We start from the raw sequence: 457,587 nt of genomic DNA on the forward strand, positions 1-457,587 counted from the left end.
CAGTTGCTGACAGAGAAAACGCGCGTCGCGCGCTACCAGGCTGAACAGATGTTGGGTCAGAGGAATAATCAGGTTCTGCGCTTCGGCGTGGCTGATAAATACATCGGGTGGGATCATGCCTTCAACCGGGTGAGTCCAGCGCAGCAGCGCTTCAACGCCATAGGGTTTGCCGTTGTGTGCCGTTACCAGCGGCTGATACTCAACGTGAAACTGACCGCGCCGGATGCCGAGCAGGATTTCACGTCCCGGTCGCTGATGCAGCGACAGCAGCAGCCAGCTGATTGCGGCAACCAGCAGCGCCAGCAGCAGGCCGGTCAGCAACGCCAGCGTGTAATCGCGTGAGGCCAGCGTGCTGCCGTAAAGCACAAAGCGCATGCTGCCGTCATCAAGCGTCAGGTCGGTGAGGGCGGGCGGCAGATCGCGGCTGCGCACCACCTGGCTGGTGCCGCTGAGCAGCGCGCTGTCGCCTGCCACCAGCGCCATGCGCGTGATTTCGGGATGGTAAGAGGCCAGCAGCTGGTAAGGCGTCATGCTGAGGTTCATTGTGGCGAGGATGCCGGTTTCGCTCGCTCCTGGACTTTTCAGCCACAGCGCCAGCGCTGGCTTGGCGGGCTGCAGCGGTGTGCCGGGCAGCAGGCGGACGTCACGGTCGCGCTCCAGCTCTGAATCGGGTGAAATGGCGCTGGCGGCCAGCAGAAATGCGCCGGTAGCCGAAGAGCAGTAAGCGTTGCCGTCGCGTACCAGTAATATCGCGCGAATGTTGCCGGCAAAGGCGGCGCGAGAGGTCAGCTCACGGTTGACACTGTTGCAGCTGAGTTGAGTGTATTGCTGCAGTGGATAAAGGCTCTCGACCAGGGTTGACATCACCTGTTGCAGATCGTCACGGCTGTGAGCCAGCAGCTGCTGGTGTTGCTGGACGCGTTTTTGCCAGGTCAGCGTGAGCAGGACGGTGACAAACAGGATAAAAAACGCGACCCCAATAATTACGCTACTCCAGGCGATGCGCCGCGAGTAGCTGGCATGACGATTTAACGTCCCCGACAGTGGCATGGAGTTGGTTCCCCTGATCTTGCCCTTTTTATTATAAAAACGCATACAACTGTGCTGGTTCAAGGCAACGAGAATATAACGAGGCTGCGCGAAAAGTCTCGTTATATTTTTGATTCACAATTACTTTTTCCGCCATGGATTTGGCTTAAGCAACCGCAGACGAAAAAAAAACGCTGCCGGGGCAGCGTTTTCAGATTCTCTGGCTGAGAACATCAGGAAGGAAGGGGGTTAACTGGGGTTTTTTGCCAGTACCCGACGCGCTTCGCGGTAGCGGTTTTTCCAGTAACTGTCGTTAAGGCTGGAAATCATCACGCCGCTGCTGGTAGACGCGTGTACAAAATTGTCGTTGCCGAGATAGATGCCGACATGGCGACCGGTGGAGCCGGCGCGGAACAGCACTAAATCACCCGGACGCAGTTTACTGCGTGAAATCTCTTTACCGCTGTCCTGCTGTTCCGATGTGGAACGCGGCAGCTCTAAACCAAACTGTTCGCGAAAGGTGCGCTGAACAAAAGCAGAACAGTCAATGCCGCGTTTGGTGTCGCCGCCTAAGCGATAACGCACACCTTTCCAGTCACTGTACTGCTCCATGATGCGGGACTTAACGTCCACGTTCTGCACCATTTGTTCAAATTCGTCCTGAGACGCCTGAAGTAAAAAACCATTCTGGTTGTTAACTTCATGATTCTCGTTATTCGCGTTCTGACCGTTATGGGTACTGCTACATGCCGATAAGAGGGTTGCTAATGCTACTGCGGGAATAATCCGCCTGAGGTATCTCAGAATTGGTTGAGACTTGACCATTGTACGTGTTTTCCTTCGATGTCCTTACGACAGAATGTCGCCAGCCAGATGACAAAACGGGTTGAGATTAATAAGTGCGACCCTCTAAGACAATTCCTTAATTACTAAAATGTGTTAATGCACACATTTTTGTTGCTTAAGGTACCGAATTTTATGCTGCACGGTAGTAATCGGAGTTGAGGTTAACCGATTACAGACCGCGTGGCGAGTGCTTTTATATAAATTTTTATAGGTTTTTTTGATGTGAAATCAATCTGTAACACAACGGTTACTTTATCAACAACTGGTAGCGATTTAAGCGTCAATTAACGGCAGGAACAGCGGCTAATTCTGGCGCTCAGGGAGATTTTAAGAGGGTTCTGACTGGACAGGCCAGGAATAACGCCATTGTCAGACGATTTGACGCATAGGTTTTTCTTTTATCAGAAAACGCTTAGTTCGCTAATAATTTATTGCAGGATTAAATAAGCGCAGGCGATCTTAAAAACAGGAAATAATCGCCTGCGCTAAACTATTACGCCTGGGGTTTATATTTTCCGGGCAGCGAACGATAGAGCCAGTTCACCAGTTTGTCGCTGGCCGGTGTTAATAACCACCAGCTCAGGCCCACCAGCACCACCGACAGCGAACCGACCGCGATATCGGTAAACCAGTGTGCGCCTGCCATTACGCGCGGCAGGGAAAAGACCACCACAATCAGCAGGCCCATCAGGAAGGCGCGGAAGCCGAAATAGCGCCACATAAAGCAGGCGAAGATAATCAGCATCATGCCGTGGTCGCCGGGGAAGCTGTCTCTGGACGCATCTTTTGCCGGAATGCCGGTCAGTTCGCTGACGCGATGCACGTTATCAAAGAACAGCGTCGGGCTGGCATGCTTAACCGGCAGCAGGTGGCCCAGCTGGTTAAGAATCACCGCCGTCAGCAGCATGGTGATACCAATCGCCAGCATACGACGTCGGCCCTGCGGCGTTTCGCGGCGCCAGAACCACAGATAGAGCAGGCCCATCGCCAGCAGCGACACCGCATCAAAACCGCGGAAATTGGTGATCGCCACCAGCAGCGCAAAGCCGTGATGGTCGACCATCTGGTCGTTAAAGCCAAAAAAGATGCCTTTGTCGAGAGCGAACCAGAACCCGTGCTCCGGCGGCAGATACCACGACATAAATAGCATCACACCCAGCGCATTCAGCAGCAGGATGGTAATCAAACGAGAAGTGCGCATAAAAGTAACTCAAAAGGAAAAAAAATAACGGGCAAACCTACCGCAGCTAATTTAAACGAATCTTCAACAGGGCAGTCTGCAAGGCGTTCCAGTCGGTGGCCTGATGGTGGATCAATTCGATACGGCTATCCGGCGGCGTGACCGGGCGCGTTTCAATGAACAGGTCTTCGCCCTGACGGTTAATGCTGACCAGACCGTCTGCGGTTCGCAGCACGCCTTTCACGCGATCCACCGGCGCAAGCCGCGCCCACTCTAAAGCCGGAATGGTATCGAACACCGTGTCACCATCGAAAATCCAGCCACAGGAAGCATAGCCCTGACCTTCATTTAACGCACGACGCCAGCGCGCTTCGCCTTCCAGTTTCAGCGCCGCCAGCCCCTGCGGACGTGACGAATGATGATGATGCGCGGCATCGGGTACCGCACGATCCGCCAATGCCGGCTGACTCAGCAACGCCGGATCAATGTTGCCCCAGCTGGCTTCCACCAGTTGACGGTCGCCTAAATGCTGCTGCCAGCTCGCCAGCCGCTGGCGATCTTCCGCATCCCACTTGTCGCTCTTGTTGGCGATGATGATGTCTGCGGCGATCAGCTGGTCGCGAAAGTTTTCATTCTCCGTGACGCGCGTATCGGCTAACTGACGCGGATCGAGCAGCGTCAGCGTGGCGTCCACGCGGATCCACGGCTGATAGACCGCCGCGCGCAGCATATTCAGTAACTGTTTAGGATGGCCGAGGCCGGTAGGTTCGATGATCAGGCGGTCCGGCCTGGTCTGCTTCAGCAGCATATTCAGCCCGACCTGCAGCGGCAGGCCGTTGACACAGCACATACAGCCGCCGGGGATCTCTTTCAGCGTGGCGCCGCGATCGGCGAGCAGCGCGCCGTCGATGCCAATCTCGCCAAATTCGTTGACCAGAATGGCCCAGTTCTCACTGGCCGGTTTGTGCGCCAGCAGGTGTAACAGGGTGGTGGTTTTACCGCTACCGAGAAAGCCGGTAATCAGGTTCACGCGCGTCATGATTTACTCCGTTAAAATAGCCGCGCCGGACAACCGCATCCGGCGCGCAGGCTGTTGTTATACTATAACAATCAACCGCCGCCGGAGAAAATCGTGCGCTTAATCGGCGCGTCCCATATAACGACGCTCGGCAATATGGATACGGATGCGATCGCCATTGCTCAGGTACTCCGGCACCTGAATCGACAGCCCGGTGTTCATGCCCGCCGGTTTGGTGCGCGCACTGGCGGATGCCCCTTTGATGCCGGGAGAGGTATCAACGATCTCCATGTCTACCGTCTGCGGCAGTTCCAGCGCCAGCACCTGGCCATCCATGGTGAGTACCTGGATACCGGGAATGCCGCCTTCCGGAATAAACAGCAGCTCTTCTTCGATCTGATCTTTTTTAAAGCTGTACGGCGTGTAATCTTCGTCATCCATAAACACGTATTCGTCGCCGTCGATGTATGAGAAGGTCACCGCGCGGCGGCTAAGCTGGATGGCATCAATAATGTCGTCACCCTTGAAGCGCTCTTCAACTTTCAGGCCGGTGCGCACATCGGTGAAACGCATCTTATACAGCGTGGCGGCACCACGCGCGCTCGGGCTCTGGACATCGATATCCTTCACCAGCAACAGTTTACCGTTCCAGGTGACGGCCATTCCTTTTTTGATTTCGTTTGCCTTTGGCATAATGCTTGACTCGCTATAACCAGGTAGATGCGCGCCAACTTACTCGCGCGGTGAAAAACAGGCAAGTGAGGCCGGTGAAAATTGTTGGTCGCGCATAGAATTCCGCGGTGCAGACTGCTATTGTCGGCCGCTAATCTTTGCAGGAGCGCATGATGTTGTGTCGAGACCAGTGCGGTGCCTGTTGCACAGCCCCCTCCATCTCTTCCCCCATTCCGGGTATGCCTGACGGCAAACCGGCCAATACCCGCTGCGTGCAGCTCGACGAACAGCAGCGCTGCAAAATTTTTGGCTCGCCGCTGCGTCCGGCGGTGTGTGCCGGTTTACAGCCACAGGCGGAGATGTGCGGCAGCAGCCGCGCCGATGCCATGATCTACCTGCTGCAGCTGGAAGCCGATACCGCGCCCTGAGTTTAAGCTGACGCGAGCTGAACAGCACGCTCGTCACAGGCACCGCGTTACAGCAACGCGTCAGCGCGCCCGCTGTGAAAAATCCTAAATCCGCCGCGAAGTGTGCGGAGCATCAAAAATCTGCTACGCCGATTGCGCATTTTCTTGCCTGTAATCGGGGGCTGTACCATATTCCCTGAAACGTTTCAGCGTTGTCCTCCCGGCTAAGTCCGTGTCGCACAGCGTATTTTTTCGCCATCAGGCTGAAACGATTCACTTTCAGCAAGCGAGGAGAAATATGTTCCAGCTCGAAGTTCAGGCCATTCACACCGGCGCCAGCGCGTCCGATAAAGAACAGGCCATTCGTCAGGTTGCCGCTGCGCTTACCGCAGCCGGAAATGTGGCCGAAGGCTACGTCGATGGCATGCTGGCGCGCGAACAGCAAACCACCACCTTTCTCGGCAACGGCATCGCCATTCCGCACGGCACCACCGATACCCGCGATCTGGTGCTGAAAACCGGCGTGCAGGTTTATCAGTTTCCGCAGGGCGTGGACTGGGGCGATGGCCAGACGGCGTACGTCGCCATCGGCATTGCCGCTAAATCTGACGAGCACCTCGCGCTGCTGCGCCAGCTGACCCACGTATTAAGCGATGACAGCATCGCTGAGCAGCTGAAATCCGCCTCTGCTGAAGAGCTGCGTGCGCTGCTGATGGGTGAAAAACAGGCCGCTGAATTCCAGTTTGATACCTCGCTGATCGCCACCGACGTGGCTGCCAGCGATCTGATGACGCTGCAGGCGCTGAACGCCGGGCGTCTGCAGGCGGCCGGTGCCGTTGACGCCAGCTTTGTCGCGGACGTCGTCTCGCACGCGCCGCTCAGCCTCGGTCAGGGCATCTGGCTGAGCGACAGCTCGCACGGCAACCTTAACAGCGCGGTGGCAGTGAGCCGCAGCGCGACGCCGCTGACGCATCAGGGCGAACCGGTAGCGCTGCTGCTGACGGTCGCCGCCACCGATCAGCGCCCGCTTGAGGTGTTGGGTTACCTCAGCAATCTGCTGCTGAACAAGCAGGCTGAACGCCTGCTGAAGGCGGACGCGGCAGGTATTCTCGCGCTGCTGACCAGCGAAGTTGATGAAGCTGCGGACGTCTTAACCGCGGAATTCACCATCCGCAACGAGCACGGTCTGCATGCGCGTCCGGGCACCGCGCTGGTGAGCGTGATCAAGCAGTTCAACAGTGATATCACCGTGACCAATCTCGACGGCAGCGGTAAGCCGGCTAATGGGCGCAGTCTGATGAAGGTGGTCGCGCTGGGCGTGAAGAAAGGCCATCGTCTGCGTTTCACCGCCAGCGGTGACGATGCGCAGCAGGCACTGCACGCTATCGAAGAAGCCATTAATAGCGGTCTGGGCGAGGGGGCAGCATGAGTCGTCGCGTTGCCACTATCACCCTGAACCCGGCGTACGATCTGGTCGGCTACACGCCGGAGATCGAGCGCGGCGAAGTTAACCTGGTCAAAACCACCGGGCTGCACGCTGCGGGTAAAGGCATCAATGTCGCCAAAGTGCTGAAAGATCTCGGTATCGACGTCACCGTCGGCGGCTTCCTCGGCAAAGAGAATCAGGACGGCTTTCAGCAGCTGTTCAGCGAACTCGGCATCGCTAACCGTTTTCAGGTGGTGCAGGGCCGTACCCGCATTAACGTTAAGCTGACGGAAAAAGACGGCGACGTCACCGACCTCAATTTCTCGGGCTTTGACGTCACGCCACAGGACTGGGACCGCTTCACCGCCGACTCGCTGACCTGGCTGGGCCAGTTCGATATGGTGTGCGTCAGCGGCAGCCTGCCAGCCGGCGTTGCGCCGGACGCGTTCACCAAATGGATGAGCGATCTGCGCACCCACTGCCCATGCATCATTTTTGACAGCAGCCGTGAAGCGCTGGTGGCCGGTCTGAAAGCGGCACCGTGGCTGGTAAAACCCAATCGCCGCGAGCTGGAGATCTGGGCCGGCCGCAAGCTGCCGACGCTGCAGGATGTGATTGACGCCGCGCACCAGCTGCGCGAGCAGGGCATTGCCCACGTGGTGATCTCCCTCGGTGCGGAAGGTGCGCTGTGGGTCAATGCCTCTGGCGAATGGATCGCCAAACCGCCTGCGTGTGAAGTGGTCAGCACCGTAGGCGCCGGAGATTCGATGGTTGGCGGCCTGATTTATGGCCTGCTGATGCGGGAATCCAGTGAACACACGCTGCGTCTGGCGACGGCGGTGGCGGCCATGGCCGTCAGCCAGAGCAACGTCGGCGTGACCGATCGTACCCAGTTGGCCGCGATGATGGCGCGCGTCGACTTACAACCCGTTAACTAACAGCAGGAGAGCGATAATGAAAACGCTGCTGATAAAAGATTCGTCACTCGGCCTGGCATCAGGCCATTTAGCCTCGGAACGTCTGCAGGCGGCGGCAGGGCAGGCGGGACTGACGCTGGTCGACAGCGCCGCGGACGCCGAACTGGTGCTGGTGATTGGCCAGCAGGTTACCGACAACGCGCAGCTCGCCGGCAAGTCCGTTGCCCTCGTGGACGTGCAGCAGGCGCTGCGCGATCCGCAGGCGGCGCTGGCGCTGGCTAAAGATGCGGCGCAACCGTGGCAGCCGGCTGCGGCAACCCCGGCGGCAAGTGCACCGGCGCAGAGCTCCGGGCAGAAACGTATTGTGGCCGTCACTGCCTGTCCGACCGGCGTGGCGCATACCTTCATGGCAGCCGAGGCGATTGAAGCGGAAGCCAGCAAGCGCGGCTGGTGGGTAAAAGTGGAAACCCGCGGCTCAGTCGGCGCCGGCAACCCGATCACCCCGGAAGAAGTGGCGGCGGCCGATCTGGTGATCGTTGCGGCGGATATCGACGTTGACCTGGCGAAATTTGCCGGCAAGCCGATGTACCGCACCTCCACCAGTCTGGCGCTGAAGAAAACCGCACAGGAGCTGGATAAAGCGCAGGCGGAAGCCAAAGTCTGGCAGCCTTCCGGCAACCAGGCGGCAGCCAGCCAGAGCGACAGCAAAGAGAAAGCCGGTGCCTATCGGCATCTGCTGACCGGCGTATCTTATATGCTGCCGATGGTGGTCGCCGGCGGTCTGAGCATTGCGCTGTCATTCGCCTTTGGGATTACCGCGTTTAAAGAGCAGGGCACCTTAGCCGCGGCGCTGATGCAGATCGGTGGCGGCAGCGCCTTTGCGCTGATGGTGCCGGTGTTGGCGGGCTTTATCGCCTTCTCGATTGCTGACCGTCCGGGCCTGACGCCAGGTCTGATTGGCGGCATGATCGCCACCAGCATCAACGCCGGTTTCCTTGGCGGCATCATCGCCGGTTTCATCGCCGGTTACGCCGCGAAACTGCTGAGCAGCAAAGTGAAGCTGCCGCAAAGTATGGAAGCGCTGAAGCCGATTCTGATCATTCCGCTGGTGGCCAGTCTGATTACCGGCCTGCTGATGATTTACGTGGTAGGCAAACCGGTTGCTGGCATCATGAGCGGCCTGACCAGCTGGCTGGCGAACATGGGCACTGCTAACGCGGTCCTGCTGGGCGCGATTCTGGGCGGCATGATGTGTACCGACATGGGCGGTCCGGTGAACAAAGTGGCTTACGCGTTTGGTGTTGGTCTGCTGAGTTCGCAAACCTACGCGCCGATGGCCGCGATCATGGCGGCCGGTATGGTGCCACCGCTGGCGATGGGGCTGGCAACGCTGGTAGCGCGTCGTAAGTTCAATAAAGGTCAGCAGGAGGGCGGTAAAGCCGCGCTGGTACTCGGCCTGTGCTTTATCTCCGAAGGTGCCATTCCGTTTGCGGCGCGTGATCCGATGCGCGTGCTGCCATGCTGTATCGTGGGTGGCGCAGTGACCGGGGCTATCTCCATGGCGATGGGGGCCAAACTGATGGCGCCGCACGGCGGGCTGTTCGTCCTGCTGATTCCAGGCGCCATTACCCCGGTGCTGGGTTACCTGCTGGCGATTGTGATTGGTACGCTGATTGCGGGTCTGGGCTATGCGATTCTGAAACGTCCGGAAGAGGAACTGGCCAAAGCCGCGTAACGGCAGCCAGGAACAACAAAGGGAGCCGCGGCTCCCTTTGTTATTGGCGACAGGCCCCGGTTAAACCCGTTACGCCTGCTGCTCGGCCTTCAGCCAGGCAATTTCATCCTTCCAGATATCCGGATTGATGGTTTCGAGAATCATCGGGATACCGTCAAAACGCGCATCCTTCATCAGCCAGCTAAACGCGGTCTTGCCAATGTTGCCCTCGCCGAGGCTGTGATGGCGATCCACGCGGCTGCCGAGCGTGCTTTTGGCATCGTTAAGGTGCATACCGCGCAGATACTGGAAGCCTACCACGCGCTCAAACTCGGCAAAGGTGGCTTCACAGGCAGCTTCGCTGCGTAAATCATATCCGCCAGCGAAGGCGTGGCAGGTGTCGATGCATACGCCGACGCGCGATTTATCCTCGACGTGGTCAATAATCGCCGCGAGGTGTTCAAAGCGGAAACCGAGGTTGCTGCCCTGGCCGGCGGTATTCTCAATCACCGCTACCACGTTGTGGGTTTTATCCAGCGCAATGTTGATCGACTCGGCGATGCGCTTCAGGCAGGCATCTTCATCAATCTGCTGCAGGTGGCTGCCGGGATGGAAGTTGAGCAGCGTCAGACCAAGCTGTTCGGCGCGCTGCATCTCATCGATAAACGCCTCGCGCGATTTCTCCAGCGCGTCCATCACCGGGTGGCCGAGGTTAATCAGATAGCTGTCGTGCGGCAGGATTTGCGCGGCACTAAAGTTGTATTGATCGCAGGCGGTTTTAAAGGCGTCGATCACCTGCGCAGAGAGCGGCGCGGCTTTCCACTGGCGCTGATTTTTAGTGAACAGCGCAAAGGCTGTGGCTTCGATTTCATGGGCACGGATCACTGCCTGGTCTACGCCGCCGGATGCGCTTACGTGTGCGCCGATATATTTCATGCCGCTCTCCTGAATGGGCGATTGCTGATGCAAAACGCCCATGATAGCGGATGCGCTTACGCCATGAAATGTTGCACCAGCACATTCAGTGCGCCGCCGCCAAGAATCAGCCAGATAAACATCAGCAGACCAAGCAGCAGCGGTTTGACGCCCGCCTGCTTCAGCGCGCCGAAACGGGTGGTTAAGCCCAGCGCCGCCATCGCCATCGCCAGCAGCAGATTCGCCAGCTGATTCAGTCCCGACACCACCGGCGGTGGCAGCAGGTGCAGCGAGTTAAACAGCGCCACCACAATAAACAACAGGGCAAACCACGGAAAGCGGATCGGCTGCTGTGCCTGACGCTGGTGGCTGCGCTGGCGCTGCAGCCAGCTGCCGAGGATCAGCAGAAACGGTGCCAGCATCATCACCCGCAGCATCTTGGCGATGACTGCCGTGTTCTCCGTTTCCGCGCCCATCGCATGGCCGGCCGCCACTACCTGCGCCACTTCGTGCAGCGTCGAGCCGGTAAAGACGCCAAAGTGCTGCGCGCTGACCTGCGGCAGCAGCGTCCAGAGAAACGGGTACAGCACAATGCCGACGGTGCCAAACAGCACCACGGTGGCCACCGCGACCGCCACTTTCGACGGTGCGGCTTTGATCACCGGTTCACTTGCCAGCACCGCTGCCGCACCGCAAATGCTGCTGCCGGCACCAATCAGCCACACGGTTTCGCGATCCATTTTCAGTAAACGGATGCCGATCAGGCAGGTGATCAGAAAGGTTGAGCTCAGCACCAGCACATCAATCAGCACGCCGCTGACGCCGACATCGGCGATCTGCTGCACGGTGATGCGGAAGCCGTAAAGAATGATGCCGAGGCGCAGCAGACGCTGTTTGGCCAGCAGCACCCCACTGTCGCACGGGGTCGCAACGCGGGGATACAGGCTATTACCCAGCACGATGCCGATAATGATGGCCAGCGTCAGCGCGCCGAATCCCGCGCCAGCCAGCCACGGCTGACTGGCCAGCCACGCGGCACCTGCGGCGATGGCGGCGGTCAGCAGCAGTCCCGGCAGCCAGCGATGAACATGAAAAGGGGTTTTGTTGACGCTTAGTTCAGCCATAATACGCTTCTCCTCAGTGAGGCTTTAGCGTGCGCCTGGCTGGCTTAAAAGTGAAATTGATAATATATTTATAATCAACCGGAATAAGTGATAAGGAAGGGCAACAATGTTCATGCGCTTGCGCCGCTGGGCGAAGCTCATCAAACGGGACGTGCTGACGCTGTGGTTTGCCTGTCGCGATCCGCGTACGCCGTGGTGGTTTAAGCTGCTGGCGTTTGGCATCGTCGCTTATGCGCTCAGCCCCATCGATCTGATTCCGGACTTCATCCCGATTATTGGCCTTCTGGATGACGCGATTATCATCCCGCTTGGCGTGATGATCCTGCTGCGTCTGCTGCCGCGCGACGTGCGCATCAGCAGCGCCGAACGCGCCGAGGTGCAGCGGGCGCGCGGCAAAAAGATCGTCAGCTGGAGCGGCCTGATTCTGATGCTGCTGATCTGGCTGGCGGTGGTGATCTATCTGGTGAAGCGGTACGCCATGTAAGGAGCACGCATGCACATTACGCTGCGTCAGATTGAAGTGTTTACCGAGGTGCTGAAAAGCGGCTCCACCACTCAGGCCTCGCAGGTGCTGGCGCTGTCGCAGTCGGCGGTCAGCGCGGCTCTGGCCGATCTGGAAAGTCAGCTCGGCGTGCAGCTGTTCGACCGCGTCGGTAAACGGCTGGTGCTCAACGAGCACGGTCGGCTGCTCTATCCGCGTGCGGTCGGGCTGCTGGAGCAGGCGATTGAGATCGAACAGCTGTTTAAAGAGGACAACGGAGCGATTCGCCTGTTTGCCAGCAGCACCATCGGCAACTATCTGCTGCCGGGGATGATCGCCGCGTATCGTCGCGATTTTCCCACGCTGCCGCTGGAGCTGAGCGTTGGCAACAGCCAGGACGCCATCAATGCGGTGGCCGATTTTCGCGTCGACATTGGCCTGATTGAAGGGCCGTGCCATGAGCCGGATATCATCAGCGAACCGTGGCTGGAAGATGAACTGGTGGTGTTCGCCGCGCCGGATGCGCCGCTGTTACAGCAGCCGGTGACGCTGGAGACGCTGGCCGCTGCGCCGTGGATCCTGCGCGAGCGCGGTTCCGGTACGCGTGAGATTGTCGATTACCTGCTGCTGTCGCACCTGCCGCAGTTTCAGCTGGGGATGGAGTTAGGCAATTCGGAGGCGATTAAACACGCGGTGCGCCACGGCATGGGCATCAGCTGCTTATCGCGCCGGGTGATTACCGATTTGCTGGAGGCGGGCACGCTGACGGAAGTGCCGGTGCCCCTGCCGCGCCTGACGCGCACCCTGTATCGCATCCATCACCGGCAGAAACATCTGTCGAAAGCGCTGAGCCGCTTCCTCGCCTATTGCCGGGAATAGCCGCAGTCTGCCCTGTGCTGTGGCTAATAATTCCCGGCCGATTATGAAGGTAACTAATAACCCGAGGCGAATGCTATACAGTGCAGGCTTTGCTGCTACAATCGCGCCTTATTTTTATCCAGCATAGCGTTTACACATGCATAATGACTCAAAAACAACACAACAACCTGGGCTGCGCCGTGAATTAAAAGCGCGCCATCTCACCATGATCGCCATTGGCGGTTCCATCGGCACCGGCCTGTTTGTCGCCTCGGGTGCCACTATCTCTCAGGCGGGTCCTGGCGGTGCGTTACTCTCCTACGCGCTGATCGGCCTGATGGTCTACTTCCTGATGACCAGCCTCGGCGAACTGGCGGCGTTTATGCCGGTCTCCGGTTCCTTTGCCACCTACGGCGCCAAGTATGTCGAAGAGGGCTTCGGCTTCGCGCTGGGCTGGAACTACTGGTACAACTGGGCGGTGACCATCGCCGTTGACCTCGTCGCCTCACAGCTGGTGATGAACTACTGGTTCCCGGACACGCCGGGCTGGATCTGGAGCGCGCTGTTCCTCGGTCTGATGTTCCTGCTCAACTACATTTCGGTCAAAGGCTTCGGCGAGGCGGAATACTGGTTCTCGCTGATCAAAGTCGCCACCGTCATTATCTTTATTGTGGTCGGTGTGCTGATGATTACCGGCATCCTGCGCGGCGCAGAAAATGCTGGCTGGCACAACTGGACGGTGGGAGATGCGCCGTTTGCCGGCGGGTTTGCGGCGATGATTGGCGTGGCGATGATTGTCGGCTTCTCTTTCCAGGGCACCGAACTGATCGGGATTGCCGCCGGTGAATCAGAAGACCCGGCGAAGAATATCCCGCGCGCGGTGCGCCAGGTGTTCTGGCGTATTCTGCTGTTCTATGTGTTCGCGATCCTGATCATCAGCCTGATTCTGCCGTATACCGATCCGCAGCTGCTGCATAACGATGTCACCGATATCAGCGTCAGCCCGTTCACGCTGGTGTTCCAGAATGCCGGTCTGCTGTCCGCGGCGGCGGTGATGAACGCGGTGATCCTGACGGCGGTGCTGTCGGCGGGTAACTCCGGCATGTACGCCTCAACGCGTATGCTGTTTAACCTGGCGCAGGAAGGCAAGGCACCGCGCATTTTTGCGAAACTGTCGAAAGGCGGCGTACCGCGCAATGCCCTGCTGGCGACCACGGTGGTGGCAGCGCTGTGCTTCCTGACCTCGAAATTTGGCAATCAGGAAGTGTACCTGTGGCTGCTGAATACGTCAGGGATGACCGGCTTTATCGCCTGGCTCGGCATTGCTATCAGCCATTATCGCTTCCGCCGCGGCTATGTGGTACAGGGGCTGAATCTGGCCGATCTGCCTTACCGCTCCGGCTTCTTCCCGCTGGGTCCGATGTTTGCGTTCGCGCTGTGTCTGGTCATTACGCTGGGGCAGAATTATCAGGCATTTCTCGCCGATCGCATCGACTGGTACGGCGTAGCCGCAACCTATATCGGCATTCCGCTGTTCCTGGTGATCTGGCTGGGCTATAAGCTGACGCGCGGCACCCGCTTCGTGAAATACAGCGAGATGGAATTCCCTTCCTTTAAGCAGTAATGCATGACAACGCTGCCTGGTGGCGTTTTTGCGCGATGAATTGCGCCGCTACAAATTGGTGCAACCCTCTGTAGCGGCGCAATTTATTGCGCTGGCAAACAGGCAGTAATGCCTGACAACGCTGCCTGGTGGCGTTTTTGCGCGATGAATCGCGCCGCTACAAACCGGTGCAACCCTCTGTAGCGGCGCAATTTATTGCGCAGGCAAACAGGCAGTAATGCATGACAACGCGGCCCCGGCCGCGTTTTTTTTGCGATCTATTACGCTATGCAAACCTGGCGCAAACCATTCGGGCTTTGTTACAGAGACAGCATTGATAATTATTATCACCTGCTCTATTGTGGCAGCCGTTATAAGGCGACAGGAAACAGGTAGAACAATGCGTAGTACGGACTCCGCGCTGGTGGCGGAACATGGCACCGAAGCCGATACCCTGACCCGTTATCGTCAGGTTCTGCGTCAGCGACTGCTGCTGATTGGTGTGCTGGTGCTGGCGATCCTCGCTTCAGTTATCCTCGATTTCACCCTTGGCCCGGCCGGCCTGACTCTCGACACGCTGTGGCAAACGCTGCTCCATCCCGCAGCGGTGGATGCTGGCACGCGCGTGATCGTCTGGGACATCCGTCTGCCGTATGCGCTAATGGCGGTGGTGGTCGGCTTTTCACTCGGCCTGGCCGGTGCAGAAATGCAGACCATCCTCAATAACCCGCTGGCCAGCCCGTTTACGCTCGGCGTCTCGTCGGCAGCGGCGTTTGGTGCCGCGGTGGCGATCATTCTCGGCATCGGTATTCCCGGCGTGCCGGACCAGTGGCTGATCTCCGCCAATGCCTTTGTCTTCGCCTTGTTTGCCGCGCTGATGCTGGATGGCATCACGCGCTGGACCAAAGTCTCAACTTCCGGCGTGGTGCTGTTTGGCATCGCGCTGGTGTTCACCTTTAACGCCCTGGTTTCGATGATGCAGTTCATTGCCAGCGAAGATACGCTGCAGGGCCTGGTGTTCTGGACCATGGGCAGTCTGGCGCGTGCCTCATGGGAAAAACTGGGCGTGCTGAGCGCCGCCTTTGCCATCCTGCTGCCGTTCTCGATGCTCAGCAGCTGGAAACTCACGGCGCTGCGCCTTGGTGAAGATCGCGCGGTGAGCTTCGGCATTGATGTGCGGCGTCTGCGGCTGGCGACGCTGTTGCGCATCAGCATTCTCTCGGCGCTGGCGGTGGCATTCGTCGGCCCGATCGGCTTTATCGGCCTGGTCGCGCCGCACATTGCGCGCATGATGTTTGGTGAAGATCACCGCTACTATCTGCCGGCCAGTGCGCTGACCGGCGCGCTGGTGCTGTCGCTGGCGTCGGTGGCCTCGAAAAACCTCATTCCCGGCGTCATCATTCCGGTCGGCATCGTCACCTCGCTGGTGGGCGTGCCGTTCTTTCTCAGCATTATTCTGCGGCATCGGGGGACAGTGTGATGGAGCAGGGCTTACGCGTCAGCCACTTTTACGCCGGTTACCCGAAGCGGAACGTTATCGACGATCTCAATGTCACGCAGCTGCCACGCGGCAAAATCACCGTGCTGCTGGGGCCCAACGGCTGCGGCAAATCGACGCTGCTGCGCGCGCTGGCCGGTCTGAGCAAAGGGCAGGGCGAGCTGTGGCTCAATGGCGAAGAGCTGATGAGCCAGCCGTTTGCCCGGCGCGCGCAGCGCGTGGTCTATCTGCCGCAGACGCTGCCAGCCGGTGTGCATCTGCACGTGCTGGAGTCGATCATCGTGGCGCAGCGTGCCTCCGGTGGATTACACAGCGCCGCCAGTGAAGCGGAGATCATGCACCTGCTGGAGCAGCTGGGCATTGCCCATCTGGCGATGCGTTATCTCGATCAGCTGTCCGGCGGCCAGAAGCAGCTGGTCGGGCTGGCGCAGTCGCTGATTCGCCGTCCGGAACTGCTGCTGCTGGATGAACCGCTCAGCGCGCTGGATTTGAATTATCAGTTCCACGTAATGGATTTGGTGCGGCGCGAAACCCGGCTGCGCAACATGGTGACGGTGGTGGTGGTGCATGACATCAATATCGCGCTGCGTCATGCCGATCACGCGCTGATGCTGAAGCAGGGGCAACTGCTGGCCGACGGTGTGCCGTCGCAGGTGATTACGCCGGAGACGCTGGCGCAGGTGTATGGCGTGCGCGGCCGCATTGAGCACTGCTCACAGGGCATGCCGCAGGTAATGATTGATGGGCTGGTGGCGGAATCGCTGGCCTGACGCCAGACACGTTCTGCCCCTCAGCATCAGAGGGGCAGAGAAGTGCACTACGCCAGTAAATGCTGCGCGTGGAACCGCAGATGGTCCTCCACAAAGCTGGCGATAAAGAAGTAGCTGTGGTCATACCCCGGCTGGATACGCAGCTCCAGCGGGAAGTTCTGCTCGCGCGCCACTGCTTCCAGCCGCTCCGGGCGTAGCTGATCGGCGAGGAACTGATCGCTATCGCCCTGATCGATCAGCACCGGCAGGCGATGTTCAGCGTTCTGCATCAGCAGGCAGCTATCCCACTCGCGCCACGTCTGACGATCGTCGCCCAGATAGGCGGCAAAGGCTTTCTGTCCCCACGGCACTTCGGTCGGGTTGACGATTGGCGCAAACGCGGACGCCGACGCAAAGCGCCCGCCGAGGCGCAGCGCCAGCACCAGCGCGCCGTGGCCGCCCATCGAATGCCCCATTACCGACTGGCGATCGCTCAGCTTGAAGTTATCCGCCACCAGCGCCGGCAGCTCCTCGCTGAGATAATCGAACATGCGATAATGTGCCGCCCACGGTTGCTGCGTGGCGTTGAGATAAAACCCGGCACCCTGGCCCAGATCGTACCCGCTGTCATTGGCCACTGCATCGCCGCGCGGGCTGGTGTCCGGCATAATCAGCACCAGACCGAGTTCGGCCGCCACGCGCTGCGCACCGGCTTTGGTGGTGAAGTTCTCATCGTTGCAGGTCAACCCGGCGAGAAACCACACCACCGGCGGTGGCGCGTCGTCGCGCGGCGGTGGCAGAAAAATGCTGAACGTCATCGGGCAGTTGAGCACGGCCGACTGATGACGCCAGCGCTGCTGCCAGCCGCCAAAAATACGGTGTTCTTCCAGCAGCTCCAGAGTGGATGCCATGTCGCCTCCTGCTTATTTATTAAAATGCACCACGGAACGGATCGATTTGCCTTCATGCATCAGCTCAAATGCCTCGTTGATCTCTTCCAGCGGCATGGTGTGGGTGATGAAATCATTCAGCGCAAACTTACCGTCGAGGTAATCCTGCACGATGCCCGGCAGCTGAGTGCGTCCTTTCACGCCGCCAAACGCCGACCCGCGCCATACGCGACCGGTAACCAGCTGGAATGGTCGGGTAGATATCTCTTCGCCGGCACCGGCAACGCCAATAATCACTGATTCGCCCCAGCCTTTATGGCAGCACTCCAGCGCGGAACGCATCACGTTGACGTTACCGATACACTCAAACGAGAAGTCCACGCCGCCGTCGGTCATCTCGACGATAACCTCCTGAATTGGCTTAGCAAAATCTTTCGGATTAACCAGGTCGGTTGCGCCCAGTTTGCGCGCCAGGTCAAACTTGCTGGTATTGATATCAATACCGATGATGCGACCGGCCTTCGCCATTTTCGCCCCAATGATCGCCGACAGGCCAATACCGCCGAGGCCGAAAATCGCCACGGTGTCGCCTTCTTTCACTTTGGCGGTATTCATCACCGCGCCCATGCCGGTGGTTACGCCACAGCCGAGCAGGCACACTTCTTCCAGCGGCGCTTCTTTGCTGATTTTCGCCAGGGAGATTTCCGGTACAACGGTGTACTCAGAGAAGGTCGAGGTGCCCATGTAATGGAAGATTGGCTTGCCGTCTTTGAAGAAGCGGGTGGTGCCGTCGGGCATCAGCCCTTTGCCCTGCGTGGTGCGGATTGCCTGACACAGGTTGGTTTTGCCGGAGAGACAGAATTTACACTTGCCGCACTCTGGCGTGTACAGCGGGATCACGTGATCGCCGACCGCCACGCTGGTAACGCCTTCGCCCACCGCTTCAACCACGCCGCCACCTTCGTGACCGAGGATCGCCGGGAATACGCCTTCCGGATCTTTACCTGACAGGGTGTAAGCATCGGTATGGCACACGCCGGTGGCAACGATGCGCACCAGCACTTCCCCTTTCTGTGGCGGCATCAGATCCACTTCTTCAATCTTCAGCGGTTCGCCAGCAGCCCAGGCCACGGCCGCGCGGGTTTTAATCATGTTCATGCAATCCCTCTTCCTGTGATGTCGTGATTGGATAAAAAATAACGCTTACTCAGCGGCCTGCAGCGGATGCAGCAGTTCATCGTTGAGCGGGCGGTCATCAAACATTTCAATAATCAGATACTTCAGCGCCTCAACGTTGGGCGTAAAGGCGTCGCGGCGCCACATCAGCCAGGTGGCCGTGTCGCGCCAGGTCGGCGGCAGGCTGTGCTGCTGCACGCGCGCGCGGGCCGGCATCTGCGCCAGCACCGAGGCGGGAATCATTGCCACGCCGCCGCCGCCGGCCACGCAGGCGACCATGGCGTGATAAGACTGAATCTCCATAACGCTGTGCGGTGCGCTCTGGCTGTCGCGATACCAGGACTCCAGCCGGGTGCGGTACGAGCAGCTGTTGCCAAAGGCAAACAGCGTATCGCCCTGCGTATCGCGGGCGCTGTGAATCGGCGCGTGTTCGAGGCTGGTGATCAGCACCATCTCTTCACGAAAGGCGATGCAGCCATTCAGATCGTCATGACTGGCCGGTCCGTCCACCAGCGCCGCTGCCAGCGTGCCGGCGCGCACTTTATCGATGATATCGCCTGAGGTGCCGGTCACCAGCGACAGCGCGACGTTGGGGAAGCGCTGATGGTAGGCGGCCAGCAATCCCGGCAGGCGAGTGGCGGCGGTGCTCTCCATCGAACCGAAGGCAAAGTTACCACCGGGTTCACCGGCGCGCGCCATGTCCAGCGCCTCGTCGCTCAATGCCAGAATACGCTGCGCATAATTGAGGAAATTGTGGCCCATCGGCGACAAACGAATGCGCTGCTTCTCACGAATAAACAGATCGACGCCGATTTCTTCTTCCAGCTGTCGCAGTCGCGTGGTGAGATTAGACGGCACGCGATGCAGCATTTCGGCAGCGCGCGCCAGTGAGCCGGTTTCGGCCACGGAACAGAACATGCGGAGCTGTACTAAATCCATATTCTCTTCTCGTAAACAACTTGGTTAATATTATTCACTTTTCGTGAGTCTAAACGTCATGCATGCTGCTGACAAGTGATAATCCAATCGATCCGGAGTCAGAATGGCGTGGCGAGTTGCGCTTAGCGCGTTTTTAAGTTTAGTGGTTGCAATGGGGATTGGGCGATTTGCGTTTACCCCGCAGGTGCCGCTGATGATTCACGACGGTCAGCTCACGCTCACCAGCGCCAGCCTGGTCGCGGCGCTGAACTATCTCGGTTATCTGGCCGGATCGTTTGACGCGATGCGCGCGCAGCGGCGCGTGGAGTGGCGGCTGCAGCTGGGCGTCTGGGGTGCCGTCGCGCTGACGTTGCTGTCCGCCTGTATCAGCGGGCCGTGGCTGCATGCGGTGGTGCGTTTCCTGATCGGCGTCGCCAGCAGCTGGGCAATGGTCCTGGTGGCAGCATGGAGCAATGAGCAACTGCTGCATCACGGCCGGCCGGGCCTGTCGGCAGCGGTGTTTGCCGGTCCCGGCACCGGCATCTTCATCAGCGGCATGCTGGCGGTACTGCTGCACGCCAGCGGCGTGAGCGCGGCGTTTGCCTGGGCGGCGTACGGTGTGCTGGCGCTGCTGCTGATTGCCGCAATTGCGCGCTTCCTGCCGCGCAGCGGACAGCTGCATCGTCCGCAACAGGCCGCCGCACCGCTGCTGCTGACGCGTGACCTGAAGCGCCTGATCCTCAGCTACAGCCTCGCCGGCTTTGGCTATATTCTGCCCGCCACCTTCCTGTCGCAAATGGCGGCGGCGCGTTTTCCTGATAGCGCTTTTGCTCAGTTTGTCTGGCCGGTGTTTGGTGGCGCGGCGGTGATCGGCATCGTGCTGGGGATCGTGACGCGCCACTGGGGCAGCAGCCATCGGCGGCTGGCGCTGGTGCTGTGGGCGCAGGCGCTGGGCGTGATCGCGGCCATCGTACTGCCGGGCATCAACGGTCTGCTGCTGGCGGCGCTGCTGATTGGCGGCGGCTTTCTCTGCGTGGTGCAGCTGTCGCTGCAGTACAGCCGGGAGCTGGCGCCGTACCACGCGCGCTATCTCGCCGGCCTGCTTACTACCGGTTATGCCATCGGACAGCTCGGTGGGCCGCTACTGTCCTGGATTTCCAGCCTGCTGTGGCACCGGCTCGATCCGGCGCTGTGGGTGGCCGGCGGTGGTTTGCTGCTGGCGGGGGCGCTGGTGATGCGGCGATCGCCCACCTGAAACGCTTTCATTTCCAATCGGATTGATTGCTGGATTAAGCGCGCATTGTGTTTCACAATACGCGCTCAGAATTTCCCCCGCAGGCGCAGACCTGCGGGCGCATCACCTGCCGGAGAAGAGTACGATGAGCACCTTAAGTCAGGAAGCCGCCCTGGTTCACGAAGCACTGCTGGCGCGTGGCCTGGAAACGCCATTACGCGCCCCGGTGCGCGACATGGACGACGCGTCACGCAAGCGCGAGATCGCCGGCCACATGACCCAGATTATGCAGCTGCTGAATCTGGACCTGGAAGACGACAGCCTGATGGAGACGCCGCACCGCATCGCCAAGATGTACGTCGACGAAATCTTTTCAGGTCTGGATTACGCCAACTTCCCGAAAATCACCGTCATCGAAAACAAGATGAAGGTGGATGAAATGGTCACCGTGCGTGATATCACCCTGACCAGCACCTGTGAACACCACTTCGTGATCATCGACGGCAAAGCCACCGTGGCCTATATCCCTAAAGACAAGGTGATTGGCCTGTCGAAGATTAATCGTATCGTACAGTTCTTCGCCCAGCGTCCGCAGGTGCAGGAGCGTTTAACCCAGCAGGTGCTGGTGGCGCTGCAAACCCTGCTGGGCACCAATAACGTGGCGGTGTCGATCGATGCGGTGCACTACTGCGTGAAAGCGCGCGGCGTCAAAGATGCGACCAGCGCGACCACCACCACTTCACTCGGCGGATTGTTCAAATCGAGCCAGAACACGCGTCAGGAGTTTCTGCGCGCGGTACGCCACAGCTAAGCAGCGCGGGCGGCGTCGTTGTCGCCCGTGTTCCTCTCACCGTCAGGGCACTCGATGCAACGCTATCTCGCGCTGGATTTCATTCGTGGTTGCGCCATTCTCGGCATATTGCTGCTGAATATCGTCGGCTTTGGTCTGCCCTCGGCGGCCTATCTCAATCCGGCCTGGCAGGGTGAAGCCTCCGTTTCTGATGCCTGGACCTGGGCAATCATGGATGGCCTGGCGCAGCTAAAATTCCTGACGCTGTTTGCGCTGCTGTTTGGTGCCGGACTGGCACTGCAGGTGCCGCGCGGCAGCCGCTGGATCTCCTCGCGCTTAACGCTGCTGGTCTTCATCGGGTTCATCCACGCGGTGTTCCTGTGGGAAGGCGACATCCTGCTGGATTATGGCCTGATTGGGTTGATTGTCTGGCGCATGCTGCGTGACGTGCCGTCGGAGCGGGCGCTATTACACACCGGCGTGCTGCTCTATCTGGTGGGCTGTGCCGTGCTGCTGGTGTTTGGCGTCATCTCCAGTCCGCAGCCGACGCGCTCATGGCTGCCGGGCGCGGCAGATCTGGAGTATGAGAGCTACTGGAAACTGGTCGGCGGCTGGGAAGCGGTGCAGAATCGCCTCGAACACCTGTCATCCGGCCTGATGGCGCTGGCTTCGCAGTATGGCTGGCAGCTGGCCGGGCTGATGCTGATCGGTGCCGCGCTGATGCGCAGCGGCTGGCTGAGCGGCCAGTTTAGTCTGCAACACTACCGACGCGCGGCGGCGCTGTTACTTACCATCGGCTGGCTGATTGCCATACCCGGCGTGCTGGCACAGTGGCTGCTACAGTGGGAATTTCGCTGGAGCGGCTTTTTCCTGCAGGTGCCACGCGATCTCGCCAGTCCGTTTATCAGCCTTGGCTACGCTGCACTCTGTCTCGGTTACTGGCCGGCCATCGCCGCCACGCGGATCAGTTACGCCATTCAGTGCGTCGGCCGCATGGCGCTGAGCAATTATCTGCTGCAGACGCTAATCTGCACCACGCTGTTCTACCGCTTCGATCTGTTCCTCAAATTTGACCGCCTGCAACTACTGGCTTTTGTACCGGCTATCTGGCTGGTCAATATTCTGTTCTCCGTGCTGTGGCTGCGCGTCTTCCCGCAGGGACCGATGGAGTGGCTCTGGCGCCGGCTGACGCAGCTCGCCGCCGGAAAAGCGGATAACGCGTCCGCCGGCAGATAATGATGTTCATCACAAAGGTTGCATAATTGTATGTAACCGTTTTCATCCGTGTGACGTAATTCACGCAGCTGTTTCCGATGCCCTGACAGAATAGCGCCGTTACGCGCCAGTCGCGCCTTTTCTCCTCTGTGGAACAACTGCATGATAACGATTCGTGATGTCGCCCGTCAGGCCGGGGTTTCCGTTGCCACCGTGTCGCGGGTGCTCAATAACAGCAGTGCAGTCACCTCTGATACCCGCGAAGCCGTGCTGCAGGCGGTTGAATCGCTCGGCTACCGGCCGAATGCTAACGCGCAGGCGCTGGCTACCCAGGTGAGCGATACGATCGGTGTGGTGGTCATGGACGTTTCCGATCCCTTCTTTGGTGCGCTGGTTAAAGCGGTGGATACCGTGGCGCAGCGCATGCACAAGCATGTGCTCATCAGCAATTCCTGGCATCAGGAAGAGAAAGAGCGCCATGCCATTGAGGTGCTGATTCGCCAGCGCTGCAACGCGCTGGTGGTGCACGCGAAAACGCTTACAGACGCGGAACTGGCCCGGTTTATGGACCAGGTTCCCGGTATGGTCCTGATTAATCGTACTATTCCGGGATATGAGCACCGCTGCGTCTGCCTCGACAATGTTACCGGGGCGCAGGTAGCGACGCGCATGCTGTTACAGCAGGGCCATCAGCGCATTGGTTACCTCAGCTCCAGCCATCCGATTGAGGACGTGGCGCAGCGCCGCGATGGCTGGCTGCAGGCGCTGGCGGAGCAGGGCATCCGCCCGCCGGAGGGCTGGATTGCGCATGCCGAACCGGACATGCAGGGCGGTGAAGCCGCGATGGTGGAACTGCTGGGGCGCAATCTGCACCTCACTGCGGTGTTCTCCTATAACGATGGCATGGCGGCCGGTGCGCTCACCGCGCTGAAAGATAACGGTATTCAGGTGCCGCAGCATTTCTCTGTCATCGGCTTCGATGACATCCCCATTTCCCGTTACACCGACCCGCAACTGACCACGGTGCGCTATCCCATTGTTTCTATGGCGAAACTGGCGACTGAGCTGGCCCTGCAGGGCGCAGCAGGCACGCTCGATCCGCACGCCGCGCACTGCTTCATGCCTACGCTGGTGCGGCGCCATTCGGTGGCGCAGCGGCAAATTGTGGAGTCGGTCACTAATTCAGGCGATAGCGCCGTGTAACCGTTTCCAATCTGTGATTGTATTCACAGTTAATTAACATGGCGCTCACTATGATGGCAGCGTCTTACCGGACTGAAACATTATGTAACGCCGGGCTTTCCTTCCCCGGTCTGGTTTCAGTAGCCGATTGAAATGGTTCACAACACACTTCAGGAAGCGTTTACCTACAGGGAAGTCAGGATAGCGATGGTGGTCCGGCTTGGTAGCAGCGCCTGCCCCATAAAAAATAGCGTTTCAACCGACTGCGCTGTCTGCCCGCAGGCAATACGGCGCGATGAAATACCCTGCATAAAAAAACCGGAGATACCATGAATAAGAAGGTTTTCACGCTCACAGCACTGGTTGCCAGCATGATGTTTGGTGCAACTGCGCACGCCGCCGATACCCGCATTGGCGTGACAATTTATAAATATGACGACAACTTCATGTCGATGGTGCGCAAAGACATCGAAAAAGAGGCGAAAGCCGTTGGCGGCATTCAGCTGCTGATGAACGACTCACAGAACGACCAATCCAAACAGAACGACCAGATTGACGTGCTGATGGCGAAAGGCGTGAAAGCGCTGGCTATCAACCTGGTGGATCCGGCTGCTGCGGCAGTGGTGATCGACAAAGCGCGCTCGAACGACGTGCCGGTGGTGTTCTTCAACAAAGAGCCTAACGCGAAAGTGCTGGCCAGCTACGACAAAGCTTACTATGTCGGTACCGACTCCAAAGAGTCCGGCATCAAGCAGGGTGAGCTGATCGAGAAACACTGGAAAGCCACGCCAGCCTGGGATCTGAACAAAGACGGTCAGATTCAGTTCGTGCTGCTGAAAGGTGAACCGGGCCATCCGGATGCCGAAGCGCGTACCAAATACGTTATCGAAACCCTGAACAAAGACGGCATCAAAACCCAGCAGCTGGCGATGGATACTGCAATGTGGGATACCGCGCAGGCGAAAGACAAAGTGGACGCCTGGCTGTCTGGCCCGAACGCCAACAAAATTGAAGTAATCATCGCGAACAACGATGCGATGGCGATGGGTGCGGTTGAAGCGCTGAAGGCGCACAACAAAACCAGCATTCCGGTGTTTGGTGTTGACGCCCTGCCAGAAGCGCTGGCGCTGGTGAAATCCGGTGCGATGGCCGGTACCGTGCTGAACGATGCGGAAAACCAGGCGAAAGCCACGCTGGACATTGCTAACAACCTGGCCAATGGCAAAGAGCCAACCGCAGGTACCAACTTCAAGATGGATGGCAAAGTAGTACGTGTACCGTACGTACCGGTTGATAAAGAAAACCTGTCGCAGTTTGTGAAGTAATTCGTCCCGGGCGCGGCTTTTCTGCCGCGCCTTATTGCATCTGACCAACGCTTTTTTTAGCCAGGTAAATTATGGCCAGTGAGAATCCGACCACACAGCGAGAATATCTGCTGGAGATGACGAATGTCTCGAAATCATTTCCAGGGGTGAAAGCCTTAGATAATGTGAATTTAAAAGTGCGGCCGCACTCCGTCCATGCCTTAATGGGTGAAAACGGCGCCGGTAAATCCACTTTATTAAAATGCCTGTTTGGGATTTATAAAAAGGATACGGGGAGCATCCTGTTTCAGGGTGAGGAAATAGATTACAAATCCTCCAAAGAGGCGCTGGAAAATGGCGTTTCAATGGTGCATCAGGAATTAAATCTGGTGCTGCAGCGCAACGTGATGGACAACATGTGGCTGGGGCGCTATCCGCGCAAAGGGCCGTTTGTCGATCAGGATAAAATGTATCGTGATACCAAAGCGATCTTTGATGAATTAGATATTGATATCGATCCGCGTGATAAAGTCGCGACGCTTTCGGTATCGCAAATGCAGATGATTGAAATCGCCAAGGCGTTTTCCTATGACGCGAAAATCGTCATTATGGATGAGCCCACGTCATCGCTGACCGAAAAAGAAGTTAACCACCTGTTCACCATTATCCGTAAGCTGAAAGATCGCGGCTGCGGTATTGTTTATATTTCGCATAAAATGGAAGAGATTTTCCAGCTGTGCGATGAGATCACCATTCTGCGTGACGGCCAGTGGATTGCCACCCAGCCGCTGGAAGGGCTGGACATGGACAAGATCATCGCCATGATGGTCGGCCGTTCGCTCAACCAGCGCTTCCCGGACAAAACTAACGTGCCGGGTGAAGTGATTCTGGAGGTGCGCAATCTGACCTCGCTGCGCCAGCCATCGATCCGTGATATCTCGTTTGATCTGCACAAAGGCGAGATTCTGGGGATTGCCGGCCTGGTGGGCGCCAAGCGTACTGACATTGTGGAAACTTTATTTGGTATCCGTGAGAAGTCGGGCGGCACCATTAAACTGCACGGCAAAGCGATTAATAACCACAGCGCCAACGAAGCCATCAACCATGGTTTTGCGCTGGTGACGGAAGAGCGGCGTTCCACCGGGATTTATGCCTACCTGGATATTGGTTTTAACTCGCTCATTTCTAATATCAAGAAATATAAATCCAGTATGGGTCTGCTGGATAATAAACGCATGAAAAGCGATACCCAGTGGGTCATTGATGCCATGCGGGTGAAAACGCCCGGCCATCATACCCAAATTGGATCGCTCTCCGGCGGTAACCAGCAAAAAGTCATTATTGGTCGCTGGTTATTGACGCAGCCGGAAATACTGATGCTTGATGAACCGACGCGCGGTATTGACGTTGGCGCTAAATTCGAGATTTATCAGCTGATCTCGGAGCTGGCGAAAAAAGAAAAGGGCATCATTATTATCTCTTCTGAAATGCCAGAGCTGCTGGGCATTACCGACCGTATTTTAGTAATGAGTAATGGTCAGGTAGCGGGCATTGTCGATACTAAAACGACCTCGCAGAATGAAATCCTGCGTTTAGCGTCATTACACCTTTAATGAAGCAAGGGCTTTAACATGAAAGCGACTACTAAAAAGAATGCGCTAACCTGGTTAAAAGAGGGCGGCATTTATGTTGTCCTGTTGGTACTGCTGGCGATTATTATTTTCCAGGATCCGACCTTTTTAAGCCTGATGAACCTGAGTAACATTCTGACTCAGTCATCGGTCCGTATTATTATCGCCCTCGGCGTAGCCGGTCTGATTGTGACCCAGGGTACCGACCTGTCGGCAGGGCGCCAGGTAGGTCTGGCGGCGGTGGTGGCGGCAACGCTGCTGCAGTCGATGGATAACGCCAACAAGGTGTTCCCGCATCTGGAAACCGTGCCAATTCCGCTGGTGATTCTGACCGTGTGCATCATCGGTGGCGTGATTGGCCTGGTTAACGGCGTGATCATCGCTTACCTAAAGGTGACGCCGTTTATCACTACGCTGGGCACCATGATCATCGTTTACGGCATCAACTCGCTGTATTACGACTTCGTGGGCGCTTCACCGATTGCCGGTTTTGACGCTGGCTTCTCGAAGTTTGCCCAGGGCTTCCTGCGCTTCGGCGACTTCAAGCTGTCGTTTATCACCTTCTACGCGATTATCGCCATCGTGTTCGTCTGGATCCTGTGGAATAAAACCCGCTTCGGCAAAAACATTTTTGCTATCGGCGGTAACCCGGAAGCGGCGAAAGTCTCCGGCGTTAACGTTCCGCTTAACCTGATCCTGGTGTATGCGCTGTCCGGCGTGTTCTATGCCTTCGGCGGGATGCTGGAAGCGGGCCGTATCGGCAGCGCCACCAACAACCTCGGCTTTATGTATGAGCTGGATGCGATTGCGGCCTGCGTGGTGGGCGGCGTGTCGTTCGCCGGCGGGGTAGGTACCGTCGCGGGTGTGGTGACCGGTGTGATCATCTTCACCGTCATCAACTACGGTCTGACCTACATCGGCGTGAACCCGTACTGGCAGTACATCATCAAGGGCGGCATCATCATCTTCGCCGTGGCGCTTGATTCGCTGAAATACGCACGCAAGAAATAGCAGAGAACAAGGTCAACTATCAGGGCTACGGCAACGCGGCCCTTTTTTATTTTTATTGCACAATAAGGATAGAGGTGAGACTGGCAGGGGATGGCCGGTATTTTGTAAGGTGCGCATTGATGCGCACCGGCAGCATCGGCGCGATCCTCCTTAACTCGCCAACGACAGATCCGACTGCTGGCCTCTCGCCGATTATTTTCGCAGCTTCTCTTCCAGCTCGAGTAACTGTTCCGGTGTGACCGCTGGGTAGCTCTGCGCATCTTCCGGCACTTCATGCACCGCCGGAATCGGCACCAGCGGGCCAAGGAAACGCGGCTCGCGCTTCATCAGATAGAGATCCGCCAGCGCACCGAGGCGCGCACCTACCTCGCGGAACCGCACCGACAGCATATTCTTGGGCGACGGCACGGCGTAGCACTGCGCCTGAATGCCAAGGTGCTGGGCGATATACAGTGCGCGTTCACAGTGGAAGCGCTGGGTAATGATGATGAAGTCGTTGGTGTCGAAGACTTTGCGCGTGCGCACAATCGAGTCCAGCGTACGGAAACCGGCATAATCCAGCACGATGTCTGAGGGATCGACGCCGGCTTTGATCAAATCGCGTCGCATGGTCATCGGCTCGTTGTAGCTCTGCAGCGCATTATCGCCGCTCAGCAGCAGATAATTCACCTTGCCACTGTTGTAAGCGTTGAGCGCGCCCTGAATGCGATACAGGTAATACTGATTGATGACGCCGGTGCGGTAATACTTGGCGGTGCCCAGCACCACGCCGACCTGACGATGCGGCAGCGAAGCGACATCTTCATAAATAAACGGCGCGGTTCGCCAGCTAATCCAGCGATCGAGGCCGAGCGCGGTCGCCATCACCAGTAATATGATGATAAACAGAGCAAAGAAAACGCGTTTAAGTATGCGCACGGGCACTCGGTTGACGAAAATTCAGATGGGTCAAGGCTACTTGAGGCGGCACGGCTAAGCAAGTTCGCGCCGGTCGGCTGGCGTTTTTTTAAGCGCTGCCGCACCTGAAGCGTGCGGCAGCGTCGGTCTGCAATTAAATCGAGGTACGGCGGTAGTGACGATACTGCGGCAGCCAGAAGTTGTTGTTGATGGCTTTCGACAGCACGTCCTCGGAGGTGACCACCGCCACGCCCGCCAGCTGCGCCGCTTTGCCCACTTCCATGGCGATCACTTTGGAGACGCCCTGGATGTCCTTAATTTCTGGCAGCACCGGACCTTCACCGTCGTTAACCAGCGGTGAGCAGTCAGCCAGCGCGCGGCTGGCGGTCATCAGCATCGAATCCGTTACGCGGGTGGCACCGGCAGCGATCACGCCGAGACCGATACCCGGGAAGATATAGGAGTTGTTGCACTGGGCAATCGGGTAGGTTTTGCCTTTCCAGGTGACCGGTGCAAACGGGCTGCCGGTGGCGACCAGCGCGTCGCCGTCGGTCCAGGCGATGATATCAGCCGGGGTCGCTTCCACGCGTGAGGTCGGGTTCGAGAGCGGCATCACGATCGGGCGTTTGCAGTGCTTGTGCATCTCGCGAATGATCTCTTCGGTGAACAGTCCCGGCTGGCCGGAAACGCCGATCAGGATATCCGGCTGGGCATTGCGCACCACGTCGAGCAGTGAAATCGAATCGCTGGTGACGTCCCAGTCTTTCAGATTGTCGCTCTTCTGCACCAGCTTGCTCTGGAAATCGAGCAGGTTAGGCAATTTGTCAGTGAGCAGGCCGAAACGGTCTACCATCATCACGCGCGCGCGCGCTTCATCATCGCTCAGGCCTTCGGATTTCATCTGTGCGACGATCTGCTCGGCGATACCGCAGCCGGCGGAACCGGCACCGAGGAACACCACTTTCTGCTCGCACAGACGGCTGCCTGCGGCGCGGCTGGCAGCGATCAGCGTGCCCACCGTGACAGCGGCCGTGCCCTGAATATCGTCATTGAAGCAGCAGATCTCATCGCGGTAACGCTCCAGCAGCGGCATGGCGTTTTTCTGCGCGAAATCTTCAAACTGCAGCAGCACGTTTGGCCAGCGGCGCTTCACCGCCTGAATGAATTCATCAACGAAGGCTTCATACTCTTCGCCGGTGATGCGCGGATGGCGCCAGCCCATGTAGAGCGGATCGTTCAGCAGTTGCTGATTATTGGTACCGACATCCAGCACCACCGGCAGGGTGTAGGCCGGGCTGATGCCGCCGCACGCGGTGTACAGCGACAGCTTACCGATAGGAATGCCCATGCCGCCGATGCCCAGATCGCCGAGGCCGAGAATACGCTCGCCGTCGGTGACTACGATGACTTTGACATTCTGCTTGGTGGCGTTTTGCAGCATGTCTTCAATGCGGTCGCGGTTGTTGTAGGAGATAAACACCCCGCGCGCGCGACGGTAAATTTCAGAGAAGTGCTCGCACGCCGCGCCAACCGTTGGGGTGTAGATGATCGGCATCATCTCTTCCAGGTGGTTGTCCAGCAGGCGATAGAATAGCGTTTCGTTGGTGTCCTGGATGTTGCGCAGGTAGACGTGCTTGTCGTTATTGTTTTTGAAGTCCAGGAACTGACGCCAGGCGCGCTCGGCCTGCTCTTCGATGGTTTCTACGGCGTCTGGCAGCAGGCCATTGAGGTTAAATTCGTTACGTTCTTCCAGCGAGAAGGCGCTGCCTTTGTTCAACAGCGGAAATTCCAGCAGGATCGGACCCGCGTAAGGAATATACAGCGGACGTTTACTTTCGTACTCGAGTTCCATGCAGTGTTTGCTCCGGTTGCAGTGTTTTCTGACGTGTCGCCAGCAAGAAGGTAACGCCAGACCCGTTTATTGTGAAGTTCTGGCGCCCGATCCTATGAAAATTCCTGCAGATGTACAGCTTTTGTTAATAGAAGGTCACAAAAGCGGTAAAAGGATCACTAAACTGTTGGTTTCGAAACTAAAGTAACTGAGAAATTGCTGCAGCCGAGCGCGGCGAGGGTGGTGCGGGTGGCATCAAACTGGCTCAGCGTGGCGTCGGCGCTTTCTGCCAGCACTGCCTGCTGAATCTCTTCCAGCGCTTCGTTGTGCATGTTCATCAGAATCAGCGCGGCCTGTAATGGCGGCAGGCTCGGGTTAAAGGCGGCATTTTCGGCATAGCGCCCGGTGTAAATCTGGCCGCTGCGGCTCTGCAACGCCACGCCGCTATAACTCTGGCTATAAGGTGCATGGCTGCGGCTGGCGGCATCAATCGCGGCCTGCTGCAGCGCATCGCCCTGCGGCAGGAAACCGTGGTCGACCGGCGTCAGCAGCCGTTCACTGATATTGAGATCGGCCGGGCCAAAGGCATCGGGTAAATAGTCGGCCAGCGTGCTGACCGCGCGGCCCGGCAGGCTGATGCGAATCGCCGTACCGCTATTGAGTTCATTCATAAACTGGCGGCAGTGTCCGCACGGCGTGTAGTTGACGGTAATGGTTGCCAGCTGTGCTTCGCCCCGCAGCCAGGCATGCGTGACTGCGCTCTGCTCGGCGTGGACCGTTTGCTGCAGCGGCGCATGTAAAAACTCCATGTTGGCACCGAAGTACCAGTGGCCACTGATGCCGCGCGCAATAGCGCCCACGTTAAAGTGCGAAACCGGTGCCACGGCACAACAGGCGGCAATCGGCAGCAGAGCGAGTGCCAGCGCATCATCATCCAGACCGGTTGCCTGTTGCAGCTGAGTCACCTCCTGCGGTCGCAGCACGCCGTGAAAATCAGCGGCGTCCAGCAGCGGCTGAAGCGCGCTCTGCAGCGCAGCGGGCAGGGCAGAGAAAGCGGAAGTGAATCGTGCATGCATGATGTTATGGCCTCATTAACTCGTCAGCGGCGAAGCGCCGCCTCAAGGTTTATATGTGATCCATGTCGCTATGACAATGCAAGCTGATTGGCTTGTTTCAACTTTGCGAGATCTCTCGCAAGTTTTACCCCAGTAAGCGCATCAGCAAAGGAAAAATGAAAGGCGCCAGTAACGAGGTGATGATGCCGCAGATTACCAGCGCCAGCGAGCTGAAGGCGCCTTCCTGATAGTCAATCTCCGCGGCGCGCGCGGTGCCGAGCGCATGTGACGCGTTGCCAATCGCCAGCCCGCGTGATGACTTGCTGCGCACTTTAAACAGATTCAGCAGCATGTGACCAAACACCGCGCCCAGCACGCCAGCAATCAATACACAAATGGCGCTGATGGCGGGAATACCGTGTAGCGAGCCCGACACTGCCATGGCGATGGGCGTGGTCACCGACTTCGGCAGGATGGTGGCTGCGATTTCCGGCGTCGCCCCCATCCACAGCGCGATCGCCGTGCCGGACACCATGGCGGTAATGCTGCCGATAAAACAGACGCTGATGATGGTTTTCCAGCGCGCGCGAATCTGGTGCATTTGCTCATACAACGGCAGCGCCAGCGCCACCACGGCGGGCTGTAGCAGCTGATTAAGCAGCGCGCTGCCAGCAAAATAGCGCGCGTAGGGCAGGTGCGTCAGCAGCAGCAGTGGAATAATGATCGCCATGGCCACCAGCAGCGGATTCACGATGGAGAGGTTGATTCTGGCTGCCAGACGGCGTGCCAGCAGATACGCCACCACAGTAAGTGGCAGTGACCACCAGGCGTCACTCATGGCCGGACTCCTTCGGACGCTGCAGGCGCTCGGCGCTCAGGCCGACAATCAGCAACACCAGCAGGGTGCTGACCATACAGGAGACGACAATCGGGCCAAACTGTGCGCTGAGGATATCGGTGTAGCCCATCACGCCAACGCTGATCGGTACAAACAGCAGCGCCATGTAGCGGATCAACAGCTGACAGCCGGGTTTCACCCACGTTACCGGGATAATCTGCAGCGCCAGCAGGGCAAACAGCAACAGCATGCCAAGGATGCTGCCAGGAATGGTAAATGGCAGCAGGGCGGCAAGGCCGTTGCCGGCATACAGCGCGGCATAGACGATGGCAAAGGCGCGCAGATAGCGCCAGCAGGCAGATAGCACGGTGGGCATGTCAGGCTCCTGTTTTCGTGGCGCTTCATCATACGCATTAAGCGCTTAGCGTGCTAGCGATCACACTGGAATGCAGATTCAGGATTTCAACACCTTTGCTTTGAAGCTGAGTAAAGCGGCGTAAGCTGGTGGCCAGAGCGAAGGAGCAGCGATGAACTACACCGTGCAACCGCAGCGCGCGCTGCGAAAGGCGATGCCGCAAGCGGAGCAAAAACTATGGCGTTATTTACGCAACCGAAATGTGTGTGGCGCGAAGTTTCGCCGCCAGCATCCAGTAGGAGGGTACATCGTTGATTTTGCCTGCGTTGAGCAATCGCTGATCGTGGAACTGGATGGTGGACAGCACAATACGCCTGAAGATCAGGCTTACGATGCCCGGCGCACGGCGTATTTACAGCGCTGCGGCTGGCGCGTAATTCGCTTCTGGAATCATCAGGTATTTAATGAGTTTGAGGTGGTGATGGCGGAGATTTATCGCTGTCTGATATTGGCGCGATAAGCGCGGTGCGGTTTTCCCCTCACCCCAGCCCTCTCCCGCAGGCGGGAGAGGGGGTAGTCTTGTGCGGGGTTTTGCTATGTGCAGGTTTGATACATGGGTAACAACGTGCGCTGTTCGGCCCCACCGGCAAAAGCGGGAGAGGGAGACAAGCGAACGAGGTGCAGGCCTGGCTCTGAACCCAACCCCCGCACTCAGCAGTTCACTCTCCCGCAGGCGGGATAGGGGGTAGCCTTGTGCGGTGTTTTGCTATGTGCAGGCATGGCTCTGAACCCAACCCCCGCACTCAGCGGTTCCCTCTCCCGCAGGCGGGAGAGGGTTAGGGTGAGGGCCAGCGCGCACCACCCCTTACTTCACCGGCATACCCGGCTGGGCACCGCTATCCACTGACAGCACAAACAGATCTTTGCCGCCAGGGCCGGCAGACAGCACCATGCCTTCGGACACGCCGAAACGCATTTTGCGCGGCGCCAGGTTAGCGACGATGATGGTCATCTTGCCCACCAGCACCGACGGATCCGGATAAGCGGCGCGAATGCCCGAGAAAATCTGGCGCTTCTCGCCACCCAGATCCAGCTGCAGACGCAGTAGCTTATCGGAACCTTCTACCAGCTCAGCCTGCTCGATCAGCGCTACGCGCATGTCGACTTTGGCGAAGTCATCAATGGTGATGGTCTCGCCAATTGGTGCATCGGCCAGCGGACCGCTTGCCGCCGGCTGGTTCGCCGCTGCTGCGTCCTCTTTCGAAGCCGCAATCAGCGCCTCCACTTTTGCCATCTCAATACGACCATACAGCGCTTTAAACGGCGCTACGCTGTGGTTGAGCAGCGGCTGCGCAATGCCATCCCAGCTCAGTTCGCTTTGCAGGAAGGCTTCTGCGCGCTCGCTCAGCGACGGCAGCACCGGCTTCAGCCAGGTCATCAGCACGCGGAACAGGTTGATACCCATCGAGCAAATCGCCTGCAGGTCGGCATCGCGGCCTTCCTGTTTCGCCACCACCCACGGTGCCTGCTCGTCAACGTAGCGGTTGGCCAGGTCGGCCAGCGCCATGATCTCGCGGATCGCACGGTTGTATTCGCGGCTGGCCCAGGCTTCACCGATCTTCTCTGACGCATCAACAAAGGTCTGATAAAGCGCCGGATCCGCCAGTTCGCTTGCCAGCTGGCCGTTAAAGCGTTTGGTGATAAAGCCGGCGTTGCGCGAGGCGAGGTTCACCACCTTATTAACGATGTCAGCGTTCACACGCTGAACGAAATCTTCCAGATTAAGGTCAATATCGTCGATGCGCGAAGAGAGCTTGGCCGCGTAATAGTAGCGCAGGCTGTCGGCATCAAGGTGCTGCAGCCAGGTGCTGGCTTTGATGAAGGTACCGCGCGATTTCGACATCTTCGCTCCGTTCACCGTGACATAACCATGCACAAACAGGTTGGTCGGCTTGCGGAAATTGCTGCCTTCCAGCATCGCTGGCCAGAACAGGCTGTGGAAATAGACGATGTCTTTGCCGATGAAGTGATACAGCTCGGTGCTGGAATCTTTCTTCCAGAACTCGTCGAAATCGATGGCGCCGCGTTTGTCGCACAGGTTCTTAAACGACCCCATGTAGCCGATGGGCGCATCCAGCCAGACGTAGAAGTATTTGCCCGGCGCACCAGGGATTTCGAAGCCGAAGTACGGCGCATCGCGGGAGATATCCCACTGTTGCAGACCGGCTTCAAACCACTCCTGCATCTTGTTTGCCACCTGCTCCTGCAGCGCGCCGGAGCGCGTCCACGCCTGCAGCATCGCGCTGAAGGACGGCAGATCGAAGAAGAAGTGTTCAGAATCGCGCATCACCGGCGTCGCACCTGACACCACCGATTTCGGCTCAATCAGCTCGGTCGGGCTGTAGGTCGCGCCGCACACTTCGCAGTTATCGCCGTACTGATCGGGCGATTTACATTTCGGACAGGTGCCTTTGACGAAGCGGTCAGGCAGGAACATGCCTTTTTCCGGATCGTACAGCTGCGAAATGGTGCGGTTTTTAATGAAACCGTTCTCTTTCAGGCGCGTGTAAATCAGCTCAGACAGCTGGCGGTTTTCGTCGCCGTGCGTGGAGTGATAATTGTCATAGCTGATGTTGAAACCCGCGAAATCGGTCTCATGCTCCTGCTTCATTTCCGCAATCATCTGCTCCGGCGCGATACCTAGCTGCTGGGCTTTCAGCATGATCGGCGTGCCGTGGGCGTCGTCCGCACAGATGAAGAACACATGATTGCCACGCATTCGCTGGTAACGGACCCACACGTCAGCCTGAATGTGTTCAAGCATGTGACCTAAGTGGATAGAGCCGTTTGCGTACGGCAGGGCGCACGTTACCAGTAGTTTTTTAGCGACTTGAGTCATAATTTGCGTAGCATTCCGTGAATAAAAAATCGGGCTTAGATGTTAACCGAAGCACCCTCTGGCGTAAACACAGCAGCTCGGCCACGTCACTTTTAGCGCCTATCTGATATGATTGATGGCACACCGCCATCGTCTGGCGTCATGACTAAATAAGGAGTTGGGATGACCGCACAATCCCGGGACCATCATTCACCTGAAGCGTTGCGCGCCGTGGTTATCGGCGTGCTGAGCGAGTTTGAGCATCCGACGCTGCAACACAATCTGACTACCCTCAAAGCGCTGCGCCACGTGGCGCTGCTCGACGACAAGCTGCACATTGAACTGGTGATGCCATTTGCCTGGGCCAGCGCGTTTGAGGCGCTGAAAGCCCAGACCAGTGCAGAACTGCTGCGCCTGACCAACACGCGCGCCATCGACTGGCGGCTGCGTCATGACATTGCCACCCTGAAACGCGTGAAAAATCAGCCGGGCGTCAACGGCGTGAAAAACATCGTCGCCGTCAGCTCCGGTAAAGGGGGCGTGGGCAAATCCAGCACCGCCGTGAATATGGCGCTGGCGCTGGCGGCCGAGGGGGCGCGCGTCGGTATTCTCGATGCGGATATTTACGGTCCGTCGATCCCGGACATGCTGGGCACCGAAAAGCAGCGCCCCACCTCGCCGGATGGCACGCACATGGCGCCGATCATGGCGCACGGCCTGGCAACCAACTCTATCGGCTATCTGGTGACCGACGATAACGCGATGGTGTGGCGCGGACCGATGGCCAGCAAGGCGCTGATGCAGCTGCTGAACGAAACGCTGTGGCCGGATCTCGATTACCTGATTCTGGATATGCCGCCGGGCACCGGTGACATTCAGCTGACGCTGGCGCAGAACGTGCCGGTGACCGGCGCGCTGGTGGTGACCACGCCGCAGGACATTGCGCTGATTGATGCGCGCAAGGGCATGGTGATGTTCGAAAAAGTCAGCGTGCCGGTGCTGGGCGTGGTGGAAAACATGAGCATGCACATCTGCAGCGAATGCGGCCATCATGAGCCGATTTTTGGTACCGGCGGTGCGCAGAAGCTGGCTGAGGATTATCACACCCGCCTGCTGGCTCAGCTACCGCTGCACATTAATCTGCGCGAAGATCTCGACGACGGTGAACCGACCGTGATTCGCCGTCCGGAGAGTGAATTCACCGCGCTGTATCGTGAACTTGCGGGCCGGGTTGCCGCCCAGCTTTACTGGCAGGGTGAGGTGATTCCGGGCGACATCGCCTTCCGCGCGGTTTAAGCCTTAGCTGCCGCTGGTGCGTGACGCCAGCGGCAGATGCATCAACACGTACTGGCCCTGTTCGCTCTCTCCCAGCGCTTCGCGCTGCCAGCCGTGCTGCTGATAAAACTGCAGCGCCGCTTCGTTCTGAAGCAGACATTTCAGCGCGCCGGTGGAGGTAAAATGCTGCTGCACCGCGTTCAGCAGTGCACTGCCGACGCCCTGGCCCTGAAAGGCCGGATCAACATACAAACTGTGCAAAAAATTATCGTTATCCATCACGCCGGCAAACCCTGCGCGGTGGCCATCGATCTCCGCCACCAGTACCGTTTCACCGGGAATAATCGCGTCGAAATCTTCCAGCTGCCAGTCGTCGCCGGCCAGCCATGTCCAGTTATGACGGCGCGCCGCGAGATACAGCGTGCGTAGAAAAGGGCGGTCGGCTTCTTCAAAAAGACGAATTTTCACTTCCAGACTCCATGACGAGTAAGCGGGCACGTTTTGTAGCGGCGTTGCGCACGCAGTTGAATCGTGCAGCAAAGATGATTGAATGTTTATAAAAAATAGCAGTTGCCGCGCGCAAAGATAAAGCCTGTTAACTCTGCGGCTTTTCTGTGTAGAATGCCGCGGCAAGCCGCATCAAATCTGGCGTCGGCACTTTGATAGCTTTTGATTATCTGATTGATAACGTCTGCATATTAGAAGTTGGCCCGAAAATTATGTAGCCTGCATCACATCTTTTTAACGGAGGTCACCCATGTCTATCATCAATACCAAAATCAAACCGTTCAAAAACGCTGCATTCAAAAACGGCGAATTCATCGACGTAACCGAGAAAGACGTTGAAGGTAAATGGAGTGTTTTCTTCTTCTACCCGGCTGACTTCACCTTTGTATGCCCGACTGAACTGGGTGACGTGGCAGACCACTACGAAGAGTTCCAGAAACTGGGCGTAGACATCTACTCCGTTTCAACTGACACGCACTTTACCCACAAAGCCTGGCACGGTTCTTCAGACACCATCGCGAAAATCCAGTACGCGATGATCGGCGACCCGACCGGTGCTCTGACCCGTAACTTCGAAATCATGCGTGAAGCAGAAGGTCTGGCTGACCGCGGTACTTTCATCGTTGACCCGGAAGGCATCATCCAGGCCATCGAAATCACTGCAGAAGGCATCGGCCGTGACGCGTCTGACCTGCTGCGTAAAGTGAAAGCGGCTCAGTACGTGGCTTCTCACCCAGGTGAAGTTTGCCCGGCTAAATGGAAAGAAGGCGACGCAACGCTGGCTCCATCACTGGACCTGGTTGGCAAAATCTAAGTCATCTACGCCCTTTGATCTTTCTTCCATCGGGTGCTGCGGCACCCGATTTTCTTCACAGGAACTCACTATGCTCGACACCAATTTAAAAACCCAGCTCAAGGCCTACCTTGAGAAACTAACGAAACCGGTTGAGTTGATTGCCACACTGGACGATGGCGCCAAATCCGCAGAGATCCGTACTCTGCTGACCGATATCGCGAGTCTGTCTGATAAAGTCAGCTTCCGTGAAGAGAACGATCAACCGGTACGTAAACCATCATTCCTGATTACTAACCCAGGCAGCCATAGCGGTCCGCGCTTTGCCGGTTCGCCAATGGGCCACGAATTTACTTCACTGGTGCTGGCTCTGCTGCAGACCGGTGGACATCCGTCGAAAGAGGCGCAGAGCCTGCTGGATCAGGTTGTTGCGCTGGACAGCGACCTGCATTTCGAAACCTATTACTCTCTGTCGTGCCACAACTGTCCGGACGTGGTACAGGCGCTGAACCTGATGGCGGTGCTCAATCCACGCATCCGTCATACCGCCATCGACGGTGGCATGTTCCAGAACGAGATCACCGAACGCAACGTCATGGGCGTGCCGGCGGTTTACCTCAACGGCAAAGAGTTCGGTCAGGGTCGCATGAGCCTGGCAGAAATCGTCGGTAAGGTAGACACCAACGCGGATAAGCGTGCGGCTGAAGAGCTGAACAAGCGTGATGCCTATGAAGTGCTGATCGTCGGCAGCGGCCCGGCGGGCGCTGCGGCGGCCATCTACTCGGCGCGTAAAGGCATCCGCACCGGCCTGATGGGCGAGCGCTTTGGCGGCCAGGTGCTGGACACCGTTGACATTGAAAACTACATCTCCGTGCCGAAAACCGAAGGGGCGAAGCTCGCCGGTTCTCTGCGTGCGCACGTTGATGACTATGACGTTGACGTGATCGACACCCAGAGCGCCATCAAGCTGATTCCGGCAGCCAAAGAGGGCGGCCTGCACGCCATCGAAACCGCTTCCGGCGCGGTGCTGAAATCACGCAGCATCATCATTGCTACCGGCGCACGCTGGCGCAACATGGGCGTTCCGGGCGAAGAGCAGTATCGCACCAAAGGTGTAACCTACTGCCCGCACTGTGACGGCCCGCTGTTTAAAGGCAAACGCACGGCGGTGATCGGCGGCGGTAACTCCGGCGTTGAAGCGGCCATCGATCTGGCCGGTATTGTCGAGCACGTCACGCTGCTGGAGTTCGCCAGCGAAATGCGCGCCGATAAAGTGCTGCAGGATAAACTGCGCAGCCTGAAAAACGTCGATGTGATCCTCAACGCGCAGACCACCGAAGTGAAAGGCGACGGCAGTAAAGTTACCGGTCTGACCTACATCGACCGCAATAACCAGACCAGCCACGAACTGGCGCTGAGCGGTATCTTCGTCCAGATTGGTCTGCTGCCTAACACCAACTGGCTGGAAGGCGCGGTAGAGCGCAACCGCATGGGCGAGATCCTGATCGACGCCAAAGGCGAAACCAGCCTGAAAGGCGTATTTGCCGCCGGCGACTGCACCACGGTGCCGTACAAGCAGATCATCATTGCCAGCGGGGAAGGGGCCAAAGCGTCACTGAGCGCGTTTGATTACCTGATCCGCACCAAACCGGCTGAATAAGTTTTGCGATAGCCACGCAAGCGCCCTGCAACCTGTGTTGCGGGGCTTTTTTTTATCCCAGCCAGCGACGCGCCTGTTCATCGCTGATATCGCGATAATAAATTTTATGGATGCGCTCGCCGCAGCGTTTGCATTCGGCTTCGAGGTACGTGGAGTACCGGTAACGGCCGCCGGGGGCAACGGCGCCTTGACGGGAAATGATGATATTGTGCCAGTGATGCGCGTGCGGAAGAAAACTGAATAAAGTCATTAGCGATTCCGGGTGAAGGTGAAACAGCGGTCTTCAAATCCGGAGGGGAATTAGGCCGCGTTATGCCGCCGGCCGGTTTGATATTAATCAAGTTGCGCGCTTTCTTCTGTTTATTTCCCGCATACTGCCCCGGCAGATTAAATTAACTATCCTGATGAATTTTCGGTATTTTGGGGAAATTGATCTCCATCGATTTGTTTATATTTTCCTGATGATCAAAAAATCATGAAAATTGATGGCGCACGTATTTTTGCTCTTCATTGTCCGGCAAAAAAAGCGCACCTGCCGCAGGATTTACAACTTTAAGCTGACCCTTTATGCTGTGAAGGCACGTCTGACACGGACGTGCATGACTCGGGGTGCCCTTCTTTGTGAAGGCTGAGAAATACCCGTAATACCTGATCTGGATAATGCCAGCGTAGGGAAGTCAGATGCCTGACCGCATTCGCCTTCCTGATTGCCGGTTGGGAGCCTTATGACACAGCCTGACCCTCTTTCCCCGGCGCAACTCGCGCACTCTCTGCAACTGCTGCGGCAGCAGGCACCGCTGGTGCACTGTATGACTAACGACGTGGTGCAAACTTTTACTGCCAACGTGCTGCTGGCACTGCAGGCTTCGCCCGCGATGGTGATTGATGGCGATGAAGCGGCGCAGTTTGCCGGTTTCGCCGATGCACTGCTGATTAACGTTGGCACCTTAACCCGCGAGCGTCGTGATGCGATGCTGGCGGCGGTACATGCCGCTAACCAGGCCGGCACACCGTGGACGCTCGATCCGGTGGCGGTAGGCGCGCTAACCCTGCGTACGGAATTCTGTCAGCAGCTGCTGAGCCTGCGACCGGCGGCCATTCGCGGCAACGCTTCAGAGATTCTCGCCTTAGCCCAGCAGGCCACGGGCGGACGCGGTGTGGATAGCGTGCATCAGGCCGATGCCGCACTGAACGCCGCGCAGCAGCTGGCGCAACGCTGCACGACCCTTGTCGCGGTAACCGGCGAAGTCGATTACGTCACCGATGGCCGCCAGACGCTGGCGATTCCCGGCGGCAGCCCGCTGATGACGCGCGTGGTCGGCACCGGTTGTGCGCTATCCGCCGTCGTCGCGGCGTGCAGCAGCCTGCCGGGTGAGCGCATCCAGCACGTGGCAGCGGCCTGCCGCGTAATGTCACTGGCGGGAGAGCAGGCCGCGCGCAGCGTGGCAGGGCCCGGCAGCTTCGTCGCCGCTTTTCTCGATGCGCTGTGGACGCTGGAGGTGGCGGCATGAAACGTATCAATGCATTGACCATTGCCGGCACCGACCCCAGCGGCGGCGCAGGTATCCAGGCCGATCTGAAAGCGTTTTCCGCGCTCGGCGCGTACGGCACCAGCGTGATTACCGCACTGGTGGCACAGAACACCCGCGGCGTGCAGTCGGTGTATCGCATCGAACCGGCATTTGTCGCGGCGCAGCTCGACTCGGTGCTGGACGACGTGCGCATTGACGCCGCCAAAATCGGTATGCTGGCGGAGACGGCGATCGTCGAGGTGGTGGCAGAGAAGCTGAAACGCGCCAGCCTGCCGTTTGTGGTGCTGGATACGGTGATGATTGCCAAAAGCGGCGATGCGCTGCTGTCGCACGATGCGGTAGCCAGCATTCGTGAACTGCTGCTGCCGCAGGTATCGCTGATCACGCCCAATCTGCCGGAAGCCGCGGCGCTGCTGGGTTGCCGCATGGCGCAGGACGAGGCGACTATGCTGCAGCAGGGCGATGCGCTGCTGGAACTGGGCTGCGAAGCGGTGCTGATGAAGGGCGGTCATCTCAGCGATGCGGAAAGCCCGGACTGGCTGATCACCCGCGCCGGCCGCCAGCGCTTTACCGCGCCGCGCGTTAACACCCGTCATACGCACGGCACCGGCTGCACGCTGTCGGCGGCGCTGGCGGCATTGCGACCGCGCCATGCGGACTGGGCGGGCACCGTAGCGGAGGCCAAGGCCTGGCTGCAGCAGGCGCTGCTGCACGCCGATTCGCTGGAGGTCGGTCACGGCATTGGGCCGGTGCATCATTTCCATCAGTGGTGGTAGGGCGTAACGCCAGATTGCCGTTTTTTCACTGCGTATCCGTCTGAAAAATGGAGTCAGCAATTTGCCAGCCTGGCGCGTTTCGGTCCAGGCTGTGGGGGCGAATCGGCAGGTGCCGGTTCTTTTCCAGCCATTTATCAGGAGCGAACATGACGGACATCGTACAGTTATTGGGTAAAGAGGCGGATACGCTTCTTCAACATCGCTGCATGACCATTCCAGCGGACAGCCTTTATTTGCCGGGCGCGGATTATGTCGATCGCGTGATGATTGATAACAATCGTTCTCCTGCGGTACTGCGCAATATGCAGACGCTCTACAACACCGGCCGTCTGGCGGGTACCGGCTATCTGTCGATTCTGCCGGTGGATCAGGGCGTGGAACACTCTGCTGGCGCCTCGTTCGCCGCCAATCCGGCCTATTTCGACCCGAAGAATATCGTCGAGCTGGCGATTGAAGCCGGCTGCAACTGTGTGGCATCAACCTATGGCGTGCTGGCCTCTGTGTCACGTCGCTACGCGCACCGCATTCCGTTTATGGTCAAGCTGAACCATAACGAAACCCTGAGCTATCCCACGCAGTATGACCAGACGCTGTACGCCAGCGTTGAACAGGCGTTCAACATGGGCGCGGTTGCGGTCGGCGCCACCATCTATTTTGGTTCTGAGCAGTCACGCCGGCAGATCGAGGAAATTGCAGCGGCCTTCGAGCGCGCGCACGAGTTGGGCATGGTGACGGTGCTGTGGGCCTATCTGCGCAACAACGATTTCAAGAAGGATGGGGTGGATTATCACGCCAGCGCCGATTTGACCGGTCAGGCTAACCATCTGGCGGCCACCATTGGTGCCGACATTGTGAAGCAGAAAATGGCGGAGAATAACGGCGGCTATAACGCGGTGAAGTTTGGCCACACCGATGAGCGCGTGTACAGCAAGCTGACCAGTGAGAATCCGATCGATCTGGTGCGCTACCAGCTGGCCAACTGCTACATGGGGCGCGCCGGGCTGATTAACTCCGGCGGGGCTTCAGCCGGTGCGACCGATGTGGCGGAGTCGGTGCGTACGGCGGTGATCAATAAACGCGCCGGCGGCATGGGGCTGATTCTCGGACGCAAGGCGTTTAAGAAGTCGCTGAAAGAGGGCGTGGCGCTGATTAATGCGGTGCAGGATGTGTATCTGGCGAAAGATGTGACGATTGCCTGATGGGGTGAGGGGCGTTTTTCCCCCTCACCCTAACCCTCTCCCACGAGCGGGAGAGGGGACTGTTTTGTGCGGTTTTTTAATGTATTAATTCTCTGACAGCTTACTGGAACAGCTCCCTCTCCCGGTGGGAGAGGGCCGGGGTGAGGGCATCACACCGCACCGTATCACACCGCACCGCACCACACCTCAAGCTCAAAGCCCCCCACAACACTACGGCCCTTCAAACCATTCGCTGTTGCGCTCGGCAATCGGCGTGATGGTCAGAATCATCTCCTGCAGATGTCGCCGCATCGCCTTCTCAGCCGCATCGGCATTCTTCGCTTTCAGCGCGGCAAAAATCTCTTCGTGCTGCTGAATCAGGCTCTCCGGCGGCGACACTTCGCTCAGCGTCAGAAAGCGCACGCGGTCCATCGTCGCTTTAATGTTCTCCACCGTCTCCCACGCCAGCAGGCAGTCAATGCCTTCGGCAATCAACCGGTGAAACTCATCGTCGAGCGCCAGAAACGCCTGGCTGTCGTGGCGTTCCGCTGCCAGACGCTGCAGCTGCAGATTGTGTTCCAGCGCCATCAGTCCGGTGGCAGCGATCTCCAGCGCGGCGCGACGAACCACGGCGATCTCCACCGCTTCACGGATGAAACGGCCGTCGGCCACGCGCTGGGCGGAGATTTTGCGCACGAAGGTGCCGCGCTGCGGCAGAACCTGCACCAGGCCGGCTTCCGCCAGTTTGATAAAGGCTTCCCGCACCGGCTGCCGCGACACGTTGAAGCGCGCCGACACTTCTTTCTCCGACAGCAGCGAGCCCGGATGGATCACGCAGGTCACGATATCCTTCCGCAGATAGCGATAAATCTGCTGATTTACCGGTTCGCTGGTGGTTATGGTATAGGCAATCGACATGCAGCAATATCCGTATTACGGCTGGCCGCCGCCAGCCCGATGAGAAAGCGTCAGTCTAATCAGCACGCTGCGTCTGCGCTACACATTTGTGCAGGCGGCTTAGCCTTCTGTGACCAGCGCCTGCACCGTGGCGCGTGCACCGGTAAGCCGCAGCTGCTGATACAGCTCGGTAAGCCGCGTAACAAACACTGAGTGATAACGTAAATCGTCGCCGAACACCGCCTGCAGGCGCAGTAAGGCCTCAACGCGCTGCGGGCCATCCTCGCTATTGGCAACAATGCTGGCCAGCTGTGCGCTGAGCGGATCGCGAATCTCAATCGCCGCGCCCTGCTCATCGACGCCGCTGATATAGCGCATCCAGCCTGCTACGCCCAGCAGCAGATAATCACAGGCCGTCCCGTTACGCAGATGCCAGCGCACGCTATCCAGCAGGCGCTGTGGCAGTTTCTGCGTGCCGTCGGTGGCGATTTGATAAGTGCGATGTTTAATCGCCCGGTTTTCGTAACGGGCGATCAGCGAGTCGGCATAGGCGACCAAATCGACATCCTGCGTGCGCAGCGTGGGTGCCTGATCCTGCAGCATCAGCTCGCGCGCCGCCTGATGAAAATTCGCATCGGCCATGCAATCGCTGATGTGCTGATACCCGGCCAGATAGCCGAGATAAGCCAGGAACGAGTGGCTGCCGTTGAGCATGCGCAGCTTCATCTCTTCGTACGGCAGCACATCACGCACCAGCTCCGCACCGGCCTGTTCCCACGCCGGGCGGCCGCTGACGAAGTTATCTTCAATCACCCACTGGAAAAAAGGTTCGGCTTCTACCGCCACCGGATCGCGACTGCCCAGCCGCGCTTCCAGCGTCGCGAAAGCCTCATCGGTCATCGCCGGTACGATGCGATCCACCATGGTTGAGGGAAAGGTGAGGTGGGTCTGAATGTAATCCGCCAGCGCCGGGCTGCGACGCTGCGCCAGCTGGGTTATCACATTGCGCGTAACGTGGCCGTTCTCCGGCATGTTATCACACGACATCACGCTAAACGGCGGCAGATCGCGCTGGCGACGGCGTTCAATCGCCGCCAGGATCACGCCGGGCAGCGAGCGCGGCGCGTCAGGATGCGCCACATCGTGCACGATGTCCGGATGCGTCAGGTCGAGCTGGCCGCTCGACGGCAGCGAACAGTAGCCTTTTTCCGTGACCGTCATCGACACGATGGCGATTTCCGGCTGGCTCATCGCTTCAATCACCGCCTCAATACCGTCACTTTTCGCGTGCAGCGCCTGGGTAATTACGCCAACAATGCGCGTGTGCAGGCTGTCGTCGGCCATTTCGGTCACGCTGTACAGCAAATCCTGCTGGCGCAGAGCGGCGATCAGCGCGCCACTGTTGAGATTCACTTCGCAGTAGCCCCAGTCGCTGCCGTGCTGCGCCAGTTGGTCAGTGGCCAGCGCCTGATGCGCGCGGTGAAAGGCACCAAAACCGATGTGCACCATGCGGGTTTTCAGCTGGCTGCGGTCGTAACGGGGGCGCTGTACGTCAGCGGGAAGGCGATCGGGTTGTAACATGCATAATCCTTGTGGCAAACGGGGCGCGCGGCGCCCCGGCAGAGTCATTCGATTAAACGGAAACCGGTTTGTCGCTGGCTTTCGGGCTGCGAATCACAAACAGCACCAGCAGCGCACCAAGGGCCGCCACCACACCCGCCAGCACAAAGGCGCTGTCAAATTTGCCGGTGTGCTGCACGATGAAGCCGGTAACGATCGGGCCGATAATGCCGGACAGGCTGCCAATCAGGTGGATAAAGCCGCTGATGCTGCCGACGCGGCTTTTGTGCACCACATCCTGAATAATCGCCCAGTAAATGGCACCGGTGATGTAGAGGAAGAAGATGGAGATCGACATCATGATCACCGCCGAATTCACCTCTTTGATGGTGCCCGCCAGCGCCACACATATCGCTGCCGCCAGCAGCGACACTACCAGCACAATCTTGCGCGATAGCAGTAGCTTACCGGTGATAGTAAAGATTTTATCGGAAATCCAGCCGCCCAGCGCCAGGCCAACGAAGCCGACAATCCACGGGATCATGGTCGTGATGCTCATGGCTTTGATATCCAGCCCGTGCGCCTGCACCAGATAGGCCGGGAACCAGCTCAGGAAGAAGAACAGAATGTAGTTGTAGCAGAAGAAGGCGAAGGCGGTAACGAGGATAATCGGCTGACGCAGATAGTAGCCCATGCCGTGCGCTTTGCCGTCCGCGTCGATGATATCCGCCGGCTCTTCCGCTTTCAGTTTCTCTACCAGCGCGCGCTCCTGCGCAGAGACGCGCTTACTGCGCGCCGGATTATCGGCGGCGAAGAAGAACCACAGCGCCATCCACACCAGACCAATCAGGCAGATCACCACAAACGCCGGACGCCAGCCGAAGGAGAGCGCCAGGTAGCCGACAATCGGCCCGGCGACCGCGCCGCCGAGCGGAGAGCCGGCGCTCAGCAGGCCCATGGCGGTGGCAGCCTGCTTTTTCGGGAACCAGCCGTTGATGGCTTTGTTGGCCGAGGCGCAAATCGGACCTTCCGCCATGCCGAACAGCACGCGCAGAATCATCATCGACCAGAAACCGGTCGCCAGCGCGGTCATGCCGCAGAACAGTGACCACATGCCGACAGCGGTGCCGAGCACAATCGTCGGGCCAAATTTATCGGTGGCCAGGCCGCCAATAAAGTTGAACAGCGCATAGCCGAAGAAGAAGCTGCCGAAGATCAGGCCGAACTGCTCGGCATTGATCATCAGATCTTTTTCCACCAGCGGCACGGTGAGCGACAGGGCAATACGATCGAGGTAGTTGATCATATAAACCAGGAACAGCAGCAGTACGAGGGTCCAGCGTAGATTCTTCAGCATAGAAACTCCGTTTCCCTGTTCTTCTTCAGGCTGCAGCATCACGGGGAGATGACCTTGATGACCGCGGCGCTGCGCCTGATTTATGCAGGGGATTATTGTTGTGGCCGGCGGGTACGCACCGGCGTCAGGGACATCTGGTGTGGCGCATCACTCAATCCATTTGCAGGATCACTTTGCAGCAGGTGCGCGGGTCTTGTTCAAATAGCGTCATGGCGCGCTCGATCTGCGCCAGCGGGAAATAGTGGGTGACCAGTTTCTCCGGCTTGATCAGCCCCTGTTCCAGCCACGCAATCACCTGCGGGAAGCGGTTGCTGTTCAGGCGCGAGGTAAACAGCGACAGCTCTTTGCTGGTCAACGCCTGCTGCGTCAGGCTGCACGGCTCAGCAGAAAACCCGAGCAGGCCGATACGCGCCGCCGGCGAGGCCAGCGCCGCCGCTTCAGCGAGGATCGCCGGATGGCAGGCGGCGTCGATAATCAGCGTCGGCTGAACGCCTTCCAGCTGCGCCGCCAGCGGGATCTCGCTGTTGTTGAACAGGCGATCGGCACCGTTTTGCTGCGCCAGCGCCAGCCGCTCCGGCAGGCGGTCGACCACCAGCACCTGCTGTACGCCGTACACGCCTTTCAGCACCTGAATGGCGGTCAGCCCCATCGGACCGGCACCGTAAATCAGCGCCACATCCTGTGGCTGCGGTTTGAGGAACGCCGTGATATTCGCGGCAATGGTGAAGGGCTCAACCAGGCTGGCGAGTTGGTCGGGAATGCTCGCCGGCAGGCGATGGGCATTTTTGGCTGGCGCCACCGCATACTCGCTGAAGCCGCCGTCGCGGTGGACGCCAATCACCTGCAGTGACTGACAGACATTGGGACGGCCAACGGAGCAGGGATAGCAGTGGCCGCAGCTCACCACCGGATCGACCGCCACGCACTCGCCCAGCCGGCTGGCATCGACGTCCTGTCCGACCGCGTCAATCACGCCGAAAAACTCATGGCCGATCACGCGCGGATAGCGGGCAAATGGATTGTGACCGTGCCAGATGTGCACGTCAGAGCCACAGATGCTGGCAAATTTCACTTTTACCCGTACTTCATCAGCGGCGGGCTGCGGCAGCGCGCGCTCGGCCAGCAGCAGTTTGCCCGGTTGTTCAATCACCACACTTTTCATCATTCACTCCTGGCTGGTGGCCTGAAGGCGCGGCACACCAGTAATAACGCGACAGTAATGACGAAAAAATACGCGCAATAATACTACCATACAAGTTGCTGTTGCAGAGTTGTGAACGCAATCACAGAGCGGATAGGGTAGTTGCAAAGAGAAGTTTCAGAATGGCGTTGCGGTGCGCATCACTGCGCACCCTTGAAAGTCGTCACCCGGTTACAGGGTCGCCATTCAGGGCGACCGGAATAAACGCAGCTAAATGACAGGCCTGCTGCGATCGACGGCACGCTCGCCGCGCAACATCACGGCCGCCGTAACGTCACCGCGCTGAGCGTGCGCCACAATAACTCTTTATCCTGCGATGACACGTTGCGCTGCTGAATGTCGCGCATAAATTCGGCCTTTTGCGGTGCCTGCAGCGTCGCGCCCTGTTTCAACTGCGCGGCAAGCTGCGTCAGAATCGCGTCGCTGTAATGACCAATGCTTTTGCGCACCTCATCCAGCGGACGCGGCTGCCAGTGCGGCTCCGGCGTTGCCAGCCAGTCGGCGCGATAGCGATACTGCACCGCTTTCGCCACATCCATCTGTGCCTGAATAAACGGCTGCACCGTGGCATCGTCCAGACCCAGCTGACGCGCTTCCGCCAGGGCTTTGTCCAGCACCTTACGCTCCTGACCCAAATCTTCAATCGGCTGATGATGCTGCGCTTTATAACCCGCCACATCCTTCATGTAAGACAAACGCGTGTTAATAAGCTGGCCCGGCGAAGGACTGCTAAGTTCTGCCGCGGCGGCGGAACAGCTGCAAATCAGCAGCGCTAACGTGGCCGATCGTAACTGCATTTCCATACTGATGCTCCCAATGTTCAACCCAGGCGCTGGATCTGCGCGAGGCTCAGGCTAAGACAAAATAATGACATGACAAAGTACAGGGTGAAAAATTATCTTGTTTTTTAATCTACCAACTAGTAGGTTTGTTTTCCAGCGCCTTTTGCCGCAATGTTATTGCGCTTTGGGTTGAATGATTTCTGGCACAGGGCTGCCGCTGAGGCAGCGCTTATCATCAAAAGGAACACTCCATGACGGTCTTATCACATTACAAACGCCTTTCACTGCTGATTGCCGGTTCACTGCTGGCCGGCGCCACGCTGTCGCCGGCGATGGCGGCAGAGATGGCGGGGCAAAAAGTGCAGGTACGTGGCGTTGTTGAATCGGTAAACGGGCAGCAGCTCACTATCAACTCACGCGAAGGATCGGAGGTCAGCGTGGCCATGAAGCCAGGCGCGATGGTGTCTGCGGTGGCGAAGGCCAGCATCAGCGACATCAAAAAGGGCGATTACGTGGGCATTGCCTCGCTGCCGAAAGCAGGCGGCGGAGATGGCGCGCTCGAAGTGCTGATTTTCCCGGCGCAGCTGAAAGGTGCAGGCGAGGGCAACTTCAGCTGGGATCTGAAGCCGGGCAGCTCAATGACCAACGCCACAGTCGCCAATAGCGTCACCTCGGTGGACAACAGCGAAGTCACGGTGAGCTACCACGGCCATCAGAAAAAAATTGCCATTCCGGCTGGTACGCCGGTGGTGACGCTGGCGGCGGCCACCCCGGATGACCTGAAACCCGGCACCACGGTGTTTGTTCCGGCCGAGAAGGGCGCCGACGGCAAGCTCACCGCAGGCAATGTCATTGTCGGCAAAAACGGCGTAGTGCCGCCGATGTAATCCGGCTCCAGCCAGGCCTCGCCTGGCTGGTAAGGGGCTCGATGATGCAACAGCCTTCACCTTCCCGCAGTAAAACGCTAATCCGTCGTCATTCGCTGCTGGTGCGCGTGACGCACTGGGTCAACGCCCTGTGTTTTGCCGTACTGCTGATGAGCGGACTGCAAATCTTTAATGCGCATCCACGTCTGTATGTCGGCCTGTATGGCGCAGACCATGAGCAGCCGGTGTTTGAAATCGGCAATCGTCAGCAGCAGGGATTTGTCCGGCTCGGCTCGCTGCAACTGAATACCACCGGCGTGCTCGGTGTCTCGAAGCTGGAGGGCACGCTGACGGCGCGCGCGTTCCCCGGCTGGATGACGCTGCCGTCGTGGCAGGATTTGGGAGCCGGTCGCCACTGGCACTTCTTTTTTGCCTGGCTGCTGCTGTTCAACGGCGTGATTTATCTGCTGCACGGTTTCTGGTACCGGCACTTTCGCCGCGATCTGTTGCCCGACCGTCAGCAGCTGGGCGCGCGTCATTTGTGGCAGGAGATTTGCGACCACGCCCGGCTGCGCTTCGCCCGCGGTGAAGCGGCGCGGCGCTATAACGCGCTGCAGAAACTCAGCTATCTGCTGGTGATCTTCATACTGTTGCCGCTGATGCTGCTCAGTGGATTAACCCTGTCGCCAGCGCTGGATGCGGCGCTGCCGTTTTTACCCGATCTGTTTGGCGGCCGTCCCACGGCGCGCACGGTGCACTTTATCACCGCCACGCTGCTGGTGCTGTTTGTGCTGGTGCATGTAGTGATGGTGCTGGTGTCAGGCGTGTTCAATAACCTGCGTTCGATGATCACCGGCCGTTACGCGATCGACAAAGAGGATACCCCATCATGAAAATCGAGCTGTCGCGTCGCCGCCTGCTGCTGGGCGCGCTGTCCGGCGCCGGCGCGGCGCTGCTGAGCGGTTGCGATCAACTGACGCAAAATGACACGGTCAGCGGCTGGCTCAATCAGACCGAGCGGCTGACGCGTGCCAGCCAGCGCCTGCTGGGCGGCCAGCGGCTGGCACCGGAGTTCAGCGAGGCCGATATTTCGCCGCTGTTCCGCGCCAACGGCACGCAAATGCCTGACTCCGACGAATATGCGCGTTTGCTGGCGAACGGGTTTGCCGACTGGCGGTTGCGCGTCACCGGGCTGGTGCAACAGCCGCTGAGTTTATCGCTCAGCGATCTGCAGCGGTTTCCCAGTCGCACGCAGATTACCCGGCACGACTGCGTGGAGGGCTGGAGCGCGATTGGCAAATGGCAGGGCGTACCGCTCGGACTGGTGCTGGATGCGGCGCGCCTGCGGCCAGGTGCCCGCTACGTGGTGTTCCTGTGTGCCGACGAACTGGAGCAGACGCTGGACGGCAGCGGGCGCTACTACGAAAGTATCGATCTGCAGGATGCGTGGCATCCGCAAACGCTGCTGGCCTACCGTATGAACGATCAGCCGCTGCCGGTCGCGCACGGCGCGCCGCTGCGTCTCAGGGTCGAGCGCCAGCTCGGTTACAAGCACGCCAAGTATCTGATGGAAATTAAAGTGGTGGATTCGTTTGCCCAGCTGTGGGGCGGACGCGGCGGCTACTGGGAAGATCGCGGTTACGAGTGGTATGGCGGTATCTGAACGTCAGAACGCAGAAAAGCAAAAAGCCCGCTTAAAAACGGGCTTTTCTAAATCTGGCTCCTCTGACTGGACTCGAACCAGTGACATACGGATTAACAGTCCGCCGTTCTACCGACTGAACTACAGAGGAATCGTTTGGAACGGGGCGCATATTATCGGGCAGGCTGTGGCTTGTCAAAGCTCTTTTTCACAATTTTTTCTGACTGCTGAATAAAGCGTCAATTGCCCGACGCGGGCCCGCGCGATGGCGCGAATTAGCGCCAGCACTGCGCCTGATTGTGAGAGATGTCACCAATGCTATGCAAAATTACATTCTGATTTGTCGCTTCTGTCAGATACCTCGCATGTATGATCACAGATATTTCATTTCGCCGTTGTCGCCACCCAAAACGAAACATATATTCCGGGAAACTCATCCCCGTGAACCGCAGGTGCAGCATGAACAAAGTCAGAATCGGTATGATTGGCAGTGGATATATTGGGCGTTGTCACGCGATTGCCTATGCGCAGGCACCCACGGTGTTCGCCCTGAAGGGTGAGATTGTGCGCGAGATGCTGGCAGAGGTGAATCCGGCGCTGGCGGCGCAGCAGGCGGCGACGTTTGGCTTTGCCCGTTCGACGGGCGACTGGCGCGAGCTGGTGCGCGATCCGCACATCGACGTGGTCGATATCTGCGCGCCCAATTTCCTGCACAAAGAGATGGCGCTGGAGGCGATTCGCCACGGCAAGCACGTCTACTCCGAAAAGCCACTGTCGCTCTCGGTGGCGGATGCCGAAGAGATGGTGCAGGCGGCAGAGCAGGCGGGAGTGAAAACCCTGGTAGGCTTCAACTACATGAAAAACCCCACCAGCCAGCTGGCACGGGAGATTATCGCGCGCGGTGAGATCGGCGAAGTGGTGCACTTTTACGGCACCCATAACGAAGATTACCTGGCGCGCGCGGAGACGCCGCTCGACTGGCACTGCCAGAAAACGCTGGCCGGTCTCGGCGCGCTTGGCGATCTGGCGGCGCATATCGTCAACATGGCGCACTATCTGGTCGGTGATATTGATGAGGTGAGCGGTGACATGATGACGGTGATCAAACAGCGACCAGATCCGAAGGCGCCGTCACGTCTGCTGCCGGTGGAAAATGAAGATCAGGCCAGCGCGCTGCTGCGCTTTAAAAATGGCGCGCACGGCGTGATTGAAACCTCGCGTATCGCCTGCGGCAGCAAGATGGGGCTGACTTATGTGGTGACCGGCACCAAAGGCACGCTGCGCTACACGCAGGAGCGCATGGCTGAGCTGGAACTGTATCTGCACGACGATCCGGCCGGTCGTCAGGGCTTTAAAACCATTCTCACCGGTCCGGCGCACCCGGATTACGCCAGCTTCTGTGTCTCGGCCGGTCACGGCATCGGTTTTAACGATCAGAAAACGGTCGAGATTCGCGATCTGATCAACGGCATTGCCGCCGGCGATCGCATGTGGCCGGATTTTGCCGAGGGGCTGCAGGTGCAGAAGGTGCTGGAAGCGGTGGCGATTTCCGCCGTGGAGCGCCGCTGGATGAAGGTGTGACGCAGAGCGTCAGCCGCAGACGCACGTGACCGGTCGCCATCAATGGCGACCCTACACGGTGCGTGCAGGGATGGCGAGCCTCTTAGGGTGCGCATTTATGCGCACCGGGATAATGCAGGAATTTTCCAAAGATTACGCCAGCAACGCACACTGCGGCGGCAGGCGGCAGCTCAGCGCGCCGGGCTGCACCTCAATCACAAACTCGCTGCCGGACAGCGGCTCGCCGTCGAGGTTAAAGGTCATCTCATGCGGTGAACGGATGGTCAGTGACGTCAGCTGTGCCGCGACAATGTTCGGGTTTTCGTCGTCGCGCGTCAGCGAGTGCAGCAGCGTTGGCAGCAGCTCCTGGGCGGTTACGATGCTGAGATTAAGTTGTCCGTCATTGATCAGCGCTTCCGGACACAACCGCTGTCCGCCACCGGCCTGACGGCCATTGCCAATGCCAATCACCAGCGCGTCACCCTGCCAGTGAAAGCCCGGTCCGCTGATTTCGCAGCTGTCCGGCTTCAGCGCATCAACGCGCATCAGGCCATGAATAAAATAGGAGACGCCGCCCAGCGCCGATTTCAGTTTCTCCGGCGTTTCCGTAGTGATGCGTGTGCCAAAACCGCCGGTCGCCATGTTGATGAAGTAACGGTCGCCGTTCACCCGCGCCAGATCGATGGCCGTGGCTTTGCCCAGCACCGCCAGCCGCAGTGCCGCTTCCATTTCTGCCGGGATACCGGCGCTGGTAGCAAAATCGTTGGCAGTGCCAAGCGGTAAAATCCCCAGCACCGGCCGCTGCGCTGGCGGCAGGGCGGCCAGCGCGGTGGCAATCTCATTGATGGTGCCATCGCCGCCGCCAGCCACTACGGTTTCCGCCTGCAACTGCAGCGCTTCCTGCACGTAGCGGTCACCGTCGCCTTTTTCCCAGGTCACGCGCACCGCCAGGTTAAAGCCTTCGTCGCGCAGGGTATTCACGGCGGCGCGCAACTCTTCATTGCCTGCGCCTTTTCCATTCAGAATCAGCAAAGTGAGGGGTTTATTTTGCATTATCGCTTCCCTGATGAGTAAGACAGAGCTGTGGTTATAGCATAGCTGCGGCGGGAACTTTATCGGCGAACGATGAAAAAAAGAAAACCCGCACGGGGGAGCCGGGCGGGTGAATGAGGTGGTTCCTGGTACTACCTGCTGTTTGTTGTTACTCGTTAGCAGCAGGCGCGATTCTAAAGCGCGGCGAAGCGGCGGTCTGTGATCCTGTTCTAACTTCGCCGTTTTCTTTTCATTTAGTGCGATTTTTACCGTGCGGATCGTAAGTGCTGTTACCGTCGGTAAAATTGCGCAGCAGCAGCGCATAAGCCAGATCGACCCCCTCCGGCACGCTGATCCAGACGCGATGACCATCTCCCGGAGCCACCTCAACCGCGGCACCCTTGTCATTCTGCATCGCCTGCAGCGTGCAGTTGAGATTGCCGTCCGGCGTCATGATCTCTACGCTATCGCCCAGCATGAACTTGTTCTTCACCGCCACCTGCGCCCACGTACCGCGCCGCTCACCAGTGAATTCACCGACAAACTGCTGACGCTCCGAAATGGAAAAACCCTGTTCGTAGTTTTGATAGCTGTCATGGGTGTGGCGACGCAAAAAACCTTCGGTATAGCCGCGGTGCGCCAGCCCTTCCAGCGTCTCCAGCAGTGCCGGATCGAAAGGTTTGCCGGCGGCTGCATCGTCGATTGCGCGGCGGTACACCTGCGCGGTGCGCGCGCAGTAGTAGAACGATTTGGTGCGGCCCTCAATTTTCAGCGAATGCACGCCCATCTGGCTCAGGCGTTCGACGTGCGCCACCGCGCGCAGATCTTTCGAGTTCATGATGTAGGTGCCGTGCTCATCTTCGAACGCGCTCATCACCTCGCCTGGCTTCATCTTCTCTTCCAGCAGGAATACCCGGTCGGTAGGCTGACCGACGCCGAGCGTCGCGGGCTGCACCGCAACCGGCTGATGGAAGCCAACAATGTTGCCGACCTCATCCTGCTGGCCTTCGGCCACGTTATATTCCCAGCGGCAGGCGTTGGTACAGGTGCCCTGATTGGGATCGCGCTTATTCAGATAGCCAGAGAGCAGGCAGCGGCCGGAGTAGGCCATGCACAGCGCGCCGTGGACAAAGATTTCGATCTCCATCTCCGGCACCTGCTGGCGAATTTCGGCGATCTCCTCCAGCGACAGCTCGCGTGACAGAATCACGCGCGTCAGCCCCATCTGCTGCCAGAACTTCACCGTGGCCCAGTTCACCGCGTTAGCCTGCACCGACAGGTGAATCGGCATCTGCGGGAAGGCGTCGCGCACCAGCATGATCAGGCCGGGATCGGACATGATCAGCGCATCCGGCTGCATTTCGATGACCGGCGTCAGATCGCGGATAAAGGTTTTCAGCTTGGCGTTGTGCGGGGCAATGTTCACCACCACGTAAAACTTCTTGCCGAGCGCGTGCGCCTCGCTGATGCCTTTGGCGAGGTTTTCATGGGTGAATTCGTTGTTGCGCACGCGCAGACTGTAGCGCGGCTGGCCGGCATACACCGCATCGGCGCCGTAGGCAAAGGCGTAACGCATATTTTTCAGCGTGCCTGCCGGCGAAAGCAGTTCGGGTTTAAGCATGGGGAGTTCTCACTGATGTCAGGTCAGCATGCCATCACGGATGGCACGTGCAGCGGCCGCGTCAGGCGGCCCTGCAAAAGGTGGGGAATTGTAGGCAGGGCGACTCCCGATGTAAATTGACCTGGATCAATCTAAGCGGTTACAGCAGGCGGCCAACATCCGCTTCCCAGCGATATCCCATGCCGTACACGGCGCGAATAAACGGCTGTTCGGCATCAAGGTTCTCCAGCTTGCGCCGCAGGTTCTTGATGTGGCTGTCAATGGTGCGATCGGTGACCACGCGATAGTCGTCATACAGATGGTTCAGCAGTTGCTCGCGCGAAAACACTTTGCCCGGCTCCAGCGCCAGGGTTTTCAGCAGGCGGAACTCGGCAGGCGTCAGCTCCAGCGGCTGTTCGCGCCAGCTGGCCTGGAAACGCCCTTCGTCGATCAGCAGATGCGAGGCCAGCTGCGCCTCTTCTGGTGAACGTTTCACCCGGCGCAGAATGGTTTTCACCCGCGCCACCACTTCACGCGGGCTGAAGGGTTTGCAGATATAGTCGTCAGCGCCAATCTCCAGCCCGAGCAGGCGATCGATCTCTTCCGTGCGTGCGGTCACCATGATAATCGGCAGCTCAGAGAAGCGGCGAATTTCCCGACACAGCGTCAGGCCGTCACGGCCCGGCAGCATCAAATCCAGCAGCATCAGGTCCGGCGGCGTTTGCTGCACGTAACTCAGTACCGCGTTGCCATCGGCGAGGTGGTGCGTGCGGTAGTTTGACGCCTGCAGATAATCAATCATCAGCTGCGCCAGTTTGGGTTCGTCTTCCACAACAAGAATCAGGGGATCGCTATTTTCCGTGCTCATAAAGGGTGTCTAGTGAGGAACATACGGCAAGTTTAGCGTGATTTTCAGCCCACCTAAATCAGAGTCGGCCGCATTAATGCTGCCGTCATGCGCCTCAACAATATTCTTGCAGATCGCCAGACCGAGCCCGGAGCCGCCGCTGGCGCGATTGCGCGAGCTTTCGGCGCGGAAGAAGCGCTCAAACAGCTGCGCCTGCTGCTGGCGCTCGACGCCCGGTGCGCTGTCGGCAAACTGCAGCTGCCACTGCTCGCCGCTGAGCTGCATACTGAGCTGCACCGTGCCGCCGGCATCGGTGTAGCGCAGGCTGTTTTCCAGCAGGTTAGTAAACAGCTGCATCAGCCGGTCCGGATCGCCAAAGCTGCTGGCCTGCGCCGGCAGCATCAGGCTGAGCGTCAACCCCCGGCTGCGATAGCGTTCGCCAAAACTGCCCGCCACCACCTCCAGCAGACTGACCAGATCCACCGGCTGTTTGCGGTAGGCGAGGGCGCCCGCGTCGGAGAGCGACAGCTGGTGCAGGTCTTCCACCAGCTGGGTCAGCAGCGCGACTTCGCTCTGCAGCGAACTGATGGCGTCGGGCGTCAGCTTGCGCACGCCATCCTGCATCGCCTCCAGCTCACCGCGCAAAATCGCCAGCGGCGTACGCAGCTCATGGGAAATATCGGCCATAAAGGCGCGCCGGTTGCTCTCATTTTTCTCCAGCGAGCGCGCCAGCTGGTTGAAGTCGCGCGCCAGCTGGCCAATTTCGTCGCTGCTGCCGACCTCCACCCGGGTGGTAAATTTGCCCGCCGCCAGCTGATGGGTGCCGTCCACCAGCCGTTTCACCGGCGCCAGCAGGCCGCGCGCCAGCAGCCAGGTGACCAGCGCGGCCAGCAGCGTGGTGAGGCCGACAATCAGCCAGCTGGTCTGACGTTGCTGATGGTCAAAGTTGATGTCGGTGCTGCGCGTCAGCCGCTCGGCGGGCGACGCAATCACCCAGCCAACAATCTTGCCGTTGCTGGTGGTGATATTACGGCGCGAGCCTTCCGGCGGCACCGGCGAGCGCGGGCCGGACAGTATTTTGTACTGCTGATCGATAATCCAGAACTGGGTGCGCCAGCCGTGCGGCGGCAGCTGAGTGCCGCTGCCGGGATTCTGTTCCAGCGAGCGCAGAATGGTGAAAATCAGCCGGTCGTTGTTACGTAAAAAATCCCAGCTACCGTGCTGTTCGTATTGATCGGCCAGCGCATCGCTCAGCAGCGTCAGGCGCTGCTCGTTGCCCTTTTTGATGTAATCGACAAAGCCATGCTCAAAGCTGAGGCGCACGCCCCAGTGCATGGTGATGATCACCAGCATGCAGGTGGAAAAAATCGCCATAAACAGTTTGGCGCTGATGCCGAGTTTTACCGGCTGCTTCATCCTTTTCTCCTGCCTCTCAGGTCCACGTTTTTACTCACATCGGCGGGTACGCGCCAGAACACCAGCGCCGGCAGCGCAATCACCAGCGCCATGCACAAATAGGTGTACATAAAGGTTTGATGGGTCGCGGCGCTGTCGCTCACCGTGCCATGGCCGAAAGCGCCGAGCAGCAAACCAGCCACGGTGACGCCGATACTCATCGACAGCTGCATGATCATCGACAGCAGGCTGTTGCCGCTCGAGGCCAGCTCGTCCGGCAGTTCTTTCAGCGTCAGGGTATTCATGGACGAAAAGCGGATGGCATTGACCATGCCCTGCAACAGCAGCACCACGGGCAGCAGCCAGATCCAGCCGAGCAGCGCCACCACGGGAAACAGCAGCACCACCAGCGCCAGCGCCAGGGTGCCGCCCACCAGCGCGTTACGATAGCCAAACAGATTTACGATGCGCACCACCACGCGTTTGATGCCCATGTTGCCCAGCACCATCGGGATCATCATCAGACCCGCGTGGAACGGGCTAAAGCCGAGGCCCACCTGCAGAAAAATCGGCGTCATGAACGGCAGCATGCCGCTGCCGATGCGGCCGGTGAAGCTGCCGAGCAGGCCGATGGCGTAAATGCGGTTATCAAACAGCTTCAGGCTAAACAGCGCGTTATCGTTGTTGCGGCCGTGCATCAGGTAGAACAGCAGGGAAAATACCCCCAGCAGAATCAGCAGGCACAGCAGCAGCGGCGAGCCGCCGGCGCTGCGCTGGCCGTCGAGCGCCAGCGTCAGCGTAGCCATGCCGACCGCCAGCAGCACAAAACCCAGGAAGTCAAAGCGTCGCGTCTGCATGGTGTAGTTCGGCATCAGCAGCAGCGTGGCAATGGCACCGATGATGCCGACCGGAATGTTGATCAGGAAGATCCAGTGCCAGCTGGCATACTCTACCAGAATGCCGCCCAGCGCCGGGCCGAGCAGCGGGCCAATCTGGCCGGGCAGGGTGACAAAGGTCATGGCCGACATGTACTGCTCACGCGGCACGATTTTCATCACCGTCAGCCGGCCGACCGGCACCATCATCGCGCCGCCGATGCCCTGGACCACGCGCGCCATCACCAGCTGCTCGAGTGACGTGGCGAAGGCACACAGCAGCGAACCGAGGCTAAACAGCACGATGGCGCAGAAGAAGATGTTGCGCACGCCAAAGCGGTCCGCCAGCCAGCCGCTGAGCGGCAGCGTGACCGCCACGGTGAGCACGTAGGAGACAATCACCGAGTGCATATGCAGCGGGCTGACGTTGAGATCGTGGGCCATCGCCGGAATCGCGGTGTTCACAATGGTGGTATCCAGCGTCTGCATAAAAAAGCCGAAGGCCACAATCCACAGTTGCCAGCGGACGGTGGCGGTTTGTGCGTTCATGGTCATCCCGTGTTAACAGTTTCATCAGCCGCAGGTCGCGTAGCGGCGCGATTTATCGCGCGTTGAATTGCGCCGCTACGCTTAGTGCAGGTGTGACGTTATGGCTCCGTTATCAACCGCGGCTGCTTTTTCCGTCGCCGTAATTTATCCATCATCAGATACACCACCGGTGTGGTGTACAGCGTCAGCAGCTGGCTCATCACCAGCCCACCGGCAATGGTGATGCCCAGCGGCTGGCGCAGCTCCGCGCCGTCCCCGCTGGTCAGCACCAGCGGCAGCGCACCAAACAGCGCCGCCAGCGTGGTCATCAGAATCGGGCGGAAACGCAGCTGGCACGCCTGGAAAATGGCGTCGCGCGCCGACAGGTTGCCGTTGCGCTCCGCCTCCAGCGCGAAATCCACCATCATGATGGCGTTCTTTTTCACGATACCGATCAGCAGCAGGATGCCGATCAGCGCAATCAGGCTGAACGGCGTATTAAACAGCTGCAGCGCCAGCAGCGCGCCGACGCCCGCCGAGGGCAGGGTAGAGAGAATCGTCAGGGGGTGCACGTAGCTCTCATACAGAATGCCGAGCACGATATACACCGCGGCAATCGCCGCCAGCATCAGCCACAGCTGGTTCGACTGCGAATCCTGAAATACCTGCGCGGTGCCGGCGAAGCTGCCGCGCACGCTGGACGGCACGCCAATCGCCGTGATGGTGCGGTCGATGGCCTCCGATGCCTGCGACAGCGAGACCCCTTCCGGCAGATTAAACGAGATGGTCGAGGCTGCCGACAGCCCCTGATGGTTGACCGACAGCGGCGCGTTGGCCGGCTGCCATTTGGCAAACCAGCTCAGCGGAATCGCTTTGCCGTCGCTGTTGATCACGAACATCTGATCCAGCGCGCTGACATCCTGGGTATAGCGCGGATCCACCTCCATCACCACTTTGTACTGATTCAGCGGCTGGTAGATGGTGGAGATTTGCCGCTGGCCGAAGGCGTTATTCAGCAGCGCATTGGCCGCCGACACGTCGATGCCGAGGCGCGCCATGCTTTCGCGATCGTAAGTCAGCGCCATTTCGCTGCCGTTGTCCTGCTGATCCGAGTTGACATCGGCCAGCTCTGGCAGCGCGGCAAACGCCTGGCGGATTTTCGGCTCCCACTCACGTAAATCGGCGAGGTTATCCGACAGCAGGCTGTACTGGTAGCTGGCGTTCGATTCGCGTCCGCCGACGCGAATATCCTGCACCGCATTGAGGTACAGGTTGGCACCCGGTTCTTTCGCCAGCTTCACGCGCAGGCGGGCGATCACTTCCTGCGCGCTTTCGCTGCGTTCTGACAGCGGCTTGAGTGACACAAACATCGAGCCGCTGTTGGTGCGCGAGCCGCCGGTGAAGCCGGTGACGTTATCGACCGCCGGGTCAGCCTTGATGATGTTCATGAAATCCTGCAGCTTGCCGCGCATCGCCTGAAACGAGATGCTCTGATCGGCGGAGATAAAGCCGTTGAGACGGCCGGTGTCCTGCTCGGGCATAAAGGTTTTCGGGATGGCGATAAACAGCCAGATGGTCAGCCCGACGGTGCCGACCAGCAGCAACAGCACCCAGATCGCGTGGTTCAGCACCCAGCCGAGCGAGCGCGCATAGCCCTGCTGCACCGCCAGTAGCACGCGGCCAAATCCGCGCGTGCGCGGCTGGCTGCGCTTCGCCTGCGGTTTCAGCAGATACGCGCACATCATCGGCGTCAGGGTAATGGAGATAAACAGCGAGATGAGAATCGCCACCGACAGCGTGATGGCAAACTCCGAGAAGAAGCGGCCAATAATACCGCCAATCATCAGCAGCGGCAGGAACACCGCAATCAGCGACAGGCTCATCGACAGCACGGTAAAGCCCACCTCGCGCACCCCGGTGAGCGCCGCCTGCAGCGGCTTCATGCCGGCTTCGACGTGGCGCGCGATGTTCTCCAGCACCACAATGGCGTCATCCACCACAAAGCCGGTGGCGATGGTCAGCGCCATCAGCGACAGGTTATTCAGGCTGAAGCCGCACAGGTACATGGCGGCGAAGGTACCAATCAGCGATACCGGTACCGCCGCCGCCGGAATCAGCGTGGCGCGGCCGTCGCGCAGGAAGAAAAACACCACCAGAATTACCAGCGCCACGGCGATCACCAGCGACTGCTCCACTTCATGCAGCGAGGCGCGGATGGTGGGCGAGCGGTCCTGAGCGATTTGCAGGTCGATGGCCGCCGGGATCACCTCATGCAGCTCCGGCATTTCTGCCCGGATGCGGTCGACGGTATCAATGATGTTGGCGTCCGGCGACTTGCGCACCACCAGCAGCACCGCCGGTTTACCGTTGGTCATCCCGGCGTTGCGCACGTCCTGTACCGAATCCTGCACGTTCGCCACATCGCTCAGCCGCACCGCCGCGCCGTTGTTGTAGTGCACCACCAGCGGCTGGTAAACGCTGGCGGCTTGCAGCTCATCGTTGGTCCGTACCTGCCAGCGCTGCTGGGTATCGTCGATGGCACCCTGCGGACGGCGCTGGTTGGCGTTGCTGATGGCGGTGCGCACCGCATCCAGCGACACGCCCTGATTAAACAGCGCCTGCGGATTGAGGTCGACGCGCACCGCCGGCAGCGAACTGCCGCCTACCGTGACATCGCCAACGCCATCAATCTGCGACAGCTTCTGCGCCAGTTGCGTCGACGCGTAATCATACAGCTGACCGGGATTATAAATATCCGAGGTCATGGTGAGGATCATGATCGGCGCATCGGACGGGTTGGCTTTGCGGTAGGTTGGACGATTGGGCATACCGGTCGGCAGCAGGCTCTGGGCGGCATTGATCGCCGCCTGCACGTCGCGCGCCGCGCCGTTGATGTCGCGGTCGAAATCAAACACCAGGATGATGCGCGTGCTGCCCAGCGAGCTGGTGGAAGTCATCTCACTGACGCCGGCAATGCGCCCGAGTGAGCGCTCCAGCGGCGTGGCGACCGAGGCCGCCATGGTTTCCGGCGACGCGCCGGGCAGCGAGGCCGAGATCAGAATCACCGGGAAATCCAGCTGCGGCAGCGGCGCCACCGGCAGCAGACGGAAGCCAAGAATGCCCGCCAGCGCAATCGCCAGCGTCAGCAGCGTGGTGGCAACCGGCCGATGGATAAACAGGGCGAAAAACTTCACGACTGCGCCTCCGTGCCTTTCAGACGCCGGCGCGTGGCGTGGGCAAGGCGATCAAACAGCAGATAGATCACCGGGGTGGTAAACAGCGTCAGCACCTGGCTCAGCACCAGGCCACCGACCATGGCGATGCCGAGCGGACGACGCAGCTCCGCGCCGACGCCGGTACTGAGCATCAGCGGCAACGCGCCAAGCAGCGCCGCCAGCGTGGTCATCAGAATCGGCCGGAAGCGCAGCAGACAGGCCTGATAGATCGCCTCACGCGGCGCCATGCCCTGTTCACGCTCGGCAGCCAGCGCGAAGTCGATCATCATGATGGCGTTCTTCTTCACGATGCCGATCAGCAAAATGATGCCGATGATGGCGATGATATCCAGCTCGTTGCCGCTCAGCATCAGCGCCAGCAGCGCGCCAACGCCGGCGGTGGGCAGCGTCGACAGAATGGTAATCGGGTGGATGAAGCTCTCATACAGCACGCCGAGCACGATATACATCGCCACTACCGCCGCGACGATCAGCCAGATGGTGCTGGTCAGCGCCGCTTCAAACGCCAGCGTGCTGCCCTGGAACTGCGTCATCATCTCTGCCGGCATGCCGACCTGATCTTCCGCCGTGGTGATCGCCTGCAGCGCATCGCCGAGCGAGTAGCCGTGCGCCACGTCAAACGAGAAGGTGGCCGACGGGAACTGGTCGAGATGATTAATGCTCAGCGCAGCGTGGCGCTCTTCGATTTGCGCGATGGCGCTGAGCGGCACGCTGCCGCCGTCGCTGCTGTTCAGGCGAATCGCGTCGAGGCTGGCGAGACCGGGGGTTTGCGTGTTGTCCTGCTCCAGCACCACGCGATACTGATTGGCCTGGGTGTAAATCGTTGAGATCAGGCGCTGACCAAAGGCGTTGTACAGCGCGTTATCAATGTCGGCCATGCTGATGCCGAGCCGGCTGGCGCTGTCGCGATCGACGCGCACAAAGGCTTCCAGCCCCTGATCCTGCCAGTCGCTGCTGACGTTGCGCAGCTGCGGCAAGGTGTTGAGCTGTGCCAGCAGTTTCGGCACCCAGCTGCCCAGCGACTCCAGCGAACCCGACTGCAGGGTAAACTGGTACGGCGTGCGGCTCGCCTGGGTATCAATGGTCAGATCCTGTACCGGCTGCAGCCACAGCGACACGCCGGGCAGGCGATCGATCGCCTGCTGCAGCCGCTGCTGCACTGCCGGAATACGATCGTCACGCTGGTCCAGCGGTTTCAGGTTGATTTGCAGCCGCGCGCTGTTAAGCGCCGCGTTGGTGCCATCCACGCCGACGAACGAGGTCAGGCTCTGCACCGCCGGATCTTTCATAATGATCGATGCCACGTCGCGGGTGCGCTGCGCCATACTGGCGTAAGAGACCGACTGCGGCGCCTGCAGCGTGCCCTGAATGATGCCGTTGTCCTGCTGCGGGAAGAAGCCCTTCGGAATCACCACCCACAGCAGCACCGTCAGCAGCAGCGTGCCAAGCGCCACCGACAGCGTCAGCCACGGATGGCGCAGCACGCGCGTCAGCCAGCGGCCATAGCCGGCAATCACCTTATCGAACATCGCCTCGCTGGCGCGGGAGAAGCGGTTCTGCCTGCGCAGCGATTCGGCGCTCAGCATGCGCGCGCACATCATCGGCGTCAGCGTCAGCGAGACCACCGCCGAGATCAGAATCGCCACCGCCAGCGTCACGGCGAACTCACGGAACAAACGGCCAATCACATCGCCCATGAACAGCAGCGGAATCAGCACCGCGATCAGCGAGAAGGTGAGGGAGATAATGGTGAAGCCAATCTCACCGGCACCTTTCAGCGCGGCGGTCATCGGCTTTTCACCTTTTTCGATGTAGCGCGAGATGTTCTCGATTACCACGATGGCGTCATCGACCACAAAGCCCGTGGCGATGGTCAGCGCCATCAGCGTCAGGTTATTGATCGAAAAGCCAAGGAAATACATGGCGGCAAAGGTGCCGACCAGCGACAGCGGCACCGCGACTGCCGGAATAATGGTGGCCGGGACATTGCGCAGAAACAGATAGATGATCATCACCACCAGCCCGATGGCCAGCATCAGCTCATGCTGGGTATCCGCTACTGAGGCGCGAATGTTGGTAGTGCGATCGGTGAGCAGTTTGACGTCAACCGACTTCGGCAGCGTGGCGGTCAGCGACGGCAGCAGCGCGCGGATGCTGTCAGCGGTGGCGATAATATTGGCGCCCGGCTGGCGCTGCACGTTCAGCACAATCGCTGGCTGACGGTTGGCCCAGGCGCCCAGCCAGCTGTTTTCTGCGCCCTGTTCAACCGTGGCGACGTCGCCCAGCCGCACCGGCGCGCCGTTGCTGTAGCTGACGATCAGCTTGCGGTAATCCTCCGCGGAGGTCATCTGGTCATTGGCCGACAGCGTGATGGAGCGCGTTGGGCCATCAAGACTGCCTTTCGCCGAATTGACGTTGGCGTTGCTGATGGCGGTGCGCACCGTCTCGCTGGTGAGGCCGAGGGCCGCCAGCGCCTGTGCGTTCATCTTCACCCGCACTGCCGGACGCTGGCCGCCGGAGAGCGTGACCAGACCGACGCCGGAGACCTGGGAAATCTTCTGCGCCACCCGCGTTTCCACCATGTCCTGCACCTGCGTCAGCGGCATGCTGGTGGTGGTAACGGCCAGCGTCATGATTGGCGGATCGGCCGGATTGACTTTGTTGTACACCGGCGGATTCGGCAGATCGTTAGGCAGCAGGTTAGTGGCAGAGTTGATCGCCGCCTGCACTTCCTGTTCGGCAACGTCGAGCGCCAGCGTCAGCTGGAACTGCAGCGTAATCACCGAGGCACCGCCGGAGCTTTGCGACGCCATTTGCTTCAGGCCGGACATCTGCCCGAATTGGCGCTCGAGCGGCGCGGTAATCGACGAGGTCACCACATCCGGGCTGGCGCCGGGATAGAGCGTGACGACCTGAATGGTCGGGTAATCGACTTCCGGCAGCGCGGAAACTGGCAGGAAGCGATAGCCCAGCACGCCGGCCAGCAAAATCGCGATCATCAGCAGCGTGGTGGCCACCGGGCGCAGAATAAACTGGCGTGACGGGCCGCCGCTGGCGTCGGGAGGCATCACCTGCATTATTGACGTTCTCCGCGAGCCGGTTGCGCCGCGCGCGTGCTGTGCGTGGCGATACTCTGTGCGGCGACAATTTCCACCGTGGCGCCTTCGGTCAGGCGGTCGAGACCGTCGGTGACCACGCGCTGACCGGCCTGCAGCCCGGCATCAATCACCACTTTCTGGCTATCCTGCAGCCCGGCGGTGACGCGTTTCTTACTCACTTTGTTATCGCTGTTCACCACCCAGACAAAGTGGCCGTCGTTGCTCATCTGCAGCGCGGCGGTCGGGATCACCACTGCGTTTTGCAGCGTATCCACCTTCAGCCGGGCATTAACAAACTGATTGGGAAACAGGGCGTCGTCCTGATTGCTGAAGCGCGCCTTGAGTTTAATGGTGCCGGTGGTGACATCGATCTGGTTATCAATGCTCAGCAGCGCACCCGTGGTCAGCAGGGTTTTATTGCTGCGATCCCAGGCTTCAACCGGCAGCGGCTGGCCGCTTTTCTGGGCTTTCAGGATCTGGCTGATGTTGTTCTCGGCAACGCTGAACACTACGTCAATCGGGTGCGTCTGGGTGATCACCACCAGACCATTGGTATCGCCGGCGGTAATGTAGTTGCCGACATCCACCTGCTTCAGCCCGACGCGTCCGGCAATCGGCGCGGTGATGCGGCTGTAGGTCAGATTGAGCTGCGCGCTGGCCACATTGCCTTCGTCGGCTTTGATGGTGCCGAGGGTTTCACTGACCAGCGAGCGCTGGGTATCCAGCTCCTGCTGCGACACCAGCGAGGTTTTCGCCAGCTTTTCATAACGGCTGAGGTCGCGGCGCGCGTTAGCCAGCGTCGCCTGATCTTTGGCCAGCTGGCCCTGCGCCTGGGTGAGCGCTACCTGCCATGGGCGGGGATCGATTTCTGCCAGCAGCGCGCCGGCCTCCACCTGCTGACCTTCCGTGAAGTGCAGCGCCATCAGCTGGCCATCGACCCGACTGCGCACCGTAACGGTATTGGCCGCGGTGACGGTGCCAAGTCCGCTGAGGTAATAGGGCACGCTTTCGGTGGTCGCCGTTGCGGCCTGCACCGGTGCCAGCGGACGGCGTCCGCCGCTGTTGTTGCCACCGCGTCCGTGATGCGGCTGGCCATCAGCCTGGGTAGCCTGCGCAGGCTCGGCCGGATGCTGCCACCAGTAGTAAGCGCCCGCCAGCGCAGCCAGCACCACCACGCTAATCAGGCCTGTTTTTAATCGTTTATTCATTGCTCTGTGTGCTCTCCGGCGGTTTCGTTTTCCCCATATGCGCGCGCAAACGAACCGCGGCGCAAACGAAATGATTGTAGTCGCCCGGGCCGGGCAAAAATTGAAGGAATTAAGAATATCGCCCCGGGCACGCTAAGTATTCATATTCAGTAAATATTTTGGCAGCAATACGCATAAGCGTGACTTTTTCCTTTGCTAAGCTGAATGACAGACCAGTCTCGTTTCACTAAGGAGGATCACATGCGTCAACACAAAACCCGTCAGCTGGGCGACAGCGGTATCAGCGTGCCGCTGCTGACGTTTGGCGGCAACGTTTTTGGCTGGACCGTCGATGAAAAAACCTCGTTTTCACTGCTCGACGCGCTGGTGGAAAAGGGGCTGTTCTTCATTGATACCGCAGACGTTTACTCACGCTGGGCGCCGGGCAACGCCGGCGGTGAATCGGAAACCATCATCGGTAAATGGCTGAAAAAAAGCGGTAAGCGCGACAGTATCGTGCTCGCCACCAAGGTAGGCATGGAGCTGACGCCGGAGAAAACCGGGCTGAAACCGGCCTATATCCGCCAGGCCGTGGAAGATTCGCTGCGCCGCCTGCAGACGGATGTCATCGATCTCTACCAGGCGCACCGTGATGACGACAGCACGCCGCTGGTGGAGACGCTGAAAGCCTTCGACTCGCTGATCAAAGAGGGGAAAGTGCGGGCAATCGGTGCGTCCAACTACAGCGCGCAGCGCCTGCAGGAAGCGCTCGACATCACTAAGCAGGAGGGACTGGCGCGCTATGAAACCCTGCAGCCGGAGTACAACCTGTACGATCGCCAGGAGTATGAAAGCGGACTGGAGCAGGTGGCGGTGAAAAACGGTCTCGGCGTGATTAACTACTACTCGCTGGCCAGCGGTTTCCTGAGCGGGAAATACAAAAAGCCGGAAGACGCCAGCAAAAGCGCGCGCGGCCAGGGCATTGTAGAAAAATACCTCAACGATCGCGGTAAGCGCATCATTGAAGCGCTGGAAGATGTCGCGGCCTCGCACGACGCCTCTGCTACCCAGGTGGCGCTGGCGTGGCAGATTGCGCGACCGAGCATCACGGCACCGATTGTCAGCGCCACCTCGCTGCAGCAGCTGGATGAGCTGGTGAAAGCCACCGAGCTGGAGCTTAGCAAGCAGGAGATTGAAGAGCTGGCCAGCGCCAGCAAGCCGTAACGCGAAGCGGGACGCTGCGGCGTCCCGTCACGTAATAATTTTTTCGCCACGCAAAAAATGCCTTTTTCCTCCAGAACATATCCATTCATCGATCGCTGTCACAATTGCGTTAAGTCACTGTCACCTTTGCACTCACTGCGCACAGATTTGCAAAAACTGACATAACCTCAGCATTATTCTCTGCCCGTTCCTCTCCGGAAATTCACAGAAGAATAATCATCATGAACAGAAAAAAAGCAGTGCAGCATATGCCTCGCCTGGCAGCGGGCACCCTGATGTTTGCCATGTTGAGTGCGTCGGCGGTGGCAGCCGATGCGTTCAGCTACGATTCCCCCTACATGTTTGGCGACTGGGGCGGTAACCGAACGCAGCTGGAAAACGACGGCGTGAAGTTCGACGTTAACTACACCATGGAGAGTGCCTCGAACCTGGGCGGCGGTGCCGATACCAACACCTCGATGCGCTACAGCGATCAGTGGGCGTTTGGCCTGAATCTTGACCTGCAAAAACTGCTCGACTGGCAGGATGCGCAGTTCCAGATGACCATTACCGACCGTAACGGTCGCAACATCTCCGATCAGGTGGCAGACCGCCGTACCGGCATGCTGTCATCGGTGCAGGAAGTGTACGGACGTGGCCAGACCTGGCGTCTGACGCAGTTCTGGCTCAGCAAAGGGCTGTTTGATAACACTGTCAACCTGAAAGCCGGTCGCGTCACCGTCGGGGAAGATTTCGACAACTTCGATAGCAAGTTCCAGAACCTTGCATTCGGCAGCGGCCAGGCGGGTAACTGGCGCGGCGACCGCTGGTTTAACTGGCCGGTTTCCCAGTGGGGCGGCCGCGTGAAGGTTAACTTCACGCCGGAAGTGTTCTTCCAGGTGGGCTTCTACAACCAGAACAGTGCCAACTACGATCGCGGTGACGGTTTCCGTCTGGATACCAGCAACTCCGAAGGCAATCTGGTGCCGGTGGAACTGGGCTGGAAACCGACCTTCGGGCCGGCCAACCTGCCGGGTAACTACCGCATTGGTTACTACTACTCGTCGGCCAATGGCGATAACTACGGCAGCTGGCGCGATGGCGCTTATCAGAGCAAGGATCACGCTTACGGCGGCTACGTGCTGTTACAGCAGCAGCTGACCGCGCAGGGCGGCGATGCCAGCCGGGGTCTTGGCGTGACGGTGCAGGCGGTGATGAACGATCACAAGACCTCGAAAACCGACAACTATCAGTCGATCAGCTTTACCTGGAAAGGGCCGTTTGATGCGCGTCCGCAGGATGAGATTGGCGTCGGCGCGGCGCGTATTCACGTCAACAGCGCGTATACCCGTTCGCTGCGTCAGCAGAATGATGCCAACGGCGAAACTGATTTCGACAGCCCAACTTATCTGCCGATTCAGGATGGTTCCGAGTACAACTACGAGGTTTATTACAATGCGCAGCTGACCAAATGGCTGCAGCTGCGTCCAAACCTGCAATACGTGGTGGCACCGGGTGCGGTGAGCGAAGTGAAAGATGCGTTTGTGGGTGGAATCAGTGCGAACGTGAATTTCTAATCTGGCAGAATGTGTGACTTTTCCCTCTCCCTTTGGGAGAGGGCAGGGTGAGGGGAAAATCGCACGGAGCTGTCTGGCCCTCACCCTAACCCTCTCCCGCAAGGGGGAGAGGGAATTATCTGAACATCACTTCGGCCCAGCGCGCCAGGCCGGCGGTGACCGAGCCGAAATCATCGCCGCTGGCGATGGGCGTGTCGGGCAGTGCCTGCTGCAGCGCGGCGCGCAGGATCGGCGAACGGGCGCTGCCACCGGTGAGGTAAATCACCTCCGGACGGGTGTCACAACTGGCCAGCGCCAGCTGCACCTGCTCAAGAATGCGCGCCAGCGGCTGGTTGATCGCCTCTTCCAGCTGCGCGGCGCTGATCTCCGCCTGCAGCGTTTGCGCAATAAACGCCAGCGAGGCCGCAGTCTCGCGCTGATCGGAGAGCGCAATCTTGCTCTCTTCCGCCGCGCGCACCAGCCGGTAGCTCAGCTTCTGCTGCCATACTTTCAGCAGATGCGCGACTTTATCGCCCTGTTCGGCATCACGCACCAGATCGCGCAGCAGCTTACCGCTGGCGGCCGAGTAGAAATCGCTTTGTGCCGGCACATCGTTAATCGCCACCGCGTTCCACCACGGCAGGGCGGGCAGGGCAGTGCCCTTCAGCGTGTTACCGCCCAGACCCAGCAGCGGCATCAGCGTTTTGAACGCCAGCATGATATCGAGGTCGTTACCGCCGACGCGGCAGCCGCTGTGGCCAAGCAGGCTGGCACGGCGATCGGACTGATTACGCCACTGCGGACCCATCAGCAGCATGGAGCAGTCGGTGGTCCCGCCACCGATATCCACCACCAGCACGCGTGTCTCCTGCTGCAGCGTGGCTTCAAACTCCAGACCGGCGGCAACCGGCTCGAACTGAAACTCGACGTCGCGGAACCCGGCACGCTGTGCGGCACGCAGCAGAATGCCCTGCGCCTGCTGGTTGGCGTCTTCACCGCCCAGCCCCTGGAAGTTGATTGGCCGGCCAATCACCGCCTGATCAATCGGTTGATCGAGCTGGGTTTCACCCTGCTGGCGAATGTGCAGCATCATGGCGCACACCAGATCTTCAAAGAAGGCGATCTGCTGGGGTTTCAGGCCGCTGGCGCCGAGGAACGACTTCGGCGATTTGACGAACCACACCTCTTCCGGATCAACCATATAGTGCTGCAGCGCGGTCAGACCAAACTGTACGCTGGCAGGCGTTACCTCGATATCCTCTTCGCGGTTATAACGCAGCGCGCGCTGCAGCAGCGCGGTGCTTTCGCTGTCTGGCGTGGGGACCTGATGGTGGCGGTGCAGCCATTCACTGATGGCTTCGCGCGTGGGCGCGCAAATCATGGAGGGAAGCAGGCGCTGACCGTTTTCCAGTGTCAGTAACCGCGGTGTGCCGCTATCCGTTACTGCGATGGAACAGTTAGCCGTGCCGTAGTCGAATCCGATAAACATTGTATCCCCCATGCCAGAAAAAAGGGGGCGACTTTAGCGCAGCCAACGCGGGCTGGCAATGGGCAGCGCCGCAGTTTATCCCTGAACTTCCTGGTAAACCTGATACTGGCCGCGCCCGGCGTGTTTGGCGCTGTAACAGGCGACATCGGCCTGCGACATCACCACATTGCTGATGCAGTTATGCTGATCGATTTGCGTGATACCGGCGCTGGCGCCGACGTGATATGGCCGGTCCTGCCAGATAAAGGTAAAGTCATGCACCGCGCTGACGATGCCCTGCACCACCTCGCGCACCTGGTCAACATTGCTGTAGGGCAGCAGCAGGCCAAATTCGTCACCGCCGAGGCGCGCCAGCACATCGCTATTGCGCAGGTGCTGCTGCATGAGATCGGCCAGTGCGCGCAGCAACGCATCGCCAGCGGCATGGCCGGCGGTATCGTTGACCGCTTTAAACTTATCCAGATCGATAAACACCAGCACGTGCTCGCTGTGATGCGCGGCGGCGTCATTCACCAGTCGCTTCAGCTGCTGTTCAAAGCTGTGACGGTTCGGCAAACGCGTCAGCATATCGTGAGAGGCGCTGTAGCTCAGGCGTTTCATCATGCGGCGCGACTCGCTGACGTCATGAATGACCATTACGGCACCAATTTCGCTGCCGGTCAGGGTTTTCAGCGGCGTGATGCTGTAGTGAATCTCGACCTGGGCACCATCCGGGGTATGCAACACCAGCTCTTCTTCCAGGTCCGGTGTGGTTTTGCTGGCGGGCAGGCTGCACAGCAACAGATTCTCTACGCGCGGCCCCTGCGCACCACGCGTAATCGTCAGCAGTTCGCTCAGCGCCACGCCAGCCGCTTTCGCCTGCGGCCAGCCGCTCAGCGCCTCGGCCACCGGATTCATGAAGGTCACTCGCATCTCATCGTCAGTACAAATCACCGCTTCACCGATCGAGTCGAGGGTGATGGCCATGCGTTCCTTCTCCTGGAACAGCGCTTCATTCAGCGTGCGCAGCGAAGTGATGTCCTGGCAAATGCCGAGCATGCGTTCGATCTGCCCATCCTTGCTGATGATGCTATTGGCCTCGGAGCGCACGTAGCGCACGCCCTGCGGCAGATTGATGCGGTACTCCAGCTGGAAGGCGCTGCGGCGTTCAATCGCCTGCTGAATGGTGAGCGCGGCCGCTTCACGTTCCTGAACATCGACCAGATGCAGCCACAGGTCGTAGCTCGGCACCCGGTGCGGCTCCAGCGCAAATAACTCGTACATGCGCTTGTCCCATAACATCTCGCCGTTTAGCAGGTTCCACTCCCACACGCCGATGCCGCCCGCTTCGTTGGCCAGCGTAATGCGCTCCATCAGCCGCTGGTTGACCTGCTCGCTCTGCTTCAGCTCGGAGATATCCACAATCTGCGCGATAAAGTAGAGCGGTTGCAGCTGCGCATCACGCACCATCGAGACCGTGAGACGCGCCCAGACGATCTCGCCATCTTTGCGGAAATAGCGCTTCTCCAGGGTATAGGTCAGGATCTCACCGGCGATCAGCCGCTCCAGCTGCTGCAGGTCGCTGTTGAGATCGTCCGGATGGGTGATCTGCTGGAAGGTGAGTTTTTTCAGCTCTTCCGCCGCGAAGCCCAGCGTGCGGCACAGCGACTGGTTGACCTGCTGCCAGCCGCCTTCCGGTGATACCAGCGCCATGCCGATGGCGGAATACTCCATGGCGTTACGGAAGCGGGTTTCGCTTTCGCTGATGTGGTGCTTTTCACGCTGGAAGGCATCCATCACCAGCGACATTACGTGGCTCGGCAGCAGCACCAGCAGAAACGGCAGCCAGGTGCTGACCTGGCCGAGCAGCAGATCGTTGCGCGCCAGGTTGACCCAGTCGAGCGCCAGCAGCAGCGAGATAAAGCTGGCGTTGAGGAAAAACAGCAGAAAGGCTTCGAATTTGGGCAGGCGCACCGCGCACCAGAACAGAATCACCACGATAAAGGTAAACGGCCACGGCAGGAAGCGCAGCGCCAGATAGCTGGCCAGCAGCGTGACGATCAGCGTGAGCAGCGTCTCCAGCTGACGTTCCGGCGTGATCAGCTTGCGCAGCGGTTTATCAGGCCACAGCAGCAGCACCGGACCGAAGGCCAGCACGCCAATCACTTCAGAGATCACCCAGGTGGAGAAAAACGGCAGCGAGGCGTGGCCGTCGACGTGCAGCATCCATAGCGCCACCACGCCGCCCAGCAGCGGCGCGATCAGGCCCGCAGCCAGCGCAAAGCGTATCCAGTCGGCCAGTGAGTTGAGCGGTGCTTTGCGGTCGAGCAGCGCGCGCAGCATCAGCCCGCCGAGGATGGCCTGCACCATATTAAGGATGGCGAATTTGACATTGCTCAGGGCCGGGCCGATCACCATCAGATTGGCCAGCGCCGTGCCGAGCACGCAGCTGGCCAGCAGCAGCGGTACCTGTCGCGAGGGTGCGCGGAACACCACGACGGTCATTAACGCGGTGGAGTACCAGAGCGGGGAAATGCGGCCGCTGACGACAATCAGTTCCAGACAGAACAGCGTCAGTAAAAATGCCAGCGCGCAAAGCAGCAGGGCGCTGAGCCACTTTTTTTGCGGATTATCCTGCGAGGTTACTATCTCAAGAGTCATGCACGAATCCAGCAGCGCGCATTGATTACTCGAAGAAAAATGCGCCAGTCAATCCCTTAATCCATGCTAGCACATCTGTCAGATATCTTTGTGCGGAAATGTTTTTTTGCGGCCTGCATCCAGGTGCGCATGAATGCGCACCCGACAAAAACGGTGAAATCTGCTGGCAGTATGGCGCCTGCTGGATCTGCAGCGATTCAGGTAAGGACACGACAAATTGCACAATTTTGTAGCGGCGCGATTTATCGCGCAATAAATTGCGCCGCTACCGTATGTGCAATCATTTATGAAACGTGTTCAAAACGTAATGGACAGACCTTACACCCTTTACCGCGCAACGCACTCAGCGAAACAAATCGGCGCGGGTGAAGGGCTTTTCCAGCCCGGCGAGGTCAGCGGAAAAACGCTCGAGGAACTGCTGGGTGGTGGCGACGCGGCCGTGGCCCATCAGCAACAGCGGAATCAGAAATGCCACCGCCACCTGCACCACGCTAAACCCCTTCAGCGCGGTGCGGCGCTGGCTCAGCAGGAACGCGCTGCTCAGGGTAAAGCCCAGCATCAGTCCGGCCAGCACTTCACTTACCGAGTGCGCATGGATCACCAGGCGCGATAATCCCACCATCAGCGGAATCAGATAGCCGATACCGATTGTCAGGGCGCGCCAGAACGTGGGCCAGCGGCCGGAAATCAGCCACATCATCACCGGCCACAGCGTCGCTGACATCGCGCTATGACCGCTGAAACCGGTAAAGTTATAACGCGCGCTGCCAATGCCGAAGCCGAGAAACATAATTTTCGAGATGCTGACCAGCAGGCCCGCCAGGCCAAACGCCAGCAGCCAGTACCAGACGGTGCGACGGTTGTCGCTTTTCCACGGCAGCACCAGTGCGATGATCACCGCAGTGGGGATCAGCAACATACTGTCGCCGAAATAGGTCAGGGTTCTCCAGCTCATACTTTTCCTTGCAACGACTATCGGGCTCCCGCCAGTCACACGGCGGGCAGAGAAACAGTGTATCGATTAAGCCGCTGGCTGCAAAACGGGATAGTCTGAAAAGGCGGCGCGCCGGTTTTCACTGGCATCAACCCGGTGAAATCCCTATAATTGCCGCCAACTAACCCTCTCAATCGGCCTGTTTTTGTGCAGACAGAAACAGGCTCCAGTTATCAGGTCTTAAAAAAGTATGACTGACAAGTCTCATCAGTGCGTGATCGTTGGCATTGCAGGTGCATCCGCATCCGGAAAAAGTCTTATTGCCAGCACGCTCTATCGTGAAATCCGTGACCAGGTCGGTGACGAGCATATCGGTGTGATCCCCGAAGATGCCTACTATAAAGATCAAAGCCACCTCACCATGGAAGAGAGGGTGAAAACCAACTACGACCATCCGAGCGCGATGGACCACGATTTGCTGCTGCAGCATCTGCGCGCACTGAAGGCCGGCGAAGATATCGACCTGCCGGTTTACAGCTACGTTGAGCACACCCGCACCGACGAGTGTATTCATCTGAAGCCGAAGAAAGTGATTATTCTGGAAGGGATTCTGCTGCTGACCGATGCACGGCTGCGCCAGGAGCTTAACTTCTCGATCTTCGTTGATACCCCGCTGGATATCTGCCTGATGCGCCGTATGAAGCGCGACGTCAACGAGCGCGGGCGCTCAATGGACTCGGTGATGAGCCAGTACCAAAAGACCGTGCGCCCGATGTTCCTGCAGTTTATTGAGCCTTCCAAGCAGTATGCCGACATCATTGTGCCGCGCGGTGGTAAAAACCGCATCGCCATTGATATCCTCAAGGCCAAAATTAACCAGTATCTTTGACGACGCCCGTCCGGTTCAGCGGGACCGGAACGGGACACCGTGCGTCCGGATGGACGTGACGCGAACGGTTTGTCACAACCTGACCACCTTTCGCTACACTTAAATCATGGAGTTTCTGCGATGAGATTATGCGATCGCGATATTGAAAGCTGGCTGGACAGCGGCAAGCTGACCATCGATCCCCGGCCGCCGGTTGAGCGCATCAACGGTGCCACCGTGGATGTGCGCCTCGGTAACCAGTTCCGTACCTTTAGCGGCCACACCGCACCGTTTATAGATTTGAGTGGTCCAAAGCATGAAGTGAGCGCGGCGCTGGATCGCGTGATGAGCGACGAGATTGTGCTGCCGGAAGGCGAAGCGTTCTTTCTGCATCCGGGCGAACTGGCGCTGGCGGTAACGCTGGAATCCGTCACCATCCCCGACGATCTGGTGGGCTGGCTGGATGGCCGTTCGTCACTGGCGCGCCTCGGGCTGATGGTGCACGTTACCGCGCACCGCATCGACCCGGGCTGGCAGGGCCGTATCGTGCTGGAGTTTTACAACTCCGGCAAGCTGCCGCTGGCGCTGCGTCCCGGCATGCTGATTGGCGCACTGAGCTTTGAACCGCTGTCCGGGCCGGCGGCGCGTCCTTACAATCGCCGCGAAGACGCCAAATATCGCGGGCAGCAGGGCGCTGACGCCAGCCGTATTGATAAAGACTAACGTTTCTCCTGGAGTGATTTCGCGCCAGCGGCCTGAAATCTGACGGTGATGAGGATGCAATGAGAAGACTGATAACCACGCTGGCCATCCTGTTAGTGGTGGTCGTAGCGGGCATGACGGCACTGGTGTTGCTGGTCAATCCCAACGACTTTCGTACCTATATGGTACAGCAGGTAAAACAGCGTAGTGGTTATCAGCTTGAAGTGAGCGGCGACCTGCGCTGGCACGTCTGGCCGCAGCTCAGCATTCTGGCGGGCCGCATGAGCCTGACCGCGCCCGGCGCCAGCCAGCCGATGGTGACCGCCGATAATATGCGTCTGGACGTCAATCTGTGGCCGCTGCTGTCGCATCAGCTTAGCGTCAGTCAGGTGATGCTGAAAAACGCGATTATTCGCGCCACGCCAGACAGTGCGGTGCAGAAACCACAGGGCGCGCCGATTGAGCCGGGCGACAGTGAACCGGCCATCGCCGCCAGCAACGGCTGGACCTTTAACATCAGTAAACTGCGCATCGCCGATAGCCTGCTCATCTGGCAGCAGCCGGGCGGTGACGAGTACAACTTCCGCGATCTCAACCTCAATCTGAATCAGGGCGATAACCGGCAGGCCAGCGTTGAGCTGGCGACACGCGTGTCGCGCAATCAGCGCAATCTCAGCCTGAACCTGAAAGGGCAGATGGACGTGGCGCACTATCCGCACCGTATCAGCGGCCAGCTGGATGAGCTGGAGTACACGCTGGACGGCGCGAACCTGCCGCCGCAGGGCATTAAAGGGACGCTGAGCGGGCAGGCGCAGTGGGATGGCGACCAGCAGCAGTTTGCGCTGAACAAGCTGCAGTTAACCGCGAACGACAGCGCCCTCGACGGCAGCGCTGAGGGCCGGCTGGCCCTGCCGCAGCAGCTCAATCTCGCGCTGCACGCGACCTCGCTCAATCTGGATAACCTGATGGCCAGCGCGCCCGCCAGCGATAACAGCACCACGCAGCAGGCTAACGTGATGCGCACGCCGGTGATCGCTGAGCCGCGCGCGCACAATAATGCCGACTCGCCGCTCAACAGCATGGATTTACAGCTGACGCTCGACGCTGACAGCAGCGTGTGGCGCGGTCTGACGCTCAGCAATCTGCAAATTGACGCCCGCAATCAGCGCGGGCTGCTGACGCTCAACAAGCTGCAGGGCAAATTTGGTGACGGCCACTTTTCCATTCCCGGCTCGGTGGATATCCGTCAGCCGGTCACGCAGGTGGCGTTTCAGCCGGAGCTGAGCAGCATTGCCATTGCGCCGCTGCTTAAAGCGCTGGAACTGCCGGCTTCGCTGCAGGGCACGGTCTCGCTCAAGGGCGACATCAGCGGTGCCGGGCTGAGCGTGGCGGAGGCGAAACAGAACTGGCAGGGTAATGCAGAACTGGAAGCCACTAATCTGCAGCTGGCGCAGCTGAATTTACAGCAGATGGTGCGCCGCGCCGTGGCGCGGGTCAGCAATCGCGTCAGTAACGATCAGCCAGATGATCAGGGAATTGAACAGTTAAGCGGTCGCATCAGCCTGAAGCAGGGCAACGTCACGCTGCCGGATCTGCAGGGCGGCAGCAGCCGGCTGGCGCTGCAAACCCACGGCAACGTGGATGTGGTGAAGCAGCAGCTGGATGTCACCATTAATATGATTCTGCGTGGCTGGCAGGGCGACGACCGGCTGGCGAAAGTCCTCAACGGCCAGCCGATTCCGCTGCGCATGTACGGCAGCTGGGGCAATCTGCAGTATTCGCTGCCGGTGGATGACGTGGTGCGCCAGCAGTTGCAGGGCGAAGCCAAAACGCGCCTCAATCAGTGGCTGGATAGCCAGAAGTCTGCACCGCGGCAATAAAAGGACCAGAGCGACGTTATCGGATTGTTCATCGCGCGATGATTCGCGCCGCGACACCGCGTTGCACTGACGGGTAGCGGCGCAATTTATTGCGCAATGTACAACGGTGCGGATGTCAGGCATGCGCGATAAATCGCGCCGCTACAAATCGCAACACAGGTGGCCGGACACGCATAATAAATCACGCCCCGGCACCGGGTTAAATAAACGGTGCGGGCGCGACCGGCACAATCTCGACTTTTTGCACCCGATGGTTCTCCACCTGCAGGGTGCGCAGCAGATAATCCCCGACGCGCAACTCCTCACCTTCGGCCGGCACGTGCTGCAGGCTATCCATCAGTAATCCCGCCAGCGTATGGTAATTGCGCCTCTCGTCGAGCGGCAGCGCCACGTATAGCGCTAAATCTTCCAGCGGCATATGGCCGTTGGCGATCCAGCCGCCATGCTCTGCGGGCTGAATATCGTAACGGGCATCAATCTCTTCCCCTTCATTGGGCAGATTGCCGGCGATGGTCTCCATCACGTCGCTCAGCGTCACCACGCCTTCCACCGAACCAAACTCATCCACCACAAAGGCAAAATGGGTGCGCGCATGGCGAAACTGCTCCAGCGCCTGCAGCAGGGTGACGCGCTCGGGAAACACCAGCGGCTGGCGGATCAGCGCACGCAAATCCAGCGATTTACTGTGCAGCGACTGATGCAGCAGATCGATCACATGCACCACGCCCAGCGGCTCGCGCCCCTGTTCGGTGATCAGCAGGCGCGTATGCTGGTTGCGGTCGAGTTTATCCATGATCGACTGCGGGTCTTCGCTCAGATCGATGTGCTCGACGTCATGGCGTGACGTCATGATGCTGTTGATTTGGCGCTGACCCAGACCCAGCACGCGCATTATCATGCGCCGCTCCTGACGATTAAACAGCGCTGCGCCCTGGTTATCGCTCAGTAGCGATGCCGTGTCGGCATCCAGATCGGCGCGCTGTGCTTCACCGCGCAGAATGCGCAGCACGGCTTCGGCGGTGCGCTGGCGCAGCGGTCGTCCGGCGGTAAGAAAACGGCGGCGATTAAACAGCGCCAGCTGGTTAAAGATCTCAATCACAATCGAGAAGCCAATGGCCGCGTACAGATAGCCTTTCGGGATGACGAAGCCGAAACCCTCTGCCACCAGACTAAAGCCGATCATCAGCAGAAAGCTCAGGCAGAGAATCACAATGGTCGGATGGCCGTTAACGAAGCGCGTCAGCGGCTTGCTGGCCAGCAGCATTAACAGGATGGCGATGGTCACGGCGATCATCATCACCGGCAGGTCGTTGACCATACCGACGGCGGTAATGACGGCATCAAGTGAAAAGATGGCGTCCAGCACCACGATTTGCGCCACCACCGGCCAGAATTTAGCACCGCTGTTATTTTGACCCGATTCCTCGTCGCTGCCCTCCAGCCGGGCGTTCAGTTCGGTGGTGGCTTTAAACAACAGGAAGATACCGCCGCCCAGCAGCAGCAGGTCGCGTGCGCTGAAGCTGTGCTGGAAGAGGGTGAACAGCGGTTGGGTCAGCGTAACCAGCCACGACAGCGACGCCAGCAGCACCAGCCGTGATACCAGCGCCAGCAGCAGGCCGAACACCCGCGCGCGGTCGCGCATCGTCGGCGGCAGCTTCTCCACCAGGATGGCAATGAAAACCAGGTTATCAATACCCAGCACCAGCTCAAGAACGATTAGCGTGACTAATCCTGCCCAGAGCGACGGATCGATGATCCACTCCCACATACTTTCATCACCATAATGTCTAAAAATGAGCTTAGTCTGATGATAGTTAATCGTCAGACAGGGTACAAATACGCCCCGGCCGCGCGGAAGTCGCGGGCTGGCGGCTTATTAGGATTAATCTTACCTTGTTCAGCCGGGCGATAAGTGAAAAGTATGGATAAACATCCTGTGTGGATGAAGACCACTATTTATTCTTATCCAGCGGCAAAAGCGTACATTTTTAATGCGACTAATCTGAAGACGGGTATCGAATTATTCTGAAATTTGGCGTGAAATTGCCTGGCGGGGCTGGCATCAATACTTATGGCTGGTAGTCTTTTTCCTAAAATAGTGCAGGGAAGACGGGGCCTACTTGTAAACAAGCCAGTAATAACTAGTATAGCAACGTGTTAGTAAATGTCTGCGCCAATGTTGTTAATAGCGCGCTGTTTAGCTTCTTAATGTTGTGAATTGTGATCGTGCACGGGTTAAGGCGGGTATTTCCCGGCGTGGCGACAAAGCGCGGACAAAAAATAGGGTGTTGTAAGCGGTATTGGCAGCGACAGCCAAGGGCGGTAGCGTGCCTGACGTGGTTTTCACAGGTTAAGAATTGTCTGGCCTTGCGGCAAAAGGAAGTCAGACTAATCTGTTGGTATTTATCACAATTTTCTTGCTTAACTGGAAAGAGAATTGGCCTAAATGCCGGGGAGTTCGCCGCAGTTTGTCTCGCTGGTTTAGTTAGTGCATCGCTCATTAATTACTCAGGCTTAGGCGTTAGGGATTAAGGGAAATAAAATAAAAGAGTCAAATATGCGCGATAATGAATTTACATATAAAAGTCTTCTGACAAAAATTTTACTGGCGTGCTCGGATTTAATTTGTTTCAACGCGGCATTGTTTATTGCACTCGCGCTGATTAATTCGTTCGCCGATTCTCCACTGGCAGATATTTCTGAAAAAGACCTCAACTTAAAAATCGCCACCCATGTCTGTCTGTCCTTAATTTGTACAGGCTGGTTCTGGGTTCGCCTGCGTCATTATACCTATCGCAAACCCTTCTGGTTTGAGCTGAAAGAGATCTTTCGTACCATTCTCATTTTCTCTGTCATCGATTTGTCAATTTCAGCATTATCACAATGGCAGATGTCCCGTTTTGTCTGGGTATTAACGTGGATTTTAGCGCTGGTGCTGATTCCGCTGGCGCGCGCTATTTCCAAACGCGTGCTGAATCATTTCGGTATGTGGAAAAAGCAAACCATTATTATTGGCAGCAACCGTAACGCGCAGGAAGCCTGGCAGGCGCTGCAGAGCGAAGAGGTGATGGGCTTTGATGTGATCGCCTTCTTCGACGTCGATGGCAGCTGCCCGCAGGCTAGCATCTCCGGTGTACCGGTGCTGCATAACGAGCAGGAGCTGTGGCAACTGACCAACAGCGAAACCCAGTTTATCGTTGCGGTTGAGTTCGAGCAGAGTCAGCACCGCGACCGCTGGCTGAAAATGCTGGCGATGCATAACTGTCGCTCGGTCTCGGTTATCCCGACGTTGCGCGGCGTACCGCTGTACGGCACCGATATGGCTTACATCTTCAGCCATGAAGTGATGATTCTGCGTGTGAATAACAACCTGGCGAAACGCACCTCGCGTGTCCTGAAGCGGGCATTCGATATCGTCGGCGCGCTCAGCATCATCATCGCGCTGTCACCTGCGCTGCTGGTACTCGGCTTCATGGTTGGCCGTGATGGCGGACCACCGATTTACGGTCACGAACGTGTGGGTCTCAATGGCCGCAAGTTCAAGTGCCTGAAGTTCCGCTCGATGGTAATTAACTCGAAAGAGGTGCTGGAAGAGGTGCTGCGCACCGACCCGGTAGCCCGTGCCGAGTGGGACAAAGATTTCAAACTGAAAAACGATCCACGTATTACCAAAGTCGGTCATTTCATCCGTAAAACCAGCCTGGATGAGCTGCCGCAGCTGTGGAACGTCGTGCGCGGTGACATGAGCCTTGTTGGCCCGCGCCCGGTGATTGAAGATGAACTCTGCCGTTATGCCGGTGATGTTGATTATTACCTGATGGCAAAGCCAGGCATGACGGGATTGTGGCAGGTCAGCGGTCGTAACGACGTTGACTATGAGACGCGCGTCTATTTCGATTCGTGGTATGTCAAAAACTGGTCGCTGTGGAATGACATCGCGATTCTGTTTAAGACGGTCGGCGTGGTACTCAAACGCGACGGCGCTTATTGATAGACAGCAAGGGCAGGGGACGAAATAACGTTCCCGCCTGATAACTGCCGGTGCTGGGAGTGTCTGTAACTGATAACTGCCATTATCGAGCCCGAACAGAGCGGGTTATTAAGCCGCTTAACGATAACCCACTTTAATTGAAGTCGTCTGCAACCAGGATGACAACATAAACCAGGGAGCTAATGATAATGAACCTCAGTTTCAGTGTTTAATTCCTTGCCTTTATTTTTGTTAGACGCTTACACAGCGGCGTTTTCGCCTCTATCAATCATTAACTGATAGCGAAGAACCAGATGATAATGAAAACTAAATTGATACCGTTACTGGTATCCGCGACTTTCCTCTCCGGGTGCACCATCGAACCAGGTTCGCACCTTTCCACTAGCGGAAAAGATGTCATTGAGCAACAGGATAGCAATTTTGACATCGACAAATACGTTAACGTCTTCCCTCTGACGCCGCGTCTGGTTGAACAGATGCGTCCGAAGCCGCTGGTTGCTCAGGCTAACCCGCTGCTGCAGAACGAGATTCAGAGCTATCAATACCGCGTTGGCATCGGCGACGTACTGAACGTCACCGTATGGGATCACCCTGAGCTGACCACGCCGGCCGGTCAGTACCGTAGCGCCAGCGACACCGGTAACTGGGTGCAGGCAGACGGTACCATTTTCTATCCGTACATCGGTAAAGTGCGCGTTGCAGGCCGCACCGTGACGGAAATCCGCAGTGAAATCGCGCGTCGTCTGGCGCAGTTCATTGAAAGTCCGCAGGTGGATGTCAATGTGGCCGCGTTCCGTTCGCAGAAAGCCTACGTGACTGGTTCGGTCACCACCTCCGGCCAGCAGCCGATCACCAACGTGCCGCTGACCGTGCTGGATGCGGTGAACGCCGCGGGTGGCCTTGCCGCCGACGCCGACTGGCGCAACGTGGTGCTGACGCACAACGGCCGCGAGCAGCGCATTTCGCTGCAGGCGCTGATGCAAAACGGCGACCTGAGCCAGAACCATCTGCTCTATCCGGGCGACATCCTTTACGTACCGCGTAACGACGATCTGAAGATCTTCGTGATGGGCGAAGTGAAACAGCAGACCACGCTGAAGATGGACCGCAGCGGCATGACGCTGGCTGAAGCGCTGGGTAACGCACAGGGCATGGATCAAACCACCTCTGACGCCACCGGCGTATTCGTCATTCGTCCGATTCGCGGTGCTAACCGCACCAAGATCGCCAACATCTATCAGCTGAACACCAAAGATGCGGCGTCGATGGTGATGGGCACCGAATTCCAACTGGAGCCGTACGACATTGTCTACGTCACCGCAACACCAATCACCCGCTGGAACCGCGTGATTTCCGGACTGCTGCCGACCATCGTGGGTATCGACGATGCAAGCTCCGCAGCGCTGCGTTTCCGCAACTGGTCGGACTAAGGTTTTACCATGATTAAGTCAGTGTTAGTCGTCTGCGTCGGCAACATTTGCCGCTCCCCCACCGGGGAGCGTCTGTTTAAACGCGCACTTCCGCATACCCGTATCGCTTCTGCCGGTCTTGGCGCCCTGAAGGGCCACCCGGCGGATAAGACGGCCAGCGCCGTCGCCGCTGAACATGGCGTTTCGCTGGACGGTCATGAGGCTCAGCAGTTAACGGCCAGCATGTGCCGTGACTTTGACCTGATTCTGGTAATGGAGAAGCGCCACGTTGAGCAGGTGAACCGCATCGATCCGGCCGCGCGGGGGAAGACCATGCTGCTGGGCCACTGGCTTAACCAACAGGAAATTGCGGATCCGTACAAAAAAAGCCGTGAGGCCTTTGAAGAGGTTTACGGGTTACTGGAAAACGCTACCCAGAAATGGGTTAACGTACTAAGCCGATAGTTGGGAATATCCATGAATATCAAAAACAAGGTTATGACTGCGCCAAAAGAAGATTCGAATGGATGGGATCTGGCGCATCTTGTGGGACAGCTGATCGATCATCGCTGGATCATCGTGGCGGTCACCGCTTTCTTTATGCTGATGGCAACGCTCTACACACTGTTTGCTACGCCAATCTATAGCGCGGACGCTATGGTGCAGGTGGAGCAGAAAAACACCGCCTCGGTGCTGAACGAATTACAGGATGTGATTCCGACCACGCCAGCATCAGACACCGAGATTCAGATTATCGAATCCCGCATGGTGATTGGTAAAACCGTTAACGACCTCGGTCTGGACACGGTCATTCAGCAAAACTACTTCCCGGTGATCGGTAAAGGTCTGTCGCGCCTGATGGGCAACAAGCCGGCGCAGATTGCCATTTCACGCCTGGAAATTCCGCGCAGCATCGACAAACGTACCGTTGAGCTGGAAGTCACCGGTCCGCAGACCTATACCGTGAGCAAAGACGGCGACGAACTGTTCAAAGGCCGCGTCGGTCAGCTGGAGCAGCACGGCGACGTCACCATGCTGGTTAGCGGCATTCAGGCTGACGAAGGCACCAGCTTCAGCGTTACCAAGCTGAGCGACCTGCAGGCGATTAAAACCGTACTCGGCGCGCTGACCGTCGCCGATAAAGGCAAAACCACCGGCGTGCTGGGCCTGGAGTTCCAGGATGAAGATCAGGAGCAGGCGAGCCGCGTGCTGAACCAGATCGTCAACAACTATCTGCTGCAGAACGTTGAGCGTAAGTCTGAGCAGGCGGAAAAGAGCCTCGAATTCCTGCGCACCCAGCTGCCTAACGTGCGTGCCAAGCTGGACGATGCGGAAGACAAGCTGAACACCTTCCGTCGTCAGAACGAGTCGGTGGACATGTCGCTGGAAGCCAAATCGGCGCTCGACTCGTCCGTTAGCGTCCAGAGCCAGCTGAACGAGCTGACCTTCCGTGAAGCCGAAGTTTCCCAGCTGTTCACCAAAGACCACCCGACGTACCGCGCGCTGCTGGAAAAACGCAAAACGCTGGAAGCGGAACAGGCGCAGCTGAACAAGAAAATCTCGGCCATGCCGCAGACCCAGCAGGAGATTCTGCGTCTGACGCGTGATGTGCAGGCCGGTCAGGAAATCTACATGCAGCTGCTGAACCGTCAGCAGGAACTGGGCATCAGTAAGGCCAGCACCGTGGGTGATGTGCGCATCATCGACCGTGCTGAAACCAGCACCAGCCCGGTAGCACCGAAGAAACTGCTGATTATTGTCGCGGGTCTGATTGTTGGTCTGATGCTGTCGGTTGGTCTGGTGCTGCTGAAAGCGCTGTTCCACCACGGGATCGACAACCCGGAGCAGCTGGAAGAGCTGGGCATGAACGTCTATGCCAGCGTACCGCTCTCCGAGTGGCAGCGTAAGAAAGACACCGAAGCGCTGGCGCGACGCGGCAGCAAAGAGAAGTCGGATCCGCACAACACGCTGCTGGCGCTGGGTAACCCGACGGACCTCTCCATCGAAGCGATTCGTAGCCTCCGTACCAGCCTGCACTTCGCCATGATGGAAGCGAAAAACAACATCCTGATGATCACCGGTGCCAGCCCGGGTATTGGTAAAACCTTTATCTGTGCCAACCTGGCGACGCTGGTATCCAAAGCAGGTCAGCGCGTGCTGTTCATCGATGGTGATATGCGTCGCGGCTATACCCACGAGCTGCTGGGTGCGGACAACAAGACCGGCCTGTCTAACGTACTGTCAGGCAAGAGCGAGTTCTCGCCGGCGATGATTCAGAAGGGCGTGTACGGTTTTGACTTCCTGCCGCGCGGTCAGGTGCCACCGAACCCGTCTGAGCTGCTGATGCATCGTCGCATGCAGGAGCTGCTGGACTGGGCAAGCAAGAACTATGACCTGGTGCTGATCGATACGCCGCCGATTCTGGCTGTAACCGACGCTTCCATCATCGGTAAGCTGGCCGGTACCTCGCTGATGGTGGCGCGTTTCGAAACCAACACCACCAAAGAGCTGGATGTTAGCTACAAGCGCTTCGCCCAGAACGGTATCGAGATTAAAGGCGTCATCCTCAACGCCGTGGTCCGTAAAGCGTCGAATGCCTATGGTTATGGCTACGACTATTACAACTACGAATACGGCAAAGAGAGCAAAAGCTAAGCACTATCGGGGGCGGATTTTCCGCCCCTTTTTATGACTAAAATGCGTTAGCGAGGTGCGCATAAATGCGCACCCTACGTGGACGGTGCAGGAGAATTGACCTGTTTGCCGGTCCGCATAAATGCGCACCCTACGTGGACGGTACAGGAGAATTGACCTCTTTGCTGGTGCGCAAAAATGCACACCCTACGTGGACGGTGCAGGGGAATTGACCTCTTTGCTGGTGCGCATAAATGCACTGACGGTCAGAACCGTGCCCGACGCTGTAGGGTCGCCATTCATGGCGAACGGAAAACCGCTCTGTCGGATATAACGCCATTCATGGCGACCGGCAAACCGCCTGGCCGGACACAACGCCATACATGGCGACTAAATTTTTCGGTGCGTTTTGCACCATCCAACATACACACAGCACAATCTTAGGTATTTCCGTGACGGTACGAAAAGTCTTATTGAAAAAGAATACTAACGGCATGATTTTTCAGAACAAAGCCGATTCCTTTCTACAGGCCGCTCGCGTTACCGTTGAATCTGGAACAGCTGTTTAAGAGGTGCTGGCAATGCAGGACATCCGCTTCTCAATTGTAATTCCCGCTTATAACGCGTCGAAATCGATTGTCACGACGCTGGATTGCGTCAAAGCGCAAACCTATCGCAACTTTGAAGTCATCATCGTGGATGACAAATCCGCCGATGCCGCCGAACTGGCGCAGGTGGTGCGCGGCGAGCGCTATCAGGATCTGGACATCAAACTGGAGCTGTCTGAGGTCAAACTCAACGGTGCCGGCGCGCGCAACAAAGGTATTGAACTGGCGCAGGGCGATTTCATCAGCTTCCTCGACGCCGATGACGAGTGGCACGCGGACAAGCTGCTGGAAGTGTGCGATACCATCCGCAAGCTGGAAGCGCAGGGTAAATCGCGCTATGTCATCTTCAGCCAGGTCAATATTCATCAGGACGGCAGCTTCCTCAAAGTGATGCCGATGCAGCCGCCGGGGAAAAACGAGACCGTGGCGGAGTATCTGTTTGGCTGTTACGGCTTTATCCAGACCAGTACTATTGTGCTGAAACGCGAAGATGCCGCCAGAATCCAGTTTGATGCGCGCTATATTCGCCATCAGGATTATGACTTCTGCATCCGCGCCGACCGCATGGGCTACGAATTTGTGATGATCGCCAAACCGCTGGCGACCTACCATCTGGTGACCAAATTTGGTTCCAAACACAAAGGCGAGTCGGTGAAGTACTCCTTCTTCTGGCTCGACACCATGAAGCCGCACCTGACGGCGCGCGATATCCATACCTACAAAGCGTTCAAGCTGCCGCTGCGCTACAAAATGGATGGCAATTCGCTGCTGGCCAGCGTCAGTTTTGCGCGCTACTTCTTCCTCACCAACCGTGATAACCGCGCTTACTTCATCAATCGCCTGGTCGATAAGCTGAAGTCGCGCTTCACGGGGCGAAGAGCGGTTTCCTGATCGATTTATGACTTTCACTTGCTCCCGCAGCGGGAGCATTTTTTCGGTTCCTGACACTCCGGGTATACAAATGACAAATCATGTTGGCACCATCGGTATCGTGATGCCGATGTACAACGCGCGCAACACCGTGCTGCGTGCGGTTGAGTCGATCGTGAATCAGACCTACAGCGACTGGCATCTCTACCTGGTCAATGATAAATCCACCGATGATTCACTCGCTTTTGTGCGCGAGCACTGCCAGGACGCGCGCATCACTATCCTCAGCAACGAGGTCAACCTCGGCGCGGCGGAAACGCGCAACGTGGGCCTGCGCGCGGCCAAAGAGGAGATCATTGCGTTTCTCGACAGCGATGACGAATGGCACGCGGAGAAACTGGCCGAGCAGGCCGCGGCGCTGGCCGCCGGTGACGACTTTGTGATCACCCATTATCACTACAAAACCAAAACCGCCGATCACGACATCAACTACAACAAACTTTATCTGCAGCAGGAAAACTTCGTGAAGAAGCAGTATCGCGTCTGCTTCTCCTCGGTGTGTTTCCGTCGTCCGCCACAGGGCATCTTCTTCCAGCGTAAAGGCCATGAAGACTTCCTGTTCCTCTATGAGCTGTTCCTCCGCTACAAACAAGCCCGGGTGATCCAGAAGACGCTGGTCAACTACTACGAGCTGGGCGATTCGCTGTCGCGTAACAAAAATAAAGCGGCGAAATGGCACCTCGAATTATTAAGAATTATCTATAAAAACAATCCTTTAAAAATCTATTACTATTACGGCTGGTATATGGTGAATGGGGTTCTTTTCACCCTTAAGCATCGCTAATAACCGTCTTACTTTGAGCTGCCGCGGCGTTGGCTGCGCGTGCCCACCACAGTCACTTACCTGAGTAAGCTCCTGCGGATGGTCCCGCTTGCCGCCTTGCTGCAACTCAAACTACTCGGTTATTGAAATCGCCATTTGTTTGAGGTGGAAAGCATTTTCATGAAAAAGATTGTTTTGGTTATTAAGGATGCCTACTCCTACGCAGGCACGGAGAACATCTGCAACTTCATGTCGGAGTGCCTCGGTGAAGAGCATGCCGTTACCATTTACTCGCTGGAAGGGCACGGCAAAACCTTTTACCCGTTTGAGCGGGTGAAAGAGATTGTCAGCTTCGAAGGCCACAGCAACCCGATTAAAAGTGCCGTGGCGCGTATCCATCAGGAAGGCTTCGACAGCGTATTCCTGATCAGTATGGGGCGCCTGAGCGTGATGTTTGCCTTCTGGAACCTGATGGCAATGAAGAAAAAAACCTTCAAAGCCTACGCCTGCGAGCACATCGCTATTAACTCGTTCAGCAAGCCGATCAAACTGCTGAAGTGGCTGCTGCTGCGCTACTACGACCAGGTGATCGTGCTGACTGACAAAGACCATCAGGTCTTCACCCGCTGGCATATCCCCAGCCAGCAAATTCCTAATCCGGTGGTGTACAAATCCTGGCAGCGCGAGACGCGCAGTCGTCAGGCGCTGGCGGTAGGCCGCCTCGATAACCAGAAGGGCTTTGACCTGCTGCTGGATATCTGGGCCGACTTCAGCAAAAAACACCCGGAGTGGAAGCTGGTGATCGCCGGTGACGGCGAACTGCGCCAGCAGCTGCACGATCAGGCCGCGGCGCTGGGCATCACCGGCAGCGTTAACTTTGTCGGCAAAGTCAGCAATATCAATGATTACTACCGCGACAGCGACATGGCGCTGATGACTTCACGTTATGAAGGACTGCCGCTGGTACTGCTGGAAGCCAAATCCTGGTCGCTGCCGGTGGTGGCCTATGACTGTCCGACCGGACCGCAGGAGATCATCAACCACGGCGAAGATGGTTTCCTGGTGCCAATGAACGACAAAGCCACTTTCCTGGCGCGCATGGAGCAGCTGGCCAGCGACGATCGCCTGTTCTTTGCCATGAGCGAAAAGACCAAAGAGACGGCGCTGAAGTTTGACGGTAATCAGATCAAACAGAGCTGGCTGGCGCTGGTGTAAACACTTTTATCGTGCCTCGGGGATACCTTTTCGGCCGCCATGCGGCCCCATGACCACGGGATTGTTAGCATGAAAAGAAGAGAAGTCTTGCAAACTGCAGCCTCCTCCATTGTTGCCGCGCTGTCGGTGAGCGCGTTTTCCAGTTACGCCGCCAAAAGTGGTCAGCCAGCGCTGAAAGCGGTTGATGCCTCCAGCGTCCCGCCGGGCGATGTGCCGATTCTGACGCCGGAAAACGTCTATACCATGCCACCGCAGTTCTGGCAGAACTTTGAAGGCAAACTGTGGATTGGCGCAGCAGGCAAAGATGCCAGCCAGGCCGGCAACCAGATTCCGGTGTATCTGCGCGACGCCAGCGGTAAGGTGTCCCAGGTGAGCCAGCCAATTGCGCTCAACAAAGGCAACTTTGCCCAGTTTATTCACGATAATGCCGCGTTAATCGCCAATCCCGCGCACTCGATGGTGGTGGAAGATAACCAGGGCAATACGCTGTTTTCCATCAGCGACGTGTCGCGCCCGAACGCCAGCAACTTCAGCCAGCGCCTGGCGCAGCCGAACGGTTATCAGCTGATCGGCGAAATCCCGTCGGTGGAAGAGCTGCGTAAAACCCGACCGCTGTTTGCCGGGGCGAAAATCAAGCTGAAGAGCTGGCACGAAGGGCTGGAAGTGGGCGGCGGCGAGTTCGTCGGCGTGTATGGCGAAGGCGAAGATGATGGCGGCGTGATTTTCAGCGGCAACGGGTTCTACTGGCGCCGCGTGGTGGAAGATTTCAACCGCCTGACGCTGTTTGACTTCGGCGCCATCGCCGACGGCAAAACCGATACGGCACCGGCGATCAAAGCCATGTATCAGTGGTCGCTCAAGGCTAACCAGCAGATCTGCGTACAGTTTCCGGCAGGCACCTTCTTCGTGACCGGCTGTGACTTTGGCGATCAGCAGCAACGCTTCTTCCGCATTTCCGGCGCGATGGTTAACTTCGGCTATTTCCCGGCGACCACGCTGGTATCTGACGGTCGTTCCGAATTCCTGTTCCAGGTGAATGCGCGCTGGACCGAAATCTCCAACCTGATCTTCAACGGTCAGAACGACAAGCGGCCAAACAAACAGGGGCTGTTTCGCAACACCTGTCCGGGCGGCCAGTTCTTCCGCGGTGCCTGCCTGCGCTTCAACCGCGTCGGCGGCACCTCAATCAGCCTGCTGGATACGCTGGACTGCAAAATCGACCAGTGGTACGCCGACACCTGTACCGGTGACGTGATCAAAGCCAGCTGGTCCGGACAGAAGCAGGGTGCATGGGACCACAGTACGGCGATTGAGCTGTCGAACTTCAACGCCCAGCGCTGTACCGGCGGCATGGTACTTAACCTGCCGCGCTGCAGCCAGTCAATCATTCATAACGGCTGGATTGAGCACAGCGAGCACCCCGGCGACATCTCTAACGGCCAGTGGATTATTGATGCGCTGAGCCTGGAAGATTGCAAAAACCCCCTGAACGCGCGCAATTCCCGCCTCAACATGCGCCAGACCAATCTGCAGTCTGGCAGCTGGATCGATAACTCGCTGGAAGGCGAGCGCTGGCTGAATATCTGGGAGATGGGCTCAACGCGGGTAGAGTCTTACGGCGTGGCCATCGACGGCAGCCTGAAATACAACTACATCACATCGCGTTTCCGTCTGACCAACAACACCAATCAGGCCACCTGGTTCGAGCTGGGGAATTTTTACTCGCCCACCGTGGGTGACAGCTGGGAGATCGAGCTGTTTGGTCAGTCGCAGTTCAGCAACGGCAGCGATAAACAGCCACTGCTCGACGTGATGGGCGGTAAACAGACCGGCGGTCGCGCGGTGATTCATCTGCAGCGCAAAACCAGCAAGGCGGAAGCCAGCTGGTCCGCGGAAGGCAGTTCGCCGGTGCTGGAGGTGCGCGTCGATGCGCGCAGCGATACCGATAGCAAAGTGTTCGTCAAACTGGCGGGCTGGACGCCGACGGCGGTGGTGCTGATTAAGAGCACCGCCAAAGACCGTTTCCTCACCGGCCGCTGTGCGCGCGTTGACGCCACCATGGCGCAGGGCAGTCCGACCAGCGGCAGCCAGCCGGCCCCGCAGCGGTTTAGCCTGCACAACGGTAAAGCCGGCATCGGCGGCAATGAGCAGGGCGATTTGCTGCTGGCGTCGCGCGCGCTAAAGCCCGAACAGGTGGATACGCGCCAGCCGAAGGGGTTTGTTTCAGTGGTGATCAACGGCGAGCAGGTGGCGCTGCCGTATTTTGCGCTGAAGTCGTAAGGATTTAACGCAGGTAACGGTGCAATTTATCGCGGAGGCCACAGCGGCAGCGAGCCGGGCCGGGCAAAGCGCAATAAATTGCGCCGCTACGGTTTGTGCAGAGGAGAGTTCTGCACTGACCCTTTGCACAGTCTGTAGCGGCGCGATTTATCGCGCATGTAACACCTGTCGCAGGTATCAATTACGTCACAACAGGCAGTCGTTAATTTCGGGCCGCTGGCCCATTAGCAGTTTTTTCTTACAGAGTTCACTTAGCCAGTATGGAACTGGCGGCTTGTAAAAAATTACAAAAATTTATCTGGAGTTTTTATGAAGATTTTATTGGTGGGTAACCATACCTGTGGAAATCGTGGGGATGGCGCGATTTTACGTGGACTGATTGATTCATTGCAGGCCGCGCGTGGGGATCTGGATATCGATGTCATCAGCCGCTATCCAACCAGCTCCGGATATTTACTGCAGCAGCACATCCAGCAGGATTCGCTGTTTCTGCATAACAGTAAGGCGCCAAAGGGGCTGGTCAGCAGCCTGAAGCGCAAAGTCGCCAACCGTCTGATGCCGGACATCATGATGGCACACCTCGGCAAAGGTGGCGTGTATAAATCCTTCTCGGTGCCGCCGCATCTGGCGGAATTCACCCGCAGCCTGGCGAAATATGACGCCATCATCCAGGTTGGTGGCTCGTTCTTCGTCGATCTGTACGGCGTCACTCAGTTCGATCACGCGCTGTGCGCGCTGATGGCGAAGAAGCCGCTGCACATGATCGGTCACTCGGTGGGCCCGTTCGAAAACCCGCGCGTCAATGCGCTGGCAAACTTTGTTTTTGATCGCGTCGACAGCCTGGTGCTGCGCGAAGAGGTCAGCCTCGATCGCCTGAAGCAGGATGGCGTGACCACCAGCAGGGTGAAGAAGGGCGTGGACACCGCGTTCCTGGTGCAGGCGCGCGAGGTGGAAAATCCGAGCCACAACCTGCTGCACTGGCAGAACATCATTCAGTCGCGCAAAACCATCGCTATCACTGTGCGTGAGCTGGCACCGTTCGACAAACGTCTTGGCGTCACGCAGAAAGAGTACGAAGCCGCGTTTGGCCGGGTGATCAACGCCATGATCGCCGAAGGTTATCAGGTGGTGGCGTTCTCCACCTGTACCGGCATTGACAGCTATGCCAAAGATGACCGTATGGTGGCGCTGACGCTGCGCGACCACGTTGAGCAGCCGGAGCACTACCATGTGATCATGGACGAGTTCAACGACCTGGAACTCGGCATCCTGCTCAGCCACTGCCATCTCACCATCGGCACACGCCTGCACTCGGCAATCATCTCCATGAACTTCGGCACACCAGCCGTGGCCATCAACTACGAGCACAAATCGCTCGGCGTGATGAACCAGCTGGGTCTGCCGCAGATGGCCACCGACGTGCAGAGCCTGATGGACGGCTCGCTGATCGACAAAGTGCAGACGGTGCTGGCGGACTACGACAACGTGAAGCAAAAAGTGAACACCGCGGTGGCGCAGGAGCGTGAAATCGGCAACCGCATCACCGAAGAAATTCTCAACGTCCTGGGGTAAGTGATGAAGCTAACCTTTTTCACCATGCGTTTTCCGGTTGCCTCTGAGACGTTTGTCCTCAATCAGGTGACGCATTTCATCGATGCCGGCTATGACGTCGAGATCATCTCGGTGTTTCCGGGCGACATGATCAACCGTCATGCCGCGTTCGATGAGTACAATCTGGCGGCGAAAACCCACTATCTGCTGCCGGAAGAGAAGGTATCAAACCTCGACAAACTGACCCAGCGCATCGGTCTGATGCTGCCGAAAATCGCCAAACCGGCGCTGCTGAAGTCGCTCAACGTTGGCCGCTACGGTGCGCAGGCGAAAAAACTGCTGCTGCCAGCCATTGTCGCTAATGCCCGGCAGACCTTTACCGCCGATGTGTTCCTGGTGCACTTCGGCTATGCCGGTGCGCTGGCAAATAAACTGCGCGAGCTGGGGGTACTGAAGGGCAAGCAGGCGACGGTGTTCCACGGCGCTGATATCTCGCGTCGCCACATTCTTGAAGAGCACAAACTGGATTACATCAACCTGTTCAGGCAGAGCGAACTGATGCTGCCGATCAGCCATCTGTGGGAGAACAAGCTGATTGAGATGGGCTGTCCGCGCGAGAAAGTGCACGTCACGCGCATGGGCATCGAGCCGGAGAAGTTTAACTTCCAGCCACGCGACGCGTTCCACAAACCGCTGCGCATCGTTTCGGTGGCGCGCCTGACCGAGAAAAAAGGGCTGGACGTGGCGGTCAAAGCCAGTGAAATCCTGCGCGATAACGGCGGTCAGTTCCAGTTCACCATCATTGGTAACGGCGAGCAGGACGGCATGATGCGTGAGCACATCGCGCGTGCCGGCCTGGAAGATATGGTGACCATGCCGGGCTTCAAGCCGCAGGAGGAGATTCGTCAGGCGCTGAGCGAGGCCGATATCTTCCTGCTGCCGTCGAAAACCGCCGCCGATGGCGATATGGAAGGCATTCCGGTGGCGCTGATGGAAGCGATGGCGGTCGGCCTGCCGGTGGTGTCCACCTACCACAGCGGCATCCCGGAGCTGATTCAGAATAACGTCAGCGGCTGGCTGGTATCGGAAAATGATGCCGACGAGCTGGCGGACACGCTGCTGCGCCTGTCGCGCGGCGACGTTGACGTTGCACCGGTGGTGGCCGCAGCGCGCCATAAAGTGGAAACCGAGTTCAATCAGCACATCGCTTACGGTGAGCTGGCGAAAATTCTGGAGCGCATGGTGTGAGTGGATTAAAAAAACAGGCGGTGTGGCTGTTTGGCAGCACCTGCTTTGCCGCGCTGCTGCAGGTGCTGCAGCTGGCGGTGCTGGCGCGCAAGCTGGAAGCGCACGAGCTGGGTTTGCTGGCGATCATCAACGCCATTCTGGCGGTGGCTACCGTGCTGCAGGACATGGGCATGAGCAGCTACATCGTGCATCGTCAGGAGATTACACGTCGAGAGCAGAGCACTATTTACTGGGTTAACGTCTCGCTGAGCTTCTGTACCGGTCTGATCATGCTGGCCATCGCCTGGCCGGTGGCGTGGTTCTACCATCTGCCGGAGCTGACGGCGTTGATTATGCTCACCAGCCTCAACTTCCTCGTGCTCGGCCACCTGTCGCAGTATCAGGCGCACTATGTGAAAACCAAACGCATGGTGACGCTGGCGAAGATTGAGATGGGCACCAAGCTGTTTGCCTTCCTGTGTACGGTGGCGATGCTCTATTTCACCTCCCTGACGGTAGCGGCAGCGATTCTCGGGCTGTTCATCAACGCCTTCACGCGCATTCTCTGCATGATCTACTTTGGCGAGAAGTCGTGGCGGCCAACGTGGGAGTTCGACGGCAAAACCTTTGTCAGCGCGGTGCGTTACGGTATCTATCAATTGGGTTCACAGACCATTAACCAGCTGCGTACTCAGGCCGATGCGCTGATCGTCGGTAAAGTGATGGGTGCCGAGATGCTGGGGATTTACTCGCTGGCGAAAGAGCTGATTCTGCAGCCGCTGAAGCTGGTGTCGCCAGTGATTAACCGCCTGGCGCTGCCGCGCTTCGCCGAGAAGCAGCACGATCCCGAGCAGCTAAAAAAACTGTTCCTCAAGGGCACCTTCGTTATCATGCTGTTCAGCAGTGCGATGTACCTGGCGATTGGTATTCTCTCTCCGGTGATTGTGCGTGTGCTGTACGGCGCTTCGCACGAGCAGGTGTATCACCTGATCCCGCTGATGCTGCTGTTCGGTATGCTGCGCCCGATGGGCGGCCTGACCGGCGCGATCTCCCAGGCGAACGGACGCACCAACGTCGAGTTCTACTGGAATATCGTCGCCAGCCTGGTGGTGGTGGTGGTGCTGGCCACTACGTGGATCTGGCCGAACGTGATTTACGTGGCGCTGACGCTGTCGATTTCCCAGGTGCTGATCTCCGCCTTCGCGCATCCGTTCTTCATCAAACCGGTGATTGGCATCCGCTTTATGCCGTATGCGCGCCAGTGGGTGTCGGTGTCGGTGGTGTTTGTCGGCCTGATGCTGCTGGTGAATCATTTCAACCTGTTCGTGATGCCCGAGTGGTTTGAGGGCTGGCTGTAAGCGGTGATGACAGGGGCGGTCGTTAGCAATGACAACACGTTTGTCAGTAAAGCTCTGAAACCGTGCAGCAACCGTTGCACTTTTGGTAGCGGCGCAATTTATTGCGCGATAAATCGCGCCGCTACGAATTTTATGCGATTTGTATTTGCTGTTACTGAACGGCATTACGCCATTTTGCGACCAAACCCTGACGCCACCGGTCAAAACAACATCTTTAATCGCCGCCAGCCTTTTCCGCTGCGATACCACACCTTCGCCCTAATGATGTTTCCGCAACGCCGGCCAAACCGCTCAACAATCACTGGCCTCACCGGTCATTGCTCAGCACTCTGCCTTCCACTGTTTTTCAGCCATTTAGCCACTTTTTTTTTCCGCCTGATTACCGGGTGGCAGATGGACTTTTTGACGATTTTTTATGTGTTGACAGAGAGTTAGTGCCGGTTTTTCAGATAAAGATTATACTTGCTCAACCGGCCGATCCTGCATAATCGACCCCACGTATTCACTTCATGAAATGGAATAAATATGACCAAGCTTAAAGCAGTAATCCCGGTTGCGGGTCTCGGTATGCATATGCTCCCTGCGACTAAAGCCATTCCGAAAGAGATGCTGCCTATCGTCGATAAACCAATGATTCAGTACATTGTCGACGAGTGCGTGGCGGCGGGCATCAAGGAGATTGTGCTGGTCACCCATGCTTCCAAAAATGCAGTGGAAAACCACTTCGATACCACCTACGAGCTGGAAGCGCTGCTTGAAGCGCGCGTGAAACGCCAGCTGCTGAGCGAAGTGCAGTCAATCTGTCCGCCGGGCGTGACTATCATGAACGTGCGTCAGGCGAACCCGCTGGGTCTTGGCCACTCGGTACTGTGTGCCCGTCCGATGATTGGCGACAACCCATTTGTGGTGGTACTGCCAGACGTGCTGCTGGATGACTCCACCGCTGACCACCTGCGCTACAACCTTGCCGCGATGGTGGCACGCTTCGAAGAGACCGGCCGCAGCCAGGTTCTGGCGAAACACATGCCGGGCGAAGACCTGTCTGAATATGGCGTGCTGACCACCGAGCAGCCGCTGGATAATCCGGGCGATATCAGCACCATCACCAACTTCGTGGAAAAACCTGAGCATCCGTCCGAGCTGAACTCAGACCTGACCGCCGTGGGCCGTTACGTGCTTTCTGCGGATATCTGGGGTGAACTGGAGCGCACTGAGCCAGGCGCCTGGGGCCGTATCCAGCTGACCGATGCCATCGCCTCCCTGAGCCAGAAAAAACCGGTTGATGCCCAGCTGCTGACCGGCACCAGCTTCGACTGCGGTCGTAAACTCGGCTACATGCAGGCCTTCGTCTCTTACGGTCTGCGCAACAACACCCAGGGCCGCGATTTCCGCGAAGCAATCCAAAAAATTCTGGCAAAATAATCTCTTTCCCCGCCGCGCAGGTTGCGCGGTTTTAAAGGAGTACACATGGCTATTTTGGTAACGGGCGGAGCAGGGTACATCGGCTCCCATACGGTGCTGGCGCTGTTAGAGCGCGGCGACGACGTTGTAGTCCTGGATAACCTTTGCAATGCCTCGCGCGAAGCAATCAATCGCGTTGAGAAGCTGGCCGGTAAGAAAGCGGTCTTCGTTGAAGGCGATATCCGCGACCGCGCCTGCCTGCGCGATCTGTTTGCCAGCAATGACATCTCGGCCGTCATCCACTTCGCCGCGCTGAAAGCGGTAGGCGAATCCACGCGCATGCCGCTGGAATATTACGAAAACAATGTCGCCGGGACCGTGGTGCTGCTGGAAGAGATGCGCGCCGCCGGCGTGTGGAACTTTATCTTCAGCTCATCCGCCACCGTATATGGCGCTGACGCACCGGTTCCGTACGTCGAGACGACGCCGATTGGTGGTACCACCAGTCCGTACGGCACCTCCAAACTGATGATTGAGTTCGTGATGCGCGACTTCGCCAAAGCCGAGCCGAACTTCAAAGCCATCGCGCTGCGCTACTTCAACCCGGTCGGCGCGCACGAATCCGGTGAGATTGGCGAAGACCCAACCGGTATTCCGAACAACCTGCTGCCGTACATTGCGCAGGTGGCAATTGGGCGTCTGGACAAGCTGGGCGTGTTTGGCGATGACTACGCGACGCCAGATGGCACCTGCCAGCGCGACTACATTCACGTCGTCGACCTGGCGGAAGGGCACCTGAAAGCGCTGGATCACCTGCCAAAAGTTGAAGGTTACAAAGCTTACAACCTCGGCGGCGGCAAAGGCTTCTCAGTGCTGGAGATGATCAAGGCGTTTGAGCAGGCATCCGGTAAACAGATTCCGTTCGAGTTCAAACCGCGCCGCGACGGTGATCTGCCGGCGTTCTGGGCGGATGCCAGCCTGGCGAACAAAGAGCTCGACTGGCGCGTCACGCGCGGTATCGATGCGATGATGCGCGATACCTGGAACTGGCAGTCGAAGAACCCGAATGGGTTTGAGTGATTAAGCAGGTAATGAGTAAAAACCCGGCATATGCCGGGTTTTTTTATGGGCAAATAATTTACTTTGATGTTTTTTTGGTCAGGCATTCATTTGCGGGATGCAGAAAAATCCTAATCAGCGCCAGACTAATGCATCAACGTCACAACTCATCATATTGATTTAGTGAAACCCCGCTGCAGCCTTTCATTCTGCGAATCGCCAGCTATATTCTTTCCGACTCAGTAGCTTGCAGTTAACCGCAACGATGAAAAGAAATTAAGATTCGCCGCGTCGGCATCAGACAATAACCATGTTAATTCGGCAGCACAAAATGTATTATTTGCGATGGTCTCAGACAAAGCGGTTGATGCTGCAATATTGACCATAATTAGCCGAGACGGAAAGCACAGGATTGACTTGTTACACAGCATATTGGTTGCTGCAAGCCAAGGGCGGTAGCGTGGCTATTTTTTGTTTTGCTGAAAAATTGTCCCGCTGGAAATGATAGAGCAGTCTAAAAGACACATTAGAGGTTGTGGAATGTTACTTCCCGTAATCATGGCCGGAGGAACCGGCAGTCGTTTGTGGCCCCTTTCACGTGAATTGTATCCAAAACAGTTCATCAGCTTGCACGGACAGCACTCGATGCTGCAGGAGACTGTCAACCGCCTGACCGGTGTCGAAGCGCGAGCTCCGCTGGTCATCTGCAACGAAGAGCACCGTTTCCTCGTCGCTGAACAGCTTCGTCAGATCAACAAACTTTCCCATAACATCATCCTTGAACCGGTTGGTCGCAACACGGCGCCGGCGATTGCTCTGGCAGCGATTAACGCGATTGAGCAAGGCGATGATCCGGTACTGTTAGTGTTAGCCGCCGACCATGTCATTGAGAACCGCGCGGCATTCCACCAGGCCATCACCACCGCAACGAAATATGCCAAGCAGGGGCATCTGGTCACCTTCGGCATCGTGCCCACCGGACCTGAAATCGGTTACGGCTATATTCATCGCGGTGAGCAGCTGGCGGGTGATGAACATGCGCCGTTTAGCGTGCAGCGTTTTGTGGAAAAGCCTAACCTGAAAACGGCTCAGGATTATCTGGCTTCCGGTGAATATTACTGGAACAGCGGGATGTTTATGTTCCGCGCCAAACGTTATCTGCAGGAACTGGAAAAGTTCCGTCCTGATATTCTGGATGCCTGCCGCCGTGCCATGGCGAATGTGGCAGAAGGTAACGACTTCATCAGCATTGATAAAGACGATTTCATTGCCTGCCCGGATGAGTCCGTTGATTATGCCGTGATGGAGCAAACGGACGCTGCCGTCGTGGTGCCGCTGGATGCAGGCTGGAGCGATGTCGGATCCTGGTCCGCGCTGTGGGAAGTGAATGAAAAAGATGCAGCCGGTAACTCGCTGAAAGGCGATACCTTCCTGCATAACACTAAAAATTGCTACATCAACAGCGAAGATCAGTTAGTGGCAGCTATCGGCGTGGAAAATCTGGTGATTGTTAACACCAAAGATGCCGTGCTGGTGGCGCGCAAAGATCAGGTTCAGGACGTCAAACGCGTGGTGGAGTTCCTGAAGAGCGAATGCCGTACGGAATATCGTCGTCATCGTGAAACTTACTGGCCATGGGGACGCTGCGATCTGGTGGTCAATACCGGCCGTTTTAATGTAAATCGTATCACCGTTAAACCGGGTGAACGTTTCGAATTACAGATGCATTATCACCGAACTGAACACTGGGTGATCTTATCCGGCACTGCCAAAGTGACTATTCAGGATAAAACCTTATTGCTGACGGAAAACCAATCGACCTTTATTCCTATTGGCCATCAGCACACGTTAGAAAATCCAGGCAAGATTCCGTTAGAGCTGCTGGAAATTCAGTCAGGCTCCTATCTGGGCGATGACGATTTAATTCTGATTAAAGAACAATTTGCAAGTAAGTAAGGACAGACGAGATCATGGCAGCATTGACCTGTTTTAAAGCTTATGACATTCGCGGTGAGCTTGGCGCGGAATTAAATGAAGAAATTGCATATCGTATTGGTCGCGCTTATGGCGAATTTTTAAAGCCGGAAACGATTGTTGTGGGCGGCGATGTTCGGCTGACCAGCGAAAGCCTGAAAATGGCCCTGGCCAATGGTTTAATGGATGCGGGTACCAATGTACTTGATATCGGCTTAAGCGGCACGGAAGAGATTTATTTCGCCACCTTCCATTTAGGCATTGATGGTGGCATCGAAGTGACGGCAAGCCATAATCCGATGAACTATAACGGCATGAAGCTGGTGCGTGAAGGTTCCCGTCCTATCAGTGGCGATACAGGCTTACGTGATGTTCAGCGTCTGGCTGAAGCTAACGATTTTGCGCCGGTCGATGCAGCGAAGCGTGGCAGCTATAAACAGATTTCGGTATTGGATGCCTATGTCGATCACCTGATGGGCTACATTGATCTGGCAAATTTCACCAAAGCCATGACGCTGGTCATCAACTCGGGTAATGGCGCTGCCGGTCATGTTATCGATGAGATCGAAAAGCGCTTCCGGCAGGCGAATGCACCGGTCACCTTCGTTAAAGTTCACCATGAAGCGAATGGCAACTTCCCGAATGGTATTCCTAATCCCTTACTGCCAGAGTGCCGGAAAGATACCTCCGATGCGGTGAAAGCGAACAAAGCCGACATGGGCATCGCATTTGATGGCGACTTTGATCGCTGCTTCCTGTTTGACGAGAATGCAGAGTTCATCGAAGGTTATTACATTGTTGGCCTGCTGGCCGAAGCGTTCCTCAAAAAAGAGCCTGGCGCGAAGATCATTCACGATCCCCGTTTGACCTGGAACACCATCGACGTCGTCACTAAAGCGGGTGGCATACCTGTTATGTCTAAAACAGGTCATGCGTTTATTAAAGAGCGCATGCGTGAAGAAGATGCTGTGTACGGCGGCGAAATGAGCGCACATCATTACTTCCGTGATTTTGCTTATTGCGATAGCGGAATGATTCCGTGGCTGCTGGTAGCAGAGTTGCTGGCGGTGAAAGGAATGACGCTGTCTGAACTGGTTGCGGAACGTATGAAATCATTTCCGTGCAGTGGCGAGATTAACTATAAAGTTAATGATGCAAAAAAAATCCTTGAAAATTTAAAAAGTGAATTTGGACTGGATGCTTTTAAATCAGATACTATTGATGGCTTGAGCTTTGAATTTACTGATTGGAGATTCAATGTTAGAACATCAAATACTGAGCCATTACTAAGATTGAACGTTGAATCAAGATCAAATGATGGTTTAGTGAAAGAAAAGCTTGAGGCTATCTCTTATTTAATTAAGGCGCAGGAATGAATCTATCTCTTTTTAAATCCTTATGGGGTTATCGTGGGTTCGTTTTAGGTAACGTTAAGCGAGAATTTCAAGCGAAATATCAAAACTCACTATTAGGTGCGCTGTGGAATATACTTAATCCACTATCCATGATAGTGGTTTACACAGTTATATTTTCTCAAGTGATGCATTCGAGGATGCCTGGAGTTACTAATAGCTTTGGCTATAGCATTTACCTTTGCTCCGGTATTTTGACTTGGGGGCTTTTCGCTGAAGTCGTTGGTAGAGGTCAGAATGTATTCCTTGAATATGCTAATCTACTTAAAAAAATTAGCTTTCCGCGCTTATGTTTGCCAGTGACAATTATATGTAATGCTTTATTAAACTTCTCAATAGTTTTTAGCTTATTTACACTATTTTTGTTGGTTTCTGGCAACTTTCCGGGGTTAAGTTATTTTTACTTAATTCCAGTGCTTTTAGTATTAATGGTCTTTGCAATTGGCTTGGGTATCACATTAGGTGTATTGAATGTTTTTTTTCGAGATGTTGGGCAATTTTTCGGAATAGCTCTCCAGTTTTGGTTCTGGCTAACTCCGATCATATATCCTGCAGACATATTGCCTGCTAAGGCTCAGCAATACCTATCATACAATCCCATGTATGGAGTAATTACTGCAGCGCAGAATATTCTAGTCAAAAGCGAATCGCCTCAACTGCACCAGTTAATACCTACGTTATTTATCGGGATTATTCTATGCGTAATTGGCTTGAAGTTGTTTCGCAAGCATTCCGGTGAAATGGTGGATGAATTGTAATGGGTAAGATAACAGTTAATAATGTTGGAAAAGCATATAAGCAGTATCCCACAAGGTGGAGTCGTTTAGCGGAATGGTTTCTACCAGGTAAAAGAAAACGCCATAAGCTAAAATGGGTATTAGAAAATATTTCCTTCGAGGTCCATCCTGGAGAAGCGCTGGGTATTATAGGGATTAACGGCGCAGGTAAAAGCACACTTCTAAAAATGATTACTGGTACCACGCAACCAACTACTGGAAAAATTAGTTTAGAAGGTAGGGTTGCAGCTATGCTGGAATTAGGGATGGGATTCCATCCAGATTTTACAGGTAGACAAAATGTAATTATGTCTGGACAGCTTTTAGGATTTAGTCTTGAAGAAATTTATCAGCTGATGCCGGGGATAGAGGAGTTTGCAGAGATCGGAGCATATATAGATCAGCCTGTTCGAGTGTATTCGAGCGGGATGCAAATGAGACTAGCTTTTTCAGTCGCTACAGCTGTTAGACCAGATATTCTTATTGTTGATGAAGCACTCTCTGTTGGTGATGCTTATTTTCAGCATAAAAGCTTCAATAGAATCAGAGAATTCAGTCGTGCAGGCACGACTCTCCTTATAGTTTCGCATGATAAACAATCCATCCAGAGTATTTGTGATAAAGCCATCTTGTTAAACAGGGGCAAGCTGGAGATGGAAGGGGATCCTGAGTCTGTAATGGATTACTATAATGCTCTGTTGGCTGATAAACAGAATCAGAAAATAGAACAAGTTGAGCTTGCTGATGGTAGTATCCAAACTGTATCGGGCAGTGGAGAAGCAACCGTCAAAGATATTCGGATATTAAATCAGAAAGGAGACAGCATTGAATTTATCGATGTAGGTGAAGCTGTTACACTCAAAATAACAGTGGTTGTTAATGAAAATCTGCCGAGACTTGTGTTGGGTTACGGTATTAAAGACAGACTGGGACAAGTAATATACGGAACCAATACTGACTTAAAAAAACAAGCCATAATTGAGGCTAGAAAAGGGTCAGAGTATGTGTTTAACATTAGATTTAACGCTAACTTAGGTCCTGGTAGCTACTCAATTCAAACAGCATTAGTCAGTACGGATACTCACTTAGTTAACAATTACGAGTGGCGAGACTTGGCGATGGTTTTTAACATCATTAACATTAATAAACCACACTTTGCCGGATGCGCATGGATTGATCCAGATATAGAGATAAATTGAAATGCCGATAGTAAGTTTCGCTCAAAACTTTGAAGACGTGATGTTGTGGCGTTCTTTAAAAGATATAACTAATGGATTCTATATTGATATTGGTGCTAATGACCCGCTAATCGATTCTGTTACCAATCTTTTTTACCTAAATGGATGGAGTGGGATAAATATAGAACCACTCAAAAAACATTACGATGCATTAGTTGAAAATAGAGAACGAGATATAAATCTGAACTGTGCTATATCAAATTGCACAAGCGAATTAGATATTTGGGAATCTGATATTAGAGGGTGGGCGACACTGGATAAAAGTGTTGTCGAGCAACATGAGTTAAATGGATTTAAGGGCGTTTGGAGAAAAACGCCAGTAAAAACTCTTAAACAAACAATCGAAGAATCGTTGCCAGCTAATATTACTGATATACATTTTCTAAAAATTGATGTTGAAGGAGTTGAAGAGCAAGTCGTAATGAGTAACGATTGGTCAAAGTATCGACCCTGGATTCTTGTTATTGAATCGACAGCACCAAACTCACAAAATGAAAGTCATACTAGTTGGGAAGAGATATTGCTTGCTAACGATTATATATTTTCATACTTTGATGGTTTGAATAGATTTTATATTAGCAAAGAGCATGAGGAATTACTTCCTAATTTTAAAAACCCACCTAATGTTTTTGACGAATTTATTACTTATGCTGAACATTTGAATAAAGAAGTTATCGCGGAGCTTCAAGATAATCTTCAAGTAATGAATGACGAGGTTAGCTCTCTGAATGAGCTTTTAGTAGACAAGAATGAAGAGTTGCGTATTTTTTTGGATGAAAATATGATCTTGAAAAATAAATTGAGTGAAGTTTACAGCAGCCACTCATGGAAGCTAACATCTCCTTTTAGACGTGTTTCAGCATTTTTAAGAAGGAAATAAATATAATGAAAAACATCCTTTTTTTGAGCACTTATCCATTTGCCAAACCAAGACATGGCGGTCAGATCAGACTTAGCCAGTTAGTCAAGAAGTTCGAGCGAAATGGTTGGAAGACTAGGTCCATCGCAGTATATGAGGAAGAAAGTTTTTTGGGTGACGAACTTGGTCCCTATGATATCCCATTTCCTGTTGATTCCTTATTTAGATCTTACAAGGGACGACACGTTCCACTAATTAATGATCTTTTAACTGGCGCATATGCTACTTCAGATGAAGGAGGGTTCAGTAAAATTTTAGCTAACCTCCCGACAGAAATTGACGTAATTCACGTTGAACAATGTTGGCTCTGGAATCTGGTCGAAAAAATAAAGAGCATTCCAAAATATAAAAACGCGATCGTAGTTTTTGGTTCTCAAAATATAGAGTTTTTATTAAAGAATGATATATTAGAACAATATAATATTGCAGACCGAGACGATGTAATTGAAGACATCAAGCATCTGGAAATGAGAGCCGTACATGAAGCAGATGTAGTAGCTGCGGTGACAAAAAATGATGTTAAGTCTATGCAAGGTTGGGGCCGTGAATCCATTACGTTAGCAGCAAATGGTATTGAACCATGGAAAACGGATACTTTGACCAGTAAATGGGAAAGTAAATTACCTAAATCCCCATGGATGCTCTATGTTGCCAGTGCTCATCCACCTAACTTTACCAGTTTTAATAAAATTATTGGGGAGAGTTTAGCTTGTATTCCGCCTGATAGTAAGCTTGTTATTGCTGGTAGTGTTTGTGAACATATTTATAAAGAAGTTTTAAAATCGAAATGGGCTAGCATTAATATCAGCCGTCTAGAGTTTTTGTATGTGTTAGATGATGATGACTTAGCGGAAGTTAAGAATAGAGCACATGCATATTTTTTACCTATTGAACATGGTGGTGGTTCAAATCTTAAAACCGCTGAAGCTCTTTACTCAGGCAAGCCAGTAATAGGCACTCTATCAGCTTTTAGAGGTTTCGAAGAATTTTGTGATAGCTCTCGTATCAATATTATTAATAATCCTGAAGAATTCTTTTCAGCAACCAGGCAAGTTTTGACAAGAATTTCACCAATTTTAGATTCCAAAGAGCTTTCCAGCTTAGAAAAGTTAACATGGAACAAAACATTGGATAGTTTGATTCTCGAGGTGGAAAAAGAATATGAGGCTAGTCTAAATGCATAATACTTGGATTGATGTCACAACAATTTTAGGATGGCATAGATCTGCTGTTGGTATTGTCAGAACAGAAGTTGAATGCGCCACGTATGCCTTAAAGATGAATTCATCAGCCTCTGTTAAATTCTGCGCATATAATCCATCAAAAGGTTATTATGAGGTAGAGAAAGGAGTTGTCGAAGAAACAATCAAGCGGATAAATGGACATATTAAAAAGAAAGAAACTTTAATTGCTCAGCCGGGACCGTCAACGATTAATTATAAAGCAAAATTCAAAAGTTTCATTCTTAATTTAATTCGTAAGTTACCAACGAGCTTACAGAGAAGAGTTTTAAACTATCTTCTGCCACGGCGTATTGCGGCTAGTAGTTTGTTAGCTTCCTTAAGATATGCAAAGTTAGCTTTACAGCAGTTGTTAAAACCTAATGCAACTCCCATAAACGTTCAGCAGCTTGGACATAGGGCTTCTGATAATGTGAATTCACCTTTTAGCCAAGGTGATGAATACATATCAATGGGACTGGATTGGGATCAAAAAGATTTTCAGTATTTATATAGATTAAAAAAAGAACTTAATCTTAAAGTTAAGCTTTTCTGTTACGATGTGATTCCTGTAAAATTACCTCATCTTTGTGTGGGGGACGTTGCTGGAAAATTTTCACATTATTTTTCCGATGTTGCCTGGTGTGCCGATGAAATATTTTGTATTTCTAAATGCTCCAGGGATGATTTGAAAGAATTGTTAGAGCAACTTGGAACGCCTATCCCAAAGTTAACTATCGTTAAGTTAGGTTGTGAAATTAGTGAAGTTGATACGCAACCAGAAATCTCTAATGAAGTACAATTTTTATTGGGCAAAAAATATTTATTATTTGTTTCTACGATTGAAAGAAGAAAGAATCATGAGGTATTATACAAAGCCTATACAAGACTAGTGGATAGCAAGGTCCATGATCTGCCATTACTTGTATTTGTTGGCATGCCAGGTTGGGGTATGAATGATTTTATTACCGATTTGAATCTGGATCCAAGGGTGAAAGGTAATATTATTCAATTGAATAATGTTTCCGATCCAGAATTAACACTGCTCTATAAAAATTGTTGGTTTACAGTTTATCCGTCATTATATGAAGGTTGGGGATTGCCTGTTGCTGAGAGTTTAGCGTTTGGAAAATACTGCCTGGCTTCTTCAGCAGCATCTATCCCAGAAATCGCTGGGGATTTGCTCGATTATGTGGATCCCTGGGATGTGCCCGCATGGTCAAATAATATTAAGTATCTTATTGAAAATCCGGATGTTATAAGGCAGAAAGAGTTAAGAATCAGTAAAGAATATAGTTCGACCAAATGGTCTGATACCGCTGAATCTATATTAGTAAAGTAAAACTGTATTTATGTTTAACCAAAAAAGTGGAATTTCTTATGAGTAACAAGGTTGCAATCGTAACTGGTATCACTGGACAAGATGGTGCTTATCTTGCAGAGCTTCTCTTACAGAAAAATTATACAGTTTATGGCACATATCGTCGTACCAGCTCCGTGAACTTCTGGCGTATTGAAGAGTTGGGAATTAAAAACAACCCAAGCTTGCATCTGATCGAATATGATTTGACTGATCTATCAGCAAGTATTCGCCTTCTTCAAACTAGCGGTGCAACTGAAGTTTACAACTTAGCGGCTCAGAGCTTTGTTGGTGTCTCATTCGAACAACCATTGACGACTGCCGAAATAACAGGTGTAGGCCCTGTAAATTTGCTTGAAGCCATCCGAATTGTTAATCCATCAATTCGGTTCTATCAGGCTTCTACGTCCGAAATGTTTGGGAAAGTTCAGGCTATCCCTCAAAAAGAAGACACACCATTCTATCCAAGAAGCCCATATGGCGTGGCTAAGTTGTATGCGCACTGGATGACGATTAACTACCGTGAAAGCTATAACATTTTTGCTTCAAGCGGAATTTTGTTTAACCATGAATCCCCGCTGCGTGGTCAGGAATTTGTTACTCGCAAAATCACTGATTCAGTTGCAAAAATCAAACTTGGTAAGCTTGATGTACTTGAACTGGGCAACCTTGATGCGAAACGCGACTGGGGCTTTGCTAAAGAGTATGTAGAAGGAATGTGGTTGATGCTTCAGGCAGATGAACCGGATACCTTTGTACTTGCTACCAACCGAACAGAAACTGTACGTGACTTCGTATCGATGGCATTTAAAGCTGCTGGTATTGAATTACGTTTCGAAGGTAAAGACGAACAGGAAGTGGCAATTGACGTGGCAACAAATAAAGTTGTTGTAAAAGTGAATCCGAAATTCTACCGTCCAGCCGAAGTTGAATTACTGATCGGTAATCCCCAGCGTGCTAAGGATATTCTTGGATGGGAACCTAAAACTACTCTTGAAGAGTTATGTGCTATGATGGTTAAAGAAGACCTTCGCCGTAACGAACAAGGATTCTCTTTCTAATATGACTAATGGCAAAAAAGCATTGATCACCGGGATCAAGGGCTTTACCGGCCATTATATGGCAGCGGAACTTTCCGCTGCTGGATATGATGTTTATGGCCTGGGTTCAGCTTCCTCGGATAATATCGATAACTATTTTCAAGTAGATCTCACAGATAATATTCAAGTTAAAAACGCAGTAGATTGTATAAGTCCCGATGTGGTCGTTCATTTGGCAGCAATTGCTTTTGTTGGTCACTCAAATCCGAACGCATTCTATGATGTCAACCTTTCCGGCACGCGCAACTTGCTATCTGCGTTAACAGAAACAAAGAAAAAGCCCGAAGCCGTATTAGTGGCAAGTAGCGCAAACGTTTATGGAAATAATATTGCTGGTAAGCTTGATGAATCAACGCTTCCGAATCCTGCCAATGATTATGCCGTTAGCAAACTTGCTATGGAATACATGGCTAACCTGTTTAAAGATAAGTTGCCATTAATTATTACCCGTCCTTTTAACTATACGGGAGTAGGGCAAGCTGAGAATTTTTTAATTCCTAAAATTGTCAAACATTTCCGCGAACGCAAAGACGTTATTGAACTTGGTAATATAGATGTATGGCGTGACTTCTCAGATGTGCGAGATTTAGTAAAATGCTATGCTGAATTACTAAAGTGTAAAGCTTTTGGGGAAGTGGTCAATGTTGCTACTGGAGAGATGCATTCACTTAGAGATGTTATTAGCCTTTGTGAAGATATTACCGGTCACTCCATAACCATTGAGGTAAATCCTGGATTTGTTAGACCAAATGAAATCAAAGAGTTGTGCGGTGATATTTCGTTGCTGAATAGTCTAATTGGCCATGAAATGCAAAAAGTACCACTTAGGGAAACTCTGAAATGGATGCTGGAAACAAAAAGCTAGAGGTTGTTTTCTCGACGGATTGCATAAAATACCCTTTAACGGGTATCGGGCGTTATGCTTTTGAACTGGCGAAACAACTTCAGCAACGGGAAGATAAACTTTCACTTACTTTTTTGCATGGAACAAGAATAAGAGATTCATTGGCGGTTGCAAGTGAATCTTCGCAATCCGTTCAGTCGCTTAAGCGAGAGTTACAAAAAAGCAAAATAGTTAGTGAAGTTTATCGCCTTGTTTTTCCTCATTTAAAGTCCCGGGCACTTAAAAAATTCAAAGAATACATTTACCATAGTCCTAATTATTATCTCCCTCCGCGTGTTAAAAATTGCGTTGCGACTTTTCACGATCTGTCAGTATTTCATTGGCCACAGTTCCATCCTGCTGGGAGAGTACATCTCATGCAGAAAGAGTTGCGTAACACTGTAAAGCGTGCTTCGGTATTGATAACGGATTCGTATTATACAAAAAATGAGTTGATGGAATTTTTTTCGCTGGATGAGAAGAAAATTTCAGTTGCACCATTGGCGTGTAATCACCAATTTCATTCGCGAACTCAAGAGGATGTTCACGCAGTATTGGATAAGTATCATTTAAAATGGCGTCGCTTCTTTCTTTATACTGGTACAATCGAACCCAGAAAAAATATTTTAACGCTTCTACGTGCATATGATCGCTTGTCATTACAAGAGAAGAACAATTTCCCGCTCGTTATTAGCGGATATAAAGGCTGGGAAAATGAAGAGCTCTTTCGTCTTTTTGATAAAGGCGAGCGGGAAGGCTGGTTGAAATATTTAGGCTTTGTGCCAGGTAACGATTTACCCATGCTCTTTAGTGCTGCTAACAGTTTCCTCTTTCCTTCGATTTATGAAGGGTTTGGATTACCAGTTTTGGAGGCTATGTCATCTGGCACTCCCGTTATTTGTTCAAATGCAACGTCATTACCTGAAGTTGTTGGAGATGCCGCGCTAATGCATGAACCGGAAGACATAGAATTGCTCACGCATTATCTGAAAATGATGATTAATGATGAGGAGTTGAAACAGAAAATGATCCAGGTTGGTCTTAGTCAAGCCCAAAATTATTCGTGGTCATTCTGTGCCGATAAAACGATAGAAGCGTATGATCAGGTTTCTAAATTAATATGATAAAAGTCCTTCACTGCTATAAAACATATTACCCGGATACTTTTGGTGGGATTGAGCAAGTTATTTATCAGCTCGCTGAAGGCGGTGTGAAAGAAAATATCCAATCAACGGTTTTTACGCATAGTCCTGATTTTGATGATGCTATTTCAATGTTGGATCATCATACTATTCATCGTGTTAAAACATTATTAGAGTATGCATCTACGCCAATTTCATTTACTGCTATTGCTGAGTTTAAAAAGCTAGCAACACAGGCAGACATTATTCATTATCATTTTCCCTATCCGTTTATGGATGTCCTGCATTTCTCAAGTTTTACAAAAAAGCCATCGATCGTAAGCTATCATTCCGATATTGTTAAACAAAAGGCTTTGCTAAAACTTTATACACCATTGATGAATAGGTTCCTTTCCAGTGTAGATTGCATTGTTGCTGCATCACCAAATTATGTCGAAAGTAGCCCGATTCTGCAAAAATTTAAAGATAAAGTTAAGGTCATTCCCTATGGTTTGAATGAAAGTTTTTATCAAAACAATGATCCCCAGGTATTAGAAAAGTGGTCCCAGCGATTCCCTAACGGCTTTTTTCTTTTCATTGGGACTTTTCGTTACTATAAAGGGCTTCACATACTCATCGATGCTGTCGCTGGTAGTGATTATCCTGTTGTCATTGTTGGTGCGGGACCCATCGAATCTGAACTGAAAGCGCAAGCCCAATCGTTGGGTATCGACAATATTCATTTCCTTGGTGCATTACAGGATGACGATAAATCTGCGTTATTACAGCTTTGCACTTGCTTAGTTTTTCCTTCACATCTTCGTTCAGAAGCTTTTGGTATTTCTTTGCTTGAAGGGGCTTTGTACTCAAAACCACTGATTTCAAGCGAAATTGGAACCGGTACTACTTTCATCAATATTGACGGTCTTACCGGTCTGGTTGTCCCGCCTTCAGACCCCAGGGCTTTACGCGAAGCTATGGATGAGATCTGGTTCAACCCAGAGAAGGCTCATACCTTTGGCCAGGCTGCTCAACAACGATTCGAAAAACTTTTTACAGCGGACAAGATGATTGAAAGTTATGCAGGTTTATATATGTCTCTGTTAAATAAGTAAATTTTATCACTCGCTGCATTTCTCAAAAAGCATCAATAATTACCTCTTATCACCTCTCATGAGTTAACATATTGGTCACTTACTGAATGGTGTTACTGGTAACACCTAGCGAGACCACAGACAGGAGTATGTAATGTCCAAGCAACAGATCGGCGTTGTAGGTATGGCAGTGATGGGGCGCAACCTTGCTCTTAACATCGAAAGCCGCGGTTACACAGTCTCAATCTTTAACCGTTCACGTGAAAAGACTGATGAAGTTATCGCTGAAAATCAGGGCAAAAAACTTGCTCCTTATTACTCCGTGGAAGAATTTGTCGAGTCGTTAGAAAAACCCCGCCGCATCCTTCTGATGGTACAGGCAGGCGAAGCGACAGATAAAACCATCGCTTCACTGACGCCACACCTCGATAAGGGCGACATTCTGATTGATGGTGGTAACACCTTCTATAAAGACACTATCCGTCGTAATAAAGAACTGTCTGATCAGGGCTTCAACTTCATCGGTACCGGTGTCTCCGGCGGCGAAGAGGGCGCACTGAAAGGCCCATCGATCATGCCTGGCGGTCAGAAAGAAGCGTATGAACTGGTAGCGCCAATTCTGGATAAAATTGCTGCGCGTGCAGAAGACGGTGAAGCCTGCGTTACTTACATCGGTCCGGACGGTGCTGGTCACTATGTGAAGATGGTTCACAACGGTATCGAGTATGGCGATATGCAGCTGATTGCAGAAGCATATGCTTTACTGAAAGGCGCACTCGGTCTGAATAATGAAGAGCTGGCTAAAACCTTCACTGACTGGAACAACGGTGAGCTGAGCAGCTACCTGATCGACATCACCAAAGATATCTTCACCAAAAAAGATGAAGACGGTAAATACCTGGTTGATGTGATTCTGGATGAGGCAGCCAATAAAGGTACTGGTAAATGGACCAGCCAGAGCTCCCTGGACCTTGGCGAGCCACTTTCTCTGATCACTGAGTCAGTATTTGCTCGTTACCTCTCTTCACTCAAGTCACAGCGTGTTGCAGCTTCTAAAGTGCTGAGCGGCCCTCAGGCGCAAGCCTTCACCGGTGACAAAGCTGAGTTCATTGAGAAAGTGCGCCGTGCATTGTATCTGGGTAAGATCGTTTCTTATGCTCAGGGCTTCTCTCAGCTGCGCGCGGCTTCAGAAGAGAACAACTGGGATCTGCATTACGGTGAAATCGCGAAGATCTTCCGTGCTGGTTGCATCATCCGTGCACAGTTCCTGCAGAAAATTACTGATGCTTATGCGACCGATGCTAACATCGCAAACCTGTTGCTGGATCCCTACTTCAAAAACATCGCTGATGAATATCAGCAGGCGCTGCGTGATGTTGTCTCTTATGCCATCCAGAACGGTATTCCAACGCCAACCTTCTCAGCGGCAATTGCATACTACGATAGCTATCGCTCAGAAGTGCTGCCTGCCAACCTGATTCAGGCGCAGCGCGACTATTTTGGTGCGCACACTTATAAGCGTATTGATAAAGACGGTGTGTTCCATACTGAATGGCTAGTTTGATCATTTATCTTTAGTAAAAAATCCCAGCTTGCTGGGATTTTTTGTTTTCTTTTATTATTCAATTAAATTATCTCGGGATTTAAAAAGTGAAACTTATTATTCAAATGCCATGTTTCAATGAGGCTGGAACTTTAGCAATTGCTTTGGCAGCGTTACCCCGTCATGTCAAGGGGTTTGATAAAGTCGAATGGCTTATAATTGATGATGGCAGTACGGACAATACTGTTGAAGTCGCTAAGGAATGCGGTGTTGATCATATTGTTCAACATATGGGTAATAAAGGATTAGCAGTAGCTTTTATGACGGGTATAGATAACTGTCTAAAATTAGGTGCTGATGTAATAATTAACACTGATGCAGATAATCAATACAATGCTGATAATATTCCTGATTTAGTAACTCCAATTCTTGAAAAAAAAGCTGAAATGGTTATCGGTGCCAGACCAATAGCAACCATTGAACATTTTTCACCTGCAAAAAAGTTTCTGCAAAAATTGGGTAGTTGGGTTGTAAGGGGAGCAAGTAAAACAAATATTCCTGACGCACCTAGTGGGTTTCGAGCAATAAGCCGAAGCGCCGCACAGAAATTGATCGTTTTTAGCGAATATACTTACACATTAGAAACCATAATTCAGGCGGGACAAAAAGATATTTCAATCTGCTCTGTACCTGTTGACGTTAATGATGACCTTCGCCCATCAAGGCTAGTAAAAAGTATTCCCTCATATATTCAAAGAAGTATATTTACTATTATAAGAATATTTGTCATCTATAGACCATTCAGATTCTTTTTAACAATTGGTTCTTTATTGATGTCAGTCGGGGTTTTGATTAGTATAAGATATTTATATTTTTACTTTTTCCGTGATGGTGAAGGGCATATTCAGTCGCTGATTCTTTCCGCCATTTTAATCATGATGGGATTCCAAACGATATTAGTCTCATTTTTGGCTGATTTGTTATCCGCCAACCGGAAATTATTAGAAGATATTCGTGTTAAGACAAATAAGATATTACATGATGAAAAAGAGTGATTCGGTATTTTATTAGGGTGTGGATGAGATGAACGGTAAAATACCTGTAAACAATAGCACAAGTGTAAGTGCTAATAAAAAAAATTACGCAAAAGCGTTGAATTTTATTGGTGGCCTTATTGCAATACTGAGCATTATCTTTGTAGCATTGCGTTTGAATAGCTATCTTACAAGTGAAAGCTTGTCGTTTTTTAATTTGAAGCATGTTTTCATTGTGTTGATACTGGTTGTTCTTTATGGACTTGGTAGTCTATTGTTAGGATGCGCCTGGAAAAACATTTTGGCAATGTCTGGTTCTGAGAAAAAGCTTAAGTGGGCAATTTCAACTTATGGTCTAGCCCAAATTGGAAAATATATACCCGGCAATATATTTCATTTGGCAGGCCGTCAGGCATTAGGTTTGAAAGATGGCGTATCAGGAGTAGCCCTTGCTAAGTCCACTGTTTGGGAGCTTGGTTTGTTAGCAATAAGTGGAGCAGTTTTTCTGATAATTGCAGCCCCCGCTTATTTTAATCTTCCTGAAATAGCGACAGTATTATCTTTGCCTGTTTTTTTAGTAACAACAGTCGTTTTCTATTACTTTTTATCTGTTTTTTTTAATGAGTTGTTAGGTAAAGCTTTTATACAGCAAGTTATATTTCTAACCTTGTCAGGATTTATCTTTTATTTCCTTATTTGCATTGTAAGTGAACAGGGTTTTCTTGATTTTAGTAAAATGCATTTCCTCTTTTTCGTGCCTGCAGCCTTTGTTACAGCCTGGTTAATAGGATTGGTCACCCCTGGAGCTCCGGCAGGAATGGGGATTAGAGAGGTTGTGCTTATTTACTTATTGGGCGGATTATACGATAAGGATATTATAATTTTAACAGTATTGATCTCCAGGATAGTCACTGTGTTAGGTGATGTGTTTTTTTATACTATTTCTTTTTATATTCGGAGAATCAACTAAGATGATGGTTGGTGATGTTAAATTCTCTTCTGGGAATTTTGTTTTCTGTGCAATATGCTTATTATTGGCATTAATAATCAACAATGTTATACCTTTTTTATCACTGCCTACAATGGGACAGGCGCTGTGGGCTATGGGTTATGCGAAATCTCTATCTAACGAAGGTTTTTTCAATTTATATGCTTATGATATAGGGTTCCCACACCCTGCCGCTATCGCATTTGGATTATCCGCTGTTTTACCATTAAGTTGGTTAATTAAGTTCGGCATTTTGCCCGAGGCTGCTTATAGCTTAGTTTTTGCTTTATATATTGGCTTGGCATTCTTAGGATGCTATAAAATCAGTAGGTTATTTCATGCAAGCCAAAATATTGCATCTATTTTTTCATTACTTTGGCTTATCACACCAGTTATCGGACGCCACTCAGGCTATTCGATGTTGATGCTTGGAATAGCTCTCATTCCATTTTATTGTTGGATAACCTATGTTTTCTTTCAGGCATCTGAATATGATTTCAGTCAGCTTTCATTAAAGTTTTTAGCCTTTCTAAGTTCTGTAATTATATCCGTTTTTATGGATGGCTATACTTTTATCATGTTTGCGGTAGCAGCATCTGCAATAGCTTTATTCTCATTCCTTCAATCAGCCAATAAAAAATCATTCTTTCTCAAGAAATTAATTGGCTATTTAGTGGCTTTTTGCTGTGCTTACCTTCTTTATTCCTGTTTCATAGGGAAAAGTTCATATCAGCCAGAGTCTTTAGATTTTTTTAGAGGTTGGGGGTTAGATTTAAGCTTTTTATTTATTCCTACTCAAGGTGTGTTTTGGTTTTATGATCTATTAGCTTTATCGAAACATCGAACAGCATCACAATTTTTTGGTGATGCCTCAGTATGGAATACGAGCTTTATTTTGCCATTTTTATTGTTAGGTGTAATTGGATGGTGTCAAAACAAGAGAAAAAGTATCTGGTTTTATTGTGTTTTTATTTTGGGTGTTTTTTCTGTTTATATGGCACTAGGACCATCGATAAAGCTTTTCTCATTTAAACCTGATAATTACATCGCGCCATCTGATATGGCTAATACTATGCTAATGCCTGAGAAGTATGCATTAGCTCCAACTGGTAATTCTTTTATATCGCAATACCTTCCTGGCTTCAATGTTATGCGAGCCTCATATAGGTGGATCGCTTTAGCATCCTTTTGCTTTTGGGTCCTAACTTTAAGTATGTTGGTAAGAGTAAGTAAAAAGAGGCAATATATATTTTCAATTCTACTGGTCGCTCTATTTCTTCCTCATTTATCTAAGGCCTGGAACTATGGAAGAGCTAATTTTTTATCCGTAGCGGATATTAACAAGAAAATGGTCGACAATCTTAAAATTGATATCGATCGTTCGTCTCAAGTGGCATTCATTCCATGGAATAATGATTTCTTTGCTAATTATTTAGCGCCTTATTCTAATTTCAAAACCTTTAATATTGGTGGTGATAAGAATTTAGATGTGGCTAAATTGCATTGGCCGCCGGTTATGCTCAATCTACAAGGAGCAGTTTCTGACGCTCAAATTCCTTATATAACTCAGTTGTTATTAAATAAAGACGTTGATTATATCATAATTCCTTTTGTTAACATGTTATGGTCTGCCCATTATTGGGAATGCCCTGAGGATACACTACTGCCTTTATCATCAGAAAAGCGGATTTCACTTAAAAATGATCTGGATTTCAAGTGTCCCGCTGTTATAAAAAAGAATTATTCGTCTTTAATTTATAAATTAGATGAGATTCCATTCTTCAATGTTAAAGAAAGAGATTACTATGCTGTTATTAGTTTAGATGAAAAGAAATATACCGAATATCTTAACTCCGAAAACATCCATTATCCTTTTGTTATAAATGATACAGATTTCAATCTTGACTTTGTACTTGATGATGGATGGTATTATAGAGAACCGGGTCATGTTTGGTCAAAAGATAAGGCAGTTTTACAACTTCCAGTGCCAAATGACTCATCGAATTTTTATGTGCTTAAATATAATGTTTTATTATCAAACGTGAAAAATTCGGTTGATATAGAGTTTAAAACTTCACAAAATAATCAGATTGTTACAGAGGAAGTTACATCCAAAACCAATGATGCTTCGATTGTTTTAATTCCAATCGATCATTCTCAGAAGGTCCAAAAGATAGAGTTGTTTGTAAAGGACGCTAAATCTCCAGCTGAGTTAGGTCTTGGTACGGATAACAGAATGTTAGGACTTTCTTTACAGGAAGTATCTATAAAACATTAATCTTTAACGGCCTTTAAATAGGCCGTTTTTTTCCTATACCAGCAAATCCCCTCTGCGTCCCGCATTTTCCCCCGCCAGCCTCACCACCAGCATCCCAGTCGTGACAAACTTGGTCAGGTTTCGTGCATACAGCACGCCGCCAAACTCAGCCACCAGCGGTGTCACGTAGTCATTAATCGGGTCGACAACCTCCGCCACCACTTCGCCCGCTTTAACCCACTCGCCTAATTTTCTGCGGTTCAGCAGCAGTCCGGAGTGTGGCGCGTGGATGTACTCACAGCCTGCCAGCTGGGTTGGTGCATGGATCAGGGCAGGGGAGTCTCCGGTTTCTCCGGCAATATAACCCCCTTCAATCAGCGCATTGATAATCGCATCCGCATCCTTCTCCGCCTGTTCCGGCGACACATCGGCTACGCCGCGCAGTTCCAGCGTCACCGGCAGCAGGCCGCGCGGCATCGGGTAGTCCTTGCCAAAACGCTCAGCCAGTGTCAGCCAGGGTTCGCAGCAGGCCTCATCAAACGGCTCTCCGCCGGAGATCTGCGCCAGTAGCTGCACTTCACTGCCAAGCCAGCGCGCCAGCGGCTCAATCTCCGGCCAGGCGTGCGGTGTGGTGTAAAGATGCGGCAAGGCATCCCAGTCGCAGTGCAGGTCAATCATCAGGTCTGCCTGGCTGGCCATGCGCATCAGGGTGAAGCGCTGGGCCTCCAGTTCGCTTTTGGCGATGCGGTCGCGGTAGTGACGATCGATGGCGTCGCGAATCAGTCGTTTGTTTTCATATTCACTCTGTGTCAGCGATCCCGCCAGTTCTGCCGCCAGCGTATCGCCCAGCGCCGGAAAGCGACGGTTAAAATCCTGACCAGAAAGAGTATGAAAACGTCCGAGGTGAGTGCCGTGCCAGTGCTGACCCAGCGCGAGCGGATTCGCGACCGGCACCAAGGTGACTTTGGCTTTCAGCTTGCCCGCCGACTCCAGCGCCAGCAGCTTCTGCTTGAGATACCACGCCACCGCCATGCCCGGCAGTTCATCGCCGTGCAGCGCCGCCTGAATATATACCCGCTGCTGTGAGTCGGTGCCGAAGTGGAAGCTGACAATTTCCCGCTGGGTGCCCAGCGTCGCGCTTAACAAAGGATGATGTTGTTGTTGCATAACGCAGTCGATGTCCTGTGTCTGGGGCACGCTCGTGGCCGCGCCGTATGAAATTGATGAAGGGAATTATAGTTCTGCTGGAAAAAGGGCGGCAAATGCGCCGCCCCATCGATCACTGCTTTATAGAGATATCCGTCGCAAAATACTTCTTCTGCAAGGTATCAAAGGTACCGTTCTTTTTGATCTCCGCGAAGGCGTTGTCCAGCGCGGTTTTTAATTCGGTGTCGCCTTTGCGCAGGCCGATGGCGGTGCCGGGGCCGATAATCGGATCCTGCACAATCGGGCCAGCCAGTTCGAAATCTTTGCCCTGCGGATGTTTCAGGAAGCCGTTTGCGGCCTGTGCGGCATCGGTGAACACCACGTCAAGGCGTCCGGAAATCAGGTCGCTCTCGACCTGTGCCTGATCGCCATACGGCACCACGTTCACGCCGTGCGGCTGCCATTTCGCCAGCGCGTAGCGCTCCTGCACGGTGCCCTGTTCCACGCCCACGGTTTTGCCTTTCAGCGATTCCGCGGTGGGCAGCAGGCCGGAGCCTTTACGCGCAATCAGCTGGGTGTGAGTGTCATACAGCGGCACGGTGAAGTCGATCTGCTTCAGACGCTCTTCGGTGATGCCCATATCCGACAGGATGGCGTCAAACTTACGCGCCTTCAGCGCCGGGATCATGCCGTCGAACTGGCTCTCGACCCACACGCATTTGGCCTGCATCTGCGCGCACAGCGCATTGCCGAGGTCGATGTCAAACCCGACCAGCTTGCCCTGCGGCGTTTTGGATTCAAAAGGGGGATAGGTAGGATCAACGGCGAAACGCACCTGATCGATTTTTGCCTGAGCGCCGAACGCGCAGCCTGCCAGCACAGCCAGTGCCAGCGTCTGGCGCAGACGGGCGGTAAAACGGGAACTTGCCATAGTTGCGGTCTTCTTTTGTCGTGATGATAAGTCATCGAGAGTACCGCTCAGCATGCTGTATGGCAATTAGAGTATTATTTTCATCACGTTACCATTATGCAGTGCGCGGTAATCCTCCACCTGCAGTACCACCGACTTCTCCAGCAGCCCGGCGTTAAAGGCAATTTCGTCGTAGCGCTCGAACAGCAGCGGGTCCACCACCAGCTGTAAATCCGCATGAAAGCTAAACGGCGGAATCGCGCCAAACACGCAGCCGGTCAGCGCATCCACTTCAGCCGGCGAGGCCAGCGAGGCGCGACGGCCACCCACTGCGGCTGCCACTTTACTCAGGTCGGCCTGCTGGTCGGCTGGCAGCACCGCCAGCACATGCTGTTTGATGCCGTTGCCCTTGACGTGACACACCAGCGCTTTGGCGCCTTGTCCCACTTCCGTGCCACGAATCGCGGCCACAGCTTCACACTTTCCGGTCGCTTCATGCTCCATGAGTCGGTAACGGGCGTTATGCTGATCGAGCAGGGCGAGCAGTTTTTCATGGGTGGTCATGGGGGTTTCCAATCTGATGAAGCGCAATTGATCGCATTCTTTTGAGATGAATGCTGCTCAAAATCGAGCCAGAAAGCCCGTTTTGAGCAGCATGGCGCACAATCGTTACTTATGGCGTGCGCGCAGGTTGTTGATGATGGTGCTGAGATCCAGTTCCTGATCCTGCAGCAGCACCAGCAGATGGTACAGCAGGTCGGAGGCTTCGTTAGTCAGTTCATGGCGGTCATTGACGGTAGCGGCCAGCGCGGTCTCAACACCTTCTTCTCCCACCTTCTGTGCAATGCGCTTGGTGCCGCTGGCGTACAGCTTCGCCGTATAGGAGCTGGCCGGATCGGCACTTTTACGCGAGGCCAGCAGCTGCTCCAGCTGATACAGGAACGTCCAGTCCGGTGCAGCAGGCGAAAAGCAGCTTGAGGTACCGAGATGGCAGGTGGGGCCAATCGGATTGGCCAGCACCAGCAGCGTGTCGTTATCGCAATCCGGCGTGATGCTGACCACTTTGAGGAAGTGACCCGACGTTTCGCCTTTGGTCCATAAACGGTTTTTGGTGCGGGAGAAGAAGGTGACGTTGCCGTCGGCCAGCGTTTTGTGCAGCGCGTCCTCGTTCATATAACCGTGCATCAGCACTTCGCCGGAGACGTTGTGCTGGACGATGACGGGCATCATGCCCGCGGTTTTGGCCCAGTCCAGTCTGGCCAGTTGTTCTGCAGTTAACACGCGCGAATCTCCACACCGTTGTCGATCAGGAAGTTTTTCAACTCGCCGATATTGATAATTTGTTTGTGAAACACCGAAGCCGCCAGCGCGCCGTCGACGTTTGCCCGCTCGAAGGCTTCGAGGAAGTGCGCCATGGTTCCTGCGCCGCCGGAAGCGATCAGCGGCACCTTACACACGTCACGCACCTTCTTCAGCTGCACCAGGTCGTAGCCGTTACGCACGCCGTCCTGGTTCATCATATTCAGTACGATCTCGCCAGCGCCCAGCTTCTGCACTTCCTGAACCCAGTCCAGCGTTTCCCACTGGGTAACGCGGGTGCGCGCTTCGTCGCCGGTATACTGGTTGACGTGATACTTGCCGCTGGCTTCATCAAACCAGGTATCGATGCCCACCACGATGCACTGCACGCCGAAGCGGTCCGCCAGCCGGGTAATCAGCGTCGGATCGGCCAGCGCGGGCGAGTTGATGGAGATCTTATCTGCGCCAAACTGCAGAATGCGTGCCGCATCTTCCGGGGTTTTGATGCCCCCGGCGACGCAGAACGGAATATCGATCACTTCCGCCACGCGCGATACCCAGCTTTTATCCACCACGCGGCCGTCGGAAGAGGCGGTGATATCGTAAAACACCAGTTCGTCAGCGCCTTCCTGGGCATAGCGCTGCGCCAGCGGGACGATGTCGCCAATAATTTCGTGGTTGCGGAACTGCACGCCTTTCACTACTTGCCCGTCACGCACGTCCAGACAGGGGATTATCCGTTTTGCCAGCATGCAATTGCCTCCGCTACCGTAAATTTATCTTCCAGCAGGGCGCGACCGACAATCACACCCTGGGCACCGCTGCCGCGCAGGGCGGCGATATCGTCCAGTGAACCGATGCCGCCGGAAGACTGGAACGCGATGTCCGGAAACGCCTGCGACACTTCCTGATACAGCGCCACGTTGGAACCGCTCAGCGTGCCGTCGCGCGAAATATCAGTGCACAGCACATGTTTCAGGCCCACCGGCTGATACCAGCCAATCACCTCTTCCAGCGTCACGCCTGCCGCTTCCTGCCAGCCGCTGATCGCCACTTCTTTGCGATTGCTGGCGTCAATGCGCACGTCAAGCGCCAGCACAATGGCGTCGGCACCGAATTCGCTGAACCAGCTTTTCACTGCTTCCGGCTGCTTGACTGCGGTGGAGCCAACCACCACGCGCGTGGCGCCGGCTGCCAGCAGGGCGGCCACATCGTCACGATGACGAATACCGCCGCCAACCTGTACCGGCACGCTGACGCCGCATAAAAGCGTGGTCAGCAGCGGGATCTGGCGCTTTGCCGGATCTTTCGCCCCGGTCAAGTCCACCAGATGTAACACTTCCGCGCCCTGGCGTTCATAATCCTGCAGGCGCGGCAGGGGATCGTTGCCGTAATCGCGCTGCTGGCCGTAGTCGCCCTGATGCAGGCGCACCACTTTGCCGTCGATCAAATCTAATGCGGGGATAATCATCACATCTCCAGGAAGTTTTTCAGCAGCTGCGCGCCGGCTTTACCCGAGCGCTCCGGGTGGAACTGCACGCCGAAGAAGTTATCTTTCTGCAGGGCGGCGGTAAACGGCAGGCCATAGTCGCACTGGGCGATAGTGGCGGCATTCACCGGCATGGCGTAGCTGTGCACAAAGTAGAAGTAGCTGCCGTCCGGAATGTTGCGGAACAGGTGATTGCCGGCCTGCGCGGTGATCTGGTTCCAGCCCATGTGCGGCAGCGGTAAACCCTGGGTATCCATCAGCGATACCGGCTCATCAACGATGCCCAGCGTGCTGACGCCGCCGTTCTCATCGCTGCCGCGTCCTAGCAGCTGCATGCCGAGACAGATGCCGAGCACCGGCTGGGTGCAGGCTTTCACCAGCTCGATCAGCTCGCGCTCCTGCAGCTGGTCCATCGCCGCCCGCGCGGTACCGACGCCGGGCAGAAACAGTTTGTCGGCGCGCAGCACCACGTCCGGATCGCGGCTCACCGCGGGCGTGTAGCCGAGGCGTTCAATCGCCCACTTAACCGAAGAGAGGTTGGCGCAGCCGGTATCAATAATCACCACGTTCATTACAGCACTCCTTTCGAGCTCGGCAGGGTGTTGCCCTCAACGCGAATCGCCTGACGCAGCGTGCGGCCGAAGGCTTTGAACAGGCTTTCTACGCGGTGATGATCGTTGCGGCCTTTGGTTTTCAGGTGCAGCGTGCTCATCATGGCGTACGACAGCGAGCGGAAGAAGTGCTCGACCATTTCGGTGCTCAGGTCGCCAACGCGCTGGTAGCTGAACTCGGCTTTGTATTCGAGGTGCGGACGACCGGAGATATCCATCGCGCAGCGCGCCAGGCACTCATCCATTGGCAGCACGAAGCCGAAGCGGCCGATGCCGCGCTTGTCGCCCAGCGCCTTCAGCAGTGCTTCGCCCAGCGCCAGGCCGGTATCTTCCACCGTGTGGTGATCGTCGATATACAGGTCACCTTTTACCTCGATGTTCATGCGGAAGCCGCCGTGCACGGCGATCTGATCCAGCATGTGATCAAAGAAGCCGACGCCGGTGTTAATTTTGCTGCCGCCTTCGCGATCCAGCCACACTTCCACTTTAATCTGCGTTTCTTTGGTGTTGCGGTTCACCAGCGCGTGACGATCGCGTTTGGTCAGGCGCGCCTGAATCGCGTCCCAGTCTTCGCCTTCCGCACCGTAGCGCAGGCCCTGAATGCCCATGTTCTGCGCCAGCTGGATGTCGGTCAGACGGTCGCCAATCACATAGCTGTTGGCGGTATCCAGCGCGCCGTCGGCCAGCCAGGCTTCGACCATTTTGGTCTTTGGCTTGCGGCAGTCGCAGTTCTCTTCCGGCAGATGCGGGCAGATCAGGATGTCGCTAAAGTTCACGCCCTGTGAGCGCAGGATCTGCATCATCAGGTTGTGCGGGCCGTCAAAATCGGCCTGCGGGAAGCGCTCAGTGCCCAGACCGTCCTGGTTGGTGATCATCACCAGCTGATAACCCGCCTCCTGCAGCGCCAGCAGGGCCGGGATGGCGTTCTTCTCAAACGCCAGCTTCTCCATACGGTCCACCTGAAAATCCGTCGGCGGCTCAGAGATGAGGGTGCCATCGCGGTCGATAAAAAGGATCTTCTGACTCATGCTTGCTCCACAGATAAGGCTTGCAGCGCGGCGATCAGGCGCTCGCACTCTTCACGGGTGCCGATGGAGATGCGCAGACATCCCGCCAGGCCAGGGTTTTTGTTTTGGTCGCGCAGAATAATGCCCTGATCCCACAGCGTTTTAAACACTTTTGGCGAGTCGATGAAGCGCGCCAGAATATAGTTGGTCTCGCTCGGGAAGACCTGCTGCACTACGCTCAGCTGCGGCAGCTGTTCGCACAGCCAGGCGCGGTTGTCGTTAAGCTGCTGCGCGTGCTGACGCATCAGCGCGATGCCTTGCTCGCTCAGCGCCTGCGCCGCCACGTCGGCCACCGGCGTCGCCAGCGGGTAAGGTGCAATCACCTTCAGCAGCAGATCGATCACCGGCTTGTTGGCCAGCGTAAAGCCGCAGCGCAGGCCAGCCAGCGCAAAGGCTTTCGACAGCGTGCGCAGAATCACCAGATGCGGGAACTCCTGCAGCCAGCCGGCCAGCGTTGCTTGCGGGCAGAACTCGATGTAGGCTTCGTCGGCCACCACCAGCGCTTTGCCGGCGGTCATCGCCAGCAGCTGGCGGATGTCATCCTGATTAATCAGATTGCCGGTCGGGTTGTTCGGGCTGCACATGTAAACCACTTTCACGCCGTCCAGCTGGTCCGCAATAGCGGGCAGGTTGAGCTGCCAGTTGTCCAGTGCCGGCACGGTGCGGTACTCAATGCCGATGGTTTCGGCGCTGACGCTGTACATGCCGTAAGTTGGCGGACAAAACAGAATGGCGTCTTTGCCCGGTTCGCAGAAGGCGCGCATCAGCAGCTCAATCCCTTCATCCGCCCCGCGGCTCACCAGCACCTGCTCCGGCTGGACGCCGGCATAGGCGGCGTAGCGCGAAATGACTAATTTTGGCTGGCACTCCGGATAGCGGTTCAGCGTCTGCTGCGACAGCTCAAACGGCACCGGCAGCGGAAATTCGTTCGCATTCAGCCATACATCACCGTTGCCACCGAGGCGACGAGCAGACTGATAGGGCGTCAGCGCGCGCACATTGGCGCGGGCTAAATCTTCAACGTTGTTGCTCATGCTTGCTCCTTCAGGGCGGCGACGCGCAGGGTCACGGCATTTTTGTGCGCGTCCAGCTGTTCCGCGGCGGCGAGGGTTTCAATGGTGGCGGCGAGGTTGAGGAAGCCCTGCGGCGTCAGCTCCTGTACCGTCATGCGTTTCTGGAAATCGGCCAGCCCAAGGCTGGAGCAGGTCGCAGTGTAGCCATAGGTCGGCAGCACGTGGTTAGTGCCGGAGGCATAATCACCGGCGGACTCCGGCGACCAGTCGCCGAGGAACACCGAACCGGCGCTGGTGATCTCCTCAACCAGCGCGCGCGGCTGGCGCGTCTGAATAATCAGGTGCTCCGGGCCGTACTGATTGGAGATTTCCACGCACTGCGCCAGATCCTGCGCCACAATCAGGCGGCTGCTCTCCAGCGCCTGACGGGCCGTGGCGGCACGCGGCAGCTGCGCCAGCTGTTGTTCAACCGCCAGCGCCACGCCTTCGGCCAGCTGCCGTGAAGGCGTCAGCAGGATCACCTGGGAATCCGGACCGTGTTCGGCCTGCGACAGCAAATCTGAGGCGACAAACGCCGGCGTCGCGCCTTCGTCGGCAATCACCAGCACTTCAGACGGACCGGCAGGCATGTCGATCGCTGCGCCGTCGAGACGCTGGCTGACCTGGCGTTTTGCTTCGGTCACGTACGCGTTGCCCGGGCCAAAAATCTTGTCCACTTTCGGCACGCTTTCTGTGCCGAAGGCGAGTGCGGCAATCGCCTGCGCGCCGCCGACCTGAAACACTTCCTGCACGCCGCACAGCTGCGCCGCGTAGAGAATTTCATCGGCAATCGGCGGCGGCGAGCACAGTACCACACGGCCGCAGCCGGCAATGCGCGCCGGCGTTGCCAGCATCAGCACGGTAGAGAACAGCGGCGCCGAGCCGCCAGGAATATACAGGCCGACCGACTTCACCGGACGGGTGATCTGCTGGCAGCGCACGCCCGGCTGGGTTTCCACGTCCACCGGCGGCAGAATCTGCGCGTTGTGGAAGGTTTCGATATTCGCCATGGCGTCTGCCATCGCCTGCTTTAAATTGTCGCTCAGCCGCTCGCCGGCCGCCTGCATCTCAGCGGCGGACACGCGCAGATTCTCCACCTGGGCTTTGTCGAAGCGCGCGCTAAACGCCCGCAGCGCCGCGTCGCCCTGCTGTTTTACCTGCACCAGCACGTCCTGCACGGTGGCGCTGATGCTGGCCGATGCCGAGATTGCCGGACGCTGCAGCAGCGCCTGCTGCTGTTCGGCACTGCACGCCTGCCAGTCGATAGGTTGCATGATTGCGCTCATCGGTTACTCCAGCATTTTTTCAATTGGCAGCACGAGGATCGAACTGGCGCCAAGCGCCTTCAGTTTTTCCATGGTTTCCCAGAACAGCGTTTCGCTGCTCACCATGTGCATCGCCACGCGGCTCACTTCACCGGCCAGCGGCAGCACGGTAGGGCGCTCGGCACCCGGCAGCAGGGCGATGACTTCTTCCAGCCGCTCGCTCGGCGCGTGCAGCATGATGTATTTGGATTCACGCGCTTTAATCACGCCCTGGATGCGCGTCATCAGCGTGTCCACCAGCTGCTGTTTCGCCGCTGGCAGTTCGCCATCGCGCTGAATCAGCACCGCTTTAGAGCGGTAGATCACTTCAACTTCACGCAGGCCGTTAGCTTCCAGCGTGGCGCCGGTAGACACCAGGTCGCAAATGGCATCGGCCAGACCGGCGCGCGGTGCCACTTCAACGGAGCCGTTCAGCAGGCAGGACTTAAACGCGATGCCTTGTTTATCGAGGTATTTCTTCAGCAGGTGCGGGTAAGAAGTGGCGATACGGGCATTATTCAGGCATTGCGGACCGGTGTACTCGGCATCAACTGGCATTGCCAGTGACAGGCGGCAACCGCCGAAATCGAGGCGGCGCAGCGTAAAGTAGCGCGGGTCTTCGCCCTGTGCGCGGCGCGTCAGCAGCTCCTCTTCCAGCACGTTTTCGCCAACGATACCGAGGTCGACTACGCCATCCATCACCAGGCCAGGGATATCGTCATCGCGCACGCGCAGGATGTCGATTGGCATGTTCTCCGCAAACGCAATAAGACGCTGCTGCTGAAGGTTAATTTTAATACCGCAGCGTGCCAGCAGTTCGCGTGATTCATCACTCAAACGGCCAGATTTCTGCATAGCTATGCGTAAACGGGTGTTATCTAACATGGTTCCTGTCCTCTTATTCAATCCTGTCTGAAGCGTATCGGGTTGCGTTCGCCCATAAAAAAACCCCCGGAAGATGATCTTCCGGGGGCTCTCTTTGCGCTCGCACCACTGGAAGATCCTAAACGTCTTCCAGCACACATCGCCTGAAAGACTAGTCAGGGTGATGGTGATGATGGTGGTTGAACTGAACGCGTGTCATAAAAAATTCCGTTGCTGAATGAGTATTCATTTGCGTGCTGATTAACCTAACGAAGATGGCGGCGCTTGGCAACCCTTTTTTAACGTCAGTTTTCGCAACCTTCGGCAACAGTTTGCGCTGGTCTGGCTGGCGCGCTGGCACTAAGATGGGGTGTCTTAGCGCGGGAGAGCAGGAGTCGATATGAAAAAGGTGGCGATTGTAGGTCTGGGATGGCTGGGAATGCCGCTGGCGATGGCGCTGTCAGCGCGCGGCTGGCAGGTAACCGGCAGCAAAACCTCACCGGACGGCGTCGATGCGGCGCGCCGCTGTGGTATTGATGCGTTTCAGCTGGTGCTGTCACCGGAGCTGGAGTGTGAAGCAGACGATTTGGCCGCGCTGATGGCGGTGGATGCGCTAGTGGTGACGCTGCCTGCCAGCCGCACCGTGCAGGGCGGCGAAGATTACATGCAGGCGGTGCAGAACTTGGTCGATACCGCGCTGGCGAATAAAGTGCCGCGCATCATCTTTACCAGCTCTACCTCGGTATACGGCAGCGGCGACGGCGTGAGAAAAGAGAGCAGTGCGCTGCAGCCGGAGACGGTGGCAGGCAAAACGCTGGTGGAGCTGGAAAACTGGCTGCATGACCTGCCGGGCACCAGCGTGGATATCGTGCGTCTCGCCGGACTGGTCGGCCCGAATCGTCATCCGGGGCGTTTCCTCGCCGGTAAAACCAACCTGGAAAACGGCGCGCACGCGGTGAATCTGGTGCATCTTGATGATGTGGTCGACGCGATTGTGCTGCTGCTGCAAACGCCTAAGGGCGGGCACGTTTACAACCTGTGCGCCCCGAAACATCCGTCACGCGACAGTTTCTATCCGAGCGTGTCGAAGCAGTTAGGCCTGGTGCCACCGACGTTTGTTGCCGAGCCGGTGCGCGCCAGCGGCAAGGTGATTGACGGTTCGAAGATTTGTCACGAGCTGGGGTTTGAGTACAGCTACGATGACCCGATGAAGATGCCGCTGGAGTAGGGGCGGTGCGGGGTTGCCCTCACCCTAACCCTCTCCCGCCCGCGGGAGAGGGAACCGCCCGAGCACGCATTCCTGGTACTGCTCCCGGCTTAAATAAACGCACCGTTATTCTCCCTCTCCCCGTGGGAGAGGGCCGGGGTGAGGGCAGCAAACCGCACCCACCTAAACCCCCAGCCGATCCCTTAACGCATACCAGGCCGCGCCCATCGCCGTCAGTGGCACCTTAAAGCGTCTCCCGCCGGGAAACGGCAGGTGCGGCAGCTTCGCAAATGCATCAAACCGCTCTGCATGGCCGCGCAGCACTTCGGCGATCAGCTTGCCGGAGAGGTGCGTGCAGGTCACGCCGTGCCCGCTATCACCCTGCATAAAGAACACATTCTTCTCCAGCTGACCAAACTGCGGCATGCGCGACAGCGTGAGCAGGAAGTTACCGCTCCAGCGATGGCTGATCTTCACGTCGCGCAACTGCGGAAAGGTGCGCAGCAGCTTGGGCCGGATCAACGCCTCGATGTCTTCCGGTTCGCGCGCGCCGTACACCACGCCGCCGCCGTACAGCAGGCGGTTGTCGGCGGTCAGGCGGAAGTAATCCAGCAGGTAATTACAATCTTCCACACAGTGGTTATTGGGCATCAGCCCCAGCGCCTGATCGCGGCTCAGCGGCTCGGTGGTGACGATCTGCGAGCCGCACGGCATGCTTTTGCGCCCCAGTCGCGGTTCCAGTTGCGACGGCAGATAGGCGTTGCCGGCAAAAATCACAAAGGTGGCGCTGACTTCACCCTGTGCGGTTTTGACCCGATTGGGTGCGCCGTAGGTCACTGCCAGCGCCGCCGACTGCTCATATATACGGCCGCCGTGCCGGCGAATCGCCTCGGCTTCACCTAACGCCAGATTGAGCGGATGCAGATGGCCGCCGCGCCGGTCCAGCAGGCCGCCGACGTAACGGTCGGTGGCCACTTCACGGCGGATACTGCGCTCGTCCAGCAGCTCCAGATCGCTGTTGCCGTAGCGTGCCCAGCTGGCCTGCTGGCTGCGCAGATGCCCCATCTGGCGCTGATTGAGGGCTGCGAAAATGCCGCCGGGACGATAGTCGCAGGCGATGGCGTAACGATCGATGCGGTCGCGGATAATCTCCGCCCCTTCGAACATCATGCTGCCCAGCATCTGCGCAGTCTGTTTGCCGTAGCGCTGCTCAATCACATCGACATCGCGGCTGTAGGAATTCACCACCTGGCCGCCGTTGCGGCCGCTGGCACCAAAGCCGACTCGGGCCGCTTCCAGCACCACCACATCGTAACCGGCTTCGGTGAGAAACAGCGCGGAAGAGAGCCCGGTAAACCCACCGCCGATGATGCAGACGTCACACTGAATGCTCTCCTGCAGCTGCGGCCACGGCGCGTGCGCATTGGCGGTCGCAGCGTAATAACTTTGCACGTGGTGCATCATAACCTCCTGTAGCGCGTGAACTCAGAAATTGGCGGGCGTATGCGCGCTGACAATGCGACACGGCTGATCTGACGTATTGGTAAAACTGTGCGGCAAACCGGTATCAATCACGTAGCTTTCGCCGCGGTTAAGGTGATAACTCTGACCGTTCACCACCAGGGTGATTTCCCCTTCCAGCACCGTGCCGGTCTCTTCCCCCGGATGGCGCAGCTTTTCACCGGTGCTGGCCCCCGGCTCGTAGCGCTCCAGCAGCATCGCCAGCGCGCGCTTCGCCGCACCGTTATCAATCAGCTGTAAAGAAACACCGAGGCTGCCGATCTCAACGCAATCATCCGGGCGCACGATGATGCGCGGCGTGGCATTCACTTTCGGCTCCGAGAAAAACTCCGACAGCGACAGCCCATACACTTTGAGTAGCTTTTGTAACGTGCTGACTGCCGGGCTGACTTTATCCTGCTCAATGGTACTGATGGCGCTGTGTGTTAAACCTGACAACTCAGCGACTCGACGCTGAGACAATCCCAACTCCTGCCGGATTTGCGATAAGCGTCGTCCGGGCGCCAGAGTGGCATCATTCATGGCTGCTTTTCCTTGTGATAACGTGCTGCGGCGTGGATAAAGGCCTCGAATAAACGGCGCGAGACCGGATCGCGATCGGATTGCCACTCCGGATGCCATTGCACCGCCAGCGCAAACGGATGCTGGCGCAGGCTGACGGCTTCGATCAGGCCATCCGGCGCGCGGGCTTCAATGCGTAACTGCGGACCCGGCTCGCGGATGCCCTGGCCGTGCAGCGAATTGACCGCGAACGCGGCAGTGCTGCCCAGCAGCTGGCTCAGCAGGCCATCGGGTTCGGGCTGCACCAGATGCGCCGGCGCGTACTGCTGCTCCAGCGGCTGGCTGTCATCTTCGCGGTGCTCCTGAAACAGATGCGTCTGATGCAGCTGGCGATGCAGCGCGCCGCCGTTGGCGACCACCAGCTCCTGCAGACCGCGGCAGATGCCCAGCATCGGCATCTTTTTCCCGCTGGCGTGGGTGATAAGCGCAAAGGACAAGCGGTCACGCGACGGATCCGCATGTGCCTCATGACCCTCTTCACCGTAATGCCAGGGTTCAATATTGCTTGGGCTGCCGGTGAGCAAAATGCCGTCCAGCAGCGTCATACTGTTTTCTAATAGCTGCGGCGCGTGCATCAGCTGATGCGGTAAAGGCAGCGGCACGGCACCGGCCAGCACCACGGCGTCGAGGTATTTGTTATGCACGGTCTGCCCAACGTGGTTGCCGATGGGGTTCTGGCACATCACTACGCCAATCAAAGGCTTGTCAAAAATAATGCCCATTACGTCTCCACGCTGCTGTTCAATATTTTCGCCGGTTTTGCGCGCTAAGTAGAAAAAGTGTGCAATATATTGTCAATCTAGCAACCGTCTGGTTGTTCTTCAAACAGAATTGTTACATTTGCACACCATTTGCGTTAGAGCTATGTTAGAGGTGTGGCTGTTATTTTGAGCATGTGCAAACCATCTTAAACGGTATAGGGCGGGTGGGAAGATGACGAACCTCGTGGAAGTAGAAGACTTCACGCGACACAGTGAAGAAAAACGAACCAGCGCGTTCCAGCTGGAGGTGAAAACCTGGCTGGAACGCCATCCGGAAACGCAGTATGTCGATATTCTGTTAAACGATCTCAACGGGGTATTTCGCGGTAAACGCATTCCCGTCTCCGCGTTAGCTAAGCTGGAAAAAGGGTGTTACTTTCCGGCCTCGGTTTTCGCCATGGACATTCTCGGCAACACCGTCGAGGAAGCCGGCCTCGGACAGGCGCTCGGCGAACCTGATAACCTCTGCATACCGGTCCCCGGGACCTTAATTCCTTCCGCCTCTGACCCGCAACGCATCGCCCAGCTGCTGCTGACCATGTGCGACCAAGATGGCACTCCCTTTGACGTTGAACCCCGAAACGTGCTGAACCGGCTGTGGCAACAGCTGCGCAATCGCGGTCTGTTTCCGGTGGTAGCGGTAGAGCTGGAGTTCTATCTGGTGGACAAAAAGCGCGATGCCGAAGGCTATATTCAGCCGCCGTGTGCGCCGGGGAGCGAAGAGCGCAACATGCAGAGTCAGGTCTATTCGCTGGATAATCTCGACCATTTTGCCGACGTACTGCGCGATATTGACGCGCTGGCGAAACTGCAGAATATCCCAGCCGACGGCGCGCTGGCGGAAGCCTCACCGGGCCAGTTCGAAATCAACCTGCACCATACGCGTGATATCCTCAAAGCCTGCGACGACGCCATTCTGCTGAAGCGGCTGGTGCGTCAGGTGGCAGAGAATCACGGCATGACCGCCACGTTTATGGCCAAGCCGTATGAGGAGTATGCGGGCAGCGGCATGCACGTACACATCAGCATGCTGGATGCGGCCGATCACAACGCCTTTGCGCTGGATGATGGCAGCGATTCGCCGCTGCTGAAGCGGGCGCTGGCTGGCATGATCGATCTGATGCCGGCATCAATGGCGCTGCTGGCGCCCAACGTCAATGCGTTTCGTCGCTTCCTGCCGGAGGCGTTTGTGCCGCTGCAGGCGTCATGGGGGCACAACAACCGCACGGTGGCGCTGCGCATTCCCTGCGGCGATGTAGAAAACCATCGCGTCGAGTACCGTGTGGCGGGCGCCGATGCCAATCCGTATCTGGTGGTGTCAGCAATTATTGCCGGTATCTTGCACGGTCTGGATAATCAGCTACCCTTACCGCATCCGGTGAAGGGCAACGGTCACGAGGCGGAAGGGCTGGAACTGCCGATTCGCCAGAGCGATGCGCTGTACGAGTTTGAAAACAGCTATCCGCTGCAAAAGCTGCTCGGCGAACGCTTCAGCGGCGTGTGGCACAGCTGCAAACAGTATGAATTGCGCGAGTTTGAACGGCTGATCACCGCCACGGAAATTGACTGGATGCTGAAGAACGCCTGACCGACAGAAGAATTGATCCAACGTCTTGTGTCGATGGCCTAAGTTGGGGCAAAATACGCGCCCTGCAAAAGACAAAACATAACCGACGCTTATTACGTCGGTTATTTTTTTGCATGGTGCTTTCACTACATGAACGAGGCCGGACACGCATCCGGATAGATAGACACTGAAACACGCTTGTGCGTGAGATTTGAGGAACAAAGATGGGACTGTTTACAATTGCACCAGCGCATGCTGGTTCTCGCTTCCGTGATGATTATGGCGCGGCGACAATCGCAAACACTAATATCACTTCTCACTGCAGCACGTTGCGCAGTATCCCTGTGGTACAACTGAACTCAGTTGTTGCTGTAGGGGGCCTGAACAATGTCGCTTAATACCTCTGCCGCACCACAGCGTGCACATCTGAAAAAATCTCTGACTCTGATCCCGGTCGTCATGATGGGCCTGGCGTATATGCAGCCAATGACCCTGTTTGATACCTTCGGCATCGTGTCAGGCCTCACCGACGGTCACGTCGCCACCGCTTATGCTTTCGCGCTGATCGCGATACTGTTTACTGCCGTGAGCTACGGCAAGCTGGTACGCCGCTTCCCATCTGCGGGCTCCGCTTACACCTATGCTCAGAAGGCTATCAGTCCGCTCGTCGGCTTTATGGTGGGCTGGTCATCACTGCTGGACTATCTGTTCATGCCGATGATCAACATCCTGCTGGCGAAAAGCTACTTTGAGTCGCTGGTGCCGGGCATTCCGTCGTGGATTTTCGTGGTGCTGCTGGTGGCGTTTATGACCATCTCCAACCTGCGTGGGATCAAAACCGTGGCCAACTTCAACAGCGTCATTGTGGTGCTGCAGGTAGTGGTGATGGCGGTGATCACCGGTATGGTGGTGTATGGTGTGGCACACGGTATTGGCGCTGGTACGCTGACCAGTACGAAGCCGTTCTGGTCTGAAAATGCGCAGGTGGTGCCGATGATTACCGGTGCGACCATTCTCTGCTTCTCGTTCCTTGGCTTTGACGGTATCAGCTCGCTGTCGGAAGAGACCAAAGATGCCGAGCGCACCATTCCACGCGCGATTTTCCTGACCGCGCTGATTGGTGGGGTGATCTTTATTGGCGTCTCGTACTTCCTGCAGCTGTACTTCCCGGATATCTCGCGTTTCCAGAATCCGGACTCTTCACAGCCGGAAATCATGCTGTTCGTGGCGGGTAAAGCGCTGCAGATCGGCATTCTGATTTTCTCGGTGGTGACGGTGCTGGCCAGCGGCATGGCGGCACACGCCGGCGTTTCGCGTCTGATGTACGTGATGGGCCGTGACGGCGTGTTCCCGCAGCGTTTCTTTGGCTTCGTGCATCCAAAATTCCGCACGCCGTCGCTGAACGTGCTGCTGGTTGGTGCGGTAGCGCTGCTGGCGATCAACTTCGACCTGGTCACCGCAACGGCGCTGATTAACTTCGGTGCGCTGGTGGCGTTCACCTTTGTGAACCTGTCGGTGATTGCCCAGTTCTGGATTCGTGAGAAGCGTAATAAGACGCTGAAAGACCACCTCAACTATCTGGTGCTGCCCATTATGGGTGCGCTAACGGTGGGTGCGTTGTGGATCAACCTGGAAGAGACCTCGATGGTGCTCGGCCTGGTGTGGGCGGCGATTGGTATTGTTTACCTGGCGTTTGTGACCCGCACGTTCCGCAATCCGGTACCGCAGTTTAGCGAAGAGGTGTAAGGCTTTTCCCTCACCCTAACCCTCTCCCGCCCGCGGGAGAGGGAACCGCCCGAGCGTGTGTCAGGTATCAGCCCAGTAGCTGTACCAGAACGCACTATACCTCTCCCTCTCCCCGTGGGAGAGTACCGGGGTGAAGGCACCAGAACGCACTAGACCTCTCCCTCTCCCTGTGGGAGAGGGCCGGGGTGAGGGCATCAGCCCGCACCATACCTCCCCCTCTCCCCGTGGGAGAGGGCCGGGGTGAGGGCACCAAAACGCACCATACCTCCCCCTCTCCCTGTGGGAGAGGGCCGGGGTGAGGGCATCAGCCCGCACGAAACCCTGCTACGAAACCAGCTCCTGCGCATACAAATACAGCGCTTTCAACTGCGCCATCTTCTCTGCATCACCCTCATGTAAACTGGCCAGCGACTCCAGCTCCAGCAAAAACGCCTGCACCCGCTCCGCATTAAGCTGCTCGCGGCGGTGCTGCAGCCAGCGCTGCTGCTCTTTATCATCCAGCGTGCCGGGGAAGTTGCGGGCGCGATAGCGGAACAGCAGCTTCGCGATACGTTTATCCTCAAAGGTCAAATCGAGCGCCGGCAGGTTCTGCGGCGGCGTCTGGCGCAGGATGTTCATGCCGGCGCGATCGGCGTCGCTGAAGAAACCGTCATACAGCTGCGCATCGACATCCTCCGACGGCGTGAACGGCTCCGCTTCGGCAAACAGCGTCACCACATTTTCCCGCACTTCGGCATGCTGGCGCAGCAGGGCCAGATTCGCCAGACAGTGCTGACGATCGATACCCAGTCGTTCGGCATCTTCCGGGCGCAATGTATTGGCCGGCGCCAGAACCGGGCACTTATTGATGTGCACCAGCTTGATCGGCACCGCCGGCAAATCGCCCAGATCGCTGTGTCGCGTATACAGCCGCTCGCGCAACTCATCCGGCGACAGTGTCAGCAGCGGCGTCATGTCGCCGGCCAGATCGGCCACGATCAACGCGTTTTTGTTATCCGGATGCCACGCCAGCGGCACAATCCAGCTGGTATTGCCGCGCGCCGCGCCGAACATGCCGGAAACGTGCACCAGCGGCTTCATCTGCGGAATATCAATCAGCGTCATCAGTTTCTGCTTGTTGCGATGGGTAAACAGAAACTCAAACAGCTTCGGCTGCTTCTCCTGCACCAGCTTTGCCATCGCCAGCGTGGCGTACACATCGGACATCGCATCGTGCGCCTGTTCGTGTGCCACGCCGTTAGCCTGGGTGAGATGCTCCAGCTTAAAGCTCGGGAAACCGTCGTCGTTCTCCGGCCAGACGATGCCTTCCGGGCGCAGCGCATAACAGGCGCGCATCACGTCGAGCAGATCCCAGCGCGAATTGCCGTTCTGCCAGCTCCAGCCATACGGGTCGATAAAGTTGCGGTAGAAGATATTGCGCGTCACTTCGTCATCGAAGCGCACGTTGTTGTAACCGATCACACAGGTCTGCGGTTCGCTGAACAGCGCGTGAATGCGCTGAGCAAACTCCACTTCCGGCACGCCGCGCGCGTTGGCCACCTGCGGCGTGATACCGGTGATCATTACCGCTTCCGGCTGCGGCAGGTAATCGTCCGCGAGCTGGCAGTAAAACACCTGCGGTTCGCCCACGGCGTTAAAGGCTTTGTCGGTGCGCAGGCCTGCAAATTGCGCCGGGCGATCCAGCGACGGGCTTTTGCCGAAGGTTTCATAATCGTGGAACAGAAAAGTAAACTCAGAGGCGGGCACGGCGTTATCCTGGCTATGGAAAATCAACGCACAGAATAGTCGTCAGCCCGGTACAGCACAACCTCGATCGCCATCGCTGCGAGCGGGCGCGCAGCATTTGTCCGCGGTTCATACTTTTTTTCAATTTATTCAGATATCAAAGCGCTATTTGCCGTAAAACGTGCGGCGGTAAATTCATTTATTTGATGTTGAGGAAGAAGTGTTGAAAAGGCGTCTGTTGGTAACTGTATCTGGAATGATTGTTTGGGCATCGCTGGCGCACGCGGATGACAGCATGCCGTTTCCCCTGACGCCGCCGGCCATTGATGCCGCGTCCTGGGTGCTGATGGACGCCACCACCGGGCAGATCCTCACCGCGGGCAACCCGGACGCGGAGCGCAACCCGGCCAGCCTGACCAAACTGATGACTGGTTATGTCGTCGACCGCGCGGTCGATCAGAAGAAAATCACCCGCGACGATGTGGTCACGGTGGGCAAAGATGCGTGGGCCGCCGGCAATCCGGTGTTTAAAGGCTCGTCGCTGATGTTTCTTAAGCCGGGCGATAAAGTCACCGTGCGCGACCTGATGCGCGGCGTGATCATCGATTCCGGCAACGACGCCTGCGTGGCGCTGGCCGACTATGTGGCCGGCAGTCAGGAGAGCTTCGTCAACATGATGAACAGCTACGTGCAGAAGCTCGGTCTGACGCACACCCACTTCGAAACCGTGCACGGTCTTGATGCGCCGGGGCAGCATACCACCGCGCGCGATCTGGCGGTGCTGTCGCGCGCCATCATCAACGGTGAGCAGGATTTCTACGCCATGTACAGCGAGAAAACCCTCAGCTTCAACGGCATTACCCAGAACAACCGTAACGGTCTGCTGTGGGATCAGAATCTGCACGTCGACGGCATGAAAACCGGCCACACCGAGAGCGCCGGGTTCAACATCGTCGCCTCGAACATTGTCGGTCGCCATCGTCTGATTGCGGTGATCATGGGCGGGAAAAGTTCGAAGGGACGTGAAGAGCAGGCGCGTAAACTGCTGGTGTGGGGACAGAACAACTTCGACACCGTGCAGCTGTTCCACGCCGGGAAAAAGATCGGCAGCGAAAACGTCTGGTACGGCAACCCGCACAAAGTGGACGTCGGTACCACCGAAGATATCTACCTGTCACTGCCGCGCAGCGAAGTGTCGAACGTAATGGCGAAGTACGTGATCAATCGTAAAGACCTCGAAGCGCCACTGAAAGCCGGCGAGCAGGTGGGCGAAATTCAGGTGCTGGATAAAGACAAGCAGCTGGCCAGCTATCCGCTGTACGCGCTGCAGTCGGTCGATGAAGCAGGCATCATCACGCGCATCAGCGATTACGTGAAACAGAAACTGTAAGCCGTCGGGCAATAAGCAACCGCTGCGTTACATCCTTGTGTGCACTGAGAAAACAAGATGTAGCGCAGTTGTATTATTGCGCAAAAAGTTGCGCCAGCCCCTCAATGTTCGTGCTGTGCCAGGGTAACATAGCGCGCAAATTTTTATCGCATCCGGACCACCATGTTACGCGCTGACAAGCCCATCTCTCCGATTGAGTTCTGGTTTTACCGCCACTACCGCGCCGTGCACGGCGTACGCATCGCTATCGCCTTTGTGCTGTGCTTTCTGTTTGTCCGTCTGACCGATATTCCGGAAGGCACCTGGCCGCTGATTACGCTGGTGGTGGTGATGGGACCGATCTCCACCTGGGGCAATGTTTTGCCGCGCGTGGTGCAGCGTATCAGCGGTACCTTTGCCGGGCTGATATCAGGGCTGATCGCGCTGAAGCTGGAGCTGCTGTCACTGCCGCTGATGCTGGTGTGGTGCTTTATCGTGATGATCGTCTGCGGCTATCTGACGCTGGGCAAACACCCGTATATGGCACTGCTGATCGGCATCACGCTCGGCGTGGTGGTCGGCGCGCCGGCCGGCGATTTCACCGTGGCGCTGTGGCGCGGCGGCGATGTGATTCTCGGCTCACTGATGGCCTTGCTGTTCAGTGCCATCTGGGCGCAGCGCGCCTATACTCACTGGCGCATTCAGCTGTCGGACGCCTTTATCAACATGGCGAAGATTCATCACGCCGGCTTTTCTGCCAATCTGGTGGAGAAGCCGCGCCTCAATCCGCGCTTCCAGAAGCTGCTCACCAGCGTGATCAAAATGCGCGCGCTGCTGGAGCCGGCGAGCAAAGAGACGCGCATCCCTAAATCGGTGTTTGAAGCCATTCAGACCATTAACCGTAATATGGTTAACACCATGCAGATGCAGATTGAAGCCTGGTGGGCGTCGCGCGAAAGCCATCTGATTCTGCTTAACGCGCCGACGCTGCGCCGCACGCAGCAGATGACCGAAAACACCCTGAACGCGCTGGCGGCGCTGATGGTGAAAGGCGAGACCGAACAGGTGATTGCCAACAGCCACGAGCTGGAAGCCATCACCCAGGAGCTGGAAGCGCTGATCGCCAACGGCAGCGCGCGGCTGGAGACCACCGCGATTTACGGTTACGTCTGGCTGAGTCTGGAGCAGGCGCGTCAGCTGGAGCGCATGACAGACCTGGTGCGTCTGGCGCTGCGCAAATAGTTTTCTCAGGCAATGACTTAGTGCGAATTGCCCTTTCTTTGCGCTAAGATAAGTGCCAGTCCGAATTTAGCGGTGAAAATTGCGAACCCGGCTTATAAGCCGCTAAGCTAAATGTCTTCCCGGTTTATGACTATTTTGCCTGCCGCGGCAGGCCACAAGAAAGGTGCCAACATGGAAAATGCCAAGCAATCATTTCAGGACGTACTGGAGTTTGTGCGTATGTTTCGTCGTAAAAACAAACTGCAGCGCGAAATTACGGACAACGAAAAGAAAATCCGTGATAACCAGAAACGTGTGTTGCTGCTGGACAACCTGAGCGAGTACATCAAACCTGGTATGAGCGTGGAAGCGATTCAGGAAATCATCGCCAGCATGCGCGTGGATTATGAAGATCGCGTAGACGAGTACATCATCAAAAACGCCGATTTGTCGAAAGAGCGTCGCGAGCTGTCGAAAAAGCTCAAAGCGATGGGCGAACCAAAAGGGCAGTAAGCTTCACGGGCTCGATAGCCGCGTTTTGTTCCAGGGTCGCCCTTTACGGCGACCTTTTTAATGCCCGCGCCAGCTGCTGTAACTGCTGCGCAATCTCCGCCACATCCACCTGCTGCTGTAACGGCGGCGCCGTGGTGGCGCGCAGGACCAGCTCGGTCTCCAGCGGCTGACTGTCCGGCATCTCTCCCTCCAGCTGCGCCAGCAGACGATCGACGCTCACCGTGCCTAACTGCTGTAAATCCTGGCGCACCGTGGTCAGCGGTGGCTGATACCACGCGCTCTCCGCCGTATCGTCGTAACCGATGATCGACATCTCCGCCGGAATTCGTACGCCATGCTGATGTAGCGCGCGCATCGCCCCCAGCGCCATTTGATCGTTAGCCACCAGCAGCGCCTGCGGCAGCTGGTCGGGCAGCAGTGTCAGCAGCGCCTGGTAGCCGGACGCTGCGCTCCAGTCGCCGCTCAGTACGCAGTGCGGCACCAGCCGATGACGCGCCAGCGCCTGTTGCCAGGCGCTAAATCGCGCCCGCGCTGACGCGGAGCTGGCAGGCCCGTTCAGCACGCCAATCTGCCGGTGGCCGAGCGCCACCAGATGATCCACCGCCTGCTGCGCACCGCTGGTGCTCCGGTACTGACACTGCGCTACGGCCGCGCTGCGCTCCACATCCAGAAACAGCGTCGGTTTGCTGCCGCATTGCTGCTGAATCTGCGCCGCCTGCGCGGCATCCAGCGGCAGGTTGATCAGCAGAGCATCGACGCGCTGCGCCAGCAATTCATGCACCGTGTCCTGCGCGTGGCTGGTGGCATTGGCCATGGCGATCACCAGATGATAGCCCTGCGCCGCCGCGCGCTGCTGAATCGCCGAAGCAATCTGCGCTGGCGCCATTAGCGCCAGATCGCTGGTCGCCAGACCGAGCGTGCGCGTGGCCTTGCCGGCCAGCTGCTGCGCGACCCGGTTTGGCACGTAGCTGAGCTGCTGCATCGCGGCTTCCACCCGCGCGCGGGTACGGGGTGACACCTGCGCCGAATGGTTCAGCACCCGGGAAACCGTTTGATAGGAGACGCCAGCCAGCCGGGCGACATCGTCAAGCGTTACGGAACGCGCTGTCATTGATCCCTCCTGATGAGAATGCGGCGAGTGTAGCAAATTTTTCCCTGCCGTCGCGGTATTAAGGCGTTACACTGCCAGTGATAACGCAAGGAGAAAGTGATGCAGCTCAATGACCATCAAATTCAGGATATCAACACCATTGCCGCCTGGCTGGCGCTCGATCAGCTGCCAAAGGACGGTACGCTGGAGGTCGATTTAGCCATACTTGCCGGACATGCGGTGCTGCCAAACGTCGAAGCGGTAATTGCGCTGGCGAAGAAATATCAGCTGCCCTTGCTGATCAGCGGCGGCATCGGTCACTCAACTGCGCTACTGGCCGCGATGATTGCCAGCCATCCGCTCTATCGCCAGATCGACACCGCCGGCAAGGGCGAAGCGCAGCTGCTGGGCGAGATGGCGCGCGTGTTCGCGGAGCTGCCTGACGATCAGCTGCTGCTGGAAACCGCCTCACGCAACTGTGGCGAAAATGCCGCCCTGAGCCAGCGCCTGCTGGATGAGCAGCAGTGGCAGCCGCAGCGCGTACTGCTGGTGCAGGATCCGTTGATGCAGCGTCGCAGCTGGGAGACCTTCCGCTGGCAGTGGCGCGATCGCGAAAACGCGCCGGAGTTCATCAGCTGGCCGGTATTTGTGCCGCAGGTGATGATGGATGCGGGCATGCTGCGCATCGTTGGCGCGCCGCCGCAGGGGTTGTGGTCAGTGGAGCGTTTTCTGTCGCTGCTGATGGGCGAGGTGCAGCGCCTGCGTGACGACGCCAGTGGCTACGGCCCGAACGGCAAGGGGTTCTTCGGTCACGTTGATGTACCCGACGCGGTCGAAGCAGCCTGGCAGCGCCTGATGCAGCTGCCCGGCGTGCAGTCGCGGCTGGGTTAAGCCGTTCCCCAGGATTGGGTGAATCCGATGGTTCCGGCGTGATATCGGTCGCCATGAATGGCGACCCTACAGTATCGTAGGGTGCGCATTTATGCGCACCAGGTTATTCCCGCGTACGGGGCCGTAGGGGGCGCATTCATGCGCACCTGGCGCTACGCACCGGACTTATCACCGCGTCTGCAAATACACCTGCAAATTCACATACACCGCGTTCAGCAGCGGCGTTGCCACCGCATGGCGCGCGCCGCGCACCAGCAAATCGCCGATGATCTGATCGGCTTCGATATCGTAGCCCTGGGTTAAATCGCGGTACATGGATGAGGTCATCGCTGCCTCAGGATTGTTCAGCGTCTCATAAATCTTCGCCGTCACGGCCGGACGCTGTTGGTAGCCATCGGCGGTGATCACCGCCAGCACCTCGGCGAAAATGCCCTGTAGCAGCGCTTCACCACCGGCTGAACGCAGGATGTGCTGCGTATTGCCGCGCGCCACACAGCACACGGCACCCAGCGTGCTCAGCAGCAGCCACTTCTCCCACAGCTCACTGATAATGTTATCGGCGAACACGCTATCAAACTGCGCATCACGCAGCGCGGCATCCACGCGCGCCAGACGGGCATCGTTGTTGCCGTCCAGCGCGCCGTAGTAAAGCACGTGCAGCGGCGACAGCTGCATCACTTCGCCGTGCTCGCCCAGCGTGGCGTGAATCTTACACAGCCCGCCAATCACCTTGTCACCGAAACGTGCGCGCAGCGTATCAATGTGACGCATACCATTGAGGATCGGCATGATCAGCGTCTGCGCGCCAACCGCCGGGGCGATGTCCTCAATCGCCTGTTCCAGCGCAAAGCTTTTCACCGTCAGGATAATCAGATCGTAATCACCGATCAGCGTCGAGGCCAGCGCCAGCTGCGGTTGCAGCACCGTGCTGCCTTCCGGCGTTTGCAGCACCAGTCCGGTCTGTTGCAACTGCTGCTGGCGGCGCTCGCGCACCAGAAAGGTCACATCACGGCCGGCCTGCGCCAGGCGCGCGCCAAAGTACCCGCCGGTGGCACCGGCTCCCACAATCAGAATACGCATGGACTGTTTTCCCGTTAGGCATGAAAGCCTTACCTTAAAGCGCTGCGCGTCACTGCGCCACACCGCAAATGCGGAAAACCGTGACAATCTCAGCGATGAGCAAAAAAAGCTCAAACTGTTCGTATTCATTCGTACAATGGGTTTATGCTGGGGCACAGCGGCGGGCAATGGTGCCTGCCGGTTTTTTTCGTCAACAGACTAAGGACGCATCATGCCCCGACCCCTCCCCATCGAACGTTATCGCAACATCGGCATCTCCGCGCACATCGATGCCGGTAAAACCACCACCACTGAGCGCATCCTGTTTTACACCGGAATGAGCCACAAGCTGGGTGAAGTGCACGATGGCGCGGCAACCACCGACTGGATGGCGCAGGAGCAGGAGCGCGGCATTACCATCACCTCGGCGGCGGTCAGCTGCTACTGGCCGGGCATGGACGGCAGCTTCACGCCGCACCGTATCAACATCATTGATACGCCCGGACACGTTGACTTCACCATTGAAGTGGAACGCTCAATGCGCGTGCTGGATGGTGCCGTGATGGTGTACGACGCGGTCGGTGGCGTTCAGCCGCAGTCAGAAACCGTGTGGCGGCAGGCGAATAAATACCACGTGCCGCGCATTGCGTTCGTCAACAAGATGGACCGCCAGGGCGCGGACTTTTTCCGCGTGGTGCAGATGATGAAAGATCGCCTGCAGGCGCATCCGGTGCCGATTGTCATTCCCATCGGCGCTGAAGAGCAGTTCAGCGGGGTCATCGATCTCAACAAAATGCGCGCCATCTACTGGGACGACGCCAGCCAGGGCATGAGCTTTAGCTATGCGCCGATTCCGGACGCGCTGCAGGCGCAGGCGGCGGAGTGGCGGGAAAACATGGTGGCAGCAGCGGCAGAAGCCAGCGAAGCGCTGATGGATCGCTATCTGGAGCAGGGCGATCTCAGTGAAGACGAGGTGATTGCCGGGCTGCGGCAGCGCACGCTGGCGGGCGAAATCCAGCCGATGCTGTGCGGCAGCGCGTTTAAAAACAAAGGGGTGCAGCGCATGCTCGATGCGGTCATCGAACTGATGCCTTCGCCGCTCGACGTGCCACCGGTCGCCGGCATCAACGAGCGCGGCGAACACGACGAACGCCATGCTGACGATGAGGAACCTTTCTCGGCGCTGGCGTTCAAGCTGATGAGCGATCCTTATGTCGGTCAGCTGACCTTTGTGCGCGTCTATTCTGGCGTGCTGCGCAAAGGTGACAGCGTGTGGAACGCGGTGAAAGGGCGTAAAGAGCGCATTGGCCGCATCGTGCAGATGCAGGCTAACGACCGCATCGAAATTGATGAGATCCGCGCCGGCGATATTGCCGCCTGCGTCGGGCTGAAAGAGGTCACCACCGGCGAAACGCTGTGCGATCCTGATGCGGTAATCACGCTGGAGCGCATGGAGTTTCCCGATCCGGTGATTTCGCTGTCGATTGAGCCAAAGACTAAAGGCGATCAGGAAAAAATGGGGCTGGCGCTGCAGCGGCTGGCGGCAGAGGATCCGTCGTTCCGGCTGCACACCGATGAGGAGTCCGGTCAGACCATCATCTCCGGCATGGGTGAACTGCATCTGGAGATCATCGTCGATCGTCTGAAACGCGAGTTTGGCGTGGAAGCCAATATTGGCCGGCCGCAGGTAACCTACCGCGAAACCATCCGCAAAACGGTGCGCGAGGTGGAAGGGAAATTTGTGCGTCAGTCGGGCGGTAAGGGCCAGTATGGTCACGTGGTGCTGACGCTGGAGCCGCAGGCGGCCGGAAGCGGTTTCGCCTTTGAAGACGCGACCAAAGGCGGCGTGGTACCGCGCGAATTCATTCCTTCGGTGGAGAAGGGCATTCGCGAAGCGCTCAACAGCGGCGTGCTGGCCGGTTATCCGGTGGTCGACATCAAAGCCACGCTGACGTTTGGCTCTTATCACGACGTTGACTCGTCGGAGATGGCGTTCCGCATGGCGGCGATCTTTGGCTTCAAAGCGGCAGCGAAGCAGGCCGATCCGGTGATACTTGAGCCGTTGATGCAGGTGGAAGTGGAGACGCCGGAAGAGTATGCCGGCGGCGTGATGGGCGATTTGTCATCCCGGCGCGGCACGCTGCAGGGCATGGACGAGCGTTTCGGCGCGCGCATTATCCGTGCTGAAGTGCCGCTGGCCGAGATGTTTGGCTACGCCACCACGCTGCGCTCGATGTCTCAGGGCCGCGCTACGTACAGCATGGAGTTTGCCCACTACGCCGAAGCACCGCGTAACGTCGCAGAGGCGATTATCGCGGCTCGCGCACAGTAAGCTTGCTGGCGGCAGGGATGCCGCCGGTTAGTGCTTTATTTACAGCGCCGTCACGCCCAGCGCGGCGGCGTCATCTTCCCAGCGTTTAACCTCGTCAAACCAGTCGCGCTGCGGCACAGAAAAGCCCGCCAGCAGGTTGGCCTTCATCACATCCTTGTAGTCCTCCACATTGGCCAGCTCAAACAGCGTGCTGCGCAGCTTTTCCAGCAGCAGACTGTCGGTTTTCGCCGAGGTTATCAGCGGCAGCGCGGCACACAGCGGGGTTTCGCCGATGATGGCGACACCCTGCAACTCCTGCGGCCGGTATTTGCGCAGCAGCGCCCAGGTGATGCAATCAATCGCGGCGAGGTCGGCCTGTCCGGCGCGCAGCGCGGCCAGCGACTGGCGGTGGCTGCCGCTGAACCGGGTAGTGGCGAAGAATTTGCCGTTCTGGGCCAGCGGCGCGACCACATAGCGCAGCGAATTGTATCCGGAGTGTGAGTCATTGCTGTTGCACACTGCGCGGCGGCCGCGGAAATCGACGAGGCTCAGGTTCTCATCTTCCTGCCGTGCCACCAGCCAGCTGCGATAGCGCAGATCATGGCAGCCAGGCGCATTGGACTGAAACGTGCCCACCAGTTGCACGTCAGGCAATAGCGCGACCAGCGGATAGCCGCAGGTCTGACTCAGCAGCAGATTGTCATCACGCCAGTGTGGCAGCAGGTCTTCGTGCCACTGCACCTCAGCCTGCACGCCGCGCTTCGCCAGCAGCCGCGTCAGCACTGAGGTCATGGCCAGCGTGCTCGGGTGGTCGATGTCGTACATCGGTAAAGAGATGATGTGCATTCTGTGCGTCCTTGTGGTGTCCCGGGTGGGCGTTAACGTCAATCGGCTGACGCCAGAAGCGCTTCATCCATTCGCCGTAACCGGCAACGCGAAAACCCTGATTACGCTGATAGTAGCCGTCGCGGTAGAGCAAATAGACTTTGCGCAGACCGTACCAGGGTAAACCGGGCAGATCGTGATGTACAGAATGATAGTTGAGATTCAGGAACAGCAGGCGCCACGGCCAGGCCGCTTCGTTATTCACCGAGCGCGCCAGCGGCGCCTCATCGGCACGATGTTCGTAAAATGAGCGCACCTTGGTCAGCATCAGCGCCGGATAGCTCACCGCCAGCACCAGCCACAGCGGGGAAAAGCCGTGCAGGCTGAGCCAGTAAAAAAGTCCGGCCAGCAGTAGCAGGTGCACCAGCCACATCATCATCGCCGGCACGTCGCGCTGCACCACGCTTTGCATCAGCGCGCGCAGCGTGGCGAGGATATCCAGCAGCGGTCCCAGCAGCAGACGTCCCGGAAAGGTATTACGCAGATGGATAACGCGCTGTTGCCAGGGTTTGAGCCGTGTCCAGTGCGCCGGCGACAGATAATAGGTTTCCGGATCATCATGCGGATCGGTCAGGGTGTGGTTGCGGTGATGCGCCAGGTGCGAATCCCGGTAGAGACCATACGGATACCACACCGCCAGCGGCAGCGTGCCAAACAGCTGATTAAGGCGCGGCAGGCGCGTCGGATGGCCATGAATCAGCTCATGCTGCAGCGACAAATACCAGGTGGTGAACAGGATCAGCAGCAGCGTGGCGAGGGGCAGGCCCAGCGTTTGCCAGTACAGCACGCTGGCGAACCAGCCGCTATAAACGGTAATGATTAACAGCCAGGTCGGCAATTCGCTGCGCCAGAGCCAGCTGCGTGCCAGCTGATGCACCACTTCGCGCTGTTGCGCACTGAGGTAGGCGGAGGTTCCTTTGACCATGTTCATGAATTCAGTCAGCGAGACGGGAAAAGATGCGCTCACGATGCGCGATACGCGTGATAAACACAAAGACGGAAAATTGCTTTGTTATGCAAAAAAGTTGAAGAAGCGCGCGAAAACTATTGGCTATCAGTCCTCTTCGCACAGGCGTAACCTTACCTCATCGAATTCTGATTGATGACGCCGGCGCCGTTCTGGCCCGCGAGGAGCATTTAGCATGAAAAAAATTGGCTTTTTATCTTTCGGTCACTGGACCCCGTCACCACACTCGGCCACCCGTTCGGCGCAGGATGTGCTGCTGCAGTCGATTGACCTGGCTGTCGCCGCCGAAGAACTGGGTGCCGACGGTGCCTATTTCCGCGTACACCACTTTGCCCGCCAGCTGAGTTCACCGTTTCCGCTGCTGGCGGCGGTCGGTGCCAAAACCAGCCGCATCGAGATTGGTACCGGTGTGATCGACATGCGTTACGAAAATCCGCTGTATATGGCGGAGGACGCCGGGGCAGCGGACCTGATCGCCAACGGCCGTTTGCAGCTCGGCCTGAGCCGTGGCTCGCCGGAGCAGGTGATTGAAGGCTACCGCTACTTTGGCTTTAATCCGCGCGAAGGGGAAACCGATGCGGATATGGGACGTCGTCACACCGAAGAGCTGCTGGAAGTGCTGCGCGGCGAAGGGTTTGCCAAACCCAATCCGCAGCCGATGTTCCCGAATCCACCGGGACTGCTGCGCCTCGAGCCCTATTCCGAAGGCCTGCGCGAGCGTATCTGGTGGGGCTCCGGCTCGAACGCCACATCGATCTGGGCAGCCCAGCTGGGGATGAATTTGCAGAGTTCGACGCTGAAGGATGACGAGACCGGCGAACCGTTCCATGTGCAGCAGGCGAAGCAGATTCGCGCCTATAAAGAAGCCTGGCAGGCGGCAGGGCATCAGCGTGCGCCGCGCGTGTCGGTCAGCCGCAGTATTTTTGCCCTGATGAACGACACCGACCGCGCTTACTTCGGTCGCGGCGGACAGGAGCAGGATTCCGTCGGGTTCCTCGATGAGAAAACCCGCGCCATCTTTGGGCGTAGCTATGCCGCAGAGCCGGAGCAGCTGATCAAACAGCTGGCACAGGATGAAGCGATCGCGGAAGCGGATACCCTGTTGCTGACTATCCCTAATCAGCTTGGCGTGGATTATTGTGCGCACGTGATCGACAGCATTCTGACCCACGTCGCGCCAGAGCTCGGCTGGCGTTAAGCGACAGTGCGCAGGGAAGCGCACAATTATTGCGCGATAAATCGCGCCGTTACCAGGTGCGCATAAATGCGCACCCTGGGAAATGCGGCAAGGTCTTTTGACGCGTATTAGATTCTGCAGGGTTGCCATTGATGGCGACAACGCGTCCTTCACGAACGGACCCAGACCTTGTAACCCGCATTCAACCCTGTAGGGTCGCCATTTATGGCGACCAACCATTGCGCGATAAATCGCGCCGCTACCAGGTGCGCATAAATGCGCAACCTGGGAAATGCGGCAAAGGCTTTGACCCGTATTAGATTCTGCGTTGTCGCCATTGATGGCGACAACGCGTCCTTCACGAACGCACCCAGACCTTGTAACCCGCATTCAACCCTGTAGGGTCGCCATTTATGGCGACCAATCATTGCGCGATAAATCGCGCCGCGACCAGGTGCGCATAAATGCGCACCCTGGGAAATTCAGCAAAGGCTTTGACGCGTATTAGATTCTGCGGGGTTGCCATTCATGGCGACAACGCGTCCTTCACGAACGCACCCAGACCTTGTGACCCGCATTCAACCCTGTAGGGTCGCCATTGATGGCGACCAACCATTGCCCGATAAATCGCGCCGCGACCAGCCATTAATCCGCGCCCAGCTCCCACCACAGCTTATCCAGCGCGTAATAACGGTCGCGCTGCGCCTCTGGCTGGTTCAGGTCGCGCTTCCACGGTTTGGCGAGAATGTAGTGCAGATTCTTCACCTCATCGTCATGCCATAAGCCGGCATGCTGGAACGGCAGGGTTTTTAGCGCGTTATAAATGTACGGCAGCGGCAGCCAGCGTCCGGCAAACACTTCATTGAGCAAATCCTGTTCGGAGAACGGATAGCGGCGCAGGTCGTCAATCTCAGCCACTTTCTGCTGCAGCCAGTCGAAAACCGCCTGATCCGGCTGCAGCACCAGAAAGCCGCCGTTGAGATAGTTATCAAGATCGGCGGGCGGCGTTTCACCGCGCGCCTGCCAGGTATAATGGCAATGCTCCGGCTGCCAGCTGTCAGGATAGCTGGCGATTTGATTCGGGTTGCAGCGGCAGGCGTGACAGGCCGCCAGCGCATGCTTGCCGAGGTCAAGCGTAAACAGCTCATCCATGTTGCGCAGCACCAGCATATCGGCATCAAGAAACACCACGCGCTCGCAGCCGGTCAGCTCCCAGGCGCGCAGCTTGCTCCACACTTCACCAAACTGTGCCGAGGCATAATGCTGCTCCAGCGCGGCGTCCGGCATCAGCGGCTGGACCGGATGGATCACGCAGCCCAGCGCCTGTAATGCTTCGCGCATGCTCAGGTCGATGGCATCGGTGACCATCACAATCAGCGGCCAGCGCGTTTCGCTGCGTTTGAGTGAGCGATGCAGCGCTTTCACCCCGACATAATATTCCGGCTGCGTTAACAGCGTTACCCAGGCGTACATAAATTCTCCCCATCAAACTCAATCAAACAAAGCCGTGACATAGTCATTGCTAAAGCGGTGCGTCGGATCCAGCTGTTCACGCACTGCACGAAACGCATCCCACTGCGGATAGATGGCGCGCCACTGATAGCGCTGCGGATCGTAATATTTACCCCAGTGCGGACGTCCGCCTTCCGCCGCCAGCAGTTTTTCCACTTCGGTGAGGAAATGCAGTCCGTCCTGCGACAGCGAGCCGTCATCCGCGTAATACACCACGAAACCAAAAAAGCAGGTCGGCTGCTGATGCGCCGGGCTCATCCACGCCTGTGAAGCGCCGGTGCAGCGCAGGATGATGGGATAGTGCATGTGCGGACGATTCTGTGCGTACCAGGCTTTGATCTTGCTGATAATTTCCGGCGTTTTGGCCAGCGGCACGCCAATCTCAACGTTGATTTGCGGTACGGCGATGCCACGACAAAACAGCTGGTAGATATCGCCGCTGATGTCGGTGAAATCACGGAAGCGGGTGACGGTACGAAACTGTTTGCCGCCTTTGCCGTGAATCTGCGTGTCGCGATGCATGTGTTCCAGCGTCTGATCGATGGTGTCGTTCAGGCTGCTGTCGGCCTGATCGCCGTGCTCAATCACTTCGCGCTGATGGTCGTACCATGCCTGGCTGTCCTCGGCAGTGGCGACATCGGCGTTCCAGACATGCATCAGGTTGTCATCGACAAACCACCAGGCTTTGCTGAGTTCGTGCTGCTCATTCCACGTCAGCAAATCCTGTTCCAGTGAATCGGCAGACGCGGCGAATTTATGGCAGGTAAACAGGCGAAATGGCTGAGTACGCAACGTAATGGCGGTGACGATGCCGAGCGCGCCAAGTGAAACCATCGCCGCCGGGAAATCGGCGTCGCCGCGCTGAAACTCGCGCACGCTGCCATCGGCCAGCACCATGCGGATATGCAGCGCTTCGTCCGCCAGCGAACTCTGTGCCAGGCCCTGACCGTGGGTGCCGGTTGCCAGCGCACCGGCCAGCGTCTGCACCGCAATCACGCCGGGTGAGGAGGCGAGCATGCGATCCATCTTTGTCAGGCTGTCATACACCTGCTGCAGCGGCGTGCCCGCGGCAAACGTGACGCTCTCTTCATCCTGAGCGAGGATGCCGCGCAGCGCACTGAGATCCAGCAGCACGTCCTGCGGCTGTACGCACAGCATGCGACCGGGTGACAGGCGGCTGCCGAGCACGCGCACTTTGCCGTGCGAGTCGCGCAACAGCTGTTGCAGCTCGGCTTCATTACGTGGCTGATGCAACTGCTGGCGCTGGCCAACTACCGAATTCTGCGCCCAGTTCCAGAGCGCAGGCGTGTCATCGGTATTTTGCGTGTTGCGTAACGGATAGAGGAGAGCATCTTTCTTCACTGCAGCGTTCCTTAATCTGAGGTCTGTCACGGTCCCGGTTATTTGATCAAGCGTAGACCATCACAGCGAACCCGCAGATTACGGGGCTTTGCGGATATAGCGCAGCGTGGCCGTTACCGCCAGCTGACGGTTGCGGCGAATACTGTCCTCCTCACTGTCGTGGGGGGTAAACAGCGTGTGGAAGGTGTAGCGGTTGGAGACGTGATGCACACAAATACTGCTGAGCAGGCGGTGTACGTCCACGGTATCCAGGCCGTCGATAAAGATGCCCTGACGCTGGCCGCGAGACAGGATGTCATCCAGCAAATCGAGGGTACTTTTGTTCATCGCTTTGATGCGCTCCGACTGCATGATGTAACGCCCGCGCAGCAGGTTTTCTGTACACACCAGGCGCATAAAATCGGGATGCGTGACGTGATAGTCAAAACTGGCTTCCACCAGTTTGATCATCGCCTCTTCCGGCTCCAGCGTAGTAAGATTCAGGCCGGTTTCATGCTGGCGAATCGCCTGATACACCTGCTCCAGCACCTCAATATACAGCTTCTCTTTGTTGATGAAGTGATACACCACCATGCGCTTGGTAGTCTGTGCCAGTTCAGCAATCTGCTCCATTCGCGCGCCCTGCATACCGTATTCGGCGAAGGTTTGCAGCGCACCGGCGAGGATGCGTTTTTTCAACCCTTCCGGGTCATTTTTACGTTTGGGTGTGGTATCCGACATAGCGCTCAATAACGGTCAATCAAACAGGCATGGTAGCACAGCCGCCCGGGGCCTTTTGGCGCGACGAGCGGCGGCATGGCTTTATTCATTTCAGGAATAGCATTCCCGGATAAATCATAATGCTGGAATAAGCAACTGCGTATACTGCGCGTATCTGTCGATCACGGCAGCTTATTTTGACTCGCGTAATAATAACACTCAGGAAATAATTTATGCACACACGCTTTGGATCAGCCAAAAATAAATTGTTGTTAACTGTCGGCGCGTTACTGGTTGCCGGCAGCGTGGTCGCGCCGTTTTCAGTGGCGCAGGCGGCGGATAAAACCGTGGTGAAGGTCGGTATCATGAGCGGCGAGGACGAAGACGTCTGGCGTGAAGTAATAAAGCAGGCCGCCGCGAAAGGGCTGACGGTGAAAACCGTGATTTTCAATGATTATAATCAGCCCAACGAAGCGTTACAGAATGGTGAAGTGGATGCCAATGCCTTCCAGCATCAGCCGTTCCTGAATAATCAAATCAAGGTCAATCATTACGATATCGTGCGCGTCGGCGATACCGCCGTCTGGCCGATCGGTCTCTATTCGAAGAAAGTGAAAAGCGCCGCCGCTCTGAAAGACGGAGCGGTAATCGGCGTGCCTAACGATCCGTCGAACGAGGCACGCGGTCTGGTGCTGCTGCAGCAACAGGGGCTGATCAAACTCAAACCGGGCGTCGGCATTGCCGCGACCACGGCCGACATCACTGACAATCCCCACCACCTGAAAATCAAAGAGCTGGATTCCGGCATCATTGGTCGCTCGGTGCCGGATCTCGATGCGGCAGTGGTCAATACCGACTGGGCGCTGAAAAGCGGTCTGACTGCGGCGGATCGTATCGCGCAGGAGCCGGTGAAAGACAATCCATACAACAACTTTATCGCGGTGAAAAAAGAGAACGCCAGCGCCCCGTGGGTGAAAACCCTGGTGGCATCGTACCAGAACGATGCCGTCAAAACGGTGTTTGACAAGGTCTACAAAGGCACGGGCGAAACCGCCTGGTAAGGAACCCATCCATGACGCTATTTTCCGAGGCCACCGTGCCCCTGACCGCCGTGGCGCGCGGCGTGATCGAAGAGACAACAGTACGCGATCGCGTGGCGCAGCACAGCAACGTGGTGCGTTTGCAGGGCGTGTCGCGCCGTTTCGGCCAGACACAGGCGCTGCGCAATGTCTCACTGACGGTGCAAAAAGGCGAAATCCTTGGCCTGATCGGGCGCAGCGGCGCCGGAAAATCGACGCTGATTCGCTGTCTCAACGGGCTGGAGCAGCCCGACGAAGGCGTAATCGAGATTGAAGGGCGGCGTATTACCGGTCTGTCGGAACAGCAGCTGCAGGCGGTGCGCAGTCGCGTCGGCATGGTGTTTCAGCACTTCAATCTGCTGTCGGCAAAAACCGTGGCACAGAATGTGGCGCTGCCGCTGAAAATAGCCGGCATGGAAAAGACACAGCGCAACCAGCGCGTAGCGGAACTGCTGGCGCTGGTGGGGTTGAGCGACAAGGCCGGACACTATCCGGCGGCGCTTTCCGGCGGACAAAAACAGCGCGTCGGCATTGCCCGCGCGCTGGCCGCCAGCCCGGCGCTACTGCTGTGTGACGAAGCCACGTCGGCGCTCGATCCGGAAACCACCCGCTCGATTCTCGCGCTGCTGAAATCGCTCAATCAGCAGCTTGGTATCACCATTCTGCTGATCACGCATGAGATGGAGGTGATCAAATCCGTGGCGCATCGCGTGGCCGTCATCGACGCCGGGGAGATTGTCGAGCAGGGCCCGGTGTGGCAGGTGTTCGCCCATCCGCAATCCGCGCTGACGCGCACGCTGCTGCGCGGGCTGCTGCCGCAGCTGCCGGAGAATCTCGCAGCGCGGCTCAGCGAACAGCGTGAAGGTGAGGCGATCTACAGCGTTCACTTTGCTGGTGTGGCGGCGCAGGGGGATTTGCTGACGCAGTTTGCCAGCGCTCTGCCGGGTAAATTTCGCCTGCTGCAGGGGGGCATCGACCACATTCAGCACTACGCGGTAGTGCGTTTCTTTATTGCGCTCCCGGCCGCCAACGCTGCCGATGAGTATCAGGTTCTCAGCTGGCTGCGTACGCAGCAGGCACAGGTGGAGTTGGTCGGTTATGTCGCCAGTGATGATTGATTTACTGCTCAATGCGTTGGGTGAAACGCTGCTGATGACGGCGGTGGCCGGCCTGTTTTCGCTGCTGGCCGGATTACCGCTGGGACTGATTCTGGTGACCACCAGCCCCGGCGGCATTGCTGAAAACCGGAGCATCAACCGCCTGCTGGGCGTAGTGATCAACGGCTTTCGCTCGCTGCCGTTCATTATTCTGCTGGTGGCGCTGATTCCCTTTACCCGTCTGCTGGTCGGCACCTCTCTGGGCACCTGGGCAGCAATTGTGCCGTTATCGATCACCGCCACGCCCTATTTTGCCCGGGTAGCGGAAGTTTCACTGCGCGATGTCGATCGCGGGCTGATTGATGCAGTGCGTGCCATGGGCGCCAGCAAATTACGTATTGTCTGGGAGGTGCTGATTCCGGAAGCGCTGCCGGGCATTCTTTCCGGTTTTGTCGTCACGCTGGTGGCGCTGATCGGCGCCTCGGCAATGGCGGGCGCCATCGGGGCGGGCGGCCTGGGCGATCTGGCGATTCGCTACGGTTATCAGCGTTTTGACACGGCGGTGATGGTGGCGGTGATCGCCGTACTGATCGTGCTGGTGTGCGGTATCCAGTGGCTCGGCGATCGGCTGGTGCAGCGCATTGACAGGCGGTAAACGGAATCTTTCCGTTTCCTCTGCGCGGGGCACATTTTCATGTCAGGCAGGTGTTCTCAGCATAGTATTACGTACCTTCTGAAGAGTAGCCGATCGGCAACCTGAATATACTCTCCTTATCGCATCGCAAATATCCGTTCGGATCGTTAATTGCACGTTAAGGAGAGTTTTATGGAATTAACCGGTAACACCATTTTGATCACCGGCGGCGGTTCAGGCATAGGACGTGCTATGGCTGAAGCGCTTTTGGCTGCAGGTAATCAGGTTATTATTGCTGGCAGGCGAAAAGAGGTACTGGATGAAACTATCGCAGCCAATCCTGGCATGCACGCCATCGTAATGGATATGGATAGTCATGATGCAATTCTCAGCGGTGCGCAAACTGTCATTCAGCGCTGGCCAGCACTGAATGTGGTGATCCATAACGCCGGCATCATGCGCAGGGAAGATCTGAAAAGGGGTGACGTTACTGTGGCTGAAGCAGAAATCACCACCAATTTATTAGGGCCGATTCGCTTAACGGCTGCGCTAATTGAACATTTTCTGGCGCAACCCCACGCCGCTATTCTGACCGTTTCTTCCGGTCTCGCCTTTGTGCCCCTGTCGCTTACCCCTGCGTATTGTGCCACCAAAGCGGCAATTCACTCCTGGACGCAGAGTCTGCGCTATCAATTGCGTGATACCGCCATTCAGGTAACGGAACTGGTTCCGCCGCTGGTACAAACTGAATTAATGGGCAGGCAGCATGCAACGAATCCGGCAGCGATGCCACTGGCTGAGTATATGCAGGAAACGCTGCAAATATTGCAGGAACAGCCGGACACTGCCGAGGTGCTGGTTGAAAGAGTTAAGCCTCAGCGCTTTGCCGCTCGCGGAGATTATACTGCCTTTTATCAGGCGTTTAACGATCGCCTCGCGGGGCAAAATAATTAAGCACTGATAGTGCAATATCCACTCACTACGTGGCGTTTTGTTGCTGTTGACGATGCTCTCGTGGAGAGCATCCCCACTCTTTTTTAAACGCGCGTCCAAATGCGCTTTCAGTATCATATCCGGCAGAAAATGAAATCTGCGAAATGGGTTCGCGCGAGCTTCTCAGGCGCTCCCCTGCCAGCAGCATTCGCCATCTCGACAGGTATCGCATCGGCGTCATCCCCACCCGGGATTTAAATTTTTTCGCGAATACCGTACGCGACATCCCCGTCCGATGGGCCAGTTCCTGCAACGTCCACGAGAACGCGGGATCGGCATGCATTAAATTTAGTGCGGCTTTGAGTTGAGGATCGCAAAGGGCAAATAGCCAGCCAATGCGTTCTTCACCTTCCTGCTGAAGAAATACCCTGAGCGCCTGCACCAGCATGATCTGCACCAGTTGCTGCGAGAGTAAAACGCCGCCTGGCTGCGATGTTTGTATCTCCTCTCTAAGGCATTCCATCGCACTGCGCATAATGTTGGTTCCCGTGCCCTGCCTGACAGGAATGATCGCGGGCAGAGCCTGCAGCAGGATATCTGCCAGTGCGCTATCGAAGGTATATCGACCGCCGAGAATAAAAGCACCCTGATCGGGCGCGACCTGCGTCAGCGCGCCCGTTTCGCTGTCGGGCGGTACAAAAGGCTGTCTTTTCGCCGCGGGATGGGTGGCCAGACTAAAGGATTTGCCAGAGGTGAGAAATACACAGTCGCCGGTTTCCAGTAACAGAGGCTGCTGGTCTCCGTCAACCGCGACCCAGCAGCAACCTTCCACGACACAGTAGCATTTGATGCCCTGATGAGGCGCAAACACCAGCGCGGTCTGTGCTTCCACTGGAAAACCGCCTGAAATAGCCCCCTGCAATCTGAGCAGAGTAAGCACTTCGGAAAGTGGATCCATAAAATTCCGTACGATCTGCATAAAATTACCTCGTTATAGCAGAGACCGTACCATTATTCATATTTTAATCTGCTTATCACCGGGACGTTGTTGTCCCAGACCATCGATAAGGGGATTGTAATGAAAGTGTTCATAACAGGTGCAAGCGGGTTTATCGGTATGGCGATCGCCGCTGAGCTGATTCAGGCGGGTCATCATGTCACCGGACTGGCTCGTTCGGAGCAGACTGTTCAGCGTCTCAATCGTATTGGCGCGGACGCGCACCGGGGCGAACTGAAGAACCTTCTGAGTCTGACCGTGGGTGCCCGCGCCGCTGATGCGGTGATCCACTGCGCTTATGACCACGCTTTTGCTCACCCACAGGACACGGCAATGCAGGAAACTCAGGCAATTGCAGCCTTAGGTAAGGGGTTACTGGATTCGACGCGACCATTACTTATCACTTCAGTTGCTGCCATGGGCAGTCGCGCACCGGGTCAGCTTGCCAGCGAGGATTTTTACGACCCGTCGACGCAAAATCCGCGCAAATCGACCGAAATAGCAGCAGCCCAGGCCGCAGACAGTGGCATCAATGTTTCCATCATCCGGTTGCCACAAGTGCACAACGAGGTGAAACAGGGGTTCGTCTCAGCGTTAATCCAGCTGGCGCGAGAAAAAGGCGTGTCAGCCTATGTGGAGGAGGGGAACAATCAATGGGCTGCGGCGCATGTTGCTGATGTCGCCTCACTTTATCGGACAGTACTTGAGAAAGCGCTGCCTGGCCAGCGTTACCATGCCGTTGCGGAACAGGGCATCTCATTGCGCAACATTGCCGAAGACATCGGAGCGGGCCTGGGGGTTCCAGTCGTACAACTGACCCGCGAAGAAGCCAGTGCCCATTTTGGCTGGCTGGCGCTATTTGTTACCATGGATATGCGTGCATCAGGAGAATTAACCCGGCAGCGTACCGGCTGGCAACCTTCGCATCCGGGTTTACTGCAGGATCTGGAACGCTACTTCAGATTAGCGTAACACCATAGCGCCACAGCAGCCTCCTTAGAGATGCGCAGGGCACGGCCGTCGGCTGCGGCGCGTTACGGCCCGTATCATCTTCCATCGCCCAGCAAACTCACCACAATAAAAAGCCCGCTCAGGTTTCCCTAAGCGGGCTTCTTTAAATCTGGCTCCTCTGACTGGACTCGAACCAGTGACATACGGATTAACAGTCCGCCGTTCTACCGACTGAACTACAGAGGAATCGTTGGAACGAGGCGAATATTAGCGATGCCGATCCCCGTTGTCAAAGCCCGATCGCACACTTCTGGTTTAAGTGCGCGTAAAAGCAGCGGATTGCTGCTTTTCTGCCTTGAATGGGCAGATTTCAAACTGCCAGCAAGATCTCACTTTAAACGCATTTCCTTTGAGATGTTAGATGCGTGTCAAAGTTTTGTTATTTGCCGATTTTAAAACAATCATTTCAGTGCTTTTATGATGAAAATTTCAAAAGAAGAAGGGATGAAACAAATGAACTGCTTATCATCACGCCCGAAACGAGTTTTGTCCGCTCAATGCTTCTTGCGAAAGTAACATATTGATAAGGAAGATGTTGAAAAAAGGAGCAGCACGGTACCGATAGCGTCAGACCAGAAGCCTTACCTCTACGAACAGAAAAAAAACGCCAGCGACGTTGAGTGAATGTAAAAGATATTTTTCATTCGCGCACTCAGCCAACCTGAGCACGTTAACAAATAAGAAGGGTTACCTATGAAATTCAAAAAAGCGTTAGTGACTTCCCTGTTAGCTTGCATGTTACCTGCCGCTGTGATGGCAAAAGATATCCAGCTGGGCGTTTCTATGGCGCTGTTTGATGACAACTTCCTCACCATCCTGCGCACAGCCATGCAGAAAGAGATGCAAAAAGACAATATCAAAGGCCAGGTTGAAGACGCCAAAGGCGACGTGGCCCAGCAGCTGCAGCAGGTGCAGAACTTCATTGGTCAGGGTGTTGACGCCATCATTGTGAACCCGGTCGATACCAACGCGGTGAAACCGCTGGTGGATGCCGCCGCTAAGGCCGGCGTGCCGCTGGTATTCGTCAACCGCAAACCATCGGGCGAGCTGAAAGACAAAATGGCGTTCGTCGGTTCGGATTCTGAACTGGCAGGCCGTCTGCAGATGGAAGCGCTGGCGAAAAAGATGAACGGCAAAGGCAACGTGGCGATTCTGCTGGGTGACCTGGCTAACGAATCAACCCGTGAACGCACCAAAGGCGTGGAAGCGGTGGTCGCCAAATACCCGGGCATTAAAGTGGTACAGAAACAGACCGCCAAATTTACCCGTAATGATGCGGTGGACGTGGTGAGTAACTGGCTGACCGCCGGTGATGACATTCAGGCTATTGCCTCTAACAACGATGAAATGGCGATCGGTGCGCTGCAGGCGCTGGGTAAAAACCCGAATCACATTCTGGTCGCGGGTGTGGATGGTACCCCGGATGCACTGCAGATGATCAAGAACGACAAAATGGTCGCCACGGTCTTCCAGGATGCGAAAGGTCAGGGTGAAGGCGCGGTACAGACGGCGGTCAAGCTGATTAACGGCGAGAAAGTGCAGAAAGTGGTCGATATCCCGTTCCAGCTGATCACCAAAGATAACTACGAAAAATTTGCCAGTCAGAATCAGAAATAAACCGTAACCGACTTAGCCGTACGGAGGTGATGTATGACCGCTTTTGCGCTTGAAGCCGAAGGCATCAGCAAGTTCTTCCCCGGAGTGAAGGCACTCGACAATGTCTCACTGCGTATTAAGCCGGGGTCGGTACATGCCCTGATGGGTGAAAATGGCGCGGGCAAATCCACTTTAATGAAATGCCTTATCGGGATGTATCGTCCCGATAAGGGCACTATCCGCATTAAAGGGGAGCCAGTGCAGTTTCAGGACACCATGGACGCGCTGCGTTCCGGCATTTCCATGATTCACCAGGAGCTGAATCTGGTGCCTTACATGACCGTGGCGGAGAATATCTGGCTCGGTCGTGAACCGATGAAATACGGCTTTGTCGATCACGGCAAGCTCAACCAGCAGACGCAGGAACTGCTTAACAAGCTGAATATCCGTCTGAAAGCCGATCGGCTGGTCGGCGAGCTCAGCATTGCGTCCCAGCAGATGGTGGAAATTGCCAAAGCGGTGTCGTGGAACTCCGACATCGTGATTATGGATGAACCGACCTCGGCGCTGACGGAAACCGAAGTGGCGCATCTGTTCACCATCATCCGCGACCTGCGTGCCCAGGGCAAAGCCATCATCTATATCAGCCATAAAATGGATGAAATTTTCGCCATCACCGATGAGATCAGCATCTTCCGCGACGGCACCTGGGTCGGCAGCAACAGCACCACCGCCTTTACCCGTCAGTCGCTGATCACCCAGATGGTGGGACGCGAACTGACGCAGCTGTTCCCTAAATTCAATAGCGCCATCGGCGAAGAAGTGCTGACGGTGCGCAACCTGACCTGCAAAGACCGCTTTACCGATGTCAGCTTCAGCGTGCGCAAAGGCGAGATCCTCGGCGTGGCCGGGCTGGTAGGTGCCGGACGCAGCGAGGTGATGGAGAGCCTGTTCGGCATGGAAAGCTTCGACAGCGGTGAAGTGCTGATCGATGGTGTGCCGGTGAAAATCGATTCGCCGTCAACGGCAATTGAGAAGGGCATGGCGTTTCTCACCGAAGACCGCAAAAAGTCCGGGCTGTTTCTGGTGTTGTCGGTGCTGGAGAACATGAGCATCGTCAATATGCCCGATTATATCGGCAAAAGCGGTTTCGTTAGCCACATGAAGATGGCGCAGGACTGCATGGAGCAGATCCGCAAACTCAATATTAAAACGCCGACCATGGATCAGATCATCAATAACCTCAGCGGCGGTAACCAGCAGAAGGTGCTGATTGCGCGCTGGCTGCTGGCGCAACCGAAGATTCTGATCCTCGATGAACCAACCCGCGGCATTGATGTCGGCGCCAAAGCCGAAATCTACCGCCTGATCAGTGAACTGGCTAACCGTGGCGTGGCCATCATCATGGTGTCCTCTGAGCTGCCGGAGATTCTCGGCATGAGCGACCGGGTGATGGTGATGCACGGCGGACGTATAACCGGCATCCTCGATAAAGAAGAGGCCGACCAGGAAACCATTTTGTCGTTGGCATCCGAGTGAGGCACGAGACCCCTATGAGTAACGTAAAAGTAACGGCCCCGCAGGCCACCGAACAGAGCTCCTTCTTCGGCAATCTGCGCCATAAACTGCCGAAAGACACCGGCATCTTTGTCGTGATGTTAGGCATTGCGCTGATCTTTGAAATAGCCGGCTGGTACGTGCGTGACCAGTCATTTCTGCTCAACACCAACCGTTTAGTGCTGATTGTGCTGCAGGTGGCGATCATCGGTATCATCGCCGTCGGCGTCACTCAGGTGATTATTACTACCGGTATCGACCTGTCGTCCGGTTCGGTTATCGCCCTGACGGCGGTGGTTGCCGCCAGCCTGGCGCAGACGTCTGACAGCCTGTCGCCGATGTATCCGTCGCTGGTCAATCTGCCCGCCGCCATCCCGATCGTCGCGGGCATCGGCGTCGGCCTGCTGTGCGGCGTGGTCAACGGCGTGCTCATCACCAAAACCGGTATTCCGCCGTTTATCGCCACGCTCGGTATGATGGTGTCGGCGCGCGGTCTGGCACAATATTATACCCAGGGCAACCCGATCAGCTTCCTGTCGGACGGTTTCACCTCCATCGGTCAGGGCGCGATGCCGGTGATTATCTTCCTGGTGGTCGCCTTCCTGTTCCACATCGCACTCAAACACACCCGCTACGGCAAATATGTCTATGCGATTGGCGGCAACATGACCTCCGCCAAAGTGTCGGGCATCAACGTTAATAAATATCTGATCATCGTGTATACCATCGCCGGGGCGCTCTCGGGTCTGGCGGGGGTGGTGCTGGCGGCGCGCGTCAGCAGCGGTCAGTCGAGCATGGGCATGGCGTATGAACTCGACGCCATCGCCGCCGCAGTTATTGGTGGCAGCAGCCTGATGGGCGGCGTCGGGCGGATTACCGGCACGCTGATCGGCGCAGTGATCCTCGGTTTAATCAAAAGTGGCTTTACCTTTGTTGGCGTCGATGCTTACGTGCAGGACATCATTAAAGGGATGATCATCGTTGCAGCGGTTTCAATCGATATGCACCGCAACCGCAAAAAACGCTAACCCGTTCTGCTCCTCTCTTCCGGGAGAGGAGCAGGGTAAAGGCGGTAATTGCACGCTGCCGGACTGCCGGCATCGTCAGACACAATAAGTTTTCCCACTGATAGCCACCGCGCAATTTCTCTTTATTCTCCTTTCTGCCCCCGCAATCCGTGCATTTTCTGCCCGTTTTGCACCACAGCAGCACGCGCAGTCATCACTTTTTTGCACATCTGCCTCGCAAATGCTGCACCATCAGGGTGCGTCATCTTCAGCGGATAAACGTTATGGGCCATGTGCGGCACTTATTAACCCATTCGGGGTAATCAGAAACGCTTATTTTCCCGTTCGTTAGGAAAATTCTGGTCAGTGCCCGCCGGGTAAAGATCAAACCTGGCCTGCATATTGCAATTTCTTTGTCACAAGCCAGCAGGCTGAGAACTCATCATTTGGGCATTCGGGGATCCGTGACGGAGGCAATATGAACTTAAGACGACTGAAATACTTTGTAAAAATCGTCGATATCGGCAGCCTGACGCAGGCAGCAGAAGTCCTGCATATCGCACAACCTGCACTCAGCCAACAGGTGGCGACGCTGGAGAACGAACTCGACCAGCAGTTGCTGATCCGCACCAAGCGCGGCGTAACGCCAACCGAAGCCGGTAAAATTCTTTATGCTCACGCACGCACCATCCTGCGCCAGTGCGAACAGGCGCAGACAGCGGTGATCAACGCTGGCCAGGCGCTCAATGGTCAGGTATCGATTGGCCTCGCGCCGGGCACAGCGGCCTCTTCGCTCACTATGCCGCTGCTGCAAACGGTGCGCGAGCAATATCCTGATGTGCTGGTCTATCTGCACGAGAACAGCGGCACTTCACTCAATGAGAAAGTGATGAATGGCCAGTTGGATATGGCCGTGCTGTACGATCGCGCGCCGACTGCCGGTATCAACAGCATTCCGCTGATGAAAGAGGAGCTGTATCTTGTAGGGGCGACGGCCTGTCCGGGGGCTACGGTGGATCTGGCTGACGTGGCGCAGATGAACCTGTTCCTGCCACGTGACTACAGCGCAGTGCGCAAACGCGTGGACGAAGCGTTCTCGCTGCGTCGCCTGAGCGCGAAAATCATCGGTGAAATTGAGTCGATCTCAACCTTAACCGCGGCGGTGTCGAGCGGCATGGGCGTTACCGTACTGCCGGAATCGGCGGCACGCGCGCTGGTGAGTTCAACGCATGCGTGGATGGCACGCATTAACAGTCCGTCGCTGAATCTGCCGCTGTCGCTGAACGTCTCAGCGCGCCTGCCGCTGTCGCCATCGGCGCAGGCGGTCAAAAATATTCTGCTGTCGCTGCTGAATAAGCCGATGGTGGAGGAGCGCGAACTGATGTTAGTGGGGTGATAGAGAGGTTTTTTCCCTCACCCTAACCCTCTCCCGCCTGCGGGAGAGGGAACCGTCTGGCGCGGCCATCCATCCCGGCACGCCATCTGAATATCGCGCGATCCACTCCCTCTCCCTATGGGAGAGGGCCGGGGTGAGGGCGGCAAATCGCACCCATCCCCAACCCCACGCTTATTACTATTCCGCATAACACACCGTTTTTTATTATTTGTTGCAATCACACCAACTTCATAACATGGACGAAACAGGGGCAGGAAACAGGAGAAAAGGGTGTGAATTTCCAGCAACTTAAAATTATACGCGAAGCGGCCCGTTGCGAATTCAACCTGACAGAAGTCGCCAATACGTTGTTTACCTCGCAATCGGGGGTGAGCCGGCATATTCGCGATCTGGAAGATGAACTGGGCGTGGAAATCTTCATTCGTCGTGGCAAGCGGCTGTTAGGCATGACCGAACCGGGCAAAGCGCTGCTGACCATTGCTGAACGCATCCTTGATGAGGCCGGCAAAGTGCGCCGGCTGGCGGATGTGTTTACCAATGAGACCAGCGGCGTGCTGACCATCGCCACCACGCACACCCAGGCGCGCTATAGCCTGCCGCGCGTCATCAAAGCGTTTCGCCAGCTCTATCCCAACGTGCGGCTGGAACTCAATCAGGGTTCACCGCAGGAGATCGTCGCCATGCTGCTGGCCGGTGAGGCTGATGTCGGCATTGCCTCGGAGCAGCTGGTGAATAACACCAGCCTGGCGGCATTCCCGTGGTTCAGCTGGCACCACTCGCTGCTGGTACCGCACGATCACGAGCTGCTGGCGAATCAGCCGGTCACGCTCGCCAGCCTCAGCCGCCATCCGCTGATCACCTATCGTCAGGGGATTACCGGTCGCTCGCGCGTGGACCGCGCCTTCCAGGCTGCTGGCCTCCGCCCGGATATCGTGCTCAGCGCGCAGGATTCTGACGTAGTGAAAACCTATGTCGAACTCGGGCTGGGCGTCGGTATCCTCGCCGATCAGGCGTGCGATATTTACGATGGCGAAGACCTGGTGAAGATCGATGCTCACCATCTGTTTGATGCCAACACCGTGTGGCTCGGGCTGAAGCGCGGCCAGCTCCAGCGCAACTACGTCTGGCAGTTCCTTGAACTGTGTAACGCTAACCTGTCACTGGAAGAGATCAAACGGCAGGCGCTCTCTTACGAAACCGACGACGAACCCGCCATCGATTTCCAAATCTGAGTTTCCTCTCTGGCCCGGTGCGGGCCTTTTTTATTTGCTTCCGCAAACGGACGTGGCAAGCTGGCGGGCAGAACGCCTCTCAGGGAGAACAGAATGAATACGATATTGCGCGCCATGACCCTCGCGGACGCCGAAGCGGGTTATCGCCTGACTCAGCAACTGGGCTGGGCGCACCGCCGTGAAGACTGGCAGCAGCTCATCGCCCTGGGTGAAGGCGTGGTGGTTGAGGCGCAGGGCGACTATCTCGGCGGGGCGATTGGCTGGCGCTGGGGGCCGGATGCCGCCACTATTGGTCTGGTGATTGTGAGCGAACAGGCGCGCGGACGCGGTATTGGCCGCCAGGTGATGCAGGCCATGCTGGAAAAATTCTCCGGCTGCAACGTGCGGCTGCACGCCACCGATATGGGGCAGGTGCTGTATGAGAAGCTCGGCTTCCAGGCCTGCGATCGCGTGGCGCAGCATCAGACGCGCGCGCTGGCGCAGCAGCCTGCGGTAATCGTACCGGATGGCCTGACGCTGCGGCCGGCCGTTGAAGCGGATGCCGCCGCCATCGACGCACTGGATTATCTGGCGAACGGGCTGCGGCGAACGCGTCTGCATCAGCAGCTGCTGGCGCAAAGCGTGGTGCTGCAGGATGCACAGGGCAGGTTGCAGGGGTTTGCCAGTCGCCGCCGCTTTGGGCACGGCTGGACCATCGGCCCGGTGATTGCTGACGATGTTGCGGCGGCGCAGGCGCTGGTGTCGCAGCTGATGCAGGATCTGACGCAGCAGTTTGTCCGGCTGGACACGCCCGATGCCCGGCTCGGCGCGTGGCTGCTCAACCTTGGGCTGGCGCAGGTCGATGCGCCTTATGCGATGGTACACGGCACACCGTGGCGGGCGGCATCAAACGGGCCGCAGACCTTTGCGCTAGTCTCGCCTGCGCTGGGTTAACTAAGCGTAACGGCGGTGATTTCTAAGCCAGACGCGGCGAACGTCGCCGAACAGGCGTTATCTGTCACATTCCATTTCGTCGGCTACCCTTAACGTTTATTGCAAACGTCTAAGGGAGAGCCCGTCATGAGCAAGAAAACCAGCGATTTCTTTGTTGAACGCCTGCAGGCATGGGGCGTCACGCGCATTTATGGCTATCCGGGCGATGGCATCAACGGCGTGCTGGGCGCTATCCAGCGGGCCAATAAAGCCGGTGCAGGCATCGAATTTATTCAGGTGCGACATGAAGAGATGGCGGCCTTTATGGCTGCCGGTCACGCCAAATTTACCGGTGAGCTCGGCGTCTGTCTGTCGACCGGCGGCCCCGGTGCCACCCATCTGCTGACCGGCCTGTATGATGCCAAAATGGATCACGCGCCGGTGCTGGCGATTGCCGGCCAGGCGGAAACCACCGCGCGCGGCGCCAGCTATCAGCAGGAGATGAATTTAGACCGCATCTTCGCCGATGTGGCGAACTTCGTGCAGGAAGCGGCAGCGCCGGCGCAGGTCCAGCATCTGGTCGATCGCGGCGTGCGCATTGCCAAAGCGCAGAACGGCGTCGCGGTGATCATCCTGCCGAAAGATCTGCAGGATGAGAACTGGCAGCCGCCGCAGCATGCGCACGGATTTACCCATTCCGGGCCGGGCTATCAGCGGCCTAAGATTGTGCCCTACGACGAGGATTTGCGCCGCGCCGCAGAAGTGCTTAACGCCGGCAAAAAAGTCGCGGTGCTGATCGGTGCCGGTGCGCGCGGTGCTGCGGTCGAAGTGGTGCAAATCGCCAATGTGCTCGGCGCGGGCGTGGCCAAAGCGCTGCTGGGCAAAGACGTGCTGCCGGACGATGCACCTTTTGTCACCGGTTCGATCGGCCTGCTCGGCACCAAACCGTCGTGGGAGCTGATGCAGAATTGCGACACTTTACTGATGATTGGCAGCGGTTTTCCGTGGACCGAGTTTCTGCCGCCGGAAGGTAAAGTGCGCGCGGTACAAATCGATATCGATCCGGCGATGCTGGGGCTGCGCTATCCGTGCGAGGTCAACCTGCACGGCGACGCGGCAGAGACCCTGCGCGCGCTGCTGCCGTTACTGACCCATAAAGCGGATCGCCACTGGCAGGAGGAGATCGCGGTGCAGGTGCGTGACTGGTGGACGTTGATGGAACAGCGCGCCATGGCGCCCGCCAACCCGGTCAATCCGCAGCGTGTGGTGTGGGAGATGTCCCCGCAGCTGCCGGAAGATGCAATTGTCACCTCGGACTCGGGCTCCTGCGCCAACTGGTTTGCGCGCGATTATCGGGTGAAGCAGGGCCAGCGCGCCACGCTGTCGGGTGGGCTGGCTTGCATGGGCGCTGCCGTCCCGTTTGCTATCGCCGCGAAATTTGCCTTTCCCACTCAGCCAGTGGTGGCGCTGGTGGGCGACGGGGCGATGCAGATGAACAACCTCGCCGAACTGATCACCATTCAGAAATACTGGCAGCAGTGGGCCGATCCGCGCTTGATTGTCTGCGTGTTCAATAATCAGGATCTTAATCAGGTCACCTGGGAACAGCGGGTGATGGAAGGCAATCCACGCTTTGAAGCTTCGCAGCAGTTGCCGGACGTGCAATATGCGCGCTTTGCCGATAGCCTCGGTTTGCAGGGCATCTATGTCGACCGGCCGGAGGATCTGGCGGCGGCGTGGCAGCAGGCGCTCAGCGCCACCCGACCGGTGTTGCTGGAGGTGAAAACCGATCCGGAAGTGGCCCCGCTGCCGCCGCATATCACGCTTAAGCAGGCCAAAGCTTTTATGTCGTCAATGGCGAAGGGCGACCGCGGCATGGCGCAGGTGATTAGCGACACCGCCAGCCAGTTGCTGCACAGCAAGGGTTAGCGCGCCGCTACAATGTGTGCAGGATGGTGGTGCAGAAATACAATGCCGCACGAATCGTAGCGGCGCAATTCATTGCGCATTCTGGCAGCTGTGCAGTGTTTCACTCAGCGCGATAAATCGCGCCGCTACAATGTGTGCAGGATGGAGGTGCCGAAATACAATGCCGTACGCATCGTAGCGGCGCAATTCATTGCGCATTCTGGCAGCTGTGCAATGTTTAACTCAGCGCGATAAATCGCGCCGCTACAATATGTGCAGGATGGTGGCGCAGAAATACAATGCCGCACGGATCGTAGCGGCGCAATTCATTGCGCATTCGGGCAACTGTGAAGTGTTTAACTCAGCGCAATTCATTGCGTATTCCGGCAGCTGTGCAATGGTTAACTCAGCGCGATAAATCACGCCGCTACAATGTGTGCAGGATGGTGGTGCCAAAATTCAACCCCGCACGAATCGTAGCGGCGCAATTCATTGCGCATTCGGGCAGTTGTGCGGTGTTTCACTCAGCGCGATAAATCGCGCCGCTACAATGTGAGCAGGATGGTGGTGCAGAAATACAATGCCGCACGAATCGTAGCGGCGCAATATATTGCGCTTTATAATCGACATCACTCTTGTTGATAATAATGATCCAGCTCCCACCTCAACGGGTTTTGCTCAATATATTGCCGTGCGAAAAACAGCTCTTTTTCATTACGTATAATCCGCTCATAAAAATTGTGTTGCCACACTCTGTTTGCGATAACCCGACTGACGCCTGCCTTATAACCAGCTATGACTCTGCTTAAGGAATTATTGTTCTCGCCGGACAGCCACAAAATGCCGTGTAGGTGATTTGGCATCACAACAAATGCATCTGTCATCAATCCTGGAACACGTAACGACAGATTAAGCCATTCCTGATATACAACACTCCCTGTTTTACTGGGAATTAGTTGCGCCTGCCTGATACGGCCAAACAGACATAACCGTTGTCGCGTAACGAGGGTAATGAAATAAGCTCCCGCTGCAGCGTAATCGTAATGCAACAGTCGTAATTGTTTTCTGAATTGCATAACAGCCTCCTTTCACAGAGCATCTGCTATCCGAATCAATTTTTCAGATTGTTTTTTAACTTCTCCGATCCAGCTTCAAAAAAGCGCGAAAAATAACGCCTTATGATGTCGGTTATAGAGCAGCACGTAAATACATCACCGCACAAATCGTAGCGCCGCAGTTTATTGCGTCTTTTCTGCACCCTCACACCATCCGCTCAATCTCGCTCAACGGCACCGCCCGGCTGAACAAATATCCCTGCAGCTCATTACACCCGGCATCGGCCAGCGCGTTTTTCTGGCCCTCGGTTTCGACGCCTTCGGCGGTGACGGTCAGGCCCATGGCGTGGCCGAGGCGCACCACGGATTCAACAATCGCGGTGGAATTCTCCGCCACGCCCAGCGACTGGGTAAACGACCGGTCGATTTTAATCTTGTCGACCGGAAACGTGCTGAGATAATTCAGGCTCGAATAACCGGTGCCGAAATCATCCAGCGCGATACGGAACCCGGCGTCGCGCAGCGCGATGATGCTGTTGCGCGCTTCGTGTTCATCCTCAATCAACACGCCTTCAGTGATTTCCAGCTCCAGCCGCTGCGGATCGGCACCTTCCGACTGAACAATCTCAATCATGCGTTCGACAAACCCGCTGGCGCGGAACTGCACCGGCGAAACGTTCACCGCCACAATCACCTGCGGTAACTTCAGGGCGGTTTTGCAGGCCTCGCGCAGCACCCATTCGCCCAGCGGAATAATCATGCCGGTCTCTTCGGCGATGGCGATAAAGTCCGCAGGCGAAACATCGCCGCGCTGCGGATGATGCCAGCGCAGCAGCGCTTCCAGTCCAACAATCCGCTGGCCGCTGATCTCCATCAGCGGCTGATACCACACCGCCAGACCGTCGTACGTGACCAGCGCCTGACGCAGATCCGCCGCTATCTGCTGCCGCGTGCGCAGCGATTCATCCATCACCTTTTCAAACTGGCGATACTGGCCGCGTCCGCCATTTTTCGCCTCGTACAGCGCTATGTCGGCTTTGCGCATCAGCTCCAGCCGGTCAATGCCATCGCGGGGTGCCAGCGCCAGGCCAATGCTGACGCCAACCCACAGCTCGTTGCCCACCAGCTGATACGGCTCGCCCAGCGCGGCGATGATGCGCTGCGCCAGCGCCTGCACCTGACCGATATTCTCTACCTCCGGCATCACGATGATAAATTCATCGCCGCCAATACGCCCGACGGTATCGCTGGCGCGCACCAGGTGGCTCAGGCGGCGCGCCACCTCGATAATCAGGTCATCGCCGGCGTGATGGCCCCAGGTATCGTTAATGATTTTGAAGCGATCCAGATCCAGCAGCAGCAACGCCACGCGCTGGTCGTGACGGGTCGCGGCGGCCAGTGCCTGAGTCAGCCGATCTTCAACCAGCGCCCGGTTCGGCAGCCCGGTCAGCACATCGTGAAACGCCAGATGCTGCGCCTGCGCCTCGCTGGCCCCGAGCTTCAGCAGCGACTGCGATAAATCGAGCGAGGAAGTCCAGATACGCCGCACCATAAACAGGCACAGCAGGGTGATCAGCAGCACCGAAATCAGCGTAGAAGGACCGAGAGTACGCAACATCTGCGCGCCCGGCTTGTCCGGATCCCAGCTGAGGTAGCCGACGATATCGCCCTGACGCGAGGTCAGCGGATAGCGTGCTTTGCGGTCGCTCTGCGGTACGCCATCGCTAAAGAAGAGCTGCCGCAGCTGGCTGCGTTCAGACAGGTTGCGCAGATAGCCATCATCAAGAAACTTAATACTCACCAGCCGGTAGCGCCCGGCCTCGCGCGTGCTGCTGATATCGCCCACCGCCAGCGCTGCCGCACGCTGGCCGATGCGCACAAAATCCGCGCGGTCGGCCGGACCGGGTACCTCATCACTGCTTTGCACCAGTGGCGTCTGCAACAGATCGCGCAGGTACGGGCCGATGCGCAGATCCGCCACCGGCTGGCCGTTGCGCCACACGGCAGTCGGCTGATTGGTGCGGTCAAGCAGCACAATCAGCTGATGATCAAACATATCGTACAGCCAGCTACCGACGTTTTGATTCAGCCAGTCGCTGTCCGGCTGCGGCTGCGCCAGTTGATCGGCGAGCGGGGACCAGCGCGTCAGGCTACGCAGCTGGCGCAGATGTTCACTCAGGCTCTGATTGAACGAGGCGGCGATCATCCGCTGCTGCTGCTCGCGCGCCTCATGATTGGTGGCCGAGGTGCTCCAGAACAGGCCAAAACCGGCACCGAGAAAAGTCAGCAGCAAAATCGCCACCAGCGGCAGGATCACTTCGCGCAAAAAATTGCGGCGAAAACCGTGCGAAAGTTTGAAGGTATTTATCATTTTAAGGTTTCGCGCTCCGGGCAGGGCTTACTGAATAAATTAGCAGAATTTACGCAGCCTGCATCAGATAAGGGAAGGGTTAAGGGCGTGAAACTGCACGCGATTTTTTTGCGCATAGTCACAAAGGTAACAGTTAAGTGGATTTTATTGAATTGGCAACCGTCTGGCTGCCATCCTGCTGCCTTAAAGCAAATTCATCCGCACGTCACTGAGCCGTCACGGCACTGTCATCTGTCTCCCGCACTGTAGTCGCCATTCCGCAGCCTCTTCCGCTGCGCCCCTCAACCTGAAGCGAATGAGGTATTGAGCGTGATGGAGATATCCAGACATCCGACCACTGTTTATCAGGCGGTTGCCGCCCAGCTGGAGCAGGCGCTGCAGGAGCGCTATCGCTGCGGCGATTATCTGCCGTCAGAACAGCAGCTGGCCGATTACTATGCCGTCAATCGCCACACGCTGCGCCGGGCCGTGGATGAGCTGGTGAACAAAGGCCTGCTGCAGCGGCGCCATGGCGTCGGCATCCTGGTGCTGATGCGCCCGTACGACTACCCGCTGCATGCCCAGGCGCGCTTTAGCCAGAACCTGCTGGAGCAGGGCAGTCATCCCACCAGCGAACGGCTGCTGGCGGTACTGCGTCCGGCCAGCAGTGACGTGGCCGCCGCGCTGGGCAGTGACGAGGGTGCCAGCGTCATTCACTTACGCACTCTGCGCCGCGTCAACGGCGTGCCGGTGTGCGTGATCAATCACTATCTGGCCGACCTGCGCTGGTGGCCGGCGCTGCAGACGTTCCAGCACGGTTCCCTGCACGACTTCATGCAGCAGCAGCTCGGCCTGCAGCTGAGTCGCCGTCAGACCCGCATCAGTACACGCCGCGCACAGGCCAAAGAGTGCAAACAGCTGGAGATTACGCTGCACGCGCCGCTGCTGTGCGTGCGCACCCTGAACACACAGCCGGACGGTCAGGTGGCGGAGTACTCCGTCAGCCTGACGCGTGGCGACATGATTGAACTCACCCTGGAGCACCAATGAAACAGCAAACCGCCCGTCAGCACTGGCTTTCGGTGCTGGCGCACAGTGAAGCCAGCGCGCTGGCCAGCCACTGGCAGTCGCTACAGCTTACACCCGCTTTCGAGCGCCTGCGCCCGGCGGAAACCGGTTTAACCCGTCTGCAGGCGCGCATGGGCGGCAGCGGGAAACGCTTCGTCATGGGCGATGCCACCGTCACCCGCGCGGTGATCAGACTGCACGACGGCACGCTGGGTTTTAGCTATGTGCTGGGGCGCGATAAGGCGCATGCCGAACGTTGCGCGCTGATTGATGCGCTGCTGCAACAGCCGGAAACCCAGGCGCTGCTGCAGGAAAAAATTATTGCGCCGCTGGCGGCACTGCGTGAAGAGCAGCGCCAGCTGCGCGCGCGGGAGATCGCCAGCTCCAAAGTGGATTTCTTTACGCTGGTTCGCGGAGATAACGAATGACATTACTGGCAAGTTTTAACCATCCGGTTGCCGACGCCCAGCGCGCCTTCCGCCGCATTCTCAAAGCGATGAGCGAGCCGGGCGTGATGGTCTCGCTGCCGCTGGCGCAGGGCTGGGGCGATCTCTCCCCGGCCGCAACGGCGGTGCTGCTGACGCTGGTCGATCAGGAGAGCGCGCTGTGGCTGGATCGCCGCGTGGACAGCGATATCGTGCGCAGCAACCTGCGCTTTCACACCGGCGTACCGATTGTCGATGAGCGCGATGCCCCGTTTGCGCTGACCCACGCGGCGGCCAATCCCGATCCCGCCTGCTTCGCCGCCGGTGACAATCTGTCCCCTGAGAAGAGCACCACGCTGATTGTCGAAGTGCCGTCGCTCAACGGCGGGTTGACGCTGCGCCTCTCCGGGCCCGGCCTGCGTGAGCCGCGCGCCATCGCGCCGCAACTGCCGGCCGCCATTCTGACCTATCTGCGTGAGCGCCCGCATCCGTTCCCGCAGGGGGTGGATCTGATTTTCACCTGCGGTGAAGCGATGATGGCGCTGCCACGCACCACCGACGTGGAGGTGTGCTGATGTATGTAGCCGTGAAAGGGGGCGAAAAGGCGATTGCCAGCGCCCATCAGCTGCAGGCCGATCTGCGCCGTGGCGATCGCAGCGTCGCGGAGCTGGGCTGCGATCAGGTGGCGCAACAGCTGGGGCTGGCGGTGGACCGGGTGATGACCGAAGGCGGCATCTTTGATACGCAGCTGGCGGCCCTGGCCATCAAACAGGCCAGTGGCGATTTGGTCGAAGCGATCTTCCTGCTGCGCGCCTACCGCACCACGCTGCCGCGCCTCGCGGACAGCCTGGCGCTGGATACCGCGGAAATGCGCATCGAGCGTCGCATCTCGGCAGTTTACAAAGATCTGCCCGGTGGCCAGGTGCTGGGCCCGACCTATGACTACAGCCACCGCCTGCTGGATTTTACCCTGCTGGCCAACGGCGAAACGCCGGCCGCCGCGCGTGACGATCAGGCGCTGGCGCAGCGTTGCCCGCATGTGTTCAGCATGATGACGCGTGAAGGGCTGGCAGCGCGTGAAGAGGATGACGGCAGCGAGCCGTGCGACATCACGCGCCAGCCGCCCGGTTATCCGGCGTCACGCGCTGCCCGCTTACAGCAGCTGGTGCGCGGCGACGAAGGGTTTCTGCTGGCGCTTGGCTATTCGACCCAGCGCGGCTATGGCCGCAACCATCCGTTTGCCGGTGAAATCCGCACCGGCTATCTCAGCGTGTCGATCTGCCCCGAAGAGCTGGGTTTTGAGATTGAAATTGGCGAGATCCTGCTGACCGAATGCGAAATGGTCAACGGCTTCACCACCCAGGGCGACAGCGCCCCACACTTTACCCGCGGCTATGGTCTGGTGTTCGGACGCGCAGAGCGAAAGGCGATGGCGATGGCGCTGGTGGACCGTGCGCTGCAGGCACCCGAGTATCAGGAGCGCATTGCCGGGCCGGCGCAGGACGAAGAGTTCGTACTGTCGCACGCCGATAACGTCGAAGCCGCCGGCTTTGTCTCGCACCTGAAACTGCCGCACTACGTGGATTTCCAGGCGGAGCTGGAGCTGCTGCAGCGGCTGCGCCAACAGCATCAGGAGCAGAATGATGAGTGAGTTAACCGGCTACAACAACGGCTACCTGGATGAGCAGACCAAACGCACCATCCGCCGCGCCATTCTGAAAGCGGTCGCGATCCCCGGCTATCAGGTGCCGTTTGCCGGCCGCGAAATGCCGATGCCGTATGGCTGGGGCACTGGCGGCATCCAGATCACCGCCAGCATTATTGGCGACAGCGACGTGCTGAAAGTGATCGATCAGGGCGCGGATGACACCACCAACGCGGTCTCTATCCGGCGCTTCTTCCAGCGCGTCAGCGGGGCGGCAACCACCGAAGCCACCAAAGACGCCACGCTGATCCAGACGCGGCACCGCATTCCGGAGACGCCGCTTGAAGAGGATCAGGTGCTGATTTTCCAGGTGCCGATCCCGGAGCCGCTGCGCTTTATTGAGCCGCGTGAGACCGAAACCCGCACCATGCACGCGCTGGAGGAGTACGGCATCATGCAGGTCAAGCTGTATGAAGATATCGCCCGCTACGGCCATATCGCCACCACCTATGCCTATCCGGTGAAGGTTAACGATCGCTACGTGATGGATCCGTCGCCGATTCCCAAATTCGACAACCCGAAGATGCACATGATGCCGGCACTGCAGCTGTTCGGTGCCGGACGTGAAAAACGCATTTATGCGCTGCCGCCCTACACCAAAGTGGAAAGTCTTGATTTCGACGATCACCCGTTCAGCGTGCAGAGCTGGGAACAACCCTGTGCGCTGTGCGGTTCGCGCCACAGCTATCTCGACGAAGTGGTGATGGATGATGCCGGTACGCGCATGTTTGTCTGCTCCGATACCGATTTTTGCCACCAGCAGCAGGAACAACAGCATGCACAGTGAACAGCCGCTGCTCGCGGTCAATAACCTGACGCACCTCTACGCGCCGGGCAAAGGTTTTGAAGACGTCAGTTTTGCGCTCTATCCCGGAGAGGTGCTGGGGATTGTCGGTGAATCCGGCTCGGGGAAAACCACGCTGCTGCGCAGCCTGTCGGCGCGTCTGGCGCCCCAGCAGGGCAACATTCTTTATCGCGGCCGCGATCTGTATCAGCTCAGCGAGAGCGAGCGCCGGCGGTTACTGCGCACCGAGTGGGGCGTGGTGCATCAGCATCCGCTGGATGGCCTGCGTCCGCAGGTGACGGCGGGCGGCAATATTGGTGAGCGTCTGATGGCGATTGGACAGCGTCATTACGGCGACATCCGCAACGAGGCGCTGCGCTGGCTGCAGGACGTCGAAATTCCGGCCAACCGCATCGACGATCTGCCCACCACCTTTTCCGGCGGCATGCAGCAGCGTTTGCAGATTGCGCGCAACCTGGTGACGCAGCCGACGCTAGTGTTTATGGATGAGCCGACCGGCGGGCTGGATGTTTCGGTACAGGCGCGCCTGCTGGATCTGCTGCGCACGCTGGTACGCGAACTGAATCTGGCGGTGATTATCGTCACCCACGATCTCGGCGTCGCGCGTCTGCTGGCGCACCGCCTGCTGGTGATGAAGCAGGGCAAAGTGGTGGAGAGCGGGCTCACCGACCGGGTGCTCGACGATCCGCACCATCCGTACACCCAGCTGCTGGTTTCATCGGTGCTGGCATAGAACACGCTGGCGGTGCGCATTAATGCGCCCTACTCATGAGGTGTGCACCAATCGTAGCGGCGCAATTTATTGCGCCCAGTTGAACAGCGAGCGTTGCTGTTAAATGCGCGATAAATCGCGCCGCTACGGTTACGTGCGGCTGCACGAATCATTATCAGGACATCAACATGCAACCCATTTTGCGCGTAGAGAATCTCAGCAAAACCTTTGTGCTGCACAACCAGAACAGCGCCGAGCTGCCGGTGCTGCAGCACGCCAGCCTTGAGGTGGCCGCCGGCGAATGCGTGGTGCTGCACGGGCGCTCCGGCAGCGGTAAATCCACGCTGCTGCGTGCGCTGTACGGTAACTATCAGGCCAACAGCGGTCACATCTGGCTGCAGCATCACGGCCAGTGGGTCGATCTGGCACAGGCACCGGCGCGTCAGATGCTGGCGATCCGCCGTGACACTGTCGGCTGGGTCAGCCAGTTTCTGCGCGTGATTCCGCGCGTACCGACGCTGGAGATCGTCATGCAGCCGCTGCTGGAGCGCGGCGTCGAACGCGCCCGCTGTGAACAGCGCGCCCGCGAACTGCTGACGCGTCTTAACGTGCCGCAGCGCCTGTGGTCGCTGGCCCCCTCGACCTTCTCCGGCGGGGAACAGCAGCGCGTCAACATCGCACGCGGCTTTATCGCTGACTATCCGGTGCTGCTGCTGGATGAACCCACGGCGTCGCTCGACAGCGCTAACAGCGCGGCGGTGGTGGAGCTGATTGAACAGGCGCGCGCCCGCGGCGCCGCTATCGTAGGTATTTTCCATGACGAAGCGGTGCGCGCCCGGGTGGCCGACCGCCTGCACGTCATGCAGCCGCTGCACACAGGAGAACAGGCATGATTGTGAATAATGTCCGGCTGGTGCTGGAAAATGAGGTCGTCAGCGGATCGCTGGAGATGCGCAGCGACCGGATCGCCAGCTTCAGCGACAGCGGCAGTCAGCAGCCGGGCGCGCTGGACGGCGGGAACGCGTTTTTGCTGCCGGGGCTGGTCGAGCTGCATACCGACAACCTCGATAAATTTTTCACGCCACGGCCCAAAGTCGACTGGCCGGCGCATTCGGCGATGAGCAGCCACGATGCACTGATGGTCGCCAGCGGCATCACCACGGTACTGGACGCCATTGGCGTTGGTGATGTACGCGACGGCGGTCATCGCCTCGAAAACCTGAGCAAAATGATTACGGCGATTCAGGACAGCAACCGCAAGGGCATCAACCGCGCCGACCACCAGCTGCACCTGCGCTGTGAGCTACCCCATCACACCACGTTGCCGTTGTTTGAAGCGCTGATGAGCACCCCGGAGCTGTCGCTGGTGTCGCTGATGGATCATTCGCCGGGCCAGCGCCAGTATGCGTCGCTGGAGATGTACCGCACCTACTATCAGGGCAAATATCAGCTCAACGATGAGCAGATGGATCAGTTTGAGCGCGAACAGCTGGCGCTGGCTGCCGAATTCTCCACGCCGAACCGCAACGCCATCGCTGGCCTGTGCCAGGCGCGCGGTATTCCGGTTGCCAGCCACGATGATGCCACGGCGGCGCACGTCGCGGAGTCACACGCGGTGGGCAGCGCCATTGCCGAGTTTCCCACCACGCTGGAAGCGGCACGCGCCTCGCGCGAATGCGGCATGCGGGTGCTGATGGGCGCGCCCAACATTGTGCGCGGCGGCTCGCACTCCGGCAATGTCGCGGCGTGGCAGCTGGCCAGCCACGGCCTGCTGGACATCCTCTCGTCGGATTACTATCCGGCCAGCCTGCTGGATGCGGTATTCCGCCTGGTGGCCGACGAGCGTAATACGCTGACGCTACCGCAGGCGGCGGCGCTGGTCACGCGTAACCCGGCACAGGCGATTGGCCTGCACGATCGCGGCACGATTGCGGAAGGGCTGCGCGCCGACCTGGTGCTGGCACACACCGATCACGGTCATGTGCACATTCGCCACGTCTGGTCACAGGGCAGGCTGGTGTTCTGATGGCGCGCCTCATCTGGCTGACCGGGCCCTCGGGCTCGGGTAAAGACAGCCTGCTGAACGCGCTGCGCGAGGCGCCGCCGGACAAGCTGGTGATCGCCCATCGCTATATCACGCGGCCGGCCGATGCCGGCGGTGAAAACCACGTGGCGCTGAGCGAAGCCGAATTTCGCCGGCGGGAAGCGCTCGGCCTGTTCGCCATCAGCTGGCGCGCACACGGCCTGAGCTACGCGCTCGGCGAGGAGATTGACCACTGGCTGGCGCGCGGTCTCAACGTGCTGGTCAACGGTTCACGTCTGCATTTGCCAGTCGTGCGCCAGCACTACGGCGGGCAGCTGCTGCCGCTGGTGCTGCAGGTCTCGCCGGCCGTACTGGCGGCACGGCTGCGCCAGCGCGGGCGCGAAAGTGAAGCCGACATTCAGCGACGGCTGGCGCGTGCGGCAGAACCGCTGCCTGCCCACTGCCACGCGCTCAACAACGACGGCGCGCTGATCGACACGCTCCATCAGCTGCGCCAGTTACTGGAGCATCCGCCATGAATCTGACCTTTCTCGGTACGGGCGGCGTGCAGGCCGCGCCGCTGTTCGGCTGCGACTGTCGCGCCTGTGAACGCGCCCGGCAGCAGCCACGCTATGCGCGTCACGCCACCAGCGCGCTGATCGACACCGGTCGCGAGCGCATCCTGCTCGATGCCGGTCTGCCCGATCTGCATCAGCGCTTCCAGCCCGGTGAGCTGAGCCGCATTCTGCTGACGCATTTCCACATAGATCACGTGGCCGGCCTGTTCAGTCTGCGCTGGGGCCGCGGCGCGCCGATTCCGGTGTGGGCGCCACCGGATGAAAAGGGCTGCGACGATCTGTTTAAGCATCCCGGCCTGCTGGCGTTTCGCCCGGCGCTGACGCCTTTTGTCGCGCACAGCTTCGGCAGCCTGCAGGTGACGGCGCTGCCACTGCAGCATTCGCGGCTGACTTACGGCTACCTGTTCGACTGGCATGGCACGCGGCTGGCGTGGCTGTGCGACACCTGTGGTTTGCCACCGGACACCGCCGATTTCCTGCAGGGCCAGCCGCTCGATCAGCTGGTGATTGACTGCAACGATGCGCCGCGCGCCACGGTGGGTAATCACAACGACGTCACCCGCGCACTGGACATCGTGGCCCGGCTGGCTCCGCGCCAGGCATGGCTGGTGCACCTGTCACATGAGATGGATAACTGGTTGCTGGACAATGGGTTACCGGAAAACGTCAGCGTACCGTTCGACGGCCAGCAGATTGCTGTCGGTTTGCGCGACGCTGTCACCGTTTAATCATGGTTCTGTCATCAGACCTTCATCGCCAGTGTCCGTAATAACGGGCAATCAACACCTCAGAAGAGATGGAGCGCAACATGGCACAGGCATTACTCAAAACTGTCGTCGACAATGCACATCCTGCCCAGCGCCATGGCGACAAAGTGCTGTCGGTGCAGGGGCTGTGCAAAGCCTTCGGTGATAACCGCGTGCTGGATGATGTCAGTTTCGATCTGCATGCGGGCGAGCTGGTGGCGGTAATCGGCCGCTCGGGCGCAGGCAAATCGACCCTGCTGCATATGCTGAACGGCACCATTGCCAGCAGCGAAGGCGCGATTCTCAGCATGCGTCACGGCGAGGCGGACCGCGATGTGGTGACGCTCAACAGCCGGCAGATGCGCGAATGGCGCAGCGAGTGCGGCATGATCTTTCAGGACTTCTGCCTGGTGCCGCGCCTCGACGTGCTGACCAACGTGCTGCTGGGCCGGCTCAGCCAGACCTCAACGCTGAAATCCTTTTTCAAAATCTTTTCCGACACCGACCGTGCGCAGGCCATTGAACTGCTGCAGTGGATGAACATGCTGCCGCAGGCGCTGCAGCGGGCGGAGAATCTGTCCGGCGGCCAGATGCAGCGCGTCGCCATCTGCCGCGCGCTGATGCAGCGCCCGAAAATCCTGCTGGCCGACGAGCCGGTGGCCTCGCTCGATCCAAAAAATACCAAACGCATCATGGATGTGCTGCGCCAGGTAAGCGAGCAGGGCATCAGCGTGATGGTCAACCTGCACTCGATTGAACTGGTGCAGCAGTATTGCACCCGGGTGATCGGCATCCAGCGCGGCAAAGTGCTGTTTGACGGCCATCCCGCTCAGTTGACCGACAGCCTGCTGCATGCGCTGTACGGCGACGAAATTAACCAGCTCCACTAACTCCCACGGCAAGAGAAAATCTCACAATGAAACTGACTGCTTTAGCTTTACTGACAGGCGCTTTGATGGCTTTTGGCGTTAACGCAGCGGATGCACCGAAACAGCTGAACCTGGGAATTCTGGGCGGGCAGAACGCCACCCAGCAGATTGGCGATAACCAGTGTGTGAAAACCTTCTTCGACAAAGAGCTGGGCGTGGATACGCAGCTGCGCAACTCGTCTGACTATGCCGGCGTGATTCAGGGACTGCTGGGCAACAAGATCGATATGGTGCTGAGCATGTCGCCAGCGTCTTACGCCTCGGTCTATCTGCAAAACCCGAAGGCCGTGGATATCGTCGGTATCGTGGTGGACGACAAAGATGGCTCGAAAGGTTACCACTCGGTGGTGATCGTCAAAGCCGACAGCCCGTATAAGAAGCTGGAAGATCTGAAAGGTAAATCGTTTGGCATGGCCGATCCGGATTCCACCTCCGGCTTCCTGATGCCGAATCAGGCCTTTAAGAAAGAGTTTGGCGGTACGGTGGATGATAAGTACAACAACACCTTCTCCAGCGTGACGTTTTCTGGTGGCCACGAGCAGGACATCCTCGGCGTGCTGAATGGCCAGTTCGACGGCGCGGTGACCTGGACGTCGCTGATTGGCGATTACAACAGTGGCTATACCTCGGGGGCCTTTGGTCGTCTGATTCGTATGGATCACCCGGATCTGATGAAGCAGATCCGCATCATCTGGCAGTCGCCGCTGATTCCTAACGGCCCGATTCTGGTGAGTAATAACCTGCCCGCTGACTTCAAAGCGAAAGTGGTGGCCGCGATCAAAAAGCTGGATAAAGAAGATCACAGCTGCTTTGTTAAAGCGGTGGGCGGCGCCCAGCACATCGGCGCCGCCAGCGTCGCGGATTACCAGAATATCATCGATATGAAGCGCGACCTGATGAAGGGTGCACGCGGGTAACGAGCGGGTGGCTTCGTGCGGTATTTCCCTCACCCCAGCCCTCTCCCGGGGGGAGAGGGGGCCGCACGAGTTACCGGACAATTCCCTCGCCGCTGGCGAGAGAGGGGGTCGCACGTGCCGGCATTGTTTACCGGACAATTCCCTCGCCGCTGGTATGGAGAGGGGGCCGCACGAGCCGGCATTGTTTACCGGACAATTCCCTCGCCGCTGGCAGTAGAGGGGGCCGCACGAGCCTGCATCATTCTGCCGGACAATTCCCTCTCCCGCTGGCGGGAGAGGGTTAGGGTGAGGGCAATCCCTCGCCATCAACAAAGGATCTCTCCCTTGACCGATTTCGAACACTACTACCAACGTATTCGCCGCCAGCAAAAGCGCGACACGCTGCTGTGGTCGCTGCTGCTGGTGGCGCTCTATCTCGCAGCCGGCAACGTGGCGGAATTCAACCTGGTCACGGTCTGGCAATCGCTGCCACACTTCTTTGACTACATCGGCGCGACGCTGCCGGTGCTGCACCTGCCGCTGCTGTTCGCGGACGTCAAAACCGAAGGTTCGCTGGCCTACTGGGGCTATCGCCTGCACTTTCAGCTGCCGCTGATCTGGGAAACCCTGCAGCTGGCGCTGTCCTCCACCCTGATTGCAGTGCTGATCGCCGCCTTGCTGGCGTTTTTCGCCGCTGATAACACCCAGACGCCGCGCAGCCTGCGCATGGCGATTCGCGCCTTTGTTGCCTTCCTGCGCACCATGCCGGAGCTGGCGTGGGCGGTAATGTTCGTGATGGCGTTCGGCATCGGTGCCATCCCCGGCTTTCTGGCGCTGGCACTGCACACCATCGGCAGTCTGACCAAACTGTTCTACGAATCGATTGAGAGCGCCTCCGATAAACCGGTGCGCGGTCTCGCCGCCTGTGGTGCCAGCAAGCTGCAGCGCATGCGCTTCGCCTTCTGGCCGCAGGTGAAACCGACCTTTCTCTCCTACAGCTTTATGCGACTGGAAGTGAACTTCCGCTCCTCCACTATCCTCGGACTGGTGGGGGCGGGCGGTATCGGTCAGGAACTGATGACCAACATTAAACTGGATCGCTACGATCAGGTCAGCATGACACTGCTGCTGATCATCGTGGTGGTGTCGCTGCTGGATACGCTATCGGGCTGGCTGCGCCGCCGCGTGGTAGAAGGAGACGCGAAATGATCGCCTTAGCGCCCGACGTGGCGAAACTGAAACAGCAGCACGCTGCACTGTTTGCCGCGCAAAACCGTTATCTGCGCCGCATCGCGCTGATTGCACTGGCGCTGGTGCTCTACTATCTGTTCTTCTTCAGCGTGTTCGGCATCGACTGGCAGCGCTTTGTCATCGGCTGCCAGCAGCTCGGACGCTATTTCCTGCGCATGTTCGTCTGGCAGGATTTCGTCAACTGGCCGTTTGGCTACTATTTCTCGCAGGTCGGTATCACGCTGGCGATCGTGTTTGCCGGCACGCTCACCGCCACCGTCATCGCGCTGCCGATCTCGTTTCTGGCGGCGCGCAATGTGATGCACGATCCGCTGACGCGGCCGATATCGCTGCTGGTGCGCCGGCTGCTGGATGTGCTGCGCGGCATCGACATGGCCATCTGGGGATTGATCTTCGTGCGGGCGGTAGGCATGGGGCCGCTGGCCGGGGTGCTGGCGATTGTGATGCAGGACATCGGCCTGCTGGGCAAGCTGTATGCGGAAGGGCATGAAGCGGTTGAACGCTCACCCAGTCGCGGCCTGAGCGCAGTGGGGGCCAACAGCCTGCAAAAACACCGTTACGGCATTTTTACCCAATCGTTTCCCACCTTTCTCGCGCTGAGTCTGTATCAGATTGAGTCCAACACCCGCTCGGCGGCGGTGCTGGGCTTTGTCGGCGCCGGTGGCGTCGGGCTGGTCTACGCCGAAAACATGCGCCTGTGGAACTGGGATGTGGTGATGTTCCTGACCGTGATTCTGGTGGTCGTGGTGATGGTGATGGACGCCATCTCCAGCCGGCTGCGTAAACGCTACATCACCGGGAAAGGGGTGCCGCTGTGGCAGCCTGCCGCGCGCGACTGAGCCGTTCACTGCGCTGCCAGGCGCGCTCCAGCGCCTGCACCAGCTGCGCCTGCTGCCAGGGTTTCGCCAGCCGTTCACACAGCGGCAGCGTCACCGGCGTCTGGCGCAGATCCTGACCGCTGATCAGCAGGGTGGCCAGCTGTGGCCACTGCTGCTGCGCCTGACGAATCACATCCGCACCGTTCAGGGCACCCGGCAGCATCAGGTCACTGATAAGCAAATCGATATCCGGCGTCTGGCGCAGCAGCGTCAGCGCGCTCTCGCCGTCAGCACACTCCAGCGTCAGATAACCCAGCTGATGCAGATGTTCGCACAGCGTCTGGCGCACCGCCGGCTCGTCATCCAGCACCAGTATCAGGCGATCGCGGCTGGCGCGCGGCGTCAGCACCGGCGCGCTCACCAGCGGCTGCGCGGCTTCCGGCGCGCGCGGCAGCAGCAGCCGCACCGTGGTGCCCTGGCCCGGCGCGGTCTCCAGTTCGATCTGTCCGCCGGACTGGCGCACAAATCCGTACACCATCGACAGCCCCAGCCCGCTGCCGCTGCCGGTGGCTTTGGTGGTGAAGAAGGGTTCAAACACCTGTTCCCGCACCTCGGCGGACATGCCGCAGCCGTGGTCAATCACTTCAATGGTGACGCGGTCGCGCTTGCCATCGGCCTCCTGAATCCGCTGATTCCAGATGCGCAGGCGGATTTCGCCGCTCTGGCGCTCCATGGCATCGCGCGCGTTCACCACCAGATTCATCAGGGCGTTCTCCAGCTGGCCGGCATCAATCCACGCCGGCCAGCCGGGGCGCTGCGCATCCACCACCAGATGCTGGCCGGGCAGCAGGGAGTGCTGCAGCAGCGACTGCAGATTTTCCACCAGTTCCACCACCGCAACGGCACGCGGATAAAGCGCCTGCTTGCGTGAGAAGGCCAGCAGGCGCTGCGTCAGCTGAGCGGCGCGATCGGCGGCCAGACGCGCGCGCTCAATGCGGCTGGCCAGCGTGCCGGGCGGCAGCTGATCGACGGTCAGCGCCAGGCTGCCGATGATCACCGCCAGCAAATTATTGAAATCGTGCGCCAGGCCGCCGGTCAGCTGACCGACCGCTTTCATCTTCTGGCTGTGCAGCAGTGCCGCTTCCAGCGCCTTACGTGAGGTGCGCTCCAGCACCGTGTTGACCATGCCGCGCCGCGGCACCGGGCTGAAGCGCAGTTCCAGCGTGCGGCCATCCGGCAACCTGACTTCCTGCGCGTCGTGCAGGCTGCTGAGCTGCACATCGACGCGATCGAGCAAACGCTGATAGTGCATGCCGCGATGCAGCTCGCGCGGCGCGAAGCCCAGCAGTTCGGCGTACTGCGCATTCCACACCACCAGTTGACCGCTGTTATCAAACAGCGCGAAGCCGTCGCGCATGGCGAGGAAGGTCGATTCCAGCTGGTTACTTTTCTCTTTCAGTAGCTGCGAAGTGTGCGCCAGCGAAGCGGTGTTGCGGGCGAACACGTTAAAGGCGCGCGCCAGATCGCCCAGCTCATCGCGCCGTGCCAGGCCGGGCACGCTGACGCTTTTCTCCCCCTGCGCCAGCCGCGTCATGGCGTGCGCGATGGCGGTAAGGCTGGAGCCGAGATTGCGGTAGATGTAGTAACCGGCGTAACCGGTAATCAGCAGCGCCAGTAGCATAAACAGACCGATGAAACCGATGATTGAATCCAGTTCCTGATGGGCGGTGGCGCTGCGCGCATCGCTCTGCTGCGCTACCAGCTGAACGTAGTGGGTGATGTCTTCGTTGAGCATCGCCACCAGCGCCTTGATGCGATACGTGGCGTAGGCGATGGCGATGTCACTCTGCTCCAGCTGACCGGCCACCGGCAGCAGCTGCTGGCTGGTGCTGACCAGCCGCGCGCGCTGCATCGCCAGCACGCCCTGCAGCGGCAGCGCAGACCAGATCGGCAGCACGCTGTTGAGCTGTTGCACTGCGGCCTGCGGCGTGGCGGACTGAATTGCCACGGTTAACAGCGCGGCCGTCTGCTGGCGCAGCGGCAGAAACGCGCCGTCGCTGGCCAGCAGGTCGATACGGTTGAGCAGCAACTGCGCCTGCCACAGGCCGCTGAGCATCACGTTACGCTGTAAATGGCGCTGATGCCCCTCCAGCAGCAGCTGGCTGATGCTTTGCTCCAGCATCTGGCTGCGCTCGCGGATGCGTGCCAGCAGCGCCGGCTGCTGTGCGGCCAGCGGTGCGCTGGCCAGCTGACTCAGCGACTGCTGCAGCGCCTGCTGGGTCTGCTGCAGGCGCGCCGATTCGCTCTGGTATTCGAGCGCGCCCACCACCTGCGCCAGCCGCACCGCGGCGATAGCGACATTGGCCGTATCACGCGCCAGCGCCAGGCTGCCGTTCATATCGGCCAGCGTTTGTGCCTGCGCCTGCTCCTGAATGTGACCGGCGTGGCGAAAACCAAAAATAGCCACCAGGCTCACCGCCAGCGTAACGCTCACCACCAACAGGTTAAACATCAGCAGGCGCCCGCGCGCGCCGGCGTGCCAGTGCAGACTGTGACTCATTGCTGCCGCTCCTTACCGCTCAACTCCGGCGAGTATAGAAGCGCGGCCGGAGCGCAATATGACAAATATGAACGGCGTCTGACATTTTCCATTTATCTGGCGTTGCTTAACTCGCGGCTATCCACTGGCAGCAGGAGCCTGAAGATGGCGGCGACACCGATATTAGAAATGCGGGCAATTACCCGGCGCTTCGGCAGCTTCTATGCGCTGAAAGGCGTCGACCTGACCGTCTGGCCGGGTGAAGTGCACGCGCTGATGGGCGAAAACGGTGCCGGTAAAAGTACCTTAATGAAGATTCTGGCCGGCGCGTATACCGCCAGCAGCGGGGAAATTCTTATCGATGGTCAACCCTACGCGATCAGGGGCCCGAAAGAGGCGCTGGCGGCAGGGATCACCCTGATTTATCAGGAAATCAACCTGGCGCCGAATCTGACGGTGGCAGAGAACATCTTTCTCGGCAGTGAAATTTCCCGCGGCGGGCTGGTGAAGCGTCGCCAGATGGCGGAAGAAGCGCAGCAGGTGATTAACCGCCTTGGCGCGCAGTTCAGCGCCACCGATCTGGTGAGCCGCCTGAGCATCGCCGAACAGCAGCAGGTGGAAATTGCCCGCGCGCTGCATCGCAACAGCCGTATCCTGGTGATGGACGAACCCACCGCTGCGCTCTCGAATCGCGAAACCGAACAGCTGTTTGCGCTGATCAAACGCCTGCGCAGCGAAGGCATGGCGATCATCTATATCAGCCACCGCATGGCGGAAGTGTATGAGCTCTCCGATCGCGTCAGCGTGCTGCGCGACGGCCAGTACGTCGGCAGCCTGACGCGCGAACAGCTGAACGCCAGCGAACTGGTGCGCATGATGGTTGGCCGTCCGCTTAGCGATCTGTTCAACAAAGATCGCGCCATTAGCTTCGGCGAAATTCGTCTGGCGGTAAATCATCTGACCGACAACCGCAAAGTGCATCCCTGCAGCCTGGCGGTGCGCGCCGGGGAGATTGTCGGGCTGGCCGGGCTGGTCGGTGCCGGCCGCAGCGAGCTGGCGCAGCTGATTTTTGGTGTGCATCAGCCAGCCGGCGGGGAAATCTGGATCGACGGTGAAAAAGTACAGATTCACTCGCCGCGAGACGCCATTGCGCGCGGCATCGGTTTCCTGACCGAAAACCGCAAAGAGCAGGGGCTGTTTCTGGAACTGGCGGCGCAGGAAAACATCGTGATGGCCACGCTTGAGCGCGATGCCAGCTACGGCCTGCTTAACCGGCGCAAAGGGCAGAAGATCGCCAGCGAGGCGATTCAATCACTGAATATCCGCGTGCCGCACGCCCAGGTGCGCGCTGGCGGCTTATCCGGCGGCAACCAGCAGAAGCTGCTGATTTCGCGCTGGGTATCGATAGCGCCGCGCATCCTGATTCTGGATGAGCCGACGCGCGGCGTGGATGTCGGCGCCAAGAGTGAAATCTACCGCATGATGAACCAGATGGCGCAGCAGGGGGTGGCAATTTTGATGATCTCCAGCGAGCTGCCGGAAGTGGTGGGCATGAGCGACCGCGTGTACGTGATGCGCGAAGGCACCATCGCCGGCGAGCTGAGCGGCGAGCAGATTAGCCAGGAAAACATAATGACACTGGCCACCGGCGCGCAGCCGGTCCAGGCCTGAGGAGACGGGAATGACCAGTGAAACCGCACGCGTAAAAAGTCCAACGCTAAAACGTGCGTTGATGAGTGACCTGCTGCAAACCGTGGGTATCTTGCCGATTCTGATCCTGATCGTGGCGGTATTTGGCTTTGTCGCCCCGAACTTTTTTACCGAAGCTAACCTGCTGAATATCACGCGTCAGGCCTCCATTAACATTGTGCTGGCGGCGGGCATGACGTTTGTCATTCTCACTGGCGGCATTGACCTGTCGGTTGGCTCAATGCTGGGTACCACGGCGGTGGTGGCGATGGTGGTGTCACTCGATCCGGCGTTTGCCGGGCTGACCATCCCGGCCGCGCTGGGAGCCGGGCTGATCATGGGGCTGTTCAACGGCATTCTGGTCGCCTGGGCGGGCCTGCCGCCGTTTATCGTCACGCTGGGCACCTATACCGCACTGCGCGGGGCGGCCTATCTGCTGGCTAACGGCACCACGGTGATTAATTCGGATATCAACTTTGAGTGGATAGGCAACGGTTATCTCGGCCCGATCCCGTGGCTGATCATCATTGCCTTTGCGGTGATTGCGCTGTGCTGGTTTATTTTGCGCCGCACCACGCTTGGCGTGCACATCTATGCGGTGGGCGGCAACATGCAGGCAGCGCGCCTCACCGGTATTAAAGTCGGCGCGGTACTGGTGTTTGTCTACGCCATGAGCGGTCTGCTGTCCGGGCTGGGTGGCCTGATGAGCGCATCGCGTTTGTACAGTGCTAACGGCAACCTCGGCGTGGGCTATGAGCTGGACGCGATCGCCGCGGTGATTCTGGGCGGGACCAGCTTTGTCGGCGGCATCGGCACCATTACCGGCACGCTGATTGGCGCGCTGATTATCGCCACGCTGAACAACGGCATGACGCTGATGGGCGTGTCGTACTTCTGGCAACTGGTGATTAAGGGCGGGGTGATCATCATTGCGGTGCTGATCGATAAGTACCGTACGCGGCATCACGTGGGATGAGGGCGTGCGCTGGCTTTGGCCCTCACCCCAACCCTCTCCCGCTTGCGGGAGAGGGGGCAGCCCGGAGCGAAGATCTGGAAAACGAGAGCTTCACCTGAAAACTATGCAGAACGGTTCCCTCTCCCGCACGCGGGAGAGGGTTAGGGTGAGGGCAAAGGCAAAGGCAATCAGGGCATAAAACCAAAAAAGCAGGAGAACATCGACTATGCGTTTTAATCCGATTATCACCGGACTGCTGGCCGCGACGCTGTTCAGTGCGCCATTTGTGCAGGCCGAAGAACTGAAATCCATCGGCGTGACGGTGGGCGATCTGGCTAACCCGTTCTTCGTCCAGATCACCAAAGGGGCGGAACTCAAGGCGCGTCAGCTGGCGGGCGATAAGGTCAACGTGACGCTGGTCTCCAGCGGCTACGATCTTGGCCAGCAGGTGGCGCAGATTGACAACTTCATTGCCGCTAAAGTGGACATGATCATCCTCAACGCCGCCGACTCCAAAGGCATCGCGCCGGCGGTGAAGCGGGCGCGTGATGCCGGCATCGTGGTAGTAGCGGTGGACGTGGCCGCGGACGGTGCCAATGCCACCATCACCTCTGACAACACCCAGGCCGGGGCTATGGCCTGTAAATACATCTCCGACCGCCTGAAAGCCAAAGGCAACGTGGTCATCATCAACGGACCACCGGTGTCAGCGGTGCAGAACCGCGTGGAAGGCTGCATGAATGAGCTGAAAACCCACCCGGATATCAAATTGCTCTCTTACAACCAGAACGCCAAAGGCAGTCGCGAAGGCGGACTGGAAGTGATGACCGGCCTGCTGTCGGCCAATCCGAAGATTGATGCCGTATTCGCTATCAACGATCCTACCGCTATCGGTGCCGATCTGGCGGCGAAACAGGCGCAGCGTAACGAGTTCTTTATCGTCGGCGTCGATGGATCGCCAGACGGTGAAGAGGCGCTGAAGCGCAAAGGCTCGCTGTTTGTCGCAACGCCTGCCCAGGATCCGCAGGTGATGGCGGCCAAAGCAGTTGAGATTGGCTATGACATCCTGCAGGGCAAGCCAGCGCCGGACAAGCCGGTGCTGATTCCGGTAACGCTGATCGATCGTAACAATGTCAGCAGCTACAAAGGCTGGACGGTGAAATAAGCCACACGGGCGTCGCGGTGCACACTGCGCGCCGCGACGCCCGCCGGAGACGCAGCTATGCAACGTTCCGAAGTTAACGCGATTTTACAACTGACCCGTGAATTCTTTCTGCGGCAGGATGTGCATCTGCCGCCGTGGGCCGATTACGGTCTCAGCCAGTGGCGCGCGCTGGACACCTCAGCCGCCGCCGAACTGCTGGCGCTGCACCTCGGCTGGGATGTCACCAGTTTTGGTGCCGATGATTTCAGCCAGACCGGCCTGACGCTGTTTACCCTGCGCAACGGTTCACGCGGCGGACAGCCGTGGGGCAAACCGTATGCAGAGAAGATCATGCACGTGCGCGAAGGGCAGGTGACGCCGATGCATTATCATCCGCAAAAAATGGAAGACATTATCAACCGCGGCGGTGGCAACCTGATTGTCACGCTACACAATCGCGACGGCGATCGGCTGGCGGATACGCCGGTACAGGTCACGCTGGATGGCATCTGCCAGACTCATGCCGCCGGTTCCCAGCTGCGGCTGTCACCCGGCGAAAGCGTCACGTTACTGCCCGGTGTCTGGCACAGCTTCTGGGGCGAAACCGGCTACGGCGATGTGCTGGTGGGCGAAGTCTCCATGCCCAATGACGATGAGCACGACAACGTCTTTCTTACCCCGCTGGCGCGCTTTAATCCGATTGATGAGGATGAAGCGCCGCGCTGGCTGCTGTGTAACGAATATCACCGCTGGCTGGCATAACAGGAGTGTTCCATGGCACTGATCTCTCTGGCGCAGGGCCTCGCCCATGCGCAGCAGCACGGTTACGCGCTTGGCGCGTTCAACGTTCTCGACACCCATTTTCTGCGCGCGCTGTTCCATGCGGCGGAGCAGCAGCGTTCACCGTTTATCATCAACATTGCCGAGGTGCATTTTAAATACGTCAGCCTGGAACCGCTGATCGCCGCTATCCGTGCCGAAGCGGCGCTGCACGCCATCCCGGTGGTGCTCAACCTCGATCACGGCCTGCATTTTGATGCGGTGATGCAGGCGATTCGTCTCGGCTTCACCTCGGTAATGTTCGATGGTTCAACCCTGAGCTATGACGAGAACATTCGCCAGACGCGGGAAGTGGTGAAGATGTGCCACGCGCTGGGCATTTCGGTCGAGGCTGAGCTGGGCGCCGTGGGCGGCGATGAGGGTGGCGCGCTGTTTGGCGAAGCGGACAGTAATAAATTCACCGACCCGGCGCTGGCGGCGGAATTTGTCCAGGCAACCGGCATCGACTGCCTCGCAGTGGCCATCGGCAACGCGCACGGCAAATACAAAGGCGAGCCAAAGCTGGATTTTGACCGTCTGGCGGCGATTCGCGCAGCGGCCGGCATTCCGCTGGTACTGCACGGCGGTTCCGGCATCAGCGACGCCGATTTCCGCCGCGCCATCAGCCTCGGCATCCACAAAATCAACTTCTACACCGGTATGTCGCAGGCGGCGCTCGGGGCGATTGAAACGCAAATCACCCAGCGCGACGCGCGCTACGACTCGTTCGCCGAACTGTTAATGGCGGTTGAACGCGACATCGCCAGCGTTGTGGCCCAGCAGATGCAGGTGTTTGGCAGCGCCGGGAGGGCCTGTCATGGCAGCACGCAACGGCATTCTGGCGGCGGGTAACATGCTGGTGGATCACGTGCAGCGCATCAGCCACTGGCCAGAACAGGGCTGGCTGGCCGAGATTAGCCACAGCGAGAAATGCAGCGGCGGTGCGGCGCTGAATGTGCTGTTTACCCTGGCGCGCATGCAGGTCGGTCTGCCGCTGGCCGCCGTGGGGATGCTGGGCGAGGACAGCGACGGCGATTACCTGCTGCAACTGCTGGATGAGCATCATGTTGACCGTCAGCACGTACAGCGCACCGGTGCGGCAGCCACGGCGATGACGCAGGTGATGACCGCGCCGGACGGTCAGCGCACCTTTTTTCACGCGCGCGGGGCCAATGCGCAGCTCGATGTGGCGCACTTCGCTCACCTCGCCACCGCGCACCGCATCTTCCACCTCGGCTATCTGCTGTTACTGGATAAGCTCGACCAGCCCGATGCGCAGTACGGTACCCGCAGCGCCCGGCTGCTGGCGGAGATGCAGCAGCGCGGCTATCTCACTTCGCTCGATCTGGTTTCGCGCGCCGGCGAGTATCAGACGCTGGTGAAGCCGGCGCTACGCTGGCTCGATTATCTGGTGATTAACGAACTGGAAGCGCAGGCGCTCACCGGCATCGAGCTGCGCAGCAGTGGCACGCTGGCGTCACCGGCGGCGTTTGCTGCTGCGGCACGCTGGCTGCTGGCGCAGGGTGTGCGCCAGCGCGTGGTAATTCATGCACCGGAAGGCGCCTGGGGCCAGCAGCCAGTGGGCGACGGCCTGTGGCAGCCCGCCTGGTGCTTAGCGGCAGAGGAGATTGTCGGCAGCGTCGGGGCGGGCGATGCCTTCTGCGCCGGCGTGCTGTACGCCAGCCATCAGGACTACAGCCTGCAGCAGACGTTAAAGCTGGCCCATACCTGCGCCAGCTTTAATCTGCATGCGGCCAACGCGCTGGACGGCATCCGGCCACTGAGCGAGATGCAGCGCTGGATGGATCAGGCGATTTGCGTTTCGCGCGCCGCGGCGGACGGGCGCATTACATCGGCGGAAAAAACATAGCCCAGTCCGCGAATGGTGCGGATCAGGATCGGCTGATGCGGATTAGCCTCGATTTTGCGTCTGAGGCGCATGATCAGCACATCAATGGTGCGATCGAACACGTCGAGGCTCTCGCTGTGGGTCAGCTCCAGCAGCTGGTCGCGCGTCAGGACCTTACGCGCGTGGCCGACCAGCGCGCGCAGCAGGCTGTATTCGCCCTGGGTGAGCGGTACGCTTTCACGCTGCGGATTGAACAGCTGACAACGCACATCATCCAGCCGCCAGCCATTGAACTGCCAGCCGTCATCAATCACCGTTTCCGGCTGCGCCAGTCGCCCGCAGCGGCGCAGCGCCGCACGGGCCCGCGCCACCACCACGCGGGGATTAAAGGGTTTGGCGATATAGTCGTCGGCGCCCATCTCCAGCCCAACCACCATATCGGCTTCCGATCCCATGCCGGTCAGCATGATCACCAGCAGCTCAGGGCGCTGACGCTGCATCTGCTGTAATACCAGCAGGCCGTTGGTATCGGGCAGCATCATATCCAGCATCACCAGGGAGATTTCCGGATGCTGCGCCAGCAGCGCCAGGGCGTCGCGCCCCTGATGACAGCTATAAACGGTAAACACATGTTCGCTCAGCACATCGTGCAGCAATTCGCAGATGGCACGATCATCATCAACGACCAGAATCGCGGGCTTCATTGCACTGCCTCTTTTGTTGCGAAAGGGTTAAACGCAGTGTAACCCGGCGTTTTTAAGCTGCTGAAACGCGCAGCAGAAACGTGAGCGCCATCGCCTGGCAGAGTGTGAAAGCGTGCGTTACCGCAATATTTCACGGCGGGCAGCGCATCACGGGAAAACGTTTGCGCGCGGGTGGTGCAATGCACCATAATCGCGCCTCGTTCTGGTTCAGAATTTTCTTAGCCGCAACGGCACACTGAAACGGAAACGATTGCGTCAGGGAGTGGCATAGCAATTGCTATGTGGACAGGGGATAGCACACGACGTTCTGCTGCCAGCGGTGGCAAAACGTCGGCATAAAAAAATAATTTTCCTCACTTTTTCCGCGTCAGCTTAGCCACCACGCGCGAAAAAGCGGGAAAACGCCTTGGCAAGAGAGAGCAGGCCTGCGGGCCGTCTCCGCTGATGAGAGATGATGATGTTAGAAAAACTTTTTAAGTTAAAAGCTCACCACACCACGGTGCGCACCGAAATCATTGCCGGTATTACGACCTTTCTGGCAATGGCCTACATCCTGTTTGTGAACCCCAGCATCCTCGGGGCGACCGGTATGGATAAAGGCTCGGTATTTGTTGCCACCTGTCTGGCTGCAGCCATCGGTTCGATTCTGATGGGCCTGATCGCTAACTATCCGATCGCACTGGCACCGGGCATGGGCCTGAACGCCTTCTTCACCTACACCGTGGTGCTGCATATGGGCTACACCTGGCAGATCGCGCTGGGTGCGGTGTTCCTTTCGGCGGTGATCTTCTTTGCGCTGTCGATTTTTAAAATTCGCGAATGGATTATCGCCAGCATTCCGCTGCCACTGCGTGCCGGGATTGCGGCAGGCATTGGTTTGTTCCTCGCACTGATTGCGCTGGAAGGGGCGGGCATCGTGGTGGATAACCCGGCTACGCTGGTCGGTCTGGGCGACCTGACTAAACCGGGTCCGCTGCTGGCGCTGCTGGGCTTCTTTATCATTGTGGTGCTGGAAGCGCGTCGCGTGACCGGCGCCGTACTGATCGGCATTCTGGTTGTTACCTTTATCTCGATGGGCATTGGCCTGACGCCGTTCGCGGGCGTGTTCTCTGCGCCGCCTTCGATTGCGCCGACCTTTATGCAGCTGGATATCGCCGGCGCGTTCAACGTTGGCCTGGTGAGCGTGATCTTTGCGTTCCTGTTTGTCGACGTGTTTGATAACACCGGCACGCTGCTGGGCGTGACGAAACGCGCCGGTCTGGCCGATGAGCAGGGCAACGTGCCGAAAATGGGCCGTGCGCTGATCGCCGATAGTGCCGCTGCGCTGTTCGGTTCACTGCTGGGTACCTCAACCACCACCAGCTATGTGGAGTCCGCTGCGGGCGTCAGCGCCGGCGGCCGTACCGGTCTGACGGCGATTGTGGTCGCCATTCTGTTCCTGCTCAGCCTGTTCTTCTCGCCACTGGCGGGTAGCGTGCCGGTCTACGCCACGGCGCCAGCGCTGCTGTTCGTTGCGGTGCTGATGGCTTCCGGTCTGGCAGAAATTGACTGGAAAGATGTCACCACGGCGGCACCGGTCACCGTGACCGCGCTGACCATGCCGCTGACTTACTCGATCGCCAACGGTATCGCCTTTGGTTTTATTACCTGGACGGTGGTGAAACTGCTGAGTGGCCGCACCAAAGAGGTCAATGCGGCGCTGGTGATTCTGTCGATTCTGTTTGTGATTAAACTCGGCTGGCTGAGTGCCTGATGCTGTGTTACGGAAGCCCGCCCGGGCTTCCGTGTAAGTTGTTACATGCGCGCAATGATTGTTTGCGTGATGTCTCGCAATTCCTGCCCGTCGCCACTTTTCTCTTTCAGGCCTGTTGTTTACTGTCTCTCCGTAAATTCTGCCATGCGCAAATTTTTTGCCTGCAGTGGCGGGATCGTGGAATGTTTAATCGCTGCCGCTCTGCTTAAATAGCGGTGGAGTGAGGCGATGACACAAGGTTGCTGAAGAAGGACAAGATAATGGATTATCCCGTTTGCACGCTGCCGCATCGGTTGCCGCCTCGCCTTCTGGCGTTAAGAAATCAGGGAGCACCGCTAATGGTACGATTAACCCAACACGTAGAACAGCTGGCGAATACCACCCAGCTGTTACAGCAGGATGTTGCGGTCCTGACCGCGCGTTTTGAAAACCTTGCCACCAGAGCGGACGTGGAACGCGTGCGTACCGAACAGGGGCTGATGTGCAATCAACTGATGAATGAGATCGGTCAGGTGGAGAAACGCATCGATAAAAAGTTCGAACGGTTAAATGACAGACTGATCTGGACCCTCATGTTGCCGGCTATCCTCGCCGTACTGGCATGGTTTGTAAAAGTGGCGGTGCTGAAAATTTAAGGTCGCCAGCAGAAATTCGGCCCGTCCATGGGCCGGAACAGCGGATTTAGCGGAAGGGCGGTTCGTTGAAGGTACGTAGTTTCCTGGAGTGCAGTTTGTCACCCTCGGCGCGCAGCAGCTCAACGGCGCAGATGCCAATCTGCAGATGTTCCGAGATCGCGCCCTCATAGAAACGGTTGGCCTGGCCGGGCAGCTTGATTTCACCGTGCAGCGGTTTATCCGAGACGCACAGCAGGGTGCCGTACGGTACGCGGAAACGATAACCCTGTGCGGCAATGGTGGCGCTCTCCATATCCACCGCCACCGCGCGGCTCAGGTTGAAGCGTAACGCAGATGCGGAGTAGCGCAGCTCCCAGTTGCGGTCGTCCGTGGTGACAACCGTACCGGTGCGCAGGCGCTGCTTCACCTCTTCGCCGGGCATACCGCTGACCGCTTTGGTGGCGTCGTACAGGGCACGCTGCACCTCCGCAATGCTCGGGATCGGGATATCCGGTGGTAATACGCTGTCCAGCACGTGGTCGTCACGCAGATAGGCGTGCGCCAGCACGTAATCGCCGATGCTCTGGCTTTCACGCAGGCCACCGCAGTGACCAATCATCAGCCACGCATGTGGGCGCACCACCGCGAGGTGGTCGCAGATGGTTTTGGCGTTCGACGGACCGACGCCAATATTCACCAGCGTGATGCCGCGACGATTGGGCGAGGTTAAATGCCAGGCGGGCATCTGATGCTTCTTCCACGCCAGATCCGACATCATCGCCGTTGGGTCCTGCGTTTCCGCCGTGATCACCACATCGCCGGCGCAGGCGAGACTGTCGTAAGGCGTGCTGGGGTCCTGCACCTGCTCAATCGCCCAGCGCACGAACTCATCGACGTAGCGCGTGTAGTTAGTGAACAGTACAAACGGCTGGAAGTGTTCTACCGCGGTGCCGGTGTAGTGACGCAGGCGCGCCAGGGAGAAATCGGTGCGCAGCGCGTCGAAATGCGACAGCGGGAACAGCGCGTCGGCGTTGAACAGGCCATCAGCGGTTTCATCGCCAATCTGCGACAGTTCGGTCGTCGGGAAATGGCGCGCAATACTGGCGCTCATGGAGCGGTCCAGCGACAGGTCGGAGCCATCAATCACATAGGGATAAGGGATTTCCTGCTGTGACGGACCCACCTCAATCAGCACGTCGTACTCTTTTTCGATCATCTGCAGCTGTTCGCTGAGATAGTGACGCAGCAGCGCCGGGCGCGTGATGGTGGTGCTGTAGCGACCGGTGTGGGTAAAACGTCCCCAGGCGCGGGTGCGATTTTGCTGCGGGCCTTCACCCTGCCAGGTGATGCGCAGCTCCGGATAGACAAACAGCCCCTGCTGGCGCAGCCCGGCGTCCGGCAGTGTGCCGCTGGCAGTGAACGTGCGAATGGCGTTGCGCAGCGCTTCAACCGCGTCGTCATACAGACGCTCCAGTTGATCCAGCGCCTGTTCGGTGGTCAATCCGTTCCGTTGCGTATTCATAGATTCTCCTTCAGCAATTTGGACCGATTTGACCAGAGCATAGCGGATAAACCTCTCATCACGATGAAGAATCTGTGATCGATCGCATTCTGCACCATCACGGTGCTGGTAGGCGGCAAAAGGCTGGCTATGTTTATCAGGTGCAGGGAGGCCACATCGCACGTTTTCCGCCCGGCTGCGATGCCGCTGCAAAAAAATTGTCACCGATTGTCTTCTCTGGCGAGCTTTTTGCTTAAATTTCAACCGTGGTCGCGCTGACCACACTGCTCTCGAAGTGTTTCAGATTGATTTCTCCCAGGCCGTGGTATGGCTCCGTTCCTGACCCGTTGAGGATTGAAAGCATGTCTTTGAAATTCATAAAACACCCATTGAAGGTGGTGATGGCAGGTTGTTTAAGCATGGCGTTCTACGCGCAGGCTGACATAAAGATTGGCGTGGCCGGTCCGTTTACCGGACCGAATGCTACGTACGGTACACAATACTGGAAGGGCGCCAGCCAGGCCGCGGCGGACATTAACGCGGCGGGCGGCATAAACGGTGAAAAAATTGTGCTGGTGCAGGGCGATGACGCCTGCGAACCCAAGCAGGCGGTGGCCGTTGCCAACCGGCTGGTGGATCAGGACAAAGTGATGGCGGTGGTGGGCCATTTCTGCTCGTCCTCGACCATGCCAGCCTCAGAGGTGTACGACGAGGCGGGCGTACTGGCGATTACGCCCGGTTCAACCAATCCACAAATCACCGAGCGCGGCATGAAAACCCTGTTCCGCATGTGCGGGCGTGATGACCAGCAGGGAAGTATCGCCGCGAACTATATTCTCGATACGCTGAAAGCGAAGAAAGTGGCGGTAATCCACGATAAAGATACTTACGGTCAGGGGCTGGCGGATGCCACCAAAGCGGCGCTGGAGAAACGCGGCGTCAAAGAGGTGCTGTATGAGGGGCTGTCGCGCGGTGAAAAAGACTTCAACGCGCTGGTCACCAAAATCGGCGCGGTGAAACCGGATGTGGTCTATTTCGGTGGCTGCCATCCGGAGGCGGGTCCGCTGGTGCGGCAGATGCGTGAGCAGGGCGTCAATGCGGCTTTCTTCTCCGGCGACTGCATCGTGACGGAAGAACTGGTGACTGCCGCCGGCGGTGCGCAGTTCACTAAAGGCGTGTACATGACCTTCGGCAATGACCCGCGCACCATCGCGGATGGCAAAGCGGTGATTGAAAAATTCCGCGCCAGCGGTTTTGAGCCGGAAGGGTATACGCTGTACGCCTACGCCTCCATTCAGGCTCTGGCCGCCGCCTACAAAGCGGCAGGTAAAGACAATGCCAAAGCCAGCGACTGGCTGAAGGCCAACAGCGTTGACACCGTGATGGGCAAGAAGGCGTGGGACGAAAAAGGCGACCTGAAAGTCTCGGATTACGTGGTCTATCAGTGGGATGACAAAGGCAAATATCACCAGCTGTAATTCGCTCTGCGGCCCCGCGCGCAGCGGGGCCGTTCGCATCTGAGCGTGTCCTGTGCACGCCTTCTACCTGCGAGAGACAATATGGACGCCTTCTTTATACAGCAGCTGATTAACGGCCTGACGCTGGGCGCGGTCTACGGGCTGATCGCCATCGGCTACACCATGGTTTACGGCATTATCGGCATGATTAACTTCGCCCACGGCGAGGTGTACATGATCTCTGCTTATCTGTGTGCGATCGGGCTGGCGCTGCTCAGCTACTTTGGCATTCACTCCTTTCCACTGCTGATCTTTGGCACGCTGTTGTTCACCATCGTGGTCACCGCTGCTTACGGCTGGGCCATTGAGCGCATTGCCTATCGCCCGCTGCGCAATTCCACCCGACTGGCACCGCTGATCTCTGCCATTGGCATGTCGCTGATTCTGCAAAACTATGTGCAGCTCAGTCAGGGACCGAATCAGCAGGGCATTCCCACCTTGCTCAGTGGCGTGCTGCGTATGGAGATCGACGGCGGCGTGGTGCAAATCACCTGGACCAAAGTGTTTATCCTGGTGGCGGCGCTGTGCGGGATGGCGCTGCTGACCTGGATTATCCAGTGCACCAAACTGGGCCGTATCTGCCGTGCGGTCCAGCAGGATCGGCGCATGGCGTCGATTCTCGGTATCAATACCGACCGGGTGATTTCGCTGGTGTTTGTCATCGGCGCGGCGATGGCCGGGCTGGCCGGGGTGCTGGTTACCATGAATTACGGCACGTTTGATTTCTACGCCGGCTTCATTATCGGCATCAAAGCCTTCACCGCGGCGGTGCTGGGGGGCATCGGTTCGCTGCCCGGTGCGATGCTGGGCGGTTTGCTACTGGGCGTGGCCGAGGCGCAGTTCGCCGGGCTGGTGAACTCTGATTACAAAGATGTGTTCTCGTTTTCGCTGCTGGTGGTGATTTTAATCTTCCGTCCGCAGGGACTGCTGGGCCGGCCGCTGGTCGCCAAAGTGTGAGGAAGCCAGAATGAATGCAATGACGCAAACAGGCGGCATCCGTCAGGTGCTGCTCGACACGCTGCTGGCCGGTGCCGTCGCGCTGGTGGTGTTCGGCCCGGTAGTGGGCGTGGTACTCAGCGGCTACAGTTTTACGCTGTCGCCGCTGCGCGTGGCGCTGCTGGTGGCGGTGGTGATGGCAGGACGTTTGTTGCTGGGGCTGTTTCTGCATACCGCCGTGGGGCGCCGTTTTCTGCGCAAGTTTGAGGGTAACGATGACGGCGTATACGTGCGTGAACCCGGGTACCGCTCGCGCCTGCGCTGGATAATACCGCTGCTGCTGGTTGTGGCCCTGGCGTTTCCGTTTCTCTCCAGCAAGTATCTGCTGACGGTGGCGATGCTCGGGCTGATCTACGTGCTGTTGGGTCTCGGGCTCAATATCGTGGTCGGCCTCGCCGGGCTGCTCGATCTGGGCTATGTGGCATTTTACGCCATTGGTGCTTACGGGCTGGCGCTGGGCTATCAGTATCTCGGGCTGGGTTTCTGGAGCATGATCCCCATCGCTGCGCTGCTGGCGGCATTGGCCGGTGCGCTGCTTGGCTTTCCGGTGCTGCGCATGCACGGTGACTATCTGGCCATCGTCACGCTCGGCTTCGGTGAAATTATCCGGCTGGTGCTGAATAACTGGCTGTCGTTCACCGGGGGGCCGAACGGCGTCTCGGTGCCGTCACCGACCTTTCTCGGCCTTGAATTCGCCCGCCGGGCAAAAGAGGGCGGCATACCGTACCACCAGTTTCTGCATCTCGATTACAACCCCAACATGAAGTTCATCTTTATCTACGTGGTGCTGGTAATGGTGGTGCTGCTGGTGCTGTTTATCAAGCACCGGCTGACGCGCATGCCGATTGGCCGGGCGTGGGAAGCGTTGCGTGAAGATGAAATCGCCTGTCGCGCCATGGGGCTGAATCACGTGCTGGTGAAGCTGTCGGCCTTTATGCTCGGCGCCTCAACCGCCGGTATTGCCGGGGTGTTTTTTGCCAGTTACCAGGGGTTCGTTAATCCCACCTCGTTTACCTTTTTTGAGTCCGCGCTGATTCTGGCTATCGTGGTGCTGGGCGGGATGGGCTCGACGCTCGGCGTAGTGCTGGCCGCGTTTGTGCTGACGGTGGCGCCCGAACTGCTGCGCAGCTTTGCCGAGTACCGCGTGCTGCTGTTTGGCATGTTAATGGTGCTGATGATGATCTGGCGTCCGCGCGGCCTGGTGCGCACCGCACGCGTCGGTGTGCCGCTGAGAAAAGGAGTACGCCATGAGTGATGCCATCCTGCAGGTTGATAACCTGATGATGCGCTTTGGCGGCATCAAAGCGCTGAATGATGTCAGTCTGCGCGTGGAGCGCGGCTCGGTCACCGCACTGATTGGCCCCAACGGCGCGGGCAAAACCACGGTATTTAACTGCCTGACGGGATTTTATCGCGCCAGCGGCGGGCGCATCGTGCTCAATGCCCATCAGCGCAGCACCGATGTGATCCAGGTGCTGGGCCAGAAGATTCAGCCGGGTGACTGGCTGCGGCCGGCGCGGCTGGGCTCGCGTATCTGGTACAAGATGTTTGGCGGCGCACATCTGGTCAACCGCGCCGGTCTGGCGCGCACCTTTCAGAACATCCGCCTGTTTCGCGAGATGTCGGTGGTGGAGAACCTGCTGGTGGCGCAGCATATGCAGGTCAACCGTCAGCTGCTGGCCGGCATTCTCAATACCCGCGGCTATCGGGCAGCGGAGAGTCGCGCGCTCGATCGCGCTTTTTACTGGCTGGAGCGCGTTGATCTGGTCAGCAGCGCCAACCGGCTGGCCGGTACGCTCTCTTACGGCCAGCAGCGCCGGCTGGAGATTGCGCGCGCCATGTGCACCCGGCCGGAACTGATCTGCCTCGATGAGCCCGCAGCGGGGCTTAATCCGGTCGAAACCGAGGCGCTGAGTCAGATTCTGCATCAGCTGCGCGCCGATCATCGCATCAGCGTGCTGTTGATTGAACACGATATGCCGATGGTGATGCGCATTTCCGATCACATCGTCGTGCTGGATCACGGTGACGTGATCGCCCAGGGCACGCCGCAGCAGATTCGTCACGATGCGAAAGTGATCGCCGCTTATCTCGGCGCGGAAGAGGAGAGCGAGCATGGCTGAAGCAATGCTGGCGTTTGAACAGGTGGATGTGTTTTACGGCCCGGTGCAGGCGCTGAAACAGGTGTCGCTGACCGTGGCGGAGGGGGAAACCGTGGCGCTGATTGGGGCCAACGGTGCGGGAAAATCCACGCTGCTGATGTCAATTTTTGGTCAGCCGCGCATTGCCAGCGGCGAAATCCGTCTGCGCGGTGAGCCCATCAGCCAGCGGTCGACCCATTTTATCGCCGCCAGCGGCATTGCTCAGGCGCCGGAAGGACGGCGCATCTTTCCGGATATGACGGTGGAAGAAAACCTGCTGATGGGCACCATCGCCATCGGCGAGCGCTACATGAAGCAGGATAAAGAACGCATGTACACGCTGTTTCCACGCCTGCTGGAGCGGCGAAAACAGCGGGCAATGACGCTCTCCGGCGGCGAACAGCAAATGCTGGCGATCGCCCGCGCGCTGATGAGCCGGCCGCGTCTGCTGCTACTGGATGAACCCAGCCTCGGGCTGGCCCCGCTGGTGGTAAAGCAGATTTTCAGCATCCTGCGCGAGCTGACGCAGCAGGGCATGACGCTGTTTCTGGTGGAGCAGAACGCACGCCACGCGCTGCAACTGGCGGATCGCGGTTATGTGATGGTCAATGGCGAAATTCGTCTGAGCGGCAGCGGCAGCGAACTGTTGCATAACGAAGAGGTGCGCAGCGCCTATCTGGGCGGCAGCGTCGGCGCGGGCGGGGAGTCGGCGAAAAGTTTGTAATAATGATTAAATGGTGACGGGAAACACTTTGCATAATCGTTAGCAGCCTATCATCATTATTACTCTACTTCTTAACCAAAGTGATTTGGTACTCCCTTGCAAAATCCTGGCGTAGCAGTAATGCGGGCGATCAGAAACACGGCGTGGTATCCCAAACGCCGTGCTTATCGCACGCTGTTGTGGCGTGAAATCACCCCACTGGCGGTGCCCATCTTTATTGAGAACCTGTGCGTGATGCTGATGGGGGTTCTCAGTACCTTTCTGGTGAGCTGGCTGGGCAAAGAGGCGATGGCAGGCGTCGGGCTGGCCGACAGCTTCAACATGGTGATCATCTCCTTTTTTGCCGCTATCGATCTCGGTACCACGGTGGTGGTGGCGTTCAGCCTGGCCAAACGCAACGGTAAGCGGGCGCGTGCGGCGACGCGGCAGTCGCTGGGCCTGATGACGGTGCTGGCGTTTGTGCTGGTGATCGCCATCGAGTTCTGGGGGCATCTGATCGTGGACGTGATCGCCGGTAACGCCGAGCCGCAGGTAAAAGAACTGGCGCTCAGCTATCTGCAAACCTCCGCGTGGAGCTATCCGGCGGCGGCGATTGCGCTGATAGGCAGCGGCGCGTTGCGCGGTGCCGGCAACACCAAAATTCCGATGCTGATCAACGGCGGCATGAATATCCTGAACATCATCATCAGTAGCGTGCTGATTTACGGTGCGCTCGGCTGGGAAGGGATGGGGTTTGTCGGCGCCGGGCTGGGATTAACCATTTCACGCTATATCGGTGCCGCTGCGGCTATTTACGTGCTATATCGCGGCATCAGCCCGGCACTGAAAATCACGCTGGCCAGCTATTTCCGCCGCTGGGATCGTAACATCCTGATGGAAGTGCTGGGGATTGGCGTACCGGCCAGTATCGAATCGGTGTTGTTCAACGGCGGTAAACTGCTGACGCAGATTTTTGTCGCTGGCATGGGCACCAATGAGATCGCCGGTAATTTTATTGCCTTCTCCATTGCCACGCTGATTAACCTGCCGGGCAACGCGCTGGGTTCGGCGTCGACCATTATCACCGGCAGGCGGCTGGGGAAAAATCAGGTGATGCAGGCGGAGCGGCAGATCAAACACGTGTTCTGGCTGGCGATGATTGGGCTATGCACGCTGGCGTTGATCACCGTGCCGCTGGCGGGCACGCTGGCGCGGTTCTATACCCGCGATCCGCAAGTGATTGAGGTAACCAAACACCTGATCTGGCTGAATGCCGTCTTTATGCCTATCTGGACCGCTTCCTGGGTGCTGCCGGCCGGGCTAAAAGGGGCGCGCGACGCACGGTACACCATGTATGTATCGATGTTCAGTATGTGGGGCGCGCGCGTGGTGGCCGGTTATCTGCTGGGCATAGTGCTGGGCATGGGGGTGATTGGCGTCTGGCTCGGTATGTTCCTCGACTGGACGGTGCGCGGTATCTGTTTCTGGTGGCGTTTGACCAGCGGCAAATGGCTGAAAAATTACCGCAAAATGCTCGCGAAGAGTAGTGGCCCACAGGGCTGAGGAATCCCCACAAATAAAGACAGGCACAGGGTTTTATGATCGGGTTATTGCGCCAGCAAAAACAGATCGTACCCTATGCCTGCCATACCCGGCCCCGCCTCAAGCCGCACGGCTATTTTCGGACTGACCGCTGCCTTTCCGCTGGCAACCTAACTCAGCGCTTTCGTGAATTCGAACGTGATGCGACAACTGTGCGCCTTGCCAGTCATTCAGAGTTTACACAAATCTTCAAGCTTGCAGCCCGGGGCAGGACAGTACACAAAGCTTGCCTTCGTCGTGGCGGTTATACATCCAGCTGCGATGATTCAGCGCGAGTTAAATGATCGATGGCTGTCAGGCTGGCGCAGCCCGAACAAGGTGCCGGCACCGGCTCGTTACCCTGCTGATCCCTTGCCAGTAAACCTAAAAAATTTTTTTATTTTCCTTAAGAATCGTCTTTATTGCGCCGTCCTGAAAATGAGAGCTTTCTTAGTGCGATGGGTGTAGAGATGATGGCAGTCAACTGGCAGACGATAGATAAGGTTGTATACATCAACCTGAACAAACGCAAAGATCGCAGGGTGCGCATTGCTCGTCAATTAAAAGCAATTGGCGTACCACGTGAAAAGATTGTCCGTTTTGAGGCTATTGAAGAAGCGCCAGGCTATATCGGCTGTATTAAATCACACATTCTCGTGCTGCAAATGGCTCAGCAAAACGGCTGGAAAAATGTATTGATTCTGGAAGACGATATGGTTTTCCATGATGATATTCAGACCAAACAGCGAATTGACCTATTTCTCTCCTCTTTACAGCAAATCAACTGGCATGTCGCGCTGCTCGCTGCCCACTATGATAACGTCGTGCCGTTAAAAAGTGTGGATTTTATTGTTAAGCCGCAATATGCATGGTGCGCTTGCGCTTACATTGTGAACGGTGATTACTACTCCACTCTCATTGATAATTATGCAGAAAGCTTGCAGGGGTTACTGGCGGGTGGCGTTCCTCAGTGCTGGGCTTTAGATGTACGCTGGAATAGTTTGATAAAACGTGACCGCTGGTTGGGTATCTTTCCCAATGCGGGCTATCAGGCCGCTGATAAAAGTGATATCGAAAACCAACCTGTTGATTATCGAGCGCATTTCGCTAAAAAATTAGAAGAAATAGTGTGGCCAGCCTATCAACCTGACGAAGAAAAGATAAAAGTGGATATCTTTTTCCAGTGGGCCCCCGGCTGGACTAACTTTGAGTCGGTATATCGCGCTATGCAGGCCAAACCGCATTTTGATTGTCAGATTATCCTTGCGCCCTATTTCAGTCGGGGCGCAAAAGCACCGGATTACACTGCACAGCGTGATTTATTAAATGATAAGGGTATCCGGTATACCGAGTATCACGAGTATGAGATTACGGCGCGTAAGCCGCATGTGGTTTTTTTACAAAATCCTTATGATGATGCACGTCCCAATGAACTGCAAAGTTTGACGCTTAATCGACGCAATATTTCTATCGCCTATATTCCTTATGGATTAGATATGGGTGATGGTGAGAGAAACCGTGTTTATCAGTATAATCTTCCCTGTCAAAATGTTGCCAGGTGGGTATTCGTTCGCTCTCAGCGGCATAAAGATGAGTTTGCTAAATATTGCGGAAATGGCAATCAACACGTTTATGTCAGCGGACATCCAAAGCTTGATAACTATACATCACGCTTTGGCGCCCAGGCGGATGGCAAAGTTAATAAAGACAAGCCAACGCTATTATGGGCACCGCATTTCGTCATGCCTGATGATGAAAAGATGTGGTCTACATTTAATTTATATACACAGGCAATGCTCGATATCATCAAACGTGATGACGTTAATTTGATTATTCGGCCACATCCGCTTTTTAAACAATTTCTGGATATTCGTATAGAGCGCGGAACACACAGCGAAACTGCTCAGAACTGGCAAATGCTGCGCGAATACTCTCATCTCAAATCACATGTGGAGTGGGATTTTTCTGCTGATTATCGCTACGCCTTTTCACAATCAGATGCGCTGATGGCAGATGCAGGATCGTTTTTGCTGGAGTATTTACCGTCGCGTAAGCCAATCCTTTTCCTGACTCATGAAAATTGCCTCGGTATTAACAGTAGCGCTGAATTTATTTATGACGCTTATGACGTTGCGAATGAATCCGCAGATATTAAAACTTTCGTTGATAATCTTGTTTCAGGCAAGGATCCCATGCGTGATAAGCGACTGCAGGTTTTACGTGATGAACTTCATATGCCAGAGCAGGGCGCAGGCAGTGAGATTGTAAAAATCATTGAAAAAACCCTTATGCCCGCTGGAGTTCATCACAATGTCTTCTAAACGCGCCGCAATATTACTGGTTGCTGGTCAGGGAACGAGAATGGGGCATCTGACCCTAAATTATCCTAAATGCTTGCTGCCGGTCGGTGAAATCACCGTGCTGGATACGTTGCTGACTGAGCTGTTAAAATGCGGCGAGCGTGAAATTGTACTGGTTACCGGTCATCAGTCATCAGTTGTAGAACGCTGGATTAAAGATAATTATGCTGATGCTAATATTAAGTTAGCGCACAATGATAATTATAAAAATGATGTCAACATATTATCCGTTGAAAAAGGTGTCAGCGCGCTTAATTATCCTGAATATGGCTATACAATTATCGAAACGGATGTTCTGCTGGATCCACGTGTATGGCCGCGGTTAATGCAAGCTGAAATGGGCAGTGACAGTTTTTGGCTCACCCATGGTTATTACAACTCTTGCCTTACTGGCGGTATTGTCGAAGCCAGTAAAGCTGAACCTGCTATAAAGAAAATTGCCTATGTGCCCGATTACGACTCCGCATTTGATGGCTGGATGAAAATGGTCGGCTTGCTAAGTGTCTCTCCGGAACAGGTGGAAAACGATCGACGCCTGCGGCAGACGTTTTTACAGACAAGTACCCAGCAATATTACATGGCACCCTGGATTGTACACCGCTCTTGCTTACCCTGCCGTGCTGTAGATATTACGGATTTGTTTGCAAGATCTTTCAACGAAGAAGTCGATTACCGGCAGGCGGTTGCGGATTATCATTTATTATTAGAAAATTTTGAGGCACTAAAATGAATGTAGAGTTTTTTGAACCACAAAAATTGCGCCATATTGAAAAATTCAGTTCACGTCGCGTTGAATGGTTGCGTGATAAAATTCTTCAGGAAGGCGTATGGGTAAAACCTCTGGCGCTTGATCTACACCATAATCTGGTACTGGACGGCCAGCACCGTATGGAAGTCGCGCTCAGTCTGGGACTAAAAAGAGTGCCGGTCGTACGATTTGATTACGCCTCGGTGCCATTAAGATCGTTGCGCGAAAATCATCAATTTGACTGGCAGGAAGTGGCCAGGCGTGCACTAATCAATGACATCTACCCTTATAAAACGGTAAAGCATGATTTCGTTGTACCCATGCCGGTATGTCAATTTTCGCTGCAGGAGTTAGGCTATCATGGTTGAAAATGCCATCATTCTGGCCGCCGGCAGAAGCCTGCAACTGGATGGTAAAAATAAAGTTTTAATTCGCCATCCCAAAACGCGGAAAACGATTCTCGACTATGCTATTGATGCCTTTCATGGGAAAAAAATTACCGTAGTGATTGGCTTTGGTGCGTTACAGATTATGGAGTCCTACCCCGATCTGAATTACGTTATCAATGACAACTGGGCAACGACTAATAATGCAATGAGTCTGGGATTGGCCCTGAATCAGATTAATAGTCCCACGTATGTTGTCTCGGGAGATATGTTTTTTTCTCCTCAACTTATCCATGAAATGGATCACGCTGAGGGAAATCTCGTTTTGACTCACCAGCGGCATAATCGCATGCTGACCTCCATTCATTGTGACGTTAATCGCCAGGGCATCGTGGAGGAGACGTATCTGGGACCGATACGCGCCGCAGAGCACCCTGAGGCTATGGGTCTGTTTAAAGTCAGTGACATGGCACTCCTGAGTCAGTGGCATAAGCAATGCCTGCGGTATGGTAATTTGTATGCCGCCCAAACGTTACCGTGTCAGAAAACGACAGCACTCTACGCTCACGACCTGGGGGAGCATGCATTTAATGAAATTAATACGCTGGCAGATTACTGGCGTCTGATGCAGGAGGATCACGGTTAATGATACGAGCTATTACGCTGGGCTTGCCTTACTCCGCTATTTCCGACGGGCATTCTGAGTCACGTTTACATCACTTTCGCACGTTAGTGATTGATAAACTCCAGTCTCGTCGTTGGCCACTGCGAACCTTACGTTTAACTCTGCCACCATTGAATGATCGTGATGAAGATGAGATTTATACCCTGCCAGCACGAATAAATTCAATCAATGCGTTGGCTGAAAGACTTGATATTCGTTGGTTTTGCTTACCGCTGGACTTAACGCATGGCGATAATTACCGCGGACGGTTAGATGCCGCGTTTGCTTTACTCTTCAGGCAACCGCGTATGTTTCTGAATCTGATGGTAGCCGATGAGCAGGGTATAAATATTCGAGCCAGCCATGACGTTGCCCGTTTCATGTTGCAGGTAGCACATCGCAGTAATAATGGCTTTGATAATTTCCGCCTCGGTGCCTCATTGCGTTGTCCGCCAAATGCCCCGTTTTTTCCGTTTTCCCGGCATGAAGGTGAGACACTGAAGTTTAGTTTTGCCCTCGAAACTACCGATATTGCTTTGGAATTGAGTGAGCAGGTACGGGAAGGCAACATGCTGCTGGCGGACTTTGCTGACCAGTTTATTCTTCGACTCTGCGCACGCTTACGCGAAATTGATGCATTCGGTCATGAGCTGGCGTCTGATTCAGGGCTTGACTATGCCGGTCTGGATGCCTCACTGGCGCCTTTTCCAGATGGCAGTATTTCTGTCGGCAGGTTAGTTGAAAATCTTGGTGCGCGTCCTGGTGGCGTTCAGGGATCACTCTTTATAACCAGTATTCTGACGAATGCGATTAAAAGCGCAGTCGCAATCAGTGGTGCTCGCGCAACGGGTTTCAATGGCGTCATGTTCTCAGTACTGGAAGATGATGCCCTGGCGAGTACCAATAATCGTCGTGCATTAAGCATTGATACGCTTAATGCATGGTCAACTGTTTGTGGTTGTGGATTAGATATGCTCCCGGTGCCAGGTTCGACACTGCCTGAAGATATTGCCGCGATTATTCTTGATACGGCTGCACTCGCGGTGCGGTTAACGAAACCGCTCGGTGTACGTTTATTACCTATTCCTGGCGGAGAGGTAAATGAATTTACACGTTTTAATTATGACTTCCTCTGCAATAGCCGCATTATGAATGTCGCGAAAAGTGATGTTGATTTTTCTGCTGATAATGAACGCTGGACGTATCGCTAAAATCAGGCTTAATGAAATGTTAGATGCAAAAAAAGTGAAGGATTTTTGGGATCGCCGACCGGATAATTACAATAAGTTATCGTTTGAAAGTTTAGCAAATCTGGAAAACGATCCAAAATTTCTCGATATTAAAATTCGCACAGAGATGCAAAAAGTTTTTGCCTGGTTACCTGACCTGACAGGGAAAACGGTACTTGATCTCGGCGCCGGGGTCGGGCAGTGGGCTTTTCGCTTTCAGCATGAGGGCGCAAAAAAAATCACCGCTGTAGAGTTTTCAGCTGCAATGATTGAAGTGGGTAAGCTTGAAGCCAGCAAACGCAATATTGAAAATGTCGATTTCATTCTTTCATCTGCCGAGAGTTATTGTAGCTCAGAGCAGTACGATGTCATTTTCATATCTGGCCTGATGATCTACCTTAATGATGAGCAAGCTGAAAAATTGTTAAGTAATTTGCGTACTTACAGTAAACCAGAAAGCACTATATTATTGCGTGATGGTACGGGTGTCGGTGAAAGATTCGAAATCAATAACCGCTATTCTGCGAATCTGCAAGCAGAGTATTCGGCTACATATCGAACTGCTGAGCAATACGAAGACCTATTTGCGCGGCATGGTTTCAGCTTAACCAGGAGTGAAAATATGTTCCCTGAAGGTCATATGCTTAATAAGTATCCTGAAACCCGATTACGCCTTTATCACTTTGAGCAAAAAAATGGTTAATATCTCACCTCTCTATGACGATGTTAGCTGGCCGGCAGATGAAGGTGTTTTAGGCGTCGTAGGCGTAGCCCCCTGGGCAACACTGGATTTTTGCCAGCAGCTGTATGGCCTGGTTCAGGCAGATAAAGAGTGGCAATATCCGCGACTTATTATTGATAATAATAGTAAAATTCCCAGCCGCGGGCGTCATTTGCAACTGGGTGAACGTGATCCTTCTCCCTGGATTCACGCAACTATTACAGAACTCGCTGCTGCGGGTGCGACGGTTGCCGTTGTGCCTTGTAATACCGCTCACCTCCTTTGGTCGCGCTGGAGCAAGGACGCAGCTATTCCGGTTATTAATATTATTGATGCCACACTTGAGCATATTGCGCCTCAGGGCAAGCGGGTTGTTGTGCTCGGTTCGCAAATGTTGTACCAGAGCAGGCTGTATCAGAATGCGCTTACGCAACAGCACGCCGAGATCGTCAATGTAGCTGCATCCACCCAACAGCTTTTGACACGCTGCATTAACGAGATAAAAGCCACAAAAAGCGTGTCTGAACTCTCAATGCGGCAGTTAGCGGACGCCGTAAGTAGCTGGAAGCAACAGGGCGCTACGCACATTATTCTGGCTTGCACAGAGTTGAGTTTGTTAAAACACAGCGCGATCTGGCAGGAAATGACGTTAATTGATTCGAGCGAAGCTCTCGCGCGTGCCGCTTTGCGCGCCATATCATTTCGCCGCCTGCGTGATTAAGGCGGACGAATTATTTCAACGACGAAGGGCCGCTTATCTCATTAATTTTCCCGCCCCCGGGCCTGTGAAAATCCTGCTTTGATTTTCACCCGGGCGGGGTAAACACCGATTTGTATCACACTGTATCTCCCGCCACACAGCACACACGCCGTTGCATAACCCACCAATCTGTACATATCCGCTATACATCGCCGTGGTCTTCTGTACGCATCAACCGAATGCATGGAGATACCACGATGTTAACCCGACTGTTTATTTCAACGTTACTGATGGGCGCCTCTGCGACCTGCGCCTGGGCGGAGCGACTGAGCGCTGCTGATGTGCTCGGCCCGGCGGCCGTGGCGCCACTGGATCATCCTCAGCCGCCTGCGCGATTAATTGTGGATGCGCCGCTGGCCGGACCGCTGCGCAAGGGCGCGGTGTTTATCCAGTACCGGGCAGAAAACCTGCGCATCGAGCCAGTGTTTGGCCAGGAAGCGCTGAAAATCACGCCGCGCATCGGCCACATTCACGTCATCGTCGATGACAACCCGTGGCACTGGGCGGACACCAGCGGTGAGCCAGTGATTCTGGTCGGTCTGCCTGTCGGGCCGCACAAGGTCACCCTTATTCTTGCCGATCCTACGCATAAACCGATCGACAGCAAAACCATCACCTTTAACGTGCCCGTACAGATTGCACCGCACTGATGACCCGGAGATAAATTATGAAAACACTGTTACGTCAGACTCTGTTGGCAACGCTGATTCTCACGGCGGCAGGCACCGCGTTTGCCGCCCCCCCGGCCTCACACGATTACGCCGCTGACTTCAGCCACGTGCAGCTGATCAACGCGGGCGTGCTGAACACAGGCTATGTGGACATCGGTCCGCGTGATGGTCAGGCGGTGATCCTGCTGCACGGCTGGCCGTACGATATCCAGAGCTATGCTCAGGTGGCTCCGGCGCTGGCGGCAAAAGGGTATCGGGTGATCGTGCCGTATCTGCGCGGCTTCGGCAGCACGCGCTTCCTGTCGGATAAAACGCCGCGTAACGGCCAGCCTTCGGCAATGGCAGCGGACGTCGTGGCGCTGATGGATGCGCTCAATATCAAACAGGCCGTGCTGGGCGGCTTTGACTGGGGCGCACGCACGGCGGACATCGTCGCAGCGCTATGGCCAGAACGGGTAAAATCGCTGGTGTCGGTCAGCGGCTATCTGATCAGTAGCCAGCAGTTGGGTAAAAAACCGCTGCCGCCACAGGCCGAACAGCAGTGGTGGTATCAGTTCTATTTCGCCACTGAGCGCGGTCAGCAGGGGTATGCCGCCCATACACACGACTTTGCGAAACTGATCTGGCAGCAGGCATCGCCCGGCTGGAAATTCAGCGATGCCACCTTTAACCAGAGCGCCAAAGCGCTGGATAATCCGGATCAGGTGGCGATCACTATCAGCAACTACCGCTGGCGCCTGGGCCTGGAAAAAGGTGAGCAAAAATATGCCGCTTATGAGAAAACATTAACCACGTTACCGGCAATTCGCGTCCCCACCATCACCATCGAAGGGGATAATAACGGGGCGCCGCACCCGGCACCGGAGACGTACCGTACCAGGTTCAGCGCCAGGTACCAGCATCGCACCTTCACGGGCAATATCGGACACAATCCGCCAGCGGAAGCACCGCAGGCGTTTGTGCAAGCCGTTGAGGATGCGGCCGCACTGTAGCGGAGTAATTCACGACCCGGACCGGCCATCGCGTGCCGGTCTTTTTTGCATAAGTGGCTGACAGGAGGCTGTTTTGGAGCACGTTGATCACATTCTGGTGGTGGATGATGACCGGGATATCCGCGAACTGATAACCGACTATCTGATTAAGTCCGGTTACCGCGCCACCGGTGCGGCCAATGGCCGCGAAATGCGCGCTGTGCTGAGCAGCAGCCTGGTGGATCTGGTGGTGCTGGATATCATGATGCCGGGTGACGATGGCCTGACGCTGTGCCGTCAGCTGCGCAGCGATCCCCGGCAGAACCTGCCGGTACTGATGCTTACTGCCCGCAGCGAAGAGACCGATCGCATTCTCGGGCTGGAGATGGGGGCGGATGATTACCTGATCAAACCCTTTGTGGCACGTGAGCTGCTGGCGCGCATCAAAGCGATCCTGCGCCGTACCCGGGCGCTGCCGCCGAATTTACATATTACCGGGGCCGGCCGCATCATTGCCTTTGGCGAGTGGCAGCTGGATACCTCCGCGCGCCATCTGCTGGACAGCGACGGCGTGATTGTGGCGCTGAGTGGCGCAGAGTACCGCCTGCTGCGCGTGTTTCTCGACCATCCGCAGCGCGTGCTGAATCGCGATCAGCTGCTCAACCTGACGCAGGGCCGCGACGCGGAGCTGTTTGAGCGCTCGATCGATCTGCTGGTTAGCCGGCTGCGCCAGCGGTTACGCGAAGATGCCCGTGAACCGGCCTACATCAAAACGGTACGCAGCGAAGGTTACGTACTGGCGAGCACGGTGGTGATCAAAGAGGCGCATCAATGAGGCTATGGCCGCGATCGCTGCTGTCACGCCTGCTGATTATCGTGTTGGGCGGGCTGCTGCTGGCAAATACTCTCACGCTGGCAAGCCTGCTGATTGAACGCATGAGCAGCGCTAAAAGCGTGATGCTGGGCAACCTGGAGTACGATGTGGCGACCAGCGTGGCAATCCTCGATCGTCTTCCGGCGGACGAGCGTCCGGGCTGGCTGGCGAAGCTGGCGCGCGGCAACTATCGCTACAGTCTGTCGCCGGGCGAAGCGGGGCCGTATCCCTCCAGCTGGCGCACGCGCGACGCGGTACGCTCACTGCAGGAGGCGCTTGGCGGGCGCTATCAGATGAGCATTCATGCGATTCCGGGGCCGCGGGAGCATATTCAGGTGCATCTGACGCTGCATGACGGCGCGCCGCTCACGCTCGATCTCTGGCCGCGCATGCCGGCGATTGCGCACTGGCTGCCGCTGGTGCTGATGGGTCAGCTGCTGCTGCTGCTGTTCTGCGCATGGCTGGCGGTGCGGCAGGTGGTGCGACCGTTTGTGCGCTTTACCCAGGCGGTTGATGCGCTCAAACCGGCCGCCAGCCACGCACAGCTGATGGCAGAGAACGGCCCGGATGAAGTGCAGCAGGCGGCGCGTGCGTTTAACGCTATGCAGCTGCGGATTCAGGATCACCTCAAAGCGCGTGCGCAAATCCTTGCGGCCATCTCCCACGATCTGCAAACCCCGATCACGCGCATGAAGCTGCGGGTGGAGATGGCGGAGCAGCCTGAGCTGCGCGACAAACTGCTGAGCGATCTCGATAACATGAGCCGCCTGGTGCGCGAGGGCATCGCCTATGCACGCTCATCGGAAGTGCTGGAGGAGAAGCGCCAGTGCGTCAGCCTCAACGCGCTGCTGGATAGCGTAGTCTGTGACTATCAGGATGTCGGTAAAGCGGTGAACTTTGTGCCGTACACCGGCCATGACACCTTCGCCGTGCGGCCGCAGGCACTCCGGCGCATCATGACCAACCTGATCGACAATGCGCTCAAGTTTGGCGGCGAAGCGGAGGTTGAACTTTGTTCGCCCCAGGGTGACAGCGTAGAGATTCGGGTGCGTGATAACGGGCCTGGCATCCCGGAGGAGGCGTTACAGGCGGTGCTGGAGCCCTTCTACCGCGTGGAGAGTTCGCGCAATCGCCACACCGGCGGGACCGGGCTCGGCCTGGCGATCGCCACCCAGCTGGTGAGCCAGATGGCGGGTAGCCTGCAGTTGCGTAACCGGGCAGCTGGCGGGCTGGAAGCGTGCATCATCCTGCAGCAGCAGGATGTGTAACCTGATGTATCTGCCTGCCCGCTACACACATAATCCGACAAAACGGCGTTTCCCCGACACAGCCTGAACACATGCGGTGGATGTAATAGACGTACTGCCGGACGCGCAGACGTTTATCCACCGTATGAGGTTCTCTATGACACTGCTTATCGCTTTTCTCGCCGGGATGCTGACGCTGCTCAGCCCCTGTACCTTACCGATTATTCCTTTTGTATTTGCCAGCGTACGCGGTCGTCGCGGACAGCTGCTGGCGCTGCTGAGCGGCATGGTCCTGATGTTCACGCTGGTGGCGCTGCTGGTATCGCTTACCAGCCACTGGGTCAGTCAGGTCACCAGCATTGGTCGCGACCTGGCGCTGTTGTTCCTGGCGATAGTCGCACTGACGTTAATCTCCACGCGCATCGCCCAACGCGTTACCCGGCCGTTTGTCGCGCTGGGTAATCGCCTCAACGATGCCAGCCAGCGGCGTAGCGGGGTGCTCGCCGCGCTGCTGGCGGGCCTGGCAACCGGTCTGCTGTGGTCGCCCTGTGCCGGACCGGTGCTGGGCGCGATCCTCAGCCTGGCCGTCGTGGGCGATCATCCCCTGTCGGTTGGCGTGTTGCTGCTGGCGTATGGCAGCGGTGCCGCGCTGATGCTGGCGCTGCTCTATTTCGCCGGACGCTCGCTGGTAGCGCGACTGCGTCCGGGGCTGGCGATGAGTGCGCGGCTGCGTCAGGCGGCGGGCGTGCTGATGCTTGCCTCGGTGGGCGTGATTGTTACCGGCTCACAGAGCCAGCTGCAGGCAGCGCCCGCTTTTGCCCTGAAGCTGGAGCAGCAGCTGAGCCAGTGGCTGACCACGCCGGCACCCAAAGTACGCCTGGAGCCGGTTAGCCTGCCGCAAACCAGCAGCGCCTTGCCGTCGCTGGAGGGGGGCACAGCGTGGCTGAACGGGGCACCGGTGACGCCTGCCACGTTAAAGGGCAAAGTGGTACTGGTCGATTTCTGGACCTGGGATTGCATTAATTGCCAGCATACGCTGCCATACGTGCGCGACTGGGCCAGTAAGTATCAACGTGACGGGCTGGTCGTTGTGGGTGTGCACACGCCGGAGTACCCGTGGGAGCGCGATGAAAAGGCGCTGAAGCGCGCGATTACGCGCTGGCAGCTGCCCTACACCGTAGTGGCGGATAACAATTACAGCATCTGGAACCGTTTTGGTAATCAGTACTGGCCCGCGCACTACATCTTTGATGCACATGGCCAGCTGCGCTACACCGCGTTTGGTGAAGGCAACTATGAAGAGCAGGAGAGGGTGATTCAGCAGTTGCTGAAAGAGGCGCGTGCATGACAGGTCTGGCGACCCGCCCGCGCCGCCACTGCTTCTCATTTAGGTTGTGGTTCGCGGGCTATGACTTTGAAAGCCGGGGGTGACACAGGGACTATCAGGCAAACAGCGTGCGGCATTGCCGGGGACCTCCCAGCCCGTAGGGGCACCTTTCAGGGTGACCGTCATGGCGCAGCCACCGTTGCCACTCCAATATGCAAAATGCAGTAATCCAACGCATAACTTGTCGTTTGGTTCCGCGTCCAGGCTGGGGTTTACTGTCAGCGTTAACCTTTTATGGAGAAGCTGACAATGAAGAAGATCCTGCAGCAGTGGCTGGCGCGTCTGGCAGCCAGCAAAGCCGCCACCCCTGACGGGCGCGAATTCGACCCCGGTGAGCATATCGATCTGCTGATCCCGATCAGCCAGCTGTACGGCGTGGAGTTTCATCCTTCCGTGTATCGCTACTATGAACGATAACCGCCGCCACCAGCGCATGCGCTATTGCTACTGGAATGAACTGTGCACGCCAGACTAAAAACCCGCTCACGCCGAGCGGGTTTTTTTATGCTGTTTGCCCGCCTGATGAAAAAATTGCCGTAACGTCCCGCCGGTTTGTTCAATTGTATTGATTTCGTAATTTTAACGTAAAGAAAAGTATTCCCAAGCGGCAGCGTGCGTGTAAGAATATAAAGGTAAATGATAACCATTGGCGTTATCATTTAGGTGTTGTCTGGGAAAACCGTGTTGATTCAGTGCTATGTCTGAATGGCAGTTGCGGTTAAGACAATGAGTGCGTTAATAACGATAAGAAACTCACCTTTTAACATGGATAAAAATCGCCAGCTGCCGTTTGGTAGCTTCAATTCGCTGACCCTGTTCACCGGGCTTTGTATTGGTATTTCGCCGGCTGCGGCGCTGGGTGCCGATAACTCCGGCAAAAAATCTGATGATACGCTGGTGGTTGAAGCGCGTACGCCGTCGCTGTACGCGCCAAATGCCTCGGCCGATCCCAAATTTACCCGTCCGCTGGTGGATACCACCCGCACCATGACGGTGATTCCGGATCAGGTTATTAAAGATCAGGGCGTCACCAATCTGACCGACGCGCTGAAAAACGTGCCGGGCGTCGGGGCGTTTTATGCCGGGGAAAACGGCAGCTCAACCACCGGCGATGCGGTGTACATGCGCGGTGTCGATACCTCTAATAGCATTTACGTGGATGGCATTCGCGACATCGCCAGCGTCACGCGTGACACCTTCAACACGCAGCAGGTGGAAGTGATCAAGGGGCCTTCCGGCACCGACTATGGTCGCAGCGCACCATCCGGCTCGATCAATATGATCAGCAAACAACCGCGGCTGGACACCGGGCTTGACGCGTCAGTCAGCGCCGGCAGCGCGTGGATGCGCCGCGGCACGCTCGATTACAACCAGGCAATCAACGACAATGCGGCGTTCCGCCTTAACCTGATGGGTGAGAAAACCCATGATGCGGCGCGTGACAACATCCAGAACGAGCGTTATGGCGTCGCGCCTTCGCTGGCGCTGGGACTGGACACCGCAACGCGGCTGTACGTCAACTATTTGCACGTCCACCAGAACAACACACCGGACGGCGGTATTCCGACGGTTGGCCTGCCAGGCTATTCGGCACCGTCTGCCGCGTATGCTGCGCTGAACAATTCCGGCAAGGTCGCCACCAGCAACTACTACGGCACCGATTCTGATTTCGATAAATCGACCACCGACAGTGCCACGCTGCGCTTTGAACACGATTTGAGCGATAACACCACGCTGCGCAACACCACGCGCTGGTCGCGGGTGAAGCAGGAGTATCTGCTGACGGCGGTGATGGGCGGAGCCAGTAACATTACTGCACCCAACCCGAACGATGTGGGCAGCTGGCGCTGGTCGCGCCTGGCAAACACCAAAGATATCAGCAACCGTATTCTCACCAACCAGACCAATATCACCTCGAAATTTACCACCGGTTCCGTCGGGCATGATGTGAGTGCGGGCGTAGAGTTCACGCGTGAAAACCAGACCACCTATGGCGTTAACGCGCTGACCCCACCTGCGGTGAATATCTACCATCCCATCAGCAGCATTTCGATTGGCGGTCTGGACCGCAACGGTGCGAACGCTAACGGGCAGACTGACACGTTTGGCATCTATGCATTTGATACGCTGGCGATTACCCCTGACTTTGAGCTGAACGGCGGCATTCGTCTCGACAACTACCATACCGAGTACGACAGCGCGACGGCCTGTGGCGGCACCGGACGCGGCGCGCTGGCTTGTCCGGCGGGCGTGGCGCGTAATACGCCGGTGACCACGGTGGACACGGCGAAATCCGGCAATCTGGTGAACTGGAAAGCGGGGGCGCTCTATCGTCTGACCGAACAGGGCAACCTGTATGTGAACTACGCCATCTCCCAGCAGCCGCCGGGTGGCAGCAGCTTCGCGCTGGCGGCGGGTGGCAGCGGCAACAGCGCCAACCGTACCGATTTTAAACCGCAGAAGGCCAAATCCAGCGAAGTGGGCACCAAGTGGCAGGTGCTGGACAAGCGGCTGCTGCTGAACGCCGCGCTGTTCCGCACCGACATCGAAAATGAGGTCGATGCCAACGATGACGGCACTTACTCGCAAACCGGCAAGAAGCGCGTGGAAGGCTATGAACTCTCAGCAACCGGCAACATAACGCCAGACTGGGAAATCATTGCCGGTTACACCATGCAGCACGCGTCGGTGCGTGAAGGTGCCAGCGTGGCGCAGGATGGCTCATCCGCGCTGGCCTATACGCCGAAGCACGCCTTTACGCTGTGGACCAACTATCAGGCCACTGATGCGTTGTCGGTGGGCGCGGGCGCACGTTACGTTGGCAGCCTGCGTCGCGGCAGCGATGGGGCCGTGGGCACGCCGGATCACACCGAAGGCTACTGGGTGGCTGACGCGAAGCTTGGGTATAAGGTCAACAATAACCTCGACCTGCAGCTCAACGTGTATAACCTGTTTGATACCAACTATGTGGCATCGATCAACAAGAGTGGCTACCGCTATCATCCGGGCGAGCCGCGTACCTTCCTGTTGACGGCTAACGTGCATTTCTGATGGTCAACCGTGGGGCGTTCGCGCTCCACGCTTAATGGCGAGAACTCCGCGATGATGTATCACATTCCTGCCGTGCTTAACGCTGAACAGCTGGCGCACTTTACCGCACAGCTGCAGCAGGCTGACTGGGTTGACGGACGGGCGACGGTCGGCAGCCAGGGCGCGACCGTAAAAAATAACCAGCAGATTGACACCGGCACGCCACTCTATGATCGGCTGCAGGCTACAGTGCTTCAGGCACTGAATAGCCATCCGCTATTCTTTGCCGCCGCGCTGCCGCGCACGCTTTCTGCGCCGCTGTTTAACCGTTATCAGCAGGGGGAAACCTACGGTTTTCATGTTGATGGTGCGGTACGCCACAATGGCGCGGCCGGCTGGATGCGTACCGATCTCTCCGCCACACTGTTTCTGTGTGAACCCGACAGTTACGAGGGCGGGGAACTGGTGATCGAGGATACTTACGGTCAGCACCGCGTAAAACTGCCGGCCGGCGACCTGGTGCTTTATCCCTCCAGCAGCCTGCACTGCGTCACGCCGGTCACGCGCGGCGCGCGGGTCGCCTCGTTTTTATGGATTCAGTCGATGGTGCGCGATGATAAGCAGCGCGCGATGCTGTTTGAACTGGACCGCAACATTCAGAGCCTGAAAGCGCGCCACGGTGACAGCGAAGAACTGCTGTCGCTGCTGAATATGTACCACAACCTGCTGCGCGGCTGGACGGAAGTTTAGCCGTCACGCAATAACAAAAAGCCCGCTCAGGTTTCCCTGAGCGGGCTTCTTTAAATCTGGCTCCTCTGACTGGACTCGAACCAGTGACATACGGATTAACAGTCCGCCGTTCTACCGACTGAACTACAGAGGAATCGTTGGAACGAGGCGAATATTAATGGCAGCCCCTGTGGGTGTCAACCGCTAAAAACACATTTGTATTCAACTGGCTAGCAAAGCGGCAAAGCGATCGTGATTTAAGCAGATTCCGGTGCCTGCTGCGCCAGACGCGCCAGCGGATCCTGATGGTAAAACTGCTGCAGGTGGCGATACATGGTCGGAAAACGGCTGGCGAGCAGGTCGGGGGCGCTGAAAAAGTACTCCGACAGCACGGCAAAACATTCCGCCGGATCGCTGGCGGCATAAGGATCGAGGGTCGCGGCCTGTTCACCCACCAGCTCCACTTCCGCTTCAATCTCGGCCATCGCCTGCAGTAAATCTTTCTCCCAGCTGGCCACATCGCGCAGCGCGATAGCCGGGATGCCGCTGGTGTAACCGCTGCCGCGCGCGTCGAGCTTGTGCGCCACTTCGTGGATCACCAGGTTGTAACCAGAGAGATCGTATGAGTCCTGGATGTCCAGTGCGTTTAGCACCACCGGTCCCTGCGTCCAGCTCTGGCCGGCATGCACGGCCGGCGCGTGGTGCACCAGGCCGCTGTCGTCCTCCCAGCGATCGTCAACGCTGAACGGCTCCGGGTAGATCAGCACTTCGTGGAAGCCGTCGAGCCATTCCAGACCCAGCTTCAATATCGGCAGGCAAAACAGCAACGACAGGCGAGCCAGGCGCAGTTCGCTGAGTTCCAGACCCTGCAGCGGGGTGATTTTTTTCTGCAGCAGGAAGCGTTGCGCCAGCGCCACCAGCGCCTGCTGCTCGTCGCTGTTCAGCAGAGAAAAGATCGGCTGCCCCAGCGCCTGTTGCCAGGGCAGGGCAGTCACGGCAGCATCTTTTTGTGCACGCCACGGCCATTTGATCATTGCGTCACTCACTCTGCAGGGCGGAAATCATATCCTGACGCGGCAGACGATAAATTGCCAGCGTGGAATCAAAGCCGCTTATTCAACCTGTTAGCGGCGGATTTGTCTGTGACAGGGATTGCAAACTGGCAAGGTGGGAAAGGGGGCGTGCTGTGCCGCCGGTGAGAAGGCAAGGGCTGGTGACTCACTGAATCGCGCAAAAGATGACGCCCTCTTCTGTGCGGAAGAGGGCAAACACTTAGCCTTCACGCTCCACACGCTGGAATGCGATGACCCAGACCCAGGGATTCACCTCCCAGCTGGTGGCGCCGTACTGCTTCTGCCACGCCTTGCGGTAAGCTTCTTTCGGCGATTCGGAATTCATGTTCATCGTGAAGAAATTATTGAGGAAGTGCGAATCGGTCTGCACGCCTTCCGCCATGATGTCGTCTTCGCTGATGTCCTGAATTTTCTCCGCGCGTACCGCCGTGATTTCCAGATCGATGCGGCTGGCCCAGCGCGGCATATGGATGGCGGTCTGCCAGCCAAACTGCTCGGCGACCTGCTGATTTTCTTCCTGTTGTCCAAGTTCATGGCTGTCGGCGCGATACTGGCAAAATGCCGGATTGCGGAACGGCAGCGGATCGCGCTCGTATTCCGCCAGCTGCGCCTCAGGCACAATCGGACCCCGCCAGGTTTCACGCACCCACAGGCGATCGCCGACCTGGCCAAACGGGCACTGGGCGCCAATGTCCGCCATCGACATCAGCTTGTAGCCATGCAGATGATTAGCGCTGACATCAAACGCGTGCACGCCTTCATGATGATCCTGTCCCGGGCCAAACGCCTGAGTTTTCATTATGCGCCGGGTCTGAGTTTGCTGGCCAACCAGCAGGGCGCGCACCCGCTGTTCGGAAAAAAGAATCGGCCGTTCTTTCATTATGTACCTCATGTTGTATCACGTACCCGGAGAGCTTCGACGAAACATCCGTATCCTCGGATGAGAGCATTAGCATAATGGGTTTGAATCAATTTGCTTAATAATTTGTCGCCTTATTATCGGGCAATAACTGCCGCTTCCGGTATTAAAAATGGCTCATAAGCAAACAGTGTGCTGACGAAGGCTTCGGGTACAGGTGAGAGCCGTAAATTTCCCCTATACAGTACGTTATAACGGTCGCAATGGGAATCTTTTCAGATTATGTCGCTATGCAAAGGGGCGTTTTAATGCTGGGGTTGCGACAGGCTAAACTGGACCTTTGGCGATGCTGAAAATTCACCCAGTGGGAAATGCATCACCGAAATTAAACAGAGTGGCTTAACTAAAACAGGTTAAGGAAATACTGAAAACCGTATCGCGGCTGGGCAAGCGGCATTAACAGCGCTATAACATGATCGGGATCGCATTTTTTTGCGCTGGACATCCGGGAAGGGTGTAAAGAAAGTGTCATCACCGGGCCGCTATGATGGGCGCAAGCCCTACCCGGTGCGAAATAATAGCAATAACAGGAGAAGCACGATGTCACTGACCCATTGGCAACACCGTTACGAAAGCTGGCTGCAGCTGAACTGGCTGCACGATGATAAAGCCCATGATATCGCGCACCTGCGCCGCGTCTGGATGAGCGCGGCCCGCATTATGCAAAACACCAATGCCGATCCGCTGGTGGTGCTGACCGCCTGCTATTTTCACGATGTGGTGAACCTGCCGAAAAACCATCCGGAACGCCATCTGGCTTCGACTTACGCGGCGGAAGAGACGCGCCGCATTCTGCAACAGGATTTTCCGGACTTCCCCTCAGCGCTGCTGGACAGCGTGGCGCATGCGGTGCAGGCCCACAGTTTCAGCGCCCGCATTACGCCAAAAACGTTAGAAGCGAAGATCGTTCAGGACGCCGATCGTCTCGAATCATTAGGCGCGATTGGCCTTGCGCGCGTTTTCTATACCGCAGGTGCGCTGGGACGGCCGTTGTTCGACAGCGACGATCCGCTGGGTAAAGACCGTGAACTGGATGACGTAAAGTGGACGCTGGATCATTTCCAGAAGAAACTGCTGAGCCTGCCGCAGACCATGCAGACGGAAACCGGCCGTCTGCTGGCGGAACACAACGCCGATTTTCTCGTCCGCTATATGGCGAAGCTGTGCGCCGAACTGCAGGGGAATCTGACCGATATTGATGAGTCCGTGTTACGCGATTTCAGTCCCATACCGGCACAATATTAAATTTTTATGACAGTCTGTTAACTTTCATCTGCTTCCGCTACGTTGTTGTAAATCAAGAGGGAGTGTGAAGATGACCGAGACCGTTAACTTAACCATTAAAATTGACCCGGCGCTGAAAGAGCACATTAAACAGTTAGCCGCTGATAACCAAATCTCCATGAGCCAGGAGATCGTTAACCGCCTGCAGGCCAGTTTAGATGCCGTTGAGCCACCGGCCGTCGACAGCCTGCATACTGAAGAGGCGGGCGATCAACTGAGCGCCGCCGAGCTGAAGCAGGTGCGTGCACTGCTGAAGAAAAGTAAGAAAAAGAAATAATACGAAAACCCGTCGCTGACGGGTTTTTTCTTTCTGCGCCTTAGCTAACGCGGAACTGCTGCGCGCGCTGCGTCAGTCGCGCTGAAAGTTCACTCAGCTGCGCCGCTGCCTGCACTTGCTGATCAGTCAGGGCTTCGTTTTGCTGGAGCTGAAGACTCATTTCCACCACTTCCCGGGCAATTTTGCTCACGCGATGGCTCTGCGCCGTACTGTTATCCTGCAGCTCATTCAGCTGGCTGACCACGCCCGATACCGCCTGGCCAATCCGCGCAAACAGCACTTCCAGCGCCTGCACCTTCGCAAAGCCATCCTGCACGTGCTGCTGCGTGTGCTGGATTAAACCGTCGATCTGCCGCGTGGATGCGCCGCTCTGCTGCGACAGCAATCCCATCTCTTTGGCGACGACCGAAAAACTGCGCCCGTAAGCGCCAGCATGCGCAGATTCTATCGCCGCATTAAGCGACAGCAGACGCGTCTGCATCGACAGGCTGTCCAGCATGCCGACGATGCCAGCGATATCGCCGGCGGCCGCGACGATTTGCTGCATCTGGTGATCCATATTGTCGACTTCATGGGCGCAGTGACGCATCAGCGCATCCGCGGACTTCGCGTCGTGCGTTGCCTGTTGCGAGAAGTGTGCACCTTTTTCCACCTCTTCTGACACGCGATGCAGCCGCTGCGACAGATGATGGAAGCTGGCATTTTGCGCCTGATGCTGCTGCATCACCTGCTGATTATGCTGCTGCATCTCGTCAGCGCCGGCCGCCACACGGGTTGCTACCGTCGTAATGTCGCTGACGATCTGCTGCAAACCCTGACGCATGGTATCGATGGACAGGAGCAGCTGGCGCGTTTCCAGCGACTGACGGCGCGTCGGTGCCGGGCTGGCGACCAGATCGCCCGTCGCGATTTGTGCCAGCTGGGCGTTGGCGTGACGCAGCGGCAGCAACACGCCGCGCATCAGCAGCGCGGCGGCCAGCAGCAGCAGCGCCATCAATAACGCGGCGATCGCCAGCGCCAGATTGCGGCTCTGCTTGAGCGTGCTGAGCGAATGCTGGTTGACGCTGCCGAGCTGCTGATTGGCCTGTTCGATTTCGCTAAACCAGGCATCGTTGAACTGCTGCTGGAAAGCCTGCATCGGCACCATAAAAAATGCGTTGATATCATTGGCTGCCAGCCCTTTCAGCTGCTCCTGCAACCCGCCGGCCAGCAGCACGAAGCCCTGTGCCAGCGGGCTATCGTTTTTCGCCTGATAGGCAGCAAACAGCTGCTGCGCCTGCTGCAATGAGGTAGTGGCCGCCGCCGCCAGGCTTTTCCAGCTGTCGACCGAACCGCTTTGCTGGTCCTGCATCAGATAAATGCCGGCACGATGGCTGTTGTCGCTGGCGGTGAGTAACTCAATACGTGCTTTATCCAGCAGGGCCAGCCGTTCGCGCAGCTGGCTGGCCTGCTGCAATGAGTGTTGCGTCTGATTCACGTGCTGGTTGAGCAACAGCACCCCGGCAAACTGCAGCAGACAAAACAGCACAATAAACAGCATGAACTGGCTGCGCAGGCTGGAGAGCCAGACGGGCAGACGCAGGGTAAAACGAGGTCGCAGCCGCAGCGGCAGGGAGATTACAGACAGGAGAGACATCAAACAGCTCCGCAAAAAATAAAACGCAGTATTGGTTTGATGCGTGACAGTCCGGTGACAGTGCGCGCGATGTGCGGCAAAACAGCACATCGCGCGTTACTAAAGCAAATTGCGGGGCGGAAAACCGGGGCGTGAAGCGCGGCTGCGTTTTCAGCGGCGCTGACGCGCGTGCTGCTCAATCAGCGGCAGCAGCAGTTTCGCTACGGCGGCGAACACCGGCACCACCACCGAGTTACCAAACTGTTTGTAGGCTTGGGTGTCGGAGACCGGAATGCGGAAGCGCGCTTCGCCTGGCGCTTCAAAGCCCATCAGGCGGGCACATTCACGCGGCGTCAGGCGGCGCGGGCGACGCGCCATGTTCGCGGCCTGCTGAAAATCCTTCTCACCCAGCGCGTGATCCCAGCCGCGATCGATCAGGATTTCCGACCCGTCTTTATAGTAGCGCGCTGACAGCGTGCGCACGCAGCAGTGCGGATTGCGCGGATCGTTGAGGCCAAAGCCAAAACCGTTGCCTTTGGCTTTATGCTTCTTCGCATACTGGTAGAGATAGTGCCACAGCGTGGGCGACAGGGTATATTTTGCCGCCGGCTGCGGCTCCAGCAGGCTGTGCAGCGGCGGAACTTCAGGCGGATAGAGCGCCGCCAGCGCGCGCAGAGAAAAACCCTCGCTCAGGCCGGTATCGCGCCGGATCCCCACCAGCACGATGCGCTCGCGGTGCTGTGGCAGGAAGTGACGCGCATCGACAACTTTGGCATCCGGCGATGAGTCGTCAGCCGCGTCAGCGACGTCGTAACCCAGCTCATCCAGCGTGGCCATAATAATGGCAAAGGTGCGGCCTTTATCATGGCTCTTGAGGTTCTTCACATTCTCCAGCACGAAAAACGGCGGTTTTTTGGCGGCGAGGATGCGCGCCACATCAAAAAACAGCGTGCCCTGGGCTTCACATTCAAAACCGTGCGCGCGACCCAGCGCATTCTTCTTACTGACGCCGGCCAGCGAAAAGGGCTGACAGGGAAAGCCGGCCAGCAGCACCTGATGGTCGGGAATCGTCTTATCGATATGCTGATAAATCGCCTGCTCATCCGGCAAACCGGCCGGCTGAGTAATCAGCCGGATATCACTGTTGAACTGATGCCGGGCGGGATCGCTGTAGTGATTGGCTTTGTAGGTGCGCACCGCTTCTTTATTCCACTCGCTGGTGAATACGCACTGGCCACCAATCTGCTCAAAGCCGCGGCGAATTCCCCCGATGCCGGCAAACAGATCGATAAACTGAAAGCGGGGATTGTCATAATGCGCCGGTCGCGACGGCAGCAGCGCCTGCAGACGGGCGACCTCCGCCGCTGACAGCGCGGGCGCGGCACTTTTTCCCGCGCGAATACGGTTAAGCTGCGTGATACTCCAGTCGCGGCCGCCGGCCTCGCTCAGGATGACCACCAGATCGCGGGCCGCGTAGATATCCAGTACCTGCAGCAGTAACGCGGTGGCGTCATCATCAGCGGAGTGCGGGGAGGGCGAAGCCGTCGCGGCGGGATCGAGTGCAAGCATGCGTTTTTCCTTAACAGTGAAGTGGCTATGCTACCACTCCTGGCGCGGCGTGGAAATTAACGATGGCTGCGCAGCGTCTCGCAATCTGCTTCGCACAAACTTTCGCTTTCGCCTCAACGCGCTAAAGTTGAAGAAGCCCGCAAAAAAGGAGACGCCATGGCAGACGTCCACTCGCATGATATTCGCAGCAAAAATATGCGCGCCATTCGCAATCAGGATACGGCGATTGAGCAGCGTATTGCGCTGCTGCTGAAAGATCGCGGCTTTAGCTTTCGTGTACAGGACAAAGCGCTGCCGGGCCGGCCGGATTTTGTGCTGCCGCAGCACAAAGCCATTATCTTTGTGCACGGCTGTTTCTGGCATCGTCACCACTGTTATCTGTTCAAAATGCCGGCCACGCGTACCGAATTCTGGAGCGGCAAAATCAACAGTAACGTGGAGCGTGACCGGCGCTATGTGCAGCAGCTGCAGGAAAGCGGCTGGAAGGTGCTGATCGTCTGGGAATGCGCGCTGCGCGGCAAACTGCGGCTGGAAGATGAGGCGCTGGTGGAGCGGCTGGAAGAGTGGCTGCTGGCTGCCACGCACAGCAGCGAGATCGATCATCAGGGATTGCATCACTATCGGGCGGATTAAGGCTGGGTGATTGCTTTTAGCTGCCATAACAGTTTAGATCAGCGTTTTCTCTGGGACGCGGAACACCACCATGAGCAGCATCAAACTGACGGTCAGACGCCTGTATCAACTGCGCGATGAGCGCATGGTCAATGCCCATGCCACGGCGCGCATTTACCTGGATGATACGCTGGTGGCCACCGAGGAGATAAGCGGCATGACAGAAAGTCCGGTGAGCAAGTATCTGCACGCCGACGATCTGCACGGGAAAACGTTACGCGTCGAATGGGACTGTGCGGGCATCGCCGATATGACGGTGACGGCGATTGAGCGGTGCCCCTGTTGTCAGGATCACGAACCGGAATAAGGAATGACATTTTGGCAGGAACCAGCTTACTGACTCTTCTGGATGATATTGCCACGCTGCTCGACGACATTTCCGTCATGGGCAAAGTGGCGGCAAAAAAGACCGCCGGCGTGCTGGGCGATGACCTGTCGCTCAATGCGCAGCAGGTGACAGGCGTGAAGGCCAATCGTGAGCTCCCGGTGGTGTGGGGCGTGGCGAAAGGCTCGTTTATCAACAAACTGATCCTGGTGCCGCTGGCGCTGCTGATCTCCGCGTTTGCGCCCTGGCTGATTACGCCGCTGCTGATGATTGGCGGCGCCTATCTGTGCTTTGAAGGAGTGGAAAAAGTGCTGCACAGCCTGCACCACGACAAAGCGGAGAAGAGCCCGGAAGCGCGGCAAAAGCGGCTGGATAATCTGGCGCAGCAGGACCCGCGCCAGTTCGAAAAAGATAAGGTGAAAGGCGCAGTGCGCACCGACTTCATTCTGTCGGCTGAAATTGTGGCGATTACCCTGGGCATTGTGTCGGATGCGCCGCTGCTCAATCAGGTGTTAATCCTCGCCGGTATTGCCATTCTGGTGACCATCGGCGTGTACGGTATTGTGGCGATGATCGTTAAGATTGACGATCTCGGCTACTGGCTGCGTGAGAAGTCTTCCACGCTGGCGCAAGCCACCGGCGGCGCGCTGCTGGCGCTGGCACCGTGGCTGATGAAAATCCTGTCGGTGGTTGGCACCGTCGCGATGTTCCTGGTGGGCGGCGGCATTATCGTGCACGGTATCGCGCCGCTGCATCATGCCATTGAAGAGTACAGCAGCGGCTTCCCGGGTGTGGTTTCCATGCTGCTGAGCAACGGTGCGAATCTGGTGCTGGGCTTTATCGTTGGGTCGATTGTGCTGTTAGTGGTAAATCTGGTTGCGAAGCTGCGCGGTAAATCGGTATAAAGCGCAGGAAATTTCTAATCACGGGTCAGGAGAACGATGATGAACGACGATATGTTTGAATTTGATATCGATGCACAGCTGGAGCAGGCGGAAGCCAAAGCGGCAGAAAAAGCCAGTGAAGTGCCGGCAGATATCAGCGACGAAGCCGACTGCGAAGGTTGCAAAATCTGATTTTCCACCCGGGAAAATCGTTCAAAGCCGATAATAACTTTTATCGGCTTTGTTTATTTACGGCATTTTTCACTGCTTATTCCGAATTTGTCACAGTAATAGCAATATCCTATAGGCAAAAAACGCGCACAGCTGCTATACCTTAATCCGTTCAATCAACGGTGAGAAGGGAGGGCGCGGTATGACCTTTGCAATCAGTGACGAAGTTCAGCACAAACAGGGCGGACCCACCATGGTGGTGACCGGCTATGCCAGCGGAATGGTAGAGTGTCGTTGGTATGATGGCTACAGTGTACGCCGCGAAGCGTTCCGCAGTGATGAGCTGACGCATCTGTCGGCCGCGCGCCAGCTGGCCAGCTGAGCCCCTCGGGACGGTCAGCGCGCCGTCCCGATGTCATTGTCACTTTTCACGTTTTTCCTGATCTCTGCCTGTACGCCGTTTTCCCGCCTGACTACACTTCTTCAATTCGTTGTTATCCGGAGCCTGGCTACTGATGCCAATCTCGCCACTGTCATCACGCCGCATGACGCCTGCGCTGCGCGTGCATCTCTGTTTTCTGGCGGTCTTTCTCTTTTCACTTTTTCTCACCGTCCATGAAGCGCTGGAATTAAAAAATAACTATCAGCAGCGGCAGCGCGCCCAGCTGTCCGAGATCCAGCGCAGCCTTGATAGCCGCTTTCAGGAGAGTCTGGACGAGCTTAATTACTATCAGCGGATGCTCAGCTACGCGCTGACGCACCCGCTGGACGCCGATTATGGTCAGCACGCCCTGCAGCGTTTTCAGCAGTTGCGCCATCAGCCGGTGTGGCAGTTGCAGATCGCTAACCTGCGCAGCATGCCGATTAACGGCGTCAGCGACGAATGGCTGCAGCGTGATGCGCTGCTGCAGCGCGATGATACTTATCTGCTGCCCGAGCTGCGCGCTGCGCTGGAGTTCAGCTTTATCATGCAGTTCAGCGATGAGGCGCAGGACTTTCATTCACGCTTCTGGTACACCTCGCGCGCGGGCTATTACATCAGCTCACGTCCGCCGCGCGACGCGCAGGAGCTGGCGCAAAGTTACGCCACCATGACGCAGCGACCCTATTTTCGCGACCAGCAGCCGGGCCGGGCGCCGCAGACGCGATGGCACTGGACCGAAGCCTATCAGGGGGAGTTCAACGAGGGGTTGATGCTGACGGTGAGCGCGCCGGTGATCGCCCATCAGCACTGGTACGGCGTGTTATCGATGGATTTCACCCAGCAGCGAATTAATGCATTGCTGCACCAGTCGCGTCACAGCGTGCTGCAGGGCAAGCTGGTGCTCGAAGATCGCGCACTCAACGAGATCACCCGGCTGCCGGCACCGCACGATGTGGCATTGACCCCCGCGCAGCGCGGCCAGCTGATGCAGGCGATTCAGCAGCAGCCGGCCGGAACACTGTGGCTGGGCAGTCAGCTGGCCAGCTGGGTTAAGTTAAAAAATGTCGATGCCTGGCTAATCAACGTGCAGAGCCTGCGCCAGGGGCTGGCGCAGGAGCTGGGGCGGGTAGCGCTGTTTCTGTTGGGCATGTGGCTGCTGTTCGTGCTGTTACTGGCGCTGGCGCATCAGGTGATTTTCCGCCTGGTACGGCGACTGGAGGATCTCTCGGCGCGACTGGCCTGGCGCGCGAATTATGACGGTCTGACGCGCCTGCTTAATCGCAGCGCCTTTTTCGATCAGTTTATCGCGCTGGCGCGGCGCTGCGAACAGCAGCAACAGCCGCTGGCGGTGATCCAGCTCGATATCGATCATTTTAAAAAGGTCAATGATAGCTGGGGCCATCACGCGGGCGATCAGGCGCTGATGCGCGTGGCCGGCGTCATCAAACATACGCTGCGCCCTTACGACGTAGCCGGACGCATCGGCGGCGAAGAGTTTTGTATCGTGCTGCCGCACACCACGCTGGCTGAGGCGCAGGGCGTGGCGGAGCGTATCCGCAGCCGGCTGGCGGCCAAAACCATTCTGGTCAACGCCAGCACCACCTTTAGCGTTACGTTGTCGGCAGGTGTCAGTTGCAGTACTGAGCATGGCAGTTACCATGCAGAAAGTCTGCAGGCGGTAGCGGACCGCCGCCTGTATCTGGCGAAAAGCGGCGGTCGCAATCGGGTGTGCGCGGCCGGTTAGACTTTGCCCTCGTTATCCTCTTCTACCGCCTGGTAGATGCGCTGCAGGATATCGGGGAACGCCGACTGCACGCGGCTCCAGCTGGGGATAAACGGTTTCTCGTTTGGCCGCTCGATGAACGACTGGCCGGCGTCGAGAATCGCCTGGGTGAACATCTCGACCGCCGCTTCTTCAATGTGCTGATCAAACTTTAGTCCGTTCATGGTGGCTTCGTGGTTGTAGATCTCCATCATGTCCAGCGCGTTGCGATAATAGGTGGCCTTCAGCACGCGGAACGAGTCGCTGGTGAGCGGCACGCCCATTGTCGCCAGCTTACGCAGTAGCGACTGCACGATATCGTTACTCATGCGTTTCAGGCCACCGGTGCCGTCCTCTTCCGCCAGCGGCTGATGCTTATGATCGTAGTTGTCCGCGATTTCCACCTGGCAGGTCTGCCGCGTGGTGTAATTGCGATAAATCTCTGACAGCACGCCAATCTCCAGCCCCCAGTCGCCAGGGATTTTGATGCCGTTCAGCACGTGGGTGCGCATGGCAAACTCGCCGGACAGCGGATAGCGGAAACTGGTGAGATAGTCGAGATACTCCGAATGGCCGTAGACTTTCTGCAGCGAGCGCAGCAGCGGGCCCACCAGCAGACGCCCGACGCGGCCATTAAGCTTACCGTCCGCAACGCGCGCATAGAAACCTTTGCAGAATTCATACTGAAACGCCGGGTTGGCCAGCGGGTAGAGCAGACGTGCCAGCATGCCGCGCTCATAGGTCACGATGTCGCAGTCATGCAGCGCCACGCACTGCGAGCGGTCGGAGGCCAGTGTGTAGCCGGTGCAGAACCACACGTTGCGCCCCTTGCCTGGCTGGCTGGGCGACAGGCCCTCTTTATCCAGCTCGGCGTCCAGCGCTTTCAGCCGCGGGCCATCGTTCCACAAAATGCGGTGGCGCTGCGGCAGGCGAGAAAAAAACTCGCGCGCGAAAAGAAACTGATCGCGATCGGCACGATCGAGGCCAATCACAATCTCCTCCAGATAGGGCACTTTCGCCAGTTCGTTGACGATATTATCCAGCGCCGGGCCTTCCAGCTCGGAAAACAGCGAGGGCAGAATCAGCCCCATTTTGCGCTTGCGCGCAAAGCGCACCATCTCTTTTTCCAGCGACTCCACGTTGCGGTGGGTGAGATTATGAAAGTTGGTAATTACGCCGTTCTGGTAAAAATCACTCATCGTCTCATCCTTCTGGTCAGCTGCCGTTATTCAGGTTGGGCAAGAAAGTAATCCAGACCTTCGCGCCAGCCCTCAGGGCCAACGTGAGCGGTGTGGTAAACGTTGTGATGATCGCTGCGTTGCAGCACCACCGGGGTTTTACTGAAACCTTTAATCACCACGGCATAATCGACGCGCTCCAGCATCGGCGCATCATTAGGGCCATCGCCCAGACCAATCGTGGTGCGCTTCGTGCCTTCCTGCTGCTGCAACTGCTGCAATAACTGTTCCAGCGCCACGCCTTTACCGCTGCCCGCCGGCATCACATGCCAGAAGCGTCCGCCCTGCGTCAGGGCCAGTTGATGCTGCGCCAGCGCCGCGCGGAAGGCGTCGAGCCGCGTTTCATCATCGCGCCATACGATGACTTCAGACGCATCGCGCAGTCGGCTCTGGCTGGCTTCCGTCAGCGTCAGGCCGGTGAAACGGGCCACTTCTGCGTCGCTAAAGTCATGAAAGCCGGTGAAGCGAAAATCCGCCTGCAGGGTGCTGAGCGTGGCGCAGAGCGCAAGGTAATCGGCACCGGGCTCTTCAGCGATCTGTGCTTCCCCGCCGAAGGCGACGCGGGCGCCGTTTTCCGCAATAAAGGGTGCACCGGCAATGCCCAGCCGCTTCTGCAGCGGAATAATTTCGGCTGCGGTTTTACTCGAACAAATCACCAGCGGAATTTGTTGCTGCTTAAGACGCGCCAGCCACTCGCTGGCGGCCTGCCAGTTATAGTCATGATGATCGAGCAGCGAACCATCGAGATCGGTCACGATCAGCAGGGAGGAATCTAACGGGATCATCAATACACTCCTTACGCCCAAAGGCATCCGTAAAGCGACGTGTAATCAGTATAATAGCGTAATCACGATCACACTTTTCCTTGCCGCCGGCGCGGCCACTATCCAGGATAATTCTTAAAACACCGCCCGGATACCGAAGCGGCTGCACGTTTTGTGCATGCAGAATGTCAGCCGTAGCGCGATGTTTTCGGTAACAGCAGTGCATGATTATGCAGATTTGTTCGAATTGCGTGCAGAATTGAGACTTGTCTTACTTCAGCTAAGGCGTACTCTGAAGCGGTGTTAAGATTTTCCTGGTGTAACGAATTTATTCTTTTTTCAACCCGGCCAGCGTGCCGGGTCTTTTTTTGAAATCGATTTCAGCGGTTCACTTCGGTGATGGTGAAATCACGAATATCGAGTTCAAACGCCTCGGCCAGTTCGGTGTAGGAGTCAAACGCTTCGCCATTCACCTTCACACGGTGCGCATCTTCAGCCTGCATAAACTCCTGCACTTCACCTGACGTTTTTTTCTGAATCGCTTCCAGCAGCGCGTCCACGTCGATGTTCACTTCGCGCTGCACGTTATCGCTGTACTCTTTTGCTGTAGCCATGACAGCCTCCCGGAGGCAAACGGATTCCTGACAAGTATAGACGGTGACAGCGGGCGAGGGACGTGGACGGGAAACGGGCAAAAAAAAGCCCGCGCTGCGCGGGCAAAATCCTTGTTACTTTTAGGTTGACTGCCCCTTTGGGGTTGGTGCAGTGCTGACAAGTGTACGAGGGTGCCGCGTCAAAAGTCTTTCCGGGAAACGTTAAGAAAGTGAAAAGCCCGGCTTTGACACTTCTTTACCCGCTGCATTCCCCATTCTGGCGTAAAGCAGCTATGCTTACAGCTGGTTGATTATTATGGTTATCAGGGAGTTAGTATGGATTTAATTCGGATTATTATTGCCATCCTGTTGCCACCGCTGGGCGTGTTTTTACAGGTCGGCTTTGGCGGCGCCTTCTGGCTCAACATTCTGCTGACGCTGTGTGGTTACATCCCCGGCATCGTGCATGCGGTGTGGGTAATCGCCCGCCGCTGATCGCGATCAGGCAGCGCTGACTATCTTCCGTTACACTATGCGCAGGACTGTTTCTGGAGAGAAATCAATGAAGGTCAATGACCGGGTAACGGTAAAAACCGACGGCGGCCCACGTCGCGTCGGTACTGTGCTGGCTGTGGAAGGCTTTAATGAGGGCACCATGTATCTGGTAGCGCTGGAGGATTACCCGCTGGGGATCTGGTTCTTTAATGAGAGCGATCACGCCGAAGGCGTGTTTGTTGAGCCGTATGCGGGGGAAGGGTAGTGTGGTTTTGTGCTCAGATTGCTTTCAGGTTGCCCTCACCCTAACCCTCTCCCGCACGCGGGAGAGGGAACCGTTCAGCGACGATGCTTAGTAATAAGTTGTTCCTGAAGCGTTGAGTGAAAACCATACTCAACAGCCGCACGGACAGCCCCCTCTCCCGCAAGCGGGAGAGGGATGGGGTGAGGGAAAAATACCGCACCCCAGCTCACTCCTCTTAAAACGTCTCCCAGTTATCATTGCCCGCTGCAGCCAGCGTCGGACGTGGAGCGAGCGCTGGCGCTTTCAGCGCTGGCTGTGGCGCAGCGGTCACAAGCGAAGCTGGCGTATCATTCAGGCGGAACACCGCCACCGCCTGCGTCAGTTTACCGGCCTGATCTTCCAGCGAAGCCGCAGCTGAAGAGGCTTCCTCCACCAGCGAGGCGTTCTGCTGCGTCACGTTATCCATCTCGGTCACCGCCAGGCTGACCTGCTGAATACCACGGCTCTGCTCATCAGACGCTGCCGCAATCTCGGCCATAATGTCGGTAACGCGGCGCACCGCTTCGACAATCTCGCCCATGGTGCTGCCGGCTTCACCGACCTGATGCGAGCCGTTACTGATCAAATCCACCGACTCGGCAATCAGCGACTCAATCTCTTTCGCTGCCTGCGCACTGCGCTGCGCCAGATTGCGTACTTCACTGGCGACCACGGCGAAGCCACGGCCCTGTTCGCCGGCGCGTGCGGCTTCTACCGCGGCGTTGAGCGCCAGGATATTGGTCTGGAAGGCGATACTGTTAATGACGTTGGTAATCTCGGCGATTTTCTTCGAGCTGCCGGAGATGTTATTCATGGTTTTCACCACACCGCTCACCAGTTCACCACCGCTGCGCGCTTTGCCAGACGCATCGGCGGCCAGCTGGCTGGCGTGATGGGCGTTTTCGGCGTTCTGCTTCACCGTGGCGGTGAGCTGCTCCATGCTGGCGGCAGTCTGCTCCAGCGCAGAAGCCTGCTGCTCGGTGCGTGATGACAGATCGGTGTTACCTGCGGAGATCTCGCTGGAACCCTGATAAATCGCCACCGCGCCTTCACGGACGGTGCCAACGGTGCGCACCAGCGACGCCTGCATCAGCTGCAGGTTGTGCAGCAGGCTGCCAATTTCGTTGCGACCATAGGCCTGCTCGGGGGCGGTGAGATCGCCCTGCGCGATGCGCTCAATGCGACCCACCGACAGGCGCAGCGGATTGATCACCACGCGGCGCAGGAATACGAAGGTGAGCAGCACCAGCAGCAGCGCGGCGGCAAAAGCCGCAGCCATCGCGATAAAACCGACGCGCGACTGATGCGCCGCTTCGGCGTTAATCGCTTCGGCGCGCTCGGTGCGGATCTTAATCGCCTTCAGCAGCACGGCATTATAGGCATCATCCAGCTTGCGCGTGACATCGGTCTCCTGAGCGACAATCCCCTCAAAGCTGCCCTGTTTCGCCGATTCGATCATCGGCTTCAGGCCTTTATCAATATAGGCGTTGAAGCTGGTGGTGAGCGGACCGTCGAGCGCCAGGTCAGCCGGCGTCTTCATTTTGCGATCCATATAAATTTTGAAGCCCTCGCGCGCCTGCTTAATGCGCGTTTCGGTGCGCGCCAGATCGGCACGATAGCCATCCATTTCACCGATGCGCGCCGCCGCGCCCGACTGCAGTACATTAAGGCGTGCGGTTCGCAGATGGTTTGAGCTGTTAGAAATGCCCATGCGCACCTGAATCTCATCGGTGGCGTCATTGAGGGAATTATTGCTCTGAATCAGAAAGTAGCTGGCGAGTCCAATGCACAGGGCAAAAAGCAGCAGAATGCCACCAAAGATCATGCTGAACAGAGGCATCAGGCGTAGGTTTTGCCAGATGCTGAGCTTATGTTGCTCATCTATCGATGCTGTTTTCATTTCCTTGCTCTCATAGTGGTAAGGGGTTCTGAAAACAAGCATCGGCAGCAGGGGATAAAGGCTTAGCGGGGAAGTGGGATCGCGCTCGCAAAACGCTCAAAAATAATCAAGGCCAGTAGCAGGGACTGGCCTTGACCACAAAGCGTATTATCGTAAGGTGAAATTATCGCACGTTGACATAAATGCCCGAGGTAACATTATCTGTCAGGCGCACCACATGATAAATAACCTGTTTATTGTGCGTTTTAATTTTGCGTTTAATATTGCCTTTATGTGACGAAACAGTTTTCGCTTTGATTTGCATCTTATCCGAAATCTGAATGGTGTCATGACCTGACATCCACATTTTCAGCATATTCGATTCAGTCTGGCTCAATGTCAGTGGATGAATATCCAGCCCGGCAGAAATGCGCGGTGACGCATTGAGTTTCTTTTGCAGGTAGGTGCCCAGCAGGGAGTCCAGTGTCGATGTTTTTATCGATTTTGACGTAATAATCAGGTTCTTACGAACGTAGAGGTATTCCTCAAAATGGATATTCGAGATCGCCATAAAAATAAAGAATAGCGTATCCGGATGCTGCATGATAATAGAACGAATGCGATCGCTGGAATCGGATTCGTGAATAAAGCATTCTTCGTTAATAAATACTACGCCCGGTTTTAATTGCTCACACCGTTGTTGCAATTGTTCGATGTCAGACACGGAAGTAATATTTTTCTTTTTGACTCCTTTTGCCGACATATAGTCTGACAAACCCAGGCGTGTGTAGTTACATGAATCCATAATAATCGTTGGCATTATAGCGACCCTCACCAATTTGTTATCCGTTTAAATCAACGATGAATACGCGTTTGCGGTACGAGAGAGATTTCCAAAGACACTTTTTTATTCTGCTCGGCAGACTGGCGTAATGCATTCCTGCGCCATCTTGACTCGTCCCTGACCCGTTCTGCGAAGTTTATTGTGTTGCTTCCACGTCACTCTTGTCCCCGCGATAGTGGGAATCGCCGGGAATTTGGTTTATGTGTTTCTTTCGCTCTGTTTTGAGAGCCCTGTCACTATCGCGCAAGTCACAGACAAATCTGATAGGACAATTCTTAAAAACATTTGAATCGCGAAAGTGTGACGTTTCAGCGAGTGTTGACAATGCCGGAAAAAAGGGATTTAGACAAGAAAAATCGCTGTAATATTTTTTTTGTTTAAAAACAGCCCTTTGAGCATTTTATCAACCGATTCACAAGCTTAACCGGCTTAGGAATCGTCTGACTAAAATACGCGAAGCGCCGTTTAATAAGAATAATTTTCACCATAAATGCGCATTTATCAGAATATCCTCAGTTGATTTCTGAAAAATATGGTTCGAAAAATGCACAGAATGTTTTTGATTACTTAACTATCGTATAAGAAGGTTAACAGTATCGTTAATCAACGGGCAGGGGAAAGTTCTGATACAAACTGCGCGAGTAAATCAAAGACTTCACCGAACAGATGTTCACAGAAAGGTGCAAGCAACGGCATCATCATACCCAGACTCAGGATCCCTACCGTTAAGGTGATTGGGAAGCCGATGGCGAAAACCGACAGCTGAGGTGAAACGCGGTTTAACAAACCTAGTGCCAGGTTTAGCGTGAGGAGCAGAATTATTAAGGGTAGCGCTAACATCATGCCATTAAGGAAAATTAAGCTGGCGGCTTTGGTCAGCGCCATGAAGGCGTTGGCGTTGAGTGGCTGATCGTTAATCGGCAACGTGTGAAAACTGTCCACCAGTAACGAGATCAACCACAGGTGACCGTTGAAGGTCAGGAACAGCAGCATCGCCAGCATGTCGAGAAAACGGGCCAGCAGCGGCATGTTGATCCGGCTGTTCGGGTCGAGCAGGGTGGCAAAAGAGAGACCCATCTGTAGACCAATCATCTCACCGGCCAGCCGCACGGCAGAAAAAGCCAGCTGCATGGTCAGACCAATCCCCACGCCAATCAGCAGCTGCTGCACCAGCATCCAGAAACCGGCCGGGGTAAACAGCGTCACTTCGACCGGCGGCAGCAGCGGCATCAGAATCCAGGTGGTGACTACCGCCAGTCCAATTTTGACCCGTTTTGGAATCGAACGTTCATTCAGCAGCGGCGCGCTGGCAAACAGCGCCAGCAAACGCACCATCGGCCAGAAGAATTGCGCCACCCAGTGCACCAGCTGGCTGCTGTCGAGGGTGACCATTAGCCGATGATGTAAGGCAGGTTGCTGAACAGGGTACGGATGTAGTCCAGCATCAGGTTGAGCATCCACGGTCCGGCCACCACGGCGGTGGCCGCAACGGCAAGAATTTTCGGGATAAACGACAGTGTCTGTTCGTTAATCTGCGTTGCCGCCTGCAGAATACTGATCAGCAAACCGCTCACCATCGCCACCAGCAGCAGCGGAGCGGCCATCATCAGGGCGATACGCATCGCTTCCTGGCCCATTACCATTACCGATTCCGGTGTCATGTTGCGCTCCTGTCGAGAGAAAGGTGAGGGCGGCAAGCCACTCAGGAGTAAAAACTTTGCGCCAGCGATCCCACCAGCAGCTGCCAGCCATCCACCAGCACGAACAGCATCAGCTTAAACGGCAGCGAAATCGTGGCCGGCGGCACCATCATCATTCCCAGCGCCATCAGTACGCTGGCGACCACCAGGTCGATGATCAGAAACGGAATAAAGACGGTGAAACCAATCTGGAAAGCGGTTTTCAGCTCACTGGTGACATAGGCGGGCAGCAGAATGCGCATCGGCACCGCTTCCGGACCCTGAATCGGCGCGCTGTTGGCGAGACGGGCGAACAGGGCCAGGTCGGCTTCGCGCGTCTGGCGCAGCATGAACTCACGCAGCGGCTGGGCACCTTTGTCGATCGCCACGTCCATGCTGATTTTGTCCTGGCTGAACGGCAGATAGGCATCGGTGTAAATCTTGTCGAAGGTCGGCGCCATGATAAAGAAAGTCAGAAACAGCGCGAGACCCAGCATCACCTGATTCGGCGGCGCGGATGGCGTGCCCAGTGCGTTACGCAGCAGACCAAACACAATAATGATGCGGGTGAAACTGGTCATCATCAGCAACACCGCCGGAATAAAGGTCAGCGAGGTAATGAAGACCAGCGTTTGCACCGGCAGCGACCAGCTCTGGCCGCCATTGGCCAGCGGCTGGCTGATCAAACCCGGCAGCTGCGCATGGGCAGCCGGTGCCAGCAGCATCAGCAGCGGCAGAAGAGGGAGCAATCGACGCATCATTGGGGTTTTCCGGGACGTTTAACCAGGTTCTGAAACAGCTGACGAAAATCCTGCGGCGCCGCGCTGACGGGCAGGGATGCCTCCGGTGGCAGCGGCGGCAGCGAGTGCAGATGGGTGATCTGCTGAGCGGTGACGCCCAGCACTAAACGCGCATCGGCGGTATCAACAATCACCACCCGCTCCTGACGGCCAACCTGCACGCTGGCGCTGACTTTCAGCGCCTGGCCGCTCACCGCTTTCGGCGCAAAGCCGAGGCGTTTCGCCAGCCAGCCGCAGGCCAGAATCAGCAGCACGATCACCGCCAGCACGCTGCTGACTTGCCCAACAACCGAACTGGTGGACACCACCGGCTGGGCGTGAGCGGGCTGAACGGTTTGCGCGTTTTTTAACATGATTAGCGGCTCAGACGACGCATACGTTCGGACGGGGTAATAATGTCGGTGATGCGCACGCCATATTTGTCGTTCACCACCACCACTTCACCCTGCGCGATCAGATAGCCGTTGATCAGGATGTCCAGCGGCTCGCCGGCCAGGCCATCAAGCGCCACCACCGAACCCTGCGTCAGGCGCAGCAGCTCTTTGATGGTCATCTTGGTACGGCCCAGTTCCACGGTCAGTTTGACCGGAATATCCATGATCAGATCGATGTCCTGCAGCGAGCCGCTGGCGGCGCTGGCCTCAAGCGACTTAAATACGTTATCGCCTGGCTCCGCTGCACTGCTGGTCGCCGCCTGCTCGTTCATCGCTTCAGCCCACAGATCGTCCGCAGAGATATCATCGGACGGTTTTTTGCTGTCACTCATTGGGCTGTTCCTCATTCAGCGAATTCAAAATCGGGTTAATCAGATGTTCTACACGCAGCGCATACTGGCCGTTGAGCGTGCCATACTGGCTCGTCAGTACCGGTACGCCGTCGACGTGGGCAATGATGCGGTCCGGCTTCTCAATGGGCAGGACGTCACCAGGTTTCAGTTGCAAAATACGTGACAGACGCAGCGACGTTTCAGCGAAGTGGGCAATCAGCTCCAGCTCCGAGTGCTGCACCTGTTTCACCAGATTGTCTCGCCAGTGGTTATCTTCCTGACGCGAGTTCTCCAGCGGTGGATTGACCAGCAGCTCGCGCAGCGGCTCAATCATCGAAAACGGAATACAGATATTGAACTCACCCACCAGGTTGCCAATCTCCACCTGGAACGGCGTGTTGACCACGATATCGTTCGGTGAGGTGGTGATGTTGGTGAACTTCACCTGCATTTCAGAACGCACGTATTCCACTTCCAGCGGATAAATGGCTTTCCATGCGTCGCTGTAGCCTTCCAGCGCCAGTTTGAGCATGCGGCGAATCACGCGCTGCTCGGTGTGGGTGAACTCACGGCCTTCCACTTTGGTCGGAAAACGACCGTCGCCGCCAAACAGGTTATCCACGGCGATAAACACCAGGCTCGGCGAGAACACCACCAGCGCAGTCCCCCGCAGCGGCTGCAGGTGAATCAGGTTCAGGTTGGTTGGCACCGGCAGGTTGCGGGCAAACTCATGGTACGGCTGAATCTTGATTGCCCCTACGCTGATATCCGGGCTGCGGCGCAGCAGGTTGAACAGCGCCATACGAAAATGACGGGCAAAACGCTCATTGATGATCTCCAGCGCCTGCAGACGCTCGCGCACCACGCGACGCTGGGTATTGGGATCATAGGGGCGGATATCGCCATCGGCCCCTTTGGAACTGTTCTCTACTTCCGCACTGTCACTGTCGCCATTGAGCAGCGCGTCAATCTCAGCCTGGGAGAGAATGCTATCGCCCATTAAGTCACCTCAAAATGAAGGCGGTAAACAGCACGTCACTGACTACCTGCGCAGGTTGACCTTTTACCAGCGGTGGCGCCAGCACCTGTTTGATCTGTTCAACCAGGGCCTGTTTGCCTTGCTCGGTTGCCAGCGCGCTGGCGCTCTGACGTGAAAGCAGCAGCAGCAAACGGCTGCGCACCTCAGGCAGGTAGTCATTCAGCCGACGACGGGTATCCTCATCCGGCAGACGCAGGGTAAAGCCTACGTACAGCACGCGATCGGGATCGTTATCGGGATTGACCAGGTTAACCGTAAACGTATCCATTGCAAAAAATACCGGGGCGGGCGGTGGCTCCACTTTGGCAGCCTCCGGCTTGTCACCCTCGTGTTTATTCATCATTCGCCAGACTGCATAGCCTGCCACGCTGCAAGCGGCCAGCGTTACAATCAGTAACACCGGAATTAGTAATGAACGTTTGCGGCCTTTAGCTTTCGCGTTATCAGACATGTTTGCAGTTACTTCCTGTGAATTATGGGCAAGCCTCTCGGCTTACCTGGACAGATTATCCCGCGTCTTAAGTCAAACAATGGGAAGAAAAGACGCGGGTTTTACGCTTACCTTCAGCGTTTAGTCGCTGTCAGGCAAAGATATCGACAGCGCCGTTGCCGGTCGCGCGCGCCTGGAGGGCTGCCGGGACGGCAATAGGCGTTATCTCGTTGTCACTGTCCTGGGAGAGGGTAAAGCTGCCGTACTGGCCGTCGCGACGTCCTTCCTGCTGGCCCTGATAACTCTGGCCCTGTGCGAAGGCGTCGCTGTTGACGTTACTCTGTCCCAGGTTAATGCCGCTCTCCGCCAGCGCCGTACGCAGCTGTGGGAGCGCCGCTTCCAGCGCGGCCCTCACATGGCTGTGGCTGGAAACCATTGTTAACTGTGCCTGATCTTTATCCAGCGTCAGGCTGATCTGTATCGCGCCGAGGTCTTCCGGATGCAGACGTAATTCGGCGTTCTGCTGGCCGTTACGGCTGAACATCACAATCTGCTGGCTCAGCGCCTGCTGCCACTCGTTGCTGCCCAGCTGCGCATTCAGCATCGGCGTGGAAGGCGCGCTGCTGGTGCTGGCCGTGGTGCTGACCAGCGGACTGGTACTGCTCAGCGGGCTGCTGATGGCCGGCGCGCTGCTGTCATGGCTGCTGAGCATCTCGCGCCGCTCTTCCGGTTTACTCAGCGTGCTCAGCACCTGCTGAAAACTCTCATCCAGCGTCATACCGCTGTTGCTGGCCGGCGTGCCGCTGGCGGCCGCGCTCTGCACCGGGCTATGGCTGACACCGGTCAGGCTGGTCAGCGCATTGCCGCCTTTAGATTGCTGGCCATCCGGCTTCGCCTGTTCCTCTTTCAGCGCACTTTGCAGCGAACTGTTAAGTAACGCAGCGTTTAAGCTGGTGCGCGCCTCACCCCGGGTTTCCAGCGCGGTGCTGTTATCCGCTGGCGGGCTGCTGCGGTTTTCGACCACCGCTGGCAACATGGCAAACAGCGCCTGCACATTCTGTAAGTCGCTGGCAGTTAACGAACTTGCTGCGCGCTTGTCATTATCATCGGCTGATTTCAGTCCGGCTTTAGTGTTTTCCGGCTGTAAAAGTGCGTTTAACGCCTCTGGTTTGTCCAGTGCCTGCAGCAGGGCGCTTAATGACGCTTTTGTGACGTTTTTCGCGTCAATTTCTGCCGCCAGATCAGCGGATTGCGCGCCATTTCCCTGCTGCTTAACCAGCGTCAGCAGGCGGTTGCCCAGCTCAGTAATAAATCCCTGCGGCAGGGTGTCAGCAGCGGACAGATTGTCCACTGCCGATGAAGGTTGTGCTTTGCCGGTTTTAGCAAGCTGTGTCAGCAGTGTTGGCAGCGTGTTCATTCGCCTTTCCTCAATGCGGCCCGTTGGGCAAATTCATCCATCCGTTTCTGATCGAGACGGCTTTCCTGTCGTAATGCGTTCTCTTCCGCGCGGGTAATCAGCGTCTGATAGGCATTCAGCTTCTTATGCTTTTCACGCCAGTTGCTCAGCGCCTGTTCCAGCCGCTGGTTCCACTGATTAAGCTGCTGGCGATGCTGTTCGATGGCTTTTTCCAGCGTCTGAATAAACTGGTGATAATTGCTCCAGCGCGTGCTGGCGATGCCGCCGGACATATCCTGATTGAGCTTATTACGGTACTCATCCTGGTAATCGAGCAGCATGCTGAGCTGCTGATCGGCCTGCTGCTGACCGCGACGCATGTCGCCGAGGTGGATCACCGCCTGTTCCAGATCCTGCTCCGCCAGGTCGCGCAGCGTATCAATCGCATTGGCTGTCTTCATCGCGTTACCTCAAGTCGGGCGGCGTTAGCCGAACATCGCCTGCAGGTGCAGACAGGCATCGTCATAATCGCTGCGTTCAAAAATGCCCTGCTGCAGGAAAGCTTCCATCTGCGGATAGAGCTTAATGGCCCGGTCCAGCATCGGATCGCTGCCTGCGGCATAAGCGCCGACGCTCACCAGATCGCGGTTACGCTGAAAGCTGGAGAGCAACTGCTTGAACTGGCGCACACGCGCATAGTGGGTTTCATCAATCAGCGAGGTCATGGCACGGCTGATCGACGCTTCAATATCAATGGCCGGATAGTGACCGGCCTCAGCCAGGCGACGCGACAGCACAATGTGGCCGTCAAGAATAGCGCGCGCTGAGTCGGCAATCGGGTCCTGCTGGTCGTCGCCTTCAGTCAGTACGGTATAGAACGCGGTGATTGAACCGCCGCCGTGAATGCCGTTGCCGGCGCGTTCTACCAGCGCCGGCAGCTTCGCGAACACCGATGGCGGATAGCCTTTGGTGGCCGGCGGCTCGCCGATTGCCAGGGCGATCTCACGCTGCGCCATGGCGTAGCGGGTGAGGGAGTCCATAATCAGCAGCACGTGCTGACCGCGATCGCGGAAATCTTCGGCGATGCGCGTGGCATAAGCGGCCCCCTGCATACGCAACAGCGGCGAAACGTCGGCCGGCGCGGCGATCACCACCGAGCGCGCGCGCCCTTCGGCGCCAAGAATGTTCTCGATAAACTCTTTAACTTCGCGGCCACGTTCACCAATCAGGCCCACCACGATGACGTCGGCTTTGGTGTAACGCGCCATCATGCCGAGCAGCACCGATTTCCCCACGCCGGAGCCGGCAAACAGCCCCATACGCTGGCCGCGGCCCACGGTGAGCAGGGCGTTGATCGCCCGCACGCCGGTATCCAGCACATCGTGGATCGGCGTACGCTGCAGCGGGTTGAACGGCGCGGTGATCAGCGGCGCGCGGTAGCCGGTTTCCGGCGCGGGCAGGCCATCCAGAGGTTTGCCGCTGCCGTCCAGCACGCGGCCGAGTAGCTCCGGCCCCAGCAGCAGCTGTTTACCGCTGTGATCGCCGTGCACGCGGGCATATACACGCGCGCCGGGCAGAATGCCATCGACCTCTTCCAGCGGCATCAGAAACAGTTTCTGGCCGTTGAAGCCGACCACTTCGCTTTCCACTTCGGTAATCGTGCCGTTGTCGTGGCGCTCAATAATGCAGGTGGCGCCCAGCGGCAGCTGCAGGCCAGTGGCTTCCAGCACCAGACCGGTGGCACGCGTCAGGCGGCCATAGCGGCGCACCGTCTGCACCTGACTGATGCGGTCTTCAAAACTGTCGAGCGCGCCCAGCCAGCGCGAAAGGCGTGACGTCATCAGAATGCTCCCGGTGCCGCCAGACGGCACAGCTCCTGCCAGCGCGTGGCGACGCTGGCATCCAGATCGCCGTCTTCGGCGCTGAGTTTACAGCCGCCGGGATGCAGCGAACTGTCGGCCAGCAAACGCCAGCCATGTAAATCGAGCGTTGGGCCCAGCGTCTGCTCAACGCGCTGCAGATCGTCCGGGTGCACGCGCAGCTGCGGTTTGCCGCTGAACATCGGCTCCTGCTGAATCAGCTGCTGGATCTGGCGCAGCAGGGCGCTGCCATCCACCTGCGTTGCCTGGCCAATCACCGTGCGCGCCGCTTCCAGCGCCAGCTGCATCAGGCGCGACGCAATCACGCTATCCAGCGCTTCCAGCGTGTGATGGAACTCGGTGACCAGCTGCTGCATACGCGCCTGCAGCGGAGCCTGCTGCTGCTGGGCATCGGCCAGTCCCTGCTGGAACCCGGCGTCATAGCCGTTTTGCTGCGCTTCGGCGAAGCCTTTCTGATAACCTTCGCTGTAGCCCTGCGTCTGCGCATCTTTACGCATCTGCTGCTGCAGACGTTCCAGCTGCTGCTGCTGTTCATCTTCCTCGCTCAGCACGAGGTCGTTGTCCGGCTCGTCCGCCAGCAGCAGTTCAGGTTCGGGCGGCTGCGGTGCGCCTAAATCATCAGGCTGCCAGCGCTGCCATGCACGGGCGGAAAAGGCATCAGACATAGGTTTCCTCGCCACCACCAATTACCATCTCGCCTGCTTCCGCCAGACGGCGCACGATAAGCAGGATTGCTTTCTGTTCGTTCTCCACCGCGGACATACGGACCGGGCCACGGTTGGCGAGGTCGTCGCGCAGGATATCGGCGGCACGCGCCGACATGTTTTTGAGGAATTTCTCGCGCAGCGGCTGCTCGGCGCCTTTCAGGGCAATCAGCAGCTGCTCGGACTCCACTTCCTGCAACAGACGCTGGATGCTGCGGTCGTCCACTTCCACCAGGTTTTCGAACAGGAACATCTCGTCGATAATCTTCTGCGCCAGCTCGCCATCGAAGTCGCGTACTGCTTCGATAACCGCTTCTTCCTGCTGGGTTTTCATCAGGTTGATGATTTCCGCTGCGGTTCTCACGCCGCCCATCTTCGCGCGCTTGAGGTTGGTGCCATCCAGCAGGCCGTTGAGCACTTCGGTCAGCTCCGCCAGCGCCGCCGGCTGTACGCCGCCGAAGGTGGCGATACGCAGCATCACATCGTGGCGCAGACGCTCGTCGAACAGCGCCAGAATATCCGCCGCCTGGCCGCGCTTCAGGTGCACCAGAATGGTGGCGATAATCTGCGGGTGCTCGTCGCGGATCAGATCCGCCGCCGCTTGCGGTTCCATAAAGTTGAGGGTTTCCATGCCGCTGGTGGTTTCGCGCGTTTCGAGGATATCTTCCAGCAGGCTGGAGGCGCGCTCTTCACCCAGCGCCTTGATCAACACCGAACGCAGGTAGTCGTTGGAGTTGAGGCTTAGCGCAGCAAACTGTTCGGCATCGGTTTCGAACTCGCGCAGCACTTCGGTCAGCTGCTTGTGCGAAATCTGTTTCATGCTGGCCATCGCGGCGCTGAGGTGCTGTACCTCACGCTGGTTGAGGTGTTTAAACACCTCCGCCGCACGCTCTTCGCCAATGGTCATCATCAGAATGGCGCTCTTTTCAGTACCGGTCAGACTCATAGTTCGTTACTCATCCATTCGCGGATAACCAGCGCCACAACGCGCGGATCGTTTTCAGACATATCGCGGATGCGCTGGCTCATCACCTCGGCGCTCATGCGGTTGTTAGATTTGCGCTCCTGGTCCAGCTCGTCTTTATTGATCTGGACGCTGTAAGCGGCTTCTTCCTCACGGGCGGCAGCACGGGCAGCGGCGGCTTCGGCGGCGGCTTTCTCGGCTTCACGTTTACGCAGCAGCTGCGGACGCACCATTTTGCGGTAGAGGATGAAGGCAACCAGTGCCACCAGCAGCCAGCGACCGGCGGTCATCAGCTGATCAAAGAACGACTGCTGCTGCCAGAAGGGCAGGTCGCCGCCGGTTGGCTCGGTGGTGTTGAACTGCGAGTTCACCACGTTGACGCTGTCGCCACGCGTTTGCGAATAGCCCATCGCTTCGCGGGTCAGATCTTCAATCTGTTTGATCTGCTGATCGTTCAGCGCCACCGCTTTGCCTTTGCCGTCATCGCGGTAGTTGACCACCACGGCGACCGACAGGCGCTGCACGTCACCGACGTTGAGTTTGGTGTGACGAATGGTGCGATCCAGCTCGTAGTTCACCGTATCGTTGCGGCTGGAGCTGCTCGGGCCGCTGCTCTGCGCGGTGCTGGTCGAGGTGCCGGCATTCTGCGCGTTGTTGTTGTTCTGCTGACCGTTAGCGTTGTTATTGTTCTGCTGCTGCGGGTTGGTGACCGGCGCGGTATTGGCCGGCGCAGGCTGATTCGACAGCGCACCCGGCACGCCGCCCGGATACGGGCTGCCGTTCTGATCGCTGGTGCTGGTCTGACGTGAGCGAATCGCCGTGTTATTCGGGTTCGCATTCGGCTGATACTTCTCGTCCGTCTGCTCGCTGCGGTCAAAGTTAATCTGCGCGGTCACCTGCGCATGCACATTACCCTGACCGAGAATCGGATTCAGAATGGCTTCAATGCGCTGCTGATAGCGTGCTTCCACTTCGGAGGCATATTTCAGCTGGGCATCGTTAAGATCGCGGCCTTCGCTGTCGGAGCGCGTCAGCAGGCGACCCGCCTGATCGACCACGGTCACATTGCCTGGTGGCAGACCGGCCACGCTGCTGGAGACCATGTGCTGAATCGCCTGAATCTGGCCTTCATCCAGCGCACGGCCCGGTTGCAGGTTCAGCGTTACTGAGGCAGACGGAGATTTTTGCTCGCGCACGAACAGCGTCGGTTTTGGCATCGCCAGATGCACGCGCGCGCTCTTCACCGGTCCAAGCGTTTCGATGGTGCGCGCCAGCTCACCTTCCAGCGCACGCTGGTAGTTAATCTGCTCACTGAACTGGCTGATACCAAACTTCTCTTTATCCATCAGCTCAAAGCCTACTGAACCCCCTTTCGGCAGTCCCTGCTGGGCAAGACGCAGACGCAGCTCATGCACTTTATCGGCGGGCACCATCAGGGCGCCGCCGTTTTCAGCGAACTGGTAAGGGATGTTCATCTGGGTGAGCTGGGTAACAATCGCGCCGCCATCCTCATCAGAGAGGTTGTTATAGAGAACGCGATAGTCGGGCGCTTTGGCCCACAGCACCAGCGCCAGAACCACGGCGATAGCGGCCGCGGCAGCAACGATTAATGGAATACGCGGATTTGCGCGCAGGCGGGCGAGAAGGTCATTAAAGCCTTTCTTTGCTGTATCCTGTGTGGCGGCTGCACTCGCATTCATGACCAATTCCTGCCTGACATAATTGACCGGGTGTATGTAGGTGACAAAACTGACTCCCTGATACGCATCCCCGCCCGTTGATGCCGTGTAGCTGGCCGACGGGGTAGGGGAAAAAATGAAATTCCAATCTAATGCCTGGCATTATTTGATGAATCGTGTCACTTCGATGGCTGGATAAGCCGGGTTTTTTGCAGTCATTTAGCGCCTTTGTCCTATTGACAGTGTGTTAACTTTTCCTCCGTGAAAAAAAGAACCCTTCATCTATGAGGTACAGGCAATGTCAATTCAGGCAATAGATGGCGTACTGCAGCAGCTGCAGCTGACGTCACTGCAGGCCAGTGGCAAACCGACCGAGTCCGCCAGTCAGCTCGATTTTGGTGCCACCATGAAAGCCGCGCTGGATAAAATCAGCGCCACCCAGACCGCTGCGCGCAGTCAGGCGCAGGATTTTGAGCTGGGTAAACCGGGCATCCAGTTGAATGATGTGATGGTCGATCTGCAGAAATCGTCGATTTCGATGCAGATGGGGATTCAGGTGCGTAACAAGCTGGTCAATGCCTACAGCGAGATTATGAGCATGCAGGTTTAGCGGCGCGCAATAAAAAACCGCCTGAAAGAGGCGGTTTCGTCAGGGTCAGGATAGTGACAATTTCTCGCTGATCGTCCTGTAGCCCTGTTCAGCGAAGCGTTGCTTGCTGATGGCATCGTTTTTGGTGGGTTCAAACCAGGCACCTTCTCCACTGGTTGAGAAAAACCAGACTTCTGGCTGTTCTGCGCCGCGCTGCACCCAATAAAATCCTTCCTGCATTATCATGTCCTCCTCACAGGAATATAGTTCAGCTACGCTGCGCTTAACAGCGTAACTGACAATATTCTCACCTGCAGACGAAAACCTAAGCAGATTGCACCTCTTCCGGTGGCATCAGTTTGCCACTGAGAAGTTTAAAACCGGCAGATTTAAAACGAGGCAGAGAAAGCGGTATCGGCTCCATCGGGCGATAAAAACCGCGTCCAGCATCCCAGTACCATACCTCAGGCTCAGTTGTGCTGCTGCCTACCCAGTAAAAACCCGTATCCATCAGTGCTCTCCAGAAATGAATGAAGGCACGCCTTCTCTAATTTCCGCAAAATAATGTCTTAATTAAACTCAATGATCAATCTCGGTTGCCGCTTCGCTTATTAACGCCAGCAGTCAGCGGCCACGAAAATAACATCCGGTGGGTCGGTCCAGATATCATCGAAGGTATTTTACTGATCCTGATAAGGATCTTTTTTGTCATCCTGACTGTCATCGCGTGTACGCGGGATTTCGCCGTGCTCACGAGCGTCATCCTGGGCTGGATGATCATCTTCCTCATAAGCATTACCTGCATGCGGCGCGGCTTCCGGTAAACCCTTGTGTACCTCGCCCTCGTTTTTACGCTCCTTGTTGGTTTCGTGTTGTTTCATCTTTCTCTCCAGCAGGGGTTTTGTTGTGATGAATTTTAGCTGATCGCTGGCCGTTTCTGGCGGCCGTAATCGTTTTCACACTCTACACGCAGAACGGCTAAATTGTACAGTTTTGCAAAGTTGTACAAGTTTATGGGGGCTGTATAGAAGTGAGCGAGTCAGCGAGGGGAGAAAAAAATTTTGTTGAGCAGAAAGAGAGGCTTAGCACAGCGCCTGATATTTTATTCAGGTTAACTGCATGATTTTTCCTGCGAAAATGGTGATTTATTGTTGAAGAGAATGGCGAAATTATTGTGCAAATCTCCTCTGACCACACGAAATGCTAACAAAATTATTGTACAAGTTTTCCATCTTTGTATAACTTCTCGCTTGTGGCAGTCAGTCACACGTAACGAATGATGCTTTGCATCGCCTCTGAAGGTGTTGTGGATTTCCACTTTCAGAGGCTGCTTTTTTACCTGTGCTGATTCAAAAATTTAACCTGAGTAACCGATTAATCACTGCAGTTTGCACTGCAGCTCACCCGATGAGGCTTGTTATGGAACAGAATGCATTGGCGTCAACAGAGTCTCAATTGTCAGAATATTTTCAGCACGCCGGCTCAGAATATGCCAGTGAAAAAGAGATCATCGCGCTGATTTACAAACAGCTGGCGGCGGTGAAACTGCGCGTGAGCAATAAAGATATTATTCTGGCGCTGCTGGAGCGATTAGAGTCTGAACATGACGTGGTTCAGCTGGATATTTATCGCCAGGCACTGGAACTTATTGTTCAGCGCACGCCTGACGATATCGCTTCCTGAAACCTGTGTCTGTCGTACTCCACTCCATTGCCGAAACACGGACGTTTAGTTGCCTGTTTGTTTCGCCCCTTAGCTTAGGGGCATTTATTCTCTTCGCGTCTCGTTTCCTGCCTGAATAAGCCCAGCGTGAAATGCACAATTGCCTCTATTCTCTGCTACAGTATTTAGCTGGAGTAAGCTTTCATGCAAGCAGGGTTACTCATTACGCCAGAGGGCGTATCACTTTATCGGGCACGCATGAATGTCTGATTCGCGGCGCAGGCCGCTGGGCAAACCTATGAATGATGGTTATTACTGGATTAAAGATGGCGAGCGCTATCCGGAAGTGTGGCTGTACCAGAAGCAGTTTGGCTGGTTTCGCCCGTGCAGCGCGGTGCCAATGACGCAGCGTACCTTTGAGATGATGAAGTACGTAGTGCTGAGTGAACGGCTGGAAGAACCGGCGCGTGAGACTGAGTGTTAAGCCTGTGACCGCCGTTACGGCGGTCAGCTTTGCCGGTTACTTAATCTCCGGCCAGGCTACTGCCGGGAAACCATTAAACTGTGGGCGGGCAAACAGATAGCCCTGGAATTGACTGACACCGACCGCTTCCAGCCACATCCACTCCTCTGCTTTCTCCACGCCTTCAGCAATCACCGCGATCTCCAGCGAAGCGCAGCACTTAATAATGGCATGCACAATCGCCTGTTTTGGGCCGCTTTTGTGCACGTCACTGATGATTTCCCGATCGATTTTGATCTTATCCGGCTGGAATTTAGACAGCAGCGACAACCCCGCAAACCCGGCACCAAAGTCATCCAGCGCCAGGCTGATACCGGCCGCCTTAAGTTTTCTTACTTCTGCCGTAAATTCTTCAGCACGCGAGATGATTTCATTCTCCGTCACTTCCACCACGATCTGCTCCGGTACCAGACCGTTGGCCGCGATTTCCTGTAGCAGGAAATCCACCGCATTCGGGACGGTGACCAGCGACATCGGCAGCAGATTGATGGTCAGCGTCTGCTCGCCGAGGCCGAGATTTTTCGCCAGGTTGAAGGCCAGACTCTTGGACTGAATATCGGCGTGGTAAATCGCATCACCGCCAAACGCAGAGAAGTATTCCTGAGGTGAACCGCCGTCCGGCGTGCGAATCAGCGCTTCATAGGCCGTAATACGCCGCGAGAAGGGATCAACAATCGGCTGAAACGCAAACCGGCAATCCTGTACATAGTGTTGCAGACTCTCCAGCTGACGCTGGCTTTCCGCATCAGTAATAAATTCCCAGGTATTCGCCGGCGGGATCTCGAAATAGTTCTCTTTTTCCCGCGCCTCAACGAAGGTGCGCAGGAACTGCAGTGCACGGTCGTCATAGGTCAGCTGGTAACGCGACGTGCCTTTATCCAGCACCGCCTGCAGTACGCTGGATTTGTCGTGCTCGCGCAGGTCAAACAGCTCCATTCCGACGTTACCAAAGCGCCGGGCTGGCGCGAAGTCATGCATCAGTTCCACCAGATTGTGATGGCGGGCGTCGCGGCAGATACGGTCGTAAATGCCCTGAACGGCCTGATCGGGCCCTTCAAGCAGCTGGAAGAAATGCCGTCCATCAAATAACAGAATGCCGGTGACATCTGAAACTTCGTTTTTCTTATTGGCTTTGCCAACCATATCCTCCAGCGTTTTGATGGGAACGTGATCATAGAGGTGGCTGCGGTAAAGGATGGTAGTCAGCATGAGATTGTCCGGCGCTATCGTTATTTTGCCTTACATTAACAGCCAGACGGCAGGATCTGTCCAGCGCTGAGACGCGTAATCGTTAACTATTTTATTAAATTCCACTTAACCGAAGCGGCTGGCAGGGCACGTCAGGTGGAATTTTTACTCAACCGCTGTTCAGCGAGGTTGACGATAAATAAATTCGATTGAAAGGATAAATGAAAAGCGTATCGTTAGCCGGGTTAACCGGAGGTGATAAAGATGTTGCGTGATTATTTGAAGATTGATGAAAACGATCGTTTAGTTGAGCAGAGCTTGTTACGCCTGCATAACCGTGGACAGGAAGATGTCACCGAATGGCACATTGTCGGTGCCAACGGTGAGCAAAAGGGCAGCGTGGCGCTGTTCGATAAACTGAGTAACCGTCGCTCTTATCGCGTTAGTTACCGTATAACGCAAACCGATCCCGAGGGAAGGGTGATCGTCGATCATCTCACCGACACGTTGTGATTTTTGCCGTAGTCTTTTGTTGGATTTGACCCGCCGCGTGGCGGGTTTTTTGCTGCTTCAGCGGCTGCCGCGCCGCCGCATTTCCACCAGCGTGCCAATCAGTTCCAGCGAACTTTTCTGACTCTGCTGCACGGGAAAATCTTCGTTCAGCGGCCGTAACGAGAAAATTTGCTCGTCGTGCATCCGAATAATTCGCACCATCGCGACGTCGTCAACCCGCGCCAGCACCACATCGCCCGGCTGGGGCACGCGTTGCGGATCAAAAATCAACCGGTCGCCGGCGCGATACGCCGGGTTCATGGCGTCATCTTCCAGCGTAACCGCCAGCGCACTGTCGCTCAGCGCTTCGTCACTGTAAAGAAAGCGGACAGCCTCCTGCTGCCACTGCAGTCGCTGCTCATTCAGCCAGTCCGCGGCCTGCACCAGCGTGACCAGCGGCACGGCAGTGAGAGCGGGGGAAGCGTGCGTACTGGCAAACGGCTGGCCGTCGCCATCAATAATCCACGCCGCGCTACACTGCAGCAACTCCGCCAGCCGCAGCAGATGCTCACCGCGCGGCACCGTCTCTTCTTTCTCCCACTGCGAAACCGCAACGTGCGACACGCCAATGCCATTGGCCAGCGCCTGCTGCGTTAATTTCAGTGCCTTACGGCGCTGGCGAATGCGCTCACCACCAGATTCTTTTTTCATCATCTTGACAACTCCTCCAGGCTTGACTTAAGTATACTTAAAATCATTATTTAAAGTAAACTTAAATATGCCGCTGGCCGTGATACTGGCGAGGGAGGTCAGCGGGGTGTCCGGCTAACCCTCGCCAGGTGAGAGAGGTAGGGCATGGAGAGTAGTTTGGTCACCAGCGTAGGCGCACTGCTGCTTGGCGGTGGCGCGGCAGCGGTGTTCTGGAAACCCCTGATGGCGGGGATCGCGTCAATCGTTACCAGCAATCGCGCGGGCGGCGAGATCATCACCAGCTACAAAGAGCAGGTGCTGCTTCTCAAGGAGAGCCATGCGCTGATGCGCCAGGAAAACGATGAACTGCGTATCCGTCACGACAAAAACCTGCGGCGTATCTCATCGCTGGAGACCGATCTGCGTTTGATTAAGAACGCACTCGGTATCCTGCTGGCGACCACCGAAGCCGAGCACAGCGATAAGTTTCGCAGCCAGATTAATCAATTGATCACCACTCTGGAGGAGAACCGCGATGGTGCAGATAAACAGTGAACTGCTGGTGCGAAGCCACCGCCGTCATCTGATGCTGGGTGGCCTGCTGATGCTGTTATCGCTGCTGTGTGTGGCGATGACCATTTTGTTTCTTTACGTCAATAACGACGCCAACCGGCGCGTGGAGGAGATTCGCCAGCAGTACCGGGCGATCTCCGATCGACGCGAAGCAAAGGTCGCCGAACTGACCAGCCAGCTGGTTGAGCTGCAGAAAAAGCTGGATGCTCAGCCGCCGCGCAGCGCCAGCCACACCACAACGCCCTCCACGCCGCCGGCCGGGCAGCAAACCGCGCCACAGCAGCGGCGCTAAGGAGGACCTGATGCGTATTACCGAGCGGATCGCAGTCCGTTTGCATCAACTGCGGTCTTTATTTAGCAATAAGGAGAAAATTATGAGCGATCAAACTGTCATCAACCCAACCAGCGCTGCGGCGCAACAGGAATTGTCACCGCTGGAGAGTTTTGCCAACGAAACGGCCAGCGCGCCAGCTGCCGCTGACAGCGCAGCTGACAGCGTTGCCCAGCCAGCAACGCCGCCGGCAGCCGCAACGCCAGCCGCGCAACCGGCAGCGCCAGCCAGCGCTGAGCAACCGTTTCATGCGGATGCTCCGGTCGATCTCGATCAGCAGCTGGCAACGCAGGATACGCTGGCGAACGGCTCGGCCAGCGCAGGCGCCTCAGCGGCCGCCACGCCTGGCGTGCGCAACGCGCAGGCCGCCGCACCGGTTGCTGTCCCCGACGCGCCAGTTACTGCTACTGCCGCCAGTGATGCGGTGGCGCAGGATATCAGCGCCGGGGTGAAGGACTTTGTCCAGGCTTTCAGCTTTGTTGAACAGGGCGTGCTGAAGCTGGGCAGCGCCGCAAAGGATGAACTGATTGCGCTGGCGAAGAAGTATCTGTAATTCAGACGGGCAGGGATGCCCTGATCACCCGTTCGGTCGCGTGATCTGCCTTTCCAGTTCCAGCGGATTTCGCTGCCGGCTATTAATCTTTTTAGCGGGCGAGCCGAAGTAGATCGACCACGCTTCGGTATCGCGCGTTATCAGTGAATTGGCGCCTACCGCCGTTCCCTCTGCCAGCCTAAGGCCTGGCATAATAATGGATTGCGAACCGACGATAACATGTCGGCCCAGCACCACTTTCCCCGAGGTGACGCCGGTCAGGTGGGCAGGCACGGTGGGATTGGTCATGAATTCCCCACTGTAGTCATCACTTTTCGAGTAGATTTTTACGCCCTGCGAAAGCCCCGAGAAATCCGCCATTTCCACACCGGCACCCGCCAGTACGGCGCAGTAACCGCCAATATGAATGTAGGAGCCAAGCGTCAGATACCCATCGCCGGCAGCCACGAGGGTCGAGAATCCGTCGATGCGCACGTGATCGCCAAGGGTGATATTGTGCAGGCCAATAATGGTGCAGTTTTTTGCCACCATGACCTGTCTGCCGACGTGTTTAAAGCCGAAACTGTTCAGCTCATGTTCGGTGTAATAACCAGGATTGAAAGGTTCAGTCGACACAGTGCATTCTCCGGATGATCGGGGCTGGGGTGCCATTATAGGTGCGAAGGCAACAGTCTGTAGCGAAAGAAAAGCGCTAAATCTGACGTCAATTCATCGCAATCAGCCACGAATGGAGACTAAGTTAAGATAATTCTGCAGGCGGCTTCGCTATTATCTGCTAACTTTAATTGCTCAGGCGTTATTTTAACTGGCTTTATCAGCAAAAAGGAAAATAGCATGAGTGATACAGAGGCAATCAAAACCAAAACTGACTACCTGCGTGATGTCACCTCACAGCTAAAAGAGATGCGTCACTATGCGCAGACCAACACTGAGACGCTTTCCAGCCACTGGCTGGCCTTTGATGCCGGGGAGTATAAGGATAAAGAGTACGCCACGCGTTTCGATGCGCTGATCAACAAGCAGGGACAGCTGCTGGATGATATCGATCAGGCGATTCAGGATCTGGAAATCGCCATCAATCACAGCGAGCAGGAAAGCTAAGCGCGACAGCTGGTGGCCTAATCGGCCACCAGCCACATCTCGGCTTCATCGAACATCTCTTCAACAATACGCGCAATCGTCGCCTTGTCGTTTTTACTCATATCGGTTTCGATGGCGTTACGCTCCATCGGCTTAACCCGCACCTCCAGATCCGGAAAGACGCGCTGCACGCGTTTCTCCAGCTCCTGCAAAATCATTTCGCGCGCGCCCGGTAAACCGGCTACGTTGCGCTTGTCGTAAATCAGCTCCACAAACATCAGGGCATTCCAGTAATCAAAGTGGGAGCGTCATATTACTGTAAATAAAACCAGTGACAAGCGGCATGGCGGCAATTATTTTCATACGGGTGAAACAGCGCGGAGTAAAGTTGCAACGACAGGGGAACAAAGCGGGCAAAAGCAGAGGGCCTACGCAAAAAATCGAACCTCTGGAGGTGGAAATCCAGCAACACCTCCAGAGGCGGTGCAATAGCACCTTTCGTTCAAGGACAATCGACGACAGTCGTCGTGAGTATTAAGTTATACAACTTTTCCCATCTTGTACAACTTTTTCCCCGGAAATTTCTCTCCGATCGCCTTTTTATCAGTGCATCGCTTATAACTCGTTCTTAATACAGAACTCTTCCCACGTCATACCTAACGCTTCCGCGTGAGATTTCAGATAGGTTTCAATCGCTTGTGCAGCAACTGCTTTATCCGGTTCCGCCAGCTGGATGGAGAACAGAATGCCGTCGAGCTTCTTCTGACGCAGAAACGCGGCATAGATGCGCTCGGCGTGCCACGCGCGCAGTTCACGCAGGGACATATTGGCGGCGCGCGCATCACTCTCACTCAGTTCATCCAGCGCGGACTGAAAATCAGGGTGGGCGGTGAAAAACAGGCTGCGAGCCAGGGCGTAATACTCTTCAGGGGTTTTCATTCGGGGGTTCCTGCCGGTCAAATTGCGCGTTAGTGTAACCCGCACACGGCGACTTGTCAGGAACCCCGAATGTTTACTGCTGTGCGACCTGCAGGCGCGTCACGTCCTGCTGATTTTTTTCCAGCGTTTGGTCCACCGTCAGCTTGCCCTGCAGCAGCGCCGCCAGATTCTGCCCGACGGCGTTACCCATCTGATCAAAGCCAGCAATACTGACGTACTGCACACCGGTGTAAGGTACGGTGTTCAATGTCGGTTGATCGACGGTGGCGGATTCAATCGCGCTGCGCACCTGAGCGGCGTAAGGCGCCAGGCGTTGGTAGTTTGGCTGCTGGTAGGTGGAGTTGCGGCTGCCGGGTGGCACCGCTCCCCAGCCGACGGTATCCGCGACCTGCTGAATATACTGCCGCGAGGTCGCCCAGCTGATGAAGTCCACGGCGGCGGCGCGCTGCGGTGAGTTAGCCGGTACCGCCAGCGCCCACGACCACAGCCAGTGCGAGCCGTTGCGCGTAATGCCGCCCGGTGCCGGCGCAAACGCCAGCTTGTCCGCTACCAGCGAAATCTGCGGGTTAATCAGCAGCCCGGCGGCGACGGTACTGTCGATCCACATCGCGCATTTTCCCTGTGCGGTAAGACGCAGGATCTGGCCAAAGCTATTGCTGGCCGTATCCGGCGGACCGTCCTGTTTCACCATCGCCAGATAATCGGTCAATACCTCACGCCACTCTGGCGAATTTAGCGTCGGCTGCCAGCGATCGTCAAACCACTGCGCACCATAGGCGTTGGCCATGGTGGTGAGCAGGGCCACGTTATCGCCCCAGCCGGGCTGGCCGCGCAGGCACAGGCCATAGATACCGTGCTGAGGATCGGTGAGTTTCGCCGCGAAATTTTTGATGTCGGTCCAGTCGGGATCGTCCGGCATGGTCAGCCCTTTCGCCGCAAACAGATCTTTGCGGTAATAGGTCATGCTGCTTTCCCCGTAAAACGGTAGCGCGTACAGCGTTTGCTGCCAGGACAGTGCTTTGCGCACCGGCGTCAGCAGATCGTCGCTGTCATACTCTGGCGGCAGGTTATTGAGCGGCGCCAGCCAGCCTTTTTTACCCCACAGCGGCGCTTCATAGGTACCCACGGTAATCACATCAAATTTTGCGTCACCGCTGTTCATGGCTGCCAGCACCGCCTGGCGCAGGGCGCCATCATCCATCACGTGCCATTGTAGTTTCACGTCCGGATGCTGCTGTTCGTAACGGCTCGACAGCTGCTGCATGATAGTCATGTCACCATTGGCAATGGTGGCGATATTGAGCGTGGTGGCGGCCTGGCTGAGCAGCGGCAGCGCGGCCAGCAGCGCGATTATGGTACGCTTCATGGCGGCTCCTTATGGCTGCTGCAGGCGGAAGAACGCCATTTTTTCCACCAGCAAACCGGCATGCTGGCTCACCGTCTGGCTGGCCGCGCTGGCCTGCTGCACCAGCGATGCATTCTGCTGGGTGGCACCGTCCATCTGGATTACTGCGGTGTTCACCTGCTCAATGCCGCTGGATTGCTGGCGGCTGGCCACAGCGATCTCGCCAACGATATCCACCATGCGCGCCACGCCGTGATTGATGTCGTTGAGCATCTCGCCAGATCGCTGCACCAGCGCGCTGCCGGCTTCGACTTTACCTACGCTGGCATCGATCAGCGCCTTGATCTCCTGTGCGGCACCGGCCGAACGCTGCGCCAGCTGTCGCACCTCTGACGCCACTACCGCGAAGCCGCGTCCCTGTTCCCCGGCGCGCGCCGCTTCTACCGCCGCATTCAGTGCCAGCAGGTTGGTCTGGAAGGCGATTTCATCAATCACGCGGTTGATATCCGCGATGCGCTTGCTGGAGGATTCAATCTCCTCCATCGCACTCACCGCGTCGCGCAGTACACCGCTGCCGCGCTCGGCCTGATGGCGCACATCGCTTGCCAGCTCATTGGCCTGCGCGGCGTTGTCCGCGTTGTGTTTCACCGTGGCGGTCATCTGCTCCATACTGGCCGCAGTCTGCTCCAGCGAACTGGCCTGCGCGTGGGTGCGCTCCGACAGGTCGTCGTTGCCATCCGCCATCTGGCGTGCCGCATCGCTCAGTGCATGGGCACTTTCGCCCACCTCGCGCACGATCTCCGCCAGCCGCACATCCATGCGCAGCAGCGCCTGCATCAGTTCACCCATCTCATCGCGCGTTACCGTACCGATACGGTGATTGAGCTCGCCGCCGGCAATGGCATCCGCCAGTTCGCGCGCCTGGGCGATGGAACGGTTAATCGAGCGGATCAGCAGCCAGCCGGAGACCAGCGCCAGACTCAGACCCAACAGCAGGATGGCGATCAGGCTATTGCGTGCCAGCAGGTAGTCGCGGTTGCCCTGCTGCCAGGCCGTCTGCGCATGCTGCCGCATCAGCGCATCCAGCTGGTCAATGTCCTGCTGCAGCAACTGGCTGCCGCTGCGCAGGCGGGTTTCGATGACCACCAGTGCGGCGGACGGGTTACCGCCTTTCAGCAGCTCACCGGCTTCATGCAGCGCACCCTGCCAGCCGTCGAGATGGGTCAGGAAGCGCTGGCTCAGCGGTTTGGTCTGCGCATCAAACGCCAGCTGCTGCCAGGTATGGCGATCGGCGTTGATTTGCTGACCGTACTGCGCAATGCGCGCCAGGCGTTTTTCCACTTCACTGCTGTCGGTCCAGTAGCGCAGCGCATCGAACAGGGTAGCGGATTGCTCCTGCACCATGCGGTACAGGCGTGAGGAGTATTGCAGCGGAAGCAGCTCGTTCTGATAGGCATTTTGCGCGCGCTGATCGGCAGCGCGCAGGCCGATAATTCCCCAGACGGCAGCAATAATCAGTAACAGGCACAGCAGGCTGACAATCGCAGCCAGACGTGCGCGAAGGGTCAATCGCATAACAGCGTTCTCCGAAACCAGGGTGAGTAAGTCGTCAATATTGTTATGGGTGCAGGTGCTTTAGACTTCACATCAGGTTATCGGCGAAGAGTTGAACAGCTTGAGGGCGCCGGAGAAAGAGAAGGGGGATTCCACCGCAGATACCTTGCGTCACGCCGGGAAAACATTATAACGTAGCCGCCATTGATGCGAGTGTAGGGACCGAAGATGAAAAAGTGGATGGTACTGGCCGCGCTGGCGCTGAGCGGCTGTGCGCAAATCAACAGTTATGACGAAGCGGTAAAAACCCCGGCACCGCTGGAACTGCAGGGTAACTGGCAGACGATGGGGCCGCAGAGCAAGCTGATCAGCAGCGAGGCTATGGCCAGCCTGATCGTCAGCGCTGATGGCACTACCCTTGACTGCCGCCAGTGGCAGCGGGTGATTGCCAAACCAGGCAAGCTGACGCGCCTGGATGATGACTGGGTTAACGTTAACCGTCAGGCGCGCGTGATGCCGCTCTCGCTGGAGAACGGTGAGCTGCACTACGATGGCCTGACGCTGCGTAAAGTGGAACGCCCAACCGTCGAGTGCCAGCAGGCGCTGGACGAAGTGGCAAAGCGCCCTGGCGATGCGGTGATTCAGGATATTGAGCCGCAGATTCTCAGGCCGGTCTCGGCAGAGAAATAAGGGACAGAGCTGAAATGCTTTTCTTCCTCTCCCGACTGCGGGAGAGGACATTTCATCAGGCTGGAACGGTTATCGCTTCTGCAATAAATAGCTGTTTTCAAAGCCGGGCAAACTGCCAATCACATCGAACCCATTAAAATAGCCACCCGCCCGTAATAAATCCACAGCAGGACCGACCTGCGGTGAATACTGGTGATCGCGATAATCGTCAAAGACGATAAAGCCGCCTTGCACCAGGGTGGGCGAATATAACAGGAAATCGAGCAATACATGGCGGCCTTCGTGTCCGCCGTCAATATGCAGTAATACGGTACGCGGATTAAGGGCCTGCACCCGCTCAATACTTAATTCAGAGTAGCCACGGATGAGATTAACCTGGGGAAACAGCTTTTCGTGATAAAAGCGCAGCTCACTTTCCTGATTTGCCAGCTCCATGGGATCGATGCTGATAATGCGACGTTTATGCTGGCAAATCTCATTCATGAAAGCCGTCGATTTCCCTTTCCACACGCCGATTTCAATGATGTCACCCGCTACATTATTATGCTCGAGTAACCAGCAAAGATAACCCAGGCATTTTACATGGCTATGGAAAGAGAGCTCACGGCGCGCCATGGCCAGTTCTGCCGGTAATTCTGCCTGCGCCTGTGCCAGAGCATCACCGACCTTATCCCAGGTGTCATCGATGAGCTGCTGTATTTCAGGCTCCTGAAAAAAAACTTTTAAATCCGCGATATCGAGCATGTTGTTGCCTTATAAAGAGAGAATGCAGCCGGCAAGGCTGAAAAGGTCTGCGTTAAATGTGCCACAGTTGCCATCATTCAAGGCGGTAATAAGGCTCAGTTTAAGGGGGTAATTAAACGCTTAGCATGGCGGGGCGGTAAGAATCCAGGGAGAACAGCGTCTCCCTGACAGAGAGGATTATAAATCGCTGGGGTAAAGCACCTGACTGGAAAAACGACCATACGCGTTGGTGACTTTCTGTTGCTGCGTGGTTTGCTGGACCAGCGAACGCAGTTCTTCCATGCGGGTCGCCATCAACTGCTTAATCTCAAGCTCATTGTCCATCACCTGCTTCAGCATGGGCCGTAACTGGACACGCAGCGCAGCAGGCAGGGCGGAGGTATCGCGGTCGCGCGCTACGTGCGTAACGCTGCTCACGTAAACTGCCTCATTGGCCACTAAATCATCCCAGTGCCCCTGGCGCGCCTGTTTCAACATCTGATTACTCAGGCTGAGCAAACGCTGATACCCCTGCAGCAGGTCGTTATCTGAAGTCATGGTTACGCTTCCTGAACGGCGTGAGGACCAATTTGTTTCCACGCGTCGGCAATGTTGCTCAGCAAGCGCTCGACTTCCGCAATCGCTGCCGGATCGTTGTGCAGGTTGGCTTCCAGCAGACGGCGGGTCATGTACTCGTAAAGATTATCCAGATTGGCAGAAATCTCTCCACCGGCTTCATGGTTCAGCCCGGCGCGTAAGCCATTAGTAATGATATTAATGGCTTTCGACAGCGCCTGGCCTTTACCGGGAATGTCGCCCTGATCCATCAGAATGGTGGCTTTCTTCATGGCGCTGAGCGCGCCATCAAACAGTAAAACCACCAGCTGATGTGGGCTGGCGCTTAACACGGCACTTTCCAGACCGACCTGTGCGTAGGCCTGCGTTCCCGATTTAGCGTACATATTTAACTCCTGTTAACTGCTCATGTTCGCGAACTGCTGCGTCAGATAGTTCTGAGTCTGGGTCATGGATGAGACCAGCGTATTGAGGTTCGTGAACTGGGTCTTGTAGCGCGCCATAGTGGCGGTAATCTGTGCGTTTACCCGATCGTAATCGTCAGACAGTTTTTTCAGCGTTTTATTGATGCCGTCAGTGGCATTCTGTACAGAGCCATTGCTGCCTAAAATCTGATCCAGATAGTTACTGGTTTGCGTCGCAAAGCCGGTGGTTTTGCCGTCACCGGACAGGAAACTGACCACATCCGCCGATTTTTCATCCAGCGCTTTGTTCAGTTTGGTGCTGTCGACGGTCAGCTTGCCATTTACATCCTGGGTAATGCCAATCTGTGACAGCAGGGAAATGCTGCCGCCGCTTTGGGCACTGGTGGACAGCTTGGAGCGCAGGCTGGTCTGAATGTTACGCAGCGTGCCATCACCTAACAGATCGCCATTGCTGGAGTCCTGCGAGGTACTGCCCTGATCCACGGCGGTATATTTGGTCTGGTTACTGATGGTGGTCTGCAGCGAGTTGTACGCGTCAACGTAAGCCTGCACTGCGGCGATCATCGGCGCATTATCCTTGGTGACGGATAAGGTTTCCGGGCTGCCGGTATTGGTTTTGGTCAGATTCAGCGTGACGCCTTCCGGCGCATCAGTAATGGTGTTGCTGCTGCGGGTGATGGCGACGCCGTTGATGCTCAGTTTGGCGTCGGCAGCGGTTACCTGCTCCGTCATGCCATTGCTGCTGCCACCTTTGGTAAAACCAATATACTGCGCCAGGGCGCTGTCATCGGTAGAAACTGTCATCTCATTGGTGGTGCCGGTATCACGCGAGGTCAGGGCCAGATAATAGGTATTGTCATCGGATTTGATGATACTGGCGGTAACGCTGCCCTGCTGTTTATTAATGGCATCTTTAATGTCCGTCAGGCTGGTTTGATCTTTGCTCAGCGTGATGGTCATTGGGTCTTTCTGACCCGGTTGCGTAATGGTGATGGTGCGCGAGGCGAGGCTGGAATCGCCTAAATCGCCATCTTTACTGGTCGCGCTTTTCGACAGCAGCGACTGCGCTTTAGCCAGTTGGGTGACTTCAACCGAAAAGTTACCGGCCGCCGCATCATTGGCCAGCGTGGCGGTGAACGCGGTATTGGTGCTACTGACTTTTGTTGAGGCAATTGCAGACGTGTCTTTGAGCGCAGCGGCAGCTGTCTGGACTTTCGCCAGTGCCGTTTGCACGACGCCCCATGCTGTCAGCTTGGCTTTATAAGAGGTTTGCTGATTTGTAATTGGCGTCAGGTTGGCTTTTTCTGCCGTTTCAAGCTGGTCATACAGATCGCTCAAACCCAGGCTATTACCAGCATTGAGGTTACTTACACTTGCCATGTTGTAATCCTTTATAGGTGGATAATCACTGAGGAGGGTATCGGCAGTGAGCGGAAAAATATTAGACAAAATATAAAAAAACAATGAGGCAAATAAAGAAGGGATAAGGGCCTGTTTTCGGGGTTTAAAAAAATAGCTAAGGTTTTCTCAGGCACCGACGATAACCAAAGCAAGCTGAATGGCCTCGGGCCAAAAGCCCGATAGAATCTCAACTCATTGACTCAAGGAATTTATCATGGCCGTTATCAATACCAACACATTGTCGCTGACCACGCAAAACAACCTGTCCAAGTCACAGGCTTCTCTGGGTACCGCTATTGAGCGTCTCTCTTCTGGTCTGCGTATTAACAGCGCCAAAGATGATGCTGCAGGTCAGGCGATTGCTAACCGCTTTACCTCCAACATCAACGGCCTGACCGTTGCTGCCCGTAACGCCAACGACGGTATCTCTCTGGCACAGACCGCTGAAGGCGCGCTGTCCGAGATCAACAACAACCTGCAGCGTGTGCGTGACCTGACCGTGCAGGCGCAGAACAGCTCGAACTCGGCTTCAGACATCGACTCCATCCAGGCTGAAGTTAACCAGCGTATGGAAGAGATCAACCGCGTAACGTCGCAGACCGACTTCAACGGCATCAAAGTGCTGAACACCGGTTCCGGCTCTACCGACTACAGCTTCCAGGTGGGTTCAAAAGACGGCGAAACCATCGCTATCACCATCAGCGCCAGCGATGGTTACAACCTGGCGAAAGCCGGCACCAGCGGTACGGATCTGAACACCCGTGCAATGGCTTCCGGCGATACCGTTAACGGTACCACGCGTTCAACTGAAGCTGTTGGCTTTGACGTACTCAAAGGTAAAGTGACCGGTGGTGCATCTGGTGCAGCTTCTGGTACCACGCCACTGGCAGACATCGATGCGGCCATCAAATCTGTTGACTCACAGCGCAGCCTGCTGGGTGCCTCACAGAACCGCTTTGAGTCCACCATCACCAACCTGAACAACACCGTGAACAACCTGTCAGCTGCGCGCAGCCGTATTCAGGATTCTGACTACGCGACAGAAGTGTCGAACATGTCGCGCGCGCAGATCCTGCAGCAGGCAGGTTCTTCTGTGCTGGCACAGGCCAACCAGGTGCCACAGACTATGCTGTCTCTGCTGCGTTAATTCTCTCGCGCACAGACCGGGCCCCGCATGGGGCCCTTTTTTATTTCTGCTGCTGAGATTTTCTTCGATCGTTACTTACCGCTTAATTTTAATGAAATCATCATTAAAGCTTACGCAGCGGCTGCCGATAAATTTTGGCGACGGCGAGAACGCCACGGGTTTTCGACCTGAATTCATCATCAGTTAAGGAATAAACATCATGGCAGTCATTAACACTAACACCTTGTCGCTGACCACGCAGAACAACCTGTCCAAGTCACAGGCTTCTCTGGGTACCGCTATTGAGCGTCTCTCTTCTGGTCTGCGTATTAACAGCGCCAAAGATGATGCTGCAGGTCAGGCGATTGCTAACCGCTTCACCTCTAACATCAACGGCCTGACCGTTGCTGCCCGTAACGCCAACGACGGTATCTCACTGGCTCAGACCGCTGAAGGCGCGCTGTCCGAGATCAACAACAACCTGCAGCGTGTGCGTGACCTGACCGTACAGGCGCAGAACAGCTCGAACTCTGCCTCAGACATCGACTCCATCCAGGCTGAAGTTAACCAGCGTATGGAAGAGATCAACCGCGTAACGTCGCAGACCGACTTCAACGGCATCAAAGTGCTGAACACCGGTTCCGGCTCTACCGACTACAGCTTCCAGGTAGGTGCGAAAGATGGCGAAACCATCGCCATCACCCTGAGCTCAAGCGACAAATTCAACCTGGCGAAAGCCGGCACCAGCGGTACGGATCTGAACACCCGTGCGATGACCTCAGGCGATACCGTTAACGGTACCGCGCGCTCTACTGAAGCCGTTGGTTTTGACGTGCTGAAAGGCGCAGTCACCGGCGGCGCGTCTGGTGCAGCGTCCGGTAGCACGCCTCTGGCAGACATCGACTCCGCTATCAAAGCCGTCGATTCACAGCGCAGCCTGCTGGGTGCCTCACAGAACCGCTTTGAGTCAACCATCACCAACCTGAACAACACCGTGAACAACCTGTCAGCTGCACGCAGCCGTATTCAGGATTCTGACTACGCGACAGAAGTGTCGAACATGTCGCGCGCGCAGATCCTGCAGCAGGCAGGTTCTTCGGTGCTGGCGCAGGCCAACCAGGTGCCACAGACCATGCTGTCTCTGCTGCGTTAATCGCAAACGCGCAGCCTTCAACGGAGCCAGCTGGCTCCGTTTTTTTTTATTTCCGGAAGAGAGTAGCCACAGCGGCGTTGCTAATTTTCTGATTATTAACATCTATTTTTTGTCAGCAAAGACGACAAAATCAATATTAAAAAGAGTGAAGTTTTTGCGCAGCCTGTCGATAACTTTAATACGGTGTTGAACCGCAGGCCTGAAGGGCTGAATTATCTCTCTTAATAAAGGAAACTTGCTATGGCAGTGATTAATACCAACACATTGTCGCTGACGACTCAGAACAACCTGTCCAAGTCTCAGGCTTCTCTGGGTACCGCTATTGAGCGTCTCTCTTCTGGTCTGCGTATTAACAGCGCAAAAGATGACGCTGCAGGTCAGGCGATTGCTAACCGCTTCACCTCTAACATCAACGGCCTGACCGTTGCTGCCCGTAACGCCAACGACGGTATCTCACTGGCTCAGACCGCTGAAGGCGCGCTGTCCGAGATCAACAACAACCTGCAGCGTGTACGTGACCTGACCGTACAGGCGCAGAACAGCTCGAACTCTGCCTCAGACATCGACTCCATCCAGGCTGAAGTTAACCAGCGTATGGAAGAGATCAACCGCGTAACGTCGCAGACCGACTTCAACGGCATCAAAGTGCTGAACACCGGTTCCGGCTCTACCGACTACAGCTTCCAGGTGGGTTCAAAAGATGGCGAAACCATCGCTATCACCATCAGCTCCAGCGATGGTTATAACCTGGCGAAAGCGGGCACCAGCGGCACCGCACTGAACACCCGTGCGATGACCTCAGGCGATACCGTTAACGGTACCGCGCGCTCTACTGAAGCCGTTGGTTTTGACGTGCTGAAAGGCGCAGTCACCGGCGGCGCGTCTGGCGCAGCGTCCGGCACCACGCCACTGGCAGACATCGATGCGGCCATCAAATCTGTTGACTCACAGCGCAGCCTGCTGGGTGCTTCACAGAACCGCTTTGAGTCAACCATCACCAACCTGAACAACACCGTGAACAACCTGTCAGCTGCGCGCAGCCGTATTCAGGATTCTGACTACGCGACAGAAGTGTCGAACATGTCGCGCGCGCAGATCCTGCAGCAGGCGGGTTCTTCGGTGCTGGCGCAGGCCAACCAGGTGCCTCAGACCATGCTGTCTCTGCTGCGTTAATTCTTTCATACGCAGATCAGGCCCCCAACTGGGGGCCTTTTTTATGGGCGGGATTAACCGCTTTTTTACTGGATAATGGCGCGATTGTTTCCGGGCACGCCGCGTATTCTGAGCTGAAAGAGACGTCACACAGACGTGAGTTATCGCCGAGGCTGAGGATACAACCGACAATGAACGCGAACGCACTGGTAAGCATAATCATCCCTGCTTATAAAGCCACCTGGTTTGAACTGGCGCTGAAAAGTGCATTAGCACAGGATTACCCTCATTGTGAAATCATCATTGGCGATGATTGTCCTGATGCAAAAATCGAGGATATTGTCAGTGCGTATCAGGTAAACAGTAGATTTCCCATCTATTACCAGCATCATCATCCCGCATTAGGCGAAATCGCCAACCTCAGTCAGGCAATACGTCGCGCCAAAGGCGAATACGTAAAATTCCTTTATGATGATGATGTACTTCTGCCGCAGGCCGTGTCGCAATTAGTCACGGCGCTGTCGCAGGTACCCCAAGCGGTGATGGCGACAGCCAGACGTAATCGCATTGATTCCGTCGGTAAGGCGATGGCAGACGAGATTTACAGCGTATCGCCGGTATTAGAAGACACGATTTTTCATGGTCAGGATATGGCCCGCTGGCAGGCTGATTTCCTGAACAACTTTATCGGTGAACCCAGTGCCGTATTAGTGCGCAGCGCGGCGCTGCACAAGCTGGTGGAGGAGCCGCGCGAGCTGCATGCGTTGATCGATGAAGGGTTACCGTTCATTGCCGATCTGGTGATTTACCTGCGCTTGTTACGTCAAGGTCATCTGGTCTATTTACCGCAGGTGCTGGCGCAGATTCGTATCTCGCGTGAGCAAACCAGTCAGGAAGCGCGCCTCGATGGCAACATTGCCAGTCAGTCTCACCAGCGCTTTCCGGAAGAGATCAAAAAACTGGGCTGGTATGATGAGCAGCTGCCGCAGGGCTGGATCCGTCACGCCACGCTGCGCAGCCAGCAGGACTTCCAGCCGTTTGACCTGACAACGGCGCTGCAGAATGCGCGGGTAGAGAGCCATTTTGCCGAGTGGTTCCGTCAACGCACGCTGCGGCCCATCGAACAACAGCTGATTGCACAGCATCTTGCCAGTCAGCCGGTCGCACGTATTGCCGTGGTGATTGATGTGCGCGACGCGACTGACACCGAGTGGCTGCTGACACAGGCCAGTCTGGATGTCGCCGTGGCCGGTCTGAGCCTGCTGCCGGTGGTGCTGGCGACACCGTATCAATCGTTTATCCCTGCCTCTGTGCAGCGTATTGATGTGCGCGACAATCAGGTAGTCGCTGCGCTCAACACGCTGACCAAAGAGGGACATTTCGACTGGCTGATAGTATTACGGGCCGGCAGTCAGCTGTATACCTCAGGTTTGCAGGCGCTGGGAACGGTGCTGCCCGAGGTCGGTCATTGCCAGTTGATTTATGCCGATGAGGTGTATCCGGTCAATGGCCGTCCGGTTGGCGCATCCTTCCGCCCTGACTTTAACCTTGACCTGCTGCTCAGTAACCCATCGAGAATGGCCTGCCACTGGCTGTTCCGCCGCGAATTTTTGCAACAGACTGGTGGTTTTGCCACGCACTGGCCGGGCTGTTTTGAACTGGACATGATTCTGCGCACCATCGAAAGCCAGCCTTTTAATGTGATTGGGCATCTGGCTGAGCCGTTAGTGCAGACCGCTTCATTACGACAGCCGGTGGATGAAGAGCGCGCCCTCATCCGCACCCACCTGCAGCACCGCGGCTACGCACAGGCCGAAGTCAGCCTGAGCCCACACAATGTTTATCAGCTGCATTATGGTCACCCGCAGTCGGCCCCGGTTTCCATCATCGTTCTGGTGAGTAATCACCTCGCGAACCTGGTGAGTTGCGTCACCTCGCTGATGGAAAAAACCGCCTCACAGAATTATGAATTGCTCCTGGTTTCTGCTCAGGGCGGAAGTGCCGCCCAGGACGAATGGCTGCGCGGTATCGCTGAGATCGACCCGGCACGCATTCGCACATTGCAGATTGAGGGCGGTTTTCATCGCGCCAGAATGGTCAATGCCGCCGCCGCTGTGGCCAGAGGCGATTACCTGCTGCTGCTGAGTAGCGATTTGGCCATGCTTGATAACAGCTGGCTGGAAAACCTGCTTAACCATGCCCAACGTCCGGAAGTCGCTATTGTTGGCGCCCGGCAAATCTACGCAAATGGCCAGGTACGCCACGCCGGTTATGTGCTGGGGATTAACGGCCTGGTAGGTGAGCCGTTCTATGGTGAGAGCCATGAAACCGCGGGACACATGGCGCGTTTGCAAGCCGACCAGAACTACAGCGCGGTGTCAGGCGATCTGATGATGGTGCGTACCGAGGTGTTTCGCGCCGTTGAGGGTCTGGATGAGACGCTGCAGCATTTCGACGATGTCGACTTCTGTCTGCGCGTGCGCGAAGCCGGGTTGATGACGGTCTGGACACCGTACGTGCGTATGCTGCGGCAGGTTAATCCTGAACTGACGATCGACACGCAGAGTCGAAGCCAGGAGGAAGATCGTCAGCTGCAGAAATGGCAGGCCATCGTGACCCAGGATCCGGCGTATAACCCCAACCTGACGCTCAATAACATCAACTTTAGCGTGTCCTCCGACAGCGAACTGACATGGCGTCCGCTTTCGTGGCGGCCATTGCCGGTGGTTATGCCTTTCATGGCTGATTTTGCCGGTTGTGGTTACTATCGCATCATCAAGCCCTATGAGGCGATGCGTGAGGCCGGCCTGGTGGATGGCAAACTCTCCTCCACGCTGATAAATGTTGCCGAGCTCAATCGCTTCGCGCCCGATAGCCTGATTTTCCAGCGCCGGATTGACGCGGAGTTCCATGAATGGCTGGAGAAAGTCAGTAAGCATACGCAGGCGTTCAAAATTTATGAGCTCGACGACTACCTGCCGAATATTCCGCTCAAAAATCATCATCGCTCACAGTTTGGCAACGATGTTAAAAAATTGATGCGGCGCAGCCTGAGTTATATGGATCGCTTTGTCGTATCCACCGAACCCTTAGCTGAAGCGTTCGCGGATATGCACCACGATATTGTGGTGCGTAAAAACCGTCTTTCGCATGACTGGTGGGGCAAGCTGCAGTCGCTGCGCAATCAGGGGAAAAAACCACGCGTTGGCTGGGCCGGGGGCTCCAGTCATACCGGCGATCTGGAAATGATTGTCGATGTGGTGCGCCATTTTGCTAATGACGTGGAATGGGTGTTTTTTGGCATGTGCCCGCCAAAGCTGCGGCCTTTTATTCATGAATATCACCACGGTGTAGAAATTGAGCGTTATCCGGCCAAACTGGCTTCGCTTAATCTCGACCTGGCGTTAGCGCCTGTCGAAGATAACTTTTTCAACACCTGTAAAAGTAATCTGCGCCTGATGGAATATGGTGCCTGCGGCATTCCGGTGATTTGCAGTGATGTGGCGTGTTATCGCGGTGATTTAACCGTCACGCGCGTGAAGAACCGCCACAAAGACTGGGTGGACGCCATCAATATGCATCTGCTGGACCCCGCAGCGAGTGCCCAAATGGGCGCCAGGCTGCAGCAGGAAATTCGCCAGGACTGGATGCTGGAAGGCGAGAACCTGCAAAGCTGGTCACAAGCCTGGACGCTGAAGCGTTAATTTTTGACCTGCTGCACTGCAGCAGGTCAATGCAGTTTCAATCTATCTGGATAACACCACACTCTGCGGTCATTCACCGCCTCATCACTGGCTGAGGCGAATACCTGTTCTGCAGGGAATGACCCGGCTATCAACCTTCAAAGGTGGGTTGGTGTGAAAAGGCACTCTGCTGAGGTGAACGATTATGAATAATAAACCTGTGTATGTAACCAGCCCGCTTATGCCACCGCTGGAAGAGTTCATGCCTTACCTTGAACAGATCTGGCAGAATAAAGTCCTGACCAACGGCGGGCCCTTCCATCAGCAACTTGAACAGGAACTGGCACGCTATTTAGGTGTTGAGCATCTCTGCTTATTTACCAATGGCACGCTGGCATTGCTGACGGCGCTGCAGGCGCTGCGTATTACCGGTGAAGTCATCACTACACCTTATTCTTTTGTCGCCACCTCGCATTCTCTGTTGTGGAATGGGTTAACCCCGGTGTTTGTCGATATCGACCCGATAAGCTGTAATATCGATGCCTCCAAAATAGAGCAGGCCATTACACCGCAAACCACAGCCATTATGCCGGTGCACTGCTACGGCAATCCGTGCGACGTGGAGAATATTCAGCGCATCGCTGACCTGTACGGGTTGAAAGTCATTTACGATGCGGCTCACGCCTTTGGCGTACGTAAAAACGGCAACAGCATATTGAATTATGGTGACTTGTCGATTTTAAGTTTTCACGCAACGAAGGTTTTCAATACCATTGAAGGTGGCGCAATTATTTGCCCGGATGCTAAAACCAAAAAGCGCATCGATTACCTGAAGAATTTTGGCTTTGCAGATGAAACCACCATTGTGGCGACCGGCATTAACGGCAAGATGAACGAGGTGCAATCGGCCTTTGGCCTGCTGCAGTTAAAGCACATCGACCAGGCATTAGCGGAGCGGGCGCGTATTCAGGCGCACTATTATGATTTGCTCGCGGAAATCGATGGCATTACGCTGCCGCATATTCCGGCTGATGTTGAATGGAACTACTCTTATCTGCCGGTGATGGTAACGGAAGATTTTCCGCTGAGTCGTGATGAGCTTTATGCGCATCTGCGTGAGCACAACATTATTGCCCGCCGTTATTTCTATCCGCTGATCACCAGTTTCCCGATGTATCGTGGATTACCTAGCGCTGATGAAGCGGCCTTACCGATTGCACAACAAATGTCTCAGCGCGTGTTATGTTTGCCGGTCTATCCTGGCTTAGCATTGGCCGAAGTTGACAATATTGTGCAAATCATTCACCGCCTGGCTGAGCAAAAGCTAACAAGCCGCGCGTTACCTCTGGTGGGATAATAACAAGGCGTCTGAGACGCCTTGTTTTATAGTTATTGCAGGGCGGTGATGTCAGGAACGGGCTGAACGGTGGCTGAATCACCGGCTAAGCAGGCGGATTGCACGCGGTTTTGCCAGTCCGATGCCTCAATCCCCAGCGCCGCTATCCGCGCGGTATTCAGTACGCTATTTGCCGGCCTTGCCGCTGCCATCGGATATTGCTCACTGCCAATCCCTTTCACCAGCACATCCCGCTGCGCGGCCACAAAAATCGCCTGGGCGAATTCGCACCAGCTGACCGCCACATCGCCACAGTAGTGATAAACGCCAGCGGCTTCCGCGCGGGATGCCAGGGTGATAATCGCCTGTGCCAGATCGCCGGCATAGGTCGGGCAGCCGCACTGATCGTTCACCACGCTGATTTCGCTGCGGGTTTCCGCCAGCCGCAGCATGGTTTTGACAAAGTTTGCACCGTACTCACTGAACACCCATGAGGTGCGAATCACTACGGCGTCCGGCAGCACGGAGAATACGCGTTTCTCACCCTCCCATTTGCTCAGGCCGTAGAAATTAATCGGGCAGGGCAGATCGCTTTCGGTATAAGGCGTTTTTTTACTGCCATCAAACACGTAATCGGTGGAGAGATGAATCAAGCGGGCGCCCTGCTGGTGAGCGGCGATGGCGAGATTTTCCGGGCCGATGGCGTTGACCTTCATGGCGCGGATACGGTCGGTTTCAGCCTTGTCGACCGCGGTATATGCGGCGGCATTGATGATCACATCGGGACGGAATTTCTTTACCACCCGTTCCACCGCCGGGCGGTCGGTAATATCTAACTCGGCAGAGCCACAGGCCAGCAGGATCCACTCTGCCGGCACCCGATCCAGTAAACAACGGCCAAGCTGGCCATAAGCACCGGTTAACAAAACGCGCATTGCACTAACTCCTGCAGGGAGAGTCCTTGTTGATCTTTTACCGATAGCAGAGGCGTCGCTACCGGCCATTGCACCGCAACTTCAGCGTCATTCCACATCAGGCAGGCTTCATCCTGTGGGTTATAGTAATCAGTACATTTGTATTCGAAGTCAGCGACCTCGGAGAGCACCACAAAACCGTGTGCCAGACCCGGCGGGATCCACAGCTGGGTTTTGTTCTCTTCAGACAGCTCCAGCCCGGTCCATTGGCCAAAGGTGGGCGAATCCGCACGGATATCGACGGCAACGTCAAACACCGCGCCGCGTACCACGCGCACCAGTTTGCCTTGCGGCTGGGTTTTCTGAAAATGCAGCCCGCGCAGCACGTTACGCGCCGAACGGGAGTAGTTGTCCTGCACAAAATCCAGGTCAATATCCAGCAGTTGCTGATAACGCCGCTTCTCAAAGGTTTCGAGGAAGAAGCCGCGGGCATCGCCAAATACTTTAGGCTGGATAATTTTTACATCAGCAATTTTCGTGGTGATGACCTCCATCTCACTCCTCCACCAGCATCTTCAGATAGTGACCATACTGTGTTTTGCCGAGATAGGCGGCGCGCTGCAGCAGCGACTCGCTACCGATCCAGCGCTTGCGCCAGGCGATCTCTTCCAGACAGGCAATTTTGAAGCCCTGGCGCTTTTCAATGGTATGAATGAAGTGTGACGCTTCGAGTAAACTCTCGTGGGTACCGGTGTCGAGCCAGGCAAAGCCACGTCCCAGCACTTCGACGTTAAGCAACCCATCGTCGAGATACATCTGATTGAGGGTGGTAATTTCCAGTTCGCCGCGGTGAGAAGGGCGAACTTCCCGCGCCATGGCGCAGACATTTTTATCGTAAAAATAGAGGCCGGTGACGGCATAGTTCGATTTTGGCTGTAGCGGTTTTTCTTCAATGGACAGCGCGCGGAACTGCTTATCAAATTCCACCACGCCGAAGCGCTCAGGGTCCATCACCTGGTAGCCAAATACCGTAGCACCCTGCGGTCGCGCGACCACATCTTCGAGCTTTTTACCAAAGCTTTGACCAAAGAAAATGTTATCGCCCAGCACTAATGCGCAGCGCTCACCGGCAATAAAAGACTCACCGATGATAAACGCCTGCGCCAGGCCATCGGGCGATGGCTGCACCGCGAACTGCAGATTGACGCCGAAATGGCTGCCGTCGCCCAGCAAACGCTGGAATCCCGCCAGATCTTCAGCGGTAGTAATCACCAGGATGTCACGAATGCCTGCCAGCATCAGCACCGAAAGTGGATAGTAAATCATCGGTTTGTCATAAACCGGTAACAACTGCTTCGATACGCCGCAGGTTACAGGATGCAGGCGGGAACCTGTCCCGCCCGCCAGCACTATACCTTTCATCATTGCCTTCCTTATTACGCGTCTCTGCTCTCCACAGAGTCATGCTGTGAGCATACGAGCGCGCAGGAATAATTGATGGCGCGAATAACCGATAAAAAAGCGGGCATTGCCGGGGATAAGCGGAAGGAGAGAAAAGCAGCGCGTGGGCTTTCCTGCTGAGCTAAATCAAATTGGGCTGTTGTGCGGCAGACGATTTCCCCTTGCGCATCATAACCTCAAAAAAGTAACCATCCTGTTACAGCCTGGGTGAGAACTGCCGATAACCCTCTTCAGAATCATTCCAATTTTTACGCTCTATTTTTCCTGTTTCTGGGGTGTCTATGCGCTTCAATTATGACTTGTTACCGGGTGAGCAACTGACCTTCGATGAGATCGCGCTGCGCTATGCGCAGCAGCATCCGGAGGAGAAGGAGCTCACCGCCCGCGGGTTGCTCAGCCCGTCAACCAGCTACCGCAACCTGGTGATCCGCGCGCTGTTTGCGCAGGAGGAGCTGAACAGTCCGCTGGAAGACCTGCTGTTCGTCTCTGACGATAATGAGCGCAAAAACTACCTGCGCCGCTTTGAGCATTACCTGAAAAACCAGCAGGCGTTTCTCTATTTTCGCCGCAACGACGAAGCGCGTAAAAGCGGACGCTGGAAAGTGATCGGCGAAACCCGGGTCTACGCGATGCTCGATCCCCGCTCGGCGGAGGCGCAAAACCTGCTCAACAGCCGCGGCTTTAAGCTGGTGCTGATGCGCCAGACCGAAGAGGAAGAGTACTGGCAGCTGTTTGATCCGCAGGCGCACCCGTGTTTCCCGCTGTCGCGCAAGATCCAGTTTTTAGTGGTGCTCAGCACACCACAGCAGAAAATGCCCAGCGCGGTAATGCCGGGTACTGAAGTGGGGCGGCGCGTCAAGGCGAAAGTGTTCCAGCGCGCCAGCCAGGCGGAGTTCAGCGCGGCGGTGAAGGCGCGCTATGGTGGCTGCATTATTACCGGCACGCGCTTAACCGAGCGCCACAGCTGGCCGTGGGTGGAAGCCTGCCATATCGACACCCAGGAGAATGAAGAGGGCTTTCTGGCGGATAACAGCGTCGACAACGGCCTGTTCCTGCGCAGCGACCTGCAGCGGCTGTTTATCAATAAAATGATTAGCATTGACGCAGAAACCGGTCAGGTGCTGTTTAATTCCGCGCTGGAATGCGACGAGTCCATTAGCCCTTTTTATCAGGCGCTTGAGGGCAAAACCTGTGCGCTGTGGGACGCCGTCCCGCCTGGCACAAGGCAGCGGCTGCGTAATCTGCGCTGAACCTGTGCACAATGGCGGTGCGATCCACCGCCATCCATAACAAATTTGAAATAACCTCGCTTTTGCCTGCCTATTCTGCCAATCGAAACCGCTACAGAATTGGATAATCATGCCGATAACTTTATTAACGCAGGGTAGTCAACGTGAACGATCTCTATACCGCCGATGGCGTGATGGATAAACATTCGCTCTGGCAGCGCTACGTTCCTCTGGTGCGGCATGAAGCGCTGCGCCTGCAGGTGCGTTTGCCAGCCAGCGTTGAGCTTGACGATCTGCTGCAGGCCGGTGGTATTGGCTTACTGAATGCCGTGGAGCGCTATGACGCGCTGCAGGGCACCGCCTTTACCACCTACGCCGTGCAGCGTATCCGGGGCGCAATGCTGGATGAGCTGCGCAGCCGCGACTGGGCACCACGCAGCGTACGTCGTAATGCGCGCGAGGTGGCCGGCGCTATGCATCAGGTAGAGCAAGCGTTGGGGCGCGCGGCTACCGAGCAGGAAGTGGCTGAGCGGTTGAATGTTTCGCTGGAAGAGTACCGGCAGATTCTGCTGGATACCAATAACAGCCAGCTTTTCTCGTACGACGAGTATCGGGAAGAACACGGCGACAGTGCGGAACTGGTCACGGAGGGGCATGAGGAAGCCAACCCGTTGCATCAGTTAATGGAAGGAAACCTGCGTGAACGCGTGATTGAAGCGATTGAGGCGTTGCCTGAACGCGAAAAATTGGTGCTCACACTGTACTACCAGGAAGAACTGAACCTGAAAGAGATTGGCGCGGTGCTGGAAGTGGGGGAATCCCGCGTCAGCCAGTTGCACAGTCAGGCGATCAAACGCCTGCGGGCCCGTTTGACGGGAGCGCGCTAACAGACTCAGTTCCTGGGGAACCAAAAATAAAAAAACCGGGGACTCAGCAATGGGAGCCAAAGTTAAAGCCAGACCGTTAAGTCGCTACCTTAAAGACTACAAACACAGCCAAAGCAACTGTTCACACTGTGGCAAAGTTTTAGACCGTATGGCGTTAGTGTTCCGCGGCCAGATCATCAATAAAGAGGCCATCGCACGCATGGACCAGATGATTGACGATCAGGTATGGATGAAACTCCAGCCGGAACTGACGGCGCTGTGCCGTTTCTGCAGCGATATTTTTTGTAATACCCATCCGAATTACTTCGATATCATGGCGTTCAAACAATATCTGTTTGAGCAGACCGAGATGAGTCACAGTACCATTCGTGAATATGTGGTGCGTCTGCGTCGTCTTGATGACATGCTGAAAGCGAAAAATTTCCCGGCAGAAAGGTTACGGGGCAACAGCTGGCATGAGTGTCTGCAAAACGATCTGCCCGATGCGGGCAACAATAACTACCGTATTGCACTGCGCAAATATGACCAGTTCTTAGGCTGGCAGCGCGGCTAAGGGTGATTCAGCCCCGGTTACTGGTGAGCATACCAGCAACCGGGGCGCGTCGCGATCAATTCCGGATGCGACTTTTCTCATCTTCTGCAACACTGTAGGGATAACTGCACATTGCCCGAATGGAGGCTGCATTGTCCTTACATCTTCTGCACCAGTTTCCCCGTCTTGAACTGCTTGGCGCACCGACGCCGTTAGAGCATTTGCCACGCCTGTCTGATTACCTCGGACGCGATATCTTTATTAAACGTGATGACGTCACGCCGGTGGCGCTGGGCGGTAACAAGCTGCGTAAACTGGAGTTTCTCGCTGCCGATGCGTTGCGAGAAGGTGCCGATGTGCTGCTGACCGCCGGTGCCATCCAGTCCAACCACGTGCGCCAGACGGCAGCCGTGGCGGCGCGTCTCGGCCTGAAATGCGTGGCGCTGCTGGAGAACCCGATTGGCACCGACGCCGCCAACTACCTGAGCAACGGCAACCGCCTGCTGCTGGACCTGATGGATGTCGAGGTCGTGATGGTTGATGCGTTGCACAATCCACCGCAGCAACTGGCAGAGCAGGTAGAACGGCTGGAAGCGCAGGGCTTCCGGCCTTACATTGTGCCGGTGGGCGGCTCGAATGCGCTTGGCGCGCTCGGCTACGTCGAATGCGCGCAGGAGATTGCCCATCAAAGCGAAGGCGTGGTGGATTTCGCTGCGGTGGTGGTGGCGTCGGGCAGTGCCGGGACGCATGCCGGGCTGGCGATCGGTCTGGAACAGCTGCTGCCGAATAGCGAGCTGGTGGGCGTGACGGTGTCGCGCAAGGTTGAGGCGCAGCTGCCGGTGGTGGAGCGCATTCGCAGCGCGCTGGCACAGCAGCTGGAGCTGGAAGCGCGTGCGCCGGTAACCCTGTGGGATGACTATTTTGCGCCACGCTACGGCGAACCCAATGACGAAGGCATGGAAGCGGTGCGCCTGCTGGCGCGGCTGGAGGGCATTATGCTCGACCCGGTCTACACCGGCAAAGCGATGGCGGGTCTGATCGATGGCATCAGCCAGAACCGTTTCCGCCGGGAAGGGCCGCTGCTGTTTGTGCATACCGGCGGCGCACCGGCGTTATTTGCTTATCATCCTTCGGTATGAGACAGCAGCAAAAAAAGGTTTATAATCCAGCGGTTATTACAAAGAGCACATGCCGGAGCGGCACCCTTTATTGCGAGATAAAGCGCCGCGCCCAAAATGAGCGTTAATTAACCATAAGCACACAACACATCACAATAATGGGGTAAACATGGCTTTCTCTCCGATTCGTCGCCAGCTGGTGATGGGAATGATGGCGGTCGCACTGGTGGCGGGCGTGAACGTAAAAAGCTTTGCGGCAGAAGATTTGCTGGCGCAGGTCAAGAGCAAAGGTGAGCTGCGCGTCGGGCTGGAAGGCACCTATCCGCCGTTCAGCTTCCAGGATGAAAACGGCAAGCTGACCGGTTTTGAAGTCGAGTTTGCCCAGGAGCTGGCAAAACACCTCGGCGTGAAAGCGGATCTCAAACCGACCAAATGGGACGGTATGCTGGCCTCGCTGGATTCCAAACGTATCGACGTGGTGATCAACCAGGTGACCATCTCCGACGAGCGCAGGAAGAAGTATGACTTCTCCACGCCGTACACCATCTCCGGCGTGCAGGCGCTGACGCTGAAGAAGAACGCGGGCTCCATCACCAAACCGGAAGATCTGTCCGGCAAGAAAGTCGGCGTGGGTCTCGGTTCTAACTATGAGCAGTGGCTGCGCGACAACGTCAAAGGTGTGGATATCCGCACCTATGATGATGACCCAACCAAATATCAGGATCTGCGTTCAGGCCGCGTTGATGCCATTCTGGTTGACCGCTTAGCCGCGCTGGATCTGGTGAAGAAAACCGGCAATACCATGGCGGTGGCTGGCCCGGCGTTCTCCCGTCTGGAAGCAGGCGTGGCGCTGCGCAAAGGCAATGAATCGCTGCTGAAAGCGATTGATGGTGCGATTGCCGACATGCAGAAAGATGGCTCGCTGAGCAAGCTGTCTGAGAAGTGGTTCGGCGCGGACGTCACGAAATAATGCAGGAAAGTTTACAGCTGGTGCTGGATTCAGCACCTTTTCTGCTGAAAGGCGCGCTGTTCACGCTGCAGCTGAGTATCGGCGGGATGTTCTTCGGCCTGATACTCGGCTTCGTGCTGGCGCTGATGCGCCTGTCACGCTTCTGGCCGGTTAACTGGCTGGCGCGTTTTTATGTGTCGATCTTTCGCGGCACGCCGCTGATTGCCCAGCTGTTTATGATCTACTACGGTCTGCCGCAGTTTGGCATTGAGCTCGACCCGATTCCGTCGGCGATGATTGGTTTGTCACTTAACACCGCGGCCTATGCCTCGGAATCGCTGCGTGGCGCGATTGCGGCTATTGAGCGCGGTCAGTGGGAAGCGGCCGCCAGTATCGGCATGACGCCGTGGCAGACGCTGCGTCGCGTTATTCTGCCGCAGGCGGCGCGCACCGCGCTGCCGCCGCTCGGTAACAGCTTTATCAGCCTGGTGAAAGATACCTCGCTGGCGGCCACCATTCAGGTGCCTGAGCTGTTCCGGCAGGCGCAGCTGATCACTTCGCGCACGCTGGAAGTGTTCACCATGTATCTGGCGGCTTCGCTGATTTACTGGGTGATGGCCACGGTGCTGTCGGCGCTGCAAAACCGGCTGGAAGCGCACGTCAATCGTCAGGATCGGGAGGCAAGATGAGTGCAATTGAAGTCCGTCAGCTGGTGAAACAGTTTCACGGCCAGACGGTGCTGCACGGCATCGACCTCGATGTCGCGCCCGGCGAAGTGGTGGCGATCATCGGTCCGAGCGGCTCGGGCAAAACCACGCTGCTGCGCAGTATTAATCTGCTGGAAGTGCCGGAAAGCGGCCAGGTCAAAGTCGGTGACATCAGCATCGACGCCAGCCTCGGCCTGCACAAGCAGAAGGATAAAGTGCGGCAGCTGCGCCAGCAGGTCGGCTTTGTGTTCCAGAACTTCAATCTGTTCCCGCACCGTTCGGTGCTGGAGAACATCATTGAAGGGCCGGTGATCGTCAAAGGCGAAGCGAAGGCGGAAGCCATTGCGCGCGCACGCACGCTGCTGGAGAAGGTCGGTCTGCACGGTAAGGAAGAGAGTTTCCCGCGCCGGCTTTCCGGCGGTCAGCAGCAGCGCGTCGCAATTGCCCGGGCGCTGGCGATGCGTCCGCAGGTGATTCTGTTCGATGAGCCAACCTCGGCGCTGGATCCTGAACTGGTGGGCGAGGTGCTCAGCACCATCCGCGCGCTGGCGCAGGAGAAACGCACTATGGTGATCGTCACGCATGAGATGAGCTTCGCGCGTGACGTCGCCGATCGCGCCATCTTTATGGATCAGGGGCGTATCGTGGAGCAGGGCCCGGCTAAAGCGCTGTTCAGCAATCCGCAGCAGGCACGCACCCGGCAATTTCTCGACAAGTTTCTCAATCAATAATCTCTCCGGGCCGGTTCGCTGGCCCGAATTATTTCCCTGCTAGCAAAGTATTAAATACCGCGCTTACCTTTTTGACGCATTATTAAATATATTTTCCGTCGATATAATTAATGCTGGTTTACTCCGCTGCGGAATGTTCTTAATTTCCGTGCGGCAATACGTGCTCGGCGCACCGTCAAATTACGCCATGAATGCTTAAATAACAGCTATTCACGGCTAATCCGCCGGGCGGTCAATTTATCTGTGGTACTGTAAAGTATTGTTATATCAGGACCAGCGAAAAAGTTTTAGGAGTTTCGCTAGAGTCAGCCCCTGCTGCTTGTTGAATAATCGTTGAATAACCATAAAGGCTGCACTGCCTGTTTTTCCATTCTTCTCCTTTAAGACCTACACCGCAGCAGGAGTCAAAAATATGAATAACGCCAGGAAAGAAGATATTGCATGGGTGAATACCCTGAAAGGGGTGTGCATATTGCTGGTGGTGCTGTACCACACCGTATTACCGGGCTTTGAAGGCACGGTTAAATATCTTAGCGCCGGCTGGATCCCGGCGGAAATATGGGTGCAGTTTAATACGGTGTTATCACCGTTGCGTATGCCCGCCTTTTTCTTCGTCTCCGGCCTGCTTGCCACCAACGGCATTCTCAACCGGCCGTGGAAACAGGTGTTTACCAGTCGCATTACTAATCTGTTCTATCTCTATGTGCTGTGGGGCTTTATTCAGTGGTGGTCGATTGTCGGCATTTCGACTGAAATCACCGGCCAGCGTATCTCGCAGAACCTCAACGCGGCTTACGCCGGTTCGCTGCTGGAGTTCCTTAAGCTGACCTTCCTGGCGATGAGTACCTCGTGGTACCTGTACGGTCTGGCGATCTACTTCCTGTGCGCCAAAATCTTCCGTCAGCACAAAGTGGCGCTGCTGGTGGCGGCGGTGGTGCTGAATTATCTGGCGGTGGAGAAGATCATTCCCTACTGGGGACCGCAGAGCGTGGCGCAGTATTTCCTGTTCTTCCTGCTGGGCGCGTTCTGGAGCCCGCTGATGTTGCGCCTGAGTCAGCTGCGCCGCGAGAACCTTCTGCCGTGGGCCGCGCTGGCGGCGCTGTCCGGTCTGCACGTGATTTTTGGCCTCGATAAGAGCCTGTTCATGTGCATCATCGCGGTGCTGGTGAGCGTGGCGGCGTGCCGCTGGCTCAACGCGCACTTCAGCATGCGTTACTTCAACTGGATTGGCCGCAACACGCTACAGATCTACGTTATCCACCGCATTTTTATTGAGTTCTTCGGCATGTCAGCGATTCTGTTTGCGCAGCGTCATCATCTGTTTGAGCAGGCGTGGTTTGCGCTGCTGTGGGCGTGCTTCTATCCGCTGGCAATTGTCGGTATCTGTTCGCTGTGTTCGGTGGCGGTGTGGTCACTGACCAACCGCGGGCTGGGGCAGTCGCTTTTTGTGTTCCCGACGCTGATTGGTTTGAAACGCAGTAAGTCGGTGGCGTGATGTGCGCTGATAAGGTTTAAAGTGGTACAAAAACGACGGCACGTTTCGTAGCGGCGCGATTCATCGCACAATGAATCGCGCCGCTACGGCCTTATTGCAACTTGCGGTGTCCTTCACCGATCCCTATTACGCCATCCATGGCGATCCTGCTTTACTTAACCGATAGTCATCAGGCTGGCGTTGCCGCCAGCGGCGGCGGTATTGACGCTCAGCGAGCGCTCAATCAGCAGACGTTCCAGCAGCAGATTGGTCTCGCCGCGGGCAAAGCCCTGCACGGACACAATCGCGCCTTCGCGGGCGGCAATCTGTTCGCACAGGCTGCGCAGCTGATCGGCATCGCCGTGATAGATCACCGCATCAAACTCTGCCGTCAGCACATCTTTCGCCAGCGTGATGCGCGCATGCACCGCGGCCGGCAGCGACTGGCGCAGCGTCCGGTGCAGCTCGTCATCCTGCCACAGTGCCTGGCTACCGACGCTGGTGACCGCCGCCAGCTGAATCAGCGCATCCTGCTGATTATCTGCGATACACAGCACCCGATCGCGCGGCAGCAGCGTAAAGGTGTTGCGCTCGCCGGTCGGGCCCGGCAGCAGACGCACGGTTCCGGCCTGCGCCAGCGCGTCGTAGCGCTGACACAGCGCCAGCAGTTCCGGCTTATCCTGTGCCCAGCTCTGCAATGCCTGGTGCGCGCTCATCAGCGTGGCGCGCACGCTGCTGTCCACCGGACGCTCCGCATCCTGACGATCAAAGGTGATGCGCAGCGCACCGTCCGGACGATTGGCCAGCAGGCGGTAGAGATAGAGCGGGCCGCCGGCTTTCGGACCGGTGCCGGACAGGCCTTCGCCGCCGAACGGCTGCACGCCGACCACCGCGCCCACCATGTTGCGGTTCACGTACAAGTTGCCGACTTTGGCCCCGGCCGTCACCTGCGCAATGGTTTCGTCGATACGGGTATGCACGCCAAGCGTCAGGCCATAGCCCGAAGCGTTGATCTGCTCAATCAGCTGCGGCAGGTTGTTGCGTGCAAAGCGCACCACGTGCAGCACCGGACCGAACACCTCTTTATCCAGATCGCTCACCTGATCGAGCTCAATCAGCGTCGGTTTGATAAAGGTGCCGCTGTGCCACTCTTTGCTGTCCTGCGCATGCTCCTGCACCGCCTGATACACTTTGAAGCCTTTATTACGCATCGCCTGGATATGGCGCTCGATGTTGGCTTTGGCTTCAGCGTCGATCACCGGACCGACGTCGGTTGACAGGCGCTCCGGATTGCCCATGCGGCATTCGGCCATGGCACCACGCAGCATCTTCAGCGTGTGGTCGGCCACATCTTCCTGCACGCACAGCAGACGCAGCGCCGAGCAGCGCTGACCGGCGCTGTCAAACGCCGAGGCGACGATATCCACCACCACCTGTTCGGTCAGCGCCGATGAGTCGACGATCATGGCGTTCATGCCGCCGGTTTCGGCGATCAGCGGCGTCGGACGACCCTGCGGATCGAGGCGGCCGGCGAGGTTGCGCTGCAGCAGGGTTGCGACCGCCGTCGAGCCGGTGAACATCACGCCGCGCACGCGCTCGTCGCCGGTCAGCTGGGCACCCACCGTTTCGCCCTGGCCTGGCAGCAGCTGCAGCACGCCAGCCGGTACGCCGGCATCCAGCATGATCTGCACCGCCTGCGCGGCAATCAGCGGCGTCTGCTCGGCCGGTTTCGCCAGCACGCTGTTGCCGGCGGCCAGCGCGGCAGCTATCTGGCCGGTGAAGATCGCCAGCGGGAAGTTCCACGGGCTGATGCACACTACCGGACCCAGCGGGCGATGGGTTTCGTTATCGAAATCGTCGCGCACCATGCCGGCGTAGTAATAGAGGAAGTCGACCGCTTCACGCACTTCGGCGATGGCGTTGTTGTAGGTTTTACCTGCTTCGCGCACCAGCAAACCGATCAGCTGCTGCATCTGGTCTTCCATCGCCTGTGCGGCACGCTCAAGGATCGCGGCGCGCTCCTGCGGCGGCGTGGCGAACCAGATTGGCCCGGCATTCACTGCGGCATCCAGCGCACAGGAGACCTCTTCAGTGGTAGCTTCCCGCACGCTGCCGACGATATCCGCTGGCGTAGCCGGGTTGATCACCGGACGGCTGCTGCCGGCACTCAGTTCGCCGTCGATCATCGGCTGAGCCTGCCAAGACTGGCTGGCGCTGGAGAGCAGGGCGCTGGACAGCGACGCCAGGCGGTGTTCGTTGGCCAGATCCAGACCGGCGGAGTTGACACGCTTGTCGCCATACAGATCGCGCGGTAGTGGAATCTTCGGATGCGGCAGGCCAATTGCGCCTTCCACCGCCCCCATTTTCTCCACCGCAGCCACCGGGTCGGCCACCAGTTCGTCAATCGGCAGCGTATTGTCAGCGATGCGGTTAACGAACGAGGTGTTGGCACCGTTTTCCAGCAGGCGACGTACCAGATAAGCCAGCAGGGTTTCGTGGGTACCGACCGGCGCATAAATCCGGCACGGCCGGTTCAGCTTGCCGTCGGCCACTTTGCCCACCACCTGCTCGTACAGCGGTTCGCCCATGCCGTGCAGGCACTGGAATTCGTACTGGCCAGGATAGTAGTTGTTGCCCGCCAGCTGGTAGATCGCCGCCAGCGTGTGGGCGTTGTGGGTGGCAAACTGCGGATAAATCAGGTTAGGCACCGCCAGCAGCTTGCGCGCGCAGGCGAGGTAGGAGATGTCGGTGTACACCTTGCGCGTATAAACCGGATAGCCTTCGAGGCCTTCCATCTGCGCACGTTTGATTTCGCTATCCCAGTAAGCCCCTTTCACCAGACGGATCATCAAACGACGGCGGCTGCGCTGCGCCAGATCCACCAGCGCATCGATCACAAACGGGCAGCGCTTCTGGTACGCCTGAATCACGAAACCAATGCCGTTCCAGCCTTCCAGCTCCGGCTCAAAGCACAGTTTCTCCAGCAGATCGAGCGACAGCTCCAGGCGATCCGCTTCTTCGGCATCGATGTTGATGCCGATGTCATACGAGCGCGCCAGCAGCGTCAGCGATTTCAGGATTGGGTAGAGCTCTTCCATCACCCGCTCATACTGCGCGCGGCTGTAGCGCGGATGCAGCGCCGACAGCTTGATGGAGATGCCCGGACCTTCATAAATGCCGCGCCCGTTGGAGGCTTTACCAATCGCGTGAATCGCCTGCTGATAGGAGACCAGATAGGCTTTGGCATCGCTGGCGGTGAGTGCCGCTTCACCCAGCATGTCGTAAGAGTAGCGGAAGCCTTTCTCTTCGAGTTTGCGTGCGTTAGCCAGCGCTTCAGCGATGGTTTCGCCGGTGACGAACTGCTCGCCCATCAGGCGCATCGCCATATCAACGCCTTTGCGCACCAGTGGTTCACCGCTCTTGCCGATGATGCGGTTCAGCGACTTCGACAGGTTAGCTTCGTTGTGCGTAGAGACCAGACGACCGGTAAACAGCAGGCCCCAGGTGGCGGCGTTAACGAACATCGACGGGCTGCGGCCGAGGTGGGATTGCCAGTTGCCGTTACTGATTTTATCGCGGATCAGCGCATCGCGGGTGGGCTTGTCAGGAATACGCAGCAGCGCTTCCGCCAGACACATCAGCGCCACGCCTTCCTGAGACGAAAGCGAGAACTCCTGCAGCAGGCTTTGCACCATGCCGGCGCGTCCGGTTGCCCCTTTTTGGTGCCTTAGCTTATCCGCCAGGCTGTATGCCAGCTGGTGGGTTTTCTCCGCCAGCGGGGAAGGGAGACGCGCCTGCTCCAGCAGCATTGGCACCGCATCGGTCTCCGGACGACGCCACGCGGCGGTGATAGCCGAGCGGCTGACCGACTGCGGCAAAATGTGTTCTGCGAAGTCGAGGAAAGGCTGGAAGCTCTCTTCCGGCGCGCGCTCATCGTCCGCGGCATCATTCAGCTGCAGCGGAATCTCCGCCAGCGTTTCTCCCGCTTCCAGCTGACCGAGATAGTTAAAAATTGCCTGCTTAATCAGCCAGTGCGGCGTGCGGTCAATCTTTTGCGCCGCCAGTTTAATGCGATCGCGGGTGGCTTCATCCAGCTTCACCCCCATGGTGGTGGTTCCCATGATGTCCTCGTCCTCAGAATGTGAATCAACTTCAGCGTGGGCTGCACTATCACCCATGTTGCAACTTTGTGCAACCGTGTTAAATGTGACCCGGGTTGCACGTTTTTAACCGACTTTCATGTTAACGCAGCAAAAGCGGCACAGAACTTGCTGCAAGAAACTCGCCAACGTTGCAACCCACCGCAACAGGACGCGTCCTGGCTTGCATCAGGTGCAACTTAAAGTGTGAACAGGCGCAACCTGTGAGCATGAAAAATGCAAAGTCAGGTGAAACCCAGGTAACAGCTGTGTTAAATGCATTGTGCGCGTCGCACCTTTGCGGCAGGATACCGCGCCTTATGAGAAATCGCTTTCTCTGGATGCGGTAAAGCCCTGACGTTATCCCGTTCCGGTAACGCAGGAAAAAGATTTCTCTTAAGAGATCAAATAATAAGTGGAGAGACAGATGACAGTAAGTACACCGATGCTGGTGACATTTATCATTTACATCCTCGGGATGGTGTTGATTGGTTTTATCGCTTACCGCTCAACCAAAAACTTCGACGACTATATTCTGGGCGGCCGCAGCCTCGGCAGCGTGGTGACCGCGCTGTCAGCCGGTGCGTCGGACATGAGCGGCTGGCTGCTGATGGGACTGCCGGGCGCGATTTTTCTCTCCGGCATTTCTGAGAGCTGGATTGCCATCGGCCTGACGATTGGCGCCTGGCTGAACTGGAAAATTGTTGCGGGTCGCCTGCGCGTGCAGACCGAGCATCACAATAACGCGTTAACCCTGCCAGACTTTTTCACCAGCCGCTTCGAAGACCACAGCAAAATTCTGCGCGTCATCTCCGCACTGGTCATCCTGATTTTCTTCACCATTTACTGCGCATCTGGCGTGGTTGCCGGCGCGCGCCTGTTTGAAAGCACCTTCGGCATGAGTTATGAAACTGCGCTGTGGGCTGGCGCGGCGGCAACCATTCTTTATACGCTGGTGGGCGGTTTCCTGGCGGTGAGCTGGACCGATACCGTGCAGGCCAGCCTGATGATTTTTGCGCTGATCCTGACGCCGGTGATTGTGATTATCGCCGTCGGCGGACTGGATGACTCGCTGGCGGTGATTGAAGCCAAAAGCCTGGAAAACCTCGACATGCTGAAGGGCCTGAATTTCGTGGCGGTGATTTCGCTGCTCGGCTGGGGTCTGGGCTACTTCGGTCAGCCGCATATTCTGGCGCGCTTCATGGCAGCAGATTCGCACCGTTCAATCCGCACCGCGCGCCGCATCGGCATGGCCTGGATGATCCTGTGCCTGGCCGGTGCCGTTGCGGTGGGCTTCTTCGGTATCGCCTATTTCCAGAACCACCCGGAGCAGGCAGCAGGCGTAAGCGAAAACGGCGAGCGCGTGTTTATCGAGCTGGCACGCATTCTGTTCAACCCGTGGATCGCCGGTATTCTGCTGTCGGCTATTCTGGCAGCGGTGATGTCGACCCTGAGCTGTCAGCTGCTGGTGTGCTCCAGCGCGCTGACCGAAGATCTGTATAAAGGGTTTCTGCGTAAAAATGCCAGCCAGAAAGAGCTGGTGTGGGTTGGCCGTTTAATGGTGCTGGTGATTGCGCTGGTGGCAATTGCGCTGGCCTCCAACCCGGAGAACCGCGTGCTGGGGCTGGTGAGCTACGCCTGGGCAGGCTTTGGTGCTGCATTCGGTCCGGTGGTGCTGTTCGGCGTGTGCTGGAAGCGCATGACGCGCAACGGCGCGCTGGCCGGCATGATTATCGGTGCCGCCACAGTGCTGATCTGGAAGCAGTACGCCTGGCTCAATCTGTATGAAATCATCCCCGGCTTCCTGTTTGCCAGCATCGCGATTGTCGTGGTGAGCCTGGCCGGTCGCGAACCGTCGGCTGAAGCGCAGCAGCGTTTTATAGCTGCCGAAGCGGAATACAACACCAAATAACGGTGTTGGCCTGAGTAAAGCGGGGAGCGCGAGTGCCGTGCTCCCCGCACTGTTAGGGTCATGTCCTCTGCGCGCGATTTATCGCCTAATCTGTCACTCCACCCTGACTTTCCCGCATCGCTACCTGACCCGCAAAAGCAAAATTAATTTCGCGCGGTGACTTGTATTTTCATCCGCGATAATGATAATCGATATCGTTCGCACTTTACGTATTTTTACCTAAGGTTTACCCTCCTTAACATTCAAGAGGTTGGTGATGTTCGTCCCTTTTCTCATTATGCTGCGCGAAGGTCTTGAGGCAGCGCTCATCGTCAGCCTGATTGCCAGCTATCTCAAACGCACCCAGCGCAGCCAGTGGTTCCCCGCGATGTGGGCCGGCGTGTTTATCGCTGCGGCGCTGTGCCTCGCGCTCGGTATTTTTATCAACGAAACCACCGGTGAGTTCCCGCAGAAACAGCAGGAACTGTTTGAGGGCATCGTGGCGATGATTGCCGTGGTGATCCTCACCTCAATGGTGTTCTGGATGCGCAAGGTGTCGCGCAATATCAAAGCCACGCTGGAAAAATCCGTCGATCAGGCGCTGCAGAAGCCGGGCGGCAGCGGGTTGCCGCTGGTGCTGATGGTGTTCCTCGCCGTGGCGCGGGAAGGGCTGGAGTCGGTGTTCTTTCTGCTGGCGGCGTTTACCCAGGATGTTGGCTATGCGCCACCGATTGGCGCGGTGCTGGGTCTGGCGACCGCCATCGTGCTGGGCATGCTGATTTACTACGGCGGCGTGCGTCTTAACATGGCGCACTTCTTCCGCTGGACCAGCCTGTTCATCCTGCTGGTGGCGGCCGGACTGGCGGCGGGGGCGATCCGCGCCTTCCACGAGGCGGGACTTTGGAACCACTTCCAGGCGACCGCGTTTGACTTCAGCAACACGCTCTCTACCCATTCGATCTTTGGCACGCTGCTGGAAGGCATTCTGGGTTATCAGGAAGCGCCGAGCGTCAGCGAAGTCGCGGTATGGCTGATTTATCTGATCCCGGCGCTGCTGCTGTTTTTCTTCCCGGCGCGTCCGGCACCCAGCGCCGCACGGTCGGTGCGCTAAATTTTCGCAGGCGCGCGTGCGCCTGTACCTTCATGTAACAGGGATATGACTATGACGATTCGCTTCCGCCGCAAGGCGCTGTTGCTCTCTATGCTGGCGCTGTCCGGTGCCGCTTCTGCCGCTGCCGTACCGCAGGTCACGGTAACCGTCACTGATAAACAGTGCGAGCCGATGTCGCTCAACGTGCAGGCCGGTAAAACCCAGTTCATCATCAAAAACAACAGCCAGAAAGCGCTGGAGTGGGAAATCCTCAAAGGGGTGATGGTGGTGGAAGAGCGCGAAAACATCGCGCCGGGCTTCAGCCAGAAGCTCACCGCTAACCTGGAAGCGGGCGAATATGACATGACCTGCGGCCTGCTCACCAATCCGAAAGGCAAACTGGTGGTCAGCGGTGACAGCAAAACCGCCAGCAGCGGCAAGCCGGACGTGCTGCAGCTGGTCGGGCCGATTGCCGATTACAAAGTCTACGTGATGGGCGAGGTGAGCGCGCTGGTGGCCGGCACCAAAGCCTTCACCGACGCGATCAAAGCCGGTGACGTGGAAAAAGCCAAAGCGCTGTATGCGCCGACGCGCGTGCACTACGAGCGCATCGAGCCGATTGCCGAACTGTTCTCTGACCTCGACGGCAGTATCGATGCGCGTGAAGATGACTTCGAGAAAAAAGCCGAAGATCCAAAATTCACCGGTTTCCACCGGCTGGAAAAACTGCTGTTCGCGGATAACACCACCAAAGGCGCGGACGCCTTTGCTGACCAGCTGTATAAGGATGTGCAGGATCTGCAAACCCGCGTCAGCGAGCTGGCTTTCCCGCCGGCGAAAGTGGTCGGAGGCGCGGCAGGCCTGATCGAAGAAGTGGCGTCCAGCAAAATCTCCGGTGAGGAAGATCGCTACAGCCGTACCGATCTGTCCGATTTTCAGGCCAACATCGACGGCGCACAGAAAATCGTTGATCTGCTGCGTCCTCTGCTGCAAAAAGCCAATCCGCAGCTGCTGGCGAAAGTGGACGCGAACTTTAAGAAAGTGGATGGCATCCTCAGCAAGTACCGCACCAAAGACGGTTTTGCCTCCTATGAAAAGCTCACCACCAGCGACCGTAATGCGCTGAAAGGGCCCATCACCACGCTGGCGGAAGATCTCTCCCTGCTGCGCGGCACTTTAGGTCTTGATTAATCATGAGTAAAAAAAATGACGCGGCGCAACCGTCGCGTCGTCGTCTGTTACAGGGATTGGGCATGTTGGGTGGCGCGGCGGCACTGGGCGGCGGCTGTCCGTTCCATGCCGCCAGCGCGGCAGAGAGTTTTTCACCCGGCACGGTTGCACCCGACGCGCGCCAGCAGGCGCAACCGTTTTACGGCGCTCATCAGGCCGGCATCCTGACGCCGCAGCAGGCATCTATGATGCTGGTGGCGTTTGATGTGCTGGCCAGTGATAAAGCCGAACTTGAACGCCTGCTGCGGCTGCTGACGCAGCGCTTCGCCTTCCTCACCCAGGGCGGACCGGCGCCGGCGGTGCCCAATCCGCAGCTGCCGCCGCTCGACTCCGGCATTCTTGGCGCAGAGATTGCGCCCGATAACCTGACGCTGACGCTGTCGGTCGGCAGTTCGCTGTTTGATGAACGTTTCGGGCTGGCGGCGCATAAGCCCAGCCAGCTGCAGGCGATGACGCGCTTCCCGAACGATTCGCTCGACGCCGCGCAGTGCCACGGCGACCTGCTGATTCAGATCTGCGCCAATACGCAGGATACGGTGATCCACGCGCTGCGCGATATCATCAAGCACACGCCGGATCTGCTGGCGGTGCGCTGGCGGCGCGACGGCTTTATTGCTGACCATGCTGCGCGCAGCAAAGGGCGCGAAACGCCGATCAACCTGCTGGGTTTCAAGGACGGCACCGCCAATCCGGATACCCACAATGCGCAGTTAATGAACCAGCTGCTGTGGGTAACGCCCGACCAGCAGGAACCGGCGTGGACGCACGGCGGCAGCTATCAGGCGGTGCGCATCATCCGTTTTCACGTCGAGATGTGGGATCGCACGCCGCTGGGCGAGCAGCAAACCATTTTTGGTCGTGAGAAGCTGTCCGGCGCACCGCTGGGGATGCAGCATGAGCACGACGTGCCGGATTATGCCCGCGATCCGGACGGCCAGATCATCGCGCTGGATGCGCATATCCGGCTCGCCAATCCGCGCACGCCGCAAACCGACAGCAGCCTGATGCTGCGGCGCGGCTACAGCTACTCCTCAGGCATTACCGGGGCAGGGCAGCTGGATATGGGGCTGCTGTTCGTCTGTTATCAGCATGATTTAAGCAAAGGCTTTATTACCGTGCAGAAACGACTGAACGGTGAAGCGCTGGAGGAATATATTCGTCCCATCGGCGGCGGATACTTTTTTGTTTTGCCCGGCGTGGCGGACAAAAATCATTATCTGGGACAGCCGTTGTTGCAGGCCTGATTAATTAATGTACAGCGCTTGTCCGCCACAGGGCGCGGCAGGCGCTGCCGTTAAGCCCGTCTTAAATTTCCCCTGTTACGCTGCCACATCCGAATTTTCTGAAACAGTTTGTTAAGCCCTGAATTATCCATCCCATTGAATAACATCACTAATTTAATTTAAGCACACCGGAGCGATGCTCCGCTTATCGGGATTTCTTTGCCATAAAGTAAAAATAGTGTTGCAAATCGGCGGAAATATGATGAACTTTAGTCATAGCGTCGTCAGTTGTGTGGCTAAGTCCACTGGAGTTCGCGCATGGCCCGGTCCTCATACGGACAGTTAAATACACGTCAGCTAGCGCAGTTAGCCGCGGGGGAGCGTCTCCCGCCTGATAATTCTCTTCTTTCTTTTATCGCCTTCGAATTCATTTCCGTTGTTTACCGGTGCGCGGCAGCGTTTCGGCGTTGTTGCACACTTTTCTCACTGGCTCGATACGGCTTACAAGGAAGCCAACAAAACCTCTAAAGCGTTCAAATCATCGCCGCGGGTGATCCGCCGCGATAAATGAAACCAACTGTAAGGTGCCACTATGGGAAGACAGAAAGCAGTGATCAAAGCGCGTCGTGAAGCCCGCCGAGTGCTTCGCAGTGACTCTCGCAGTCATCGTCAGCGTGAAGAAGAATCGGTCACTTCGCTGGTGCAGATGGGTGGGCTGGATGCAATTGGCATGGCGCGCGATGTGCGTGACCGGTCAGCAATTGAGGCCAGAAACGATGCTCAGGCGCACTATCTTAACGCCATAGAAACGAAACAGCTGATATTCGCGACCGGTGAAGCCGGCTGCGGTAAAACCTGGATCAGCGCTGCGAAAGCAGCCGAGGCCCTGATCAATAAGGACATCGAAAGGATCATTGTGACGCGCCCGGTTTTACAGGCGGATGAAGATCTCGGTTTCCTGCCAGGAGACATCTCCGAGAAATTCGCCCCTTATTTCCGACCGGTTTACGACGTTCTGGTTAAACGTCTCGGCGCTTCCTTTATGCAGTACTGCCTGCGACCCGAAATCGCCAAGGTAGAGATCGCGCCCTTCGCGTATATGCGCGGACGTACCTTTGAGAATGCGGTGGTGATTCTGGATGAGGCGCAAAACGTCACCGCTGCACAGATGAAGATGTTCCTGACCCGCCTGGGCGAAAACGTCACCGTGATTGTCAACGGTGATGTTACCCAATGCGACCTGCCCGCCAGCGTCAAATCTGGCCTTGCCGATGCGCTGGCGCGCTTCGAAGAGGATGAGATGATTGGCGTGGTGCGTTTCGGTAAAGACGACTGCGTCCGCTCGGCACTGTGCCAGCGCACGCTGCATGCTTACAGTTAACCTTGAAAAAATAGCTAATCTCAACCCGGCTGCGGCCGGGTTTTTCATTGCTATGCTTACGGGAAGAAAAAGGGCGGAAACGATGAGCGGAGAAAGTCATGCACTCTCTTGATGTGCAGGTGGTAAGGATGGCGCAGCAGTGGGCGGAAGCGCAGCCGGTGTGGCTGTGTACCGTGCTCAGCACGTACGGCTCATCGCCGCGCCCGCCGGGCGCGATGATGGTGATTCGCGCCGATGGGCGCTATAGCGGTTCCCTTTCCGGCGGCTGCGTCGAGGAGAATTTTATCACCCGCGTTCAGCAGCAGGCGTTCTCTGCCGCCAGTCAACTGGTGCGCTACGGTGAGGGGGGCGACACGCCTGACCGCGCGCTGCCGTGCGGCGGCGTACTGGATATTCTGGTCGAACGGTTGCCTGCCGGTGCCGCCACGCTGGGCTACTTACAGCAGCTGGAGGATGCGCTGACCGGCGCGCGAGCTATCACCAAACGCCTGACGCTGCCGCAGCCGTGTCACGCCCTCGAACCGGCGCCTTATACCCGTCGCGCCCGCACCCATGTCACTGACGGTGAAATCGTTCTGACCCTGAGTGCCGCGCCGCGCCTGATCCTTGCCGGACTCTCCAGCGTCGCCGTTTACTGTGCCAACTTCGCGCTGGCGCTGGGATTCGAAACCATCGTCTGTGAACACCGTGAAGAGGTGCTGAGCAATATGGCGGCCGAACTGGCGCCGGATGTCAAACTGGTGCAGCAGTTTCCGGCAGTGTATCTGGAACGCGAGGGCTGTCATGCCGCCACGGCGATCCTCTCGCTGACGCATGATGCGCGTATTGATGATCTCACCATGATGGAAGCGGTCAATCTGCCGGCATTTTATCTCGGTGCGATGGGCTCGCAGCGCAACAGCGCCAAACGCAAAGCGCGCCTGAGCGCGATTGCGGAGCTGACGCCGGCGCAGTTGCAGCGCATTCACGCACCGGTTGGGCTGGATATCGGCAGCAAAACCCCGGCGGAAATCGCGCTGGCAATCATGGCGGATATTGTGCGTCACAAAAATGGGTTAGCGGCAACGGATGCGGTCAGCCCGGTGCACGCAGCGTCTGAAGGATAACATCACTCACCCCACGAAAAACCCGGATGTACCAGGACGCCAGCAGACGGGCAAACGGCTATGCCAAATTTTCGCGCCGCAAATAATCAATAAGCTGTGCTTTATGTTTCATGATGTGATCAACGCTTGCGCTTTACCGGTAACATCTTATCTTCAGTGAAGCGTGTACAAACACCTGAACTGAGAAGGGGTATTTATGGCTAAGCGTCATTGGATTAAATCAATTGAAATTACAGCAATTATTGTCTTCGCGCTGGTGATCGCCTGGCTGGCCGTCACAGGCATCCTGTCATCAACCGGCCTCGATCATGCGTGGCCTTATCCACATCAATAACTGACTCCGGCACCAGGGAAATCAATTACGCTTAAATATAAACAGAATAAATTATCTAACCTGCACACCCGTATCAGCGGCCATACCGTATCACCACACAGGGTTTCGGTGTCAGATTTGCCGCGTATAAATCAGCGACGTTCGGGAAAAGCGTTATGCTGTTATTCGAAGTCCGCATGGCGGCTGAACATGCTCTCGCTGGTTTCACCGCACTGATGCATGATTTCAAGCACCATGGCGTCACAGGTGATGAAGCAAAGCTGCTCAAAGGCCGAGCCCATTGGCTGCGAGAATCGTCCGGCGCTGCGTGCGTTATCGGTTTTAACGTTGCCGGGTAATACCAACACGCATTTGGCCAGTCTGCCGATGCCTGAATCTGCTTTCAGGGTAATCAGCGCCACATCGACACCGCGCTCAACGGCGTTCAGCGCCAGTGCTTTCAGGCTCGCGGTTTCGCCACTGCCAGAACCAATAATCAATAAATCGCCTGGTCTGGAGTGGGGTGACGAGATTTCACCCACCATGCTGACAGAGAAACCCAGATGCAACAGGCGGTTAGCGAACGCGCGGATAGCAATGCCGCTGCGCCCGGCACCCTGCAGGAAAATGTGTTTCGCGCTGCGAATTTGTGCGATCAATGCCTGCGCCTGGCTCTCGTCTATCTGCCGGGCGTTGTGCGCGAGTTCGTTAAGAATGTGGGATACGTTTGACTGAACGGCCATGTTAACGCTCTCCCGTCAGGCAATGGTTCGTCCGTCTCATTAAGCAGCGAAAAGAGTGGCCGGAACATGGCCGGTGCTTTTTCAGTCTGGTCATCGCGCATTCCCTCTTAATTCAGCGACATCATCAGTGGATGAAAAGGATACCCTGCAGAATTTCCGGTAAGAGTACACGGTCCGCTGCCCACGCGATATTGCAGCGAAAGGGGATCTTTCGATTATGCGTCCTGTGGCACAAAAGCACCTGGAGAACAGACAAATAAAAATGCCCAGCTGTTAACCGGGCACTTTTATATAAATGATGGCGGTGAGGGGGGGATTGATATCACTCGGCACATCCCTGTGCCTCGCCCTCCGGGTGGCTTGCAGCCATGCAAAACGGCTATCCTGCCGTTTTGTCACTTCGCTCACCCTGCGGGCAGCGTCGCAGGCTCCGCTGTCCAACTGGCATGCGCCAGTTGTCGAACCTCCAATCGGGGATTCTCATCCCCCCACGCGTGGAGAATATAAATGAGAAAAGCCCGTACTTGCGTACAGGCTCTTCTCTGAATGATGGCGGTGAGGGGGGGATTGATTCGCTTCGCTCACCCTGCGGGCAGCGTCGCAGGCTCCGCTGTCCAACTGGCATGCGCCAGTTGTCGAACCCCCAATCGGGGATTCTCATCCCCCCAGGTCGGGAGAATATACAAATAAAAATGCCCAGCTATTAACTGGGCACTTTTATATAAATGATGGCGGTGAGGGGGGGATTGATTCGCTTCGCTCACCCTGCGGGCAGCGTCGCAGGCTCCGCTGTCCAACTGGCATGCGCCAGTTGTCGAACCTCCAATCGGGGATTCTCATCCCCCCACGCGTGGAGAATATAAATGAGAAAAGCCCGTACTTGCGTACAGGCTCTTCTCTGAATGATGGCGGTGAGGGGGGGATTCGAACCCCCGATACGTTGCCGTATACACACTTTCCAGGCGTGCTCCTTCAGCCACTCGGACACCTCACCACATTTTGTTTGCTGACCGCACTGGGTCAACGGGGCGCTACTATAGGGAGTTCAGCGATAAGGGTCAAGGGCTATTTTCTCCTTTTTTTCTATTCGCTTAACCTCTGCGCAGATTGCCTTAAGCCTCTCCACTTTGCCGGCTTTGTCATCAAAATATTCCTTAACTGACACAAAAGTGTCACCGCACTGTCGCAGACTTGTCGGCGGAAACATTTGGTTATATCTACGGATAAGGATGCTGATAAATGAAACACTTACCTCTTTTCACGCTCTCTCTGCTGGCTTCACTCACCACCACGTCCGCGCTGGCAGAGAGCGCCAGCTATCAACGCGCCGCCATCGGCGATATCACCCAGCACGGCGGCGCGCGTCGCCTGAGCGGCGACCAGACCGAGGCGCTGAAAGCCTCATTGAGTAATAGCACGGCGAAGAATGTCATCCTGCTGATTGGCGATGGCATGGGCGATTCCGAAATCACCGCGGCACGCAATCAGGCAATGGGGGCTGGCGGTTTCTTTCCCGGTATTGATACGCTGCCGCTCACCGGCCAGTACACCCATTACTCACTGGACAAGAAAACGCATAAGCCAAACTACGTAACGGATTCTGCCGCGTCGGCCACCGCCTGGGCCACCGGCACGAAAACTTATAACGGCGCGATTGGCGTCGATGTCAACGGCACAGATCAGGTCACGCTGCTTGAGCTGGCCAAAGCAGCCGGCAAAGCCACCGGCAACGTCTCCACCGCAGAACTGCAGGATGCCACGCCGGCCGCGCTGATGGCGCACGTTACCTCGCGCAAATGCTACGGCCCGGAAAAAACCACTGAGCTGTGTCCGGGTAACGCGCTGGAGCAGGGCGGGAAAGGATCGATCAGCGAGCAGCTGCTGCAAACCCGTCCCGACGTCACGCTGGGCGGCGGCGCCAAATCCTTCGCTGAGCGAGCTAAAGCGGGCGACTACCAGGGTAAAACCCTGCGCGAGCAGGCCGAAGTACGGGGATTCCAGCTGGTCGATAATCTCGCCGCGCTGAATGCGGTACAGCAGGCGAATCAACAGACGCCACTGCTGGGGCTGTTCTCGGAGGGCAACATGCCGGTGCGCTGGCAGGGGCCAAAAGCCAGCTATCATGGCAATCTGGATAAACCGGTGGTGACCTGTGAGGTCAACAAAGACCGCCCGGCATCAATGCCAACCCTGGCGCAGATGACGCAAAAAGCCATCGACCTGCTCAGCCACAACAGTCATGGCTTCTTCCTGCAGGTGGAGGGCGCGTCGATTGATAAGCAGGATCACGCTGCTAACCCGTGCGGTCAGATTGGTGAAACCGTCGATTTAGATGAGGCGGTGCAGGTGGCGCTGGCGTATGCGCGCGAGCACGGCGATACGCTGGTGGTGGTCACCGCCGATCACGCGCACAGCAGCCAGATCGTTGAAAACGGCACCAAAGCGCCGGGTCTGACTCAGGCGCTCAACACCAAAGATGGCGCAGTGATGACCATCAGCTACGGTAACTCGGAAGAGGATTCCCAGGAGCACACCGGCACCCAGTTGCGCATCGCGGCCTACGGTCCGCACGCGGCGAATGTGGTCGGCCTGACCGATCAGACCGACCTGTTCTTCACGCTTAAGCAGGCGATGGCACTGAAGTAAGCGCGTCAGTGCGGGCGGATGCGCAGCACCAGCAGCCCGCCCAGCACCAGTCCGCCAGCGGCCAGCAGCAGCGCGGGGTGCAGTGAAGCAAAAATCTGCACGCTGGCGGCGGAGATCAGCGGCCCGATTAGCTGACCAGTGGCATAGCCTGACGTCAATATCGCCACGGTTTTTGCCACGCTGATATTGGAGACGGCGCGCGCCAGCTGCATCGACAGCTGCATAATCGAAAGAAACCCCAGCCCGACCATCACCGTTGAGATCAGCAGCCCGCTCACGCCCGGGATGAGCACGCCGCTGGCCACGCCCAGCCCCTGCAGGACCATAACCCACGCCAGGCAGAGGCGCGTATTCAGGCGCGCTGAAAACAGCATAATCAGCACCACACCAGCCACTGCGCAAAGTCCAAACAGCGGCCAGAAAAGCGCTGCCAGCTGACCCTGAGCAAACAGGCTGTGCGCCATTTGTGACAGAAACGTCGCGGGCAAAATGTAGCCGAAACCGGCCAGCGTATAGGCCAGCCATAGCCGTTTTACCGAGCGACCTGGAGCCGCCGACGCACTTTCCCGCTGCCGGGCGGGGAGCGACGCGGGCAGCGCGCGCCACACCAGCAGCACGCCAGCCAGCGCGACCAAGCCATAGCATTGCCAGGCGCGATCGTCATTCAGGTGTAACCGGGCGATAAGCCACGCCAGCACGCCGCTCAGGGTGATGCCGGCTCCCGGGCCGGCAAATACCGCGGCGGACATGCGCGGGGCCTGCTGCTGTGCCAGCACCATCTGCGTCCAGGAGGTGACGATAATCAGGGCCCAGGCACCACCGATACCCGCCACCACACGGAACAGGCACTGCAGTACCCAGGCATGACTAAAGCCGGAGAGCAGAGTCACCAGCGCGGTGGCCAGCAAACCGGCCTTCAGGTAGCGCGCGTGATGGGCGGTGATCCGGCTCACGTGCAGTGCACCCAGCAGGTAGCCGATGTAATTCATCGCCGCCAGCACACCAGCGCTGGAGAGGGTCAGGTGACCGTTGGCGATCATCAGCGGGATCTGCGGCGTGAGTGAAAAGCGGCCGATACCCATTACCACAATCAGGGTCACCATGCCGGTGAGCATGGTGATCAGGCTCACCCGGGTGTGCCGGACTGCTTGCCGTCCGGCGGAAACTGAATCTGCTGACATACTTTGCTTTACTCCGCTGAGATACCTTACTCTGTCCGGTGATAGTAAATGTCAATCAGTCAGTGAAAAATGGGGTGGTTTATCCTATGACTACAGGTCATACCCAGGCCGTAAAATCGCGTGGTGAAGATGTGAAAAACTTCCTTACCCGCCAGCGCGCGCGTATTGATCCGCAGATCTATGGCTTCAGCCGGCAAAACCGGCGCGTCAGCGGACTGCGGCGCGAAGAAGTGGCACAGCTGGCGGCGGTCAGCGTCAGCTGGTACACCTGGCTCGAGCAGGGCCGCGACATTAGTATTTCGCCCGCCGCGCTGCAGCGTATCGGCAAAGTGCTACAACTCTCGGTCACCGAGCAGGAGTATCTTGAAGCGCTGGTGTTTGGTAACGCACATTCGCAACCTTTCAGTCATGAATTGCCGCCTGAGGTGAGGGCGATGGTGGATGCGCTGGACCCACATCCGGCGTTTGTGCGCCGCGCCAACATGGATATTGTCTACTGGAATCCGGCAGCGCAGTCGCTGATTGTCGACTGGGCGGCCCTGCCTCCGGCGGATCGCAACTCGCTCAAGCTAATGTTCATCAGTGAAGCCTACCAGCAGCGCATTCATGGCTGGGAAGAGGCGGCGCGCCATACGCTGTCGGCGTTTCGCGCCGGTTATGCCGCCAGCAATCAGGCGCAGGAATTCGAGGTGGTGATCGAGGATTTGCTGGCGCGCAGTGCTGGGTTTCGCACGCTGTGGAATGACCATGATGTGGGGAAAATCGGCGCGGGCAATAAAACCCTGATTGATGTCGAAGGGAGGATGCAGACATACACCTTTACCTCACTGCAAATTGAGCAGGCACCGGGAATGCATCTGATCTTCTATCTGGCGCATTAGCGCGGCGCGCGCAGGTCGGGCGCACGCCGCCGGGGAGGTTACAGACCGCGCTGTGCCATCAGGCGTGCGAGGTCAACCAGACGGTTGGAGAAGCCCCATTCGTTATCGTACCAGGCAAGGATCTTCACCAGGTTGCCACCAATCACCAGCGTCGATAAGCCGTCGATAATCGATGAGCGCGCATCGCCCTGATAATCGCTGGAGACCAGCGGCTCATCGCTGTAGCCGAGGATACCCTGCAGCGGACCCGCAGCAGCAGCGGCTTTAAAGGCGTCATTCACCTCTTCGGCCGTCACGTCGCGTTTCAGCGTCACCGTCAGATCCACCACCGACACCACCGGCACCGGCACGCGCAGCGAGTAACCGGTTAAGCGGCCTTCCAGTTCCGGAATCACCCGGCCGAGCGCTTTAGCTGCGCCGCTGGAGTAGGGCACAATCGACAGCGCCGCCGCACGCGCGCCGCGCAGATCTTTCTCTGGCTGGTCATGCAGCGCCTGGCTGTTGGTATAGGCATGGGTGGTGTTCATCAGACCGTGCTCAATACCAAACGCCTGATGCAGCACCTGCGCGGCGGGCGCCAGGCCGTTAGTGGTACAGCTGCCGTTGCTCACTACAAAGTGCTGTTGCGGATCGTAGCGCTGGTCGTTGACGCCCATCACAATCGTCAAATCATCATTTTTGCCCGGCGCAGAGATGATCACGCGTTTGGCGCCGCCGTGCGTGATATGCACCGCGGCCTTGTCACGCTCGGTAAAAAAGCCGGTGGCTTCGATGACGATATCCACGCCCACTTCACGCCAGCGAATATTGGCCGGATCGCGCTCGCTGAACACCCGCACTGGTTTGCCATCAATGCGCAGCTCGCCGTCGCCAGCGCTGACTTCTGCCGGCAGCCGACCCAGCAGGGAGTCGTGCTTCAGCAGATGCGCCAGCGTTTTGCTGTCGGTGAGATCGTTAATCGCCACAATATCGATGTCGCTGCTGCCCAGCGCGGCGCGGAATACGTTACGTCCGATACGGCCAAAACCGTTAATGCCTACCTTGATCATGACTGACTCCTTAGTGAAGTTACTGCAGTCACTTTAGGCCGGAGGCGCGCTGGCGTAAACGACAAAAAAGGATCACTTTACGCCATTTTGCGGCTGTGAAAGCGCTGGCGATATTCGTTGGGCGTGAGATGCAGCTGGCGCTCGAAGCTGCGCCGCAGGTTGATACTGCTGCCAAAGCCGGTGGCGATGGCGATGCGTTCCAGCGTCTCGCGCGTCTGCTCCAGCCGTTCGCGCGCCGCCGCCAGCCGCGCTTCAGCCACATAGCGCGCCGGTGAAACGCCGGTTTCGCGGCTGAACACGCGGGTAAAGTTACGCGGGCTCATCGCCACCTGGGCCGCCAGTTTCTCCACCGACAGGTCTTCCGCCAGATGGGCGGCGATCCAGCTCTGCAACTGAGCAATCGGCCCCGACTCGCTGACGGACTGCAGGTGAAAGCGGCTGAACTGCATCTGGCCGCCGGGACGACGCAGATACATCACCATATCCTGTGCGATGTCGCGCGCCACGCTGAAACCAAAATCTTCCTCTATCAGCGCCAGCGTCAGATCGAAGCCGGAGCTGACGCCGCCGGAGGTCCAGATTGGGCCGTCCTGAATATACAGCGGGCCGCCTTCAACCTGCACGCGCGGATAGCTGGCCTGCAGCGTGTCCAGCAGACGCCAGTGGCTGGTGGCGCGCCGGCCATCCAGCAATCCCGCCTCCGCCAGCAGCATTGCCGCCCCGCAAATCGACACCACGCGGCGCGCCTGCGGGGCAGCCAGCTTAATCCAGTCCACCACCATGTTGCGTTCTTCGGGGTTATCACCGCGGCCGGTAATCATGATGGTGTCCCAGCGTTCGCGCGGATCGAGTTCAGCCAGTTTGAGATCGGCGAGCAGATTGAGGCCGGACTGGCCGTGGATCACCTGGTGCGGCTGCGTGGTCGCAATGCTGATACGATAGCGTGCGCCAGCGACGCCCACCGGCAGGTGCAGGTTGGCGTGCATCAGGATGTCGGCGATACCCGCCGCCTCGAACAGCATGCCGCCGTCCGGGACAATAATCAGAAAGGTTTTCATGGCGTAAAATGTACCTGCGCCACGAAAGAAGTCAATGCAGCAAGGGCTATCAGGCGCGCGAGCTGAATACCCGGCCGCGGCCATCAGACGGGGCGCTTCCGGCAGCACCGTACAGGCGCTGGTCGGCACCGGCCTGTTGCACCAGCTGATTGAGCTGCTGCGTTTTGCTGCGGTGCATCTCCAGCAGCTGATGGACACGCTGGTTATGCTGGTTGTTAGCGTGCACCTGTTCAAGCACCTTGCGCCACTGCGCCGCCAGCGCGCTGTCGGTTGCGTAAGGCGCCGCGACACCCTCAGCCTGTTCACCGGCACGGCGGCAGTCGTCATAGTGCTGTAGCGTCGCCAGCAGCTGACTTTTGCTGTCGGTGAGTAATTGCAGCGAGACCGGATTGATCTGGCTGCGGTTAAGCTGCGCCACTTCCTCTTTTAATACCAGCGCCAGTTCGGCCAGTGCGGTCTGCATCTGCTGCAGCACGCTGCTCAGGGTGTCCCCGGTGGTCGTCATCGTACTTATCCGTTAAACATTTCATCGACCAGCGCGGCAGCGATCTGGTCGGTATCAAGGGTATAGCTGCCGTCATTCAGCGCGGCACGCAGCGCATCCAGACGGGCGCTGTTGATATCGCGGCTGTCATCTGCGGTGGCCTGCCGGGCGTAGCTGCTCAGGCTGACGTGATCGTCACTGCTGCGCACGCTGCGGGGTTCGGCACGCTCGCGCGCTGACGGTGCGGTGCGCAGGTCGGCCAGCGTGCTGATGCTCTGCACCGGCGACGTGGTTTGCGTTCTGTCAATGCTCATAGATAGGTCCTGTTTTTTCGCGGCTTTACTGTTTCTATCGGGACAAACGAAAAAATCTAAAATTTATTACGGCAGGCTGAGTAAAATTTTTCCGTCCGCACTCACCACGCCCTGCAAGCGCTGACCGGCGGCGGTTTTCACCGCCAGCGTCTGGCCGATCGCCGCGTTATTCAGCGCCTTGCCTTTGCTGCGCAGGCGAAAGCCCTGGCCCTGCGCCACGATATCGACCTCTTCTCCCTGACGTATACGCCAGCTGCGGCGCAGCTGGCCCTGGGTCAGAACCTGTCCCGCAGCCAGCGCGCGCAGCGTGACCTGACCGATTAGCGCCTGCTGCCGTAACAGCGCGCCGGGCGGCAGCGCGGCGAGATCGCCGGAGACGCGGCGCAGATCGTCCGCGCGCAGCGTTTCCCCCGGAGCCAGCGTGCGCTGCGCCACATACCAGCTGCCGGTGGCGCTGACCTCAACCTGCAGAAAATAGCGCCGGCTGCCGCACTGTGCGGTCAGCGTGCGGTTACCCACCATCCGCGCCGGCTGGCCGGCTGCGCTGAACTGCGGCGCGGCGCACAGCGTATCCAGCGCCTTACCGCGCGACAGCAGCCGTACCTGCTGGTGTACCGCCACGTCTGCGGCGATCGGCTGATGCTGCTGCACCCAGATGCTGAGCTGGTTTTCCAGCGTGCTTTGCGCTGAAACCAGCGGGGCGCAGCACAGCAGCGCCACCGTCAGCGCCAGAGGTGGTGAAGGAAACGCATTCATCGCGAAATAACCTGAAAAAAGAGGACGCCAGTATAAAGCAACCGCCGCTTAATGAATGGCGGAATATGGTCGCACTTCTGCGGTTGATTATCTGCTTCACGCGGGGCGGGCGCAGCGAAAGATTTTATCCGGCTAATTGCGGATATTTGTGCGATTTTTTCGCAGTATAAAAATTGTTAGCGGCGCCACTAGAATGCACGCGTCAATTTTTAACGGCGGAAAGGTGAGCGATGCTGGATAAGCTAAGTAATGCGCTGCATTTTCAACAGCAGGCGCTGGGTTTACTCAATCAACGGCAGCAAATCCTGGCGGGCAATATCGCCAATGCCGATACGCCTGGCTATCAGGCGCGCGATATTGATTTTACGCAACAATTAAAGGCGCGCGTACAGGCGGATAGCGTAAATAACAGCCCCCTGACGCTGGCGATCACCGCTAAAGGACATATTGCCGCGCAGACCAGCGTGCTGCCGGATGCCAGACTCTTATACCGCGTGCCGGATCAACCCAGTGCCGACGGTAATACCGTAGACATGGATCGTGAACGCGTGCAATTCGCCGACAACAATGTGAAATATCAGTCATCGCTGACCTTTCTCAACGGGGAAATTAAAAAAATGATGAGCGTGCTGCAAGGATAATTTGTTCCATGTCAATTTTCTCTATTTTTGATATCACCGGTTCCGCCATGTCGGCGCAAAGTAAACGCATTAACGTTAGCGCCAGTAATATCGCCAATGCCGACAGTATCGCCGGACCCGACGGCGAAGCCTACCGCGCGCGCAGCGTGGTGTTTCGCGTCAAACCGCAGGCGGGCCAGCAGACTGGCGGCGTGGAGGTGACGGAGGTGCTGGAAGACAGCGCGCCGGACCGGCTGCACTACGAGCCGGACCACCCGCTGGCCGACGACGCCGGTTACGTGCACATGCCGAACGTCAACGTAGTCCATGAAATGGTGAACAGTATTGCCGCCTCGCGCAGTTATCAGGCCAACGTTGAAGTGATGAATTCGGCAAAGTCCCTGCTGTTAAAAACCCTGACTATCGGTCAGTAAGGAACGAAGATGGCCGTCAATCCGGTGATGAACGGAAATAACAATGTCAACGGTACGCGCGGCGGCACCAGCGCGGATGATTTGACGCAAAGCTTTATGACGCTGCTGGTGGCGCAAATGCAAAACCAGGATCCCACTAATCCAATGGATAATAACCAGCTGACTTCACAACTGGCGCAGTTTAATACCGCCGCCGGCGTCGAGAAATTAAACAGCACGCTGGAGAGCGTTGGCATGTTAGTGGGCAGCATGCAGCAGTTAAATGTGGCGGAGTGGGTCGGTCGCGATGTCTATATCGAAGGTGACACCCGCGTCGGATTCGGCGACGACGCAAATCATGACTTTGCTTTTGCGCTGGGCAGCGATGCCGAAACGGTAAAAGTGAATCTGCAGGATGCCAATGGCAATACCTACACCGCCGAACTGAAAAATGTCAAAGCCGGCGTCAATAAATATACGCTGGACGATTTAACCAACTTCCAGCCCGCGACTCCGCCGGCTGACGGCGAATATAGCGTGACCTATTCCGCGTCTACCACCGAAGGGGACGCACCGGAAATTCAGTCGCTGAAAAAAGCCAAAGTAGAGGGCGTTTCTTTTACTCCGACCGGCGCATTAATTCAGCTGGGCAAAGATGGCGCGGTAGGCATTGGCGACATCGTGCAAATTCTTTAATTTCTTTCGCGATTATACGAGTTATTCATTATGGGCTTTTCTCAGGGTTTAAGCGGTCTGAATGCCGCCTCGCAGGCGCTGGATGTGGTCGGCAACAATATTGCCAACTCACAAACCGTCGGCTTTAAATCGGGTTCGATCACCTTCGGCGATGTGTTTGCCGGTTCGCAGGTCGGCATGGGCGTGCAGGTGCTGGGCGTCAACCAGAATTTTGGTGACGGCATTCTCAGCCAGGGCAACAGCAATCTGTCGATGGGCATTCAGGGCAACGGTTTTTTTCGCCTGACCGATGCCGCGGGCAAAATATTCTACAGCCGCAACGGTGAGTTCACCAAAGACGCCGACGGCTTTATCACCAACAACGGCCTGTACCTGACTGGCTATCAGGCCACCGGCACGCCACCCAGCATTCAGCCAGGCTCGCCGCTCGGACCGATCCAGATCCCGGATACGCAGATGCCGGCCAAAGCCTCCACCAGCGGTAGCCTGCAGGGCAACCTCAACTCCAGCGACGACAACAAAGTGCTGGCTGACTTCGACGCCAGCGATGCCAGCACCTACAACTTCGCCAGCGTGGTGGAAGCCTACGACAGCCTCGGCAACAAGCACACCGTGGATGTTTATTACATCAAAACCGCCGACAACCAGTGGACAGTGAAAACCCGCGATACCTCTGCGCCCGGCAACCCCGAGTTCCAGGAAACTACGTTGCAGTTCAATAGCGCAGGGGAGCTGACCAGCACGCCGGCGGAAGTGGACATCATTGGCGCGGCTTTTAAGGGCGGCGATCCGCTCAACTTCAAACTGGATCTGAGCGGCATGACGCAGCAGGCCAGCGACACCGCGATGGTGCCGGCAAAAACTGACGGCTATGAGCCAGGCAAACAGAATGGCTACACCGTCGGCGATAACGGCCAGATCATCGCCTCCTACAGCAACGGCCAGCAGCAACTGATTGGTCAGGTGGTGCTGTCGAATTTCACCAATCCGGGCGGACTGGCGTCGCAGGGCAATAACACCTGGTCGGCAACGCCGGAATCGGGTCAGGCCACCAACGGTCTCTCCGGTACCGGCAACCTCGGCAAGCTGCACGGCAGCGTGCTGGAGGCGTCCAACGTCGATTTGGGCAAAGAGATGGTCAACATGATCGTCTACCAGCGTAACTACCAGTCCAACTCGCAAACTATCAAAACCCAGTCTGAGCTGCTGCAGACGCTCTCGACGCTGCGGTAAGGGCGGCTATGGATCGCGCGATTTATACCGCCATGGGCGCCGCCAGTGCCGCCATGGATCGCCAGTCGGTTACCGCCGGCAATCTGGCCAACAGCAGCACGCCGGGCTTCCGCGCCCAGCTCAGCGCCACGCGCGCGGTGCCGGTCACCGGTCACGGTGTGCTGACGCGCACGCTGGCTACCGCCACCACGCCGTGGCATGCCAGCCAGCAGGGGCCGGTGCAGCAAACCGGCCGCGAGCTGGATGTGGTGCTGCCGGCCGAAGGCTGGCTGGCGGTGCAGCGTGCGGACGGCAGCGAAGCCTACACCCGCAACGGCAGCATTGAGGTCGACAGCGAAGGGCAGCTGCGCATTGCCGGTCTGGCGCTGCTGGGTGACGGCGGACCGCTAACGGTGCCGCCGCAGGCCACGCTGACCGTCGCTGCCGATGGCACCGTCACCGCCCGCGGCGCGGGCGATCAGGCCAATGTGCTGACGCCGGCAGGCCGGCTCAAACTGGTCAGTGCGCCAATCAACAGCCTGCGCCGCAGCGATGATGGCCTGTTTCTCGCGGATAGCGGCGAACTGCCGGCCGATGCGGCGCTGCGGCTGACCAGCGGCGCGCTGGAGGGCAGCAACGTCAGCCCGGCACAGGCGATGGTCGAGATGATCGCCACCGCGCGCGGCTTCGACATGAACATGAAACTGATCGGCAGCGTGGATGAAAACGCGCGCGCCGCTAACCAATTACTGAGCGCGGGCTAAACCGCGCTTCCGGGAGTCAACTGATGATTCGCTCGTTATGGATTGCGAAAACCGGCCTCGAAGCCCAGCAAACCAACATGGACGTGATCTCCAATAACCTGGCCAACGTCTCGACCACCGCCTTTAAGCGCCAGCGGGCGATGTTTGAGGATCTGCATTATCAGACACTGCGCCAGCCTGGCGCGCAGTCTTCCGAGCAGACCACCATTCCGACCGGCCTGCAGCTCGGCACCGGCGTGCGTCCGGTAGCGACGCAGCGCATTCACAGTCAGGGCAACCTGAGCCAGACCAATAACGCCCACGAAGTGGCGATTGAAGGTCAGGGCTTTTTCCAGGTGCAGATGCCGGATGGCACGCTGGCTTACACCCGCGATGGCTCGTTCCAGCAGGATCAGAATGGTCAGATGGTCACCGCCAGCGGCTACACGCTGATGCCGGGCATTACGCTGCCGGCCGAAGCGGACAAGCTGACCATTGGCGTGGACGGCATGGTCAGCGTCACGGTGCCGGGCCAGACCGCACCGGTGGTGGTCGGGCAGATCTCGCTGGTGACCTTCACCAACGATGCCGGACTGGAGAGCATCGGCGAAAACCTGTATCGCGAAACCCAGTCTTCCGGTGCGCCGAATGAGTCGACGCCTGGCCTGAACGGCGCGGGCAAGCTGAAACAGGGCTATATCGAGGGATCGAACGTCAACGTCGCTGAAGAGCTGGTGAACATGATCCAGACGCAGCGCGCCTACGAGGTCAACAGCAAAGCGGTCTCCACTTCAGACCAGATGCTGCAACGCCTGACGCAACTTTAATGTGCTGGCCGCAGCGCGCGGCCGCCTGACGATCCGCTATGAAACCGTACTCAACAACTTTTTTTGTCACGCTGGCGCTGTCTCTGGTACTCAGCGGCTGCAGCGTGATGCCGCACGCGCCGCTGGTACAGGGCGCGACCTCGGCGGCGCCGGTGGAGACACCGGTCAGTGTCACCAATGGCGCTATTTTCCAGACCGGCCAGGCGATGAATTACGGCTATCAGCCGATGTTTGAAGATCGCCGGCCGCGCAACGTCGGCGATACGCTGACCATCCTGTTGCAGGAGAACGTCAGTGCCAGCAAGAGTTCTTCCGCCAGCGCCAACCGTAACGGCAGCGCCGGGCTGGGATTTGATGCGGTGCCGCACGCCCTGAGCGGTTTGCTGGGCGGCGATCGCGCCCGGGCGGAGATGAGCGGCAAAAATGATTTCAGCGGCAAAGGCGGCGCGGCGGCGCGTAATACCTTCAGCGGCACGCTCACCGTCACCGTTACCGAACTGCTGGCCAACGGTAACCTGCGCGTGGTGGGCGAAAAGCAGATTGCCATCAATCAGGGTACTGAATTTATCCGTTTCTCCGGCGTGGTGAATCCGCGCACCATCAGCAGCGGCAACACCGTGCCGTCCACTCAGGTGGCGGACGCGCGCATTGAATACGTCGGCAACGGCTACATCAATGAGGCGCAGCAGATGGGCTGGTTGCAGCGGCTGTTCCTTTCTCTCTCTCCGCTATAGGCACCGACCAATGAACACCTTTCTGATGCGCAGTCTGCTGCTGATGCTGCTGTGCAGCGCCACGGTTCACGCCGAGCGCATTCGTGATATCGCCAGCATTCAGGGCGTGCGCAGCAATGCGCTGATGGGCTATGGCTTAGTGGTCGGTCTGGATGGCACCGGCGACCAGACCATGCAGGCACCGTTCACCGGCCAGAGCCTGAACAACATGCTGTCGCAGCTCGGCATTACCGTGCCGCCCGGCGTCAATATGCAGCTGAAAAACATTGCGGCGGTGATGGTGACCGCTGAGCTGCCGCCGTTTGCGCGCAGCGGTGAGAAGATCGACGTGGTGGTTTCATCGCTCGGCAATGCAAAGAGCCTGCGCGGCGGCACGCTGCTGATGACGCCACTGAAAGGCGCCGACAACCAGATTTACGCGCTTGCGCAGGGCAACCTGCTGGTGAGCGGTGCCGGCGCGCAGAGCGGCGGTAACCGGGTACAGGTCAATCAGCTCAACGGCGCGCGCATTGATAACGGTGCGACGGTCGAACGCGAAGTGCCGCTGGATTTTGCCGGCCAGGGTGAGCTGCGCCTGCAGCTGCACGAGGAAGATTTCAGCGTGGCGCAGCAGGTCAGCGATGTCATCAACCGTCGCTTTAGCGGCGCGGCACAGGCCGAAGACGCGCGCAGCGTGCGGCTGTATGTACCAGCCACACCGGCGGCCAAAGTGCGTTTCCTCGCCGAGGTGCAGAACCTGCCGCTGCGGGTGGCGGTGATGGATGCCAGAGTCATCGTCAATTCGCGCACCGGTACGGTAGTGATGAACCGGCACGTCACGCTGGATGCCTGCGCGGTGGCGCAGGGCGATCTCACGGTAGAAGTGTTCAATAACCGCGAAGTCAGTCAGCCCGATACGCCCTTCGCCGGCGGCGAAACCGTGGTGACCAATAACACCGAAATCTCAGTGCGCGAGCAGGGCGGTTCGCTGCAGCAGGTTAATACCAGCACCGATTTGAACAACGTGGTGCGCGCCTTAAACCGTCTCGGCGCGACGCCGAATGACCTGATGTCGATTCTGCAGTCAATGAAAAACGCCGGCTGCCTGCGCGCCCGGCTGGAGACCAACTGATGACCGCGCCACACCGTTACGCCGCGTTTGACGTGCAGGGGCTGAGTGCGCTGAAACGCCAGATGCGCGCCGACGGTCGCGGAGCGATGCAGAGCGCCGCGCGGGAAATGGAAGGCCTGTTTGTGCAGGTGATGCTGAAAAGCATGCGTCAGGCCAGCTTCGGCGGCGGTTTGCTGCAGAGCCAGGCGGGCGACATGATGACCTCCCTGTACGATCAGCAGCTGGCGCAGCAGGTGGCGGGACGCGGCGAGCTGGGGCTGGCGCAGATGATGCTAAAGCAGATGGGCGAGCTACCACAGACGGTGAACCAGACCGCAGGCACCCGTGTGCCGGAGGTGATGCAGCGCCTGAGCCACAGCCTGGCGCCACAGCCGGCGCAACCGGCAGTAACCCTGCTGCCCGCGCTGGTGGCACCGCTCAACAGCGCGGCGGGCGGCGATCGCCACGACTTTATCCGTCAGCTGATGCAGCCGGCGCTGGCGGTGGCACAGCGTACCGGCATCGATCACCATCTGATTATTGCTCAGGCCGCACTGGAGTCCGGCTGGGGCCGGGGCGAAATCCGCACCGCCAGCGGCGAGCGCAGCTACAACCTGTTTGGCATCAAAGCCTCACCCGACTGGCAGGGCAAAACCACCGACATCACCACCACCGAGTTTATCGATGGCGTCGCGACCAAAACCCGCGCCGCGTTCCGCGTCTATGACTCTTTCAGCGAGGCGCTGAGCGATTACGCGCGCTTCATCGCTGACAACCCGCGCTACCGGGCGGTCACTGACGCCGCCAGCGGCGAGCAGGCGGCGCAGGCGTTGCAGCACAGCGGCTACGCCACCGATCCGCATTACGCCAGCAAACTGATCAGCATTATGCAGCGGGTAAAAAGCACGGTGAGCGCCAGCGTCAGCGCCTATCAAACCGATCTCTCAACGCTGTTCTGATTTTTTATTTCAGAAATTTCTGTAATCACCGATGGGTTGAGTAGGGATTTGTCTCAATTTGACCGATTGTACGGGGAAACCATGAATCTGATGTATCTGGCCAGAAATGGTCTGGGCGCCGCGCAGACGGCACTGCACGTTGTCGGCAATAACCTGAGCAATGCCATGACCCCCGGCTACAGCCGCCAGAGCGCGCAGTTCGGCGAAGCCGGTGGCCGCACCACCGCCAACGGTTTTTTTGGCTACGGCACGCAGATTAACGGCATCGAACGCGCCTACAGCGGATTTGCCAATCAGCAGCTGCGCGACGCCAACAGCAGCTTTATGCAGCATGACGGCCGGCTGTCGCAGCTCAGCCAGATTGACAAGCTGTTCGGTGACGACAGCGCTAACTTTTCGGTTTCCCTGAATAATCTGTTTAAAGGGCTGGAAACGCTGAATGGCGATGCCTCCAGCGCGTCGGCGCGCCAGGCGGCTTATCTGCAATTTACCGCGCTGACCTCGCAGCTTAACACTCAGGGCCAGGCGCTGAACGGCCTGCAGAAAAGCAGTAACAGCCAGATTGAACAGAGTGTGACCGACATCAACGACGTCACGCGCCAGCTGGCCAGCCTGAATGAAGAGATTGGCAAGATTCACGGCCAGACCGGCAATCTGCCGGCCGACCTGCTCGACCTGCGCGACGGCCTGCTGAATAAACTCAGCGGCCAGGTGGGGATTCGCGTCAGTGAAAACAGCGCCACCGGGCGGGTCGACGTCACGCTGGAAAACGGCTTCCCGCTGGTCAACGGCCACAGCGCTTATACGCTGTCGACCGCGCCGTCGGCGGAAGATCCGCTGAAAACCGTGGTGATGTACCGCGACGCCGCCGGTAACGAGCAGCGGCTGGATGAGAGCAAGTTGTCGCACGGTAAACTCGGCGGCCTGTTTACCTTCCGCAATAACGATCTGCTGCAGGCGCGTGATGAACTGAACCAGCTGGCGCTGCAGATGGCGCAGCGTTTCAACACGGTGAACCGTGACGGTTACGACGCGGCGGGCAAGCCGGGCGGTGATATTTTCAACATCCCGCAGCCGGTGGCGCAGGCCAACCGCAACAACCTCGGCAGCGCCGCGCTGGACGTCAGCTTCAGCGATATCAGCCAGGTGCAAACCGGCGGCTACACCCTGAGCATGACCGACAGCGGTGACTGGCAGGTGAAAAGCCGCGATGGCCGCGTGGTGCCGCACACGGTGGATGCCAATACCGGGGCGCTGCAGTTTGACGGCCTGAGCATTAGCGTGACGCCGGGGGCCAGCCCGGGCGACAGCTTTAGCCTCAATCCGCTGGATAACGTGGCGGCGCGCCTGCAGGTGGCGCTGAGCAACGGTGACGGCATTGCCGCCTCGGGATCCGCCGATGCCGACGACAAAACCAACAATGAAAACCTCAAAAAAATGCTGGCGATCCAGACCGAAGCGCTGGTGGGCAAAGCAACGCTGAGCGAAGCCTATTCCAGCCTCGTCGGGCGCGTCGGCGCCACCGCCTCGGCAGCAGAAAGCGATGCCACCCAGAGCGCCAAAGCGCTGGAAGCGGCGGCGATGGAGCAGCAGGCGATTGCCGGCGTCGATCTCAACGAAGAGTACATCAGCCTGCAGATGTACACCCAGTACTACCAGGCCAACAGTCAGGTGCTGCAAACCGCGAACAGGTTGTTTGACGCGCTGTTAAGCCTGCGCTGAAGCGCAATCATTTAAGGGAGGCGGAAATGCGTCTGAGCACACTTTTCCAGTATCAAAACAATCTCAACAGCTTTTCGCGCGGCGTCAGCGCCGGCAATGAGATCTACAACCGGCTGGCCAGCAATAAAAGTGTGCTGACGCCGTCGGACGATCCGGCCGCGGCGGCGCAGGCGGTGCTGTTACAGGACGCGCTGGCGCAAATCGGCCGTTTCGACAGCGCCCGCCAGTCGGCGCGCGCGGCGCTGGAGCTGGAGGATCACACGCTGGGTTCCATCGGCAACGTGCTGACCAAAAACCTGACGGAAAAACTGGTGCAGGCGGGCAACGACGGCGTGTCAGATGCCGACCGCGCCGCGCTGGCCACCGAACTGGAAGGCATTCGCAACAGCCTGCGCGATCTGGGCAACGCGCGCGACGGCCAGGGGAATCCGATCTTTGCCGGCTACAAAACCGGTCAGGCGCCGTTTGATGACAACGGCAACTATCGCGGCGGCGACACTGCGCTGTCAGGCCAGGTGGCGGACAACGTGGAGATGGCGCTGGGCCATACCGGGCGCGAGCTGTTTATGAGCGGCAGCGCCGACGATCTGTTGCAGCAGCTGGATAAAGCCATCACAGCACTGAAGCAGCCGGTTAACGATGACGCGGACCGCAGCGCGCTGCGCAGCGCGCTGGAGGAGGTCAGCGGCTCGGTGCGCAAAGGTATCGATAACCTTGGCAAGCTGCAGGCGGAAGTCGGTACCCGGCTACAGCAGCTGGACGCGCTGGATCAGTCGGCGGCCACCCAGCAGCTGGATCTTACCGCGCGGCTGGAGCAGACCGTGGGCTCGGATTACGACACTCTGATCGGTCTGATTGGCCAGTCGAAAATGTCAGAATTCTCGCTGAACGCCTCGATGATGGTGTTTCAGAGCATGCAAAAAATGTCGCTGTTCAACATGACGCGCTAAGGCTTCATCTTTCACCAGACGCCGGAGCGGCGTCAGAGGACACTATGTTTAAGAATCTCAAAATCGCTACCGCGATCACCAGTATCATCGCCTTTTTCACTGCCATGCTGGTAGTGGCGCTGGCGTTCAGCGTGCTGAAAGCGGTCTCCAACAAAGCCAACTTCGAAGAGGCGCAGGTCTCGACCGTCAACAATAACGCGATGCAGGATGCGATGTTCAACATCAACGGCTCGCTGGCGCAAATCCACAGCATGCTGTTGCAGAAGGCGCTTGAGCGGCCGGTCAGCCAGCAGGCGGTTGAGCAGGTACGTGAACGCCTGGTACTGGCGCGTCGCGGCATGGATACCTATATCGGCACGCCGTTTAACAGTGACGAAGAGCAGGCTGCAGCCAATGCGCTGGATAAGCAGTTTGATCTGGTGATGGCGATTGCGCAGAACAACCTTAACTCGCTGGAGAACCCGCTCAGCGTGATTGAGGGCCTGCGGCATGAAATCGACAACCGTAATCTGATGCGTGAACGGCTGGCGCAGTACAGTGAAATCAACGACCGCTATAACCACCAGCTGATCGCCAGCGCCGAAAGCGATTATCGTCAGATGGTCGGTATGGCGATTGTGATGCTGCTGATTTCGGCGCTGCTGCTGCTGCTGGCGCGCATCTGGGTGAAGCGCGTGCTGGTGACGCGCATGGCGGACACCACCGTCTCCATTCAGCGCATTGCGCAGGGCGATCTGACGCAGCGCATCGAGGCGGGCAATGAAAACGAACTGGGCCTGATGCTGAAAGAGCTGGAGGCGATGCGCTTGTCATTAATCAGTACCGTCTCCGGTATCCGTGAAGGGGTAGGGCGCATTTACGCCAATGCGCAGGAGATCGCCAACGGCAACAATAATCTTTCATCACGCACTGAAGAGCAGGCTTCAGCGCTGCAGCAGACGGCCGCCAGCATGGAAGAGATCAAAACCACCGTGCGCCAGAACGCTGACAACGCGCACAACGCGCGCCAGCTGGCCGACAGCGCCAGCAAAAACGCGCGCAGTGGCGGTGAGGTGATGACGCGACTGGAAGAGATCATGCAGCAGATCAGCAAGAGTTCGCGCCAGATCGCTGACATCAACGGCGTGATTGACAGCATCGCCAACCAGACCAATATCCTGTCGCTTAACGCCGCGGTGGAAGCGGCGCGCGCCGGCGAGCAGGGACGCGGCTTTGCGGTTGTGGCGGAAGAGGTGCGTAACCTGGCGCGCCGCAGTGCCGACGCGGCGAAAGAGATCAATGAGCTGATCGTCAACACCGTGGCAATCATGGAGACCGGTACGCTGCAGGTCAGCAACGCCAGCTCGGTGATGCGCGACATCGTCAGCTCGGTCAGCCAGGTCACCGATATCATGGGTGAAATCACCCTTGCGTCAGACGAGCAGAGCGCCGGTATCAATCAGATCGCCCAGGCGGTTAATGAGATGGATCTGGTGACGCAGCAGAACGCCACGCTGGTGGAAGAGGCGGCGGCGGCGGCCAGCAATCTGGAGAGCCAGTCGGAAACGCTGGAGAACATTGTCAGCCAGTTTGCGCTGGATAATCAGCCAGCGGCGTTTAGCGCCAGCAAACCGCTGCCGGCGCTGCGTCCGGTAAAACATCAGGAAGCCGAGTGGGAAACATTTTAATTTATTCCCGCTAACTATGTTATTCCCTCCCCGATAAAGCAGCGGAATGCGCAATATTATAACGCCTTATCACGCTTTGTAATATTGCGCCTCTCCGCAATAATGGCTCTCCGGTTTACAGGAGAATCAGAGATTGTGAACGGTATTTACACCTCCAGCGGCGTTGAAAATAAAAATGACCTGTGGAAGCGTTACGGACATTTAGTCCGTCAGGAAGCGCTGCGTCTGCAGGTACGCCTGCCGGCCAGCGTGGAACTCGACGATTTAATTCAGGCCGGCTCGCTGGGTTTTTTATCCGCCATTGACAGCTTCGATCCGAAAAAAGGCGTGGCAATAAGCGCCTATATTATTCAGCGCGTGCGCTGGGCGCTGATGGATGAATTACGTGAGCGTGACTGGGTGCCGCGACGCGTACGCACCCATGCCAGAGAAATGGCTGCGGTCATTCAGCGGCTGGAACAACAAACCGGGGCCGCGGCGGAAGAAAAAGAGATTGCGCGGGAAATGGGTATCAGCCTGCAGGAATATCACGCCATGCTGCATGATACCAATCTCAGCCAGATTTATTCGCTGGACGAACTGCAGGAAGAGTTTGCCGATGCCTTTGAAAAGCCAGAAGCCGAGCACGAGCAGCTCAATCCACTGCATGGCCTGCTGCAGCAGAATATGGCGGCGCGTATCAGTGCGGAAATTAAATTCCTGCCGCAGCGCGAGCAGCTGTTGCTGAGCCTCTATTATCAGCAGGAACTGAATATGCGTGAGGTCGCATCGCTGCTGGATCTCACTGAAACGCGGGTGAGCCAGTTGCACAGCCAGGCCATCAAGCGTTTACGCGCCAGACTGGATGCCCGCGAGGCGCGGTAATCGGGTAAGAAAAGACCTTTTCCCCGATTAATCCTAAAGAGTTACGGCGCCATTTTGCAGCCGGGATTAATGCTTTAATAATGCTATCTTTGACAAATTAATCTTACATTAAGCTTGGTAATCATAAGGTTAGAGCGGTATTTAAGGTTTGTCTTATTTCTTGTTTTTGACAGAATCGATGCGCTACCATTTGCTCAGACATTCAGCTGAACCGATTCATTTTATAACTGCATCATTCAGCCGCTGTCACAGTACGAATACGGTACGATGGGGTTTGCGCAACGTGAAATGTTATTAAATTGGGATGTTTGTAACGTTTCTTCGAATCATCGGCATAACGCATTTACATGTCAGAGCACGTTTTCACCGTGAGCATTATTCTGCTCAGGACGCCCTGCATCTGAATGCCTGGAATAAGACCTTAGCGCCGGATTAATAACCTGGCCTGTCAGGAAATCGTCATGACTCACGATAACGAACATATTCAAAGCATCCACGATATTAATCTTTCCTATTTATTACTGGCACAACAACTGATCCGTCAGGACAAAGTCGCCGCAGGTTTTCGCCTTGGCCTGAATGACGCCACCATCGATATGCTGAAAAATCTGCCGCTGCCCAAGCTAATTAAACTGGCTTCTACCAATCAGCTTATTTGCCGCCTGCGGGTCGATGATGATGTGGTGATTGATAACCTGACCAAAGATTCGCGTATTGAAGCGCTGCAGCAGATTCACACCGGTATTATTCTGTCGACCAATTTACTGAACTCACTGAGTGAAACCAGTGCCGCGGCACAATAAGGCAATCGTCATGAACGAGAAAAGTATTCTTAATGAAGTGCGTGAAGTGAATATTGCCATGGAGCTGATTTCACTGGGTGCACGCATGCAGGTGCTGGAGAGTGAAACCCAGCTGAGCCGTCGCCGTTTACTAAAACTCTATAAAGAACTGCGCGGCGAGCCGCCGCCGAAAGGCATGCTGCCCTTCTCCGAAGACTGGTTTATGGCGTGGGAACAGAATATTCATTCGTCGATGTTTTACAATATTTACCTCTATCTGCAAAAAACCGAACATTTCCGGCCGATTGAGGCCACGTTAAAAGCCTACCGTCTTTATCTCGAACAGTGTCCGGCCACGCCGGGGGAAAAACAGGTGCTGGGGCTGACCCGCGCCTGGACGCTGCTGCGTTTCATTGACTGCGGCATTATCCAGTACAAGCAGTGCGACTGCTGCGGCGGCGGCTTCGTGGTGACCAAAGACAGCGCGCGCGATCCCTTTGTTTGCAGCCTGTGTTCTCCGCCGTCACGTGCGGTAAAAAAATACCCTGACGTGGTGCACAACCAGTGCAGCGCGCCGTTTGCCGCCCTGCAATGGCACGCCGGCTAATCCCGGCGGCGCGGCAGTTACTTTGAAGGAAGTCACGTGTTAGTTCTTCTCGGTTATCTGGTGGTTCTGCTCACGGTGTTTGGCGGCTTTGCCCTGACCGGTGGCCAGCTCGGCGCGCTGTATCAGCCCACCGAGCTGTTAATTATCGGCGGTGCCGGAGTCGGTGCCTTTATCGTCGGCAACAATGGCAAGGCGCTGAAAGCGGTGCTGAAGGCCGTTCCCTCGCTGCTGCGCGGCTCACGCTATAACAAAGCCATCTACATGGATTTGATGGCGATGATGTTCCTGCTGCTGAGCAAAAGCCGGCGCGGCGGATTAATGGCACTGGAAAAAGACATCGAAGATCCGGCCAACAGTCAGATCTTTTCCGCCTATCCGCGCCTGCTGGCGGACAAAACGCTGCTGAATTTTCTGGTCGATTATCTGCGCCTGATGGTGAGCGGCAACATGAATGCCTTTGAGATCGAAGCGCTGATGGACGTCGAGATTGAAACGCTGGAGCACGAGCATGAAGTGCCGGCGCACAGCCTTAACAGCATCGGCGACGCCTTTCCGGCGTTTGGCATCGTGGCGGCGGTCATGGGCGTGGTCAACGCGCTGGCTGCGGCGGATCGTCCGGCGGCCGAGCTGGGCATCCTGATTGCGCACGCCATGGTAGGTACTTTCCTCGGCATTCTGCTGGCCTACGGTTTTATCCTGCCGCTGGCTTCACTGCTGCGGCAGAAGAGCGCCGAGCACATCAAAATGCTGCAGTGTATCAAGGTGATGCTGCTCTCCAGCCTGAACGGCTATGCGCCGCAAATCGCCGTCGAGTTTGGCCGCAAGACACTGTTCTCCACCGAGCGTCCGGATTTTGTCGAGCTGGAAGAACATGTCCAGCAGGTGAAGTTTAGTGATAGCGGCAGTGCGGAAGAGAAATCATGAATTCCCCGCCTCCCATCATTGTGGTGCGCAAGCGCAAACCGAAGAAACACGCCCATCACGGTGGCTCCTGGAAAATCGCCTACGCCGACTTCATGACGGTGGTGATGGCGTTTTTTATGGTGATGTGGCTGCTCTCCACCGCGACGCCGGAGCAGCGTCAGGGCATCGCCGACTATTTCAAAACGCCGCTGAAAGTGGCGCTGTCGCACGGTGACAAAGCCAGCCTGAGCAGCAGTGCCATCCCCGGCGGCGGTGAGGATCCGATGAAGCAGGAGGGCGAGGCGCTGCGTTATAAGCTGGAGCAGATTGACCAGCAGCAGCAACAGCAGGCGCTGCAGCACAGCCTTGAGCAGTTGCAGGCGCTGATGCAGCAGGACCCGCGCCTGACGCCCTATACCTCCAACTTACGTCTCTCGCTGACGACGGATGGCCTGCTGATTCAGATTGTCGATACCCGCGATCGGCCGATGTTCCGCATTGGCCAGGCGCAGGTTGAACCCTGGATGCGCGGCATCCTGCAGGCGATTGTGCCGGTGCTGAATGCCATTCCCAACCAGATTAGCGTGACCGGTCATACCGATTCACTGCCCTACAGCGGCGGCGAGGCCGGTTACAGCAACTGGGAGCTCTCCAGCGATCGCGCCAACGCCTCGCGCCGGGTGATGGTAGCCGCCGGCCTGGCCAGCCAGAAATTTTTACGCGTGATTGGCAGCGCCAGCATGCTGAGCCTGAGCGATCTGCCGCCGGATGATCCTACTAACCGGCGCATCAGCCTGCTGGTGCTCAGCGCGCTCAAAGCGCGCGCCATCGTGGCGGAAGACAGCGCGGCTGCGGTAGATCCGCAGGTCGCTGCCACGCTGCGCACGTTATCACCCGCGATTTCACCGCAACCCATGCCCGCCTCTGAACAGTAAACAGGTTACCCCGAATGGACGTCAGTGATTTTTACCAAACCTTCTTTGAAGAAGCCGACGAGCTGCTGGCAGATATGGAACAACATCTGCTGTTGCTCGACGTGGCGGCGCCTGACAAAGAGATGCTTAACGCGATTTTCCGTGCCGCGCACTCCATCAAGGGCGGCGCCGGCACCTTTGGTTTTACCGTGTTGCAGGAAACCACGCACATCATGGAAAACCTGCTGGATGACGCGCGGCAGGGCAAGCTGTCGCTCACCAGCAACATCATCAATCTGTTTCTGGAAAGCAAAGACATTATGCAAAGTCAGCTCGATGCGTATAAAGCCTCGCAACAACCCGATCAGGCCAGTTTTCACGCCATCTGCGAAGCGCTGCGCCAGATTGCGCTGGCGGATAAACAGCCGCCGGTCGCGGCGGTTGAGCCGCAGCCGGTCACGGTCGTGGCACCGTCCGGCGCTGATGAGCAGACGCTGGTGGTGACGCTGCGCGAGGTGGCGCAAAACGAACAGGCGCTGCTGCTGGAAGAGCTGGCGCACCTCGGTGCGGTGGTGCAGCAGGCGAGTAGCGACACGCAGTTGCAGGTTGAATTGCGCAGCACGGCGTCGGCGGAGGAGATCAGCGCGGTGCTGTGCTTTGTGCTGGATGCCGGACAAATCAGCGTCAGCGTGAAAGCGGAACCGGCTGCTCCGGTGCTGAGCGCGCCGGCCAGCGCGGTGGCGGAGACGGTCAGCGCACGCCAGGCAACAGCCGCACCGCGCGCCGCTGCGGCCGAATCAGGCAGTATTCGCGTGGCGGTGGAGAAGGTCGATCAGATCATCAATCAGGTCGGCGAGCTGATCATTACCCAGGCGATGCTGTCGCAGCTGTCCGGGGTGCTGGATCCGGCGCATCATCATGCGCTACTCAGCAGTATCGGCCAGCTGGAGCGCAACGCGCGCGATCTGCAGGAGTCGGTGATGTCGGTGCGCATGATGCCGATGGAGTACGTATTCAGCCGTTTTCCGCGTCTGGTGCACGACCTCGGCGGTAAGCTGCAGAAAGAGATCGAGCTGACGCTGAAGGGCGGTTCCGCCGAGCTGGATAAGAGCCTGATTGAACGCATCATCGATCCGCTCACGCATCTGGTGCGTAACAGCCTCGATCACGGCATCGAGCCGGTTGAGGTGCGCGTGCAGAAGGGCAAACCGGCGAAGGGCAACCTGACGCTGTCGGCGGAGCATCACGGCGGCAATATCGTCATTGAAGTGACCGATGACGGCGCCGGGCTGAACCGCGAGAAAATTCTGGCGCGCGCCCACAAACAGGGGTTGAGCATCAGTGATAACGCCAGCGATGAAGAGGTGTGGATGCTGATTTTTGCCGCCGGCTTCTCGACCGCCGAGCAGGTGACCGATGTCTCCGGACGCGGCGTCGGCATGGACGTGGTGCGCCGTAACATTCTGGCGATGGGCGGGCACGTCGAGGTGCATTCCGAAGCCGATCGCGGTACCACCATCCGCATTATTTTACCGCTGACGCTGGCGATCCTTGACGGCATGTCGGTGATGGTTGGCGATGAAGTCTATGTGCTGCCGCTCAGCAGCGTGATGGAGTCGCTGCGTCCGTCTGACAGCATGCTCAACCGCCTGGCAGGCGATGAGCAGCTGCTGCAGGTGCGTGGTGAGTACCTGACGTTGATTGAGCTGAAGCAGGTGTTTGCGATCCCCGGTGCGCCGCGCCAGACGCGCGACAAGATTGCGGTGATTGTGCAGAGCGCCGGCTGCCGCTATGCGCTGCTGGTGGATCAGCTGATTGGCCAGCATCAGGTGGTGGTGAAGAACCTGGAAATGAACTATCGCAAAGTGCCGGGTGTTTCCGCCGCCACCATTCTCGGCGACGGCAGCGTGGCGCTGATCCTTGATGTCGTCGGTCTGTCGACGCTGGCAAAAAGTCAGAAACTCGAACACAAACACGGTTAAGCCTGAATGAAAAATGAATGCGGGAGCACGCAATGAATCTGGTCGGTACAGATAAGCTGGTGGTCGATAATAAGATGGGTCACGAATATCTGATTTTTACCCTCGGCAATGAAGAGTACGGTATTGAAATTTTAAAGGTGCAGGAGATTCGCGGTTACGATCGTGTCACGCGCATTCCTAACGCACCGGAGTTTATTACTGGCGTGACTAATCTGCGCGGCGTGATTGTGCCGATTGTCGATCTGCGGGTGAAATTCCAGCTCGGTGCGGCGGATATTAATCAGGATACGGTGATCATCGTGCTGAATTTGCACGAGCGCATTGTCGGCATTGTGGTTGATGGCGTGTCGGACGTGCTGGCGTTAAATGATGAGCAGATTCGTCCGGCACCGGATTTCTCTGCCACGCTGTCGACCAAATATTTGCTGGGTCTCGGGTTGCTCAATGAGCGCATGCTGATTCTGGTGGATATCGAGAAGCTGTTAAATAGCGAAGAGATGCAGATTATTGCGCGCCTGGCAGAAAACGCGCAGGCCTGATTAAGATAGGCTGACTTTGATGCCGCAGCGTGTAATCGCGTTGCGGCTTTTTTTATGTCTCGTGATGACGGGAGCGGCTACCCGTGCGCTTGCCGGGCAACTCCTCGCGCCGCTGCGCGGTACCTGCGGTTTTCCCGCCACGCCGGCCGGACCGGCCGGTATCGGTCATCCTGACCGGCCCGGCCTGATTCCCGCGTCCTGCGGGAATCTCCTGGCGAGACGTAAAAACCTCAGCGCTGCGGCGCCCTTGCAACCGCACGGGTAGCCGCTCCCCCATCATTCCGTGCAGTTTGCGGCATAAAATAATGCTGCCGGCGGATGATCGCGGGCAGCATTTTTTAGCCGGTCAGACGGGTATTTGACGGTCGCCATAAATGGCGACCCTACAGGGGATTGCGTTGTTTTTGGTGATACCAGAATGGCGACCCAACAGCGGCTGACCGTGTTTTTTGTAGGGTGCGCATTCATGCGCACCGTCAGGCAAATCAGTGATTAACGCAGCAGAGACAGCACGTTCTGCGGAACCTGGTTGGCCTGCGCCAGCACTGAGGTACCTGCCTGCTGCAGGATGTTGGCGCGGTTCATGGTGGAAACTTCTGAAGCGAAGTCCGCATCCAGAATACGTGAACGGGATTCTGCCAGGTTGGTCACGGTGCTGTCGAGGTTGGTGATCACCGAGGCAAAACGGTTCTGAGTCGCACCAAGGTGTGAGCGCAAGGTATCAACCTGTGCCAGCGCGTCATCCAGATCTTTCAGCGTGCTTGGTGCAGCAAGCTGAATTTGCTCTTCAGTTGCATCGGCGCCTTTCGCGAAGGTCACGGTGCCCGCGGCATCAAACGTTGGCGTCATGACAGTGGCCACATCAGCGCCTTTATCATCTTTACCAATCGCCACAAATACATCCTTACCCGCATCATCGGTGTATTTATAGATATCACCTGAACCGGTGGCGGTGAAGGCTGCATCTTTCGCCGCTTTCAGCGTGGCGTCATCCAGCTTCACTTCCACGTCGTCAGCGCCCGCTTTGCCTTTCAGCGTGGTGCCCGCCGCCAGTTTGGTCGAATTAGAAATATTCGAGATATCCAGCTTGTCCAGGCCCAGGGTTTCGGTGTTCATTTTGCTCAGGTTGATCTCAATGGTTTCGCCATCGTTTTTGCCCACCTGGAACTTCAGAGACTGATCTTCGCCCAGCACTTTCACGCCGTTGAATTCGGTCTGCTCAGAGATACGGTTGATTTCAGACAGGCGCGAGCTGATCTCTTCCTGGATCGATTTACGGTCAGACTCAGAGTTGGTGCCGTTCTGCGCCTGCAGCGCCAGACGGCGGATATTCTGCAGGTTATCGTTCACCTCATTCAGCGCACCTTCGGTGGTCTGCGCGATGGAGATACCGTCGTTGGCGTTACGTGATGCCTGTGACAGACCGGTGATGCTGGCGGTGAAACGGTTGCTGATGGCCTGACCGGCGGCATCGTCTTTGGCGCTGTTAATACGCAGACCGGAAGAGAGGCGCTGGATCGCGGTGCCCAGAGAGCCCTGAGATTTGTTCAGGTTGTTCTGAGCAACCATGCTGAGTGCGTTGGTATTAATGACCTGGGCCATGATGTTTCCTTATTGAATTAAAATAACCACAACGTGCTGAGAAAATACAATGCGTCGCGCTGACGCTTACCTATTCCATCGGTGCTGGATAAATTCCCTAAAATATTTTTTCAGCAAAAAATTTCACGCTGTATCAAACCTGCGAAATACGCGCACTTCTGGCGCTAATTAAGCGTTTTGTTTTTGGTGGTGAAAAATTAATAGCCGGATAAGCGCACGACTCTGCGGCGGCGGTGAATTTTTATGTCCAGGCGAAAGGGAAAAAATTAAACTTATTGGCGCAATCCCCGATGTCCTTAATAGACACAGCGAATTGCTGCACACCTCGATTACAGGGAGAATCATATGGCAGGCTTCTCATCGCTCGGTATCGGCTCTGGCATTGATACCGGCGCAATGCTGGAAAAGATCCAGCAGGCAGAGCTGACCCGATTAAAACCTTACGCCACTCTGCAAACCAATTATCAGGGCAAAATATCCGCGTGGGGGCAAATCAGCAGCGCGCTGGATAAATTAAAAGACAGCGTAAAGGGATTGACCGATAACGGCTTCAGCACGCTGACGCCGGGCAAAAACGACGCCTTCACCGTGACCCTCGGTAAAGGTGCCAGCGCCAACACTCATAAAGTGGTGGTCCACGAGCTGGCCGCCGCGCATAAACTGGCAACGGCGGGGCAGGAGAAAAAGGATCAGCTGCTGGGCGGCGATGCGGCAACGCGCACCCTGACCATCACCACCGGCGACGGTGAAAAGCTGGATATCGAGCTGAGCAAAGATGAAACCTCGCTGGAGCAGATCGCCAAAAAGATCAACAAGGCCGATGGCGACGTCACGGCCTCGGTGCAGCGCACCGATGATGGCTACCAGCTGGTGCTCACCGCAAAGAAATCCGGTGAAGACGGCAGGATGTCAGTTGCGGTGACCGGCGACGATAAGCTGGATGGCCTGCTCAATACCGATCCAAACATTGGCACCATCGAAGAGAAAGTCGCGGCCAAAAACGCCGAACTGAGCGTCGACGGCATCAAATACACCCGCTCCAGCAACAATATCTCCGACATCATTGATGGCGTGACGCTGGAGCTCAAGGCCAAATCCAAAGATCAGGTGGAAGGCGAACAGCTCACCCTGACCAAAGATAACAGCGCCATCAAAACCACGCTGAAGAGCTTCGTTGAGCAGTACAACGCGCTGCAAAAACTGGTTGGCACTGCCAGCAAGTTTGACCAGGACGGTGCGAAAAAAGACGGCGGCGGCAGCAACGGGGTGCTGATGGGCGACATCATGCTGCGCGGCATGATGAGTGAAATCCGCACCTCGATTAACGGCGTGGTGGGTGAGGGCACGGCAGAGGTGTCGTCGCTGGCCGATATTGGCATCACTATCGACACCGCCAGCGGCGAAATGCGCCTCGACGAGAAAAAACTCGATGCGGCAGTGGCCGATCATCCTGAAGCGATCGGCGAAATGTTCATGGGGCGGGGCGAAAAAACCGGCATCGCCGGCCAGCTCAACGCCATCTTCGATCAGTACCTCGGCGATGGCACCTCAAAGGATAAAGGCGCGATCAAGCTGGCCACTGATGGGCTGGATGAACAGGTCAAGCGCATGCAGGAGCAGATTGATCGTACCCAGGCGCTGATCGACAAAAACGTCGAGCGCTATCGGCAGCAGTTTATCGCGCTGGAAAAGACCATGGCGCAGATGAACAGCATGAGTAACCAGCTCTCCTCGGTGATTGCCACCCTGTGATAGCTTCCGCGGCGGCGCACTGCGCCGTCGGTCAGATAACGGAGTCATTATGTATTCACCGGCCGGACGGCACAGCTATGCGCGCCTGGATCTGGAAACCCAGCTGGCGGGCGCGTCACCGCATCAGCTGATTACCATGCTGCTGGATGGCGCGCTCAACGCCATGCAGCGCGCGCGTATCTACTTTGAGAAAGGCAACGTGGCGCGGCGCGGCGAAATGCTGTCGCGCGCCATCAATATCATCGATAACGGTCTGCGCCCGGCGCTGGATCATGAGGTCGGTGGCGAAATCGCTCAGCAGCTGGAGAGTCTGTACGACTACGTCTCGCGCACCCTGCTGAAAGCCAATCTTACCCATTCAGCGGCAGAACTGCCCGCCGCGATTGACGTTATCGCCACGCTTTCCCGCACCTGGAAAGAGATTGAACCCAAGGTAAAAGCGACCCGCCATGGCTAATTCCCGACTGACATCTGAATATGAACAGATTTTTTTACTGAACCTGTCGCTGCTGGAGATGGCGCGTCAGGGCAGCTGGCAGGACTTCTCCCGGCTGGCAGAAAACTATGTGGTGCAGCTCAATCAGCTGATGCAACACCAGCCGGCGCTGGAAGCGTGCGAGCGTGAAGAACTGAAGCAGATTCTGCAAACGCTGCTGGATAATGAAAACGAGATGATGCAGGCGCTAAGCCAGCGGCTGACGACGCTCAAGCAGGAGATGATGGCGCTGGGACGCGGCAAACAGTGTACCCAGGCGTATGCCAGCCTGTTGCCCACACGCATGCACTAACGCGCAGGGCGTTTTATCTGCCGTTTAAAGCGGCTGATAAAGCGTCTTGTTGCTTAACGATAATTCACCGTCAGCTGATTACTGACGATCTGCACCTGCGGTAACAGCGCGCCTTTAGTGGCCACGCTATAAACAAAGCGAAACGGACCGGCCGCCGGCAAGCGCGCACCGGGCCGCAGCGTACCCTGTAATCCCTCCAGCCTGAGACAGCGATCCACGCTGCACAGCTTAATACCCAGTCCCGGCGGTGCCGCCCGCAGTAGCGTAATCCGCCAGCTGAGCTGCGTGACGCTGGCCGCAGGCGGCAGCGCGCGCGGTGCGCGCAGTTCGGGGGTGGTCAGCAGTTGACCGCCGACCTGCAACTGACCACCCGCCCGCGTGGCCTGCCACGACCCGGCGGCCTGCACGCCAAACGGCAGCGCGCTGATCAGCAGCAGCAGGGCGCGCTTTCTCACTCCGGACCGCCAATCAGATAGGTCATGCGCACGCTGCGGTTACTGCTGATCTCCTGGCTGGCCAGCACCGCCAGCTGCGGGAATACCCGACGCAAAAAGCGCGACAGCATCAGACGCAGCGGCTGATTCACCAGCAGCACCGGCGGTGCCCCAATCGCTTCCTGTTGCAGGATGGCTTTCTCCGTGTGTTTGATCAGCTTTTCCGTGATGCCGGGCTCAATCGGGCTGCCGTTCTGCGTGGCCTGAATCAGCAGGCGCTCAAGATTGAGATCCAGGCCAATCACCTGCAGTTCATCATTCCCCGGGAACCACTGCTGGGTGATGGCGCGGCCGAGCCGCACCCGCACCTGGGCAGTTAAGTCGTCGGCATCGCTCAGCTGCGGCGCAAATTCGGCCAGCGTGTCGATGATGGTGCGCATGTCGCGAATCGACAGCTGTTCGGTCAGCAGATTCTGCAGCACTTTATGGAAGGTAGTGAGTGAGATCACGCCGGGGATCAGATCCTCAACCAGCTTTGGCATCTCTTTGGTCAGGCGGTCCAGCAGCTGTTGCGCCTCTTGGCGGCCAAACAGCTCCTCGACGTGGGTGGCGATCAGCTGGTTGAGGTGAGTGGCAATCACCGAGCTGGGATCGACCACGGTGTAGCCAAGCGTCTGCGCCTGCTCGCGCATCACTTCATCAATCCATACCGCCGGCAGACCAAACGCCGGTTCCTGGCACGGTGTCCCGGCGATATCACCTTCGGCGCAGCCGGGGTCGATCGCCATCCAGCGATCCGGAAAGCTTTCGCTGCGGCCAATCTCAACGCCTTTCAGCAGAATGCGGTAGTGCGTCGGCGGCAAATCGAGGTTGTCCTTCACATGCACCGACGGCGGCAGAAAACCGCGCTCCTGGGCGAATTTCTTGCGGATGCCGCGAATGCGCGTCAGCAGCTGGCCCTGCTGGTCACTGTCGACCATCGGAATCAGCCGGTAGCCGACCTCCAGCGCCAGCGTATCTTCGATCTCCACATCCGACCAGGAGGCTTCGCTCACCTGCGCCGCCTCGGCGCTTTTCGCCTCGGCGGCGCGCTGCGCTTTATCCTGCGCGGCGGCATCCGGCTGGCCCTCTTTGCCGCGCAGCCACCACGCCAGCGCCAGCAGCGCGGCGGTAAACAACAGAAACACCAGGTTCGGCATGCCGGGGATCATTCCCAGCAGACCAATCACCCCGGCCGCCAGCACCATTACGCGCGGATTGCGGAACAGCTGGCTGACCATCTGTTCGCCGACATCCTGCTCGCTGGCGACGCGCGTCACAATCACGCCGGCGGCGGTAGAGATGATCAGCCCGGGGATCTGCGCCACCAGGCCGTCGCCGATGGTCAGCAGGGTATAAGTCGTGGCAGCATCGCCAAAGCTCATGTCGTGCTGGCCGACGCCAATCACCAGCCCGCCGAGAATATTGATGGCCATGATCAGCAGCCCGGCGATGGCGTCGCCGCGCACAAATTTGCTGGCCCCGTCCATCGAACCGTAAAAATCCGACTCCTGCGTGACGTCCTGGCGACGGCGGCGCGCCTCCTCTTCGCCGATGATGCCGGCGTTCAGGTCGGCATCAATCGCCATCTGCTTACCGGGCATGCCGTCCAGCACAAAGCGCGCGCCGACTTCGGCAATACGTCCGGCGCCTTTGGTGATCACCATAAAGTTAATGATGATCAGAATGACGAACACGATAATGCCGATGGCGAAATTGCCGCCCACCAGAAAGTGGCCAAACGCTTCTACCACCTGTCCGGCCGCGCTGTCGCCGGTATGGCCGTTCATCAGAATCACGCGCGTCGAGGCGATATTCAGCGCCAGCCGCAGCAGCGTGGAAAACAGCAGCACGGTGGGGAAGGCGGAAAAATCCAGCGTGTTCTGGGTGAACATCGCCACCAGCAGGATCATCAGTGACAGCACGATGTTAAAGGTAAACAGCAGATCCAGCACAAACGGCGGCAACGGCAGAATCATCATCGCCATGATAGTCATGATCAGCACCGGACCGGCGAGGATCTGCCACTGCGTCTGGCGCAGATTGGGCAGGCGAAGTTTGGTAGTTAAACTGGACATCACTCAGGGTTCTCACGGGCAAAATCCAGCGCCGCGGGCACCGGAAGATTAGCAGGGGTTTGCGGCGCCAGGCCGTAGCCTTTACGCCAGCGGCGCAGGCTGTAGACCCAGGCCAGCACTTCCGCCACGGCGGTATACAGACTGGCGGGGATGGCTTCACCGATTTCGCAGTGGCGATAGAGCGCCCGCGCCAGCGGTGGCGCTTCCAGCATCGGGATGGCATGTGCGCTGGCTGCTTCGCGGATGCGCAGCGCGATTTCGCCCGCGCCTTTTGCCAGCACCACCGGCGCGGCCATCTTGTCTTCGCTGTAGGCGAGGGCCACCGAATAGTGCGTCGGGTTGTTGACGATTACGTCCGCTTTCGGCACATCGGCCATCATGCGGCTGCGCGCGGCGTTGCGCTGGATCTGGCGAATGCGTCCTTTCACGTGCGGGTCGCCTTCGCTCTGTTTGAATTCGTCGCGAATCTCCTGACGGCTCATGCGCAGCTTTTTCAGGTGGCTGACCAGCTGCCAGAAAATGTCGTAACCGACCATCGGCAGCGCGGCCAGCACCACCAGCAACAGGCAGCGCGACAGAAGGCGCAGGCCGTCGTGCACGCCGCTGCCGAGCGGCTGCCACAGCAGATGGATAAAGGCGTTTTTGTTGGCCAGCAGAAACACGCCGCAGGCCACCGCCGCCAGCGTCACTTTCAGCACGCCTTTCAGCAGTTCGCTCAGCGTTTGCGCCGACAGCATGCGCTTCAGGCCTTTCAGCGGCGACAGGCGGGTGACATCCAGCTTGATGGCTTTCGCGCTCAGCGTCACGCCGCCGAGCAGGGCCGGGGCGCACAGGGCGGTGAGCAACAGACCGGCCGCCAGCGGCAGCATGGCCAGCAGCGCCAGCTTAAGTAGCGCACCGGCCTGCAGCAGCATCTGCTGCGGGTCGAACGCACTGGCGCGCTCAATCTGCAAACCCTGCTGTAACAGCGCCAGCAGCTGATGCGCCAGCCGCTCGCCACCCAACAGCAGCAAGCCCCAGCCCACCAGCAGTAACAGCACCGAGGTCAGCTCGCGCGAACGCGGGATCTGTCCTTCTTCTCGTGCCTTTGCCAGCCGCTGGGGCGTGGGGTCTTCGGTTTTTTCGACGTCGCTCTCGTCTGCCATGTTTCAACCCGGACGCTTAAAACCCGAGGGAATCCAGCAGGTCATCCACCTGCTCCTGGGTCGCCACGACGCCGGCGCGTGACTGATCGATCTGTGGGCCATTCTTCAGGCTGGTGTTGTGCAGCATGGCGCTCGGCAGAATCTCCGGCATGTTCTCAATCAGCACCTGAATCAGTTCGTTCTCAACGCTCTCAATCAGCGTCATCATGTTCTGAATCACCTGACCGGTGAGATCCTGGAAATCCTGCGCCATCATGATCGCCATCAGCTGCTCGTTGGTTTGCCGGGTAATTTCCGGCGTAGCGGCGAGATACGCGCGGGTGTCGATCACCAGTTCGCGCGCCTGCGACAGCGGCTGCGGCTCGTCAAACCAGGCATCCCAGCGCGCGCTCAGGACGCTGGCACGTTCGCCGAGCTCCACCTGCAGCGGACGGGCGATCTCGACGCTGGTCAGCGCGCGATCCGCCGCTTGTGAGGTTTTGCCCACCACATAGTTGAGACGCTCACGCGTGTCCGGAATCGCTTCGGCCACCTCCATGATGGCGCGATCGAGACCGAGATTGGCCACGCTGTCGCGCAGCTGGCGCGTCAGTTGTCCGATACGGGAAAAAATCTCTTTGAAGTTATCGGTGGCTTCTTTGTTTTGTGCCCCTTCCATCGTTACCACCCAAGTTTTTCGAAGATTTTGCCGAGTTTTTCCTCGAGCGTGGCGGCGGTGAACGGCTTCACCACGTAACCGCTGGCACCGGCCTGCGCGGCGGCGATGATGTTCTCTTTCTTGGCTTCGGCGGTCACCATCAGCACCGGCATGGTGCGCATGGCGGCGTCGTTGCGGATAGCGGTCAGCAGCTCCAGACCGTCGAGGTTGGGCATGTTCCAGTCGGTGATGACGAAATCAATATTGCCGCCGCGCAGCTTGTTCAGCGCATCCTGGCCATCTTCCGCCTCGTCAATATTGCTGTAGCCCAGCTCCTGCAGCAGGTTGCGCACAATGCGGCGCATGGTGGCAAAATCATCTACCACTAAAAAACGCAGGTGGGGGTTGGCCATGAAATCATTCCTCTTAATCAATTAACGGGTTATCGCGCCTGCGGCATAGCGCCGGCGCGGTTAAGCAGCTGTTGTCCAATCTGCGGCAGGTCAACGACTTCGCAGGCAGCATTAAGGGCAATTGCCTCGCGCGGCATGCCGAACACCACGCAGGTTTTTTCACTCTGTGCCAGCGTCCAGGCGCCGGCCTGACGCATCGCCAGCAGGCCGCGCGCGCCGTCCGATCCCATGCCGGTCAGAATGGCACCGACGGCGCGTTTGCCAGCCACGCTGGCTACCGAGTGAAACAGCACATCCACCGACGGGCGATGGCGGTTGATCGCCGGCTGCTGATTCAGGGCAAGCTGATAGTGGCCGCTGCTGCGCGCCAGCGTCAGGTGATAATCGCCCGGCGCGATGTAGGCATGGCCTGGCCGCACCGTTTCGCCATCCTCGGCCTCTTTCACCGTGATGTGGCATAGCAGATTGAGCCGCTGGGCAAACGAGCGGGTAAAACCGGGCGGCATGTGCTGGGCGATGACGATGCCGGGGCAGTCGGCGGGCAGGGTGGTCAGCACGCGGCGCAGCGCTTCAGTGCCGCCGGTGGAGGAGCCAATGGCAAACAGCGTGTCACGCGCGGCGCGCGGCGGCATGATCACCGGTGCGGCGGGCAGCAGCGGTTCCTGACGACGCAGTCGCACCTGAGCGGCCGCGCGGATTTTCTCGCACACCAGCTCGCTGTACAGCGCCATGCTGCCCGGCTGGCGCAGTTCCGGCTTGGCGATAAAATCGACTGCACCGAGCTCCAGCGCCGTCAGCGTGGTCTCTGACCCCTGCGTGGTGAGCGAAGAGATCATGATCACCGGCATGGGGCGCAGGCGCATCAGGCGCTGCAGAAACTCCAGCCCGTCCATGTGCGGCATCTCAACGTCGAGCGTCAGCACATCCGGGTTGTACTGCTTGATCAGCTCGCGGGCGATCAGCGGATTGGCGGCGGTCGCCACCATCTCCATGTCCGGCTGCTGGTCGACGATGCGCGTCATCAGGTTGCGAATCAGCGTGGAGTCATCCACGCACAGCACTTTGATTTTGTTCATCCGCGCGCTCCGGCGAGGCAATACACCGACTGACCGCGCAGGCGGAACGGGCCGTTGAGCTGGTTAAAATGTTCAGAATGGCCGGCAAACAGCAAACCACCCGGCTTCAGCAGGGTGGCGAAGCGCCGCATCAGCGTTTCCTGCGTCGGCTGATCAAAATAGATCATCACGTTGCGGCAGAAGATGGCGTCGAACGGGCCGGGAATCTCCCATTGCGCGCTCAGCAAATTCAGCGGCTGATAGTGAATCTGGCTCAGCAGCTCCTGACGTATCTTCACCTGTTGCGCATTGATGCCGGTACCGCGCAGCAGATAACGCTTTTTTTGCTCAGCGGTCAGGCTGTGGATATCGGCGAGACGATAAATGCCCGCCTGGGCGCGCTGCAGGACTTCGGTGTCGATATCGGTGGCCCACACGCGCGGCCCGGCCAGCGGACGGCCCAGCACGGCGTCCAGCGTCATGGCGATGGAGCAGGGCTCTTCGCCGGTGGACGCCGCGGTACACCACACGTTGTAACTGCTGCCGCGCTGGCGGGCGTGCTCGGCCAGCAGCGGAAAATGGTAGGCTTCACGGAAAAAAGAGGTCAGGTTGGTGGTCAGCGCGTTAATAAACACCTGCCACTCGTCGCTGTGGCTGTCCGCTTCCAGCCGGTCGGTATAGGCGGTGAAAGAGGCGAGACGCAGCTCGCGCAGCCGCCGCGACAGCCGGTTATACACCATGTCGCGCTTCTGCGGGCTCAGCACAATGCCGGCGCGCTGGTAAATCAGCGCGCTAATCTTAGACAGTTCCCGGTCGGTCAGTGCGGTCTTAACCTGATGCTGAACCGGACTGAGTTTCAGGGTATTTATATCGGTCATGAAAAACCTATCCGCAGGCGGAGAATATCAGCCTCGGCTAATAAGCTGCTGCGTTAAAAGTGGAGAATGAATAAGCGTGCCTGGGTAACATTAATGGCGAAATAATGACGGTGACTTACACCGCCATATTCATTATTTCCTGGTAAGCGCTGACCATCTTATTGCGCATTTGTATACCAAAGGTTAATGCCATCGCGGCTTTTTGCCCGCTGATCATCACATCGTTTAATTCGACACCGGCATCGCCCAGCATAAAGCGCTGACTCTGCTGCTTTGCGTCAACCTGTAAATGATTAAGCTGCTGCAGGCTGCTGGCGAGCGCGTCGCCAAAGGCCGGCACACCGCTGGCGGGCGCGTCCGGCGCGCGACGCGACGGTTCAGCCAGCTGTGCTGCCTGGCTTTGAATTTGACTGACTACCGATTGCATTGCTGAAAAGGACATGCCTTTAATTCCTGTATGCCGGAAATAAACCTTTTATTTGACGATAAAATCCTAACACCGCGTTGTCGAATGGGAAAAATGCGATAAGCCGACAGAAGTTTCAGCTTATTACTGCTTAAAAAAACACGCGCTTAAACCATAATAGGCACCAGATTATTTCCCTTCACCGGACTTACGCTGAATTGTGGTGCTGTTACGCAATACCGCAATGGTTTGCGTTGTTTTACACAGGGTTTCGGCATGAATGCCAATATAAAAGCACATACACCTCCTGCCATTAGCGCGCTGCTGGCCCGCCTGCGTACCAGCCCGAAACTGGTGCTGGCGTTCAGCGTGGCGCTGGCGATAACGCTCACCATGGCGACCTTTTTCTGGGCACAGGCCCCGCAGTATCACGTGGTGTTCAGCCAGGTCAGCGATGAGGACGGCGGCGCGATTATCAGCGAACTGAGCAAGATGAACGTGCCTTACCAGTTCAGCCGTGAAGGCGGGGCGATCATGGTGCCGGAAGCGCAGGTGCATGAAGTGCGTCTCAAACTGGCGCAGCTCGGCCTGCCGAAAGGTGGCGCGGTCGGCTTTGAGCTGCTGGATCAGGAGAAGTTTGGCATCAGCCAGTTCAGCGAGCAGGTGAATTTCCAGCGCGCGCTGGAGGGCGAACTGGCGCGCACCATCGAAGCGCTGGGGCCGGTGCGAAGCGCGCGCGTGCACCTGGCGATCCCCAAACCGTCGCTGTTTCTGCATGAGCAAACGCCGCCGTCTGCCGCCGTCACGGTGCATCTGAACAATGGCCGCACGCTGGACGATAGCCAGGTCAGCGCCATCACCCATCTGATTGCCAGTGCAGTGCCGGCGCTCAATGTTGAGCAAGTGACGGTGGTCGATCAGCGCGGCAAGCTGCTGACGCAGAGCGGCAGCCAGGCGGTGCAAACCTCGCAGCGCCAGTTCACGCAGGCGATCGAAGCCGACTATCAGCAGCGCATTCAGACCATTCTGGCTCCGCTGGTGGGCAGCAGCAACGTGCGCGCGCAGGTGACCGCCCAGCTGGATTTCACCACGCAGGAGCAGACCAACGAGCAGTATCAGCCGAACAGCGCACCGGAAAAAATGGCGATCCGCAGCCGTCAGAGCAGCCGCGCCGAGCAGGGCAATGGCCAGCCGGTGGGCGGCGTACCCGGCGCATTAAGCAACCAGCCGCCGCCACCGGTCAGCCTGCCAATCAACAACCCACCGGCAAAAGAGAGTAAAAGCGGCGACAAAAAAGAGAGCAGCACCGCCACCGTGCTGCCGGCGCAGCCGTACAACAATCGCCACGACGATACCACCAACTTTGAACTCGACCGCACCTTGACCCATACGCGCAGCAACGCCGCGCGCATTGAGCGGCTGTCGGCGGCGGTAGTGGTGAACTTTCTGCCGGCCAAAAACGGTGAGGCAGAGAGCGTGGCGCTGAGCGACGCGCAGGTGGCGCAGATTACCGCGCTGGTGAAAGAAGCGATGGGCTTCTCGGCAACGCGCGGCGACAGCGTCAATATCGTGAACTCCCCGTTCAGCGAGCAGGATGACGCACAGCGCGTGCCGCTGTGGCAGGAGCCGGCGTTGATCAATCTGCTGATCTCCGCCGGACGTTATCTGCTGGTGGCGCTGGTGGCGTGGCTGCTGTGGCGCAAAGCGGTGCAGCCCGCGCTGCAGCGTCACCATGATGTGCAGCAGCAGCGGCTGGCGCTGGAACAGCAGGCGCGCCATGAGCAGGAGCATGCCGCGCAGCGGCGCGCTGAACGCGACGAACAGCAGAAAAGCGCGCAGCGCGTCGAGACCGAAATTACCGCTCAGCAGCTGCGCGATCTGGCGCAGCAGGAGCCGCGCGTAATCGCGCTGGTGATCCGCCAGTGGATGAATAAGGAACGCACTCCGTCATGAATGCCTCAGAAAAAAGCGCCATTGTGATGCTCACCCTCGGTGACGAACTGGCGGCCAACGTCTTTAAATATCTCAATACCCATGAGGTGAAGCAGATCAGCAGCGCGATGCTCAATCTCGGCGGGTTTACCCATGAGCAGATCGCGCAGGTGCTGCGCGAGTTCAGCCAGGAGTCGAGCGAATACGCGGCGCTGAGCCTCAACACCAGTGAATATCTGCGCAACGTGCTGATCAAAGCGCTGGGTGTCGAACGCGCCTCCAGCCTGCTGGATGACATCCTCGACTCGTCCGACAGCGGTAACGGCATCGAAACCCTCAATATCATGGAGCCGCAGGGCGTATGGGAGCTGATCCGCGACGAACATCCGCAAATCATCGCCACCATTCTGGTGCACCTCAACCGCAGCCAGGCGGCCGATGTGCTGAGCAAGTTCGATGAACGCGCGCGCAACGACATCATGCTGCGTATCGCCACCTTTGGCGGCGTGCAGCCGGCGGCGCTGCAGGAGCTGACCGAAGTGCTCAACAACCTGCTGCACGGCCAGAGCCTGAAGCGCAGCAAGCTGGGCGGCGTGCGCCCGGCGGCGGAGATTCTGAACCTGATGAAAGCCCAGCAGGAAGAGGCGGCGATCGATGCGGTGCGCGACTTCGACCAGGAGCTGGCACAGAAAATCATCGACGAAATGTTCCTGTTCGAAAATCTGGTGGACGTGGAAGACCGCAGCATCCAGCGCATCGTACAGGAAGTGGATCACGAATCGCTGATTGTCGCGCTGAAAGGCGCCGACGCGCCGCTGCGCGAGAAGTTCTTCCGCAATATGTCGAAACGTCAGTCCGATATCATGCGCGACGACCTCAAATCACGCGGGCCGGTGCGCATGTCGAAAGTGGAAGCCGAGCAGAAAAATATTCTGCTGATTGTGCGCCGCCTCGCCGAGTCAGGCGAAATCATGCTGGGAGGCAACGACGATGCCTACGTCTGATCGACCGACGTGGACACGCTGGCAGCCGGACAACCTGCTGGCGGATCTGACGCCGGAGAGCGTGAGCGCGCCGCTGCAGCCTCCCGCCGATGCGCCCGCCGCAGAACATCTGGAAGCCGAGCTGCGCCAGCTGCGGCAGCAGGCCCAACAGCAGGGCCTGAGTGACGGTCAGCGGCGCGGGCGCGAAGAGGGTCACGCGCAGGGCTATGAGGCCGGGTTTCACGAAGGGCAGCAAGCCGGTTACGCGCAGGGGCTGGCAAAGGCGCAGGCGGATCTGCAGGCGCAGGGCGAGCAGGCGCGCGCGCTGCTGGCCAGTTTTCAGGCCACGCTGGAGCAGATCAACAAACTGATTCCGGCCCGTCTGCTGCAGCACGCGCTGGCGGCGGCGCGCCAGATTGTCGGCGACAGTCTGGTAGCCAATCCGGCATTGCTGAGCGACCAGCTGCGCCGCTATTTACAGGAAGATCGCTGGCTGCAGCAGGATGCCGTGCTGGCGATCCATCCGCAGGATTTGCCGTGGGTGCAGGAGTACCTTGCCGCGTCGTGCCAGGCGCTGCGCTGGGAGATCCGCACGGACGACAGCATGTTGCCGGGGGGCTGTCGCCTTACCTGGGCCGAAGGCGAACTGGATGCCACGCTGGAGCGGCGCTGGCAGGCGCTGTGTCAGTTAAGCCGTGAGGATCTGGTGCCATGAGTGCGTACATTAGCCAGTGGCTGGAGGTGCTGGACCGGCGCGAGGCGCAGCTGCAGCAGCTCACCCCGGTGCGCCAGTGCGGCCGGCTGACGCGTGCTACCGGGCTGGTGATGGAAGCGGTCGGCCTGCAACTGCCGATTGGCGCGGTGTGCCAGGTTGAACGCCGCAGCGCCAGCGGCAGCGACAGCGTCGCCTGTGAGGTGGTGGGCTTTAAAGAAAAACTGCTTTACCTGATGCCGCTGGAGCAGGTGGACGGCATCGTGCCGGGTGCCGCGCTGTGGCCGGTGGAGAATGGCACCAGCGCGTTTGACGGCAAACAGCTGCCGCTGGGCCCGGCGCTGCTGGGCCGGGTGCTGGATGCCAGCGGTCAGCCGCTCGACGGCTTGCCTGCGCCACGGGATGCGCCGCGCGGCGCACTCTATACGCCGCCGTTCAATCCGCTGCTGCGCGACCCGATTAAGACCGTGCTCGACGTCGGCGTCTGCGCCATTAACGCGCTGCTTACCGTCGGGCGCGGCCAGCGCATGGGGCTGTTTGCCGGCTCCGGCGTCGGGAAAAGCGTGCTGCTCGGCATGATGGCGCGTTTTACCACCGCCGATGTGATCGTGGTCGGGCTGATCGGCGAGCGCGGCCGCGAAGTCAAAGACTTCATCGAAAATATTCTCGGTGCCGACGGTCGTCAGCGCGCGGTGGTGATCGCCGCACCGGCTGATGTGTCACCGATTCTGCGTATGCAGGGTGCCACCTACGCCACGCGCATCGCCGAAGATTTTCGCGATCGCGGCCTCGACGTTCTGCTGATCATGGATTCCCTGACGCGCTATGCCATGGCGCAGCGCGAGATTGCGCTGGCCATCGGCGAACCGCCGGCCACCAAAGGCTATCCGCCGTCGGTGTTTGCCCGCCTGCCGGCGCTGGTGGAGCGCACCGGTAACGGTCTGGCAGGCGGAGGATCGATCACCGCGTTCTATACCGTGCTGACCGAGGGCGACGATCAGCAGGACCCGATCGCCGACTCGGCGCGCGCCATTCTCGATGGCCATATCGTGCTATCAAGGCGGCTGGCGGAGGCCGGCCACTATCCGGCGATTGATATTGAAGCGTCAATCAGCCGCGCGATGACCGACCTGATTTCGCCGCAGCGTTTTCAGCAGGTGCGGCGCTTTAAGCAGATGCTGTCCAGCTGGCAGCGTAATCGCGACCTGGTAAGCGTCGGCGCTTACGTCAGCGGCAGCGATGCGCTGCTCGACCAGACCATTGCGCTCTATCCGCAGATGGAAGCGCTGCTGCATCAGGGTATCGATCAGCGCTGCGATCTGGCCAGCGCCCGCGCGCAGCTTGACCAGCTTTTCCCGGACCTTCCGGTGCATGATGAGGTAACACCATGAGTACGCTCAATCCGATGGATTTTCTGCGTGAGCAGGCGGAGAAAAAAGTGCAGCAGCGGGTGCAGGCGCTGGGCGAAGCGCAGCAGCACTGGCAGCAGGCGACGCAGCAATTAACCCAGCTGGAGACCTACGAACGCGAATACCAGCAGGCGCTGCAGCAGCAGGTTACCGGTGCCGGCATGTGTATCGCCGATCTGATCAATCATCAGTCGTTTATCCATTCGCTTAACCAGGTGGTGGGGCAGCAGGTGCAGCAGGTGACCCACTGCCAGCATCGGGTAAGCCAGAGCCGCGTGCTGTGGAGCCAGGAAAAACGGCGCCTTAACGCTTATGAAACCCTGCAGGCGCGCGCGACGCAACGTGAGGCGCAGCGGCTGCAGCGGCAGGAGCAGAAACTGATGGATGAGTTTGCCCAGCGCGCCGGCAATAAAGGCGGTGAAACATGCCTGTGATGCCGCTGCTTACGCTGCTGACGCCGGGTAATCTGGCCGGTCGCGGCACCACGGGCAAAACGCCTGATGCGGCGTTTTCCGCCCTCCTGACGCAACGGCTGGGCAGCCCGGAGACGACAGTGTTGCCGCAGGCGCTGCCTGAAGTCGCGTCGTCTTTAACGCCTGCGCGCATCGCGGAAGAGGGTGCCGAAGCGGAAGACGCACCGCTGCCAGTACCAGCCCAGCTGGATGCCAGCGTACTGCAACAGCTGGTAGCGCAGCTGCCTGTGGCCTCAGCCGTCACCGAACACCCGACGCCAGCGACCACCGAAGCGTCAGTGTCGGCGCCACAGAGCATGCGACTGCCGGTGGCGACGCGCGCGACGCCGGATATGAATCCTGACAGCGCAGCCGCACACCCGCTGGCAGCAGACAGTACGCCAGCACCGCCCACGACGCCGTGGTCGCCTGACCCGATGACGGTAACTGACACCCGTGACGCAGTGCCGCTGCGCGACATGGGCAGCCCGGACAGCGCGCCTGCGCTGACGGCGCTGCCCGGCGCGGCGCGCGCCACCAGTGACAGTGCGCCTGCGGCGGAACCGGTGCTGCGTGCTCAGCTGCAGGATGCGCCGGGCAGCGAACCCTGGCAGCAGGCCATCGGCCAGCAGCTGAAGGTGATGGTGCAGCAGGGCGTCCACCGCGCCGAGCTGAAGCTGCACCCGGAAGACCTCGGTACCGTGCAGGTGTCGCTGCGATTGCAGCAGGATCAGGCGCAACTGCTGGTGCTCAGCGATCATCCGCAGGTACGCGCCGCGCTGGAGGCGACGTTGCCGCAGCTGCGCCATGCGCTGGCGGAGAGCGGTATTCAGCTCGGTGAGAGCAGCGTCAGCACCGGCAACTTTGAGCAGCAGTCACAGCGGCACACCACCGCTTCGCCAGATTCCGCGCGCCCGTCCGACGGTGACACGGACAGCGCCGGGGTAACGTCCGCGACGCTGAGCGTTAATCGCGTCGCGACAGGCGCAATCAGCACCTTCGTCTAGCGGCGTTATCAAACGGCGAATAGCGCTCAGGAATGAAATTTTATCCCGGTATAAGCCGCGACGGTCGCTGTAATACAATAGCGGCCGCACTGATTCATATTCTGACCGCTATTTCAAAAGGCACTTTTATTCATGGTTAACCCTAAAACGCCGGCAGCCGGCCGTAAAAGCTCGCCCGTCATGATTATTGCGCTGATTGCGGCGCTGGCTGCCTGTGGCATGGCGGGTTATTTGCTGGTGGAATTTAAACAGCTTAGCGGCACGCTGGCCGGACAAAATAATCGCGCGCCGGCGGAAAAAAATCTTCCGCCCGCCGAACCGCTGTATGTGCCGCTGAAAACCTTTACCGTAAGCCTGAAGCCGGTTACGCCAAATGATAATCGGGTGATATATATAGGCCTGACCATGCGGGTGGAAAATAAAGAGTCCAAAAGCCTGGCGGAAAAAGTGCTGCCGGAGATTCGCAGCCGCATTAATTTATTACTGACCCAGCACAGTGCCGACCAGCTGGTCAGCGCCGAAGGCAAACAGTCGCTGTTAAACAGTATTGCGCAGTCGCTGGCGCAGCCCATTACATCCGGCCAGCAGTTACAGGTCAGCGATATTTTATTAAATGAATTTATTATCCGGTAATGTCCATGTCTGACAGTTTGCTCTCTCAGGCTGAAATTGACCGTCTGCTCAACGGCGGCGGCAGTGAGGACGATGACCGCGCTGCCCAGACCCGCGACGATGGCATTAAGCCGTACGATCCCAATAAACAGCGTCGGGTAATCCGCGAACGTTTACAGTCGCTGGAGATGATTAACGAGCGCTTTGCCCGCCAGTTTCGCATGGGATTATTTAATCTGCTGCGGCGCAGCCTCGATATTACCGTCGGCGCAATCACTTTACAGCCTTATCTGGAATTTGCGCGTAACCTGCCGGTGCCGACCAATCTTAATCTGGTGCATTTGCATCCGCTGCGCGGCTCGGCGCTGTTTGTCTTTTCACCCAGCCTGGTGTTTATGGCGGTGGATAATCTGTTCGGCGGCGATGGGCGTTTTCCCACCAAAGCCGACGGCCGGGAATTCACGCCAACCGAACAGCGGGTGATTTCACGCCTGCTGAATATGGCGCTGAGCGGTTATGAGAGTGCGTGGAGTACGCTGTTTAATATCAAAACCGAATATATTCGTACCGAAATGCAGGTCAAGTTCACCAATATCACCTCTTCACCCAACGATATTGTGGTGACCACGCCGTTCCACGTGGAAATTGGGTCCCTGCACGGCAGCTTCGATATTTGTATTCCGTTCAGCATGATTGAGCCGCTGCGCGAATTGCTCACCAATCCACCGCTGGATAATTCGGTGATGGAAGATGCGCAGTGGCGCACGCTGCTGGCCTCGCAGGTGCGGGAATCGGCGCTGGAACTGGTGGTGAACATGGCGGAGATTCCTACCCGCCTGTCGGCCGTAATGAATATGCAGGTGGGGGATGTGATTCCGTTTGAACGCCGCAACAGCGTCGAGGCCAGCGTGGATAACGTGCCGGTGTTCAGCGCCCGCTATGGCTGCATCGAACAGCACTATGCGCTGCAGATCGAACAGATGCTGAACTCGCGTTTTACCGTTTTGAAGAAAGGATAACCGTCTCATGAATGACAGCCTCAATGTGCCTGGCGCTGACCTCTCCGCCGACGATCTCTGGGCGGCGGCGATGAACGAGCAGGCGGTGGCCGACGCGCCGGCAGGCAAAAGCAGCGCGACCGTTTCCGATGAGCTCCAGCTGATCCACGATATTCCGGTCAAAATGACCGTGGAGCTGGGGCGCACCAAAATGACGATTAAAGAGCTGCTGCGCCTGAGTCAGGGCTCGGTGGTGACGCTTGAAGGGCTGGCGGGGGAACCGCTGGATATTTTAATTAATGGCTATCTGATCGCACAGGGCGAAGTGGTGGTGGTGTCCGATAATTTCGGCATCCGCATCACCGAGATCATCACGCCATCCGAACGCATGAACAGGCTGAGCCGCTGATGAACGCGAGTGAACCTCTGGCGGGTAATTTAATTATGCAGGTGGGCGGCACGCTGGCGCTGATCGTACTGCTGATCATCGGCGCAGGCTGGATTTTGCGCCGCAGCGGTGCGCTGCGCCGTCTGCCGCAGGCCAGCGCCACGTTGCAGATTACAGAACGCCATACCGTCGGCCAGCGCGAAAGGCTGCTGGTGGTGGAGATGCACGACCGTCAGCTGCTGATTGGCGTCAGCGCCGGTCAGATCAGCTGCCTCGCCAGCTTTGACAAACCACAGGCAGAGGTGCAGCCGTCGCGCACCGCGGCGGATTTTCGCAGCACGCTCGGTGACCTGCTGAAAGGGCGCAAGGCGTGACACGCTGGGGCACGCGCGCGCTGGCGTTAAGTTTACTCCTGGCCTCGCGCCCGCTGCTGGCGGCGAATGGCGATCTGGTGCTGACGCGCGCCGGCGAGCAGAGCTGGTCGCTGCCGGTGGAGACGCTGGTGCTGCTGAGCGGCATCACCTTCCTGCCGGCGATGCTGCTGCTGATGACCGGTTTTACCCGCATCATTATCGTGCTCGGCCTGCTGCGCAATGCGCTGGGCACCCAGTCAGCGCCGCCCAATCAGGTGCTGCTCGGGCTGGCGCTGTTTCTCACTTCTTACGTGATGTCGCCGGTGTTTAATCGCATCTACGATGAAGCCTGGCAGCCGCTCTCCGCCAGTCAAATCAGCATGGAAACCGCGCTGCAAAAGGGCGTACAGCCGCTGCGTGAATTTATGCTGCAGCAGACGCGGCAGTCGGATTTGGCGCTCTACGCCAATATGGCGAAGCAAAGCCATTATGCCAGCCGCGAAGATGTGCCGCTGCGTATGCTGCTGCCGGCATTTGTCACCAGCGAGCTGAAAACCGCCTTTCAGATTGGCTTTACGGTCTTCATTCCGTTTCTGATTATCGACCTGGTGGTGGCCAGCGTGCTAATGGCGCTGGGCATGATGATGGTGCCACCGGCCACTATTTCGCTGCCGTTTAAGCTGATGCTGTTTGTGCTGGTGGATGGCTGGCCGCTGCTGCTGGGCTCGCTGGCGAAAAGTTTTTTTAGTTGAGGAACGCATGACGCCCGAAAGTATTATGAGTCTTGGCCATGAGGCGATCAAAGTGGCGCTGCTGATCGCCGCGCCGCTGATGCTGGTGGCGCTGTTCACCGGTCTGCTGGTGAGCATCTTTCAGGCCTCGACGCAGATCAACGAGATGACACTGTCGTTTATCCCCAAAATCCTCGCAATCGTTGCCACCGGTATCGCGCTCGGTCCGTGGATGCTGAATCTGTTTCTCGATTATACCCGCACCCTGTTTGGCAGCCTGCCGTATCTGATTGGTTGACCATGCTGACGCTGCCGATGGAGAGCCTCACGGACGCGGTCAATATCTATTTCTGGCCGTTTGTGCGCCTGCTGGCGCTGTTTCACGCCGCGCCGGTATTCAGCGAAAAGGGCATCGATCGCAAAACCAAAATCGGCCTGGCGCTGCTGATCACCTTATTGGTGGCGGGTGAGCTGCCGCCGCAGCCGGTGCCGCTGTTTTCGCTAAACGGCCTGTGGCTGGCGCTGCGCCAGCTGGTGATCGGGGTCGCGATGGGATTCAGCATTCAGTTTATGTTTGTGGCGGTGCGCATCGCCGGTGAAGTCATCGGCCTGCAGATGGGCCTGTCGTTTGCCACCTTCTTCGATCCTTCCAGCGGCAGCATGCCGATCATCGCCCGGTTGCTGAATGTGCTGGTGACGCTGCTGTTTCTGACGTTCAACGGGCACCTGTGGATGCTGCGTATCGTGACCGATAGCTTTGTTGCCCTGCCGATCAGTGATGCCCCGTTTAACGGCCAGATCTTTCTCTGGCTCAGCACCTCGGCCGCCGCCATCTTTGCTTCCGCGCTGATGCTGTGCCTGCCGGTAATGATGGTGCTGCTGTGTATCAACCTGACGCTCGGCGTGCTCAACCGCTTTACGCCACAGCTGTCGATCTTTGTAGTGGGTTTTCCGCTCACGCTGACCAGCGGCCTGGTGGCGCTGTGGGTGATCACTGGCGCTATCGGTCCGTGGTTCGAGGCGCTGATGGGCGAGAACTTCGCCCGGCTGGTGCTGCTGGTGCAGGGATTGCGCTGAGTCTGTTCGGCGTAATTAATCGCGCAATCGTTCGCCTTGCTCAATGGCAATCTGCGTACTGGCGGTAGGTTAATAGGCAGGGGGACAATCCGGGGCTAATTACAGAGGCTGTTCAGCGTTTACATGAATGAATGGGGTGAAGCAATCCGTTGCAAGTGAAATAACCGGGGTTGCGATATCAGGTACAGAATTAATCAGCCATAGCGGCATTAATTATATTCGACCATCAGGAAGTTCAGGCCACGTTGGCGGGTAATCTGCGCTGTGCCTAATGCGTAAGGCAGCTTTCGTGTCGCCTGATTAACCTGCAGGGTTTCGCTCTTTTTAATCCCTTCGCGCGTGCAGTTTAGCGAGACGCTGCGCGTCACGGCATAATCACAGGAGGGTTCAACGATCGCGCCGACGAACGTGATTTGACCGTCGGCGGCAAGGGTAGCGTGGCTGGTAAGTAAAGCTATCATCGGTAACAGCAATCTTTTCATCACAGAGGCCCTTTGAGAAGTCGGGAATTACCCGGTTAATGTCGTCTTAATGACTAATAGCGCGCCACAGTTGAATATTGCTTAAACCGCGGCGTTTCCGTGTTAAGGCATATTATTACGATGGCTTAGCCAGTGCGTCGTCATGTTTTACGCAATCGCCTCAGCAATAAACGCTTATGCCTGCATTAAGCGCAGCTATTATATTAGTAAGCAACCAGGATTAATCGGGTTAGCAGGGCGGTGAAATAAGCGTATTAAACCGGATAGATTTATTAGCGCGATAACGTCAGGACAGAAAACGGGCAGATAGCGTGTTGGTGTAAGCCGCTGAGGGAGAGAAAAGCGGGCTGTGGTGAAGTTAAGCAGGCGCACCCGACATCGGTGCGCTCTTGCTTTTATCAGCTGCGGGAAATCTGCGCCAGCGTCACGTCGGCTGACGCAGCGCCTGCGGCGACACCATCGATAAACAGCGCACGCTGTTCACCGGCGGGCAGGGCAATCTGCAACGTTTGCCATGCCGGCTCATAATCACCCTTGCGCCGCAACGTAAGGTGAATGGCTGTGGCTTCGCAGCGCATTTCCCACTGCAGCCACAGCGCATTGCCGTGCTGATAACCCCAGGATTCGCCATCATCTTCGAACAGTTCGCCGTGGCTAACGCCTTTGCCCTGCAACGGGTAGAGCTGCAGCGTGCGACGATCGTCTGCGGCGGCGTCGACGTGAGCAATACGCTCGCTGAGTGGCAGTGCCGCACCCGCGCGCACCAGCAGCGGCTGCGTTTCCAGGGGCGCAGGCAAGGTGATCCACTGACCCCCGCTGTACCACTGCTGCGTGGCGAAATCATACCAGCCGGTCTGGTTGTCGGGCAGCCACAGGCGGCGTTCACGCAGGCCAGGTTCCACTACGCTGGCGACCAGCAGATCGCGGCCGAGCAGGAATTCATCACACTCAGCAAAGGTCTGGGCATCGTGTTCATGATCGAGGAACGTCGGGCGCAGCATCGGTTCATCGTCCGCATGCGCCTGCCACAGCAGCGTGTAGAGATACGGCAGCAGGCGATAGCGCAGCGCAATGGCCGCCCGAATCGCGGGTGTGACCGAAGGATACATCCACGGCTCATTCACGGTGTGATCGTCATTCCACGAATGAATGGTGAAGCGCGGATGCATGACGCCATTCTGCACCCAGCGCACAAACAGCTCTGCGTCGGGTTTATCCCCCGAGAAGCCGCCGACGTCGTGACCGACGTTATACAAGCCGGACAGGCTCATGCCGAGGCCCATGCGAATGTTGTAGCGCAGCGAGGTCCAGTTGGTGCGGTTATCGCCGCTCCAGGTTTGCACGTAGCGCTGCATCCCGGCGCAGCCGGAGCGCGAAATCAGGAACGGTCGCTGTTCGGGGGCAAAGCGCTGTTGCGCCTCCATCGAGGCGCGCATCATCAGCAGCGGCATCACCGGGCGAATATGCTTGATGGCAATCGGCGTACCGAAGCCGTGGCAGCGCGCTTCGCCGTCCCAGACTTCATACTCGTTGTTATCATTCCAGGTGGCGTCGATGCCTTTTTCCAGCAGCTGACGGGTGACGTTCTCCTGCCACCAGGCCACCGTTTGCGGATGGGTGAAATCGAGGTGCGATCCTTCATCATCCCAGAACACCGAGCGCTCTGGCACATCTTCTTCCGAATCGCGGATAAACAGTCCCTGAGCCGCGACTTCTTCATAGCGCGGGTGATCCTGCAGCAGGCAGGGTTTGATGTTGGCCGCCAGGCGCAGCCCGGCATCGTGAAATGCCTCGCTCATCGCTTCCGGCTGCGGCACTTTGTCGTAGTTCCAGTTGAACACATAACGCTTGTTATTGATCGAGGTATAACCCGAAGAGAGCTGGAAGGAGTCGCACGGAATAGCGTGCTCCTCACACAGGCGGATGAAGTTCATCAGCTGGTTTTGCGCGTCCGGCGCATCGGTGTAGTGCATGGTCGAGCCGCTGTAGCCCAGACTCCATTTGGGGCCGAACAGCGTTTTGCCGGTCAGGCGCACGAAGGTTTTGGTGATATCCAGCACCCGCTTACCGACAAACAGGTAGTAATCGATATCGCCACTCTCCGCCTGCCAGCGGCGATACGGCTGGTGATAGTTATCCAGCTCGTTACCCAGATCGAACCAGCTGGTGCTGAGGTTATCGTAGAACAGGCCAAAGCTGACGTCGTTACGCCGCGTGAGGGTGAAGGGCACATGTTTGTACAGCGGATCGGTGGAGGAGGCGTTGTAACCCATAGCATCCAGATTACGCATCTCAAAGCGTTTGCCGTTGCGTTGCAGATCGCCGGTTTTTTCGCCCAGACCGTAGTAGCGGTCGTCCGCCATGCGGCGCTGATAGTGCGCCACGCCGTCGCCGTGTGCGTTGATCTGATAGGCGCTGGTGGGGCGATCGCCGGTCAGCAGTTGCCAGTCGCCTGCGGCATCACGGTACTGCCACTCCAGCGCCAGTGGCTGACGCACCATCACGCGCAGCGTGTCGGTACTGATGGTCAGACAATTGGCTTCTTCCTCCAGCGTAAAACCGGGCAGGCTAAACCCGGCCAGGCTGTCGCGCGGACGCCCTTCCCATGGAACATCCTGTTCCGGCGCAATGCTCCAGGTGCGGTCCAGACTGTAGTTGCCGTGGCGCTTGATCACCACGCGGAACAGACCTTTTTCCAGCATGTACAGGCACAGATGGTGTTTGCCATCGACGTTAAGCACCACATGGTGACGATCAGAATGGGCTAAAGACCAGTTTTTTAAGGTTTTCATCGTTACCTACTTCATTGGGTCGCTGAACGACGCTCAGCAATAAACGCAATCAGGAAGACTGCACCGATCAGGTCAAAAAAGCCCATGGCGACAAACAGCGGGTTAAAGCCGATTTTGTCAGCCGTCACGCCAATCACCAGCGAAAACAGGAAGCTGGAGATCCAGGCAAATGAGCCGCGCATGCCATTCACCGTGGCCATCTGGCCCTTATCGAATTTTTCCACCACCAGCGCACTTAACATGCAGGAGATGATCTGATGACCAAAACCGCCAATCGAGATCAGGGCAATCGCGACGTAGGGGTCTTTGGTCATCGCCACCAGCGCCAGCGACAGCATCAGAAAGGCGCCGGTGACCGAGCTGGCGACAACGGAATTTACCTGCCTGAAGCCAAACAGCCGGGTATAGATGCGCGTCAGGTAGCCGCTGGCTGCACTGCCGAGATCCGCCGCGAGGAACGGCAGCCAGGCGAACATGGCAATCTGTTTCAGGTCCATTCCCAGGTCTTTTGCCAGATAGAGCGGTACCCAGAAGCTCAGCACGCCCCATGCCGGTTCAGCCATAAAAGCGGGAATGGCGATACCGTAAAAACGCTTGTTTCTTGAGACGGTTTTCAGAGCTTTAAAGAAGGGCAGTTTGACCGCCGGTGGCTCATTATCCTGACGAATAAAGGCCAGCTCATCGCTGCTGAGATTCGGGTTACGTTCCGGATCGCGATACAACAGCCACCACAGCACCACCCAGCCCAGAGCCAGACAGCCGGTAAACAGGAATGCGCCCTGCCAGCCGAACGAGGCGTGGGCAAAGTAGATGATGGGAGGTGCCAGCATGGCGCCAATCGAGAAGCCGACGCCGGCCCAGCCGGCCGCGATCGGACGCTCTTTTTTCGGGAACCATTCACCAATCACTTTGGCGTTAGCCGGCGTGGCGGCCGCTTCAGCTCCGCCCATGACAAAGCGCAAGATGGCCAGGTGCAACCAGCTGGCGGCGCCGGCATGGAACAGACAGGCCAGCGCCCAGATGGTAGCGCAGATGAAGAAGCCGAGTTTGAGGCCAATGACGTCAATCAGCCAGCCGCAGATCGGTTGAAAGAAGGTATAAGCCAGCTGAAAAGCGCCGACTATCCATGAATATTGTTCTGTGGTGATGCCGAGACTGGTTTTCAGCTCGGGGGCCAGAATGCCTAACGAGTTACGGGTAATGTAGTTGACAGTGACGCCGGCGAGAAACAGCACCAGCACCCACCAGCGCAGATGACGGATGACGCGTTTCGTGCCGGTTGCGGCAATCCCTGGATTCAAACTGCGGTTCATCGGATTCTCCATTCATTATTAACAGCATGTGTGAGCAACGTCTGTGACTGCCTGGCCGGAGGTGGAGTCCATACCGGCCAGCGCATAACCCTGGCCCTTGATTGCCGGGCGTGGCGTGATGCGTCCTGTTTTACCTATCCGCCGGGAGTGAACCACAGTTAGGTCAGGTGGTCGCCAGCCTGATGCGGTATTTGTGATCTGGTTAACCAAAATCATTTATCAGGTTGACTTCCGCCGGTGAAAAGCCGAATTTGACGCTGCGCAGGCGCTTTTTATGACTCATAAAGCGCTTCGCTTGTAAAATTGGTCAACCAAAATGGAAGGGCTTTGAGGATGATGCTCAGGCCCGCAGGAGAGAACGACATGAAGCAGACCTGGCGCTGGTATGGCCCTGACGATCCCGTTTCACTCGCCGATGCCCGACAGGCGGGCGCTACCGGCATTGTGACTGCCCTGCATCACATCCCTAACGGCGAGGTGTGGCCGGTTGAGGAGATTTTGCAGCGCAAAGCGATGATTGAGGCGGCCGGGCTGGTCTGGTCGGTGGTGGAGAGTGTGCCGATCCATGAGGAGATCAAAACCGGCAGCGGGCAGTGCCAAAAGTGGATCAGCAACTATCAGCAGTCGCTGCGCAATCTGGCGCAGTGCGGCATCCACACCGTATGCTACAACTTCATGCCGATTCTGGACTGGACGCGCACCGATCTGGCGTTCGAGCTGCCGGATGGCGCGAAAGCGCTGCGCTTCGATCAGATTGAATTTGCGGTATTTGAGCTGCATATCCTGCAGCGTCAGGGCGCAGAAAATGATTACAGCACTGACGAGATAGCCCAGGCTGCTGCGCGCTTCGCCAGCATGAGCGAAGAGCACAAGCTGCGTCTGACGCGTAACATCATCGCCGGATTACCCGGCGCGGAAGAGGGCTATACGCTGGCGCAGTTTCGTGCTCAGCTGGCGCGTTATGACGGCATCGACAAAGCCCGGCTGCGCGAGCACTTCGCCACGTTCTTGCGCGGTATCATTCCGGTTGCTGAAGAGGTCGGTATTCGCATGGCGGTACATCCTGACGATCCGCCGCGCCCGATCCTCGGCCTGCCGCGTATCGTCTCCAATGCCGACGACCTGCAGTGGATGATCGACACCATCGACAGCCCGGCCAACGGCTTCACGATGTGTACCGGTTCGTACGGCGTACTGGCGGAAAATGATTTAGCCGGCATGGTGAAACGTTTTGGGCCGCGCATCTATTTTGCCCATCTGCGCTCAACCCGGCGTGAAGCCAACCCCAAAACTTTCCACGAAGCCGCGCACCTTGGCGGTGATGTCGATATGTTTGCGGTGATCAAAGCGATTGCCGAAGAGGAGCAACGCCGTCGTAATGCGGGGCAGGAAGACCTGATCCCGATGCGGCCCGACCACGGGCATCAGATGCTGGACGATCTGCACAAGAAAACCAACCCGGGTTATTCCGCGATTGGCCGACTGAAAGGTCTGGCTGAGATTCGTGGCGTTGAACTGGCGATACACCGCGCCTTTTTCTGACACCGATCGCCCTGTACCGCTTGCCCGGCGGACGCGCAGTCGCGCCGGACACTGAGGAGTTCACATGCAACACAACCTTGCCGACGCCAGCATTAAGGTGGCGCGGCCCGCATGGCAGCAGCAGCGGCTGGTGCCGCGCATCGTGCACATCGGCTGCGGTGCGTTTCATCGCGCGCATCAGGCGCTCTATCAGCACCATCTGCTGGAGATAAGCGACAGCGACTGGGGCATTTGCGAGGTCAACCTGATGTCGGCCAGCGGCAGACAGCTGGTGGAACAATTGCGCGCGCAGAATTTGCTCTACAGCGTCACCGAGCAAGGCGCGACGCGTCATGACGTCAAAATCATTGGTTCCGTGCATTCAGCGCTGCACCCGGCGCTGGACGGTTGTGACGGCATTCTTAACGCGCTTGCCCGCGCGGAAACCGCCATCGTCTCGCTGACGATAACCGAAAAAGGCTATTGCACTCATGGCGCAACCGGCGAACTGGACAGCACCCATCCGCTGATCGTGCACGATCTGGCCCATCCCCGGCAGCCGAAATCCGCCATTGGCTTTATCGTTGAGGCGCTGCGCTTGCGGCGTGAAGCCGGGTTAGCGCCTTTTACCGTGCTGTCATGCGACAATCTGCGTGATAACGGCCACGTCGCGCGGGCTGCGGTCATCGGTCTGGCACAACGGCAGGATGCGGCGCTGGCGGCATGGATTGAGCAACAGGTCACGTTTCCCTGCACCATGGTTGACCGCATCGTGCCGGCCGTGACGGAAGAGACGCAGCGCGAGATTACCGGGCTGCTGGGCATCGCCGATCCCTGCGGTGTCGCCTGTGAGCCGTTTCGTCAGTGGGTGATCGAAGATAATTTCGTGGCTGGACGTCCCGACTGGCAGCGCGTTGGTGCGCAATTTGTTCCGGATGTCGCCCCCTACGAGTTGATGAAACTGCGTCTGCTGAATGGCACGCACTCGTTTCTGGCGTATCTCGGCTACCTCGGCGGTTGTGAAACTATCGCTGATACCATGCAGCTGCCCGCTTACCGTCAGGCCGCGCTGTCGCTGATGCTGACTGAACAGCGTGCCACGCTGACGATGCCGGCAGGCAGCGATCTCAACGCGTATGCGCATCAACTGCTTGAGCGCTTCAGTAATCCGTCGCTGCGCCATCGCACGGCGCAAATTGCCAGCGATGGCAGTCAGAAACTGCCACAGCGCATGCTGGATTCGCTGCGCTATCATCTGCACCACGGCAGTGACTGCCAGCATCTGCTGCTCGGCATCGCGGGCTGGATGCGTTATATCCTCGGCGAAGACGAAAAGGGCGAGCGTTACCCGGTGGCTGATCCGCTGGTCGCTAAGTTTGAGTGGATTAATCAGCAGTTCCCTTCAGGTCCCGCCCGCGTGCAGGCGCTGCTGGGCATTAACGAGATCTTCGCGGACGACTTACCCGCCAATCCGGCCTTTGTTGCCGCCCTGCAACACACCTATGACCGCCTGTGCCAGTTGGGTGCCAGAGCCGCGGTTGCATCCCTCAATCCGGAGGCCAAATGAAGCGTTTTATGGATGACGATTTTCTGTTGCACAGCGAGGTGGCGCGTCGCCTGTATCATGACGTGGCGGCGGGGATGCCGATCTATGATTATCATTGCCACCTCAATCCGCAGCAGATTGCAGAAGACCGACAGTTTGCCAACCTCGGGCAAATCTGGCTGGAGGGCGATCACTACAAATGGCGCGCACTGCGCGCGGCGGGTGTAGAGGAATCATTGATCACCGGTAACACTACCAGCGATTACGATAAATATCTGGCCTGGGCGCAGACCGTGCCAAAAACGCTCGGCAATCCGCTCTATCACTGGACGCATCTGGAGCTGCGCCGGCCGTTTGGTATCACAGACACGCTGTTTGGACCAGAAACCGCACCACGCATCTGGCATGAGTGTGCGGAGAAGCTGGCCACGCCTGAATTTTCCGCGCGCGGCATCATGCGCCAGATGAACGTGCGTATGGTGGGCACCACTGACGATCCGATCGACTCCCTGCAGTACCATCGTCAGATAGCTGAAGACAGCAGCTTTGATATTGAGGTGGCACCGAGCTGGCGTCCGGACCGGGTGTTCAAGATTGAACTGGAAGGATTCACCGATTACCTGACCCGGCTGGAAGCCGCCGCAGATGTCAGTATCGACAGCTTTGATGCGCTGCGTGTGGCGTTACTGCGCCGACTGGACCACTTTTCCGCCCATGGCTGCCGTGCCGCCGACCACGGCATTGAAACGCTGCGCTATGCTGCGGTGCCAGCCGACAGCGTGCTGGATGGCATTCTCGCCAGACGCCGCAGCAATGCGGCGCTGAGCGAGCTGGAGATTGCGCAGTTCAGTACCGCTGTGCTGGTGTGGCTGGGCGCGGAGTATGCCCGCCGTGGCTGGGCGATGCAGTTACACATCGGTGCAATCCGCAATAACAGCACGCGCATGTTCCGTCAGCTCGGCCCGGACAGCGGTTTCGACTCCATCGGCGACCATCCTGTTGCCTGGCCGCTGGCGCGCCTGCTGGACGCGATGGACACCAATGACCAGCTGCCAAAAACCATTCTTTACTGCCTCAATCCGCGTGACAACGAAGTGCTGGCTACCATGGCGGGTAACTTTCAGGGCGCAGGGATGGCGGGCAAGATGCAGTTCGGCTCTGGCTGGTGGTTCAACGATCAGCGTGACGGCATGCTGCGGCAACTGGAGCAGCTGGCGCAGATGGGGCTGCTCAGCCAGTTCGTTGGCATGCTGACCGATTCGCGCAGTTTTCTCTCTTATACGCGGCACGAATACTTCCGCCGCATTCTGTGCAACCTGTTTGGCGAGTGGGTGCGTGACGGTATTGTGCCGCACGATGAAGCTGCGCTGGGCGCGATGTTGCAGGATATCTGCTTCCATAACGCCCGACGCTACTTCACCCTTAACCCACGGTGAAAATCACGCCCTGTGTTATAGTGCAGGGTAGAAAATTTGGCGGCCTAATGTCTGAACCAGCAGAAAAGAGCGTTATGAAACCACAAGCTTCAGCACAGCGACCCTATCAGGAAGTGGGCGAGATGCTTCGCAACATGATTATGCAGAAACAGTACGCGATTGGTGAGCGCTTGCCGCCGGAACGTGAACTGGCGATGCTGCTGAACGTCACGCGCACGCTGGTGCGTGAGGCGCTGATTATGCTGGAGCTGGAAGGGTTGATTGAAGTGCGGCGTGGCGCAGGCATTTATGTGATCAACGACACGCCGGGACCGCGTGCCGCTGCGCAAACCGCCTGCAATGCGGCCGGTCCGTTTGAGATGCTGCAGGCCCGCCAGCTGCTGGAGAGCAATATCGCCGAGTTCGCTGCGTTACAGGCGACGCGTGAAGACATCATCAAAATGCGCCAGGCGCTGGCGCTGGAAGAACGCGAGCTGGCGTCAGGCGCGGTGAACGACAGTGAAAACGGCGATCGTAATTTCCATCTGGCGATTGCCGAAGCCACGCACAACAGCATGCTGGTGGAGCTGTTCAAACAATCCTGGCAGTGGCGGGAAGACAACGTGATGTGGAGCCAGCTGCACCGGCATCTGATCAACACTAACTACCGCAAAAAGTGGCTCGACGATCATAAAAAGATCCTCGCCGCCTTAATCAAGAAAGACGCGCGCGCCGCGAAACAGGCGATGTGGCAGCATCTGGAAAACGTCAAGCAACTGCTGCTGGAGTTCTCCGATGTGGACGACATTGATTTCGACGGCTATCTGTTTGAGTCATGGCCGCTGTATGCCACTAACGGATCGGATAATTAGCCTGGCGACAGGGCTTCAGAAAACATTCGCGCGGCCGCGTTGCTGCCATTCAGTCAATGAAACCGCAATTCGCAAAATAGCCGGAGCGGCGCGATTTATCGCCTTGTGTGGAGTTTATTTACCGGGCTCATGAGATTGTGTGAAGCCTGATGGCACATCAGATTGCCGAGCCAGAAGGGGACGTGATGTTGTTTCAAAGCTTTGATATACTCTTGAGGCTATAGTGTCTTACGCAACTGCACTGATGTAGAGAGGGCTTAATGACCAACAACAGAAAAAAAGCGCATTCAGGTTATGCTAAACCTTCTCGCTCCGACATCATTCGCTCAGTAGCGACGTCAACGGCTGTTGAAACTGGCCAGTCTTCAGCTAGCGTCGAGGCTTCACTTGAAGCCGCGCGCAAAAAATTCGCACATCTTCGCCTGGCTTAGTGCCTTCTCAGTGCCCGACTGACCCAGTATTTCATTGGCGCGTAGTCCATTGACATACCAGCATGAATAGCCGAAATATACTGGGTTTTATTCTGCTCCCAGCTTTGATAATCCAGCGGTTTGTATCCTCCCTGAACCGCCATGACATCCGCTAACAGCCGCGACAAACGTCCGTTTCCTTCTCTGAAGGGATGTATAAGTATCAGCTCGACATGGGTAACGGCGATAGCAATGATGAGTTCTTCTTCTTCCATGACGTTACAGGGCGTGTAATGCGCAAGATACTTGTTGTATTCGTTCAGCAGTTTTGGCAATTGTGCTGAAGGCGCAAACATAAAACCACCCTTGCTAATATTGACCGTTCTCTCTTGTCCAGCCCATTCGTAGATGTTACCCAGTCAGCGGCGATGCCAGCTTTTTAGTAGCGCGACGTTAAGTTTCCCTTCGGGAAAGTTTTCTTCAAAAACTGACTGGTAGAGTTGTTCTAACAGAACAAGTTCTGCCTCGTTCATCTCAGTGGAATCGGTGAGCCCCAGCTTATTGGCCATGACCTGCTCGCCTGAGTCTTTTTCAAACTTACCTTCACTGCCAGCAACATGGTATCGGCTCATGAGTGCGCTCTGTAATAATGACAAACGAAGCGTAAGTATATTTAGGTCCATCAGGTTTATCAGCCAATCCTGCCTCGAAACCTTTCGTTCATCAGGATAAGTTAAATTGCTGTATATCCAGGGAGTACCGTTGGTTGCAGCCAGGCTGTACCTCAATAGCATCAGCCCGGTTGCCCGTTTCGATCAAACAGGTAATGTGGTTCGGTAAGGGGAGCTATAAGTAGCGCTGCAGCCGAGATTTTGACCAGCCGCCGTAAAGAGTGCGATGTGACTGGCGCTGGCAATTTATCCCCGCCCGTAAAAAGCATGTAATAAAAAATCCACGCAATTGCGTGGATTTTATAGTTATTGCGCTCTCTATGAGGCTCGGTGAAACATCATGAGACAACGCATTTTATTTAAACGTTAAACAGGAAGTTCATCACATCGCCATCTTTCACGATGTACTCTTTACCTTCTGAACGCATTTTGCCGGCCTCTTTCGCGCCTTGTTCACCTTTGTAAGTGATGAAATCTTCGAACGCGATGGTCTGAGCGCGGATAAAGCCTTTTTCGAAGTCGGTGTGGATTTTACCGGCTGCCTGCGGTGCGGTGGCGCCAACCGGGATGGTCCAGGCACGCACTTCTTTCACGCCTGCGGTGAAGTAAGTCTGCAGGTTGAGCAGGGCATAACCGGCGCGGATCACGCGGTTGAGGCCCGGCTCTTCCAGGCCCAGCTCGGCCATGAACTCGTCGCGCTCTTCATCTTCCAGCTCGGCGATGTCCGATTCCACTGCCGCACAGACCGGCACCACTACTGAGCCTTCGGCTTCAGCAATCGCGCGCACCTGGTCGAGATACGGGTTGTTCTCGAAACCGTCTTCATTGACGTTGGCGATGTACATGGTCGGCTTCAGCGTCAGAAAGCTGAGATAGCGGATCGCGGCTTTCTCATCGGCGTCCAGCGCCAGCGAGCGCAGCATACCGGCGTTTTCCAGATGCGGCAGGCACTTCTCCAGCGCGGCCAGTTCCGCCTTAGCATCTTTGTCGCCGCCTTTGGCTTTCTTCTGGCAGCGCTGAATGGCACGTTCGCAGGTGTCGAGATCCGACAGCGCCAGCTCGGTGTTGATGACATCAATATCTTCTGCCGGGTTTACTTTACCGGAGACGTGGATGATGTTGTCGTTTTCAAAGCAGCGCACTACGTGGCCGATGGCTTCAGTTTCGCGGATGTTGGTCAGGAACTGGTTGCCCAGGCCTTCACCTTTCGACGCGCCTTTTACCAGACCGGCGATGTCCACGAACTCCATGGTGGTTGGCACCACGCGCTGTGGCTTAACAATCTCGCTCAGCTGATCGAGGCGCAGGTCAGGCATCGGCACCACGCCGGTGTTGGGTTCGATGGTGCAGAACGGAAAGTTGGCTGCTTCGATACCCGCTTTGGTCAGCGCGTTGAACAGGGTGGATTTACCGACGTTCGGCAGGCCCACAATACCGCATTTAAATCCCATGATCTTACCTTTCTCACTGAGTGTGCAGCGCTGGCAGACAGCGCCGACTGATTCAAAAATTTTCGCGCATTATACACAGAATTCCCTGCGGCGGCGCGGGAATTGGCTTAGCTGGCTTTGAAGGCGTGCAGACGGTTCATCGCCTTAATCTTATCTTCTTTTAGCCACAGTTCGGTGCAGCGCACCGCTTCGTCGACCGCCTCGTCAATCAGCTTCTGCTCGCTGGCCGGTGCCTTGCCGAGCACAAATCCGGTGACCTTGTTACGATCGCCCGGATGGCCGATACCGACGCGCAGGCGATGAAAATTGTTGTTATTACCGAGCTTGCTGATGATGTCTTTCAGGCCATTATGACCGCCATGGCCGCCGCCCTGTTTGAATTTCGCCACGCCCGGCGGCAGGTCCATTTCATCGTGTGCCACCAGAATCTCTTCCGGCGTAATGCGATAGAACGTTGCCATCGCCGCCACCGCTTTGCCGCTCAGGTTCATAAAGGTGGTGGGCACCAGCAGGCGCACATCCTCGCCGGCCAGCGACAGGCGCGCGGTGTAGCCGAAAAACTTCGGCTCCTCTTTGAGAGACTGATTATGGCGCGAGCAAAGTAAATCCACATACCAGGCGCCAGCGTTATGGCGCGTTGCCGCGTATTCAGCGCCGGGATTGGCCAGCCCCACAATCAGTTTAATGCTGCTCACGATGTTTATCCTGTCTCGCTGCGAAAGGGCGATAGTTTACTGCCTGCCAGCGGGGATGACAAAGGGCGCAATGACAGATTAATGACCAAAGGTGAATAATCAATTTCTATCGAAATCAAGGTGCTGGCGGTAAAGTTTTGTCAGACATTGTGAAGGATGTGTGATCCTGTACGCATCTTAACCGCCAGCCATTGCCTAAACTTATGGCCAGTTAACCAAACGTGCTGTTTTCTGCGTTGCTGAAAAGGATGGAGGTGAATCATGAAACGTCAACACTGCCGCACCGTCGGTAATGGTTTGATGTGTCTCGGCTTGTTAACCATGGTGCTCGGGGTGGGTTATTCCATCATTAACCAGCTGCCGTCGGTCAACCTGCCACAGTTCCTCGCGCATGGAGCGATGTTCAGTATTTTCGTGGGTGCGCTACTGTGGCTGGTCGGCGCACGCGTCAGCGGACGGGAGAGGGTGGAAGACCGCTATTACTGGCTGCGTCACTACGGTGACAAACGCTGCCGTCGCGATCACCACTCAACGCACTAACCGGCTTCCGCCATTGCCGCCTGCAGCGTCTGATAACCTTCGACGCGGTTACGTCCGGCGGCTTTAGCGCGATACAAGGCTTCATCAGCCAGCGCCAGCAGGGCGGGAAACGCCTGATGCCGCTGGCTGGCAGTGGCAAAGCCAATGCTCACCGTATAGCCGATGTCGTTGGGTAGCGACAGCTGTGTCGCCAGCCGGATACGCTCACATATGCGCTGCGCCTGCTCACTGTCGCCAGGAAGCAACGCGGCAAACTCCTCACCGCCCAGCCGGGCAAACTGACCCTCAACCGGCATTAACGCTTTCACCACCTGACAAAAATCGACCAGCACCCGATCCCCCTGCTGATGACCATAGCGATCGTTGATGCTTTTGAAATGATCGAGGTCGAACAGCACTGCACTGTAAATATAGGGCTGCGGTAGACGCCCCTGACGCAGCAGCAGTTTTTCTGCGGCTTCAAACAGTGCGCGCCGGTTCCATACGCCGGTGAGCGGATCGTGTAGCGACGCCAGCTTATGGGCGATCTGCGTCCGCTCATTGACCATCGCCAGAATGGTGAAGGTCAGGCCGATGACGAAGAGGATCGACTCCAGAATCACATACACCGAAAAGCCGGAACCGCCAATGGCACCCGGAACGGGGGTGGCCACCGCATCGTCAAGGAAAATGCGGGCCATATGGAACAGTAAGTGGATCCACAGCAGTATCTGCGCGGGCCAGAAAGTGACGGTCAGCGTGGCGCGTGCCTGCCACAGCAGACGAATCAGCGCGGCAGTAAAGATGATGCACAGCAGGCACATGACCAGCACGCGTTTCGGCTGGCCGTGATAGAACTGCGGAAAGGCACAAAGCAGGGCCCACAGTAGCGCGCCAGTGATCCAGCAAAAACCGAGCGGAAGGCGGCAAAAAGTACGAAAGGCGTTGAGCAGGGTGCCGTAGGCCAGCAGCATGATGACATTCCCGACCGCCACCGGCAAAAAGTGCAAACCGGCGCTGCGCAGGCTGCTGAGCAGCACGGCGGCAAGCGTCAGTATTAGCGTCAGGGTGGTAAAACCCAGCACCCGGTCGTACTGCGCCCCGACCCAGGCAAAAATCAAAATAATGCTCAGAAACCCCAGCACGTAGAGCTCGCAAATAAACAACGTATAAATGTCGAGTGGCATGGTGGTCGGAGTTCTCAGCAAAAGTGTGGTGAAAAATATCACTAATCACTGGACCGCTAAAGCCCGGATGCGCTTGTCTGATAAAAAGAGTGGAAGGCGGGGAGATTGGTGGATTTTGAGGCCATTTATCGCGCAAATAGTGGCGGCGGAAGCGGCTTTATCGGGATGTTACTCCGCCCACAGGCAATAAAAAACCGGGCAGGGCGCCCGGTTTTTCGCGAACAATTAATGTTCGAACATCGCCGAAATCGATTCTTCGTTGCTGATACGACGAATGGCTTCGGCCAGCATGCCAGACAGCGTCAGCGTACGCACATTTGGCAGCGACTTCATCTCTTCCGACAGCGGAATAGTGTCGCAAACAATCACCTGATCAATCACTGATTTGCGCAGATTTTCCACCGCGTTGCCAGAGAAGATTGGGTGGGTGGCGTAAGCGAACACGCGTTTCGCGCCGCGCTCTTTCAGTGCTTCAGCCGCTTTGCACAGCGTACCGCCGGTGTCGATCATATCGTCGACCAGTACGCAGTCACGACCGGCAACGTCACCGATGATGTGCATCACCTGCGACACGTTCGCACGCGGGCGACGTTTGTCGATGATGGCCATGTCGGTGTCGTTGAGCAGTTTGGCGATAGCGCGAGCGCGCACTACGCCACCGATGTCCGGCGAAACCACAATTGGGTTTTCCAGACCAATCTGCAGCATATCTTCCAGCAGAATCGGGCTACCGAACACGTTATCCACCGGGACATCAAAAAAGCCCTGGATCTGTTCAGCGTGCAGGTCAACCGTCAGTACACGGTCCACGCCGACGCTGGAGAGGAAATCAGCCACAACTTTGGCGGTAATTGGCACGCGGGCAGAACGCACGCGGCGGTCCTGACGGGCATAGCCAAAGTAAGGGATTACAGCAGTAATACGACCAGCAGAAGCCCGACGCAGTGCGTCGACCATCACAACCAGCTCCATCAAGTTATCATTGGTGGGGGCACAGGTGGACTGGATGATGAAAATATCACCACCGCGTACATTTTCATTAATCTGTACACTTACTTCGCCATCGCTGAAACGGCCGACAGCGGCGTCTCCGAGGCTGGTGTAAAGGCGGTTGGCAATACGTTGTGCTAGTTCCGGGGTGGCGTTACCAGCAAATAGCTTCATATCAGGCACGAGAAGAACCTCAGGCTTGGCGTCCAGAGAATGAACCGCTCAAAAATAACCGGCGAATACATTTGAGCCTGTTCATACGGGTGTGTTAATGCGTCACGTGCAGTATCTGGAACAGGGTGACACTGTCACGTTTACGCTTAGAGCCCGGAAAGGGTACGCTGTAACGGCGAGAGATTAAGCCCACGCGCCACAAATCCGCACATCCATTTCGGGGCAAGCTCCAGCACCTGACGAGCAGCGGACTCGGTGTCAAATTCAGCAAACACACAAGCGCCGGTCCCTGTCAGGCGCGACGGCGCGTATTCTAGCAGCCAGGAAAGCAGCGCATCAACCTCACGAAAACGTTTTCTTGCTACCGCTTCACAATCATTGTGAAAAGGACGCTGCAACAGTTCATCTAATGTGCGTATTGGTGAATCGCGCGTCAGTTCAGGATCGCGAAACAGATCCGGGGTGGCGATGCTGACGCCAGGATGGGCCACCAGATACCATTTTTCCGCCGGAAACGCGGGCTGCAATTGCTCGCCGACCCCTTCGGCAAACGCCGCGTGGCCGCGCACGAATACCGGCACATCGGCACCGAGACGCACGCCAAGCGTAGCCAGCTCATCCACGCTGAGCTGGGTGCGCCACAAATGGTTCAGCGCCACCAGCACCGTCGCTGCATCAGACGAGCCACCGCCCAGACCACCGCCCATCGGCAGGCGCTTCTCCAGCGCGATCCGGGCACCAGCCTGCGGCGGCAGCGTACCTTTGTCCGCCGCCGCAGCACGCAGCGCCAGCGCCGCCCGCACGATCAGGTTGTCTTCATCGGCCACGCCATCAAGCGGCGTCAGCAGGGTGATACTGCCGCTGTTATCCGGGGTAATCTCCAGGGTGTCGCCAACGTCGAGAAACTGAAACAGCGTCTGCAAATTGTGGTAGCCGTCTGCACGACGGCCGGTAATGTAGAGAAACAGGTTGAGCTTTGCCGGCGCGGGCCAGGTGGTGATCATTGTGTGGTCCAGCTATCCATGCGCAGTTTGATGCGCTGACCGCCTTCGGTCAGTTCGAGGTTGGCCGGCAGCGGCGGGTTCACCTTGCTGTCGTAATCGTTAATAGTCACCTTCCACTGCTGGCCGTTGCGGCTGTAGGTCAGGCTTTGCAGCTGATAGTTGTTGTTCAGCTGATAGTCGCTGGCGTCGCCTGGCAGACCCATCATCCACTGACGCAGGTTCGCCAGCGGAATATCCATGCCGGTGAGCTGGGAAATCATCTTCTCCGCGTCGTTGCTGACGTAGCGTTTGCCTTTGTTATCGACAATCTGCACCACCGAACCCTGCGCGTCGAGCTGCAGTTCTGTGCTGCCGAGCGGGTTAGTCAGCAGCAGACGATAGCGGTCTGCAGCTGTTTGCTGCCAGTTGAAGCGGGCATAAACTTTTTGCTTATCCGACAGATAGGCAAAAGCGCCGCGCGTCTGGTACTGGGTAATTTTCGCTACCGCCTGCTGGTGTTGCTGCCACTGCGGCGATGTCGTGCTGGGACCGGGACCTTGCTGGGGTTTGTTGATGCTACAGGCAGCCAGCAACACGCTGGCAAGGGGCAAAAGGCGCAACAGCTGGCGCGGGGGCAAATGCATCACGTGGTCGTCTCCTCAGACACGTTTTTACGTCGTAACCGGTAACGCTAACCATCCGTCTCTGTGCCGTCAATGGCGATGTCAGGATAATTGCGCACGATCAGTTTAATCTTATTACAGTCATAGGCTTTGTATGGCTTTTCTTGATCTGTTGCATCTTGTAGAATGCGCAGCACAAAACCTGACAATTATTGGGACTTCCCAACCCGAATCACCATGACGCTGCTTGCTCTCGGAATCAACCACAAAACCGCACCTGTTGCGCTGCGCGAACGTGTTTCGTTCACGCCAGACACGCTGGACCAGGCGCTGAACAGCTTGCTGTCTCAGCCGATGGTGCAGAGCGGGGTGGTGCTTTCTACCTGTAACCGGACGGAACTCTACCTCAGCGTAGAGCAGCAGACCGATCTGCAGGAGCAGCTGGTGCGCTGGTTGTGCGAGTATCACGACTTACGTGAAGAGGACGTGCGCAACAGCCTGTACTGGCATCAGGATAATGCGGCGGTCAGCCACCTGATGCGCGTGGCCAGCGGACTCGACTCGCTGGTGCTGGGCGAGCCACAGATTCTCGGTCAGGTCAAAAAAGCCCATGCTGACTCCTCGCGCGACCATGCGCTGAGCAGCGAGCTGGAACGCATGTTCCAGAAAACCTTCTCGGTGGCCAAGCGCGTGCGCACCGAAACCGAAATCGGCGCCAGCGCGGTGTCGGTCGCCTTCGCTGCCTGCTCCTTAGCCCGTCAGATTTTCGAATCACTCAGCAGCGTTAACGTCCTGCTGGTTGGTGCCGGTGAAACCATCGAACTGGTGGCGCGTCACCTGCGCGAACACAGCGTGCGTAAACTGATGATCGCCAACCGCACGCGCGAACGCGCGCAGCTGCTGGCGGACGAAGTCGGCGCCGAAGTGATCGGCCTTGCCGATATCGAAACCCGCCTGGCCGATGCCGATATCATTATCTCCTCCACCGCCAGTCCGCTGCCGATTATTGGCAAAGGCATGGTGGAACGGGCGCTGAAGGCGCGCCGCAATCAGCCTATGCTGCTGGTGGATATCGCCGTGCCGCGCGATGTTGAGCCGGAAGTGGGTAAGCTGGCTAACGCCTATCTGTACAGCGTGGATGATCTGCAGGCGATTATCGAGCAGAACATGGCGCAGCGCAAAGCGGCGGCGGTGCAGGCGGAAAGCATTGTGGTGCAGGAGAGCGGTGAATTCATGGCCTGGCTGCGCGCGCAAAGCGCCGGTGAGACCATCCGCGAATACCGCGCGCAGGCCGACGACGTGCGCGCCGAGCTGCAGGATCGCGCGCTGGCGGCGTTGCGTCAGGGTGCTGATGCCGAAAAAGTCTTGCAGGAGCTGGCACACAAGCTCACCAACCGTTTAATTCATGCACCAACCAAATCACTGCAGCAGGCCGCGCGCGACGGCGACAGCGAACGCCTGCAGATCTTACGTGACAGCCTCGGTTTAGAGTAATCTGGTCTGTCACGACCTATCACTGGGATACCCTCTATTAGATGAAGAGCTCGATTGTTGCCAAGCTGGAAGCGCTGCAGGAACGCCATGAAGAAGTTGAAGCGTTACTGGGCGATGCCGGCGTAATTGGCGATCAGGACCGTTTCCGCGCGTTATCACGTGAATATGCCCAGCTGAGCGACGTCACCCGTTGTTTCCGCGAATGGCAGCAGGTGCAGGAAGATGTCGAAACGGCTGAAATGCTGCTCGATGATGCGGAAATGCGCGACATGGCGCAGGAAGAGTTGAAACTATCGCGCGAAAAGCGCGAGGTGCTGGAACAGCAGCTTCAGGTGCTGCTGCTGCCGAAAGATCCCGACGATGAACGTCCGTGCTTTATCGAAGTGCGTGCCGGTACCGGTGGCGACGAAGCGGCGATTTTCGCCGGCGATCTGTTCCGCATGTACAGCCGCTATGCCGAAGCGCGCCGCTGGCAGGTGGAGATCATGAGCGCCAACGACGGCGAGCATGGCGGCTACAAAGAAGTCATTGCGCGTATTACCGGTGATGGCGCCTATGGCCGCATGAAGTTTGAATCCGGCGGCCATCGCGTGCAGCGCGTGCCGGAAACCGAATCGCAGGGGCGCATTCACACCTCCGCCTGTACCGTGGCGGTGATGCCGGAGCTGCCGGAAGCCGAGCTGCCGGACATCAATCCGGGCGATCTGAAAATCGACACTTTCCGCTCTTCCGGCGCGGGCGGTCAGCACGTTAACACCACCGATTCGGCGATCCGTATCACCCACCTGCCAACCGGCATCGTGGTGGAGTGCCAGGATGAGCGCTCGCAGCACAAAAACAAAGCCAAAGCGCTGGCGGTGCTGGGTGCACGCATTCACGCGGCGGAAATGGCGAAGCGCCAGGCGGCGGAAGCCTCAACGCGGCGTAACCTGCTGGGCAGCGGCGACCGTTCCGACCGAATCCGTACCTATAACTTCCCGCAGGGGCGCGTCACCGATCACCGTATCAACCTGACGCTCTACCGCCTCGACGAAACCATGGAAGGCAAGCTGGATACGCTGATCGAGCCGATTGTGCAGGAGTATCAGGCTGACCAGCTGGCCGCACTGGCCGGGCAGGAGTGATGAACGTCCGGCGCTGGCTGCAGCAGGCGCAGGCTGCATTGTGCGGAGGCGATAGCCCGAAGCGCGACGCGGAGATTCTGCTGGGTTTTGTCACCGGCAAGTCGCGCAGCTGGTTGATAGCGTTTGATGACAGCCCGCTCGATGATGCGCAACTGGCACAGCTGGAGACGTTACTGGCACGCCGCGTGCGCGGTGAGCCGATTGCGCATCTGGTGGGCGAACGCGAGTTCTGGTCGCTGCCGCTGCGCGTCAGTGATGCCACGCTGATTCCGCGTCCGGATACCGAAGTGCTGGTGGAGCAGGCGCTGCTGCGGCTGCCCGCGACGCCCTCCGCGGTGCTCGATCTCGGTACCGGCACCGGCGCCATTGCGCTGGCGCTGGCCAGCGAGCGGCCAGATTGTCAGATTACCGGCTGCGACCGCATCGCCGCTGCGGTTGCGCTGGCGCAGGACAACGCCCAGCGCCTGCACCTCACCAACGCCGGATTTGTGCTCAGCCACTGGTTCGACGATCTGCCCGCCCAACGTTTCGATCTGATTGTCAGCAATCCGCCTTACATTGATGCCGCCGATGAACATCTGCAGCAGGGCGACGTGCGTTTTGAGCCGCTCAGCGCGCTGGTGGCGGAGGAGGCCGGGCTGGCCGATTTACGATTAATCATTGAACGCGCGCCGCACTGGTTGCAGTCGCAGGGTTGGCTGCTGCTGGAACACGGCTGGCAGCAGGGCGAGGCTGTACGCGCGCTGCTAACCCGTAATGGCTTTCAGGCGGTTACTACCGTTGAGGATTACGGCGGCAATCCGCGCGTCACGCTTGGACAACTTACTTAAGGAAGCACTATGGCCAGCTGGTATCCGCTGATTAAAAATTTCCATCTGCTGACGGTCGCGATCACCATCACACTGTTTCTGCTGCGTTTTTACTGGCTGACCACCGGATCTGCCCTGCTGCAGCGCCGCTGGGTGCGCATTGCGCCGCACATCAACGATACATTCCTGCTGCTCAGCGGTGCACTGCTGGTGCTTATTACCCACTTTTATCCGTTTACCCCACAAGGAAGCTGGCTGACGGAGAAGCTGTTAGCGGTTATCATCTACATCGCCTTAGGTTCCGTGGCATTGAGTCGTCGCCCGCGCAGCATGGCGACCCGCTGGGTCGCCTGTTTAGTCGCCGTGGTCGCATTATTACTGGTGATTAAACTGGCGATGACCAAAATGCCGTTATTGGGGATAGTATGACCTCGCCAGTGCAACTTGATTACAGTGAAACACCGTTAAGTGAAGCGGTGATTGGCGCGACCTGCGCCATACGCAATGATTTTTCCGCGCCTTCCGTCCAGCAGCAGCTGGCTGACCTGGTTGAAGAGGCGCGGCGCTATGTCAGTAGCGAACAGGATGCGGATCTGCAGCTGGAGAAGCTGCTCGATCTGTTTTACCAGCAGTGGGGCTTTGGCGGTGCCAGCGGCGTCTACAATCTGTCAGACGCGCTGTGGATCGATAAAGTGCTGAAGAGCCGGCAGGGAACGGCGGTATCACTCGGCGTGATTCTGCTGCACATTGCGGATGAGCTAGAGCTGCCGCTGATGCCGGTGATTTTCCCGACGCAGCTTATTCTGCGTGCCGACTGGCTCGACGGTGAAATGTGGCTGATCAATCCGTTTAACGGTGAAACGCTCGACACCCATACGCTGGAAGTGTGGCTGAAGGGCAACATCAGCCCGACGGCAAAGCTCTACTCTGACGACCTCGACGAAGCAAAAACCGTCAGCGTGATGCGCAAAATGCTCGACACGCTGAAAGCGGCGCTGATGGATGAGAAGCAGATGGAGCTGGCGCTCAACGTCAGCCAGGTGCTGCTGCAAATCGACCCGGACGATCCCTATGAGATTCGCGACCGCGGTTTGATTTACGCCCAGCTGGAGTGCGAGCATATCGCACTGACCGATTTGACCTATTTCGTTGAACAGTGTCCTGAAGACCCGGTCAGCGAGATGATTAAAGTGCAGATCCACGCAATTGAACAGAAACAGGTGACGCTGCACTAAGCGTCCCCCGACATTTAAGGAAAGGGCATGACACAGAAAGTAGTGAGTATCGGCGATATCAAGGTCGCAAACGATCTGCCATTTGTTCTCTTCGGCGGCATGAACGTGCTGGAATCCCAGGATCTCGCCATGCGCATCTGCGAACATTACGTGAAGGTAACCGACAAGCTCGGTATTCCGTATGTGTTCAAAGCCTCTTTTGACAAAGCCAACCGCTCTTCCATCAAGTCTTACCGTGGTCCTGGCCTTGACGAAGGCATGAAAATTTTCCAGGCGCTGAAGCAGGCGTTCGGCGTGAAAATTATCACTGACGTGCACGAAAGCTGGCAGGCGCAGCCGGTCGCCGACGTGGTGGATGTGATTCAGCTGCCGGCCTTCCTGGCGCGTCAGACCGACCTGGTGGAAGCGATGGCGAAAACCGGTGCCGTGATTAACGTGAAGAAGCCGCAGTTCGTCAGCCCAGGCCAGATGGGCAATATCGTCGATAAGTTTGCCGAAGGCGGCAACGACAAGGTGATTCTGTGCGATCGCGGCAGCAACTTCGGGTATGACAACCTGGTGGTTGATATGCTCGGTTTCAACGTGATGAAGAAAGTCACTAACAACAGCCCGGTGATTTTTGACGTTACCCATGCGCTGCAGACGCGCGATCCGTTTGGCGCGGCCTCTGGCGGTCGTCGTGCACAGGTTGCCGAACTGGCGCGTGCGGGCATGGCGGTAGGCATCGCCGGTCTGTTCATCGAAGCGCACCCGGAGCCGAACAGCGCCAAATGCGATGGCCCGTCCGCGCTGCCGCTTGATAAGCTGGAACCGTTCCTCGCGCAGATGAAAGCGATTGACGATCTGGTTAAAAGTTTTCCGGAGCTGGATACCAGTAACTGATTTGTCATAGCAACAGCAAAGGCACCCGCGGGTGCCTTTGTAATAGAATGGTAAATTCTGTCGCAGGCGCTTAACAACGAAGGGATTACATAAAGTATCAACTGAAATTGACCGTCAAAACCATCTAAAATATTTCACGTAGATAGCACCCATGGCTATGACCCAGAGTAGAGTCAATAACAGCCCATAATGAGGGAAAAGCGCTGTCAAAAGTATTCCACCTGCTACCGCCGCAATCACCGGTATTAGTGAAAAAAAAGACTGACTTAACCATGCATAGAACCAGGAAAAGATTCGTTTCATTTTGTCAGTAACCGTTCTACTAATGCCAATATTTGCTCATCATTTGTTGAGCCGGATTTGTTTAAGTAAATAATTTTAGACATTTCAGGTTCTATGAGATAATAAAGCATTTCTAATTTCTGTTGATACAGATCGAAATAATACTCCGGATCCGCAAATTTCAAATGCTGAGCTGCTGTTGCAGCGATTTGTATTTTCCCATAAAATTTTAAAACTGTGACACTATAAAGCGATGTCCGGTCAATCACACAACCCGCGAGCTCTTAAAAACTTTAGATTCGGTAACTATGCGCGCGATAAGAAATGAAATGGTGAGTTTTGAAGCTTTACCGCTTGTATAATTAGCCGCCTTTTCAGCAAGTTGGCGCACCAGATTTTGAACATTATGTTCACTGAGACGCGCAAGTTTTTTTCTAAAGTAGATTTCAACCATATCAAGGATGACATCATGTCGTGAAAAAACCTGTGGCAGAGCTGAAAACATACGAACATCTTCACTTCTCAGTCGTTTACATACATCTTTGTAATCATCAAAAACGCAGGAACCATACCAGCTAGCTCTTTCAATGCCCGAGGCAACCGTGGTACTGGCAGTTCGCGTTTCTTCACGCAGTTGCACCAGTGCTTTTTCAAAATTGAGTGCAATTGTACGATCAGCCTGAAGCTTCAATTTCAGATACGACATGGTTAATCATCCCTTACTGTAAAAATCCTTAATAAACGATTATATACTCATCACATCTTGTTGCAAGGAGCATGCATGGAAATGAAACGGATACTATTACTCATTGTCTTAACATTAGGCTACGCAATTGTTATTCCTGAGATCATGTTCAGGTTCCTTTCCGAATCATCGTATATGCTGTTAGGTAAATTAGTGAACCCTTTTCATGTTTTTTTATCGACCATTGATGCGTTGATTATCGCAACTATTTTATTATCTGCTTTTCTCTCATGGTTGACATTAAAGCTGATAGCGTCCATCGCTAAGCGGTAAGGTTTTAATGTACAAGCAGCACTTTGATACGGTGTCTGGGCTGAAAGGAATGTAAATCAATTGACGTATGGATTATTTACAGGCAATCATAAATAATGACTGGCAGCCAGATTGCATGCAGTGAACATTTTAAATTCTTCGGGTAAACAGAAAATTTGCAATAAACTATTCGATTTAAGGCTTACTTTTTAGCAAATAGCTGGCAGGGCCAGATGTGCTAACGGCTGTTATTAAGCCCTAAAGATATCTCTATCCAGGTGCGCATAAATGCGCACCCTACATTGTACGGTCGCCGCTCATGGCGACCGATTCACCTGATGCACATGAATGCGCGCCCAGCGTTGTTGGGTCGCCATTTATGGCGACCGTATCACCCGTATACCCACTTCAACATCACAGCATAATCGTCAGCAGATAGCCGGCAAACAGGGCCAGATGCGCTGCGCCGTTGAGCACGTTGGTGCGGCCAGTGGAGAACGAGATGTGGCACAAAATCAGCACCGCGCTCATCACCACCATATGCGGCGGCTCAAGGCCGAAAATCAATTGCTGACCGGTCAGGGTGGCAATAATGGTCACCGTCGGCACCGTCAATGAAATGGTGGCCAGCACCGAACCGAAAAACAGGTTCATCGCGCGCTGCACCTGATTCATCAGCACCGCCTTGATTGCGCCCAGACCTTCCGGCGACAGAATCAGCAGCGCGACGAGGAAACCGGTAAACTGCTCCGGCGCGTTCATTTCAGTGAGCAGCATTTCCAGTGAGTTGGCGTTCATCTTGGTCACGCTGATCACCGCAATCAGATGCACAATCAGCCACGCGGTGTGCCACAGCGAGCTGTGCGCGGAAGGCTTACCGTGATGCGGGTCGCCATCATCGCTCTCGTCTTCATGCTCGTAAACAAACAGGCTCTGGTGGGTTTTGGTCTGAATCAGCAGGAACACGCCGTACATCGCCGCAGAGATCGCAGCAATAATCAGCGCCTGCGCGGTGGTGAAATTGCCGCCGGGCAGGGCATTGGGAAAAACCAGCACCAGAATCGCCAGCGGGAAAATGGCGATCATGTACTGCTTCACGCCGGCCAGGTTAACGTACTGGGTGGCAAATTTACGCCCGCCAAGCAGCAGGGCACAGCCCACCAGTCCGGCGGTAACGATCATGATGATGGAGTAGAGCGTATCGCGCATCAGCGCGGGCGCTGCATCGCCGGTCGCCATCAGCGCCGAAATCAGGCTCACTTCCAGAATTACCACTGACAGGCTGAGGATCAGCGAGCCGTAGGGTTCACCTAACCGGTGCGCCAGAACGTCGGCGTGACGTACTACGCTGAAGGCGCTGCTTAAAATCGCTACCAGCGCCAGCAGATTGATGCCGATTACCGGCAGAAGCGCTGTCTGGCCGCCAAAAAAGCTCAGCACCGCCAGCGCCAGGATCGGGAAAATCAGCGAATACTCGCTGTGTCGGGTCTTCTCATGTCCAGCCATGCGCCATCCTCTTCGGCAAAAAGAACAAAAACAGGCAATTGCTGCCTGATAAATATAGTGACTCATCTGACGAAGCGCAGTGTAACTTTTCACCACTGCTCACGCAGATTTTTTACGCGTTTTTACTTTTTGTCATTTTTCTCTGAATGAAGCAAAATTCGCGTTAATCAGCGAATTAACCCTTTTAATCAGCAGGTTAATAGTGCGTGTTTCTCATCTATCCTGCGTGAAAGGAGGAAGAACAGAACTGAATCATCTGGCCTTATTCCCACTATCAGCCTTATTTGCTGGCAGAAGTATGAAATAGCAGGTTTGCGTTTTTGCCGTTCTGTTCCAGACTTATACAGGGAACCTGAAACAGGAGGAACTATGCCTTATTCATCGAACCGGGAACTGCCGGACAGCGTGCGCCACGTGCTGCCGGGCCATGCGCAAACCATCTACCAAAAGGCGTTTAACAGCGCCTGGGATCAGTATAAAGATAAAGACGATCGTCGCGGTGATGAATCGCGCGAGCAGGTGGCACACAAAGTCGCCTGGGCGGCGGTCAAAAAAGAGTACGCCAAAGGCGAGGACGACAAGTGGCATCCTAAACACTAGCTCCCGCGCGGGCCACTGCGGCCCGCTTCACACTTCTCCGCGCTTCGTTCAAGAATCCTGCCAGGCAGCCGATGCTATTTACAGATAATTTCCCCTTTGTGATCGGGGTCAATCTTGAAACGTTTATGGCAAATGCATTACTGTCTTGTCTTAAGTCGACGCCATGGGCGCCGCCTGTAAAATCGCAGATTCAGGGAGCTATAACGACAGGAAGGTCAGCGCAGTAGAGGAGATCGCAGTGTTAACCCGGGAATTCTTACTAAAAGCGGATTGCAAAACTTCATTTGGTGATATTGACGAAGCGCTGCTGTGGAGCTGTGAGAAGCGCGCGGCGTCGCTCTGCGCCACGCTTGCCTGTCGTCCCGATCAAAGCCCGGTGTGGATCTTCGGCTACGGTTCCCTGATGTGGAACCCGGTTTTTGAAGCGGAAGAGGTGGCGACCGGACGGCTTGAGGGCTGGCATCGTGCTTTTTGCCTGCGGCTGACCGCCGGACGCGGCACCGTTGCCGCACCGGGACGGATGCTGGCGCTGAAAGAGGGCGGTTCTACCAGCGGTCTGGCGTTTCGCCTGCCGGAAGCGCGCCTGCATGAAGAGCTTGAGCTGCTGTGGAAACGGGAAATGATCACCGGCTGCTATCTGCCCACCTGGTGTGAACTGACGCTGGAGGATGGCCGCACGGTTACGGCGCTGGTGTTTATCATGGATCCGCGTCATCCGCTGTATGAAGCCGACTCCTGCCGCAGCACCATTGCTCCGCTGATCGCTCAGGCCAGCGGCCCGCTCGGCAGCAACGCGCAGTATCTGTTCTCGCTGGAACAGGAGCTGGGCAAACGCGGTATGCAGGAAGAGGCGTTAACGCGCCTTGCGGCCGAAGTGCGCGCGCTGCAGCAGAGCGCCGCGCGCGGCTAACCTCAATTACCCGGATTAATCAGCCAGGTGCCCGGCTGGTTAATCGTCAGCATCTGGCTGCGCACCTGGCTGCCGTGATGCACTTCAATACGATAGCTGCCTGCCGCCAGATTCAGCGAGGCGAAACCGCTGCTGGCGGGTTTCACATCCTTCGCTTCACCGTTCAGCACGATATTTTCCCCTGCCTGTAACTGCAGATAAACCGTCGCCATGGTTGGCGCGCTGCTGGCGGGCGCGCTGCCCGCTATTGGCGTCGCCGCCGGGGCGCTGCTGGCCGCCACCGGCGGTGCGTCGCTCGGGCGATTGGCTTTCCACACTACGACCACCACGGCAAGCAACGCCACGGCAGCGGCGGCGAGCAGGGCAGGCGACAAACGGCGCACATTGCGCGGCGTCACCGGTTCAATCGCGGCGGCGGCATGATTAACCGCCATTACCTGCGGTTCCGGCACGGCCGCTACCGGCTCCGGCACGGGCTGGCTCTCCGCGGTCACCGGGAAGGTCGTCACCAGCGCTTCGACATCGCTCACCGGCAGATCGATCAGCCGGGCAAAAGCATCAATACTCTGCGGACGGTCTTCCGGCTTCATCGCCAGCGCGCAGTCGATCGCGTGCAGCAGCGGCAGCGAATACCCCTCAGGCTTGCGCTCCATCAGCGGCTGGTAGTTATCTTCAATGCAGCGCACCACGCTGACCGGCGGCGCGTGGCCGGTGATCAGCGTATGCAGCACCGCGCCCAGCGCGTAGATATCGGTCCACGGTCCCTGTTCGACTTCTCCCTCTTCGCTGTACTGCTCAATCGGCGCGAAGCCCGGCTTGAGCATGATCTCGGTTTCATCCGACAGGTTGCCAATCTCTTTGCGCGCCGAGCCAAAGTCGAGCAGCACCGGCAGTTGGTTTTCCTGAATCTGAATGTTATCGAGCGAAATATCACGATGCAGGTAACCGGCGGTGTGAATGGTGTTGATGGCACCAAACAGCGGCGGCAACAGACGGCGAATCCACGCTTCGTCAATGCTGTCCGGGCTGGTGAGCTGCCACTCTTTCAGCGTCATGCCGCTGTAGTAGAGCGTGCCCATGTAAGCCGTGCCGTTCTCTTCCCAGAAGCGCAGGACGTGCAGCAGACCGGGATGATTGAAACGCGCCAGCAGCCGTGCCTCCTGAATAAAGCTGTTGCGTCCAGCATTGAACAGTTTCTGGAAGCGCTCGCCGCGCAGCTCCAGCGCCAGATCCGCGCCGCGTACTGCCAGCGACACCGGCATGTACTCTTTGATGGCGATGGTGCGTTCCAGCTGATGATCCCAGGCGCGGTAGACAATGCCAAAGCCGCCGCCGCCGATCACTTCCTTGATTTCAAACTCGTTAAACCGGTAGCCCGCAGGCAGGGCATTGGGGGTATGATTTTCGTTTGCCGACATAGTGAGCTCTCTGAACACGTCCTGTAGCGCCCCGTCACGCCGGTGACGGCGGGCAACAACCGCTAATTAATTAATGTTACGCCAGGCACCAATTGCCGGATCGGCCAGATCGGCGTGCAGGGTGTCAATCAGTAACACTGTCACTTTTTGCTGTGGCATAAACTGCGGCGACCAGATGCCGCGTAAGCTATCAACCCGCGATTTTACCGCCTCGCTATCCTTGCCGGCGTTCTTGTCCATTTTAATCAGCAGCGTGCCGCTGAAGCGCCAGAGGTGCTGCTGTGCATCAAACGGCAGCACCAGCCAGCTGTCACTGGCGTCGGGCCTTGTCACGATCATGCGCTGCTTATTCACCGCCACGACGTCCAGCGGCGTGCCGGACAGCGTGAGGTCGGCAATCGGATAACCCTGCAGGAAGCTGACCGTCTGGCTGCGCGTTTTGCCGTCACTCAGCAGCGTCATCGCCGCCGGACCTTCCAGCCAGCCCTCGGTTGAGCAATGCTGCTGCGGGTTCTCAGGGATAAACAGCGAACCGCCGTTTTCATCCCACCAGGTACGGAAATGGCAGCCGCCGGGCAGGGCGAAGTGCTGCAGCGGCGTGCTGTCGGCCGGACGCGATAAATCCAGCGGCGCCGCGGTATTTGCGCTGGCGCTGGCGGTCGCGTCGTTAAGGATGATCGGCCGCCAGTTCTGCAGTTTTGCCGCGCTGCCGTTAGCCAGCACGCTGCCCTCTTTGCTGGTCATCTGCCAGGGGATCTCATCCAGCAGGCCGCACTGGTTCGCCAGCAGCGTACCGACGCGCGGCAGGAAGCTGGTAAGAATGCTGGTGTCGCTGCTTTTGCCGGACACGATGCGCAACGGCAGCGTCTCTTTACACCAGTCGTCGGGCGCATTACTGGCAACGTTATCGATATAGACTTCCAGCGACAGGCTGGGCGAGTAGACCACCCGGTAATCTTCCGCCTGTGCATTCAGGGCCAGTAACAGGGCGGCAATGCCCGGCAACCACAGTTTCATAATGATCCTTGCAATCAATAACGTGACGGCAGAAAACGTGCCGCATCAGCCTGGGAATAAAGCAGCGTCGCGTCCTGCGGTTCGCCAATCCAGATTGCCAGAGCGCTGAGATTGTCGCTTTTAACACTGCGGTTTACGGCCTGTTCCATCAATGCCAGCCACTCTTCGCAGGCGTTCACCATGCGCAGTGCCTGTTCCATTTCGTCGGTGGTGAGGTTGAGCCAGAAACCGTCGGTACAGACCAGAAATGCGTCACCATCGGTCAGCTCAATCACCTCGCTGAAGGTGGTCGGTCGGGCCGGCTCAATACCCAGCGCATTATAAAGTAAATTACTGTTAATGCCGGTATTTTCATAGCCGGCTTCGCGCAGCTGCTGCGCCAGACTGTGGTCACGCGTCACCTGATGCAGCACCCCGTGGCGGAAGTGATAAACCCGGCTATCACCAGCGTGCGCCCACCATGCGCGCTGCGTTGTGCGGTCAATAAACAGGGCGGCAAGGGTGGTGCTCATGCGCGAAAAATTCGGATTGTTCCCCTGGGCGCTGACCAGCGTTTGCTGACACTTTTCTATCGCCGCGCGTGTACTCTCCGGCGTGAACGTGTCGTTTTGCTGCAGCTGCGTCAGCAGGGTATCGCGCACCAGCTGGGCCGCATAATCGCCGCCGGGCAGACCGGCCACGCCGTCGCACACCAGAAAACAGGCTTTCTGTTCATCGACTTCGGCACCGGTGCGATCCTGGTTTTCGTCACGCATACCCTGCTGGCAGCGGCTGGCAAACTTCATCTTCATGCGTCTTCGGTCCGCGTCTGGGAATCTTTGTACTGATTCACTTCCATGTCGTAGGCATGCAGAAAGGCTTCACCAAACAGGGTGTGGAAGTCATCTTCAATCTCGCCCGCGGTGCGCTGATAGTGACGGAGAAAATAGTCCCACAGCGCCGCTTTGCGTCCGCCGCTAAACGGCATCTTAGGCAGCACGCCGTCTTTGCGCGCTTCCTCTTCCAGACGCTGCGGATTAAACGACTGCAGCATCGCGGCAATGATGGCGCGAATGCCGGCAATCATCCCCAGCTGATGCGCCTGTAAATCCACCAGCGCATCGCGCACCGCTGCTTCCGGTGGCATAAAGCCAGGCATCTGGCTCTGGTACATCTGCATCAGCACGGTTTTACCGGAAGGCAGAATTTTAAACGGGTTATTGGCTTCGTTAAGGATCATCGTCATGTCGGCTTTCACGCCGCGCTTGAGGATGGAGCGCGAAGAGAGCAGGGCAACCGTACCCTGCGAAAACAGGCTGAGCATACGGCCGGTGACGCGCATCTGCTCTTCGGTGATCGGCGTCTGGTGACCATTATTCAGGCCCATGCCTTCCAGCAGCGCGGCGATCAGTTTGTCCTGATCGGCGCCCGGCAGCACGGCTGGCACTACGGGCGCATCGCTTTGCGGATCGATCGCCAGGCGTGCGTCCGGGCGGCGTTCGTGACGCGGACTGTCGCTCTGCGGCAGGACTTCCGGTTCCGGCACGTTTTCGTCCTGCTGCATACCCAGCGGATCGGCGGCGCTGTCAGCAAAAAACGCCAGCGGATCATCCTGCGGTGCGTTCTGACACGCCGGGTCGCGCACTTCCAGGCCATATTCGCCAATCTGCAGCGTATCGCCGTGGCGCAGCCGCACCTGCGAGCCGCGCTGCAGCGCCACGCCGTTCAGCACCACCGAAGTGACGCTGCCCTGGTTGGTCAGGCGGCACTCGCCGTCTGGCGACAGGTGCACCAGCGCCTGCAGGCGCGAGATAGCGCGCGATTCGTCGGGCAGCACCAGGTCGTTATCCTGGCTGCGGCCGATGGTCCCGCCAGGCGGGCTAAACGCGACGGTTTTGGCGGGCACATCCGTATTGCACTGCACAATGGTAAATTGCATGAGTCATCCCGTTAACAAGGCAAGCGCACTGGCCTACTCAAACATCGGTGGATAGAGGCCATTACGTCCCGGCTGAGCACCCGCCGCCGGGTTAAACAATAACGAAAAAAGTTGCGCGGTGAGCGGGCCACTGTGTTTATGCGTGGCGTGGGCAAAGCCGTCACTGCGATTACTCCACCAGTAGCTAATGTGCTGTTGGGGATCAAAACGGTCGGCCACTTCACGCCAGCTCAGGGTGCAGGGCAAATCGTCAAAACCAATCACATCCATGATGTCGCTGCGCTGCTTATCCGGCAGCAGCAGCGGAGCCAGTTGCTGAATCTGCGTCTCCAGCGCGTCCGGGCTGTGGCGATCGCGCACCGCCTGCCACAGCAGCGCGCCGAGTTCCTGATACCAGTCGCCGGAAATCGCCAGCTGTGAAGCATGCCATGCACTGAGCGGAATGCTGTGCAGCGCCAGCAGCGGCCACGCACGGCCGACGCGATCGCAAGAGGGCAGCAGACAGCCCAGCTGCACCTTCTGGCGCAGCGGCGATAGCGGCAGGACAAAATTCCATACCGGCGCGCGTAAAAACTGTTGCGTACTGGCCTCTTCCTGCTGATGCCAGTGGATTAAGCCTTGTTGAAACCAGTGGCTCCACGGCGTCACCGTGGCTTCACTGAGCCGCTGGCGCAGAAAATCACCGGTGGCCGGTAATTTGCCATACCAGCCCGGCGCGGTGTAACTCGCCATGGTTACCTCACCATTACTCACTGTGTCCGGTCAATCGCTGCGATACGGTGTGTGGCGCAACCGCCAGCATACGGCCATTCTGACCGGCATTTTTCAGATTTTCCGCAAGCTTACGCATCATCAGCGCATTGTCGCGCGCATAAGGTGACGACTGAATCTGCTGATCGAGCAGCTGGCTAAGGTGCCAGTCAAGCTGCTGCAGATCGCGCGCGCTGACATTGTCCGGCAGCGTGCGCTGCAGATTTTGCATCAGCCAGCCGCGCAGAAATTCGCCGTCGTAGTTACGCGGCTGATACAACATCTGATAAGCGCGCAGCGCATTGCGGCTGTAGTCATTGTCGGTGCCGGGATCGTCACGCAGCAGGTTGGTAATTTGCTGGGCCACGCGCGGCAGCAGTAAAGACTTAAGCGCATTTTGATAAAGCACCCATGCGGCATCACTCACCTGGTTACCGCGATACAGTCCAGCGCGCATGGTAAGCGGTGGATTGTCGAGAGAAAAATGCGCCGACAGCGGCAGTTTCACCAGGTTATTTAAGAAGGGTAGCAGATCAAAAATATTATCGGCTGGCTGATGAATAACCTGCTGACTCTGCGCGGTAATCGGCCCGATACGCGCCGCGACCTGATCGAGATAACGCTGATTCTGTACGTAGCTGGTGAGCCACAAACCGGAGAGCAGCACCAGCGCGCCGGTGAGCGCGCCGTAACCGATCCAGTGCAGCAGCCGGTTACGATACTCCCAGTGACGGTTGCTGCCGGCAAGGCCGCTTTCGCGGAACACCAGGTCGCTTAAAAGGTCGCGAATAAAGAAGCTCTGGCCTTTGGTACCCGGAATCGGATTGCTGCGGTTAACGCTGTCCCACGCGGCAAGGCTCGACTCGCCGGTATGTGGCAGCTGTAGCTTACGGTTGAGTTCGCCCATGATGCGGTCAAACGGCAGGCCTTCCTGGGTGCCGCTGGTAAAGAACAGGCCGCGCGCCGACCAGGCAATCTCATCCTGATGGCGGGAAAACACCACGTCGAGATATTCGTTGAGTAACGGACGCAGCGAACTGAACTCCTGCGGGAACAGAAAGCTGTCGGCACGCTGGGTGAGATCGCGCTCGCCGGCCATCACGTCGGCCAGCTGCTGCTGCAGACGCTGCTCCAGCTGCTGAAAGCGCTCGCTAAAGCTGCGGTGCCAGTCATCTTTATGCGGCTTGCCCGGTTCCCACGGGAAGGTGAAGCCCCAGATGGCTTCGCGCTGCGGCTTACTCAGGTTGCCGTAAAAGCTCATAAACCCTTTCAGCAGGTCGGTTTTGGTGACCATCACATACACCGGGAAATGAATGCCGGTTTGCTGATGCAGCTCGACCATGCGGCTGCGCAGCGCGCTGGCCTGGGCGTGACGTGCCTCGGCGGAATCGGTCAGCAGGTCGGCCACGCTGATGGTCATGATCACGCCGTTGATCGGCTGGCGCGTGCGGTAGCGCTTAAGCAGTTTTATGAAGTTATGCCACTCGGCGCCGTCGCGCGCGCGCTGGCTCTCCTGCAGTGCGTAACGGCCCGCAGTGTCGATTAAGACTGCGCTGTCGGTGAACCACCAGTCGCAGTGACGCGTGCCGCCGACACCGCGTACCGCCTCTTTGCCGAGGCTGTCGGTTAACGGAAACTCCAGGCCAGCATTCAGCAGCGCGGTGGTTTTACCGGCGCCGGGCGCGCCAATCATCACGTACCACGGCAGCTGATACAGATAGTGACTCTGAAAACGCGCCAGCCAGCTTTTCTGATGTCGGCGACCAAACTGGGTGCGTTTCAGCCGCAGCGCCGCTTCGCTGAAGCGCTGGGTCAGCAGCGTCTCGGTCGCCTGGCGATCGGACGCTTCTTCGTGGCTCATCTCCTGCAGGCGATTGAGCAGCTTGCTGTTAAACCAGCCGCGCCAGATGGCGGGAATAAACTGGAACAGCACCCAGCAGAAATAGAGCAGGCCGACCGCCAGCTGGCGCGGGAATACCGGCTCCAGTGGGCGGGTGTCACCCCAGCTCCACAGCGGACCGAGCATCCACAGCACGCAGCTCAGTGCCGTGACGCCAATCAGGCCCCACAGCAGGCGATGGGTTAACAGATGTTGGAGTGATGCGCGCATCACTGGCCTCCCTGATGGTTGCCGAGGGTTTCCGGTGCCGCAAACAGGGTGATCTCCACCCGGCGATTGCGGGCGCGGTTTTCATTGCTGTCATTGGGTAAGAGCGGATTGCTGTCGCCGCGGCCTTCGGCTTTAACGCTGTGACCGTCCACCAGCTGCGTATTCAGCAGTTGCGTAACGGCACGGGCGCGGGCGAAGGAGAATTCATAGCTGGAGGCGAAACGGCCATCCACCGGACGATTATCGGTATAGACCGATACCAGCACCGTGCCTTTTACCGTCTTCATCGCGCTGGCCACGTGCGCCAGCAGCGCGCGGCCAACCTGGTTCACTACGGTACCGTCCGGCGCAAACAGCTTGTCCGCAGGAATGATCACTTTACTGCCAAAGGCACCGTCGCTCACTTCCAGCTGGCCTGCGGCAATTACGTCGTTAAGACGCTGATGCAGATCGAGCAGCGCCTGCGGTGAGGTGGGGCGGCGCCCCGGCATGATTTGCGGCAGCGGGGTTTGATAGATGGCGCGCAGCAGCGGTTCGGCCGCATTGCCCAGCCGCCAGTTGAGCCCGCTGTAGATCAGACAGGCAATCAGCGTAGCCAGCGTGACGCAGGCCCACAGTGGCACCATCGGCCGTGTCAGAGTGCTGACCAGCGGATGCACTTCCACCAGCGGCGCGCGCGGTGGTGGTGCCGGGCGGGTTTCAGCAATCAGCTGCGCCAGCCGTTTACGGATGCCTTCACACTGTGCGCGTCCGCTGTCGCTGCCGCGATAGCGCCCTTCGTAGCCCAGCAGCAGGCAGTAGTGAATCACTTCCAGCAGCCATAAATGCTGCTGCGGGCTTTGCGACACGCGCGACAGCAGCTGGAACACTTTTTCGCCGCCCCAGCTTTCGTTATGAAAGGTTACCAGCATGCCATTGCCGGACCAGACGCCGCGCGTGCCCCATGGGGTTTGCGCCGCCGCTTCGTCCAGCACGCTACACAGGCAGTAGCGTGCGCCGATGATCATCTCAAACGGCAAACCCGCCTGCTTGCAGCGTTGCTCGAACTGGCGGATCTCTTCAATCAGTAGCTGACGCAGGCCGGCGGGATCGTCGTGCGTCGCCGCCTGCCGTATACGCACGACGGCATTCAGAATCGGGGCTGCGGCATTCAGCAAAAGGTTATCGTTGCCCGCGACAATGCCATCGCGGACAAGGGAGTCCTGAGTCATTAAATCTCGATTATCCTGGCAATAACGGAACGGTTAGCCCGCAAAGCAGCGGTGTGCTGCGGGCAATATGCGCCGGATTGCATCATCAGTCTAAGATCCAGGTCGCGGTATCATTGGTGCGGCATGCTTTACTGGCGCCGCCCACGGCCACGCAGACCTGTTTAGTACGACGGGGACGCGGCCGGTCGCTGCGCAGCGTGGCGTCATAGCGGCTGCTCTCCACGCCAGCTTTGGGGGGCACATAGCCAATCAGCTGACCGCTGGGTTCTTCTGCAATCGCCAGCCAGTTGTGCTCGACGCGACCCAGCACCTCAAAGGTTTGGGCGTTATCCAGATAACGCACCACTTTGCCGCCGTAATCCGGCAGGGTCATCACAGAGGCGGCATATAGCGCGCGAAAGCTCTCATTCACCGGGGTGAATTCACCGGGTGCTGCCACTGCATGACGATGAACCAGTTTTACGCCGTTCACTTCGCTGGTGACCAGGGTGTCATCCGTCACGGGCGGTGGAGGCGCTTTACATCCCGCCAGCGTTAAAGCCGCCAGCAGCGTTAGCAAGAGACTCTTATTCACCATGATCCTCAAATTTTCATCAGTATCGCTGCAGAGTTGTATCCGGCACGCACTCAGCGGGCGGGCAGATTATGCAGTGAGAAGGCCACTAAAAAACAGTCAAATTACAGAAAGATAGTGCTGACTTAAGTCTACCTAAGACTTTTGAGAATTCAAACCATTGCACCGCGGCAAATCCCGTGCTACCGGGCGAAAAAACGCCTTAACGGCACGCCGCGATCGTTCTGGCTGGGACGATAGATAAGCTGCATTAATTTATTTGCGTAAGCAAGCGCGGCTGGCGTGCGGCGCGACATTTGCCCCCTGATGGTGCTTGGGGGAATTGGTAAATAAGATTTATCTATTTTTTCAGATAAAAAAAGATTGCGCGGCGAAACAATTTTATGATTTTCGGAATTTCCGGGCGCAGCCGCGTCATTAACCCAGCCAGTCCGGCACGGCTTTTGCTTGGCTGCGCCACTTAACCCGTATTGCGCAGCAAAGGTCGCGGAACCGTGCGCTGGTGATTGGCCCGCACCAGGTTAGCGCAGGGCCTGATTTCACTTATGGCTAAATAAACCCATCTTTTTCTCGCTTAATCCGCGCTTTAGACCCGAAGGGTTTTGGCATCCTAAGCTCAGAATTCCTGCCAGCTGAGGTATGTCGTGGCTGAAGAAAGCAACGAGGACAAAACAGAATCGCCCACCCCCCACCGACTTGAGAAAGCACGGCAGGAGGGGCAGATTCCGCGTTCGCGCGAGCTGACTTCGGTACTGATGCTGCTGGCCGGGCTGCTGATCATCTGGCTGGGCGGCCACAATATGGCGCAACGGCTGGCCAGCATGGTGGCCACCGGCTTCCGCTTTGACCACGGCATGGTCAACGACGATAAAATTATCGTCTCGCACATCGGCAACCTGGTGATGCAGGCGGTGATCGCGCTGCTGCCGCTGATGGCCGGGCTGGTGATCGTTGCCATCGCCGCGCCGATGATTCTGGGCGGAATCAACATCAGCGGAAAATCCATCAAATTCGATTTCAAAAAGCTCAACCCGTTACCGGGCATTGCGCGCATGTTCTCCGGTCAGACGTGGGCGGAACTGGTGAAGGCGATCCTCAAAGCGGTGCTGGTGGCGCTGGTGGCTGGCTGGTATCTGTGGAGTCACTGGCAGGAGATGCTGCGTCTGATGAGCGAATCGCCGGTGAATGCGCTGCAGCATGGCCTGTCGATGACCGCCATCAGCTGCGCGCTGGTGATGCTGGGTCTGATCCCGATGGTTGGCTTTGATGTGTTCTGGCAGCTCTACAGCTACTTCAAAAAGCTGCGCATGACGCGCCAGGAAATTCGCGATGAACACAAGCAGAACGAGGGCGATCCGCACGTTAAAGGGCGTATCCGCCAGGCGATGCGTGCCGCCGCCCGCCGCCGCATGATGGCCGACGTGCCGAAGGCGGACGTCATCGTGACTAACCCGACGCACTACTCGGTGGCGCTGCAGTATCAGGAAGGCAAGATGAGTGCGCCGAAAGTGATTGCCAAAGGCGCCGGTGACATTGCCCTGCGCATTCGTGAAATAGCAAAAGAGCACCGCGTACCGATTCTGGAAGCGCCGCCGCTGGCGCGTGCGCTCTATCGTCATACGGAAATTGGCCAGTTTATTCCCGGCGCGCTCTATGCCGCCGTGGCAGAAGTGCTGGCGTGGGTCTGGCAGCTGCGACGCTGGAAGCGCGAAGGCGGCCTGATTCCAAACAAACCAAAACATCTGCCGGTCCCGGCAGAGATGGACTTTGCAGGAGAGAACACCAACCATGGCTAATCTGGCCGAAAAGCTGCGTTTACCGGGCAATTTTAAAGACACGCAATGGCAGGTGCTGGCTGGTCCGGTGCTGATCATGCTGATCCTGTCGATGATGGTATTGCCGCTGCCGGCGTTCATCCTTGACCTGCTGTTTACCTTCAACATTGCGCTGTCCATCATGGTGCTGCTGGTGGCGATGTTCACCCAGCGCACGCTGGAATTCGCTGCCTTCCCGACCATTTTGCTGTTCTCAACGCTGCTGCGTCTGGCGCTGAACGTCGCCTCAACGCGTATCATCCTGCTGGAAGGGCATACGGGGGCTGATGCCGCCGGGCGCGTGGTTGAAGCCTTTGGTCACTTCCTCGTGGGCGGTAATTTCGCCATTGGTATCGTGGTGTTCATCATCCTCGTAATCATCAACTTCATGGTCATCACCAAAGGTGCCGGACGTATCGCCGAAGTGGGCGCGCGTTTCGTGCTGGATGGTATGCCCGGCAAGCAGATGGCGATCGATGCCGATTTGAACGCCGGCCTGATTGGTGAAGACGAAGCCAAACGCCGGCGCACCGAAGTGACCCAGGAAGCGGACTTCTACGGCTCTATGGACGGTGCCAGTAAGTTTGTGCGCGGCGACGCCATCGCCGGCATCCTGATCATGGTGATCAACGTGATCGGCGGCCTGCTGGTGGGCGTGGTGCAGCACGGTATGGATCTCGGCCACGCCGGGGAAACCTATACGCTGCTGACCATCGGTGACGGCCTGGTAGCGCAGATCCCGGCGCTGGTGATCTCTACCGCTGCCGGTGTCATCGTTACCCGCGTCAGCACCGATCAGGACGTCGGCGAACAGATGGTGGGCCAGCTGTTTAACAATCCGCGCGTGCTGATGCTGAGCGCCGGCGTGATTGGCCTGCTGGGCCTGGTGCCCGGCATGCCGAACTTTGTGTTCCTGCTGTTCACCGCGGCGCTGCTCGGCCTGGCCTGGTGGCTGCGCGGCCGCGAAATGCAGCCGAAGAAGAAAAGTGAAGCCTCCAGCGTGGTGAAAACGCAGGAGACGCCGGCCACGGTCGAAGCCTCGTGGACCGACGTCCAGCTGGAAGATTCGCTCGGCATGGAAGTGGGCTATCGTCTGATTCCGATGGTCGATCATCTGCAAAACGGCGAGCTGCTCGGGCGTATCCGCAGTATCCGTAAAAAGGTGGCGCAGGAGGTTGGCTTCCTGCCACCGGTGGTGCACATTCGTGACAACATGGAGCTGCCGCCGGCGCGCTATCGCATCCTGATGAAGGGCGTGGAGATTGGCAGCGGCGATGCTTATCCGGGACGCTGGATGGCGATCAATCCGGGCACGGCGGCGGGCACGCTGCCGGGTGAAGCGACGGTTGACCCGGCGTTTGGCCTCGCGGCCATCTGGATCGACAGCGCGCTGAAAGAGCAGGCACAGATTCAGGGCTACACCGTGGTGGAAGCCAGTACCGTGGTGGCGACCCACCTTAATCACCTGATCGGCCAGTACGCCAGCGAGCTGTTTGGACGTCAGGAAGCGCAGCAGCTGCTGGACCGCGTCACCCAGGAGATGCCAAAGCTGACGGAAGATCTGGTGCCGGGCGTGATTACCCTGACCACGCTGCACAAAGTGCTGCAAAATCTGCTGACCGAGCGCGTCTCGATCCGCGACATGCGCACCATTATCGAAACGCTGGCCGAACATGCGCCGGTGCAGAACGATCCGCAGGAACTGACCAGCGTGGTACGCGTCGCGCTGGGCCGCGCGATTACCCAGCAGTGGTTCCCGGGCAACGGCGAAGTGCAGGTGATTGGACTGGATGCCACACTGGAACGTCTTCTATTGCAGGCGCTGCAGGGTGGTGGCGGTCTGGAACCGGGTCTTGCCGATCGACTGCTGATGCAGGCGCAGGCCGCGCTGCAGCAGCAGGAGATGACCGGTGCGCCGCCGGTGCTGCTGGTTAACCATCCGCTGCGGGCGCTGCTGGCGCGCTTCCTGCGCCGCAACCTGCCGCAGCTGGTGGTGCTGTCCAATATGGAGCTGACCGATAACCGGCAGATCCGCATGACTGCTACCATAGGCGGCAAATAATGCGCGGCGTGACGCTCTCATGGCTGCTGGCAGCGCTGCTGGCGCTGCCGCTAACGGGCAAAGCCGCCAGCGGTGCGTGGCAGGCCAGCGCCAGCGGCCCGAGCCTTGGCGTGCGCGGCAACTGGCTGCTGTCGCCGGCGCTCAAAGCGCCCTCGGCGGCTCCAGGGACTATTTCGCTGGTGAACTGGCGCTACACGCTGAGCCGCCCGGCGCCATCTGGTCTGGTGGTGCGGCTGTGCGCCAGCCAGCGCTGCGTGGAGCTGGACGGCGCCAGCGGCAGCACACGCGGTCTCGCCAACGTGGCAGCCGATGAAACGCTGCATCTGGCTTTCGGCTTTCAGGGGCAGGGCGCGTTGCCGCCCGGCCTGCGGGTGGTGAGCAGTGAAGTGATGGTCAATTACCAATAGCAAATAGCCAATAAAAAACCCGCCGCAGCGGGTTTTTTTAAGCTTACATTCGCTCGACGGTTTTGATGCCCAGCGTATCCAGCCCCTGCTTCAGGGTTTTCGCCGTCAGCGCCGCCAGCTGCAGACGGCTATTGCGTACGTTTTCCTCTTCGGCGGAGAGAATCGGGCAGTGCTCATAGAAGCCCGAGAACAGACCGGCCAGATCGTACAGATAAGCACACATCACGTGCGGCGTGCCGTCGCGCGCGACCTGGGTGATGGTCTCTTCAAACTGCAGCAGACGGGTCGCCAGCAGCGCTTCGCGCTCGTCAGTCAGGATGATATCACCGTGCAAGCTGTCTGCCTCAATGCCCGCTTTACGGAACACCGAGAGCACACGCGTGTAGGCGTACTGCATGTACGGCGCGGTGTTGCCTTCAAACGCCAGCATGTTGTCCCAGTCGAAGATGTAATCGGTGGTGCGGCTTTTCGACAGGTCGGCATATTTCACCGCGCCGATGCCGACCACTTCCGCCAGTTCTTTCAGCTCTGCCGCGCTCATCTCCGGATTTTTCTCGCTGACCAGCGCATGGGCGCGCTCAACGGCTTCATCCAGCAGATCGGAGAGTTTAATGGTGCCACCGCTGCGCGTCTTAAACGGACGGCCATCTTTGCCCAGCATCATGCCGAACGCATGGTGCTCCAGTGGCACTGACTCCGGCACGTAGCCCGCTTTGCGCACGATGGTCCACGCCTGCTGCAGATGCTGATGCTGGCGGGAATCGATGTAGTACAGCACGCGATCGGCATGCAGCGTTTCGTAGCGATATTTGGCGCAGGCGATATCGGTGGTGGTGTAGAGATAGCCGCCATCCTTCTTCTGGATGATCACGCCCATCGGTTCACCTTCCTTGTTTTTGAACTCATCAAGGAAAACCACGGTGGCGCCTTCGCTGGTCACCGCCAGCCCTTTTTCGCGCAGATCGGCGACGATGCCCGGCAGCATGTCGTTATACAGGCTTTCACCCATCACATCCTTACGCGTCAGGGTGACGTTAAGGCGGTCATACACCTGCTGGTTCTGACTCATGGTGATATCCACCAGCTTCTTCCACATGGCGCGGCAATATTCGTCGCCACCCTGCAGTTTCACCACGTAACCGCGGGCACGCTCGGCGAAGGCTTCGTCTTCGTCATAGGTGCGTTTCGCTTCGCGGTAGAAGGCTTCAAGGTCGGCCAGCGCGATATCTTCATGGTGCTCGTTCTGCTGCTTCTCCAGATAGGCGATCAGCATGCCAAACTGTGTGCCCCAGTCACCGACGTGGTTAGCGCGGATGACGTGATGGCCGAGGAACTCCTGGGTGCGCACCGCGGCATCACCGATGATGGTGGATCGCACGTGACCGACATGCATCTCTTTCGCCACGTTGGGCGCCGAGTAGTCAATCACGATAGTCTGAGGTGTCACTTCGCTGACGCCCAGGCGTGGCAGCTGCAGCGCCTGCGCGGCCTGCTGTGCCAGCCACTGGCGGTCGAGGAAGATGTTGATAAAGCCGGGACCGGCGATGTCGACTTTGCTGGCGATGCCAGCCAGATCCAGATGCTGAACTACCTGCTCAGCCAGCTGGCGCGGCACCTGACCGAGCTTTTTCGCCACGGCCATGATACCGTTCGCCTGGTAATCGCCGAACTGCACTTTTGCAGACTGACGAACCTGCGGTTCGCAATCGGCCGGTGCGCCTGCCGCCACCATCGCCTGACTGACTTTATCGGAAAGAAGAGCCTGAATATTCACCGCGTTACCTTCATATGCTGAAAAGGCCCGCCAGCTGAGGGCGAGCCGATGTCGTCATCCCGCGTGCGTGTCGGGACGGAATAAATAAGAGGGGAAGTATACGTGAAATGTTGGGGTGCGTCAGCAATCGGTTATGGCTACCGGTGGACGCAGACCCGCGCGCCGGTTAACGGCGGCGCGGGTGGCGACGGGGATTTTTAACGCTTTTGTCTTCACGCACCTTCCAGTGGCGGGAAATTGCAAATCCCATCAAGGCTATCAGGACCGCGACAACAATGAGCATAGACATAGGGCCATTCCTTGTAGTTGTGAAACCCAAATTTATAAGAAAGGGTCAGCTACTGCAATTGATTGACGGGTAAATAAGAGTTATCTCATTGTATTAACTATTGTTAATAATAACAGTTGGTTAAGGCACTTTTATAAAGTAACGTGTGGACCTGATTACGCGATTAATCCGAAAGAGAGGGGCGATTTATGCGGTTTTTGAAGGTTTTTGGCGTGAAATCGGATGAATCCGAGCATTTTGTCAAGCGAAAGCTGCGGCAGCCCTGTTTTTTTATTGATTAAAAGATCTGAACTGAGTTTGAGGTATTTAACGTATGAATCTGGATTTTCCTTCAGAACTGAGTGACTTAAAACAAGACCTGTCCCGATTTGAACAGGCTTTGCAACATTTTGCGGCACGCCTCGGCCTTGACCTCACGCAGCATGAGGCGGACCACGTGGCGGTGCGCTGTCACCAGTTCGCCACGGCAGAACGCTGGAAAGCCGGGTTACTGCAAATCGGCGATCAGTTTTCCGAAGCGATGATCAACGGACGGCCGATCTGCCTGTTTAAGCTGCATCAGCCGCTGCGGATCGCGGGCTGGCAGGTGGATGTGATCGAGCTGCCGTGGCCTGGTGAGAAGCTGTATCGCCATGAAGGCTGGGAGCATGTGGAAATTGTGTTGCGCGGCGAGCCGGAAACTCTGGGCATGCGTGCGATGGCGTTGCTGGCAGACGAGGCGCTGACGCAGCCGGGCATTGCGTTTAAAACCAGCACGCCGCAGGGCGAAAATGAACGTCTGCCCAATCCGACCTTAGCGGTGACGGACGGGCAAACTACCATCAAGTTTCACCCGTGGCGGCTGGAGGAGATCGTTGCCAGCGAACAGGCTTAGCGCCGCGCTGCCACTGCCTGCTGCAGGCGCGATACCGCCTGCTGCAGGGTGGCGTGCGTGCAGCCAAAGTTGAAGCGCACGAAGCGATCGTCGCCGAAATCACGGCCCGGCGAGAAACCGAGGCCGTGTTTTTCGAAATACAGCGCCGGGCTGGCGACATCCAGCTGGCTGGCGTCAATCCAGCCGAGGTAGCTGGCCTCAGGCGCGACCATGCTGAGTTCCGGCAGCGCATTCACCTGCTGCACCAGCCAGTCGCGATTGGCGCGCAGGTAAGCCAGCTGGTCCGCCAGCCATGCATCACCGCCGCGCCATGCGGCTTCCGCCGCCACCAGCGCCAGAATATCCACGCCAGGTACGATGCCTTCACGCACCTGCTTAAAGCGTTTCCGCAGTTCGGGATGAGGGATAATGGCCATGGACGCACCCAGCCCGGCGATGTTGAAGGTTTTAGACGGCGAAATCAGGGTAATGCTGCGCTGGGCGGCGTCTTCGCTCAGCGAGGCAAACGGAATGTGCTGTACGCCGGGCGTTAACAGCAGGTCACAATGGATTTCATCGGAGCACACCAGCAAATCGTGGCGTTGGGCAAAGGCCAGCTGCGCCTCCAGCTCATCACGGCGGTAAACGGTGCCGCCTGGATTCTGCGGATTGCACAGCATGAGCAGGCGCTCGTTACCCTGCATCTGGCTGTCATCCAGCTGCATCACCCAGCGATCCTGCTGTAATTGCAATGGCAGATTGACCTGAGCGCGCTGCGCCAGCCGCGCCGCCGCGCGAAACGGCGGATAAATTGGCGTCGGTGCCACGGTGCTCTGCGACGACTCGGTAAATGCCCGGACCGATAAATTCAGTCCGCTCACCACGCCCGGCAGCAACACAATCCATTCCGGCTCAATCTGCCAGCCATAGCGCTGGGCTAAGCGGGAAATAGTGATATCAATCAAACCGTGCGGCGTCGCGCCATAGCCGAAAACACCGTGGTCGGCACGCTGTTTAATGGCCTCAATGATGCACGGCGGCGAGCGAAAATCGGTGTCGGCAACCCACAAAGGCAGCACATCGCGATCACCATATTTGTGCCATTTCAAACTATCGCTGTGACGACGGTCTATCCCTTGATCAAAATCGAATGCCATAGTGCGCTTTCCACGTAAACTGTCTGAATGAGCAGACTAACTGATGCACTCCTCCCGAGCCAGCAGTCATGAAAAGGAGCAAGGTATGACGAAACTGGAAATTTGTTGCTATGGCATCGACTGCGCAATGACTGCGCAGGCGTCCGGTGCCGATCGCGTGGAGCTGTGCAGTGCTCCGCGTGAAGGCGGACTGACACCTTCGGCGGGTATGCTGGAAGCCGCACAACGTGAACTGACCATTCCGGTCCACCCGATCGTGCGGCCGCGCGGCGGCGATTTTTGTTACACCGCACGCGAATTTGAGGTGATGAAATCGGACGTGGCGCGCATTCGCGAGCTGGGTTTTCCTGGCCTGGTGATTGGCATGCTGGACGAAGATGCGCACGTCGACACGGTACGCATGCAGCAGATTATGGCGCTGTGCGACGGCATGGCGGTGACCTTCCATCGCGCCTTTGATTTGTGTCACAGCCCGAAGCGTTCGCTGGAGGTGCTGACTGATTTAGGGATCGCCCGCATTCTGACTTCCGGTCAGCAGCAGAGCGCTGAAACCGGAATTGCATTATTACGGGAACTAAATGAACACAGCACCGGTCCAATCATTATGGCAGGGGCAGGCGTGCGCCTCAGCAATCTGCAAAAGTTCCTCGACAGCGGATTGCAGGAAGTTCACAGCTCCGCCAGCCGTGCCGTCGCGTCACCGATGCGCTACCGTAAAGCCGGTGTCTCGATGTGTTCTGAAGCGGAAACCGATGAATTCAGCCGCTCCTGTGTCGATGGCGATGTCGTCGAAGCCATGAAGAGCATGATGCAGATGAGTGTTGACCGGGTCGCCTGACCCGTACCAATTTTGCCGCGCAGCACGCCGAAAACCTGACGTGATGTTTGCAAGTACCAAACCCCAGTTCCTTGCTGGGGTTCTTTTTGTCTGCCGCTTCGCCATGAATAGCGCATTGGTGAAAAAGATGCTTTGATTACTCTATGGCTTAACGCGCGGATAACGCTGATGAAATCCCTCCCTTATGCTGTTGTGATTCTGCTGTTCCCCGTTGCCGGCGCGGCGCTGGCCGCCAGCAGCACCTGCCCGCCGCTGAGCAAAAACATCACCAGCAGCAACAACTGGATTATGCTGGGCGGCGACGCCAAAGGCGCGGTGCGCCAGGTGGTGGCCGGGGAGTTTGGTAAAGACGTCAACTCGCAGAAGCGCGTGCTCGGGCAGTTTGACCAGTGCGGCGATCTGATGGTGGCTGACATCACCTATGACAAAAGCGAAGGCAACGTGGTGCTGAGCATGGAGCAGCATATCGCGCGCGTGCAGCGCGGCTGGGTGGCTGACTATGCTTATCTGGTTAAAGTGACCCGCGCGGGCAAAGAGGAGGTGGTGGATAACCGGCAGGGCACCATTAGCTGGCAGATGGGGCAACACGGCAACATCATCAGCGCCTCGGACAAATTTACCAGCATGGGGAAAGAGGGCTTTACCGATACCACTTACCGCTACGATAAACACTTCCGGCTGGAAAAAAGTATTGCGCGCGGCAGCGATGAATTGACTAACGGCGAGAATACCTGGCGCTGGAATCCGCAGGGGCTGGTGGTGGCATCCACCAGCGCGCGCAGTAAAGATACCTACAGCTACGATAATCAGTGGCGCGAACTGCGGCTGCACGGCACCTCGACCACGCCGGTGAGCACTTTGCGCTCGGTGGATGAGTGCCAGCTGTGGGACGAGGTGGGCAATTGCACGCTGAGCTATTTGCATGAGACCGAAGTGTTTGCCAAAGGCACCATTGAGCGGCATCTGAGTTCGGCCTACAAATATCAGTACTGGGATCGTCCGGCGACGGACAATTGATGCGCCGTCGCGTATGCTGTTCTGTGCACAACCCGGGAGCCCATCATGACACTGATTATTTCATTCCTTTTCGCCATTACCCTGCTTACGCTGACGCCCGGCTTCGATACCGCGCTGGTGCTGCGTTCAGCGGCTGCGCAGGGCTGGCAGCGTGCCTCGGCGACGGCATTGGGCGTTACGCTCGGCTGTCTGGTGTGGGGCGTGGCGGTCGGGCTGGGCTTAGGCGCGCTGCTGCTGGCTTCGGAAATGGCTTATAACCTGCTGAAAGGCATCGGTGCCGTGTACCTGCTGTATCTCGGCGTCAGACTGCTGCTTAACCCGCGCAGCACGGTGGCCAGCGGGCAGGAGGGGCAAAAGCGGGAAGAGCGCTATCTGACCTGCTTTGCGCGTGGCCTGACCGGTAACCTGCTCAATCCCAAAGTCGGGGTCTTTTACGTCACTTTCCTGCCGCAGTTTATCCCGGCCGGCGGATCGGTGGCGCTGTGGTGCACGCTGATGGCGCTCACCCACATGGTGATTGGCTTAGTGTGGAACGCGGTATTGATTAGCGGCAGCCAGTACTTTGCCGGTCATCTGCGCCGTCCGGCAGTGTTAAAAGTGATGGATCGCCTGACCGGCTGCGTGTTTATTGGTTTCGCCGCGAAGCTGGCGCTGTCGCGGCGTTAAGCGTTACGGTTTGCGCGCCACCAGCACGGCACGCAGCGGGGCGGGATAGCCTTCAATCGTTTTGCTGCTGTCGTGCGGATCGAGGAACTCCGCCAGCGATTCGCTGGTCATCCAGTCGGTGCGACGCTGCTCTTCCACCGAGGTGATGGCGTAATCGGCGATGCGCACATCGACAAAACCGCACTTCTCCAGCCAGTTTTTCAGCGCCGCCGCAGACGGAATGAAGTAAACGTTGCGCATCTGCGCGTAGCGTTCACCCGGCACCAGCACCGCGTTTTCATCGCCTTCAATCACCAGTGTTTCCAGTACCAGTTCGCCGTCGCTGACCAGCTGATTTTTCAGCTGCAGCAGATGGTCGAGCGGCGAACGTCGGTGATAGAGCACGCCCATGGAGAACACGGTATCGAACGCCTGCAGCGCCGGTAGCTGTTCAATGCCCAGCGGCAGCAGATGCGCACGGCGATCATCACCCAGCAGCTTACGCACCGCTTCGAACTGGCACAGGAATAGCTGCATCGGATCGATACCGACCACCAGCTGCGCGCCGGCACCAATCATGCGCCACATGTGATAACCGCTGCCGCAGCCTACATCCAGCACGGTTCGACCGGCCAGCGAAGAGATATGCGGCAGCACGCGGTCCCACTTCCAGTCGGAGCGCCATTCTGTGTCGATGTCGCAGCCGTAGAGCGAAAACGGCCCTTTGCGCCACGGCATCAGGTTACGCAGCAGCTTTTCGATGCCGGCGCGCTGGCGATCGGTTAACGCGTCATGCTGCGCGCTGACGCTGTGCAGCAGATCGAGCTGCTGCGGCACCAGCAGCGGCAGATTGTCGACCGACTTCTCCCAGTTGCGAAAATGTCCGTGCAGGTTTTCACGCTGCCAGGCGGCGACCTGCGCCGGCAACACTTCCAGCCAGCTGGCGAGCGGGCCGGTGGCGATTTGCTGATAAAAACGGCCAAAATCAATCATTTCAACGCCACCAGTGAGCCAAAGTTAAAGCACTGGAACCACAATTCGGCATGGGCAAAGCCGGCGCTTTTCAGGCGGGCCTTATGCGTTTCCACGCTGTCCGTCAGCATCACGTTCTCCAGCATGCTGCGCTTCTGGCTGATCTCCAGCTCGCTGTAGCCGTTGGCGCGCTTAAAGTCGTGGTGCATGTTGAACAGCAGTTCGCCGACGTCGGCATCCTCAAAGCTGAACTTTTCCGACAGCACCAGCGCACCGCCCGGATTGAGGCCGGCGGCGATTTTCTGCAGTAGCGTCAGGCGCGCGTCCGGCTCAAGGAACTGCAGGGTAAAGTTGAGCACTACCAGTGAGGCGTTTTCGATGTGGATATCGCGGATATCCGCTTCCAGCACCTGCACCGGCGTAGCGGCGCGGAAGGCGTCGATGTGACGGCGGCAGCGTTCCACCATCGCCGGCGAATTATCGACGGCAATAATCTGGCAACCCGGTGCCTGAATATTGCGGCGCACCGCCAGCGTGGCCGCGCCCAGCGAGCAGCCGAGATCGTAAACCTGGCTGTTGGGCTGCACAAAGCGTTCTGCCAGCATGCCAATCATCGAAATGATGTTGGAGTAACCCGGCACCGAGCGCTGAATCATATCGGGAAAGACTTCAGCCACGCGCTCGTCAAAGGTCCAGTCGCCCAGTTTATCGATGGGCGCGGAGAATAGCGTATCGCGGTCAGACATAATGAATTATCCGGAGAGAAAACGGAAAGGGCGCTATTCTGGCAGAAACTGCCGCAGGCTGCACCCGTTTCCCTGCGTTTAGAACAGGCTGGATTGCTGTGGCCAGGCGGGCAGCGGGCGCAGCGTCGGCTCCAGCTGTTGCAGCTGCGGCCACAGCGCCTGCAGCAGCGGAAACACTGCGCCCATATCCGGCGTGTGGATGAACAGCAGCGGGTCGCTGTCGTGCTGCCAGTCCGCCAGTTTTTGCTGCCAGACATCAAACAGTGGCAGGCTCTCCTCCACGCTGTCGCTGCCGATAAAGCGCACCATCGGCTGTCCGGCAGTGCGCACCGCGTGCGTCGGCACGCGCGGCTTTTGCGCGCGCGCATGCACGGCGGCCGGGCTGAGCGAGGCAGAGGCGTGCACCGGACGGCTGTCGAGAATCACCCGATTAACCCCGCGCTGATGCAGGCCGCGATTCAGCGCGCGCTCGGCCTCGCCTTTGGCAAAAAAGGCCGCATGGCGCACTTCCACGCCATAGTGAAAGCTGCGCGGCAGGCGATCGAGAAACGCCCATAAATCTGTCAGCTGCGCCGGTGAAAAGGCGGCGGGCAGCTGCAGCCAGTACTGGCCGATGCGCTGGCTGAGCGGATCCAGCAGGCGCAGAAATTCATTCACCAGCTCATCGCAGTTCTTCAGCGCCGCTTTGTGGCTGATGGTGTCAGGAAATTTAAAGCAGAAGCGAAAGGCGTCGTCAGTCATGTCATACCAGCGCTGCACCACTTCCGGTTTGGGCAGCGCGTAAAGCGTGGTGTTGCCTTCGACGCAGCCGAACAGCCGGGCGTAATCCGCCAGGGTTTCGATACCCAATACTTTCCAGTTGGCGTGCTGCCATTGTGGTAATCCAATACGAAGTGTCAAAACTGCTCCTGCCTGCTGTGGCGCGGAAAATGCGCCGTACGTTACCTGGTTTTGCCACGGGCAGGAACCGATCGCGCGGCAAACGCTGACGATTTGTCCGCTTTGCGCGGGATCTGCTTATCCTGCCTGCCATTTTCCATTATAATAGCCGCCTTTTTTGCGGCAGCATCTCAGAAGGTTACGCGGCCTGATGCTGTCTGGCAGCAGCGGCGAAGTTAAAAGGATACGTTATGCGTACAGAATATTGCGGACAGCTCAATCTGTCTCATGTGGGTCAGCAAGTTACTCTCTGCGGCTGGGTCAATCGCCGTCGCGATCTCGGCAGCCTGATTTTTATCGATATGCGTGACCGCGAAGGCATCGCGCAGGTGTTTTTCGATGCCGATCATCAGCAGGCTTTCCAGCTGGCGTCTGAACTGCGTAATGAATTCTGTATCCAGATCACCGGTACTGTGCGTGCGCGTGAAGAGAAAAACCGCAACAGCGACATGGCCACCGGTGACATCGAAGTGTTCGCCCATGAGCTGAACATCATCAACCGCGCAGAACCGCTGCCGCTGGACTCTAACCAGACCAACAGCGAAGAAGCGCGTCTGACCTATCGCTACCTCGACCTGCGTCGTCCGGAAATGGCGCAGCGTCTGAAAACCCGTGCCAGAATTACCAGCTTCGTGCGCCGCTTTATGGACGGTGAAGGCTTCCTCGACATCGAAACCCCGATGCTGACCAAAGCGACGCCGGAAGGCGCGCGTGACTACCTGGTGCCAAGCCGGGTGCACAAAGGTAAATTCTACGCGCTGCCGCAGTCACCGCAGCTGTTCAAACAGCTGCTGATGATGTCTGGTTTTGACCGCTACTATCAGATCGTCAAATGCTTCCGTGATGAAGACCTGCGCGCAGACCGTCAGCCGGAGTTCACCCAGATCGACGTGGAAACCTCGTTCATGAGCGCTGAGCAGGTGCGCAGCGTGATGGAGCAGATGATCCGTGAACTGTGGCTGGACATCAAAGGCGTCGACCTCGGTGACTTCCCGCAGATGACCTTCGCCGAAGCGATGAATCGTTACGGCTCCGATAAGCCAGACCTGCGTAACCCGATGGAGCTGGTAGACGTTGCTGACCTGCTGGAAAGCGTTGAATTCCAGGTGTTCGCCGGTCCGGCAAACGACCCGAAAGGTCGCGTCGCGGCGCTGCGCGTGCCGGGCGGTGCCGCCCTGACGCGTAAGCAAATCGACGAATACGGCAGCTTTGTCGGCATTTACGGTGCCAAAGGTCTGGCGTGGATGAAGATCAATGCGCGCGCCAGCGGTTTCGATGGCGTACAAAGCCCGGTGGCCAAATTCCTGACGCCGGAGATCGTTGAAGCTATTCTGCAGCGTACCGACGCGCAGGACGGCGACCTGATCTTCTTCGGCGCCGACCGTGCCAAAGTGGTGGCGGATGCACTGGGTGCACTGCGCCTGAAAGTGGGCCGTGACCTGCAAATCACCAATGATAAAGCCTGGGCCCCGCTGTGGGTGGTTGACTTCCCGATGTTCGAAGAGGACGACGAGGGCGGCCTGGCGGCGATGCACCATCCGTTTACCTCGCCAAAAGCGCTGACGGCGGAACAGCTGGCGGCCGATCCGACGCAGGCGGTGGCGAACGCCTACGATATGGTGATCAACGGTTATGAAGTTGGCGGCGGTTCAGTGCGTATCCACAGCGGCAATATGCAGCAGACGGTGTTTAGCATTCTGGGCATCAGCGAAGAAGAGCAGCGTGAGAAGTTTGGCTTCCTGCTGGATGCGCTGAAGTTCGGTACCCCGCCGCACGCAGGTCTGGCATTCGGTCTTGACCGTCTGACCATGCTGCTGACCGGCACCGACAATATCCGCGATGTGATTGCGTTCCCGAAAACCACCGCGGCGGCCTGTCTGATGACCGAAGCACCAAGCGAAGCCAACCCGGCGGCGCTGGCTGACCTCGGTATCCAGATCGCGCCGAAGAAAGTCACTCCAGAGACGAAATAATGGGCTATAAACACCCGGTATCGGTGCTGGTGGTGATTTTTGCGCAAGATACCGGCCGGGTGTTAATGCTGCAGCGGCGCGATGACCCCAGCTTCTGGCAGTCGGTTACCGGCAGCCTGGAGCCGGGCGAAACGCCGGCGCAAACGGCGCAGCGCGAAGTGGCTGAAGAGCTGGCGATTGATATCGCCGCAGAGGGGCTGGTGCTGGAAGATTGCCACAAACAGATTGAGTTTGAGATCTTTCCGCACTATCGCCATCGTTATGCGCCGGGCATCACGCATAACCGGGAACACTGGTTCCGGCTGGCGCTGCCCGCCGAACGCCAGCCAGTGCTGAGCGAGCACCTCGCCGCACAGTGGCTGACACCGGCCGCCGCCGCCGCACTAACCCGCTCGTGGAGTAATCGTCAGGCAATCGACGAATTTATCTGAATGCCCGCCACCGCGCGTTTTTCCGGTGGTTTTATCGTTAAATTACAGACATACGGTGTAAGTCGAAAGATTTGCACCGCTAAAATAGAACAGTCAGGCGTCATCGGCGCAGCAAGGTTGTTCACCGCCAGCGCACAGCAACCGGAGCGTACATGTGTACGTGAGGATTGCGCGCACTGCCGGGGAACAAGATTGCCAGCAAGATAGCCTGCACCCTGTTAAAGATCGGAGAATATGTAAGATGGCTGGACACAGTAAATGGGCGAATACAAAGCACCGCAAAGCGGCTCAGGACGCCAAGCGCGGTAAAATCTTCACCAAAATCATTCGCGAGCTGGTGACAGCGGCCAAGCTGGGCGGTGGCGATGCCGGCTCCAACCCGCGTCTGCGCGCAGCGATGGACAAAGCCCTGTCCAACAACATGACGCGTGACACCATGAACCGTGCTATCGCGCGCGGCGTCGGCGGTGAAGATGACAGCAACATGGAAACCATCATCTATGAAGGTTACGGTCCGGGCGGCTCTGCGGTCATGGTGGAGTGTCTGAGCGATAACCGTAACCGTACCGTGGGCGAAGTGCGTCACGCCTTCAGCAAAACCGGCGGTAACCTCGGCACCGACGGTTCGGTATCTTACCTGTTCAGCAAGAAAGGCGTGATCTCCTTCGCGCCAGGCCAGGACGAAGATGCCGTGATGGAAGCGGCGCTGGAAGCCGGTGCAGAAGATGTCGTGAGCTATGACGATGGCGCGATTGACGTCTTTACCGCGTGGGAAGAGCTGGGCAGCGTGCGCGATGCACTGGAAGCGACCGGTCTGAAAGCCGACAGTGCTGAAGTGTCGATGATTCCATCAACCAAAGCGGAACTGGATGCCGAGACGGCTCCTAAACTGCTGCGTCTGATCGACATGCTGGAAGATTGTGATGATGTGCAGGAAGTTTACCATAACGGTGAAATTTCTGATGAGGTAGCGGAAACGCTGTAATGGCGTTACGCAAATCCCTGCAATACGGAGACGCGCTATGGCGATAATACTCGGGATTGACCCCGGCTCGCGCGTCACCGGCTACGGTGTCATCCGCCAGACCGGCCGCCAGCTCAGCTATCTGGGCAGCGGCTGTATTCGCACTAACGTCACCGATCTGCCTTCCCGCCTCAAACTGATTTACGCAGGCGTCAGCGAAATCATCACCCAGTTCGCGCCGGATTACTTCGCCATTGAGCAGGTGTTTATGGCGAAGAACGCGGATTCGGCGCTCAAGCTGGGGCAGGCGCGTGGCGCGGCAATTGTCGCAGCAGTCAACCTTGATCTGCCAGTGTTTGAGTATGCGGCCCGTCAGGTGAAGCAGACGGTAACCGGCATCGGCAGCGCGGAAAAAAGCCAGGTGCAGCACATGGTACGCACGCTGCTCAAACTGCCGGCCAATCCGCAGGCGGATGCCGCCGATGCGCTGGCCATCGCCATCACCCATTGTCACGTCAGCCAGAATGCGGCGCGCATGAGCGACAGCAAACTGGTGCTGACGCGCGGACGTTTGCGATCCGGTTAGCAAAAGCGTGGCCACTCAATAGGCTGGATATGCATCCAGCCTTTTTTATGATATACATAGCCGACATTTTACCTCCAGCAGGCGCGCGGTTGAGCGCGGTGTGGCAGGAGGCCGATGATTCAGACGCTTACACATACACTAAGGAATTGCTCAGGTGATTGGTCGTTTACGAGGCATTATTCTGGAAAAACAGCCGCCGCTGGTGCTAATTGAGGCGCATGGTGTGGGTTACGAAGTGCACCTGCCAATGACCTGCTTTTACGAGCTGCCGGACATCAATCAGGAAGCGATTATCTTCACCCAATTTGTGGTGCGGGAAGATGCGCAGCTGCTGTTCGGGTTTAACAGTAAGCAGGAGCGGGCGCTGTTCCGTGAGCTGATCAAAGTCAACGGCGTCGGGCCCAAACTGGCGCTGGCGATTCTATCCGGCATGTCAGCGCAGCAGTTTGTCACGGCGGTGGAGCGCGAAGAGATCGCCTCGCTGGTGAAGCTGCCGGGCGTTGGCAAGAAAACCGCTGAGCGTCTGGTGGTTGAGATGAAAGATCGCTTCAAAGGCATGCATGGCGACCTGTTTGGCGGCGACTCGGCGTTTACCCTGACCACACCGTCGGCACAGCAGGATAACAACGACGCCGAGGCTGAAGCAGTTGCGGCGCTGGTAGCGCTGGGTTATAAACCGCAGGAAGCCAGCCGTATGGTCAGCAAGGTTGGCAAACCAGATGCGGATTGTGAAACCCTGATTCGCGAAGCCCTGCGCGCTGCTATTTGAGGTAATTCATGATTGAAGCCGACCGCCTGGTCTCGGGCAGTTCTTTCACTGAGGAAGAGAGCCTCGACCGCGCTATACGCCCCAAACTGCTGACGGAATATGTCGGGCAGCCGCAGGTGCGCGAGCAGATGGAGATTTTCATCCAGGCCGCCAAACTGCGCGGCGATGCGCTGGACCACCTGCTGATCTTTGGTCCGCCCGGGCTGGGTAAAACCACGCTGGCCAACATCGTAGCTAATGAGATGGGCGTCAATCTGCGCACCACCTCCGGTCCGGTGCTGGAAAAGGCCGGTGACCTGGCGGCGATGCTCACCAACCTTGAACCGCACGACGTCTTGTTTATCGATGAAATTCATCGCCTGTCGCCGGTAGTGGAAGAGGTGCTGTATCCGGCGATGGAAGATTATCAGCTGGATATCATGATCGGTGACGGACCTGCAGCGCGCTCGATTAAACTGGATTTGCCGCCGTTTACCCTGATTGGTGCCACCACCCGCGCAGGCTCGCTCACCTCACCGCTGCGCGATCGCTTTGGGATCGTGCAGCGCCTGGAGTTCTACAATGTGCCGGATCTGCAGCACATCGTCGGACGCAGCGCCGCCTGCCTGGGGCTGACGCTGAGCGAAGAGGGCGCGCTGGAAGTGGCGCGTCGCGCACGCGGCACACCGCGTATCGCCAACCGCCTGCTGCGCCGTGTACGTGACTTCGCTGAAGTGCGCGCCAGCGGCAACATGAGTGGCGAAGTGGCCGCCAGCGCGCTGGATATGCTCAATGTGGACAATCAGGGCTTCGACTATATGGACCGCAAGCTGCTGCTGGCGATCATCGACAAGTTCATGGGCGGTCCGGTGGGGCTGGATAATCTGGCGGCGGCGATTGGTGAGGAGCGTGAAACCATCGAGGACGTTATCGAACCCTTCCTGATCCAGCAGGGCTTTATTCAGCGCACGCCGCGCGGCCGGATGGCCACGCAGCACGCCTATAAGCATTTCGGCATCAGCCGCGAAGAGTAACCGGCGTCACGCCGCCGGTTTTTTTGCCATGCTGATAATGAACAGTACCGCAGCACACAGCACCACCGACGGACCGGCCGGGGTGTCGTAGCTGGCAGAGAAGGTCAGGCCACCGGTGACGGCTATGATGCCGATGAGCACCGCAAAGCCGGCCATCTGTTCTGGCGAACGCGAGAAGCGTCGCGCCGTGGCGGCCGGAATGATCAGCAGTGAAGTAATGATCAGCGCGCCAACAAATTTCATCGCCACACCAATGGTCAGCGCGGTTACCAGCATCAGCATCAGGCGGGTACGCTGAATGTTTACGCCGTCTACCTGCGCCAGCTCCGGACTGATGGTCATCGACAGCAGCGAACGCCATTGCCACGCCATCACCACCAGCACGATTGCCACGCCGCCCGCCATCAGCGACAAATCATCCGGGGTGATCGCCAGCAAATCGCCAAACAGATAGGCCATCAAATCAACGCGCACGCCCTGCATCAGACTGACCACCACCAGACCCAGCGACAGCGCGCTGTGCGCCATAATCCCTAACAGCGTATCGATCGCCAGATGCGGGCGTCGCTCCAGCCACACCAGCCCGAGCGCCAGACAGACGGTGACCAGAATCACCGCATAATAGGGGTTCACATTCAGCAGCAGACCAAATGCCACGCCAAGCAGAGAGGCGTGGGCGAGGGTATCGCCGAAATAGGACATGCGGCGCCAGACGACAAAAGAGCCGAGCGGACCGGCCGCCAGGGCCAGCAATACGCCGCCCAGCCAGCCGGGTAATAACAGTTCAATCATGACGGGCCGTTTCCTTTGCGCAGAACAATGCGTCCCTGTAAATCGTGACGGTGATTATGGTGATGGCGGTAAATCGCCAGCTGCTGTGCGCCGCGCGGGCCAAACATGGCGATAAATTCCGGATGCTGCGAGACGGCTTCCGGCGTGCCGGAACAGCAGATGTGATGGTTGAGGCACAGCACTTCGTCGGTCTTTGCCATCACCAGATGCAGGTCGTGCGACACCATCAGCACGCCGCAGTTGAGCTCGCGTCGCAGTTGATCGATCAGGTCGTAGAGCGCCACCTGGCCGTTAACATCCACGCCCTGCGTCGGTTCGTCCAGTACCAGCAGCTGCGGCTGGTTGAGCAGGGCGCGCGCCAGCAGCACGCGCTGCGTTTCGCCACCAGACAGTTTTTGCAGCGGTGACTGCAGCAGATGGCCGGCCTGAACCCGCTTCAGCGCCGGCAGAATATCATCACGGCGACTGCCGCGCGTCAGACGCATAAAGCGCTCAACGCTGATCGGCAGCGTCGGATCAATGTGCAGCTTTTGCGGCACATAGCCAATACGCAGCCCCGGTGCGCGGCGGACGCTGCCGCTGTCTGGTGCGAGCAGGCCGAGTACCGTGCGCACCAGCGTGGACTTGCCAGCTCCGTTGGGACCCAGCAGGGTGAGAATTTTGCCCGGCTGCAGCGACAGGCTGATGCCTGTCAGCACCGCGCGCTGGCCAAACTTCACCGAAATGTTTTCGAGTGTAACAAGTGACGACATGATATTTACGGGTTGCATTGAATTTCGAATGTTATAATATCACATTCCATCACCTGGTCACGATGGAATGACGCATTATGTTACACAATAAAAAGCGCCTGGCTTTTACCCTTTCTGCGGCGGCGATCGGCCTCGCCACCACGTTTTCCGCGCAGTCTGCGGTGGTGGCTTCAATCAAGCCTCTCGGATTTATCGCAGCCGCCATTGCCGATGGCATTACGCCGGTTGAAGTATTGCTGCCGGACGGTGCCTCAGAGCACGATTATGCCTTACGGCCATCCGATGTAAAACGTATTAAAAACGCTGACTTAGTAGTATGGACCGGTCCGGAGATGGAAGCCTTTCTGACGAAGTCCGCCGGGGAGTTACCGGCCAGTAAGAACCTCGAAATTGCCGCCTTGCCTGGCGTAAAACCGCTATTGATTAGCGGCGGTGAAGATGAGGACGAACATGAGCACGGTCACGATCACGACCATGACTCAGACAATTCTGAGAACCAGGACCCGTCTCATACTCATCATCACCACGGCGAGTTTAATATGCACCTGTGGATGTCGCCGGAGATTGCGAAACAATCTGCTGTTGCAATCCACGGAAAATTATTGGAACTTATGCCGCAAAGCAAAGCCAAACTTGACGCCAACCTGCAGCAGTTTGAGGCACAATTGGCGGACACAGACAAACGGATTGGCGCACAACTCGCGCCGGTACGGAACAAGGGTTATTTCGTTTTTCACGACGCTTACAGCTACTTTGAGAAACATTACGGTTTATCACCATTAGGTCATTTTACCGTCAATCCTGAGATCCAGCCGGGCGCCCAGCGTTTACATCAAATACGAACACAGTTGGTTGAGCAGAAAGCAGTCTGCGTTTTTGCTGAACCACAATTCAGGCCGGCGGTCATCGATGCCGTGTCTCGCGGAACCAGCGTGCGTAAAGGCACCCTCGACCCGTTAGGCATGGGAATCAGCTTAACCAAAGACAGCTACGTGAAATTCCTCTCACAGCTGTCAAGCCAGTATGCGAGCTGCCTGAATGGAGCATAGAGGAATAGGTAAAAGTGCAGCAGATAGCCCGCTCTGTCGCCCTCGCATTTAATAATTTGCCGCGCCCCCACCGCGTTATGCTGGGGTCACTCACCGTTGTTACACTGGCCGTCGCTGTCTGGCGGCCTTACGTCTATCATCCCCGCGATGTTGCGCCCATCGTGAAAGACATCACGCTGGACAAAAACGAACTGCGCACGCTGCTGCCGGAAGCCAGTGAACCGATCGATCAAACCACGGCGGAACCGGAAGACGAGATCCCGTCGGATGACATCGACAAAGACGTACCGGTCAATCCCGATCAGCATGACTACACCGTTTCCTCAGGCGATACGCTGAGCAGCGCGCTTAATCAGTACGGTATCGATCTCGGTGACATCAATGCGCTGGTCAGCAGCGACAAGAGTTTGCGTAATCTGCGCGTGGGACAACAGCTGAGCTGGACGCTGGATGCCGATGGCGCGCTGCAGGACTTCACCTGGGAGATCGATCGGCGTGAAACCCGCACCTATGCGCGTCAGCCGAATGGCAGCTTTAAGATGCAGCAGGAGATGCAGAAGGGTGAATGGCAGAACAGCGTGCTGAAAGGCGAAGTGCGCGGCAGTTTCGCCGCCAGCGCCCAGCGCGCCGGCCTGACCAGCGCCGAAACCAGCAGCGTGATTAAAGCCATGCAGTGGCAGATGGATTTCCGCAAACTGCGAGCCGGCGATGACTTTAGCGTACTGATGTCGCGCGAGATGCTGGACGGTAAAAGTGCGCAGAGCCAGCTGCTCGGCGTGCGCCTGCGCACCGGCGGTAAAGATTACTACGCGTTCCGCGCGGAAGACGGCAAGTTCTACGACCGCAACGGCTCCGGTCTTGCGCGGGGCTTCATGCGCTTCCCGACGGTCAAGCAATACCGTGTCTCGTCAAACTTCAATCCGCGCCGCCTCAATCCGGTGACCGGGCGCATCGCGCCGCATAAAGGCGTCGATTTTGCGCTGCCGATTGGTACGCCGGTGCTGGCCGTCGGCGATGGCGAAGTGGTGATCGCGAAAAACGGCGGAGCCGCCGGTAACTACGTCGCGATTCGTCACGGTCGCCAGTACATGACCCGCTACATGCATCTGAGCAAAGCGCTGGTGAAACCGGGACAGAAAGTGAAACGCGGCGATCGCATCGCGCTTTCCGGTAACACCGGCCGCTCTACCGGACCGCATCTGCATTATGAAGTGTGGATCAACAACCAGGCGGTCAACCCGCTGACGGCGAAGCTGCCGCGCATGGAAGGGCTGACTGGTAAAGATCGCAGCACCTATCTGGCGCAGGTGAAGAGTTATCTGCCACAGCTGACGCTGAAATAACGTTAATTTCCGGGCAAACGCGCAAAAACCGACGGATTCTTCGTCGGTTTTTTGCTATCTGGCCTGTGAAGATTGCAAAATTACCTGCCGTCACTATTATTGAGCCGTCATTGTCAGAGGCGAGTGCATGGAAACCCGAAAAAAAAATAACAGTGAGTTTATTCCCGTTTTTCAACGTACTTTTTTAAAGCCGAAATACTGGGGCAGCTGGCTGGCGATTGGTGCGCTGGCCGGTATGGCGATGCTGCCAGCCAGGGTGCGCGATCCGGTGCTGGGCGGGCTGGGTAAGTTTGCCGGCAAGCTGGCGAAAAGTGCGCGCCGCCGTGCGCTGATCAATCTCTACTATTGCCTGCCGGAGCTCAGCGAAGCGCAGCGCGAAGAGATTGCTGATCGTATGTTTGCCACCGCGCCGCAGGCGATGGTGATGATGGCCGAGCTGGGGATGCGTAATCCTGAACGCGTGCGCCAGCGCGTTGAGTGGCACGGCCGCGAGATCATCACGGCGCTGCAGGAGAATCATGAGAACGTGATTTTCCTCGTGCCGCACGGCTGGGGCGTGGATATTCCGGCGATGCTGCTGGCTTCGGAAGGCCAGATGATGGCGGCGATGTTCCACAATCAAAGCGATCCGCTGATGGATTATATCTGGAACACCGTGCGTCGCCGTTTCGGCGGTCGCATGCACGCGCGCAACGACGGCATCAAACCGTTTATCGCCTCGGTGCGTCAGGGCTATTACGGCTACTATCTGCCGGACCAGGATCACGGTGCTGAGCACAGCGAGTTTGTCGATTTCTTTGCTACCTATAAAGCGACATTGCCGGCAGTCGGGCGTCTGATGAAAGTGTGCCGTGCGCGCGTGGTGCCGCTGTTCCCGGTGTATAACAGCGCGACGCACAAGCTGGAGATTTATGTGCGCCCGCCGATGGACGATTTGCTGGATGCCGATGACACCACGCTGGCGCGGCGCATGAACGAAGAGGTGGAAATCTTCGTGCGTCCGCATCCGGAGCAGTACACATGGATTCTCAAACTGCTAAAGACGCGTAAAGAAGGGGATATTGAGCCTTACGCGCGAAAGGATTTATACCCGCGTAAATAGCTAACGCGTGCTGAACCGTGCCGCCCGGCACGGTTCATCATCACTTATTCTACGCTCGTCAGGCGACTGCGCCGCTTGCGCTCGCGCAGGAACAGCGTCACCAGGCCAAACCACAACACGCCGGCGACGAAGTTAATTGCGCTGAACCACGGCGTACCGCCGCTGAAATAACCGCTTTTCGCCACTTCAATCCCTGCCGCCAGCGTCAGAATGCTGATCATCCCCAGCATAGCGGCGATGCTGCCTTTACCTTCGCTGCTGGAATAGAGCGTCAACCGGTACAGCCCGGCGTTGACCATCCCGGCACCAAACGCATACAGGCTAAGGCCGGCGGTGAGCAGCAGGTAACTGTGGCTGTTGAGCAGGTTCGCCACCAGCGCAATGCTCAGGCCTAGCAGAATCGGCCAGGCGGCAAATTTTACCGGTTGCTCGATGGCCACGCGTCCCGCCAGTTTACCCAGCGTCAGGTTACCGGCGATCATCGCCAGAAACACCGGTAATTGCAGCAATGCATACTGCAGGCGGGATAAGCCCTCTTCATGCATCAGAATCACCGGCGACAGCGCCACCCAGGTAAGAATCGGGATGAACACCAGGCCGATAGCGAAGGAGCCGTACATCACCTGCTTATCGCGCGCCAGCCGTCCGTAGCCGCGCGCCAGGTTTGGTAACGCAATGGAGTGGCTGCGATCGCCGGCGGTTTCCGGCATGATGCGCCACAGCACCACAAACGCCAGCAGGCTGCAAACCGCAAACAGCCAGAACATGCTGCGCCATTCGCCCACCGTGAGCCAGGCGGCACCGGCCAGCGGACCCGCCAGCGGTGCCAGCAGCGCCACGTTAGCCATCAGCGCCATCATGCGCACAGCTAACGCCTCGTCAAACGCCTCCTGCACTGCGGCATAGCTTACTGCGCCAATGAAGCACAGGCTGATGCCCTGGATAAAGCGCAGCGTAACGAACTGCTCGATGTTGCTCACCCAGGTGGTGAGAACACAGGCGGCGGCAAAGAACAGAATGCCGAACAGCAACACTGGACGCCGGCCATATTTATCCGACAGCGGACCGAGCAGCCACTGCAGCACCACGCCGCCCATCAGATAGGCAGTGAGTGAGGTGGATACCCATTCCGGGCCGACGTTAAACTCGGCGGTGACCAGCAGCATGCCGGGCTGAATCATGTCATGGGCGATGTAGGTCGCGAACTCAAACAGCACCAGCGCCAGCGGAAACAGCAGCACACGCCCGGTGAGTTGACTGATGGGTTGATAGCGGGCCATCTGGCCTCCTTGTCAGTGAAAAATAAAACGCGACTGCCAGGCAGTCGCGTTTGTCCATGTTGTTACAGCCGCTGTCAGGAGGTGCGTAAAACTCAGTCTACGCGCAGGACACGGCTGGTGTTGGTGGTGCCGGTGGTCGCCATCACGTCGCCCTGGGTGACAATCACCAGATCGCCGGAGACGAGGAACCCTTTGTCGCGCAGCAGATTAACTGCATCGTGCGCGGCGGCGACACCATCGTTGTTGCTGTCAAAGAACACCGGCGTCACGCCACGGTACAGCGCGGTCAGGTTCAGGGTACGTTCATGACGTGACATTGCGAAGATCGGCAGACCGGAAGTGATGCGAGACGTCATCAGTGCGGTACGGCCAGATTCGGTCATGGTAATGATGGCCGACACGCCCTGCAAATGGTTAGCGGCGTACATTGCCGACATGGCAATCGCTTCTTCAATGTTGTCGAACTGCACGTCCAGGCGGTGTTTGGATACGTTCACGCTTGGAATTTTTTCCGCACCGAGGCACACCTTCGCCATCGCCGACACGGTTTCCGCCGGATACTGACCTGCCGCCGTTTCCGCCGACAGCATCACCGCATCGGTGCCGTCCAGCACGGCGTTTGCCACATCCATCACTTCCGCGCGGGTCGGCATCGGATTGGTGATCATCGACTCCATCATCTGGGTAGCAGTAATGATGGTGCGGTTCAGCTGACGCGCACGACGAATCAATGCTTTCTGGATGCCCACCAGCTCCGGATCGCCAATTTCCACGCCGAGATCGCCACGCGCCACCATCACCACGTCAGAGGCGAGGATGATGTCATCCATCGCTTCCTGCGTTGCCACCGCTTCGGCGCGCTCAACTTTTGCCACCAGTTTGGCGTCGCAGCCGGCATCGCGTGCCAGACGGCGCGCGTAGTTCATGTCTTCGCCGTTACGCGGGAAGGAGACCGCCAGATAGTCGACGCCAATTTTTGCCGCGGTAATGATATCCAGCTTATCTTTTTCGGTTAGCGCTTCAGCCGACAGGCCGCCGCCGAGCTTGTTGATGCCTTTATTGTTGGAGAGCGGGCCGCCGACGGTCACTTCGGTGAAGACTTTCACCCCCTGAACTTCCAGCACCTTCAGCTGCACACGGCCGTCGTCCAGCAGCAGGATATCGCCCGGCACCACATCTTCCGGCAGGCCTTTATAGTCGATACCGACTTTCTCTTTGTCGCCTTCGCCTTTGCTCAGGTTGGCATCCAGCAGGAAGCGGTCACCGACATTGAGGAAAACTTTGCCTTCTTTGAAGGTTGATACGCGAATTTTAGGGCCTTGCAGATCGCCAAGAATGGCGACGTGGCGACCGAGTTTGGCCGCAATCTGCCGCACTTTATCGGCGCGCAGTTGATGATCTTCCGGGGTGCCGTGGGAGAAATTGAGTCGCACAACGTTAGCGCCCGCCGCGATGATTTTTTCGAGGTTGTTGTCGCGATCGGTGGCGGGGCCGAGGGTTGTAACGATCTTGGTTCTTCTGAGACGTCTGGACATGAAGGACTCCGTTGACAAAGTATCGTGTCGATCACAAGTGACACGCAATGGTCACTCATTCTATATGATCGAGGGGCTGTGATTCGACTCACATTGTGAATGTGATGTTAATTATTTTGCTGTGCGCGTGATTCCGGTGCCGGCTTTTCGAGGCGCGACGCTTTCAGCGCCTCTTTTACCCGCTTGAGATTCTCACGGAAAGCGGTACCGCGCTCAAGGGTAAAACCGGTTGCCAGCACGTCAACCACGGTGAGCTGCGCCAGGCGGGAAACCATCGGCAGATAGATGTCGGTATCTTCCGGTACATCCAGCGTCAGCGCCAGCGTGGCTTCATCTGCCAGCGGCGATCCGGGCGAGGTGATAGCCAGCACGGTGGAAGCGTTTACACGCGCCAGGCGAGCCAGTTCTATCATATTTTTGGTGCGGCCAGTATGCGATATCAGAACAAACACGTCATTTGGTCCACTATTTATGCAACTCATGCGCTGGATCACAATATCCTCGGACCAGATGACCGGCAGATTAAAACGCAGAAATTTATTGGTGGCATCATGCGCCACTACCGCCGAGGCGCCAAGACCAAAGAAGGCCACTTTATGCGCCTGTGACAATGCCTGCACCGCCTGAGCCACCACTTGCATATCCAGTTGCTGACGCACGCGGCTGAGTCCCGCCAGGGCGGAATCAAAAATCTTATGACTGTAGCGTTCTACGCTGTCATTTTCTTCGACATCGCGACTGACCCAGCTCGGTCCTTTGGCCAGACTCTGTGCCAGCTGCAGCTTGAAATCGGGAAAGCCGCGGGTGCCCATGCGGTGACAGAAGCGGTTCACCGTCGGTTCGCTGACCTGCGCCGCCTGTGCCAGCGTGGCAATGCTCGAGTGCATCGCCTGCTGCGGCGCGGCCAGAATCTGTTCTGCCACTTTGCGTTCTGATTTGCTCAGCGCGGCCAGCTGCGCCTGTATTTGATCCAGCATGTTGTTAACCCGATGACCATCAATCACTTTTTTGCGTTCACCCGTGCGTGAAATCGCTGCCAATTATGCGGAATATACCGTGTAATAGCCTGACGTACGCAGCGGCGGACAAATGTAACCGCGCTTTTTTTGTCATACTTTGATCGCTGCCGGGTTTTCGCCCGACAAACATCGAAACAGAAAAAGGCGCGTTAGCGCACTTCGCAACACGTTAAATGCGCCCCGGCGGTGCAGGATAATCACCTGTAACCGACCGCAGCCGGGTTGTCCTGGCGCGGTGAAAAAAGTACATTGTGCTGTAAGAAAATTACAATAAGGACCCGGCAGGATGAGGACGCTCAGGCCGGGTATATCCTGCAACGAGGAGAGGAAAATGGCGGTAACACAAACAGCCCAGGCATGCGATCTGGTGATTTTCGGTGCCAAAGGCGATCTTGCACGCCGGAAACTGTTGCCTTCACTGTATCAGCTGGAGAAAGCCGGTCAGATTCACGATACCACGCGCATTATTGGCGTGGGTCGCGCGGAGTGGGACAAAGAGGCCTACACCAAAGTGGTGCGTGAAGCGCTGGAAACCTTCATGAAGGAGAAGATTGACGAAGCGCTGTGGGACAAACTCAGCGGCCGTCTCGACTTCTGCAACCTCGACGTTAACGACACCTCGCACTTCTCGAAACTGGGCAAGATGCTGGATCAGAAAAACCGCGTCACCATCAACTACTTTGCCATGCCGCCGAGCACCTTTGGCGCCATCTGTGAAGGCCTGGGCGCCGCTAAACTCAACGCCAAACCGGCGCGCGTGGTGATGGAGAAGCCGCTTGGCACCTCGCTGGAGACCTCGCAGGAGATTAACGACAGCGTCGGTAAATTCTTCGATGAAAGCCAGGTGTTCCGTATCGACCATTATCTTGGTAAAGAGACGGTGCTCAACCTGCTGGCGCTGCGTTTTGCCAACTCGATTTTCGTCAATAACTGGGACAACCGCACCATCGACCACGTGCAAATCACCGTGGCGGAAGAGGTGGGTATCGAAGGCCGCTGGGGTTACTTCGACAAAGCCGGCCAGATGCGTGACATGATCCAGAACCACCTGCTGCAGATCCTGACCATGATCGCCATGTCGCCGCCGTCCGATCTCAGTGCTGACGCGATTCGTGATGAGAAGGTGAAAGTGCTGCGCTCGCTGCGCCGCATTGACCAGACCAACGTGCGCGAGAAAACCGTACGCGGTCAGTACACTGCCGGTTTTGTGCAGGGCAAAAAAGTGCCGGGCTACCTGGAAGAAGAGGGAGCTAACAAGCAGAGCAGCACCGAAACCTTCGTCGCCATCCGCGTGGATATCGATAACTGGCGCTGGGCGGGCGTGCCTTTCTACCTGCGCACCGGTAAGCGTCTGCCGACCAAGTGCTCAGAAGTGGTGGTGTACTTCAAAAACCCGGAAATGAACCTGTTTAAGGACTCTTACGCCGAACTGCCGCAGAACAAGCTGACGATTCGTCTGCAGCCGGATGAGGGCGTGGATATTGAGATCCTCAACAAGGTGCCGGGTCTCGATCACAAGCACAAGCTGCAGACCACCAAGCTGGATCTGAGCTACTCCGAAACCTTCAATCAGTCGCATCTGGCGGATGCCTACGAGCGTCTGCTGCTCGAAACCATGCGCGGCATTCAGGCACTGTTTGTGCGCCGCGATGAGGTCGAAGCGGCGTGGACTTATGTCGATTCGATTATTGAAGCGTGGAATGCGGATGGCGACGCCTCCAAACCGTATCAGGCCGGCACCTGGGGACCGGTCGCCTCGGTGGCGATGATCACCCGCGACGGCCGTTCGTGGAACGAGTTTGAATAACCGCTCCTGCATCGCTAACTGAGAGATTTATGATAACGCCCCTGCGCTGCTCGCCAGGGGCGTTTTGTTTTCAGTCAGCAGGGTTTATCCTGGTCGCCATGAGTGGCGACTCTGCAGACGGATGCGGAATGATGCGCACCAGGCAATCATTCAAAAATGAACCGCGGTTTCAAAAATTGATGATATCCAATAGACGTCCGTCCGGCCGATCTTGTATGGTAGGGCTCTCTTTCTGACAGCATGACCGCGCGTCGGGCTGTCTCTCCTGAGGAAACGTAATGAAGAACTGGAAAACGAGTGCGGAACAGATTCTGACTACCGGCCCGGTTGTGCCGGTGATTGTCGTCAACAAGCTGGAACATGCGGTGCCGATGGCCAAAGCGCTGGTCGCAGGTGGCGTGCGCGTGCTGGAAGTGACGCTGCGCACGCCGGTGGCGATGGATGCGCTGCGGGCAATGATCAGAGAAGTTCCGGAAGCGATTGTGGGTGCCGGCACGGTGATCAATACCCAGCAGCTGAAAGAAGTGACCGACGCCGGCGCGCAGTTTGTCATTAGCCCGGGGCTCACTGAACCGCTGCTCAAGGCGGCGGTGGAAGGCCTGGTGCCGCTGATTCCAGGCATCAGCACCGTGTCGGAACTGATGGTCGGCATGGATTTTGGTTTGCGCGAGTTCAAGTTCTTCCCGGCAGAGGCTAACGGTGGCGTCAAAGCGCTGGCGGCGATTGGTGGTCCATTCCCGCAGGTGCGTTTCTGCCCGACCGGCGGTATTTCACCGGCCAACTATCGTGACTATCTGGCGCTGAAAAGCGTGCTGTGTATTGGCGGCTCGTGGCTGGTGCCAAACGATGCGCTGGAGAGCGGCGACTGGGATCGCATTACGCAGCTGGCGCGTGAGGCAGTGGCAGGTGCGGCTTCACCCCGCTGATCGCGAATAGCGCTGCCGCGTAACTGCAACGCGGCAGCGGTCAATTTTTGCGGGTGGTGATGGCGCTGCGTCACCACCCGGTCAATCAGCCCTGAACCTGCACGGCTGCGGCGCTGGCAATGGCGCGGGCCACGGCATCATCGGTGCTGTCACCGGTCGCCAGCGCGACACCCAGACGGCGCTGCCCGGCGATTTCCGGCTTACCAAACAGACGCAGCTGCAAACCGGCGCCAAGTGCGGCTTCCACATTCACAAACTGCACGTTGTGGCTATCGAGCTGTGGCAGGATCACCGCCGAAGCAGCCGGTCCATACTGGCGAATGCCGCCAATCGGCAGGCCGAGGAAGGCGCGCACGTGCAGCGCGAACTCAGAGAGATCCTGCGAAATCAGCGTCACCATACCGGTATCGTGCGGACGTGGAGAGACTTCGCTGAACACCACCTCGTCGCCGCACACAAACAGCTCCACGCCAAACAGGCCGTAACCGCCGAGCGCTTTCACCACGTTAGCGGCGATGTCCTGCGCGCGCTGCAGGGCCAGTTCGCTCATCTGCTGCGGCTGCCAGGATTCACGATAATCACCGTCTTCCTGACGATGACCAATTGGCGCGCAAAAGTGGATGCCGTCCACCGCGCTGATGGTCAGCAGGGTGATTTCAAAATCGAACTTCACGACGCCCTCGACAATCACCCGGCCCGCGCCCGCGCGTCCGCCTTGCTGCGCGTAATCCCAGGCGTGATCCAGCTGGCTGGCTTCGCGAATGAAGCTCTGGCCTTTACCGGAGGAGCTCATTACCGGTTTTACGATGCAGGGGAAACCGATCTCGTGCGCGGCCGCGACGAAACGCGCTTTACTATCAGCAAACTGATAGGTTGAAGTCGGTAACGCCAGCTCTTCAGCCGCCAGACGGCGAATGCCTTCGCGGTTCATGGTCAGACGTGCAGCACGGGCCGTCGGCACCACTTTTTGCCCCTGCGCTTCCAGCTCCAGCAGTTTTTCGGTGGCGATGGCTTCGATTTCCGGCACCACAAAGTGGGGCTGCTCCTGCGCAATCAGCGCCGCCAGTGCGTCACCGTCCAGCATGTTAATGACGTGGCTGCGATGCGCAACGTGCATCGCCGGGGCATCGGCATAGCGATCGACAGCGATCACTTCCACCCCGAGACGCTGACACTCCAGCGCTACCTCTTTGCCTAATTCACCTGAACCTAACAGCATGACACGCGTTGCGGCAGGACGCAGCGCGGTTCCGAGAGTCGTCATAATTTCACCTTAGCAGTCAAAATGCGCGCGCAGTATAAACGAAAACGTTTGCGTACTCACGCATTGTGCACGTCCGGCTTTGCCATACTTTGCCGGCTCTGACGTTAACTGACACAGCGTGCGGCAGCATAGTGAGCGGAAACTTAAACAGGAGTTAAACGATGAGTAACTGGCTGCAGCAAATTCAATCGGTTCTGGCAAAGAAGGGCGGTGACGGCAAATCAGGCGGCCTGAGCGATATGCTGGCACCCGGCGCGCTGGGTGGCCTGGCGGGTTTACTGGTTGCCAGCAAATCGTCACGCAAGCTGTTAACCAAATACGGCGGCACCGCGCTGCTGGTCGGCGGCGGGGCGGCGGCAGGCGCGGTGCTGTGGAATAAATACAAGCAGCGCGTGCGTGAAACCCATCAGGATGAGCCTGCGTTTGGCCAGCTGCAGACGCCGCTCGACCAGCGCGCGGAGCGACTGGTAACTGCGCTGGTGTTTGCTGCGAAAAGCGACGGGCACATTGACGATCGCGAGCGCACGGCCATCGAGCAGAATATCCATCAGGCCGGTTACGGGGCGCAGGCGGAAGCGCTGATTCAGCAGGCAATGAACCGTCCGCTCGATCCGCAGTGGCTGGCCGCCGACGTGAAAAATGAAGAGGAAGCGCTGGAACTCTATTTCCTTAGCTGTGCGGCGATCGATGTCGATCATTTCATGGAACGCAGTTACCTCTCTGCGCTCGGCGATGCGCTAAAAATTCCGCAGGACGTGCGCGACGGTATTCAGCGCGACATCGCGGCGGAAAAAGCGGCCTGAGTCACGCCGGAGGCGGTTGCGGCGGCCTCCGGTTACACTTCGCGTGCGTTTCCGGCTTGGCTTCCTCTGCCAGAAGTGCCACGCTTGCAGGATGTCGTCTTTCAGGGAGAAACTCTGTAATGAATCAGCCGCAAGCGAAAAAAATCCCCCACCACATGACGTTACACGGCGAAACGCGCACCGATAATTATTTCTGGCTGCGTGATGATGACCGGCAAAACCCCGAGGTACTGGCTTATCTGGAGGCGGAAAACCGCTACGGTAAAGCGATGATGGCTTCTCAGGATGCGCTGCAGGATCGGGTACTGAAAGAGATCATCGATCGGCTACCGGCGCAGGACCACTCGGTACCGTACGTTAAACGCGGCTATCGCTACCAGAGCCGTTACGAAGCCGGCAATGAGTACGCGGCCTATTTCCGCCAGCCGGTGGATGCGCCCGCCGACCAGCCGTGGCAACTGCTGCTGGATGGCAACCAGCGCGCCGCGCACAGTGACTTTTACACCATGGGCACGCTGGATATCAGCCCGGATAACCAGGTGATGGCGCTGGCGGAAGATTTTTTATCGCGCCGCCAGTACGGCATCCGCTTTCGTAACCTCAACAGCGGCAGCTGGTATCCGGAGGTGCTGCGCGACGCGTCCTCCAGCGTGGCGTGGGCCAACGACTCACGCACCCTCTACTACGTACGCAAGCATTCGAAAACGCTGCTGGCTTATCAGGTGTGGCGTCACGAACTGGGGCATCCGCAGTCGGAAGATCAGCTGGTGTATGAAGAGCAGGATGAGTCTTTCCACCTCAGCGTGCATAAAACCACCTCGGAACACTTCATCCTGATCGCGCTGTTCAGCACAACTACCAGTGAAATTCTGCTGATTGACGCGGAATATCCGGACGCACAGCCGCAGGTGTTTTGTCCGCGGCGGCGCGATCATGAATACAGCATCGATCACTACGATCACCAGTTCTTCATTCGCTCCAACCGCGACGGCAAAAATTTCGGCCTGTACCGCAGCGCGTGGCTGGCTGAAGATCGCTGGCAAACCCTGATTCCGCCGCGCGACCACGTGGTGATGGAAGATTTCCAGCTGTTTCGTAACTGGCTGGTAGTCGAAGAGCGCCAGCGCGGGGTAAATACCCTGCGCCAGATTAACTGGGCCAGCGGTGAGAGCTACGGTATTGCCTTTGACGATCCGGCCTATGTCACCTGGCTGGCCTACAACCCCACGCCGGAAAGTGACACGCTGCGCTACGGCTACTCGTCGATGACGACGCCGACCACGCTGTTCGAACTGAACATGGAGACCGGCGAGCGGCGCATTCTCAAGCAAACCCCGGTGCCGGGTTTTGACTCTGCCGACTACAAAAGTGAACACCTGTGGATCACGGTGCGCGACGGCACGGAAGTGCCGGTCTCACTGGTTTATCACCGCAAACACTTTCAGCGCGGCGCCAATCCGCTGCTGGCGTACGGCTACGGCGCCTATGGCAGCAGCATGGAGGCCAGTTTTGGCACCAGCCGCATCAGTTTGCTGGAGCGCGGTTTCATCTACGCGATTATCCACGTGCGCGGCGGCGGCGAGCTGGGCCAGCAGTGGTATGACGATGGCCGGCTGCAACATAAAATGAACAGCTTCACCGACTTCATTGATGTCACTGAAGCGCTGGTGGCGAAAGGCTACGGCAACCCGCAGCAGCTATACGCGATGGGCGGCAGTGCCGGGGGCTTACTGATGGGCGGTGTGCTGAATATGGCGCCGCAGCTGTTTCACGGCGTGATCGCTCAGGTGCCGTTTGTCGATGTGGTCACGACCATGCTCGATCCGTCGATTCCGCTGACCACCGGTGAATATGATGAGTGGGGCAATCCGGAGCAGGCGGAATTCTATCGCTACATCCGCCAGTACAGCCCGTATGACAACGTGACGGCGCAGGCATATCCGCACCTGCTGGTGACCACCGGGCTGCATGATTCGCAGGTACAGTACTGGGAGCCGGCGAAGTGGGTTGCAAAGCTGCGTGAGCTGCGCACCAACGATGCGCTGCTGTTACTCTGCACCGATATGGATTCCGGCCACGGCGGCAAATCAGGACGTTATAAATCCTATGAAGGCGTGGCGCAGGAGTTCACTTTCCTGATCGCCCTGGCGCAGGGCACGCTGCCGCCGCGCAGCGATTACTGAGTATCCTTAACGTATTTGCGCAGCGTCTGCCGCAGCGGCGCGCGCAAATCACGTACGTTTTCCAGTACCCAGCGCAGATAGCCCGGATCTTTACGCGCTATGCTGCCGATGCTCTGACCGCGATACTTACCAAACGGGAACACCTCGTCGCTGACCGGCGCCGGCTGGCAGCGACTCACCATCTCGCTGGCGCTCCAGCCGGAGGTTTCCATAATGCGGATCAGCAGCGCGGCGGTGACGTAGCAATCGTACAGCGCGCGGTGCGCGTGCAGATCATCCGGCGGCGACACCTCAAGTTTGAGGCTGTGGCGCAGCGCCTGATTACCGTATTTAATGCCCGGCCACAGCTGGCGCGCCAGCGTCATGGTGCAGATCCATTCGCCCGGCATCGTCGGCAGCATGCGCCGGTCAAAGCTGGCGTTATGCGCCACATAGTGCGGGCTACCGTGATAGCGGCCAATCGCCTCTTCGATGGTCGGCTTGCCTACCACCATGGCTTCAGTGATGCGGTGCACCGCCATCGCCTGACGACTGATGGGCCGATCCGGGCAGATCAGATCGCTCATCGGATTGACGATCTGGCCGTCAATGACATCCACCGACGCCACTTCCACCACGCCCCCCTGCAGGCCACAGGTTTCCGTATCGATTACGCGTAACATAAATTATTTCTGCTTAGGTTCGTAGGGCAGGCGGGAGAGGCTAAGCGATGCCTGGCGATAGGTCATCAGGCGCTGACGGAACCAGTCGCGCAGCGCTTCCGGCTGCTCGCGCTCCACCATCTCGGCGATCACCGGCATGTTGTAGCGCTCTTTAAACGCCACGCCAGCGGCGGCGAGATCGACGTTTACTTTGTCTTTCTCTTCCTGCGACAGCAGGGCAAGGTTTTGGCTCATGCTTTTCTCCTGATAAACAGGGGCAAAAATAATGGTTTCGCCCTGCTGGATCAAGGGAATTGGATCGCACCGCAAGTCTCGACAGCCTAAAAGCAGCGGCGTATCCTGCTGCCACATTTGCGGCGCAGTGCCGCAGTTAAAAGGGAAGACGTGATGATGAAAACTGCATCCAGGCGCGTTATCGCGCTACTGCTGGCGGGCGCGACGCTGGGCTTCAACCAGCTGGCTCTGGCACATGCCCACCTCAAAGCCCCGGTGCCGGCGGATAACGCCATGGTGGAGCGCGCGCCGCAGCAACTCACCCTGACATTCACCGAAGATATTGAACCGGCATTCAGCGGCGTGGAAATGATCAACGCGCAGCAGCAACCGGTGGCGCTGGAGAAAGCCCAGCTGAATCCGCAGCAGCACGATCAGTTGATTGTGCCGATCGCCCAGCCGCTGGCGTCGGGTCATTATCAGGTCAACTGGCACGTGCTGTCAGTGGACGGCCACAAAACCAAAGGTAGCTACAGCTTCAGCGTGAAGTAATGAGTCTTAGCGCGTTCTGGATCGGCCTGCGGGCGCTGCATTTTCTGGCGCTGTTTCTGCTGACCGGCAGTGCATTTTATACCGCGCTGCTGGCGCCGGCGCGCTACCGACCGGTGCTGGCACAGCGCTGGCGATGGCTGATGGGATACAGCGCCGTGCTGAGTTTACTCAGTGCGCTGTTGATGCTGGCGGCGCAGACCGGGCTGATGAGCGGCGACTGGCGCAGTATTGCCAGCATCGACGTCTGGCTGGCGGTGCTGGGCACGCGCTTCGGCGCGGTGTGGCGCTGGGTTATCCTGTTTGCCCTGCTCAGCACGCTGGCACTGCGCCTGCGGGGTAATTTGCGCCAGCAGGCGTTACTGGCGACTGCGCTGTTGCAGCTGGTGGCACTGGCGGGCGTCGGCCATGCGGCGATGCACGATGGCATGCCAGGACTGCTGCAGCAGGGGAATCATGCGCTGCACCTGATCGCGGCCGCCTTCTGGGCCGGTGGTTTGCTGCCGCTGCTGCTATTGATGCGCGAGGCGCGTAACATTGCCTGGCGCACCGATGCCATTCGCAGCATGATGCGCTTTTCACGCTATGGTCATCTGGCCGTGGCGCTGGCGATTGTTACCGGCACGGTCAACAGCCTGCTGATTGCCGGCACGCCGCTCAACTGGACCGCCACGCTGTGGAGCGAGCTGCTGGTGAGCAAAGCGTTGCTGGTGGCACTGATGGTGCTGATTGCGCTGCTTAATCGCTATCTGCTGGTGCCGCGTTTTCGCCTGGCCGCCAGCCGGGCACCGAAACTTTTTATCCGTCTGACGCAGCTCGAGCTGCTGCTGGCGTTGATTGTTATCGGGCTGGTGAGCGTGTTTGCCACGCTTTCGCCGGCCTGAATCTGTTAAAAGATGAGATGAGGTCGAGATTTTGCTGAAGAAACTGATTCCAGCTGGGTTACTGATGGCGTTGTGCAGCCAGGCGTTCGCCGGGCAAATTATCACCGTCAGCCGTTTTGAAATTGGCAAAGATAAGTGGCCGTTCACCCGTGAAGAGGTGATGCTGACCTGCGAGAAAGATGGCGCGCTGTTTGCCATCAACCCCAGCACACTGCTGCAGTATCCGCTTAATGATAAAGCGCTGGCGCGCGGCAATGCCGGGCAGGGCACATTGCAGTCCATCGATACCATCCTTGCCGTCGATAAAGCGCATCCGGGACAAAAAATGAGCCTGCAGCCGATCGTCGATCGCGCCCAGCAGCTGTGCGGTAAATAATCCCTGCATTTTCAGGCGTAGCGCACATTTTTGCCGCTGCGCCTGCCAGCCGTTAGTGCCAGCCCGATCACAGAGTTGGCAGCTTTTGCCGGCGGCGAAGCCCGCTGGCTGGAAAATCACCGATGCTGGTCTACCTTTAAAAGGCAAGGCGTCCTCGCCTGCAAAAATGCCAACTTTTAGCGCACGGCTCTCAACGAGCCATTTCCCTGGACCCGATACAGGAATCGTATTGGGTCTTTTTTTGTTTACTGTTGGTTATCAATAATTTAACTATTTATCAATGAGTTATTGCCAATTCTGTTACGCCGTGTTCTACCCTGTTACAATCTCAGTCGCCACTTTGTCGCCATTTTTACTGATGAGCAAACGCAACCGCGGCAAGGCATTCACCGCACAATCTCAGCCCGCGCAGGACGCAAAGCAGCCGTTCGAGGCGTTTACCTTTGGCGAGCCGACGGCGGTACTCGATAAGCGCGACATCATGAATTATGCCGAGTGCATCCATAACGGCTGCTGGTACGAGCCATTGGTCAGCTTCCACGGACTCGCCATAAGCCTGCGCTCAGCGGTACATCATAGCTCGCCACTCTATGTGAAGCGCAATATTCTCGCTTCAACGTTTATCCCGCACCCGCTGCTGTGTCAACAGGAGTTCAGCAAGTTTGCACTTGATTACCTGAGGTTTGGTAACGCCTTTATGGAATTGCGCCGCAATGCGCTAGGCAAATCGATGCGCCTGGAAACCTCACCGGCCAAGTACACGCGACGTGGCGTGGAGGAGGGCGTTTACTGGTTTGTGAATGAGTGGAAGGAAGCGCAACAGTTCGAAGCGGATCAGGTTTTCCACTTGATTGAGCCGGACGTGAATCAGGAGTTGTACGGTTTGACGAAATACCTCAGTGCGCTGAATTCCGGCTGGCTGAATGAAGCGGCGATGCTATTTCGCCGCAAGTATTACCAGAACGGTGCATACGCAGGTAATATCCTGTATATGACTGACGCCGCGCAGAGCAGCAGCGATATCGAGCGCATGCGGCAGGTGATGCGCGACGCTAAAGGGATCGGTAACTTCCGCACCCTGTTCATTTACGCGCCTACCGGCAAGCTGGACGGGATTAAGATTCTGTCGTTCAGCGAAGTTGCAACAGGTGATGACTTTTTCAACATAAAGAAGACCAGCCGTGATGATCTGCTGAGCGCGCGCCGGTGCCGCCGCAGATGATGGGAATTATCCCCGACAACACCTGTGGTTTTGGTGATGCTGTGAAGGCAGCGCAAGTATTTGTACGCAATGAACTGACACCACTTCAGAAAAGGATCAAAGAAATCAATGAATGGATAGAGGATGATATTGTCCAATTCAAAAATATATCTTTTGAAATTGTTAAGGCAGGTTCACCTGCCTTTATAAAAGGTTAATAAATTTCTTCTACCAAAAATCTGAGCTTATCATCTTCAAAAAGTACATCTCGCATGAATGCCGAATAAGGTGCATCAGGTTTTATTAGCAACCTCATTCGCTCAAGCGCATCTTCCTTTTCAGCAGGTAAGCTTTCATTTGAATACCATCTTCTGACATATTCCTGAAGTCTATTCAAACTTTCAAAAATCTTCACCCTCAGAAACTCAGCACTCACAGCTTTATTAACCGTCCCCTTGCCATTATAAACCTTCCTGAGTAAATCAACTGTACTTTCTATTTTAGGATTGTCCCCCCTAGCCTCAACAACAATACTACCAGCATAAGGGGTGTAAGGAGGTAATAACCTCAAGGAACGATATACATCATCATTCTCATCACAACAATCAAGTAGATTGTTATAACGATCTCCCTTTATATTATTACATCGACTACAAACAAAATATAAATTCTTCCACGCAAATTTCTTATCAAGATCATTAAGATGAGCAACAAAGTGCTCCACATTTACATCTTGCGGTGACTTGGTCTCACATATATAGCACTTATCATGAAATGCTTCTTTTAGGCTATCATATACATCTTGCCCATCATAACGTGTCTGTCTTGCTAAAGATGCTGGGGCTGCAGCTGGTCGGATAACATTAAACACCTTTACCTCCACCAGTATGCTTCATCATATTTATTTCAGCAGTTTTCAAATAGAACTTACTTTCTTCATCCAATTTGTTTTCATGCTGCTTAAGCATAGATAATATACTTTCAATCTCATGTTTGTTATTTTCATAATTAATCGTGAGTGCATTCAATCTATACATTTTCTCCATTAATACTTGAGATACCGATGAAGTATTGAACAAACCTTCTGCAACGGCCTCATATGAATAGAGAGACAAGTCCTCCACCTGCTCATGCTTAGAAAGGTCATAAATGACTGCATCATTGACTGACATCACCACAAAAGGCGAATGAGTTGTAACAATAAACTGAACTAATGGAAATGACTTAGTCAGAAAGCTCATAATCTTTTTTTGAATTGAAATATGGAGGTGAGCATCTATTTCATCAATAAACACAATGCCTGTTAATTCGTCTGGAGATATTTCATTTGCTTCAATGTTCATCAAAAGCTCCGCATATATACACATGACGGCAGAAAACCCTGATGAAAGATTTTGGAATTTATAAGGCTCTTTATTATCCTGAACTATTTCAAATGAAGAACTTTTAACTTTATAGTTCAATTTAAGAGATTTGTCTTCAAATAGTTCACCTAAATCACTCTCTAATTTATCAAACCACCCCTCTATTTTACTGGCACTATCTAAATCTCCATCTTCTGTAATATACATCGCCCGAGCTTGCTTTAATGCAACCAAATATTCTTCAAAATATGACGCTTTACTATCCCCGCGCTGACTCGAGTGAGTAATTAAAGATTTAGCTGCATTTTTAATTGACTCCAAGGACCTGATTGAATTCGCCGCATGAATAGTAGAGTTTCTGAAGGCTGGAAAGTTCATTAATACACTTTTACCTGTATGATAACTAGCCGTAAAAAGCCCTTGATCATTACCATCAAAAATAATGTTAAACTTCTTTCTGCGTTCTCTTTCCTCAATCAATTGGGGTAAATAACTCGTATAATGAGACCAGTTCTGGGTTCCAACTTGAGTGTGTTCAAGGCTTTGCTCAATATGTTTAATTTCAGTGTTAATCTCAGAATCCGTTTTATAGCTTCTCTCTGCCACACGACTGAAAATTGTTTCAAAAAGCCTCACAAGAAATCTTGTTTTTCCACAGCCATTGCCTCCGGTTATTATTAAATTTCTATTATTAAGAATTATATTATCAATTATACCTGAGAATTCATTTTCCAAATAGATCTTTTGAATTCCTTTAAACATATCAACCTCTACAAATCATATTGGTTAACAAAATAGTAAAACATTTTGACTAAAATTAACTTTAAACCCAATAGAAATCTAGCCATGAAAGTAATCTTCATTATGAACAATTGGTCTCTAAGAACTAAGGTCTGAACGTGAGTAACTTGCTTGAACATCAAACATACATTAACTTTCTTACTTGATCATTATGTATTTATGATGCCATCAAGTGAACCTAGTAGAAGTGTATTACTCAGTTAGGCAATTTTCGAAATTTCACAGCACTTTTTCATATAAGCCAGATAACACCCTGTAAAAATCACCCCAGTCATCCCTTGGGATTAGGAAAGATTGGCAATACAAAGATGTTAACATGCTCGCGCGCAATGCTATCCCCGCCACGCCTGCCCGCTTTATGCATCGTTTTTAATGCAGATGCATGCGCCTCGTCAAGTCGCGCCAGCTAGGGTCGCTGTAGCTATCGGTGATCCTATCTGGGTCATGCAAAATCATGCACAAGAATGCGCTTCGCAGCAGCATGAAAAAAGCCACCGAAATGGTGGCTCAGGGCAGGGGTGTTACTGAGAAGAAGTCATTTAGCCTGGCGGAAAATGGCATCCTGATAAATCGCCGTATCAATCTTTCCGGCCATCTCACCGTTCATTAACAGAGCCATTTTTAATTCATCTTCTTTGCAATATTCGACAAGTGATACGTCAGCAATAAACTGGATTCTTACTTCGGTCTCGCTGAGATTATCTATATCCATCAGGCGATTAACTCCTCTCATTTATCAATATCTGTATATATATACAGTATCACAATGATAAGAAACCGTTAAGAATCTTGCAGCTCGGATTAGTCCGGCCGCTGCTTTAATAAGCAGCGCTACTAGTTTTCTGTCGTTTAGCTAGTGCGGCTAATCGTTCAAAAACTGTTGATGGCTTCTTTCTGTCCCGGAGCAGATGCCCGCTGCTACCACTCTAGAATGGCTGCTCACCAACTTTGAGTTTACGGCTGCTCATCATCCAAGTGTTCTCACCTTCGGACAGGTTCAAACGCGAGACATCGAGAAACATCTACTTAAGCTGCTCTCGTTTCTGCAATTGCAGGGCGCTTGGTGTTTGTGGGGACTTATTTACTGTTTAATTGCTATGCTTTCGTGCATTCGGCGCAAAATACGCCGCCTTTTTTCTGGTGTAGGTGGCTGTGACAAATCGAGAGGCACATCAACTGGCGGTGAGGCCGTACAGTATTGACAGAATTGCAAGAGGGCGCAGACGCGCCCTTTAAGTCAACAGCCAAATCAACGGCACGCTTCGGCATATTCTTTCACTGAGTCAGACTGTTTGGATGTGATAGAGTATATGATGACATAATCGTTCGAACTACAGGAGAGGCTAGCTTGTCACGCAGAGGCTCAAGCTATTAGTCAAAAGAATAAAATATGGAATACATTAAAAAAAAATTGGTAATGGATATTGGTAATCAAGATGATTTGTCCAATTCCTTAAGCATGTATACGATTTTTCATCATCTGATCCCAGAGTATAAATTTGTTTTTTCTTCGCCCAAAGGGCCATATCCTGGATTTCAATCCAATATGAAATTTAAAAATGGCGCTTCCATTCGATCTTTGTTTAATGATGAGAATGTGATAGTAATGGATCCCGATACAATAGGTGAAATGTTTGGTGAAGGGGTCTCTACATTTAAAATTGATTATTCAATATCTTTGGATAGTCAGGCCTTGAGTTATCTTCAGCCTTATATTAATGGCAAGAAAGCAGGGCTGGATGATGATATTGAGGAGATATTTAAATTTATATCTCATGAAAATACGCAGGTCGATTCTGTTTTATATGAAATTGAAAATCTAAAAAACATGGATGACAGTAGTAATCATCATAAGATATTTGACAAGTTGTTAGGTTATGAGTTTATAAAGAAATTTGATACTTATAAGTTTTACCAAACAGGTTGTTTAAGCAGCAAAATGTCGAAAGCTGAGCTTCTTCTTAATACAGATCGGCATTTTGGAAATATGCTTCGTAAAAATAAAAATGAAGAATTTAGAAAGGCTATCTTAGAAAGATATAACCATATATATATTTATCTTCTTAAGATTAGTATAATCCAGATTAGTTCTCCTTCTCGATCATTTAAAAACAAGATGCTGGATATTTTCAGGTTTGCTCATGATAAAGCTTGTTTCTTTGCTGTTAGAGAATTAATTGTTGCGGCTGAGTTTTTTGAAAAAGGGACGGATTTTAAATTTTTTAATAAAATACACAAAAATTCAAAAAATATTTGGCAAGCTCTTAGAGGCATGACTTGGGATCTTGTTCATTATAGGTACTTAGAGCAAGCAATAACTTTTAATATTGGAAATGGTGAAAGGTATTTCTTCCCGGGCTTGCTTACCTGTGATAAGGGGTTCATTGAGGTTATGGAGCTTACTTCTTTAAAAGCAGTGGCTTTCAATTCTAATGGAGGGCCACCAATTCCTTTCTTTCACTCTAAAGACATGGAGAAAATTACTGCAAATATACCAGAATTGTATAATTTTCATAGTAAACTGAGCACTAAAGAAAATGTTGAAAAAAGAGAAAGTATGCGTAACTCGATAGACTACAACTTAACTTCACTTGTCATTGAACTGGAGACAGAACTGGCAACTGTTTCAAATGTTGCTTGTCCAAAGTATCTTACCTAAGATTGCCTGGGCCATAACATCGCCTCAATTGAAGGTAACTGCTTTATTTTCAACAATAATATAACATTTGAATTTTCTCACCACAGCTCTTATTTGTCATGGCCGTGTTAAACAGTGAAAAATAAAAGTTTTCTAAATCTGATGCTTTTTAGCTGGAATAAAGGTGACCAAATCTAACCACTTAAAATTTTAAACGCGGTGCAGTCACCGCTTCGTCACACCAGAAATTTATCAATAAAATTTATTACCCCTTGTGTTAATCCGCCAGACGTGCGTTAATGCGTCTCCGGTCTGATAAGCAGACAGTCCCATAGTTAGTTCGTTTTGTATCTCTCATCTGTGTTAGTGCCTTTCCTGTGCCTTTCTCTTTGAGTTTTATCTCAGGTTCTGATGTGTCGCTGCGGTTCAGCCTCTAATGCCATATGGCTCATTATCAAGGTATAAACATGTCAAATAAAATGCTCGGTACAGTAAAATGGTTCAACGCTGAGAAAGGTTTCGGCTTCATTTCTCCGGAAGACGGCAGCAAAGACGTTTTCGTCCATTTCTCTGCCATTCAGGGAACTGACTTCCGTTCACTCGATGACGGTCAGAAAGTTGAATTCTCTGTGGAAAACGGCCCTAAAGGTCCGTCAGCTGTTAACGTTACAGGTCTCTGATTATTACAGTAATTAATGCTATGAGATGCCCACAATGTCAGGGCTCTCAATATCGCCAGTCCGTTTTTGACAGGAACAGGCAAAATCCACTCGGCGCAAAATGTATTTTTTGTAAGTCGATTATGATTGCCATTGCCTCGTCGTTGTATATGATGAAAGAAGCGAATTAATTCAGTTGTGTTATTCATGTGGCGAAATAAATTAATAACCACACCTGATGACTAACGCAGCGAGTACCCTATTATTGGTCACCTTCGGGTGGCCTTTTTTGTTTATCGCGTTAGCCGAGGGCAGGCGATAAGCAAAGCGTTAACCCATAACTAATTTACTTCTTACGCTTAATTCACAGATGCGTGATAAACCCGCTGGGCTGAAGGATAACGCAACTAAAATAGTTATTACCCAATGTGGGGTATGGAGGTGCTTATGTCAGAACGACCCGATGATGTCACTCCGCTGCCTGATGATGCGCAGGTGCCCGGCGAAGAGCCGCTTGATGACGATGATGATACCGGCACCGGATTGCCTGAAGACGATGGGCAAAAACCGATCTAATCGATAAACCTCCCGCGGGAGGTTTTTTTATCGTGTGGGTATTGGCTGTGGTGGAATCAATAGCTTCCCCAATCATCCACATTACCATTCAGCACGGTGGTTTATGCTGTTCACGTTGAGGCGTTTTTCTTCGCGCGCCGGGTACGCAGATATTCTTCCAGATAAGGCAGCAGTTCAAACACCACGATTGCGCACAGTACGCCAATAATATAACCCTGCGGCAGCGGATCGGCACGTAGCGTTAGAGTAAACCGGGGCGCTTCATTGCCGGCCCCAAATAGCGCGAGAAATTGCGGCCAGTGACGGGAGATCACCAGTAGCAGCGCCATCAGCGGCACCATTTCGAGAAAACTGTGGATGTGTTGTTCGACCGGCGTCACTTTTCTGCTTTTCACCGCATAGCTGACGTCCCACAACGCAGTGGCTTCATGACAAAAAAACAGCACGATCATTAACGCAATAATCAGCGCATTCACCTCAAGAAATAATGCCAGCAGCAGCGGAGTGCCCATCTCCAGAAACATTAAAATATGTATCCACGTTTCTTTAACGCCGGAGGTATGCTCTATTTCTGTTGCACGATGACAAAGCCAGTCGGCAAAGCCAGCAATAAGCCAAACCGGTAGGACAAAATAGAGTAACAGCAACATTTGTGGATCAAGACTGTGCATCAGCATATCCTTTATTTCAGCGTAATAACCAAGCATAGCCATGAAAATTTAATCAGGGTAATGGTGGTGGGCGTTAATTAAGCCAGACGTAAAAATGCCGCCGGTAATAATACCCGGCGGCAATAAGGACAATAAATTTTCAGGGCAGGGCGCGGTAAGTACTGATGCCGCTAACGGTCAGGCCTGCGGCTGACCTACCGGCCCTTTACTCATTGGACCGCCGGGCACCGGTTGTTCTGCAGGGACATTAGGGCGTCCGTCCGGGCCAATTGGCCGTTCAGGTTGCTGACAGCCAGCCAGCGCGGTCAGGGTGGAGAGGATTAACAGACTGGCAAACAGGCTCTTCATGCGATGATTTCCTGCGAATGGAAAGATAACGTCCGCCGCACACGCGACGGCGGACCGGACAATAATGCATTAAGGTTCTTCGATACGTGCAACATCGACGCGGGTATTTTCGCCCCGGCCATATACTTTGCCGCTCACCCGGACCTGATCCTCGGCGTTATAGGTTTTGCCTTTGAAGGTATCGGCTGCAGCCTTAATGGTCACGGTGCCGGTGCTGTCGCGGAATTGATAATTATCACCGCTTAACTTTTTAACGATATAGCCTTCCAGCGTGACATAGCCGCCCTGACGAAAATCCCGAATCTGTTCGATATGTGTCTGGCCGGTATCTTCAGAACCTTTATAACCGGCGTCCTGTTGTTTCTGCGGCGGCGGGGTTTTACCGCCCTCAAAGCCGCCCTGTTCAGCGATAGCGCCCAGACTAAACACCATCAGCAGTGACGCCAGTACCGTTTTTTTCATCATAATCATTCCCTCATGATTGCAACATTCCACAATGACTTAAGCCTGGCACAGGATCGCGCATCGCGGGAGCCGTTACGCTGAATCGTTATTTAACACGCTGGCCGGAATGTCGATGCGATCGCCCAGCGACCAGCGTTTCTGCCCCAGCACGCGCTGCGGCGTGGTGTCCGGTACGTTGAAATAGTAACCGGCGGCGCCGTTATCGTCGGGCTGCGCTTCGAACAGCGTGTCCGGACGGATGCCCATCTCATTGAGGTCGTCGTCGCTTAACGCAAGGTAGGTGGCTAATGCAGACTGGCTCATGGCTTTCCTCCTGTCTTATGGGTACGTATTCAGTTAAGCATCGATTGGTATTTATGCCATCGGCTGCGCTTATTGCAGGCGGTGATGATTTGACGAACGCCAGATGCTGTTCTTGACTGAGTCGTACAGGCATTAAATTGAGGTTGCTACCATGACTGAGCTATTCCATATTATTTCCGTCGGTACCCTTGTTGCCGGACTTTATTTGCTCAATTAGCGCAATTATTAAGCGCGATAACATTGCGTGAGATAATACACAAGTGACGTTGTCACATGTGATGCATTGTTATGCTGAGCGCAACACAGCGGATATTTGCAGCAGCCAGCCACAGCGAAAAATGGTATAACAGGGCGCATTGATTGATGGCCGCTTAACAGGATTTCGCATGGCAGCAAATACACAATATCTTCTCTGGGTGATGATTGGCACGCTCACCATTCTGAGCATTTTTATCGGCGCGATTGTCGGTCAGGCCAAAACGCCGCGCACCGGTTTGCTGACCTTTGCCGGTTTGTTTGTCGGTTTTATGCTGGCGATCTTTTTAATCACGCGTTAACCGGGGATTCGTCATAGCCAACCTATGATTCTCAGCTGCGCCGTTACCAACCGCTGCCGTTGCGAATATGGCCCCAGCGCGGGGTGATATTCTGCTCCAGCTGATATATCAGCGCCAGAATCAGGTTGAGGTTATAGCGGGTCACCTCATTATGTTGCGTGATACAGGGTGATGACGATTCTATCAGATTGAAATTAATGTATTTTTCCAGCGGCCCGAGGTGCGGTAACACTTCCTGCTCGCGCTGATGATCGGCCAGAGCAGTAAACAAATAAATATTTTTCTGCGTCTGGCGATCGCGTCGCAGGGCATTGGGCAGGTATTTATTTAGCAACGCGACCGCAGCCGGGCTTATCTCTCCCATCATCGCTTTACCCACACTGGGCCAAATCTGGCTTGCATAGTCACCGAGAAAAAACTGCGGCACTGCAGTAATAATGTTTCTGATGTTGTGGCGGATACCGAAGTAGAGCGCGGCACTGCCGCCTTTCGACGCGCCCAGAATGGTCACATCAGAAGGTTGGGTTAGCTCAATCACCGCCCGGATGAGCTGACTGACGCCGTGCTCGATGTTGAACTGGAGATTGTTACACAGGTAATACGCTGGCAAACCGTTGAAATCGTCTTTGATCCATAACACGGCTGCGCGGGTGTGCTCCAGCAAAGTAAAATCATACACGGTAGGATCGGGCAGGTTAAACCCGGACATGACAATCAACAGATGCTGATTATCCAGACTGGCCGGTTTATAGCGATAGTGCACATCCAGGCCATTCAGATAGTTAAAGGTGTAGTCAGTGATCATGCGGGCTCCTGTGGGATTCAGCAGACAGAAGCGACACAAACGCAACGGGCATTAACAGCGCGCCAGATCAATAGTTGAGAATGATAGTTAATATCATTTAACTTGTTCGGAATAATCTTAAGCGTTACAGTAGGTGCCGTCCCTTACAGAGCTAACACCTTGATTGAGTGCCGGAGATAAGCGCCGGGGGGAATTTTCACAGGGCTGCAGGATGCAGCCACTGCTGAAAACCTTACAGCGGCCTGCGCGCCGCCAGCAAAAACAGCATCGGACGCTCGCGCTCCTCATCCAGCGCCGGATTCTCCGCTACCTGCTGTACATCCGGACCCCACTCATCCAGCCGTTCAATCACCAGACCGGCGGCAATCAGCGCGTTAATCCAGGTTGCCAGCTTGCGGTGCTGCTTCTTCACGCCGGCGGCAAACCAGTTGCTGATCCGTTCCCCTTCCTGCTGATACTGATTGACTGGCCAGCTGCGCTGCCCGGCATCATCGATGAACCACTCCTGCTGACGCGGAGCGGTATAAATCGGATGCTCGCATGAAAACACCAGCGCGCCGCCGGGACGTAACGCATGAAAAATCGTGGCAAACAGGGCGTCGATATGGCTGAGATAGTGTAGCGCCAGCGAACTGTACACCACATCAAAAGTGCTGCTGAGCTGCAGGGTTTCGAGGTCAGCGCGCTGGTAAGTGATGCCTGGCCGATCGGTCATGGCAGCGGCCTGCGCCAGCATTTTTTCTGACACATCCAGCCCCAGCACTTCACGCGCGCCTTGCTGCTGCGCATAACGACAAAACCAGCCGTAGCCGCAGCCCAAATCCAGCACGCGCTGGTCACGCAGTTCAGGCAGCATTGCCCGCAGCGCGGGCCACTCGGGCGCGCCGTCCAGTCCGTTGACCGAACGCGGCAGGGTGGCGTAGCCAGCAAAAAAATCGGGGTTATCGTAGATATTCTGACTCATGGCGACTCCTTTCAATAAGACGCAAAGGAGTGTAAGCGTTTAGCGCGGTATGAAACACCGCTCAGCCAACAAAAAGCAGATGCACCAGGCGCGCGAGCGACTCCAGCAGCAGCAGGCTGCCAATAAAAATCATCACGAGGATGCCAACAAACTGTTTCCGACTGCTCACGCTGATGCCTCCGCGGCTACCCCTCACCGGACTATACTTTATGCCGGGTTTACTAAACTTCCAGTCAACCGGGGCAGATTACATGTTTTATCAGACGCTGCGTGCAAATAACTGGCGCAATATTTGGGTGGTCGGTGATTTGCACGGCTGCCGCGCGCAGCTTGATGCGCAGCTGCTGCGGCAGGGCTTTGATCGGCAACAGGATCTGCTGCTATCGGTCGGGGATTTAATCGACCGCGGGCCGGACAGCCTCGGCTGTCTGCAACTGCTGGAAGAGCCGTGGTTCCGCTGCGTGCGCGGTAATCACGAGCAGATGGCGCTCGATGCGCTGCAGGGCGACGATCCGATGCTGTGGATGATGAACGGCGGGGACTGGTTCTGGCAGCTGAGCGGTGCGCGGCTGATTGCCGCGCGTCATGCGCTGAAGCGCTGTGCCGAACTGCCGCTGATATTACATCTGCAATTCGAGGAGCGCGTCATCGTCATTGCTCATGCCGACTATCCTGCCAGTGCCTATGCACTGGGACAGGATGTCGACTGGCATCAGGTCGTCTGGAGCCGCGACCGGCTCGCTCGCCATCAGCGCGGCCGCTCGCAGCCGATCGCCGGCGCCAGTGCGTTCTACTTTGGCCATACGCCGCTGGAGCAGCCGCTTAACGCCGCGAATCAGCATTACATTGATACCGGCGCGGTATTTGGCAACCGGCTGACGCTGGTGCAATTGCAGTAATGGTTGTTAACGGAACAGCCGGCCGTCGCGCACCAGTTCACGCGGATAGCTGTTTTTGATGCGGCTTCCGACGCGTTTCGCCAGGCCCAGCGGCTGCTGCTGGTAAGTGACAATCACCTCATCGCGCACGGGCGGCGTGTCGGGATGAATATCCTGACCGCGATACCAGCTTTCCGCCTGCGCTTCGTCCAGTTCGAACGCCAGCGCGCTGTCCGGTTGCGCCAGCGCCACCACCGCTTCATGCTGCCAGCGAAAACCTTTCGGGAAGGTTTCTGCCAGTTTGAGACCGATACGCGAGAAACGCACTTTGCTGAGCCAGCTCTCCAGCGCCGCCGGGAACAGCCACAGCTCTTTGTCGCGCTGCCACAGTGTCAGGCTCTCATCCCAGTGCAGTCCCACCTTGTGCGCGGCCTGCGCCACCTCCGCCACCAGCTTGCGGCTGGCGGGCGAGAAGGGCAGCTTGCCGAGTTTGTAGGTCGGCGCTGGCAATGGCGGCACGCTGGCAGTTTTGCGCAGCCGCGCGACGAAAAAGCCTTCGCTGTCGAAGATATGCGGAAACACGTGCAGGAAGCCTTCCGGCGTCAGCGCGCGTTCGGCGCCAGCGAACAAATCGTTGAGCGGCACAATTTCCAGCGCCTGCGGATAGCGCTGCTGCAGCCAGGCAATCACCTGCTGGTTTTCGATGGTATTGAGCGTACAGGTCGAGTAAATCAGCGTGCCGCCCGGTTGCAGCGCGTGAAAAGCGCTGTCGAGTAAATCGCGCTGGGTGGCGGCGATGGCCTCGGTGCTGGCCAGCGTCCAGTTGCGCAGCGCGTCAGCATCTTTCCGTACCACGCCTTCGCCGGAGCAGGGCGCATCCAGCAGTATGGCATCGAACTGTTCCGGCAGCGCGGCACCAAAGACGCGCCCGTCAAAATGGGTCAGCGCCACATTGCTGACGCCGCAGCGGCTGATATTGGCATGCAGCACTTTCACCCGGCTGGCGGAGTATTCATTGGCGAGGATCGCGCCCTGATTGCGCATCAGTGCGGCCATCTGCGTGGTTTTAGAGCCTGGCGCAGCGGCCACATCCATCACCTGGCGGGCATCCGGCGCGGCGTCAAACAGCGCGCTGACCGGCAGCATTGAGCTGGCTTCCTGAATATAGAACAGACCGCTGAGGTGTTCCGCGACGCTGCCGAGCGGCAGCGATTCGTCATCACGCGCAATCCAGAAGCCTTCCCGACACCACGGAATCGGCGTCAGCTGCCAGCCGTAGCCCGCCACGCGCGTGAGAAAATCCTCCACGCTGATTTTCAGCGTATTGACGCGCAGACTGCGGCGTAGCGGCTGCTGACTGATGGCGAGAAAGCGTTCGAGTTCGGCCTCGTCGGCCAGGCTGGCGCGCATCAGCGCGAGAAAATCTTCAGGAAAACGATCGGACACGGATATCTACCGGACTAACAAAGTGAGGGCGAAGTGTAACGCTGAGCCCGGCTCAGGTACAGCCGTGCGCAATATCCCTGACGCAAATAAGTCGGGCAGCCCGCAGGCTGCCCGTTGTCTTAGTTTGGCGACGGAATCGCCGTGCCCCAGTTGCGCCACTCTTTTGGCGCTTCATCCTGCAGCAGGAAGTGCTTGTCGGCACCGGCCTGTGGTGCCAGCGGCACCGTCGGTGGTGTGGCAAACTGGATGCCGCCGCGAATGAACTGCTGGAAGGTGCCGGTTTTCACCACGCCGCCAATCAGGCCAAAGTCGAGGTTATAACCGGAGGCCAGCCAGAACACCGAGTTGTTACGCACCAGATGCTGATACTTTTTGCTGATGCGCAGCGCGATTTGCACGCGATCGGCCATGTTACCCAGCGAAGTGCCGGTTACCGTGCCGACTTCTACACCGCGGAACAGCACCGGCGTGCCAATCGACAGCGATCCGGCTTCGGTGGTATCCACATAGATGTTCAGCCCGTTAAGGTAACGCGAGTCGGTAATGGTGCTCTCCTGCAGCTCAAAGCTGCGCGCCAGCGCGCCTTTGCCCGGATCCACGTTCACATATGGCTGCAGCAGCGTTTCCAGGTGATTGACGCCGGCGGGCGAAATCTCCGGCGAGACGACAGAGAAGCGGCTGCCGATGCGCGCGAAGTCCTGCACATACTCCGGATAGAGCACCGCTTTCGCCACCACCTGGTTGTTATCCTGGCTCAGCGCCAATGACTCCACCTGACCGACGTTGATGCCGAGGTAGCGGATTGGCATGCCGGCCGACAGTTTGCTGGCATCAAAGGTGTGCAGGGTAATCTGGCTGCCGACCGCACGCGCGGCGGTCTCTGACGGATAGAGTACGCGCTTAACGCCTTTCGCTGCCTGCGCGCCCGTCAGGTTATCAAAGCTGATTGCGCCTTTCAGTGCGCGGTTCAGCGGCGAAGCCTGCACGGTCAGACCGCTGCCGTTAAGCTGGACTTTGGCACCGCCTTCGGCCCAGAACACGCTTTCGCTGGTCAGCAGCTTGCGATACTGCGGCTGGATATGGACCGAAATCTCAAACGCATCGGCGCGCGGCACCACATCCACCACTTCACCGACCTGGAACTTGCGGTACAGCACCACCGAGCCGGCCTGTACATCCGGCAGGCTGTTGGCGGTCAGTTTGAGCGTGGTCGGCGGCTGATCGCCGGTAATGCCTTCCGCCGCGCGCTCTGAGTCGGCGTACAGCGGATAGCGGCTGGACGGCTGACCTTTCGCACCCGGCACCAGCCGGATACCGCCGTCGACCCATTCGCGCGCGCTGGCGCCCAGCACCTGCATGCCGTCGAGGCCAAATTTAACGTCGAGACGGCTGTTAACGATGAACTTGCTGTCGGCGTGCACCAGCTGGCGGTGCTCCGGATTGATGGCTGCCACAAAGCTGATGCCGTTTTCATCCAGCCGGCGCGAAATTACCTGGCCGATCTTCACGCCATACAGCATCACCGGCTGCCCGGCGTCGATACCGTAGGTTTCCGGCGCGCTGAGCTGAACGGTGAGCACATCCGGCTTCTGCAACAGCGTTTCGCTGGCCGGCAGCACGCTGAAGTGATCCTGCGGCTCACCTTCGCCCGGGACCAGTTCCAGCGTATTGCCGGTCAGCAGGCTGCTCAGGCTGGTGTCGGTCAGGCTGAGTTTCGGCGCGCGCATCTCAATCCGCGTGCCGCTGCGCATCAGGCCGGTGACGGAGGGATCGATCGTCAGCTCGCCGGACACTTTACCGCCCGGCAGCAGCGTCAGTTTGGTCAGGGTGCCCACTTCCAGCCCCTGATACATCAGCGGCGTGCTGTCGGCTTTCAGGTTGTCGCCGTTGGGCAGATCGAGCGAAATCAGCACGCCGCGCTGGCTGTGTGCCAGATCCGAATAGAGCTGATAGTTTTGATCGCTGTTGGCCTGTTCGCCGCTGTCCGGCGAGTCAAAGGCAATCGCGCCATTCACCAGCGCGGCCAGGCTCTCCAGCTTCACTTTGGCGCCGCTCAGGCTGACATCGGCGTCAACGCCCGACACATTCCAGAAGCGGCTCTGTTTTTTCACCAGGTTGGTGAAGCGCCGTTCAATCAGCACATCGATGGTCACGCCATCGGTATTACCGTTGATGCTGTAGTCATAGACGCGGCCGACCGGAATTTTACGGTAATAGACCAGCGAACCGGTGTTGAGCGAGCCGAGATCGGGCGCGTGCAGGTGAATCAGCAGTTCGCCAGTGTTTACCCGGTATTTCGGCTGGGTATCCAGCGCGGTAAAGTGGTCGCGCTCTTTGCCGTCGCCGGGCATCATGCCGATGTAGTTACCGCCCACCAGCGCATCCAGCCCGGAGACGCCCGCCAGCGAGGCTTTTGGCGTCACCAGCCAGAACTGGGTGTTCTCCCGCAGCGCATCGCGCATGTCGCTCTTGATGCTGGCTTTGATCTGAATGCTGCGGTAGTCATCGCTCAGCACAATGCCCTGCACGGTGCCCACTTCCACGCCCTGATAGCGAATCGGCGTGCGGCCCGGCACGATGCCGTCCGCGGTCTGGAAGTTGATGGTGATGGTGGTGCCGCGCTCCTGATAGTTGGTCCATAACAGCCAGCCGGCAATCAGCAGGGCGATAATGGGCAAAAGCCAGAACGGCGAAATCTTGCGTTTATTACGCAGATTAGCGCTAGTCGGTGTAGTCGGCGTTTCCTGTTGCATGTGCATCCCAGATCAGGCGGCTATCGAGCCACTCAACGGCCATAATGGTCAGGATGACTGCCGCGCCAAAGTAGAAGGCGGCAGGTCCCATGGTAAAAGCCAGCAGCTGGTCACGATTGACCAGCGACATGGTTAAAGCAATGACGAACAGATCCAGCATCGACCAGCGGCCCACCCAGGTGACGGCACGCAGCAGACGGATGCGGGTTTTCAAACCCTGTTCACACTTAAAATGGATGCTAAGCAACAGCGTCAGCATCACTAACACCTTGGTAAACGGCACCAGAATACTGGCGATAAACACCACCGCGGCCACCGGCACGTTACCGGAGGCGAGGCCAAGAATACCGGAGAAAATGGTGTCTTCGCGCCGCGCACCGTTGACGTACACCACCGAAATCGGCAGCAGGTTAGCCGGGATCAACAGCACAATCGAGGCGATCAGCGCCGCCCAGGATTTTTGCAGGCTGTGGCGGCGGCGAAAATCGAGCGGCGTATGGCAGCGCGTGCAGCGTCCGCGTTCATCGGGCATACCGGTATGGTGGCAGTTCAGGCAAACCTGCCACCGCTCGGGCGGTTCGTGCGGCACCGACTGCGGGTAATAATGTTCCCACAGCTCCTCCACGTTGAGATGAATCAGCGTCAGCAGGCTCATAATTGTTAGCGCGATATAGGCGACCAGCCCGTAGCCGACCTCCAGCGCGGCATAATCCTGCACCTTAATCGACGCCACCGCCACGCCGACCAGATAGATATCCAGCATGACCCACTCTTTGAGTTTCTCCAGCATCAGCAGGACCGGGCGCAGGTTCATGCCGAGCGCGTGGCCAATCCACAAATAGCAGATGCCGGCCACCAGCGTCACCGGCGCGCCAATCGTGCAAAACGCCACCATGGCGGCTGTCAGCACGTTGCCCTGTTGCGCCATCTGCAGCACGCCCTCCAGCAGGCTGGCGTTAATGCGCATGCCAAGCAGGCGGATATCCACCAGCGGCAGGCTGAAGGCGAACGGCATCAGTACGATCATCGTGACGGCCATGGCGGTGAGCCGCGTCATTGACCAGTCGCGACCGTTCTGAATACGGGCATGACAGCGCGGGCAATAAGCCGACTGATGCGATTTCACATCCGGTAAGGAAAAAAGGGTATCGCATTGCGGGCAACGCTGATAACGTGCGTGGGGCAACGTCTGGCTGATGGCGTGAATTTTCATAAATGACGCAAGGGGCCCATTGTTCGTTACAGTTACCGGCATGCGGAACAGAGCACGTCTGTCTGCATCAATCTATGGTACGAGAATAGTCTCAAGCATAGCGTGCTAAGGGTATAGTAACTAACACAATGATTCACCTTGTGGGGTTGGATTATTAGTGCTTATTTTAACAACTGAGTGACAACAAGGTCACGCCAGTGATGAGTAATGGTTAAACAATGAACAAAAAAGCCTTTTACGAGGATTTAAATCGCGATGTCCGCGCACTGTTAGCGGGCGAAACTTCTTTCCTGGCGGCGCTGGGCAACTGCAGTGCGCTGCTGTTTGAACGCCTGGAAGGGGTTAACTGGGCAGGCTTCTATCTGCTGACCGAGCCGGAGACGCTGGTGCTGGGGCCGTTCCAGGGCAAAATCGCCTGCGTACGCATTCCGGTGGGTAAAGGCGTATGTGGCACCGCGGTTGCGGAGGATAGCGTGCAGCGGGTTGAAGACGTGCACGCTTTCCCGGGGCACATTGCCTGCGACGCCGCCAGTAACGCGGAAATCGTGATTCCTCTGAAAGTGAATGGCACGATGGTCGGTGTTCTCGACATCGACAGTACGGTTTATTCTCGCTTCGATAGCGAGGATGAAGCGGGGCTGGTAGCCCTTACCGACGGGCTTTGTGCAGTGCTGGCGAACAGCGACATTGAAAAATTTCTTCAGCTGACGCGCAGCTAATCGACTGGATCACATAGCATTTGGCGATGTTGTCATTATAATGTCGCCTGTTCATGCCTGCTCTGGTCGGCAAACCCGTTGTAATCAGGAAATTTCATGGAAAATCAACCTAAGTTGAACAGCAGTAAAGAAGTCATCGCCTTTCTGGCGCAGCGTTTTCCGCACTGCTTTAGCGCCGAAGGTGAAGCGCGTCCGCTCAAAATCGGTATCTTTCAGGATCTGGTGGAGCGCGTTCAGGGCGAAAACAGCCTGAGCAAGACGCAACTGCGTTCGGCCTTACGCCTTTATACCTCAAGCTGGCGTTATCTTTACGGCATTAAAGCCGGTGCCACCCGTGTCGATCTCGATGGCAACGCCTGTGGCGTGCTGGATGAGCAGCACGTAGAACACGCGCGCAAGCAGCTGGAAGAAGCCAAAGCGCGCGTGCAGGCGCAGCGCGAGCAGCAAAAAGCGAAAAAACGTGAAGCCGGGGAAGAGACCGCTGAGCGTCGTCCGCGCAAGCCTGCTGCGCGTAAAGCGGCGGAGGGCGACGCACCGCGTAAGCCACGTCCACAGGCACCGCGTGCTGCGGCCGGTGAGCGTCAGGCTGCTCCGCGTCCACCGCGGGCAAAACCCGTCACTGACACTTCAACGTTGCAAGCGGGTCAAAACATCAAAGTCAAAGCAGGCAAAAGTGCAATGGACGCTACCATCCTGGAGATTACCAAAGATGGCGTCCGGGTCCAGCTCGCTTCCGGCCTGGCAATGATTGTGCGCGCAGAACACTTGCAGTTCTGAAACGGAGGCCCGACCCTGGCATGAACAGCATTTTTAAGATCGGTATGATCGCGGGCCTGCTGCTGGCAGGCCCCACCTTTGGCGCGGACAACATTACCCGCGCCGACCAGATTCCCCAGTTACACGAAGAAGCACAGCATCCTACCGTCAGTGAACGCGTCACTTCGCGTTTCACCCGCTCCCACTATCGTCAGTTCGATCTGAATCAGGATTTTTCGGCGAAAATTTTTGACCGCTACCTGAATCTGCTCGATTACAGCCATAACGTGCTGCTGGCGTCGGACGTGGCACAATTCGCCGACAAAAAAACCACGCTCGGTGATGAGCTGCGCAGCGGCAAGCTGGATGTGTTTTACGATCTCTATAATCTGGCGCAGAAGCGCCGCTTCGAGCGCTATCAGTATGCGCTCAGCGTGCTGAACCGCCCGATGAACTTCACCGGCAATGACACCATCGATATCGATCGTGCCAAAGCACCGTGGCCGAAAAGCACAGATGAGCTAAACGCGCTGTGGGATGCCAAGGTGAAGTATGACGAGCTGAGCCTGAAGCTGGCCGGGAAAGATGACAAAGAGATTCGCGAGACGCTGACCAAGCGTTACAACTTTGCCATCCGTCGTCTGGCACAAAGCAACAGCGAAGATGTGTTCCAGCTGGCGATGACCGCGTTCGCGCATGAAATCGACCCGCATACTAACTATCTGTCACCGCGCAACACCGAGCAGTTCAATACCGAAATGAGCCTGTCGCTGGAAGGTATCGGTGCCGTGCTGCAGATGGATGATGATTACACGGTGATCAACTCGATGGTGGCCGGTGGTCCGGCGGCCAAGAGCAAATCCATCAGCGTGGGCGACCGCATTGTGGGCGTCGGCCAGCCGGGCAAGCCCATGGAAGATGTGATTGGCTGGCGTCTGGACGACGTGGTGTCCAAAATCAAAGGGCCGAAGGGCAGCAAAGTGCGCCTCGAGATCCTGCCAGCCGGCAAGGGCACCAAAACCCGTACCGTGACGCTGACGCGTGAGAAAATCCGTCTGGAAGACCGCGCGGTGAAGGGCACCGTGCACAACGTCGGCAAAGAGAAAGTCGGCGTGCTGGATATCCCGGGCTTCTATGTTGGCCTGACCGATGATGTGAAAGTGCAGTTGCAGAAACTGCAGAAGCAGAACGTCGACAGCATCGTCATCGATCTGCGTACCAACGGCGGCGGTGCGCTGACCGAAGCGGTATCGCTCTCCGGCCTGTTTATTCCGAGTGGCCCGGTGGTGCAGGTGCGTGACAATAATGGTCGCGTGCGTGAGGACAGCGACAACGACGGCATCGTTTACTACAAAGGTCCGCTGGTGGTGCTGGTCGATCGCTTCAGCGCCTCGGCGTCGGAAATCTTTGCCGCGGCGATGCAGGATTACGGCCGCGCGCTGATTGTCGGCGAACCGACCTTCGGTAAGGGCACGGTGCAGCAGTATCGCTCACTCAACCGCATCTACGATCAGATGCTGCGTCCGGAATGGCCAGCGCTGGGCTCAGTCCAGTACACCATTCAGAAGTTCTACCGCATCAACGGCGGCAGTACTCAGCGGAAAGGCGTCACGCCAGACCTGCTGATGCCGACCGGTGTGGAAGCAGCAGAGACCGGCGAGAAGTTTGAGGATAACGCGCTGCCGTGGGACAGCATCAACGCGGCGACCTACACCAAAACCGGCGATATCACGCCGCTGGTGCCGCAGCTGACCAAAGAGCACGCCGATCGCATCGCCAAAGATCGCGAGTTCCAGTACATCATGAAAGACATCGCGCGTTTCAACGCGATGAAGGATAAGCGTAACATCGTGTCGCTGAATCTGGCCCAGCGCGAGAAAGAGAACCACGAAGAAGATGCGCTGCGTCTGGAACGTATCAATGCGCGCTACCAGGCGGAAGGCAAAGCGCCGCTGAAGAGCCTGGACGATCTGCCGAAAGACTACAAAGAGCCGGATCCATATCTGGATGAAACGGTGAAAATCGCTAACGATTTGGCCCAGCTGGAAAAAGACCAGCCAGCGCCGGCGGCAGCGAAGTAACCCTTCGGCCTGAAATCACAGCACCGCTGCGGCGGTGCTTTTTTTTGCCTGCAACTCGCCGCCCGGCAGGCTGCAGCCGCTACCATTACCAAATGTAAAGTTATGTCTTTTTAGGCACTTAAAGATTAAGGTCGCTTGAAAAGCGCCACAATGGACATAGGATGTATATCCGCGCATGAGCGCGAGCACAACTGAGGAAGATTAACGTTTATGATGCGTATTGCGCTTTTCCTGGTCACCAACCTGGCGGTGATGTTGGTATTCGGACTGATTCTGAGTCTGACAGGAATCCAGTCAAGCAGTGTTCAGGGTCTGATGATTATGGCAGGTCTGTTTGGCTTTGGCGGTGCGTTTGTTTCACTGCTGATGTCCAAATGGATGGCGTTACGCTCGGTCGGCGGTGAAGTGATTGAACAACCCCGTAACGAGACGGAACGCTGGCTGATGGAAACCGTCGGCCGCCAGGCTCAGCAGGTCGGCATTGCGATGCCGCAGGTGGCGATTTACCACGCGCCCGATATCAACGCCTTTGCCACCGGCGCACGCCGTGACGCCTCGCTGGTAGCGGTCTCCACCGGTTTGCTGCAGAACATGAGCCGCGATGAAGCGGAGGCGGTGCTGGCGCACGAGATCGCCCACATCGCGAACGGTGACATGGTCACCATGACGCTGATTCAGGGTATCGTGAACACCTTCGTGATCTTCATTTCGCGTATCATTGCGCAGGTGGCGTCTGGCTTCCTGTCCGGCAACCGCGACGGTGAAGAGAGCAGCAACGGCAATCCGCTGGTCTATTTTGCCGTGGCGACAGTGCTGGAACTGGTGTTTGGTATTCTCGCCAGCATCATCACCATGTGGTTCTCGCGCCATCGCGAATTCCACGCCGACGCCGGCTCTGCGAAGCTGGTGGGGCGTGAAAAGATGATTGCCGCGCTGCAGCGCCTGAAAACCAGCTACGAACCGCAGGAACCCAGCAGCATGATGGCGTTCTGTATTAACGGTAAAGGTAAGTCGCTGAGCGAGCTGTTTATGTCGCACCCGCCGCTCGACAAGCGTATCGAAGCGCTGCGCAGCGGTGCCTACCTTAAGTAAGCCATATAGAAAATGAACAGGGCGCCTGCGGGCGCCCTTTTTTTTATGACTCTGCCGGCTGACGGCTTTGCGTCATGCGCAGCATACTGACGATCGCCGCCACGCTGGCAAAGGTCCCGGCCAGCAGCAGCGAGGCATGCGTGCCGCTGTCGTTGAACAGGTTAAACATCAGCGCCACCAGCGCGGCGCCGGTGCTTTGCCCGACCAGTCGCGCGGTGCCGAGCATGCCGCTGGCACCGCCACTGCGCTGGCGCGGAGCCGACGAGATGATGGTGTGATTGTTGGGTGACTGGAACAGCCCGAAGCCGGCACCGCACAGCATCATGCGCCAGATAATATCGGCATCCGTGGGCTGTGCAGGCAGCAGCGCCAGCAGAAACAGCCCGGCGGCAAACAGCGCCAGCCCCAGCCCACCCAGCAGCCCGGCATGAAACTTCTCGATCAGACGGCCGGCAATCGGTGCCATCACCATGGTAGCCAGCGGCCACGGCGTCAGCAGCAGACCGGTCGCGACTTCATCCCGGCCCAGTACGTTTTGCAGGAAAAACGGCAGCGACACCATCGCCAGCATTTGTGCACAGAACGAACAGATCGAGGTGCCGATCGACAACGAAAACACCGGAATGCGCAGCAAATCTACTGGCAGCAGCGGCACCGGCATCGCCAGCTGACGCCGCACAAACACCACGCCGATCAGCAGCAGCGCCAGCAGCATACCCGCAATCAGCCAGCCATTTTCTCCCTGCGCGAAGCCGGTCAGCGCTGAAATCAGCAGGCCAAAAAACAGTGCATTCATGATGGCGCTCGGCACATCAAATTTCTGCTGCTTCGCTTTCTGCGTGTTATCCGGCAGGAAGCGCAGCGCCAGCCACAGCGCCACCACACCGAGCGGCACGTTAATCAGGAACAGCCATTTCCAGCTGGCGATGGAGAGAATCGCGGCCGCCACCGTGGGACCGGCGGCGCTGGAGACGGCCACGATCAGCGAGTTGATGGCCATGCCGCGTCCCAGAAAGCGCTGCGGGTAAATAATACGGATTAGCGCAGTGTTGACGCTCATCAGCGCCGCACCGCCGAAGCCCTGCAGCACGCGCGCCACGGTGAGCATATTCAGCGAAGAGGAAAGGGCGCAGAACAGCGAGGTGAATACAAACAGCACCAGCCCGACCTGATAGACGCGCCGGTAGCCGAACATATCGCCAAGAAACGACAGCGACAGCAGCGAAATCACGATAGCGATTTGATAGGCGTTGACGATCCAGATCGATTCCGCCGGGCTGGCGTTCAGCTCACGCGCAATGGTCGGCAGCGCCACGTTGGCAATCGCGCCGTCCAGCACCGCCATCATGATGCCAAGCGCAATGGTAATTATTGCGCCGTAGCGCTGTGGAACGGGTAATCCATCCTGAGACACGGTAGGAGACATAAACAGGGAGAAGTGAAGTAAGTGAATATCATCATGCTAATCAATTTTCTGCCTGAAATCACCGCATTAATGGACAAAAATTACAAGTGGATGTGTCGTTGCCGCCGTCCGGCTGTAACCTCTATACTGGCGTTTTTTTCAAAAGCGTTAAGGAAGTCCCGCATGGCGAGCCGCGATAACGATAAACAGCCGGATGCCGTATCATCAGTGATGAAAGTGTTTGGCATTCTGCAGGCGCTGGGCGAAGAGCGCGATCACGGCATCACCGAGCTTTCGCAGCGGGTTATGATGTCGAAAAGCACGGTCTACCGCTTTCTGCAGACCATGAAATCACTCGGCTACGTGGCGCAGGAGGGCGAGAGCGAAAAATATTCGCTGACGCTCAAACTGTTTGAACTTGGCGCGCACGCGCTGCAGAACGTGGATTTGATTCGCAGCGCCGATGTGGAGATGCGCGAACTGTCGCGCCAGACCAAAGAGACCATTCATCTCGGCGCGCTGGAAGAAGACAGCATCGTCTATATCCATAAGATTGACTCGCTGTATAACCTGCGCATGTATTCGCGCATCGGCCGGCGTAATCCGCTGCATAGTACCGCCATCGGCAAAGTGCTGCTGGCGTGGCGTGAGCGCGCGGAGGTGAACGACATTCTGCGTGAAGTGGAATTCCGTCGCAGCACCGCTAACACTATCGTCAACGCGCAGGCGCTACTGCCGGTGCTGGAGCAGGTCAGGCAACAGGGCTTTGGTGAGGATAATGAAGAGCAGGAAGCGGGAATTCGCTGTCTGGCGGTACCGGTGTTTGATCGCTTCGGCGTGGTGATTGCCGGCATGAGCCTCTCGTTCCCGACGGTGCGCTTCTCCGAACCGGCAAAAAAAGAGTATGTGGCGATGCTGCACCGTGCCGCGCGTAAGGTGTCGGAGCAAATGGGCTATTACGACTATCCGTTCTGAATCCTGCCGGGCTGACGCGCAGCCCGGCAGGCGGCTTAACTTAGTTATCGACCACTTCGCCGCTTTTCTTCAGCAGTGGACAATCGGTAACGCCAACAATGCCGCTGTCGGTGTGCAGATACTGTGCGGTAATCATGCCGCGCGCGGTCAGGTAGCTGCACTGTAAGCCCAGCCCGGCTGCGTTTTTATTGCTGCCGGTTAACACGCCGTAGCCGGTAAACAGCATCGCCAGCCACAAGACAGCCAGCACCATCACCGCACGAATCAGTAGTTTCATTTTTATCTCCTTGTGTTACATAACGCAGCTGTTCCCGCATTGCTGCGAACTCTATAGTAGCAGCATGCCTCGCTATTCTCGCCGGATCGATCAGAGATAACTGAAAGCGGCACGCAGGCGGGATAATCTGCTTTATCTCCGCCACCATATCTTTTCCGCACGCAACGAGTAGAATCAGCGGCGATGTACCTGAATGATGATTGAGGATTGATGCAGTTATGAACGAATTAGCCGCCAGTACCGGTCCGCTGTTTAACTATGGCGTGCTGGCCATCATTGTGGTTGTGGCCTTTATTGCCTGGTTTTTTGTTAACCGGGCCAGCGTGCGCGCCAGTGAACAGCTTCAGCTGCTGGAAGCGCTGCTGGAAGAGCAAAAGAAACAGAACGCGCTACTGCGCCGTATCGCTGAGGCGCAGCCGGTGGCCGAAAAAGCGCAGGATGAGCAGGATACCGGAGACAAGCGCGACTTTATTCGCCTGATCCCGGAACGTTAAGCCCACAACGGAGAGGCCATGGCCTGGCAAAATCCCTGGTATGACGCTTCGCTGGCCCATCATACGCCGCATGGCTTTCGTAACTCGGAAGAGGAGTTGCGTCAGCCTGGCGATTTACAGCGCTGGCGGCGCGAGCGTAAGCAGCAGAATCTGCCGCTGCCACCGCAGTCCGGCTATGTGGCCTTTACCGCTAGCTGGTGCCAGCAGGCCGACCTGAGCGGTGAAGATGACCGTGTCTGGTGGCTGGGCCATGCCGCGCTGCTGCTGCGTCTCAATCAGCGCTATATTCTGATCGACCCGGCGCTGTCGGCACGCGCTTCGCCGCTGCCATTTGCCGGGCCGCAGCGTAAAACCCCGGCGCCGATCAGGGTGGCGCAGCTGCCGCATCTTGATTATGTGCTGATCTCGCATAACCATTACGACCACCTTGATCGGCCTACGGTGAAACGCATCGCCCGCCGCTTTCCTGCGGCGCACTTTCTGGTGCCGCTGGGGATGGCCGACTGGTGTCGCCGGCGTGGCGTGCGCACCGTCACCGAACTGGACTGGTGGCAGCAGGTGCAGCTTGACGACATCAGCTTCACAGCGGTTCCCGCGCGCCACTGGAGCATGCGTACCTTCTGGGATCGCAACCGGTCGCTGTGGTGCGGCTGGGTAGTGCGTAATGCGCAGCTCAATTTCTGGTTCTCCGGCGATAGCGGCTACAGCGATAATCTCTCAGCCATCGCGCAGCGTCTGGGGCCGTTTAATCTGGCTGCGTTACCGATAGGTGCCTATGCACCAAAATGGTTCATGCGCGGCCAGCACATGGACCCGGATCAGGCGGTACAGCTCTGGCAGCAGATAGGGCGACCGCTGGCGATTCCCATTCACTGGGGCGTATTTGAGCTGGCGGACGAATCGCTTGACGATCCGCCGACGGAGCTGGCGCAAGCCTTGCAGCAGGCGGGCGAGGTCGATGCGCCTTTTGCCCCATGGCGAATTGGCGAGAGCCGCAGCCTGATGAATTACGATTAAGATTTATCCTAAGCCATTTTTGTTAAATGCCAGCGGCTTCGGCGCTTTTTAACATTTTATTGTTGGGTGTTTAGAAAAAAATGAGATAAATGCCAGCGTGCGGTCTGCTTATATTTGGGGCAACGGCGATTATATTTTCCTGATTTTGGTGCAAAACTATTTTTAACTTGTACTGCCAGCATTTTATTGTACAAGATTTGAGCGCTACGCAGTTTATGTTGCTCATTGCACAACGGCCAGTGAAATAGCTTATCTGTGCCATATTAATGCAATATTTTTTGCCTAAACTTATTCGGTTTAAATGTGAAAAAGCAGCGTTTACCGCTGCGCTTGACGAAACGCGAGTCTGGCGCTAACTATACTGACGCATAGACTTTTTTTGCACACGCCGAGGCGTTGCTGTCAATAACGTTATCCACCTTTCGCTGCCGGTTTCAGGCAATTATGTGCGGCATGTCGATCACTGTTTAAAAATGGCTTGCCATTAATTAGCGGATATGTGATAACGAATCGTGGGTCAAACGAGGTACAGTTCTGTTTATGTATGGCATCTTCAGTAAAGAAGTTACGAGTAAAGACGTTGACGTTGAATACCGCTTCCTTGCCGAACCTTAAATTAGTGCCTCATTCAGTAATGTCTCTGGTTTCTCTGTAAGACTGCCTGCGGGCAATATAAACACTCTAAGGAATTTGCAAAAATGGCAAAGATTAAAGGTCAGGTTAAGTGGTTCAACGAGTCTAAAGGTTTTGGTTTTATTACTCCTGCTGACGGCAGCAAAGACGTGTTCGTTCACTTCTCTGCTATCCAGGGCAACGGTTTTAAAACCCTGGCCGAAGGTCAACAAGTTGAGTTTGAAATTCAGGACGGCCAGAAAGGCCCGGCAGCAGTTAACGTTACTGCTATCTGATTTCGCTCTCAGGCTCGGTGTCATGCACCGCTGAATCGAATCTTAAAAGCCCTGCTCAATGAGCGGGGCTTTTCTTTATCCTTTCTGTTACCGGATGATCAGGGTAAACTGCGCCGCGAATCGCTAACCCGGAGTTATCTATGTCGTTGATTTGCCCACTTTGCCACCTCGCTTTGCACCTGCACGCCAGCAGTTATCGCTGTGCGTCCGGTCATCAGTTCGATCGGGCGAAAGAGGGGTACGTCAACCTGCTGCCGGTGCAGCACAAAGGTTCACGGGAACCGGGCGACAGCGCAGAGATGCTTCAGGCGCGCCGGGCCTTTCTGGATGCCGGACACTATCAGCCGCTGCGCGATCGGGTGGCGCAATGTCTGGCTCAGCCGCTCACGAACCGGCCCGCGCAGCTGCTGGATATCGGCTGTGGCGAAGGTTATTACACCGCCGCCCTGGCTGCCGCGTTGCCCGACAGCCATCTGTACGGTCTGGATGTGGCCAAAGCCGCGGTGCGCATGGCGGCAAAGCGCTATCGCGCGGTTAACTTTTGTGTCGCCTCCAGCCAGCGCCTGCCGTTTGCCGATGGTTCACTGGACGCCATCGTGCGCATTTACGCGCCCTGTAACGAGCAGGAGCTGAGCCGCGTTATCAGGCCCGGCGGCTATTTGCTGACGGTGACGCCGGGGCCGCACCATCTGCAGCAGTTTAAAGCGTTGATCTATCGTGAAGTGCAGCTGCATACGGCGGAAGAGAAAAACTATGCGGGATTTGAACAGATCGATCAGCAAAACCTTCACTACTCGATGACGCTGAACGGGGCGGAAGCGGTGAGCCTGCTGCAGATGACCCCTTTTGCCTGGCGTGCGCGTGAAGCGGTGTGGCAGCAGCTGGCCTCCAGCGCCACCTTCAGCTGTGACGCGGATTTCACCCTGACGCTGTGGCAGCGCGTTTAACGCGCCTCCACCAGCGTATGATAGATTTTCTCCAGATCGTCGAGCTGTTTCACCGCTATCAGCAAGCGACGCTGCTCCAGCTGCATCACCAGAATGCCATCCTCTGACAGGTTCATACTCTGAATACGCCGGTAATCAATCCACACGCTGGCAAAAAACAGGCCGTCATTTTTCATCAGCAGCCGCGGGCTGCGGATCCAGAACAGCCAGATAGCAATAAAGCACAGCACCATCAGCAGGGTAGTGGTGAGCTGCGGGCCATGATGGCTGACGTTGTTCCACAGCAGAATCAGTAGCAGCACGATAAAGATGCCGCTGTCGATTTTATGGCGGCGACGCAGGGTGACGCGCAGTCGGGTCGGTCCATTGCGGCGGGGCAGGATGACATCGTCGTAAATCGCAAACAGGGCGAGAGCGGCGATCAGCAGGGCAATCAGGGCGTCAGTCAGTGACATACAGGCTTCTTCCTCAACCGAAGTGACCTCAGCGTTGGCGCTCAGGTCACACCGTTCAAAAAACGCCGGGAGTCTGACTCCCGGCGGTGAGATTACAGACCGAGCAGGCCGATCCAGTAACCAAAGATACCGATGGCAAAGAAGCCAACGATGATCCACAGCGCGTTAACTTTACGGCGCAGCAGCCACATACAGCCAAAGGTCAGCAGCAGTGGAATCAGGCCGGGCATCAGCTGGTCGAGAATCGACTGCACGGTGGTGACCGTGGTTTTGCCGGTCTGGTCGGTGATGCGGGATACCACCAGCGGCACGTTGACGTGCGTCCATTTGTTGACCAGCGCCCCCATGACAAACAGGCCGAGTATCGATGCCCCCTCGGTAAGTTTTTGCAGGAAGCCGCCGCCCATATCGCTGACGATATCCACCCCTTTGCGATAGCCATAAGCCACGCCGTAATAGCGGGTCAGCATGCGCGCAATGTTAAACAGGAAGAAGAACAGCAGCGGACCAAGCAGGCTGCCGCTCATCGCGATACCGGCACCCAGTGCGGCGAACACCGGACGCACGGTCCCCCAGAAAATCGGGTCGCCCACGCCAGCCAGCGGACCCATCAGGCCCACTTTGATCCCGTTAATGGCACCGTCATCGATCGCCGCCCCGTTGGCGCGCTGCTCTTCCATTGCCATGGTCACGCCGAGCACTGGCGCTGCCACATAAGGATGGGTGTTGAAGAACTCAAGGTGACGCTTAATCGCCTGCTTGCGCTCGTCGTTGTTTTCCGGATAAAGGCGACGGATCACCGGCACCATTGAGAAGCAGAAGCCCAGCGCCTGCATGCGTTCAAAGTTCCACGAACCCTGAAACAGGTTGGAGCGCAGGAACACACCGCGCACGTCACCGGGGGTGAGTTTCTTTGGAGTATTGGTTGTATCTACCATGATGTCACCTGTTCCTAGTCGAGTTCGTTGTCGAGGTCGTTGTTAGCCGGGCCCGCCGAGGCAGCGCCTGCGACGCGGTTGTATTTTGGCGCCAGCTGGATGTACAGCACCGCCATTACCACGCCAATCACGCCCAGCGCCACCAGGTTAAAGTTGGTGAACGCGGCGGTGACAAAGCCAAGATAGAAGAACGGCATCAGATAACCGGCACGCATCATGTTGATGACCATCGCGTAACCGACCACCACGATCATGCCGCCGGCGATGTTCAGACCATTGGTGACCACTTCCGGAATCGAACTCAGCAGGCTGTGTACCGCGCTGGTACCGACCGAGACCGCCACAATCAGCGCCGGGATAGCGATACGCATCGCCTGCAGCAGCAGGGCAGAGACGTGGATCCACGAAATCGCCGTCAGGTTGCCTTTCTCCGCAGCTTTGTCCGCGGCGTGCTGGAAGGCGACAGTGATGGTACGCACGATGATGGTCAGCACCTGACCAGCTGCGGCCAGCGGGATGGCCAGCGCAATACCGGCACCGACGCTTTGACCGCCGGCAATGACCAGAATGGTGGAGATGATGGAAGCCAGCGCCGCATCCGGTGCCACTGCCGCACCGATGTTCATCCAGCCCAGCGCGATCATCTCCAGCGTACCGCCGATGATGATGCCGGTTTTCATATCACCCAGTACTGCACCAATCAGGGTACAGGCCACCAGCGGCCGGTGGAACTGGAACTCATCGAGAATCGATCCCATCCCGGCAATACAGGCCACAATAAATATCAACACTATTTGTAGCGAGGTTATTTCCATTGCATTTTTCCTCAGCAAGATCAGAACTTTTTGCCCACGCGCGCAGGCACAGGCGAATCAGGCATTGACCTTCGCAATCAGGTCCATCATTTTCAGTTTCGGGTCGTTGGAGACTTTACGCACTTCCAGTTCGATACCGCGCTCATTCAGCTTGCGGAAGGCAGCGATGTCCTTCTCATCCACCGACACCGCGTTATTAACCTGCGTTTTCCCCTGACGGAAGGCCATGCCGCCGATATTCACCGACTTGATATCCACGCCTTGCTCCACCACGCGCTCAACATCGGTCGGATTGGTAAACAGCAGCATCACGCGATCGGAACCGTACTTCGGGTTGTTCCACACGCGGATCATCTTGGCGATATCCACCACGTGGGCGGTTACGCCCGGCGGCGCCACCTGAGTCAGCAGGGTTTTGCGTACGTGATCGTTGGCCACTTCATCACTGACGACGATGATGCGCGTCACGTTGGTCTCTTTGGTCCAGCGCGTGGCCACCTGGCCGTGGATCAGACGGTCATCGATACGGGCCAGGCCAATTTTCATGTGCTCGCCCGGCGCCAGCGGTTTCTGCGGCTGGGCAGGGGCTTTCGGGGCGGGCGCTGCCGCTGCCGGCGCGGCGGATTCGGTTTTGAGCGCTTTCACCCCCTCGCGGCCGGCCTCGACGGCGATATGGATCAGCTCTTCCAGCGATGGATCGTCATCGCGCCCCATCAGGGTTTCCACCAGCATGGGAATGTTGACCCCGGCAATAACGTCATAGCCCGGTTTGTCCACCACAATGCGGCTGGCGGCGTTAAACGGGCTGCCGCCCCAGGTGTCCACCAGAAACAGCACGCCTTTCGACGTGTCGAGTCGGGCGAGCTGCGCCTGATATTTTTCGATTAGCGTTTCTGCATTTTCGCCGGGAACGAAATCAATCCATCCGACATTTTCCTGCTCGCCCAACAGCATTTCTGCTGTTTTCAGCAGCTGTTCTGCCGCCCAGCCATGTGTACCAATTACAAGCGCAATGGTCACTTGCTACCTCCGTTCGCATGAGAGTTCCCGACCATGGCCGGGAATCATTGAGAATTACCGTTGTTATTTTCTGTGGATCGCCCGGGACTAAATTGAAGAAAGTCATCAGGAAAAGGCCCAAAACATTCCGCGATACAGCAGTAAGGTCGCGATTTATTTTAGTGAGCGAAAAAATAAAATATGTGACGTTGCTCTGCTATTCAGAGCGTACCGGCGGCAACGGGCATTTTTATGGCAGTTTCTTGCGCTGGCGCAGTTATTTGTAAATGTAAGAAAATTTTTTGACGTTGTTGATGTAACTGATACATTAGCTTTCTGTTTATTACTCAGGAGTACCGGGCTTTAGCTCACCTATATGGACCGTCACCGACGTCGCTTCACTTGTTCCCCGCGCTGCTCAGCGCGCACCCTGACACCTGCCGGTGTTGCCTCATCCGTTAACGCTCTCTCGTCTCGCCTTCCGGCGCAGGCTCAGTCGCGTTCGCCCTTACGTTTAGCAAGGAGTCATTGATGGAATTTCTCTTCGACCCCTCAATCTGGGCGGGTTTACTGACGCTGATCGTGCTGGAGATTGTGCTCGGCATCGACAACCTGGTGTTTATCGCCATTCTTGCCGACAAGCTGCCACCGAAACAGCGTGATAAAGCGCGCCTGATTGGTCTGTCGCTGGCGCTGGTGATGCGCCTCGGCCTGCTGTCGCTGATCTCCTGGATGGTGACGCTGACGCGACCCCTATTCAGCGTAGGCGATTTCAGCTTTTCCGGACGAGATTTAATTCTGTTGATTGGTGGTTTGTTCCTGTTGTTTAAGGCCACCATGGAACTGCACGAGCGGCTGGAAAACCGTGGCATGGAGCATCAGGGCAACAAAGCCTATGCCAGCTTCTGGGCGGTCGTGACGCAGATTGTGGTGCTGGACGCGGTGTTCTCCCTGGACGCGGTGATTACCGCCGTCGGTATGGTGAACCATCTGCCGGTGATGATGACGGCGGTGGTGATTGCCATGGGCGTGATGCTGCTGGCCTCAAAACCGCTGACCCGCTTCGTCAACGCGCACCCAACGGTGGTGGTGCTGTGTCTGAGCTTCCTGCTGATGATTGGTCTGTCGCTGGTGGCGGAAGGCTTTGGTTTCCATATTCCGAAAGGTTATCTGTACGCGGCAATTGGCTTCTCGATTCTGATTGAGCTGTTCAACCAGATTGCGCGCCGGAACTTTATCCGTCATCAGGCGCACCGTCCGATGCGTGAACGTACCGCCGAAGCGATTCTGCGTCTGATGGGCGGGCGCCAGCGTAACCAGCCGGCGCATACCGAAGAAGCGTCGCTGACCGAAGCGATGCCGCAGGAAGCGTTTAAAGACGAAGAGCGTTACATGATTAACGGCGTGCTGACGCTGTCACAGCGTTCGATTCGCAGCATCATGACGCCGCGCGGCGATATCTCATGGGTTGACGTCTCGCGTCCGCTGGATGAGATCCGCATTCAGTTGCTGGATACGCCTCACAGTCTGTTCCCGGTGTGTCGTGGCGAGCTGGATGAGATCATCGGCGTGGTGCGCGCGAAAGAGCTGCTGGTGGCGCTGGAGCACGGTATGGATGTCGCGACCTTCGCGGCCAACACGCCGCCGATTGTGGTGCCGGAAACACTGGATCCGATCAACCTGCTGGGCGTATTGCGTCGTGCTAAAGGGAGCTTCGTCATCGTTACCAACGAATTTGGTGTGGTGCAGGGCCTGATTACGCCGCTGGACGTGCTGGAAGCGATTGCCGGTGAGTTCCCGGACGAAGACGAAACGCCGGATGTGGTGGCGGATGGCGACGGCTGGCTGGTGAAGGGCGGTACCGATCTGCACTCGCTGCAGCAGTTGCTCGACCACCATGAGCTGGTCGATCCGGATGAAGATCACGCGTCGCTCGCCGGCCTGCTGATTGAGCAGAAGGGACAGCTGCCGCTGCCGGGCGAGATTATCGATTTGCCACCGCTGCACTTCCAGATTATCGAAGCCACGGATTACCGTATCGATCTGGTGCGCGTCACCAAAGACAAGCCGCACCACGACGAGGAAGAGGGCGACGCCTGATGTCGTCCGGCATCAGGCGCCCAGCTGCGCCTGATGCTGCGCCAGCCATTGCGGGAAGTCCTCAATCGGCATCGGGCGCGCATAGTAGTAACCCTGCAGATGATCCACGCCGCGCTCGCGCAGATAATGCGCCTGCTCGGCGGTTTCCACGCCCTCCGCGACCAGCGCGATATTCAGCCGCTGCGCCAGTGAAATCACCATATCGGTCACCGTGGCGTTGATCGCGTCAGTACCAATCGCGGCGGTAAAAATTTTATCGATTTTCAGTACGTCCGGCTTCAGGTCCTTCAGATAGGCCAGCGAACTGTGGCCGGTGCCGAAATCGTCAATCGCCAGCCGCACGCCAATTTCATGCAGCTGCGCCACGACCGTCTGGTCGATAACTGGCAGCGCATCGCGCTCGGTCAGCTCCACCACCAGTTGCGGCAGGGGATTGGCGGGCCACCAGTAGCGCTGTAAATCCTCAACAATCAGGCGGTCGCGGAAGTGGCTGGCCGCGACGTTAATCGCGATATGAAATGCCGGGCACTGTGGCAGATTAGGCAACTCCGCGACGACTCTGGCAATCACAAAGCGCGTCAGCGGTGCAATCAGATTCTGGCGTTCGGCCAGCGGAATAAATACGTCCGGTGCAATCCAGCCCTGGCGCGGATTGTGCCAGCGCAGCAGCAGCTCGATACCATCGCAGTCGCCGCTGCGGGCATTGATCAGCGGCTGGCAGTAGACCATAAATTCGTTAGCGGTGATGCCATAGCTGATTTGCCAGCTCAGACTCATGCGATTGGCGGTGGCCAGCCAGACGATATAGCCCAGCAGCAGGCTCAGCAGTACCGCCAGCGGCAGCTGAGACGGCAGCGTGTTGAGCGCCAGCCGCGCCGGAGAGGGACCGTACAGCGTAATGCTGTAGGGATAACGCAGCGAGGCCTGATCGTAGGCCACTTCGTCATCGGACGGCACGGTATGCTCGATCAGCGGATTACCGTACTCGAGGCTCTGTCCGCCTACGTTAAAGATCGCGCGCTCCACCCACGGCAGCTGCGGCTCCAGCAGATAGTTGGTCATCAGTTCAATGTTGATGATCTGCAGCAGGCCGTCCTGGTTATCCAGCGATTTTGGCGTCCACAGCAGCAGCACCGGCGAACCTTTCAGCAGGTAGTCGTCGGTGGACAGCATCATGCGCTGATTGTTGATCGCCAGCTCGGGATAGGTCTGGCTGAACGAGATGTGGCGCGGGCCATAAATACTCGAACAGTAGATGGTATCGTCCTGCACCAGCAGCACGGTGCGCACGGTTTGCAGCGCGGCGATCTTCTCAATCAGCGGGTAGCGCACCTGCGTGCAGGGCACGCCCACCAGCCCCAGCGTGTTGTTGGCGGAGACGTCCAGCGGCGAAAACATGCGGTCAAAGCGCTCAATCGCGCGGGTGGCAAAGTTAAGGGACTGCTGCTCAATGCGTGACTTCTCTTCGATGTAGCGAAAAGTCAGCGTAAGAATGAGAACCAGCGACGCGATCACCAACGCAATAAGCAGGCGCTTACGGCGAAATTGACCCACAAATTGCTGGGGAAGGAGCATCAGTAACCACCTTGCTAAGACAAAGAATGAGACCAAATTAACGTGAAAGTTATCGGCATGGCGGCGGCCAAATTTAGCGCGGCTGGAGAAAAAAAGCGGCACTAAAAAATCGCGCGACCATTAGAGGTCGCGCGCAAAAATAATGTATCTGGTTTGATAACGCGGAGGTAGAGGCCATTGCAGAAATAATGGCCGATCGCTGCAATTGTCAGCAGCGAAACGCGACGTTGCCGGTCAGTCGCACTGCACCTTGATCGCCAGACCGCCGCGCGAGGTCTCACGATATTTAGCGTTCATGTCTTTGCCGGTCTCGTACATAGTCTCGATCACCTTATCCAGCGATACGCGCGGCTCGCTGGTGCGGCGCAGCGCCATTCGCGCGGCGTTGATCGCTTTCACCGAAGCAATGGCGTTACGCTCAATGCATGGCACCTGTACCTGACCGGCGACCGGATCGCAGGTCAGTCCGAGGTTGTGTTCCATGCCGATTTCAGCGGCAACGCACACCTGCTCCGGGCTGGCTCCCAGCAGTTCAGCGAGGCCGGCGGCGGCCATTGAGCAGGCCACGCCCACTTCTCCCTGGCAGCCGACTTCGGCACCGGAAATCGAGGCGTTCATTTTATACAACACGCCAATCGCGCCCGAGGCGAGGAAGTAGCGGATAAAAATATCCGGCGTGACCGTTTCGATGAAGTGATCGTAATACGCCAGCACCGCCGGCACGATACCGCAGGCACCGTTGGTCGGTGCAGTGACCACCCGACCACCGGCTGCATTCTCTTCATTCACCGCCAGCGCAAACATATTGACCCAGTCGATGACGTTCATCGGATCGTTGGAGTGTTTGGTCGAGGAGACCAGCAGACGTCGCAGCGACGCCGCCCGGCGCGGCACGCGCAGCGGGCCCGGCAGCACGCCTTCGGTATTCAGGCCACGATCGATACACGCCTGCATGGTTTGCCAGATGTTACCAAAATAGGCGTAAATCTCGTCACGGCTGTGCAGCGCCAGTTCGTTTTTCATCACCAGCCCGGAAAGCGACATGCCGGTATCGCGGCAATGACTGAGCAACTCTTTGGCTGAATGGAACGGGTGGGGCACGGCGACCTCATCCAGCACTGACTGACCAAAATGCGCTTCGTCGACAATAAAGCCGCCGCCAATCGAGTAATAGGTTTTGCGCTCAAGTAGCCGATCGCCGGCAAACGCGTACAGGGTCATGCCGTTTTCATGCAGCGACAGGTTTTCGCTGCGGAATACCATGCCGCCGTCACGCGGGAAGTCGACCTCGCGCGCGCCCTGTGCCAGCAGCAGCCGCTCACGCGTTTCGACATCTTTGATAAACGCCGGAATGCTGTCGATGTCGACGCTGGCAGGCTCAAAGCCGGCCAGACCCATGATGATGGCAATGTCGGTGTGGTGTCCTTTCCCGGTGAGCGACAGTGAGCCGTAGACATCCACCGCCACGCGCGTCACATCCTGCAGCTTGCCCTGTTCGATCAGCAGGTCAACAAACTGTTTGCCCGCTTTCATCGGGCCAACGGTATGCGAACTGGACGGGCCGATACCCACTTTGAACATGTCAAAAACACTTATCACCGGTGACGCTCCTCACAAATCTTCTTTTCTACGGCGCAGGCCGTTAATGCGGCTAATAGTAATCGCCAGCGGACGGCAGCGAGCAGCTTTTCGCATGAAATAAACTAATTATAAACCACAGAAATAGTTATCCGCATCCCCGGATGTGAACGGGATCAATTTTTCGGGCAGGGTGAAACGGGACGGGGGATCAGGGCAGGGCGATCTGCTGGCCGAGCGCGCGCAGGATACCGGCGGTCATGCCCCAGATAAAATAATCTTCATACCATGACAGCCACACCTGGTGCTGGCGATGACCGCGGCGCAGCGTCAGTCCGCTGTAGCGCCCCAGCCGCAGCGCCTCTGCGAGCGGCATGGAAAAGGCGCTTTCAACTTCATCCGGGTTGAGCCGCAGCGGTAAGTGCGGCGGAATGATACCGACCACGGGCGTGACGGCGAAACCGGTACTGCTGGTGACTGGCGGTAACACGCCGACCACCCGCACCTGCTGCGGCGCGATGCCCACTTCTTCCTGCGCCTCACGCAGCGCGGTGGCGATCAGCGAATCGTCAGTGGCATCCATCATGCCGCCGGGGAACGCCACCTGCCCGGCGTGTTTGCGCAGTAGCGCGGAGCGGCGGGTCAGTAGCAGTTCAGGCTGGTCGCCATCAATCACCGGTACCAGCACCGCGGCACGGCGTCCGCTGATCACGCTGTGCGCGGTCGCCAGCGGCGGCTGCAGCACAAAGCGACTGAGAAACTGCGCCAGCGTCAACTCCATATCACGCCTCATCACGCAGACAGGGCAGAATACGGTTGAGCTTGTGCAGCGTCTCCTGATATTCCGCCTCAGCCTCGCTGTCAGCCACCAGACCGCCACCCGCCGCGCAGTACAGCTGCTGGTTTTCGGCAATCAGCGTGCGGATGGTAATGCTGCTGTCCATACGCCCGCACAGGCTGATGTAGCCGATACTGCCGCACCACGCATTACGCCGCTGCGGTTCGAGTTCTTCGATGATCTCCATCGCGCGGATCTTGGGTGCGCCGGTAATGGAGCCGCCGGGGAAACAGGCGCGCAGCAAATCGGTAGCGGAGAGCGCGTCTGGCAGCCTGGCCCGCACCGTGCTAACCAGGTGATGCACCGCCGGGAACGGCTCCACCACAAACAGCTCCGGCACGCTGACGCTGCCCGGCTCGGCGACGCGGCCAATATCATTACGCAGCAGGTCCACAATCATCAGGTTTTCCGCCCGATCTTTTTCGGCGCTGGCCAGTTTCTCCGCCTGCAGCCGATCGGCCTGCGGATCGGCCAGGCGCGGCAGCGTGCCTTTAATCGGCCGGGTTTCAATCTGCTGCTGCTGCAGCGAGAGAAAACGCTCCGGTGACAGGCTCAGCACGGCACTGTGCGGCAGACGAAGGAAGGCGCTGAACGGCGCGCGGTTGGCGCGGTTGAGACGTAAAAACGCCTGCCACTCATCGCCGCGATAGCTGGCCTGAAAACGCTGCGCCAGATTAACCTGGTAGCAGTCGCCCGCCTGAATGTAGGCCTGCACTGCCTGGAAACGCGCGGCGTACTGCGCATAGCTCATATTGGCCTGCCAGTCGCTGGTCAGGGCAAAAGGTTTGGGCTGCGGCACCGCCAGCGCCTGTAGCCACTGCCAGCGCTGCTCCGCGTCGTGCAGGGCAATCAGCGTCAGCGTCTGGCGATGATGATCGGCAATCAGCGCCCAGTCATAAATGCCGACCGCCATATCCGGCGTGTGTAAATCCTGCTGCGCCCGCTGCGGCAGCGTTTCGAAACGGCGACCGAGGTCATAACCAAACAGACCCAGCGCGCCGCCCTGAAACGGCAGATTTGCATCAAACGCCGGCCGGATGCCCAGCGCGTCCAGCTGTTGCTGCACCAGCTGCAGCGGATCGGCGTTAGAGTGGCTGATGCCGGTGCCGTCGTCGATGGCGGTACTGTCACCGCGCGTCGTCAGGGTCACCCGCGGGTCGGCGGTGAGGATATCGAAACGGTTATCCGCGTGCTCGGCGTGACCTGAGGTCAGCAGCATCGCCCACGGACGGTGCGCCAGCGTGGAAAAACGGTGTAAAAGTGTATCGGGCGTATACTGTAGCGAGAGGGTTTTCACGTTCGTTTGGCTAAATCAGTTCAGCAGGCAGGCGCGTAGCCTGGCATATTTTTTTGCTGCTGGCACCTGTTTGTTCAGCGTGGAATAATGCGTCCCCCCATTACAGGAGTGCATCATGTTTTCAGGTCTTCCGGCTTTATCGCACGAACAACAGCAGCAGGCAGTGGAACGTATTCAGGAACTGATGGCCGGCGGCATGTCCAGCGGGCAGGCGATTGCGCAGGTGGCGCAGGAAATTCGCCAGAGCCATCAGGGCGAAGCGATTCGGGCGCGCTTCGAAGAGGACGAAGACGACGAATAGCGCCCGGCGAGCGTTATAGCGCGGCGATGATTTTGATTTCCACTTTATAGCGCGGATTCATCAGGCCGGCCTGCACCGTGCAGCGTACCGGCGCATTACCCGGCGAGACCCACGCATCCCAGGCGCGGTTCATCGCGGCAAAGTCCTCTTTGTCTACCAGGAAAATGGTGGCGTCGAGAATTTTGCTTTTATCCGAACCCACGCGCGTCAGGATGCGGTCAATCACCGCCAGCGCGTTGGCGGTCTGCGCTTCCGCATCGTCATCCAGATTCTCCGGCACGCTGGTGTAATACACGGTCTGGTCATGTACAACCGCTTCGGACATGCGGTGCTCGGCATCAATACGCGTAATGGTCATACTGTTCTCCTTTATTTTTGCTGCGTTAGCCTGCCATATCCCATGGCCGGCTGTCATCTGTTGTGGTCGCCTGCGGTGAATCCTGACATAATTACAGTAGTTTTAAGAGCAATCGGTGAGGATGTGTGGCAGACGATTTTGCAGCGGATGGCGCGTTAGCGCAGGCGATTCCCGGCTTTAAGCCGCGCGCGGCACAGCGCGAAATGGCGCAGGCAGTGAGCGAAGCGGTGCAGCAGGCGGGCGAGCTGGTGGTCGAGGCCGGCACCGGCACCGGTAAAACTTATGCTTATCTGGCACCGGCGTTGCGGGCGAAGAAAAAAGTCATCGTGTCGACCGGTTCCAAAGCGTTGCAGGATCAGCTCTACAACCGCGATCTGCCGACCATTGCCCGCGCCCTGGCGTTCAGCGGCAAAACCGCGCTGCTGAAAGGGCGCTCCAACTATCTATGCCTGGAACGGCTGGAGCAGCAAAATCAGACCGGCGGCGATCTCAGCGTGCAGGCGCTCGGTGATTTGATTAACGTGCGCAGCTGGTCATCGGAGACCGTTGATGGCGACGTCAGCAGCTGCGCCGGCGTCGCGGAAGACAGCCCGATCTGGCCTTACGTTACCAGCACCAACGATAACTGCCTCGGCAGCGATTGCCCGCTGTATAAAGATTGCTTCGTGGTGAAGGCGCGCAAAAAAGCGATGGATGCGGATGTGGTGGTGGTGAACCATCACCTGTTTCTCGCTGACCTGGTGGTCAAAGAGGGGGGATTTGGCGAGCTGATCCCGGAAGCCGACGTGATGATCTTCGATGAAGCGCACCAGCTGCCGGATATAGCCAGCCAGTATTTTGGCCAGCAGCTGTCGAGCCGGCAACTGCAGGATCTCGCCAAAGACATTATCCTTGCCTACCGCACCGAGGTGCGCGATGTGCAGCAGCTGCAGAAATCCGCCGACCGGCTGGCGCAGTGCGCACAGGATTTCCGCCTGACGCTGGGCGAGCCCGGTTTTCGCGGCAATCTGCGTGACCTGCTGAGCGACAACAACATCATGCGCATGTTTACGCTGCTGGATGATGCGCTCGAGCTGTGTTACGACGTGATTAAGCTGTCGCTGGGCCGTTCCGCGCTGCTGGACGCTGCCTTCGAGCGTGCCGCGCTGTATCGCACCCGGCTCAAGCGTTTACGTGCGATTGATGAACCGGGCTTTAGCTACTGGTACGAATGCAGCAGCCGGCACTTTACGCTGGCGCTGACGCCGCTGTCGGTTGCGGAGCGCTTCCGCGAAGTGATGGACGGACGCAAAGCGGCGTGGGTATTTACCTCGGCGACGCTGGCGGTCAACGAACAGATGAGCCACTTCGCCAGCCGGCTCGGCGTGGATAATGCCCGCACCCTGATCCTCGAAAGTCCGTTTGATTATGCGCAGCAGGCCTTGCTGTGCGTGCCG

The 457,587-nt window shown here is 57.1% G+C and carries 433 protein-coding genes, 4 tRNA genes, 1 other RNA gene, 2 pseudogenes, 1 riboswitch and 1 other annotated feature (2 of these 442 cut by a window edge); of the genes and pseudogenes, 257 read left to right on the top strand and 183 right to left on the bottom strand.

Annotated elements, in window-relative coordinates; all coding sequences use genetic code 11:
- From pdeN to yeiP, 5 genes are all read right to left on the bottom strand, one after another.
- Nucleotides 1-1,050 carry the 5' portion of a cyclic di-3',5'-guanosine monophosphate phosphodiesterase PdeN gene (pdeN, locus tag AC6I79_RS06780; RefSeq protein ID WP_104093086.1) on the bottom strand. The gene continues 516 nt to the left of window position 1, outside the view, so 1,050 of the gene's 1,566 nt are visible here — the first part of the coding sequence; it begins with the start codon at nt 1,048-1,050; its stop codon lies off the left edge, out of view.
- Nucleotides 1,051-1,278: 228 nt separating this feature from the next.
- Nucleotides 1,279-1,854, bottom strand: a complete 576-nt coding sequence (mepS, locus tag AC6I79_RS06785) for a bifunctional murein DD-endopeptidase/murein LD-carboxypeptidase (protein WP_031280047.1) — start codon at nt 1,852-1,854, stop codon at nt 1,279-1,281.
- Nucleotides 1,855-2,368: 514 nt separating this feature from the next.
- A complete protein-coding gene (locus AC6I79_RS06790; RefSeq protein ID WP_159378532.1) occupies nt 2,369-3,076 on the bottom strand; it encodes a phosphatase PAP2 family protein in 708 nt (235 codons plus the stop codon).
- A 46-nt stretch (nt 3,077-3,122) separates the two neighbouring features.
- Nucleotides 3,123-4,094, bottom strand: coding sequence for a CobW family GTP-binding protein (locus tag AC6I79_RS06795; protein ID WP_159378531.1), 972 nt, complete (start codon nt 4,092-4,094; stop codon nt 3,123-3,125).
- 99 nt (nt 4,095-4,193) lie between these two features.
- Nucleotides 4,194-4,766 carry an elongation factor P-like protein YeiP gene (gene yeiP, locus AC6I79_RS06800; RefSeq protein WP_159378530.1) on the bottom strand — a complete coding sequence of 191 codons (573 nt, stop codon included), beginning with the start codon at nt 4,764-4,766 and terminating at the stop codon, nt 4,194-4,196.
- Between the two features lie 152 nt (nt 4,767-4,918).
- On the opposite strand from yeiP, the gene AC6I79_RS06805 reads away from it, so the two are divergent.
- The 4 genes from AC6I79_RS06805 (at nt 4,919) to fruA (ending at nt 9,230) form a co-directional block, all read left to right on the top strand.
- A complete protein-coding gene (locus tag AC6I79_RS06805) occupies nt 4,919-5,173 on the top strand; it encodes a YkgJ family cysteine cluster protein (protein ID WP_058775788.1) in 255 nt (84 codons plus the stop codon).
- Nucleotides 5,174-5,450: 277 nt separating this feature from the next.
- Nucleotides 5,451-6,581, top strand: coding sequence for a fused PTS fructose transporter subunit IIA/HPr protein (fruB, locus tag AC6I79_RS06810; protein ID WP_159378529.1), 1,131 nt, complete (start codon nt 5,451-5,453; stop codon nt 6,579-6,581).
- Entirely contained in the window at nt 6,578-7,516 is a 939-nt protein-coding gene (gene fruK / locus AC6I79_RS06815; RefSeq protein WP_021509266.1) for a 1-phosphofructokinase, read from the top strand. Before fruB ends, fruK begins: the two co-directional genes overlap by 4 nt.
- Before the next feature lie 16 nt (nt 7,517-7,532).
- Nucleotides 7,533-9,230: a PTS fructose transporter subunit IIBC gene (gene fruA, locus AC6I79_RS06820; RefSeq protein WP_058769933.1), complete on the top strand. Its 1,698-nt coding sequence runs from the start codon at nt 7,533-7,535 to the stop codon at nt 9,228-9,230.
- 69 nt (nt 9,231-9,299) lie between these two features.
- Here fruA and nfo read toward each other — a convergent pair whose 3' ends face one another.
- Entirely contained in the window at nt 9,300-10,145 is an 846-nt protein-coding gene (gene nfo, locus AC6I79_RS06825) for a deoxyribonuclease IV (protein WP_058775787.1), read from the bottom strand.
- A gap of 56 nt (nt 10,146-10,201) precedes the next feature.
- A complete protein-coding gene (locus tag AC6I79_RS06830) occupies nt 10,202-11,248 on the bottom strand; it encodes a YeiH family putative sulfate export transporter (RefSeq protein WP_141495204.1) in 1,047 nt (348 codons plus the stop codon).
- A gap of 106 nt (nt 11,249-11,354) precedes the next feature.
- On the opposite strand from AC6I79_RS06830, the gene AC6I79_RS06835 reads away from it, so the two are divergent.
- The 5 genes from AC6I79_RS06835 (at nt 11,355) to AC6I79_RS06855 (ending at nt 16,458) form a co-directional block, all read left to right on the top strand.
- Nucleotides 11,355-11,732 (top strand): YkvA family protein, encoded by a 378-nt coding sequence (locus AC6I79_RS06835; protein WP_058757253.1) that lies wholly within the window; start codon nt 11,355-11,357, stop codon nt 11,730-11,732.
- Nucleotides 11,733-11,741: 9 nt separating this feature from the next.
- Entirely contained in the window at nt 11,742-12,608 is an 867-nt protein-coding gene (gene yieE / locus AC6I79_RS06840; RefSeq protein WP_058775786.1) for a DNA-binding transcriptional regulator YeiE, read from the top strand.
- A gap of 136 nt (nt 12,609-12,744) precedes the next feature.
- Nucleotides 12,745-14,211, top strand: a complete 1,467-nt coding sequence (locus tag AC6I79_RS06845) for an amino acid permease (RefSeq protein WP_159378528.1) — start codon at nt 12,745-12,747, stop codon at nt 14,209-14,211.
- 379 nt (nt 14,212-14,590) lie between these two features.
- Nucleotides 14,591-15,670 (top strand): FecCD family ABC transporter permease, encoded by a 1,080-nt coding sequence (locus AC6I79_RS06850; RefSeq protein WP_159378527.1) that lies wholly within the window; start codon nt 14,591-14,593, stop codon nt 15,668-15,670.
- Complete coding sequence (locus tag AC6I79_RS06855) at nt 15,670-16,458, top strand: ABC transporter ATP-binding protein (protein ID WP_021509274.1); 789 nt, start codon at nt 15,670-15,672, stop codon at nt 16,456-16,458. The genes AC6I79_RS06850 and AC6I79_RS06855 overlap by 1 nt, the downstream gene beginning before the upstream one ends.
- Before the next feature lie 47 nt (nt 16,459-16,505).
- Here the strand turns inward: AC6I79_RS06855 and fghA are convergent, their stop codons facing one another.
- The 3 genes from fghA to ptrR are packed head-to-tail and all read right to left on the bottom strand — an operon-like array spanning nt 16,506 to nt 19,442.
- The gene (gene fghA, locus AC6I79_RS06860; protein WP_021509275.1) at nt 16,506-17,348 is read right to left on the bottom strand and encodes an S-formylglutathione hydrolase; all 843 of its coding nucleotides are present in this window, start codon (nt 17,346-17,348) and stop codon (nt 16,506-16,508) included.
- Nucleotides 17,349-17,360: 12 nt separating this feature from the next.
- The gene (locus tag AC6I79_RS06865; protein WP_021509276.1) at nt 17,361-18,485 is read right to left on the bottom strand and encodes an S-(hydroxymethyl)glutathione dehydrogenase/class III alcohol dehydrogenase; all 1,125 of its coding nucleotides are present in this window, start codon (nt 18,483-18,485) and stop codon (nt 17,361-17,363) included.
- 45 nt (nt 18,486-18,530) lie between these two features.
- The gene (gene ptrR, locus AC6I79_RS06870; RefSeq protein WP_159378525.1) at nt 18,531-19,442 is read right to left on the bottom strand and encodes a putrescine utilization regulator PtrR; all 912 of its coding nucleotides are present in this window, start codon (nt 19,440-19,442) and stop codon (nt 18,531-18,533) included.
- 103 nt (nt 19,443-19,545) lie between these two features.
- On the opposite strand from ptrR, the gene AC6I79_RS06875 reads away from it, so the two are divergent.
- The 7 genes from AC6I79_RS06875 to mglC all read left to right on the top strand — a co-directional run bounded on the left by AC6I79_RS06875 (nt 19,546) and on the right by mglC (nt 27,788).
- On the top strand, nt 19,546-20,676 hold the full coding sequence (locus AC6I79_RS06875) for a YbfB/YjiJ family MFS transporter (RefSeq protein WP_159378524.1): 1,131 nt from the start codon (nt 19,546-19,548) through the stop codon (nt 20,674-20,676).
- A gap of 124 nt (nt 20,677-20,800) precedes the next feature.
- A complete protein-coding gene (gene folE / locus AC6I79_RS06880; RefSeq protein ID WP_021509279.1) occupies nt 20,801-21,466 on the top strand; it encodes a GTP cyclohydrolase I FolE in 666 nt (221 codons plus the stop codon).
- Between the two features lie 54 nt (nt 21,467-21,520).
- Nucleotides 21,521-22,681, top strand: coding sequence for a DUF418 domain-containing protein YeiB (gene yeiB / locus AC6I79_RS06885; protein WP_159378523.1), 1,161 nt, complete (start codon nt 21,521-21,523; stop codon nt 22,679-22,681).
- Nucleotides 22,682-22,822: 141 nt separating this feature from the next.
- Nucleotides 22,823-23,863, top strand: a complete 1,041-nt coding sequence (gene galS / locus AC6I79_RS06890; RefSeq protein ID WP_021509281.1) for an HTH-type transcriptional regulator GalS — start codon at nt 22,823-22,825, stop codon at nt 23,861-23,863.
- Between the two features lie 308 nt (nt 23,864-24,171).
- Nucleotides 24,172-25,167, top strand: a complete 996-nt coding sequence (gene mglB / locus AC6I79_RS06895; RefSeq protein WP_021509282.1) for a galactose/glucose ABC transporter substrate-binding protein MglB — start codon at nt 24,172-24,174, stop codon at nt 25,165-25,167.
- Between the two features lie 71 nt (nt 25,168-25,238).
- Nucleotides 25,239-26,759 carry a galactose/methyl galactoside ABC transporter ATP-binding protein MglA gene (mglA, locus tag AC6I79_RS06900; protein ID WP_021509283.1) on the top strand — a complete coding sequence of 507 codons (1,521 nt, stop codon included), beginning with the start codon at nt 25,239-25,241 and terminating at the stop codon, nt 26,757-26,759.
- An 18-nt stretch (nt 26,760-26,777) separates the two neighbouring features.
- Nucleotides 26,778-27,788 (top strand): galactose/methyl galactoside ABC transporter permease MglC, encoded by a 1,011-nt coding sequence (gene mglC / locus AC6I79_RS06905; protein WP_021509284.1) that lies wholly within the window; start codon nt 26,778-26,780, stop codon nt 27,786-27,788.
- A 192-nt stretch (nt 27,789-27,980) separates the two neighbouring features.
- On the opposite strand, the gene sanA is transcribed toward mglC, so the two are convergent.
- The 5 genes from sanA to AC6I79_RS06930 all read right to left on the bottom strand — a co-directional run bounded on the left by sanA (nt 27,981) and on the right by AC6I79_RS06930 (nt 32,785).
- Entirely contained in the window at nt 27,981-28,700 is a 720-nt protein-coding gene (sanA, locus tag AC6I79_RS06910) for an outer membrane permeability protein SanA (protein ID WP_031280053.1), read from the bottom strand.
- 139 nt (nt 28,701-28,839) lie between these two features.
- Complete coding sequence (locus AC6I79_RS06915) at nt 28,840-30,537, bottom strand: NAD-dependent malic enzyme (protein WP_058757262.1); 1,698 nt, start codon at nt 30,535-30,537, stop codon at nt 28,840-28,842.
- A gap of 158 nt (nt 30,538-30,695) precedes the next feature.
- Complete coding sequence (gene cdd, locus AC6I79_RS06920; RefSeq protein WP_159378522.1) at nt 30,696-31,592, bottom strand: cytidine deaminase; 897 nt, start codon at nt 31,590-31,592, stop codon at nt 30,696-30,698.
- Nucleotides 31,593-31,716: 124 nt separating this feature from the next.
- Nucleotides 31,717-32,409, bottom strand: a complete 693-nt coding sequence (locus tag AC6I79_RS06925; protein ID WP_021509288.1) for a CidB/LrgB family autolysis modulator — start codon at nt 32,407-32,409, stop codon at nt 31,717-31,719.
- Complete coding sequence (locus tag AC6I79_RS06930; protein WP_021509289.1) at nt 32,402-32,785, bottom strand: CidA/LrgA family protein; 384 nt, start codon at nt 32,783-32,785, stop codon at nt 32,402-32,404. The genes AC6I79_RS06925 and AC6I79_RS06930 overlap by 8 nt, the downstream gene beginning before the upstream one ends.
- A 151-nt stretch (nt 32,786-32,936) precedes the next feature.
- Here AC6I79_RS06930 and AC6I79_RS06935 point away from each other — a divergent pair, with 151 nt between their 5' ends.
- Nucleotides 32,937-33,284, top strand: a complete 348-nt coding sequence (locus AC6I79_RS06935) for an endonuclease domain-containing protein (RefSeq protein WP_159378521.1) — start codon at nt 32,937-32,939, stop codon at nt 33,282-33,284.
- A gap of 345 nt (nt 33,285-33,629) precedes the next feature.
- Here AC6I79_RS06935 and metG read toward each other — a convergent pair whose 3' ends face one another.
- The gene (gene metG, locus AC6I79_RS06940) at nt 33,630-35,663 is read right to left on the bottom strand and encodes a methionine--tRNA ligase (protein ID WP_498027638.1); all 2,034 of its coding nucleotides are present in this window, start codon (nt 35,661-35,663) and stop codon (nt 33,630-33,632) included.
- A 162-nt stretch (nt 35,664-35,825) separates the two neighbouring features.
- Between metG and apbC the strand changes: the two genes are divergently transcribed.
- Nucleotides 35,826-36,938 (top strand): iron-sulfur cluster carrier protein ApbC, encoded by a 1,113-nt coding sequence (gene apbC / locus AC6I79_RS06945; protein WP_058757266.1) that lies wholly within the window; start codon nt 35,826-35,828, stop codon nt 36,936-36,938.
- 3 nt (nt 36,939-36,941) lie between these two features.
- On the opposite strand, the gene AC6I79_RS06950 is transcribed toward apbC, so the two are convergent.
- Nucleotides 36,942-37,385 (bottom strand): GNAT family N-acetyltransferase, encoded by a 444-nt coding sequence (locus AC6I79_RS06950; protein ID WP_136545569.1) that lies wholly within the window; start codon nt 37,383-37,385, stop codon nt 36,942-36,944.
- A 289-nt stretch (nt 37,386-37,674) separates the two neighbouring features.
- On the opposite strand from AC6I79_RS06950, the gene ahpC reads away from it, so the two are divergent.
- Nucleotides 37,675-38,238: an alkyl hydroperoxide reductase subunit C gene (gene ahpC / locus AC6I79_RS06955; protein ID WP_010617942.1), complete on the top strand. Its 564-nt coding sequence runs from the start codon at nt 37,675-37,677 to the stop codon at nt 38,236-38,238.
- Nucleotides 38,239-38,308: 70 nt separating this feature from the next.
- The gene (gene ahpF / locus AC6I79_RS06960) at nt 38,309-39,877 is read left to right on the top strand and encodes an alkyl hydroperoxide reductase subunit F (protein ID WP_058769944.1); all 1,569 of its coding nucleotides are present in this window, start codon (nt 38,309-38,311) and stop codon (nt 39,875-39,877) included.
- A gap of 52 nt (nt 39,878-39,929) precedes the next feature.
- Here the strand turns inward: ahpF and AC6I79_RS06965 are convergent, their stop codons facing one another.
- Nucleotides 39,930-40,127 carry a hypothetical protein gene (locus tag AC6I79_RS06965; protein ID WP_058780329.1) on the bottom strand — a complete coding sequence of 66 codons (198 nt, stop codon included), beginning with the start codon at nt 40,125-40,127 and terminating at the stop codon, nt 39,930-39,932.
- Nucleotides 40,128-40,472: 345 nt separating this feature from the next.
- Nucleotides 40,473-40,569: riboswitch (TPP riboswitch) on the top strand.
- Nucleotides 40,570-40,602: 33 nt separating this feature from the next.
- Between AC6I79_RS06965 and thiM the strand changes: the two genes are divergently transcribed.
- The 3 genes from thiM (at nt 40,603) to fbaB (ending at nt 43,384) form a co-directional block, all read left to right on the top strand.
- Nucleotides 40,603-41,388 carry a hydroxyethylthiazole kinase gene (gene thiM, locus AC6I79_RS06970; protein WP_222951839.1) on the top strand — a complete coding sequence of 262 codons (786 nt, stop codon included), beginning with the start codon at nt 40,603-40,605 and terminating at the stop codon, nt 41,386-41,388.
- Entirely contained in the window at nt 41,385-42,185 is an 801-nt protein-coding gene (gene thiD / locus AC6I79_RS06975) for a bifunctional hydroxymethylpyrimidine kinase/phosphomethylpyrimidine kinase (protein ID WP_498027639.1), read from the top strand. The genes thiM and thiD overlap by 4 nt, the downstream gene beginning before the upstream one ends.
- A 146-nt stretch (nt 42,186-42,331) precedes the next feature.
- Nucleotides 42,332-43,384 (top strand): class I fructose-bisphosphate aldolase, encoded by a 1,053-nt coding sequence (fbaB, locus tag AC6I79_RS06980; protein ID WP_058757271.1) that lies wholly within the window; start codon nt 42,332-42,334, stop codon nt 43,382-43,384.
- Between the two features lie 210 nt (nt 43,385-43,594).
- On the opposite strand, the gene AC6I79_RS06985 is transcribed toward fbaB, so the two are convergent.
- The 5 genes from AC6I79_RS06985 to AC6I79_RS07005 all read right to left on the bottom strand — a co-directional run bounded on the left by AC6I79_RS06985 (nt 43,595) and on the right by AC6I79_RS07005 (nt 49,181).
- Nucleotides 43,595-44,281 carry a GntR family transcriptional regulator gene (locus AC6I79_RS06985; protein ID WP_058769948.1) on the bottom strand — a complete coding sequence of 229 codons (687 nt, stop codon included), beginning with the start codon at nt 44,279-44,281 and terminating at the stop codon, nt 43,595-43,597.
- A 99-nt stretch (nt 44,282-44,380) separates the two neighbouring features.
- Complete coding sequence (locus AC6I79_RS06990) at nt 44,381-45,841, bottom strand: mannitol dehydrogenase family protein (RefSeq protein ID WP_498027640.1); 1,461 nt, start codon at nt 45,839-45,841, stop codon at nt 44,381-44,383.
- A gap of 52 nt (nt 45,842-45,893) precedes the next feature.
- Complete coding sequence (locus tag AC6I79_RS06995; protein WP_159378517.1) at nt 45,894-47,177, bottom strand: MFS transporter; 1,284 nt, start codon at nt 47,175-47,177, stop codon at nt 45,894-45,896.
- Between the two features lie 151 nt (nt 47,178-47,328).
- Nucleotides 47,329-48,339: a Zn-dependent oxidoreductase gene (locus AC6I79_RS07000; RefSeq protein ID WP_498027734.1), complete on the bottom strand. Its 1,011-nt coding sequence runs from the start codon at nt 48,337-48,339 to the stop codon at nt 47,329-47,331.
- A gap of 296 nt (nt 48,340-48,635) precedes the next feature.
- Entirely contained in the window at nt 48,636-49,181 is a 546-nt protein-coding gene (locus AC6I79_RS07005) for a chorismate mutase (RefSeq protein ID WP_058780335.1), read from the bottom strand.
- A 230-nt stretch (nt 49,182-49,411) separates the two neighbouring features.
- Here AC6I79_RS07005 and AC6I79_RS07010 point away from each other — a divergent pair, with 230 nt between their 5' ends.
- The 3 genes from AC6I79_RS07010 to AC6I79_RS07020 are packed head-to-tail and all read left to right on the top strand — an operon-like array spanning nt 49,412 to nt 51,689.
- Nucleotides 49,412-50,047 (top strand): hypothetical protein, encoded by a 636-nt coding sequence (locus AC6I79_RS07010; protein ID WP_152390654.1) that lies wholly within the window; start codon nt 49,412-49,414, stop codon nt 50,045-50,047.
- A gap of 41 nt (nt 50,048-50,088) precedes the next feature.
- Nucleotides 50,089-50,919 carry a cytochrome b/b6 domain-containing protein gene (locus AC6I79_RS07015; protein ID WP_498027641.1) on the top strand — a complete coding sequence of 277 codons (831 nt, stop codon included), beginning with the start codon at nt 50,089-50,091 and terminating at the stop codon, nt 50,917-50,919.
- On the top strand, nt 50,916-51,689 hold the full coding sequence (locus AC6I79_RS07020; protein WP_021509306.1) for a molybdopterin-binding protein: 774 nt from the start codon (nt 50,916-50,918) through the stop codon (nt 51,687-51,689). The genes AC6I79_RS07015 and AC6I79_RS07020 overlap by 4 nt, the downstream gene beginning before the upstream one ends.
- Before the next feature lie 54 nt (nt 51,690-51,743).
- Here AC6I79_RS07020 and AC6I79_RS07025 read toward each other — a convergent pair.
- Nucleotides 51,744-51,819 (bottom strand) — tRNA-Asn (locus AC6I79_RS07025).
- Nucleotides 51,820-52,127: 308 nt separating this feature from the next.
- On the opposite strand from AC6I79_RS07025, the gene AC6I79_RS07030 reads away from it, so the two are divergent.
- Entirely contained in the window at nt 52,128-53,249 is a 1,122-nt protein-coding gene (locus tag AC6I79_RS07030) for a Gfo/Idh/MocA family protein (protein ID WP_498027642.1), read from the top strand.
- 132 nt (nt 53,250-53,381) lie between these two features.
- On the opposite strand, the gene yegS is transcribed toward AC6I79_RS07030, so the two are convergent.
- The 8 genes from yegS to AC6I79_RS07070 form a co-directional block, all read right to left on the bottom strand.
- On the bottom strand, nt 53,382-54,281 hold the full coding sequence (gene yegS / locus AC6I79_RS07035) for a lipid kinase YegS (RefSeq protein WP_058757280.1): 900 nt from the start codon (nt 54,279-54,281) through the stop codon (nt 53,382-53,384).
- A 229-nt stretch (nt 54,282-54,510) separates the two neighbouring features.
- Nucleotides 54,511-55,881 carry a prephenate-dependent tRNA uridine(34) hydroxylase TrhP gene (gene trhP / locus AC6I79_RS07040; protein WP_058769956.1) on the bottom strand — a complete coding sequence of 457 codons (1,371 nt, stop codon included), beginning with the start codon at nt 55,879-55,881 and terminating at the stop codon, nt 54,511-54,513.
- A gap of 139 nt (nt 55,882-56,020) precedes the next feature.
- On the bottom strand, nt 56,021-56,728 hold the full coding sequence (baeR, locus tag AC6I79_RS07045) for an envelope stress response regulator BaeR (RefSeq protein WP_031280058.1): 708 nt from the start codon (nt 56,726-56,728) through the stop codon (nt 56,021-56,023).
- Nucleotides 56,729-56,737: 9 nt separating this feature from the next.
- The gene (gene baeS, locus AC6I79_RS07050; protein WP_058757282.1) at nt 56,738-58,123 is read right to left on the bottom strand and encodes an envelope stress sensor histidine kinase BaeS; all 1,386 of its coding nucleotides are present in this window, start codon (nt 58,121-58,123) and stop codon (nt 56,738-56,740) included.
- Nucleotides 58,120-59,526, bottom strand: coding sequence for a multidrug transporter subunit MdtD (mdtD, locus tag AC6I79_RS07055; RefSeq protein WP_498027643.1), 1,407 nt, complete (start codon nt 59,524-59,526; stop codon nt 58,120-58,122). The genes baeS and mdtD overlap by 4 nt, the downstream gene beginning before the upstream one ends.
- A gap of 98 nt (nt 59,527-59,624) precedes the next feature.
- On the bottom strand, nt 59,625-62,699 hold the full coding sequence (gene mdtC, locus AC6I79_RS07060; protein WP_498027644.1) for a multidrug efflux RND transporter permease subunit MdtC: 3,075 nt from the start codon (nt 62,697-62,699) through the stop codon (nt 59,625-59,627).
- Nucleotides 62,696-65,818, bottom strand: coding sequence for an MdtB/MuxB family multidrug efflux RND transporter permease subunit (locus tag AC6I79_RS07065; RefSeq protein WP_152390658.1), 3,123 nt, complete (start codon nt 65,816-65,818; stop codon nt 62,696-62,698). Before AC6I79_RS07065 ends, mdtC begins: the two co-directional genes overlap by 4 nt.
- Entirely contained in the window at nt 65,818-67,047 is a 1,230-nt protein-coding gene (locus tag AC6I79_RS07070) for an MdtA/MuxA family multidrug efflux RND transporter periplasmic adaptor subunit (protein WP_498027645.1), read from the bottom strand. Before AC6I79_RS07070 ends, AC6I79_RS07065 begins: the two co-directional genes overlap by 1 nt.
- 240 nt (nt 67,048-67,287) lie before the next feature.
- On the opposite strand from AC6I79_RS07070, the gene AC6I79_RS07075 reads away from it, so the two are divergent.
- Together AC6I79_RS07075 and AC6I79_RS07080 are read left to right on the top strand one after the other, a co-directional pair.
- Nucleotides 67,288-68,250, top strand: coding sequence for an aldo/keto reductase (locus AC6I79_RS07075; RefSeq protein ID WP_498027646.1), 963 nt, complete (start codon nt 67,288-67,290; stop codon nt 68,248-68,250).
- A gap of 221 nt (nt 68,251-68,471) precedes the next feature.
- Nucleotides 68,472-69,806, top strand: a complete 1,335-nt coding sequence (locus AC6I79_RS07080; RefSeq protein ID WP_021509317.1) for a carbohydrate porin — start codon at nt 68,472-68,474, stop codon at nt 69,804-69,806.
- 115 nt (nt 69,807-69,921) lie between these two features.
- On the opposite strand, the gene yegD is transcribed toward AC6I79_RS07080, so the two are convergent.
- The 3 genes from yegD to AC6I79_RS07095 form a co-directional block, all read right to left on the bottom strand.
- On the bottom strand, nt 69,922-71,274 hold the full coding sequence (gene yegD, locus AC6I79_RS07085) for a molecular chaperone (protein WP_021509318.1): 1,353 nt from the start codon (nt 71,272-71,274) through the stop codon (nt 69,922-69,924).
- Between the two features lie 75 nt (nt 71,275-71,349).
- Complete coding sequence (locus AC6I79_RS07090; RefSeq protein ID WP_498027647.1) at nt 71,350-73,914, bottom strand: diguanylate cyclase; 2,565 nt, start codon at nt 73,912-73,914, stop codon at nt 71,350-71,352.
- Nucleotides 73,915-74,257: 343 nt separating this feature from the next.
- Entirely contained in the window at nt 74,258-74,869 is a 612-nt protein-coding gene (locus AC6I79_RS07095; protein WP_021509320.1) for a phosphatase PAP2 family protein, read from the bottom strand.
- A gap of 229 nt (nt 74,870-75,098) precedes the next feature.
- On the opposite strand from AC6I79_RS07095, the gene udk reads away from it, so the two are divergent.
- From udk to asmA, 3 genes are all read left to right on the top strand, one after another.
- On the top strand, nt 75,099-75,737 hold the full coding sequence (udk, locus tag AC6I79_RS07100) for a uridine kinase (RefSeq protein ID WP_010615887.1): 639 nt from the start codon (nt 75,099-75,101) through the stop codon (nt 75,735-75,737).
- A 120-nt stretch (nt 75,738-75,857) separates the two neighbouring features.
- Nucleotides 75,858-76,439 carry a dCTP deaminase gene (gene dcd, locus AC6I79_RS07105; protein WP_283342846.1) on the top strand — a complete coding sequence of 194 codons (582 nt, stop codon included), beginning with the start codon at nt 75,858-75,860 and terminating at the stop codon, nt 76,437-76,439.
- Nucleotides 76,440-76,498: 59 nt separating this feature from the next.
- Complete coding sequence (gene asmA / locus AC6I79_RS07110) at nt 76,499-78,298, top strand: outer membrane assembly protein AsmA (RefSeq protein WP_283342847.1); 1,800 nt, start codon at nt 76,499-76,501, stop codon at nt 78,296-78,298.
- 199 nt (nt 78,299-78,497) lie between these two features.
- On the opposite strand, the gene AC6I79_RS07115 is transcribed toward asmA, so the two are convergent.
- On the bottom strand, nt 78,498-80,066 hold the full coding sequence (locus AC6I79_RS07115; protein ID WP_349844330.1) for a TerC family protein: 1,569 nt from the start codon (nt 80,064-80,066) through the stop codon (nt 78,498-78,500).
- Between the two features lie 789 nt (nt 80,067-80,855).
- Here AC6I79_RS07115 and wbaP point away from each other — a divergent pair.
- From wbaP to AC6I79_RS07255, 28 genes are all read left to right on the top strand, one after another.
- A complete protein-coding gene (gene wbaP / locus AC6I79_RS07120) occupies nt 80,856-82,289 on the top strand; it encodes an undecaprenyl-phosphate galactose phosphotransferase WbaP (RefSeq protein WP_058757291.1) in 1,434 nt (477 codons plus the stop codon).
- A 299-nt stretch (nt 82,290-82,588) separates the two neighbouring features.
- Nucleotides 82,589-83,719 (top strand): polysaccharide export protein, encoded by a 1,131-nt coding sequence (locus AC6I79_RS07125; protein ID WP_031280061.1) that lies wholly within the window; start codon nt 82,589-82,591, stop codon nt 83,717-83,719.
- Between the two features lie 9 nt (nt 83,720-83,728).
- Nucleotides 83,729-84,163: an arsenate reductase/protein-tyrosine-phosphatase family protein gene (locus tag AC6I79_RS07130; RefSeq protein ID WP_021509326.1), complete on the top strand. Its 435-nt coding sequence runs from the start codon at nt 83,729-83,731 to the stop codon at nt 84,161-84,163.
- A 12-nt stretch (nt 84,164-84,175) separates the two neighbouring features.
- Nucleotides 84,176-86,353 carry a tyrosine-protein kinase Wzc gene (wzc, locus tag AC6I79_RS07135; protein ID WP_021509327.1) on the top strand — a complete coding sequence of 726 codons (2,178 nt, stop codon included), beginning with the start codon at nt 84,176-84,178 and terminating at the stop codon, nt 86,351-86,353.
- 560 nt (nt 86,354-86,913) lie between these two features.
- Nucleotides 86,914-87,831 (top strand): glycosyltransferase family 2 protein, encoded by a 918-nt coding sequence (locus AC6I79_RS07140; protein ID WP_058757292.1) that lies wholly within the window; start codon nt 86,914-86,916, stop codon nt 87,829-87,831.
- A gap of 70 nt (nt 87,832-87,901) precedes the next feature.
- Nucleotides 87,902-88,654 carry a glycosyltransferase family 2 protein gene (locus AC6I79_RS07145; RefSeq protein WP_498027648.1) on the top strand — a complete coding sequence of 251 codons (753 nt, stop codon included), beginning with the start codon at nt 87,902-87,904 and terminating at the stop codon, nt 88,652-88,654.
- Nucleotides 88,655-88,813: 159 nt separating this feature from the next.
- Entirely contained in the window at nt 88,814-89,848 is a 1,035-nt protein-coding gene (locus AC6I79_RS07150; RefSeq protein WP_021509330.1) for a glycosyltransferase, read from the top strand.
- Nucleotides 89,849-89,917: 69 nt separating this feature from the next.
- A complete protein-coding gene (locus AC6I79_RS07155) occupies nt 89,918-92,128 on the top strand; it encodes a phage tailspike protein (RefSeq protein WP_058757294.1) in 2,211 nt (736 codons plus the stop codon).
- A 309-nt stretch (nt 92,129-92,437) separates the two neighbouring features.
- The gene (wcaK, locus tag AC6I79_RS07160; protein WP_058757295.1) at nt 92,438-93,700 is read left to right on the top strand and encodes a colanic acid biosynthesis pyruvyl transferase WcaK; all 1,263 of its coding nucleotides are present in this window, start codon (nt 92,438-92,440) and stop codon (nt 93,698-93,700) included.
- Nucleotides 93,701-93,703: 3 nt separating this feature from the next.
- Nucleotides 93,704-94,927, top strand: coding sequence for a glycosyltransferase (locus AC6I79_RS07165; RefSeq protein WP_058769967.1), 1,224 nt, complete (start codon nt 93,704-93,706; stop codon nt 94,925-94,927).
- On the top strand, nt 94,924-96,264 hold the full coding sequence (locus AC6I79_RS07170; RefSeq protein WP_021509334.1) for an MOP flippase family protein: 1,341 nt from the start codon (nt 94,924-94,926) through the stop codon (nt 96,262-96,264). The genes AC6I79_RS07165 and AC6I79_RS07170 overlap by 4 nt, the downstream gene beginning before the upstream one ends.
- Nucleotides 96,265-96,789: 525 nt before the next feature.
- The gene (gene galF / locus AC6I79_RS07175; protein ID WP_021509335.1) at nt 96,790-97,686 is read left to right on the top strand and encodes a UTP--glucose-1-phosphate uridylyltransferase GalF; all 897 of its coding nucleotides are present in this window, start codon (nt 96,790-96,792) and stop codon (nt 97,684-97,686) included.
- 45 nt (nt 97,687-97,731) lie between these two features.
- The gene (galE, locus tag AC6I79_RS07180) at nt 97,732-98,745 is read left to right on the top strand and encodes a UDP-glucose 4-epimerase GalE (RefSeq protein ID WP_058780359.1); all 1,014 of its coding nucleotides are present in this window, start codon (nt 97,732-97,734) and stop codon (nt 98,743-98,745) included.
- 519 nt (nt 98,746-99,264) lie between these two features.
- Nucleotides 99,265-100,680, top strand: coding sequence for a mannose-1-phosphate guanylyltransferase/mannose-6-phosphate isomerase (locus AC6I79_RS07185; protein WP_498027735.1), 1,416 nt, complete (start codon nt 99,265-99,267; stop codon nt 100,678-100,680).
- Between the two features lie 14 nt (nt 100,681-100,694).
- Entirely contained in the window at nt 100,695-102,074 is a 1,380-nt protein-coding gene (gene cpsG, locus AC6I79_RS07190; protein WP_498027649.1) for a phosphomannomutase CpsG, read from the top strand.
- The gene (locus tag AC6I79_RS07195; protein WP_058757300.1) at nt 102,071-102,868 is read left to right on the top strand and encodes an ABC transporter permease; all 798 of its coding nucleotides are present in this window, start codon (nt 102,071-102,073) and stop codon (nt 102,866-102,868) included. The genes cpsG and AC6I79_RS07195 overlap by 4 nt, the downstream gene beginning before the upstream one ends.
- Entirely contained in the window at nt 102,868-104,085 is a 1,218-nt protein-coding gene (locus AC6I79_RS07200; protein ID WP_058757301.1) for an ABC transporter ATP-binding protein, read from the top strand. The genes AC6I79_RS07195 and AC6I79_RS07200 overlap by 1 nt, the downstream gene beginning before the upstream one ends.
- A 1-nt stretch (nt 104,086) precedes the next feature.
- Nucleotides 104,087-105,004, top strand: coding sequence for an FkbM family methyltransferase (locus AC6I79_RS07205; RefSeq protein WP_088516593.1), 918 nt, complete (start codon nt 104,087-104,089; stop codon nt 105,002-105,004).
- A 5-nt stretch (nt 105,005-105,009) separates the two neighbouring features.
- A complete protein-coding gene (locus AC6I79_RS07210) occupies nt 105,010-106,227 on the top strand; it encodes a glycosyltransferase (protein ID WP_498027650.1) in 1,218 nt (405 codons plus the stop codon).
- Nucleotides 106,220-107,605 carry a glycosyltransferase family 4 protein gene (locus AC6I79_RS07215; RefSeq protein ID WP_498027651.1) on the top strand — a complete coding sequence of 462 codons (1,386 nt, stop codon included), beginning with the start codon at nt 106,220-106,222 and terminating at the stop codon, nt 107,603-107,605. The genes AC6I79_RS07210 and AC6I79_RS07215 overlap by 8 nt, the downstream gene beginning before the upstream one ends.
- A 38-nt stretch (nt 107,606-107,643) precedes the next feature.
- Nucleotides 107,644-108,684 carry a GDP-mannose 4,6-dehydratase gene (gmd, locus tag AC6I79_RS07220; protein WP_058757304.1) on the top strand — a complete coding sequence of 347 codons (1,041 nt, stop codon included), beginning with the start codon at nt 107,644-107,646 and terminating at the stop codon, nt 108,682-108,684.
- Between the two features lies 1 nt (nt 108,685).
- The gene (locus tag AC6I79_RS07225; protein WP_058757305.1) at nt 108,686-109,588 is read left to right on the top strand and encodes a GDP-mannose 4,6-dehydratase; all 903 of its coding nucleotides are present in this window, start codon (nt 108,686-108,688) and stop codon (nt 109,586-109,588) included.
- Nucleotides 109,564-110,730, top strand: a complete 1,167-nt coding sequence (locus tag AC6I79_RS07230) for a glycosyltransferase family 4 protein (RefSeq protein WP_088516589.1) — start codon at nt 109,564-109,566, stop codon at nt 110,728-110,730. Before AC6I79_RS07225 ends, AC6I79_RS07230 begins: the two co-directional genes overlap by 25 nt.
- Nucleotides 110,727-111,842, top strand: a complete 1,116-nt coding sequence (locus tag AC6I79_RS07235; protein ID WP_498027652.1) for a glycosyltransferase family 4 protein — start codon at nt 110,727-110,729, stop codon at nt 111,840-111,842. Before AC6I79_RS07230 ends, AC6I79_RS07235 begins: the two co-directional genes overlap by 4 nt.
- A 133-nt stretch (nt 111,843-111,975) precedes the next feature.
- Nucleotides 111,976-113,385 carry an NADP-dependent phosphogluconate dehydrogenase gene (gene gnd / locus AC6I79_RS07240; protein ID WP_058757307.1) on the top strand — a complete coding sequence of 470 codons (1,410 nt, stop codon included), beginning with the start codon at nt 111,976-111,978 and terminating at the stop codon, nt 113,383-113,385.
- Between the two features lie 86 nt (nt 113,386-113,471).
- Nucleotides 113,472-114,419, top strand: a complete 948-nt coding sequence (locus tag AC6I79_RS07245) for a glycosyltransferase family 2 protein (RefSeq protein WP_088516586.1) — start codon at nt 113,472-113,474, stop codon at nt 114,417-114,419.
- A gap of 28 nt (nt 114,420-114,447) precedes the next feature.
- Nucleotides 114,448-115,368 (top strand): hypothetical protein, encoded by a 921-nt coding sequence (locus AC6I79_RS07250; protein ID WP_146068683.1) that lies wholly within the window; start codon nt 114,448-114,450, stop codon nt 115,366-115,368.
- Between the two features lies 1 nt (nt 115,369).
- On the top strand, nt 115,370-117,664 hold the full coding sequence (locus tag AC6I79_RS07255) for a hypothetical protein (protein WP_498027653.1): 2,295 nt from the start codon (nt 115,370-115,372) through the stop codon (nt 117,662-117,664).
- 33 nt (nt 117,665-117,697) lie between these two features.
- Here AC6I79_RS07255 and AC6I79_RS07260 read toward each other — a convergent pair whose 3' ends face one another.
- From AC6I79_RS07260 to hisL, 12 genes are all read right to left on the bottom strand, one after another.
- Nucleotides 117,698-118,810 (bottom strand): succinylglutamate desuccinylase/aspartoacylase family protein, encoded by a 1,113-nt coding sequence (locus tag AC6I79_RS07260; protein WP_498027654.1) that lies wholly within the window; start codon nt 118,808-118,810, stop codon nt 117,698-117,700.
- 112 nt (nt 118,811-118,922) lie between these two features.
- A complete protein-coding gene (locus tag AC6I79_RS07265; RefSeq protein WP_021509348.1) occupies nt 118,923-119,720 on the bottom strand; it encodes an ABC transporter substrate-binding protein in 798 nt (265 codons plus the stop codon).
- A 66-nt stretch (nt 119,721-119,786) separates the two neighbouring features.
- Nucleotides 119,787-120,263: a YbaK/prolyl-tRNA synthetase associated domain-containing protein gene (locus AC6I79_RS07270; RefSeq protein ID WP_072209928.1), complete on the bottom strand. Its 477-nt coding sequence runs from the start codon at nt 120,261-120,263 to the stop codon at nt 119,787-119,789.
- A gap of 105 nt (nt 120,264-120,368) precedes the next feature.
- Nucleotides 120,369-120,980 (bottom strand): bifunctional phosphoribosyl-AMP cyclohydrolase/phosphoribosyl-ATP diphosphatase HisIE, encoded by a 612-nt coding sequence (hisIE, locus tag AC6I79_RS07275; RefSeq protein WP_021509350.1) that lies wholly within the window; start codon nt 120,978-120,980, stop codon nt 120,369-120,371.
- Nucleotides 120,974-121,750 carry an imidazole glycerol phosphate synthase subunit HisF gene (gene hisF / locus AC6I79_RS07280; protein ID WP_498027655.1) on the bottom strand — a complete coding sequence of 259 codons (777 nt, stop codon included), beginning with the start codon at nt 121,748-121,750 and terminating at the stop codon, nt 120,974-120,976. The genes hisIE and hisF overlap by 7 nt, the downstream gene beginning before the upstream one ends.
- A complete protein-coding gene (gene hisA, locus AC6I79_RS07285) occupies nt 121,732-122,469 on the bottom strand; it encodes a 1-(5-phosphoribosyl)-5-[(5-phosphoribosylamino)methylideneamino]imidazole-4-carboxamide isomerase (RefSeq protein WP_288421920.1) in 738 nt (245 codons plus the stop codon). The genes hisF and hisA overlap by 19 nt, the downstream gene beginning before the upstream one ends.
- A complete protein-coding gene (gene hisH / locus AC6I79_RS07290) occupies nt 122,469-123,059 on the bottom strand; it encodes an imidazole glycerol phosphate synthase subunit HisH (protein ID WP_498027656.1) in 591 nt (196 codons plus the stop codon). The genes hisA and hisH overlap by 1 nt, the downstream gene beginning before the upstream one ends.
- Nucleotides 123,059-124,126, bottom strand: a complete 1,068-nt coding sequence (hisB, locus tag AC6I79_RS07295; protein WP_498027657.1) for a bifunctional histidinol-phosphatase/imidazoleglycerol-phosphate dehydratase HisB — start codon at nt 124,124-124,126, stop codon at nt 123,059-123,061. Before hisB ends, hisH begins: the two co-directional genes overlap by 1 nt.
- Nucleotides 124,123-125,199: a histidinol-phosphate transaminase gene (gene hisC / locus AC6I79_RS07300; protein ID WP_136548459.1), complete on the bottom strand. Its 1,077-nt coding sequence runs from the start codon at nt 125,197-125,199 to the stop codon at nt 124,123-124,125. The genes hisB and hisC overlap by 4 nt, the downstream gene beginning before the upstream one ends.
- A complete protein-coding gene (gene hisD, locus AC6I79_RS07305; protein ID WP_059011598.1) occupies nt 125,196-126,503 on the bottom strand; it encodes a histidinol dehydrogenase in 1,308 nt (435 codons plus the stop codon). The genes hisC and hisD overlap by 4 nt, the downstream gene beginning before the upstream one ends.
- 3 nt (nt 126,504-126,506) lie before the next feature.
- Entirely contained in the window at nt 126,507-127,406 is a 900-nt protein-coding gene (gene hisG / locus AC6I79_RS07310) for an ATP phosphoribosyltransferase (protein ID WP_031280070.1), read from the bottom strand.
- Nucleotides 127,407-127,460: 54 nt separating this feature from the next.
- Nucleotides 127,461-127,582, bottom strand: a sequence feature (His leader region).
- Nucleotides 127,558-127,605 (bottom strand): his operon leader peptide, encoded by a 48-nt coding sequence (hisL, locus tag AC6I79_RS07315; protein ID WP_100396937.1) that lies wholly within the window; start codon nt 127,603-127,605, stop codon nt 127,558-127,560. Its footprint overlaps the feature before it by 25 nt.
- Nucleotides 127,606-127,785: 180 nt before the next feature.
- Here hisL and AC6I79_RS07320 point away from each other — a divergent pair, with 180 nt between their 5' ends.
- Nucleotides 127,786-128,613 (top strand): SDR family oxidoreductase, encoded by an 828-nt coding sequence (locus AC6I79_RS07320; protein WP_159378491.1) that lies wholly within the window; start codon nt 127,786-127,788, stop codon nt 128,611-128,613.
- Between the two features lie 162 nt (nt 128,614-128,775).
- Here the strand turns inward: AC6I79_RS07320 and AC6I79_RS07325 are convergent, their stop codons facing one another.
- The 3 genes from AC6I79_RS07325 to puuD are packed head-to-tail and all read right to left on the bottom strand — an operon-like array spanning nt 128,776 to nt 131,396.
- Complete coding sequence (locus AC6I79_RS07325) at nt 128,776-130,056, bottom strand: NAD(P)/FAD-dependent oxidoreductase (RefSeq protein WP_181444742.1); 1,281 nt, start codon at nt 130,054-130,056, stop codon at nt 128,776-128,778.
- Between the two features lie 21 nt (nt 130,057-130,077).
- The gene (gene puuR, locus AC6I79_RS07330; protein ID WP_031280073.1) at nt 130,078-130,635 is read right to left on the bottom strand and encodes an HTH-type transcriptional regulator PuuR; all 558 of its coding nucleotides are present in this window, start codon (nt 130,633-130,635) and stop codon (nt 130,078-130,080) included.
- Nucleotides 130,632-131,396 carry a gamma-glutamyl-gamma-aminobutyrate hydrolase gene (gene puuD / locus AC6I79_RS07335; protein WP_498027658.1) on the bottom strand — a complete coding sequence of 255 codons (765 nt, stop codon included), beginning with the start codon at nt 131,394-131,396 and terminating at the stop codon, nt 130,632-130,634. The genes puuR and puuD overlap by 4 nt, the downstream gene beginning before the upstream one ends.
- Nucleotides 131,397-131,607: 211 nt before the next feature.
- Between puuD and AC6I79_RS07340 the strand changes: the two genes are divergently transcribed.
- Complete coding sequence (locus tag AC6I79_RS07340) at nt 131,608-133,023, top strand: glutamine synthetase family protein (RefSeq protein WP_021509364.1); 1,416 nt, start codon at nt 131,608-131,610, stop codon at nt 133,021-133,023.
- Between the two features lie 366 nt (nt 133,024-133,389).
- Entirely contained in the window at nt 133,390-134,748 is a 1,359-nt protein-coding gene (locus AC6I79_RS07345; RefSeq protein WP_498027659.1) for an APC family permease, read from the top strand.
- A 324-nt stretch (nt 134,749-135,072) separates the two neighbouring features.
- Here AC6I79_RS07345 and sbcB read toward each other — a convergent pair whose 3' ends face one another.
- Nucleotides 135,073-136,494, bottom strand: coding sequence for an exodeoxyribonuclease I (gene sbcB, locus AC6I79_RS07350; protein ID WP_058757323.1), 1,422 nt, complete (start codon nt 136,492-136,494; stop codon nt 135,073-135,075).
- A gap of 202 nt (nt 136,495-136,696) precedes the next feature.
- On the opposite strand from sbcB, the gene dacD reads away from it, so the two are divergent.
- The 3 genes from dacD to tmaR all read left to right on the top strand — a co-directional run bounded on the left by dacD (nt 136,697) and on the right by tmaR (nt 139,576).
- Nucleotides 136,697-137,863: a serine-type D-Ala-D-Ala carboxypeptidase DacD gene (dacD, locus tag AC6I79_RS07355; RefSeq protein WP_031280074.1), complete on the top strand. Its 1,167-nt coding sequence runs from the start codon at nt 136,697-136,699 to the stop codon at nt 137,861-137,863.
- 162 nt (nt 137,864-138,025) lie between these two features.
- Entirely contained in the window at nt 138,026-139,084 is a 1,059-nt protein-coding gene (locus AC6I79_RS07360; protein WP_021509368.1) for an FUSC family protein, read from the top strand.
- 171 nt (nt 139,085-139,255) lie between these two features.
- Nucleotides 139,256-139,576, top strand: a complete 321-nt coding sequence (tmaR, locus tag AC6I79_RS07365; protein ID WP_021509369.1) for a PTS system regulator TmaR — start codon at nt 139,256-139,258, stop codon at nt 139,574-139,576.
- Between the two features lie 43 nt (nt 139,577-139,619).
- Here the strand turns inward: tmaR and AC6I79_RS07370 are convergent, their stop codons facing one another.
- On the bottom strand, nt 139,620-140,687 hold the full coding sequence (locus AC6I79_RS07370; protein WP_421039117.1) for a LacI family DNA-binding transcriptional regulator: 1,068 nt from the start codon (nt 140,685-140,687) through the stop codon (nt 139,620-139,622).
- 99 nt (nt 140,688-140,786) lie between these two features.
- Here AC6I79_RS07370 and AC6I79_RS07375 point away from each other — a divergent pair, with 99 nt between their 5' ends.
- Nucleotides 140,787-141,557: a YdcF family protein gene (locus AC6I79_RS07375; RefSeq protein ID WP_152390679.1), complete on the top strand. Its 771-nt coding sequence runs from the start codon at nt 140,787-140,789 to the stop codon at nt 141,555-141,557.
- 168 nt (nt 141,558-141,725) lie between these two features.
- Here the strand turns inward: AC6I79_RS07375 and AC6I79_RS07380 are convergent, their stop codons facing one another.
- A complete protein-coding gene (locus tag AC6I79_RS07380) occupies nt 141,726-142,637 on the bottom strand; it encodes a ketopantoate reductase family protein (protein ID WP_498027660.1) in 912 nt (303 codons plus the stop codon).
- Nucleotides 142,638-142,848: 211 nt separating this feature from the next.
- On the opposite strand from AC6I79_RS07380, the gene fusA reads away from it, so the two are divergent.
- The gene (gene fusA / locus AC6I79_RS07385) at nt 142,849-144,948 is read left to right on the top strand and encodes an elongation factor G (protein ID WP_498027661.1); all 2,100 of its coding nucleotides are present in this window, start codon (nt 142,849-142,851) and stop codon (nt 144,946-144,948) included.
- Between the two features lie 39 nt (nt 144,949-144,987).
- Here the strand turns inward: fusA and AC6I79_RS07390 are convergent, their stop codons facing one another.
- A complete protein-coding gene (locus tag AC6I79_RS07390) occupies nt 144,988-145,773 on the bottom strand; it encodes a phosphate/phosphite/phosphonate ABC transporter substrate-binding protein (protein ID WP_498027662.1) in 786 nt (261 codons plus the stop codon).
- Nucleotides 145,670-146,737, bottom strand: coding sequence for a fatty acid desaturase (locus AC6I79_RS07395; RefSeq protein WP_498027663.1), 1,068 nt, complete (start codon nt 146,735-146,737; stop codon nt 145,670-145,672). Before AC6I79_RS07395 ends, AC6I79_RS07390 begins: the two co-directional genes overlap by 104 nt.
- 217 nt (nt 146,738-146,954) lie before the next feature.
- Between AC6I79_RS07395 and AC6I79_RS07400 the strand changes: the two genes are divergently transcribed.
- The gene (locus AC6I79_RS07400) at nt 146,955-147,977 is read left to right on the top strand and encodes an LLM class flavin-dependent oxidoreductase (protein ID WP_021509376.1); all 1,023 of its coding nucleotides are present in this window, start codon (nt 146,955-146,957) and stop codon (nt 147,975-147,977) included.
- A 624-nt stretch (nt 147,978-148,601) separates the two neighbouring features.
- Here AC6I79_RS07400 and AC6I79_RS07405 read toward each other — a convergent pair.
- From AC6I79_RS07405 to AC6I79_RS07415, 3 genes are all read right to left on the bottom strand, one after another.
- Nucleotides 148,602-149,429, bottom strand: a complete 828-nt coding sequence (locus tag AC6I79_RS07405) for a glycosyltransferase family 8 protein (protein ID WP_058771104.1) — start codon at nt 149,427-149,429, stop codon at nt 148,602-148,604.
- Between the two features lie 18 nt (nt 149,430-149,447).
- Nucleotides 149,448-150,830 (bottom strand): D-arabinono-1,4-lactone oxidase, encoded by a 1,383-nt coding sequence (locus AC6I79_RS07410; RefSeq protein ID WP_498027664.1) that lies wholly within the window; start codon nt 150,828-150,830, stop codon nt 149,448-149,450.
- Nucleotides 150,831-150,908: 78 nt separating this feature from the next.
- On the bottom strand, nt 150,909-151,550 hold the full coding sequence (locus tag AC6I79_RS07415) for a TetR/AcrR family transcriptional regulator (RefSeq protein WP_021509768.1): 642 nt from the start codon (nt 151,548-151,550) through the stop codon (nt 150,909-150,911).
- Nucleotides 151,551-151,762: 212 nt separating this feature from the next.
- On the opposite strand from AC6I79_RS07415, the gene AC6I79_RS07420 reads away from it, so the two are divergent.
- The 4 genes from AC6I79_RS07420 to AC6I79_RS07435 all read left to right on the top strand — a co-directional run bounded on the left by AC6I79_RS07420 (nt 151,763) and on the right by AC6I79_RS07435 (nt 155,293).
- Nucleotides 151,763-152,590: a MetQ/NlpA family ABC transporter substrate-binding protein gene (locus AC6I79_RS07420; RefSeq protein ID WP_498027665.1), complete on the top strand. Its 828-nt coding sequence runs from the start codon at nt 151,763-151,765 to the stop codon at nt 152,588-152,590.
- Between the two features lie 11 nt (nt 152,591-152,601).
- Complete coding sequence (locus AC6I79_RS07425; protein WP_081317685.1) at nt 152,602-153,726, top strand: methionine ABC transporter ATP-binding protein; 1,125 nt, start codon at nt 152,602-152,604, stop codon at nt 153,724-153,726.
- Nucleotides 153,707-154,360 (top strand): methionine ABC transporter permease, encoded by a 654-nt coding sequence (locus tag AC6I79_RS07430; protein WP_058771108.1) that lies wholly within the window; start codon nt 153,707-153,709, stop codon nt 154,358-154,360. The genes AC6I79_RS07425 and AC6I79_RS07430 overlap by 20 nt, the downstream gene beginning before the upstream one ends.
- A 171-nt stretch (nt 154,361-154,531) precedes the next feature.
- Nucleotides 154,532-155,293 carry an SDR family oxidoreductase gene (locus tag AC6I79_RS07435; protein ID WP_136545775.1) on the top strand — a complete coding sequence of 254 codons (762 nt, stop codon included), beginning with the start codon at nt 154,532-154,534 and terminating at the stop codon, nt 155,291-155,293.
- A 25-nt stretch (nt 155,294-155,318) separates the two neighbouring features.
- On the opposite strand, the gene AC6I79_RS07440 is transcribed toward AC6I79_RS07435, so the two are convergent.
- Complete coding sequence (locus AC6I79_RS07440; RefSeq protein ID WP_498027666.1) at nt 155,319-156,230, bottom strand: AraC family transcriptional regulator; 912 nt, start codon at nt 156,228-156,230, stop codon at nt 155,319-155,321.
- Nucleotides 156,231-156,350: 120 nt separating this feature from the next.
- Here AC6I79_RS07440 and AC6I79_RS07445 point away from each other — a divergent pair, with 120 nt between their 5' ends.
- The gene (locus AC6I79_RS07445) at nt 156,351-157,241 is read left to right on the top strand and encodes an SDR family oxidoreductase (RefSeq protein WP_498027667.1); all 891 of its coding nucleotides are present in this window, start codon (nt 156,351-156,353) and stop codon (nt 157,239-157,241) included.
- A gap of 149 nt (nt 157,242-157,390) precedes the next feature.
- Here AC6I79_RS07445 and AC6I79_RS07450 read toward each other — a convergent pair.
- Nucleotides 157,391-157,466 (bottom strand) — tRNA-Asn (locus AC6I79_RS07450).
- 507 nt (nt 157,467-157,973) lie between these two features.
- Here AC6I79_RS07450 and AC6I79_RS07455 point away from each other — a divergent pair.
- Genes AC6I79_RS07455 through AC6I79_RS07465 form a run of 3 tightly spaced genes read left to right on the top strand, consistent with a single transcriptional unit; the run spans nt 157,974 to nt 161,461 of the window.
- Entirely contained in the window at nt 157,974-158,897 is a 924-nt protein-coding gene (locus AC6I79_RS07455; protein ID WP_058777951.1) for a sugar ABC transporter substrate-binding protein, read from the top strand.
- Nucleotides 158,898-158,930: 33 nt separating this feature from the next.
- Nucleotides 158,931-160,415, top strand: a complete 1,485-nt coding sequence (locus tag AC6I79_RS07460; RefSeq protein ID WP_021509786.1) for a sugar ABC transporter ATP-binding protein — start codon at nt 158,931-158,933, stop codon at nt 160,413-160,415.
- A gap of 14 nt (nt 160,416-160,429) precedes the next feature.
- The gene (locus AC6I79_RS07465) at nt 160,430-161,461 is read left to right on the top strand and encodes an ABC transporter permease (protein ID WP_058777949.1); all 1,032 of its coding nucleotides are present in this window, start codon (nt 160,430-160,432) and stop codon (nt 161,459-161,461) included.
- 122 nt (nt 161,462-161,583) lie between these two features.
- Here the strand turns inward: AC6I79_RS07465 and AC6I79_RS07470 are convergent, their stop codons facing one another.
- Complete coding sequence (locus tag AC6I79_RS07470) at nt 161,584-161,733, bottom strand: hypothetical protein (protein WP_185749261.1); 150 nt, start codon at nt 161,731-161,733, stop codon at nt 161,584-161,586.
- A gap of 185 nt (nt 161,734-161,918) precedes the next feature.
- Here AC6I79_RS07470 and nac point away from each other — a divergent pair, with 185 nt between their 5' ends.
- The 4 genes from nac to AC6I79_RS07490 all read left to right on the top strand — a co-directional run bounded on the left by nac (nt 161,919) and on the right by AC6I79_RS07490 (nt 166,909).
- A complete protein-coding gene (gene nac, locus AC6I79_RS07475; protein ID WP_058757341.1) occupies nt 161,919-162,836 on the top strand; it encodes a nitrogen assimilation transcriptional regulator NAC in 918 nt (305 codons plus the stop codon).
- A 272-nt stretch (nt 162,837-163,108) separates the two neighbouring features.
- A complete protein-coding gene (cbl, locus tag AC6I79_RS07480) occupies nt 163,109-164,068 on the top strand; it encodes an HTH-type transcriptional regulator Cbl (RefSeq protein WP_021509789.1) in 960 nt (319 codons plus the stop codon).
- A gap of 93 nt (nt 164,069-164,161) precedes the next feature.
- The gene (locus AC6I79_RS07485; protein WP_498027668.1) at nt 164,162-165,001 is read left to right on the top strand and encodes a GNAT family N-acetyltransferase; all 840 of its coding nucleotides are present in this window, start codon (nt 164,162-164,164) and stop codon (nt 164,999-165,001) included.
- A 126-nt stretch (nt 165,002-165,127) separates the two neighbouring features.
- On the top strand, nt 165,128-166,909 hold the full coding sequence (locus AC6I79_RS07490) for a thiamine pyrophosphate-requiring protein (RefSeq protein WP_241798905.1): 1,782 nt from the start codon (nt 165,128-165,130) through the stop codon (nt 166,907-166,909).
- A 608-nt stretch (nt 166,910-167,517) separates the two neighbouring features.
- Here the strand turns inward: AC6I79_RS07490 and AC6I79_RS07495 are convergent.
- On the bottom strand, nt 167,518-167,964 hold the full coding sequence (locus AC6I79_RS07495) for a transposase (protein WP_159378475.1): 447 nt from the start codon (nt 167,962-167,964) through the stop codon (nt 167,518-167,520).
- A gap of 184 nt (nt 167,965-168,148) precedes the next feature.
- Nucleotides 168,149-170,314 (bottom strand): putative bifunctional diguanylate cyclase/phosphodiesterase, encoded by a 2,166-nt coding sequence (locus AC6I79_RS07500; RefSeq protein WP_394521623.1) that lies wholly within the window; start codon nt 170,312-170,314, stop codon nt 168,149-168,151.
- A 312-nt stretch (nt 170,315-170,626) separates the two neighbouring features.
- On the opposite strand from AC6I79_RS07500, the gene phnF reads away from it, so the two are divergent.
- The 14 genes from phnF to phnE (AC6I79_RS07570) all read left to right on the top strand — a co-directional run bounded on the left by phnF (nt 170,627) and on the right by phnE (AC6I79_RS07570) (nt 182,270).
- Nucleotides 170,627-171,343: a phosphonate metabolism transcriptional regulator PhnF gene (gene phnF, locus AC6I79_RS07505; protein WP_498027669.1), complete on the top strand. Its 717-nt coding sequence runs from the start codon at nt 170,627-170,629 to the stop codon at nt 171,341-171,343.
- Nucleotides 171,340-171,789 carry a phosphonate C-P lyase system protein PhnG gene (gene phnG, locus AC6I79_RS07510; protein WP_058757348.1) on the top strand — a complete coding sequence of 150 codons (450 nt, stop codon included), beginning with the start codon at nt 171,340-171,342 and terminating at the stop codon, nt 171,787-171,789. The genes phnF and phnG overlap by 4 nt, the downstream gene beginning before the upstream one ends.
- Nucleotides 171,786-172,361: a phosphonate C-P lyase system protein PhnH gene (gene phnH / locus AC6I79_RS07515; protein WP_058771117.1), complete on the top strand. Its 576-nt coding sequence runs from the start codon at nt 171,786-171,788 to the stop codon at nt 172,359-172,361. The genes phnG and phnH overlap by 4 nt, the downstream gene beginning before the upstream one ends.
- Nucleotides 172,361-173,437 carry a carbon-phosphorus lyase complex subunit gene (locus AC6I79_RS07520; protein ID WP_498027670.1) on the top strand — a complete coding sequence of 359 codons (1,077 nt, stop codon included), beginning with the start codon at nt 172,361-172,363 and terminating at the stop codon, nt 173,435-173,437. Before phnH ends, AC6I79_RS07520 begins: the two co-directional genes overlap by 1 nt.
- Complete coding sequence (locus tag AC6I79_RS07525) at nt 173,430-174,278, top strand: alpha-D-ribose 1-methylphosphonate 5-phosphate C-P-lyase PhnJ (protein WP_021509799.1); 849 nt, start codon at nt 173,430-173,432, stop codon at nt 174,276-174,278. The genes AC6I79_RS07520 and AC6I79_RS07525 overlap by 8 nt, the downstream gene beginning before the upstream one ends.
- Nucleotides 174,268-175,029 (top strand): phosphonate C-P lyase system protein PhnK, encoded by a 762-nt coding sequence (gene phnK, locus AC6I79_RS07530; RefSeq protein WP_021509800.1) that lies wholly within the window; start codon nt 174,268-174,270, stop codon nt 175,027-175,029. The genes AC6I79_RS07525 and phnK overlap by 11 nt, the downstream gene beginning before the upstream one ends.
- A gap of 167 nt (nt 175,030-175,196) precedes the next feature.
- Entirely contained in the window at nt 175,197-175,901 is a 705-nt protein-coding gene (gene phnL / locus AC6I79_RS07535; protein ID WP_021509801.1) for a phosphonate C-P lyase system protein PhnL, read from the top strand.
- Nucleotides 175,898-177,034, top strand: coding sequence for an alpha-D-ribose 1-methylphosphonate 5-triphosphate diphosphatase (gene phnM / locus AC6I79_RS07540; RefSeq protein ID WP_159378473.1), 1,137 nt, complete (start codon nt 175,898-175,900; stop codon nt 177,032-177,034). The genes phnL and phnM overlap by 4 nt, the downstream gene beginning before the upstream one ends.
- Entirely contained in the window at nt 177,034-177,570 is a 537-nt protein-coding gene (gene phnN / locus AC6I79_RS07545; protein WP_058771120.1) for a ribose 1,5-bisphosphokinase, read from the top strand. Before phnM ends, phnN begins: the two co-directional genes overlap by 1 nt.
- Nucleotides 177,567-178,337, top strand: a complete 771-nt coding sequence (phnP, locus tag AC6I79_RS07550; protein ID WP_159378472.1) for a phosphonate metabolism protein PhnP — start codon at nt 177,567-177,569, stop codon at nt 178,335-178,337. The genes phnN and phnP overlap by 4 nt, the downstream gene beginning before the upstream one ends.
- Nucleotides 178,338-178,417: 80 nt before the next feature.
- Nucleotides 178,418-179,245, top strand: coding sequence for a phosphonate ABC transporter ATP-binding protein (gene phnC, locus AC6I79_RS07555; RefSeq protein ID WP_021509805.1), 828 nt, complete (start codon nt 178,418-178,420; stop codon nt 179,243-179,245).
- 26 nt (nt 179,246-179,271) lie between these two features.
- Nucleotides 179,272-180,201, top strand: a complete 930-nt coding sequence (gene phnD, locus AC6I79_RS07560) for a phosphonate ABC transporter substrate-binding protein (protein WP_031280167.1) — start codon at nt 179,272-179,274, stop codon at nt 180,199-180,201.
- Between the two features lie 324 nt (nt 180,202-180,525).
- Nucleotides 180,526-181,389, top strand: a complete 864-nt coding sequence (gene phnE, locus AC6I79_RS07565; protein ID WP_159378471.1) for a phosphonate ABC transporter, permease protein PhnE — start codon at nt 180,526-180,528, stop codon at nt 181,387-181,389.
- Nucleotides 181,386-182,270, top strand: coding sequence for a phosphonate ABC transporter, permease protein PhnE (gene phnE, locus AC6I79_RS07570; protein ID WP_159378470.1), 885 nt, complete (start codon nt 181,386-181,388; stop codon nt 182,268-182,270). The genes phnE (AC6I79_RS07565) and phnE (AC6I79_RS07570) overlap by 4 nt, the downstream gene beginning before the upstream one ends.
- Here the strand turns inward: phnE (AC6I79_RS07570) and AC6I79_RS07575 are convergent.
- The gene (locus tag AC6I79_RS07575; protein ID WP_058757356.1) at nt 182,224-184,809 is read right to left on the bottom strand and encodes an ATP-binding protein; all 2,586 of its coding nucleotides are present in this window, start codon (nt 184,807-184,809) and stop codon (nt 182,224-182,226) included. The two genes, phnE (AC6I79_RS07570) and AC6I79_RS07575, sit on opposite strands and share 47 nt — an antisense overlap.
- 144 nt (nt 184,810-184,953) lie before the next feature.
- Here AC6I79_RS07575 and AC6I79_RS07580 point away from each other — a divergent pair, with 144 nt between their 5' ends.
- From AC6I79_RS07580 to AC6I79_RS07605, 6 genes are all read left to right on the top strand, one after another.
- Nucleotides 184,954-186,459, top strand: coding sequence for a sugar ABC transporter ATP-binding protein (locus AC6I79_RS07580; protein ID WP_058771123.1), 1,506 nt, complete (start codon nt 184,954-184,956; stop codon nt 186,457-186,459).
- 10 nt (nt 186,460-186,469) lie between these two features.
- Nucleotides 186,470-187,453: an ABC transporter permease subunit gene (locus AC6I79_RS07585; protein ID WP_021509811.1), complete on the top strand. Its 984-nt coding sequence runs from the start codon at nt 186,470-186,472 to the stop codon at nt 187,451-187,453.
- Nucleotides 187,454-187,658: 205 nt separating this feature from the next.
- Nucleotides 187,659-188,597, top strand: coding sequence for an ABC transporter substrate-binding protein (locus tag AC6I79_RS07590; RefSeq protein WP_498027671.1), 939 nt, complete (start codon nt 187,659-187,661; stop codon nt 188,595-188,597).
- A gap of 57 nt (nt 188,598-188,654) precedes the next feature.
- A complete protein-coding gene (locus AC6I79_RS07595) occupies nt 188,655-189,338 on the top strand; it encodes a D-lyxose/D-mannose isomerase (RefSeq protein WP_104093164.1) in 684 nt (227 codons plus the stop codon).
- 12 nt (nt 189,339-189,350) lie between these two features.
- The gene (locus AC6I79_RS07600) at nt 189,351-190,247 is read left to right on the top strand and encodes a ketose 1,6-bisphosphate aldolase (RefSeq protein WP_498027672.1); all 897 of its coding nucleotides are present in this window, start codon (nt 189,351-189,353) and stop codon (nt 190,245-190,247) included.
- Complete coding sequence (locus AC6I79_RS07605) at nt 190,213-191,265, top strand: carbohydrate kinase family protein (protein ID WP_498027673.1); 1,053 nt, start codon at nt 190,213-190,215, stop codon at nt 191,263-191,265. The genes AC6I79_RS07600 and AC6I79_RS07605 overlap by 35 nt, the downstream gene beginning before the upstream one ends.
- On the opposite strand, the gene AC6I79_RS07610 is transcribed toward AC6I79_RS07605, so the two are convergent.
- Nucleotides 191,202-191,948 (bottom strand): response regulator, encoded by a 747-nt coding sequence (locus tag AC6I79_RS07610; protein ID WP_104188831.1) that lies wholly within the window; start codon nt 191,946-191,948, stop codon nt 191,202-191,204. The genes AC6I79_RS07605 and AC6I79_RS07610 overlap by 64 nt on opposite strands.
- 457 nt (nt 191,949-192,405) lie before the next feature.
- Here AC6I79_RS07610 and AC6I79_RS07615 point away from each other — a divergent pair, with 457 nt between their 5' ends.
- Nucleotides 192,406-193,701 (top strand): NCS2 family permease, encoded by a 1,296-nt coding sequence (locus AC6I79_RS07615; RefSeq protein WP_031280170.1) that lies wholly within the window; start codon nt 192,406-192,408, stop codon nt 193,699-193,701.
- A 338-nt stretch (nt 193,702-194,039) separates the two neighbouring features.
- The gene (locus tag AC6I79_RS07620) at nt 194,040-194,336 is read left to right on the top strand and encodes a hypothetical protein (protein ID WP_058757361.1); all 297 of its coding nucleotides are present in this window, start codon (nt 194,040-194,042) and stop codon (nt 194,334-194,336) included.
- 46 nt (nt 194,337-194,382) lie between these two features.
- Here AC6I79_RS07620 and AC6I79_RS07625 read toward each other — a convergent pair whose 3' ends face one another.
- Entirely contained in the window at nt 194,383-195,837 is a 1,455-nt protein-coding gene (locus AC6I79_RS07625; protein WP_021509819.1) for an AMP nucleosidase, read from the bottom strand.
- Between the two features lie 74 nt (nt 195,838-195,911).
- Between AC6I79_RS07625 and AC6I79_RS07630 the strand changes: the two genes are divergently transcribed.
- From AC6I79_RS07630 to ybiX, 22 genes are all read left to right on the top strand, one after another.
- Nucleotides 195,912-196,073 (top strand): hypothetical protein, encoded by a 162-nt coding sequence (locus AC6I79_RS07630; RefSeq protein ID WP_155519940.1) that lies wholly within the window; start codon nt 195,912-195,914, stop codon nt 196,071-196,073.
- 162 nt (nt 196,074-196,235) lie between these two features.
- Entirely contained in the window at nt 196,236-197,294 is a 1,059-nt protein-coding gene (locus tag AC6I79_RS07635) for a branched-chain amino acid ABC transporter substrate-binding protein (protein ID WP_498027736.1), read from the top strand.
- Nucleotides 197,295-197,375: 81 nt separating this feature from the next.
- Nucleotides 197,376-198,290 (top strand): ABC transporter permease subunit, encoded by a 915-nt coding sequence (locus AC6I79_RS07640; protein ID WP_058771130.1) that lies wholly within the window; start codon nt 197,376-197,378, stop codon nt 198,288-198,290.
- Nucleotides 198,291-198,300: 10 nt separating this feature from the next.
- The gene (gene livM, locus AC6I79_RS07645; RefSeq protein ID WP_159377237.1) at nt 198,301-199,584 is read left to right on the top strand and encodes a high-affinity branched-chain amino acid ABC transporter permease LivM; all 1,284 of its coding nucleotides are present in this window, start codon (nt 198,301-198,303) and stop codon (nt 199,582-199,584) included.
- Complete coding sequence (locus tag AC6I79_RS07650) at nt 199,577-200,452, top strand: ABC transporter ATP-binding protein (RefSeq protein WP_021509824.1); 876 nt, start codon at nt 199,577-199,579, stop codon at nt 200,450-200,452. The genes livM and AC6I79_RS07650 overlap by 8 nt, the downstream gene beginning before the upstream one ends.
- Complete coding sequence (locus tag AC6I79_RS07655; RefSeq protein ID WP_058757363.1) at nt 200,445-201,194, top strand: ABC transporter ATP-binding protein; 750 nt, start codon at nt 200,445-200,447, stop codon at nt 201,192-201,194. Before AC6I79_RS07650 ends, AC6I79_RS07655 begins: the two co-directional genes overlap by 8 nt.
- A gap of 120 nt (nt 201,195-201,314) precedes the next feature.
- Nucleotides 201,315-202,736: an EmmdR/YeeO family multidrug/toxin efflux MATE transporter gene (locus AC6I79_RS07660; protein WP_159377236.1), complete on the top strand. Its 1,422-nt coding sequence runs from the start codon at nt 201,315-201,317 to the stop codon at nt 202,734-202,736.
- 488 nt (nt 202,737-203,224) lie between these two features.
- Nucleotides 203,225-205,075 (top strand): glycosyltransferase family 25 protein, encoded by a 1,851-nt coding sequence (locus AC6I79_RS07665; protein WP_159377235.1) that lies wholly within the window; start codon nt 203,225-203,227, stop codon nt 205,073-205,075.
- Nucleotides 205,065-205,844: an NTP transferase domain-containing protein gene (locus AC6I79_RS07670; protein ID WP_072217098.1), complete on the top strand. Its 780-nt coding sequence runs from the start codon at nt 205,065-205,067 to the stop codon at nt 205,842-205,844. Before AC6I79_RS07665 ends, AC6I79_RS07670 begins: the two co-directional genes overlap by 11 nt.
- Nucleotides 205,841-206,230: a ParB N-terminal domain-containing protein gene (locus AC6I79_RS07675; protein WP_058781325.1), complete on the top strand. Its 390-nt coding sequence runs from the start codon at nt 205,841-205,843 to the stop codon at nt 206,228-206,230. Before AC6I79_RS07670 ends, AC6I79_RS07675 begins: the two co-directional genes overlap by 4 nt.
- Nucleotides 206,223-206,894: an NTP transferase domain-containing protein gene (locus AC6I79_RS07680; protein ID WP_058757368.1), complete on the top strand. Its 672-nt coding sequence runs from the start codon at nt 206,223-206,225 to the stop codon at nt 206,892-206,894. Before AC6I79_RS07675 ends, AC6I79_RS07680 begins: the two co-directional genes overlap by 8 nt.
- Entirely contained in the window at nt 206,894-208,123 is a 1,230-nt protein-coding gene (locus tag AC6I79_RS07685; RefSeq protein WP_072208521.1) for a DUF711 family protein, read from the top strand. Before AC6I79_RS07680 ends, AC6I79_RS07685 begins: the two co-directional genes overlap by 1 nt.
- Before the next feature lie 16 nt (nt 208,124-208,139).
- A complete protein-coding gene (locus AC6I79_RS07690) occupies nt 208,140-208,844 on the top strand; it encodes a methyltransferase domain-containing protein (protein WP_211725530.1) in 705 nt (234 codons plus the stop codon).
- Entirely contained in the window at nt 208,837-209,583 is a 747-nt protein-coding gene (locus AC6I79_RS07695) for an aspartate/glutamate racemase family protein (protein WP_058757371.1), read from the top strand. The genes AC6I79_RS07690 and AC6I79_RS07695 overlap by 8 nt, the downstream gene beginning before the upstream one ends.
- 236 nt (nt 209,584-209,819) lie before the next feature.
- The gene (locus AC6I79_RS07700) at nt 209,820-210,272 is read left to right on the top strand and encodes a DUF6130 family protein (protein ID WP_021509834.1); all 453 of its coding nucleotides are present in this window, start codon (nt 209,820-209,822) and stop codon (nt 210,270-210,272) included.
- 17 nt (nt 210,273-210,289) lie between these two features.
- Nucleotides 210,290-211,285, top strand: a complete 996-nt coding sequence (locus AC6I79_RS07705) for an alpha/beta fold hydrolase (RefSeq protein WP_498027674.1) — start codon at nt 210,290-210,292, stop codon at nt 211,283-211,285.
- Between the two features lie 73 nt (nt 211,286-211,358).
- Nucleotides 211,359-212,099, top strand: a complete 741-nt coding sequence (locus AC6I79_RS07710) for a response regulator (RefSeq protein WP_021509836.1) — start codon at nt 211,359-211,361, stop codon at nt 212,097-212,099.
- Nucleotides 212,096-213,406 (top strand): ATP-binding protein, encoded by a 1,311-nt coding sequence (locus AC6I79_RS07715; RefSeq protein ID WP_159377229.1) that lies wholly within the window; start codon nt 212,096-212,098, stop codon nt 213,404-213,406. Before AC6I79_RS07710 ends, AC6I79_RS07715 begins: the two co-directional genes overlap by 4 nt.
- Nucleotides 213,407-213,542: 136 nt before the next feature.
- Nucleotides 213,543-214,733 carry a cytochrome c biogenesis protein/redoxin gene (locus AC6I79_RS07720; RefSeq protein WP_159377228.1) on the top strand — a complete coding sequence of 397 codons (1,191 nt, stop codon included), beginning with the start codon at nt 213,543-213,545 and terminating at the stop codon, nt 214,731-214,733.
- Between the two features lie 288 nt (nt 214,734-215,021).
- The gene (locus AC6I79_RS07725; RefSeq protein ID WP_021313248.1) at nt 215,022-215,189 is read left to right on the top strand and encodes a hypothetical protein; all 168 of its coding nucleotides are present in this window, start codon (nt 215,022-215,024) and stop codon (nt 215,187-215,189) included.
- A gap of 348 nt (nt 215,190-215,537) precedes the next feature.
- Complete coding sequence (locus AC6I79_RS07730; RefSeq protein ID WP_059012197.1) at nt 215,538-217,823, top strand: catecholate siderophore receptor Fiu; 2,286 nt, start codon at nt 215,538-215,540, stop codon at nt 217,821-217,823.
- A gap of 51 nt (nt 217,824-217,874) precedes the next feature.
- Entirely contained in the window at nt 217,875-218,552 is a 678-nt protein-coding gene (gene ybiX / locus AC6I79_RS07735; protein ID WP_058757376.1) for a PKHD-type hydroxylase YbiX, read from the top strand.
- A gap of 57 nt (nt 218,553-218,609) precedes the next feature.
- Here the strand turns inward: ybiX and AC6I79_RS07740 are convergent.
- The 3 genes from AC6I79_RS07740 to AC6I79_RS07750 all read right to left on the bottom strand — a co-directional run bounded on the left by AC6I79_RS07740 (nt 218,610) and on the right by AC6I79_RS07750 (nt 220,484).
- Nucleotides 218,610-218,685: transfer RNA gene (locus tag AC6I79_RS07740), tRNA-Asn, on the bottom strand.
- Between the two features lie 103 nt (nt 218,686-218,788).
- A complete protein-coding gene (gene mtfA, locus AC6I79_RS07745; RefSeq protein WP_498027675.1) occupies nt 218,789-219,565 on the bottom strand; it encodes a DgsA anti-repressor MtfA in 777 nt (258 codons plus the stop codon).
- Between the two features lie 238 nt (nt 219,566-219,803).
- Nucleotides 219,804-220,484 (bottom strand): ASCH domain-containing protein, encoded by a 681-nt coding sequence (locus tag AC6I79_RS07750; RefSeq protein ID WP_058771148.1) that lies wholly within the window; start codon nt 220,482-220,484, stop codon nt 219,804-219,806.
- 579 nt (nt 220,485-221,063) lie between these two features.
- Here AC6I79_RS07750 and AC6I79_RS07755 point away from each other — a divergent pair.
- Both AC6I79_RS07755 and AC6I79_RS07760 read left to right on the top strand, forming a co-directional pair.
- Nucleotides 221,064-221,768, top strand: coding sequence for a phosphohydrolase (locus tag AC6I79_RS07755; RefSeq protein WP_058757381.1), 705 nt, complete (start codon nt 221,064-221,066; stop codon nt 221,766-221,768).
- A gap of 70 nt (nt 221,769-221,838) precedes the next feature.
- Complete coding sequence (locus AC6I79_RS07760; protein ID WP_021509844.1) at nt 221,839-222,084, top strand: hypothetical protein; 246 nt, start codon at nt 221,839-221,841, stop codon at nt 222,082-222,084.
- 40 nt (nt 222,085-222,124) lie between these two features.
- On the opposite strand, the gene AC6I79_RS07765 is transcribed toward AC6I79_RS07760, so the two are convergent.
- Entirely contained in the window at nt 222,125-223,720 is a 1,596-nt protein-coding gene (locus AC6I79_RS07765) for a methyl-accepting chemotaxis protein (protein ID WP_159377225.1), read from the bottom strand.
- A 150-nt stretch (nt 223,721-223,870) separates the two neighbouring features.
- The gene (gene dcm / locus AC6I79_RS07770) at nt 223,871-225,268 is read right to left on the bottom strand and encodes a DNA (cytosine-5-)-methyltransferase (protein WP_159377224.1); all 1,398 of its coding nucleotides are present in this window, start codon (nt 225,266-225,268) and stop codon (nt 223,871-223,873) included.
- A gap of 156 nt (nt 225,269-225,424) precedes the next feature.
- Between dcm and AC6I79_RS07775 the strand changes: the two genes are divergently transcribed.
- The 6 genes from AC6I79_RS07775 to dgcQ all read left to right on the top strand — a co-directional run bounded on the left by AC6I79_RS07775 (nt 225,425) and on the right by dgcQ (nt 229,488).
- The gene (locus tag AC6I79_RS07775) at nt 225,425-225,901 is read left to right on the top strand and encodes a very short patch repair endonuclease (RefSeq protein ID WP_058757385.1); all 477 of its coding nucleotides are present in this window, start codon (nt 225,425-225,427) and stop codon (nt 225,899-225,901) included.
- A 70-nt stretch (nt 225,902-225,971) separates the two neighbouring features.
- Complete coding sequence (locus AC6I79_RS07780) at nt 225,972-226,247, top strand: hypothetical protein (RefSeq protein WP_021509848.1); 276 nt, start codon at nt 225,972-225,974, stop codon at nt 226,245-226,247.
- A gap of 11 nt (nt 226,248-226,258) precedes the next feature.
- Nucleotides 226,259-227,170, top strand: a complete 912-nt coding sequence (locus AC6I79_RS07785; RefSeq protein WP_058757386.1) for a DUF808 domain-containing protein — start codon at nt 226,259-226,261, stop codon at nt 227,168-227,170.
- Between the two features lie 36 nt (nt 227,171-227,206).
- A complete protein-coding gene (locus tag AC6I79_RS07790) occupies nt 227,207-227,341 on the top strand; it encodes a hypothetical protein (protein ID WP_254919505.1) in 135 nt (44 codons plus the stop codon).
- 181 nt (nt 227,342-227,522) lie between these two features.
- Nucleotides 227,523-227,702, top strand: a complete 180-nt coding sequence (locus tag AC6I79_RS07795; protein ID WP_010618657.1) for a YodC family protein — start codon at nt 227,523-227,525, stop codon at nt 227,700-227,702.
- Between the two features lie 133 nt (nt 227,703-227,835).
- Complete coding sequence (dgcQ, locus tag AC6I79_RS07800; protein ID WP_215787669.1) at nt 227,836-229,488, top strand: cellulose biosynthesis regulator diguanylate cyclase DgcQ; 1,653 nt, start codon at nt 227,836-227,838, stop codon at nt 229,486-229,488.
- Here the strand turns inward: dgcQ and AC6I79_RS07805 are convergent.
- The 3 genes from AC6I79_RS07805 to AC6I79_RS07815 all read right to left on the bottom strand — a co-directional run bounded on the left by AC6I79_RS07805 (nt 229,485) and on the right by AC6I79_RS07815 (nt 232,122).
- On the bottom strand, nt 229,485-230,705 hold the full coding sequence (locus tag AC6I79_RS07805; RefSeq protein ID WP_021509852.1) for a glycosyltransferase family protein: 1,221 nt from the start codon (nt 230,703-230,705) through the stop codon (nt 229,485-229,487). The genes dgcQ and AC6I79_RS07805 overlap by 4 nt on opposite strands.
- 26 nt (nt 230,706-230,731) lie before the next feature.
- Nucleotides 230,732-231,529: a mannosyl-3-phosphoglycerate phosphatase-related protein gene (locus AC6I79_RS07810; protein WP_021509853.1), complete on the bottom strand. Its 798-nt coding sequence runs from the start codon at nt 231,527-231,529 to the stop codon at nt 230,732-230,734.
- 359 nt (nt 231,530-231,888) lie between these two features.
- Nucleotides 231,889-232,122: a YodD family protein gene (locus AC6I79_RS07815; RefSeq protein WP_058757390.1), complete on the bottom strand. Its 234-nt coding sequence runs from the start codon at nt 232,120-232,122 to the stop codon at nt 231,889-231,891.
- A gap of 315 nt (nt 232,123-232,437) precedes the next feature.
- On the opposite strand from AC6I79_RS07815, the gene AC6I79_RS07820 reads away from it, so the two are divergent.
- Both AC6I79_RS07820 and dsrB read left to right on the top strand, forming a co-directional pair.
- Nucleotides 232,438-232,596, top strand: coding sequence for a YqaE/Pmp3 family membrane protein (locus AC6I79_RS07820; protein WP_021509855.1), 159 nt, complete (start codon nt 232,438-232,440; stop codon nt 232,594-232,596).
- Nucleotides 232,597-232,663: 67 nt separating this feature from the next.
- A complete protein-coding gene (dsrB, locus tag AC6I79_RS07825) occupies nt 232,664-232,861 on the top strand; it encodes a protein DsrB (RefSeq protein ID WP_010618650.1) in 198 nt (65 codons plus the stop codon).
- Nucleotides 232,862-233,075: 214 nt separating this feature from the next.
- On the opposite strand, the gene AC6I79_RS07830 is transcribed toward dsrB, so the two are convergent.
- The 15 genes from AC6I79_RS07830 to fliF (AC6I79_RS07900) form a co-directional block, all read right to left on the bottom strand.
- On the bottom strand, nt 233,076-234,779 hold the full coding sequence (locus AC6I79_RS07830; protein WP_498010234.1) for a methyl-accepting chemotaxis protein: 1,704 nt from the start codon (nt 234,777-234,779) through the stop codon (nt 233,076-233,078).
- Between the two features lie 163 nt (nt 234,780-234,942).
- A complete protein-coding gene (gene rcsA, locus AC6I79_RS07835; RefSeq protein ID WP_021509858.1) occupies nt 234,943-235,578 on the bottom strand; it encodes a transcriptional regulator RcsA in 636 nt (211 codons plus the stop codon).
- A gap of 627 nt (nt 235,579-236,205) precedes the next feature.
- Nucleotides 236,206-236,994 (bottom strand): flagellar biosynthetic protein FliR, encoded by a 789-nt coding sequence (gene fliR, locus AC6I79_RS07840; protein ID WP_021509859.1) that lies wholly within the window; start codon nt 236,992-236,994, stop codon nt 236,206-236,208.
- The gene (gene fliQ, locus AC6I79_RS07845; protein WP_010618647.1) at nt 236,994-237,263 is read right to left on the bottom strand and encodes a flagellar biosynthesis protein FliQ; all 270 of its coding nucleotides are present in this window, start codon (nt 237,261-237,263) and stop codon (nt 236,994-236,996) included. The genes fliR (AC6I79_RS07840) and fliQ (AC6I79_RS07845) overlap by 1 nt, the downstream gene beginning before the upstream one ends.
- Before the next feature lie 41 nt (nt 237,264-237,304).
- Nucleotides 237,305-238,039 (bottom strand): flagellar type III secretion system pore protein FliP, encoded by a 735-nt coding sequence (gene fliP, locus AC6I79_RS07850; RefSeq protein ID WP_031280176.1) that lies wholly within the window; start codon nt 238,037-238,039, stop codon nt 237,305-237,307.
- Complete coding sequence (gene fliO, locus AC6I79_RS07855) at nt 238,039-238,434, bottom strand: flagellar biosynthetic protein FliO (protein ID WP_058757392.1); 396 nt, start codon at nt 238,432-238,434, stop codon at nt 238,039-238,041. Before fliO (AC6I79_RS07855) ends, fliP (AC6I79_RS07850) begins: the two co-directional genes overlap by 1 nt.
- Nucleotides 238,435-238,436: 2 nt before the next feature.
- Complete coding sequence (gene fliN, locus AC6I79_RS07860) at nt 238,437-238,847, bottom strand: flagellar motor switch protein FliN (protein ID WP_021509862.1); 411 nt, start codon at nt 238,845-238,847, stop codon at nt 238,437-238,439.
- Entirely contained in the window at nt 238,840-239,847 is a 1,008-nt protein-coding gene (gene fliM / locus AC6I79_RS07865; RefSeq protein WP_021509863.1) for a flagellar motor switch protein FliM, read from the bottom strand. The genes fliN (AC6I79_RS07860) and fliM (AC6I79_RS07865) overlap by 8 nt, the downstream gene beginning before the upstream one ends.
- A gap of 4 nt (nt 239,848-239,851) precedes the next feature.
- A complete protein-coding gene (fliL, locus tag AC6I79_RS07870; RefSeq protein ID WP_021509864.1) occupies nt 239,852-240,337 on the bottom strand; it encodes a flagellar basal body-associated protein FliL in 486 nt (161 codons plus the stop codon).
- A 130-nt stretch (nt 240,338-240,467) separates the two neighbouring features.
- Nucleotides 240,468-241,733: a flagellar hook-length control protein FliK gene (locus AC6I79_RS07875; RefSeq protein WP_498027676.1), complete on the bottom strand. Its 1,266-nt coding sequence runs from the start codon at nt 241,731-241,733 to the stop codon at nt 240,468-240,470.
- Entirely contained in the window at nt 241,730-242,173 is a 444-nt protein-coding gene (fliJ, locus tag AC6I79_RS07880; RefSeq protein WP_021509866.1) for a flagellar export protein FliJ, read from the bottom strand. The genes AC6I79_RS07875 and fliJ (AC6I79_RS07880) overlap by 4 nt, the downstream gene beginning before the upstream one ends.
- A 24-nt stretch (nt 242,174-242,197) precedes the next feature.
- Nucleotides 242,198-243,553: a flagellar protein export ATPase FliI gene (gene fliI, locus AC6I79_RS07885; protein ID WP_021509867.1), complete on the bottom strand. Its 1,356-nt coding sequence runs from the start codon at nt 243,551-243,553 to the stop codon at nt 242,198-242,200.
- Nucleotides 243,553-244,257, bottom strand: a complete 705-nt coding sequence (gene fliH, locus AC6I79_RS07890; RefSeq protein ID WP_058771154.1) for a flagellar assembly protein FliH — start codon at nt 244,255-244,257, stop codon at nt 243,553-243,555. The genes fliI (AC6I79_RS07885) and fliH overlap by 1 nt, the downstream gene beginning before the upstream one ends.
- Nucleotides 244,250-245,242 carry a flagellar motor switch protein FliG gene (gene fliG, locus AC6I79_RS07895; protein WP_021509869.1) on the bottom strand — a complete coding sequence of 331 codons (993 nt, stop codon included), beginning with the start codon at nt 245,240-245,242 and terminating at the stop codon, nt 244,250-244,252. Before fliG (AC6I79_RS07895) ends, fliH begins: the two co-directional genes overlap by 8 nt.
- On the bottom strand, nt 245,239-246,960 hold the full coding sequence (gene fliF, locus AC6I79_RS07900) for a flagellar basal-body MS-ring/collar protein FliF (protein WP_058771155.1): 1,722 nt from the start codon (nt 246,958-246,960) through the stop codon (nt 245,239-245,241). The genes fliG (AC6I79_RS07895) and fliF (AC6I79_RS07900) overlap by 4 nt, the downstream gene beginning before the upstream one ends.
- Before the next feature lie 277 nt (nt 246,961-247,237).
- Here fliF (AC6I79_RS07900) and fliE (AC6I79_RS07905) point away from each other — a divergent pair, with 277 nt between their 5' ends.
- Nucleotides 247,238-247,549 (top strand): flagellar hook-basal body complex protein FliE, encoded by a 312-nt coding sequence (fliE, locus tag AC6I79_RS07905; protein WP_021509871.1) that lies wholly within the window; start codon nt 247,238-247,240, stop codon nt 247,547-247,549.
- Between the two features lie 45 nt (nt 247,550-247,594).
- Here the strand turns inward: fliE (AC6I79_RS07905) and AC6I79_RS07910 are convergent, their stop codons facing one another.
- The 3 genes from AC6I79_RS07910 to AC6I79_RS07920 all read right to left on the bottom strand — a co-directional run bounded on the left by AC6I79_RS07910 (nt 247,595) and on the right by AC6I79_RS07920 (nt 248,409).
- On the bottom strand, nt 247,595-247,768 hold the full coding sequence (locus tag AC6I79_RS07910; protein ID WP_193718010.1) for a hypothetical protein: 174 nt from the start codon (nt 247,766-247,768) through the stop codon (nt 247,595-247,597).
- An 85-nt stretch (nt 247,769-247,853) separates the two neighbouring features.
- Nucleotides 247,854-248,039, bottom strand: a complete 186-nt coding sequence (locus tag AC6I79_RS07915; protein ID WP_058785645.1) for a hypothetical protein — start codon at nt 248,037-248,039, stop codon at nt 247,854-247,856.
- Between the two features lie 169 nt (nt 248,040-248,208).
- Nucleotides 248,209-248,409 (bottom strand): hypothetical protein, encoded by a 201-nt coding sequence (locus AC6I79_RS07920; protein WP_021312831.1) that lies wholly within the window; start codon nt 248,407-248,409, stop codon nt 248,209-248,211.
- 460 nt (nt 248,410-248,869) lie between these two features.
- Here AC6I79_RS07920 and AC6I79_RS07925 point away from each other — a divergent pair, with 460 nt between their 5' ends.
- Both AC6I79_RS07925 and AC6I79_RS07930 read left to right on the top strand, forming a co-directional pair.
- The gene (locus AC6I79_RS07925) at nt 248,870-249,211 is read left to right on the top strand and encodes a biofilm/acid-resistance regulator YmgB/AriR (RefSeq protein ID WP_318249596.1); all 342 of its coding nucleotides are present in this window, start codon (nt 248,870-248,872) and stop codon (nt 249,209-249,211) included.
- Nucleotides 249,212-249,488: 277 nt separating this feature from the next.
- Nucleotides 249,489-249,674, top strand: a complete 186-nt coding sequence (locus tag AC6I79_RS07930) for a hypothetical protein (RefSeq protein WP_104188855.1) — start codon at nt 249,489-249,491, stop codon at nt 249,672-249,674.
- Between the two features lie 36 nt (nt 249,675-249,710).
- Here the strand turns inward: AC6I79_RS07930 and AC6I79_RS07935 are convergent, their stop codons facing one another.
- Entirely contained in the window at nt 249,711-250,922 is a 1,212-nt protein-coding gene (locus AC6I79_RS07935) for a diguanylate phosphodiesterase (protein WP_058757401.1), read from the bottom strand.
- Nucleotides 250,923-251,165: 243 nt separating this feature from the next.
- On the opposite strand from AC6I79_RS07935, the gene AC6I79_RS07940 reads away from it, so the two are divergent.
- Nucleotides 251,166-251,414, top strand: coding sequence for a hypothetical protein (locus AC6I79_RS07940; protein ID WP_241798962.1), 249 nt, complete (start codon nt 251,166-251,168; stop codon nt 251,412-251,414).
- A 57-nt stretch (nt 251,415-251,471) separates the two neighbouring features.
- On the opposite strand, the gene AC6I79_RS07945 is transcribed toward AC6I79_RS07940, so the two are convergent.
- The gene (locus AC6I79_RS07945) at nt 251,472-252,107 is read right to left on the bottom strand and encodes a S24 family peptidase (RefSeq protein WP_394516092.1); all 636 of its coding nucleotides are present in this window, start codon (nt 252,105-252,107) and stop codon (nt 251,472-251,474) included.
- Nucleotides 252,108-252,248: 141 nt separating this feature from the next.
- Here AC6I79_RS07945 and AC6I79_RS07950 point away from each other — a divergent pair, with 141 nt between their 5' ends.
- The 3 genes from AC6I79_RS07950 to AC6I79_RS07960 all read left to right on the top strand — a co-directional run bounded on the left by AC6I79_RS07950 (nt 252,249) and on the right by AC6I79_RS07960 (nt 253,540).
- Entirely contained in the window at nt 252,249-252,638 is a 390-nt protein-coding gene (locus tag AC6I79_RS07950; RefSeq protein ID WP_031280179.1) for a hypothetical protein, read from the top strand.
- Nucleotides 252,619-252,948, top strand: a complete 330-nt coding sequence (locus AC6I79_RS07955; RefSeq protein WP_104093185.1) for a hypothetical protein — start codon at nt 252,619-252,621, stop codon at nt 252,946-252,948. Before AC6I79_RS07950 ends, AC6I79_RS07955 begins: the two co-directional genes overlap by 20 nt.
- A gap of 82 nt (nt 252,949-253,030) precedes the next feature.
- Nucleotides 253,031-253,540, top strand: a complete 510-nt coding sequence (locus AC6I79_RS07960) for a hypothetical protein (RefSeq protein ID WP_059009610.1) — start codon at nt 253,031-253,033, stop codon at nt 253,538-253,540.
- A 24-nt stretch (nt 253,541-253,564) separates the two neighbouring features.
- Here the strand turns inward: AC6I79_RS07960 and AC6I79_RS07965 are convergent, their stop codons facing one another.
- A complete protein-coding gene (locus tag AC6I79_RS07965; RefSeq protein WP_233210692.1) occupies nt 253,565-254,155 on the bottom strand; it encodes an acyltransferase in 591 nt (196 codons plus the stop codon).
- 219 nt (nt 254,156-254,374) lie between these two features.
- Here AC6I79_RS07965 and AC6I79_RS07970 point away from each other — a divergent pair, with 219 nt between their 5' ends.
- Nucleotides 254,375-254,641 (top strand): hypothetical protein, encoded by a 267-nt coding sequence (locus AC6I79_RS07970; RefSeq protein WP_021509881.1) that lies wholly within the window; start codon nt 254,375-254,377, stop codon nt 254,639-254,641.
- A gap of 17 nt (nt 254,642-254,658) precedes the next feature.
- Here the strand turns inward: AC6I79_RS07970 and AC6I79_RS07975 are convergent, their stop codons facing one another.
- The 4 genes from AC6I79_RS07975 to AC6I79_RS07990 all read right to left on the bottom strand — a co-directional run bounded on the left by AC6I79_RS07975 (nt 254,659) and on the right by AC6I79_RS07990 (nt 258,479).
- Entirely contained in the window at nt 254,659-254,898 is a 240-nt protein-coding gene (locus AC6I79_RS07975; RefSeq protein ID WP_021509882.1) for a DinI-like family protein, read from the bottom strand.
- Between the two features lie 337 nt (nt 254,899-255,235).
- Nucleotides 255,236-255,559: a DUF6388 family protein gene (locus tag AC6I79_RS07980; protein ID WP_058776037.1), complete on the bottom strand. Its 324-nt coding sequence runs from the start codon at nt 255,557-255,559 to the stop codon at nt 255,236-255,238.
- A 73-nt stretch (nt 255,560-255,632) separates the two neighbouring features.
- Nucleotides 255,633-256,925: an ABC transporter substrate-binding protein gene (locus AC6I79_RS07985; RefSeq protein WP_150361555.1), complete on the bottom strand. Its 1,293-nt coding sequence runs from the start codon at nt 256,923-256,925 to the stop codon at nt 255,633-255,635.
- A 9-nt stretch (nt 256,926-256,934) separates the two neighbouring features.
- Complete coding sequence (locus AC6I79_RS07990) at nt 256,935-258,479, bottom strand: methyl-accepting chemotaxis protein (RefSeq protein WP_058771162.1); 1,545 nt, start codon at nt 258,477-258,479, stop codon at nt 256,935-256,937.
- A 207-nt stretch (nt 258,480-258,686) separates the two neighbouring features.
- Here AC6I79_RS07990 and yedD point away from each other — a divergent pair, with 207 nt between their 5' ends.
- Nucleotides 258,687-259,148, top strand: a complete 462-nt coding sequence (yedD, locus tag AC6I79_RS07995) for a lipoprotein YedD (RefSeq protein WP_159377220.1) — start codon at nt 258,687-258,689, stop codon at nt 259,146-259,148.
- A gap of 69 nt (nt 259,149-259,217) precedes the next feature.
- On the opposite strand, the gene AC6I79_RS08000 is transcribed toward yedD, so the two are convergent.
- The 4 genes from AC6I79_RS08000 to fliD (AC6I79_RS08015) all read right to left on the bottom strand — a co-directional run bounded on the left by AC6I79_RS08000 (nt 259,218) and on the right by fliD (AC6I79_RS08015) (nt 262,252).
- The gene (locus tag AC6I79_RS08000; RefSeq protein ID WP_058757411.1) at nt 259,218-259,892 is read right to left on the bottom strand and encodes a class I SAM-dependent methyltransferase; all 675 of its coding nucleotides are present in this window, start codon (nt 259,890-259,892) and stop codon (nt 259,218-259,220) included.
- Between the two features lie 177 nt (nt 259,893-260,069).
- Nucleotides 260,070-260,429, bottom strand: coding sequence for a flagella biosynthesis regulatory protein FliT (gene fliT, locus AC6I79_RS08005; RefSeq protein WP_088516921.1), 360 nt, complete (start codon nt 260,427-260,429; stop codon nt 260,070-260,072).
- A gap of 2 nt (nt 260,430-260,431) precedes the next feature.
- Nucleotides 260,432-260,833 (bottom strand): flagellar export chaperone FliS, encoded by a 402-nt coding sequence (fliS, locus tag AC6I79_RS08010; protein ID WP_021509889.1) that lies wholly within the window; start codon nt 260,831-260,833, stop codon nt 260,432-260,434.
- A gap of 12 nt (nt 260,834-260,845) precedes the next feature.
- Complete coding sequence (fliD, locus tag AC6I79_RS08015) at nt 260,846-262,252, bottom strand: flagellar filament capping protein FliD (RefSeq protein WP_238561862.1); 1,407 nt, start codon at nt 262,250-262,252, stop codon at nt 260,846-260,848.
- A gap of 235 nt (nt 262,253-262,487) precedes the next feature.
- On the opposite strand from fliD (AC6I79_RS08015), the gene AC6I79_RS08020 reads away from it, so the two are divergent.
- The 5 genes from AC6I79_RS08020 to AC6I79_RS08040 all read left to right on the top strand — a co-directional run bounded on the left by AC6I79_RS08020 (nt 262,488) and on the right by AC6I79_RS08040 (nt 270,744).
- Entirely contained in the window at nt 262,488-263,420 is a 933-nt protein-coding gene (locus tag AC6I79_RS08020; protein ID WP_058771164.1) for a flagellin N-terminal helical domain-containing protein, read from the top strand.
- A gap of 199 nt (nt 263,421-263,619) precedes the next feature.
- Nucleotides 263,620-264,552 (top strand): flagellin N-terminal helical domain-containing protein, encoded by a 933-nt coding sequence (locus AC6I79_RS08025; RefSeq protein ID WP_021509892.1) that lies wholly within the window; start codon nt 263,620-263,622, stop codon nt 264,550-264,552.
- 240 nt (nt 264,553-264,792) lie between these two features.
- Nucleotides 264,793-265,725: a flagellin N-terminal helical domain-containing protein gene (locus AC6I79_RS08030; RefSeq protein ID WP_058757414.1), complete on the top strand. Its 933-nt coding sequence runs from the start codon at nt 264,793-264,795 to the stop codon at nt 265,723-265,725.
- Between the two features lie 170 nt (nt 265,726-265,895).
- Nucleotides 265,896-269,408: a glycosyltransferase gene (locus AC6I79_RS08035; RefSeq protein ID WP_498027677.1), complete on the top strand. Its 3,513-nt coding sequence runs from the start codon at nt 265,896-265,898 to the stop codon at nt 269,406-269,408.
- A 184-nt stretch (nt 269,409-269,592) separates the two neighbouring features.
- Nucleotides 269,593-270,744 (top strand): DegT/DnrJ/EryC1/StrS family aminotransferase, encoded by a 1,152-nt coding sequence (locus AC6I79_RS08040; protein ID WP_021509895.1) that lies wholly within the window; start codon nt 269,593-269,595, stop codon nt 270,742-270,744.
- Between the two features lie 32 nt (nt 270,745-270,776).
- Here the strand turns inward: AC6I79_RS08040 and rfbD are convergent, their stop codons facing one another.
- Genes rfbD through rfbA form a run of 3 tightly spaced genes read right to left on the bottom strand, consistent with a single transcriptional unit; the run spans nt 270,777 to nt 273,059 of the window.
- Nucleotides 270,777-271,658, bottom strand: coding sequence for a dTDP-4-dehydrorhamnose reductase (gene rfbD, locus AC6I79_RS08045; RefSeq protein ID WP_058771167.1), 882 nt, complete (start codon nt 271,656-271,658; stop codon nt 270,777-270,779).
- Entirely contained in the window at nt 271,643-272,191 is a 549-nt protein-coding gene (rfbC, locus tag AC6I79_RS08050; RefSeq protein ID WP_058771168.1) for a dTDP-4-dehydrorhamnose 3,5-epimerase, read from the bottom strand. The genes rfbD and rfbC overlap by 16 nt, the downstream gene beginning before the upstream one ends.
- Before the next feature lies 1 nt (nt 272,192).
- Complete coding sequence (rfbA, locus tag AC6I79_RS08055; protein ID WP_125310830.1) at nt 272,193-273,059, bottom strand: glucose-1-phosphate thymidylyltransferase RfbA; 867 nt, start codon at nt 273,057-273,059, stop codon at nt 272,193-272,195.
- A gap of 320 nt (nt 273,060-273,379) precedes the next feature.
- Between rfbA and AC6I79_RS08060 the strand changes: the two genes are divergently transcribed.
- From AC6I79_RS08060 to AC6I79_RS08095, 8 genes are all read left to right on the top strand, one after another.
- Complete coding sequence (locus AC6I79_RS08060) at nt 273,380-274,348, top strand: HNH endonuclease signature motif containing protein (RefSeq protein ID WP_498027678.1); 969 nt, start codon at nt 273,380-273,382, stop codon at nt 274,346-274,348.
- Between the two features lie 143 nt (nt 274,349-274,491).
- Nucleotides 274,492-275,214 carry an RNA polymerase sigma factor FliA gene (locus AC6I79_RS08065; RefSeq protein ID WP_021509900.1) on the top strand — a complete coding sequence of 241 codons (723 nt, stop codon included), beginning with the start codon at nt 274,492-274,494 and terminating at the stop codon, nt 275,212-275,214.
- A gap of 49 nt (nt 275,215-275,263) precedes the next feature.
- Nucleotides 275,264-275,767, top strand: a complete 504-nt coding sequence (gene fliZ / locus AC6I79_RS08070) for a flagella biosynthesis regulatory protein FliZ (protein ID WP_031280184.1) — start codon at nt 275,264-275,266, stop codon at nt 275,765-275,767.
- Nucleotides 275,768-275,898: 131 nt separating this feature from the next.
- Nucleotides 275,899-276,885 carry a D-cysteine desulfhydrase gene (locus AC6I79_RS08075; RefSeq protein ID WP_498027679.1) on the top strand — a complete coding sequence of 329 codons (987 nt, stop codon included), beginning with the start codon at nt 275,899-275,901 and terminating at the stop codon, nt 276,883-276,885.
- 148 nt (nt 276,886-277,033) lie between these two features.
- On the top strand, nt 277,034-277,834 hold the full coding sequence (tcyJ, locus tag AC6I79_RS08080; protein WP_058771170.1) for a cystine ABC transporter substrate-binding protein: 801 nt from the start codon (nt 277,034-277,036) through the stop codon (nt 277,832-277,834).
- Nucleotides 277,834-278,502, top strand: a complete 669-nt coding sequence (tcyL, locus tag AC6I79_RS08085) for a cystine ABC transporter permease (RefSeq protein ID WP_058757420.1) — start codon at nt 277,834-277,836, stop codon at nt 278,500-278,502. Before tcyJ ends, tcyL begins: the two co-directional genes overlap by 1 nt.
- A complete protein-coding gene (tcyN, locus tag AC6I79_RS08090; protein ID WP_021509905.1) occupies nt 278,499-279,251 on the top strand; it encodes an L-cystine ABC transporter ATP-binding protein TcyN in 753 nt (250 codons plus the stop codon). The genes tcyL and tcyN overlap by 4 nt, the downstream gene beginning before the upstream one ends.
- 412 nt (nt 279,252-279,663) lie before the next feature.
- The gene (locus tag AC6I79_RS08095) at nt 279,664-280,746 is read left to right on the top strand and encodes an acyltransferase family protein (RefSeq protein WP_058774543.1); all 1,083 of its coding nucleotides are present in this window, start codon (nt 279,664-279,666) and stop codon (nt 280,744-280,746) included.
- A gap of 155 nt (nt 280,747-280,901) precedes the next feature.
- Here AC6I79_RS08095 and putA read toward each other — a convergent pair whose 3' ends face one another.
- Complete coding sequence (putA, locus tag AC6I79_RS08100; protein ID WP_498027680.1) at nt 280,902-284,846, bottom strand: trifunctional transcriptional regulator/proline dehydrogenase/L-glutamate gamma-semialdehyde dehydrogenase; 3,945 nt, start codon at nt 284,844-284,846, stop codon at nt 280,902-280,904.
- A 445-nt stretch (nt 284,847-285,291) separates the two neighbouring features.
- Here putA and putP point away from each other — a divergent pair, with 445 nt between their 5' ends.
- The 7 genes from putP (at nt 285,292) to AC6I79_RS08135 (ending at nt 293,119) form a co-directional block, all read left to right on the top strand.
- Nucleotides 285,292-286,776 (top strand): sodium/proline symporter PutP, encoded by a 1,485-nt coding sequence (gene putP, locus AC6I79_RS08105; RefSeq protein ID WP_215787688.1) that lies wholly within the window; start codon nt 285,292-285,294, stop codon nt 286,774-286,776.
- Nucleotides 286,777-287,032: 256 nt separating this feature from the next.
- Entirely contained in the window at nt 287,033-287,866 is an 834-nt protein-coding gene (gene efeU, locus AC6I79_RS08110) for an iron uptake transporter permease EfeU (RefSeq protein ID WP_159378082.1), read from the top strand.
- 51 nt (nt 287,867-287,917) lie between these two features.
- Nucleotides 287,918-289,036, top strand: a complete 1,119-nt coding sequence (gene efeO, locus AC6I79_RS08115; protein ID WP_498002455.1) for an iron uptake system protein EfeO — start codon at nt 287,918-287,920, stop codon at nt 289,034-289,036.
- Nucleotides 289,037-289,038: 2 nt separating this feature from the next.
- Nucleotides 289,039-290,319 (top strand): iron uptake transporter deferrochelatase/peroxidase subunit, encoded by a 1,281-nt coding sequence (efeB, locus tag AC6I79_RS08120; RefSeq protein WP_498002457.1) that lies wholly within the window; start codon nt 289,039-289,041, stop codon nt 290,317-290,319.
- Between the two features lie 571 nt (nt 290,320-290,890).
- Complete coding sequence (phoH, locus tag AC6I79_RS08125; RefSeq protein WP_125310820.1) at nt 290,891-291,679, top strand: phosphate starvation-inducible protein PhoH; 789 nt, start codon at nt 290,891-290,893, stop codon at nt 291,677-291,679.
- 98 nt (nt 291,680-291,777) lie between these two features.
- Nucleotides 291,778-292,785, top strand: a complete 1,008-nt coding sequence (locus AC6I79_RS08130) for an XdhC family protein (RefSeq protein ID WP_166711606.1) — start codon at nt 291,778-291,780, stop codon at nt 292,783-292,785.
- A 196-nt stretch (nt 292,786-292,981) separates the two neighbouring features.
- A complete protein-coding gene (locus AC6I79_RS08135; protein ID WP_021509915.1) occupies nt 292,982-293,119 on the top strand; it encodes a hypothetical protein in 138 nt (45 codons plus the stop codon).
- Between the two features lie 161 nt (nt 293,120-293,280).
- On the opposite strand, the gene hxlB is transcribed toward AC6I79_RS08135, so the two are convergent.
- From hxlB to AC6I79_RS08150, 3 genes are all read right to left on the bottom strand, one after another.
- Complete coding sequence (gene hxlB, locus AC6I79_RS08140) at nt 293,281-293,841, bottom strand: 6-phospho-3-hexuloisomerase (protein ID WP_125310822.1); 561 nt, start codon at nt 293,839-293,841, stop codon at nt 293,281-293,283.
- Between the two features lie 729 nt (nt 293,842-294,570).
- Nucleotides 294,571-294,702: non-coding RNA, RtT sRNA (locus tag AC6I79_RS08145), on the bottom strand.
- A gap of 45 nt (nt 294,703-294,747) precedes the next feature.
- Nucleotides 294,748-294,835: transfer RNA gene (locus AC6I79_RS08150), tRNA-Ser, on the bottom strand.
- Between the two features lie 245 nt (nt 294,836-295,080).
- Between AC6I79_RS08150 and phoA the strand changes: the two genes are divergently transcribed.
- A complete protein-coding gene (gene phoA / locus AC6I79_RS08155) occupies nt 295,081-296,487 on the top strand; it encodes an alkaline phosphatase (RefSeq protein ID WP_264443174.1) in 1,407 nt (468 codons plus the stop codon).
- A 5-nt stretch (nt 296,488-296,492) separates the two neighbouring features.
- Here phoA and AC6I79_RS08160 read toward each other — a convergent pair whose 3' ends face one another.
- Nucleotides 296,493-297,668, bottom strand: a complete 1,176-nt coding sequence (locus AC6I79_RS08160) for a YbfB/YjiJ family MFS transporter (RefSeq protein ID WP_498027681.1) — start codon at nt 297,666-297,668, stop codon at nt 296,493-296,495.
- Nucleotides 297,669-297,754: 86 nt separating this feature from the next.
- Between AC6I79_RS08160 and AC6I79_RS08165 the strand changes: the two genes are divergently transcribed.
- Nucleotides 297,755-298,549 (top strand): helix-turn-helix transcriptional regulator, encoded by a 795-nt coding sequence (locus tag AC6I79_RS08165; protein ID WP_058757432.1) that lies wholly within the window; start codon nt 297,755-297,757, stop codon nt 298,547-298,549.
- Nucleotides 298,550-298,587: 38 nt separating this feature from the next.
- Here AC6I79_RS08165 and gap read toward each other — a convergent pair whose 3' ends face one another.
- The 5 genes from gap to flgA form a co-directional block, all read right to left on the bottom strand.
- Nucleotides 298,588-299,598 carry a type I glyceraldehyde-3-phosphate dehydrogenase gene (gene gap / locus AC6I79_RS08170; RefSeq protein WP_021509920.1) on the bottom strand — a complete coding sequence of 337 codons (1,011 nt, stop codon included), beginning with the start codon at nt 299,596-299,598 and terminating at the stop codon, nt 298,588-298,590.
- Nucleotides 299,599-299,675: 77 nt separating this feature from the next.
- Nucleotides 299,676-300,656, bottom strand: a complete 981-nt coding sequence (locus AC6I79_RS08175) for a GlxA family transcriptional regulator (protein WP_104188888.1) — start codon at nt 300,654-300,656, stop codon at nt 299,676-299,678.
- A gap of 49 nt (nt 300,657-300,705) precedes the next feature.
- Nucleotides 300,706-301,161 (bottom strand): flagella synthesis protein FlgN, encoded by a 456-nt coding sequence (locus AC6I79_RS08180; protein WP_088517760.1) that lies wholly within the window; start codon nt 301,159-301,161, stop codon nt 300,706-300,708.
- A 5-nt stretch (nt 301,162-301,166) separates the two neighbouring features.
- A complete protein-coding gene (gene flgM / locus AC6I79_RS08185) occupies nt 301,167-301,454 on the bottom strand; it encodes a flagellar biosynthesis anti-sigma factor FlgM (RefSeq protein ID WP_058757435.1) in 288 nt (95 codons plus the stop codon).
- A 66-nt stretch (nt 301,455-301,520) separates the two neighbouring features.
- Nucleotides 301,521-302,210, bottom strand: coding sequence for a flagellar basal body P-ring formation chaperone FlgA (gene flgA / locus AC6I79_RS08190; protein ID WP_498002464.1), 690 nt, complete (start codon nt 302,208-302,210; stop codon nt 301,521-301,523).
- Nucleotides 302,211-302,440: 230 nt separating this feature from the next.
- On the opposite strand from flgA, the gene flgB reads away from it, so the two are divergent.
- The 19 genes from flgB to AC6I79_RS08285 all read left to right on the top strand — a co-directional run bounded on the left by flgB (nt 302,441) and on the right by AC6I79_RS08285 (nt 320,434).
- Entirely contained in the window at nt 302,441-302,851 is a 411-nt protein-coding gene (flgB, locus tag AC6I79_RS08195; RefSeq protein WP_132462288.1) for a flagellar basal body rod protein FlgB, read from the top strand.
- A gap of 8 nt (nt 302,852-302,859) precedes the next feature.
- Complete coding sequence (gene flgC / locus AC6I79_RS08200) at nt 302,860-303,264, top strand: flagellar basal body rod protein FlgC (RefSeq protein WP_058757438.1); 405 nt, start codon at nt 302,860-302,862, stop codon at nt 303,262-303,264.
- 9 nt (nt 303,265-303,273) lie between these two features.
- Nucleotides 303,274-303,939: a flagellar hook assembly protein FlgD gene (locus AC6I79_RS08205; RefSeq protein ID WP_058757439.1), complete on the top strand. Its 666-nt coding sequence runs from the start codon at nt 303,274-303,276 to the stop codon at nt 303,937-303,939.
- 30 nt (nt 303,940-303,969) lie between these two features.
- Nucleotides 303,970-305,172 carry a flagellar hook protein FlgE gene (gene flgE / locus AC6I79_RS08210; RefSeq protein ID WP_498002467.1) on the top strand — a complete coding sequence of 401 codons (1,203 nt, stop codon included), beginning with the start codon at nt 303,970-303,972 and terminating at the stop codon, nt 305,170-305,172.
- Between the two features lie 8 nt (nt 305,173-305,180).
- On the top strand, nt 305,181-305,915 hold the full coding sequence (locus tag AC6I79_RS08215; RefSeq protein WP_058757441.1) for a flagellar basal body rod protein FlgF: 735 nt from the start codon (nt 305,181-305,183) through the stop codon (nt 305,913-305,915).
- 23 nt (nt 305,916-305,938) lie between these two features.
- Nucleotides 305,939-306,721 carry a flagellar basal-body rod protein FlgG gene (gene flgG / locus AC6I79_RS08220; RefSeq protein ID WP_058757442.1) on the top strand — a complete coding sequence of 261 codons (783 nt, stop codon included), beginning with the start codon at nt 305,939-305,941 and terminating at the stop codon, nt 306,719-306,721.
- 38 nt (nt 306,722-306,759) lie between these two features.
- Nucleotides 306,760-307,455: a flagellar basal body L-ring protein FlgH gene (locus AC6I79_RS08225; RefSeq protein WP_264251604.1), complete on the top strand. Its 696-nt coding sequence runs from the start codon at nt 306,760-306,762 to the stop codon at nt 307,453-307,455.
- Nucleotides 307,456-307,465: 10 nt separating this feature from the next.
- On the top strand, nt 307,466-308,566 hold the full coding sequence (locus AC6I79_RS08230) for a flagellar basal body P-ring protein FlgI (protein WP_498002470.1): 1,101 nt from the start codon (nt 307,466-307,468) through the stop codon (nt 308,564-308,566).
- Nucleotides 308,566-309,504, top strand: coding sequence for a flagellar assembly peptidoglycan hydrolase FlgJ (gene flgJ, locus AC6I79_RS08235; protein ID WP_127834254.1), 939 nt, complete (start codon nt 308,566-308,568; stop codon nt 309,502-309,504). Before AC6I79_RS08230 ends, flgJ begins: the two co-directional genes overlap by 1 nt.
- Before the next feature lie 81 nt (nt 309,505-309,585).
- Entirely contained in the window at nt 309,586-311,226 is a 1,641-nt protein-coding gene (flgK, locus tag AC6I79_RS08240) for a flagellar hook-associated protein FlgK (RefSeq protein ID WP_498002472.1), read from the top strand.
- A gap of 26 nt (nt 311,227-311,252) precedes the next feature.
- On the top strand, nt 311,253-312,176 hold the full coding sequence (flgL, locus tag AC6I79_RS08245) for a flagellar hook-associated protein FlgL (RefSeq protein WP_498002474.1): 924 nt from the start codon (nt 311,253-311,255) through the stop codon (nt 312,174-312,176).
- Between the two features lie 44 nt (nt 312,177-312,220).
- On the top strand, nt 312,221-313,843 hold the full coding sequence (locus tag AC6I79_RS08250) for a methyl-accepting chemotaxis protein (protein WP_132462299.1): 1,623 nt from the start codon (nt 312,221-312,223) through the stop codon (nt 313,841-313,843).
- A 135-nt stretch (nt 313,844-313,978) separates the two neighbouring features.
- On the top strand, nt 313,979-314,707 hold the full coding sequence (locus tag AC6I79_RS08255; protein ID WP_088517770.1) for an RNA polymerase sigma factor FliA: 729 nt from the start codon (nt 313,979-313,981) through the stop codon (nt 314,705-314,707).
- Between the two features lie 461 nt (nt 314,708-315,168).
- Nucleotides 315,169-315,510, top strand: a complete 342-nt coding sequence (gene flhD, locus AC6I79_RS08260) for a flagellar transcriptional regulator FlhD (RefSeq protein ID WP_058757450.1) — start codon at nt 315,169-315,171, stop codon at nt 315,508-315,510.
- A gap of 10 nt (nt 315,511-315,520) precedes the next feature.
- Nucleotides 315,521-316,096 carry a flagellar transcriptional regulator FlhC gene (flhC, locus tag AC6I79_RS08265; RefSeq protein ID WP_058757451.1) on the top strand — a complete coding sequence of 192 codons (576 nt, stop codon included), beginning with the start codon at nt 315,521-315,523 and terminating at the stop codon, nt 316,094-316,096.
- Between the two features lie 36 nt (nt 316,097-316,132).
- Nucleotides 316,133-317,020 (top strand): flagellar motor stator protein MotA, encoded by an 888-nt coding sequence (gene motA / locus AC6I79_RS08270; RefSeq protein WP_088517772.1) that lies wholly within the window; start codon nt 316,133-316,135, stop codon nt 317,018-317,020.
- Nucleotides 317,017-317,934, top strand: a complete 918-nt coding sequence (gene motB, locus AC6I79_RS08275) for a flagellar motor protein MotB (protein WP_088517773.1) — start codon at nt 317,017-317,019, stop codon at nt 317,932-317,934. The genes motA and motB overlap by 4 nt, the downstream gene beginning before the upstream one ends.
- Nucleotides 317,935-317,948: 14 nt before the next feature.
- The gene (gene cheA / locus AC6I79_RS08280; protein ID WP_498027682.1) at nt 317,949-319,895 is read left to right on the top strand and encodes a chemotaxis protein CheA; all 1,947 of its coding nucleotides are present in this window, start codon (nt 317,949-317,951) and stop codon (nt 319,893-319,895) included.
- 32 nt (nt 319,896-319,927) lie between these two features.
- The gene (locus AC6I79_RS08285) at nt 319,928-320,434 is read left to right on the top strand and encodes a chemotaxis protein CheW (RefSeq protein ID WP_104188909.1); all 507 of its coding nucleotides are present in this window, start codon (nt 319,928-319,930) and stop codon (nt 320,432-320,434) included.
- Between the two features lie 492 nt (nt 320,435-320,926).
- Here AC6I79_RS08285 and AC6I79_RS08290 read toward each other — a convergent pair whose 3' ends face one another.
- The gene (locus tag AC6I79_RS08290; protein WP_104188911.1) at nt 320,927-322,036 is read right to left on the bottom strand and encodes a FliC/FljB family flagellin; all 1,110 of its coding nucleotides are present in this window, start codon (nt 322,034-322,036) and stop codon (nt 320,927-320,929) included.
- A gap of 345 nt (nt 322,037-322,381) precedes the next feature.
- Here AC6I79_RS08290 and fliD (AC6I79_RS08295) point away from each other — a divergent pair, with 345 nt between their 5' ends.
- The 3 genes from fliD (AC6I79_RS08295) to AC6I79_RS08305 are packed head-to-tail and all read left to right on the top strand — an operon-like array spanning nt 322,382 to nt 324,576.
- Nucleotides 322,382-323,788 carry a flagellar filament capping protein FliD gene (gene fliD, locus AC6I79_RS08295; protein ID WP_058757457.1) on the top strand — a complete coding sequence of 469 codons (1,407 nt, stop codon included), beginning with the start codon at nt 322,382-322,384 and terminating at the stop codon, nt 323,786-323,788.
- A 49-nt stretch (nt 323,789-323,837) separates the two neighbouring features.
- A complete protein-coding gene (fliS, locus tag AC6I79_RS08300) occupies nt 323,838-324,245 on the top strand; it encodes a flagellar export chaperone FliS (RefSeq protein ID WP_058757458.1) in 408 nt (135 codons plus the stop codon).
- Nucleotides 324,238-324,576 carry a flagellar protein FliT gene (locus AC6I79_RS08305; RefSeq protein ID WP_498009195.1) on the top strand — a complete coding sequence of 113 codons (339 nt, stop codon included), beginning with the start codon at nt 324,238-324,240 and terminating at the stop codon, nt 324,574-324,576. Before fliS (AC6I79_RS08300) ends, AC6I79_RS08305 begins: the two co-directional genes overlap by 8 nt.
- A 53-nt stretch (nt 324,577-324,629) precedes the next feature.
- On the opposite strand, the gene AC6I79_RS08310 is transcribed toward AC6I79_RS08305, so the two are convergent.
- The 8 genes from AC6I79_RS08310 to fliE (AC6I79_RS08345) form a co-directional block, all read right to left on the bottom strand.
- Nucleotides 324,630-325,031, bottom strand: coding sequence for a flagellar protein FlhE (locus tag AC6I79_RS08310; protein WP_058757460.1), 402 nt, complete (start codon nt 325,029-325,031; stop codon nt 324,630-324,632).
- A complete protein-coding gene (flhA, locus tag AC6I79_RS08315) occupies nt 325,028-327,127 on the bottom strand; it encodes a flagellar biosynthesis protein FlhA (RefSeq protein ID WP_088517778.1) in 2,100 nt (699 codons plus the stop codon). The genes AC6I79_RS08310 and flhA (AC6I79_RS08315) overlap by 4 nt, the downstream gene beginning before the upstream one ends.
- On the bottom strand, nt 327,127-328,272 hold the full coding sequence (gene flhB, locus AC6I79_RS08320) for a flagellar biosynthesis protein FlhB (protein ID WP_498027683.1): 1,146 nt from the start codon (nt 328,270-328,272) through the stop codon (nt 327,127-327,129). The genes flhA (AC6I79_RS08315) and flhB (AC6I79_RS08320) overlap by 1 nt, the downstream gene beginning before the upstream one ends.
- Nucleotides 328,273-328,288: 16 nt before the next feature.
- On the bottom strand, nt 328,289-328,930 hold the full coding sequence (gene cheZ / locus AC6I79_RS08325; RefSeq protein WP_498027684.1) for a protein phosphatase CheZ: 642 nt from the start codon (nt 328,928-328,930) through the stop codon (nt 328,289-328,291).
- A 2-nt stretch (nt 328,931-328,932) separates the two neighbouring features.
- Nucleotides 328,933-329,322, bottom strand: coding sequence for a chemotaxis response regulator CheY (gene cheY / locus AC6I79_RS08330; protein ID WP_058757464.1), 390 nt, complete (start codon nt 329,320-329,322; stop codon nt 328,933-328,935).
- Nucleotides 329,323-329,351: 29 nt separating this feature from the next.
- Nucleotides 329,352-330,398, bottom strand: coding sequence for a protein-glutamate methylesterase/protein-glutamine glutaminase (locus AC6I79_RS08335; protein ID WP_498027685.1), 1,047 nt, complete (start codon nt 330,396-330,398; stop codon nt 329,352-329,354).
- Entirely contained in the window at nt 330,395-331,255 is an 861-nt protein-coding gene (locus AC6I79_RS08340) for a CheR family methyltransferase (protein WP_058757466.1), read from the bottom strand. Before AC6I79_RS08340 ends, AC6I79_RS08335 begins: the two co-directional genes overlap by 4 nt.
- 115 nt (nt 331,256-331,370) lie before the next feature.
- Nucleotides 331,371-331,697, bottom strand: coding sequence for a flagellar hook-basal body complex protein FliE (gene fliE / locus AC6I79_RS08345; RefSeq protein WP_127834243.1), 327 nt, complete (start codon nt 331,695-331,697; stop codon nt 331,371-331,373).
- 240 nt (nt 331,698-331,937) lie between these two features.
- Between fliE (AC6I79_RS08345) and fliF (AC6I79_RS08350) the strand changes: the two genes are divergently transcribed.
- The 13 genes from fliF (AC6I79_RS08350) (at nt 331,938) to fliR (AC6I79_RS08410) (ending at nt 342,315) form a co-directional block, all read left to right on the top strand.
- Nucleotides 331,938-333,614, top strand: coding sequence for a flagellar basal-body MS-ring/collar protein FliF (gene fliF / locus AC6I79_RS08350; RefSeq protein WP_498027686.1), 1,677 nt, complete (start codon nt 331,938-331,940; stop codon nt 333,612-333,614).
- Nucleotides 333,611-334,597 (top strand): flagellar motor switch protein FliG, encoded by a 987-nt coding sequence (gene fliG, locus AC6I79_RS08355; protein WP_058757469.1) that lies wholly within the window; start codon nt 333,611-333,613, stop codon nt 334,595-334,597. Before fliF (AC6I79_RS08350) ends, fliG (AC6I79_RS08355) begins: the two co-directional genes overlap by 4 nt.
- Nucleotides 334,584-335,291: a flagellar assembly protein FliH gene (locus tag AC6I79_RS08360; protein ID WP_498027687.1), complete on the top strand. Its 708-nt coding sequence runs from the start codon at nt 334,584-334,586 to the stop codon at nt 335,289-335,291. The genes fliG (AC6I79_RS08355) and AC6I79_RS08360 overlap by 14 nt, the downstream gene beginning before the upstream one ends.
- Nucleotides 335,288-336,679, top strand: a complete 1,392-nt coding sequence (fliI, locus tag AC6I79_RS08365; protein ID WP_498027688.1) for a flagellar protein export ATPase FliI — start codon at nt 335,288-335,290, stop codon at nt 336,677-336,679. The genes AC6I79_RS08360 and fliI (AC6I79_RS08365) overlap by 4 nt, the downstream gene beginning before the upstream one ends.
- Entirely contained in the window at nt 336,676-337,131 is a 456-nt protein-coding gene (gene fliJ / locus AC6I79_RS08370) for a flagellar export protein FliJ (RefSeq protein ID WP_058757472.1), read from the top strand. Before fliI (AC6I79_RS08365) ends, fliJ (AC6I79_RS08370) begins: the two co-directional genes overlap by 4 nt.
- Nucleotides 337,122-338,156, top strand: coding sequence for a flagellar hook-length control protein FliK (locus tag AC6I79_RS08375; RefSeq protein WP_498027689.1), 1,035 nt, complete (start codon nt 337,122-337,124; stop codon nt 338,154-338,156). Before fliJ (AC6I79_RS08370) ends, AC6I79_RS08375 begins: the two co-directional genes overlap by 10 nt.
- A 132-nt stretch (nt 338,157-338,288) precedes the next feature.
- Nucleotides 338,289-338,789 carry a flagellar basal body-associated FliL family protein gene (locus AC6I79_RS08380; RefSeq protein WP_088517788.1) on the top strand — a complete coding sequence of 167 codons (501 nt, stop codon included), beginning with the start codon at nt 338,289-338,291 and terminating at the stop codon, nt 338,787-338,789.
- A 5-nt stretch (nt 338,790-338,794) separates the two neighbouring features.
- Entirely contained in the window at nt 338,795-339,787 is a 993-nt protein-coding gene (gene fliM / locus AC6I79_RS08385) for a flagellar motor switch protein FliM (RefSeq protein WP_088517818.1), read from the top strand.
- A gap of 7 nt (nt 339,788-339,794) precedes the next feature.
- Nucleotides 339,795-340,175, top strand: coding sequence for a flagellar motor switch protein FliN (gene fliN / locus AC6I79_RS08390; RefSeq protein ID WP_058757475.1), 381 nt, complete (start codon nt 339,795-339,797; stop codon nt 340,173-340,175).
- Nucleotides 340,175-340,528 (top strand): flagellar biosynthetic protein FliO, encoded by a 354-nt coding sequence (fliO, locus tag AC6I79_RS08395; protein WP_104188934.1) that lies wholly within the window; start codon nt 340,175-340,177, stop codon nt 340,526-340,528. The genes fliN (AC6I79_RS08390) and fliO (AC6I79_RS08395) overlap by 1 nt, the downstream gene beginning before the upstream one ends.
- Nucleotides 340,525-341,259: a flagellar type III secretion system pore protein FliP gene (fliP, locus tag AC6I79_RS08400; protein WP_498027690.1), complete on the top strand. Its 735-nt coding sequence runs from the start codon at nt 340,525-340,527 to the stop codon at nt 341,257-341,259. The genes fliO (AC6I79_RS08395) and fliP (AC6I79_RS08400) overlap by 4 nt, the downstream gene beginning before the upstream one ends.
- Nucleotides 341,260-341,266: 7 nt before the next feature.
- Entirely contained in the window at nt 341,267-341,536 is a 270-nt protein-coding gene (gene fliQ / locus AC6I79_RS08405; protein WP_058757477.1) for a flagellar biosynthesis protein FliQ, read from the top strand.
- Nucleotides 341,537-341,538: 2 nt separating this feature from the next.
- A complete protein-coding gene (gene fliR, locus AC6I79_RS08410; RefSeq protein WP_088517792.1) occupies nt 341,539-342,315 on the top strand; it encodes a flagellar biosynthetic protein FliR in 777 nt (258 codons plus the stop codon).
- A 209-nt stretch (nt 342,316-342,524) separates the two neighbouring features.
- On the opposite strand, the gene AC6I79_RS08415 is transcribed toward fliR (AC6I79_RS08410), so the two are convergent.
- The 3 genes from AC6I79_RS08415 to AC6I79_RS08425 all read right to left on the bottom strand — a co-directional run bounded on the left by AC6I79_RS08415 (nt 342,525) and on the right by AC6I79_RS08425 (nt 346,902).
- Nucleotides 342,525-342,797, bottom strand: coding sequence for a YmdA family protein (locus AC6I79_RS08415; protein ID WP_072209934.1), 273 nt, complete (start codon nt 342,795-342,797; stop codon nt 342,525-342,527).
- A 398-nt stretch (nt 342,798-343,195) separates the two neighbouring features.
- Nucleotides 343,196-345,589: a glycoside hydrolase family 31 protein gene (locus tag AC6I79_RS08420; RefSeq protein WP_498027691.1), complete on the bottom strand. Its 2,394-nt coding sequence runs from the start codon at nt 345,587-345,589 to the stop codon at nt 343,196-343,198.
- Nucleotides 345,590-345,600: 11 nt separating this feature from the next.
- Nucleotides 345,601-346,902, bottom strand: coding sequence for an MFS transporter (locus AC6I79_RS08425; RefSeq protein ID WP_021509925.1), 1,302 nt, complete (start codon nt 346,900-346,902; stop codon nt 345,601-345,603).
- Nucleotides 346,903-347,265: 363 nt separating this feature from the next.
- Here AC6I79_RS08425 and uxuA point away from each other — a divergent pair, with 363 nt between their 5' ends.
- The 4 genes from uxuA (at nt 347,266) to uxuR (ending at nt 352,256) form a co-directional block, all read left to right on the top strand.
- Nucleotides 347,266-348,444, top strand: a complete 1,179-nt coding sequence (gene uxuA, locus AC6I79_RS08430) for a mannonate dehydratase (RefSeq protein WP_262264738.1) — start codon at nt 347,266-347,268, stop codon at nt 348,442-348,444.
- Between the two features lie 64 nt (nt 348,445-348,508).
- Nucleotides 348,509-349,990 (top strand): fructuronate reductase, encoded by a 1,482-nt coding sequence (locus AC6I79_RS08435; RefSeq protein WP_262264737.1) that lies wholly within the window; start codon nt 348,509-348,511, stop codon nt 349,988-349,990.
- Nucleotides 349,987-351,405 (top strand): glucuronate isomerase, encoded by a 1,419-nt coding sequence (uxaC, locus tag AC6I79_RS08440; protein ID WP_262264736.1) that lies wholly within the window; start codon nt 349,987-349,989, stop codon nt 351,403-351,405. The genes AC6I79_RS08435 and uxaC overlap by 4 nt, the downstream gene beginning before the upstream one ends.
- A 74-nt stretch (nt 351,406-351,479) precedes the next feature.
- Nucleotides 351,480-352,256 carry a Uxu operon transcriptional regulator gene (gene uxuR / locus AC6I79_RS08445; RefSeq protein ID WP_262264735.1) on the top strand — a complete coding sequence of 259 codons (777 nt, stop codon included), beginning with the start codon at nt 351,480-351,482 and terminating at the stop codon, nt 352,254-352,256.
- Between the two features lie 427 nt (nt 352,257-352,683).
- Here the strand turns inward: uxuR and AC6I79_RS08450 are convergent.
- From AC6I79_RS08450 to pth, 3 genes and pseudogenes are all read right to left on the bottom strand, one after another.
- Nucleotides 352,684-353,298 (bottom strand): annotated as a pseudogene (locus AC6I79_RS08450) (Fic/DOC family protein).
- 398 nt (nt 353,299-353,696) lie between these two features.
- Nucleotides 353,697-354,788 (bottom strand): redox-regulated ATPase YchF, encoded by a 1,092-nt coding sequence (gene ychF, locus AC6I79_RS08455; protein ID WP_021509931.1) that lies wholly within the window; start codon nt 354,786-354,788, stop codon nt 353,697-353,699.
- Nucleotides 354,789-354,895: 107 nt separating this feature from the next.
- Entirely contained in the window at nt 354,896-355,483 is a 588-nt protein-coding gene (gene pth / locus AC6I79_RS08460; protein WP_021509932.1) for an aminoacyl-tRNA hydrolase, read from the bottom strand.
- Nucleotides 355,484-355,744: 261 nt separating this feature from the next.
- Between pth and ychH the strand changes: the two genes are divergently transcribed.
- The gene (gene ychH / locus AC6I79_RS08465) at nt 355,745-356,023 is read left to right on the top strand and encodes a stress-induced protein YchH (RefSeq protein ID WP_021509933.1); all 279 of its coding nucleotides are present in this window, start codon (nt 355,745-355,747) and stop codon (nt 356,021-356,023) included.
- On the opposite strand, the gene AC6I79_RS08470 is transcribed toward ychH, so the two are convergent.
- From AC6I79_RS08470 to lolB, 4 genes are all read right to left on the bottom strand, one after another.
- Nucleotides 356,020-357,189 (bottom strand): GGDEF domain-containing protein, encoded by a 1,170-nt coding sequence (locus AC6I79_RS08470; RefSeq protein ID WP_211725325.1) that lies wholly within the window; start codon nt 357,187-357,189, stop codon nt 356,020-356,022. The genes ychH and AC6I79_RS08470 overlap by 4 nt on opposite strands.
- Nucleotides 357,190-357,414: 225 nt before the next feature.
- Complete coding sequence (gene prs / locus AC6I79_RS08475; protein ID WP_006118899.1) at nt 357,415-358,362, bottom strand: ribose-phosphate diphosphokinase; 948 nt, start codon at nt 358,360-358,362, stop codon at nt 357,415-357,417.
- Between the two features lie 137 nt (nt 358,363-358,499).
- The gene (ispE, locus tag AC6I79_RS08480; protein WP_150361519.1) at nt 358,500-359,357 is read right to left on the bottom strand and encodes a 4-(cytidine 5'-diphospho)-2-C-methyl-D-erythritol kinase; all 858 of its coding nucleotides are present in this window, start codon (nt 359,355-359,357) and stop codon (nt 358,500-358,502) included.
- Nucleotides 359,354-359,980: a lipoprotein insertase outer membrane protein LolB gene (lolB, locus tag AC6I79_RS08485; RefSeq protein ID WP_282996571.1), complete on the bottom strand. Its 627-nt coding sequence runs from the start codon at nt 359,978-359,980 to the stop codon at nt 359,354-359,356. Before lolB ends, ispE begins: the two co-directional genes overlap by 4 nt.
- Before the next feature lie 216 nt (nt 359,981-360,196).
- Here lolB and hemA point away from each other — a divergent pair, with 216 nt between their 5' ends.
- The 6 genes from hemA to kdsA are packed head-to-tail and all read left to right on the top strand — an operon-like array spanning nt 360,197 to nt 365,503.
- Nucleotides 360,197-361,453: a glutamyl-tRNA reductase gene (gene hemA, locus AC6I79_RS08490; protein ID WP_021509939.1), complete on the top strand. Its 1,257-nt coding sequence runs from the start codon at nt 360,197-360,199 to the stop codon at nt 361,451-361,453.
- A gap of 41 nt (nt 361,454-361,494) precedes the next feature.
- Nucleotides 361,495-362,577: a peptide chain release factor 1 gene (prfA, locus tag AC6I79_RS08495; protein ID WP_021509940.1), complete on the top strand. Its 1,083-nt coding sequence runs from the start codon at nt 361,495-361,497 to the stop codon at nt 362,575-362,577.
- Nucleotides 362,577-363,407 (top strand): peptide chain release factor N(5)-glutamine methyltransferase, encoded by an 831-nt coding sequence (prmC, locus tag AC6I79_RS08500; RefSeq protein ID WP_394517386.1) that lies wholly within the window; start codon nt 362,577-362,579, stop codon nt 363,405-363,407. Before prfA ends, prmC begins: the two co-directional genes overlap by 1 nt.
- Before the next feature lie 9 nt (nt 363,408-363,416).
- Complete coding sequence (locus tag AC6I79_RS08505; protein ID WP_058757490.1) at nt 363,417-363,815, top strand: SirB2 family protein; 399 nt, start codon at nt 363,417-363,419, stop codon at nt 363,813-363,815.
- Nucleotides 363,812-364,621, top strand: coding sequence for an invasion regulator SirB1 (gene sirB1, locus AC6I79_RS08510; RefSeq protein ID WP_021509943.1), 810 nt, complete (start codon nt 363,812-363,814; stop codon nt 364,619-364,621). Before AC6I79_RS08505 ends, sirB1 begins: the two co-directional genes overlap by 4 nt.
- 27 nt (nt 364,622-364,648) lie before the next feature.
- Entirely contained in the window at nt 364,649-365,503 is an 855-nt protein-coding gene (gene kdsA / locus AC6I79_RS08515) for a 3-deoxy-8-phosphooctulonate synthase (protein WP_021509944.1), read from the top strand.
- A 547-nt stretch (nt 365,504-366,050) separates the two neighbouring features.
- Here kdsA and AC6I79_RS08520 read toward each other — a convergent pair.
- The gene (locus AC6I79_RS08520; RefSeq protein ID WP_236569482.1) at nt 366,051-366,491 is read right to left on the bottom strand and encodes a hypothetical protein; all 441 of its coding nucleotides are present in this window, start codon (nt 366,489-366,491) and stop codon (nt 366,051-366,053) included.
- Between the two features lie 705 nt (nt 366,492-367,196).
- Complete coding sequence (chaA, locus tag AC6I79_RS08525; RefSeq protein WP_021508693.1) at nt 367,197-368,288, bottom strand: sodium-potassium/proton antiporter ChaA; 1,092 nt, start codon at nt 368,286-368,288, stop codon at nt 367,197-367,199.
- 369 nt (nt 368,289-368,657) lie between these two features.
- Here chaA and chaB point away from each other — a divergent pair, with 369 nt between their 5' ends.
- On the top strand, nt 368,658-368,888 hold the full coding sequence (gene chaB, locus AC6I79_RS08530) for a putative cation transport regulator ChaB (protein WP_132462358.1): 231 nt from the start codon (nt 368,658-368,660) through the stop codon (nt 368,886-368,888).
- A gap of 238 nt (nt 368,889-369,126) precedes the next feature.
- A complete protein-coding gene (locus AC6I79_RS08535; RefSeq protein WP_021508695.1) occupies nt 369,127-369,798 on the top strand; it encodes a gamma-glutamylcyclotransferase in 672 nt (223 codons plus the stop codon).
- A gap of 2 nt (nt 369,799-369,800) precedes the next feature.
- On the opposite strand, the gene AC6I79_RS08540 is transcribed toward AC6I79_RS08535, so the two are convergent.
- The 8 genes from AC6I79_RS08540 to AC6I79_RS08575 all read right to left on the bottom strand — a co-directional run bounded on the left by AC6I79_RS08540 (nt 369,801) and on the right by AC6I79_RS08575 (nt 378,799).
- Nucleotides 369,801-371,216 carry a serine/threonine protein kinase gene (locus AC6I79_RS08540; protein ID WP_498027692.1) on the bottom strand — a complete coding sequence of 472 codons (1,416 nt, stop codon included), beginning with the start codon at nt 371,214-371,216 and terminating at the stop codon, nt 369,801-369,803.
- 66 nt (nt 371,217-371,282) lie between these two features.
- The gene (locus AC6I79_RS08545) at nt 371,283-372,233 is read right to left on the bottom strand and encodes a hypothetical protein (RefSeq protein ID WP_125310411.1); all 951 of its coding nucleotides are present in this window, start codon (nt 372,231-372,233) and stop codon (nt 371,283-371,285) included.
- A 14-nt stretch (nt 372,234-372,247) separates the two neighbouring features.
- Nucleotides 372,248-373,024 carry a PP2C family protein-serine/threonine phosphatase gene (locus AC6I79_RS08550; RefSeq protein WP_125310409.1) on the bottom strand — a complete coding sequence of 259 codons (777 nt, stop codon included), beginning with the start codon at nt 373,022-373,024 and terminating at the stop codon, nt 372,248-372,250.
- Nucleotides 373,021-374,151 (bottom strand): type VI secretion system-associated FHA domain protein TagH, encoded by a 1,131-nt coding sequence (tagH, locus tag AC6I79_RS08555; RefSeq protein ID WP_125310408.1) that lies wholly within the window; start codon nt 374,149-374,151, stop codon nt 373,021-373,023. The genes AC6I79_RS08550 and tagH overlap by 4 nt, the downstream gene beginning before the upstream one ends.
- A 33-nt stretch (nt 374,152-374,184) precedes the next feature.
- On the bottom strand, nt 374,185-374,883 hold the full coding sequence (gene tagF / locus AC6I79_RS08560) for a type VI secretion system-associated protein TagF (protein WP_125310406.1): 699 nt from the start codon (nt 374,881-374,883) through the stop codon (nt 374,185-374,187).
- Nucleotides 374,884-374,896: 13 nt separating this feature from the next.
- Nucleotides 374,897-377,011: a type VI secretion system membrane subunit TssM gene (gene tssM / locus AC6I79_RS08565; RefSeq protein ID WP_498027693.1), complete on the bottom strand. Its 2,115-nt coding sequence runs from the start codon at nt 377,009-377,011 to the stop codon at nt 374,897-374,899.
- Complete coding sequence (gene icmH, locus AC6I79_RS08570; RefSeq protein WP_498027694.1) at nt 377,011-378,222, bottom strand: type IVB secretion system protein IcmH/DotU; 1,212 nt, start codon at nt 378,220-378,222, stop codon at nt 377,011-377,013. Before icmH ends, tssM begins: the two co-directional genes overlap by 1 nt.
- Nucleotides 378,223-378,307: 85 nt before the next feature.
- Nucleotides 378,308-378,799, bottom strand: coding sequence for a hypothetical protein (locus tag AC6I79_RS08575; protein WP_021509952.1), 492 nt, complete (start codon nt 378,797-378,799; stop codon nt 378,308-378,310).
- 641 nt (nt 378,800-379,440) lie between these two features.
- Here AC6I79_RS08575 and flhB (AC6I79_RS08580) point away from each other — a divergent pair.
- From flhB (AC6I79_RS08580) to flhE, 3 genes are read left to right on the top strand one after another with little or no spacing between them, the layout of a single operon-like run.
- Nucleotides 379,441-380,592, top strand: a complete 1,152-nt coding sequence (gene flhB / locus AC6I79_RS08580) for a flagellar biosynthesis protein FlhB (RefSeq protein ID WP_021509953.1) — start codon at nt 379,441-379,443, stop codon at nt 380,590-380,592.
- Nucleotides 380,585-382,672, top strand: coding sequence for a flagellar biosynthesis protein FlhA (gene flhA, locus AC6I79_RS08585; protein ID WP_498027695.1), 2,088 nt, complete (start codon nt 380,585-380,587; stop codon nt 382,670-382,672). Before flhB (AC6I79_RS08580) ends, flhA (AC6I79_RS08585) begins: the two co-directional genes overlap by 8 nt.
- The gene (gene flhE, locus AC6I79_RS08590; RefSeq protein ID WP_104188954.1) at nt 382,672-383,079 is read left to right on the top strand and encodes a flagellar protein FlhE; all 408 of its coding nucleotides are present in this window, start codon (nt 382,672-382,674) and stop codon (nt 383,077-383,079) included. Before flhA (AC6I79_RS08585) ends, flhE begins: the two co-directional genes overlap by 1 nt.
- 43 nt (nt 383,080-383,122) lie before the next feature.
- On the opposite strand, the gene argS is transcribed toward flhE, so the two are convergent.
- Both argS and AC6I79_RS08600 read right to left on the bottom strand, forming a co-directional pair.
- Nucleotides 383,123-384,853 carry an arginine--tRNA ligase gene (gene argS, locus AC6I79_RS08595; RefSeq protein ID WP_031280190.1) on the bottom strand — a complete coding sequence of 577 codons (1,731 nt, stop codon included), beginning with the start codon at nt 384,851-384,853 and terminating at the stop codon, nt 383,123-383,125.
- A gap of 166 nt (nt 384,854-385,019) precedes the next feature.
- Nucleotides 385,020-385,142 carry a hypothetical protein gene (locus tag AC6I79_RS08600; RefSeq protein WP_007889544.1) on the bottom strand — a complete coding sequence of 41 codons (123 nt, stop codon included), beginning with the start codon at nt 385,140-385,142 and terminating at the stop codon, nt 385,020-385,022.
- 313 nt (nt 385,143-385,455) lie between these two features.
- Between AC6I79_RS08600 and AC6I79_RS08605 the strand changes: the two genes are divergently transcribed.
- Nucleotides 385,456-386,016, top strand: coding sequence for a VOC family protein (locus tag AC6I79_RS08605; RefSeq protein ID WP_058774574.1), 561 nt, complete (start codon nt 385,456-385,458; stop codon nt 386,014-386,016).
- Here AC6I79_RS08605 and AC6I79_RS08610 read toward each other — a convergent pair.
- The gene (locus AC6I79_RS08610) at nt 386,013-387,152 is read right to left on the bottom strand and encodes a MalY/PatB family protein (RefSeq protein WP_125310396.1); all 1,140 of its coding nucleotides are present in this window, start codon (nt 387,150-387,152) and stop codon (nt 386,013-386,015) included. The genes AC6I79_RS08605 and AC6I79_RS08610 overlap by 4 nt on opposite strands.
- Before the next feature lie 85 nt (nt 387,153-387,237).
- Between AC6I79_RS08610 and cutC the strand changes: the two genes are divergently transcribed.
- The 3 genes from cutC to AC6I79_RS08625 all read left to right on the top strand — a co-directional run bounded on the left by cutC (nt 387,238) and on the right by AC6I79_RS08625 (nt 389,673).
- Nucleotides 387,238-387,990, top strand: a complete 753-nt coding sequence (gene cutC, locus AC6I79_RS08615) for a copper homeostasis protein CutC (RefSeq protein ID WP_211726910.1) — start codon at nt 387,238-387,240, stop codon at nt 387,988-387,990.
- 168 nt (nt 387,991-388,158) lie between these two features.
- Nucleotides 388,159-389,007 carry a hypothetical protein gene (locus AC6I79_RS08620; protein WP_021509960.1) on the top strand — a complete coding sequence of 283 codons (849 nt, stop codon included), beginning with the start codon at nt 388,159-388,161 and terminating at the stop codon, nt 389,005-389,007.
- Between the two features lie 45 nt (nt 389,008-389,052).
- Nucleotides 389,053-389,673: a LysE family translocator gene (locus AC6I79_RS08625; protein WP_058757506.1), complete on the top strand. Its 621-nt coding sequence runs from the start codon at nt 389,053-389,055 to the stop codon at nt 389,671-389,673.
- A 3-nt stretch (nt 389,674-389,676) separates the two neighbouring features.
- Here AC6I79_RS08625 and cmoB read toward each other — a convergent pair whose 3' ends face one another.
- From cmoB to AC6I79_RS08640, 3 genes are all read right to left on the bottom strand, one after another.
- Nucleotides 389,677-390,645, bottom strand: coding sequence for a tRNA 5-methoxyuridine(34)/uridine 5-oxyacetic acid(34) synthase CmoB (gene cmoB, locus AC6I79_RS08630; protein WP_021509962.1), 969 nt, complete (start codon nt 390,643-390,645; stop codon nt 389,677-389,679).
- Nucleotides 390,642-391,370 (bottom strand): carboxy-S-adenosyl-L-methionine synthase CmoA, encoded by a 729-nt coding sequence (cmoA, locus tag AC6I79_RS08635; protein ID WP_058757507.1) that lies wholly within the window; start codon nt 391,368-391,370, stop codon nt 390,642-390,644. The genes cmoB and cmoA overlap by 4 nt, the downstream gene beginning before the upstream one ends.
- A gap of 78 nt (nt 391,371-391,448) precedes the next feature.
- The gene (locus tag AC6I79_RS08640) at nt 391,449-392,270 is read right to left on the bottom strand and encodes a DUF72 domain-containing protein (protein WP_058757508.1); all 822 of its coding nucleotides are present in this window, start codon (nt 392,268-392,270) and stop codon (nt 391,449-391,451) included.
- A 230-nt stretch (nt 392,271-392,500) separates the two neighbouring features.
- On the opposite strand from AC6I79_RS08640, the gene aspS reads away from it, so the two are divergent.
- The 6 genes from aspS to ruvB all read left to right on the top strand — a co-directional run bounded on the left by aspS (nt 392,501) and on the right by ruvB (nt 398,045).
- Nucleotides 392,501-394,282 carry an aspartate--tRNA ligase gene (gene aspS, locus AC6I79_RS08645; RefSeq protein ID WP_159378097.1) on the top strand — a complete coding sequence of 594 codons (1,782 nt, stop codon included), beginning with the start codon at nt 392,501-392,503 and terminating at the stop codon, nt 394,280-394,282.
- Nucleotides 394,282-394,713 (top strand): dihydroneopterin triphosphate diphosphatase, encoded by a 432-nt coding sequence (nudB, locus tag AC6I79_RS08650; RefSeq protein WP_059009760.1) that lies wholly within the window; start codon nt 394,282-394,284, stop codon nt 394,711-394,713. The genes aspS and nudB overlap by 1 nt, the downstream gene beginning before the upstream one ends.
- A gap of 241 nt (nt 394,714-394,954) precedes the next feature.
- Entirely contained in the window at nt 394,955-395,698 is a 744-nt protein-coding gene (locus AC6I79_RS08655; protein ID WP_021509967.1) for a YebC/PmpR family DNA-binding transcriptional regulator, read from the top strand.
- Nucleotides 395,699-395,735: 37 nt separating this feature from the next.
- Nucleotides 395,736-396,263, top strand: a complete 528-nt coding sequence (gene ruvC / locus AC6I79_RS08660) for a crossover junction endodeoxyribonuclease RuvC (protein WP_021509968.1) — start codon at nt 395,736-395,738, stop codon at nt 396,261-396,263.
- A gap of 154 nt (nt 396,264-396,417) precedes the next feature.
- The gene (ruvA, locus tag AC6I79_RS08665; RefSeq protein WP_021509969.1) at nt 396,418-397,032 is read left to right on the top strand and encodes a Holliday junction branch migration protein RuvA; all 615 of its coding nucleotides are present in this window, start codon (nt 396,418-396,420) and stop codon (nt 397,030-397,032) included.
- An 8-nt stretch (nt 397,033-397,040) separates the two neighbouring features.
- Nucleotides 397,041-398,045 carry a Holliday junction branch migration DNA helicase RuvB gene (gene ruvB, locus AC6I79_RS08670; RefSeq protein WP_021509970.1) on the top strand — a complete coding sequence of 335 codons (1,005 nt, stop codon included), beginning with the start codon at nt 397,041-397,043 and terminating at the stop codon, nt 398,043-398,045.
- A gap of 6 nt (nt 398,046-398,051) precedes the next feature.
- On the opposite strand, the gene znuB is transcribed toward ruvB, so the two are convergent.
- Together znuB and znuC are read right to left on the bottom strand one after the other, a co-directional pair.
- A complete protein-coding gene (znuB, locus tag AC6I79_RS08675; protein ID WP_021509971.1) occupies nt 398,052-398,837 on the bottom strand; it encodes a zinc ABC transporter permease subunit ZnuB in 786 nt (261 codons plus the stop codon).
- Nucleotides 398,834-399,589 carry a zinc ABC transporter ATP-binding protein ZnuC gene (gene znuC / locus AC6I79_RS08680; protein ID WP_159378098.1) on the bottom strand — a complete coding sequence of 252 codons (756 nt, stop codon included), beginning with the start codon at nt 399,587-399,589 and terminating at the stop codon, nt 398,834-398,836. Before znuC ends, znuB begins: the two co-directional genes overlap by 4 nt.
- A gap of 77 nt (nt 399,590-399,666) precedes the next feature.
- On the opposite strand from znuC, the gene znuA reads away from it, so the two are divergent.
- The 3 genes from znuA (at nt 399,667) to lpxM (ending at nt 403,083) form a co-directional block, all read left to right on the top strand.
- Nucleotides 399,667-400,638: a zinc ABC transporter substrate-binding protein ZnuA gene (gene znuA / locus AC6I79_RS08685; RefSeq protein ID WP_058771223.1), complete on the top strand. Its 972-nt coding sequence runs from the start codon at nt 399,667-399,669 to the stop codon at nt 400,636-400,638.
- A 14-nt stretch (nt 400,639-400,652) separates the two neighbouring features.
- Nucleotides 400,653-401,981 (top strand): murein DD-endopeptidase MepM, encoded by a 1,329-nt coding sequence (gene mepM, locus AC6I79_RS08690; RefSeq protein WP_031280193.1) that lies wholly within the window; start codon nt 400,653-400,655, stop codon nt 401,979-401,981.
- A gap of 127 nt (nt 401,982-402,108) precedes the next feature.
- The gene (gene lpxM, locus AC6I79_RS08695; RefSeq protein ID WP_498027696.1) at nt 402,109-403,083 is read left to right on the top strand and encodes a lauroyl-Kdo(2)-lipid IV(A) myristoyltransferase; all 975 of its coding nucleotides are present in this window, start codon (nt 402,109-402,111) and stop codon (nt 403,081-403,083) included.
- Nucleotides 403,084-403,127: 44 nt separating this feature from the next.
- Here lpxM and AC6I79_RS08700 read toward each other — a convergent pair whose 3' ends face one another.
- The 3 genes from AC6I79_RS08700 to AC6I79_RS08710 all read right to left on the bottom strand — a co-directional run bounded on the left by AC6I79_RS08700 (nt 403,128) and on the right by AC6I79_RS08710 (nt 406,875).
- Nucleotides 403,128-404,363: an MFS transporter gene (locus AC6I79_RS08700; protein ID WP_058757513.1), complete on the bottom strand. Its 1,236-nt coding sequence runs from the start codon at nt 404,361-404,363 to the stop codon at nt 403,128-403,130.
- A 92-nt stretch (nt 404,364-404,455) separates the two neighbouring features.
- A complete protein-coding gene (gene pyk, locus AC6I79_RS08705; RefSeq protein WP_021509977.1) occupies nt 404,456-405,898 on the bottom strand; it encodes a pyruvate kinase in 1,443 nt (480 codons plus the stop codon).
- A 107-nt stretch (nt 405,899-406,005) separates the two neighbouring features.
- On the bottom strand, nt 406,006-406,875 hold the full coding sequence (locus AC6I79_RS08710; protein ID WP_031280194.1) for a MurR/RpiR family transcriptional regulator: 870 nt from the start codon (nt 406,873-406,875) through the stop codon (nt 406,006-406,008).
- Between the two features lie 373 nt (nt 406,876-407,248).
- Here AC6I79_RS08710 and zwf point away from each other — a divergent pair, with 373 nt between their 5' ends.
- Both zwf and AC6I79_RS08720 read left to right on the top strand, forming a co-directional pair.
- Complete coding sequence (gene zwf / locus AC6I79_RS08715; protein ID WP_021509979.1) at nt 407,249-408,724, top strand: glucose-6-phosphate dehydrogenase; 1,476 nt, start codon at nt 407,249-407,251, stop codon at nt 408,722-408,724.
- 278 nt (nt 408,725-409,002) lie between these two features.
- Nucleotides 409,003-409,650 carry a bifunctional 4-hydroxy-2-oxoglutarate aldolase/2-dehydro-3-deoxy-phosphogluconate aldolase gene (locus AC6I79_RS08720; RefSeq protein ID WP_498027697.1) on the top strand — a complete coding sequence of 216 codons (648 nt, stop codon included), beginning with the start codon at nt 409,003-409,005 and terminating at the stop codon, nt 409,648-409,650.
- Nucleotides 409,651-409,735: 85 nt separating this feature from the next.
- On the opposite strand, the gene purT is transcribed toward AC6I79_RS08720, so the two are convergent.
- Entirely contained in the window at nt 409,736-410,914 is a 1,179-nt protein-coding gene (gene purT, locus AC6I79_RS08725; RefSeq protein ID WP_031280195.1) for a formate-dependent phosphoribosylglycinamide formyltransferase, read from the bottom strand.
- Between the two features lie 161 nt (nt 410,915-411,075).
- Between purT and AC6I79_RS08730 the strand changes: the two genes are divergently transcribed.
- Both AC6I79_RS08730 and AC6I79_RS08735 read left to right on the top strand, forming a co-directional pair.
- Complete coding sequence (locus AC6I79_RS08730; protein ID WP_058757517.1) at nt 411,076-411,717, top strand: tellurite resistance TerB family protein; 642 nt, start codon at nt 411,076-411,078, stop codon at nt 411,715-411,717.
- Nucleotides 411,718-411,836: 119 nt separating this feature from the next.
- Entirely contained in the window at nt 411,837-413,900 is a 2,064-nt protein-coding gene (locus AC6I79_RS08735) for a prolyl oligopeptidase family serine peptidase (RefSeq protein WP_394517394.1), read from the top strand.
- Here the strand turns inward: AC6I79_RS08735 and exoX are convergent.
- A complete protein-coding gene (exoX, locus tag AC6I79_RS08740; RefSeq protein ID WP_021509985.1) occupies nt 413,894-414,562 on the bottom strand; it encodes an exodeoxyribonuclease X in 669 nt (222 codons plus the stop codon). The genes AC6I79_RS08735 and exoX overlap by 7 nt on opposite strands.
- A gap of 3 nt (nt 414,563-414,565) precedes the next feature.
- A complete protein-coding gene (locus tag AC6I79_RS08745) occupies nt 414,566-414,796 on the bottom strand; it encodes a DNA polymerase III subunit theta (RefSeq protein ID WP_132462384.1) in 231 nt (76 codons plus the stop codon).
- A gap of 153 nt (nt 414,797-414,949) precedes the next feature.
- Here AC6I79_RS08745 and copC point away from each other — a divergent pair, with 153 nt between their 5' ends.
- The 4 genes and pseudogenes from copC to AC6I79_RS08765 all read left to right on the top strand — a co-directional run bounded on the left by copC (nt 414,950) and on the right by AC6I79_RS08765 (nt 418,003).
- Nucleotides 414,950-415,327 (top strand): copper homeostasis periplasmic binding protein CopC, encoded by a 378-nt coding sequence (gene copC / locus AC6I79_RS08750; protein ID WP_498027698.1) that lies wholly within the window; start codon nt 414,950-414,952, stop codon nt 415,325-415,327.
- Nucleotides 415,327-416,208, top strand: coding sequence for a copper homeostasis membrane protein CopD (copD, locus tag AC6I79_RS08755; protein WP_498027699.1), 882 nt, complete (start codon nt 415,327-415,329; stop codon nt 416,206-416,208). The genes copC and copD overlap by 1 nt, the downstream gene beginning before the upstream one ends.
- Nucleotides 416,209-416,236: 28 nt before the next feature.
- Nucleotides 416,237-416,584, top strand: coding sequence for a YebY family protein (locus AC6I79_RS08760; protein WP_058757522.1), 348 nt, complete (start codon nt 416,237-416,239; stop codon nt 416,582-416,584).
- Nucleotides 416,585-416,942: 358 nt separating this feature from the next.
- Nucleotides 416,943-418,003: pseudogene (locus AC6I79_RS08765) on the top strand (phage portal protein).
- Here the strand turns inward: AC6I79_RS08765 and AC6I79_RS08770 are convergent.
- The 3 genes from AC6I79_RS08770 to AC6I79_RS08780 form a co-directional block, all read right to left on the bottom strand.
- Nucleotides 418,000-418,656, bottom strand: coding sequence for an HNH endonuclease (locus tag AC6I79_RS08770; protein WP_136546968.1), 657 nt, complete (start codon nt 418,654-418,656; stop codon nt 418,000-418,002). The pseudogene AC6I79_RS08765 and the gene AC6I79_RS08770 overlap by 4 nt on opposite strands.
- Nucleotides 418,649-419,911, bottom strand: a complete 1,263-nt coding sequence (locus AC6I79_RS08775) for an AAA family ATPase (protein WP_498027700.1) — start codon at nt 419,909-419,911, stop codon at nt 418,649-418,651. The genes AC6I79_RS08770 and AC6I79_RS08775 overlap by 8 nt, the downstream gene beginning before the upstream one ends.
- Before the next feature lie 574 nt (nt 419,912-420,485).
- Complete coding sequence (locus AC6I79_RS08780) at nt 420,486-420,662, bottom strand: hypothetical protein (RefSeq protein WP_168926270.1); 177 nt, start codon at nt 420,660-420,662, stop codon at nt 420,486-420,488.
- A gap of 678 nt (nt 420,663-421,340) precedes the next feature.
- Between AC6I79_RS08780 and AC6I79_RS08785 the strand changes: the two genes are divergently transcribed.
- The 4 genes from AC6I79_RS08785 to AC6I79_RS08800 all read left to right on the top strand — a co-directional run bounded on the left by AC6I79_RS08785 (nt 421,341) and on the right by AC6I79_RS08800 (nt 423,823).
- Nucleotides 421,341-422,609, top strand: coding sequence for a hypothetical protein (locus tag AC6I79_RS08785; RefSeq protein ID WP_498027701.1), 1,269 nt, complete (start codon nt 421,341-421,343; stop codon nt 422,607-422,609).
- 446 nt (nt 422,610-423,055) lie between these two features.
- The gene (gene cspE, locus AC6I79_RS08790; RefSeq protein ID WP_021510003.1) at nt 423,056-423,268 is read left to right on the top strand and encodes a transcription antiterminator/RNA stability regulator CspE; all 213 of its coding nucleotides are present in this window, start codon (nt 423,056-423,058) and stop codon (nt 423,266-423,268) included.
- A gap of 20 nt (nt 423,269-423,288) precedes the next feature.
- Nucleotides 423,289-423,438, top strand: a complete 150-nt coding sequence (gene ymcF / locus AC6I79_RS08795; RefSeq protein WP_227746460.1) for a cold shock small protein YmcF — start codon at nt 423,289-423,291, stop codon at nt 423,436-423,438.
- A gap of 256 nt (nt 423,439-423,694) precedes the next feature.
- Complete coding sequence (locus tag AC6I79_RS08800) at nt 423,695-423,823, top strand: hypothetical protein (RefSeq protein ID WP_021510004.1); 129 nt, start codon at nt 423,695-423,697, stop codon at nt 423,821-423,823.
- A 110-nt stretch (nt 423,824-423,933) separates the two neighbouring features.
- Here the strand turns inward: AC6I79_RS08800 and AC6I79_RS08805 are convergent, their stop codons facing one another.
- The 4 genes from AC6I79_RS08805 to AC6I79_RS08820 form a co-directional block, all read right to left on the bottom strand.
- Nucleotides 423,934-424,536 carry a diguanylate cyclase gene (locus AC6I79_RS08805; RefSeq protein ID WP_227746461.1) on the bottom strand — a complete coding sequence of 201 codons (603 nt, stop codon included), beginning with the start codon at nt 424,534-424,536 and terminating at the stop codon, nt 423,934-423,936.
- A 135-nt stretch (nt 424,537-424,671) separates the two neighbouring features.
- Nucleotides 424,672-424,842, bottom strand: coding sequence for a hypothetical protein (locus tag AC6I79_RS08810; protein ID WP_058774586.1), 171 nt, complete (start codon nt 424,840-424,842; stop codon nt 424,672-424,674).
- A gap of 69 nt (nt 424,843-424,911) precedes the next feature.
- Entirely contained in the window at nt 424,912-425,304 is a 393-nt protein-coding gene (locus AC6I79_RS08815; RefSeq protein ID WP_058757753.1) for a YgiW/YdeI family stress tolerance OB fold protein, read from the bottom strand.
- Between the two features lie 75 nt (nt 425,305-425,379).
- Nucleotides 425,380-425,610: a hypothetical protein gene (locus AC6I79_RS08820; protein ID WP_021510007.1), complete on the bottom strand. Its 231-nt coding sequence runs from the start codon at nt 425,608-425,610 to the stop codon at nt 425,380-425,382.
- A gap of 386 nt (nt 425,611-425,996) precedes the next feature.
- Here AC6I79_RS08820 and AC6I79_RS08825 point away from each other — a divergent pair, with 386 nt between their 5' ends.
- The gene (locus AC6I79_RS08825) at nt 425,997-426,167 is read left to right on the top strand and encodes a hypothetical protein (RefSeq protein ID WP_164861043.1); all 171 of its coding nucleotides are present in this window, start codon (nt 425,997-425,999) and stop codon (nt 426,165-426,167) included.
- 43 nt (nt 426,168-426,210) lie between these two features.
- Here the strand turns inward: AC6I79_RS08825 and AC6I79_RS08830 are convergent, their stop codons facing one another.
- Entirely contained in the window at nt 426,211-426,972 is a 762-nt protein-coding gene (locus AC6I79_RS08830) for a hypothetical protein (RefSeq protein ID WP_498027702.1), read from the bottom strand.
- A gap of 232 nt (nt 426,973-427,204) precedes the next feature.
- A complete protein-coding gene (locus tag AC6I79_RS08835) occupies nt 427,205-427,936 on the bottom strand; it encodes a class I SAM-dependent methyltransferase (RefSeq protein ID WP_058774587.1) in 732 nt (243 codons plus the stop codon).
- A 251-nt stretch (nt 427,937-428,187) separates the two neighbouring features.
- On the opposite strand from AC6I79_RS08835, the gene AC6I79_RS08840 reads away from it, so the two are divergent.
- A complete protein-coding gene (locus tag AC6I79_RS08840) occupies nt 428,188-428,835 on the top strand; it encodes a metallophosphoesterase (protein WP_127834766.1) in 648 nt (215 codons plus the stop codon).
- Nucleotides 428,836-428,841: 6 nt separating this feature from the next.
- Here the strand turns inward: AC6I79_RS08840 and rsmF are convergent, their stop codons facing one another.
- The 3 genes from rsmF to yebS form a co-directional block, all read right to left on the bottom strand.
- A complete protein-coding gene (rsmF, locus tag AC6I79_RS08845; RefSeq protein ID WP_031280200.1) occupies nt 428,842-430,266 on the bottom strand; it encodes a 16S rRNA (cytosine(1407)-C(5))-methyltransferase RsmF in 1,425 nt (474 codons plus the stop codon).
- A 113-nt stretch (nt 430,267-430,379) separates the two neighbouring features.
- Complete coding sequence (locus tag AC6I79_RS08850) at nt 430,380-433,013, bottom strand: PqiB family protein (RefSeq protein ID WP_058771299.1); 2,634 nt, start codon at nt 433,011-433,013, stop codon at nt 430,380-430,382.
- Nucleotides 432,982-434,226, bottom strand: a complete 1,245-nt coding sequence (gene yebS / locus AC6I79_RS08855) for a membrane integrity lipid transport subunit YebS (protein WP_058771236.1) — start codon at nt 434,224-434,226, stop codon at nt 432,982-432,984. The genes AC6I79_RS08850 and yebS overlap by 32 nt, the downstream gene beginning before the upstream one ends.
- Nucleotides 434,227-434,444: 218 nt before the next feature.
- Between yebS and AC6I79_RS08860 the strand changes: the two genes are divergently transcribed.
- From AC6I79_RS08860 to htpX, 4 genes are all read left to right on the top strand, one after another.
- Nucleotides 434,445-434,945 carry a GAF domain-containing protein gene (locus AC6I79_RS08860; protein WP_058774590.1) on the top strand — a complete coding sequence of 167 codons (501 nt, stop codon included), beginning with the start codon at nt 434,445-434,447 and terminating at the stop codon, nt 434,943-434,945.
- Nucleotides 434,946-435,041: 96 nt separating this feature from the next.
- Nucleotides 435,042-435,722: an RNA chaperone ProQ gene (gene proQ, locus AC6I79_RS08865; protein ID WP_010616374.1), complete on the top strand. Its 681-nt coding sequence runs from the start codon at nt 435,042-435,044 to the stop codon at nt 435,720-435,722.
- Between the two features lie 20 nt (nt 435,723-435,742).
- Nucleotides 435,743-437,782, top strand: coding sequence for a carboxy terminal-processing peptidase (gene prc / locus AC6I79_RS08870; RefSeq protein ID WP_021510017.1), 2,040 nt, complete (start codon nt 435,743-435,745; stop codon nt 437,780-437,782).
- 210 nt (nt 437,783-437,992) lie between these two features.
- Complete coding sequence (htpX, locus tag AC6I79_RS08875; RefSeq protein ID WP_021510018.1) at nt 437,993-438,874, top strand: protease HtpX; 882 nt, start codon at nt 437,993-437,995, stop codon at nt 438,872-438,874.
- Nucleotides 438,875-438,917: 43 nt separating this feature from the next.
- Here htpX and AC6I79_RS08880 read toward each other — a convergent pair whose 3' ends face one another.
- Nucleotides 438,918-440,300, bottom strand: coding sequence for an MFS transporter (locus AC6I79_RS08880; protein WP_058774591.1), 1,383 nt, complete (start codon nt 440,298-440,300; stop codon nt 438,918-438,920).
- Between the two features lie 162 nt (nt 440,301-440,462).
- Here AC6I79_RS08880 and kdgR point away from each other — a divergent pair, with 162 nt between their 5' ends.
- Nucleotides 440,463-441,254 carry a DNA-binding transcriptional regulator KdgR gene (gene kdgR / locus AC6I79_RS08885; RefSeq protein ID WP_159378108.1) on the top strand — a complete coding sequence of 264 codons (792 nt, stop codon included), beginning with the start codon at nt 440,463-440,465 and terminating at the stop codon, nt 441,252-441,254.
- A gap of 40 nt (nt 441,255-441,294) precedes the next feature.
- On the opposite strand, the gene AC6I79_RS08890 is transcribed toward kdgR, so the two are convergent.
- Nucleotides 441,295-441,531: a YobH family protein gene (locus AC6I79_RS08890; protein ID WP_021510021.1), complete on the bottom strand. Its 237-nt coding sequence runs from the start codon at nt 441,529-441,531 to the stop codon at nt 441,295-441,297.
- A 218-nt stretch (nt 441,532-441,749) separates the two neighbouring features.
- Here AC6I79_RS08890 and AC6I79_RS08895 point away from each other — a divergent pair, with 218 nt between their 5' ends.
- From AC6I79_RS08895 to rlmA, 5 genes are all read left to right on the top strand, one after another.
- Nucleotides 441,750-442,025, top strand: a complete 276-nt coding sequence (locus tag AC6I79_RS08895) for a YebO family protein (RefSeq protein WP_021510022.1) — start codon at nt 441,750-441,752, stop codon at nt 442,023-442,025.
- Nucleotides 442,026-442,043: 18 nt separating this feature from the next.
- Nucleotides 442,044-443,042, top strand: a complete 999-nt coding sequence (locus tag AC6I79_RS08900; protein ID WP_498027703.1) for an MBL fold metallo-hydrolase — start codon at nt 442,044-442,046, stop codon at nt 443,040-443,042.
- A 540-nt stretch (nt 443,043-443,582) separates the two neighbouring features.
- Nucleotides 443,583-443,657 (top strand): DUF2627 domain-containing protein, encoded by a 75-nt coding sequence (locus AC6I79_RS08905; RefSeq protein ID WP_110866451.1) that lies wholly within the window; start codon nt 443,583-443,585, stop codon nt 443,655-443,657.
- 83 nt (nt 443,658-443,740) lie between these two features.
- Entirely contained in the window at nt 443,741-443,950 is a 210-nt protein-coding gene (gene cspE / locus AC6I79_RS08910; RefSeq protein ID WP_021510024.1) for a transcription antiterminator/RNA stability regulator CspE, read from the top strand.
- Nucleotides 443,951-444,090: 140 nt separating this feature from the next.
- Nucleotides 444,091-444,897, top strand: coding sequence for a 23S rRNA (guanine(745)-N(1))-methyltransferase (rlmA, locus tag AC6I79_RS08915; RefSeq protein WP_477530593.1), 807 nt, complete (start codon nt 444,091-444,093; stop codon nt 444,895-444,897).
- Here the strand turns inward: rlmA and AC6I79_RS08920 are convergent.
- From AC6I79_RS08920 to manX, 4 genes are all read right to left on the bottom strand, one after another.
- Nucleotides 444,894-445,352: a DUF986 family protein gene (locus AC6I79_RS08920; protein ID WP_498027704.1), complete on the bottom strand. Its 459-nt coding sequence runs from the start codon at nt 445,350-445,352 to the stop codon at nt 444,894-444,896. The genes rlmA and AC6I79_RS08920 overlap by 4 nt on opposite strands.
- A 92-nt stretch (nt 445,353-445,444) precedes the next feature.
- Entirely contained in the window at nt 445,445-446,290 is an 846-nt protein-coding gene (locus AC6I79_RS08925) for a PTS mannose transporter subunit IID (protein ID WP_021510027.1), read from the bottom strand.
- 14 nt (nt 446,291-446,304) lie between these two features.
- On the bottom strand, nt 446,305-447,105 hold the full coding sequence (locus tag AC6I79_RS08930; RefSeq protein ID WP_031280203.1) for a PTS mannose/fructose/sorbose transporter subunit IIC: 801 nt from the start codon (nt 447,103-447,105) through the stop codon (nt 446,305-446,307).
- 57 nt (nt 447,106-447,162) lie between these two features.
- On the bottom strand, nt 447,163-448,125 hold the full coding sequence (manX, locus tag AC6I79_RS08935) for a PTS mannose transporter subunit IIAB (protein ID WP_058757739.1): 963 nt from the start codon (nt 448,123-448,125) through the stop codon (nt 447,163-447,165).
- 510 nt (nt 448,126-448,635) lie between these two features.
- Between manX and AC6I79_RS08940 the strand changes: the two genes are divergently transcribed.
- Entirely contained in the window at nt 448,636-450,204 is a 1,569-nt protein-coding gene (locus tag AC6I79_RS08940) for a TerC family protein (protein ID WP_021510030.1), read from the top strand.
- A 12-nt stretch (nt 450,205-450,216) separates the two neighbouring features.
- Here AC6I79_RS08940 and pdeD read toward each other — a convergent pair whose 3' ends face one another.
- The 4 genes from pdeD to pabB form a co-directional block, all read right to left on the bottom strand.
- Nucleotides 450,217-451,779, bottom strand: coding sequence for a cyclic di-3',5'-guanosine monophosphate phosphodiesterase PdeD (pdeD, locus tag AC6I79_RS08945; protein WP_215800051.1), 1,563 nt, complete (start codon nt 451,777-451,779; stop codon nt 450,217-450,219).
- Nucleotides 451,780-452,013: 234 nt separating this feature from the next.
- Nucleotides 452,014-453,378: an L-serine ammonia-lyase gene (locus AC6I79_RS08950; RefSeq protein WP_498027705.1), complete on the bottom strand. Its 1,365-nt coding sequence runs from the start codon at nt 453,376-453,378 to the stop codon at nt 452,014-452,016.
- Between the two features lie 190 nt (nt 453,379-453,568).
- Nucleotides 453,569-454,138 carry a CoA pyrophosphatase gene (locus tag AC6I79_RS08955; RefSeq protein ID WP_021510033.1) on the bottom strand — a complete coding sequence of 190 codons (570 nt, stop codon included), beginning with the start codon at nt 454,136-454,138 and terminating at the stop codon, nt 453,569-453,571.
- Between the two features lies 1 nt (nt 454,139).
- Entirely contained in the window at nt 454,140-455,492 is a 1,353-nt protein-coding gene (gene pabB / locus AC6I79_RS08960) for an aminodeoxychorismate synthase component 1 (RefSeq protein ID WP_132462407.1), read from the bottom strand.
- 115 nt (nt 455,493-455,607) lie between these two features.
- Here pabB and AC6I79_RS08965 point away from each other — a divergent pair, with 115 nt between their 5' ends.
- Nucleotides 455,608-455,793, top strand: coding sequence for a YoaH family protein (locus AC6I79_RS08965; protein ID WP_058774597.1), 186 nt, complete (start codon nt 455,608-455,610; stop codon nt 455,791-455,793).
- 13 nt (nt 455,794-455,806) lie between these two features.
- On the opposite strand, the gene AC6I79_RS08970 is transcribed toward AC6I79_RS08965, so the two are convergent.
- A complete protein-coding gene (locus AC6I79_RS08970) occupies nt 455,807-456,151 on the bottom strand; it encodes a RidA family protein (protein ID WP_058757734.1) in 345 nt (114 codons plus the stop codon).
- A gap of 125 nt (nt 456,152-456,276) precedes the next feature.
- Between AC6I79_RS08970 and yoaA the strand changes: the two genes are divergently transcribed.
- On the top strand, nt 456,277-457,587 hold the 5' portion of the coding sequence (gene yoaA / locus AC6I79_RS08975) for a DNA repair helicase YoaA (protein ID WP_058771245.1). Its footprint extends 600 nt past the window's final position; 1,311 of the gene's 1,911 nt are visible here — the first part of the coding sequence; it begins with the start codon at nt 456,277-456,279; its stop codon lies beyond the right edge, outside the window.

The sequence above is a fragment of the gamma proteobacterium symbiont of Scutellera amethystina genome (genome assembly GCF_059730845.1).

Bases quoted from the DNA above. Each gene is read 5' to 3' on its own strand.
- AC6I79_RS06805 (WP_058775788.1), top strand. From the start codon at position 4,919: ATGTTGTGTCGAGACCAGTGCGGTGCCTGTTGCACAGCCCCCTCCATC.
- AC6I79_RS07690 (WP_211725530.1), top strand. From the start codon at position 208,140: ATGTTAGATGCAAAAAAAGTGAAGGATTTTTGGGATCGCCGACCGGAT.
- phnM (WP_159378473.1), top strand. From the start codon at position 175,898: ATGATTGTGAATAATGTCCGGCTGGTGCTGGAAAATGAGGTCGTCAGC.
- AC6I79_RS07660 (WP_159377236.1), top strand. From the start codon at position 201,315: ATGCGGGCGATCAGAAACACGGCGTGGTATCCCAAACGCCGTGCTTAT.
- AC6I79_RS07430 (WP_058771108.1), top strand. From the start codon at position 153,707: ATGTCGCCAGTGATGATTGATTTACTGCTCAATGCGTTGGGTGAAACG.
- phnC (WP_021509805.1), top strand. From the start codon at position 178,418: ATGGCACAGGCATTACTCAAAACTGTCGTCGACAATGCACATCCTGCC.
- AC6I79_RS08850 (WP_058771299.1), bottom strand. From the start codon at position 433,013: ATGCAACAGGAAACGCCGACTACACCGACTAGCGCTAATCTGCGTAAT.
- flhA (WP_498027695.1), top strand. From the start codon at position 380,585: ATGGCTAATCTGGCCGAAAAGCTGCGTTTACCGGGCAATTTTAAAGAC.
- flgK (WP_498002472.1), top strand. From the start codon at position 309,586: ATGAATCTGATGTATCTGGCCAGAAATGGTCTGGGCGCCGCGCAGACG.
- AC6I79_RS07650 (WP_021509824.1), top strand. From the start codon at position 199,577: ATGAGTGATGCCATCCTGCAGGTTGATAACCTGATGATGCGCTTTGGC.
- uxuA (WP_262264738.1), top strand. From the start codon at position 347,266: ATGAAGCAGACCTGGCGCTGGTATGGCCCTGACGATCCCGTTTCACTC.
- copC (WP_498027698.1), top strand. From the start codon at position 414,950: ATGATGAAAACTGCATCCAGGCGCGTTATCGCGCTACTGCTGGCGGGC.
- baeR (WP_031280058.1), bottom strand. From the start codon at position 56,728: ATGAGCACGGAAAATAGCGATCCCCTGATTCTTGTTGTGGAAGACGAA.
- yeiP (WP_159378530.1), bottom strand. From the start codon at position 4,766: ATGCCAAAGGCAAACGAAATCAAAAAAGGAATGGCCGTCACCTGGAAC.
- AC6I79_RS07775 (WP_058757385.1), top strand. From the start codon at position 225,425: ATGGCAGACGTCCACTCGCATGATATTCGCAGCAAAAATATGCGCGCC.
- AC6I79_RS07685 (WP_072208521.1), top strand. From the start codon at position 206,894: ATGATACGAGCTATTACGCTGGGCTTGCCTTACTCCGCTATTTCCGAC.
- AC6I79_RS08360 (WP_498027687.1), top strand. From the start codon at position 334,584: ATGCCTACGTCTGATCGACCGACGTGGACACGCTGGCAGCCGGACAAC.
- thiD (WP_498027639.1), top strand. From the start codon at position 41,385: ATGAAACGTATCAATGCATTGACCATTGCCGGCACCGACCCCAGCGGC.
- rfbC (WP_058771168.1), bottom strand. From the start codon at position 272,191: ATGGAGGTCATCACCACGAAAATTGCTGATGTAAAAATTATCCAGCCT.
- AC6I79_RS08810 (WP_058774586.1), bottom strand. From the start codon at position 424,842: ATGAAGAGCCTGTTTGCCAGTCTGTTAATCCTCTCCACCCTGACCGCG.
- AC6I79_RS08600 (WP_007889544.1), bottom strand. From the start codon at position 385,142: ATGTCTATGCTCATTGTTGTCGCGGTCCTGATAGCCTTGATGGGATTT.
- AC6I79_RS08820 (WP_021510007.1), bottom strand. From the start codon at position 425,610: ATGAGCCAGTCTGCATTAGCCACCTACCTTGCGTTAAGCGACGACGAC.
- fliF (WP_498027686.1), top strand. From the start codon at position 331,938: ATGAATGCCAATATAAAAGCACATACACCTCCTGCCATTAGCGCGCTG.
- AC6I79_RS07795 (WP_010618657.1), top strand. From the start codon at position 227,523: ATGACCTTTGCAATCAGTGACGAAGTTCAGCACAAACAGGGCGGACCC.
- AC6I79_RS07415 (WP_021509768.1), bottom strand. From the start codon at position 151,550: ATGTCGGATACCACACCCAAACGTAAAAATGACCCGGAAGGGTTGAAA.
- AC6I79_RS08380 (WP_088517788.1), top strand. From the start codon at position 338,289: ATGGTTAACCCTAAAACGCCGGCAGCCGGCCGTAAAAGCTCGCCCGTC.
- fliM (WP_088517818.1), top strand. From the start codon at position 338,795: ATGTCTGACAGTTTGCTCTCTCAGGCTGAAATTGACCGTCTGCTCAAC.
- fliT (WP_088516921.1), bottom strand. From the start codon at position 260,429: ATGACTTCAGATAACGACCTGCTGCAGGGGTATCAGCGTTTGCTCAGC.
- ybiX (WP_058757376.1), top strand. From the start codon at position 217,875: ATGATGTATCACATTCCTGCCGTGCTTAACGCTGAACAGCTGGCGCAC.
- AC6I79_RS07405 (WP_058771104.1), bottom strand. From the start codon at position 149,429: ATGTACGCCTGGGTAACGCTGTTAACGCAGCCGGAATATTATGTCGGG.
- AC6I79_RS08335 (WP_498027685.1), bottom strand. From the start codon at position 330,398: ATGAACAAAATCAAAGTGCTGTGCGTGGATGACTCCACGCTGATTCGC.
- AC6I79_RS08375 (WP_498027689.1), top strand. From the start codon at position 337,122: ATGCCTGTGATGCCGCTGCTTACGCTGCTGACGCCGGGTAATCTGGCC.
- AC6I79_RS07720 (WP_159377228.1), top strand. From the start codon at position 213,543: ATGACACTGCTTATCGCTTTTCTCGCCGGGATGCTGACGCTGCTCAGC.
- AC6I79_RS07015 (WP_498027641.1), top strand. From the start codon at position 50,089: ATGATGCAACAGCCTTCACCTTCCCGCAGTAAAACGCTAATCCGTCGT.
- AC6I79_RS07605 (WP_498027673.1), top strand. From the start codon at position 190,213: ATGGCAGCACGCAACGGCATTCTGGCGGCGGGTAACATGCTGGTGGAT.
- AC6I79_RS07345 (WP_498027659.1), top strand. From the start codon at position 133,390: ATGTCGCTTAATACCTCTGCCGCACCACAGCGTGCACATCTGAAAAAA.
- AC6I79_RS08135 (WP_021509915.1), top strand. From the start codon at position 292,982: ATGGCTAAGCGTCATTGGATTAAATCAATTGAAATTACAGCAATTATT.
- AC6I79_RS08550 (WP_125310409.1), bottom strand. From the start codon at position 373,024: ATGAAGATGAAGTTTGCCAGCCGCTGCCAGCAGGGTATGCGTGACGAA.
- fliH (WP_058771154.1), bottom strand. From the start codon at position 244,257: ATGTCTGATGCCTTTTCCGCCCGTGCATGGCAGCGCTGGCAGCCTGAT.
- AC6I79_RS07495 (WP_159378475.1), bottom strand. From the start codon at position 167,964: ATGCAATTCAGAAAACAATTACGACTGTTGCATTACGATTACGCTGCA.
- AC6I79_RS08800 (WP_021510004.1), top strand. From the start codon at position 423,695: ATGTCAGAACGACCCGATGATGTCACTCCGCTGCCTGATGATGCGCAG.
- AC6I79_RS07325 (WP_181444742.1), bottom strand. From the start codon at position 130,056: ATGATGCACCACGTGCAAAGTTATTACGCTGCGACCGCCAATGCGCAC.
- znuC (WP_159378098.1), bottom strand. From the start codon at position 399,589: ATGTCGTCACTTGTTACACTCGAAAACATTTCGGTGAAGTTTGGCCAG.
- AC6I79_RS08965 (WP_058774597.1), top strand. From the start codon at position 455,608: ATGTTTTCAGGTCTTCCGGCTTTATCGCACGAACAACAGCAGCAGGCA.
- cdd (WP_159378522.1), bottom strand. From the start codon at position 31,592: ATGCATGCACGATTCACTTCCGCTTTCTCTGCCCTGCCCGCTGCGCTG.
- AC6I79_RS07780 (WP_021509848.1), top strand. From the start codon at position 225,972: ATGAGCAGCATCAAACTGACGGTCAGACGCCTGTATCAACTGCGCGAT.
- flgG (WP_058757442.1), top strand. From the start codon at position 305,939: ATGATTCGCTCGTTATGGATTGCGAAAACCGGCCTCGAAGCCCAGCAA.
- dgcQ (WP_215787669.1), top strand. From the start codon at position 227,836: ATGCCAATCTCGCCACTGTCATCACGCCGCATGACGCCTGCGCTGCGC.
- zwf (WP_021509979.1), top strand. From the start codon at position 407,249: ATGGCGGTAACACAAACAGCCCAGGCATGCGATCTGGTGATTTTCGGT.
- wbaP (WP_058757291.1), top strand. From the start codon at position 80,856: ATGCGCGATAATGAATTTACATATAAAAGTCTTCTGACAAAAATTTTA.
- AC6I79_RS08540 (WP_498027692.1), bottom strand. From the start codon at position 371,216: ATGTCGGCAAACGAAAATCATACCCCCAATGCCCTGCCTGCGGGCTAC.
- AC6I79_RS08775 (WP_498027700.1), bottom strand. From the start codon at position 419,911: ATGTTTAAAGGAATTCAAAAGATCTATTTGGAAAATGAATTCTCAGGT.
- AC6I79_RS08720 (WP_498027697.1), top strand. From the start codon at position 409,003: ATGAAGAACTGGAAAACGAGTGCGGAACAGATTCTGACTACCGGCCCG.
- AC6I79_RS06875 (WP_159378524.1), top strand. From the start codon at position 19,546: ATGGCGTGGCGAGTTGCGCTTAGCGCGTTTTTAAGTTTAGTGGTTGCA.
- hisH (WP_498027656.1), bottom strand. From the start codon at position 123,059: ATGAACGTGGTGATTATTGATACCGGCTGCGCCAACCTCTCTTCGGTT.
- hisD (WP_059011598.1), bottom strand. From the start codon at position 126,503: ATGAGCGCAATCATGCAACCTATCGACTGGCAGGCGTGCAGTGCCGAA.
- AC6I79_RS07575 (WP_058757356.1), bottom strand. From the start codon at position 184,809: ATGAGTCACAGTCTGCACTGGCACGCCGGCGCGCGCGGGCGCCTGCTG.
- AC6I79_RS07000 (WP_498027734.1), bottom strand. From the start codon at position 48,339: ATGAAAAGTGTGGTGATTGAACAACCGGGCAAACTGCTGCTGGCCGAG.
- AC6I79_RS07920 (WP_021312831.1), bottom strand. From the start codon at position 248,409: ATGAAACAACACGAAACCAACAAGGAGCGTAAAAACGAGGGCGAGGTA.
- fruB (WP_159378529.1), top strand. From the start codon at position 5,451: ATGTTCCAGCTCGAAGTTCAGGCCATTCACACCGGCGCCAGCGCGTCC.
- AC6I79_RS08030 (WP_058757414.1), top strand. From the start codon at position 264,793: ATGGCAGTGATTAATACCAACACATTGTCGCTGACGACTCAGAACAAC.
- AC6I79_RS07230 (WP_088516589.1), top strand. From the start codon at position 109,564: ATGGATGCTGGAAACAAAAAGCTAGAGGTTGTTTTCTCGACGGATTGC.
- AC6I79_RS08215 (WP_058757441.1), top strand. From the start codon at position 305,181: ATGGATCGCGCGATTTATACCGCCATGGGCGCCGCCAGTGCCGCCATG.
- AC6I79_RS08930 (WP_031280203.1), bottom strand. From the start codon at position 447,105: ATGGAAATAACCTCGCTACAAATAGTGTTGATATTTATTGTGGCCTGT.
- AC6I79_RS07165 (WP_058769967.1), top strand. From the start codon at position 93,704: ATGAAGCTAACCTTTTTCACCATGCGTTTTCCGGTTGCCTCTGAGACG.
- AC6I79_RS07390 (WP_498027662.1), bottom strand. From the start codon at position 145,773: ATGCACATCATCTCTTTACCGATGTACGACATCGACCACCCGAGCACG.
- icmH (WP_498027694.1), bottom strand. From the start codon at position 378,222: ATGACTCAGGACTCCCTTGTCCGCGATGGCATTGTCGCGGGCAACGAT.
- yegS (WP_058757280.1), bottom strand. From the start codon at position 54,281: ATGCAAAATAAACCCCTCACTTTGCTGATTCTGAATGGAAAAGGCGCA.
- fliO (WP_058757392.1), bottom strand. From the start codon at position 238,434: ATGTTAAAAAACGCGCAAACCGTTCAGCCCGCTCACGCCCAGCCGGTG.
- phnL (WP_021509801.1), top strand. From the start codon at position 175,197: ATGCAACCCATTTTGCGCGTAGAGAATCTCAGCAAAACCTTTGTGCTG.
- gap (WP_021509920.1), bottom strand. From the start codon at position 299,598: ATGATCAAGGTAGGCATTAACGGTTTTGGCCGTATCGGACGTAACGTA.
- AC6I79_RS06985 (WP_058769948.1), bottom strand. From the start codon at position 44,281: ATGTCGATTGCCTATACCATAACCACCAGCGAACCGGTAAATCAGCAG.
- AC6I79_RS07140 (WP_058757292.1), top strand. From the start codon at position 86,914: ATGCAGGACATCCGCTTCTCAATTGTAATTCCCGCTTATAACGCGTCG.
- AC6I79_RS07250 (WP_146068683.1), top strand. From the start codon at position 114,448: ATGAACGGTAAAATACCTGTAAACAATAGCACAAGTGTAAGTGCTAAT.
- AC6I79_RS08545 (WP_125310411.1), bottom strand. From the start codon at position 372,233: ATGAAACTGTGGTTGCCGGGCATTGCCGCCCTGTTACTGGCCCTGAAT.
- AC6I79_RS07915 (WP_058785645.1), bottom strand. From the start codon at position 248,039: ATGGATACGGGTTTTTACTGGGTAGGCAGCAGCACAACTGAGCCTGAG.
- fliS (WP_058757458.1), top strand. From the start codon at position 323,838: ATGTATTCACCGGCCGGACGGCACAGCTATGCGCGCCTGGATCTGGAA.
- cspE (WP_021510003.1), top strand. From the start codon at position 423,056: ATGTCAAATAAAATGCTCGGTACAGTAAAATGGTTCAACGCTGAGAAA.
- AC6I79_RS07185 (WP_498027735.1), top strand. From the start codon at position 99,265: ATGTTACTTCCCGTAATCATGGCCGGAGGAACCGGCAGTCGTTTGTGG.
- rcsA (WP_021509858.1), bottom strand. From the start codon at position 235,578: ATGCCAACGATTATTATGGATTCATGTAACTACACACGCCTGGGTTTG.
- yegD (WP_021509318.1), bottom strand. From the start codon at position 71,274: ATGTTTATCGGATTCGACTACGGCACGGCTAACTGTTCCATCGCAGTA.
- flgC (WP_058757438.1), top strand. From the start codon at position 302,860: ATGTCAATTTTCTCTATTTTTGATATCACCGGTTCCGCCATGTCGGCG.
- uxuR (WP_262264735.1), top strand. From the start codon at position 351,480: ATGAAACCACAAGCTTCAGCACAGCGACCCTATCAGGAAGTGGGCGAG.
- AC6I79_RS07265 (WP_021509348.1), bottom strand. From the start codon at position 119,720: ATGGCAAGTTCCCGTTTTACCGCCCGTCTGCGCCAGACGCTGGCACTG.
- AC6I79_RS07790 (WP_254919505.1), top strand. From the start codon at position 227,207: ATGATGAACGACGATATGTTTGAATTTGATATCGATGCACAGCTGGAG.
- AC6I79_RS06795 (WP_159378531.1), bottom strand. From the start codon at position 4,094: ATGACGCGCGTGAACCTGATTACCGGCTTTCTCGGTAGCGGTAAAACC.
- sirB1 (WP_021509943.1), top strand. From the start codon at position 363,812: ATGACCTCGCCAGTGCAACTTGATTACAGTGAAACACCGTTAAGTGAA.
- AC6I79_RS07820 (WP_021509855.1), top strand. From the start codon at position 232,438: ATGGATTTAATTCGGATTATTATTGCCATCCTGTTGCCACCGCTGGGC.
- lolB (WP_282996571.1), bottom strand. From the start codon at position 359,980: ATGCATTTGCCCCCGCGCCAGCTGTTGCGCCTTTTGCCCCTTGCCAGC.
- hxlB (WP_125310822.1), bottom strand. From the start codon at position 293,841: ATGGCCGTTCAGTCAAACGTATCCCACATTCTTAACGAACTCGCGCAC.
- flhD (WP_058757450.1), top strand. From the start codon at position 315,169: ATGACTCACGATAACGAACATATTCAAAGCATCCACGATATTAATCTT.
- AC6I79_RS06835 (WP_058757253.1), top strand. From the start codon at position 11,355: ATGTTCATGCGCTTGCGCCGCTGGGCGAAGCTCATCAAACGGGACGTG.
- AC6I79_RS06845 (WP_159378528.1), top strand. From the start codon at position 12,745: ATGCATAATGACTCAAAAACAACACAACAACCTGGGCTGCGCCGTGAA.
- AC6I79_RS06790 (WP_159378532.1), bottom strand. From the start codon at position 3,076: ATGCGCACTTCTCGTTTGATTACCATCCTGCTGCTGAATGCGCTGGGT.
- znuA (WP_058771223.1), top strand. From the start codon at position 399,667: ATGTTACACAATAAAAAGCGCCTGGCTTTTACCCTTTCTGCGGCGGCG.
- fliE (WP_127834243.1), bottom strand. From the start codon at position 331,697: ATGTCCTTTTCAGCAATGCAATCGGTAGTCAGTCAAATTCAAAGCCAG.
- fliP (WP_031280176.1), bottom strand. From the start codon at position 238,039: ATGCGTCGATTGCTCCCTCTTCTGCCGCTGCTGATGCTGCTGGCACCG.
- AC6I79_RS07465 (WP_058777949.1), top strand. From the start codon at position 160,430: ATGAGTAACGTAAAAGTAACGGCCCCGCAGGCCACCGAACAGAGCTCC.
- putP (WP_215787688.1), top strand. From the start codon at position 285,292: ATGACAGTAAGTACACCGATGCTGGTGACATTTATCATTTACATCCTC.
- prfA (WP_021509940.1), top strand. From the start codon at position 361,495: ATGAAGAGCTCGATTGTTGCCAAGCTGGAAGCGCTGCAGGAACGCCAT.
- AC6I79_RS07670 (WP_072217098.1), top strand. From the start codon at position 205,065: ATGTCTTCTAAACGCGCCGCAATATTACTGGTTGCTGGTCAGGGAACG.
- mglC (WP_021509284.1), top strand. From the start codon at position 26,778: ATGAAAGCGACTACTAAAAAGAATGCGCTAACCTGGTTAAAAGAGGGC.
- apbC (WP_058757266.1), top strand. From the start codon at position 35,826: ATGACCGCACAATCCCGGGACCATCATTCACCTGAAGCGTTGCGCGCC.
- flgE (WP_498002467.1), top strand. From the start codon at position 303,970: ATGGGCTTTTCTCAGGGTTTAAGCGGTCTGAATGCCGCCTCGCAGGCG.
- AC6I79_RS08940 (WP_021510030.1), top strand. From the start codon at position 448,636: ATGGAATTTCTCTTCGACCCCTCAATCTGGGCGGGTTTACTGACGCTG.
- htpX (WP_021510018.1), top strand. From the start codon at position 437,993: ATGATGCGTATTGCGCTTTTCCTGGTCACCAACCTGGCGGTGATGTTG.
- AC6I79_RS07200 (WP_058757301.1), top strand. From the start codon at position 102,868: ATGGGTAAGATAACAGTTAATAATGTTGGAAAAGCATATAAGCAGTAT.
- AC6I79_RS07765 (WP_159377225.1), bottom strand. From the start codon at position 223,720: ATGTCTCTCCTGTCTGTAATCTCCCTGCCGCTGCGGCTGCGACCTCGT.
- hisB (WP_498027657.1), bottom strand. From the start codon at position 124,126: ATGAGTCAGAAGATCCTTTTTATCGACCGCGATGGCACCCTCATCTCT.
- fliR (WP_088517792.1), top strand. From the start codon at position 341,539: ATGCTGACGCTGCCGATGGAGAGCCTCACGGACGCGGTCAATATCTAT.
- flgL (WP_498002474.1), top strand. From the start codon at position 311,253: ATGCGTCTGAGCACACTTTTCCAGTATCAAAACAATCTCAACAGCTTT.
- wzc (WP_021509327.1), top strand. From the start codon at position 84,176: ATGAATATCAAAAACAAGGTTATGACTGCGCCAAAAGAAGATTCGAAT.
- phnN (WP_058771120.1), top strand. From the start codon at position 177,034: ATGGCGCGCCTCATCTGGCTGACCGGGCCCTCGGGCTCGGGTAAAGAC.
- AC6I79_RS07080 (WP_021509317.1), top strand. From the start codon at position 68,472: ATGAACAGAAAAAAAGCAGTGCAGCATATGCCTCGCCTGGCAGCGGGC.
- AC6I79_RS08745 (WP_132462384.1), bottom strand. From the start codon at position 414,796: ATGAGCCAAAACCTTGCCCTGCTGTCGCAGGAAGAGAAAGACAAAGTA.
- AC6I79_RS08020 (WP_058771164.1), top strand. From the start codon at position 262,488: ATGGCCGTTATCAATACCAACACATTGTCGCTGACCACGCAAAACAAC.
- nac (WP_058757341.1), top strand. From the start codon at position 161,919: ATGAACTTAAGACGACTGAAATACTTTGTAAAAATCGTCGATATCGGC.
- AC6I79_RS07340 (WP_021509364.1), top strand. From the start codon at position 131,608: ATGACGAACCTCGTGGAAGTAGAAGACTTCACGCGACACAGTGAAGAA.
- AC6I79_RS07615 (WP_031280170.1), top strand. From the start codon at position 192,406: ATGTTAGAAAAACTTTTTAAGTTAAAAGCTCACCACACCACGGTGCGC.
- exoX (WP_021509985.1), bottom strand. From the start codon at position 414,562: ATGTTACGCGTAATCGATACGGAAACCTGTGGCCTGCAGGGGGGCGTG.
- galS (WP_021509281.1), top strand. From the start codon at position 22,823: ATGATAACGATTCGTGATGTCGCCCGTCAGGCCGGGGTTTCCGTTGCC.
- phoA (WP_264443174.1), top strand. From the start codon at position 295,081: ATGAAACACTTACCTCTTTTCACGCTCTCTCTGCTGGCTTCACTCACC.
- AC6I79_RS07095 (WP_021509320.1), bottom strand. From the start codon at position 74,869: ATGAGCTGGAGAACCCTGACCTATTTCGGCGACAGTATGTTGCTGATC.
- AC6I79_RS07075 (WP_498027646.1), top strand. From the start codon at position 67,288: ATGCGTCAACACAAAACCCGTCAGCTGGGCGACAGCGGTATCAGCGTG.
- AC6I79_RS07725 (WP_021313248.1), top strand. From the start codon at position 215,022: ATGAAGAAGATCCTGCAGCAGTGGCTGGCGCGTCTGGCAGCCAGCAAA.
- AC6I79_RS07520 (WP_498027670.1), top strand. From the start codon at position 172,361: ATGTATGTAGCCGTGAAAGGGGGCGAAAAGGCGATTGCCAGCGCCCAT.
- AC6I79_RS07610 (WP_104188831.1), bottom strand. From the start codon at position 191,948: ATGAAGCCCGCGATTCTGGTCGTTGATGATGATCGTGCCATCTGCGAA.
- tssM (WP_498027693.1), bottom strand. From the start codon at position 377,011: ATGCGCGCATCACTCCAACATCTGTTAACCCATCGCCTGCTGTGGGGC.
- AC6I79_RS07805 (WP_021509852.1), bottom strand. From the start codon at position 230,705: ATGAGTGATTTTTACCAGAACGGCGTAATTACCAACTTTCATAATCTC.
- AC6I79_RS06925 (WP_021509288.1), bottom strand. From the start codon at position 32,409: ATGAGTGACGCCTGGTGGTCACTGCCACTTACTGTGGTGGCGTATCTG.
- dcd (WP_283342846.1), top strand. From the start codon at position 75,858: ATGAGATTATGCGATCGCGATATTGAAAGCTGGCTGGACAGCGGCAAG.
- fliN (WP_058757475.1), top strand. From the start codon at position 339,795: ATGAATGACAGCCTCAATGTGCCTGGCGCTGACCTCTCCGCCGACGAT.
- AC6I79_RS08035 (WP_498027677.1), top strand. From the start codon at position 265,896: ATGAACGCGAACGCACTGGTAAGCATAATCATCCCTGCTTATAAAGCC.
- cmoB (WP_021509962.1), bottom strand. From the start codon at position 390,645: ATGATTGATTTTGGCCGTTTTTATCAGCAAATCGCCACCGGCCCGCTC.
- tcyL (WP_058757420.1), top strand. From the start codon at position 277,834: ATGCAGGAAAGTTTACAGCTGGTGCTGGATTCAGCACCTTTTCTGCTG.
- AC6I79_RS06935 (WP_159378521.1), top strand. From the start codon at position 32,937: ATGAACTACACCGTGCAACCGCAGCGCGCGCTGCGAAAGGCGATGCCG.
- AC6I79_RS08700 (WP_058757513.1), bottom strand. From the start codon at position 404,363: ATGGCCCGCTATCAACCCATCAGTCAACTCACCGGGCGTGTGCTGCTG.
- gmd (WP_058757304.1), top strand. From the start codon at position 107,644: ATGAGTAACAAGGTTGCAATCGTAACTGGTATCACTGGACAAGATGGT.
- folE (WP_021509279.1), top strand. From the start codon at position 20,801: ATGAGCACCTTAAGTCAGGAAGCCGCCCTGGTTCACGAAGCACTGCTG.
- AC6I79_RS07830 (WP_498010234.1), bottom strand. From the start codon at position 234,779: ATGAAAACAGCATCGATAGATGAGCAACATAAGCTCAGCATCTGGCAA.
- AC6I79_RS07590 (WP_498027671.1), top strand. From the start codon at position 187,659: ATGCGTTTTAATCCGATTATCACCGGACTGCTGGCCGCGACGCTGTTC.
- AC6I79_RS07940 (WP_241798962.1), top strand. From the start codon at position 251,166: ATGTTGCGTGATTATTTGAAGATTGATGAAAACGATCGTTTAGTTGAG.
- AC6I79_RS07760 (WP_021509844.1), top strand. From the start codon at position 221,839: ATGACCGAGACCGTTAACTTAACCATTAAAATTGACCCGGCGCTGAAA.
- AC6I79_RS07815 (WP_058757390.1), bottom strand. From the start codon at position 232,122: ATGGCTACAGCAAAAGAGTACAGCGATAACGTGCAGCGCGAAGTGAAC.
- AC6I79_RS07235 (WP_498027652.1), top strand. From the start codon at position 110,727: ATGATAAAAGTCCTTCACTGCTATAAAACATATTACCCGGATACTTTT.
- AC6I79_RS08625 (WP_058757506.1), top strand. From the start codon at position 389,053: ATGACACTGATTATTTCATTCCTTTTCGCCATTACCCTGCTTACGCTG.
- AC6I79_RS07425 (WP_081317685.1), top strand. From the start codon at position 152,602: ATGACGCTATTTTCCGAGGCCACCGTGCCCCTGACCGCCGTGGCGCGC.
- efeU (WP_159378082.1), top strand. From the start codon at position 287,033: ATGTTCGTCCCTTTTCTCATTATGCTGCGCGAAGGTCTTGAGGCAGCG.
- cspE (WP_021510024.1), top strand. From the start codon at position 443,741: ATGGCAAAGATTAAAGGTCAGGTTAAGTGGTTCAACGAGTCTAAAGGT.
- AC6I79_RS07020 (WP_021509306.1), top strand. From the start codon at position 50,916: ATGAAAATCGAGCTGTCGCGTCGCCGCCTGCTGCTGGGCGCGCTGTCC.
- fliQ (WP_010618647.1), bottom strand. From the start codon at position 237,263: ATGACACCGGAATCGGTAATGGTAATGGGCCAGGAAGCGATGCGTATC.
- AC6I79_RS08890 (WP_021510021.1), bottom strand. From the start codon at position 441,531: ATGAAACTACTGATTCGTGCGGTGATGGTGCTGGCTGTCTTGTGGCTG.
- AC6I79_RS07435 (WP_136545775.1), top strand. From the start codon at position 154,532: ATGGAATTAACCGGTAACACCATTTTGATCACCGGCGGCGGTTCAGGC.
- ruvC (WP_021509968.1), top strand. From the start codon at position 395,736: ATGGCGATAATACTCGGGATTGACCCCGGCTCGCGCGTCACCGGCTAC.
- AC6I79_RS07950 (WP_031280179.1), top strand. From the start codon at position 252,249: ATGGAGAGTAGTTTGGTCACCAGCGTAGGCGCACTGCTGCTTGGCGGT.
- AC6I79_RS07755 (WP_058757381.1), top strand. From the start codon at position 221,064: ATGTCACTGACCCATTGGCAACACCGTTACGAAAGCTGGCTGCAGCTG.
- AC6I79_RS08605 (WP_058774574.1), top strand. From the start codon at position 385,456: ATGAATCTGGATTTTCCTTCAGAACTGAGTGACTTAAAACAAGACCTG.
- hisF (WP_498027655.1), bottom strand. From the start codon at position 121,750: ATGCTGGCAAAACGGATAATCCCCTGTCTGGACGTGCGTGACGGGCAA.
- phnK (WP_021509800.1), top strand. From the start codon at position 174,268: ATGCACAGTGAACAGCCGCTGCTCGCGGTCAATAACCTGACGCACCTC.
- prc (WP_021510017.1), top strand. From the start codon at position 435,743: ATGAACAGCATTTTTAAGATCGGTATGATCGCGGGCCTGCTGCTGGCA.
- AC6I79_RS07680 (WP_058757368.1), top strand. From the start codon at position 206,223: ATGGTTGAAAATGCCATCATTCTGGCCGCCGGCAGAAGCCTGCAACTG.
- AC6I79_RS08815 (WP_058757753.1), bottom strand. From the start codon at position 425,304: ATGAAAAAAACGGTACTGGCGTCACTGCTGATGGTGTTTAGTCTGGGC.
- AC6I79_RS07935 (WP_058757401.1), bottom strand. From the start codon at position 250,922: ATGCTGACTACCATCCTTTACCGCAGCCACCTCTATGATCACGTTCCC.
- tagF (WP_125310406.1), bottom strand. From the start codon at position 374,883: ATGGCGAGTTACACCGCGCCGGGCTGGTATGGCAAATTACCGGCCACC.
- AC6I79_RS08780 (WP_168926270.1), bottom strand. From the start codon at position 420,662: ATGGATATAGATAATCTCAGCGAGACCGAAGTAAGAATCCAGTTTATT.
- uxaC (WP_262264736.1), top strand. From the start codon at position 349,987: ATGAAGCGTTTTATGGATGACGATTTTCTGTTGCACAGCGAGGTGGCG.
- phoH (WP_125310820.1), top strand. From the start codon at position 290,891: ATGGGAAGACAGAAAGCAGTGATCAAAGCGCGTCGTGAAGCCCGCCGA.
- fliF (WP_058771155.1), bottom strand. From the start codon at position 246,960: ATGAATGCGAGTGCAGCCGCCACACAGGATACAGCAAAGAAAGGCTTT.
- AC6I79_RS08470 (WP_211725325.1), bottom strand. From the start codon at position 357,189: ATGCCACTCGACATTTATACGTTGTTTATTTGCGAGCTCTACGTGCTG.
- rlmA (WP_477530593.1), top strand. From the start codon at position 444,091: ATGTCGTTGATTTGCCCACTTTGCCACCTCGCTTTGCACCTGCACGCC.
- AC6I79_RS07455 (WP_058777951.1), top strand. From the start codon at position 157,974: ATGAAATTCAAAAAAGCGTTAGTGACTTCCCTGTTAGCTTGCATGTTA.
- fliG (WP_058757469.1), top strand. From the start codon at position 333,611: ATGAATGCCTCAGAAAAAAGCGCCATTGTGATGCTCACCCTCGGTGAC.
- phnP (WP_159378472.1), top strand. From the start codon at position 177,567: ATGAATCTGACCTTTCTCGGTACGGGCGGCGTGCAGGCCGCGCCGCTG.
- AC6I79_RS08575 (WP_021509952.1), bottom strand. From the start codon at position 378,799: ATGGTGAATAAGAGTCTCTTGCTAACGCTGCTGGCGGCTTTAACGCTG.
- AC6I79_RS07980 (WP_058776037.1), bottom strand. From the start codon at position 255,559: ATGAAAACCCCTGAAGAGTATTACGCCCTGGCTCGCAGCCTGTTTTTC.
- thiM (WP_222951839.1), top strand. From the start codon at position 40,603: ATGACACAGCCTGACCCTCTTTCCCCGGCGCAACTCGCGCACTCTCTG.
- AC6I79_RS07065 (WP_152390658.1), bottom strand. From the start codon at position 65,818: ATGCAGGTGATGCCTCCCGACGCCAGCGGCGGCCCGTCACGCCAGTTT.
- AC6I79_RS08285 (WP_104188909.1), top strand. From the start codon at position 319,928: ATGAATCTGGTCGGTACAGATAAGCTGGTGGTCGATAATAAGATGGGT.
- fliJ (WP_021509866.1), bottom strand. From the start codon at position 242,173: ATGAAGACAGCCAATGCGATTGATACGCTGCGCGACCTGGCGGAGCAG.
- lpxM (WP_498027696.1), top strand. From the start codon at position 402,109: ATGGAAACCCGAAAAAAAAATAACAGTGAGTTTATTCCCGTTTTTCAA.
- fliR (WP_021509859.1), bottom strand. From the start codon at position 236,994: ATGGTCACCCTCGACAGCAGCCAGCTGGTGCACTGGGTGGCGCAATTC.
- pdeD (WP_215800051.1), bottom strand. From the start codon at position 451,779: ATGCTCCTTCCCCAGCAATTTGTGGGTCAATTTCGCCGTAAGCGCCTG.
- phnG (WP_058757348.1), top strand. From the start codon at position 171,340: ATGAAACAGCAAACCGCCCGTCAGCACTGGCTTTCGGTGCTGGCGCAC.
- AC6I79_RS07225 (WP_058757305.1), top strand. From the start codon at position 108,686: ATGACTAATGGCAAAAAAGCATTGATCACCGGGATCAAGGGCTTTACC.
- AC6I79_RS08180 (WP_088517760.1), bottom strand. From the start codon at position 301,161: ATGACGACCACCGGGGACACCCTGAGCAGCGTGCTGCAGCAGATGCAG.
- efeB (WP_498002457.1), top strand. From the start codon at position 289,039: ATGAGTAAAAAAAATGACGCGGCGCAACCGTCGCGTCGTCGTCTGTTA.
- fliL (WP_021509864.1), bottom strand. From the start codon at position 240,337: ATGTCTGATAACGCGAAAGCTAAAGGCCGCAAACGTTCATTACTAATT.
- AC6I79_RS07470 (WP_185749261.1), bottom strand. From the start codon at position 161,733: ATGGCCCATAACGTTTATCCGCTGAAGATGACGCACCCTGATGGTGCA.
- gnd (WP_058757307.1), top strand. From the start codon at position 111,976: ATGTCCAAGCAACAGATCGGCGTTGTAGGTATGGCAGTGATGGGGCGC.
- AC6I79_RS08895 (WP_021510022.1), top strand. From the start codon at position 441,750: ATGAACGAATTAGCCGCCAGTACCGGTCCGCTGTTTAACTATGGCGTG.
- AC6I79_RS06995 (WP_159378517.1), bottom strand. From the start codon at position 47,177: ATGCTGAAGAATCTACGCTGGACCCTCGTACTGCTGCTGTTCCTGGTT.
- AC6I79_RS07625 (WP_021509819.1), bottom strand. From the start codon at position 195,837: ATGAATACGCAACGGAACGGATTGACCACCGAACAGGCGCTGGATCAA.
- trhP (WP_058769956.1), bottom strand. From the start codon at position 55,881: ATGCTTAAACCCGAACTGCTTTCGCCGGCAGGCACGCTGAAAAATATG.
- prmC (WP_394517386.1), top strand. From the start codon at position 362,577: ATGAACGTCCGGCGCTGGCTGCAGCAGGCGCAGGCTGCATTGTGCGGA.
- AC6I79_RS08040 (WP_021509895.1), top strand. From the start codon at position 269,593: ATGAATAATAAACCTGTGTATGTAACCAGCCCGCTTATGCCACCGCTG.
- AC6I79_RS07115 (WP_349844330.1), bottom strand. From the start codon at position 80,066: ATGTGGGAGTGGATCATCGATCCGTCGCTCTGGGCAGGATTAGTCACG.
- AC6I79_RS06930 (WP_021509289.1), bottom strand. From the start codon at position 32,785: ATGCCCACCGTGCTATCTGCCTGCTGGCGCTATCTGCGCGCCTTTGCC.
- kdsA (WP_021509944.1), top strand. From the start codon at position 364,649: ATGACACAGAAAGTAGTGAGTATCGGCGATATCAAGGTCGCAAACGAT.
- AC6I79_RS08805 (WP_227746461.1), bottom strand. From the start codon at position 424,536: ATGGCTATGCTTGGTTATTACGCTGAAATAAAGGATATGCTGATGCAC.
- cutC (WP_211726910.1), top strand. From the start codon at position 387,238: ATGACGAAACTGGAAATTTGTTGCTATGGCATCGACTGCGCAATGACT.
- AC6I79_RS08900 (WP_498027703.1), top strand. From the start codon at position 442,044: ATGGCCTGGCAAAATCCCTGGTATGACGCTTCGCTGGCCCATCATACG.
- AC6I79_RS07975 (WP_021509882.1), bottom strand. From the start codon at position 254,898: ATGTTTGTGGAGCTGATTTACGACAAGCGCAACGTAGCCGGTTTACCG.
- AC6I79_RS06865 (WP_021509276.1), bottom strand. From the start codon at position 18,485: ATGAACATGATTAAAACCCGCGCGGCCGTGGCCTGGGCTGCTGGCGAA.
- fliQ (WP_058757477.1), top strand. From the start codon at position 341,267: ATGACGCCCGAAAGTATTATGAGTCTTGGCCATGAGGCGATCAAAGTG.
- AC6I79_RS08160 (WP_498027681.1), bottom strand. From the start codon at position 297,668: ATGTCAGCAGATTCAGTTTCCGCCGGACGGCAAGCAGTCCGGCACACC.
- AC6I79_RS07640 (WP_058771130.1), top strand. From the start codon at position 197,376: ATGGACGCCTTCTTTATACAGCAGCTGATTAACGGCCTGACGCTGGGC.
- AC6I79_RS07945 (WP_394516092.1), bottom strand. From the start codon at position 252,107: ATGATGAAAAAAGAATCTGGTGGTGAGCGCATTCGCCAGCGCCGTAAG.
- flhC (WP_058757451.1), top strand. From the start codon at position 315,521: ATGAACGAGAAAAGTATTCTTAATGAAGTGCGTGAAGTGAATATTGCC.
- AC6I79_RS08785 (WP_498027701.1), top strand. From the start codon at position 421,341: ATGGAATACATTAAAAAAAAATTGGTAATGGATATTGGTAATCAAGAT.
- wcaK (WP_058757295.1), top strand. From the start codon at position 92,438: ATGAAGATTTTATTGGTGGGTAACCATACCTGTGGAAATCGTGGGGAT.
- AC6I79_RS07205 (WP_088516593.1), top strand. From the start codon at position 104,087: ATGCCGATAGTAAGTTTCGCTCAAAACTTTGAAGACGTGATGTTGTGG.
- AC6I79_RS08305 (WP_498009195.1), top strand. From the start codon at position 324,238: ATGGCTAATTCCCGACTGACATCTGAATATGAACAGATTTTTTTACTG.
- flgA (WP_498002464.1), bottom strand. From the start codon at position 302,210: ATGAATGCGTTTCCTTCACCACCTCTGGCGCTGACGGTGGCGCTGCTG.
- rfbA (WP_125310830.1), bottom strand. From the start codon at position 273,059: ATGAAAGGTATAGTGCTGGCGGGCGGGACAGGTTCCCGCCTGCATCCT.
- ymcF (WP_227746460.1), top strand. From the start codon at position 423,289: ATGAGATGCCCACAATGTCAGGGCTCTCAATATCGCCAGTCCGTTTTT.
- AC6I79_RS07655 (WP_058757363.1), top strand. From the start codon at position 200,445: ATGGCTGAAGCAATGCTGGCGTTTGAACAGGTGGATGTGTTTTACGGC.
- fghA (WP_021509275.1), bottom strand. From the start codon at position 17,348: ATGGCATCCACTCTGGAGCTGCTGGAAGAACACCGTATTTTTGGCGGC.
- AC6I79_RS08225 (WP_264251604.1), top strand. From the start codon at position 306,760: ATGAAACCGTACTCAACAACTTTTTTTGTCACGCTGGCGCTGTCTCTG.
- AC6I79_RS06965 (WP_058780329.1), bottom strand. From the start codon at position 40,127: ATGACTTTATTCAGTTTTCTTCCGCACGCGCATCACTGGCACAATATC.
- AC6I79_RS07600 (WP_498027672.1), top strand. From the start codon at position 189,351: ATGGCACTGATCTCTCTGGCGCAGGGCCTCGCCCATGCGCAGCAGCAC.
- AC6I79_RS08435 (WP_262264737.1), top strand. From the start codon at position 348,509: ATGCAACACAACCTTGCCGACGCCAGCATTAAGGTGGCGCGGCCCGCA.
- ruvB (WP_021509970.1), top strand. From the start codon at position 397,041: ATGATTGAAGCCGACCGCCTGGTCTCGGGCAGTTCTTTCACTGAGGAA.
- cheZ (WP_498027684.1), bottom strand. From the start codon at position 328,930: ATGGAAGGGGCACAAAACAAAGAAGCCACCGATAACTTCAAAGAGATT.
- AC6I79_RS07635 (WP_498027736.1), top strand. From the start codon at position 196,236: ATGGCGTTCTACGCGCAGGCTGACATAAAGATTGGCGTGGCCGGTCCG.
- fliD (WP_058757457.1), top strand. From the start codon at position 322,382: ATGGCAGGCTTCTCATCGCTCGGTATCGGCTCTGGCATTGATACCGGC.
- AC6I79_RS07445 (WP_498027667.1), top strand. From the start codon at position 156,351: ATGAAAGTGTTCATAACAGGTGCAAGCGGGTTTATCGGTATGGCGATC.
- AC6I79_RS07255 (WP_498027653.1), top strand. From the start codon at position 115,370: ATGATGGTTGGTGATGTTAAATTCTCTTCTGGGAATTTTGTTTTCTGT.
- aspS (WP_159378097.1), top strand. From the start codon at position 392,501: ATGCGTACAGAATATTGCGGACAGCTCAATCTGTCTCATGTGGGTCAG.
- motB (WP_088517773.1), top strand. From the start codon at position 317,017: ATGAATTCCCCGCCTCCCATCATTGTGGTGCGCAAGCGCAAACCGAAG.
- hemA (WP_021509939.1), top strand. From the start codon at position 360,197: ATGACGCTGCTTGCTCTCGGAATCAACCACAAAACCGCACCTGTTGCG.
- mdtD (WP_498027643.1), bottom strand. From the start codon at position 59,526: ATGAACGCACAAACCGCCACCGTCCGCTGGCAACTGTGGATTGTGGCC.
- AC6I79_RS08505 (WP_058757490.1), top strand. From the start codon at position 363,417: ATGGCCAGCTGGTATCCGCTGATTAAAAATTTCCATCTGCTGACGGTC.
- AC6I79_RS07380 (WP_498027660.1), bottom strand. From the start codon at position 142,637: ATGCGTATTCTGATTGTGGGAGCCGGTGCCACCGGCGGGTACTTTGGC.
- AC6I79_RS06830 (WP_141495204.1), bottom strand. From the start codon at position 11,248: ATGGCTGAACTAAGCGTCAACAAAACCCCTTTTCATGTTCATCGCTGG.
- fliI (WP_021509867.1), bottom strand. From the start codon at position 243,553: ATGACGTCACGCCTTTCGCGCTGGCTGGGCGCGCTCGACAGTTTTGAA.
- mepS (WP_031280047.1), bottom strand. From the start codon at position 1,854: ATGGTCAAGTCTCAACCAATTCTGAGATACCTCAGGCGGATTATTCCC.
- puuR (WP_031280073.1), bottom strand. From the start codon at position 130,635: ATGAATGATGCCACTCTGGCGCCCGGACGACGCTTATCGCAAATCCGG.
- fliE (WP_021509871.1), top strand. From the start codon at position 247,238: ATGTCAATTCAGGCAATAGATGGCGTACTGCAGCAGCTGCAGCTGACG.
- AC6I79_RS07400 (WP_021509376.1), top strand. From the start codon at position 146,955: ATGAAAAAAATTGGCTTTTTATCTTTCGGTCACTGGACCCCGTCACCA.
- AC6I79_RS07485 (WP_498027668.1), top strand. From the start codon at position 164,162: ATGAATACGATATTGCGCGCCATGACCCTCGCGGACGCCGAAGCGGGT.
- cmoA (WP_058757507.1), bottom strand. From the start codon at position 391,370: ATGTCTGACCGCGATACGCTATTCTCCGCGCCCATCGATAAACTGGGC.
- AC6I79_RS07070 (WP_498027645.1), bottom strand. From the start codon at position 67,047: ATGAATAAACGATTAAAAACAGGCCTGATTAGCGTGGTGGTGCTGGCT.
- AC6I79_RS08840 (WP_127834766.1), top strand. From the start codon at position 428,188: ATGTTTTATCAGACGCTGCGTGCAAATAACTGGCGCAATATTTGGGTG.
- AC6I79_RS06915 (WP_058757262.1), bottom strand. From the start codon at position 30,537: ATGGAACTCGAGTACGAAAGTAAACGTCCGCTGTATATTCCTTACGCG.
- fruK (WP_021509266.1), top strand. From the start codon at position 6,578: ATGAGTCGTCGCGTTGCCACTATCACCCTGAACCCGGCGTACGATCTG.
- nfo (WP_058775787.1), bottom strand. From the start codon at position 10,145: ATGAAATATATCGGCGCACACGTAAGCGCATCCGGCGGCGTAGACCAG.
- AC6I79_RS07665 (WP_159377235.1), top strand. From the start codon at position 203,225: ATGATGGCAGTCAACTGGCAGACGATAGATAAGGTTGTATACATCAAC.
- puuD (WP_498027658.1), bottom strand. From the start codon at position 131,396: ATGGGCATTATTTTTGACAAGCCTTTGATTGGCGTAGTGATGTGCCAG.
- fliI (WP_498027688.1), top strand. From the start codon at position 335,288: ATGAGTGCGTACATTAGCCAGTGGCTGGAGGTGCTGGACCGGCGCGAG.
- ychF (WP_021509931.1), bottom strand. From the start codon at position 354,788: ATGGGATTTAAATGCGGTATTGTGGGCCTGCCGAACGTCGGTAAATCC.
- AC6I79_RS07370 (WP_421039117.1), bottom strand. From the start codon at position 140,687: ATGACAGCGCGTTCCGTAACGCTTGACGATGTCGCCCGGCTGGCTGGC.
- AC6I79_RS07810 (WP_021509853.1), bottom strand. From the start codon at position 231,529: ATGATCCCGTTAGATTCCTCCCTGCTGATCGTGACCGATCTCGATGGT.
- AC6I79_RS07525 (WP_021509799.1), top strand. From the start codon at position 173,430: ATGAGTGAGTTAACCGGCTACAACAACGGCTACCTGGATGAGCAGACC.
- asmA (WP_283342847.1), top strand. From the start codon at position 76,499: ATGAGAAGACTGATAACCACGCTGGCCATCCTGTTAGTGGTGGTCGTA.
- hisA (WP_288421920.1), bottom strand. From the start codon at position 122,469: ATGATTATCCCCGCATTAGATTTGATCGACGGCAAAGTGGTGCGCCTG.
- AC6I79_RS08000 (WP_058757411.1), bottom strand. From the start codon at position 259,892: ATGCTCGATATCGCGGATTTAAAAGTTTTTTTTCAGGAGCCTGAAATA.
- AC6I79_RS08620 (WP_021509960.1), top strand. From the start codon at position 388,159: ATGAAATCCCTCCCTTATGCTGTTGTGATTCTGCTGTTCCCCGTTGCC.
- AC6I79_RS08095 (WP_058774543.1), top strand. From the start codon at position 279,664: ATGAATAACGCCAGGAAAGAAGATATTGCATGGGTGAATACCCTGAAA.
- AC6I79_RS07260 (WP_498027654.1), bottom strand. From the start codon at position 118,810: ATGCAACAACAACATCATCCTTTGTTAAGCGCGACGCTGGGCACCCAG.
- AC6I79_RS08025 (WP_021509892.1), top strand. From the start codon at position 263,620: ATGGCAGTCATTAACACTAACACCTTGTCGCTGACCACGCAGAACAAC.
- AC6I79_RS07420 (WP_498027665.1), top strand. From the start codon at position 151,763: ATGCACACACGCTTTGGATCAGCCAAAAATAAATTGTTGTTAACTGTC.
- cheY (WP_058757464.1), bottom strand. From the start codon at position 329,322: ATGGCCAACCCCCACCTGCGTTTTTTAGTGGTAGATGATTTTGCCACC.
- AC6I79_RS07910 (WP_193718010.1), bottom strand. From the start codon at position 247,768: ATGCAGGAAGGATTTTATTGGGTGCAGCGCGGCGCAGAACAGCCAGAA.
- AC6I79_RS07155 (WP_058757294.1), top strand. From the start codon at position 89,918: ATGAAAAGAAGAGAAGTCTTGCAAACTGCAGCCTCCTCCATTGTTGCC.
- fliM (WP_021509863.1), bottom strand. From the start codon at position 239,847: ATGGGCGATAGCATTCTCTCCCAGGCTGAGATTGACGCGCTGCTCAAT.
- ptrR (WP_159378525.1), bottom strand. From the start codon at position 19,442: ATGGATTTAGTACAGCTCCGCATGTTCTGTTCCGTGGCCGAAACCGGC.
- AC6I79_RS08880 (WP_058774591.1), bottom strand. From the start codon at position 440,300: ATGTCTCCTACCGTGTCTCAGGATGGATTACCCGTTCCACAGCGCTAC.
- fliN (WP_021509862.1), bottom strand. From the start codon at position 238,847: ATGAGTGACAGCAAAAAACCGTCCGATGATATCTCTGCGGACGATCTG.
- AC6I79_RS07585 (WP_021509811.1), top strand. From the start codon at position 186,470: ATGACCAGTGAAACCGCACGCGTAAAAAGTCCAACGCTAAAACGTGCG.
- AC6I79_RS08420 (WP_498027691.1), bottom strand. From the start codon at position 345,589: ATGAAAACCTTAAAAAACTGGTCTTTAGCCCATTCTGATCGTCACCAT.
- AC6I79_RS08425 (WP_021509925.1), bottom strand. From the start codon at position 346,902: ATGAACCGCAGTTTGAATCCAGGGATTGCCGCAACCGGCACGAAACGC.
- AC6I79_RS06850 (WP_159378527.1), top strand. From the start codon at position 14,591: ATGCGTAGTACGGACTCCGCGCTGGTGGCGGAACATGGCACCGAAGCC.
- AC6I79_RS07500 (WP_394521623.1), bottom strand. From the start codon at position 170,314: ATGATAAATACCTTCAAACTTTCGCACGGTTTTCGCCGCAATTTTTTG.
- AC6I79_RS08730 (WP_058757517.1), top strand. From the start codon at position 411,076: ATGAGTAACTGGCTGCAGCAAATTCAATCGGTTCTGGCAAAGAAGGGC.
- efeO (WP_498002455.1), top strand. From the start codon at position 287,918: ATGACGATTCGCTTCCGCCGCAAGGCGCTGTTGCTCTCTATGCTGGCG.
- AC6I79_RS08825 (WP_164861043.1), top strand. From the start codon at position 425,997: ATGGCAGCAAATACACAATATCTTCTCTGGGTGATGATTGGCACGCTC.
- baeS (WP_058757282.1), bottom strand. From the start codon at position 58,123: ATGAAGCAGCCGGTAAAACTCGGCATCAGCGCCAAACTGTTTATGGCG.
- tcyJ (WP_058771170.1), top strand. From the start codon at position 277,034: ATGGCTTTCTCTCCGATTCGTCGCCAGCTGGTGATGGGAATGATGGCG.
- purT (WP_031280195.1), bottom strand. From the start codon at position 410,914: ATGACGACTCTCGGAACCGCGCTGCGTCCTGCCGCAACGCGTGTCATG.
- yedD (WP_159377220.1), top strand. From the start codon at position 258,687: ATGAAAAAGTGGATGGTACTGGCCGCGCTGGCGCTGAGCGGCTGTGCG.
- flgJ (WP_127834254.1), top strand. From the start codon at position 308,566: ATGACCGCGCCACACCGTTACGCCGCGTTTGACGTGCAGGGGCTGAGT.
- AC6I79_RS08970 (WP_058757734.1), bottom strand. From the start codon at position 456,151: ATGACCATTACGCGTATTGATGCCGAGCACCGCATGTCCGAAGCGGTT.
- phnH (WP_058771117.1), top strand. From the start codon at position 171,786: ATGACATTACTGGCAAGTTTTAACCATCCGGTTGCCGACGCCCAGCGC.
- hisG (WP_031280070.1), bottom strand. From the start codon at position 127,406: ATGTTAGATAACACCCGTTTACGCATAGCTATGCAGAAATCTGGCCGT.
- AC6I79_RS08710 (WP_031280194.1), bottom strand. From the start codon at position 406,875: ATGCTGGATCAAATACAGGCGCAGCTGGCCGCGCTGAGCAAATCAGAA.
- AC6I79_RS07700 (WP_021509834.1), top strand. From the start codon at position 209,820: ATGTTAACCCGACTGTTTATTTCAACGTTACTGATGGGCGCCTCTGCG.
- AC6I79_RS08735 (WP_394517394.1), top strand. From the start codon at position 411,837: ATGAATCAGCCGCAAGCGAAAAAAATCCCCCACCACATGACGTTACAC.
- ahpF (WP_058769944.1), top strand. From the start codon at position 38,309: ATGCTCGACACCAATTTAAAAACCCAGCTCAAGGCCTACCTTGAGAAA.
- mtfA (WP_498027675.1), bottom strand. From the start codon at position 219,565: ATGATCAAATGGCCGTGGCGTGCACAAAAAGATGCTGCCGTGACTGCC.
- AC6I79_RS07210 (WP_498027650.1), top strand. From the start codon at position 105,010: ATGAAAAACATCCTTTTTTTGAGCACTTATCCATTTGCCAAACCAAGA.
- AC6I79_RS07675 (WP_058781325.1), top strand. From the start codon at position 205,841: ATGAATGTAGAGTTTTTTGAACCACAAAAATTGCGCCATATTGAAAAA.
- AC6I79_RS07695 (WP_058757371.1), top strand. From the start codon at position 208,837: ATGGTTAATATCTCACCTCTCTATGACGATGTTAGCTGGCCGGCAGAT.
- proQ (WP_010616374.1), top strand. From the start codon at position 435,042: ATGGAAAATCAACCTAAGTTGAACAGCAGTAAAGAAGTCATCGCCTTT.
- flhE (WP_104188954.1), top strand. From the start codon at position 382,672: ATGCGCGGCGTGACGCTCTCATGGCTGCTGGCAGCGCTGCTGGCGCTG.
- galE (WP_058780359.1), top strand. From the start codon at position 97,732: ATGGCTATTTTGGTAACGGGCGGAGCAGGGTACATCGGCTCCCATACG.
- AC6I79_RS08250 (WP_132462299.1), top strand. From the start codon at position 312,221: ATGTTTAAGAATCTCAAAATCGCTACCGCGATCACCAGTATCATCGCC.
- fbaB (WP_058757271.1), top strand. From the start codon at position 42,332: ATGACGGACATCGTACAGTTATTGGGTAAAGAGGCGGATACGCTTCTT.
- copD (WP_498027699.1), top strand. From the start codon at position 415,327: ATGAGTCTTAGCGCGTTCTGGATCGGCCTGCGGGCGCTGCATTTTCTG.
- AC6I79_RS07010 (WP_152390654.1), top strand. From the start codon at position 49,412: ATGACGGTCTTATCACATTACAAACGCCTTTCACTGCTGATTGCCGGT.
- dsrB (WP_010618650.1), top strand. From the start codon at position 232,664: ATGAAGGTCAATGACCGGGTAACGGTAAAAACCGACGGCGGCCCACGT.
- tagH (WP_125310408.1), bottom strand. From the start codon at position 374,151: ATGCAATTTACCATTGTGCAGTGCAATACGGATGTGCCCGCCAAAACC.
- chaB (WP_132462358.1), top strand. From the start codon at position 368,658: ATGCCTTATTCATCGAACCGGGAACTGCCGGACAGCGTGCGCCACGTG.
- phnE (WP_159378470.1), top strand. From the start codon at position 181,386: ATGATCGCCTTAGCGCCCGACGTGGCGAAACTGAAACAGCAGCACGCT.
- dcm (WP_159377224.1), bottom strand. From the start codon at position 225,268: ATGCTTGCACTCGATCCCGCCGCGACGGCTTCGCCCTCCCCGCACTCC.
- AC6I79_RS07150 (WP_021509330.1), top strand. From the start codon at position 88,814: ATGAAAAAGATTGTTTTGGTTATTAAGGATGCCTACTCCTACGCAGGC.
- AC6I79_RS07125 (WP_031280061.1), top strand. From the start codon at position 82,589: ATGAAAACTAAATTGATACCGTTACTGGTATCCGCGACTTTCCTCTCC.
- AC6I79_RS07360 (WP_021509368.1), top strand. From the start codon at position 138,026: ATGTTACGCGCTGACAAGCCCATCTCTCCGATTGAGTTCTGGTTTTAC.
- AC6I79_RS07595 (WP_104093164.1), top strand. From the start codon at position 188,655: ATGCAACGTTCCGAAGTTAACGCGATTTTACAACTGACCCGTGAATTC.
- livM (WP_159377237.1), top strand. From the start codon at position 198,301: ATGAATGCAATGACGCAAACAGGCGGCATCCGTCAGGTGCTGCTCGAC.
- AC6I79_RS07215 (WP_498027651.1), top strand. From the start codon at position 106,220: ATGCATAATACTTGGATTGATGTCACAACAATTTTAGGATGGCATAGA.
- fliD (WP_238561862.1), bottom strand. From the start codon at position 262,252: ATGGCAAGTGTAAGTAACCTCAATGCTGGTAATAGCCTGGGTTTGAGC.
- kdgR (WP_159378108.1), top strand. From the start codon at position 440,463: ATGGCGAGCCGCGATAACGATAAACAGCCGGATGCCGTATCATCAGTG.
- ahpC (WP_010617942.1), top strand. From the start codon at position 37,675: ATGTCTATCATCAATACCAAAATCAAACCGTTCAAAAACGCTGCATTC.
- AC6I79_RS08290 (WP_104188911.1), bottom strand. From the start codon at position 322,036: ATGGCCCAGGTCATTAATACCAACGCACTCAGCATGGTTGCTCAGAAC.
- rfbD (WP_058771167.1), bottom strand. From the start codon at position 271,658: ATGCGCGTTTTGTTAACCGGTGCTTATGGCCAGCTTGGCCGTTGTTTA.
- AC6I79_RS07960 (WP_059009610.1), top strand. From the start codon at position 253,031: ATGAGCGATCAAACTGTCATCAACCCAACCAGCGCTGCGGCGCAACAG.
- AC6I79_RS07930 (WP_104188855.1), top strand. From the start codon at position 249,489: ATGAATGATGGTTATTACTGGATTAAAGATGGCGAGCGCTATCCGGAA.
- flgB (WP_132462288.1), top strand. From the start codon at position 302,441: ATGCTGGATAAGCTAAGTAATGCGCTGCATTTTCAACAGCAGGCGCTG.
- AC6I79_RS07440 (WP_498027666.1), bottom strand. From the start codon at position 156,230: ATGGATCCACTTTCCGAAGTGCTTACTCTGCTCAGATTGCAGGGGGCT.
- AC6I79_RS07395 (WP_498027663.1), bottom strand. From the start codon at position 146,737: ATGGTCAAAGGAACCTCCGCCTACCTCAGTGCGCAACAGCGCGAAGTG.
- AC6I79_RS08060 (WP_498027678.1), top strand. From the start codon at position 273,380: ATGCGCTTCAATTATGACTTGTTACCGGGTGAGCAACTGACCTTCGAT.
- flgM (WP_058757435.1), bottom strand. From the start codon at position 301,454: ATGAGCATTGACAGAACGCAAACCACGTCGCCGGTGCAGAGCATCAGC.
- cpsG (WP_498027649.1), top strand. From the start codon at position 100,695: ATGGCAGCATTGACCTGTTTTAAAGCTTATGACATTCGCGGTGAGCTT.
- fliZ (WP_031280184.1), top strand. From the start codon at position 275,264: ATGGGAGCCAAAGTTAAAGCCAGACCGTTAAGTCGCTACCTTAAAGAC.
- mglB (WP_021509282.1), top strand. From the start codon at position 24,172: ATGAATAAGAAGGTTTTCACGCTCACAGCACTGGTTGCCAGCATGATG.
- AC6I79_RS07705 (WP_498027674.1), top strand. From the start codon at position 210,290: ATGAAAACACTGTTACGTCAGACTCTGTTGGCAACGCTGATTCTCACG.
- AC6I79_RS07955 (WP_104093185.1), top strand. From the start codon at position 252,619: ATGGTGCAGATAAACAGTGAACTGCTGGTGCGAAGCCACCGCCGTCAT.
- yieE (WP_058775786.1), top strand. From the start codon at position 11,742: ATGCACATTACGCTGCGTCAGATTGAAGTGTTTACCGAGGTGCTGAAA.
- AC6I79_RS07460 (WP_021509786.1), top strand. From the start codon at position 158,931: ATGACCGCTTTTGCGCTTGAAGCCGAAGGCATCAGCAAGTTCTTCCCC.
- AC6I79_RS08955 (WP_021510033.1), bottom strand. From the start codon at position 454,138: ATGGAGTTGACGCTGGCGCAGTTTCTCAGTCGCTTTGTGCTGCAGCCG.
- flhA (WP_088517778.1), bottom strand. From the start codon at position 327,127: ATGTCCAGTTTAACTACCAAACTTCGCCTGCCCAATCTGCGCCAGACG.
- AC6I79_RS07620 (WP_058757361.1), top strand. From the start codon at position 194,040: ATGGTACGATTAACCCAACACGTAGAACAGCTGGCGAATACCACCCAG.
- AC6I79_RS07270 (WP_072209928.1), bottom strand. From the start codon at position 120,263: ATGACCACCCATGAAAAACTGCTCGCCCTGCTCGATCAGCATAACGCC.
- AC6I79_RS08415 (WP_072209934.1), bottom strand. From the start codon at position 342,797: ATGAAAAGATTGCTGTTACCGATGATAGCTTTACTTACCAGCCACGCT.
- AC6I79_RS08835 (WP_058774587.1), bottom strand. From the start codon at position 427,936: ATGAGTCAGAATATCTACGATAACCCCGATTTTTTTGCTGGCTACGCC.
- AC6I79_RS07090 (WP_498027647.1), bottom strand. From the start codon at position 73,914: ATGACTCTTGAGATAGTAACCTCGCAGGATAATCCGCAAAAAAAGTGG.
- AC6I79_RS07145 (WP_498027648.1), top strand. From the start codon at position 87,902: ATGACAAATCATGTTGGCACCATCGGTATCGTGATGCCGATGTACAAC.
- AC6I79_RS07375 (WP_152390679.1), top strand. From the start codon at position 140,787: ATGCAGCTCAATGACCATCAAATTCAGGATATCAACACCATTGCCGCC.
- AC6I79_RS08920 (WP_498027704.1), bottom strand. From the start codon at position 445,352: ATGTCACTGACTGACGCCCTGATTGCCCTGCTGATCGCCGCTCTCGCC.
- AC6I79_RS08655 (WP_021509967.1), top strand. From the start codon at position 394,955: ATGGCTGGACACAGTAAATGGGCGAATACAAAGCACCGCAAAGCGGCT.
- AC6I79_RS06990 (WP_498027640.1), bottom strand. From the start codon at position 45,841: ATGTTACAACCCGATCGCCTTCCCGCTGACGTACAGCGCCCCCGTTAC.
- AC6I79_RS08860 (WP_058774590.1), top strand. From the start codon at position 434,445: ATGAACAAAAAAGCCTTTTACGAGGATTTAAATCGCGATGTCCGCGCA.
- AC6I79_RS07990 (WP_058771162.1), bottom strand. From the start codon at position 258,479: ATGCGATTGACCCTTCGCGCACGTCTGGCTGCGATTGTCAGCCTGCTG.
- AC6I79_RS07130 (WP_021509326.1), top strand. From the start codon at position 83,729: ATGATTAAGTCAGTGTTAGTCGTCTGCGTCGGCAACATTTGCCGCTCC.
- tcyN (WP_021509905.1), top strand. From the start codon at position 278,499: ATGAGTGCAATTGAAGTCCGTCAGCTGGTGAAACAGTTTCACGGCCAG.
- nudB (WP_059009760.1), top strand. From the start codon at position 394,282: ATGGGCTATAAACACCCGGTATCGGTGCTGGTGGTGATTTTTGCGCAA.
- AC6I79_RS06855 (WP_021509274.1), top strand. From the start codon at position 15,670: ATGGAGCAGGGCTTACGCGTCAGCCACTTTTACGCCGGTTACCCGAAG.
- fliG (WP_021509869.1), bottom strand. From the start codon at position 245,242: ATGAGTCTGACCGGTACTGAAAAGAGCGCCATTCTGATGATGACCATT.
- AC6I79_RS07490 (WP_241798905.1), top strand. From the start codon at position 165,128: ATGAGCAAGAAAACCAGCGATTTCTTTGTTGAACGCCTGCAGGCATGG.
- AC6I79_RS07030 (WP_498027642.1), top strand. From the start codon at position 52,128: ATGAACAAAGTCAGAATCGGTATGATTGGCAGTGGATATATTGGGCGT.
- tmaR (WP_021509369.1), top strand. From the start codon at position 139,256: ATGGAAAATGCCAAGCAATCATTTCAGGACGTACTGGAGTTTGTGCGT.
- chaA (WP_021508693.1), bottom strand. From the start codon at position 368,288: ATGGCTGGACATGAGAAGACCCGACACAGCGAGTATTCGCTGATTTTC.
- AC6I79_RS07005 (WP_058780335.1), bottom strand. From the start codon at position 49,181: ATGGAAATGCAGTTACGATCGGCCACGTTAGCGCTGCTGATTTGCAGC.
- AC6I79_RS08230 (WP_498002470.1), top strand. From the start codon at position 307,466: ATGAACACCTTTCTGATGCGCAGTCTGCTGCTGATGCTGCTGTGCAGC.
- AC6I79_RS07580 (WP_058771123.1), top strand. From the start codon at position 184,954: ATGGCGGCGACACCGATATTAGAAATGCGGGCAATTACCCGGCGCTTC.
- fliO (WP_104188934.1), top strand. From the start codon at position 340,175: ATGAACGCGAGTGAACCTCTGGCGGGTAATTTAATTATGCAGGTGGGC.
- putA (WP_498027680.1), bottom strand. From the start codon at position 284,846: ATGGGAACCACCACCATGGGGGTGAAGCTGGATGAAGCCACCCGCGAT.
- AC6I79_RS08175 (WP_104188888.1), bottom strand. From the start codon at position 300,656: ATGAAAACCTTTCTGATTATTGTCCCGGACGGCGGCATGCTGTTCGAG.
- mglA (WP_021509283.1), top strand. From the start codon at position 25,239: ATGGCCAGTGAGAATCCGACCACACAGCGAGAATATCTGCTGGAGATG.
- AC6I79_RS08130 (WP_166711606.1), top strand. From the start codon at position 291,778: ATGCACTCTCTTGATGTGCAGGTGGTAAGGATGGCGCAGCAGTGGGCG.
- AC6I79_RS08830 (WP_498027702.1), bottom strand. From the start codon at position 426,972: ATGATCACTGACTACACCTTTAACTATCTGAATGGCCTGGATGTGCAC.
- hisC (WP_136548459.1), bottom strand. From the start codon at position 125,199: ATGAGCAACAACGTTGAAGATTTAGCCCGCGCCAATGTGCGCGCGCTG.
- AC6I79_RS08340 (WP_058757466.1), bottom strand. From the start codon at position 331,255: ATGACCGATATAAATACCCTGAAACTCAGTCCGGTTCAGCATCAGGTT.
- AC6I79_RS07875 (WP_498027676.1), bottom strand. From the start codon at position 241,733: ATGAACACGCTGCCAACACTGCTGACACAGCTTGCTAAAACCGGCAAA.
- phnD (WP_031280167.1), top strand. From the start codon at position 179,272: ATGAAACTGACTGCTTTAGCTTTACTGACAGGCGCTTTGATGGCTTTT.
- galF (WP_021509335.1), top strand. From the start codon at position 96,790: ATGACCAAGCTTAAAGCAGTAATCCCGGTTGCGGGTCTCGGTATGCAT.
- AC6I79_RS08925 (WP_021510027.1), bottom strand. From the start codon at position 446,290: ATGGTAGATACAACCAATACTCCAAAGAAACTCACCCCCGGTGACGTG.
- AC6I79_RS07985 (WP_150361555.1), bottom strand. From the start codon at position 256,925: ATGAAGCGTACCATAATCGCGCTGCTGGCCGCGCTGCCGCTGCTCAGC.
- fliJ (WP_058757472.1), top strand. From the start codon at position 336,676: ATGAGTACGCTCAATCCGATGGATTTTCTGCGTGAGCAGGCGGAGAAA.
- fusA (WP_498027661.1), top strand. From the start codon at position 142,849: ATGCCCCGACCCCTCCCCATCGAACGTTATCGCAACATCGGCATCTCC.
- AC6I79_RS07715 (WP_159377229.1), top strand. From the start codon at position 212,096: ATGAGGCTATGGCCGCGATCGCTGCTGTCACGCCTGCTGATTATCGTG.
- yeiB (WP_159378523.1), top strand. From the start codon at position 21,521: ATGCAACGCTATCTCGCGCTGGATTTCATTCGTGGTTGCGCCATTCTC.
- AC6I79_RS07970 (WP_021509881.1), top strand. From the start codon at position 254,375: ATGAGTGATACAGAGGCAATCAAAACCAAAACTGACTACCTGCGTGAT.
- AC6I79_RS07750 (WP_058771148.1), bottom strand. From the start codon at position 220,484: ATGAAAGAACGGCCGATTCTTTTTTCCGAACAGCGGGTGCGCGCCCTG.
- AC6I79_RS07195 (WP_058757300.1), top strand. From the start codon at position 102,071: ATGAATCTATCTCTTTTTAAATCCTTATGGGGTTATCGTGGGTTCGTT.
- AC6I79_RS07730 (WP_059012197.1), top strand. From the start codon at position 215,538: ATGGATAAAAATCGCCAGCTGCCGTTTGGTAGCTTCAATTCGCTGACC.
- AC6I79_RS07320 (WP_159378491.1), top strand. From the start codon at position 127,786: ATGAAAAAGGTGGCGATTGTAGGTCTGGGATGGCTGGGAATGCCGCTG.
- yebS (WP_058771236.1), bottom strand. From the start codon at position 434,226: ATGAAAATTCACGCCATCAGCCAGACGTTGCCCCACGCACGTTATCAG.
- AC6I79_RS08205 (WP_058757439.1), top strand. From the start codon at position 303,274: ATGGCCGTCAATCCGGTGATGAACGGAAATAACAATGTCAACGGTACG.
- AC6I79_RS08520 (WP_236569482.1), bottom strand. From the start codon at position 366,491: ATGTCGTATCTGAAATTGAAGCTTCAGGCTGATCGTACAATTGCACTC.
- fruA (WP_058769933.1), top strand. From the start codon at position 7,533: ATGAAAACGCTGCTGATAAAAGATTCGTCACTCGGCCTGGCATCAGGC.
- pyk (WP_021509977.1), bottom strand. From the start codon at position 405,898: ATGTCCAGACGTCTCAGAAGAACCAAGATCGTTACAACCCTCGGCCCC.
- AC6I79_RS08610 (WP_125310396.1), bottom strand. From the start codon at position 387,152: ATGGCATTCGATTTTGATCAAGGGATAGACCGTCGTCACAGCGATAGT.
- phnF (WP_498027669.1), top strand. From the start codon at position 170,627: ATGGAGATATCCAGACATCCGACCACTGTTTATCAGGCGGTTGCCGCC.
- flhB (WP_498027683.1), bottom strand. From the start codon at position 328,272: ATGGCAGACGAGAGCGACGTCGAAAAAACCGAAGACCCCACGCCCCAG.
- AC6I79_RS08165 (WP_058757432.1), top strand. From the start codon at position 297,755: ATGACTACAGGTCATACCCAGGCCGTAAAATCGCGTGGTGAAGATGTG.
- metG (WP_498027638.1), bottom strand. From the start codon at position 35,663: ATGACTCAAGTCGCTAAAAAACTACTGGTAACGTGCGCCCTGCCGTAC.
- ispE (WP_150361519.1), bottom strand. From the start codon at position 359,357: ATGATCACCACCTGGCCCGCGCCGGCAAAGCTCAACCTGTTTCTCTAC.
- fliS (WP_021509889.1), bottom strand. From the start codon at position 260,833: ATGTACGCTAAATCGGGAACGCAGGCCTACGCACAGGTCGGTCTGGAA.
- udk (WP_010615887.1), top strand. From the start codon at position 75,099: ATGACTGACAAGTCTCATCAGTGCGTGATCGTTGGCATTGCAGGTGCA.
- cheA (WP_498027682.1), top strand. From the start codon at position 317,949: ATGGACGTCAGTGATTTTTACCAAACCTTCTTTGAAGAAGCCGACGAG.
- ychH (WP_021509933.1), top strand. From the start codon at position 355,745: ATGAAACGTCAACACTGCCGCACCGTCGGTAATGGTTTGATGTGTCTC.
- znuB (WP_021509971.1), bottom strand. From the start codon at position 398,837: ATGATTGAACTGTTATTACCCGGCTGGCTGGGCGGCGTATTGCTGGCC.